Source organism: Bacillus haynesii (genome assembly GCF_014042035.1).
In the GTDB taxonomy this organism is placed as follows: domain Bacteria; phylum Bacillota; class Bacilli; order Bacillales; family Bacillaceae; genus Bacillus; species Bacillus haynesii.
Window position 1 is genome coordinate 3002672 of sequence record NZ_CP059494.1, and the last position, 461373, is coordinate 3464044.

Genomic DNA, 461373 nt, shown 5'->3' on the forward strand with positions numbered 1-461373 from the left:
TTCGGTTTTATTTTCCTCGCAAATGATACACGTTTCCCCATGATTAGACTTACTCATCCATTCCACCTCCATGGGTTTCAGTATTCCCAAAGAACAGCATTTGTATACAAAATTAAGAAATTTTTTGAAGGTTAGATTAGTATATGTAGTTGAGAAGTGTTAGGTGTTTGTATCAATGAAGTTCCACACAAAAAAGACCAGCTTATATAAGCTGGTCTTTTTTAAGCGCTTGGCGGCGTCCTACTCTCACAGGGGGAAGCCCCCAACTACCATCGGCGCTGAAGAGCTTAACTTCCGTGTTCGGCATGGGAACGGGTGTGACCTCTTCGCTATCGCCACCAAACTAATTGAGAGGTGTTCTCTCAAAACTAGATAACGGTCAGACAATTCACAAATATTTAGGTTAAGTCCTCGATCGATTAGTATCTGTCAGCTCCATGTGTCGCCACACTTCCACCTCAGACCTATCAACCTGATCATCTTTCAGGGATCTTACTTCCTTGCGGAATGGGAAATCTCATCTTGAGGGGGGCTTCATGCTTAGATGCTTTCAGCACTTATCCCGTCCGCACATAGCTACCCAGCGATGCCCTTGGCAGAACAACTGGTACACCAGCGGTGCGTCCATCCCGGTCCTCTCGTACTAAGGACAGCTCCTCTCAAATTTCCTGCGCCCGCGACGGATAGGGACCGAACTGTCTCACGACGTTCTGAACCCAGCTCGCGTACCGCTTTAATGGGCGAACAGCCCAACCCTTGGGACCGACTACAGCCCCAGGATGCGATGAGCCGACATCGAGGTGCCAAACCTCCCCGTCGATGTGGACTCTTGGGGGAGATAAGCCTGTTATCCCCGGGGTAGCTTTTATCCGTTGAGCGATGGCCCTTCCATGCGGAACCACCGGATCACTAAGCCCGACTTTCGTCCCTGCTCGACTTGTAGGTCTCGCAGTCAAGCTCCCTTGTGCCTTTACACTCTGCGAATGATTTCCAACCATTCTGAGGGAACCTTTGGGCGCCTCCGTTACCTTTTAGGAGGCGACCGCCCCAGTCAAACTGCCCACCTGACACTGTCTCCTGCCCGATAAGGGCAGCGGGTTAGAAGGTCAATACAGCCAGGGTAGTATCCCACCGATGCCTCCACCGAAGCTGGCGCTCCGGTTTCCAAGGCTCCTACCTATCCTGTACAAGCTGTACCAACATTCAATATCAGGCTGCAGTAAAGCTCCACGGGGTCTTTCCGTCCTGTCGCGGGTAACCTGCATCTTCACAGGTACTATAATTTCACCGAGTCTCTCGTTGAGACAGTGCCCAGATCGTTGCGCCTTTCGTGCGGGTCGGAACTTACCCGACAAGGAATTTCGCTACCTTAGGACCGTTATAGTTACGGCCGCCGTTTACTGGGGCTTCAATTCGCACCTTCGCATACGCTAAGCGCTCCTCTTAACCTTCCAGCACCGGGCAGGCGTCAGCCCTATACTTCGCCTTACGGCTTCGCAGAGACCTGTGTTTTTGCTAAACAGTCGCCTGGGCCTATTCACTGCGGCTCTCTCGGGCTTGCACCCTAACAGAGCACCCCTTCTCCCGAAGTTACGGGGTCATTTTGCCGAGTTCCTTAACGAGAGTTCTCTCGATCACCTTAGGATTCTCTCCTCGCCTACCTGTGTCGGTTTGCGGTACGGGCACCTCTCACCTCGCTAGAGGCTTTTCTTGGCAGTGTGGAATCAGGAACTTCGCTACTATATTTCGCTCGCCATCACAGCTCAGCCTTACGGGAAACGGATTTGCCTATTTCCCAGCCTAACTGCTTGGACGCGGATATCCAATACCGCGCTTACCCTATCCTCCTGCGTCCCCCCATTGCTCAAATGGTGAGGAGGTGGTACAGGAATATCAACCTGTTGTCCATCGCCTACGCCTTTCGGCCTCGGCTTAGGTCCCGACTAACCCTGAGCGGACGAGCCTTCCTCAGGAAACCTTAGGCATTCGGTGGAGGGGATTCTCACCCCTCTTTCGCTACTCATACCGGCATTCTCACTTCTAAGCGCTCCACGAGTCCTTCCGGTCTCGCTTCACAGCCCTTAGAACGCTCTCCTACCACTGTTCGTAAGAACAGTCCGCAGCTTCGGTGATACGTTTAGCCCCGGTACATTTTCGGCGCAGAGTCACTCGACCAGTGAGCTATTACGCACTCTTTAAATGGTGGCTGCTTCTAAGCCAACATCCTGGTTGTCTAAGCAACTCCACATCCTTTTCCACTTAACGTATACTTTGGGACCTTAGCTGGCGGTCTGGGCTGTTTCCCTTTCGACTACGGATCTTATCACTCGCAGTCTGACTCCCAAGGATAAGTCTTTGGCATTCGGAGTTTGACTGAATTCGGTAACCCGGTAGGGGCCCCTAGTCCAATCAGTGCTCTACCTCCAAGACTCTTACCTTGAGGCTAGCCCTAAAGCTATTTCGGAGAGAACCAGCTATCTCCAGGTTCGATTGGCATTTCACCCCTACCCACACCTCATCCCCGCACTTTTCAACGTGCGTGGGTTCGGCCTCCATTCAGTGTTACCTGAACTTCACCCTGGACATGGGTAGATCACCTGGTTTCGGGTCTACGACCACGTACTCATGCGCCCTATTCAGACTCGCTTTCGCTGCGGCTCCGTCTTTTCAAACTTAACCTTGCACGGGATCGTAACTCGCCGGTTCATTCTACAAAAGGCACGCCATCACCCGTTAACGGGCTCTGACTACTTGTAGGCACACGGTTTCAGGATCTCTTTCACTCCCTTCCGGGGTGCTTTTCACCTTTCCCTCACGGTACTGGTTCACTATCGGTCACTAGGGAGTATTTAGCCTTGGGAGATGGTCCTCCCGGATTCCGACGGAATTTCACGTGTTCCGCCGTACTCAGGATCCACTCAGGAGAGAACGAAGTTTTGACTACAGGGCTGTTACCTCCTATGGCGGGCCTTTCCAGACCTCTTCATCTACCTCGTTCTTTTGTAACTCCGTACAGAGTGTCCTACAACCCCAAGAGGCAAGCCTCTTGGTTTGGGCTAATCCCGTTTCGCTCGCCGCTACTCAGGGAATCGCATTTGCTTTCTCTTCCTCCGGGTACTTAGATGTTTCAGTTCCCGGGTCTGCCTTCTCATATCCTATGAATTCAGATATGGATACTGCTCCATTACGAGCAGTGGGTTTCCCCATTCGGAAATCTCCGGATCAAAGCTTGCTTACAGCTCCCCGAAGCATATCGGTGTTCGTCCCGTCCTTCATCGGCTCCTAGTGCCAAGGCATCCACCGTGCGCCCTTTCTAACTTAACCGTTAAAAGAATCACTACGTGATATCTTGCATTACAATTGAATGTGAATGTCTACTTTCGTTATCTAGTTTTCAAAGAACACGTTGGTGGAGCCTAGCGGGATCGAACCGCTGACCTCCTGCGTGCAAAGCAGGCGCTCTCCCAGCTGAGCTAAGGCCCCGTGTATAAAGATGGTGGGCCTGAGTGGACTCGAACCACCGACCTCACGCTTATCAGGCGTGCGCTCTAACCAGCTGAGCTACAGGCCCATCTTTTGATTCATATGAAGGAAGTTCCTTCAAAACTAAACAAGATCTAAACGCACCTGTCTATAAGACCGCAAGGTCTTATATTCCGTATAATATCCTTAGAAAGGAGGTGATCCAGCCGCACCTTCCGATACGGCTACCTTGTTACGACTTCACCCCAATCATCTGTCCCACCTTCGGCGGCTGGCTCCAAAAGGTTACCTCACCGACTTCGGGTGTTACAAACTCTCGTGGTGTGACGGGCGGTGTGTACAAGGCCCGGGAACGTATTCACCGCGGCATGCTGATCCGCGATTACTAGCGATTCCAGCTTCACGCAGTCGAGTTGCAGACTGCGATCCGAACTGAGAACAGATTTGTGGGATTGGCTTAGCCTCGCGGCTTCGCTGCCCTTTGTTCTGCCCATTGTAGCACGTGTGTAGCCCAGGTCATAAGGGGCATGATGATTTGACGTCATCCCCACCTTCCTCCGGTTTGTCACCGGCAGTCACCTTAGAGTGCCCAACTGAATGCTGGCAACTAAGATCAAGGGTTGCGCTCGTTGCGGGACTTAACCCAACATCTCACGACACGAGCTGACGACAACCATGCACCACCTGTCACTCTGCCCCCGAAGGGGAAGCCCTATCTCTAGGGTTGTCAGAGGATGTCAAGACCTGGTAAGGTTCTTCGCGTTGCTTCGAATTAAACCACATGCTCCACCGCTTGTGCGGGCCCCCGTCAATTCCTTTGAGTTTCAGTCTTGCGACCGTACTCCCCAGGCGGAGTGCTTAATGCGTTTGCTGCAGCACTAAAGGGCGGAAACCCTCTAACACTTAGCACTCATCGTTTACGGCGTGGACTACCAGGGTATCTAATCCTGTTCGCTCCCCACGCTTTCGCGCCTCAGCGTCAGTTACAGACCAGAGAGTCGCCTTCGCCACTGGTGTTCCTCCACATCTCTACGCATTTCACCGCTACACGTGGAATTCCACTCTCCTCTTCTGCACTCAAGTTCCCCAGTTTCCAATGACCCTCCCGGTTGAGCCGGGGCTTTCACATCAGACTTAAGAAACCGCCTGCGCGCGCTTTACGCCCAATAATTCCGGACAACGCTTGCCACCTACGTATTACCGCGGCTGCTGGCACGTAGTTAGCCGTGGCTTTCTGGTTAGGTACCGTCAAGGTACCGCCCTATTCGAACGGTACTTGTTCTTCCCTAACAACAGAGTTTTACGATCCGAAAACCTTCATCACTCACGCGGCGTTGCTCCGTCAGACTTTCGTCCATTGCGGAAGATTCCCTACTGCTGCCTCCGTAGGAGTCTGGGCCGTGTCTCAGTCCCAGTGTGGCCGATCACCCTCTCAGGTCGGCTACGCATCGTTGCCTTGGTGAGCCGTTACCTCACCAACTAGCTAATGCGCCGCGGGTCCATCTGTAAGTGGTAGCTAAAAGCCACCTTTTATAATTGAACCATGCGGTTCAATCAAGCATCCGGTATTAGCCCCGGTTTCCCGGAGTTATCCCAGTCTTACAGGCAGGTTACCCACGTGTTACTCACCCGTCCGCCGCTGACCTAAGGGAGCAAGCTCCCGTCGGTCCGCTCGACTTGCATGTATTAGGCACGCCGCCAGCGTTCGTCCTGAGCCAGGATCAAACTCTCCATGAAATAATGGAGCGCAGATTAAGTTCGTCACATCCTGTGACAACATCTGCATGACCTGCATCGTGCAGGCCCCTGACTACGCACATTCGCATGTGCGATTTATTTAATGAATTAACAGGTACGTTTGTCTTGTTTAGTTTTCAAAGAACTTCGTTGCCGCTCTCAAAGCGACTATAATATCTTAACATTTAATCGTGATGTCGTCAACAACTTTTTTCAAAAAAATTATTCGTCATTAGCGACGAATATTAATTTAACACCTTTAAATATTTTTGTCAACAAAAAATTATATTGCGATAAATTGTTTAATGACAATAAGAGCTGCTACACCGGGAACCCCCAATAATCCGCTCACTCCGGTTGTTACAATATTAATCGGCACGTGAATGCCCACGCTCTCGCCAAACAGATTCACACAGAATAAAAACAAAGCGCCGACTACAAATCTAACCGCTATTCTTCCGATTAATCGCAAAGGTTTAAATGATGCTTTTGAAAAAAACAACAGGGCAACCAAAGCGACAATTGCCCCGATAAAGATAACAGATCCCATGAATTCCCTCACTCCTCGCTCGTTCTTGTACAAGCATATGATGGGAATCATGCAAATAGACCTGCTATTTCCAGCTGCCGATCCTTAAATTTCTTTTTTTTGCTTCCCGCAAATAAAAAAAGTACTTTGCCTCGGCAACCTTTAATTCACAAAGAACTTCTGGCGAAGGCTCAAGACTGTTTTCAATCAGCCGCTTTTGCCTGTTCCATTCTTCCTTTTGATGGATCAGCTGTTCGATCAGCTTGTTATCAAATTCTTTTCTAAGCTTCTTTTTCCGAAGAAAACCCATGGTAATGCAATCTCCTCCCTCTACATTTCACGTCTGCCTTCAAGCGCTTTAGAAAGAGTGACTTCATCTGCATACTCCAAATCGCCTCCGACCGGAAGTCCATGGGCAATTCGTGACAGCTTGATACCAGACGGCTTTAAAAGCCTTGAAATGTACATGGCCGTTGCTTCTCCTTCTATATTCGGGTTTGTCGCGAGAATGACTTCAGTCACTTGATCATCCTGCAACCGCTTCAGCAATTCGGGTATTTTAATATCTTCCGGACCGATGCCGTCCATCGGAGAAATCGCTCCATGCAAAACATGGTACAGTCCGTTGTACTCCTTCATTTTCTCCATAGCAATGACATCTTTCGGATCCTGAACAACACATATGACCGATTTGTCTCTTCTTGTATCTTCACAAATATAGCAAGGATCTTGATCTGTTATATGTCCGCAAACCGAGCAATATGTCAAATTGCGCTTTGCGTTTACCAATGCTTTTGCAAAATCTAACACGACGTCTTCTTTCATACTAAGAACAAAAAAAGCCAGACGGACCGCCGTCTTGGGTCCGATTCCTGGCAATTTCATAAAGCTGTCAATCAGCTTTGATATTGGTTCAGGATACTGCATTCTTATTTTCCTCCTAGAATAAACCCGGCATGTTCATTCCTTTTGTAAACTTACCCATCGTTTCATTTGTTACTTCGTCGACTTTTTTCAAAGCATCGTTTGTCGCTGCAAGAACAAGATCTTGAAGCATTTCAACATCTTCAGGGTCTACGACTTCCTCTTTGATGACGACGTCGATGACTTCTTTTTGGCCGTTTACCTTAACAGTCACCATTCCCCCGCCTGCAGTACCTTCGAGTACTTTTTCAGCCAGCTCCTCCTGTGCCTTTTGCATATCCTTTTGCATTTTTTGCATTTGCTTCATCATTTTCTGCATGTTACCCATTCCACCGCGCATACTCAAATCCACTCTCTTTCATGTTTTTATTCTTTAATTTCAATCAGTTCCGCTCCGAACAGTTTTTTAGCTTCTTCTACGAGCGGATCTTCTTCTTTCGTTTCATTTGCTTCAGAATCTTCCGGTTGGTGATCCTGCAAAAATTCTTCTCTTATTTTACCCCATTGGGCTTCGGGAACGCCAACTATATCCATCCTTCCGCCGAGCATTCCGTCCAAAATTTGCTCCAGATTTGTCCTGACTCCATTGTTGTCTTCAGCTACCATTTTACAGTGAATTTCGTATTTGAATGCGAGGACAAATGCTTTTGAAGATGCAGCCACCGGTTCGCTGTCATTTAAAAGGGCTGCATGCGATACTTTATTCTGCTGTTTAAGCTGGGCAAGCAATTCTCCCCAGCAGCCCTTCAATTTTTCGAGATCCGGTCTTGTGGCATCTTTTAATATTTCATGAATACGGCCGACAGGCGCTTTATATGCGTTTTTCACGCTTTTTTGCGGACGGGACGTTTCTTTAGGCTGGGCGGGAGCCGAAGAAACTTGCACACCTTGTGTTTTAAGCTTCTCAATCTCCTGTTCAAGCTGCCGAACCTTGTTGACGAGACTGTCCACTTCCGGCTGGGCGGCCGCGGATGCCCCTGCTCTTGGTCCCTGGCAGAGCTTCACAACCGCGACTTCAAAGAAGATACGCGGATGGTTCGTCCATTTCATTTCCTGATGGCTTTTATTTAATATATCGATCATTTCGTAAAGGTCTGATGCAGGAATTTGCCGGGACAGGGTTTGGAACTCTTCGTCCACCTTCACCTTTTCAAGAACGCCTTCTAAATCGGGCGCCGTTTGATAAAGAAGCATATCCCTGAAGTAGAAAATCATATCCTCGATTAATTTTGCCGGATCTTTCCCCTGCTGAAGCAGTTCGTTCAATGTTTCCAAAGCACCGGAAACATTTTTTTCGTGAAGGGTTGAGGCGAGCTTTCCAATATAGTGCTGTGACACAGCGCCTGTTATCAGCAGCGCATCATCCACCGTCAGCTCTTCTCCGCTGAACGATACGGCCTGATCGAGCAGGCTCAGCGCATCTCTCATGCCGCCGTCCGCAGCACTGGCGATGATGTCTAAGGCGCCGTCCTGCACATTGAACTGTTCAGCTTCGACGATTTTTTTCATTCGTCCGACAATTGCCTGTGAAGTAATCCTCTTAAAATCAAATCGCTGACATCTAGAAATAATCGTTAAAGGAATTTTATGAGGCTCTGTTGTTGCGAGAATAAAGATACAATGCTCCGGCGGCTCTTCAAGCGTTTTTAGAAGGGCGTTGAATGCGCCGATAGAAAGCATATGTACTTCGTCTATGATATATACTTTATACGTGACGGCAGACGGGGCAAATTTCACCTTGTCCCGGATGTCGCGTATTTCATCTACACCGTTGTTAGAAGCGGCGTCAATTTCGATCACATCTGAAATCGAACCGTTTGTAATGCCTTTACACGCGGAGCATTCATTACACGGTTCACTGACCGGAGCGTGCTCACAGTTAACAGCTTTGGCAAACAGTTTTGCGGCGCTTGTTTTTCCCGTTCCCCTCGGTCCGGAAAACAGATAAGCGTGCGAAAATTTCTTTTGTAAAAGGGCATTTTGCAACGTTTTCGTGATGTGCTCCTGACCGACTACATCTTCAAACAACTGCGGCCTGAACACTCTATATAAAGCCTGGTAACTCACAAACACGCCCTCCTCTTGTTTTCATCATTTCCATTATACATGAAGCGGCTTTCAAATCCAAAAGCTCTTCTTAAGAAAAAAACTCATCTATATTAAAATAGATGAGTTCTTAATTTGATGATTGATTTACCGTGCACCTTCTGTCGATTCGCTACCCTAAGCGTTACTTAAGCAGTTAGCTCAGCCCAGGCAACCCTGCGGCACATGGAAGGTTCCACTTAATGCTGCTTCCTTCCGGACCTGACATGGTTCATGGATTCCCATTGCGCAGGACCCAAGCGTCAACACCACTTGCTTAAGGCAGACCTTAAAGTAAACGAACCTCGAGAAAGGAATTCGGCCTCGCTCGAGCGGATTGCGAGTACAGGGCACCGCTACCTCCCCGCTTAGCACGGCAAAATAAATATCAAATTATTTAAGCTGCGCCTTGATGTGACGCACTCATTAGTATAACTTGTTTCATCCTAAATTGCAAATTTCCGTCATGACAGCTCGCTTTGCTTTTCTGCTTTCTTTTTCGCACGGAGCTTTCTGAAAAAATCACTCAGCATCCTGCCGCATTCTTTTTCCATTACGCCGCTTACGACTTCAGCCTGATGATTGAACCTCTCTTCCTGCAGGAGATTCATTAAAGTCCCTGCACAGCCGCCTTTCGGATCAGATGCTCCGAACACCACTTTGTCGATTCTGGAAAGAACGGCCGCTCCTGCACACATCGGACATGGCTCAAGGGTAACGTAAAGAACGGCTCTCTCCAGCCGCCAGGTCCCCAGCTTCCGGCATGCCTCTTCAATGACGAGCATCTCTGCATGGGCAACCGATCTTTGTTCGGTTTCCCTCAAATTATGGGCGCGGGCGATAATTTCCCCATCTAGAACCAGTACTGCGCCAATCGGCACTTCGCCTTTTTCTTCGGCTTTTCTCGCTTCATTGATCGCTTCTTTCATATAAAACTCGTCTTGTGTCATCCGCATGCACTCTTTCAATGTTTTTCGTCCAACTGAATAGGCTAACTTATAGTTAAAGGAATTTGAAATCTGAAAGGAGACAATCACATTGTCCAATTCAGCTCTCATTATAGTCGACATCATTAATGATTTTCAATTCGATATGGGTGACGTTCTTTCCAAAAAGACCAGAAACATCACCGAGCATCTTCTGGCATTAAAAGAACACGCAGCCAAAATGAAATGGCCTATCATATACATTAATGACCATTTTGGAATTTGGCAAGCGGATATTGCTGCCATTATCAAGAAATGCAAAAATGACAGAAGCGAATATATCATCGACCGGCTCGCACCGAATAACAGCGATTATTTCTTAATCAAACCAAAGCACTCAGCTTTTTACGGCACCGCTCTTGAAACATTGCTGCATGAACTTCATGTCGATCATCTGATCATTACTGGGGTCGCAGGCAATATCTGCGTATTATTTACGGCAAACGATGCTTATATGCGGGAGTACGATATTACGATTCCGCGCGATTGCATCGCCTCAAACAATGAAAAAGACAACGAATATGCATTGACGATGATGGAAAATGTTCTGTTCGCCAATATTACGACGGCTAAAGAGATCACCGCCGAAACTTAGAGCATGAAACACTTCCTTTCTTCATATAGTGGTAGCAATGAGAAAGGAGGCGTTTCCCATTCAGATTTATGTCGTAAAAAGAGGCGATACCCTTTACCAAATCGCGAATCGTTACCGAACAACAGTTAATGAAATTGTCGCGACGAATGAAATCCCGAACCCGAATCGGCTTGTTGTCGGACAAACCATCGTAATACCGATCGCCGGCGAGTTTTATGAGGTCAGACAAGGAGATACATTAGCATCAATCGGAGCACGCTTTAATATTTCTCCGGCTGAACTGGCGAGGATCAACCGGATTCAGGTTAGCGCCGTTTTGCCTGTCGGGCTGCTGCTTTATATCCCCCCTCGGCCAAAACGGAACATTGAAACAAACGCTTATATCGAACCTCGGGGAGAAAGCGTAAGCCCCGCTCTGCAGCAGGCGGCAAGAGAGGCTTCGCCATACTTGACTTATCTGGGGGCTTTCAGCTTCCAGGCGAAGCGGGACGGCACACTGGAAGAACCGCCGCTGAACAACTTAAAAGAAATTGCCGACAGACATCGGACTACGATGATGATGATTGTCACCAATCTCGAAAATGAAGCTTTCAGCGACGAACTCGGCAGGATCATTCTGACAGACCAGAACGTAAAAAACAGATTGCTCGATAACATCGTTGCAGCGGCCAGAAGATACGGTTTCAAAGACATCCATTTTGATTTTGAATACTTAAGGCCTGAAGATAGAGAAGCCTATAATCAGTTTTTACGGGATGCACGGGCCCGCTTCAAACGGGAAGGCTGGTTCATCTCAACCGCGCTTGCGCCGAAAACGAGAGCGGATCAGCCTGGTCAATGGTATGAGGCCCATGATTACCGGGCTCACGGCGAAATTGTCGATTTCGTCGTGCTGATGACATATGAGTGGGGCTATAGCGGAGGGCCGCCGATGGCGGTATCGCCGATCGGGCCCGTCCGGGACGTAATCGAATACGCACTCACGGAAATGCCCGCCAGCAAAATCGTCATGGGACAGAACTTGTACGGTTATGACTGGACGCTCCCCTATACACCAGGCGGACCGCTGGCCAGAGCAATCAGCCCCCAGCAAGCGATTGAGATCGCGAGCGAGAACAATGCGGCGATACTGTACGATGAAACAGCCCAGGCTCCTTACTTCCGCTATACGGACAATGCCGGCAAACAGCATGAAGTATGGTTTGAAGACGCGCGCTCGATTCAGGCAAAGTTTGATCTGATTAGGGAATTGAATTTAAGGGGAATCAGCTATTGGAAGCTCGGCCTGTCCTTCCCACAAAACTGGCTCTTGATAGCCGATCAATTTAATGTTGTGAAAGAGACGTTCCCAAGCTAAAGGAACGTTTTTTTCATGGCAGAAGATAATGATGTGATACAATATGTATGGTTCACAAATGAATTTCTTTAGTAGGAGGACACCTATGAATACAGCCCCTTTCATCGCTGTCGAAGGCCCCATCGGTGCGGGAAAAACAACCTTGGCCAGCATGCTCTCCGAAAAGCTCTCACTCTCTTTGGTCAAAGAAATCGTCGAAGAAAACCCTTTTCTTGATAAATTTTATGATGACAAAGATGAATGGAGCTTTCAGCTTGAGATGTTTTTCCTCTGCAATCGCTATAAGCAGCTTGAAGATACCGAAAAGAAGTATTTGCATCATCATATGCCCGTTGTTTCGGACTATCATATTTATAAAAACCTCATTTTTGCCGAACGGACGCTGGAAGGCAAAAAACTTGAGAAATACAGAAAAATTTATCATCTGCTTACAGAAGATCTGCCGAAACCAAATGTCATCATTTACATAAGAGCAAGCCTTCCGACGTTATTGGAACGGATCAAAAAGCGCGGACGGCCGTTTGAACAGGAAATGGACAAGCAATATCTGGAACAGCTCATCAATGATTATGAGGCTGCCATTAAGCAATTTAAAGAATCCGATCCGCCAATGTCCGTTATTGAAATTAACGGAGATCAGGAAGACTTCGTGATCTCTGACGCCGTTTTCAATCGAATTGCCGATCAAGTAAAGGAGTATATAGAATGAGTGTATATGCTATTCCGAAAGATGCTATCATTACTGTTGCCGGAACGGTAGGAGTGGGGAAATCCACATTGACAAAAGAGCTTGCAAAAAAACTCGGATTTAAAACTTCTCTTGAAGAGGTTGTAAACAACCCTTATTTGGAGGCTTTTTACCAAGACTTTGAACGCTGGAGCTTTCACCTGCAAATTTTCTTCTTGGCGGAACGCTTCAAAGAGCAAAAATACATTTACGAATCGGGCGGAGGATTTGTTCAGGACCGTTCAATTTATGAAGATACAGGCATTTTCGCCAAAATGCACGCCGATAAAGGCACGATGTCAAAAGTCGATTATAAGACATATACGAGCTTGTTTGAAGCGATGGTCATGACGCCTTACTTCCCCCGCCCTGACGTTTTAGTCTATTTGGAGGGCGATTTGGAAACGATTCTCGACCGCATCAAAAAACGCGGAAGAGAAATGGAACTGTTAACCGACAGATCGTATTGGGAGGAAATGTACACAAGGTACGAAAACTGGATCAGCGGATTTAACGCCTGTCCGGTAGTCAGAGTCAATATTGATGAATACGACCTGTTCAACAACTCCGCCTCCCTTGATCCAATCATTGAAAAAATCAGTGAAGCCATTCAAAGATAAACAACAAAAAGAGCGGGTTCCCTTGAAGAGCCGCTCTTTTTGTTGTACATATAAAAAAACCGCTGCCCTATCCAGGCAGCGGCAACACAATCTCCAATTTATGCTTAGTCAATCACTAAAATGCAAATCAATAATGGCGGAGGAAGAGGGATTCGAACCCCCGCGGGCTTTGACACCCCTGTCGGTTTTCAAGACCGATCCCTTCAGCCAGACTTGGGTATTCCTCCGTATCGACAAGAATTAATATAACATGTCCTATCTTTTTAAGTCAAGGGATTTTTTAATAAAAAATTTATTTTATTGTTCACGCTTCTCATTATATGCAAAAATGATGATAAACGCAAAGGGTGATAGCATTGTGGAAACATTTTATAAGCCGTTTGCCTCAAGATTACACACTGAACAGACCTATTGAAACAGGAAAGCTTCGGAAAGCAGAAGAACTCCTCGGCGTCTCTTTCCCTGATGAACTGGTCAGCCTCTTAAAAATGACAGATGGCATCAATGATACATTCGGGGATCATCTCATTTGGCCTGCAGACAGAATAATAGAAGAGAATCGAGACATGAGAGGTACCGACTGTTTTAAGCCGTTTGATTGTCTGTTATTTATAGCAGGTGCGGGCAATGGCGATTTATTTGCTTATTCTATTTTAAACGGCTCCATACGGAAAAATGATATTTATGTTTGGAATCATATAGACGACAGCCGAATATGGGTCGCATCTTCTTTAAAGCCATTCATAAAAGGCTGGATCGACGGAACAATCACCATTTAAAAAACGATCTTAGGCAGGAGCATGATGAAATGAATTACCTATCAAAAGAATTGGCTGAGGAAATTGTCGACAGAACCATGTCGATTATTCGGCACAACATTAATATGATGGATGAAAACGGGGTTATCATCGCTTCAGGGGACCGCTCGAGAATCGGTGATGAACACGCTGGAGCGAAGGATGCACTTGCAGCTGAAAAGGTTATCAGCATCACACCTGAAGAATGCTCGGCTTTAACGGGAACAAAGCCCGGCGTAAACCTTCCCATCGTATTTCATGATGAAATAATCGGCGTCATTGGAATCACGGGGCCGCCTTCTGAAGTCAGCCGTTATGGAGAACTTGTTAAAATGGCGGCAGAGCTAACTGTCGAACAGGCATTTTTAACAAAACAGCTGACATGGGATCAAAGGCTTCGCGAAGAAACGGTCATCCAAATGATTCAGGGGGCCGATCTAGCATCCCTTGACTTCCTTGAACGTGCGGAGCGATTGAACATACCACTAGATGGCCAGCGTACTTGTCTTGTGTTTGAGCTGCCATCCGCTGATATGAAGCCGGCATTTATTAAAAAACTTGAAAAGCATTTAACCGTGAAAGATTTATACGCCAATATTTCTTTAAAAGAGATCGCAGTTATTCTGGCAGGCGCCCCCACTAAAAGCAGGTCCGAACTCTTTTCATCTTGGAACAGCTGGCTCAGTCAATGGAAAACGGTCAGAGGCGCGCTTGGCGAGCAGGCCGATCGGCTTCAGCAGCTGCCATTTTCCTATCAAAGTGCAAAACAAACGCTCAAGATTGCTAAAAACAGTTGTAGTTTATACGACTATCGAGAGTTTGCGATTCCTGTTTTATTATCAAAAATAGAGCGGCCGGATCAGGAGATTCACTTTCGAAACATCTGGGATCGCCTTTCCCAAGCAGATCAAAAAGGCGAATTGACCCATACCCTCCTCTGCTACATAGAAGAAAACGGCGAAATCGGGGAAACTTCATCAAGACTCTTTATTCACCGCAACACATTAAACTACCGGCTGAAAAAGGTTGAAATAGCGACAGGGTGCAATCCAAAACGGTTTGACGACCTATTCAAACTGTATACAGCCATTACGCTTTTTTCACCGTTTTGTGCAAATGAACAATTTTAATATAGGATATAAGAACGAAATCCGTATGCCTGACCAATTCTCCCTCATACAGAAAGCGTTTACAATTGGACGTAAGGGAGGGTATGCAAATGGATATTCAAATCAATGCAATAGGCGCCTTATGCGCATTAGCCATATCAATTTTTCTCATTCTGAAAAAAGTCCCGCCGGCTTACGGCATGATGATCGGCGCATTGGCCGGAGGCTTAATCGGCGGCGCAGATTTAATAGAGACGACGGATTTGATGATAGCAGGTGCTAAAAACATGATTCCTGCGGTGCTCCGCATCTTGGCGGCAGGCGTGCTCGCCGGCGTCCTGATTCAATCCGGCTCCGCAGCGGTGATTGCGGAAACCATTGTCAATAAGATCGGAGAAAAAAGAGCGCTGCTTGCCTTAACATTGGCAACGGCCATCTTAACAACGGTCGGCGTATTTGTTGATGTCGCTGTCATCACAGTCGCTCCGATTGCCCTGGCGATCGCGAAGCGGACCTTTATCAGCAAAGCGGCCATTCTGTTGGCGATGATCGGCGGGGGAAAAGCGGGCAATATCATGTCGCCAAACCCTAATGCCATTGCTGCTTCAGATGCCTTTCACGTCCCTTTGACATCCGTGATGGCCGCCGGGATCATCCCCGCTATTTTCGGATTGGGCGCCACTTATTTCCTAGCAAAACGCCTTTCAAATAAAGGAACAAAAGTAGCTGCAAATGAGATTGAAGCCCAAACGGCTCAACACCTGCCGGCATTTTGGGCGGCGCTCAGCGGTCCGGTCGTGTCCATCCTGTTGCTCGCCTTAAGGCCTGCGGCAGGAATTACGATTGATCCAATTATCGCTCTGCCCGCGGGAGGCCTCGTCACTGCGATTACATCGGGGCAAGCGGGCAAACTGAAGGATTTTGCCGCTTCAGGACTGTCGAAGATGTCAGGTGTTGCCGTGATGCTGATCGGGACTGGAACGCTTGCGGGAATCATCGCCAACTCCCAACTCAATTCTTTAATTACCGACACCCTTGTCGGCCTGGGTCTGCCGTCGTTTCTCTTAGCTCCAATCTCAGGCATGCTGATGTCAATGGCAACCGCCTCGACAACCGCCGGCACCGCTGTCGCCAGCAGCGTATTCGGCCCGACATTGCTTGATCTTGGCGTCGCCGGCCTCGCAGGTGCGGCGATGATTCACGCCGGAGCAACGGTGCTCGACCACCTGCCTCACGGAAGTTTTTTTCATACGACAGGAGGCAGCGTATTCATGTCCATGAAAGAACGTTTAAAGCTGATTCCTTATGAGTCGGTCATCGGCTTAATCCTAACCATTATCTCAACTTTGATTTTTGGAATTTTTCAATTCTTTATTTAAAAAGGAGCAGGTACCATGAAAATCGTAATCGCACCTGATTCATTTAAAGAAAGCATGACATCGCTTGAGGCGGCTAGAAGCATTGAAAAAGGCTTTAAAGCGGTACTGCCTGACGCCGAATACGTCAACATTCCGGTTGCCGATGGAGGCGAAGGAACCGTTCAAGCTCTGGTTGACGCTACCGGAGGAGACATCGTGCATCAAACGGTCACAGGCCCTCTCGGGAAGCCGGTGAAGGCGGCTTACGGCCTGCTTGGCGACGGAAAAACGGCTGTCATCGAAATGGCTGAAGCGTCAGGCCTTCACCTCGTTCCCCCTGGACAGCGGAATCCCCTGTTAACGACGACGCGAGGAACCGGAGAACTGATTCTGGATGCTGCGGAAAAAGGAGTGTCCAACATCATTATCGGACTCGGCGGAAGCGCGACAAATGATGGCGGAGCGGGAATGGCTGCAGCACTGGGCGTGAAGTTTCTAAACCGCGATGGAGAAGAGATTGAAAATGGCGGCGGCGCATTAGCTGAGATTGCCAAAATCGATGTGAGCGGTCTCAATCCAAAATTAAAGCATATCCGATTTGAAGCCGCCTGTGATGTCGATAACCCTCTTACAGGGCCTCGCGGAGCCTCAGCCGTATTTGGGCCGCAAAAAGGGGCGAACAGCGAAATGACTGCCCTCTTGGATCAAAACTTAAAACATTATGCTGCAGCTGTGAAAGCAGAGCTGGGGTGCGAAATCGATTCAATCCCTGGAGCCGGAGCGGCCGGAGGATTAGGAGCAGGCCTGTGCGCCTTTTTAAAAGCGGAATTAAAAAGCGGAGTTGACATTGTGTTAGATACTTTGTCTTTTTCCGAACGTATTAAAGGAGCCGATCTTGTGATTACAGGCGAGGGAAAAATAGACGGCCAAACGGTAAGCGGAAAAACGCCGGCCGGTGTCGCAAAACGCGCCCGCAGCGAGAATATTCCCGTCATTGCATTCGCCGGCTCGCTCGGTGAAGGCTGTGAGCTTGTTTATGATATCGGCATTTCCGCTCTCTTTTCGATCGTGCCAGGGATCAGCTCCTTGGAGAATGCCCTTGCCGATGGAAGTTCAAACCTTACGCGCTGCGCCCGTAATGTAGCGGCCGTCTGGTCACACGCATAAAAAAAGCGCGCCTATTGGCGCGCATTTTTTTTATGGTTGAATAATGTCTCTGTTCCCCATGTATGGACGAAGCGCTTTAGGGATGAGGACGCTTCCGTCCTCCTGCTGGTAATTTTCCAATAATGCGGCAACCGTTCTGCCGACTGCCAAGCCGGAGCCGTTTAGCGTATGGACATGCTCTGGCTTGCCTTTTGCTTCCCTTCTGAATCTGATATTCGCCCGTCTGGCCTGGAAAGCTTCAAAGTTACTACAAGATGAAATTTCACGATATGTGTTTTGGCTTGGAATCCATACTTCGATATCGTATTTTTTCGCAGCAGTAAACCCTAGATCGCCTGTACACATGCTCATCACACGATAAGGAAGATCAAGCAGCTGAAGAACTTTCTCCGCTTGATTTGTCAGCTTTTCAAGCTCTTCATATGAATCCTCAGGCTTCACAAATTTCACCAGTTCAACCTTGTTAAATTGGTGCTGGCGAATCAAACCGCGTGTATCACGGCCGGCTGAGCCTGCTTCTGAACGGAAGCATGCACTGAACGCCGCATAATTGACCGGCAGGTCGTCAGCTGACAAAATTTCATCGCGATGCAGGTTCGTAATTGGCACTTCTGCCGTCGGAATTAAAAAATAATCTTCTTCTCTGATTTTAAAGGCATCTTCCTCAAATTTCGGCAGCTGTCCGGTGCCTGTCATGCTTGCGCGGTTCACCATGTACGGCGGGATGACTTCCGTATAGCCGTACTCGTCTACGTGGAGATCAAGCATAAAGTTATACAATGCACGTTCAAGTCTGGCGCCGAGCCCTTTATAGAAAACGAAACGGCTTCCCGTTACCTTGCCGGCCCGCTCAAAATCGAGAATATCCAATTGATCGGCAATATCCCAATGAGGCTTCGGCTCAAACGAAAATTCAGGGAGTTCGCCCCATTTGCGAACTTCCACGTTGTCGTCTTCAGTCTCACCGACCGGAACAGACTCGTGAGGGATGTTCGGAATAGACAGCATGATCTTATCAAGGGAAGACTCGACCGTTCTCAGCTCTTCATCAAGTTTTTTAATGTCTTCACCGACTTCGCGCATTTCTTTAATGAGGTGGTCAGCATCTTTTTTCTCACGCTTTAATGCGGCAACCTGCTGAGATACCTCATTGCGCTTTCCTTTCAGCTCTTCCACTTTGACGATCAATTCTCTTCTCTTTGTATCCAATTCCTCAAATTGATCAAAATCTGATAAATCTTCTCCCCTGTGGGCAAGCTTTTGTTTGATTTCTTCCAAATTTGCCCGCAGCAGTTTGACATCAAGCATCTGCCTCGCTCCTTTTATACTGATTTGACCGAAAAAAAGAGCCCTTGTCCCCTAAATATAAGGGACGAGAGCTCTCGCGTTGCCACCCTGATTGAAAACAGGCATCTTCCTCCTGTTTTCCGCTTCATTTTGATAACGGTTCTCCCGTAAATGCCTACTTTGACTGTTCAGCATTTCGCTCAAGGATGGATTCGGACAGCATCTTTCGCCGATTCGCACCAACCATCGGCTCTCTTGGAAAGAGAGGCTTCCTACTGCTTCCTATCAACGCTTTTCGATCTATATTGTCTTATAAATGTACTACAAGTTTTAACAGCTTTCAACCGTTTTATACGACGGCTTCCCGTTTATGCTTTTCCACCATCTCGACAAATAATTTCGTCATTCTGTGATCATCCGTCAGCTCAGGGTGGAAAGAACAGCCGAGAAGATTTCCTTGTTTGGCAGCGACGATTCTTCCGTTGTGTTCCGAAAGTACTTCTACATCTGCGCCCGCTTCCAAAATGTGCGGGGCGCGGATAAATACGCCTGTAAACGGTGCGTCCAGTCCTTTAACCGTTAAGTCTGCTTCAAAGCTGTCCACTTGTCTTCCAAAGGAATTCCGCTCTACCGTTACATCCAGAACCCCAAGATGGGCATCGTTAGTTCCAGCTATGTTCTTCGCCAGGATAATCAGCCCCGCACAAGTTCCAAATACCGGCTTTCCGGATGCGGCAAATTCCTGAAGAGGCTTCATAAACTGATACGTATCGATGAGGCGCCTCATCGTCGTGCTTTCGCCTCCGGGCAAAATCAAACCGTCGATTTCCTTTAACTCTTCCGGCCACTTGATGACTTTTCCGGCTGCTCCGCATGCTTCAATTGAGCGAATATGTTCTCTTACTGCTCCCTGAAGTCCAAGTACACCAATTGTCAGCATGTCAATCCGTCTCCTTCGTGTTTACCAGCCGCGCTCTTGCATACGCTGTTCTGGCAGCAGATTTGAGATTTCAATCCCTTTCATCGCAGTTCCAAGCTCTTTTGAAAGCTCGGCAATCAGCTTGTAATCCGTGTAATGCGTCGTCGCTTCAACAATTGCTTTCGCGAATTTTGCAGGGTTATCAGATTTGAAAATACCGGACCCTACGAATACGCCGTCAGCGCCAAGCTGCATCATTAAAGCAGCATCAGCAGGTGTTGCCACACCGCCGGCAGCAAAGTTGACAACCGGAAGGCGTCCTTCAGCTTTAATTTCCTTCAGCAGCTCATAAGGAGCGCCGAGGTTTTTCGCTTCTGTCATCAGCTCATCATCACTCATGCCGACTACTTTGCGCACTTGAGCATTCACCTTTCTCATATGGCGGACAGCTTCCACAATATTGCCTGTACCAGGTTCGCCTTTTGTACGAAGCATTGAAGCTCCTTCAGCGATCCGGCGCGTCGCTTCTCCGAGGTCGCGGCATCCGCATACAAATGGAACGGTATATTCGTTTTTATTTAAATGAAATTCTTCATCCGCAGGAGTCAAAACTTCACTTTCATCAATATAGTCAACGCCAAGCGCTTCAAGAACACGCGCTTCAACGATATGCCCGATGCGTGCTTTCGCCATGACCGGGATTGAAACAGCGTTCATGACTTCTTCGACAATTGTCGGATCTGCCATGCGGGCAACCCCGCCTGCCGCACGGATATCAGCCGGAACACGCTCCAGCGCCATGACTGCGACGGCTCCTGCTTCTTCTGCGATTTTTGCTTGTTCGGCATTGACAACGTCCATAATGACGCCGCCCTTCTGCATTTCTGCCATACCACGTTTTACGCGATCAGTACCTGTTTGAGCCATTTCAAGGATCCCCCTAATCAAAGATTGAATTGTCAGATTTAATCCTATTGTATCCTATAATTGCACAAAATCATATGAAAAACACGAAGATTATTTCTATTTTAATAACAAATCGTTAGGATTGTAAATGGTAATTCTATCTGAATATGACAATAAAGAGCCCTATCAGATAGAGCCCTTTATTTATTAAAACCAGCCGGTTACCATTTCAACAATGCTGTTCCATATACCGGCAAAAAAGCCGCCAATGCTTCTCATCGTTAAAATAAACCAGTTTGCTTTCTCATCATCTTCTTTTGTCACCAGGTTTACACCTGATACATCGCTGCCGAGAAAACCGTAATCCTTTTCTTCTCCCTTATAGGAAGCCGTCAAGGTACCGACTTTCTCACCTTTTTTAACAGGTGCGGTCAGCTCGTCTTTGTTCAGCGTCACTTTCGCTTTGTAATTCTTTTCTTCACCGTTCTTCACAGGCATTGAAAAGGCTTTTTCCGTGACGATGCCGACTTCGGTTTCTTTCCCTTTGTCGACTGTGACCGTTTCGTTGCCTTTCACTTGTGCGCCTTTTGCGTAAAACTCTTTCATGGTGAAGTTATCAAATGCATAATCAAGCATTTTTTTCGTTTCTTTAAATCGCCCCGTATGAAGGTCGCCTTTCGCATTCAGAACGACAGAAATCACTCTCATGCCGTTTCTTTCGGCAGTAGCCGTAAAGCATGATCCGGCAGAGTCCGTTGACCCGGTTTTCAGCCCGTCCACACCTTCATATTGCTGAACAAGGCCTTTCAGCATAAAGTTCCAGTTCGGCATGTCCATTTCATCGTCAGTGCCTTTTCTGAACTTCGTTTTGGCAATGCTCGCCGTATCGAGGATTTCAGGATAATCGCTCACTAAATGATCGGCAAGGAGCGCCATGTCTCTCGCAGACACTTCATTTTCTTCATTGGCATTTGTTCCGCTCGGATGTTTGCCGTGAAGATCCTTGTTTTCCAAACCTGTAGCATTCACAAATTTGAAATCTTTCATTCCAAGCTCTTTAGCTTTTTTATTCATTAACTCTACAAACTTTGATTCAGAACCGGCAACGATTTCAGAAAGTGCAATAGCCGCCGCGTTTGCAGAGTAAATTGCAGTCGCCTGATAAAGTTCTTTTACTGTGTATGATCCGTCTTTACGAAGAGGAACATTCGATAATGAACGATCTTGGGAAATTTCGTATACATAATCGTCAGGCGTGTACTTCTGATCCCATTTCACTTTGCCTTCGTGGATCGCTTCCAACAGGAGATACTCCGTCATCATTTTTGCCATGCTGGCAACAGGAAGACGCTGATCGGGATTTTTACTGTACAAAATTTTTCCCGATGAAGCTTCCACCAGGATTGCTGCTTTTGCGTCTACATTAATTGGATCATTTGCGGCTTTTGCTGTTGACATAGGAGAAAATGCACCTACAGTCACGGCAAAAGCAACGATCATCATGATCAGCTGCTTTAATCTCTTGCTTTTCAAATCGTGATACCTCCGCTTTTCATCAGACTAATAATCTATATCAAAGCCTTTTAAGACATTTTTCAAACACAACATTATAAATTTTATCATAATGAAGCAAAAAAAAATAGACAGAGTATCACTCTGTCTACGGTTTAATTTTTGTCATATTTGATTAGGAAATGGTATAGTTAGGCGATTCTTTGGTAATTTGTACATCGTGAGGGTGGCTTTCCCGCAGGCCTGCGCCCGTCATGCGGATGAACTGCGCATCTTCCCTCAGTGCGTGCAAATCTTTCGTTCCGCAGTAGCCCATACCGGATTTCAAACCGCCGACAAGCTGATAAACGGTGTCAGCAACCGGACCTTTATAAGGCGTACGTCCTTCAATGCCTTCCGGAACGAATTTTTTGTTTTCCTCTTGGAAGTAGCGGTCTTTGCTTCCTTTTTCCATTGCAGCCACAGAACCCATGCCGCGATAAACTTTAAAGCGTCTGCCTTGGTAGATTTCAGTCTCGCCTGGGCTTTCGGATGTTCCGGCAAGAAGGCTTCCAAGCATGACGGCATGGCCGCCGGCAGCCAAGGCTTTGACAATATCTCCGGAAAACTTGATGCCGCCGTCTGCAATAATCGCAGCACCGTGTTTTCTTGCTTCAGTCGCACAATCGTAAATCGCTGTCACTTGCGGAACACCGACACCGGCTACTACGCGGGTTGTACAAATAGAACCAGGTCCGATACCGACTTTAACTACATTTGCTCCAGCTTCGATAAGCGCTTTTGTTCCTTCGGCAGTTGCGACGTTGCCGGCAATGATATTTAATTCAGGATAAGTGTCACGGATTTTCTTAACGGTATCCAATACTCCTTGTGAATGGCCGTGCGCGGTATCAACGACGATCACATCGACATTGGCTTCCACAAGCTTTCTGACGCGTGTCATTGTGTCGCCTGTTACACCAACCGCTGCTCCAACCAATAGGCGGCCATGAACATCTTTCGCTGAATTCGGGAATTCGATTACTTTTTCAATGTCTTTAATCGTAATAAGTCCTTTTAAAACACCTTGATCATCTAAAAGAGGGAGTTTTTCGATCTTGTATTTTTGAAGAATTTTTTCTGCTTCATCCAGGGTTGTACCAACAGGAGCTGTAACAAGCTCTTCTTTTGTCATAACATCGCTGATTTTCATGGAGTAATCAGAAATAAATCGCAGATCACGGTTTGTAATGATTCCAACCAGCTTCTGATCCTCTTCATTGTCAACAATCGGAACACCGGAAATTCTGTATTTGCCCATCAAATGCTCCGCATCAAAAACTTGGTGCTCTGGTGTTAAGAAAAACGGATTTGTAATGACGCCGCGCTCTGAACGTTTGACTTTGTCAACCTGTTCAGCCTGCTGTTCAATTGACATGTTTTTGTGGATAATGCCCAGTCCGCCCTGCCTTGCCATCGCGATGGCCATTTGAGCTTCTGTAACTGTATCCATGCCTGCACTAATAATTGGAACATTCAGCTTGAGAGACGGTGTAAGCTCAACCGATAAATCCACGTCGCGCGGAAGTACTTCCGATTTAGCCGGAACGAGTAATACATCATCAAATGTTAAGCCTTCTTTTGAAAATTTGCTTTCCCACATTAGTAAATCCCCCTCTTTTCGGCAAAATATTATATGTAGATTATCAACTTGAATACCCACTGTCAAGAAAGCGGGAAACAGTTGTAATTTTTAGAAAATAACATATAAGGGAAGTGGAGTACATGCAAGATAAAGGGTGGAAGGATTTAAAGCTGTTTTACTCTGTCGAAACAGCCCAGCATTTTCTTGAAATGGTATATAAAAATCAAGGAATGGAAGATGCAAAAAAAAATTCTTATAAAAACGGAGAGCGGTTTATTTTTTTTCTTAAACATGCAGAAGCTTTTTACAAGCAAGCCAAAATCGCTACATTGGAAATCAAACCGATTTTATTATTTTACGGCATGGCACAGCTATTGAAAGCCTGCTTGTTAACGACAGATCCTTCCTATCCAAGCCATACTTCAGTGCTCGCTCATGGCGTGACCACAAGAAAACGAAAAAAACAAAACTACCGCTTTTATGAAGATGAAGTGAAAATCCAAAGGAACGGCCTATGTATGCACGTCATCAGGTCCCTTTTCCAATTATCCGGATTGGAAGATGAACGATTCAATATGAAGCAGCTTTTGGCGAAAATTCCGGAGATCAATAAAGTGCTGGCATTTCAAAGAAAACCAAATCCAATTGTAAAAGCAGCCGTCGAAGACCGGCTCATTTGGCTGCCAAGCGAGACGCCCAATGCTTACAATATGTCATCAAAGCGTTTCATCGAACATGTCGAATACCATTTAAACTGGTCTTTCTGCCGTGAGGAAAAAGAGAGGATTGTTTTTTCTGCCGCTCAAAAAGAATGCCGTCCCAGCACTTCGACCACCTTGCTATATGATTTGGAACATGACTCATATTATTTTCCGGCTGAACGGGATCGCTTTTTAAAGCTCCCGGAAATATTGGCACATTACTTGGTTGCTTACAATTTAAGCATGATTGCCAGGTATGAAACAGAATGGTGGTATGACCTTCTGCTTCAAAGTGCTAGCGATGATTATGTCATCATCCAACAGTTTTTACATATAGTCGAGTCAAAGTTCCCTTATTATATCGCTGAATTGCTTCTTCATAAAAAGGAAAACGACAAAAAAGACCAGCTGATATAAGCTGGTCTTTCTAAGCGCTTGGCGGCGTCCTACTCTCACAGGGGGAAGCCCCCAACTACCATCGGCGCTGAAGAGCTTAACTTCCGTGTTCGGCATGGGAACGGGTGTGACCTCTTCGCTATCGCCACCAAACTAATTGAGAGGTGTTCTCTCAAAACTAGATAACGGTCAGACAATTCACAAATATTTAGGTTAAGTCCTCGATCGATTAGTATCTGTCAGCTCCATGTGTCGCCACACTTCCACCTCAGACCTATCAACCTGATCATCTTTCAGGGATCTTACTTCCTTGCGGAATGGGAAATCTCATCTTGAGGGGGGCTTCATGCTTAGATGCTTTCAGCACTTATCCCGTCCGCACATAGCTACCCAGCGATGCCCTTGGCAGAACAACTGGTACACCAGCGGTGCGTCCATCCCGGTCCTCTCGTACTAAGGACAGCTCCTCTCAAATTTCCTGCGCCCGCGACGGATAGGGACCGAACTGTCTCACGACGTTCTGAACCCAGCTCGCGTACCGCTTTAATGGGCGAACAGCCCAACCCTTGGGACCGACTACAGCCCCAGGATGCGATGAGCCGACATCGAGGTGCCAAACCTCCCCGTCGATGTGGACTCTTGGGGGAGATAAGCCTGTTATCCCCGGGGTAGCTTTTATCCGTTGAGCGATGGCCCTTCCATGCGGAACCACCGGATCACTAAGCCCGACTTTCGTCCCTGCTCGACTTGTAGGTCTCGCAGTCAAGCTCCCTTGTGCCTTTACACTCTGCGAATGATTTCCAACCATTCTGAGGGAACCTTTGGGCGCCTCCGTTACCTTTTAGGAGGCGACCGCCCCAGTCAAACTGCCCACCTGACACTGTCTCCTGCCCGATAAGGGCAGCGGGTTAGAAGGTCAATACAGCCAGGGTAGTATCCCACCGATGCCTCCACCGAAGCTGGCGCTCCGGTTTCCAAGGCTCCTACCTATCCTGTACAAGCTGTACCAACATTCAATATCAGGCTGCAGTAAAGCTCCACGGGGTCTTTCCGTCCTGTCGCGGGTAACCTGCATCTTCACAGGTACTATAATTTCACCGAGTCTCTCGTTGAGACAGTGCCCAGATCGTTGCGCCTTTCGTGCGGGTCGGAACTTACCCGACAAGGAATTTCGCTACCTTAGGACCGTTATAGTTACGGCCGCCGTTTACTGGGGCTTCAATTCGCACCTTCGCATACGCTAAGCGCTCCTCTTAACCTTCCAGCACCGGGCAGGCGTCAGCCCCTATACTTCGCCTTACGGCTTCGCAGAGACCTGTGTTTTTGCTAAACAGTCGCCTGGGCCTATTCACTGCGGCTCTCTCGGGCTTGCACCCTAACAGAGCACCCCTTCTCCCGAAGTTACGGGGTCATTTTGCCGAGTTCCTTAACGAGAGTTCTCTCGATCACCTTAGGATTCTCTCCTCGCCTACCTGTGTCGGTTTGCGGTACGGGCACCTCTCACCTCGCTAGAGGCTTTTCTTGGCAGTGTGGAATCAGGAACTTCGCTACTATATTTCGCTCGCCATCACAGCTCAGCCTTATGGGAAACGGATTTGCCTATTTCCCAGCCTAACTGCTTGGACGCGGATATCCAATACCGCGCTTACCCTATCCTCCTGCGTCCCCCCATTGCTCAAATGGTGAGGAGGTGGTACAGGAATATCAACCTGTTGTCCATCGCCTACGCCTTTCGGCCTCGGCTTAGGTCCCGACTAACCCTGAGCGGACGAGCCTTCCTCAGGAAACCTTAGGCATTCGGTGGAGGATTCTCACCCTCTTTCGCTACTCATACCGGCATTCTCACTTCTAAGCGCTCCACGAGTCCTTCCGGTCTCGCTTCACAGCCCTTAGAACGCTCTCCTACCACTGTTCGTAAGAACAGTCCGCAGCTTCGGTGATACGTTTAGCCCCGGTACATTTTCGGCGCAGAGTCACTCGACCAGTGAGCTATTACGCACTCTTTAAATGGTGGCTGCTTCTAAGCCAACATCCTGGTTGTCTAAGCAACTCCACATCCTTTTCCACTTAACGTATACTTTGGGACCTTAGCTGGCGGTCTGGGCTGTTTCCTTTCGACTACGGATCTTATCACTCGCAGTCTGACTCCCAAGGATAAGTCTTTGGCATTCGGAGTTTGACTGAATTCGGTAACCCGGTAGGGGCCCCTAGTCCAATCAGTGCTCTACCTCCAAGACTCTTACCTTGAGGCTAGCCCTAAAGCTATTTCGGAGAGAACCAGCTATCTCCAGGTTCGATTGGCATTTCACCCCTACCCACCTCATCCCCGCACTTTTCAACGTGCGTGGGTTCGGGCCTCCATTCAGTGTTACCTGAACTTCACCCTGGACATGGGTAGATCACCTGGTTTCGGGTCTACGACCACGTACTCATGCGCCCTATTCAGACTCGCTTTCGCTGCGGCTCCGTCTTTTCAAACTTAACCTTGCACGGGATCGTAACTCGCCGGTTCATTCTACAAAAGGCACGCCATCACCCGTTAACGGGCTCTGACTACTTGTAGGCACACGGTTTCAGGATCTCTTTCACTCCCTTCCGGGGTGCTTTTCACCTTTCCCTCACGGTACTGGTTCACTATCGGTCACTAGGGAGTATTTAGCCTTGGGAGATGGTCCTCCCGGATTCCGACGGAATTTCACGTGTTCCGCCGTACTCAGGATCCACTCAGGAGAGAACGAAGTTTTGACTACAGGGCTGTTACCTCCTATGGCGGGCCTTTCCAGACCTCTTCATCTACCTCGTTCTTTTGTAACTCCGTACAGAGTGTCCTACAACCCCAAGAGGCAAGCCTCTTGGTTTGGGCTAATCCCGTTTCGCTCGCCGCTACTCAGGGAATCGCATTTGCTTTCTCTTCCTCCGGGTACTTAGATGTTTCAGTTCCCCGGGTCTGCCTTCTCATATCCTATGAATTCAGATATGGATACTGCTCCATTACGAGCAGTGGGTTTCCCCATTCGGAAATCTCCGGATCAAAGCTTGCTTACAGCTCCCCGAAGCATATCGGTGTTCGTCCCGTCCTTCATCGGCTCCTAGTGCCAAGGCATCCACCGTGCGCCCTTTCTAACTTAACCGTTAAAAAGAATCACTACGTGATATCTTGCATTACAATTGAATGTGAATGTCTACTTTCGTTATCTAGTTTTCAAAGAACACGTTGGTGGAGCCTAGCGGGATCGAACCGCTGACCTCCTGCGTGCAAAGCAGGCGCTCTCCCAGCTGAGCTAAGGCCCCGTGTATAAAGATGGTGGGCCTGAGTGGACTCGAACCACCGACCTCACGCTTATCAGGCGTGCGCTCTAACCAGCTGAGCTACAGGCCCATCTTTTGATTCATATGAAGGAAGTTCCTTCAAAACTAAACAAGATCTAAACGCACCTGTCTATAAGACCGCAAGGTCTTATATTCCGTATAATATCCTTAGAAAGGAGGTGATCCAGCCGCACCTTCCGATACGGCTACCTTGTTACGACTTCACCCCAATCATCTGTCCCACCTTCGGCGGCTGGCTCCAAAAGGTTACCTCACCGACTTCGGGTGTTACAAACTCTCGTGGTGTGACGGGCGGTGTGTACAAGGCCCGGGAACGTATTCACCGCGGCATGCTGATCCGCGATTACTAGCGATTCCAGCTTCACGCAGTCGAGTTGCAGACTGCGATCCGAACTGAGAACAGATTTGTGGGATTGGCTTAGCCTCGCGGCTTCGCTGCCCTTTGTTCTGCCCATTGTAGCACGTGTGTAGCCCAGGTCATAAGGGGCATGATGATTTGACGTCATCCCCACCTTCCTCCGGTTTGTCACCGGCAGTCACCTTAGAGTGCCCAACTGAATGCTGGCAACTAAGATCAAGGGTTGCGCTCGTTGCGGGACTTAACCCAACATCTCACGACACGAGCTGACGACAACCATGCACCACCTGTCACTCTGCCCCGAAGAAGCCCTATCTCTAGGGTTGTCAGAGGATGTCAAGACCTGGTAAGGTTCTTCGCGTTGCTTCGAATTAAACCACATGCTCCACCGCTTGTGCGGGCCCCCGTCAATTCCTTTGAGTTTCAGTCTTGCGACCGTACTCCCCAGGCGGAGTGCTTAATGCGTTTGCTGCAGCACTAAAGGGCGGAAACCCTCTAACACTTAGCACTCATCGTTTACGGCGTGGACTACCAGGGTATCTAATCCTGTTCGCTCCCCACGCTTTCGCGCCTCAGCGTCAGTTACAGACCAGAGAGTCGCCTTCGCCACTGGTGTTCCTCCACATCTCTACGCATTTCACCGCTACACGTGGAATTCCACTCTCCTCTTCTGCACTCAAGTTCCCAGTTTCCAATGACCCTCCCCGGTTGAGCCGGGGGCTTTCACATCAGACTTAAGAAACCGCCTGCGCGCGCTTTACGCCCAATAATTCCGGACAACGCTTGCCACCTACGTATTACCGCGGCTGCTGGCACGTAGTTAGCCGTGGCTTTCTGGTTAGGTACCGTCAAGGTACCGCCCTATTCGAACGATACTTGTTCTTCCCTAACAACAGAGTTTTACGATCCGAAAACCTTCATCACTCACGCGGCGTTGCTCCGTCAGACTTTCGTCCATTGCGGAAGATTCCCTACTGCTGCCTCCGTAGGAGTCTGGGCCGTGTCTCAGTCCCAGTGTGGCCGATCACCCTCTCAGGTCGGCTACGCATCGTTGCCTTGGTGAGCCGTTACCTCACCAACTAGCTAATGCGCCGCGGGTCCATCTGTAAGTGGTAGCTAAAAGCCACCTTTTATAATTGAACCATGCGGTTCAATCAAGCATCCGGTATTAGCCCCGGTTTCCCGGAGTTATCCCAGTCTTACAGGCAGGTTACCCACGTGTTACTCACCCGTCCGCCGCTGACCTAAGGGAGCAAGCTCCCGTCGGTCCGCTCGACTTGCATGTATTAGGCACGCCGCCAGCGTTCGTCCTGAGCCAGGATCAAACTCTCCATGAAGTTTGATAATGACTACGCACATTCGCATGTGCGATTTATTTAATGAATTAACAGGTACGTTTTGTCTTGTTTAGTTTTCAAAGAACTTCGTTGCCGCTCTCAAAGCGACCACTTAAATATAACATTTATGAGACAAGCGGTCAATACTTTTTTTGAAAAAGTTTTTGTTGTTGCTTTTATAAGCGACCAAAAGAAATTATAGCACATTATGCTTCTGATGAAAAGGTTATATTTGAAAGATTGAATAGAAAAACATGCAGCCAAATGGCTGCATGTTTTTATGATTCGTCCGCTTCCTGTTCTTGTTCTTCTGTATCGTTCTCTTCATCTTTTTCAACTAAAGCGACAGTCGCGACATGCTCTTGTTCACCTAAGCGGATAAGGCGCACACCCTGAGTGACGCGGCCGGTCGTAGAAATATCTTTAATATCCATCCGAATGATCACGCCGCTTGCTGTGATGATCATTAAATCTTCTTCTCCTGTTGTTGCTTTCACTGTAACAAGAGATCCGTTATTTTCTGTAATTTTGCAGGTTTTCAGCCCTTTTCCTCCACGGCTTTGAACCCTGTATTCTGAAGCTGGCGTCAGTTTTCCGTAGCCCTTTTCAGTTACGATTAGTACGTGAGAATCCTCTTCCAAAATCTCCATGCCGACGACAACATCGTCATCTGTCAGAGTGATGCCCTTAACGCCGGCTGCTGTTCTTCCCATTTGCCTTACATCTGTTTCAGGGAAACGGATCAGCAAACCGTTCTTCGTGCCGATAATAATTTGTTTATTACCATCCGTCAGGCGGACAGCCATCAATTCATCCTCATCGCGGAGGCTTAAGGCGATCAATCCGTTATTGCGGATATTCGCGAATTGGGAAAGCGGCGTGCGTTTTGATATTCCGTGTTTTGTCGTGAAGAACAAATAAGAATCGTCATCAAATTCGCTTACCGGAATAATCGCGTTGATCCATTCTCCTTTTTCCACTTCAAGCAGGTTAATAATCGGAATTCCCTTTGCTGTCCGTCCGAATTCAGGGATCTCATATCCTTTCGCACGGTACACCTTCCCTTTATTCGAGAAGAAGAGAATGGTGTCATGGGTGGATGTCGATATCAGGTGTTCAACGAAGTCGTCTTCATTTGTCCCCATGCCCTGAATGCCTTTTCCGCCCCGTTTTTGGCTGCGGTAAGTGGAAGAAGGCAGACGTTTGATATATCCGTTATGGGTTAAAGTCACAACGATATTCTCACGTGTGATGAGATCTTCATCCTCAATCGTCTCAAGGCCTGATGTCACGATTTCTGTACGGCGCTCATCATTAAAGCGCTCTTTGACTTCTATGAGCTCTTCCCGAATGATTTCAAGAACCTTCTCTTCGTCTGCTAAGATTGCTTTTAGCTCTGCAATCAGCTCAACAAGGCTTTGATATTCCTCTTCGATTTTTTCGCGTTCCAGCCCTGTTAAACGCTGAAGACGCATGTCCAAAATCGCCTGGGCTTGTTTTTCAGTCAAAGAAAACTTCTCAATCAATCCGTTTTTTGCGATTTCAGCCGTTTGTGAATTTCTAATTAGGGAAATAACTTCATCAAGGTGATCAAGCGCCACTCTCAAGCCCTCAAGAATATGGGCCCGCGCTTCCGCTTTGCGAAGCTCGAATGCCGTACGTCTTCTGATCACGACTTTTTGATGGTCAAGATAATGCTCCAGACACTGCTTCAAGCTCAATACTTTCGGCTGTCCGTCAACAAGCGCCAAAAGATTAATGCCGAATGATGTTTGAAGAGCGGTCTGCTTGTACAAGTTATTTAACAGTACATTAGCATTTGCGTCCCTTCTCAGTTCAATGACGATGCGCATACCGTTTCGGTCTGATTCATCGCGGAGATCCGTAATGCCGTCGATTTTCTTATCGCGCACCAGATCGGCGATCTTTTCGATCAGCCTTGCTTTATTCACCTGGTACGGTATTTCCGTAACAATGATTACCGGTTTGCCGGAAGATGTTTCTTCAATTTGAGCTTTGGCTCGAAGCGTAATGGAACCCCGGCCTGTTTCATAGGCTTTGCGGATACCACTTCTCCCCAAGATCAGCCCTGCAGTAGGGAAGTCAGGTCCAGGAATGATTTCCATCAATTCCGGAAGCGTGATATCAGGGTTCTTGCTGACCGCCAATACCCCGTCAATGACTTCACCGAGCTGATGCGGCGGGATGTTTGTGGCCATACCTACAGCAATACCGGCCGCTCCATTGACAAGCAGGTTCGGAAATCTCGCGGGCATGACAACCGGCTCTTTTTCCGATCCGTCATAGTTGTCCTGGTAATCGATTGTGTCTTTATTGATGTCGCGCAGAATTTCCATTGATATTTTAGACATTCTCGCTTCTGTGTAACGCATGGCCGCAGCCGAGTCACCGTCGACAGAACCGAAGTTTCCGTGGCCTTGAACGAGCATGTACCGATAGTTAAAATCCTGCGCCATTCTGACCATCGCTTCGTAAACAGCAGAATCACCATGCGGGTGGTACTTACCGATAACTTCGCCGACAATACGCGCGGATTTCTTATACGGCTTATCACTTGTCATCCCAAGGTCGTTCATTGCATACAATATTCTTCTGTGCACCGGCTTCAGACCGTCTCTAACGTCCGGAAGAGCGCGGGAAACAATAACACTCATTGCGTAATCTAAAAAAGATGTGCGCATTTCCTGACTGATATTGACTTCCTGAACTTGGGGCTTATGTTGTTCACTCATTAAAAAACCTCCCTGGAGAATCTACATGAGTTGTGTGGGAGTAGATTTGTATTTATACTCTTCAACGAATTAGGCTATTCTCCATTATATCAATAATCTTGATTTTATACACATCAAATGACTAGAGCGCAAAAGGCTCATTCTAGAAAAGACCTTATTTCAATTAAGCGAAAATAAGGTCTTACAATCATTAAATATCTAAATTCTTTACATATCGGGCATTCTCTTCGATAAAGTTGCGGCGCGGCTCAACCTTGTCGCCCATCAGCATTTCAAAGGTTTCATCCGCATCGATCGCATCTTTGAGCGTTACTTGAAGCAATGTCCGAGTTTCAGGATCCATCGTCGTTTCCCAAAGCTGTGTCGCATTCATCTCACCCAAACCTTTATAGCGCTGCAGGCCTGGCTTAGGATTTTGCGGAAGCTCTTTTAAAATTTCTTCGAGCTGCTGGTCATTGTACGCATACTCAACGCGTTTCCCCTGCTGTATTTTGTAAAGAGGCGGCTGAGCGATGTAGACATATCCTTGTTCGATGATCTGCCTCATGTAGCGGTAGAAAAAGGTCAGCAGCAATGTTCTGATGTGTGCACCGTCGACGTCGGCATCCGTCATAATCACGACTTTGTGGTAGCGGGCTTTTTCAAGGTTGAAATCTTCCCCGATTCCGGTGCCAAGCGCGGTGATCATAGAACGAACCTCATTGTTGGACAAAATTTTGTCCAGGCGGGCTTTTTCGACGTTCAAAATTTTCCCTCTTAAAGGCAAAATAGCTTGGAAATGACGGTCACGGCCCTGTTTTGCCGATCCGCCCGCAGAGTCACCCTCAACGATGTAAAGCTCGGAAATCGTCGGATCTTTAGAAGAACAGTCAGCCAGTTTCCCCGGCAAATTTGACACTTCAAGGGCGCTTTTTCTGCGCGTCAATTCGCGGGCTTTCTTTGCGGCCATCCGTGCTCTGGCGGCCATAACCCCTTTTTCAACAATTTTTTTCGCTGAATCCGGGTTTTCAAGCAGAAACTTTTCGAGCGCTTCTGAAAACAGTGCATCTGTTATCGTACGCGCTTCTGAGTTGCCAAGCTTTGTTTTCGTCTGTCCTTCAAATTGAGGATCCGGGTGCTTGATTGAAATGATCGCTGTCAAACCTTCCCGGACGTCTTCCCCGCTTAAGTTCGGATCGCTTTCTTTGAAGACGCCGTTCCTTCTCGCGTAATCATTGATAACCCGCGTCAAACCGGTCTTAAAGCCGGCTTCATGCGTTCCGCCTTCATACGTATGAATGTTGTTGGCAAATGAATAAATGTTGCTGGTATAGCTGTCATTATATTGGAGCGCCACCTCGACCGTAATGCCGTCTTTGGATCCTTCAATGTAGACCGGCTCTTCATGAACAACTTCCCGCGAACGGTTCAAGTGTTCAACATAGCTTTTAATACCGCCTTCATAGCAGTATTCATTCTTGCGTTCTTTTCCATCTCGTTTGTCTTCGATCGTAATTTTGACGCCTTTTGTCAAGAAAGCGAGCTCTCGGACACGAGTCGCAAGCGTATCATAGTCGTATTCAGTCGTTTCCGTGAATATTTCCGGATCAGGCTTGAAGTGAGTTGTCGTTCCCGTCACTTCCGTATCTCCGATGACTTTCAAATCAGCTTTCGGAACGCCCCGTTCAAATTCCTGATAATGGACTTTTCCATCTCTGTAAACCGTTACATCGAGCTCGGTTGAAAGGGCGTTAACAACAGAAGCACCGACGCCGTGCAAACCGCCTGAAACTTTATATCCGCTTCCGTCAAACTTTCCTCCAGCGTGCAGGACAGTCATGATGACTTCCACAGCGGGACGGCCCATCTTTTCATGAATACCGACCGGAATTCCCCGTCCGTTGTCTTTTACAGTGATGCTGTTGTCTTTTTCAATTTCGACATTGATTTCAGTGCAGTAACCGGCTAATGCTTCATCGATGCTGTTATCGACAATTTCCCATACTAAATGGTGCAGACCTTTGCCGCTTGTCGACCCGATGTACATTCCGGGTCTTTTCCGCACGGCTTCCAATCCCTCTAGAACCTGTATCTGATTTTCATCGTAATTATTTTGCTGTTCCATTGCCACGCACATTCACCTACACTTTTCTTCAAACATAATAAATTTATAGTTAAGATTCTTTATGAATCGATTTCCGGCTTGGATTGCGCCCGTTTTTTCAACGTGCCTGAGGCTAAAGGAGAAAAATAAATTGATTGTAATGTGACAACAATTGACTTCGGCGTGCTGTTAGAAGAGACGATTTGCTGTCTTTGCTTGTTTAAAAACTCTTCAACAATCGGCGATGTCTTTGCCTTGTAATCAAAAATAGCCACAATTTCACGCGTTGAGACGACAAAATCGTCACCTAAGTGGATATACAATCCCTCACCCCATTTTTTCAGTCCGATAGTGTGCCATTTTCAACACGAAAGATTTCCGCTTCGTTTAAGGTTTTATGATCAATTCCATCAACGCTTGTCGTTGTTACGAATGTTTGAACACGGCCTTGAATGGTGTGGAGCAAGTGAGACTGCCGATAGTCGTCCAGCTCTGATAAAACATCATCCAAAAGCAGAATCGGGTATTCTCCTATCTCTTCCTGAATCAAATCGATTTCAGCCAATTTAAGCGACAATGCAGTCGTACGCTGCTGGCCCTGCGATCCGTAAGTCTGTACATCACGGCCATTGACGTAGAAAAGAACATCATCCCTATGGGGACCTGAAAGAGATACTCCCCGTTCTATTTCTTTATCTCTTAATTTAGAAAACGTTTCTTGATAACTATTGATCATTTTCGACAAATCGGGCGAATCTGATACGTGAAGAGACGTATGATACTTTAACGTCAGCTCTTCCAGACCTCTTGAAATTCCGGAATGAATGGGCTGAGCCCATTTTTCAAGCTGTTCGACAAACTGAAGCCGTTTCATCACAACCTTTGCCGCGAATTCCGTAAGCTGTTCCGTCAGCACGTCAAGCATCGTTTGATCGGTCTGCTTTCTCGTTTGAAGCTGCTTCAAGAAATGATTCCGTTGTGAAAGGATTTTTTGGTAAAGAGAAAGGTCATGAAGATAAACAGGTGATACTTGGCCGATTTCCATATCGAGAAACCTTCTTCTGACCTGAGGACTTCCTTTTACAAGATTTAAATCCTCCGGCGCGAACATAATCGTGTTGACAGCCCCGACATACTGGCTCAGCTTCTGCTGTTCAATATGATTAACTTTACCTTTTTTTCCTTTTTTGGAAATAACAAGCTGGATGGGAACGGAACCGTTTTTTTTAATGACCCTGCCTTCTATTTTAGCATAGTCTTCATCCCATCGTATGAGTTCTTTATCATTTGACGTCCGATGGGATTTCGCCATCGCAAGCACATAGATCGCTTCCATCAAATTCGTTTTTCCTTGAGCATTCTCTCCGATAATCACGTTCACTTTGTTCTCAAATTGAAGGTCAAGGCGCTCATAATTACGGTAAGATGATAATGTAAGATTTTGGATATACAATCAATACCACCTGCTTTTAGCCGACGACTTGAAAAGAACCGAATCCTTCAATCGTCACCACATCTCCGACATACAGTTTTCGTCCGCGGCGGTTATCCGGCTCGTCATTGACGAGTACTTCATATTCCGATAAAAACCATTTTGCCATTCCTCCGGACTGAATGACATCCGCCAATTTCAAAAACTGGCCGAGGGTAATCATCTCTGTATCAATAGCCACCGTCTTTGTCATTATATCGACCTCTTTCAATATCACTAATATCTAATTGTACTAAAAAACAGGGAAAGAAGGAAAGGGGAAACTTGCGGTATGAACAACCAAGGCAGGACGAGAGCGCTTTTCTCCCGAAAAAATAAGAGAAGCTGCCGGACCAGCCGGCAACTTTCTATTCCAACAAATTAATACGTCCGGACAGGAAGAATTAATTGGACGATCGAATCGTCATTCGGCGTACGGATCAGAAAAGGCCTCATAGCGCCCGTGAAGCTCACATGAATGTCCTCTCCTTCAAGAACTTTAAGGGCATCCAGCATATATTTCGGACTAAAGGATATCTTTAAGTCTTCCCCTTCAATCTGCTCGGCATTCACCGTTTCGACAACCTTTCCGATTTCCGGAGAGTTTGAAGAAATTTCGATCGACTCATTGGCGGCTGCGGAAAGTTTCACCACGTTGTTTCGTCCTTCTCTCGCCAAGAGCGAAGCCCTGTCGATCGCCTGAAGAAATTCCTTAGTATTGACGATCAGGTTCGTTTTGCTTTCCTGAGGAATCAGGCGGTTTGTATCCGGATAGTTTCCGTCAAGCAGCCTGGAGAAAAACAGCACGTTTTTTGTTTTAAACAGCACTTGTGTTTCGGTAATTACAATATCGACAAGCTCCTGGTGGTCATCAAGGATCTTGCTCAGCTCGGTTAAGCTTTTTCCTGGGATGACGACATTGTATGAACTGTCTTCGTTAATGTCGAGCTTAGCTTTTCTTAGTGCCAGACGGTGACTATCCGTCGCAGTGCATATTAATTCACCGCCCGCGACATTCCAGTTTACACCTGTCAAGATTGGGCGTGTTTCTGAGGTGGACACTGCAAAAACGGTTTGGCGAATCAGGTTTTTCAGCAGATCGGTCGGAATTTGAAAAGCGTGATGCTCTTCAATTTGCGGCAAAAGCGGATATTCGCTTGCATCTAAACCGTTTAAGTTAAACTCTGCTTTGCCGGAGCGGATGATCGTTAAGTATTGATTTTGAACCTCGATTTCCACCGTTGACATCGGGAGCTTTTTGACAATTTCACTGAAAAAACGGGCTTGAAGCACAATGCTGCCGGGCTGTTCAATTGTCACGATCTCTAAATCGCCGTCTTCTTTCGGGATAAACGATTCAATTGAAATATCGGAATCGCTGCCTGTCAGAGAGACACCTTCATCAGAGGCCACAATTTTAATACCGGTTAAGATCGGAATCGTCGTTCTTGAAGAAACGGCTTTTAACACATCTTGGACACCTTCGACTAGGCGGTCTTTTTGAATTGTAAACTTCATAATCATCCTCCTTGCGGGAATCTATTAATTATTATGTTTTATAAAAATAGCAGAAGTACTAGTAGGGGCTGTGGATTTGTGGATAAGTGTCAAAAACGAACGGAAACACAGCCTATCCACATGTGGACAGACTGTGTAAGACTATGTTCAAGTTATTCACACTTTCCCGCTCACCACTTATCTCAGCTGTTCTTTAATTTCTTTAATCTGCTGCTGGAGCTGTTCATCATCGCTCAGCAGTTTTGATATTTTCTCGTGCGCATGGATGACAGTCGTGTGGTCGCGTCCGCCAAACTCTTCGCCGATCTTCGGAAGAGAAGAATCTGTCATTTCTCTTGATAGATACATAGCGATCTGCCGCGGAAAAGCTACCGATTTTGTCCGTTTCTTCGCCTTGAAATCCTCCAGCTTGATATTGAACTGCTGGCCGACGATTCTTTGAATGTCTTTGATCGTAATGACTTTCGGCTTTGAAGACGGAATGATATCTTTCAAAGCTTCAGCAGCCAGATCGGCGTTGATGTCTTTATTGATCAAGGAAGAATATGCGACAACCCTGATTAATGCCCCTTCCAGCTCCCTGATATTGCTGTCGATCTGATTGGCAATATAAAGCATGACTTCATTCGGAATATCAAGTCCTTCTGCCTTTGCTTTCTTTCTTAAAATCGCAATTCTTGTTTCCAGATCAGGAGGCGTGATGTCTGTGATCAATCCCCATTCAAAACGGGAGCGCAAACGGTCTTCAAGCGTTGGAATCTCTTTAGGAGGCCGGTCGCTGGAAATGACGATCTGCTTTGTTTCTTCATGCAGCGTATTAAACGTATGGAAAAATTCCTCTTGCGTCTGTTCTTTTCCCGCTAAAAATTGAATATCATCTATCAAAAGAACGTCAACATTTCTATAGCGATTGCGAAAATCGACAGCTTTATTGTCACGGATCGAGTTAATGAACTCATTTGTAAATTTCTCAGATGACAAATAAACCACTTTTGCAGATGGATTGTGATCGATGACATAATGCCCGATCGCATGCATTAAGTGAGTCTTTCCAAGTCCGACTCCCCCATAAATAAACAGCGGATTGTAAGCTTTCGCCGGTGCTTCAGCCACTGCCAAAGATGCCGCGTGGGCGAATCGGTTTCCTGAACCGATAACGAACGTATCAAATGTATATTTGGGATTCAGCATGTTTTGCGGAAAATCAGCCGGTTCTTCTTTCGACATTTTTTTGATTGGAGACTTGGGCATAAAATCTTCTTCATTTTGATTCTGAGGAATGACAAATTTAATGCTCAATTCTTCTCCTGTCAGATCGTAGATCGTATCGGCGATCAGGTGCAGGTATCTTGATTCAAGCCAGTCTCTGGCGAACTCGTTCGGTGCGGTGATGATCAGCGTATCGCCCTGCAATGAATGGGCCTTTGTCGATTTCATCCATGTTTCAAAGCTGGGCTTGCTCAATTTTTTTTCGATCTGCCCCAAAGCTTGATTCCAAAGATCCGATATGTTTTTCATAATGGCGGTTCGTCCCTCCTTTACCAGCAATATTTGCTCGTCCAACCTGTTATAGAACACAAAAAAAGAGCAAATGGATGAGTCCATTCGTTAATGAAATGTTGAAAACATATAATATAGTAGAAAAACGTCTTTTCGACATTTTTCACAAGATGTGGACAAATTACTGCACACCCTGTGAAAAAACTTTCCACAACTTATCCACAGTTTGTGGATAATGGATTGGCAGCCAATTTGTTATCAAGAGTTAAAACACAAATATAATATCAGAATAAGCGAGTGGTTGCAATGGTTGCGAGGAACTTATCCACACACTATACAAACTGTTGAAGAAATATTGTCCACAACGGTTAGTTTTGTGAAAATGTTGTCGATAATGACTGTGGATAGAAAAAACGAGGCGAAAGATATCCACATTGGCTTTTTTTCGCGTCGTTCATCCCATTTTCCCGCTTCCAAAAAAATCTTTTAAGCTAAAATTGAGGAAAAATGAAATTAGGCTTTCGAAGAAAATTGATATGTGTTATCCTATTATGGTGCAAAAAAGAAATGTGTGAGCGAAGTTGACAATGAACTGCTCATCCCAATATAATAAATTAGACTGTCTTTAACAGCTATTCCTCGAGGGAGGTGTCATACATGAAAAGAACATTTCAACCAAATAACCGTAAGCGCAGCAAAGTTCATGGCTTTCGCAGCCGTATGAGTTCTAAAAATGGACGTCTTGTATTAGCACGTCGTCGCCGCAAAGGAAGAAAAGTATTATCAGCTTAGGCCACTGAATAATGTCAGTGGTCTTTTTTACATAGAGGAATGACCAGGCCCATTTGCCAGCTTGTTATCGGAGTGAAAGAAGATATGAAAAAGCGAAATCGATTAAAGAAAAATGAAGATTTTCAAAAAGTATTTAAAAAAGGCAAATCGATGGCAAACCGGCAATATGTTTTATATGTGCTTCACCAGCCTGAGGCGAAAGAGTTTCGGGTGGGACTGTCGGTCAGCAAGAAAATCGGAAACGCAGTCGTGCGCAACCGGGTAAAGCGGCTGATTCGCCAGGTCATCCAGGAAGAGCGGGATCTATTAAAACAAGAAAATGACTACATTATCATCGCAAGAAAGCCTGCAGCTGAATTGTCATATGAAGAGACGAAAAAAAGTTTGCAGCATCTTTTCAGAAAGTCGTTTGTCTACCGGAAAAAACCGAATCAGCCATCATAGTCCGGGTTAAAAAGAAGTTATGGCCCCTCATTTTTAAGCGCTTCCTTTAGCTCCTGAAAAATGTCGTCGCCCATTCGGGGAGAAAGATGATAAAATACGAGAAAGTATGTCTTTTTAATGGTCATAACCGAAAAATACCGGTTGAAGAATGAAGATTTAGGAGGAAATGTTGTTGAAGAGGCGAATTTTATTATTGTTCAGTATGATCGGCGTTATCGTGCTCTTAGCTGGATGTACGGAAATCAACCAGCCGATCACTGCAGAAAGCGAAGGGTTTTGGAACACGTATATCGTATACCCGTTGTCACAGCTGATTACTTATGTAGCAAATTTAACGAATGAAAACTTCGGACTCGCGATTATCATCGTCACGCTCTTAATCAGACTTTTAATTTTGCCGCTGATGATCAAACAGACGAAGAGTTCGAAAGCGATGCAGGCTCTCCAGCCTGAAATGCAAAAACTTCGCGAAAAATACAGTTCTAAAGATCAAAAAACGCAGCAGAAGCTTCAACAGGAAACGATGGCTCTCATGCAAAAGCACGGGGTTAACCCGCTTGCCGGATGTTTCCCGATCTTAATTCAAATGCCGATTTTAATCGGATTCTATCATGCCATTATGAGAACGCGGGAAATCGCAGAACACAGCTTTTTATGGTTTGACCTTGGAGAGCGTGATCCGTATTTCATTTTGCCGATTCTCGCCGGTGTGTTCACATTCATTCAGCAAAAGCTGATGATGGCGGGAACAGCACAGCAAAATCCGCAGATGGCGATGATGCTTTGGCTGATGCCGATCATGATCGTTGTATTTGCGATCAGTTTCCCGGCGGCTCTTTCTCTGTACTGGGTAGTCGGTAACTTATTCATGATTGCTCAAACCTTCTTTATCAAAGGGCCTGATCTAAAGGCAGAGAGACAGGAAGCGACAGCCGGAGGAAAAAAATCCGGAGGTAAGAAAAAGTGAAGGAACTGACTGCTACTGGACGTACCGTCGATGAAGCAGTGCAATCCGGGCTTGAACAGCTAGGCCTTCATGCAGATGATGTCGAAGTCGATGTAGTTGATGAAGGGAAAAAGGGATTATTCGGCATTTTCGGTCATCGGTCTGCAGTCGTGAACATTCGGGAAAAAATAGACCCGGTTAAAGAAGCAAAACAGTATTTGGAAAATGTGATTTCGAATATGGGAATACAAGTCCAGGTGACGGCAGAAGAGGAGTCAAAACGAGTGGTTTTTCAGTTAAAAGGCGATAAAACAGCCCTTTTAATTGGAAAAAGGGGACAAACTTTAAATGCCCTTGAAACGCTGACGCAGCTCGTGCTCAATCGTCATTCCGACAGATATATCCAAGCGGTGGTTGACGCCGAAGGATACCGTGCAAAACGGAAGGAAACACTGGCTCAGCTGGCATTGAAGCTTGCTGACCAGGCGGCCAGGCAGAAAAAAGACATTCACCTGGAGCCGATGCCTTCCAGTGAGCGCAAGGTCATCCATGATACGCTTGCAGGCTACTCGCAGCATATCGAAACTTACTCTACCGGAGAAGACCATAACCGGCACCTTGTCATCTCATATAAAAAATAACATGAAAACCGAAGTTCCCAAAATTGGGACTTCGGTTTTTTGTCGTTGCAAAATCGCTGAATGCAGACAAAATCAGTTTAAGCTCTGGTTTTTTCGGTGTAAGCTGTTGATGAAAATGAAATTTAATTGTTATTCACATGTGGATAAGTTAAAGTAAGTAATGATGGCTTAGAACGGTTGTGGATAACGGTTCAAGTCACTTCCACTTCAATTGAAACTATGTTATCTTTAAATTTTGATTACAATAAAAGTTTTTCATCCATATACGATGTTTGGAAGATGACCCGGACAAATGGGGATAATAGATATAGGAATGAAAAAGAGAGGTGAAAGCCATGGATACCATCGCTGCGATTTCAACGCCGATGGGAGAAGGGGCGATTGCGATCGTCCGGATGAGCGGCCCTGAGGCTCTTGCGATCGCCGATAAAGTATATAAAGGACCTCGCGGAAAAAGGCTGAGTTCCGTCGATTCACATACGATTAACTACGGTCATGTCGTTGATCCGGAAACGGAAAAAGTCGTGGAAGAAGTCATGGTTTCGGTCCTGAAAGCGCCGAAAACTTTTACGCGGGAAGATATTGTAGAAATCAACTGCCACGGCGGACTTGTGACCGTCAACCAGGTGCTTCAGCTCGTTTTGAGAGAGGGAGCGCGTCTGGCGGAACCGGGGGAATTTACGAAAAGAGCCTTTTTGAATGGAAGAATCGATCTTTCCCAGGCTGAAGCTGTCATGGATCTCATCAGGGCGAAAACAGACCGCGCTATGAATGTGGCCATGAATCAGATGGAAGGAAGGCTGTCTTCACTGATCAAACGGTTGAGAGCCGAGATTCTTGAAACATTGGCCCACGTTGAAGTGAATATTGACTATCCGGAATACGATGATGTCGAAGAAATGACGCACAAGATGCTGATTGAAAAGGCGACAAAGGTCAAAAAGGAAATCGAGGCGCTGCTGACGACTTCAGAGCAGGGTAAAATATTAAGAGAAGGAATCTCGACGGTTATCATCGGGCGGCCTAATGTCGGCAAGTCCTCGCTTTTAAACAGTCTCGTCCATGAGACAAAAGCGATTGTAACGGATATTCCGGGAACGACGCGGGATGTCATTGAAGAATATGTGAATGTAAGAGGCGTGCCGCTGCGTCTTGTCGATACAGCCGGGATACGCGAGACCGAAGACATCGTCGAGCGAATCGGCGTTGAACGTTCAAGACAGGTATTAAAAGAAGCCGACTTGATTTTGCTAGTCCTCAATTACAGCGAGCCCCTTTCAGAAGAAGACATCAAGCTCTTTGAAGCAACGAAAGGGATGGACATCATCGTCATCGTCAATAAGACCGATCTTGAGCAAAAGCTTGATCTTGATCGCGTTCGGGAATTGGCGGGGAATCAGCCTGTCGTCACGACATCCTTATTGAAAGAGGAAGGGATTGATGAGCTGGAGGAAGCCATTCAATCGCTGTTTTTCACAGGCGCGATTGAGAGCGGCGACTTGACATATGTCAGCAATACAAGGCACATCTCACTGCTGCATGAGGCGAAGCGCGCTATCACTGACGCTTTGGAGGGCATCGAAAACGATGTGCCGATCGATATGGTTCAAATTGATTTAACAAGATGTTGGGAAGTTCTCGGGGAGATCATTGGCGATGCTGTACATGAAAGTCTGATCGACCAGCTCTTCTCTCAATTTTGCTTAGGAAAATAAAGGAGGAACAAAGCATATGGGCTATGAAGCAGGCCAATATGACGTCGTTGTCGTCGGCGCCGGCCACGCCGGTGTGGAAGCGGCGCTGGCGTCAGCCAGACAAGGCGCAAAAACGCTTGTCTTAACGATTAACCTTGATATGGTTGCTTTCATGCCATGTAACCCGTCTGTCGGCGGACCTGCAAAAGGAATCGTCGTCCGCGAAATCGATGCGCTCGGCGGGGAAATGGCTAAAAATATCGATAAAACTCATATCCAAATGAGGCTTTTAAATACAGGAAAAGGACCTGCCGTCCGGGCGCTGCGGGCTCAGGCTGACAAATTTCAATATCAGCACGAGATGAAAAAGACACTTGAGAATGAACCGAATTTGACCATGCTCCAAGGGATGGTCGAACGCCTTCTCATTGAAGACGGGGAATGCCGGGGCGTTGTAACCCAAACAGGGGCGGAGTACCGTTCTAAGACCGTTGTTCTGACGACGGGAACATTTTTGAGAGGGAAAATCATTCTTGGCGATCTGTCATACTCCAGTGGACCGAACAACCAGCAGCCGTCCATCAAGCTGTCTGAGCACCTTGAAGAGCTTGGCTTTGACCTCGTCCGCTTTAAAACAGGAACGCCGCCGCGGGTCAACAGCCATTCGATTGACTACAGCAAAACGGAAATTCAGCCCGGTGATGAAGTGCCGCGGGCCTTTTCGTATGAGACGGTGGAATATATTACAGACCAGCTTCCGTGCTGGCTCACATATACAAGTCCGGAAACGCACGAAATCATTGACAATAATCTGCATCGCTCACCGATGTACTCGGGCATGATCAAAGGAACGGGGCCGAGATATTGCCCGTCTATTGAAGACAAGGTCGTCCGCTTTAACGACAAGCCGAGACACCAGATCTTTCTTGAGCCTGAAGGGCGCAACACCCAGGAAGTCTATGTCCAGGGATTGTCGACAAGCCTTCCGGAAGATGTGCAGCGAAAAATGCTTTCAACTATTCCCGGTCTTGAAAATGTGCAAATGATGCGGGCAGGATACGCGATTGAATATGATGCGATCGTACCGACACAACTGTGGCCGACACTGGAAACGAAAAAAATTCCGGGACTCTTCACAGCCGGACAGATTAACGGAACATCAGGCTATGAAGAAGCGGCCGGACAGGGAATTATGGCCGGCATCAATGCGGGTCGGAAAGCGCTTGGCAAAGAAGAGGTCATTCTCAGTCGTTCTGACGCTTATATTGGTGTATTGATCGACGACCTTGTGACGAAGGGAACAAACGAACCGTACCGCCTGCTGACATCGCGTGCGGAGTACAGGCTGCTTCTGCGTCACGACAATGCAGACTTGCGCCTGACCGAGATCGGCTATCAGATCGGCTTGATTTCTGAAGAACGATATCAAAAGTTTCAAGAGAAAAAAGCGGCCATTGAAGCAGAGAAAAAACGTCTTCATTCTGTTATTATCAAACCGACAAAGGAAAATCAGGAATATATCCGTTCACTGGGCGGCAGCGAGCTCAAAGACGGCATTCGCGCGACCGACCTGATGAAGCGGCCGGAAATGAATTATGAAACCGTTACTGCTCTTGCGCCGCCTGAACAAGAAGTCGCCGGCGACGTTGCTGAACAGGTAGAAATTCAAATTAAGTATGAAGGATATATTGAAAAGTCCTTGCAGCAGGTCGAAAAACTAAAGAAAATGGAAAACAAAAAGATTCCTGACAGAATCGACTATGACGCGATCAAAGGCATTGCAACGGAAGCGCGCCAAAAATTGAAAGAGGTCAGACCGCTGTCTGTCGCACAAGCCTCACGGATTTCCGGCGTCAATCCTGCTGATATTTCCATTCTGCTCGTCTACTTAGAGCAGGGACGGATTGCCAAGGTTGCGGAATAGAAAGGGTGACGGCATGAACATTGAGCAATTTACAGCCGGTTTGGAGGAGAAAGGCATCTCCCTTTCCTCCTTCCAGCTGGAGCAATTTGAGACCTATTACGAATGGCTTGTTGAATGGAACGAAAAAATGAATTTAACCTCGATTACCGAGAAAAAAGAAGTGTACTTAAAGCATTTTTACGATTCCATCGCCGCTTCTTTTTACGTTGATTTCAAAAAGATGACAAGCCTCTGTGATGTTGGAGCGGGCGCCGGATTTCCAAGCCTTCCGCTTAAAATCTGCTTTCCGCACCTTCACGTCACAATCGTTGACTCACTGAACAAACGGATTCAATTTTTGAATCAGCTGTCAGATGCTTTGAAGCTGGAAAACACAGCTTTTTACCATGACCGCGCGGAAACATTCGGAAGATCGAAAGACCACAGAGAAAGATATGACGTCGTGACGGCTCGTGCTGTCGCCCGCCTTTCGGTTCTCAGCGAGCTTTGCCTTCCGCTTGTGAAAAAAGACGGCTTATTCGTAGCATTAAAAGCAGCTTCGGCTGATGAAGAAATTGAAACGGGCAAAAAAGCCATCAAAATGCTTGGAGGCAAAATTGAAACCGTACATTCTTTTCAGCTGCCAATAGAAGAAAGCGACAGAAACATCATTGTCATCAAAAAACAATCTCAGACACCGAAGAAATTTCCAAGAAAGCCTGGAACACCTAATAAATCTCCTATTGAAGGTTAAATTATTCGTTTTCTTCAAATTTCGTGATGTCACAGAAGGAAAATTCATGAGAAAATAGAATTATAAAAATGGCAGTGTTTAAAGGTGGTGTAGGTACATGAAGCATTCATTCTCTCGTCTCTTCGGACTTGGCGACAAGGAAGAAGAAGCAGAGATTGCTGAACATGATACGAATAAAGAAGAAATTCAAGAGATTCCAGTAGGCGATATAATTCCTAACCGTTTTCAGCCGCGCACCATTTTCTCAGAAGAAAAAATTAAAGAATTAGCTGCAACCATTCATACACACGGCATTATCCAGCCGATTGTCGTCAGAAAAACAGAGCGGGAAGGCCAATATGAACTCATAGCCGGAGAGCGGCGCTGGCGGGCGGTTCAAACGCTCGATTGGGAGAAGGTTCCCGCTATTATTAAGGATTTTTCAGATACGGAGACCGCTTCTGTCGCTCTTATCGAAAACCTTCAGAGGGAAGAATTATCTTCAATTGAAGAGGCGCATGCTTATGCAAGACTTTTAGAGCTTCACGATTTGACACAGGAAGCTCTTGCACAAAGGCTTGGAAAGGGCCAGTCAACAATCGCCAATAAGCTCAGACTGTTGAAGCTTCCGGATGAGGTGCAGGAAGCGATCTTGAAAAAAGAAATTTCAGAGCGCCATGCAAGAGCGCTCATACCATTGAAACAGCCAGACCTTCAGGTCAAGCTGTTACATGAAGTCATTGAAAAGAATTTAAATGTAAAGCAAACCGAAGACCGTGTCGTCAAAATGCTTGAGCAGGATAAACGCAAGCCGAAACCAAAGAGAAAAGCTTACAGCAGGGACGCGAGGATCGCGATGAATACGATTCGACAGTCCTTATCAATGGTGGAAGACAGCGGCGTCAAACTGAATACGGAAGAAGAGGAATTTGAAGAATATATTCAGTTTACGATCCGGATACCGAAATAAAAGCTCCCTATAGAGCTTTTATTTTTTTAGGCAAAATATCTATGGGGGAGCGTCTATGGAATATTATCGACAATATCATTCATTGCTTTTTTCAATTGCTTATCGTATGCTCGGGTCTTTGCAAGATGCAGAGGACATCGTCCAAGAATTGTTCGCAGACCTTCAGGAAAAAGATATCAGTCAAATTGACCATATTCAAGCATATTTGACGAAATCGATCACAAACCGCTGCATAAATGAACTGCAGTCTGCCCGCAAGAAAAGAGAGGTATATATCGGGGAATGGCTTCCGGAACCGCAGGTGGCGCTTTCAGCTCAAAGTCCGGCTGAGTACGTTGAAGAAAAAGAAAAGGTTTCCTATGCTTTTCTGGTAGTCACGAGCCGATTAAATCCTGTAGAAAGGGCCGTTTTGTTGTTTAGGGAAGTATTTGGGTATCATTATAAGGAAATTTCGTCCATTATCGGGAAGTCGGAAGCGAACTGCCGTAAAATCCACAGCCGGCTGAAACAGAAATTAAACGGGGAAATTTCAGTATTATCACAGCCGGTTGAAGAACAGCAATTGGCCCGGCTGTTTATCGAATCAGCGAGAACCGGTAATTTTGAGGAGTTTTCCAAGAAATTGATTGAAGATGCCGTTTTGTATACAGATGGCGGCGGAAAAGTACGCAGCGCTTTGAGACCGATCTATGGAAAGAGCCGCATTTATGCGTTTTTTACGGGAGTTGTTTCAAAGGGAAGCTTTTCCGGCCGCTTTATGTCTGTCGATATCAACGGCCAAAAGGGCGTTTTGATCATGAAAAACAACCGCCCGGCTTACGCCGTTTGCTTTGCTTGGAATCCGGAAGGCGATTCCGTCAAAAATGTGTTTATCGTGTCAAATCCCGATAAACTGAAGCACATTAAAATATAACGTTTTCTGTCACAAACACCGTTCCTCACTTGTTATATAAGTGAAACACTTAAAGGAGGAATAGACATGGAAACGAGATTTCTAATGGAAAAAGTAAACCCTGAGGGCTACAGAGGAATGCTGGAGCTTGAAAAAGCGCAGGCTTCTTCAGGCATTGACCCCATCTTAAAGGAACTGATCAAAATCCGGGCTTCACAGCTGAACGGATGTGCTTTCTGCTTAAATATGCATACGAAGGATGCAAGGCAGAACGGTGAGACGGAACAGCGGATATATGCGCTTAATGCGTGGCGGGAAGCGCCTTTTTTCACGGAAAAAGAGCGGGCAGTATTGGCGCTGACCGAAGCCGTTACGCGAATCGGCGAGCACGGGCTGCCGGATGAAGTATACGACGAAGTCAGGACCCATTTTTCAGAAGCTGAAACAGCCGAACTGATTATGGCAGCCGTCACGATAAATGCCTGGAACAGGATTGCTATTGCCACCCGGAAAATGCCCGCAGCAGATTGATTGAAGTCCCCCCTAACAGAGGGGGATTTTTTATATTAATATAATATTAAAACTATCTTTCACTTCATTTGAACGTTTCTTCTCTTTTTTCTGAGATAAAAAAATGGTCTCTTTATGTCGAAAAATAAACAAAACGGCTCTCTTTCAAAAAACAAAAATTCAAAAAAAGCAAACGGCCGATTCTTTTTTTGTTAAAATAGAGAAATGAGAGAAACTTGTTCAATGTGAAAGTAGGTGACATTGTGGGGAAAATTATTGCGATCACAAACCAAAAAGGTGGCGTTGGCAAAACGACAACTTCCGTTAACCTGGGAGCTTGTTTAGCTTACATCGGGAAAAGGGTTTTGTTAGTCGACATAGACCCGCAAGGAAACGCAACAAGCGGTATCGGCGTTGAAAAGGCTGATGTTGATCAATGTGTGTACGATATATTAGTAGATGATGCAGATGTGAAAGATGTCATCAAAACAACATCCGTAGAAAACTTGGATGTCATTCCTGCAACGATTCAGCTTGCGGGGGCGGAAATTGAACTCGTTCCGACCATTTCCCGCGAAGTCCGGCTGAAAAGGGCTTTGGAATCCGTCAAACAAAACTATGATTTCATGATTATTGACTGCCCGCCGTCATTAGGGCTGCTTACAATCAATGCGCTTACGGCTTCCGATTCCGTCGTGATTCCGGTCCAGTGCGAATATTATGCGCTGGAAGGGCTGAGCCAATTGCTCAACTCGGTTCGGCTCGTGCAAAAACATTTAAATACGGATCTGATGATAGACGGTGTATTGCTGACAATGCTTGATGCAAGAACGAATTTAGGCATACAGGTCATCGAAGAAGTGAAAAAGTACTTTCGCGATAAAGTATACCAAACGGTTATCCCCCGGAATGTCCGGCTCAGTGAAGCACCGAGTCATGGAAAGCCGATCATTTTATATGATCCTCGTTCCAGAGGAGCGGAAGTCTATTTAGAATTAGCAAAGGAAGTGGCTGCGAATGCCTAAAGGTCTCGGAAAAGGGATTAATGCATTGTTTTCAAATGTTGATTTATCCGAAGAAACGGTTGAGGAAATCAAGCTGCAAGACTTGCGGCCCAACCCTTATCAGCCAAGAAAAACGTTTGATGACCAATCGTTAAAAGATTTGAAGGAGTCCATTTTACAACACGGTGTTTTGCAGCCCATCATTGTCAGAAAGTCAATTAAAGGCTATGACATTGTAGCCGGAGAACGCCGCTTCCGGGCTGCTGAAAAAGCCGGATTGGAAACCATTCCTGCGATTGTGCGCGAGCTGTCCGAATCCCTGATGATGGAGATTGCCCTATTGGAAAATCTTCAACGAGAAGACCTGTCTCCGCTTGAAGAAGCAAAAGCCTATGAATCTTTGCTTAAACATCTCGATATGACCCAGGAACAACTGGCAAAAAGACTTGGAAAAAGCAGGCCTCACATCGCCAACCACTTGCGGCTGCTGACACTTCCTGAAGACGTCCAAAAGTTAATCGACAACGGGACGTTATCGATGGGCCATGGCCGAACATTGCTTGGATTGAAAAACAAGAAAAAGCTTGAGCCGCTTGTTCAAAAGGTCGTGTCCGAACAGCTGAACGTCCGCCAGCTTGAAAAGTTAATTCAACAGTTGAATGCTGATGTTCCACGTGAAACAAAGAAACCGAAACAAGTGAAAGATGCAGTGATCAAAGAACGGGAATCGTATTTGCGAAACTATTTTGGAACCCCGGTGACCATTAAAAAGCAAAAGAAAAAAGGCAGAATCGAAATCGAATTCTACTCAAATGAAGACTTGGAGCGCATTCTTGAATTGCTGGCTCAAGAAGACGCATAAGCTTAAAAACCATCTGATCATATACAGATGGTTTTTTTATGACATCCTTCCGGTCATTCTTTGAATTGGTGACACATGGCGCCGCTGCCAATCTGCTTTCTCCAGATGAGACAGCCCGTCAGCAAGCACATTTGCCATGCTCATGACAAGATTGAGCCTTGTATTTTGCAGGACAAAATACTCCATAAAGCCGCTGACATTGACAATTCCGTTAATATGCACGTGGCCGACTTCGGGCAGGCTTTTCTGAACGCCTGCTCCCGGCTTCAAAGGCCCTTTGCCGATTTGAAAAGATCCTACGCTTTTGGTTCGTCCAAGACAGGCATCGATCGCGATCATAAATGGATTTTGATGCTGCTGCTGAATATGATCAAGCTTTTCATTTAAGTTCACGGCATGAACCGGATCGGAAAGCGTTCCATAGACATGAAAACGTGTCAGCTGTTTTGCGGAGAGTTTCATTCCTACGAGGGGACCGAGCGAATCTCCGGTAGAGCGATCTGTACCGATGCAAACGATCACGATCGGCCGGTCTCCGGCTTCCTTTAAATAGACGGAAAGGACTTTCTCTATTTGTTTCACAGCTAGCGGATCCGAATGAGAAATATATTCATTTATTGGTTCTTGAGAAAAAATTCCGCCTTTTCGATTCATAGGCTTCACATCCTTGTCATCATGGTAACAGCAGTGTCTTGGTGAGTTTTTCGAGTATGAATGGTTGTTTACAGTATATCCAGCTGTCTCTTTTTTTATGCTTTGGAGGAAGCGATTTGGCCAGCCGAAAAAAATACTTTACTAAGAGAAAACACGATATTTCATTTATTATATTGATATAATATATTTATTTAAACGAGAAAAGTCGAAAGGGGTTTCATGAATTTTTATAGAGGACCGGCAATATAGTGTCATGAGCGGAGAAACAAGCTTAAAAACTATATTGTTGGGGTGAGCAAATCGTGTGGAGAGCCGGGATGAAGTGGATGCTTCTTATTTTAGGAAGCTTAATAGGTGCGGGATATGCATCCGGCCAGGAAATATGGCAGTTTTTTGGTGATGAAAGCGGACTGGCTATCCTGTTGTTTACGATCATGTTCAGCCTGTCAACCTATATTGTGATGAAGATCAGTTATGAACAAAAATCAGAGCATTTTCTGCCTGTCCTCGAAACATTAATCGGTCCGCTGCTGGCTAAAGTATACGATGTGCTGATCATCCTGTATTTGTTTACGACTACGATTGTGATGATTGCAGGAGGCGGGGTAACACTGCAAATCTTTCATATCCCGTTTTGGACGGGCGTCATCTTGTTTTGTCTATGCACAGGCTTGTTGTTTTTCTGGGGGCTTAATGGCATATTGTCCGTTAACAGCTATTTAATCCCGATTTTGGTGTCTGGGCTGCTGTATGCGCTGATTTCTTTTCAAACAGCTCACCATCAGCCGTGGCTGCTCAATTTGACTCATCAATACAACTGGCCTGCCGGCATCGCATTCACTTCCCTGAACATATTATCTGTTGTCGCTGTATTATCTGCGGTCGGCAAAGAGATGAAGGGAGTCGGAGAGGCGAAGATTGCCAGCATATTAAGCGGCCTGGTGTTTGGCGCTATTTCATACATGTATAATGAAACCCTTGTAGAGCTTGCCGGTGAACTGGCCCATTATGAAATTCCTTTATTCGCGGTTTTGGAGGGCGCGCCTTTTCCGATTTTTATTTTTATGACGGCTGTTCTTTGCGTCGCGATCTACACAACGACGATCTCAAGCATTCTCGGGCTGTCCAGCCGTTTTTTGTCATTTGTGAACTGGCCGAGATGGGTGATCGTCCTCCTGCTTCTCTCGATCATGGTGCCTTTTACGTCAATCGGCTTTTCAAATTTAATCGCTTTTTTATATCCAATTTACGGATTATTAAATTTGTATTTATTGGTAAATATTTTACTTTATCCGATTTTAAGTAAATGGAAATAAATATATTTATGATTGTGAAGAATTGCTCTTTCGCCGTGGTTTTTTGTACAATAGGATCACAACAAGGAAGCAAAGAGGTGAACGATGTTGGCCGATAAAGAATTTGGCCTGAATGACGTGGTCGAAATGAAAAAGCCGCATCCCTGCGGGGCGAACCGCTGGAAGATCATTCGGATGGGAATGGATATCCGGATCAAGTGCGAGGGCTGTTCACACAGCGTCATGATCCCGCGCAAAGAGTTTCAAAGAAAACTGAAAAAGATATTAGTTAAGCATGAGGAGTCCGAAACTTAATCTTAGCGGACCCCCTCGTGCTTTTTTTCGATCTCAAGGAAAAATGAATTTTCACCTAGTTTGCATGATTGAAAAGCAAGTTTTGTCAGCTTGTCTTTTACTGTAATCATCCTTATAATTGTTGCAGGTTTAACATTTACGACTACACATGGATGTTCATTATAGAGGAGATGAAACAATGGCTTTAACAGCTGGGATTGTTGGTTTGCCTAACGTTGGGAAATCAACCTTATTTAATGCAATTACTCAGGCCGGGGCAGAATCGGCCAACTACCCGTTTTGTACGATTGATCCAAACGTCGGAATCGTAGAGGTGCCTGATGAGCGTCTGCAAAAGCTGACAGAACTCGTCAATCCGAAGAAGACGGTCCCTACTGCATTTGAATTCACCGATATCGCCGGCATTGTAAAAGGAGCATCAAAAGGAGAAGGGCTCGGAAACAAGTTCCTGTCCCACATCCGCCAAGTAGACGCGATCTGCCACGTAGTCCGCTGTTTTGCCGATGACAATATCACACACGTGTCCGGAAAAGTAGATCCGATTTCGGATATCGAGACGATCAACCTTGAGCTGATACTGGCTGACCTTGAAACCGTTGAGAAGCGGATCGGGCGGGTCGGAAAGATGGCCAAGCAAAAAGACAAAGAAGCCGTGTTTGAATTTGAGATTTTGACAAAGTTAAAAGAGGCGTTTGAACAGGAAAAGCCGGCCCGCTCTGTCGAGTTCTCGGAAGAGCAGCAAAAGGTGTTGAAGCAGCTTCATCTGCTGACGACAAAACCTGTCTTATATGTAGCAAATGTCAGCGAAGATGAAGTGGCTGATCCTTCAGGAAACGAGTACGTCCAGAAGGTCCGCGAATTTGCTGCTGCTGAAAACGCGGAAGTCATCGTTGTCTGCGCCAAGATTGAGTCCGAAATCGCAGAGCTTGAAGGCGAAGAGAAGGCGATGTTCCTTGAAGAACTCGGCATCGAAGAATCCGGTCTGGATCAGCTGATTAAAGCGTCCTACTCCCTCCTTGGACTTGCCACTTATTTTACAGCGGGAGAACAGGAAGTCAGAGCTTGGACATTTAAAAAAGGAATGAAAGCCCCTGAATGTGCGGGCATCATCCATACGGACTTTGAACGCGGATTTATTCGTGCGGAAACAGTCGCTTACGACGATCTGCTGGAGGCGGGAAGCATGGCCGCAGCAAAAGAGGCCGGAAAAGTCCGCCTTGAAGGGAAAGAATACATTGTTAAAGACGGCGATGTCATTCATTTCCGTTTCAATGTATAACGCAGTTGAAATAGGACAAGAGCTTTGATATAATATAAAATTGTGAGTAATAGGATTATTGCTCCTTGCCCAATATAATGGGCCGCTTAGTCCAAAAGGAGGTGCAAATACAAATGAGAAAGTACGAAATCATGTACATCATCCGCCCAGACGTTGATGAAGAGTCTAAAAAGGCTGTTGTTGAGCGTTTTAACAACATTTTAACAACTAACGGTGCGGAGGTCACTGAAACAAAAGATTGGGGAAAACGCCGTCTTGCATACGAAATCAACGATTTCCGCGACGGATTCTACCAAATCTTAAACGTTCAAGCTGGTGCTGAAGCAGTTCAAGAATTTGACCGTTTAGCTAAAATCAGTGATGACATCATTCGCCACATCGTGGTTAAAGAAGAAGAATAAACAGAATTGAATTATATACTCTAAAGCAAAAGGATGGTCTCTCAATATGCTTAACCGAGTTGTTTTAGTCGGCAGACTGACAAAGGACCCAGAGCTTCGTTATACTCCTAGCGGTGCAGCTGTTGCCACCTTTACGCTTGCTGTCAATCGTACGTTTACGAATCAGCAGGGTGAACGTGAAGCTGATTTCATCAACTGTGTTGTCTGGAGAAGACAAGCCGAAAACGTTGCAAATTTCCTTAAAAAAGGAAGTCTTGCGGGTGTAGATGGACGTTTGCAAACGCGCAGCTATGAAAATCAGCAGGGACAGCGTGTATACGTCACGGAAGTTCAAGCTGAAAGTGTTCAATTTCTGGAGCCTAAAGGCGGCGGTTCTGGTTCCGGCGGTTACAGCGGAGGCCAGGGAGGCCAACACTTTGGCGGCGGACAGAATGAACCGGCTCCATTCGGCGGCAATCAAAACAATCAGAATCGCAATCAAGGCAACAGCTTCAATGACGATCCATTCGCAAACGATGGAAAGCCGATTGACATCTCTGATGACGACTTGCCATTTTAATGGATGACGGACGAATAAAAAAACAGAATAGAAAGGAGGGAAATAACGATGGCAGGAGGACGCAGAGGCGGTCGTGCGAAACGCCGTAAGGTGTGTTATTTCACTTCTAACGGCATTACGCACATCGACTACAAAGATGTAGATCTTCTTAGAAAATTTATCTCTGAGCGCGGTAAAATCTTACCACGCCGTGTAACAGGAACAAGCGCGAAATACCAACGTAAATTGACTGTTGCAATCAAACGCGCTCGTCAAATGGCTTTACTTCCATACGTAGCAGGCGAGTAAGCCGATAAAAGGAACAAGACCCAATACGGTCTTGTTCTTTTTTTATTTATCAAAAGCCGGGTCGTTTCCAGCAGCATTCAGGTTTCCTGCTTGCTAATCTGAATCCGTTTGATATCACCGAGGACTGCAAGGTAGAACACGAGCCCAAGCAGTAATACAAATCCGGCTACTAAAAAGCTGAGCGTAAATGAACCGGTCACATCGACCAGATAACCCGTTAATGAAACCGCGATAATCCCACCGAATAAGTTATTTGCCAAATTGACCATTGAGCTGAGCAGAGAGATGGAACCAACCGGTGCGATATCAGCTGATATCGACCAGCCGACAGGCGCCGTCGCAGATATTCCGGCTAAGCCGACGGAAATGCAGATAATCGCAATCGTGATGTTGTGCGTAAAAACAGCTCCCAAAAAGGCAAATCCAAGGCTCATGCCGATTACGATAACGGTCTGGTATACCTTTGTATTCGAATGCCCCTTTTGAATTAAAAAATCGACGAGCCACCCGCCCACAACGATTCCGGAAATCGTCGATATCAGCCAGGGAACCGCTGTAAACAGCCCCGACGACATAATATCCATTCCGTATGTTTCTTTAAAGAAAGTCGGTAGCCAGGTTAAAAGCAGGTTGAATGTATAGCCGTAACCCGTGAATCCGATCATCAGCCCCCATGCTTTACGGTTTGTCAGCATCGCTTTTAAAGCAATGAGCGTCCGTGCTGAGATGTCTTCCTCTGATACGGCATTATGCTTTTGAATATAATGGAGCTCTTCTTTTGAGATTCGTTTGTGCCGATCGGGCTGTTCATAATACAACCAGAAAAATACGGTGAACAGTACATTGATGATTCCGATCGTTAAAAAAGCGGCTCGCCAGTCAAATGTCGTGACTAAAAAGGCAACAAGAGGTGCGCCGATGACATTCGCGAACTTGGCTGCCGAGTCAAACAGGGAATTGGCAAGGCCGCGCTCATTTGGCGGAAACCATAAGGCGGTGGCTTTGGACGCGGCAGGAAAAGCTGAAGCACTCGTCAGCCCGATTAAAAACCTGACAATATAAAGAAGCAGTTTCCCCTGTAAAAAAGCTAATATAATGGTTAGAAAACTCCATACAGTCATCCCGATCCTTGTCACCCAGGCAACGCCGTACTTATCCAAGAGACTCCCGACCGGAATCTGCATCAGCGTGTATGAGTAGGTATAGATGGAAAAGACGATGCCTAATTGGGTTGCCGTCAATTGAAAGGATTCCTGTATCGCAGGAGCTGCGACTGAAATGGCAACACGGTCAAAGTAATTTAAAATGATCATGCTGCTTAATAAAGAAGAAATATACCATCTTGTATGCCCAGGTCGTTTTTCCAGCTCTTGCGTCATGTTGAAACCTCCTCTAATGATTAGATTGGACTCTTTTCAAAATTACATTCTTAATTTCTTCGTGTTCATTTCCACGGGATTGCGGGCAGTAAACGGGCGCGGAGAAAAATACCATATAGACATATTGATACAGGTTTGCTAAAGTGAAACATGTTAAAAACAGATTGGCTTCTATGAGAGTTAGAAGCAAATTATCATGAACGAGGTGTTGAATCTTTGAATGTTAAACAATTAAATAGCGAATGGTTTTCTAATGTACGGGGGGATATCCTTTCGGGTATCGTCGTAGCGCTTGCTCTCATTCCTGAAGCCATAGCGTTTTCCATCATTGCGGGTGTAGACCCGATGGTAGGTTTGTACGCATCTTTTTGTATCGCCGTTGTCATTTCCTTTACGGGCGGCCGTCCGGCGATGATATCAGCCGCGACCGGGGCGATGGCTCTTTTGATGGGATCGTTGGTCAGGGATCATGGGCTTGATTATTTATTTGCTGCTACGATTTTAACGGGAATCATCCAATTGATATTTGGGGTGCTGAAGATTGCGCGCTTTATGAAATTTATTCCGCGGTCGGTTATGGTAGGTTTCGTAAATGCGCTCGCCATTTTAATCTTTATGGCGCAAGTTCCTCATTTTGTTGGTGTTTCGAATATGACGTATGTTGTGGTCGGTATTACGTTATTGATTATCTATGTTCTTCCCCGTTTTACAAAAGCCGTTCCATCTGCACTTGTTGCCATCATTGCGATGACTGTATTTGCCATTTTCGGCCATTTTGATCTTCGCACTGTCGGTGATTTGGGAGAAATGAAGCAATCATTGCCTGCTTTTATGATCCCCAATATTCCTTTCAATTTTGAGACATTGGCCATTATTTTTCCAACAGCCTTTGCGCTTTCCATCGTCGGCTTGCTTGAGTCATTATTAACCTCTTCTATTGTTGATGATATGACAGATACGGAAAGCGATAAAAACAAGGAAAGCCGCGGACAGGGCATTGCAAACATTGTCGCCGGATTTTTCGGAGGCATGGCGGGATGCGCGATGATCGGTCAGTCTGTGATCAATGTAAAATCAGGAGGAAGAGGCCGCTTGTCCACCTTTGTTGCCGGCGCTTTCTTAATGTTTTTAATCATGGTGCTGGGCGACTGGGTCGTACAGATTCCGATGGCAGCCTTGGCTGGTGTGATGATTATGGTATCGATCGGGACGTTTGACTGGTCTTCGTTTAGCATGTTAAGAAAGGTGCCGTTGACGGATTCCATTGTCATGATTGTGACCGTCATTACCGTTGTGGCGACCCACGATTTATCGAAAGGGGTTTTCGCCGGCGTTATTTTAAGCGCGATCTTCTTCGTAGCGAAAATCTCCAAACTGAAAATTGAAGAAAAGTCAGAGGAAAATGCGGTCAAGTACATCATCAAAGGACAAGTTTTCTTTGCATCTGTTCAAGATTTCGTAAAGTCTTTTAAAACGGATGAGCAAACGAAAAAGGTCATTCTTGATTTTTCAGAGGCCCATATTTGGGATGATTCCGCTGTGGCGGCTATCGATAAAGTTGTTTTAAAAATGAAAGATCAAGGAATAGACGTTGACTTGATTGGGTTAAATGAGTCCAGCTGGAAGCTGGTCGAAAAATTAGCAACTTATGATCAGCCTCATCGTTCAGTGTCAAATCACTAAGAAACGGGTGATGAAGGGTGTATAGAAATATTCTGCTGGCTGCTGACGGTTCCAAGCATTCTGAAAGAGCGGCCGATCATGCGATTCATTTGGCTTCCATGTCAAAGCTAGCGGTCGTCGACATTATGTATGTATTGGATTATGCAAAAGCAAAACATGAAGTCCTGCATAGCGAAAACCGTGCAGAACTCGAACGTGAACGGCGCAGCAGGCTGCTGTCGATAGAAAATAAATTCAAACAATCGGCCGTTCCCTATCAGATGACGATGCAGCACGGCGATCCGGGTCCGACCATTGTTTCGTACGCCAATCATCATGATGTAGATATCGTGATTATCGGAAGCAGGGGGCTGAACACTTTGCAGGAAATGGTGCTTGGAAGTGTCAGCCATAAAGTGGCGAAAAGAGTGAAGTGTCCGGTTTTAATCGTAAAATAGCAAAAAACAGAGCCAGTGAGGATTCTATCCTCGCTGGCTTTTTTTATCTCATCGATATCGCCTTTTGCGCGTGCATGGCGTCGCCTTTTAGCAGGTCGACGAGATTGTAGGCGGGATATAAGCCTTTTTGGTACATAAAATAAAAAACTTGCTCATGCAATTTAATGGCTGCATTGATTTGTTTAACAAGCACTCTCCTGAGCTCGGGCGTCGCCGTTTCCGTGATCGCAATCGCATAGTTTCGAACGGTCGTTTTCGCCAATACCAACAGATCACCCGCATCAAAATACAGATCGGCCCGTTCTTCCTCCCGCTGAAATGCCGGAGCTTTTGGCAAAAAGGGAAGAAGCTCCCTTAAATTTTGCTCCAATGCCTTCGCTGACACGCTGTAAAGCTGTCTTAACTGAGGATCGCTGATTTTTTTCATGCTTTTCTTGATTTTGACCAATCCGACAGACTGTGCCGCAATTAGTTCATGCAACTCCAACGTTTCATGCCAAGCCAATGTTTTTGTTGTCATTCATATTCTCCTTTATTGCTTTTTCTTAGTCAGCATATGCCCATTACCGTCTAAAGGTTAATAGAAGAATCAGAGGGACGTTTTAGAACGTTTTGTAAAGGGGAAGTCAAATAATACGGGATTTTTGCATCTAAGTGATATCAATAAGAGGTGATCATTGTGTTGGATGTGTTGAAGGACTTTTTTCTATTCTTGAGCGGCGGGCTTCGCGTGACGCTTCTGGTCGCAATTTTGATTATATTTTTGTTGATCAGAAAAGCGAGAAAGAAAAATAAAGAGAAATCGGGATTTCTCGACTGACGGTGTTTCACATGGAACATTGACTCGCTTTCTCAAGCCTTATGATCGTTTTACTTGCGATTTGACCTTATGTTAGAATAAAGGAACAATGAGAGAAGGCCGAGACCTGCTCATCTCATCGTCTTTATTTGAAAATGAAATTGCGGCGTTAGAAAAGAGCAGTCGTCTATGCTGCTCTTTTTGATTCATGACATTTAAATATACGAGGTGAACAAGTGAAACAAACAAGAGCTTTAGTAGAAGGCGCTATCATGGTCAGTATTTTTGCCGTTTTGCTGATGATCAGCCTCTATATTCCTTTCATCGGCACCATTCTTTTATTGACGTTGCCCCTGCCTGCAATGGTTCAAACGATCAGACACGGTCTAAAGCCGGGGATTTCGGTGGGGTTGGTCAGTTTACCCGTTTCATTGATTGTCGGTACCTTAGGCGGACTGATGTTTGCCGTTCCAGTAAGTGCGGCGGGCGTGATCATGGGCTTTTACTACAGAAGAAAAGAGCCAGCTCAAGCGATTGCAGCAGCAGCCGTTACATACATGATTTCAATCGTGCTGCTGCTTTTCATCAGCATTCAGTTTCTTGGGTTAAACTTAATAGAGACGGCCAATCAAGCATATAATGAAACAATCAAAACCTTTGAATCAAGTATCAAACAGTTTGGAAATGATAAAGAGACGGCTAAGCAGATCGAATCGCTAAATGAACAATTCAAACAAGCGCAATATTTATATCCGACGGCTATTGTGATATTTTCCGGAATCACCGCGTTTTTGAATCACCTGCTCGCCAAGCCGGTGCTTCGGCGCATCATACAAATACCGTCCTTGAAACCGTTCAGGGATATGCGGCTTCCGCAAAGCATGATTTGGATCTATTTATTGACGATTCTTCTGTCGCTGGCTCCCGTTGAAGAGGGCAGTATATATTACTCCGTTCTGTTAAATGCGAGTCTCATCATGGGCTTTGTCTTGATCATCCAAGGGTTTTCATTTGTGTTTTACTTTTGCCATGCCAAGAAACTGCCAACTGTCCTGCCGGTTCTTTTTTTAATTATCGGGTTGTTTTCGCCCCTGATGTACCTTGTTCGTATCTTAGGTATAATTGACATAGGCTTTAACTTGAGAGAAAGAGTAAAAAAATCGTAGCCACGATGTTCTCCAATGGTGAGGAGTTGATTTGAGTGCCAAGTTTTTATGAAAAACCGTTATTTCGATATCCCATATATTCTTTAATCGTCGTCACAATCATTTCTGTCCTCATCAACATTTATTTTAATTGGGTGGCAGGGGCGGCCGGCGTTCTGATTCTTGGTGTTATTTTGTACTTTTTGAGACGGGCTGACTCCCAAATCAGAAAAGAGCTGGACGATTATATATCGACGCTGTCTTACCGTCTGAAAAAAGTCGGGGAAGAGGCGCTGCTTGAAATGCCGATCGGGATCATGCTGTTTAACGATCAGTACTATATCGAGTGGGCCAATCCTTTTATGGCGTCATGCTTTAATGAAAATACGCTTGTCGGCCGGTCGCTTTATGATACTTGTGAATCTGTCGTCCCTTTGATTAAACAGGAAGTAGACACAGAAACGATTACACTGAATGAGCGGAAATTTAATGTGGTCATCAAACGGGAAGAAAAGCTGCTCTATTTCTTCGATGTCACAGAGCAGACGCAGATTGAAAAACAATATGAAAACGAAAGAACGGTCCTTGCCTACATCTTTCTCGATAATTACGACGATGTGACACAAGGGCTTGATGACCAGACAAGAAGCTCGATAAACAGTGAAGTGACATCGCTTTTGAACCAGTGGGCCCAAGAGTACGGCATTTTCTTGAAACGGGTTTCCTCTGAGCGGTTTATCGGTGTATTAAACGAACATATTTTAAGCGAGCTTGAAGCATCAAAGTTTTCGATCCTTGATGAAGTTCGGGAGAAGACATCCGTTCATACGATTTCCTTGACGTTAAGCATCGGAATCGGTGCATCTGTTTCATCACTGAAAGAGCTCGGCGATCTGGCGCAATCCAGCCTTGACTTGGCGCTGGGACGCGGAGGAGATCAGGTGGCAATCAAACAGCCGAACGGGAAAGTGAAGTTTTACGGCGGTAAGACGAATCCGATGGAAAAACGGACGCGCGTCAGAGCCCGGGTCATTTCACATGCGCTCAAGGAGATTGTCTCTGAAAGTAGCAATGTGATTATTATGGGCCATAAGTTTCCCGATATGGATTCGATCGGATCAGCCATCGGGATTTTGAAGGTCGCACAAGCAAACGGCAAAGACGGTTTTGTCGTGATCGACTCCAATCAGATCGGCGCAAGCGTTCAAAGACTGATCGGGGAAATTAAAAAATACGAAGAACTGTGGTCCAGATTTATTACGCCGGAAGAGGCGCTTGAGATCGCGAAAGACGACACGCTGCTCGTGATCGTTGATACGCATAAACCTTCCTTTGTCATTGAAGAAAGGCTGGTCAATAAAATTGAAAATATCGTCGTTATCGATCATCATAGAAGAGGGGAAGAGTTTATTAAAGACCCGCTGCTTGTCTATATGGAGCCGTACGCTTCATCTACAGCGGAGCTTGTGACAGAGCTGCTCGAGTACCAGCCGAAGCGCTTAAAAATTAACATGATCGAAGCAACAGCCCTTTTGGCCGGAATTATTGTCGATACGAAGAGCTTCTCGCTTCGCACCGGCTCTCGTACGTTCGATGCGGCGTCATACCTGCGTGCAAAAGGCGCTGACACCGTATTGGTGCAAAAGTTTTTAAAAGAAACCGCCGATCATTATATTAAAAGGGCGAAGCTTATACAACATACCGTTTTTTATCAAAAAGGCATCGCCATCGCATCGCTGCCGGACGATGAGGCGGACGAATATTTTGACCAGGTTATCATTGCGCAAGCCGCGGATTCTCTTCTGTCCATGAGCGATGTCGAAGCGTCATTTGCTGTGGCGAGAAGAGACGAGAACACGGTATGCATCAGTGCGAGATCGCTCGGTGAAGTGAATGTTCAAATCATCATGGAAGCGCTCGAGGGCGGCGGTCATTTAACCAATGCCGCGACACAGCTGACCGATATCACGGTTGAGGAAACGCTCCGCCGACTGAAAGAAGCGATTGACGAGTATTTCGAAGGAGGCATTCAGAAATGAAGGTAATTTTCTTACAGGATGTTAAAGGCAAAGGGAAAAAAGGCGAAGTGAAAAATGTAGCGGATGGATACGCGCACAACTTTTTGATCAAAAAGGGGCTGGCTGTTGAAGCGACATCAGCCAATATTAGTGTGCTTGAAGGCCAGAAGAAAAAAGAGAAGAAAGAAGCGGCTGAAGAACTAAAATCTGCGAAAGAGCTGAAAAAACAGCTTGAGGACATCACGGTGGAGCTTTCAGCCAAGTCTGGAGAAGGCGGCCGTTTATTCGGATCTGTAACAAGCAAACAAATCGCTGATGCACTGCAAAAAGGCCATCAGTTAAAAATCGACAAACGCAAAATCGAATTAAACGATGCGATTCGCTCATTGGGATATACGAATGTTCCCGTGAAACTCCATCCCGAAGTACAAGCAACACTGAAAGTTCACGTGAAAGAGCAATCATAAAATAACAAAGCCCCTTCAATCTTGAAGGGGCTTATCTTTTATTCTGTACGTTTTCTCATTTCATTCGCCAAGAATTCGACGTCTGTACCGATGATCACCTGCACCTCGTGCTGATTGAGCTTTACGAATCCTTTCGCTCCCATGGCTTTCATCGCGCTTTCATCCAGCTTGGAAGCATCGCGGACCTTGAGGCGGAGGCGGGTCACACAGTTGTTCAGCGTCTCGATGTTTTCTTTTCCGCCAAGCGCTTCAATGTATTTGTCCGCAAGGGTTTCGTATTTGGACGATCCTGTGTCAGGGCTGACAGGTGTGCTTTCCTGCTCATCATCATCCTCTCGTCCAGGCGTTTTCAAATTGAGCTTCGTAATCAAGAAATAAAAGATGATGAAATAAATAATGCCGTATACAAGACCGACCGGCAGCAAGAGCAGCGGCTTTGTGGCGATTCCAAAGTTTAAAAGATAGTCGATCGTCCCGGCTGAAAAGGTAAAGCCGTGATGGATGCCGAGCATATTGGTCACGGTCATGGCGCTTGCGGTTAACAAGGCGTGAATACCGTAGAGCAGCGGCGACAGGAACATGAATGTGAACTCAATCGGCTCCGTGATACCGGTTAAAAATGATGTGAACGCCAATCCGATCAGCAATCCGGCCGTTGCTTTACGGTGATGCTTTTTCGCGGCGGCAATCATCGCCAGACATGCCGCAGGAAGACCGAACATCATGATTGGGAAGAACCCTGTCATAAAGGCGCCGGCGCTTGGATCTCCGGCAAAGAACCGGTTCATGTCACCCGTTTTGCCCGCAAATTCTCCAAAGACCATCCAAACCATATTGTTTAAAATATGATGAAGGCCGAGCGGCAGGAGCAGTCTGTTTAAAAGACCGAATATTCCGACTCCCAATGCCCCCGCATGGATAATCCAGCCGCCAATGGCGTCAATTGCCTGCTGTGCGTAAATCCAAACAAAACCGAAAATGCCTGCAAGAATGATGGAACAGAAGGCCGTCATAATCGGAACGCTGCGTTTTCCGCCGAAGAACCCGAGCCAGTCAGGCAGCTTTGCATCTTTAAAGCGGTTATACATGACGGCGGCGACAACACCTGAAATAATCCCGCCGAGAACCCCCATGTTCAGGTTCTCATTGATGGCTGCTAAGCCGCCTGTCAGGACAAAATAACCGATGGCTCCGGACAGTGCGGCGGCACCGTGGCCATCCTTTGACAATCCGATCGCAACGCCTATCGCAAAGATGATCGGAAGTTGGTCAAGAATCGATTGTCCTGAAGCGGCGATAAACGGAATGTTTAACAGGTCTTCCCTTCCCAGCGCGAGCAGGAGGCCAGCAGCAGGAAGAACGGCAATCGGCAGCATGAGTGCGCGGCCGATATTTTGAAGAAATCCCAACATAGTTAAAACCCCTTTCGATGATATTGAATCGCTTTTTTCAAATGTCCATTTTCGTGTGATAAACAGCGGCGGGCATCTTCAAGCGTTCCGCTTGTCAACACCATAAAAATCGCTGCCTTGATGTCATTGCCGCTTTCTTTTAAAGCTTGCAGGGCCTCATCTTGTGATAACCCGGTAGTATTCATCAGAATGGTGACAGCGCGCCCGGCCAATTTTTGATTGAGCAGTCTCATATTCACCATCTCGTTTTGATAGACGCGGCCAAGCCTCACCATTGCAGTTGTTGACAGCATGTTCAGGATCATTTTCTGAGCGGTTCCTGCTTTCAGGCGCGTTGAACCGCGGATAATTTCCGGTCCTGTTTGAACCTCAATCGCGATATCGCTTAATTTGCCTGCTTCTGTATCCGCGTTGCAGCTTATCGAAACAGACGCGGCTCCGAGCTGTTTGGCATAGGATAAAGCGCCGAGGACATAAGGGGTCGAACCGCTCGCTGTGACTCCGATTAAGACGTCATCTTTCGAGAATGATTGCGCTTTCAGTTCGGCGACGATTTTTTCGCGGTCATCTTCATTTTCTTCAAGAGGCGTCCACATCGCGTCATATCCGCCGGCGATCAGGCCGGTCCAACGGCTTTCGTCAATAGAGAAGGTCGGCGGCAGTTCTGCCGCATCAAGGACTGCGATTCTGCCGCTTGTGCCGGCGCCTGCTGTAAACACTCTTCCTCCTTGCTCAAAACGGCTGACAATCGTCTCCGCCGCCTCGGCGATCAGGGGAAGGCAGGGTGTAATGGCGCGAGGGACTGTATGGTCTTCCTCATTCATCAAGGTGACAATATCTAAAGCATTCATTTCATCAAGTGCTCTGCTTTTGTCGTTCGTATCCTCTGTTTTCCTCATTGGTCTTTCCTCTTCATATCGATGACGAATTTATAGCGGTCGCCTCTGTAAACAGATTTAACCACTTCAAACGGTCTGCCGTCGTCCAAATAGCTCAAGCGTTCGATGAGCAGGACGGGTGCGCCTTCCTCGATGTCGAGAGGCTCGCTTTCTGCCGGAGAGGCAATCGCCGGCTCGAGTGTTTGCGCGGCCCGGTCGATCGTAAGGGAGAGCGTATTTTCGACATAGTCATACAAAGATGCGCTCATAATGTCTTCGGTCAGGCCGTTGATGAAGTCGGCGGGCAAATAGGAGATTTCATAAGCCATCGGGATATCATCGGCGAGGCGAATCCGTTTGACTTCATAGACGGAAGCCCCCTCACGTATCTCCAGTTTGCGCGCTGTGCTTTGGTCACACGGGATGACGCCGAAGCCTAGCATTTTCGTGCCGGGTCTCATGCCTCTTAATTTCATGTCCTCGGAAAAGCTTGTCAATCCTTTGAGAGGCTGCTCAATTTTAGGTTCGGCAATAAATGTCCCTTTTCCCCGCTGCCGGACGAGAATGCCTTCATTGACGAGATTGTTAACCGCCTGCCGAACGGTCATCCTGCTTACCTCATATTTTTCTGCGAACTCTCTTTCAGAAGGAATGAGATCGCCGGGCTTCAAATCTTTTGTTTCGGCAAGCTTTTTAATCTCGGTTTCAATCTGATAGTAAATCGGAATGTGGGAATCTTTTTTGATCAAAAGGCCATACCCCTTTCTTTCACGATTGATAAAGCATCGCTGTCCGCTATGATGACGACGTCCTGGTGCGTTTTTAAGACGGAAGCGGGGGTGTCTTCATTTGGTTCTTCACTGAGCAGCTTCGCCAGGATGCCGGCTTTTTTCTCTCCTGAAACGAGCAGCAGGATCTGCTTGCTTTTCATGATCGTGGATATGCCCATTGTTATGGCTTGCGACGGGACGGCGTCATAGGAATCAAAATAACGGGCATTTGCTTCTTTCGTTGATTGTGTCAGTTCAACCGTATGCGTTTTCGATGAAAATGGGGTGCCCGGCTCGTTAAATCCGATGTGGCCGTTCAAGCCGAGGCCGAGCACTTGAAGATCAATGCCTCCAAGCCGCTCGATCAGCGCTTCATAGCGGCTGCATTCGGCGTCCAGGTCACAAGCCATCCCGTCCGGAAGATGGGTGTGGCTGAGCGGGATGTCAATGTGATCGAAAAGCTGTTTTTTCATATAGAATGTATAGCTGTTTTCATGATCCGGGGAAACGCCGACATACTCGTCTAAGTTAACGGTATAGACGTGCTTGTAGGTCGTTTTGTTATGCGCATGATCTTCCCTTAAAACCTGATATGTGCCAAGAGGCGTTCCTCCGGTTGCAAGGCCGAGGACAGGTGCAGATAAGCGATTCACTTTCTCGATGATGAATCGGGCGGCTGTTTGGCTCATGTCCTGATAATTTTTAGCTTCAATGATTTTCATGGTGAAACCTCCCTTTTGCTGAAAGCAATCACGCCTTTGCAAAGCGTCATCACAACTTCATTTTTTTCATTTAAAATGATCAAATCGGCATCTTTCCCGCTCCGTATGCTGCCTTTCCGGTCAAACACATGAAGCTGTCTGGCAGGATTGACCGCTGTCATGTATACGATATCTTCGAGTGAACATCCCGTAAAATCGATCATATTCAGAGCAGCCTGGTTCATCTTCAAGATGCTGCCGGCAAGCGTACCATCTTGTAAAACGGCTTTTTCGCCTTTCACGAACACCTCCTGTCCGCCTAATGTATAGGTTCCATTTTTTAAGCATTTTGCGCGCATGGCATCCGTGATTAAAATGATGCCTTCTTTCTGTTTTTGCTGAAATGCCAGCTTGATGACGGCAGGGTGAACATGGATGCCGTCGGCAATGACTTCGACCTTCAGTTCATCATGCAGAAGGGCGCTTCCGGCCGTCCCCGGCTCGCGGTGGTGCAGCCCCCGCATGCCGTTGAACAAATGGGTGACATGGGAGAGGCCGGCCTTAATCCCGGCTTCCATTTCTTTGAGTCCGGCGTCGGAGTGGCCGGCGGATGCCGTAACACCTGTTTCTCTTAAAAGGGAAATTAGTTCCAAAGAACCTTCCAGCTCTGGCGCAAGTGTGACTAATTTAATGTTATTCCCCGATAGGCGCTGCCATTCTTTAAATAACGAAAGATCCGGCGGTATAATGTCATCCGGCGGCTGGGCGCCGCACCGCTTTTCTGAAATAAAAGGGCCTTCTAAGTGAACGCCTAATACTTCAGCGGTTCCGGGCTGTCCGCCGGCTTCCTTATACCGGTGAACGTTTGTCAGCGCATGCTCGATCGTGGCTTTATCCTGGGTCATCGTCGTTGCCAGGAAGCTTGTCGTGCCTTCTTTCGGCAGGGCTTCAGCCATTGTTTGCAAAGCCTCGGCTGTTCCGTCCATGACATCTGCGCCGTTTGCACCGTGAATATGAACATCAATCATGCCCGGCAGCACTTTGAAGTTCTCTGGAAATGTCAGCTGTTCTGCCGTTGCGGCTGAAGCGGGAATATCAGCCATTGGTCCGTAAGCCTCGATTTTTTCTCCGTTCGTCAGAAGAAATCCGTCTTCTATCGTTCCATTTTCACTGTAAATATGAAGATGTTTAAAAATATAGCGTTGAGAAGGTTTGGTTTTCACAGTCAAAAGTCCTTTCTTGAAAACGTTATCATCAGTATAGAACATTACAACTCTAGTTGTCTAGACCATTAAGTGAATTATTTTTGTCAAGTTTGATCATACAGCATCACGCTTCATTTGGCCGCTGTTTTGTCAGGTTATATTCCAAAAAAAGCCGGCTTATCTGCCGGCTTCGTTATGCTGCTTTAGCATAGATATATTGATTTCTTCCCGCACCGAGTCCTGCACCGATCAAAGCGACCAGCGCCCCGATGAACAGTAAAATCGGTCCGTTCCATGAGTGCATGTGATCGTAAAGAAAACCGACAAAGCTTGGACCAATCGCTGCCAGCAAATACCCGGCGGATTGCGACATCCCTGATAATGCCGCGGCTTGATCGGCATTTTCGCTTCTCAGCCCGATTAAAGTCAAGGCTAAACTGATGCTGGACCCTTGTCCGATCCCGATTAAAATGACCCATAGCGTCAGCATCGCTGTACTCCCTCCGTACAATAGCCCTGACATCCCCGCCAAGTATAGGATGCCGAGGGCGAGCACGATGCTTTTCTGGTTTCGAAACCGCCCGGCGAGAACCGGAGTCAAAAATGTCGACGGGAGGCTGGCAAACTGCATCAGCGACAGCATCCATCCGGCAAGCGACATGCTCATTCCGTGTGAGCGGAGAATTTCAGGCAGCCAGGCGATCGTGCAGTAAAACAAGAACGACTGTATGCCCATAAAGAATGTGACCTGCCAAGCAATTTTCGAGCGCCAGACCGTTTGGCCGTCTGCCTTTAAGCTGACCGTGCGGTTTCCCGTATCATGATAGCGGAGCTGGGGAACCCAGATCAAGATCGCAACAAACGCGAGGCCCGCCCAGACCATGAGCGACGCGCTCCATCCCCACGCTAAACCGTGCGACAGCGGAATGCTGATCCCTGAAGCGAGCGCCGCAAAAATCGACATGGCCGTCGTATAGAAACTTGTCATAATTCCCGCTTTGTCAGGAAATTTATGTTTGATCAGGCTGGGCAGCAGCACATTGCAGATGGCGATGCCGACTCCGATCAATGCGGTTCCAGCAAATAGTGTGAAAGATTCTCCGTAAGAGCGCAGCAAAATCCCGATCAATAAGATGACCAATCCGACCCAGAGGGTTCTCTCATTGCCAAGCTTCTGTCCGAGCTTAGGAGTGATTGGGGACAGGATGGCGAACGATAACAGTGGCAGCGTCGTCAAGAATCCAGCCATGCCGTTCGTCAAATCCATATCCGAGCGGATCGAACTGATCAATGGCCCGACAGATGTAATAGCCGGTCTTAAATTAAAAGCGATAAATATGATTCCTGCAATCAAAAAGATATTGTTCAAACGGGCGCGTCGAGCGTCAATGTAATGCATGCTGTATTCTCCTTTGTTTTCAGGTGGAAAAGTGACATGAAAAAGAAACCCGGAACATCATCCAAGGTTACTTTTTTGATCTTGCTTCTGAATTTCGGCAATTTTCGCAAGCAGGATATGCTGCGGCAAATGCATGATTTGTTCAAGAGGAAGATTTAAGGTTTCCGGAAGTTTTTGCGCCGTTTCGGCAGATATTTGTAAAGGTTTCATAAAGTCCTCCATTTTATATTGTACCCCAGCGTGCAGAGTACGCAACAGTGAATATTGACTCCAATATTTATTGTAACATCATATGACAAGTGAGTTGGAAGAAAAAGAAAAAAGCGATATAAATAAAGCGGAGGTGATCGTCTTGAATTCGACATTATCGGCGCTGAAAAAGAAATTGTATGAACAGCAGGTCAAAGCGAAAGGGCTTTACACATTTGAAGAGTACAAAGATATGCGCAATGTGCTGCAAACGCTGCGGATGAAATTTGCGGCCTATGAAGAATGGGATTTATACCAGCATGCGACCGATTTGATGGTCAGCATGCTCTTGAAAAACAATTGGAACAGCCGAGTGGATTAATTGTGGAAGCTTAAAAAAACACCTCGGCTGAGGTGTTTAATAAGACCGTTCGTCTTCTTTGTTATCCTGCCAGTCATAGATGACAAGCTTCGCAGGACGATTCTCTTTCGCTATCTCTTCTCCTTTTTCCACGGCCTCTGCCCTTGTGTCATAAAGCTCAACAGGCGCCGTATCTTCCAGTTTCAAAAACCATCCGTCTGTCTCGGCATTTGGTGACACCGTATAGACCTTCATGAAAAACAACCTCCCGAAACGCTCTGTTTGCTGATTTGTTTCCCGAATAGTTAAGGGAATAAACATCCTGACAGCCATTCTCCCTTTCTATGAAAATATTTCTACAAAAAGCGAGTCTACTTTTTTTCTGTAAAAATGGTAAAATAGACGTTGGGTTATTTTTAAATGGGAGGACGGTGCTTAACATGACAGATCTTCTGAATGACAGGCTGCCGCCGCAAAATATCGAAGCCGAACAGGCCGTGTTAGGTGCTGTTTTTTTAGAACCATCAGCTTTAACTTTGGCATCAGAAGTCTTGATTCCAGATGATTTTTACAGAATGTCGCACCAAAAAATATTTAACGCCATGCTTGTTCTTGGAGACCGCGGCGAGCCTGTAGACCTGGTGACGGTGACATCAGAGCTTGCGAACACGGACCTTTTGGAAGAAGTTGGCGGTATTTCTTATTTGACGGATATTGCAAATTCTGTGCCGACTGCGGCTAATATAGAGTATTATGCAAAAATCGTGGAAGAAAAATCGATTCTCCGCCGCTTGATCCGTACGGCAACGACGATTGCCCAAGACGGATATACAAGGGAGGATGAAGTCGAAGACCTCTTAAGCGAAGCAGAAAAAACGATTATGGAAGTCGCCCAGCGTAAAAACTCCGGGGCCTTTCAAAATATTAAAGATGTTCTCGTCCAAACTTACGATAATATTGAACAGCTCCACAACAGAAAAGGGGACATCACCGGGATCCCGACAGGTTTTACCGAGCTTGACAGGATGACGGCGGGCTTTCAGAGAAACGATTTGATCATCGTAGCCGCCCGCCCGTCAGTCGGTAAAACCGCTTTTGCCTTAAACATCGCCCAAAACGTGGCGACAAAAACCGATGAAAGCGTCGCGATCTTCAGCCTTGAGATGGGAGCCGAGCAGCTGGTCATGCGGATGCTCTGTGCGGAGGGCAACATCAACGCCCAGAATCTCCGGACCGGAAACCTGACGGAAGAGGATTGGGGCAAGCTGACAATGGCGATGGGAAGCTTATCAAACAGCGGAATTTTCATCGATGACACACCGGGGATCCGCGTCAGCGAAATCCGTTCCAAGTGCAGACGGTTAAAGCAGGAGAACGGACTCGGCATGATTTTGATCGACTACCTGCAGCTCATCCAAGGAAGCGGCAGATCAAGTGACAACCGCCAGCAGGAAGTATCGGAAATATCCCGTGCGCTGAAAGCGCTGGCGAGGGAGCTTGAAGTTCCGGTCATCGCCCTTTCACAGCTTTCCCGGGGCGTCGAGCAGCGACAGGATAAGCGTCCGATGATGTCGGACATCCGGGAATCGGGAAGTATCGAGCAGGACGCCGATATCGTTGCGTTCCTGTACCGTGATGATTACTATGACAAAGAATCTGAGAATAAAAACATCATTGAAATCATTATTGCAAAACAAAGGAACGGCCCGGTCGGGACCGTCTCGCTCGCTTTTGTAAAAGAATATAATAAGTTCGTCAACCTGGAACGCCGGTTTGATGATGCGGGTGTTGCGCCTGGTGCTTAAATCCCTGAGACATGGTCTCAGGGATTTTTCTTTTTTCTCGTATTGCGGTTTTTACCGATTTCAAATAAACCCGTCGCCGTTAACCCGGCGAGTCCTCCCGACCATAAACGGAGCACGAGTTCAAGGTCTGTAAAAGGATATGCTGCGGCTCCGATCAGCAAACCTATCAAGAGTGAAACGAGCGGAATCAAATTTTTCGGCACTTTGACCGTCTTCTTCACCAATTCGACCAGCGCCAAAATGATCGGCGATAAAACGGATGCAAAAATTAATACTGTCTCCATCGGCATCTCCCTCCTTACTTATTGAATATTTGCGTTGCCGGTTTTTTATGTATCTTTGTCCAAGAAAAACGGTTTTTTTAAGATTTAACTTACAGACTGCCTATTAAAAAGAAAATATATGAAATTTGCTTTATAATAACGAACAAAAATGTTCTGTGTTAAAATTAATGTTCGGATTTCCGATTGACTTTACGGCATGACACTGATAAACTGAATGTGTTTGATATTGATATCGTTTGAAAAGGTTAACGGAGGTGCGCGGATATGTCTTCAGTAGTTGTTGTAGGTACGCAGTGGGGTGACGAAGGAAAAGGCAAAATCACCGATTTCCTTTCCGAAAACGCAGAGGTAATCGCACGGTACCAAGGCGGAAATAACGCAGGACATACAATTAAATTCAACGGGGTAACGTACAAACTGCATTTGATTCCATCCGGTATTTTTTATAAGGATAAAACGTGTGTGATCGGCAACGGAATGGTTGTTGATCCGAAAGCATTGGTGACGGAGCTGGCTTATCTTCATGAGCGGAACGTCAGCACGGACAACTTGAGAATCTCCAACAGGGCCCATGTCATTCTGCCGTATCATTTAAAGCTTGATGCGGTCGAAGAAGAGCGGAAAGGGGCCAATAAAATCGGCACGACGAAAAAAGGAATCGGCCCGGCTTATATGGATAAAGCCGCTCGCGTCGGAATCCGCATCGCCGATCTGTTGGATAGGGAGGTCTTTGAAGAAAAGCTCGCCCGCAATTTGGAAGAAAAAAACCGTCTGCTAGAAAAAATGTACGATGCGGAAGGGTTTAAAATAGAAGACATTTTAGACGAATACTATGAGTACGGCCAGCAGATCAAACAATATGTCTGCGACACGTCAGTCGTCTTAAACGACGCGCTTGATGACGGCCGCCGCGTTTTATTCGAAGGGGCGCAAGGGGTTATGCTTGATATCGATCAAGGGACATATCCGTTTGTTACGTCTTCAAATCCTGTCGCCGGCGGCGTGACGATCGGCTCAGGTGTGGGACCGACAAAAATCCAGCATGTCGTTGGTGTATCGAAAGCATACACAACGCGTGTCGGAGACGGGCCGTTCCCGACAGAGCTGAACAATGAGATCGGAGACCAAATCCGTGAGGTTGGCCGAGAATACGGAACAACTACTGGGCGCCCGCGCCGCGTCGGCTGGTTTGACAGCGTGGTTGTCCGTCATGCCCGCCGCGTCAGCGGAATTACCGACCTTTCATTAAATTCAATTGACGTATTGACCGGTATTGAAACATTGAAAATCTGTGTCGCTTACAAATACCGCGGCGAGATCCTGGAAGAGTTCCCGGCAAGCTTAAAAGCGCTCGCTGAATGTGAACCTGTCTATGAAGAAATGCCGGGTTGGACCGAAGATATCACAGGAGCGAAAAGCTTGAGCGACCTGCCTGAAAATGCCCGCCATTACCTTGAGCGAGTTTCTCAGCTGACAGGCATTCCGCTTTCCATTTTCTCAGTCGGTCCTGACCGCTCTCAAACAAATGTGGTGAGAAGCGTTTATCGTCCAAACTAAATTCCAGAAGAGCCTCTGCAGTCCGCAGGGGCTTTGTTTTTCAATGAGAAGAGGGCAGACGGGTGGAACGTGTCGATGTTATATATTCATTCGCGGAAGAGAACGGAAACATTCTGATGGTGAAAAATAAGAAAAATAAATCGCGGACGTTGCCGGGCGGCAAGGTGGAAGCTGGAGAATCGCTGACAGAAGCCGCGGCGAGAGAAATGAAGGAAGAAACGGGCTACGGAATTCAGCCTCTTGATATTTTAGCTATAAATGAAGCGGTGATCAGTAGCGAGCATGTATATTTCAACGTCTTCAGGGCCCGGATCACCGACCGTCCGGATGCCATCACGTTTGACGAGAACATTGTTGAAGCCAAGCGGATGCCGCTTCATGAAGCTGACCGGCTGTTGTCTGTATTCCATCCGAATGGAATCATGCACTGGCTGAACCGCGAAGGGGCGGAGTATCATCACGAAGGGAAAAAATAATAGAAAAAAATAAAAAAATATATTGCCACTTCTGTTCGTTCTATGATAATATAAATCTCGTTGTTGCGAAAACAACGAAACGAGCCATTAGCTCAGTTGGTAGAGCATCTGACTTTTAATCAGAGGGTCGAAGGTTCGAGTCCTTCATGGCTCACCATTTCCCTGGCCCGTTGGTCAAGTGGTTAAGACACCGCCCTTTCACGGCGGTAACACGGGTTCGAATCCCGTACGGGTCATTGATTTACTTTAGCGTTATTGCTAAATCCCCGCTTGCTCCGGAGGAGACCACGATTCTTCTCCGAAGCAGGTACTGTAATCATGCAAGGTCCGGTAGTTCAGTTGGTTAGAATGCCTGCCTGTCACGCAGGAGGTCGCGGGTTCGAGTCCCGTCCGGACCGCCATTTATAAAAAAGTTACATACCCGGCTCGGTAGCTCAGTTGGTAGAGCAACGGACTGAAAATCCGTGTGTCGGCGGTTCGATTCCGTCCCGAGCCACTCTAAAAAAGCGCGTCTGTTTTTAAGCAGATGCGTTTTCTTTTAGCTGAAATCAAGGAAATAAAATGCTGAAGGAATAAAAAGGAGAAAAAAAGGGAGGCCGGTAACCCGGCCGAAGAAGAAGACGTTACTATATAGACGGTCTTGAAGGGAAAGATGTTTCATTTTTCAGTAAAAAAAGTCACAAAAATTTAATTGTTGTGATAAAAGCGGAAAAATAGCGCGTGGATTTAATTTCCAAACGTTTTCATTTGAACTATTTTTTTAACTTTTGCTTCATAAACGTTATAATGTATAAGAAATCTCTTTTCTAGAAAGTGTTTTTTTAATTACGACATGCAGTTGACTTGATATAAAACATAGACAGCCATTCGTTGGCTGTATCCAAACTCTGAACCAGGAGGAATGAATAATGGAAAAAAAGATACTAGTTGTAGATGATGAAAAACCGATTGCTGATATTTTAGAGTTTAATCTGAAAAAAGAGGGCTATGATGTCCATTGCGCATATGACGGCAATGAAGCGCTTCAGATGGTTGAGGATCTCAACCCTGATATGATTCTGCTCGACATCATGCTTCCTAACAAAGACGGTGTGGAAGTGTGCCGTGAAGTCCGCAAAAAATATGATATGCCCATCATTATGCTGACAGCAAAGGATTCGGAAATTGATAAAGTCATCGGCCTTGAACTGGGCGCTGACGACTATGTGACAAAACCGTTCAGTACCCGCGAACTGCTGGCGCGTGTCAAAGCGAACTTGAGAAGACAGAACACAGCGGCTCCTGCCGAAGAAGAATCGTCTTCAAACGAAATTCAAATCGGATCGCTTGTCATTTTCCCGGATGCCTACGTCGTTTCAAAACGGGACGAGACAATCGAGCTGACGCATCGGGAATTCGAACTGCTGCATTACCTTGCAAAACATATCGGACAGGTCATGACGCGTGAGCATCTCCTGCAAACCGTGTGGGGATATGACTATTTTGGGGATGTACGGACTGTTGACGTTACGGTCAGACGCCTTCGCGAAAAAATCGAGGATAATCCGAGTCACCCAAGCTGGATCGTCACAAGGCGCGGTGTCGGCTACTATTTGAGAAATCCGGAACAGGACTAATACCGAAATGAATAAAGTCAGTTTTTTTCGCTCGATTCATTTTAAGTTTACCTTAATATACGTTCTGCTGATTATCGTTGCCATGCAGATTATCGGCGTCTACTTTGTCAATGAGATGGAGAAGTCACTTCTTAAATCATATAATGACTCTCTTGACCAGCGGGTGAACAACCTTTCGTATTATCTGGAACAGGAAATGACGAAGGATAGAAGCACGTCTTCTTCGACTACCTTGAAAGAAGATGCAGAGCGGATTCTAAATGATTTCAGCAAGGAAGGCGAAATTCTTGAAGTCAGTCTGATTGATAAAAGCTATGAAGTCATCGCGACCTCCAATCCTTATAACCGGGAGGTGGCGGGGAAAAAGACAACAGAGGGCATTATTAAAAGGACACTGCTTGTCGGTATTCCGTACGAGAATAAATTTTTTGACCCGGAGCGGGACAGCAAAGTGCGGATTTCAGTCACGCCGATTAAAAAATCGAATCAAGAGACAATCGGGGCCATTTACGTCGTGGCATCGATGGATAATGTCTACAATCAAATCCGGACGATCAACACCATTTTAGCGTCTGGAACTTTTATTGCGCTTGGAATCACTGCTTTCCTCGGGATTTTTGTCGCGCGAACGATTACACATCCGCTGTCAGATATGAGAAAGCAGGCCATTGAACTGGCGAAAGGAAATTTCTCAAGAAAAGTCAGGAAGTACGGAAACGACGAAATCGGCCAGCTGGCCACAACGTTTAATTATTTAACGAGAGAGTTGAAAGAAGCTCAGTCCATGACAGAAGGCGAACGAAAGAAACTATCTTCTGTTATTGCCTATATGACAGACGGGGTTATCGCGACCAACCGCAATGGCGCGATTATTTTGCTTAATACGCCGGCGCTGGAGCTTCTAAATGTTTCACGTGAAACGGCTCTGGAAATGCCGATCACCTCACTGCTCGGCCTTGAAGACGAATATACGTTTGAAGATTTGGTTGAACAGCAGGATTCACTGCTTCTTGAAATTGAACAGGAAGAACGGACGTCTGTGCTCCGTGTCAATTTCTCAGTCATCCAAAAAGAACACGGAAAGATCGACGGGTTAATTGCGGTTATTTACGATGTCACAGAACAAGAGCAGATTGATCAAGAGCGGAGAGAGTTTGTGGCAAATGTCTCCCACGAGCTCAGAACGCCGCTCACAACGATGCGCAGCTATTTAGAAGCGCTTGCGGAAGGCGCATGGCAAGATCCAAACATTGCGCCGCGATTCTTGAATGTGACACAGAATGAAACAGAGCGAATGATCAGGCTTGTCAACGACTTGCTGCAGCTTTCAAAGTTTGACAGCAAGGATTATCAATTCAATAAAGAATGGATTCATTTTATCCGTTTCTTCTCATTGATTATTGAACGCTTTGAAATGACGAAAGAGCAGCATGTTGAGTTTATCAGCAATCTGCCGGATAGAGAATTGTATGTTGAAATCGACCCGGACAAGATTACGCAAGTGCTGGATAATATCATTTCAAATGCATTGAAATATTCCCCTGAAGGAGGCCATATCACGTTCTCTGTTGCTGTAAATGAAGAAGAAGAGCTTCTTTATATCAGTGTCAAAGACGAAGGTGTCGGCATTCCGAGAAAAGACATGGAGAAGATCTTCGAGCGTTTCTACCGTGTAGATAAAGCCAGAACAAGAAGACTCGGCGGTACGGGGCTCGGTCTTGCGATTGCAAAAGAAATGGTACAAGCCCATGGCGGCGACATCTGGGCCGACAGTATCGAAGGAAAAGGAACAACGATCACATTTACCCTGCCGTATAAAGAAGAACAAGAGGATGATTGGGATGAAGCGTGAAACAATTAAAACGATAATACTGTCCCTTTTGGTTTTGATCAGTCTTCTTTTTACTTTTAATATTTGGGGATTTCAGGGGAATTACGAAAAAGTGGAAGATTCACAGGCTCAGGTCAGCGACAAACAGCCGATTACAAACCAGACAAAGCTGTTAAATGAAGCCGTCAAACCGCAGCAAATGTTCATTCATGAGAATGGACAGCATTATTTGCTGAATGATACGACGCTCTATTCTCAACTCTGGGATGACATGAGCCGATGGGAAGTCAAATCGTTAAAAGATATCTCGGACAAATTTGACAGGCAGCAGTTCAAAAACTGGCTGTACGCTAAAAATAAAGAATCCAAATTGGATCTCGTCTTTAGCGACAATATTCCAATCGATGTGCTGCAGCCGCTTTTCAAATGGTCCGCCAATTCTTATGAATACAACTCTTTTGACAGAATCGTTCTTCCTTTCAATGAAGGACGGGGCATGAAAAAGATCTACTTTGTATCTTTCAGCAAAGAGACGGTTGTTGAAGCGGTGATTGAATCGGCAAATTACCGCAACATCCTTTCAGATATTGAAAAAGAAAAATCGCAGATGCCTCTTTATGAGGACTTTGCAATTAATTCGCGCAGAGATGTCTTGCTTCCAGTTAACAGGCTGAAGCTGTCTGAAAAAGAGTATTTTACAGAAACGATCAGCCCGACGCGTTTTAAAAAAGCTTTATTTGATGATCCGCAAACCGTCCGGCAGGAAACCAACTTAAACAGACCGGTATATACGGATGGAACAAGTCTTTTGGAGGTCTACTCGAACAACAGACAGATTAAGTTCCAGCACCGCAACCTGGAACCGAGTTCTTCTTATCAAAATGGAGAGCTGATCAATAAAAGCTTTAAATATCTAAACGACACGGGAAGCTGGACGGATGATTATCAATTTTTCGGTTTGAATGAAAATCAGCAGATCAACTTTAATCTGTTTATGGATCAGCTGCCGGTGGTTAACAGCCAAAACCAGCCTTTCGGAACGACATCGATTGAACTTCGCTGGGCAAACAACGACATATTGGATTATAAACACCCAACATATGTCTTGGGCGCAAACGCAAATCCGGTCAGCAAAACGGATAAAGAAATCATGAGCGGAGAAGAATTGATTCAGTTCCTGCAAGAGAATGAAGAGTATGATTTTGATAAGATTGAGCAAATTTTCCCTGCCTATGAAATGGTCTCAGTATCAGAGGAACAAGACCCTCTTGTAAAACTTGTGCCGACTTGGTGCATTAAAATAAACGGTACGATAAAGCCGGTATCAAAGAAGGATTCAGCGGTGAAGGAGGGCATTGAAAATGGAGTGGAATAGAACAAAAACAATCTTCATTATCGTCTTCCTCATCCTTGATATCTTTTTGGCCTTTCAATACTTTGATAAGCGTAGCAACAATCAGTTTCCGATTTTAGAAAAATCAACGCTGCAGGAAGATATGAAAGCAGACCATATTGCATACGGCAATTTGTCTAAAGAGACGTCAAAAGGCTCCTCAATTTCTGCACAAAAGCGAGTCTTTAAACAGAGCGAGATTAAATCGTTAAAAGGGCAAAAGCCGAAAGCGTTAATGAGTAATGCAAAAAAAGACGCTTTGACGGAAATAGAAATGGAATTTGAAACACCCATTGCGCTTCCGAAAACGGATATGAAGACAAAAGCAAGGGAAATCGTGAACGAAGAAATTATCGACGGCAGCAAGTACAAGCTTTGGAAAGTCGATAAGACCGGAAAACAGATCGTTTTCTTCCAAACTTATAATGGAAATTATATCTTTCAGGACCGGCAAAATGATGATAACAACGAGATGGGCGAAGTCGTTCTGTACCTGAATAATAAAAACGAAGTCGTTTCCTATAAGCAGTCAATGCTGCAGGATATAAAAGAAGTCAAAACGGAAAATCTGATCTCTGCAGTCGGCGCGGTTGAAGCTTTGTACTACCCGGATTATTTGAAGAAGTACAGCAAAATTAAATCAGCCGAGCTTGGCTATTTTACGCAGTATCCGCTGGCAAGCGCTCAAATTTTCGTGCCCGTTTGGCGGATCGAAGTGGAGCGCAAAACGGACGATAAAACCATTCACGAAGAATTTATCGTGGATGCACGGGACGGAGCACTTCTTCAATCACAAGAGAAAAAGGAAAAATCATAATGGAGTGAGAAACCATGAGCCTGCAATTTAGCGTACTTGCGAGCGGGAGTACCGGTAATGCTTTATATTTGGAAACCGATGACCACGCTTTTTTAGTTGACGCAGGACTTAGCGGGAAGGCGATGGAAGGGCTGATGGCGCAAATTGATCGAAAGCTTGATCAGCTTGACGGCATTTTTGTTACGCATGAGCACAGTGATCATATAAAAGGGCTTGGCGTGCTGGCAAGAAAATATGAGCTGCCCGTTTACGCCAATGAAAAAACGTGGAAGGCGATGGAAGGGCATATCGGTAAAATGGATAACGGCCAAAAGTTCTTATTTCCAATGGAAACCGTAAAGTCATTCGGCTCCCTCGATGTCGAATCGTTCGGGGTATCCCATGACGCCGCAGAGCCGATGTTCTACGTTTTTCATTACAATGGCCGAAAGCTCGCTTTGATTACGGATACCGGCTATGTCAGCGACAGAATGAAAGGCATCATCCGCTCGGCAAACGCTTTTGTTTTTGAAAGCAATCATGATGTCGGCATGCTGCAAATGGGCCGCTATCCGTGGAACATCAAGCGCCGGATTCTAAGCGACGTCGGACACGTATCCAATGAGGATGCGGCACTCGCAATGACCGATGTAATCGGTGATGAGACATCGAGAATTTATTTGGCTCATTTAAGCCAGGACAACAACATGAAAGAGCTGGCGAGAATGTCCGTGCAACAAACGTTGGCTGCCAAAGGATTTGTGGCAGGAGAAACGTTTGATTTATATGATACCGATCCTAAGAAACCAACACCTCTCGTAGCGGTGTAAATTTTCCTGATTGAATGATTAATCTACGGTCAGATGATCCACACTATATACATATATCGTTCCTTGAAAGGATTTGAATATAGTGGAGTTTAATCATGATGAGGAAAAATTCGTACGGGAAAAGCCGGTGAGAAATTGGAGAAGCTTTTTGTTTTCAAGCCTGGTCGGCGCCGTTATCGGCGCTATTTTAACAGTGTTTGCCCTGCCGTACTTCTCGCAGCAGGGATGGCTGCCGTATAATCTGCAAGTCATCGAAAAGCGCGGAGGTCAAAGAGCTCAGCAGGGCGGTGCGGTCCGCAATGTTTCCGTCAACGTGAATAATGAAGTCACACAGGTGGTCTCTAAGGTTTCTGATTCTGTTGTCGGCGTTATCAACATCCAAAAGACAGGTGTATGGGATGGTGACAGCGAAGCGGGAACAGGATCGGGTGTTATTTATAAAAAGGACGGCAACACATCCCACATTGTGACCAACCACCATGTCATTGAAGGGGCGTCCCAAATTGAAGTCAGCCTGAATGACGGAACACGGATACCGGCAAAACTGATCGGCAGTGATAAGCTGATGGATCTGGCCGTCCTGCAAGTCAACAGCAATAAAATAAAAGCTGCTGCTGAATTTGGAAATTCTGATAAAGTGAAGACAGGAGAGCCTGTCATCGCGATTGGAAATCCGCTCGGCCTGCAGTTTTCAGGATCTGTTACACAAGGTATCATCTCAGGAACCGAACGTGCAGTTCCGGTCGACTCAAACGGAGACGGACAGCCGGACTGGAATGCCGAAGTATTGCAGACGGATGCTGCCATTAACCCGGGTAACAGCGGAGGCGGCCTGTTTAATATTGATGGAAAAGTCATCGGCATTAATTCGATGAAAATCGCTGAATCAGCCGTCGAAGGCATCGGCTTGAGCATTCCGGCCAACCTTGCCATTCCGGTTATCGAAGATTTGGAAACGTACGGTGAAGTGAGACGGCCGTACCTCGGAATTGAGATGAAATCACTTGGCGACATCGCAAGCTACCACTGGCAGGAAACGCTTAAACTGCCGAAAAACGTAACATCAGGCGTTGTTGTGATGGGCGTTCAGCCGGTGTCTCCTGCAGGCAGAGCCGGTTTGAAAGAGCTTGATGTCATCGTCGAATTCAACGGTGACCGCGTTTACGATATCGTTGATCTGCGTAAAAAGCTTTACACCAAAAACGTCGGCGATAAGGTGAAAATCAAATACCTGCGGGGCGGAAAAGAAAGAACAACAGAAGTAAAGCTGTCCCGATCCCAATTGGGAAGCTGATAATAACAGTCTGGCCGGTACGGCCGGGCTGTTTTTTTATTATGACCCACCTTAGGAATGATCGTCAAAAGGCCAAAATGGGATATTTGGAGAGAAAAATAAGATTTTCCGGGTAAATAACCGGATTTTTGGATGTGAATTCCAAGTTTTTGCTCAATAAAAATTTGCAGTTTGTAAAAAATGGACAAAGCATCATATTGCGTTTCAATTTCGCGTACGATATGATGATTTTAATATTCTGACAAATGGCTGCGGAGTTTGAAAAAATCAGGGCGGAAAGGGAGATAGAATGAGTCAGCATGCACTTGTATTACAATCTGATTTTGGCCTTGATGACGGGGCGGTAAATGCGATGTACGGTGTGGCTTATTCGGTTGACAGTTCACTCCGGATTTTTGATTTGACGCACAACATTCCTGTTTTTCACATTTGGGAGGCTTCCTATCGGCTGCTGCAGTCCGTTTCTTATTGGCCTGAAGGCACTGTCTTCGTGTCGGTCGTCGATCCAGGGGTCGGCTCAGAACGCCGCAGCGTCGCAGTTAGAACCTCTTCCAATCAATATATCATCACACCAGATAACGGAACACTCACCCATATGAGCCGGCAAAATGGAATTACCGAGGCTCGCTATCTTGATGAAGCGCAAAACAGGCTTCCGAAATCAGGCGAATCACATACATTCCATGGACGCGACATTTACGCCTACACCGGGGCACGACTGGCAGCCGGGATTGTCAGCTTCGACCGGATCGGTCCGGAAGTTTCTATAAATTCCATCGTCAAACTGCCGGTCATGGAAGCGTACATCGAAAATGATTGGATAACCGGAACGATCGATGTTTTAGATGTCCGGTTTGGAAACCTTTGGACGAATATCAGCCGGACGCTTTTCAAGTCACTTGATGTTCAATACGGAGATCCTGTAGAAGTCGTCATCAAGCATGAGGACACAAAAGTCTACCAGCAAACGATGGCATTTGGCCGGTCGTTTGCCGATATGCCGGTAGGCAAGCCGATTGTTTATATCAATTCATTAGACCGCTTAGGCATTGCCCTCAACCAAGGATCGTTTGCCGAAACATACCATATTGGCACCGGCATTAACTGGCAGGTTTCTCTTAAAAAATATAAATAGCGGCAGACAAAAGAGCCTGAATTTCCATTCAGGCTCTTTGCTTTTGTGTCATTCTTATGACATAAAAACGGTTGTCACACATTTTTCAGCTAATCGTGAAGACAGCAACCTTCTCCAAAAAATAGTTCTTTTGTCATATTGGTACCTAAGTCATATTGTCTAAAACCAGAGAAAAGAATATATTGAGGGGGTGTGCCGCTGCTATGAAAAAATTCATTCAATTCATTTGTTTGGAAAACGAGTGTCCGGAGGAATGATATGAACGACAATGTGCAGACTTCGTTGAAAACGCTGTCTAATGTAAAGAGCAGAAGTATCTTGTCCGTTTTTGTGCTATGTCTGATCACACTGGGGGTTTACATACCATACTGGTTTCTATCCAGGAAAAAAAGCTTCGATTTGCTGCCTTATCATGATATTCCCTACACCACGTTAAAAGCTATCATATTTTATCATTTATTTTCTATTCCAATTAGAATATCAGCAAAAATCGCTTTTCCTGATATGCATTACAGCCTTTATATGCTGCTCGACCGCGTGATTTTGATTCTGTCCGCAGGTGTTTTGATTTACTGCGCACTGGTGGTGACTGCTTCATTAAACAAGCTCTCAGGCAAAGAACTTGCGAATGGATCGATTTTCGCGTTCCTTTTGAATGTCATTTACATTCAGCACAGAATCAATAAACTTTCCGAGCCGAAAAGCGAATGGCTGAGCAAAGCATCATGATCAATAAACAAGGAAGTGAAGTACAATTTGATGTTGAAATCGAAAATTAAAATTGACTTGAACAAACCGAAAAAAAAGCCGGCAATCCGTTTGATGCCAATGACGGAAGAGGACTTTAAGACATACCAGACCTATTCCATCCAGCATTACGCCATGGAGAAAGTAAAAGCGGGCACATGGACAGTGGCGGAAGCGATGGAGAAAGCAGAAGAGCAGTTTGCAGCCCTTTTGCCCAACGGCATTGAAACGATCAACCATCATCTATGGTCAATCATGAATGACAGCGGGGATGCCGCAGGCTGGCTTTGGATCTACGCTGACCCTCACCATCCTCAAAAGGAAGCGTTTATTTACGATTTCGGGCTTTATGAAGCGTACCGCGGCCAGGGAATCGGCCAGCAGGCTTTAGCCGTCTTAGAAGAGGAGGCAAAGCAATTAGGAGTCAAAAAACTGTCATTGCATGTATTCGCCCATAATAAAAAAGCGAAGCGACTATATGAAAAAATGAATTTCGAGACGACGGATTTGCGTATGAGCAAGAGACTGTAAGATCAAAGCTGTGAAAGCTTTGATCTTTTTTCATATTCAATGTTCCACATGGAACATAGCGTGTCATTATTCCTAGTTGAGAGATACGAAAAATAACGAAAAAAAGACAAAATGATTCGATAGAACCCCTTTATGTTACGCAATGACAGATTGCATATTACAAAGGTAAAAATATGACGAATAATGTCCTATTGATTGTCGAATTTCTGCAGATGAACACGAAATAAGAAACAGGAAAAAGGACACATTTTTTTTATTCCAGTCAAAAAAAAGAATCCATATACCTAAGAAAATCCCAATTTAACACTTCAATGGATTTTGATTTATTGGATTCAATATAGTACATTTTGATATGGAAAGTGGAAAAGTATAGATGACAAGGATAAATAGACCTGGAAGAACAGTTTTAAGGAAAGAAGAGTGTTTCAGCATGAGTAAGGAATTAGAAGAATTTCCGAAAATAAAAGCCATATATGCGGTGTTATTAACAATCATAACGTCTGGCATATACATCCCGTATTGGTTTCTTTCAAGAAGAAAGAATTTAGAACGATGCCAGATTAAGCTCCCGTATGTCGCCATTAAAGTGACGCTGCTGTTAAGCGTTTTTTCAATTTTGGAGTCATTTTGGTCAGCTTTTGTATTTCAAGGAGGAGATCTGCTGCCATACAGCGACAGCATCCTGCTTCTCCCGCTGCGCCCCGGACACAGCTTTCTTCCGCAGCTCTCATTTCTCCTTTTTTGGACGATAAATCTAGTTAGCGTATTTAAGGTTAGAAAAGCGTTTATTGGGTTGGCAGAAAAGCCGGTTAACGTGTTTTGGACATTCATTCTTAACGTTTCATATTTGCAGCATATCACGAATCAGCATTCTTTAGTTGTTCAGAAAAAAAGAGAAGCAGTATAAAAACAAGATCAAAGCATCAGCGAGATTAGCTGGTGTTTTTTTATTTAGGGAGAACAGAGTTATCCAGAGGAATATAAAAGCTTGTGGATAACCACACGAAGTCATGCTAAAACCTACTAACATGTGCATAAATAGGGTATATTGAATAAGGAGCTTTTTTATAAAAGAGCCCAATGATACAGATATTGGAGGGACTTTTATGAAGTCTTGTGAAGAACATATTGAAACCGTCATTGACATGTATGTGGATGAGGAAGAATTAGCCCCTGAAATCAGAAAAATCGAACATACACACAGTTTATCCACAACCTGTGAATTGTGCGATAAGCCTGCAGTATATATAGTGGGGAACGAATGATCGGACACTAAATACACAACCTTTATCCACAATTGTGGATAAAGCATCTTAATAACTTGTTCTTAAAGTGGGGATGACCTGTGAATATATCAATCGTAGCAATCGGAAAACTAAAAGAAAAATATTTAAAACAAGGAATCGACGAATACATAAAACGGCTTTCGGCATACGCAAAAGTCGACATCATCGAACTCCCGGACGAAAAAGCGCCGGAAAACTTAAGCGACCAGGACATGAAAATCGTCAAAGACAAAGAAGGCGAACGAATCCTCTCAAAAATCAGCCCCGACGCCCACGTCATCGCCCTGGCGATCGAAGGAAAAATGAAAAGTTCGGAAGAATTAGCCGATAATATGGATAGACTCGCCACATATGGAAAGAGCAAGGTAACCTTCGTCATCGGCGGCTCGCTCGGCTTAAGCGACGCCGTCCTGAAGCGCGCGGATGAGAAGCTGTCGTTTTCGAAGATGACGTTCCCGCATCAGCTGATGAGGCTGATTTTGCTCGAGCAGGTTTATCGGGCTTTTCGGATTAATCGGGGGGAGCCTTATCATAAGTGATGGAAAATTTTAAATTTGAGCTTATCATTATTACCTTAAAAATAGTAGAAACATTACAATTTCTCAGGAGACAGGCAATTAGGCTTGTCTTTTTTTAATAGCCTTCTCAAATAAAATCCCCAACAATTTTCTCAATCAATTAAGCATTTAAAGGAAGATAGATATGAAAATTTCCATTTTTATATAAATAGGATGGGAAAATAATCTAATTATTTATTCTAAATTCTCTAATAAATATATACTATGGCAAAAATAAGAAAATTTGACCAAATTTTTTAAAAAATTAGGAAACCTCTTGAATCAGTTTTGTTTTACAATTATTATAAAATTAGTTAATTTGAGTTAAAGAGATTAGTGTTAGGGTCCCCGGACCCAAATAAAAACTTCTTTTGTCACATGGGTTCTTCTTTTGTTTGCCCTCATTTAGGTATCTTGTTTGATTTGTTTCTGTGGAAGGGTGTTTTCAGGACTATAGTGTTCGGCATCAGCAGTCGTTGTTTGGCGTTTCACCTGTTTTTGTCCCGATATTAACCAGGACACTGTCCCAAGCATCCGGACGCTGCTGCTGTTATTCTTTTCTAAGCCAAATCATATGCCTTTAACAACGACTTGTGAATTATAGGTTTTTGGAGACAGGTTACGGGACGCTAATCAGTACAATTGATTAGATCTTTGTAGCGTTGGCGATTTTCTTCAGGTGTGCGTTCTTCCGAATATTGTAATGCCGCATAGGCTTTTGCAAGCCGATTTCTACGATATTGAATTTTGCGGCGGATCGTCTTCGGGAAGAGAGAGCAGTTCTTCATCTTTGGCATCCGCTTCTTTGACTTCTTCCACCATTTGTTTGACTCTTTTTCGATACGCTGAGTTTCCCATTTTATCTGCTTCCGTAACGATTTTTCTGTTTTGCTTGATCTTTTATTTTCTGTCTAATCCGAACTAAAAAAAATTGGTTTTTCAACAGACTTTTTAGGAGGTTTCTGGCATGCACCTGCCATTCGGTCACTAACCGAATGCAGTAAAGGACACTGTGGCGCTTGCCAGCCATTAGGGTATTGAGGAGGTGATCAAAATGCTAGGTGACAGTATTTCGTCGAAGTGGACAAGTCGTGACCAAATGACCTCGGACCGAGGGGTGGTCATGGAGGAAAAAATTGATGCCTAGTGACAAAGAAGAGTCATGATCACGGGACCGCCAACGAGGGAAAAAACTCTTCCCGCATCGACACGGTATGTGGGCGGTGACAAACTAACTTATAGAGTAAATTTATTAGTCGAATGAATGAGGAGGAATGAAATAATGAAAAATTATTTGTATGAGAAAAAAAAGAGGAAACCTTTGACTCGAACAATCAAAGCGACGCTCGCCGTGTTGACAATGTCCATCGCTTTGGTAGGAGGCGCTACGGTGCCTGCATTTGCGTGGGTGAATCCGGGTTATCACTACCAGTACCCATCTGAAGGTGGAACATGGAGGTATGGATTCGTAAACGCCGGGCTCCGTTCTGAGTACAACCACCCGACAAAGGTCCACGGCTCGACAGTGCAAAAGCTCATCGATGGAAAAGTGGATAAAACGAATAGAAGCATTGATACGGCTGCGGGCCGCTACTCTAATGCCTATGTCGGAGCCATAAACTCACCTGGTCTTAAGGGACGTTACTACTATCGCACCAACTAATCAAAGGGAAAACGGTTGCTGTCAACGGGGCTACCAAAATAAAAACAGTGGAAATAGATTTAAATCTCTCGAAAATAACGGCCAGCGGAAACCTCGATTTCATAGGTAGGGATGCCGTCAGCAGGTGCAAGAAGTGTAAACAACAAAGCCCGCGACATCCACTATAATACGCTAATACAAAGCGGGATCTCCTAGAACTTTCTGGATCTCGCCTAAGGACATACCGGATTTTAGGTTTGGATTACCAATTAAGTTAGCTTGTCTTTTCGCCCACTACCGTGTCGATGCGGGAGCAATTTACCCAGAAGCACTTACCGATTGATAGTTTTTTATTCCGGTGATCGCAAATTTTCATAAAACTCTGGATATTCAGTAGGGTAATACCCCGCTTTGAGGGGCGCAGCACTTTATGCGTCAAAAGTATTTATTCTTAAATTTTTAAATTAAATTTCTTTTAAAAAATATTATATTCCCATCATAGTATGTATCTATATACAAAGGAGATGCTTTGGTGCACTGCCAAAGCATCTCCTCAAAAGATAGTGCATATCTGAGGAAAATAACATAAAATGCAACTAATAAGTTTTTGGGAAATAATAGGTCCATTTAATTTTGTGGTTTTATCTTGGTAGCCTTAGCAGTAAGTTATGTTATGTGGTGCAATCCTCTACTTTTCCAGGCTTAGTGTTGATGCCGGCCATTATTCAGAAAATTTGACAAGAAACAAATTCCTTGTGCCCCGGCAGCCAATAGGTTACTTATGGTACAACAAGTGAAATTTGCTAGTTATAAAGGAATTAATGTTTGTGACGAAGAAGAAATAGTATGTCACGACACCGTCTACAAGAAAGAGAGAAAACCGTTCTCGTATTAATGTGATAGGTGGGTGATGATTAATCGGCTTGAAGAGTAAAAATAGTTAAGTAAATGAGGAGGAATGGAATAAATGAGTGCCGCTTTTTATAGCGTTGAATTTGATGGGAGGTACAGATGTTGATTGAAGCACAGGGCATTTCAGTAGCAATTGGTGGGCGGACCGTGCTTGACGGTGAGACCATTCAGTGCCCACCAGGGGTCATGACAGCCCTCGTTGGTCCAAGCGGATGTGGAAAGACTACACTTTTGCACTGCCTCGGACTATTGCTCCCGGTTAATCAGGGACGCATCTTGATAGACGGACACGATGTCACTAGCTACGGTACTGCGGCGCGGCGACGGTTTTGGCGTGATCATGCGGCGTTCATTCTTCAGGATTACGGCATTATGGATGAGGAGTCGGTGGCATTTAATGTCACCATGCAGGCGAGCATCCTTGGACGGCGTGTCACGGGAAATCAAGAGCGGTTGGCGCAGGTGCTCGAGCAGACGGGTCTCCAGGGTCGAGAAGGCGAGTTGGCTAGCCACCTTAGTGGGGGCGAGAAGCAGCGACTCGCACTGGCTCGTGCCATCTACAAGGACGCTGCATTCCTGTTTGTTGATGAGCCGACCGCCTCGCTTGACTCAACCAATCGGCGAAAGGTCATCGATCTGTTTGTGGACTTCGCTGCACGTGGCCGCACGGTTATTGTGTCGACGCACGACTCTGAGATGATCAACGCGTGTGGTGCTCGGCATGAGGTCGGTACCAACAGTTCGTCAAAACAAGTGTCGACCAGCGAACCCGGCAACTTAGGAGGTTCCTCATGAAATCAGCCACAAAGATCATAATCGGTGTCGTCGTCGGATTATTGCTTGTAGTTGGAACAGTTGCATTCTTAAACGGATGGATCACAGTGTCGAGAGACACTCATCCGCCGTGCGATCAGCTGCCGAACGTAACAGAGGCCAATGCAGCGCTTGCCAGACATCAAGACCTCGTCGAGGAGATTAAAGCTTTGGGTGATGACATTACGGTCGAAGTAGGAAAGCCGTGTCCTGATGACCAGAACCGAGGGCTGGTCATGGTTAGCTATGGTTCAAGATCCGAGCATGACGCAATCTCCGACCTGCTCAGCCGCCGCGACGGGTTTGGGGTCCCAGTGCACCTGGTGAAGCGCTAACTCAACTTCCATAAAATTCACTCGGTGTAACCGTTTCCTGCTGCTTACGGCAAGCCTAGCTCCCCGTTTTGCCAAGCGGTACGAACCTGATGCAGACAACTACGCCAAGTACGAGGCGCTGGCTAGGCTTTAATATGGGCCCTTGGAGAATTGATAGAAGGCAGAGATAAGCGAGTAGAGGAGTAGAAATATTGACAAAAATAGTTGAATAAATGAGGAGGAATGAAATGAAGGGGGAACATTACCTGTTAATCGAGGCAATTACGCCAGTCCCCGGCGATACCGGTTGTGTTCGCCGGGGCTTAGCATGGCAATTTTCATATAGTTCTTGGAGGTCAAGCTTGTGTATAAACGTATTATAGTGGCTGTCGCGGGCGCGTTGTTTGCACTGCTTGCGCTACTGGCGGCGATCATCACCGACCTATATGATCGAGACTTTCCTCAGGCGATTGGTGTCGAGAGCAGGTTAAACCTCGATTTCAGCGAATCAGGGCTTTCTATTACTGAAGCGTTTGCGAAGCTGGAGAAGCTCGATGCGCGCTGGGATCTTGGGCTGGTCAAGGTTGCGCCAGACCTTGCAAGCGACGGCGATGGCCAGGTCTTCGTAGCACTTAACGATAGAGATCTGCCCGACGAATTTACTTGGTTTGGCGGCGATGGTGCAGGCAAGATTGTCGGTAAGGACCGGCTTGAAACCTCCTACCCCGATGGGTTCTATCTCGTGACCGGTGAAAAGGCTCACTTGAGCGAGTTCGAGGACACGCTGAATAGTGAAGGCGTGAAGGTCGGTCGCGGGGATGCGTCAATTTTTAAAAGCCTTGAATTCGTTGTGCGAGAAAGAGGATTTGCTGCCGCCGTTCTTGCAGCATTTGCGCTGATTGCAGCGCTTGCGTTGTTCTGGTTGTCGTTAAGAGCGCGTGGGCGTGCCCTTCGGGTTCTGGGCGGGTGCCCGACCTCGCGGATTCAGGTGCAGGACCTGGCCGGTTTTGGGGGTGCGCTGCTGGTTTCGGCGGTTGCTGTAGCACTGGTTGCGTCTTGCTACGTAGGTTTGTTTCATGGCTGGATATATGTCGGTACCTTCCTTAAGGCGTTGTTCAGTCTGCAGATCGCTGTTATTACCGTATCCCTGTTGGCTACGCTGGTCATGTCAGCTTCCGCATGGCCTAGCGCTACCATGATCGCCACCAGACAACCTGCGGTTAAAAGCTTGCGTTCAGCTGCCATCGTGATCCAGGCGTTAACGTTCCTCCTGGTGGTAGCTGCGGCTGGACCTGCTTGGTCCGCATACAAACATTCCTCAGCTATAGCTGCTGAAATGGCTCAGTGGAAGAAACTCGCAGATCAAGTCGCGATTGTGTTTGCGACAGACGTTGACGAGATGAATCACATGGAGCCGCAGATTGGTAAACTGGTAAAGGATGCGGAATCGCTTGATAAGGTAGCTTTTTCCTACACATATACTGAAGAAATGCCAATGCCAGTCGATTTTGGAGAGTACTCGGCCATCTCTTACGTGAACCAGCGTTGGCTTGATATGGTGACCATGGATGCACCACAACCTGCTGTTACAAAGGTGCCTTATCATAGCATTCCAAAAGGGCTTGTCAAAATGATTCGAGAAGAGGCTGAGCTTTTGTCGAGGAAAGAGCTTTCCGATGAGAAGTTCGGTAAGTTCAAGTTCTTGCGGCCGATTGACGGATTCCGGTTGCCGGTAGCCCAAGGAGGAGGAGGGGAAAGACTTCACTTTGCGGACGATGTCCTAGTTGTTGTCGTGCCCTCGCTCTACGATACCTATAACGATTCTGCCTTGACTTCCATGGTCTCAGGTAGCAACATCGTATTCACTGGTGTAACAGCTACGCAGGAATTGTTAGAGAAACACGGCCTTGACGTGAAGGCGCTGCGTGATCGAGATATCAACGGCGAACTGAAAGTTGTCTATGTTGCCGAAGAGGGGATTCTCCGCGCGCAGTTCGCAGCGTACGTTGTATGGTTGTTGAATCTTGCGCTGATTGCATTGGTTATTGCCTTCACTGTCGCTGCTGCGATTAGTGCATTGATAACCGCGCTGCTGCAGGCGAAGCGTGACTTCCCGCTGCGGGTGGCAGGCCAGTCATGGGTACGGATTCTCCGGAGCCGTGTAGCCAAAGAAATGCTTGCTGGGATCGGTCTTGTGGGCGTTGTTGTTTTGCTCCAAAGGCCTGATGAGATAGGGGCTGTACTAGTGGCCGCGGTGTATGGGTTGCTTGTTGTGCCGCTGAGTCATCTGTTTGCTGTACGTTGGTGTTTCGATAGAGTCAGCAAACGGCGAATTTGACCGGAGGTAAGATGTTGGATGAAGCCCAGGGCTTTTCAGTAGCAATTGGCGGTCGGTCCGTGCTTGAAGGCAAGGACCGTTCGTCTTTCGCCCGGGATCATGGGCGGCACTCTGGTTGGTCTGAGCGAATAATTTTCGAGATATTAGTTATACGGTGATTATTACAGATGGGAAAGAGAAATTTCTGAATAGTATTTTTAACCCAAAGCTTATAAATGAAGAAGCTGAATTTTGTCAATCGTTTCAGACTAATAAAAATAGTTGAAGAAAATGGTTGTATTGATTTCGAAAAGGAGAGGATAAGACAGAGCTTAATCATATTAAGAGTATGTATAAAAGATAAGCCGTTGTTATGTCAACACAGGTGACGAGATTTTAGTAAGGTAGGTTTCTAAATGGATTGAATGGGATGCCGAGTATGCATATGAGTATTGGACTCCAATCAAACAAGGTTTATCACTGAGTGATACAGAGAAAAGAGCGACAAAAATAGGTATTGAACAACCAAAAGAAAATTTCTGTTGAATTAATCGACTAAGGAAATATATCTTAAAACGGGAGTGTGAATGTTAAAAGGAGCTAGTTGATAAGCTATAAGGCCAATGTCAAAGCCCCTAAAAGCCCATCGTACCATGGCTGCTTATCTCAAGACCCCACTCAAATCCATCCTTTCCCCTCCGCAATCCTTGCCGCTTCCATCCGGTTTTTCGCATCCAGCTTCTGCATAATCTCAGAAATATAATTCCGGACGGTCCCTGACGACAAGAAGAGCTCCTTAGAAATTTCTTTCGTCGTCATTCCCAAAGCCGCCAATCGCAGGATTTCCTGTTCGCGTTCGGTGAGCGGGTTTACTTTGCGGATGGCATCAAAGGTGAGTTCCGGGCTGAAGATTCGCTTGCCTTCCGTGCATTTTCGGATGGCGTCTGCGAGGTCGTCGATTTCTCCGTCCTTGAGCAGATAGCCGTGGACATTGCTTTTGACGGCGCGTTCGAAGTAGCCGGGGCGGGCAAATGTTGTTAAAATGATAACCTTACTTCTTGATCCTCGATTCGTCAGCTCTTCAGCCACTTCCAAGCCGCTTTTGACGGGCATTTCGATATCCATAAGACAGACGTCCGGTTCTAGTTTCAGAATTGCGGTGAGCGCTTCTTCGCCGTTAGTCGCCTGGCCGATCACTTCCATGTCTTCTTCAAGATCTAGCAAAGCCCCCAGTGCGCTTAACAGCATTCTTTGGTCTTCGGCAATAAATAAACGAATCATTGGATTGTTTCCTTTCGTTCAGCTTTCTTTACAATCGGAACGGCGATGCTTAAAACCGTGCCGTTATGGGTTGAAACGTCGAGAGCGCCATCGATTAATGCAAGTCTTTCCTTCATTCCACGCAGCCCGTTTCCAAATGGTGTTTGCTGATCCATCCCCATTCCATCGTCTTTGATGGTAATGCTTATTTTTTCATCTGTTTGAGGGATGGAAATGGTGCAATGGGTGGCACGGCTGTGTTTGACGATATTTGTGGCGGCTTCGCGTATACACATGCTGACAATGTTTTGTGTGACAGGTGAGATATTTGAAAAATCGGAATCTCCTATGTATTCGAATGTGATGTCTGCAGCCCGCAGGATTTGCTGGATATGGATAAGCTCTTCTGCGATCGTTGCCGTTTTCATATCAGACACGAGTTCTCGGACTTGTTTTAAGGCTGCTCTTGATGTGGTTTCCATTTCTCTTGCTTCTTTTCGCGCCCGTTCGGGATCGCTGGCGATGGTACGCTGGACGAGCTGGCTTTTTAATGTGAGCAGTGAGAGAGTATGGCCCAGTGTATCATGCAGATCGCGGGCGATTCGTACACGCTCCTCGCGCTTGACCAGTTCCTTAATTTGCTGATTTGCCTCATCAAGCTTTTGTTCCAGTTCCATACGGCGGTTCATGGAGCGGATGCCGTATGGTGAAATGAGCATAATCACGAGAAAGGGCAGAAAATAAAAGAGCTGGTTTTGCAGTGACGGATCATTCAGCAGATGATAGATAAAAGGGGCGACCAATACAACAACCAGGCTGGCAAGCCCGCGCCGGAACGTCTTTTTTTCCCGGTAATAGCCGATAAAGTTCGCTGAAAAAAAACCTAAAAAGACTAAGTTGATATCATAAAATACAGTGTAGATCAAAATGATCGAAAGCTGGATGGCCAGCCAATAAGTAAATAATTTTTTTTGCGGCGAAATAAAAAAAAGCTGGCGGTACGTCACCAAGAAAAGCAGCACGAGTCCAAAACCGATCAGCTGTTTGATCCCCGAGGTTTGATTTGTCAAATAAGAAATAGGCAGCAGTAAATAGATTAAAAAGATATAGGGAAAAAAGCCGTACTGTTTTGGAAACATGCTGAAGTTTTTTTTCATTCTTGCTCACACCGCTTCTTGTTTTCTTCTTATATATTTAGATAGTAGCATAATAACGACTAAATAGGCGAATAGGACGAGAATATTTTTCCAGTTTGGCATTTGGCCTCGAACGATTTCCCAAGCACCGCTGCCATAATGATAGGACGGCAGCCAAAAGCCGATATTCTGCATCATTTTCGGCATAATTTCAAGCGGCATCCACATCCCTCCGCATACAGCGAGCCCCATATACAACACATTGCTGATTCCGGCTGCTGTATCCACTTTTTTCATCATCCCGATCAATGTCCCGATCGCCAGAAACGGGAGCGAGCCAAGCAGGGCCCACAATCCGCTCAAGAACCATTCCAATGGAGATAAAGAAACGCCGTTGATCAAGGCGCCGGCTAAGAAGATAACTGTAATCGAAAGAATATGAATGACGCTTTGCCCCGCCATTTGAGCGATAAAATAAATGTGGTCGGGAAGAGGCGTTACGCGTATGAACGTCGACCAGCCTTGGGTGCGTTCTTGAACCATGCGGATGCCGAGCGTCATGATCGAAGAACCCATGACGCTGAATGTTGTCATCGACATTAAATAATGCGCATTCCAAGCCGCAGGGTCCGGAGCATTCGTATTGACGACATTTGTAAAAATATAATAAAAAGCAATCGGCATGACCAATGACCAAAAGACAAAATAGCGGTTTCTAAGCATTCTTTTGATTTCCATTCGGCACTGCATCTGAAATACATTCATTTTACATCGTCTCCTTTGCCTGTCAGTTGGCGAAATGCCTCTTCAAGATTTCCGCGTTCAATTTGAATATCATAAGCGCCGATCTTTTCTGAGAAAATGAGTTCCAATATTTTGTCCGTACTGGCCGTGTCGATGTAAACCCGGTTGTTTTTACGAAAAATCTGTTCGGTTTGCGGGTGCTGACACAGTTTCTCGAGTGACTGTTCCGGATCGACTATAAATGAAACCGAATGCTTCGATATTCTTGATTTTATTTGGAGCGGCGTCCCGTCAGCAACTACCTTGCCGTCTTTAAACAGCAAGATTCGTTGCGCGGCATCATCTGCTTCCTGTAAGTAGTGTGTAGAAAAAATGATCGTTTTTCCTTGCTCTGCGAGCGATTGAACCGTTTGCCAAAAGCGGTTTCTTGAAGTGATATCCATGCCGACCGTGGGTTCGTCGAAGATCATCAAATCTGGATCACCGGCAAGCGCCAAGGCAAAGCCGAGACGCCGTTTTTGCCCGCCGGACAACTTTTCCGCCTGTGTTTTTAAATCCTTGTCTGTTAAATCTGTCAACGCTCTAAGCTTTTGAAAGGATAGAGGCTTTGGATAGTAGCTCCGGATGAGTTCGATGATTTCACCTGCACGCAAACCAGGCATGACGCTGACTTCCTGGAGCATCGTGCCGACTTTTTCACGCACCCGTTTTTCTTGCGGCATGGAATCGAATAATGTGATGTTGCCTGCCGTCGGTTTTAACAGCCCCAATATCATAGAAATTGTTGTTGTTTTCCCGGCCCCGTTTGGCCCTAGAATGGATACAATTTCTCCTTTTTTAATTGAAAAATCTATCTGATCAACCGCCGTTTTTTGGCGGAATGTCTTTGTCACATTCGTCAAGTTCACAACATTGCTCATGGCTTACAGACCACCTCCTGATTTACTCATTTCATTGTATAAGCTGAGGGAGGCGGATTTTAGTAAGTGATGTCATGAAAATCGGGTGACAAATGTCATTTTTATCGATATTGACGCAATATTCCTTCAAGGATATAATATGGAAATCATTTAAGGGGGGATGGCAGGGTGTTAAAAAAACCAAAAGTTTTCATAACAGCGGTTATCTTAGCTCTCAGCAGCTTTGCGGGGACGGCTGCATATGCGCAATCAGGCTACTTTAATACGTATACCGATTATGTTTCCATGTCTAAGTCTGGGTATTTCACGGCGATGCAGGGGATGTGCGTTGACCGCAATAACAATGTGATCTACGCTGCAAAATTGAATAACGCGAATCACACGACGCAGTTATTCTCTGTGAAAATGAGCGGTACGGCAAGCAATAGAACTGTTGCACTTCTTAAAAATTCGGATACCAATACCACGAGCTATGATTTAGGGCACGCCAATGACTTGGCTGTCAAAGCTTCTGCGGGCGATAAAAACGTCAGCGTTTATGTGGCGCCGATGTCCGACGGCACTAAGTATGCCAATAAAATCGTGAAGCTCAGCGTCGATACAACGAAAAATACTTATAAAGTGGCTAAAACGTATGTACTGAATTATCAAGGTTCGAATTTGTCGATTGGCGGTATCACATACTCGGTTGGGACAGATAAATTTATCGTAAGATCGGGAAAAAGGTTTTTTATTGGGACATTCAATGATACAACCGGAAAATTCGACTATGAAGCAACGTTTAAATTGAACTATTCGAAAGCAGTTGTGAATCATCAGACAATGGATGTTTCTAATTTCATTCAGCAAGGAATCTCCTTTTACCAGGGGACATTATATGTGCCGCTTACAAAACCGGACAGCAATGGCAATGCTTCGAATGTGAGCATTATATTGACATACCCTTTAAATATCAATGAAATGATTAAAGAGCAAAAAACAAACCCGGTTCCGGACTTTTCGAAGGAATTGTTTACTCGCAGCGATTTATCTTTCAGGATTACCAGCAGCGCTTACACGCTTTTTGAGATAGAGGCTGTCGATTTTGATGACGGGACGCTTTACTTTAATACGAATCGTGGAAAAAGCGGAACGCAAAACGATATGATCGCAACATTTAATGATTATAATTATTATAAGTAATTGGCGTGTTATTTTTGGTGCAAGGGAGCGTTCTCTTGCACCATTTTTGCGGCGCAAAGGGAGGTCAATATGTATTTTTCGGCAAAGAAAAAAATAAGAGGCTGGAAAAGACTGAAACGAAGAATAGAATGGTGGAAATCAAACAATATTCAATTGAATATGAAATATTTAAGAGATCAACATAGAGATTACGTTAAATTATGGATATCTCCTTTTTACGGGCTTCAAACAGTGACTCCTCCATTATGGTATAGACGCTTGCTCTTGAAGGCGATAATCGATGTCTATCATGAGTGGCATAAGCAATTGAAAGCTGAAAATGAAGATTTCTACTTGAAAATTTGGCTGTATGAGCCTGATTTTATCCGTTCACAAATTGTGGCTGCTTATAAAGAAGCGATCGATTTTTACAGTGATTCTTTCGACAAGCAAGAAGAAACGGAAGCATCCCCTTTGAAAATATACGAACCTTTAGAACATGAGCTGAATGCATTTGTATGGGAACCTCATATTCATACCGTGTATTACTGGCTGTCTGATCTGGAGGAAGACCTCGAACTAGGGTTGAGAAGCAGAGGCGATGTGTTGCGCATAAAAGAAATCTCCTATTCAAAAGATAATGACGGAAAAGATGAGTGGTATAAAGTGAACGCAGGAACTGTATGGATTGGTTCATTAAAAGAGGTGCCGCAGAAATAAGGCCGGTTGTATTGACACCGGCCTTTCACTAAAAAACTGAGACTGTTCACTGTTTATGAGATGCTGGAGAAATCAAACGGCTGATCGTTCGTCAAATGAAAGAATTCTTTCAAGTGTAATGCTTGGGCGATTAAGTCTCCAATCTCAAGTACTTCGCTTCTTCCCTGTTCAACTGCAGGAAGGGCTGCTCCTATTAAATGGGAGATGGCTGATTTAAGTTGATATGAAATCGTGCACTAATGATGCGATCTGGTTCAGTTATGTCACTTTGTTAAAAGAAAAAGTATCCCGCCTAACATACAAATGATGATAAAGAAAGCAGTTGAGTTCATAAAAGATTTTTCATTTCTCATTTTAAGTAACCTCTATTCATGAAGACTAATATTAACACTATTTAAATCTATAGTACCAAATGATTAAAGAAGGATTCTATTGTAAGAGGGTTACTTGCCGAGAGGACGCCTCTGTGCCGAGGCGCACTGCTTGAGGGATGCTTCCATTGGCAAACTCGAATGAGCCGTGAATGCGGGGAACAGATACAGAAAAACGCTATGCTGAAACTTCAGCATAGCGTTTTTTATAGATTAATTTCGGATCAGATAATCAAACGCGCCTAAAGCAGCATTCGCTCCGGACCCCATTGAAATAATGATTTGGTTATACGGGCTGTCTGTGCAGTCGCCGGCAGCGAATAGACCAGGGATAGTTGTTTCGCCGCGTTTATCGACTACGATTTCGCCGATGCGGTTGCGTTCAACGGTATCAGGCAGCCATTCCGTGTTTGGCACAAGACCGATTTGGACGAAGACGCCTTGGAGCTCGACGTGTTTTTCTTCTCCTGTTTCACGGTCTACGTAAGTGATGCCGTTTACGTTTTCATCGCCCGTGATTTCTTTTGTTTGGGCGTTTTTCACGACAGTCACGTTAGGGAGGCTGTAGAGACGTTTTTGCAGAACTTCGTCAGCTTTCAGCTCCGGTGCGAACTCAAGAACAGTCACGTGGTTGACGATACCTGCAAGGTCAATCGCTGCTTCGATACCGGAGTTTCCGCCGCCGATGACGGCTACGTCTTTGCCTTCAAACAATGGTCCGTCACAGTGCGGGCAATATGCGACACCTTTGTTTTTGAACTCTTGTTCACCAGGTACGCCGACATTGCGCCAGCGCGCCCCTGTTGAAAGAATGACGGTTTTGCTTTTCAGAACAGCGCCGTTTTCGAGTTCTAGATGGAAAAGATCTTTTTTCTCGAGACCTTTTGCGCGTTGCAGGTTCATGACGTCGATCTCGTAATCCTTCACGTGTTCTTCAAGGCTTGCCGCAAGCTTAGGCCCTTCGGTGCGCTTCACGCTGATGAAGTTCTCGATGCTCATCGTGTCAAGGACTTGGCCGCCGAAGCGTTCGGCAACGATTCCCGTGCGGATGCCTTTGCGGGCCGCATAGATTGCTGCGCTTGCGCCGGCAGGTCCGCCTCCGACAACGAGTACATCGAACGGATCTTTATCGGAAAGCTCAGACGCATCTGTGCCGCTGCCCATCTTCGCAAGAATTTCTTCAAGCGTCATTCGGCCGCTTCCAAAGGATTCGCCGTTCAAGTATACGGTCGGCACAGCCATAATGTTTTTGCTTTCGACTTCTGACTTGTATGCCGCACCGTCGATCATCGTGTGTGTGATGTTCGGGTTGAGCACGCTCATCATGTTCAATGCCTGCACAACGTCCGGGCAGTTGTGGCATGTGAGGCTGATATAAGATTCGAAGCGGTATTCGCCGCTGATGTTTTTGATTTGATCGATGATTTTTTGATCGACTTTCGGCGGTCTGCCGCTTACTTGCAAGAGTGCCAGCACCAAAGATGTGAATTCGTGACCGAGCGGAACCCCGGCGAATGTGACGCCTGTATCTTCTCCGGTACGATTGACGCTAAAGCTTGGCGTTCTGTCGAGCTGCGCCTTTTCAACAGTGATTTTTGATGACATGGAAGCCAGCTCTTCTACAAGAGCCAGCATATCCTTAGAGACACTGTCATCGCCTGTACTGACTTTAAGGACGATGTCATTTTCAATCATCTGCATGTATTGGTTTAATTGTGCTTTGATATTTGCTTCAAGTACCAATTGAATGCACTCCTTAGATTTTGCCTACTAGGTCAAGGCTTGGTGTCAGTGTTTCAGAACCTTCTTCCCATTTAGCCGGGCAAACCTCACCTGGGTTTTGGCGGACGTATTGAGCCGCTTTTACTTTGTTGATCAGGGTGCTTGCATCACGGCCGATACCGCCTGCGTTGATTTCAACAGCTTGGATCACGCCGTCCGGATCGATGATGAATGTTCCGCGGTCAGCAAGACCTTCTTCTTCGTTCAGCACTTCAAAGTTGCGGGAGATCGTTTGAGACGGGTCGCCGATCATCGCGTAAGTGATTTTGCCGATTTTCTCAGAGCTGTCATGCCATCCTTTATGTACGAAGTGAGTGTCTGTAGAAACAGAGTATACTTCGACACCAAGTTCTTTTAAAGCAGCATATTCGTTTTGAAGATCTTCAAGCTCAGTCGGGCAAACAAATGAGAAATCCGCTGGATAAAAGCAGAAAATGCTCCATTGGCCTTTCAGATCTTCGTGTGTAACATCGATAAACTCACCGTTTTTGTAAGCTTTCGCTGCGAATGGTTGTACTTCTTTTCCGATTAGAGACATAATATCGTCCTCCTGAATGTAGTTTAAGAGAAATAAAAATTGTAAACTTTATTTCTCTGTAATTATTATAATTATATACAAATTATCAAATAATAAATATTTTTTGTCAAGGGGAAAGACCTTTAATTTTTTGTTAAGTATTTCAGCTAAAGAAAAGAGTTGGAGTTTCATAACTTTGAAATAGTATGATTGGCACAAAAGATAGAGTGGTGAGAATGAAGAGACCTAATTGAAAACGAAAAGCCGTCGGAATGACGGCTTCTTTGGCTAAACGCCTTTATACGCGGAACGGTAAATCTCAGCAAGCTCCGAAACGAGCGGCAGTTTCGGATTGGCTGTCGTACACTGATCTTCAAAGGCGCGTTCGGCCATGAGATCCACTTTGCTTTCAAATGCGGCGGCATCCACGCCGTTTTGTTTAATGCTCATCGGAATTTTAAGCTCTTTGGCAAGCGAGATGATCTCCTGGATCAGGCTTTCAACGCCTTCTGAAGTTGTTTTTGCAGGCAGGCCGAGCGTTCTTGCAATCTCCGCGTAGCGCTGGTCGGCAACGAAGTGGCTGTATTTAGGAAATGCTGTGAACTTTTTCGGCTTCGCTGCATTATAGCGGATCACGTGCGGCAGAAGGATGGCGTTTGCCCGTCCGTGAGCGATGTGAAACTCCGCGCCAAGCTTATGGGCTAAGCTGTGGTTGATGCCGAGGAAGGCATTGGAAAATGCCATTCCGGCAATCGTTGATGCATTATGCACTTTTTCGCGGGCCAGCTCGTCGCTGCCGTTTTTGTATGCTCTAGGCAGGTATTCGAAGATCAGCTGGATGGCCTTCATGGCCAAGCCGTCTGTATAGTCGTTAGCCATGCACGATACGTATGATTCAATTGCGTGTGTTAATACGTCCATTCCTGTATCAGCCGTAATATGTTTCGGCACGGTCATGACAAATTGCGGGTCAATGATCGCGACGTCCGGCGTTAATTCATAATCGGCCAGCGGATACTTCGTATTCGTTTCTTTGTCTGTAATGACAGAGAATGAAGTGACTTCAGATCCTGTGCCTGATGTCGTCGGGATTGCGACGAATTTTGCTTTTTCGCCCAGTTTCGGGTATTTGACAATGCGCTTGCGGATGTCCAGGAATTTTTGCTTTAAGCCAAAGAATTCAGCATCCGGGTGTTCATAGAACAACCACATTCCTTTTGCGGCATCCATTGCAGAACCTCCGCCGAGGGCGATGATGACATCCGGCTGGAATTTGGCCATCATGTCGACGCCGTTCATTACTGTTTCAATTGAAGGATCGGGCTCGACATCAGAAAAAATTTCACAATGAACGTAATATGGACGCCTTCTTAAGTAGTGAAGGACGCGGTCTACATATCCGAGTTTCACCATTCCCGGATCGGTGACAATCAACGCTTTTGAGATGTCAGGCATTTTCGCTAAATATTGGGTTGCGTGTTTTTCAAAATAGATTTTTGGAGGCACTTTAAACCACTGCATATTGACATTCCTTTTCGCCACTTTTTTCGTGTTGATTAAATGAACAGCTCCTACGTTTGACGAGACGGAGTTCCCGCCATATGTGCCGCAGCCGAGCGTTAAGGAAGGCATATAGGCGTTGTAAATATCGCCGATCGCCCCTTGTGACGACGGTGCATTGACGATGATCCGCCCGGCTTTCATCCTTAATCCGAATTCTTTAACGGCTTCTTGATCGTTCGTATGAATCACCGCCGAGTGGCCGGTTCCGCCGAACGCCAGCATGTCCTCGGCACATTTTAATCCCTCTTGAAGCCCGCTGACTTTGTAGCATGCTAAAACAGGGCTCAGTTTTTCTCTGGACAGTGGGTCATCCGGACCTACGCCTTCTAATTCGGCGATGAGGATCTTTGTATCTTGAGGCACTTTTATACCGGCCATTTCAGCGATTTTGAATGCCGGCATGCCGACGATATCAGCGTTTACCGCGCAAGTATTTTCATTGATGACCAATTTCTCGACCTTTGATTTTTCGGTTTCATTTAAGAAATAGCAGTTGTTTCTTGTCAGTTCGGCTTTTACGTCTGAGTAGATGTCTTTGTCAATGATGACGGCCTGCTCTGATGCGCAAATCATGCCGTTGTCAAATGTTTTGGATAAGATCAGATCATTGACGGCTTGCTTCAGGTTGGCAGATTTCTCGATGTAGCATGGAACGTTTCCAGGTCCGACGCCAAGGGCCGGTTTTCCGGAGCTGTAAGCGGATTTCACCATGCCTGCGCCTCCTGTTGCGAGGATCAGGGAAACGTTCGGGTGGGTCATTAAGGCTTGAGTTGCATCCAGAGAAGGCGTTTCGATCCATTGGATGCAATTGTCGGGTGCTCCTGCCCTGATGGCTGCATCCCGAAGGATTCTCGCAGCTTCACGGCTGCATTTTTGGGCGGATGGATGGAAAGCAAACACGATTGGATTTCTTGTTTTGATCGCTATCAGGGACTTGAACATGGTGGTGGAAGTAGGGTTGGTCACCGGCGTCACGCCGGCGATGACACCGACAGGCTCCGCGATTTCAATGACTCCGTCGTGTTCGTTTTCATTGATGATGCCCACTGTTTTATCGTATTTGATATGATGGTAGACATACTCTGTGGCAAACATGTTTTTAATGATTTTATCTTCATAAACGCCGCGCTTCGTTTCTTCGACGGCAAGTTTGGCGAGAGGCATGTGCTGATCAAGGCCGGCAAGCGCCATCTGTTTGACGATCTCATCAATCTGCTCCTGATCAAAGCTGCGGAATTCTTCCAATGCCTTTAGGCCTTTTTCGACTAGCTGATCAATCATGTTTGAGGCATTTTGCTTTTGTTTCATGTCCTTTTCTTCGATTGCCATTGTAAACCCTCCAGTGAATGAATAGGAATTTGAATACAACAGGATGTCCAGGGATGAATGATGCCGGTATAGTTTGTGAAACATTTCACAAGTAAGATTAAAAATTTTTATCCCTGAAGTGAATCTTATGCGGATTGTCTGGTTTATTTTGGCATCAGTCCTCCTTTTCTGTGGCTGAATTTATCATATCACGAATTTTAAATATAAGTTTGTGAAATGTTGAACAAAGTATGAAATTCATTCTTGAGTAAAATAAGAATGCACCCCGAGATCCGGGGTGCAGCTTTTAATGCCAGTCCGTATGAAACACGCCTTCCATATCCGTCCGCTCATACGTGTGAGCGCCAAAATAATCGCGTTGCGCTTGCAGCAGGTTTGCGTTTGAGCGGCCCGTCCGGTAGCCGTCGTAATAGGAAAGGGCTGTGCTTAAGCACGGGAATGAGATGCCTGAGCTGATGCCTTCGCAGACGACCTTTCGCAAGCCGGACTGGTATTCTTTTAGTTTCTCAGCGAAGTCAGGTGCGACCAGCAGGTTGGACAGGTCCGGCTGTTTGTCGAACGCTTCGCTGATGAGATTTAAAAATTGTGCGCGGATGATGCAGCCGCCGCGGAAGATGAGGGCGATGTCCTTTAACGGCAGGTTCCATCCATTCAGGTCAGACGTCATTTTATATTGAGCGAAGCCTTGTGCATAGGCGCAGACTTTTCCCATGTATAATGCCTGTCTGACGTGGTCGATCCACACCTTCTTATCCAGGTGCTGTTCTTCTGTTTCAGGTCCGGCCAATACTTTTTCCGCAGCTGTCCGTTCGTCTTTTAATGATGACAGGTAACGGGCAAACAGGGATTCCGTGATAATCGATGATGGAATGCCGTTGTCGACGGCCTGCAGGCTCGTCCATTTGCCCGTGCCTTTTTGGCCGGTTTTGTCGAGGATGACGTCGATGAGCGGAGCGCCCGTTCGCTCATCCTTTTTCCGCAGGATCTCCGCTGTGATTTCGATTAAATAGCTTTTCAGCTCTCCTTGATTCCATGTGTCGAAAATGTCAGCGATTTCATCTATCGGCAAAAGAAGCTTTTCTCTTAAAAATGTATACGCTTCGGCGATGAGCTGCATGTCTGCGTATTCGATGCCGTTGTGCACCATTTTGACAAAATGACCCGCGCCTTTCGGACCGATGTAGACACAGCATGGATCTTCTCCCACTTGGGCAGCAATTTTTGTAAGAATCGGAGCTGCTTTTTCGTAGACGTCCCGATCTCCGCCGGGCATAATGGATGGGCCTTTTAAAGCGCCGACTTCGCCGCCGGAAATGCCGATTCCCAAGTAGCCGATTCCTTTTGATTTCAAACTGTCATATCTTCGTTCTGTATCTTCGTAGTGGGAGTTGCCGCCGTCCATGATGACGTCCCCTTCTTCAAGCAGAGGAACGAGCGAGTCAATGACAGAATCGACCGGTTTACCTGCTGTGACCATAAGAAAGATTTTTCTCGGTTTTTCTAAAGACTTTACGAAATCTTCAAGCTCATAGTACGGATTGACTGTTTGGCCTCCCGTTTTTTGGACGAGTTGATCGGTTAAATCCCTTGTGTAGTTATAGACGGCGACTTGTTCGCCTTTGCTTGCCATGTTCAGGGCGATATTGCTCCCCATGACCCCCAAACCTATGACACCGATTGTATTGCGCATGTAATACCTGCTCCTTCATTAAAACTTTTTTATACAAATAGACTTAACAATAAAGTAAATCCTAATCCGGCCACCGCAATAATTGTTTCAAGCAGTGTCCAGGTGGCAAATGTTTCTTTCATGCTTAGGCCGAAGTACTCTTTGAACATCCAGAAGCCCGCGTCATTGACATGGGAAGCGATTACACTTCCGGCCCCTGTTGCAAGCACAACCAGCGCAAGATTGACATCGCTTTGTCCGAGCATCGGAAGAACGAGTCCGGTCGTGCTTAATGCAGCAACTGTCGCGGAACCTAAAGAGATGCGCAGAATCGCGGCGATGACCCAGGCGAGCAAGATCGGTGACATGGCTGTTCCTTTGAATAATTCAGCTACATAGTCGCCTACTCCGCCGTTGATCAAGACTTGTTTGAAGGCTCCGCCGCCCCCGATGATCAAGAGCATCATTCCGATTTGTGTAATGGCAGTTGAACAGGAATCCATCACTTGTTTGATCGGGATCTTTCTGGCGATACCCATTGTATAGATCGCGACCAACAGGGAGATGACCATCGAAGTCGAGGCATTCCCGATTAAACGAACCGCTGCCAGCAGGCTGTTGTCTGCAAGTCCCATCGTTTCTTGAATGAGCGTAATAACAGTCGAAATAGACATGATAATGACCGGAAGCATAGCTGTGAAGACGCTGATGCCAAAGGCTGGCGTCTCTTCAAGCTTGAACGTTTTCTGCTCACCGAGTGAAGCGATGCTGCCCATTTTTTCAAATGATTGCGGGACGATTTTTTTCGCCAGTTTCGTAAATAAAGGTCCGGCCAAAAGAACGGTTGGAATTGCAACAATGATACCGTAGAGCAGCACTTCCCCGATATTGGCGCCGAGTTCTCCCGCGATAGCCGTCGGTCCCGGATGCGGAGGCAGGAAGCCGTGTGTGACGGATAAGGCCGCCGTCATCGGAATTCCAAGGTATAAAATAGAAATCTTCAATTCTCTTGAAATGGCGAATACAATTGGAATCAATAAAACCAATCCGACTTCGAAGAATAATGCAACCCCGATGATAAAGGAGGCGATGACGACCGCCCATTGGATGTTTTTCTCCCCGAATTTGTTGACGAGGGTCATCGCAATGCGCTGAGCGCCCCCTGAATCCGCGATCAGCTTGCCCAGCATGGCGCCGAGCCCGAAGATTAATGCGATATGGCCAAGCGTTCCGCCGAGCCCTTCTTCAATCGTTTTGACGATGTCGTCAAGCGGCATTCCGAGTGCCAAAGCAACACCGAACGATACGATAATTAATGAAACAAACGTATTCAGTTTTAACCCCATAATCAAAAGCAATAGTGCGACAATCCCGATTGCTACGATCACTAATGGCATGATAACGCCTCCAATTCTCCCCTATTTTTTGCTGGATAAGCTTCTTTGATAATTTGCAATTTGTGTATACTCGTTTTCCAGTGCTCGAGATAAGTTGATAAAGATCGGCATTAATTTTCTGTATTCATTGGCCGATTCTTCTTTCGGCGCGTGTCTGTGCGTGCTTCCGATCATGTCGGAGACGACATCGAACGAATCGATTTTTCCCGTCGCGTACAGCCCCAAAATGCAGGCTCCGAGACAAGAGCTTTCATAGCTTTCCGGCACGACGACTTCCGATTCGAAAATATCGGCCATCATTTGCCTCCATACATCAGACCTTGCGAAACCTCCGGTCGCTTGAATTCGGGCAACTGGACCGTCCATGCATTCTGTCAACGCCAGGAAGACGGTGTACAGATTGTAAATAACCCCTTCCAATGCCGCGCGAATCATGTGTTCTTTTTTGTGCGACATGGTGAGGCCGAAGAATGAACCGCGCACATCCGGATTCCAGAGCGGCGCCCGTTCGCCTGCGAGGTATGGGTGGAACAGCAGTCCGTCGGCACCCGGTCTGACGCGTTCGGCAATTTTGGTCAAGACATCGTATGGATCAATGCCGAGACGTTTTGCCGTTTCGATTTCTGATGAAGCAAATTCATCTCTGATCCAGCGAAGGACGATCCCGCCGTTGTTGACTGGCCCGCCGATGACCCAATGGTTCTCAGTTAAGGCATAGCAAAAGATTCTGCCTTTTTCATCGGTCTGCGGCTCATCGATAATCGTGCGAATCGCACCGCTTGTCCCGATGGTGACGGCGATTTCGCCTTTTTTAATCGCGTTGACGCCGAGGTTGGACAGCACGCCGTCGCTGGCACCGATGACAAACGGCGTTTGCGGATCGATTCCCATCATCGCCGCCAGTTCCGGATTGCAATTATTGAAAATGGCTGTTGTCGGAACGAGCTTTGATAAGTGGTCGGGCGTGATGCCGGCAACGGTCAGCGCTTCTTCGTCCCAGTTCAATGTTTTGAGATTCATCATTCCCATCGCCGAAGCTAAGGAGTGATCAACGACATATTGATCAAATAGTTTTTTGAAAATATATTCTTTGATTCCGATATATTTTTTCGCTTTGGCAGCGGTTTCAGGATGTTCGTTTACAATCCACGCGATTTTGCTTAGCGGCGTCATTGGATGAATCGGCGTTCCCGTCCGTTTGTAGATATTGTGCCCGTTCATTTCTTCTTTGATTTTATGAGCCCAGCCTTCGCTTCTGTTATCTGCCCAAGTGATGCAGGAGGTGAGCGGCTTGTCGTTTTCGTCCATCGCAATCACGCTGTGCATCGCGCTGCTGAATGAAATGAATGACGGCTGTTTGTCAGGATGCTGCTGCATGATTTTCGCCGTTGACTGGATGACGGCCTGAAAGATCTCATCCGGGTTTTGTTCAGCGGTCGAGATGTCCGGTGTGTGAAGCGGGTAGCCTATGCTTTCCTTTTGGATCACGTCCCCTTTTTCACTGAATAAAACCGCTTTCGTGCTTGTCGTACCAATATCTATGCCTAACATATAACTAGTCATTTACTTGTTCGGCCCCTTTCGTCAGCATTTGTTGCGACAGCCACAGATCTTCAACTTTACCTTGCACGTCATCGAAATTTTGATGTAGGGATTTAAGCATCAGATCCCTGTCTTTCGTTTTGATCGCTTGGATATAAAGTTCATGGTTATCGAGAATTCGTTCAAAGTCTTCGTATTTTTCTTTTAAGCGGGCCCGCATGGATAAAAGAATAAAGCTTTCCATCACAGGTTTGAGATTGTTCCATATCATCAAAATGTAAGAATGATTGATGGAGCGGACAATCGTTTCGTGAAATAAGACGTCTTGAAATGAGAACTCGTCGGCATCTTTGTATTTGATGGAGACTTTCATCATCTCCAATATTTTGCTGAGGTCTGTTACCAGTTCGTCGACATTGGCCCGTCCAAGCCGTTCGAATACGAATGTTTCCATCACCAGGCGCACATCATAAATTTCTCCAATTTCTTTTTCGGTTAAACCGATGACAACGGCGCCCATCCGTTCCAAACGGATGATTTTTTCCGATGCCAGTATTTTTAAAGCCTCGCGGATGGGAGACCGGCTCACCGAGAATTCCGCAGCCAATTTATTTTCAGATAAAATGGTACCGCTTTCAATCAAGCCGGAAATAATGCGCATTCTCAGCTCGCATGCGACGCGAACACCTGTTGAAGCTCTTGAAAGCCACTTTTCCGGATATAAAAGGCCTTTAGATTCGCTCATACACTCACCTTCCTGTTATACGAGTATACTTGTATACAAGTATGATAACGCGATTTTTTTGATTATGCAAACACTTTCATTTCAAATTTTCCGAAAAATTTTTTCCATTTAGAAACCATTTGTTTTGCAGAAGCGCATTGAAAGCCCCGCTGAAGCAAAAAAGTAAAGGGAGCAGGGGCCCTTTATGTTTTGACCATTTCTGTGGCAATGTTGTACAAAACCTTTGGAAACACCTATCTTGGTTTCGTTTGTTAATTTAATTAATTAACCGTGGTACAATAAAACCTACGATAGGTGTAAATGGAGGATTTCACATGCAGCGCGGTACATTTCAATTAATGAAATCGGTGAACAAATCGATCATTCTTAATAAAATCAGAACTTCAGAGCCGATTTCGAGAGCCGAGATCGCCAAGGAAACAAAGATTACCCCTCCCACGGTCTCAAGCATCGTCAAAGAGCTGATCGGACAAGGGCTCGTCAAAGAAAGCACGCTCGGTCATTCGAGCGGCGGAAGGAAGCCGACAATGCTGCACATCAACACAGGTGCCTTTTATGTCATTGGCATTGATGCAGGGCCTGAGACGGTGGAGTGCGTCTTAACCGATTTAGCCGGAGCGATTCTGCAGCGGACATCGAGCCTGCTGAAAAAGCCGCTGACAAACGAGAGGTTCATGGATGTTTTAAAAGAAAGTATCTATGCCATTTTGGGACGAGCCGATGTCGATCAAGAAAAGATCATCGGGATCGGCATCGCAATGCACGGGGTCGTCGATGCTGAAACGGGAATGTCGCGCATCGCGCCGATTTTAAACTTAACCAATATTCCCATTAAAGATGTGCTGGAACAAGAATTCAACTTAACCGTAAGAGTTGAAAACGATGCCAGGGCGATGGCGCTTGGCGAATCGTGGTTCGGCGGCTGTGATGATGCAGGCAGCATGGCTGCCGTGAACATTGGCCGCGGCGTCGGTGCGGGGATTGTCATCAACGGAAAACTGTACCATGGAGCTGAAGGAATTGCAGGGGAACTGGGCCATATGATCATTGATATCAATGGAGAAAAGTGCGAGTGCGGCAACCGGGGCTGCCTGCAGACAATTGTAAGCGGAAAAGCGATTGCCGAACGGGGGAAAAAGCGGTTGAAAGAAAGTTCGGACAGCCTGACAGCCAAAGATTTGTTTGAAATGGCCGAGAACGGCTGCCAAACGTGTATCGAACTCTTTCGGGAAACCGGTGTGATTATCGGAATCGGGCTGACCAACTTCATTCATCTTGTCAATCCGGGCAAAATCGTGCTGGGCGGCGGAGTGATGAAGGGCGGGAAGTTCATATTGCCGGCGATACGAGAAACGATACAGCAGAAGGCCTTAACAGCAGAAGCGAGGCAGACAGAGGTGACGATAACGAAGCTCGGTGATGAAGCGACGCTTTACGGAGCCGTTTCATTGCTGCTGGCGGAGCTGTTTGATCCGGTGTTAAAATAAGCTTATTTTTTCGCCTATTTTAACACCGGTGAAGCCTTACTCCTGATGATTGACCGTGCGGATAAAGCGCATGAAAGCTTCGCGGTCTTTGAATACCCCGGCATCCTCAAGGGCTTTAACAAATTTCTGGCCAAGTTCTTTTCGTACAATGGATTCAGCCTGCTCCGGCTCGGACAGCTCTCCGTATTCGGTTTTGAGCTGTTCGGCCCATTCCCGGTGATGAGCTTCAACGGCATCCGACTGTCCGAGCAGGAATTCTTTCACTCCCGCCAATTCGGTCTTTAAGCGGGGAGGAAGGACGGCCAGGCCCATCACTTCGATTAAGCCGATATTCTCTTTCTTAATATGGTGGACGTCAGCATGCGGATGGAATATGCCGTATGGGTGCTCGGCAGATGTCCGGTTGTTTCTGAGCACAAGGTCGATTTCAAAAACGCCGCTAACGTTTCTTGCGATAGGCGTAATCGTGTTATGAGGCGTGCCATCTGTAAAAGCCGCGATATCCGCTTGTCGATCCGAGTAGTTTTTCCAAGTCTGAAAAATATCGTCCGCCGCATCAACAAGGCTGTTGATCGCAGTTCCTTTCAGGCGGATGACGGACATTGGCCATTTTAAAACGGAAGCTTCGATGTCAGGATGCCGTTTGATTTGAAAAGAGAACGCGTCTTCTGCGCGCGTCATCGCAAACTCATATCGTCCGGCCTGATAATGATCATGGCTTAAAATAGACCCGCCGACGATCGGCAAATCGGCATTTGATCCGATAAAATAATGCGGAAACAGCTCTGTAAAAGCAAGCAGTCTGTGAAAGGCAAGCTTATCAATTTTCATCGGCCGATGCTGCTCAGAAAATAAAATGCTGTGTTCGTTATAGTAAGCATATGGAGAATATTGAAAATACCAGTTTTCTCCGGCGAGCCGGACTTTAATAATCCTGTGGTTCGCCCGGGCAGGATATCCGATTCGTCCTGCATATCCTTCGTTTTCTTTGCACAGCAGGCACGTCGGATAGCTGCGTGATCGTTTTGCAGCGGCGCGCTCCCGCTTGATTTGCTCAGGGTCTTTTTCCGGTTTTGACAAATTGATCGTAATATCCATTGTGCCGTAAGGGGTATCCATCTGATACGAAACATTTTTTTCAATTCGTTTTGTCTGGATGTAGTTGCTGTTTTTGTTGAGTTGATAAAAATATTCGGTGGCCTCCAGCGGCGATTGAGCGTATTTTTGTTGAAACAAGGCATTGATGACAGAAGGTCTTGCAACAAAGCAGTTCATTACGTTTGCCGCCAGCATGTCTTTCACGTCTATGTCGTCAGTTATCACGCCGTGTTCGACTGCATAGTCGACGAGTTTTTCCAAAAGGTCGGGGATGGAGTCACCGGAAGCCGCAGGGGCTTCTTCAGGAAACGATTCCAAGCCCAGCAGATTCATCACTTGGTTGCGTGCGTAGTTCACGTCAGCCGGTTCAATTAACCCTGCTTCAAGCGCTTTTTGAATAAGTCCGGCTATGTCTTGTTCAATCATGTTGACACTTCCTTCCTGTACCCGTTTGGATGTGAGGAATGCCACTTCCAGGCGTCTTCAATGATCTTTGCTACAGAAGTGCGCGAAGGCCTCCAGCCCAGAACTTGCTTTGCCTTGTCAGATCCGGCAATCAGGATGCTCGGATCGCCGGATCTGCGCTTGCCGATCTCGGCGGGAATGTCTTTCCCGGTTACCTTTCTGGCCGCATCAATCATTTCTTTCACCGAGAATCCTTCGCTGCTGCCGAGGTTGAATATATCGCTTTTGCCGCCTTTTCTTAAATAGTTTAATGCCGACAGGTGGGCGTCAATCAGGTCTTCAACATGAACATAGTCACGAATGCACGTACCGTCGGGTGTATCATAGTCATCACCGAAAATCGTAACATGCGGTCTTTGTCCGAGAGCTGCTTGCAGGATGATGGGGACAAGGTGTGTTTCCGGACGGTGGTCTTCTCCGATCTCTCCGGTTTCCCTTGCTCCTGCAACATTGAAGTACCTGAGAGACACAAAGCTGATCCCATGGGCTTCTTCAGTCCGCTTCATGAGCTTCTCCATGATCAGTTTCGTTTCCCCGTAGGTGCTTGTCGGCTGTGTCGGCATGTCTTCTGTGATGGGCACCGATTCAGGCTCTCCGTAGACGGCCGCGGTCGAGGAGAATACGATTTTTTTCACATCCTGCTCGAGCATCGTCTGAAGCAAAACCTGTGTTCCCGATACATTGTTATCGTAATATTTGAGCGGATCTTTCATCGATTCGCCGACAAGTGAACTGGCGGCGAAGTGGATCACTTCTTCAATACGTTCCTTTTCAAAAACAGAGCGAAGGAAGTCGAGATCGCGCACATCCCCTTCATAAAAGGCTGCATCAGGATGTACCGCATGCCTTTGGCCGGTCTCGAGGTTGTCAACGACAACGACGTTTTCGCCTCTGTCTATTAATTGGTACACGGCGTGAGAACCGATATAGCCGGCACCGCCCAAAACCAACACACTCATATCTATTCCCCTTTCTATATTTCTTTGGCGCCTTCGCCTATCGCAGCAGTATAAAAAGCGGCATCATAGCCAACCGTTTCGCGGTAGACGGCATTCACGCGTTCTTTAAAGCTGTCTGTCCGGTCTTTTTCTACAATCGCAATCGCACAGCCGCCGAACCCGGCGCCGGTCATGCGGGCACCCAGGACACCGTCCTGTTCCCAGGCTGCCTGGACAATGGTATCAAGCTCCAGCCCTGTCACTTCATAATCATCCCTTAATGACACATGAGATTCATTCATCAGCTTGCCGAACCCGGCGAGGTCGCCCTCGCGAAGTTTTTCCAGCGCTTTCAGCGTCCGGGCATTTTCGTACACAGCATGCTTGGCGCGTTTTTGATTGGTTTCATTTCGGATGAGGTGCTGATGGGCTTCAAATGTTTCCGCCGTCAATTCGCCCAGACTTGCAATCGATAACTCCTGCCGCAGGTCGCCGAGCGCCTCTTCGCATTGGGCTCGCCTTTCATTATATTTAGACCCGGCCAGCGTCCGCTGTTTGTTTGTATTGATGATGATCACATCGTGTTCCTTCAACACGAAGGGAGCGTATGTGTAATCAAGTGTACGGCAGTCTAACAGAATCGCGTGATCCTTTTTCCCCATGCCGATCGCGAATTGATCCATAATGCCGCTCCCCACGCCGATGTACTCGTTTTCGACTTTTTGTCCGAGCTTAACCATGGAGATCGTGTCTGTCTGCAAATCATAAAGCCCTTTTAACAAAACGCCTGTCGCAAGCTCAATCGATGCGGAAGAAGAGAGGCCCGCCCCGTGCGGAATATTTCCGTAATACAAAATATCGGCGCCGTGAACGATTTGATGGCCTGCCGCTTTCATCAAAAGGAACATTCCTTTCGGATAGTTGGCCCAGCCGTCAGACTGGTCAAAGGTTAAATCGCTCAAGCTGCATTCAATTATTCCTTTGTCAGGGAAGTTCTTTGAATAGAAACGGATCATTTGATCATCGCGCTTTACGCCAAGGGCATAGGTGCCAAATGAAATCGAGGCGGGGAAAACATGCCCTCCATTATAATCTGTGTGTTCGCCGATTAAGTTGATTCTTCCAGGAGCAAAAAAGGTTCGCGGTGTCTTTTCTGTCTTAAAAATAGAACGAAAGTCGTTTGATAAAGCGGCTGCAGTATTCATATGTCCTCCCATTCGTTTGACGTGCAGACTTAATAAATTAATTTAATTAAGTTTAATCTCAGTTTACTACGGGTTTTCAATTGGTGCAATAAAAAGTGTTTTTTCAATTGAAGCGTTTTCATGTAAAATCCTTATTGGCAGGTATAGGGCAATCAGCACTTGACTTTTACGCAAATCAACGTTAAATTAGTAAAATATTTTACTAAAAATAAAATCCCTTTTAAAAATAAAGATGTTCACATGGAGGTTTTACAATCGTGGCGACGATAAAAGATGTTGCAGAAAAGGCGGGGTATTCCATCTCAACGGTTTCCCGTGTATTGAATAATGACGAAAGCCTTTCCGTACCCGATGAGACGAGGGAAAAAATATTTGAAGTGGCGGAAAGACTGAACTACCGCAAAAAAACGATTAGGACACTGGTGAAAAACATCGCGTTTCTGTACTGGCTGACGGATAAAGAAGAGCTTGAAGACGTGTATTTTAAAACGATGAGGCTGGAAATCGAGAAGCTCGCAAAGCAATTCAACGTTGAACTGACGACCTATAAAATTTCGGGCGGCATTGACGCCATTCCCGAAAACATAGAAGGATTCATTGCGGTCGGTTCATTTTCAAATGATGAATTAATCCGACTAAGACAGATGACGCCTCACGGAGTATTTATCGATTCGACGCCTGATCCGAATCACTTTGATTCAGTCAGACCGGACTTAAAGCAGATGACGAGGAAAACGGTAGACTTTCTCATTGAAAAGGGGCATGAAAAGATCGGCTTTATCGGAGGTACGTACCACAATCCCAATACCGATGAAGACGAAATGGACGTAAGAGAACGAACGTTTCGCGATTATATGAGGGAAAAAGGGCTCTTGGAGGAAAGCTTTATTTTTTGCCGCAGGGGATTTTCGGTGGAAAACGGCTACCATCTGATGGAAAAAGCGGTTGAAACATTGGGCGAAAAGCTGCCGACGGCCTTTTTTACAGCGGCGGACCCGATTGCCGTAGGCTGTCTTCAGGCTTTAAATGAAAAAGGGATCGCCATCCCCGGCAGGGTGAGCATCATCAGCATCAACAACATCAGTGTGGCGAAATACGTATCTCCACCGCTGACGACATTCCATATCGATATTAAAGAACTTTGCAAAAACGCGATTGAATTGCTTCTTGAACAAATACTTGAAAAAAGAAAAGCTGTAAAAACGCTATATATCGGTGCTGAACTGGTGGTCAGGAAAAGCACCAATTAAGAAAGGCGCGGGCTGCTGATTAACAGGCCGCGCCTTTTCGTAAAATATTTTACTATAGTCAGTAAAATAATTGTTTACACTTTTCCTGAGTCATGCTATATTGTTTTTGTAAAACGCTTTCACTCCAATAAAAGGAATGAGACAAATGATGAATATGAAAAAATATGTTGGAATCAGCAGTGTCATTGCTCTCAGTTTGTCTTTAACTGCCTGCGGGCCTAAAGAGAGCAGCAATGAAGCATCAGGCTCGAAGCAAAAGGAACTCGTGGTCTGGGAAGATAAAGAGAAAAGCGAAGGCATTAAAGATGCCGTCGCCCAGTTTGAAAAAGAGCACGGCGTATCTGTCAAAGTCGTTGAAAAGCCTTACGCAAAGCAGATCGAAGACTTGCGGATGGATGGACCGGCAGGAACGGGGCCGGATGTGTTAACGATGCCTGGAGATCAAATCGGAACAGCGGTTACGGAAGGTTTGATCAAGGAATTAAAGGTGGACAAAGAGATCCAGTCGATCTATACGGAACCTGCAATGAGATCCCAGATGACAAACGGCAAGGTCTACGGCCTGCCGAAAGCGGTCGAAACGACGATGCTCTACTATAATAAAGATTTGATTTCTGAAAAAGAACTGCCGAAAACGCTGGATGAATGGTATGAGTATTCCAAAAAAACGGCTGACGGCAAAAAATTCGGCTTCCTGGCGCTGTTTGACCAGATTTATTATGCGCAGAGCGTCATGGGCGGATACGGCGGCTACATTTTTAAAAGCGATGCAGACGGTACTTATGATCCGGCCGATCTCGGCTTGAATAACAAAGGTGCAGTCGAAGGTGCCGAGTACATTCAGAAGTTTTATCAAGATGGGCTGTTCCCTGCCGGAATTATTGGGGAGCAGGGCATCAACGTGCTGGAATCGCTGTTTACGGAAGGAAAGGCAGCAGCGATCATTTCAGGCCCGTGGAATCTGGAACCGTTCAAAAAAGCGGGCATCAACTACGGGGTTGCCAAGCTTCCTAAGCTGTCCAACGGCAAACATATGAGTTCTTTTGTCGGTGTGAAGAGCTACAATGTAAGCGCTTATTCAAAGAATGCCGATCTAGCGGAAGAATTAGCCGTTTTCCTCGCTAATAAAGAAAACTCAAAGAAGAGATATGAGATCACAAAAGAAGTTCCCGCTGTCAAAGAACTGGCGGATGATCCTGCCGTCACAAAAAGCGAAGCGGCTCAAGCTGTTGCCGAGCAATCTCAGTACTCAGAGTTGACGCCGAATATTCCTGAGATGAATGAAGTATGGACGCCGGCGGATGCGGCTCTGCAAACAATCGCAACCGGAAAAGCCGAACCGAAAAAAGCGCTTGATCAAGCCGCGGAAACGATACAAGGACAGATCAAAGCAAAGCACAGCGGCAGCAAATAAGCCGCAGCAGTGGTGTCAAACTTGTCTTAAGTTTGGCGCCATTTATTATCAGGACGTCCATATAAAGAGGTGAAAGAGAAGGTGCAGCATCGCAAAAAAGCTTTACTATTATCGATTATTCCCGGTCTGGGCCAATTCTACAATAAACAATGGATAAAGGGTCTGTTATTCCTTCTTTTAGGCGTCTCGTTCTTCACGGTTTTTGGTGATTTGCTGAATATGGGGCTGTGGGGCCTGTTTACGCTTGGAACCGAAGTGCCGCGCGACAACTCGATTTTTCTATTGGCAGAAGGCATCATTGCCGTGATTGTCACCTGTTTTGGGCTGGCTGTCTATTACGCCAATTTGCGGGACGCCTACCAAAACGGAAAGCGGCGCGATGAACAAAAGGAGCTCAGTTCACTCAAGGAACAATATCATCATTTAATGGCTCAGGGATATCCGTATCTCATCAGCGGACCATCGCTGTTCATCCTGATTTTTGCCGTTGTTTTTCCGATTTTGTTCAGCTTTGCATTAGCTTTTACAAACTATAACCTTTACCATTCTCCGCCTGCCCACCTTGTCGATTGGGTAGGACTTAAAACGTTTTCCGAAATTTTCACCGTTGATATTTGGCGGTCGACTTTTTTGGATGTTTTAGCTTGGACTATCGTCTGGACGCTTGTCGCTTCCACGCTCCAAGTCGGGTTGGGAATTTTGTTGGCGGTTGTCGTCAATCAGAAGGAAGTCCGCTTCAAAAAATTTTTCCGGACGATTCTGGTCTTGCCTTGGGCCGTGCCCGGTTTTGTTACCATTCTCGTGTTTGCCGGCCTTTTTAATGACAGCTTCGGTGCTTTCAATCATCAAATCCTCGCCGCTTTCGGCATCGATCCGATTCCTTGGATGACGAATGCCAATTGGACGAAGCTGGCGCTGATCCTCATGCAGGGATGGCTCGGATTTCCTTATGTGTTCATTGTGACGACCGGTGTGCTGCAGTCGATTCCGGACGACCTTTATGAAGCGGCGACCATTGACGGAGCCTCCGCGTTTTCGAAATTCAGGCATATCACATTGCCGCTGATTTTAATCGCGATGGCGCCGATTATCATTACGCAATTCACTTTTAATTTTAATAACTTCAATATTATCTATCTATTCAATGGGGGCGGTCCGGCTGTTCCGGGGTCAACAGCGGGAGGAACCGACATCCTGGTATCCTGGATTTACAAATTAACGATGCAGTCGAGCCAGTACTCTTTAGCTGCCGCATTGACGATCCTGCTGTCGGTATTTGTCATCTCGATCGCGCTGTGGCAGTTCAGACGGACAAATTCTTTCAAAGAGGGGGCTTAACATATGAAGAAGAGAAGATTCTTTCGGCTCCTTCTGACCTACTTTCTGTTGGTTTTTATGACAGCCGTTATCATATACCCTCTGCTTTGGACGGTGGGAGCCAGCTTTAATCCCGGCAACAGTTTGGTCAGTACTTCTATCATTCCGGCAAATCCGACATTGGATCATTATAGAGAATTATTCGCCGGAAAAGAGAGTCTCCAATACGGGCAATGGTATATAAACTCGCTGAAAATCAGCATCTTTACGATGATCGGATCGGTCATCAGTGTTTCTTTTACAGCTTATGCTTTTTCACGGTTTCGTTTTAAAGGAAGGAAAAACGCTTTAGTTTTATTCATGCTGCTGCAAATGATTCCTCAATTTTCGGCTTTGGTTGCGCTCTTCGTTTTAGCGCAGATGCTGGGAATGATGAACAGCCATTGGCTGCTGATTTTGCTGTACATCGGCGGACTCATACCGATGAACACGTATTTGATGAAAGGGTATATAGACTCCATTCCCATCGATTTGGATGAGAGCGCTAAGATTGACGGCGCAAGCAATACAAGGATTTTTCTGCAGATTATCATGCCGCTATCCAAACCGATGATCGCGGTCGTCGCCATGAACGGATTCACCGGACCGCTCGGGGATTTCGTTTTGTCTTCGACGATATTGCGGACACCGGAGTCGTATACATTGCCGATCGGTTTATACAATTTAGTCAATGAAGTGATGGGAGCCAGCTATACGACGTTTGCCGCCGGCGCCATTTTGATCAGCATTCCGGTAGCCGTCATCTTTATCATGCTGCAAAAGAACTTTGTGTCAGGATTGACGGCAGGCGGAACGAAAGGATAGTCCGAAGGAGAATATGGTCTAAAAAAGGAGAGTAATATGCCAAAAATTTATACGACACAAGCAAAATACATGCTTCACGGGGGAGACTATAATCCGGATCAGTGGCTTGACCGTCCGGATATTCTTGCAGATGACATCAGGCTGATGAAGCTTGCCCATACGAATACATTTTCAGTGGGGATTTTTTCATGGAGCGCTCTTGAGCCGGAAGAAGGCGTCTATACGTTTGAATGGCTGGATGATATTTTTGAGAGCATTCACCGGAACGGCGGCCGGATTATATTGGCGACACCGAGCGGCGCCCGTCCTGCTTGGCTGTCGCAAAACTATCCGGAAGTGCTGCGCGTGAATGCGGAACGTGTCAAACAGCTGCATGGCGGAAGGCATAACCATTGCTTCACTTCATACGTATACCGTGAAAAAACGAGAAAGATCAACCGCTTACTGGCGGAAAGGTACGGCAGCCATCCTGCTCTTTTGATGTGGCATGTTTCCAACGAATACGGAGGAGAATGCCATTGTGATCAATGTCAGCACGCCTTCAGAAATTGGCTGAAAAAGAAGTACAACAATGATCTTAAATCTTTGAATGACGCATGGTGGACACCTTTTTGGAGCCATACCTTCAACGATTGGTCACAGATTGAATCGCCGTCTCCGATCGGGGAAAATGCGGTGCACGGCTTGAATTTAGACTGGCGCCGCTTCGTCACTGACCAGACGATCTCTTTCTTTCAAAATGAGATCGTTCCGTTGAAAGAAATCACGCCGAATATTCCGATTACGACCAACTTTATGGCGGACACACATGATCTCATTCCATTTCAAGGGCTGGACTACAGCAAGTTTGCCAAGCATCTGGACGTAATCAGCTGGGACGCGTATCCCGCCTGGCACAATGATTGGGAAAGCACAGCTGATTTGGCCATGAAAGTCGGCTTTATCAATGATTTGTACCGCAGCCTGAAACAGCAGCCGTTTCTCTTAATGGAATCGACGCCGAGCGCTGTCAATTGGCACGATTTTAATAAAGCGAAACGGCCGGGCATGCATCTCCTGTCTTCTGTGCAAATGATTGCCCACGGATCTGACAGCATCCTCTATTTTCAATGGCGGAAATCCCGCGGCTCATCGGAAAAATTTCACGGTGCTGTTGTCGGCCATGACAATTGTTCCGAGAACCGCGTGTTTAAAGAAGTGGCAAAAGTGGGGCAAACCCTTGAAAAGCTGTCTGAGGTCACCGGAACGACCCGGCCTGCGGATGTCGCGATTCTCTATGATTGGGAAAACCATTGGGCGCTCCAAGATGCACAAGGATTCGGGATGAAGACCAAGCTGTATCCCCAAACCTTACACGAGCACTACCGCGCGTTTTGGGAGCGTGATATTCCAGTCGACGTGATTACGAAGGAACAGGATTTTTCATCGTACCGGCTGCTGATCGTTCCAATGCTTTACTTAGCAAGTGAAGAAACGGTCTCGCGTTTAAAAGGATTTGCTGCAAACGGGGGTACATTGGTGATGACGTATATTAGCGGAATCGTCAACGAATCTGACCTGACCTATTTAGGCGGATGGCCCAAAGATCTGCTAGAGATGTTTGGCATGGAGCCTGTTGAAACCGATACGCTCTATCCGGGCGACAAAAATGCAGTCCGTTATCAAAACCGGTCGTATGAGCTAAAAGATTACGCGACCGTGCTGAAGCTGGATACGGCAGATCCAGAGGGATTCTATGAGGACGATTTTTATGCGGACACGCCGGCTGTTACGAGCCATCCATACAAACAGGGGAAAACGTATTATATCGGTGCGCGTTTAAGCAGCCAATTTCATCGGGATTTTTATAAAAAATTGATCAGAGAGCTATCGATTCAACCGGCTTTTGACGTGAAACACCAGCCTGGCGTCTCCGTTCAAGTCAGACATGATGAAGAAAATGATTATATCTTCATCATGAATTTCACAGAAGAACGTCAGTCCGCCGTGTTGGAGTCGGCCGTTAAAGATATGCTTACCGGAGAAACGCTGGCCGGCGAAGTCACATTGGAAAAATATGAGGCCAGAATAGCTGTAAAAGCAAAAACATAAGCCCGAGGGACATCCGCTTTAAAGTGGATGTTTCTCTTGCTGAAGCAATGAAAGCGTTTTCTTGTTTAGTGTCAATCATGAAAGGGGAGAAGCGAGCTTCATGAAAAACGTGCTGGCTGTTTTTGTGGTGGTGATTTTTGTGTTGGGCGCATTTGGAACCAGCGGTCCGGCGGAAGCCGTCAGAGGTTCAAGGGCGGCAGAAAGCGGCCTTTTTGTCGAAAAGGTCTCAGGGCTTCACAAGGATTTTATAAAAGGGGTTGATGTTTCGAGCATCATCGCTTTGGAAGAGAGCGGCGTCGCCTTTTACAATGAATCCGGAATGAAACAGGATATATTCAAAACGCTGAAGGAAGCAGGCGTCAATTATGTCCGGGTGCGCATATGGAATGATCCCTATGATGCCAACGGCAACGGCTATGGAGGGGGCAACAATAATTTGGAAAAAGCGATTCAGATCGGAAAACGGGCCACTGCCAACGGAATGAAGCTGCTGGCGGATTTCCACTATTCCGATTTCTGGGCGGACCCGGCGAAACAAAAAGCGCCAAAAGCATGGGCGAACCTAAGCTTCGAAGATAAAAAGACGGCGCTTTATCAATATACAAAACAAAGCCTTGAAGCGATGAAAGCAGCGGGCATCGACATTGGCATGGTGCAGGTCGGAAACGAAACAAACGGGGGCTTTGCCGGTGAAACGGATTGGGGGAAGATGAGCCAATTATTCAATGCGGGGAGTCAAGCGATCCGGGAGACGGATTCGAATATTTTAGTCGCCTTGCATTTTACCAATCCGGAGACGTCCGGCAGGTACGCTTGGATTGCCGAGACGCTTCATCGGCATCACGTAGACTACGATGTGTTTGCAAGCTCGTATTATCCGTTTTGGCATGGCACGCTGAAGAATTTAACATCCGTCCTGACATCAGTCGCAGATACGTACGGCAAAAAAGTCATGGTTGCCGAGACATCTTATACGTATACGGCTGAAGACGGAGACGGGCACGAAAATACAGCTCCTAAAAACGGTCAAACACTGAATTATCCGGTCACCGTTCAAGGGCAGGCGAACGCGGTCCGTGATGTGATTCAAGCGGTCAGCGACGTAGGTGAAGCCGGAATCGGCGTTTTCTATTGGGAACCGGCATGGATTCCGGTGGGGCCGGCTCACCAGCTCAAGAAAAATAAAGCCCTTTGGGAGACATACGGCTCAGGCTGGGCCACAAGCTATGCCGCTGAATATGACCCGGAAGATGCAGGAAGGTGGTTTGGCGGCAGCGCCGTAGACAATCAGGCATTGTTTGATTTTAAAGGACGTCCATTGCCGTCGCTTCATGTGTTTAAATATGTTGATACGGGAACACCATAACAAAAATTGACTTGTAGCCGATTTCTAAGATAAAGGCGAACGCCGATTGCCGGAAAGCAATGAAAAAAGGCCGGATGATATCCGGCCTTTTTTTCGTGAAAGGACAGTCAGAAAGAGTTTTTAAATGTTTCTCCATCCATTTGACGGAGAGATAAAGTCCGCTTAACCAGCGGTTACCGTTTGAAATGCATCTTCTACAGGTACGTATTCATATCCAAGGTCGCGGGCGACGGCCTTGTAGGTGATGCTTCCGTTTGCAACGTTGACGCCGAGAGCGAGCGCCTGATTTTCGGCGACTGCTTGTTCAACGCCTTTATTTGCAATTTGCAAAGCGTAAGGCATGGTGACATTTGTTAAGCCGATCGTTGATGTACGTGGAACGGCTCCCGGCATATTGGCGACGGCATAGTGGACAACGCCGTGCTTCGTATAAGTCGGATCATCATGCGTGGTGATTTTATCAACCGTTTCAATAATGCCGCCCTGGTCAATCGCCACGTCTACAACAACTGAGCCTGGGGACATCGACTGAATCATCTCTTCTGTGACAAGCTTCGGCGCTTTTGCACCAGGAATTAAGACGGCGCCGATGACTAGGTCTGAGTCTTTTACGGCTTCCGCAATGTTGAGCGGGTTGGACATAAGCGTTTGAATGTCTTTGCCAAACTGGTCATCGAGCTGACGGAGGCGCTCAGCGCTCAAGTCGATCAAAGTGACGTCAGCACCAAGTCCGACAGCGATTTTGGCAGCGTTCGTACCGACCACTCCGCCGCCGATGATCGTGACTTTGCCGCGTTTTACACCGGGTACGCCCGATAACAGGATGCCTTTGCCGCCTTTTGATTTCTCAAGAAATTGCGCACCGATCTGTGAAGCCATGCGTCCGGCGACTTCACTCATTGGAGTCAGGAGCGGAAGCGTCCGGTTCACTTCGACCGTTTCGTAAGCGATGGCTGTGACGCCGCTGTCCACAAGCGCTTTCGCAAGCTTAGGTTCAGCTGCTAAGTGCAGATACGTAAATAAAACAAGTCCTTTTCGGAAATAGCCGTATTCAGAGCTGATCGGCTCTTTCACCTTCATGACCATATCCGCTTTTCCCCACACATCTTTCGCTTCAACCAAAATCTCCGCTCCGGCTGCTTTGTAGTCGGCATCATCAAAGCCGCTTCCAAGTCCGGCTCCCTGTTCGATTAAAACTTGATGACCGCTTTTTTTTAGCGCGACTACTCCGGCCGGAGTAATGGCTACACGGTTCTCGTTGTTTTTAATTTCTTTAGGAATTCCAATGATCATGATGTCGTCCCCCTCAAATGAAATATGATTCTATCGCTAGTATAAATCTCTGAATCGGGAAGAGCATCGTGTGTAAAATTAAAAATGTAAGCGCTTTTTTGTGAAATTTAACAAATTGGTGAACGTTGAATAAGGTGAAAGGCTTGATGAGATAAGTTATCTTTTAAAATTTTTTTCTTTTAAAAATAGCTTTGTTAAAAAAACAAATGTAAGCGATTACATTTTGTGTCATTTCACAAACATAACCATTTTCCGTTGTGATAGAATATCTCATGCAGCTATGAAAGCGTTATCTTTGTCAGGAGTGAGTCATATGGATATCTTAGAAATACTAGGCAAGATTAATAAGGTACTATGGGGGCCGCCCAGTTTAATTTTATTATTTGGGACAGGCTTATTTTTAACGATTGTTTTAAAAGGACTGCAATTTCGCCGCCTGATCTATGCGTTTAAGATCGGGTTTGGCAAGGAAGACAGCAAAGACGCGGCTGCCGAAGGGGATGTAAGCCATTTTAAAGCTTTGATGACAGCGCTTGCCGCCACGATCGGAAACGGAAATATCGCAGGTGTCGCGACGGCATTGACACTCGGCGGACCGGGTTCGATCTTTTGGATGTGGGTTGTCGGGCTGTTGGGCATGGCAACGAAATACGCGGAAGCCTTACTCGCTGTTAAATTCCGCGTAAAAAATGAAAAAGGGGAATATTCAAGCGGGCCGATGTATTATATCGAACGCGGACTCGGCCGCAGATTTAAAGGACTCGCCATCGCCTTTGCGCTGTTTGGAGCTTTTGCCGCTTTGGGGATAGGCAACAGTGTCCAATCCAATACGATCGCTGATATTACGAAGAACAGCTTCGGCATCGAAAACTGGGTGACAGGGCTGATTCTGGTCATTCTCGTCAGCGTCATTATCTTCGGTGGCATCCAGCGGATCAGCACGGTTGCCAGCTTCTTTGTACCGATCATGGCTTTTCTTTACATGGGCGGGGCGATTTTGATTCTGATTTTGAATTATGACAAGATTATTCCGGCTTTTGAGCTGATTTTCTATTATGCTTTTCACCCTGTGGCCGCAGCCGGCGGCTTCCTTGGAATAGCCGTATCTGAAGCGGTTCGGAACGGGGTATCCCGCGGTATTTTTTCAAATGAAGCAGGCCTTGGGACGGCCGCGCTAATCGCCGGAAATGCGCGTGCAGACCATCCGGTAAAACAGGCGCTCGTCGCAATGACCGGGACATTTATCGTTACGATCGTGGTGTGTACGATGACCGGTTTAACCCTTATCATTACCGGTTTCTGGGACCCGTCTGGCGGCTTGGTATCAGGTGTGGCCCATAATGCCAGCCTGGAAGGCGGGGCATTGACGAGCGCGGCTTTTGCCTCAGTACTCGGCGCGGCAGGCGAATACATTGTGTCGCTGTCGGTGATTTTCTTCGGGTTCTCTACAATTGTCGGCTGGTATGTTTACGGAGAAAAGTGTTTCGAGTATTTGGCCGGCTCCAAAGGAATTGCGGGCTACAGGCTGGTCTACATCCTCGCCTGCGGCATCGGGACGATTGCCAACCTCGTCACCGTCTGGGCGTTTGCCGATATGGCGAATGCGCTGATGATGATTCCAAACCTGATCGCCATCCTGCTGCTTTGGAAAGTCATCAAAGCAGAGACAAATGATTATTTCCATCACTTCTATGAACATACCAAATCGGCGGGTCCGCCAAGTAAATCAATTCATTAATCATTCAAAAGCTCTGCCTTCCCGGCAGAGCTTTTTCTTCGGCTTACATTCATACAAAATCTCAAATTTTGACGAAAAATGTCGATACTATGAAATGAAGAAGATATTTAATTTGAAAATTGCATTTCATCATTGATGACATAAAGGAGAAAGGATCACCATAATGAAAGTGAAAACAAAACTGCTGGGAATCATATCAATTTTAGTCGTTTCAATCCTCGGAATCGGAGGTTCCTCTGTTTTTATGATTTCTTCTACGGTGAAAAAGAATGAAGAACTTAAGGACAAGATGGAATTTCAAAAAGAGATTAAGCATATTCAATACCGTCTGACCGGCTTGTCGAATGACGAGAGAGGCCTTATTATGAACGGAGACAATGAATACAGTGAAGGAATGAAGGATAAGGCTGACGATGTTTTAAAGAGTCTTGACCGCGCCGGCAAACTGATCCGGGAAGAAGCATACAAAGCAAACGTCGAAGAAATTAAAGAAAATTTCAAGGCTTATTGGGATTTAAATCAACAAGTCATGCAGACTTACGCTTCAAGCCCTAAAAAAGCCGAATCGATCCATTTCGGAGAGGAAAGAACATTAAGAAAAGATGTCCTCGATCCGTCTGTCAATCAGCTGGTCGAAAGCCTGGAACAAGAGGTGGAAGATCTGAAGGCAGAGATCAGAGCCAATGGGACGATGAGCGAATGGGTCATCATCATTGTCACAGGAGTATCAGCCCTATTGGGAATTGTTTTGAGCCTGCTGCTCTTGAAGTCTATTCTGGTACCGTTGAGAAGCCTGAATCAGCAGCTTGAGGAAATCGCCCACGGCGAGGCGGATTTAACCAAAAAAGTGATCGTCAAAAATAAAGACGAGTTCGGCCAACTTGCAAATTCTTTCAATGCTTTTGTTCAGTCGCTGACGCAAATTGTGAAGCAGATCAGCAGCTCGTCTGAACAAGTCGCCGCATCCTCTGAACAGTTGTCGGCAAGCGCGGAGGAATCGAAATCGACCTCCGAGTTGATTTCGGAAGAGATGCAGGCGATTGCGGACAGCAATATGACGCAGAGCGAAATGACAGAAAAAAGCTCGGAATCGATTCATGAATTGCTGGACCGTTTATCATCCGTTGCCTCCAATACAGGCAGCATAGCGGATTTGTCGTCTTCGATGAGAGACAAAGCCGAAATCGGCTCCGAGTCCGTTCATAAAATGCTCGAACAAATGAATTTCATTGATAAATCCGTCGACTCAGCCGGCAGCGGCCTGCAGGCGCTCGTGTCAAGCACGGCGGAAATCAGCAACATTTCTTCGCTCATCACCGATATTTCGGAGCAGACGAATTTGCTGGCGCTGAACGCGGCAATTGAAGCAGCAAGAGCGGGAGAACAAGGAAAAGGGTTTGCCGTCGTAGCGGAAGAGGTCCGGAAATTGGCGGACGAAACGAATAAGTCCGCGAACCACATTCAATCATTGGTCACAACGATCCAAAATGAATCGGTAGAAACGGTAAATAATATTAAAGTCGTTCAAGAAAATGTTAGCTCCGGAATCGCTCTGTCCCAAGAGACGACCGGCAATTTCAACGAAATTTTGAACTTGGTGGAACAGGTTGCTTCTCAAATCCAAGAAGTCGCAGCTTCTACTCAGCAGCTGACATCAGGTGTCGAAATGGTTCAAAACACCATTCAAACATTGGCATCCGGATCACAGGAAACGTCAGCCAGCACAAAAGCGGTTGCTTCCTCAACCCAGGAGCAGCTGGCTTCGATGGAAGAAATCTCTTATGCAGCAGAATCGCTGTCTCAATTGGCTGAAGAACTACAAACCGTCATCAACCGATTTAAATATTAAGCAGAAAACCCCATCAGGCGATGGGGTTTTAATTGGTTTTCATGGCGGCCAAAGCGCCCTCAGGGATTTCTTCTTCGTGTACTTCAGTCAAGCTTTTGCCTTTCGTTCCGTACGCCCATACTTTGATGAAAGCGCCGGGAAGCAGTTTTTTGTCTGCCTCTGCGTTAATCTGCTGTTTATGTCCGCTCGCGTCATATCCGGTTAATGTATAGTTGTACTTTCCATTATTCAGCTTTTCTGCATGATCTTCAGCTTTGAGATAATAAGCCTCAGGCTTTCCTTGGCCTTGTATGAAATCATCGGCCAGCGGCACAAGGCCCCCTGTCGCTTTCTGCAGGATAAAAACACCGGCAACTGCGATCAGAACAGCGGCAATCAGGCCGCCCGCTTGTGTCTTCATATACCTTCTCCTCTTTCATTCAGTTTGTGGATGGTATTATTTTATAAAAGAAGCTAAGGGAGAAGATATTGATTCATATTACAGTACACTTACATGATTGTAAGGTAGGACGGAATGAGGCGGCTTTTGTTTATCAGAGCGCTTCGTGTCATAATATATCCAAACAAAAGGAGAGACCGAGATGCAAAAAGTGATGATTGTAGAAGACGACCCGAAGATTGCAGATCTGTTAAAATCGCATATTGTTAAATACGGATACAACGTTCATGTAGTGAAAGACTTTGACCGTGTCATGGATGAGTTCAAAAGCAACGCGCCTGATCTTGTTCTGCTTGATATTAATCTGCCGAGCTTTGACGGCTATTACTGGTGCCGGCAAATCCGACAGGAATCGATTTGCCCTGTCTTGTTTATTTCGGCGCGGACAGGTGAAATGGATCAGGTGATGGCATTGGAAAACGGCGGAGATGACTTTATTACCAAGCCGTTTCACGCCGAGATCGTCATGGCAAAAGTACGCAGCCAGCTTCGCCGGGCTTACGGGGAGTATGCGGCAAAGGCGGAGGAACGGCTTCTCGAAAAAGAAGGACTGCGGCTGTATCCGGAAAGGCTTGAACTGACATTCGGCGGTCAAACGGCTGCTTTGACGAAAAAAGAAGCCGATATTATCGAAAGCTTAATGGAACGCCACCCGAGGATTTCCGGCCGGGAAGATTTGCTGGCCAAGCTGTGGGATGATCAGGCCTATGTGGATGAAAACACGCTTAATGTCAACATTACACGCGTCAGAAAAAAGTTTCAGGAGCTCGGTATTGAAGATGCGGTGGAAACGGTGCGGGGCGCGGGCTACCGCTTGAATGTATCCTGGGTGAAGGCGGGAGAGGAATGAAGCTTTTTTTCAAAGAACACTATCTGTTGATTGCCGTGCAGGTGCTGCAGTTTATCACGATGCTGTTGGTGTACTGGCTTGATGGATATCAGCGCATCAGGCCGGCTTTTTATGCCGTTTTTCTCGGCTTTTTCTTTCTTGGCTGCTATCTTTTCTACCATTACTATACGCGCCGGAAGTTCTACAAGCGGATGACGAGCGGGCTGGATTCATTGGATGACACCTTCAGGCAATCAAATCAGCCCCAATCCCCTCTGTCAGAAGCGCTTGAACAGCTGCTGAAAAGCCAGTACAGGCAATACCGCCAAGAATTAAAGAAGCTGGAGCTTGGACAAAAAGAGCATTTGACCTTCATGGAACAATGGGTGCACCAAATGAAGACACCGTTGTCGGTCATCGAACTGACGGCTCAAGATTTGGATGAACCGGAATCATCCAGCATCCGCGAGGAGACCGAGCGAATGAAAACGGGCCTCAATACGATTCTCTATATGGCCAGACTGCGGACGATCGAGCAGGACTTCCGGATAAAACCGGTCGCATTGGCGGATATCGTTCACGAGGTCAATCGCGAAAACAAGCGCTTTTACATTCGCAGTCAAGTTTATCCTAAGTTCAAGGAAATCAAAAAAGGTATCACCGTCGAAACAGATGAAAAGTGGCTGTTTTTCATCATTTCCCAGTTTGTCAACAATGCGGTCAAATATTCGGCAGGAAAAAGCAATACGGTTATTATTTCTGTTTGTGAAAACGATTCGGAAGCGGTATTGGAAGTGACAGATTTCGGCGCCGGTATTCCGGATACAGATCAAAAGCGGGTATTCGACCCGTTTTTCACAGGAGAAAACGGACGCCGTTTCAGAGAATCAACCGGAATGGGTCTCTACTTGGCAAAAGCGGCGGCTGACCAGCTTGGCCACCGGATCGAACTTGACTCACAAGAAGGGCAAGGCACGACAATCCGGCTGATTTTCACGGCTACGCAAAACCTTACATCGATGTAATGAAAGTGAAAGAAGAATCGATAGTTCATCAACAAGAGATTCAGGTAAACTGATCACAGATCGAAAGTTAAAGGTGAAAGGAGATCTTGTGATGCTTCAGGTCAAACAAGCCAGTAAGATTTACGAAGGAAAAATTGCGTACCGCGCGTTAACGGATATTAACCTAACGATTGATAAAGGTGAATTCGTCGGCATTATGGGGCCGTCGGGAAGCGGAAAAACGACCCTATTAAATATGATTGCAACGATCGATGAACCGACGACGGGCGAAATATTGATCAACGGCCAAAATCCGCATGTTCTCAAAAAAGAAAAATTGGCTAAATTTCGCCGCAGAGAGCTGGGATTTGTGTTTCAGGACTTTAATCTCCTGCCAACATTAACCGTTGAAGAAAACATCGTACTGCCTTTGACGCTTGACGGCGAAAAGGTCAGGGAAATGAAGCGGAAGGCAAACGATTTAGCCGAAAAGCTGGGGATTACCCAGATCATGAAAAAGCGCACATATGAAATATCAGGCGGCCAGGCCCAGCGCGCCGCGGTAGCGAGAGCGATGATTCATTCGCCGAAGCTTCTGCTTGCCGATGAGCCGACGGGCAACCTTGATTCAAAGTCATCCAAAGATGTGATGGAAATGCTTGAATCGATCAACCGCAACGAAAAAGCGACCATGATGCTTGTCACGCATGACGCTCAGGCGGCAAGCTATTGCAACCGGGTCGTCTTTATTAAGGACGGAAAGCTGTATTCGGAGATCAACCGCGGCGATAACCGCCAAGCGTTTTTCCAAAAGATTCTCGATACACTGTCCTTGTTGGGAGGGGATGCAAATGACCTTTCGTCAGTTCGCGTTTAACAACGTCATTCGCAACAAAAGGCTGTATGCCGCTTATTTTCTCAGCAGCATGTTTACGGTGATGGTTTTTTTCGCATTCGCGATCTTTGCTTTCCACCCGGTGATGACAAGTGATTCTTTGACCTCCGGCATCGGGCAGCATGCATCCTTTGGCCTGTTGGTCGCCGGCGGCATTATTTTTGTCTTCTCTTTTTTCTTTGTGCTGTACTCGATGAGTTCATTTCTTCAATCGAGAAAAAAGGAATTCGGCGTTTTAATGATTCAAGGGATGTCGATGCGCCAAATTCGCATGATGGTATTTCTTGAAAATATGCTGATTGGATTTTTTGCGACAATCGGCGGGATTGTGCTCGGGCTCGTCTTCGCCAAATTGATACTGCTCACAGCGGAAAATGTCCTGATTATTGATAACAAGCTCGATTTTTACTTCCCGTTGATGGCGATGATTGTGACGTTTATTTCTTTTAACGGTCTGTTCTTATTTATCTCTTTTCTTGTGTCGTTTGTGCTCAGGAGCGAGAAGCTGATTGTTCTGTTAAAAGGGAACAAAATCTCCAAAGGGGAGCCGAAAGCATCTGCCTTGCTTACGCTGGTTGCTGCTGTGCTGCTTGCCGGCGGCTATTACACCGCTTTGATTGTCAAAGAAGGAGGCGTTCTTGTGGCGATGGTGCCGGTGACAATTGTTGTTATTATCGGCACATATCTGCTGTTTACGCAACTGAGTGTTTATGTGATCCGCAGGCTCAAAAAACGGGAAACCCTGTTTTGGCGGAAAACGAATATGATTTTGTTTTCTGATCTGTCTTACAGGATGAAAGACAATGCGCGGACGTTTTTTATGGTGGCCATTATCTCTACTGTCGCGTTCAGCGCCATTGGGACGCTGTACGGTTTCCAAACTCTGCTGACAAACGGAATTAAAGAGATGAACCCGCATACGTTCTCATATAAACCGCCGGAAACAAACAAAGACATCGAAAAAGACGTGGATTTCATCAATGACACACTGGATGAAAGAAATATTAAAACAGACAAAGCTTCAGCTGTCCTTCAATATTTCGATGTAGACGGCAAGGACATGCTGATTGTTAAAGAATCTGACTATAACAAGTTTGCCGATCTCGTCGGGGCCGACCATATCAAGCTTGAAGACGGGAAAGCCGCAGCTGCCGAGTATGATGTCAAGATCGGCCTTCAGGGAGATGACGACCAGCCGCTCCCTTCGTCAATCCCTCTTGCAACCGGAAAACAGCTGAAGGCTAACCAAACGGTCCGTTCAAAAGCGTTATCTGAACCCAGCTATTATATTGTGACAGACGATGATTTCGCACAGCTGAAAAAACCGAAAAGCGAAAACCGGTTCTATGCATGGCAGGCAAAAGAAGCAGATGGCATGGCTTTAGTGAAAGCCGGGGAGGCTTTGCAAAAGAAACTGGATTACATGTATTTCGGGGCTGTAGATTATGAGATATATGATCTAAGCAAAGGATATGGCCCGATACTATTTATCGGACTGTTTATCGGAATCGTCTTCTTCGTTTCAGCAGGAAGCTTTCTCTATTTCCGCTTGTACACCGATTTGGACGATGATAAACAGAAATTCAAATCGATTGCCAAAATGGGCTTAACAGACCGCGAACTGCATAAAGTGCTGAACAGGCAGATCGGCATCCTGTTCTTCGCGCCCATCGCTGTTGCCCTTGTCCATGGAGCTGTAGCGCTGACCGCTCTATCGCATGCCTTTCAGTACAATCTGTTCAAGGAATCCGCAATGGTGCTCGGCGTGTTCTTCGCCATCCAGGTCATGTATTACTTCATCGTCCGCTTCTACTATACAAAACAGATAAAAGCGGCGATTTAAAAAAGATTAGACTGCGTCTAATCTTTTTTTATACTTGCAGCCGGCAAATTTGGGATAAACATACCTATGTATTTTGCCTCTTTCCTCATTTGGATGATTATGTTAATTTGATATTATTTCAAATTTGAAAGAGGAGTGATCGATTTGCAAGTAAAAGAAATATTTGTTATTCGCTGTATCTCCTGTTTAAGCGTTGTTTTGCTTCATGCGATATCGATGGTGCTCATTGTGCGGGCGGACATGCTGGGAGATGCGGTTTTTCGGGTTGTTGAATCTTTCAGAACGCTCCTGATGTTCAGTACGCCGGCGTTTATTTTTATTTCCGAATTTTTGCTCGCGCATGCTTACCCTGGCGGCGTTCCGGACGGGTTTTTAAAAAAGCGGTTTAAAACAATTTTCATCCCTTTTCTATTTATCGCTGTTTTGGATGCTTTTATGACCGCAGGTCTGATGATGCAGCAATTTCATGCATCGGTCATTATTAAAAAACTGTTGACGAATATATTCTTGGGGAATTTCATCGGTTACTTCATCCTCGTCATTTTTCAATTTTACTTGCTGCACATGTGCTTCCATTCATTTTTGCAAAAGGCGTCGCCTAAATGGGTGCTTTCGGTTTCTTTTGTGGTCACAGCGGCTTATTTGAGCTATTTCACGTTCATTCATCCTCCGGTTGTTCAGGAGGAGGCGCCGTTTCCTTTTTCGTGGGTGCCGTTTCCCGGCTGGCTCTTTTACTTTTGTTTGGCCTATTATTGCGGCAAGAATTACGAGAGCTTTTTGGCATTGCTGGAACGATACAGGCATACGGTGTATGCAGCGGCTGCTGTGACCGGATGTTTCATTGTAGCGGTTTCTTACTTCGGACAAGACATCGCGGTGACGTCAAAGCGTCCGGATATCCTGCTTTATTCGACAAGCATCATTTTCTTATGCTTTCACCTGTTTTCAAAACTGAAGTCGGTGCCGAAGCTGATCATGATGATCAGCAACTATTCTTTTTCTATTTATTTATTGCACGCTTTTATCCTGATTTTCGGATTGGTCATCTTGACCACCCTTGACAGCATCGGTACGGTTTCGGCTGTTTTGCTTTTGTTTTTCATATCTACAGGTGCTGCGGTTTTCATATCCTGGGCCGTCAATAAATTGAAGTACGGCTATATGTTTGTCGGAAAAATTTATGTGCCGAAAAAGAGGCGAATGGAGCAAAAAGTACGTCATCATGCGGGTTAACGTCATAGCTATTGATAGAGCGAAAAGCCAGAGCGGCGGATTGTGCCGCAAGGTTTTTTCGCTTTTTTATATTTGCACTTCACTTATCAAAGCGAGGGTATTTCCTTCGGTATCTTTAAAGAAGGCCATCCAGGTTTCCGTTTGCTCGATTTTCGCGGCCACATGCGGCTCTATTGGAAAAGAAACGCCTTTTGTTGCGATTTCATTATATACTGCTGGCAAATCTTCAACTTGAAAATAAATGATGGAGCTTGCATGAGCAAATTCGTCTTTTTCCGGGAGGCTGAGAAGAAGCCGCAGTCCGCCGCACTCAAAGAAAGCCACGCGATCTGTCCGAAATAAAAGGGACAGGCCCAGTACATCCTGATAAAATGCCGAAGCCCGCTCCAAGTCTTGAACTGGTACCCCGATTTGTCCAACCTTTTCAATTCCCATTATGATCTCCCCCTTTTTTGTTATTATTTTCATTTTGCGCAATTGATTCCAAAATATCTATTTTTCGCTGCATTTTTTGTTTCACGTGAAACAGGAGTGATGAGCTGAAGCGGCGGCATGCGTGTTAAATCATTGTTTTCATGAATGACTGTTGTTAACATGACTTCTGTTGGTTTAAATGGAAAACAGTAGAAAGGAGGCGAACGAAATGAGTGAAAATAAAAAAGCTGAGCAGGAAAGAAAAATTGGATATGAAGGGTTTGTGCTTCTTCTTTCACTAATCTTTATTTCCATCTTTATCACGACAGTATACGAGATACCGAGCAATCTCTTGCTGATCATTCTTTTTTTCATTGGCAGTGGCTATTATTCTATTAGGCTCGTGAGCAAAGGTCTGTTGAGAAAAAAGAGGGGACTTGGCTTTAAAGCTGCGTTTTTTGCCTTTGTTGTTTGGATGGGATTATCTTTTTTGTTTCATGACATTTCATATCCATTTACTTTAGAAGGGGCATTATTTCAAATATTGATGTTTTTTCTTTTCTACATTCCTTTCTTTTTTATCTTTCAATTTGCTTTTAAGCTTTCAAGCATACAAGAAAGAAAACAATAAAAAAAAGCTGGAAATTCCAGCTTTTTTTACTTATTCTTCTTCTCACGCTTCACCAGCATCTCCGTAATCAAATCAACCTGTTTGCTGACAGAGATCGGATCGTACGGGTAGAACGTGTCAAAGTCGTTGATAAAGACACGGTTATTCTTGACGGCGTCAAGGTTTTTCCAAATGGAAGACTGCTTCAGCTTGTTCAGTGTTTTGCTGTCGCCGTTCGGGTTATAGTCTGTCACGAACATGTAGTCGGCTGCATATTCAGGTACGACTTCCAAGGAAAGTTCTTTGATTTCACCTTTTTTGAAGATGTCTTTTTGAATCTTTTCAGGCGCTTTTAAGCCGAGTGCATTGTACACGGCTTGGCCTCCGCGGCCGCCGTTGTCATTGAACACCCAGAATTGGCCTTTTTCCGTGTTTTCATAAATACCGAAAGTAGCATTTTTGTCGACGACTTGAGCAATTTTTTTCCTCGCTGCTTTCGATTTCTGTTCGAAATCGGCAAGGAATTGTTCAGCTTCTTCTTTAGCGCCTGCAATGTCGCCGAACATCTTAACGGTTTCCTGAACATTTTTCGCCGTGTTATAAGGAATCACAACGGTCGGTGCAATTTTGGACAGTTTGTCGTAATTTTCGTCGTTCATCACGACAATTAAATCAGGCTTCAGTTTCATGACTTTTTCCACATTAATCGGGTCGCCTAAATCCGTTACATCTTTCATGCGGTCCTTTAAAAATGGATTGGAGAAAGACCACGAGCCGGAGCCGACGACATTGGCGCCGACCGTGAACAGCTCTCCGGCATAAAAGTCTGTCACGATGCGCTTTGGATGTGTTGGAATGTCCACGTTTCCACGCGTTGATTGATATGTTCTTGTCGTTTCTTCAGCCGCTTTTTCTTTGTTACCGTTTGACGAATTGCCGCTTCCGCAGGCGCTGACCACTATACACAACAGCATAACTAAACCGATTATCAATAAGTTCTTTTTCACTTGACCCTCCTGTTGATATAAAGCATATGAAATTCTCTAAGTGATAATGATTCGCATTATCAATGTAAATATAGCAGATCAATCCCTCTTTCGTCTATCACTTTTTTGCTAAGTATGATTAGTGCTGTTTTGGTTAATTTGTTACTATAAACAGAAAAAGGATTGATAAGAGATGGCAGAAACGAACCCGGTGATCAAAAAACTGCAGTTCAAGGATAATGGACAGCCCGTACTGATCATGAATCCGCCTGAGGCATACACTGGCATCATGACTGAATTTCAAGGCCATGTTCATCATCAGGCCGAAGCTGACCAATATGATTTTGTTCAGGTATTCGCAGCGACGAATGCAAAGTTGCAGGATTTAGCCAAGGAGGCTGAACGTCATCTGGCGGAAGACGGCTTGTTTTGGCTTTGCTACCCGAAAAAATCATCGAAAGTTTACAAAGGATCGGACTGCAGCCGCGAGACCGTAGCCGGGCTGCTTGCGGACCAGGGCTATGAACCGGTTCGGCAAATTGCAATAGATGAAGACTGGTCTGCGCTCAGATTTCGCAAGGCGGAAAACATTAAAACGATGAAGCGCAAATTTGCCGTAACAGAAAAAGGTAAACAGCGTACAGATCAAGAATGATCATAATATGCCTCTTTTCAGGGGGCAGAATATTCAGCTTGTAAACGAAAGTACACAAAAAAGAAATAAAATTATGTTCAATGGTTCACAAACTTTTTGTATAATGAATCTAATCTTTTAAAATACCATAGAAAAGAGGTATGCAGCATGGAGAAATGGGCATTTGTATCAGACTTTGATGGGACGATTTCCAAACAGGATTTTTACTGGATGGTCATTGATAAATATTTTCCGGAAGGCCGTGAATTGTTCAAGAAGTGGAAGTCCGGAGAATTAAAAGATATCGAATTTTTGGGAACCGTTTTTGCTTCGATTAATCAAAGCGAACAAAAAATTATTGATGACATCCATTCCATACCGATTGATGAATATGTGCCAGACTTCATTCAGCATGTCCAGAAAAACGGCGGCGACTTCTACATATTAAGCGCCGGCACGGATTATTACATTCATTATATTTTAAAGAAATACGGGATTACAGACGTTGAGGTCTATTCAAATAAAGGCTTTTTTAAAGAAGATAATGTTCATATGGAAATTGATGAGAATCATTGGCATTACTCTGAGCGCTATGGGATTGATAAATCAAAGGTCATTCAAAAGCTGAAAGAAAAGTATGAGACGATTTATTTTGCAGGCGACAGTGAACCGGATTCGCACCCGGCTAAATTTGCGGATGTTACGTTTGCAAAAGATGCGCTTCAGGATTTGCTGCGTCAGCAGGAGGTGCCATTTGTAGCCGTTGAAACATTTGAAGATATTGAACAATATCTTAAAGAAAAAGGGCGGATCGTGTAATGCCGCGCCAGGTTACCAGCATAGCCATCCCCGCGGTTTTGGACATTAGTGAAGGCGTGCTTGGCCGTCTGGATGAGATATTGAGAAAACATCAGTTTGACAAGGCGATCATGTTTTTTGACGATTTTTCCTATCAGCAGTATGAGCATTCATTAAAAACCGCCTTTCAACATGTCAAAGTTGAAGCTGTTCTGCTGCCGTCCAATCTGGACATACAGGAACTTTTGAAGCAGGCATTTTCAATTGGGAATTACGATGTCATCATCGCCATGGGCGGCGGGTATGTTGTCGATTGCGGAAAATACATCGCCTTTTCCAAGCGGACCCCGTTTATCAGCATTCCGACGTCGGCATCCAATGACGGGTTTGCGAGCAGCAATTGCTCGCTTCAGGTCGAAGGGAAAAAAACAACCGTGCCGGCAAGGGTTCCCTACGGAATCATAGCTGATTTGAGTATCATTCAAAAAGCGCCGGATTATTTTATTTTGGCGGGGATCGGCGATTTGATGTCCAATATTACGGCTCTTTATGATTGGGAGTTTGAAGAGCGGCACGGGGTCAGCGATGTAAACGCGTTTGCGTCGATGCTCAGCAAGAAAGCGGTCAACAGTTTTGTCCGTACGCCGATGCAGGATATTAAACAGTCAATCTTTTTAAAAGAGCTTGTCAGTTCTTTGACAATGGGCGGCATCGCCACGGAAATCAGCGGAAACAGCGCGCCGATTAGCGGTTCTGAGCATCTGATTTCCCATGCCTTGGACAAAATTGCGGAAAAACCGCAGATGCACGGCATTCAAGTCGGGGTAGCCACCTACATCATGGCCCATGTACAGGATCACCGGGCTGAGCGGATTGAAAAGGTATTTACGAGAACGGGCTTTTTCCAATATGTCAAAACGCTGAATCTGAACAAAGATGAGTTTCGCGAGGCGGTCAATTTGTCGTACACAGTCAAGCCCAACCGCTATACGTACTTGCATGAAGCCGGCTATCGTGAAAAAGCGCTTCGCATCCTTGATGAAGATCCGATTCTGCAGGAAATATTTTAAGCAGGCCAGCGGCCCGAAAAACGCCTTATTTGCTGTAAGGCGTTTTTTCCGTGGGCACCAGATGAAAATGACGGGGAAAAGCTGTGATACAATAAAGAAGGTATGGGTCATAAGTACGATGTTAGGGCTCGATTCTGATCAGGGAGAGTGTAAAATGTACAAACTAATCGCGATAGATATGGATGGAACATTGTTGAATGATCTTCATGAAGTAACAGAGGAAGTACAAAATGCCCTGCATGCTGCAAAAAAGCAAGGCGTCAAAATCGTTCTCTGTACGGGCCGTCCTCTCGGCGGTGTAAGCCGTTACTTGGAAGAACTGAATCTAAATGAAGACGGCGATTATGTCATCGCCTATAATGGAGCGCTCGTTCAAAATACGCATACTCAGGAAGTCGTGTCAGAGCTGACACTGGGCTATGATGATGTGAAATCGTTATATGAGCTCAGCCAAAAGCTTGATACTCCGATGCACTTTTTTGATTCTGCTTATTTGTATACGCCAAACCGGGAAATCAGCCCGTATACCGTTTACGAATCATACGTCACCAAAGTGCCGCTCCGGTTCCGGACGATTGAAGAAATCCCGAAAGACCTTCTGGCGCCAAAGGCGATGTATATCGATGAGCCGGAAAAGCTCGACCGGACGATCGCCGCAATACCGGAAGACATCAAGGAACGTTATACAATGGTGAAAAGTTCGCCGTTCTTTTATGAAATTCTTCACCCTGCGGCAAGTAAAGGAAATGCCGTTCAGCAGCTTGCCGACATATTAGGCATCGCCCAAGAAGAAGTAATTTGTATTGGAGACAACGGAAATGACATGTCCATGATCGAATGGGCGGGATGCGGAGTTGCCATGGGGAATGCGATCCCTGAGGTAAAAGCTTCGGCCGATTATGAAACGCTTACGAATAATGAAAACGGCGTTGCCCACGCCATTCATGAGCTTGTATTGTCCAAATAAAAAAGCCGGCCTTTCTAAGGGCCGGCTTTTACTTATTTAACGAGCCATGCTTCAATCTGCCAAATATGAGTTACCCAGTCTTCATAAAAAGACGGTTCATGGGAAACGAGCAAAATCGTTCCCTTATAGTCGCAGAGCGCTTGCTTTAACGCACGCTTTGCCAATGCGTCAAGGTGGTTTGTCGGCTCATCAAGAACAAGCAGATTGCTGTTTGAAAGCATCAGCTCCGCCAGCCGGACCTTTGCCTGTTCACCGCCGCTCAGCGTAGAAAGGGGCTGGCTGATATGCTTTGGTGTCAAACCGGATATCGCGAGTGTCTGCCTGATGTCTTTTTCCGATAGATCAGGAAAGGACGCCCGCAATTTTTCAAGCGGTGTATCATGAGAAGCCGGACTTTCCTGCCTGAAATAGGCCGCCTGTAAATGCTGTCCCGCTGTGACGGTGCCGCTTAGAGGCTTGAGATCACCGAGCAGCGTTTTAATGAGCGTCGATTTTCCGGCGCCGTTTTCTCCGATAATGGCGATTTTATCGCCCCGTTTTACGGTCAGAGAAAGAGGCTTAAATAATGAAACTGTGTAGCCGGCTTCAAGATTTTCCGTTTTGAGTACAATCATCGCCGGATTTCGCCCCGTTTTAAATGCAAAGCTTGGGACATAAGAATCTGTCGGTTTTTCGATTCGTTTGATTTTGCTTAATGCTTTCTCCCTGCTTTTGGCCTGCTTCGCCTTTCGAACCCTGTTCCGGTCGATAAACGCCTCTAACTTTTTGATTTCCCTGTTCTGTTTGGCGTATGCGGCTTCAGCTTGTGCCTTGTTTTGCGCATATTCCTTCAGAAAATATTGATAGTTGCCAGGGTACCGTTTGATCGTTTGATGCTCCAGATGGAATGTAACCGTCGTGATTTCATTTAAGAAGCCTTCGTCATGAGAGATGACGAGAAATGCGTGCTCATAGTTTTTCAAGTAGCCAGTCAGCCACTCAATGTGTGCGGCATCCAAATAGTTGGTTGGCTCATCCAACAGCAGCACATCAGGTTCTTCAAGCAGCAGCTTGGCCAGCAGCAGCTTTGTACGCTGCCCCCCGCTTAAAGCCGTGACATCCTGGTCAAGCCCGATTTCCGCCAAGCCGAGGCCTTGGGCGGCATCCTCAATTTTCGTCCCGATTTGGTAAAATCCCGAAGCTTCCAGTTCGGCTTGGAGCTCTCCGTATCTTTTCAGGACGGCCTCCAGATTGTCTCCGGCATCGGCCATTTTTTCGGCAAGCCCATTCATTTGCCTTTCGATTTCAAACAGCCGGCCATACGCTTTCTCCATGTACTGAAGGATGGTGGTGCCTTCCGTCAGCTTGGCATGCTGTTCAAGAAAGCCGGTCCGAATGTTTGGCTGCCATTCAATGTTTCCTTGATCGGGCAGAAGGCTGCCCGTCAAGATGCGCAGCAATGTCGACTTTCCGGCTCCGTTTGCACCGACGAGACCGGCATGTTCGCCTTTCAGCAGGCGGAACCCGGCATCTTGAAAGATCATCCGGTCTCCATATATATGGGTCAGATTCGTGACATGAACAATACTCATGGTGATTCTCTCCTTCAGGCTTATTTTTGAAAAAACAAGCCATCTAAAGAGAACAGCGTGAAGCCTCGCTATCCTGTCCGACAAAAAAACGGGTAAGGCAAACTACACCTTACCCGCTACATATTTAAAATACAGCAAGAAAGGATGTCAAATCGTATCAAACTGTTCCCGAGATGGCTTGTCTAAAAAAGGGCAGACTTCTCCCGTCTTTAAGCCAATTCTCTTTTAAGAACAGTTGATAAGATTTCCATTCCTTTCCACCTCATTTTGGTCAAATTTACCTTCACAACACATTATATGAAGCGGAGTGCCGGTTGTCAAACCGCTGCCATATGAATTGACATCGTGCAGGCAGTGTGTTATTTAATTTGTGAACAGAATCGAACGATATATGTATATCATATGAGCAAAAGAGGAGAGGGACAGATGGCTAAAAAAGAATTCAAAGCAGAATCCAAGAGATTGCTGGACATCATGATCAACTCGATTTATTCCCAAAAGGAAGTCTTTTTAAGGGAGCTGATATCCAATGCGAGCGATGCCATCGATAAAATCTACTATAAAGCGCTGACAGATGATTCACTTACGTTCAACAAAGACGACTACTACATAAAAATCTCCGCAGATAAAGAAAACAGAACGCTGACCATTGCGGACACTGGGATCGGCATGACGAAAGAGGAGCTTGAAGAACATCTTGGTACAATTGCTAAGAGCGGCTCACTTGCGTTTAAACAAGAAAACGAATTAAAAGACGGGCACGATATTATCGGCCAGTTCGGCGTCGGTTTCTACGCCGCATTTATGGTTGCTGAGACCGTCACCGTCATGACAAAAGCCCATGGCAGCGATGAAGCGTATCAATGGGAATCAGCCGGGGCCGACGGCTATACGATCGAACCGGCTGCGAAAGAATCAGCCGGAACCGATGTCATATTGAAGCTGAAAGAGAACACAGATGATGAAAACTATGATGAATACTTGGATGTCCATCGCTTAAAAGCGATCATCAAAACATACTCTGATTTCATCCGCTATCCGATCAAGATGGATGTCACGGTCAACAAGCCGAAAGAAGGCGCCGAAAACGAATTTGAAGAAGTCAAGGAAGAACAGACGGTCAACAGCATGGTGCCGATTTGGCGAAAAAACAAAAGCGAACTGAAAGATGAAGATTATGAGGCGTTTTATAAGGAAAAGCATTACGGTTTTGACAAGCCTCTCGCACACGTCCATACAAGCGTAGACGGTGCGGTGAGATACCATGCGATTTTATTCATTCCTGAAAACATTCCGTTCAACTACTACACGAAGGAATTCGAGAAGGGTCTGGAACTGTATTCGAACGGTGTGCTGATCATGGAAAAGTGTCCGGACCTGCTGCCTGACCACTTCAGCTTTGTCAAAGGAATGGTCGATTCAGAAGATTTATCGCTCAACATTTCGAGGGAGATGCTCCAGCATGACAGGCAGCTGAAGCTGATTGCCAAAAACATCAGCAAAAAAATCAAGAATGAACTGAAAAGCTTGTTGAAAAATGACAGAGAAAAATACGAGTCTTTTTATCAATCGTTTGGCAGACAGCTTAAATTCGGGGTATACAATGATTTTGGAGCCCATAAAGATCTGTTGAAAGACCTGCTGCTTTTCTATTCATCAAAAGAGAAAAAGCTGGTCACCCTTGATGAATATGTATCCAGAATGCCAGAGGATCAAAAATACATTTATTATGCATCAGGCGAATCGTATGACCGAATTGAAAAGCTTCCTCAAACAGAGCTGGTTTCGGAAAAAGGGTATGAAATCCTTTATTTCGCCGAGGATATCGATGAGTTCGCCATCAAAATGCTGGCGAATTATCAAGAAAAAGAATTCAAGTCAGTATCCAGCGGTGACCTCGGAATCGAAAATGATGATGAGCAAAACCAATCAGACGAGGACGACAGCCAATACAAAGACTTGTTTGAAGAGATGAAAAAGACTCTTGATGGAAAAGTGAAAAGCGTAAGGGCGTCAAAACGGCTGAAAACTCACTCTGTATGCCTTGCCGCTGACGGAGAAGTCACCATCGAGATGGAGAAAATCTTAAACGCAATGCCTGACAACCAGCATGTAAAGGCTGATAAAGCATTGGAAATCAACACAAACCACGAAGTCTTCAAAACATTGCAGGATGCTTTTGAAAACGACAAAGATAAATTCAAGCTGTACACCGGCCTCCTGTACAACCAGGCGCTGCTGATAGAAGGCTTGCCAATCGAAGACCCCGTTGAATTTACGAACGATATATGCAAAGTGATGGCATAAAAATAAAAAAGATACATCTCAGCTTCGTGCGAGATGTATCTTTTTTTGATGTTAATGCTTCACAACTTCCTGTCCCCGCACATTCCATGTCATCGCAAAGATGAGTGCTGCGATTGCACATGAAGCGGTTAAGAGTGTAAAGCCCGCATTCCAGCCGGATGCATCGACGATAACACCCATCAGCGCATTCGCCGTCAAGGTTCCGCCCAGGTAACCGAACAGACCCGTCAATCCAGCAGCCGTACCGGCCGCTTTTTTCGGAACAAAGTCAAGCGCCTGAAGACCGATCAGCATGACGGGACCGTAAATGAGGAACCCGATCGCGATCAATGACGCCATGTCAATCATTGGATTGCCGGCTGGATTGAACCAGTACACAAGCACTGCGATCAAAACACCTACCATAAAGACAAAGCCTGCTGGTCCGCGGCGTCCTTTAAACCATTTGTCAGAGATCCAGCCGCAAAGCAATGTCCCCGGAATCCCCGCCCATTCATACAGAAAATAAGCGACACTTGATTTGCTCATATCAAAGCCTTTTTCTTCGCTTAAATAGGTTGGCGCCCAATCCAGAACGCCGTAGCGGACGAAGTACACAAAAATGTTGGCAAGCGCGATCGCCCACACCCATTTATTGTTTAATACATATTTGAAAAGGATTTCTTTCGTTGATAATTCCTTTTCAAATGTTTTCTTCGATTTGCTTGAATAATCGTTGCGGTATTCCTCAATTGGAGGCAGTCCGACAGACTGCGGCGTATCCCGGATCAGCCAGTAAGAAATGACGGCAACGGCGATCGCGACTAAGGCGGGTAAAATAAATACACCTTCATAGCCTGTAGCAGATCCCGTAATGCCTGAGAAGATGGCGACACCGGCAACAGCAATCGGCGCCATCAGTCCTCCGCCGACATTGTGGGCGACATTCCATATGGCGGTTTTATTTCCCCTTTCGCTGACGCTGAACCAGTGGACAAGGACACGCCCTGACGGCGGCCATCCCATGCCCTGGAACCAGCCGTTTAAGAACAGCATGATAAACATAATGGCGATCGATGAGGTGAAAAAAGGAACAAACCCCATCAAGAGGCTGATGACAGCGGAAAGGATCAAACCGGCGGGCAGGAACATTCTCGGATTGCTCCGGTCTGATATGGTGGCCATCACGAACTTGCTCAGCCCGTAAGAGATGGATAGAGCGGATAAGGCAAAGCCGAGCGCCGACTTTGAAAAGCCCTCTTCGATCAAATAAGGCATGGCAAGCGAGAAATTTTTGCGAATTAAATAGTATGCCGCATAACCGATGAAGATGCCGAGAAAAACTTGCAGTCTGAATTTCTTATATTCCGAATCAATTTGATCGTCCGGCAGCCGCTCAATCGGCGGTGCTGGCTTAAACAGTTTTAACATGGTATACCCCTTCTTTATTCATTTACTTCTTTTCACGCAAAACATCGCGCAGCCGGTCCGGAAAGTTGGTGAACATTCCGGTCGCTCCCCAATCGAGCAGCCGCTTCATGTCTTCTTTTTCATTCACGGTATAAGGATGGACCAGCATGCCGGTGCTTCGAATTTTTTGCACGTATGCCCGGTCAATGCGGTCAAAGTTCATGCCGAGTCCGACGCTGTAAGATTGATATTGTTTTAATTCGGCGTCAGTAATGGCAGCCGGTTTGTCGTACCATAATAATTGCACAAGCGGAATGTTTGGATTAGCGTTATGAATGATTTTTAAGCTTTCAGGACTAAAAGATTGAATGATGACTTTGCTTGAATGAATGTTTGCCCCGGTCAGTTTGTATTGCTCCAGAATGTCCAGGAGCTTTTCTTCCATATGATCATAGTCTTCCGGTGATTTTGTTTCGATATAGTAGCGCGCGCTTCTCCCGAATGTTTGGATGATTTCTTCCAGGGTAGGCACTTTCAGCCCAACGTACTCCGGTTTTGCCCGCTCAGGATATGCTTCGTTAAACCAGGAGCCTGCATCAAGCTGTTTGATTTCTTTCAGCGTATAGTCTTTGACAAAACCCGTACCATTGGTCGTGCGATCCAATGTCTCATCATGCATGGCGACTAAATGGCCGTCTTTTGTCATTTGAAGATCGATTTCTATGTAATCGCCTTTCATTTTTTGCCCAAGCTTATAAGCCAAAAGCGTGTGTTCGGGAGCATGACCCGATGCGCCGCGGTGCGCGACATTTAATAGCTTGTTCGGGTTGAGCTGCGGCTGGGAATGGCTTGCCGCCTCCGCATGCCCGCTGAGTCCAAAACCGGCGGCAGCGATTGCAGCCGTTATAAGGAAGATGCTGCGGACAAGTTTTTTCATCAAATGATTTCCCCTTTCAAGTCGTTATGCTGAATGTTGGTGCCGGTTCATTCCATTCCGGTTTTTTTCGCCTCCTTATGTGACGAATAAAAAGAGAGATCCACAAAAAACCCCTGGCACAAAAGGGTCTTATTGTGAATCTCCCATTCTCCATCACTTGTATTAACTTCTTTCCTATCATATCAAAAATGGAAGCGCTGTCAATACGATTTTGAAAATAAAGAAACCTATCTTTTAAGATAGGTTTCCTGATCATTTAGCGGGCAAACAGCCGATCGATGAAATCAATGTCCTCTTGAGACAGATTGATTTCTGCCGTTTTGAGGTTGTCGATCAGCTGCTCAGCGCGTTTGGCGCCCGGGATTAACACGTCGATTTCAGGTCGTGCCAAGTACCAGGCCAAGACGATATGGGCGATGTCAACATTGTGTTTTTCCGCAATCGGCGCAAGCTGGTTCACTTTTCTAATGTTTTCTTTGAAGCGTTCGCCTTGGAAGTTTTCCATTTCTCTTCTCAGGTCGCCTTCCGGGAACGTTGTATCTTCGCTGTATTTTCCGGCGAGCAATCCGGAGACGAGCGGAAAGTAAGGAACAAATGAGATGTTATGCTCCTGTGTATACGGGAAGAATGTCGTCTCAGCTTCCCTGTTCAGCAGGTTGTATTCGCCTTGGAGCACATCCACCAATCCGTCTTTGTTCGCTTCTTTCAGCTGCTCAAGTGAAAAGTTGGATACCCCGATCGCTCTGATTTTGCCTTCCTGCTTCAGTTCATGGAGCGCTTGAACCGCTTCGTCTTTCGGCGTGTTCTCATCAGGGAAATGGATATAGAAAAGGTCGATGTAGTCAGTTTGCAGACGCTTCAGGCTTCCTTCAACAGACTTTTTCAAAAATGCAGGGGAGTTGTCATAGACAAAATCGTCGCCTTCTTTCTTATGGGCGGCTTTTGTCGCAATCACGACATCCTCGCGGTTGAATTCTTTGAGGACTTCGCCGATTAATTCTTCGGAACGGCCGATGCCGTATATGTAGGCGGTATCTAAAAATGTGACGCCGTTTCTGATTGCTTCCCGCACCAATTCTTTTCCCGTTTCTTCATTGAGATTCGGATAAAGGTTATGACCTCCAACGGCATTGGTTCCCAAACCAATCGGAAATACGTGCAAGTCTGATTTGCCAACTTTAACTTTTTTCATTTGGATTCCCCTCCTGAAATGATGTGTTGATAAATAAACTTGGCCGGCCGCTTGGAAACAGCCGGTCAAGGGAGTCCACTTAACTATACATGTTTTGCCAAATGGATTTCAATGTTGCGTTCTTTACAGTACTCGTGATATTCCTCATCCAGCGCCTGAGATGTGACGATCGCGTGCAATCTGTCAAACGGCGCGTACGTCAGCAAGGTCGACTTCCCGAATTTGGAATGGTCGGCCAGCAAGTATACTTGTTTTGCTTTTTCGGATATTTTCTTTTTAATTTCGTATTCAAGCAGATCGGAGTTTGTCAGTCCATGGGTAAGTGTTGCTCCTGTTGCCGACATGAAAGCTTTATTAATATTATATTTATCCAATGTTCCCGGATCATCCATGCCGACGAAGGACTGCGTTTTCCGTTTGTAGTTGCTGCCGATGATGATCAAATTTATATTTTGCATCGCTGCAGCAGCGTTGATAATGTCGAGGCTGTTCGTTAAAACGGTTACATTTTTATTTGGATCAAGAGTTTCCAAAATAGATTGGGTCGTTGTGCCGGAATCGATAAAGATCAGGTCATGGTCTTCAATAAAGCGTGAAGCGTAGTGCGCGATTTTCATCTTGGCATCTTTGTTTTGAATGGTTCTGTTTTCAAATGGGATTAAGGCCGTTTTTTCGATCGCCGTTACGCCGCCGTAGACTTTTTTTATAACTCCTTTCTCGGTCAGCTTGTTAATGTCGCGTCTGACCGTGTTTTTGGAAACATTAAAAACCTGGCAAAGCTCATCAAGCGAAACGGTGCCATTGGTCAAAATATATTCTTCCATTTCTTTGATCCGCATTAACTTCATACCAAGTATCTCCTTCTAGTATATTTGGATATATATATGATAAACCCAAAAGTTAACCAATAATTGCTTAAAAAATGATAACATTGGTGATTATTTTTTGCAAGATTTGTCCTGTTTCTTTTTATTATACAATGTTTTTCTAAATCGTTTTAAGGTTTTCTGCAAATCTTACAAAAGAAAAATTTAATGATTTTGATTGACTTATGGGTAAGACCGGATTAGAATATAACCAAGAAGTGACCAAAACGTGATAAAGTTGAGAAATTTCTGAGTGTAAACGTTTTATTGCGTCGCGGTTCTTTTGATAAAATCAGAGTTCTATTCATTAATTTCTTTTGTAAGCGTTTAATTCCTGTTTTTTGCGAAAATCCGTTATGCACTGAAGAGCTGTTCGGCATTCATACATAATGGTTGGAACCTGCCCCATCTGTACTAGGAGATGTTTAATATTCAAGGAGGTTATAAGAATGGCAGAAATCAGAAAGTTAAGAAACTATATTAATGGAGAATGGGTTGAAAGCAAAACCGACAAATATGAAGATGTAATCAATCCTGCGACGAAAGAAGTGCTGTGTCAGGTGCCGATCTCGACGCGCGAGGATATCGAATACGCAGCGCAAACAGCGGCCGAAGCGTTTAAAACATGGTCAAAAGTAGCCGTTCCGCGCCGGGCAAGAATTCTATTTAACTTTCAGCAACTTTTAACTCAGCATAAAGAGGAGCTCGCTCACCTCATCACGATTGAAAACGGAAAAAACACGAAAGAGGCGTTGGGCGAAGTTGGACGCGGCATCGAGAATGTCGAGTTTGCAGCTGGAGCGCCTTCCCTGATGATGGGAGATTCACTCGCTACAATTGCAACCGATGTTGAAGCAGCGAACTACCGTTATCCGATCGGAGTTGTCGGCGGAATTGCACCATTTAACTTCCCGATGATGGTACCGTGCTGGATGTTCCCAATGGCCATTGCGCTAGGAAACACATTTATTCTGAAGCCGTCCGAGCGGACGCCGCTCTTGACGGAAAAGCTTGTTGAACTGTTTGAAAAAGCCGGACTTCCTAAAGGGGTCTTCAATGTGGTATACGGTGCGCATGATGTAGTAAACGGCATTCTCGAACACCCGGAAATTAAAGCGATTTCATTCGTCGGTTCAAAACCGGTCGGAGAATATGTCTATAAAAAAGGAAGCGAAAACCTGAAACGCGTTCAATCGCTGACAGGTGCTAAAAACCATACCATCGTTCTGAACGATGCCAATCTTGAAGATACGGTAACAAATATTATTGGCGCTGCTTTCGGATCTGCCGGCGAACGCTGCATGGCATGTGCAGTAGTAACGGTTGAAGAAGGAATCGCAGATGAGTTCATGGAGAAATTGGTTCAGAAAGCATCTGAAGTCAAGATCGGAAACGGACTTGACGACGGTGTATTCCTCGGACCTGTCATTCGCGAAGACAACAAGAAACGCACACTCGGCTATATACAAAAAGGAGTTGAAGAGGGTGCGGAACTTGTCTGCGACGGACGCGAAAATGTGACAGATGAAGGCTATTTCGTCGGCCCGACAATCTTTGACAATGTCACAACTGATATGACGATCTGGAAAGACGAAATTTTTGCTCCTGTATTGTCAGTCATCCGTGTGAAGAACTTGAAAGAAGCGGTTGACATCGCCAACCAATCCGAATTTGCAAACGGCGCATGTTTGTTCACATCGAATTCGAATGCGATCCGCTATTTCCGTGAAAACATTGATGCGGGAATGCTCGGCATCAACCTGGGTGTACCGGCTCCGATGGCATTCTTCCCATTCTCCGGATGGAAGTCTTCGTTCTTTGGTACATTGCATGCCAACGGAAAAGACAGCGTCGATTTCTATACGCGCAAAAAGGTCGTCACTGCAAGATATCCGGCGCCTGACTTCAATTAATTGTGAATAAACCGAGCGGCGCGGTTCCCGCGCTGTTCGGATCATGTTTCAAGTTTGAAAAGGAGGCTTTATCCATGAGTCATTTGTTGCGCAAGCCGCAGGCGAATGAGCTGTCACAAGGCGTGAAGCTTGTACACGAAGTGAAAAAATCGAATTCGGATCTAAGTTATGTCGAGTTTAAAGTCCTTGATCTTGCACCGGGATCAAGCTATGAAGAATCGCTGAGCAAACAAGAATGCTGCATCGTCGCGCTTACCGGAAAGATTACCGTAACCGATCATGAACAGACATTTGAAAATATCGGCACAAGAGAAAGCGTTTTCGAAAGAAAGCCGACCGACAGCGTATATGTGTCAAATGACCGCAAGTTCGGCATTACCGCGGTCACAGAGGCAAGAGTTGCCCTGTGCTATTCCCCTTCTGAAAACCAGCTGCCGACGAAGCTGATCAAAGCTGAAGACAACGGTATTGAGAAACGGGGGAAATTCAGCAATAAACGAACCGTTCATAACATACTTCCGGATTCAGATCCTTCAGCGAACAGTCTTTTAGTTGTCGAAGTCTACACTGAAAGCGGAAACTGGTCCAGCTATCCTCCGCACAAGCATGATCAAGACAACTTGCCTGAAGAGTCCTTTTTAGAAGAAACATACTACCATGAACTTGACCCGCAGCAAGGCTTTGTATTTCAGCGCGTCTACACGGATGACCGTTCCATCGACGAGACGATGACTGTTGAAAATGGAAACGTTGTCATCGTGCCGGCCGGATACCATCCTGTCGGGGTGCCTGACGGATACACATCCTATTATTTAAACGTGATGGCAGGGCCGACGCGTAAATGGAAGTTTCATAACGACCCTGACCATGAATGGATTTTGGAACGCTAACAATAAGGCAAGGAGAGGCTGTTGAAGATGAAGTATACGTTTAATGAAGAGAAAGAATTTGACATTGTAGCGATCGGCCGCGCATGCATCGATTTAAACGCAGTCGAATACAACAGACCGATGGAGCAGACGATGACATTTTCAAAATATGTCGGCGGCTCCCCGGCTAATATTGCAATCGGCAGTTCCAAATTAGGCTTGAAGACCGGCTTTATCGGCAAGATTCCGGATGACCAGCACGGCAGATTCATCGAAACCTATATGAGAAATACTGGTGTCGATACGTCACAAATGGCGGTCGATAAAGACGGACATAAAGCGGGGCTTGCTTTCACAGAGATTTTAAGCCCTGAAGAATGCAGCATTTTAATGTACAGGGATGATGTTGCAGATCTTTACCTTGCCCCTTCTGAAGTGAACGAAGACTATATTGCAAAATCGAAGATGCTTCTTGTGTCAGGTACGGCGCTGGCTAAAAGCCCTTCCCGCGAAGCTGTGCTGAAAGCCGTGCAGCTGGCGAAAAAGCATCAAGTGAAAGTGGTCTTTGAGCTTGACTATCGTCCATATACGTGGGCATCTGCAGAGGAAACGGCCGTTTACTATACGATCGTTGCCGAACAATCAGACATTGTCATTGGGACGCGTGATGAGTTTGATGTAATGGAAAATAAGAACGGCGGCAGCAATGAAGAATCTGTTCAGCATTTGTTTGCCCATTCCGCAGATCTTGTCGTTATCAAGCACGGTGTCGAAGGTTCATATGCATACAGCAAATCCGGGGACGTCTTCCGGGCGAAAGCATACAAAACGAAGGTCTTGAAAACGTTTGGAGCGGGCGATTCATACGCTTCCGCCTTCCTCTACGGACTCGTTACAGGCAAAGATATTGAAACCGCGCTGAAATACGGAAGCGCTTCCGCATCAATTGTTGTTTCCAAACACAGCTCATCTGAAGCAATGCCGACAGTCGCCGAGATTGAAGAGCTTATCGCGGCTCAGTCTTAAATGAAGAATATGAATAAAGGTGGGATCGTTTGTGGGCAAGAAAATACGTTTAACCACAGCACAAGCGTTAATTAAATTCTTAAATCAACAGTACATCCATGTAGATGGTGAAGAAACACCGTTTGTCGAGGGAATCTTTACGATTTTCGGCCATGGGAACGTCGTTGGAATCGGCCAAGCGCTTGAACAGGATGCGGGTCATTTAAAGGTGTTTCAAGGCAAGAATGAGCAGGGAATGGCGCATGCAGCAATGGCTTACAGCAAGCAGATGCTGAGAAGGAAGATCTATGCCGTGTCGACATCAGTCGGACCGGGAGCCGCTAACCTTGTGGCCGCCGCAGGTACGGCGCTTGCGAACAACATTCCAGTTCTCTTGATTCCAGCCGATACATTTGCCACGAGACAGCCTGATCCTGTTCTTCAGCAAGTAGAACAGGAATACAGTGCGGCGATTACGACGAACGATGCATTGAAGCCTGTTTCGAGGTATTGGGACCGCATTACGCGCCCTGAACAGTTGATGAGCAGTCTGATTCGAGCTTTTGAAGTGATGACAGATCCTGCAAAAGCGGGTCCTGCAACGATTTGCATTTCTCAAGATGTTGAAGGCGAAGCCTATGATTTCGATGAAAGCTTTTTTGAGAAACGCGTTCATTATATTGACCGCAAAGAGCCGAGCGAGCGTGAACTAAAGGGAGCGGCAGAACTGATCAAGTCGAGCAAAAAACCGCTCATCTTGGTCGGTGGCGGAGCGAAATATTCCGGAGCACGCGACGAACTGATTGCAATGTCTGAAGCTTACAATATTCCGCTGGTGGAAACTCAGGCCGGGAAATCTACAGTGGAAGCTGATTTTGCCAACAACTTGGGCGGAATGGGAATCACCGGTACGCTGGCGGCAAACAAAGCGGCTCGCGGGGCAGACCTGATCATTGGAATCGGCACGCGCTATACCGATTTCGCGACATCATCAAAAACCGCTTTTGACTTTGACAACTCAAAGTTTTTAAACATCAATGTCAACAGAATGCAGGCATATAAACTGGATGCTTTCCAAGTCGTTGCCGATGCAAAAGTAACGCTCGGCAAGCTGCACGGTTTATTGGAAGGCTATAAGAGCGAATTCGGTTCAACCATCAAGGAGCTGAAAGACGAATGGCTTGCTGAACGCGATCGCTTAAGCAAGATAACATTTAAGCGCGAAAACTTCACACCTGAAATTAAAGATCATTTTTCTCAAGAAATACTCAACGAATACGCGGATGTGCTGCAAACCGAACTGCCGCAAACAACGGCATTGCTCGCCATCAATGAAACAGTTGATCCGGACAGCGTCGTCATTTGTTCAGCAGGCTCTTTGCCGGGAGATCTGCAGCGGCTGTGGCATTCAAACGAACCGAATACGTACCACCTGGAATACGGCTACTCCTGCATGGGATATGAAGTATCGGGAACGCTCGGCTTGAAATTGGCTCATCCTGATAGAGAAGTTTATTCACTGGTCGGAGACGGAAGCTTCCTGATGCTCCACTCAGAGCTCATTACAGCAATCCAATATAATAAAAAAATCAACGTACTGCTCTTTGACAACTCAGGATTCGGCTGTATCAACAACCTGCAAATGGACCACGGAAGCGGCAGCTACTACTGTGAATTCCGAACAGCAGACAATCAGATTCTCAACGTCGACTACGCGAAAGTGGCCGAAGGCTATGGAGCGAAAACCTACAAAGCGAACACGATTGAAGAATTAAAAGCAGCGCTGGAAGATGCCAAAAAACAAGATGTCTCAACATTGATCGAAATGAAGGTGTTGCCGAAGACGATGACGGACGGCTATGACAGCTGGTGGCACGTAGGTGTTGCAGAAGTTTCCGAACAGGAAAGCGTGCAAAAGGCGTATGAAGCAAAAGAAAAAATGCTGAAATCTGCAAAGCAGTATTAAAGGAGGCACCAGGATGGGCAAGACACAAATTCTATGGGGCATCGCCCCCATAGGATGGCGGAACGATGATATTCCGGAAATCGGCGCGGGAAACACACTTCAGCATTTGTTGAGCGACATTGTTGTTGCAGGATTTCAAGGCACGGAAGTGGGCGGCTTTTTTCCGGAACCGGCCATTCTCAATAAAGAGCTCGAGCTGAGGAATCTAAGGATTGCCGGCAAGTGGTTCAGCAGCTATATCATTCGGGACGGCATTGAAGAAACAGCCAAGGAATTTGCGGCTCACTGCCAGTACTTGAAAGACGTCCATGCCGATGTTGCGGTCGTATCAGAACAGACGTACAGTGTGCAGGGCTTGGATAAAAACGTGTTTAAAGAAAAGCCTTATTTCACCGATGAAGAATGGCAGCGGCTATTTGCAGGTTTAAATCACCTCGGGGAAATCGCCGGCCGGTACGGCCTGAAGCTTGTCTACCATCATCACCTCGGCACAGGCGTGCAGACAGAGGAAGAGGTGGACCGGCTCATGGCGGGAACTGACCCGGCACTCGTGCACCTTCTGTATGATACTGGGCATGCCTACATTTCAGATGGAACTTATATGAACATTTTAGAGAAGCATATTGACCGTATTGGGCACGTTCATTTTAAAGACGCGCGCATTAAGATCATGGAGAAATGCAAGCAGGAAGGAAAATCGTTTCAACAGGCGTTTTTGCAAGGGATGTTCACAGTTCCTGGCGACGGCTGCATCGATTTTAGAGAAGTCTATCAAACGCTTCTAAAGCACGGCTATTCCGGCTGGATCGTAGTGGAAGCCGAGCAGGATCCCGATGTTGCCAACCCGCTTGAATACGCATTGATCGCCAGAAAGTACATCGATCGTCACTTGTTGAATGTCCCAGCAACCAATTAGGGGGGCTCTAAATTGAGCAATGGAAGTGCAGCAGTCTCACCATTCAATAAACGAACCGTCGCAGCAGCTTTGGCAAATTACATTGATGCAGGCTCCATTGTCGCAGGATCGGCAGGATTATCTTTATGGGTCAGTTACCTGAAGCTTTCCGATACACAGATCGGACTGCTCGGCGCGTTTAGCGCCAACGCCATCTCGGCGGCAATCGGAGCGCTGCTCGGAGGCTTTTTGGCCGACAAGATTGGCCGAAAGGCTGTCTATACGAACAGTATGCTGATTTATGCACTGGGGATTTGTTTAGTATTGTTCGGCACCAGCTTTCCCTTTTTGTTAAGCGGTTACATTATTATCGGTTTATCGGTAGGAGCTGATATTACGGCTTCCTGGACGATCATCGCAGAGAACGCACCTAAGAAAAACAGGGCGCGTCATTGCGGGGTTGCACAGGTCGCATGGGCGGCGGGAGCGGTTGTGGTCCTGCTGCTGTCGGTCCTGCTTGGTGATTTAGGCTTATTGGGCAATAAAATCGTGTTTGGGCATTTGCTCGTTATCGCATTGATCACCTATGTTCTGCGGAAAAGGCTGCCGGAATCCGATGCCTGGCAGGATCAATCCGAATCGGCTCAAGCCGTCAGGAAGCCGAAGACGTCTTATCTCGATTTGCTTCAGCCTAAGTATTTGAAAAGCATTTTATTCTTAATGGGCGTGTACTTGGTTTGGAATCTGGCTGCAGGTGTCATGGGGTTTTTTATGCCTTACATTTATCAGCAGGTCGGCGATGTGTCAGCGACCATGGCAAACATTTTGCAGATGGGGCTGTTTATTTTCACCGGGCTTGGCGTCGCTTTTATCTTCATGCCGTTTGCAGACAAATACAGGAAGACAGTGTTTGGGATCTCCGCATTTGCGGCGGTGATTGGCTGGTCATTGTTTCTGCTTCCGGCAGAGGGCATGCCGATTCTCATCCTCTTTATCGTGATGATCGGCCTAAACAATGGGGCCGGGCAACAGGCCAATTATCAATTATGGGCGAGTGAAATTTTCCCGACGGAATATCGCGCATCTGCACAAGGATTGATGTTCTTCCTCGTTCGTATCTCAATCGGGGCTTGGAGCCTTTTCGTTCCAATGATCATCTCGAATTTTGGAATTGCATTTATGGCGGCCATTCTCCTTGGATGTGTAACGGCCAGCATGCTCATCGGGCTCTTTTTTGCACCGAATACATCCGGTAAGTCGCTTGAACAAATTCAGGAAGAGCTGTATGGGACTCCTCCGGCTCAAGCTGGGCAAGTGCAAACAAGAAAAATTATGTAACTACATTTGAAGGAGTGGCTATCAATGAAACTACGCATTGGTGTTATTGGTACAGGAGCAATCGGAAAAGAACACATCAACCGCATCACGAATAAATTAGCCGGCGGCGAAATTGTCGCGGTCACCGATGTAAACCAGGAGGCAGCTCAGCAAGTTGTAACGGACTACAGCCTGAACGCCAAGGTCTATCCGGATGACGACAGTCTAATCGCAGCCGAAAATGTAGATGCCGTCTTAGTAACAAGCTGGGGACCGGCTCATGAATCAAGCGTTTTGAAAGCGATTAAAGCGAACAAATTCGTATTTTGCGAAAAGCCTCTGGCGACGACTGCGGAAGGATGCATGCGGATCGTCAATGAAGAAATCAAAGCGGGCAAACGTCTCGTTCAAGTCGGCTTTATGCGCCGTTATGACAGCGGTTACGTACAGCTGAAAGAAGCGATCGACAACCGGGTCATCGGCGAGCCTCTCATGATCCACTGTGCGCACCGCAACCCGGTTGTAGGCGACAACTATACGACAGATATGGCTGTTGTCGATACACTTGTCCATGAAATAGACGCCCTGCACTGGCTGATCAATGATGACTACGAATCCGTTCAGGTCATTTATCCGAAAAAATCGAAAAACGCGCTTCCTCATTTGCGTGATCCGCAAATCGTCATCATCGAAACAAAAGGCGGAGTCGTGATCAATGCGGAAATCTATGTAAACTGCAAGTACGGCTACGATATCCAGTGTGAAGTCGTCGGCGAAGACGGAATCGTGAAGCTTCCTGAACCGTCAAGCATCTCTCTCAGAAAAGACGGAAAATTCTCGACAGATATCCTTATGGATTGGCAGCGCCGCTTTGTAGACGCTTACGATGTAGAAATCCAAGATTTCATTGATTCGATCCAACAGAAAGGCGAGGTCAGCGGGCCGACTGCATGGGACGGCTATATCGCCGCCGTAACGACGGACGCCTGTGTAAAGGCTCAGGAATCCGGACAGAAAGAACCTGTGGCGCTTCAGGAGAAACCAGAATTCTATCAAACGTTTACAACTGTTAAAAAATAAAAATTTCCCGAGGAGTGAAAAGTATGAAATTAGCATTGGATCCATCGATGTATCGTGATGATTTAACTTTGGAGGAAACGGTCTATAAAACGGCGGAGCTTGGCTACGAATATATCGAACTATCGCCGCGCGAAGATTTTTGTCCATTCTATAAATATCCGAAAGTCGATTCTGCTAAAATCAAACAATTAAAGCGGCTTTTAAGAGATACCGGTGTTAAGCTTTCGTCGCTCCTTCCGCTTTACCACTGGGCAGGTCCTGATGAAGATCGCCGTCAGGCAGCCGTGCGCAATTGGAAAAGGGCGATCGAAATTGCGGTTGAGCTTGAAGTAGATTTGATGAACAGCGAATTCAGCGGTTCAAAATATGATCCTTTAACAAGCGAAGAAAAATTCATCAAATCTATGGATGAACTTCTCCCAGTCTTTGAAAAAGAAGGCATTAAACTCAATCTTCAAGCCCATCCGTACGATTTTATCGAAACACACAAAGGTGCGATGGATATGATCCGCGCGCTTGACAAGGATTGGATCAATCTTGTCTACTCGACTGCGCATACATTCTTCTATGATGACGGCAAAGGCGACATCGAGACAATGTTTGACGAAGCCGGCGACCGCCTCACACATGTTTTATTTGCAGATACTTATAATCATAAAGCGGCTCATGGCCTTCGCTACATCGTCAATCCGCCTGACGCGAAAGTAACAGTTCACCAGCACTTGGATATTGGTCAAGGCGAGGTTGATTTTGATACGATCTTCAGAAAGCTGAGAGAGATGAAGTTCGACGGAATTGCGACGAATGCCGTTTTTGCCTGGGTCGACGAAAGAGCGGATGAATCAAGCAGATTCATGCTTGAAAAATTGAAACAGGAACTATTAGGATAAGCCCCTGAGTTCGGCGCCATGCCGAACTCTCTCTTCACAAGGATATGAGATAAGGAGAATCTAATATGAAGCTATGCTTTAATGAAGCAACGACGTTGGAAAATTCAAACCTTGCAAAGGATCTCGAATACTGTGAGAAGCACGGATACGATTATATCGAAATCCGGACGATGGATAAGCTGCCTGAGTATTTAAAAGACCATTCTCTCTCAGAGTTAGCCGAGTATTTTCAAACTCATCATATTAAGCCGCTGGCCTTGAATGCCCTTGTCTTTTTCAACAACCGCGATGAAAAAGGGCACCGTGAAATCATCGAAGAATTTAAAGGCATGATGGAAACATGCAAAACGCTCGGTGTGAAATACGTGGTCGCGGTACCGCTTGTCACCGAACAAAAAATCTTAAAAGAAGATATTAAAGCAAGTTCCGTCAAAGTGCTGACAGAGCTGTCAGACATCGCGGAGCCGTACGGCGTAAAGATCGCTGTCGAGTTTGTCGGTCATCCGGAGTGCACAGTCAATACGTTCAGCCAGGCCTATGACATCGTCATGACCGTGAACCGCGATAATGTCGGCCTTGTTCTTGACAGCTTCCACTTCCATGCAATGGGCTCAAGTCTTGAGGATTTGAAAAAAGCGGACGGCAAGAAAATCTTCATTTATCATATCGATGATACGGAAGACTTTCCAATCGGCTTTTTAAGAGATGAAGACCGTGTTTGGCCGGGACAGGGTGCCATCGACTTGGATGCCCACTTATCGACTTTGAAAGACATCGGTTTTTCGGATGTCGTTTCAGTTGAATTGTTCAGACCTGAATACTATAAGCTGAGCGCGGAAGAAACGATTCGAACGGCCAAAGAAACAACAGTTGAAGTTGTTTCAAAATACTTCAAGATTTAATACGGGATAGGAGGGGTGAACGTGGCTTTCGTTTCCATGAAAGAACTTCTTCAAGAAGCAAAGGAACATCATTATGCAATCGGTCAATTTAATATTAACGGCCTTCAATGGACAAAAGCGATTCTAGAGGCAGCGGAAGAAGAACGGTCACCTGTCATCGCAGCCGCCTCGGACCGGCTCATCGATTATTTGGGCGGATTTAAGACGGTTTCCGCAATGGTTGCGGCTTTGATTGAGGAAATGTCGATCTCCGTTCCCGTCGTGCTTCACCTTGACCATGGCAAAAATCCGGAGCGCTGCAAGCAAGCGATAGACGCGGGTTTTAGCTCAGTCATGATCGACGGCTCGCATTCACCAATCGATGAAAATATCGCCATGACAAAAGAGGTCGTGTCATATGCCAAGGCTCGCAATGTTTCGGTTGAAGCAGAGGTTGGCATCGTAGGGGGCATGGAAGACGGGCTCATCGGCGGGGTGCAGTATGCCGACATCGGTGAATGCGAACGGATTGTCAAAGAAACCGGTATCGATGCTTTGGCAGCCGCACTCGGCTCCGTTCATGGAAAATATCAAGGCGAGCCTAATTTGGGATTTAAGGAAATGGAAGAAATCTCACGGGTAACGGACATTCCGCTTGTTCTTCATGGAGCTTCGGGCATCCCGGCTGATCAAATCGCAAGAACGATCCGTATGGGCCATGCGAAAATCAACATTAATACCGAATGCATGGTGGCCTGGACCGAGAAAACGCGCAGCATGTTTAAAGACAATCCCGATTTATATGAACCCCGCGCCTATATGACGCCAGGGATCAGCGCAGTCAAAGAAACAGTCAAACATAAAATGAGAGAATTCGGGTCATCCGGAAAAGCGGTATGCACCCAAAAGATAGAAATATAAGTTAAACCAATATTACCTCCACTCACTTATCGAAGTGAGTGTTTTTTTGTTCACAGTATTTGTAAAGATATTCTAAAGGTTCAAAAGTATGATTGACTGTAATTGATATAATAGTTATAATTTCCCTCATAATCCATTTTGATCAGAAAAGATTTTATTTTCTGAAAATAAATACCAGCAAGACAATAACAAAACCAGGTGAATGCTATATGCTGACAAACGTTTTAAAGTATCGGGTTCATATTTTATTTATCGTGTTATGTTTGATCGGCGGTACGACATGGGCTTTTCAAAAAGCCGGGTTGAGTGACAGCCTTCCATTTTGGTCCGCCGGCATGCGGTTTATGATCGCAAGCATTTTGATTGCGGCGTTTCTTTTGATACGGAGGCAGTTTGTTCTGTCAAAGGAACTGCTAGTGCTGTCGTTTTTGAACGGCATCATGTATTTTTCCGTTCCATTCGGATCTGTTTATTGGGCCTCCCTTTATTTGCCGAGCGGGTTGGTGTCTATATTAGCGGCGAGCATTTCAGTCTTTGCCCTGATGATCAACCGCCTCGTTAAAGGGACACCGGCGACGAAATTGCAAAAATGGGGGATATGCCTTGCTTTGCTCGGCATTACAATCGTGTTTGGCAATCAGCTGTTGATCAAAGTCGATGTTATTGAAATCGTTGCAATGATTTTGATTTTGTGTGCGATGTTTGGCTCGGCTTTTATTCAAATCAAAGTACAGCAGAGAATTCGTTCGCTTCCAATCTTAAGCTTTAACTCCCTTTCGATGCTGAGCGGCGGAGCGGTTTTGCTCATCAGCAGCCTCATCTTTGAAAGCGGGACAAGAACGTTTTCCGGCGTGAGCCTTTATGCGCTGCTTTATTTAGCGGTTGTCGGCTCGATATTAGGTTTTTGGATCAACATTTATCTGCTTAAAAAATGGCACATCTCAAAAGCGACTTCCCACTTGTTTATCTCCCCTGTCATTGCGCTTTATATCGGATTTCTGTTTCTGGATGAAAAACTGAATGCGAACATTTATTTAGGAACGCTGTTTGTCATATTCGGTGTGATGTTCATCAACTTAAAAAAAGAAGAGAGGATCGCGAAAATTGACGAAACGAAACAAAAGCTTGGCCATCATTTGTCAAAATAAGCACTTGCCATTTATTTTTGAAGAAGCTGAGCGTTTAGGATTGAGGGTCACGTTCTTTTACCATTCAGCCGAAGATTTCCCGGGCAATCTTCCGTCTGTGGAACGCTGTGTGCCGCTGCCGTTATTTGAAGATGAGGAAGCGGCGATGGCTATCATCAAACAGACATTTGTCGAATTTCCGTTTGACGGCATTATGACACTGTTTGAGCCGGCATTGCCTTTCACGGCAAAAGCCGCTGAAGCTTTGAATCTGCCGGGGCTTCCTTTTACAACAATGGAAAACTGCCGCAATAAAAATAAAACCCGCAGCATCCTTCAGCAAAACGGCCTGAATACGCCGGTTTTCCACGAGTTCCATACGCTCGCTGACCTGGAAGACAGGAAACTTACTTATCCATTAGTCGTCAAGCCGGTCAACGGCTTCTCAAGCCAGGGCGTCGTCCGTGTTGATGATCGAAAGGAGCTTGAGGAGGCCGTCCGGAAGGTCGAGGCCGTCAACGAGAGGGATCTCAATCGATTCGTACAGGGCAAAACGGGCATCGTAGCCGAGCAATTTATCGATGGGCCGGAATTTGTGATTGAAACGCTGTCGATTCAAGGAAACGTACATGTTCTTTCGATTGGATACAAGGGGAACAGCAAAGGGCCGTTTTTTGAAGAAGGCGTCTATATTGCTCCGGCTCAATTGAAGGAAGAGACGCGCCTTGCGATTGTCAAGGAAGTGACGGGCGCCGTTTCAGCGCTGGGCATTCACCAGGGGCCGGCTCATGTAGAGCTGAGGCTGGACAAGGACGGAACACCTTATGTCATCGAGGTGGGCGCCAGAATCGGCGGTTCAGGGGTTTCCCATTACATCGTCAAAGAGAGCACGGGCATCAACTTTATGCAGCTTGTCTTGCAAAATGCATTAAAGCCGCTGGAGAGCAGCGAGTTTAAAGAGGAGATCCGGTCTGTAAGGACGGCCGGCAATTATATCATTCCTGTACAGGGCTCCGGCATTTTTGAAAAAATCGACGGACTGGAAGAAGTCAAACAGAGGCCGGAGGTTAAGCGGGTGTTTCAATTTATCAGAAGAGGCGCAAAAATCCTCCCGTACCCGCACTTTTCCGGTTATCCGGGGTTTATATTAACAAGCCATCATTCTTATGAAGAATGTGCAGCTTTCTACCGGGAGCTGGATGATGAGCTTCATATCATATATCAAAATAATCTGACGGGTACAATAGGAGGTTAAGATGATCTCGACTAAAGTGCAGGAAGAGCAAGCCGTAATGATTGTCCATACGCTCGGTCCCAAAGGCACGAACTGCGAAAAAGCCGGCCTGCTTTGGCTTAAAAACAAAGGAGTCCGCGGGGAAGTCAGGCTCTATGAAACGTTGGAAGAAGCGCTGCTCTATGTTAAATCGACAGAAAATTCAGTCCTATTAGGCTGTGCCGTTTACCCGTTTTTGCATCAAATCGTATTTGAGAATTTAGCGGACTTAAAGATCATAGACAGTTTTGTGATGCCAACATACAACATGGTTTTTGCCGCAAAACAGCACACGATGGCATCGGATATTCAAACCGTCGCTTCACACCCTGCTCCCGCCCATCTGGCGAAGCTGTTCAGCAGTCAAGTTCAATTGGTCACAAGCAATGCACAAGCGGCCCTGGCCTGCGCTTCAAACGCGGCTGACGGCTGCATCACAACGATTAAAGCGGCTGATGAACACCGTTTGAAAGTCATTAAAGATTTTGGGGAAGTGCCGATGTGCTTTACGATTCACGGGCTTAAATCAATCGAAGGAGGAAGCCGATGACGACCTTGACAGGGGACATTGTAAACATGGTCAACGAGCAGATTGTACCGAACATTCATGAATTGCAGACATACCAAAATGATAAAGGACAGATTACAGAGCATCACGAAAGGGCGGAACAGCTTCTGCTGCAATTGATTGAAGACGCAGGAACCGTTTATGAGGCGGTTCACTTAACGGCTGCAAAAGAGGCGTTTAAACAGGACGTTTTGGACTGGATCGGACGCGGATTAGGAGAGACGCCGTATTTTGACCGGCTATTGACGGCTTACAGGGCTCCGAATGATCAGGAGACGACCTTTTTTGCGGCGCCGATCGTGACGCCGAATGGGCCTCATGCGAAAGGCTGCTATTTTGAAGCCTTTTTAGCCGTTCGTGAAGAACCTGCCATGATGAGGCCGATAGAAGAGGAGCTGCCTCATCCTGAAAACGGCTGCCAATCCCTCAAGCTTCTCGCCGGAACAAAGGGGTTCACGGAAGAAAAATGCATCGTATTCTTCCCGGAAAATGTGAAAACAAAAGAGAACATTACATCGCAGACATTCGCGATTTTCTATTTTAATAAGTTTTATCACATTTACCATGAAGACACGCTCAAAAGAGCGAGGGCCATTTTTGAACATGCGCCTTTCAAGTCGGCTCAGCTTTCCCCTGACCGCACATATGAAGCAAGGGTGTTGTGGGGCTACCTTCATGACTATTTTCATCATTGCGGAAAAAAACCTTTTCATTTGCATATTCAGGCGAAAATGAATTTTTTCGCAGGCATTTTAGAAGAAGTCAAGGTCGATTGCCAAGCGATCCTGACCTTGTGGGAGCGGCGATATGACGGCTGGGAGGAAATTATCGAATTTGTTTTGTATGAGCGGCTGCTGCGCTATCCGAGTCAGCATAATGCAACGCGGAATTTTGATTCCGGGACAGGCTATTTTCTGTTCAGCTGGATCATTGAAAACGGCAGTTCCATTCAAAGAGGAGAAGAGAAGCCCGTATCGCTTGACCTTTCACGATGCATGGAGGATTTAAAAAAGCTTGTGGCCGAAATCGAACAGCTGGAAGAGATCGAGGATGACTCGGCATACAAAGAGGCGGCGGAACGCTATGTAAGACAATACCTGCCTCCCGGACGGGAAGGCGAACGGTTCAGCGTCCCGGAACCATATTTCATTGACGAGATCAATAAGAAAATTGAAACCGCCCGTCTTCGGTTTGAACGGGAGAGACTGGAAGCGTGAAGCCGGCATTAAGCAAAATCGGAGAGAAAATGAATGAGAGGACAGGGGTCAGGGCTGTGATGAGCGATATTCAGGAAGTCCTGGCCGGCGGAGAGCGGTCATACATTAATTTAAGTGCGGGCAATCCAATGATTTTGCCAGGTGTGTCAGCCATGTGGAAGTCGGCTCTTGCCAATCTGCTTGACGATGACAGGTTTTCTTCGGTGATCGGCCAATACGGATCGAGCTATGGAACCGATGAACTGATTGCAAGTGTTGTCCGCTTCTTTTCAGAGCGGTATCACGCTGACATTCGAAAAGAGAATGTGCTGATTACAGCCGGAAGCCAGCAGCTGTTTTTTCTGGCGATCAATTCGTTTTGCGGAATGGGAAGCGGGTCTGTGATGAAAAAAGCCTTGATTCCGATGCTTCCCGACTATTCGGGATACAGCGGAGCGGCACTGGAACGGGACATGATTGAGGGGATTCCTCCGCTCATTTCGGCATTGGATGATCATACGTTTCGATATGAGATGGATCGTGAGGCGTTTTTAGAGAGGATGCGGACCGATCCATGTATCGGCGCTGTCTTGCTTTCGCGCCCGAACAATCCTTGCGGAAACATCTTGCCTAAAGAAGATGTAGCGTTCATTTCAGACGCCTGCCGAGAAGCGAATGTTCCGCTTTTCATTGATTCCGCATATGCTCCGCCTTTTCCGGCGATTCATTTTATCGACATGGAACCGATTTTCAACGATCAGATCATTCATTGTATGAGCCTTTCAAAAGCAGGCCTGCCTGGGGAAAGGATCGGAATCGCCATCGGGCCGTCTCGGTATATTCAGGCAATGGAAGCTTTTCAGTCTAATGCGGCAATCCATTCTTCAAGGCTGGGGCAGTATATGGCGGCTTCTGTATTGAATGACGGGCGCCTCGCCGACGTGTCGCTAAATGAAGTCAGGCCATATTACAGCAATAAATTCATGCTGCTCAAGGAAACGCTTTTATGCAAGATGCCCGAAGACATCAAATGGTATCTGCATCAAGGGGAAGGATCGCTTTTCGGATGGCTGTGGTTTGAAGACCTGCCGGTGACTGATGCCGCGCTGTATGAGTATATGAAAGCGGACGGAGTCATCATCGTTCCCGGCTCATCTTTCTTTCACCATCAATACCGGCACATGGCGCATTCACACCAGTGTATACGAATCAGCCTAACCGCGGCGGATGAAGATATCATAAGGGGAATCGATGTTTTAGCTAAAATTGTGAAGGGTGTATATGAGAAACAGATTGAATATTTATAAAAAAACAGGGGCTAAAAGCAAGCCCCTGTTTTATTCGTCAATCCCTTTCGCCGGCATTGGCCTTTCTTTTTCTGCGCCTTGCCGTTGTCAAAATCAAAATAACTGCTGCCGCTATGATCACGATCAGGATCGCAATGTACAGCACATGCTGCGGATTGCTTTCCTTTTTATCATCCGTCTTGGTTTCAGCGGACTTTGCTGTCAGCTGCTGATGGTTTGTAAACAGCTGATGGCTGTCCGTTTCATTCACAACGGTTGCTGCGAAATCATTGCTGTTCAAAAAGTTGATCATTTCTTTTGTGACTGCTGTGCCTTGCCCTTTAAACGGCGCGAAAACAGCCATCGAGTAATTTGAATCCCACAGCGACGTTTGAGTAAACGCGACTTGTTTTGTCGTTTCATTCAGCATTTGAAACGATGACACATCAAATGTTCCGTTTTTCGCCGTCGGAACAGCCAATTCGGCTGTTTTTTCCTTCAGTAGAGAGAATTGATCGACACTTCCGATGAAGATTACGTTTCTTCCTTTCACGTCATCCGGTTTGACTTCAGAGGATGTTTTCACTGTGAATGCCTGCCGGGCTTCACTGCCGAAGGAGCTGACCACAAGCGAAAGCTCATCAAGCTTGGACTGATCCGCGTTGTCGGGCAGGATCATCAGCGTTTTGTTGTCCTGATCTCCTGCGTAGGGAAGCGGCCACGCTTGAAAATCGGCTGAAGCTGACGTGTCGCTGACATGGTAAGACAATGCACTCTGTTTATCGATAAAAATCCATTTGTCTTCGTTCGTCGCGTAGCAAGGGTTGTTCTCTTTCAAGCCTGAAGAGGAAAATTGAATATCGATATAACGGTTTTTTTGCAAAAGTTTCGGATCGACTTTTAAAGAAACATGGTAAAAGCCGTTTTTGTCTTCTTTTCCTAAATCGTCAAGTCCGACGGAATGCGGCTGACCATTGATCATAACCTTCAGTTCCGCCTGTTCCGCAGATAAGCCGCTTTGATCGGCCTGCTTTTGTATTGTTTCCGATTTTTTCACCGTAAGAGAAAGCTTTGCAGGTTGATTCTTGTCTAATAGAGCCGGTGCAGGATAATAAAAATGCTCGGAAGATGTCTGCCCGGACCCGATTGTCAAATCTCCCGCCCCGAAATCCTCGAGTGTCAGCTTGCTGCCGTCCCGTTTGCTATGCTGCTGAAGTTTTCCGATTGCCAGCGTGTCGCCGCTGAGCTGGGCGGCATACGTTTTGTCGGTGATGACGCTGATTTTTTCTGAGAGCACAGCATCAGATGCTGCGGCCGCAAACAATACAGGCTGTTGCTTATCCTTTGCTTTAAGCATCCGTTCCGCAAGCAATAACTTGTCTCCTTTTGCTTCGAGCTTCGCTTGCTTCAATAGCTTTTTCACTTTGCCGCTCCAATGTTGTTGGACGCCGATCAAAATCGTCGGCCTGTCGATCTTCGCCAGGTCAGATTCGCCCAAGATCTTCGTGCTGATGCTATTGTCAACCGTTTTAAGGTAGCCTTCTGTTTTAACTGCAGCTTCGATTTCAGCCGAACTTGGATCATCCGGAATGACGATTGCCGTTTTTTCCACGGAGCTGCCGGATTGGGCGAATGGATAAGGATAATGTTCGAGCGCCACTCCTTTAGATTCGTTCTTTTCCCCGATATGCAGACGGCTGTCCGGGTAAATTTTGATCCAGTTTCCGGAGGAGTCCTGTCTGACGCAGACGCCTTCATGAACGACTCCGTAGAACTTCAGTGATAAGCTGTGAAACCCTGGAGACGACTGGCTTTTGTTTATTGCAAGTTTCAGCGTTTTCTTTCCGGCATTCCCTGCAAGCTTGACCGTTTTGACCGGTTCACCATCAATCTCGGCTGTTAATGAAGACGGTGAAATTAAAAGGTCTGAAGCCTCGTATTCAAGTGTGAGCTGCTGATGGGCAGAGGAGGCGCCCGCCGGGATTTGATACGTTAGCTCGGCGCTGTCTTTTGCCCCGTACAAGGTCAAGAGATCGTTTGTGAGCACTTGCTGTTTGGCTTGTTCCCGGCTGTTTTCCCCAAGGATCGAGCCGTCTACTGTAACGTCTTTGGCCGCCGCAGCTTGTCCCGTCGCCGTGATCAGCATGAAGCTTGCCAGACATATGAAGATATATTTCAAAAAAGTCACCCGCTTTTCTTTTGATTGTATCGTTCTGTTTTGTACCATTTAACCTCTTGCTTGAACAGGCGGTGCTTGATTTCTACGAATAAAGAATAAATCACGAGCACAATCCAAGCCTGAGAGTATGTAAAGTACATCAGAAAAACGATGAAAAAGTTTTGCCTGTTCATTTCTGTTTTTTCGATGCTCAGTGTAATCATGACCTCCGTCATAAATAGAAAGAAAGCCAAAATCCATAAGATGATCGACAAAAAACCGAATGAAAGATGCAGATTATAAAATAAATTGATCACAAAAAGCGCATTTGACATGATGACGCCAAAGAAAAACAAAAAATACGTAAAAAAGAAATAAAACAAATCGAAAATAATCCGTTTTCTCTTCAGCTTGAAAAACTGAGCCAAAAATTTCAGGACGACATACTGGTTGCCGCGCGCCCATCTTGTCCGTTGACGCCACCAGACTTTCCACGTTTCCGGCTCCTGTTCCCAAGTGACGGCCGCCGGAAAGAAGCGGATGTGGTAGCCGAGGTTGTAGACCCGGATTGTAAGCTCGGTATCTTCGGCCAGCGCCTTATCATCCCAGCCGCCCAGCTCTTCAATAATGCTTCTTCTGATGGCAAAATTGGTGCCGGGGATCGTGGCGATTTTGAACCATTTCCATCTCCCGCCCTGTGCCATCCATTGGAAACAAATCGTTTCGATGTTGATAAATTTTGTGAGCAATGTTTTCGCCGCATTGATGACGCGGAATTTTCCCACCACCGCTCCGGCTTTCTGATCATTCATGAGCCCGAGGACAAGGTAATAAACAGCCATTTTTTCCGGCGTGTTGTCGGCGTCATATACACAAATGACGTCCCCGTTTGATTCGGCAAAACCGCAATTGAGCGCTGACGATTTACCTTTTCCGGCATACGGGGGTTTGGTCACGACCATTTTAATAAAGTCGTATTGTCTGGAAAATTCGCCTACGATGTCACCCGTCCGGTCGGACGAATTGTCGTTGATGACGATAATCTCCAGCCGGTCTTTCGGATAATAGAGGTTGACCATTGCCTTCAGCGTCTGCCGAATCACGACCTCTTCGTTATGCGCCGGAATCAGTACGCTGACTTTCGGGAGATCCTTCACGTGCTCTTTCCACTTCGGAATGTTCCGTTCGAAGGTCATATAGTGGCGGAATCCGCCCTGCATCAGAAACATGTGATACAGAAGCATGACCCATATTAAGCTTAACGAGACTAGGAACAGAACATTACCCACGGCTTCTTCTCTCCTTAAAGATTCGTTTTTTTAATGTGGCTCTCAAGTAAAGGGTGTAGCTCACAAACATGACAACAAACAAGAGCACAATAAGGGAGAGAATCCAAAGCGCCTTTTCCAGCGGGCTTTGCTGGTGATGATCGAAAAACGTCTCAATGGCGCTGACTTTGCTTTTGACTTGAATCGTTCCATCTCCGCTTGTGTGAATTTCTACTTTATCTGTTTTAACGGTTTGCTTTGTCTTTTTAACATCGAGCCATTCGCTGTTTGGAATGCGTTCCATCTGATCAACCAGTTCAGGGAGATATTTCATTCCAAGATAAGGATGGTAAAATGCGCCGGCTACTCCGCCTTGAAAATCGATCATTTGAGAGATGCGCTCCTCGACTTTGCCGAGCGGATTTTGATCCGATTGATCGACATAGCCGATCGTCTCAGGATAGAGCGTCATCCCATGGAGCATGACCGGATTCGTAACAAAAGGCCCGGCGCCTGATGTTTTCCATGTTGTATCACTAAGCTGAACCTGGCCGAACAAGCTTGTGAAATACTGTGAGGCGATTTGATAGCCGTGCTCTGACATCGTATAGTGCGGCGCTTCAAACGCGAGCGGATACAGCCCTTCCGCGGTGAGATCCTCAATAGCGTTCGTCAGCTTCTGCCGCGTGTATGTTTCTTCATTTTTTCTGAACGGCTCCAAATAGTTTTGATATGCTTGTTCATTTGGAAAGTTCTGTTCCTTTTGCAAAAGGGTCGCGGGCTCTTCCGCATTTTGCGATGTGATCGGCTGATCGGCTTTGGCATCCCAAAACTCGAATCCTTCACCGGTTTCGCTGTAGCGGTATGTATGGGTATACCCGTGAACAATTACACTTCCGCCCATATCCTGCAGCTTCCTCAGTACTTTGACCAGCTTTGGCTTTTCAGACATATAGACTTTGTCGCCCGTTTCAGGATTGACATATACCGGAATTACAGAAAGGATAAAAGGAATATTTCGTTTATGCAGATAAGACCCGGCTTGGAGCAGCAGTTTTTCATCCGACATCGGGCTGATATCCTCAAGCCGCAAATATAAAAGCGTGCTGTCCGCCGTTTCACCAAATGCCTGTCTGAGCTGCTTAGCGGCGAGGAGGTTGTTGTTTAGCAAATCGGTTAAACCGATGTACACGTTTCCTTTGCCGGTTTTCCATACAAAAGGGTGCGCTTTTCCATCGTCAGCTTTGTATGTGTACATTGCTTTTCCCTTCAATCCTGATACGCCGAGGACACGAACTCCGCTTTCTAAAGAGGTATCGCTTTCTTCATTTGTGCTGCGAATCTGATACACATTGTCTTTGCTTTTGAGCGAAAGACCTGCGAATTGGCTGAACTGTCCGGCGTTAAAGCCGATTGCTATCACAGGTTTTTGGGAGGAGCTGATTAGCTGCGCGAGCTTCTTGCTCAGCTTTCTTTTTGTTTGGCCGTAATAGATGACGCGGTCTTTTCCTGCGAGATCCGATGCTTTGATATCTGTGTCTTTTACAACGGTCACACGGGATGTAAAATGGCCAGCGATAAGGTCGAGCATTTTCACATCGGCTGATTTTTTGCCATCCAGTGTTGAATAGACGATGAGAATGCCGTGCTCCTGCTGCTTTGCCTCGGCGGTGTCCGGAACATAAAAAGCCGCAGACAGGATAAGTACAGCCGCGTATAGAAGTAATATCCGCTTACAGTTCATTCATCATCATCTCGTTTTCTAGTTCTTCTAAAAATTGCTCAGCAGTTGTTAAATCGTTTTGATATGATAAGTGGCACACGTGGAAGGTCAAGGTGACATACTTGCCGTTTTTGAGCTGATAAGTGTCCAGCTGTTTCTTCAGTTTTTCAAGGACGGCGGGCATATGTTCAGCAGGCGTGTGTGTCAGCAGGATGCCGAACCGCTCCTCGGCAGGACGGAATTTTTTATCCGTTTCCCGGACACATGATCTGATTTGACTGCTGACAAATTGAAAGAGACGATCGGTTTCTTTTTCTCCGTACAGAGATTTGAACTCTTTGAAATAATGCATTTGAAGAAGCAAAAAAACAAACGAGTTGCCATACCGTTCCGCGCGCTTTATTTCTTCTGACAGCTCCAGCTTCATCCTCTGTTTATTATCAAAGCCTGTCACCCTGTCAATCGCAACAAAGCTTTTGATTTCGTCTTGAAGGTGTTTGACAGAGTGGTGAAGTCCGATCGCGATGTCATGAATTCTCCCTGACATAAAGGAAAACAGCAAAAGCGCTATTCCCCAGATGACGAGCATTTGTAGTCCCGTTTCAGACGAAGCGGCTCCTCCTTGGCCTGTGTGAAAAAACATCATCAAAGTTCCGAGAACAAACAGGACGATGATGGTCCCGGCCAGTGCGTAAATCGATCCGAGCCATATTCCCGCTGCGATGATGGCAAGTGTGATGCAAATGATGAGAATGGGTTCGGACTGCTGGTCAGAGACATAATGGATGAATAATGCAAGAGCTGCTGCAAGCCCCGTCATATAAGTGAACATTTTTTGCGATTCATTGAATGATATTTTCATTTAAAAGCTTCCTTTCGGCTAACAGGGGCAGCAGATTATCAAAAGAATGCGTATCATTTCCGCTCATATATCCCCCATAATACGTCTCGGACGAATCAAGAATTTCAAAATCATTCATTCGATCATACAGCGCTTTGATGACGGCTTTATCTTCGTTTTGGTTGGTGAAAAATAAAATCGCCAACGCGTAGACGGATGGAGACTCGTATTGAACCGCCGGCTTTTTTGTATCGATCGAGTACCGGCCATACAGTTTTCCGCCGGTTTGAAACGTCTGTTTGAGCCAATCCGCTAATACAACGGCTTTTTGATCCTTCGGCGGTAAATGCCAAGCTGTGTAAAGCTGATCAATGAGATTGACTTCATGGTCATAGGTGTATGCTTTCGTTTCTGTACTGTACGCTTTCGGGAGAAAACCGTTTTTCAAAGGGGCGTGATAAAGAATGTTGGCATTCCGCCTTTCGGTTTCCTTATCTATCACTCCGTTTTTTTTCAAGATGGATAGAGCATCTGGCATGATATAGGAAAGCGTGATATCCTTTGATGCGGATTGAGAGGCGGAGTCGTAAAAGTCCGTCAATATCCCGTTGTTCATGTTGTGCGTTTTTAATGCGGCACCGATGTTCAGAGCGGTTTGTCTATACTCGCTGTTTCCCCATAGAGCTGCCGCTTGATCGAGGCTCATCATGATTCTGAGATCATCGATCAGGGCGTTCACACCGCTTGGCTGGCCGTTTTGGATTTGCCATGACACCAGGTTGTTTTTCATAAGGAAGGATTCGGTCAGGTGCTGATATTGCTCATGAAAATGTTCGCCGTCTTTTTTGCTGATCAAAAACTCCATCCACAAGCCAAGCGATTCCGACAAGTAAACAGGCTGGTCAGAAAAGCTGGTTTTGATCAGCCCCTGATCGCTCATTAAATGATGGTAAACGAATTGTTCGGCAGGCTGCAGCGCTGCATCATTTTTGTCATCATCTGACTGATCTTCAGCTTTGATACAACCGACGGCCAGACTGACGGATAAAAAGCACAGGATCATACCAATCCATATATACCTCATGGGTGCTTTCACGATAGATCACCCCGAATGTTTTTTAGAATGATTTTGACTTATTTATTATAAATGAAAAAATGGAGATTGCTAGATTTTTTTGATCTTTTTGGACTATCCAAAAAGAGGACGTAAGTCCAATAATAAAATGTTTTTCCATCAATAGCAGGATTTTCGTATTGCTTTTTCGAGAAAAAATATCAAAAAGAATAAACAGAGGACGTGAATGAACATCATCAGAAATACCGAAGTGGGGCTCTTACTTGAGAAAAAATGTGGGAAAACCGTTTTGCTGCAGGCCTTGAGCTTCCGGAAAAAGACGCGATCTTGGTGAGCCATTTTTTGTAGCATTTATTCAGCTGTAAGATGAAGCCATGTTTTACCGGCGGAAGGCGGATCAGGCCTTTAACAACCAGCTGAAGCGTGCTTGCTTTTTGTTCTATCAGCACTCGGATGACGCCATGCTAAAGAACTGACAGCCGCCGGAAGATGCATATATAACGGATAAAAACATAACATGGACATATGCGGTGTCGCATGATTCGGCATACGGAACGTATTTTTGCAATTCAGCTGGATGAGATGGAGCATGAACCTATATAATATGGGTTAAAGCGTTACTAAAGGGGAGGAACGTGATGGACAAGGAAAAACAGCAATTGAGCATTGAAGCTGCGAGGCTCTACTATCAGTCTGACTACAGCCAGCAGCAAATTGCCGAACAGCTGCAGATTTCAAGACCGACGGTATCAAGGCTGCTGCAGTTCGCCAAGGAAAAGGGGTATGTTCAAATTCGCGTCATGGACCCGTTTGAAGATATGGATGCGCTCGGTGCGATGCTTGAGGAAAAATACGGGCTTCTAGAAGCGCATGTTGTCTTTTCGCCGACCGCGGATTATACGACCATCACGCATTATCTCAGCCGCTTCGGGGCCGAATATATGCACGGCGCAGTCAAGGACGGCGACATTGTCGGCGTCAGCTGGGGGACGACGATGTACCAAATCGCCCAAAATATGCAGCCTAAACAGGTGAAGGGCGCAGAGGTCGTACAACTGAAGGGCGGAATCAGCCATTCCAGCGTCAACACTTATTCGTCTGAAACGATTCAGCTGTTTGCCGAAGCTTTTCAAACGATGCCGAGGTATTTGCCGCTTCCGGTCGTGTTTGACAATCCGGAAGTTAAACAGATGGTTGAGCAGGACAGGCATATTAAGCGGATCATAGAAATGGGCAAACAGGCGAACATTGCGTTATTTACAGTCGGTACGGTCCGCGATGAAGCCCTGCTGTTCAGGCTGGGGTATTTTCATGAAGAGGAAAAAGCTCTTCTGAAAGAACGTGGAGTCGGCGATATTTGTTCGCGCTTTTTTGATGCGGAGGGAAACATTTGCAGCCATGCTATCGACTCGCGGACGATCGGCATTGAATTGGCTGACTTGAGGGAAAAAGAACGGTCGATTCTCGTAGCGGGCGGCAGTCGGAAAAAAGCCGCTATTCATGGTGCACTAAAAGGCAAGTATGCCAATGTGCTGATTATTGATCAGCATACGGCGAAAGAACTGCTAGATGATTAAAGTGTCCAGGAAGAACTGCCTGGATTTTACTTTATTTTCTATTGAACAAAATTTCATATGATAATTTACATTTGTTCAGAAATCGGTTATGCTGAAAATATCTTATACAAAGGAAGTGCTAGTATATGACGATTGCAAATCTCATTGATCATACAGCATTAAAACCGCATACACAAAAATCCGAGATTAAGAAATTAATAGAAGAAGCGAAAACATACCAATTCGCTTCAGTCTGCGTCAACCCGACATGGGTTGAATTTGCCGCCAAAGAGCTGAAGGGAACGGAAATCGACGTTTGCACGGTTATCGGTTTTCCGTTGGGCGCCAACACGACAGAGACAAAAGCATTTGAAACAAAAGACGCGATCGCAAAAGGCGCGACAGAGGTGGACATGGTCATCAACATCGCCGCTTTAAAAGACGGAGATGATGACTTTGTCGAGGCGGACATCCGTGCGGTCGTTGAAGCCGCAAAAGGTAAAGCGCTTGTTAAAGTCATCATTGAAACGTGTCTGTTGACAGACGAGGAAAAAGAGCGGGCCTGCCGCTTGGCTGTTGCTGCGGGTGCCGATTTTGTCAAAACTTCAACCGGGTTCTCAACCGGCGGAGCGACAGCGGAAGACATCGCCCTCATGCGGAAAACAGTCGGACCTGACATCGGTGTCAAAGCATCCGGAGGTATTCGAACAAAAGAGGACGTTGAAAGCATGATCTCAGCAGGAGCGACCCGGATCGGTGCAAGCGCAGGCGTTTCCATCGTCAGCGGAGCAGAAGGAAAAAATGAAGATAACTACTAAGATCCAGTGCGGCGGGAAGCGGAAGCTTCCTGCGCGCAGATACAAAAATGTAAGCGAATACATCACCAGGAGGATCAAAACATGAAATATCTCATCGGGCTCATTGGTTTATTTGTCGTCTTAGGGCTTGCATGGCTGGTCAGCAGCGGAAAGAAAAGAGTGAAGTACCGTCCGGTTATCGTCATGATCGTGCTGCAATTCGCATTGGGATATATATTGCTGAACACGGGTATCGGAAACTATCTTGTCGGCGGTTTTGCCAAAGGCTTCGGGTATTTGCTTGAATATGCCGCAGAAGGTGTTAATTTTGTCTTTGGCGGACTGGTGAATGTGAATGAATCCACATTCTTCATCAGCGTGCTTCTCCCGATTGTTTTTATTTCTGCTTTAATCGGTATTCTGCAATATTGGAGAATCCTTCCGTTTATTATAAAATATATTGGTCTTGCGCTCAGCAAAATCAACGGGATGGGCAAACTGGAGTCATACAACGCCGTTGCCTCGGCGATACTGGGGCAATCTGAAGTATTCATTTCGTTAAAAAAACAGCTGGGCCTGCTGCCTAAGCACAGACTTTATACGCTGTGCGCTTCGGCGATGTCAACCGTCTCGATGTCTATCGTCGGCGCCTATATGACGATGCTCAAGCCCGAATACGTTGTCACCGCGCTAGTCTTGAACTTATTCGGCGGATTTATTATCGCATCGATTATCAATCCTTATGAAGTCGATCGAGAACATGATATGGTAGAGGTACAGGAAGAGGAAAAACAATCCTTCTTTGAAATGCTGGGCGAATATATTATGGACGGCTTTAAAGTCGCCGTCGTCGTGGCCGCCATGCTGATCGGATTTGTCGCGATCATTGCAATGATTAACGGCATTTTCAGCGCCGCATTAGGGATATCATTCCAGGAACTGCTCGGATTTATTTTTGCGCCGTTTGCCTTCCTGATGGGTATCCCATGGCATGAAGCGGTGAATGCTGGAAGTATCATGGCAACCAAAATGGTCTCAAATGAATTTGTCGCGATGCAGTCTCTCGCACAAGGCAGCTTCCATTTCAGCGGCCGCACCGAAGCGATTGTTTCCGTCTTCCTCGTCTCATTTGCCAATTTCTCATCGATCGGTATTATCGCCGGTGCGGTTAAAGGACTGAATGAGAAACAAGGAAACGTCGTCGCACGCTTCGGCTTGAAATTGCTGTACGGCGCAACGCTCGTCAGTTTCCTGACAGCGACCGTTGTAGGATTGATTTATTGATAAACTTTGAAAAAAGGACTGGTGATCACAATGAGAATGGTTGATATCATCACAAAGAAACAAAATGGAGAAGAATTGACAACAGAAGAAATTCAATTTTTCATTAAAGGCTACACTGACGGAAGCATTCCTGACTATCAGGCGAGCGCTCTGGCGATGGCCATCTATTTTCAGGACATGACAGACAGAGAACGGGCCGATCTCACGATGGCGATGGTCAACTCAGGCGAAACGATCGATCTTTCCGCGATTGAAGGTATCAAAGTCGACAAACACTCAACAGGAGGCGTCGGCGACACGACGACGCTCGTACTTGCACCGCTTGTCGCGGCTCTCGACGTCCCGGTCGCCAAAATGTCGGGACGCGGCCTCGGACACACAGGGGGAACTATTGACAAGCTCGAAGCAATCAAAGGGTTTCACGTGGAACTTTCTAAAGACGAATTCATCGAGCTCGTCAACCGCGACAAGGTCGCCGTCATCGGCCAAAGCGGAAACTTGACGCCTGCTGACAAAAAACTGTACGCCCTCCGCGATGTGACAGGCACGGTCAATTCAATCCCGCTGATTGCCAGCTCGATCATGAGCAAGAAAATCGCTGCTGGGGCGGACGCGATTGTCCTTGACGTCAAAACAGGCGCCGGCGCTTTTATGAAAACCGATGAAGACGCCGTCAACCTTGCAAAAGCGATGGTCCGCATCGGAAACAATGTCGGCCGCCAAACGATGGCCGTCATCTCCGACATGTCTCAGCCGCTGGGATTTGCCATCGGAAATGCACTTGAAGTGAAAGAGGCGATTGATACATTAAAAGGCGAAGGTCCTGAAGACTTGACTGAGCTTGTCTTAACATTGGGCAGCCAAATGGTCGTCCTCGCCAAAAAAGCGGAGACCCTTGACGAAGCGAGAGAGAATCTGATCGATGTAATGAAAAACGGAAAAGCGCTGCAAAAATTCAAAGACTTCCTGCAGAACCAAGGCGGCGACAGCTCTGTCGCGGATAACCCCGAAAAGCTGCCTCAGGCTGCCTATAAAATCGACGTTCCTGCCAAAGAAGCGGGTGTCGTTTCTGAAATCGTCGCCGATCAAATCGGCGTCGCGGCCATGCTGCTGGGCGCCGGCCGCGCAACAAAAGAAGACAAAATCGACCTCGCCGTCGGCATCATGCTCCGCAAAAAAGTCGGCGACGCAGTCGAAAAAGGCGAACCATTGGTTACCCTATACGCAAACCGCGAAAATGTCGATGACGTCATCGCAAAAGTCTACGACAACATCCAAATCGCGGAAACAGCCGAAGCACCGAAGCTTGTGCATACGGTGATTACGGAATAGAGGAACATGCAAAACAGCACAGACCCTTGGGTGTGTGCTGTTTTTTTGATGTCGTAAGATTTGAGGAAGGTCATTTCAACTAAGCCCCTGGTTGCAACTTCAAAGAATATCGAGTGTGGCTTGAATTGATCGATTCAAGAAAATCCAAGAAAACCAAGTCCATTATCCTATTTACCTATTTTGGATGATATTGTAATATGAAAAAGGTCTGATTTACAAGAACGTTAGATTCCCCCGTAAAGCAACAATATACCTAACCGAAATACAGTGGAATAAGCGAATAGTAACGTGTGGATTTTTATTTTCTGAAAAATGAGGTGAACCCGATATGTCTAACCATGCTGCTAAAATCTCTTCTTTGGAAAAAGATATTTCTTCTTTATCTCACAATATAAAGGATACCCAAAGCAAAATCGCTGAACTGAAAAAAGCAAAAACAGCTATTACCGGTGAACTTCACACCCTTTCAAACAATGCCACTCTCATCAATCAGCCAGATATTACATCACATATATGGAATGGCAGACATACAAATCAATTTATCAATATTAGATCAAACATTGCACACAGCTATCAAAACATACAGAGAGAAACAGATGGTCTGATTTCGCATATTGAGCAAGAGATTGAAAATCTTGAAATGCAAATTTCTAATATGGAGATGTTTCTAAGTATACAAAAACAACAGCTTACAGATATAAAAAAACAAGTCAATCATTGAGGTGAAATAATGGCAGATATAAAGGTAAAAGCAGAAGAAGTCAAAACGGTGTTTTCAAGCCTTCAGACAAAAATCAGCGCACTTTCGATATCAGGTTCAAAAGCCGATATCTCTAATTCTTCAATGGATGTAGTGAACAAAATAAAAAAAATCGAAAAGGAATACGAGCAACTACTAAAAAAATACAAGGAGGCGCTATCTTCAGTTGAAAAGGACGCATGGTCAAACATTAAAGTCCTGATTGATACTGATAAAAACATCTCTCAAAAAATGAAATAAGGAGGGCTGGTTTTCTCTTGAAAGTTTTAGATGTTTCTGAAGTCATTGACGCGATTGACCAATTGATTAAGGAAAAAAAGCAAGAGGAAAAAGAGATCAACGCCATAAGGGAAAGTGTACAAAAAATTGCAGAGCTTGATGATGCATTAAAAGGAGAAGGCGGAAATGCGATCAAAGAACACTTTTCTGTTCTTCATCTTCCCGTACTGCTTTATTTTCAGCACTTTATAGATCAATACATACAGAATTTAAAAGATATTAAAGCAAAAATCAGAACTTATGAATCAACAGAGGGTTTTGTAAAAGAAGAATTTCTGACGCATGACGTCAAAAAGGGCTTAACAGAACTGAAACGTCAAACGAATGATACGGTTGATTCGATTAATGACGAAGTTGATAAAATCAGCCACTTAATTGGGGGCGGATCTATCTCTTTGGCATCATTTAATGAGCATATTTCCGAAGCCAAAAAACATGTGAACAACACGGTGTCTGATTTAAAAGAGCTTGATCGCGATGCTAATTCTATATTAAAACAATCGTCAAATTCGATCGCTCAGCTATCCAAGCTCACTGAAAAGGTGAACACTTGGTCAAAGGGAGGCGCGATCTTATCTAAAAAAACGATTAAAGAGGTTGAAAACTACTTTTCTGAAACAGATGTCGTTAAACAAATGATTGACGAAGCCGTTGATTTAGCAGAAAAACAAGACGATCCGACAATGATGGGCAGAATCGCTGAATGGCTTGATTTAATCGGAACAGGAAACGGCGCGTTGGCCGTAACAAAAGGCGTCATAGCTGTGAATGTACTGGCGACGAAAATGATAGAGCTTGAAAAAGACGGAAAAGGGAACTTCCGCGTAAAAGCCTCTCCGAAATGGACGCAAGGAGCTAACGGAAAATACGATTCCAAGGTGGCTCAGTTTGTTTACAACATCCTGAAAAAAGGCGATCCAAACTCAAGCAAACCAATCAAAAAATGGCTCGGCAAATTTCAAAATAAACCAAGCGGCCTTTTGAGAAAGATTGTTGGATTGGGGCCTAACACAACAAGGATCTCCTACAAGAAAATTTTGGAGAGCCAAAGTTTCCTAAAGCATAAGCCAGAGGAACTGAAGAGTTATAAGACTAAGGTTGATGTGAAAGGGACTCTTGGGAAGTTTAAGGATGAAGTAGCTCCTGGAAAACTATTTAAAAAAGTCCCTGGAGTAGGTACCGTATTTTCCTTTGTGACTAATTTTTCTGAATTCATTAATGATGATAACAAGGGGAAGTCTACCCTTGAAATATCTGGACGAGTGGCAGCTGGCTTTGGAATGGATGCGGGAGTAGCAGGTGTGACTGTTGGTGGTGCTGCATTAGGGTCACTTATATGCCCAGGCCCCGGAACTCTTATTGGGGGAGCTATTGGAGCTGGTATTGGAATAACCGGATCTATATTTGTTGGCGACACAGTAAAAGAGTGGGGAGAAGATGCTGGTGAATGGGTAGAAGACAGATGGGATGATATGAAAGACTGGACCGACAAACAATTATCGAATATCTCTGATTCAGTTTCAGAGGGTTTATCAAAAGCAGAGGACTTTGTGACTAGTTGGTTTCGATAGGGGGAATTTAAAGTGTCTAAAATTATATTAACTACTAATGAACTTGTTGCCGCATTGTTATTATGCAGATATGAAAAAGCTGCTGAGGATATTATTAATGAGCAGAAGATAATTCAAGATGAAAAAGACATTGAACCATTTTCAATTCAAACCGAAAATCTTTTAAAACAAAGAGGATATTGGGATGATGACACAGAATCTAATTTACAAAAAGGGTTAGAAAACCTGATTCACTTACTCATTCAATCAAAGCGAAAAGTTCGCTGTATCCATCGGAAAAGAGTGTTGATTGTACATCATGTTCAAAAAGATGAACTCATTGTGCAGGAGATAGAAAATCAAAATCATAGTTTTTCGATTTTAAGAAGCAGAGAGTCGTTTTTAGAAATGTTGAAAACATTTTATCATTCATATACGGATAAAAACCCAGAACATGAAATTTTTGAAATGGATGATGATTCATTTGATGAATTTCACGAAGTAGAAGCTGAGGTTATTAAAAGAATGGCGGAGGATCCAAAAACTCACCCATCTATTAGTCAGTTCTCTTTTGATTTTCTAAAAAACAATCAAGAGCTTGATAATATTTCATTTTTTGAAAGCGACTATATTACAAGCCAATCAAGATTAGATCAAGCTGTATTCTTATTAAGAAGTGATGATTTTATTTGGCATTTAGATTATGAGAATATAAAAAAAACCGGTTCACTTTTTCTTCAGCCTGTGGCAGTAAATGAATATTTCGAGAAAATAGTAAATACAATGAATGAGTTTTTTGATTTGTAGAAAAAGAAAGGACAAGTGGATTTATGTTTTCTATAAAAAAAAGCGGTATTTTTTGGATGCGAAGTAATGCAGTTTTCATGTTATTAGTGGTACTTTTGTTGATAAACATCCCATATTGGAATCGAGATGACAGCGGTATCTCATTATTTTTATTTATATTTTTCGCGGAATGTTTCTTGGTTTTACTTTCTTTGGTGTACGGTTTTAATACAAAAAAAATATATGCTAGTCCGAGGAAAAAAATATTCAAGAAATCAAACCTAATAGTAGGTACTATTACCGTCATTGCTATAAGTTTATTTTTAGGTTTTGTTTTAAGGGAACACATTCCATACCCAAGCGCCTTATTGTATATGTCTCTTACTATAAATTTCATTATGGCAATTATTTCATTGCTATTTCCTAACTGGGTGATAAAACAGTATGAATTTAATATATATGAAGAGTCAAGTGGATGGATAAACGATTTTTTACGCTATTTCTTATTTATTGCTTGGGCAATTAATTATGAAGTCCAGGTTGTTTTAGCCCGTCTGCCTTTTCTATTGCAGCGTTTAATGGGAATTGTTTTTATCATAGTGTTAGTCTTTTCTATAGCTTCAATATCCTCTATGTATTAAATATTAGAGGGGAATTAAATAGTTATAGGTGAAAAAACCGATTCTTTTCTCTGAGCAGCAATTCATTCTTTTGTGTTAACAGCTTTATAAGTTAATTAGGGTGTTTCTTAGGGCTGCGATTATTACAGCCCGTTTTTCATGTCCTTTTGAAATCCGGAAAGATTAGCGTATAATCACATTCATAACACCGTCATTCACTGGAAATCATATGACCAAAAGGAGTTCATTCATGAGCAAAGCCAGTTTTAGAGACTATGCATTAAGCGGCGATATTACGAAAGCGCTCGATCATTTAGGGTATAAGCAGCCGACTGCGGTGCAGAGCGAAGTGATTCCCGCGGTGCTTAAAAAGCGGGATGTTGTGGTGAAATCGCGGACGGGGAGCGGGAAGACGGCCGCGTTCGGAATTCCGCTTTGCGAGCTGACCGAATGGGAAGAGAACAAACCACAAGCCTTGGTTTTGACACCGACGCGCGAGCTTGCCGCTCAGGTTAAAGAGGATTTGACGAACATCGGCCGCTATAAAAGAATAAAAGCAGCGGCTGTTTACGGGAAGTCATCCTTTGAACGGCAAAAAACAGAGCTCAAGCAAAAATGCCATATCGTTGTCGGGACGCCGGGCCGCGTATTGGATCACATTGAAAAAGGAACCCTTCCATTAGAAAAACTGAAATACCTTGTCATCGATGAGGCCGATGAAATGCTGAATATGGGATTTATCGATCAAGTGGGAGCGATCATCCGCCATTTGCCTGAAAAACGGCTGACGATGCTGTTTTCAGCAACTTTTCCGGAGGATGTGGAGCAGCTATCCCTTCAATATATGAAAGACCCTTTGAAAATCGAGATTAAAGCAGGCGGTACGACAACCGCAGACATCGAGCATCAACTGATCATTGTAAATGAAAATGATTCATTTTCGCTTTTAGTGGATCTGTTCATTGTTGAGAACCCGGACAGCTGCATCGTCTTTTGCCGCACACAGGAGCAAGTGAATGAGTTGCAGCGGCGCCTATCCGTTTTGGGTTATCCGTGCGCGAAAATTCACGGCGGCATGCCTCAGGAGGATCGTTTTGCCGTGATGAACCGCTTTAGACGGGGAGCGTTTCGCTATTTAATCGCGACAGATGTGGCGGCAAGAGGGATCGACATTGAGAACATCACACATGTCATCAACTATGAGCTGCCATTAGATCAAGAAAGCTATGTGCATCGTACCGGAAGAACAGGCCGAGCCGGCAGTCGGGGAAAAGCGATTACTCTTGCCAGTCCGCGTGAAAAGAGGATGATCGCTGACATTGAAGACTATATCGGTTTTCATATTCCTATGATTGAGGCGCCGTCAAAAGAAGAAATTGCACGGGCAAAAGCAGCGTTTCAAAAGAAAATCAATAGGAAGCCGGAGCTTAAACAGGACAAGAGCGAATCGTTAAATAAGGAAATCATGAGGCTCTACTTTAACGGGGGAAAAAAGAAGAAGCTGAGAGCTGTTGATTTCGTCGGAACGATTGCTAAAATTGATGGCGTCTCCGCTGAGGATATTGGGATTATCACGATACAAGAGCAAGGTTCATTCGTTGAAATTTTAAACGGCAAAGGGCCGCTCGTCTTAGATGCGATGAAAAATACGACCGTGAAAGGGAAATTGCTGAAAGTGCATAAAGCGAGGTAATAAACTCAGGCTGCCGACTTTGTCGGGAGCTTTTTTGTTCGTAATAAACCTTGGATAAGCAGCATATGATGGATTGTCAAAAAATGAAAGCGCTTGAAAAGAAAGGAGAACAAATGAATATGAAAAAGTATTTCATCCAAGTCCTTGCATTGCTTTTCATCATGGCTGCATGTTTCGCGCCAAACCAAGCTTCTGCACAAACTCAAAAACCTGTTTTTTCAGAAGTGACGGTACATGATCCATCGATAATTAAAGCGAATGGCACATACTATGTCTTCGGCTCCCATTTAGCTTCGGCCAAATCGACGGACCTGATGAATTGGACGCAAATTTCCTCGAGTGTTCACGACGGCAATCCTCTGATTCCGAACGTCTATGAAGAATTAAAAGAAACCTTTGAATGGGCTGAATCTGATACGTTGTGGGCACCTGATGTCACCCAGCTTGAGGATGGCAAGTTTTATATGTATTACAACGCCTGCCGCGGGGATTCTCCGAGATCTGCCCTCGGGCTTGCTGTCGCAGACGACATTGAAGGCCCGTACAAAAATAAAGGCATTTTCCTAAAGTCGGGAATGGACGGGATCAGCAATGACGGCACGCCTTATGACGCGACAAAGCACCCAAATGTCGTCGATCCGCATACATTCTTTGATCAAAAAGGAAAACTGTGGATGGTGTACGGCTCCTATTCCGGGGGAATTTTTATTTTAGAAATGGATAAGAAAACCGGACTTCCGCTTCCGGGACAGGGGTACGGCAAAAAGCTGATCGGCGGCAATCACAGCCGGATTGAAGGCGCATACATTCTCTACCATCCTGAAACGCAGTATTACTACCTGTACATGTCCTTCGGGGGACTTGCCGCTGACGGCGGGTACAACATTCGCGTCGCCCGCTCCAAAAACCCTGACGGCCCTTATTATGATGCAGAAGGCCACGCGATGATTGACGTCCGCGGCAAAGAAGGAACGTTTTTTGACGATCGTTCAATCGAACCGTACGGTGTTAAACTGATGGGAAATTTCTCATTTAGCAATCAAAACGGCTATGTATCGCCGGGCCATAACTCTGCCTTTTACGATGAAAAAAGCAGCAAATCGTATTTAATCTTCCACACCCGCTTCCCGGGACGGGGCGAGGAGCACGAAGTCCGCGTCCACCAATTGCTGATGAACAAACAAGGCTGGCCGGTTGTCGCCCCTCACCGCTATGCCGGAGAGAAGCTCGAAAGGGTGAAAAAGTCAGATGTGATTGGCGACTACGAATTGGTGAGGCACGGTAAAGACATCTCCGCAGATATCAAAAAATCGAAAGAAATCCGCTTAAATCAAAATGGCAAAATAACAGGAGCAGTGTCCGGGAAGTGGAAGAACACGGGAGACAACAAAATAGAACTCAAGATCGACGGAAAAACCTACGATGGCGTGTTTTTGCGTCAGTGGGATGCGGCTTCTGAGCGTAAGGTGATGACGTTTAGTGCGTTGTCTCGTGAGGGAGATGCGGTTTGGGGAAGCATGTATAGATAAATAATGATGGGGGGAGATATTTTTAGCTTCCCTCTTTTTAGTTTATACATTGGAAATTATATTGGATGAAATCTCTAATTAGAGTATAATTTTGTTTAAAAGAATGGCTCTGTTAAAGTCTGTTGTTGAAAATTATTCTTTAATTTTCCGTATATCAAAATAAAATGTTATCTAATGCAGGGAGGGATATTTAGTTGGCTGAAAAGCAAAAAAGTGTTCCATTTTTGAAAAAATATTGGGTTTCTCAAATTGGTGTATTTTTATTGTCACAGATAATTTTTATTACATTTGAAACAACAGGATGGTTACCTAATTATAGAGAGATTGATGGAACACTATTTGGGAGAATTACGGAATCGTCAATTTTTATAGAATGGTTTACTTTTTATGAAACACCACAATTAAATTTACTTACTGTCTTTTTTGGCGTCTTCTTTCTTGTGCCTGGAATAATAAGTGCATTAAAAAACGTATTTTCGCCTAGACACCGTAGTAATAACTCTAAATAACGTGATTAAAAATAAATATAGTTTATTAAAATGAATAAAGTTTGAGAAGAGTTTTACTTAGACTATTGGGTGGGATACTTCAATAAAGAGGGTATCGCATTTTTTATTGGGTCTAAAGGATCAGGTTAATGCAAAAAGGATTACAAATTTTGGTGACCAATTTAATGCTAATACTCCTTCAAATGGGGAGGAGAGAATAATGGAGTTCATACCAATTAATATAAGTAAACATAAGGATTATGTTATACCTTTTCGTAAAGATTCTTTCATTGTTAGTTTTGGTACAGATAAAGATTCTGGAGATGAAAATAAATATCTGGATTGGTTAAAACAACAGATAGAAAAAAAACCAAAGGTTTTGCGTTAGTTGAACAAACCTATTATAAAAATAGAACTTCCATATATTTGGGGTTTCCGTTGTTTATAAGTAAATCAACATTATACTTTAACAGAGCCAAAAGAATATTGAAATTACTTTGAGGAGACAATATGACTAAAAGGCAATTATTAATCATTAGTTTGGATTCTTTCTCAAATTATTTAATTGAACTAAATACAAAATTTGAAAATTCCGATAAACATTTTATAAGAAAGAATGCAGTTTTATTAACAAATTTTTTGGGCATTTTATTTTTAAGCTATCTGATAGCAGGAATATTTTATATATTTCTTATGATCACGCCAATAATCATTGAGATCTTAAAATTCACCATCAATAATTTTTTCTACATAAAATATGTTTTTTTGAACCCTATAGATTCAAATATAGTTTTTGAAAAGATGATTTTTGACCAGCAGATATTAATTTCAAAAATGCTATCAATATCACTATTCATTGACTTTAAAACACTGTTGACCGTAATTTTAATTGTTTTGTTAATAGCTGTAGGAATAGTCCTACTAAAAAAACCGGTTAAAGGAGACATGCCGAGGATAATCGGTTATGTAAGCTCTATACTAAGAATATCCTGTGTAAATGTACAATTTAATCTTAAACAACTTATTTTTGCTGGCCTATTTTGCTTTATTGGATCATATTTATCTTATTTTGTTCTTGAGAAATACCTCTCTTTTTTGTTGATTTTTCTTATCTGGATATCAATATATGTATTGATTTGGATGAATTTAGCTGAATTGAAAGAAGATAAATTAGCAAGAAAGTTAATTTTATATTGTCTTTTTGCTCCGATATCAATATCCACTATTGCTGTTAGTTTGAATGACTCCTATGAAAAAATACTATTATGTATTGTGACAATTTATTTCTCTTTAGAAAGAATAATAACTACTATCCAAGAACTAGTTGAAAAAATTAACGAAGGTGCAGATATAATTTTTGCATGGAACTTTTTTTCACCTGAAGATTGTGAAAGAATTAAGATTAGACAGCATATTGACGGCAATGTAAGTACTTTGATTAAGCATGATTTTGCTTTTCAAAGTTTGATCTTGTATAGAAGTCTAAGACCGGATATTGAAAAGGCTGAAATGTTAGCGAGACAAGCTATAGAAAAACAAGATGAAGTACAATTTTCTAAAATGTTGTTAGTGAACATTCTCATTGAAAAAGATGAACATAATAATTTAAGAGAAATAGTCAGCTTGATTAGGGATATTAAAAATGATCAAAATAACTCTGATTTTGTATGGTTAGATATAGATGAAGTTTTTATCCACTATGAATTAAAACTAGATCAACCTAGATATGAAGAAATAATCGAAATATTAGAAAATAAGAAAAAATATAAGGATGAGGAATACTATATATTAGGGATATGTTATTTAAACCAGGAAAATAAATTGAAGGCTAAAGAAAATTTTGAAAGAATTCAATTTAAAAAGAATTACACTCATTTAAATGCACTGCTGAAGAAATGTGATTGAGATATTGTGTATTGTAAAGTGCAAAGGTGTGAGGTTGATATAAATGAAGGCTGTCGGATAAATTTTATTGTGGGCAGCAAAGATAAAAGAACAACGAATCATTTTACAATTCAAGGTGAATGCGAAAGGAATTGTCCATTTTAATGGGAGTACACGAAAGTATAATTGAAATTGAGAATGAAGATTTTCAGTACTATTTAGAAGCACTAGAGGAATTAGAATATATTTAAGCTGCAAGCCGAGATCTCATCTCGGCTTTTTTCTTTAACCCCTTTCATTTTGACGAATCTTTTCCAATTCGATAACATAAAAATAGTTCACGAAGTGTAATATTAAACAAAAAGGATGGAGCGCAATGTGTACAAGTATCACGTTGACGACTGCGGGTCGGGAGCATTTATTGGCGAGGACGATGGATTTTGATTTTGAGCTTAATGGGGAAGTGCTGTTGCATCCGCGGCGTTACAAATGGAAAAGTGAAGCGGACGGCTGCGAGCATGCCGGTCGGTATGCGTTTATCGGGATGGGCAGAAGGCTTAAGAATGCTCTGTTTGCCGACGGTGTGAATGAAAAAGGATTGTCTTGCGCGGCGCTTTATTTCCCGGGCTATGCTGTGTATGAAAGCGAGACGAAAGAGCAATGCCGCAATCTTGCGCCGCACGAATTTGTGACATGGGTGCTGTCGGAATGCGGCGATTTGGAGGATGTGAAAAAAGCGGCTGTTTCCTTAAACATTGTGAAGAGAGAGGTCAGTTTGCTGAGCACGGTGACGCCGCTTCATTGGCTATTAACGGACCGCTCCGGTGCGAGCGTCGTTGTTGAACCGGCGGCCGGCGGTATTCAAATTCATGAAAATCCGGTCGGTGTGCTGACGAACAGCCCGGATTTTCCTTGGCATTTGACCAATTTGCGCAATTATATCGGTCTTCAGCCGGGACAGTTTGCCGCGAAAAAAATGGGAGACATGACGCTGTCGGCTTTCGGTCAAGGTTCCGGGCTGTCCGGATTGCCGGGAGACTTTACACCGCCATCCCGTTTTGTCAGGGCTGCAGTTTTGAAAGAGCACATGAAGCCTGTGTCCGATGAAACAGAAGGCGTCTCTGCCGCGTTTCATATTCTCTCCAATATGAATATTCCCAAAGGGATTGTCATGACTGACAATGGCGAAGACGATTACACCCAATATACGGCGGTGATGTGCAGCGAGACGTGCAGCTACTATTTTCACCATTATCAAAACAGGCAGATTCAAAAGGTTTGTTTATTACAGGAAGACCTGGACAGCAACGAATTAAAGGTGTTTCAGTCAAAGCAGGAAGAGACGGTTCATTCTCTTCAATCATAAACGAAAGAAGGAACAACATTGCAAAACAAAGCAGCAAACAGACTTATTTTATTAGGCATCAGTTTACATAGCATATATTGGTTGTTTATATTATTTTTGTTTTTTCATTTCAAACATCAGTTTGACGCTTATGCCGTTTGGAATCCAAATGTCACGGACGGATATATGGAGGCTGGGACTTTCGTAGCTGCGCTGAAATTGATGATCTACTCAGGCACGTTGTTTAATTTGGGCCTCTTGTTCATTTTGAGCTTGCTGATAGTGATATTAGCACAGTCGATCATTTTTATTGCCCTGGAAATCGCTGCTTACGTGAAAATCAAAAAAGATCCGTTTTCTCCATGGGGATCTTTTATTTTAGCAATGGGCATTAAAAACATTTTCACGAACTTATCAGGGATTCCGTTTATGGCTGCCGGATTCATTCTTCATAAGCAGCAGGAACCGAAAGAGGCAGTTGTACAGCCGGCCGCGCGAAGGAAAGCAAGGCGAAATCCTGCATTGCTTATGAAAAAGGCGGCGAAAGCTAGAAAACGAAGAAATGAAGGTACAAAGTCTTAGTTTTTAGTTTTCATGTATTCTATTTTTTATGAGACATTTGTAATGAAAGCGTTGACATTAACAAAAACGGGTGCTAAAGTATAGTTACAAACTAATATCAGCAAGTTTCTTATGGATTGTTACTGCTTTTGCAGGCAAAACCTAAGTTGCGTACAGCTTTCTGGGAGATTGTCCCGTTAAGCCGGCGTAATTTAGGTTTTTTTTATACCCAAAATAAGGAGGTGATGTGAGATTCCGAGAATTCTTTGCGGCAGAAAGGCAATAAAAAAGCCGGGTGAAGGCGGCCACCTTCAGTCCGGCAGATTCCCCCAAAAGAGGAGGTACTCATATGGATTATAATAAAGTATCGAAGGACATTTTACAACTCGTGGGCGGTGAAGAGAACGTACAGAGCGTGATTCACTGCATGACAAGACTGCGTTTCAATCTTTATGACAACGCGAAGGCAGACCGCGCGAAACTGGAAAGTCTGCCGGCTGTAATGGGCACCAACATCAGCGGCCAGCAGTTTCAAATCATCATTGGAAATGATGTGCCTAAGGTGTATAAAGCGATCATTGCCAACAGCGGGCTCAGCGATGAAAAAGCGGGCGAGCAGCAAGCTGGCAAAAAGAAAAACGTGCTGTCCGCCATTTTTGATGTGATATCAGGTGTATTTACGCCGATTCTCCCGGCGATCGCCGGAGCGGGTATGATCAAGGGGATCATTGCGATCGCCGTCACGTTCGGCTGGATGAGCGAAAATAGCCAGGTCCACACCATTTTATCGGCCATCGGCGACGGAGCATTTTACTTCCTGCCGATTTTGCTGGCGGTCAGCGCCGCGAGAAAATTCGGCAGCAATCCTTATGTAGCGGCGGCGATTGGAGCGGCGATTCTGCATCCCGATCTGACAGCGCTCCTCGGTTCAGGAAAAAGCATTTCCTTTGTCGGATTGCCTGTAACCGCTGCCACTTATTCGTCAACCGTCATTCCGATCCTGCTCGCGATTTGGATTGCATCTTATGTTGAGAAATGGATTGACAGAGTCACCCCGACTTCGTTAAAGATGATTTTTGTACCGACGCTGACGCTGCTGATTGTCGTGCCTGTCACATTAATTACAGTCGGTCCGCTCGGTGCGATTGCAGGGAACTATCTGTCAATCGGTGTAAACGGTTTATTTGAAAACGCCGGTTTAATCACGATGATCCTTTTAGCCGGAACGTTCTCGCTGATCGTCATGACAGGAATGCACTATGCTTTCATTCCGGTTATGTTCAACAACATTACGCAAAACGGCTACGATTATTTGATACCTGCGATGTTCTTGGCGAATATGGGGCAGGCTGGCGCGTCATTTGCCGTCTTCCTGCGATCCAGAAATAAGAAATTCAAATCATTGTCGCTGACGACAAGCATCACGGCTTTGATGGGGATTACAGAGCCGGCGATGTACGGTGTCAACATGAGGCTGAAAAAGCCGTTTGTCTCCGCGCTTCTCGGCGCCGCTGTCGGAGGAGCATTTTACGGCATCACCGGCGTAGCAGCATATATTATTGGCGGAAACGTCGGTTTGCCTGGAATTACGACGTTTATCGGCCCGACTTTTATACAGGCAACGATCGGGATCGTCATCGCGTTCTTTGCCGCAACAGCGTTTGCTTTTGTATTGGGATTTGAAGACATTCCGTCAGATGAAGCCGATGAACCGGCGGCTGCTCCTTCTACGGCTGGCGGTAGTGAGATCATTCAAAGCCCGCTGAAAGGCGAAGTCAAAGCATTGAGTGAAGTGGATGATGCGACATTTTCAGGAGAAGTCATGGGAAAAGGCGTCGCCATTGAGCCTGAAGAAGGCAAAGTGGTGTCGCCGGTATCAGGCACGATCACAACCGTTTTTCAAACGAAGCACGCCCTCGGCATCACAAGCGACAATGGAGCGGAAATTATTATCCATATCGGAATTGACACGGTGAAATTAAACGGGGAGCACTTTACTGTGCATGTCAATAAAGGCGACGCAGTAAAGCCAGGAGACCAGCTTGTCTCATTTGATATGGATGCGATTAAGGATGCAGGCTATCAGTTGATCACGCCGGTTATCATTACAAATACGGACCGGTACCAGTCGATCAAGCCTTTGAAAACGGATGAAAGCGTTGACATTGAGGAAGCGCTGATCGCGCTGGCGTAGAAAGAGGAAAGCCTGACAAATTTGGATGAGGTGAAAGGATATGACTGAACAAACGAAAAAGTTTCCTGAAAGTTTTTTATGGGGTGGAGCGGTTGCTGCAAATCAAGTGGAAGGCGCCTATAATGTCGGCGGCAAGGGACTCTCGACAGCCGATGTGTCGCCGAACGGTGTCATGTATCCATTCGATGAGTCGATGGAGTCATTGAACCTTTATCATGAAGGCATCGATTTTTACCATCGCTACAAAGAAGATATCGCTCTTTTCGCCGAAATGGGATTTAAAGCGTTCCGGACATCGATCGCCTGGACACGGATTTTTCCAAACGGCGATGAAACTGAACCGAATGAAGAGGGACTCGAATTTTACGATCGCCTCTTTGATGAGCTATTAAAATATGATATTGAGCCGGTAGTGACGATATCCCACTACGAAATGCCGCTCGGTCTGATTAAAAAATACGGCGGCTGGAAAAATCGGAAAGTGATCGAGTGCTATGAACATTATGCGAAAACGGTTTTCACCCGCTATAAAGACAAAGTGAAATACTGGATGACATTCAATGAAATCAACATGGTTCTGCATGCGCCGTTTACAGGTGGAGGCCTTGTATTTGAAGAAGGCGAAAACAAGTTAAATGCGATGTACCAAGCGGCGCACCATCTATTTGTCGCAAGCGCTCTTGCCGTTAAAGCGGGGCACGACATCATTCCGGACGCTAAAATCGGCTGCATGATTGCCGCAACGACGACATACCCGATGACCCCAAAACCGGAAGATGTGCTCGCCGCGATGGAGAATGAGAGAAGAACGCTGTTTTTCTCGGACGTACAGGCACGCGGGGCTTATCCGGGTTATATGAAGCGCTTCTTTAAGGAAAACGGAATTACGATTGAAATGGCTGCAGGTGATGAAGACATCTTGAAGGAAAACACCGTCGACTATATCGGTTTCAGCTATTACATGTCAATGGTCGCGAGCACGAATCCGGAAGACTTGGCAAAAACGGGAGGCAACTTGCTCGGAGGGGTTAAAAACCCGTACCTTGAATCGTCCGAATGGGGCTGGCAGATCGATCCTAAAGGGATCCGCATTACGCTCAATACATTGTACGACCGCTATCAAAAGCCGCTTTTCATTGTTGAAAACGGGCTCGGCGCCGTCGATGTCGTCGAAGAAGACGGTTCGATTCAAGATGACTACAGAATCAACTATTTGCGCGATCATTTAAAAGAAGTAAGAGAAGCAATCGCGGACGGCGTCGACTTAATCGGCTACACATCATGGGGCCCGATCGACCTTGTCAGCGCATCCACCGCCGAAATGAAAAAACGCTACGGCTATATTTATGTCGATCGTGACAATGAAGGAAACGGCACGTTTGCAAGAACGAGAAAGAAAAGCTTTTACTGGTATAAAAATGTGATCGAAACGAATGGCGAGAGTTTGTGATATTTAAAAGAGCTGTCCTTTACAGGACAGCTCTTTTTTTCTCTGTAGCGCATGAAAACGATTTGCTATACACTTGACTTAGAAAAAAGATAAAAAGCGCGGTGAGGCAAATGTTTAAACTGCTGTTGATCGAAGACGATGAATCGCTGTTTCAGGAAATAAAAGAACGGTTAACCGGGTGGTCATACGAGGTGTACGGCATCAACGATTTCAGCGAAGTGATGCAGGAGTTTGCGGCGATTAAGCCCGATTGCGTCATCATCGATATTCAGCTGCCGAAATATGACGGGTTTCATTGGTGCCGGCAGATCCGTTCCCGTTCTAACGTTCCGATTCTCTTTTTATCTTCGCGCGACCATCCTGCTGATATGGTCATGTCCATGCAGTTCGGAGCGGATGATTATATTCAGAAGCCGTTTCATTTTGACGTGCTGATTGCCAAAATCCAGGCGATTTTCCGCCGTGTTTACGACTATAATGCGGAGCCTGAAATTCTCAAGAAAACGTGGTGTGGTGCAACCGTTGATCCCGAACAAAACCGCGTCAGCAATAAAGCGGGTTCGATTGAACTGACAAGGAATGAAATGTTCATTTTAAAACAATTGATCGACCAAAAAAACAAAATTGTCAGCAGGGAAGAATTGATGAGAAGTTTATGGAACGATGAGCGCTTTGTCAGCGATAATACGCTGACGGTCAACGTAAACCGTTTGAGAAAAAAACTCGATGCCTTGAACTTGGGGCAATATATCGAGACGAAGGTCGGCCAAGGCTATATGGCGAAAGATGAAGGATGATGAGAATGCTGAAAGCATTTTTGACCGAGAGGCGAAGCTGGATCGCCATATTTGTCTTGCAGCAGATCCTTTTTCTGTTTATCGCTTATGTCGATGCATCCATTCCTTTTACGTCGATTTTGTATATGACCTATTTGTCCTCGTTTATTTTTATCGTTTTTGTACTTGTCCGCTTTCGGAAGGAAACGAAGTTTTATAAAAGTCTTGAAGAATGGGATCACAATCTCGATGTGACAAACATTCGAGAGGCGGAAACGCCTTTCGAAAAGATGATTGAAAAAAGCATCACCGAGCAAACGAAACAGTTAAAGAAAGAGGCGGCACAGCATCGCATGGCATTGGAGAATGAAAAAGATGAACTCATGGCCTGGATACACGAAGTCAAAACGCCGCTTACCGCCATGCATTTGATCATGGAGACGATCGACGATCATTCATTAAAATCGAGGCTGGCGTATGAATGGCTGCGCATCCACCTGCTGCTCGACCGCCAGCTTCATCAAAAGCGGATGTCATTTATCGAAAATGACTTGTCCCTCGAAGTCCTAAAGCTCAAACCTTTGATCTTTAAAGAACTAAAAGATTTGCAATCATGGTGCATTCCAAAAGGGATCGGGTTTGATATACAGCTGGAGGCCGGGGAAGTGCTCAGCGATGCGAAATGGCTGTCTTTTATTATGAGGCAGCTGCTGACAAACGCAGTGAAATACAGCGAAGCATCCGATATTATAATTAAAAGCTATGAACAGGATGGCCAGGTGCATCTCGCAGTTCAAGACTTTGGACGGGGCATCGATCCAAAAGATAAACCGCGCGTGTTTGACAAAGGCTTTACATCAACAATGGAGCATCATGATTATGCCGCCACGGGAATGGGGCTGTACTTGACGAAAAAGGCGGCAAAGCCGCTCCTGATTCATATCGAGGTTGATTCTAAACTGGGAGCGGGTACAACCTTTACGCTGATTTTTCCGAAGCGGAATGAATTTTCCCGTGTGCTTGGCGTGTGACAAAAATGTCACACGCTTTTCTTTTTTGTTCGCTTAATCGAAGGAAAACGGCTGCCCTCCTTTCTATAATGAAAATATCGAGTAAAAAGGAGATTTAAAAATGATGATTTTAGAAGCGAAAAAAATACGAAAAAGCTATGGAAATAAGCACAATAAACACGAAGTGTTAAAGGGAATCGACCTTCAGATCCAAAAGGGTGAATTTGTCAGTATTATGGGTCCGTCAGGTTCAGGCAAAACAACATTGCTCAATGTTCTGTCCTCCATTGATCAGGTGAGCGGCGGAACGATTGCCATCAACCAAGCTGAGATGACGAATATGAAGGAAAAACAGCTTGCCGAGTTCAGGAAGCAGCATTTAGGATTTATCTTTCAAGAATACAATTTGCTCGATACGCTGACAGTGAAAGAAAATATCCTTCTGCCGCTGTCGATTACGAAAATATCAAAAAAAGAAGCCGGTCAAAAATTTGAGGAAGTCGCGAAAGAATTAGGCATCTTCGAGCTGAAAAATAAATATCCGAATGAAATTTCCGGCGGGCAAAAACAGCGCACATCAGCAGCAAGGGCGTTTATTCATGAACCGAGCATTATTTTCGCTGACGAACCGACCGGTGCGCTTGATTCGAAATCAGCATCAGACTTGTTAAACAAGCTGAGCCAGTTAAATCAAAAGCGCCGGGCCACAATCATTATGGTCACCCATGATCCCGTCGCCGCGAGTTTCTGCAGCAGAGTGGTGTTCATTAAAGACGGACAAATTTATACGCAGTTGAATAAAGGTGAACAAGACAGGCAGATGTTCTTCCAGGACATCATGAAGACGCAAGGCGTGTTAGGCGGGGTTCAGCATGAGCATTAATCAGCTGATCTTCCGCAACCTGAAAAAGAATATACGGAACTATTACCTTTATGTGTTTGCGTTAATCTTCAGCGTGGCGCTTTATTTTGCGTTTGTTACGCTGCAGTATGATCCGGCGATCGATGAAGTGAAGGCATCGATAAAAGGCGCAGCGGCTTTGAAAGCAGCTTCCATTCTCCTTGTGGCAGTAGTCGCGGTTTTTATTTTGTATGCCAATACGATTTTTATTAAGCGGCGCAGCAAAGAAATCGGTTTATTCCAGCTAATCGGCATGAGGAAGCAAAAAATCTTCCGCATCTTAAGTTTGGAAAATGTCATGCTGTATTTCGGCTCTTTGGTCATTGGGGTGTTTGCCGGGTTTTCGATCTCAAAGCTCGTGCTTATGACTTTATTTAAAATAGTAGATGTTCAAGCTGAAGCCGAATTGAATTTTTCCGGAGAAGCGCTTGTGCAAACTGTCATTGTATTCTGCGGAATCTACCTGCTGGTGATGGTGATGAATTATACGTTTATCAAAAAGCAAAGCATTTTATCATTATTTAAAGCGACATCAGCTACGGAAGATCAGGTAAAGAGAATATCCGTTTTTCAAATGATCATTGGCTTATTGGGCATCTTGTTTATTTTGTCGGGATATTATATTTCCACTGAGTTGTTCAGCGGAAAGTTCAAGACCATAGATGAGCTGTTTTATGTGATGAGCTTTATTCTCGGTACCGTTATTATCGGAACGTACCTCTTTTATAAAGGATCGGTCAGCTTTGTCTCCAACATCATCCGCAAAAGCAAAGGAGGCTACTTAAATATTTATGAAGTGCTGTCCCTTTCATCGATCATGTTCCGGCTGAAATCAAACGCTCTATTATTAACGATCATCACCACTGTTTCGGCACTGGCGATCGGTTTGTTATCCCTGTGCTATATTTCGTATTACTCCGCGGAGAAAACCGCTGAACAAAGCGTGGCGGCCGACTTTGCCATGACAAATCAAAAAGATGCAAAACAGTTCGAACAACTATTGGATAAAAACAACATTTCATACAGCAAAAAAGAAGTTCATGTCACTCAGGCGACTTTCAATCTGGAACAAGTTGTCGAAGGGGATCCTGAAAATATGGCTGGCGACCCGGGGAAATTACCCCTCGCCGTGGTCAGCGATGCAGAAATTGACGGGATTGACGTGCATAAAGGAGACGTCATTTTCTCAGGATATACCGACCTTCTCCAGAAATTTATGGCTTTAAAAGAGACCGGTGCCGTTAAGGTAAAGAGCAGGCATGAGACAATCCCATTAAACTATTTAGGCTTGAAAAAAGAGTCGCTCTTATCCTTCAACTTTACCAGCGGCGGATTGCCTGTAGCCATTGTGGATGATGCGCTGTTTAAACGTTTGAACCAAGACAAAGATCCAAAGCTGCAGCAGAAGCCGAGCCTTTTTTACGGGATCAATTTAAAACATGAAGATCAGCTTCAGCAGGCAAATGAATTGTTTGCAACAGTGAATCAAAATGATCAGCATTTATCGCTCCTCGATGCAAGTACAGCTCAAAAATCGCTTTTCGGCCTTGCCATGTTTATTGTAGGTTTTTTAGGACTAACGTTTCTGATCACATCAGGATGCATCCTTTATTTTAAACAAATGGACGAAAGCGAGGATGAGAAACCGAATTACACGATTTTGAGAAAACTCGGTTTCACGCGCGGGGACCTTCTGAAGGGGATACGAATCAAGCAAATGTATAACTTCGGCATTCCATTGGTTATCGGGCTGTCTCACAGTTACTTCGCTGTCCAATCCGGCTGGTTCTTATTCGGAGCAGAGGTGCGGACGCCGATGATCATCGTGATGGTGCTGTACACCGTCTTGTATTCTATTTTCGGTTTGCTGTCCGTTCTTTATGGCAAGAGGGTGATCAAGTCGGCGCTGTAGCTGAGTCGTGTGGAATCTCGTGTCGCCCGGCGGCAGTATCAGACGCATGAAAGGGCTGTTCCCGAATGGGGGCAGCTTTTTTTGCTTTACTAAATGAATATAAAAAAATGTAATTTTTATTGGTTTTTAATACCTTAAATATTTTAGGAATATTGTAACAGTTCTATGCATCGGTTAAAATATACATAATAATGAAGCTAAACGATGGAAAAGGTGATTCATGCTGAAAAAGAGAGACCGTTGATTTTGAGTTTGTGATTCAACCATTTTGATGCAAAAGAGCGAGTAGTCTTTCTTTTGGGGACGGCTACATTTCAAATGACGCTATGAATGCTTGCTGTCAGAGACAATAGAGAAGGAAAAGTGGAAAGGAGTTTTCTATTGGGGTTTTGGGAAGAAGAACATAAAAACAAGAACATTATGATCGGTGATGACGGATTGGACATCCTTCACGAAGCAGTAGAGAAATTCTATAAAATGTCCAAGAAGCATTTGGATAGGGAACCCACTTTAGATGAATTTTTCGTAACACTGCTTAATGTACTGAACACAAATGGAGATTCATTTTTTCCGGAGCTAAACGAAAGACAAATTACAGATATAAAAGCTTTAATAAAAAAAACAAAGTCCCTATCAAAAATTGTGCCCGGCGCTATTATTGAGATTCCCTTAGAGGAGATAAATAAATACAGCTATGCATGGGTTTTGGAAGGAAACTTGGCAAAACGTAAAGATGATGATGTGCTAATTCAGTATTATGACATTTTTGTAGATCAAAAGCTGAGTAAAGCTATGATACTTGATTTACTAAAAGAAGAAAATAAGCTATTTGTAGCAAATACAAGTTACACTGGTTTTTTACAAGATGATTGGAAGGTTGTTTCTAAAGCAACTCAAGATTTGTTGAATCAATATGATGAATCCAAATTAAGATTTATTACTTATGAGGATGGAAGGTATTTCATTAGTGAAGGGAAAGATGGCTCCTTAGCCGGAGATGATGAGTTAACAGAAATAGATCAGAAAACAGGTAAGGCGATTTATAACCCAATGGGAATATTTGGCCATTTATGTATAGAGAAGATTCTAATTAAGTATTTTAACGGCACTTCTATGGAAGACATCATTAAGTATGAAACATGAATAAATATCCAGTGTGTGGCTTGATATATTAATTAGGAGTAGCCATGGTATCTGTTAAACGCTCATAAAAAACCATGAGCTTTCGGAAATTGGATTAGCGGTATGGCATTTTATGATTTTAAATCAGTTTCCAAACGATTATATTAATAGAAATCTAATTACACGTTATGCTAAAGATATATTTTATCAAAAACTAAAAAGTGACACATTTAAATTAGCCAAAGACATCAACGGAGGTGATGATCGTGCTCGAAAATAAAGAAGCGATTCTTGCATTGCTTGATGATTCATTCAAAAAGGGAGAGTTTCCGTTGCTTGATAACGGAAATTTCGATTTCGCAAAAGGCAAACTTTCGGTATTTGTTGAAGGGGATAACTGGCTCTTGACGTTTCAGTTGTTCGGATTGTCAAAATTGGGGCCGGCCATTGATTTTCATGCGCTGGGCAATCAACTAACCAATCATGAAGCAGGCTTTTTAGTTGATGAGCCGTTTATGTTTTTGGGTGAAAAAGGAAACAGATTAGAGTTGGAGGATGTGGAAACCGGTTTCACAAAAAATCCATTTAGTGTGGTCCTTAGAGAGAAAGTATTTCATTTTTTCATTGAGCAGGAAGTGCAAGCAAATATTAATGCGGAGAATGAATGGATTACCTGTTTGAGGCAGATGAGTAAGAACCGTTTATTTCTCGACACTCTCTGGCTGACAAAACATGAACAGCTCCAAACTGCTGATCTCCCGTCAATGTATGACCCATTGTATACAACAGAAACGTGGATACATCCAGAAACAGAAAAGGATTTGCCAAGTCTTTCTCCTTTCTTTCAATCAATTGCCGAAGCAATTTGCCGTAAAAAGGCAACATATCTATCGGATCATGCCGATGGAAACACAGAGTGGTCAATGTGGGCATACACAGATTCTGTCCATTATTTTTAAAAAAGTATTTAAGGGAGAAATACATTGATTAAAAGTAGAGAAATTCTTAGTTTATTAGACGATGAATTTAGTGAATTAAACCGACCGATTTTTGAATGGCGCGAATGTAACTATATCGGCAGTAAATGTACGTTAATGCGTTTAAATAAAGAACATTGGTTACTTTCAATACAATGCTTTCAAATAGATGATAAAGGGCCTTTTCTGTCTATTCATGCATACAGCAACAGTTTTTCAGACAACTACAGCTTAATCATTATTGACGACTTCTCTTTAATGACCAAAGCAGGTGAGCTTGTAACGTATTATGAAAGTAATCTAGATCAATTAAGCGAAATATCCAAAATTGAAATTGCGGAGAATCTTTACTGTATAAAAGCTAACCAGAGAAACAGATACCAAAAGCAGACAAAAGAAGGAGCATGGAAAACATACTTTAGAAATCTGTTTGAAGATCCTTCTTTTAGAGAGGCCCTTTGGATAAAACCAAAAAATCTTCTAAATGAGTTAGGGCTACAATGCGATTATGAAGGAGTATACGAAACAGAGAATTGGGAGTATCCCGATTATTTAACTAACCCAAGTGAATTGGTTTCATTTCAATCATTTGCAGAATATCTTGAAACTGGACGATGTCCGGTTTGTGCAGGAGTCCCAAATAATGATTGGAAAAAGTGGGAAGATTACGATATCGACTGAAGCATGTAAGAAAGCCAATATCTACACTATGTGGGGAGAATCACATTCGATAACAAAAGAGGTGTCAGATGTGGAAAAACCTGAATTATCGGACTGTATCTGTAAAATGAAAGAGGTGCTAAAAGGAGGTATGACCAGAGAGGAACTTTCGGATTGGGCAGGGGGTTATGTATACGCTGACGATCCGGAAGTAGAAGATGAGAGGGTATGGAATTTGTTGATTTTACTAAGCGGATTCGATTTAAAGGATTCACCTGAAACATATTTGCATGATAAAGAGGAACTAAAGGATTGGATAGAAGAATACTGGAACGGCCCTTGGTGAGGTGAGAAAGTGCAGCAACGAACGTTTCGATTAGGAAAAATAGATATCTACTTTCCCGACTCTGTCATCAAAAAATATTGGTTTTATGCAGATGTGGCAGCATTATTGAATCAAGAAACGACGGAGCAGGCTGTCTCTCTCATTAGAAAAGAATTAAAGCAAAGAGGATTCGGGAGGATAGCCTTTGATTCAGAAGCCGATGGAACTTCAGTTTCCTATCGGGATGGCCAAAAAGTGTTTGAAGTGGCCGCGGTTATAAATGAACTGCATAATCCTTCCTTTATGGTTTCTCAAGAACTGCGCGACAGTTTTAAAGAAGAGATCGCGAACTATAAGATTCCTAAAGGACAAAAATATAAAATTGGGGATAAGATCATTGTACCTGAAAGGCATAACACTTACTTTCATGTCATGCAGATGATAGATGAGTATGAAGGCAGTGCGGTCTGCATTCTGTTCAATAAGGTTTACAAGGGAATGGACGAGGCGGCTGCAGCAGAAATTGGGAAAGACTTATTAAAAGAACACGTCTTCGCGGCAGTTTGTTTACAAGAACGCTATATTATCGATTATACCTTTAAGGTTATCAGCTCAAATAATGAGCCGCTCGCTCGTGTATTGTATACAAATCGAAGAAACCGTTTATTAGACGAAACCTTTCCGGATATATCAATTCAAGAATTGTTTGAGTTAGAACGGAATGCTGCAAATAGTGACTTTATGAAGGAAAGCAGACAAAAGCTATCATATCTGACCTGGATTAACTAGAAGGAGTGCGGTCCGTGTGTAAATTAAATACCGAGTCTTTGACGAGTATAGGAAATCTGGATGTGATCAACCTTCTGCATTACCATTCACTGTACTCATCCGATCTTCTGTCAAATAATGACCTCATTACATTTTTTGAACATCTCGATTTTAACCAGATTCTTATCGAAGTTATGGGAGCGCCCGGTTTCATAGAGGAAATGATCCCATTCATTGAAGATAAACAATTTACTGTAAATGCCCTATCAAAAAGGCTCATCCACGTTGAGTGCATGTTGACTAAAGAAGAATTGCTAGAAAGACGTAAGCTGACAGAATACCTCTCTTTTCTTGCTTCAATCAATGATTTTGTTGTTTTAATAGCAGACCCTGTTCACAATAAAAAATATTTTAACAGCGTGACTCAAAAGGTTGATGTACGTATCGAATCAAAGGAGAAGGTCATCTGGTTTGAATTTGATGCGACTGATGTATATGTCGTGGAATAAAGCGTTATCAAAGGAGGCGTTTTTCTACCCTGACAGAATAATAATAAAGGACTGAATAAAAGAGGTGAGTTCTTACTTTTTAGAATCCGGTGGGCATTAGATATTGAAATTCTAAACATATTGAAAAGGTTGTGGGACACTTTAAATTTTATTAAAAGAATTGAAGATTTATATCAAGAGGATAATTACGGGTGCGAGCCCGTTTATTGGTAGTTTGTTTTCTTAGGAGGAAACCTTTTGGAACATATCTTTTACGGAAAAAGCTTCAGTCGACCGATCGGCTATAAAATCATGTTTGAAGAGTCACCGCGAGATGATCATCATCATGTCGGTGGGGATGAGTGGAATCTGCCGAATTGCAGGCTCTGCGAGACTCCGATGCATCAGCTTGTTTGTCTTGATTTAAAGGATGACCGGCTGAGCGAGTTGAGAGGGGAGCACTGTGAAGAACTGGTTTTGTTTTCATGCTTAAATTGTTCAATGCTCTGGGAGGAGCAATTTTTTAAGCTCGATTTTCAAAATCGCTCTGCAGCTGTCATCAAACAAGAACAGGAAGAGTTTGAAAAGGCTGATGACGAAGATCAAATACCGGCTCCGTTGCGGCATGTCCCGGTTTCGCTTGTCGAGATGGAAGCTGAAGATTATCCTACTTCTGAAGAGAGGTACGATGAGATTTTTACAGCACTCGGGACCGCATATTTTGGCCGCGTATTTGGCAAGCCTTTGCTCGCAGAAGACGAGCTTGATTTGACTTGCTGTGAATGCGGACAAGACATGACGTTTGTCGCTTTAATAACAGGTGAGAATGACTTCGACGAAAAATATGGAGATTTGTTTTTTGGAGAGGTGATCCTTTATTTTTCGCTCTGTCCGGCATGTCATATTCTTAAAGTCGAAGCTCAAAGTATATAAACGTGATTGTGAAGGACGATGAACAATGGACATTTGGTCTGATTTAGCGTTTGATGGCACTCATCCTGAGGTGTGTTTTAACGGTTCACGAATTTTCACGAACCGTGAATATGAGGCATACCTTGAACAAGCCTGCCATTTTATCTATAAGATCCTGCCCGGAGAGGTGGGTAAGAAGAAGGAATTTCAAATTGGATTTTCGCTCAGAAGTCCATCTGACGAACCCTGCCGTTCCAGGCTTTCCATGCTACTCAGTCAGAAAGCATCATGACATTGAATCAGGCCGGTATTTGGGCGGATTACAAAAATATCTTGAATGGAAAGCGCGCGATGTACGCAATGATTAAGCTCCAATTATCTTTTGACAAAACAAAATTTTTGAAGATCCGCGGGTGAATGACAATGAAGAAAAGATACAGATATTATCGGCTTGATGCTGATACTGTAAATCAACTGAATGATACGGACAGGCGCCTATCAGGGCCGCTTCCGGCCGACTTGGATGCGTTTGAACAAGACGGGCACGGCTTTTCAGGGGATTTTTACGAGTATTTTGCGCTCGTCGCCGGCAGTTTAGGTTACGTTTTGGCGGATAAAAAAATGCCTAAGGCGCAGCGCCAATCATTAGAAAAATCGTTTTTTGAAGTTTATCCAATAGACAAAATCGAAAATTACCCTGAGACTTTTCATGTGGTAGCCATGCATGAAAACGTCAGGAAATTGTTGTGTTCGATCATAAACCGCAGGAAGACTTGATCATACCAATACAGAGGTGACCATAGTGGAGTTGTCCAAACACGAAAAGCTTAATCTGGAAATACCGGAGTTTTCACCGGTTCATATTAAAGAAATTATCCGGTTTCAATACTACAAGGAATTTCATGAAGGGAAAGACATCAGCTCAATCGACATGACGGTTCTCTATGAAGATGAGAATGACAGCTATCATATTGAATTGACATTTAAGGAGGTTTCTTCTGTTCGGTTAACCGATTTTGAAGGCCGGCATGGCGGTTTCAAAATCGATCAATTAAACGCCGGCTGGGAGAATATCAATTATATTGTTGAAGATTATGAAGACGGGACGTTTCAATTTTATTGCCATACATATGATGTTTCACGCATTGAGCGAATCGTGCCAGGGCTCCACAAAAAAGAGGTCGAGGCTTTATTAAAGGCTTCGAAAGAGAAGCGGTACGAGTATTTTATTAAAAGAATCGCCGATTTTGAAGAGGTATGGTCATTATATGGCGACGGCTGGGTGATGACGGAGGATGATGACGGCCGCAAAATGATTCCATTCTGGCCGGCCAAGGACTACGCCGAATTGTGCGCAGTACAGGAATGGAGCGCATGCACAGCCAGACCGATCGATCTCGAAGACTTTGTGAATGAGTGGCTGCCGGGCATGAAAGAAGACGGGATTCAGCCGTCCATCTTTTTCAACTCAAGAGACGCTATTATATTACCGATCGATTCTCTCTTGGAAGACATCTTGGCGGAATTGGAGAATTATTAAAGGGTTAAACATCAACCGCAGCAAAATCCGCTCTAGCAGAAACCAACCAATAAGGTCAAACAGACAAAGGAGAACGATACCCATTGAGCTGGACCGTTTTAAGCAGCCGGGAAAATGATGAAGTGTGGACAAAGGTGAATCGGATCGTCAAATGGAAGCCCGGCCTTCAATGTTCAAGGATGAAGCCGCCGCGGCCGTATATTGTCTATGATGTGTCCGCTGGGTTTAAAGAAGACGGCCGGTTCCTTACTGATTTGGAGGAGAAGATGATCGGGGCCTTCAAGGCGTGTACAGGTCCGCTGGAGACGATGTATGCGCTCGATTGGCAGCATGAAGGATATATGTTTCATCCGCACGGACCGCTTCCTAAAGATGAATATGGGGATTGGCCGATTCCTCTTTTTCCGAATGGGGATTACTATTTCTTTTTCCAGCGTGATTTTGAATGGGGCGTGCTTGGCGACCCTTGGCGGAAAACGATGACTCTATATGGAGAAAAACTCCTTTATCATATTGAACATCATCCACCGATTATTTTCAGAAAGGCATAATCAAAAGCCCGTCGGACTCATCCGATGGGCTTCCTCATTTCCTACAGCTCAACCTTGTAGAGCGTTTGCCGCTGTCCGCCGCCCGGGCCGCCTCTTGTGCCCTGCTGTGCGGAGCTGTCTGTACTGTTCGTTGTACTCCTGTATTGGTCAGACGAAATTTCGGTTCCGTTTTCTTTGATCCAGGAGACGAGCTCCCTGTTGCCTGAGTTGTCGTCGCTGATCAGAAAGTATTTTACTTTTCCTTCTTTGACGAGGTTTTTCAGCTCACTGACCGACAGGATCGGATCAGTGCCGTTGAAGCCTCCGAGCGCCATGACATTTTCGTCGGCATTGATGATATATGGGGCTGCGGTTACTGTTGTCAATGTCGCGAACAGGTACTCTTCGCCCGTATGATGTTCTCGGAGGTATGTGAGCAGCCCTGTGTCCACGTCCGAGCTGAACATTCCGCCTCCGTTGGAGCGTTGCAGCTGAGGCCCTGATTCAGGAAGAACGCTGTTTCCTCCGTAAAGGATCGGTGTTGCCGACCAATAGACCGGTGCCAAAAGAAGCACGCACAAGCTGATGATGGTGAGCTGCTTTCCGAATGGATGGCTTCGCTTCAGCATCAGTAAGGCGATGGTGACACCCAGCCCCACGATTCCCATGACATACATCCAGGCGCTGCCGATTTGGTTTGTATAAGCACTTAAAATGTACACTTGGAATGCTGCTGTCGTCAGAACGGCTGCCGGCAGCAGATAGCTTGCCCAGTCTTTGTGATTTTTGTAAAGGCCGTACATCGCGTACCATCCGATTCCTGACAACGCGGCGATCGGCGGCGCCAGCATAATCAAGTAGTAGTGGTGGAAGAAACAGGCGATGCTGAAGAAACCGGCAACAGGAACGAGCCATGCAGCCCAAAAGATTGTTTCTTTCATTTCGCCTGTTTTTTCGCGGCTGCGGAACCAGCTGATAATCATGCCGAGCAGTCCGAATAATGCGAATGGAAGCATCCAGCTGATTTGGCCCGATAAAGCCGATTGGAAGAGCCGCAGCGGTCCTGCGTCACCGGTGCCGAACATGTTCATGCTTTGTCCGCCGCCTTGACCTCCGCCCGGTCCGCCTCCGGTTGGCGGCTGACTGCTGCCGTTTGCCCCTTGAGAACTGCCGTCGGTCGCACCACCCGCGGCCGGCGGCTGCATTGCACCGTTTTGTCCATTGGAGCCGCCGGACGAACTGTTTCCGTCTTGAGTTTGCGTATTGCCGTTGGTCGTGCTGCCCGTGCTCGGCGGATGCATCATGCCGTTTTGTCCATTGGAGCTGTCGGATGAATTGTTTCCGTTCTGAGCTTGCGCATTGCCGTTCGGCTGCTGCATGTCTCCTCCAAAACCGTTCATATCGCCGCGGGCGTTGCCCGTCGTCTGGCCGAGCAGCCGCTCAGTGCCGTTGTAGCCAAAAGCCAGTTCAAGCACGGAGTTGGTTTGGCTGCTTCCGACATACGGGCGGCTGCCGGCTGATGTATAGTCGACAGCAAGCGCCCAAGAAAGTGAAACGCCGGTGAGAACAATAAGCGATAAAACTGCCGACACGATTTTTTTCTTCCACTTCGCATGCGCCGCGATGAGATAAAACAGCAAGAACGCAGGAAGCACCATGAATGCCTGAAGCATCTTCATATTGAACCCGAGGCCGATGAGACCAAATGCAGCGAGAAGCCAGGTCAGCCTGCCTTGTTTGACCGCCTTCATCAGGCACCATGTACCAAGAAGGAGCGTGAAGACGAGCATGCTGTCAATATTATTCGTCCGGCTTACGGCTACCGCGATCGGCGTCAGCGCCATCACCAGCGCAGAAATACGGGCGGCGCCTTTTCCGAATTTCGGCTTAATCAGTGCGTAAAGCAGATAGACGGAACCCGCTCCTGCAAGCGCCTGCGGCAAAATCACACTCCACGTATGCACGCCGAAGATTTTCGCAAATATGGTCTGAATCCATAAAACGAGGGGCGGCTTATCTACTGATACGAATCCGGAAGAGTCAAATGACGCGAAGAGGAAATTGTGGAAGCTTTGCGTCATGCTTTTGACTGCAGCCAAGTAATACTGGTTGGCGGCATCGTCCTGCCAAATGTTATATGTATTCAGAATAAGAGCTGCCAACAAAATAAGAACCAGAATGACATCAAGTTGTTTGTTTTTTATTTTCATCATCACTTTCACCTCTTTATGTTCCCTATTCTAGAAGAAAAATATGAACAAGTTATGAATAAAAAGAGAACAATCTTTTTTTGTTTGAATGGAAAAAAATAAATATTTTTTGGAAAAAGGTGTGTACTTTTTTATTTTTGCGCTGTATACTGTACTACAACAGAAATATAAAACATAAAACTGTTCTATAAAAAGGAGAGTGACACAAATGAGCTTGAAAAGTCCGATGGAATTTTTCAGAACGCTTCCCAAAAAAACTTGCCCTGAATGCGGCGAAAAGATGGAGGAGCAGGCTGAATCTTACTTTATGGAATGCGAGCGCTGTCTTTCCAAAAAAGGCGAGTAAGCAAACTGTTTTATAACAAAGCATGTAAAGGGGTAGGGAGACATGAAAACAGAGGAGAAGAGAATTCACATAACCGGATCGATGAATCCGCAGTATGAAGAGATTTTGACAAAAGAAGCGCTGCAGTTTATCGGACGTCTTGAGCGTCATTTCGGGGGAAGAAGGCGGGAATTGCTGCATTTGCGGACGATCAGGCAGGCTGAAATTGATCAAGGGAAGAATCCCGGTTTTTTGGCGGAAACAAAGCATATCCGCGAGTCGGACTGGACAGTCGCGCCGCTCCCTCCGGATTTGGAGGACCGCAGGGTTGAAATCACCGGCCCGGTCGACAGAAAAATGGTCATCAATGCTTTAAATTCAGGAGCCAAAGTCTTTATGGCCGACTTTGAAGATGCGAACTCGCCGACTTGGAAAAACTGCATTGAAGGCCAGGTTAATTTGCGGGACGCGGTCCGCGGGACGATTTCTTTTGCGAATGAACAGGGCAAACGCTATGAGCTGAAAAAAAACCCCGCCGTCATCATTGTAAGACCGAGGGGATGGCACTTGGAAGAGAAGCATGTGCTGATCGGCGGCAAGCCCGTGTCAGCAAGCCTGTTCGATTTTGGCCTTTATTTTTTCCATAACGCAAAAGAGCTGATCAAAAAAGGAAGCGGCCCTTATTTCTACCTTCCAAAAATCGAAAACCATCTGGAAGCAAGACTGTGGAACGACGTATTTGTTTATGCTCAAAACGACTTGCGCATTCCGCAGGGCACGATTAAAGCGACGGTTCTCATTGAAACGATCCTGGCGGCTTTTGAAATGGATGAAATCCTCTATGAATTAAAAGAGCATTCAGCGGGACTTAACTGCGGCAGGTGGGATTATATTTTCAGCTTTATTAAGAAATTCAGGAACAGGGATGAAGTCATTCTTCCAGACCGCTCAGCCGTGACGATGACGGTTCCCAACATGAGAGCCTACTCCCTCTTGGCAATTCAAACGTGTCATAAACGCAACGTCCATGCGATCGGGGGAATGGCGGCGCAAATTCCCGCTAAAGACAAACCTGAGATCAATGAAGCCGCATTTGCCAAAATCCGCGAAGATAAGGAACGTGAAGTAAAAGACGGCCATGACGGAACATGGATCGCGCATCCCGGCATGATTCAAACGGCGCTCGATGTATTCAATCAGCATATGCCGTCGGCGAACCAGATTCATAGAAAGCGGGAAGACGTAAAGGTCGAGGAAAAAGACTTGCTGGAAGTACCGAAAGGCCGGATTACAGAAGCAGGCGTCCGTACCAATATCAGCGCCGGCATCCGCTATTTAGCTTCATGGTTGTCGGGCAGAGGCGCCGCTCCGATCGACCACTTAATGGAGGACGCTGCAACCGCGGAGATATCCAGAGCCCAGCTTTGGCAATGGATTCGCCATCCGAAAGGGGTTCTTGACGATGGCCGGAAAGTGACCGCCGGAATGGTCAAGATGATGAAAGAGGAAGAAATGCAGAAAATCTTCGAAGCAGCCGGCATGGAACGTTTTCGGAACGGCCGGTTCGAAGAGGCCGGACAGTTATTTGAACAGTTGATTTTGGATGATGAATTCGCGGAGTTTCTAACGATACCCGCTTATGAAAAAATGTGATGGGGGAATGTGCGATGCTGAAAGAAAAACAACTCGCAGAAAGCTGGGAGCATGAAGAACGCTGGAAAGGGATCACAAGGCCGTATGAGGCGGCTGACGTCATTCGGCTGAGGGGCACGCTCGAGATTGAATACACGATTGCAAGGCGTGGCGCCGAAAAGCTGTGGAAGCTTCTCCACACAGAGGATTTCGTCCCGGCGCTGGGCGCTTTGACCGGAAACCAAGCCATGCAGCAAGTAAAAGCCGGATTGAAAGCGATTTATTTAAGCGGCTGGCAGGTGGCTGCCGATGCCAATATGTCAGGGAGCATGTATCCCGACCAAAGCCTTTATCCGGCAAACAGCGTGCCGGAAGTCGTCAAGAAAATCAACCGCACGCTGCAGCGCGCAGATCAAATCCATCATATGGAAGGGAAAGAAGACATCGATTGGTTTGCTCCGATTGTGGCCGACGCTGAAGCAGGCTTCGGCGGGCAGCTGAATGTGTTCGAGCTGATGAAAAGCATGATTGAAGCCGGCGCCGCAGGGGTTCACTTTGAAGATCAGCTGTCGTCTGAGAAAAAGTGCGGGCATTTGGGCGGAAAAGTGCTGCTTCCGACGCAAACGGCGGTGCGTAATTTGATTGCCGCGCGCCTCGCCGCAGACGTGATGGGAGTCCCGACTATTCTTATTGCCCGCACGGACGCGAATGCGGCCGACCTGATCACAAGCGACGTCGATTCATATGATGCGCCGTTTTTGACGGGAGAGCGAACAGCGGAAGGGTTCTTCAAAACAAAGCCGGGCCTTGATCAGGCGATTGCCAGAGGCTTGGCGTATGCACCGTATGCCGATTTGATCTGGTGTGAAACGTCTGAGCCGAATATTGAAGAAGCCCGCCGGTTTGCACAGGCGATCCATGAAAAATTCCCGGGCAAACTGCTCGCCTACAACTGTTCCCCTTCGTTCAACTGGAAGGCCAAACTGGATGACAACACGATCTTGAACTTCCAGAAACAGCTCAGTGAAATGGGCTATAAATTTCAATTTGTCACACTGGCAGGCTTCCACGCCTTAAATCACGGCATGTTTGAATTGGCCCGCCAATATAAGCACCGCGGAATGGCGGCGTACTCTGATCTGCAGCAGGCCGAGTTTGCCAGCGAAGTCCACGGCTATACGGCGACAAGGCATCAGCGCGAAGTCGGAACGAGCTACTTTGATGAAGTCGCCCAGGTTGTGACAGGTGGGACTTCATCAACCACTGCACTGAAGGGGTCAACTGAAGCGGAACAGTTTCAATCATAAAAACGTGAAAAAGCCGCCCGTCATTGGGCGGCTTGCTTGTTGTCTATCAAGTTAGCAATTGACATCATTGGAAGGGGCGGTAAAAGGGTTTTCCCTAATAACAGTCAGTGTCTGATGATTCTTGTTGTTTCTTTTGGCCGGCCGGTTGTCTTTGCTGAAAGAATAGAACAAATACACAGCCATTGTCAAAATCAAGATAAACATCATCATAAATATCCCCTCCAAATTTTTTTGTCTTCACTATATTAGACGAACAAGCTCGGAAAATGTTTCAGAAAATTAACATTTTTCCATAAATATTTTTGATCGCTGCATCTTCTGTATGAAACCCGGCGGTTCTATACAACAATAAACTGAAAAAACTTAGGTTGACATGATAACCATTGATGTGTAGAGTAAAAGTTAATGTAATAGGAAGTCCACTAGGGGAGCCGTAAGCCGGCTGAGACAAGAAGCGATCTTGGACCCTTTGAACCTGATCTAGTTCATACTAGCGTAGGGAAGTGGAGCCGGTGTCTTTATGATTTCATCATACCAAGGCCGCTCCATTTTGGGGCGGCTTTTTTGTATATAAAGCCGCTTGTCCCCCTGTGCCTTCCTTATAAAACCGATTGCTAAGGAGGCTATCTACATGAGTTTTTCCGCAGAACTTCGCCGCGAGGCAGACCCTATTTTTGAAGCCATTTTTGAGCATCCGTTTGTATTGGGGCTGGCGTCCGGGAGGCTGAAAAAGGAGCAGCTTATTCATTATGTAAAGCAAGATTACGAGTATTTGAACGCCTTTATTCAAATCTACGGAATTGCGATTTCCAAGTATCAAAACCGAAAAGACATGGAGATGTTTCATGAGCAGATTTCGTTTGTATTAAACAGCGAAGTGCATCCGCACAACAACCTGTGCCGGGCCGCGGGGGTGGAGTATGAATCTCTGCAGGGCTATCCGCTTGCGCCTTCTGCCCATCATTATATCCGCCATATGCTGACGGCGGCGCACGAAGGTACGCTGGGAGAGATATTAGCCGTCTTGCTGCCTTGTCCGTGGACATATTGGGAGATCGGAAAAAAACTGATGATAGATGTTCAGCCTGATCCATCCCATCCATTTTATGACTGGATCTGTTTTTACGGAAACAGAACCGATTCAATCACGACAAAGTTTTGCGCTCGCCTGGATGAATGGGCCGAAACAGCGGGAAAGGCTGAAAAAGAAAAAATGAAGGAGCTCTTTTTGCAAAGCTGTCAGCTTGAATACGGGTTTTGGGAGATGGCTTATACGGTTGAAGATTGGCCTGTTGAAATGGAGGCGGTGAGACGATGAATTGGAGCATGAAAGAAGTCGTCATGACAGTCATCTTGTCCGTTGCATGCGGCGTCATTTATTTAGGGTGGTCCACCTTGTGGATCCCTGTTTCAGCTATTGTCGGGCCCGTCGGAGCGAACTTTATGTTCGGCATTTGGGTGATCGCCAGCCCGATTGTCGCTTATATCATCCGTAAACCGGGTGCGGCGCTGATTGCCGAGACGGCAGCTGCTGCGGTCGAACTGCTGACCGGCAGCCACTTTGGGTTGTCAGCATTATTAATCGGTGTGTTCCAGGGAGCCGGTGCGGAAATCGCGTTTGCGATTTTTCGCTATAAACGTTATAACTTGTTTACCCTTATGCTTTCCGGTGCGCTTGCCGCGGTCGGGAGCATGACATACAGCCTGATGGCGAACGGTTTTGCCTACTATACGACGCAAACGCTGATCTTGACGCTTATCATCCAAATCATCAGCGGCATTGTACTCGGCGGCTGGCTGGCAAAAGCCGTTGTCGAAGCGCTTGCGAAAACAGGAGTCCTGAACCAGTATGAGATCATGAAGGAACACAGGAAGAAGGATGATGCCGATGCGTTCATTTCTCGGATGCAATAACCTTTCCGTCCGTTTTTATCATCGTCCTGAACCTGTCTTGGACCGGGTCTCGCTGTCGATTGGGCAGGGAGAAAAAGTGCTGATACTCGGGCCGAGCGGAAGCGGCAAATCAACGCTGTTGTCCGTGCTTTCCGGCATTATTCCTGAACATATCGAAGCTGAAGTCAGCGGCGAAGTCAACCGCAGAAAGAGCGCCGGTGTTATGTTTCAGGACCCGGATTCACAGTTCTGCATGCTTCATGTCAATGAGGAAATCGCTTTTAGCCTTGAAAACCGGTCCGTCCCCCCAAAAGATATGGACGGTATCATCTCGGAGCTGATGGAGCTGGTCGGATTAAAGATAGATCAGAAAACGCCGATCGAAACCTTGTCAGGCGGTATGAAGCAGAGGCTGGCATTAGCGTGCCTGCTCGCTTTGGAGCCTGAAGTGCTGTTTTTTGATGAGCCGACGGCGCAGCTGGACCCGGCCAGCCGGAAAGACATCTTTGCCTTGCTGCGTGACGTTTCCCGAAAAAACGGACAGACGATGGTGTTCGTCGAACACGTGCTGGACGGCTGTATCGAGTGGATGGACCGCGTCATTCTTTTCACTGGAAAAGGACAGATCATCGCTGACGGAAAGCCTGAAGAAATTGTGAAACATTTTCAGCCGGAAATGAAAGCGGCAGGTATCTGGCAGCCGAAACTGTACCCTGCGGTATGGGAAGATGTCATCACACAAGATGATCATCCGCTCGCCGTCAAGCTCTCTTCTACATTGAAAATGAAAGAGGAGGGGGCGAAAAACAGGTCTGCAGACAGGGATATATTGATCCGCGCAGAGGACGCAGCGATCGGCTATCGGAAAAAGATCGTGGCCGACGGCATAACCCTTGAGATTCCAAGGGGTGAATGGATTTCGGTCATCGGCGAGAACGGCAGTGGAAAGAGTACGTTTTTAAAAAGCCTGATCAGGCTTGAAGCGGTCAAAAAAGGGCGCATTTATCTGGAGGACCGGGAGCTGAAGAAATGGTCCGACCGTACGCTCTATGAGAAGGCCGGCTTTGTCTTTCAAAACCCCGAGCTTCAATTTATTCGGGACACGGTGTTTGACGAGATCGCGTTCGGTGCGAGACAGCGGGGCTGGCCGGAGGATCAGGTCGAAAGGAAAACAGCTGAATTGCTGCAGGAATTCGGGCTTGATGCTCATCAAAAAGCGCATCCCTTTACATTAAGCCTCGGGCAGAAAAGACGTTTAAGCGTTGCGACGATGCTTTTGTTTGACCAGGATTTGCTGCTGCTTGACGAGCCGACATTCGGTCAGGACGAAAAGACGGCGAAAGAATTGATCAAGCGGTTAAAGGAGCGGCAGGAACGGGGAACGACGATTGTGATGGTGACGCATGACATGGACATCGTAGACGAGCATTCCGGCGAGGTCATCGTATTTCATCAAGGGAAAGCGGCATATCAAGGAACGCCGTATCAATTGTTCTCTGATCAAGACCTGATCCGCCGCTTTTCATTAATACCGCCTCTTCACTACCGGCTCATGCACGAAAGAAAGGAGAGGGTTCTCGTATGAAAAGCAATGGTTCACCTCTTTCGGCATTGAACCCGAGCGCCAAGCTCTTTTCCCACCTCCTGGTCATGTGCATTCTCATGTTTGTTTCAAATCCGAAACCGACTTTTTTCATTTGGCTGTTTGCGGTTGTCATCGGAATTTTTTTCGGAGGATGGACTTTGTCTTATTTGAGTAAACGGCTATTGCCTTATCTCGTCTTTTTTATTCTTGTCTTTTGGATGATGGCCGCTTTCGGAAAAGGCGAGGAAACGATTTGGGAATGGGCCTGGTTCCGCGTCACCGAGGAAAGCGTCGGCAATGGACTGACAATCGCGCTACGGATGCTCGGCTTTGTCACATACGGTCTCTTGTTTACGTCAACAACCGATTTGACCCAGTTTATTATGAGCCTGATTCATCAATGCAGACTGTCGCCTAAGTGGGCCTATGGCTTGTTGGCCGGCTTTCGTTTTGTCCCGCTTTTTCAGTCGGAGCTTTCGCAAATGAAAGCAGCGCATAAAATCAGGGGCTATAAGCAAAAAAACAGCTGGAAGGCGTTTATTCGCTATGCACTGCCGTTGTTTTCGCAAGGCATCCGCAAATCGGAAAGAATCGCTGTTGCCATGGAAGCGAGAGGGTTTACCGGTACAAATGACCGCACCTACTATCAAACAGCGCGGCTTTCCGTTAAAGACTTCGTTTATTTTGCGGGTCTGGCGTCAGTCGCAGCGGGGATTTTGCTCATTTTTTAAGAGGATTTTTTCAGGGCCGCATTGCGGCTCTTTTTTTATAAATCGGGCACTGACGGGCATTCTGTAAAATGTAAACATTTCGGACGTTGACTGAAACATATTGACCTAGACCAAAAAGGTTGTACAATCAATGTGTACCATATGAAAAAAGAAGGATAAAAAAATCCCCTTAAAAGATGGGAGTGGCGCGATGTGAAAATTGCCAAAGTGATCAACAACAATGTGATCAGTGTTTTAAATGAACAGGGTCAGGAATTAGTGGTCATGGGCAGGGGAATTGCTTTTCAAAAAAAGCCTGGCGAAGCGGTGGATGAATCGAGAATCGAGAAGATTTTCAGGCTTGATAATAAAGATGTATCAGAAAGGTTTAAGACGCTGTTGGACGAAATTCCGATCGAATTTATGGAAATGTCTGAAGAAATTATCTCTTATGCGAAATTAAAGCTCGGTAAAAAGCTGAATGACAGCATTTATGTCTCGCTGACCGACCATATTCATTTCGCCGTCGAACGGCATAAAAAGGGCCTGGATATTAAAAACGCCCTGCTTTGGGAGACGAAACGGCTGTATAAAGATGAGTTCGCCATTGGCAAAGAGGCGCTGGCCATCATTGAAAAGAAGACGGGGACAGCTCTTCCGGAGGATGAAGCCGCCTTTATCGCGCTCCATATCGTAAACGCCGAGCTGAATGAAGAAATGCCGAACATCGTCAATATTACGAAAGTCATGCAGGAGATTTTAAGCATCGTCAAATATCACTTTCATATCGACTTTGACGAAGAATCGCTTCACTATTACCGCTTCATTACCCATTTGAAATTTTTCGCGCAGCGGCTGTTCAGCGGAACCTATATGGAAAGCAGGGACGACTTTTTATTTGAAACCGTCAAAAATAAGTATCGTGATGCTTATGTGTGTACAAATAAAATCAGGCAGTACATCGAAAAAGAATACGGTCATCAGCTGACAAACGAAGAGCTTCTGTATTTGACGATTCATATCGAGCGGGTCGTTCATCAAAAATAGAGGATGATACCAAAATGAAAGCGTTGACAATTGGATAAATGTATGCTACTTTTTACTTACATCAATTTATACAGGTTGTTAGGATTGTTACTGATGATGCAGGCAAAACCTAAATGACTGTGAAGCGGGACTCTTATGCCCTTGTTTTTCACAGTGATTTAGGTTTTTTTATTTTCATGATGTCTTAAAACGGGATTGTTACTGTTCGGCAGGCAAAACCTAAACTAAGCCTTCTTTGTGCAGGCTTTAGTTTAGGTTTTTTATTTTTTAACAGCTTGATAGGGCTTTAGGAGAGACAGGAGATGATCAACGATGGATATTCAATCAGTGGCAAAAAAAATTCTGGCGCGCGTCGGCGGGGAGAAGAATGTTGTATCGCTAGTCCATTGCGCGACAAGGCTCCGCTTCAAACTGAAAGACCGTTCCAAAGCAGACAGGGAAGCGCTTGAAAATACGGATGGCGTGGTAACCGTGGTGGAGAGCGGCGGACAATTTCAAGTCGTTATCGGCAATAATGTTCCTGAAGTCTATAAAGAAATCGGCCGGATCTCTCAACTGTTGGAAGGTTCTGCGGCCGATCACAGTCAAAAAGAAAAAGGAAGCCTTGCCGGTAGATTGGTAGATGTCGTATCCAGCATTTTCACTCCGCTGCTCGGCGTCATGGCGGGAGCGGGGATTTTAAAAGGCCTGCTTTTGATTTGTACAAACGCCGGCTGGCTCTCCCCGGAAGAGACGACATATACGATTCTTTACGCGGCAGCCGACAGCCTGTTTTATTTCCTGCCTTTGCTGCTCGCCGTTACAGCCGCCAAAAAATTCGGAGCGAACCCGTTCATAGCGCTGACGATTGCCGGGGCGCTGATCTATCCAACGATACTCGAACTGAAAAACAGCGGCGCCCAGACAGAGTTTTTCGGCATTCCGGTCGTCTTGATGAATTATACGTCTACCGTTATCCCGATTATCCTTGCGGTATTTGTGATGAGCTATCTTGAAAGATTATGTATGCGCTTTATTCATGAAAGCGTGAAAAACTTTATTACCCCATTAATCTGCCTGACGGTGATGGTGCCGTTAACCTTGATCGTATTCGGACCGCTCGGCGTTTACACAGGGAACGGGATCGCGGCTGCGATTTTGTCCGTTTTTGATCTCAGCCCGATTCTGGCAGGAGCGATTATCGCGGCCTTATGGCAAATCCTTGTCATCTTCGGCATTCACTGGGGGATCGTCCCTGTCATTTTGAACAACATTGCTGTCCACGGCAAGGACTACATCAAGCCGGCGACGGCAGCCGCCGTGTTTGCCCAAACAGGAGCCGCATTTGGCGTCATGCTGAAGACGAAAAACAAGAAGCTGAAGGCATTGGCAGGATCAGCTGCCGTTACCGGGATATTCGGGATTACAGAGCCGGCTGTCTACGGGGTGACGCTCAGGCTGAAAAAGCCGTTTGTATGCGGTGTCATCAGTGCGGCGGCAGGCGGGGCCATTATCGGATACTCCGGCAGCGTCGCCCTCGCTTCAGGCGCTCCGGGCTTGTTGACGATTCCGATTTTTTACGGACCGGGCTTTCTCGGCTTCATCATCGGAATTTCAGTTTCATTTATTTTATCGATTTTGCTCACTTACATTGTCGGCTTTGACGACCCTGTGGAGGAGACGAAAGAGCAGCCCGTTGAAAAAAGCGCCGGTGAACCAATTTACAGCCCTCTGCAAGGAGAAGTCCTGCCGTTAACAGAAGTATCAGATAAAGTGTTTGCATCGGGGGCGCTTGGAGAAGGAATCGCGGTGCTTCCGTCAAAAGGCGTTGTCGCCGCCCCTGCGGACGGCATCGTGACAACGGCATTTCCGACGGGTCACGCATACGGCATAACGTCGGAAAGCGGAGCAGAGGTTTTGATTCATATCGGAATGGACACGGTCAGACTCGATGGAAAGCACTTCAATTCTAAAGTCGTGCAGGGGCAAAAAGTGAAACGGGGTGATATACTCGCAGAATTCGATCTGGACGCTTTGAAAGAAGAAGGGTTTGACGTGAAAACGCCGATCATCGTTACAAATTCCGGTCAATACACGGATATCATTCCAACGGATCAAAAAAAGGTGAAAACTGAAGAACTGATCATCACTTTAATTTCATCACCATGGGAGGAAAAAAATCATGAAATATAAAACATTAACTCAATTTCCGGAAGATTTTTTGTGGGGTGCGTCTACTTCTGCTTATCAAGTGGAAGGCGCTTGGAATGAAGATGGAAAAGGGCCTTCTGTCATCGACGCGCGCGAAAGCTACCCGGAAGGGACAACCGATTTTAAAGTCGCAAGCGACCATTACCACCGCTATAAAGAAGATATCGCTTTGTTTGCGGAAATGGGCTTCAAAGCGTACCGTTTTTCGATTGCCTGGACGCGCATCATTCCGGATGGGGACGGCGATATAAATCCTAAGGGCATCGAATTTTACAGCCGTTTGATCGATGAGCTCCTGAAGCATGGAATCGAACCGATTGTTACGATGTACCACTTCGATTTGCCGAATGCTTTGCAGAAAAAAGGCGGCTGGTCGGACAGGGCCACGATTGATGCCTTTGAAAAGTATGCGAAGATCCTTTTTGAAAGCTACGGAGACCGCGTCAAATACTGGTTGACCATCAACGAGCAAAATATGATGATTCTCCACGGGTCTGCACTCGGTACACTCGATCCGAACTTGGAAAATCCGAAAAAAGAGCTTTATCAGCAAAACCATCACATGCTCGTCGCACAGGCGAAAGCGATCAAGCTTTGCCATGAGATGCTGCCGGAAGCAAAAATCGGTCCTGCGCCTAATATCGCGCTCATCTATCCCGCTTCTTCGAAACCGGAGGACGTGCTGGCGGCTTTTAACTATAATGCGATTCGCAACTGGCTTTACTTGGATATGGCCGTGTTCGGGCGATACAATACAACGGCATGGGCATATATGAAAGAAAAAGGCTGCACGCCGGTCATCGCCGAAGGGGATATGGACATTCTGCGGTCAGCCAAACCGGACTTTATCGCATTTAACTACTATACATCGCAAACGGCTGAAGCGAGCAGGGGTGACGGTAGCGACACGGCTGCGCGAGGCGGCGACCAGCATTTGCAGACGGGAGAAGAAGGCGTATACAGGGGAAGTAGCAATCCGCACCTAAAGAAAAACGCATTTGGCTGGGAGATCGACCCTGTCGGTTTCCGTTCGACGCTGCGCGAAATTTACGACCGCTATCAGCTACCGCTGATCGTCACTGAGAACGGCCTCGGCGCGTTTGATCAGCTTGAAGACGGAGATGTCGTAAATGACGACTACCGCATCGATTATTTAAAGGAGCATATCAAGCAAATTCAGCTGGCGATCACGGATGGAGTCGATGTTTTCGGCTACTCCCCATGGTCCGCCATCGACTTGATTTCAACCCATCAAGGCTGTTCAAAACGCTACGGATTTATTTATGTGAACCGCGATGAATTTGACTTGAAAGACTTGCGCCGCATTCGCAAAAAAAGCTTTTACTGGTATAAAGACCTGATTGCTTCAAACGGCGAAACACTCGATTAAACAAAGAAAGAGGATGTTCAGATGATCTCTGAATATCCTCTTTTTTGAATTAAAATACAGAAAATTTTAAAAATATGAATGTATCTATTTTTAAAGCGTGTTACATTCGAAACGGAATGAACAACAATCAGGAAAGGAAGAAAGAATCTATGACATTCAAAGTTGAAACACTTCCAAACTATCGTATTGCTTATATGCGCCGAGTTGGTCCGTACGGTCCTGCCAATATTGAGGTCATGGAGGCGTTAAAAAAATGGGCTAAGGAAAAAGGTCTTCTTGAGTCTGCTATTTTGTTTGCGATTCCACAGGATAACCCGGAAACAACACCTCCTGATCAGTGTAGATTTGATGCTTGTATTGTGATACCGCATGATTATCAAGTCGATGAATCAGTTTTTGAAGGCGAAATTTCTGGCGGAAAATACCTGATTTACGATGTTAAACATACAGCGGAAGACATTCAAAAAGCATATTCTGATATTTTTTCATCCCTGCAAAACAATGAATATCAATTGGACAATAGACCAATGATGGAAAAATACATGGGGGATATGGTGAACAACCCGTATTGCGAAATATGTGTACCTTTAAAATCGGTTTAATTCGTTTTTGTCAAAGGGAGGAGAGGGACAAGAAGTGATCAGCAGATCGCTTCTTGTCCAAACTTTGAATTTATTAAAAAAATACATCTACCTTTAACGAGTGTCGCGTTTAACTCGCGGACAGACAGGGTAAATCTTAAAATAGCATTCCAGATCAACTACATAGGGAATAGAAATGAGGAGGGATGACAAGTGAATAACAATGATGGCCGCGGCAACGTCAATGAGCACAGCAAGGATCAACAACTTGAACAGTACCGGTCTGACAACCGGGGCAAAAAAATGACGACGAACCAAGGTTTACGCATATCTGAAGACGAGCACTCCTTAAAAGCAGGTGTGCGCGGTCCGACGCTGATGGAGGACTTTCATTTCCGTGAAAAAATGACCCATTTTGACCATGAACGGATTCCGGAGCGCGTCGTCCATGCGAGGGGTTTTGGCGCGCATGGCTATTTCCAGGTTTACGAGCCGATGACGGAATATACGAAAGCAAAGTTTCTTCAAGATCCGTCAGTGAAAACACCGGTGTTTGTCAGGTTCTCGACTGTAGCCGGTTCCAGGGGCTCGGGTGATACCGTCCGCGATGTCAGAGGATTCGCGACAAAGTTTTATACAGAAGAAGGGAACTACGACCTTGTCGGCAACAACATCCCCGTTTTCTTCATTCAGGATGCCATCAAGTTCCCTGACCTGGTGCACGCCTTTAAGCCGGAACCGAATAACGAAATGCCGCAGGCTTCTACGGCGCACGATACGTTTTGGGACTTTGTCGCCAACAATGAAGAAACAGCTCACATGATCATGTGGGCAATGTCTGACAGGGCGATTCCGCGAAGCTACAGGATGATGGAAGGCTTCGGCGTTCATACGTTCAGGTTTGTAAATGAAGAAGGCAAGGCGCGCTTTGTTAAATTTCACTGGAAGCCCGTCCTCGGCGTCCACTCGCTCGTTTGGGACGAAGCGCAGACAATCGCCGGAAAAGATCCCGACTATCACCGCCGCGATCTGTGGGAAGCGATCGAAAGAGGCGATGAAGTGGAGTATGAGCTCGGCGTGCAAATGATTGACGAAGAAGACGAGTTCAAGTTTGACTTCGATATCCTTGACCCGACAAAGCTTTGGCCGGAAGAAATCGTCCCTGTCAAAACCATCGGCAAAATGACGCTGAATCGAAACCAGGATAACGTTTTTGCCGAAACGGAACAGGCCGCTTTCCATCCGGGCCATGTTGTGCCGGGGATCGATTTCACAAACGATCCGCTTTTGCAGGGCCGGCTCTTTTCTTATACGGATACACAGCTGATCCGATTGGGAGGTCCGAACTTTCACGAAATTCCGATCAACAGGCCGGTTTGTCCGTTCCATAACAACCAGTATGACGGCTATCACAGGATGACGATTAACAAAGGGCCTGTCGCTTATCATAAAAATTCGCTTCAAAACAACGACCCGGCGCCGGCTTCAGAGGAAGAAGGCGGGTATGTGCACTACGAGGAAAAAGTCGAGGGCAAAAAAATCCGCCAGCGCAGCGAAAGCTTTAACGATCACTATTCGCAAGCGAAGCTGTTTTGGAACAGCATGTCTCCCGTTGAAAAAGAACATATCATTTCGGCGTTCCGCTTTGAAGTCGGAAAGGTCAAAAGCAAGGACGTCCGCCGCCAAGTCGTTCATATGTTTAACAGGGTTGACAGGGAGCTTGCCAAGCAAATCGCTGCGGGTGTAGGCGTAGAGCCCCCTGAAAAAGACGAAGGCTCCAATGTGACGTTCAAATCCCCTGCGCTCAGCCAGGAGAACACGGTGAAACTGCCGCAGACAAGGAACGTCGCCATTCTAGCAGAACAAGGTTTTGATGATGAGGACCTCAGCCGGGTGTTGAAAGAGTTCAAGAAAGCCGGTATCATGCCGGACATTGTCAGCTCGGCACTCGGTGTGATCAAAGGGGCCGGCGGCACAGAAATAGAAGTCGGAAACACTTTGCAGACGGTCGATTCCGTGCTGTATGATGCCGTTTATATTCCGGGCGGCCAAGAAAGCATAGAACGCCTGCAAATGCATAAAGCCGCTTCGGATTTTGTCAATGAAGCATTCGGACATTATAAAGCGATCGGAGCCGCAGGCAAAGGGATCGATCTCCTGCTGTCTGCCGCCGGGTCCCACGCGGCAGCACAGCCGGGCATTATCACCTCTCGTGATGATAAGAGCAAAGACGACTTCGGCAAAAAGCTGGTCGAAGCGATCGGCGAGCACCGCCATTGGGATAGACAAGTTTAAAAGTGAAGAGTTTCTAAGCACCCTGTGGGAAGGGTGCTTTTTTTAAATATTGAATAAAAACAATTTAGAACTTCCTGGATAAAATAATCCATGATGAAAATACAGTGATAATTTGTAATGCAACCAGTATCCGGATCACATCAATTCCTGCTAATGTGATAAAGCCCATTTGCATTCCGATGATAAGCACAAGAAGGTAAACGGATAAAGCGATCATGGAATACTGCATTCCTTTTTGTCTGATGTGTTGAGATCTTTCATCTTTTTGTTTGAATTGCGGGTAGAGATATCCTCCGGCAAAACTTAAAAAAGCTAATGTGCCAAACATTAAAAGTTCGATTAAAGATACTGAACCAGCAGCTAAGCCGAAGATCATTTTTGCAAGAAATATAAAGACAAACAATCCTCCAATGATGTAATAGATTTTTCGCAAAGCCATGACATCTCCTCCTTAATAAATAGTATTGAAACTTTTTCCACCTCATATTTAATAACCAGTGTGTGATTTTACCATTTACCCAATTATATAGTAAAGTTAGCTTTACGTAAAGCATACTTTACAAAACGAATAAAAAAACTTGCCAAATGAATGGCAAGCATAACAGATGATTGATTAAAAAGCCGGTTACCACACAAACAGCCCGACAATCCCCGCGCTCAACAGCGACACCGCTATTCCGCTGACAAGGAGTTTCCACACATTTCTTCCGATAATTGCCGATTTTTCTCCGTTAAATAAGGAATTGTATGTTCCATAGATCATCCCGATCGTACTGAAGTTGGCAAACGACGTCAAAAATGTTGTGGCCACGGCTGCTGTATGGGGTGAAATCGCGTCTAGCTGCGTTTTTAAATCCATCATCGCGACGAATTCGTTCGTGGCGAGTTTCATGCCCATCAGCTGTGCGACATACATCGCGTCACTCGGCGCCAGTCCAAGCAGGAATGCGAACGGACTGAAGATGTAAGAAAAGATTTTTTGAATCGTCAAACCGTCCATGATCAACCCCAAAATACCGTTTAAACATGAGGTTAAAGCGACATATCCGATGACCATGGCGAGAATGACGATGACCATATTCATTCCGACCATCATGCTGTTTGAAATCGTTGAGAAAAAGTCCTTTTTCTCTTCTTTTGGCGGTACGTAAATGATGTCTTCATCCTTAGTGACGTCCACAGGATTTAAAATGCTTGCTAAGATCAACGCATTTAAGCAGTTCAACGGAATCGCAGTAAATACGTATGTTGCGGGAACCATCGTTAAATAAGACCCGAGAATCGATCCGCTGATACTGCTCATGCTCATGATGCCGAACGTCAGCAGGCGGTTGTCCTTTAATACGGCCAATTGCCCGCGAATGACGGCGAGCGCTTCAGTATTGCCCAGAAACATCATTTGAATCGAAAAGAAACTTTCTAATTTAGGAAGGCGCGAGACTTTCGAAATCACCCAGCCGATCTTATCAATCATCCATGTTAAAATTCCGAAATAAGCCAGTATATCAAAAAATGTCACGACAAAGATGATCGGCAGCAAGGCGCTGAAGAAAAAGTCAACGGTTTCATTGCCCATCACGGACGGAAAGGCAAACGCGATACCGTCGCTTGCACAAGCGATCAGCCACGAAAAGAAAGAGGCGATCAGGTTGATGGCCCATCCGCCGATTTTTGTCCCAAGCATAAACCACGTCACCAAAAGCTCAACGATGAAAAGGGAGAGAATCGGCCTCCATTTTACGCTTTTCTTTTGCGGGGAACAAAAATAAATCACGGACATGACAATGAAAATACCTAAAATATTAATGAGAAAATACATGATGCCAACTCCCGAATGTTTTTTGAAAATAAAAAAGCTCTTACTTTTCATGGGTTCCGATAAAGAAAGCATGAAAAATAAGAGCAAATGAAAAATAGATATATTGTTTGCGCAATACACTTTTTACATGATCAAATCTATTCAAACTTTCTTGTAGTCTGGCGATTTACGGTTGCCAGGTAGAAACAATCAGACCCTATTACTGATTATATACAAGAAGTGAGCTTCTATTATTTTGACTGTATTTTATCTCGAGATTGTGTAAAATTCAAGCTAAAAATATATTTTCACAATAATTTTTTAAATGAAGTCATGTCTAGGAGAGGGTGCAGGGCGCTTGTTGCTTAGTCTTTGAAAGCCGGCTTTTCAAGCGGGGAAAATGATTGGAGTGACGATGCACAGAACAACAGACGAAAAATGGAAGGTGATAAGATTCTTTTTATTAGAGGAGAATCGTAAGTGGATTGCGCTTTATATCTCATGATGCCGCCTATTATGGCGGTTTTTTTGTGAAACTTTATTTGAAAGTACCCGTAAGTATGATAGATCGATTCAGTGCTAAGGCCTCATTTCAACATACTAATGACACCGACCAACCTTACGTAAAGAAAGAATATTAAATCAAAAGTCTTTAATTAGAATAGGTATAATTTCACGGTACTTTAGTTCGTTGAATGGAATGAAACTTTTTTGCTATGATTTTCCTATGTTTTTACAACTTGTATATATGTCCAAATTCAGAGAAAAAGAGGGATAATCAATTATGCTGTTAAAAAAGAACTATCTTCCTGTCGGCAGTGTTGTCGGCTTACATAATGATTCAAGACGTCTGCTTATCATCGGGCGGCAAATGTTTTCTGAAACAAATCACGTGATCAGAGATTATGCAGCTGTCGACTATCCAAACGGTTTTACCGATCCGAAAGAGCAGCTAGTTTTATTTAATAAACAAGATATAGAAGTTGTGTACCATTACGGATATGTAGATCAAAAAGAATTGCAGCTTGATGAGTTGCTAACAGAAGCTGAAGCAGGAAAAAACGAAAATAAGGAGCAATGACGATGGGACATTTTCGCTTCAACAAAGAACTTCCACATAAGGCTGCGGGAACCATCAGTCAGCTGGAAAACGCCTTTAGCCATGTATTTGAGAACATGGTGTTTTTTCGTGAAGAATTAGACCGGCACAGCGGAAAAGCTGCAGCAGCCCTGCAGAAAAAAATGAGCGACAACATCAACTTTTTCAGTAAAGCGAGCAGCTGTTTATTATATTTTGCAGACAGTGTGCGGTGTTTTGCAAAAGCGGTTGAACTAACGGACGAATCCGACAAACCGGCCAATGTTCAGCCGCAGTCACGCTCAGAAAGAAACCATACGTTTTCGGCTGAAAGAGTTCAAAGTGAAATTAAAGTAAACGGTGAATCGTTACACCAGGCAACCGAAAAATTTGAAACAAATCTATCCAGACTTGATGAAGTTTTGCACCATTTTGACACAATGCTCAGAGAAATGATGTATGAAACAGAGTTTCCGTGGGAAAAATTTGATGACGTCTGGTCTGAAGCAAAGTCGCACATCAAATCGATCATGACGGAGCTTAAAAAAAGAGTCAAAGAACTTTCGGCAAACGCCAAAAACATTGTTAAGGAATTAAAGCGTGTCGATAACGTAATCTCACAACAATTGCAAAGAGTGAAATGATGGAAGGGAAACAGAGTTATGGCATATTATAATAGAGAGCCAGAAATCACAAACATTATCAAAAGCCATGAAAGAAGAGCAAATCGAATGCTGCAGCATGCTCAATCCAGCCGTTTGCTTGAAGCTTTTAATAAAATATGGGTATTTATTGAAGGTAATAAACTGTCAACACCTGTATCAGGCAATGTGATGACCTTTAATGTTGCAGAAATAAAATCTGAAATTAACAATTGGATAAGGGATTTCAAAGACTGTCAAGAAGCTGCCCAACGCAAGTTAAAGTCTTTAGAAGACCCATCGCCGGAAGACCAAAGCAAGCTCATCAATATTAGAAATGAAGCCGTTGTTTTAGTGAGCCGCTATGAAAGCTTAAAAAATACAATCGACCAGGTCGAACAAGATTTCACCAACGCCGTTCGCACCCACCGCGCCCCAATGCGCGAAGCTTTGACAGATCTCTCAATCTTGTATAATTCGGTTAATCATGTGAAAGGCGATTTTTCGGATTATAAGAATGTTTCTGTTTATGTGCATGGGATTGAGGATAGTGGGAATGGTTTCTATACAAGCGTAAAAAATGCTGCGCAAAAGGGCGACCTTATCGTTCGTATTACAAAAAATGAAAAAAACGAATATGTTTATGAATACTATTATATTGACAAATATGGAAAAACATATAAAAAGGAAACGTATGAAGAGATAAAAGATCTTGAAATTTTTAACACAAACGGTCGTCTCCATATTGTTTATGACACAAATGAACCAAATGAACATCGCCAGGCAACAAGTGACGATTTAGCTGAAAAGCTGAATGAGATGGGGCTGATGAATGATACGACAAAGATCGATATGTTCGGCCACAGTTATGGAGGGAGAAGATCGCTGCAATTTGCGATGGATTACCCTGATCATGTACGAAGCATCACAACAATCGGAACCCCTTATGATAAAAACCTCTTAGCTACCGGGGCTAATAGAGCACGCTGGCTTGCAGACAATGCTGCTGGAAGAGATACTATGAATACGAGTGATTATTTAGATTTTAATGAAGAGAACAAAAACAATGATAATGGAAAAGACTACAGTAATGCCTACACTGATATGGACAGTGAAGCGATGACTGAAGACATTAATCATTTAAAATCTGCCAATCCTGAGGTGTATCAAAAGCTTCAGAAAATGGACATTACCGCTGCGGCGGGATACAGAACAGAGGATACTGTGAGTTTTTCCCCTTACTATACCGCAAGCGGAAAACATAAAATAAACAGTGATGATATCGTTTCAGTCGAAAGTCAACATGGTGACATATTAGGCGATCTTATTGATGAAAAGCCAGAGATTGAAGTAAAAGGTTCCGGGGTTACCAAACCTGGACATATTTATGAAGTTGAAGACTCTGAATTTGTTGACTTGATTCGAGAGGTTAACAAAAAAGAAGCAGAATAGGAGAGGCCAATGGTAAAAAAACAGTTTGTGAGTATAAGTATCGTACTGATATTTTTAATGTTAGTAACCGGTTGTGGAAAAGACGATGAAGGGGTCATCTATAAAAAGGGTTTACCAAAAGACAGTCCGGCATTTAGAGAATTTATGAGACATGAACTTGATTTAGCGACAGACGCAACTTTGAGTTATGAAAATCATACATATACGATCATGCGCAGTGATAAAAAAGGGCTACGGTATTATCAATATACGGATAAAGAACTAGAAGACTTTTACAGCCCTTTTCTTTCGGCTAAAAAATATCCTGCAGAAAAATTATATGATTTGAAAACAACTGAATTTCTAACTAAAGAAAAACTTATCCACAATAAAATAGAACGTAATCTGCCGGAAATGACATTAGACAAAAATAATGTCCTAAAAATTAAAACAAAAAGAGGAGAAAAAAAATTAGAGTTTCCATCAGCCAAAGGCAAAAAAGTACATTTGGCGTTAGCAGCTGTTAGCAAAGACAGCATGCTGATACAAGTAGAAGTATATGAAAAATTAAAAAATGGTGACTTAGGAGACAGACAAATATATTATCTTTTTTTAAAACGAGATTTTTCAAAACACAGCATTGTCAAAGAAGAGGAATTAAATGCAACAATTGAATCTGGGAAACTGAAGGAATACTTATCCGTTTTTCCAAATGTAGCGAAGAATGGAGCATATCGTAAGTTATTCGATAAATACATTTTCGATAAAAAGACGAATAAAGTCCGGAAAATTAAAGACACTGATATTCTGAGCAAAGACGGTGAGTATGTTTATATTAACGGAGCTAAAGAAAAAGAAACAAATGTAATGGCTGACGGTATTCAACAGATACAAACAGTGGATAATTATCTAAAAGGAAATGAAAAATATGAAGCTCAGTTTAAGATTGACTTCAAACAAATTGCAAAAGAGATGGATTTTAACGCGGGCGATGCGAGGATAGCTAATATTCATTATTTTAATAAGGATTATGTAGTTTTGTATATTTCCTATCATGGGAAGCCAATTGGGACAGCAGGAGCTGTTAATGTACTAATCGATTTACAAAAAAACAAAAAACAGCCAACGGCTTACTTAGTTGATTTAGGAATTGAATCATAGAGGGACTGAAGAGTTTTTATTCAGTCCTTTTCTTATTTGACAAAGGTAGGCCACAAAATTGGGACAAGCCTTCTGTAATTTTTGGAACTCAAATAAAAAGGAACATAAAGGATAGAAACACTCAATGAAAAAAAGATGGTTTATATACTTAAGCATTTTCGTAATATGCTCGCTGGTGATCACCAACTGCGGAAAAGACGATGATGCATTCACATATCAAAAAGGATATCCAAAAGAAGACAGTCCGGCATTTAAAGAGTATATGAGAATTGAAAGTGGATTAGCGGGCGATGCGACGTTAAGGCATGAAAATCATAAGTATACGGTGATGCGCGGTGATAAGGGTGGGCTTCGTTATTATCAATATACAGATAAAGAGCTTCAGGATTCATATGCGGTAATTTTTTCATCTGATCAAATGTTTTACTCTCACATAAACAATAGCAGGTTTTTGGATGCCAAAGGGCCCATTCGCTATATAATAGGATGTCAGCTGCCCAAGTTGCGGTTAGATCATAAAAATATGCTGCAAGTGCAAACTGAGTTAGGCGAAAAAAAGATAAAGCTGCCTATAAAAGCAACTGCTGATTCTGAAGATATTTATCTCTATCTTCATGCTATTGATAAAAAAAACATGCTGATCGGAGTAAAGGATTATACAGGCGATGGAGATACGAAGACATATTATATATTTTTAAAACAAAATCTTTTAAAATACCAGATTGTCAATAAAGATGAATTGCCCGCAACAATCGAGTCAGGAAAACTAAATGATTACCTGTCTGTTTTTCCAAAGGTGGCGGAGGATGGATCCTATCTACACTTATTTGACAAATACATTTTCGAAAAAAAGACAAACCTAGTCAGAAAAATCAGTAAGGATGATTATTTAAGCGAAGACGGCAAATATGTATATCTAAACGGGGCTGAAGACAAGGATATCATGTCTGAAGGTGTCCAGCGCATTCAAACTGTGGAAAATTATCTAAAAAGAAATCATAAGGATGAAGTGCAATTTAATTTGGATTTTGAAAAGGCTTTTGACGGAGCAGGTTTGAAAGTGAAAAAAGTAAATTCAGCTGAAATTAAATATTTTAATAAAAATTATGTGGCTATCCAATTTTCATATGATTTCATCTGGTATGGCTCGGGATATATTGATATGCTGATTGATTTGCAGGACAAAAAACACCCGATTGCTTACTTGATCGATTAGACTTACAGTATACATTTATCATAAGAAAAAACTGCACCTCCATCGTTAGACACTATCTAACGATAGGGGGTGCAGTTCATTTTTCACCCTTGCTTCACCTTCTCCGACGCATATCCATTCGGATTCGCAGAGTGCCAGTTCCAGGCGTCGCGGATGATTGCGATCAGGCTGTTGTGCTTCGGGGTCCAGCCTAATTCTTTTCTGGCTCTGGAAGAAGAAGCGGCAAATGTTGCTTGTGAATCGATGTCCGTTTCTGTCAGCTTTGCGGCGATGAGAGGGATGCCTGTGACATATTGGGCGGCAAGGATGATTTGTTCAGCGGAGTAGCTTTCGCCATAGCTGAGATTGTAGATCCGGCTATCCTTTCCATTCCGCAAATGGCTGATGGCGAGCACGTGTGCTTCTGCCAAATCCTGCACATGAACATAATCGCGGAAGCCTGTTCTGTTTTCAGGGTGATCTATGTGAACAAAAGGAAGGTGTCCGAGAGCAGTTCGCAGAACATTTGAAATGAGATGTGTTTCATTCCCCCAGTCTTCGCCGATGATGGCGGATGGGTGGGCACCGCACGGATTGAAAGAGCGGAGGATCACATATTTCAGGCCGTACGCTTTTTCCGCTTCCATCAGCATTTTCTCCATCATCCATTTGACCTTGCCGTGCGGGTGAACGGGTTCAGGTTCAGTTTCTTCCGTGACAGGGAGGTCCTGCGGACAGCCGTAGACTGCAACGCTTGAAGCGAAAACGATCCGGCTGACATTGTATTCTTTCATCACGTCAAGCAGGGTTTCCATGCCTGTCAGGTTTTCGTTGAAAGAAGAAAAAACGCTATTCGACTGTGATGGAATGGGAGATGCTGCGAAATGCATGACGGCTTCAATGTCCTCGTTTTCAAATACTTGCTTGAGAAAATGCCGGTCGCGAATGTCCCCTTTATAAAACGCAGCTTCGGGGTGAACGGCTTCCGCGTGTCCCGTCGCCAGGGAATCCACAACAACGACTTTTTCTTTTTTCTCAATTAACGTGTAAACGGCATGGGAACCGATATAACCGGCTCCCCCGACAACTAGTATGCTCATCGGAATCCCTCCTTTTGGATCTCTCGTCTTCTACATCATATGGCGCTGCGGAGCTGCCGCCCGCCGTTGTTCTTCAAATCCGTATTTGCCGTCAATGATATATAGCGGCCTGTCTTTCACTTCGTCATAAATGCGGCCTATGTATTCGCCGATTGCTCCGAGGATGATCAGAATAAATCCGCTGAACAAGCATTGCAGAATAATCATCGACGACCATCCTGTAATGGTGCTTGTCGTAAACAGCTTCATGCAGACGACGATGAAGGCGTATATAAAGCCGACCGCTGACAGCGCGATTCCTGAGTAGCTTGCGAGTTTCAGCGGCTGAAAGGAAAATGAAGTGATGCCGTCGAGCGAAAGCTTCAGCATTTTTTTCAGCGGGTACTTCGTTTCCCCTGCAAGCCGTTCGTGGCGCTCGTAATAGACGGCGGTCTGCTTGAATCCGAGCCAGCTGACAAGGCCGCGGACGAACGGATTTTTTTCTTTCAGCTTGTTCATTTCATTGACCACCTTCCGGTCCATGAGCCGGAAGTCTCCCGTATCCACTGGGATATCAACGTCTGTGAGTTTTCTTAAAATACGGTAGAACATGGCGGCCGTTTGCTTTTTGAAAAATGTTTCTCCTTCGCGCTTTGTGCGGACGGCGTATACAACGTCAAAGCCTTGGCGCCATTTTTCCGCCATTTCCAAAATCAATTCAGGAGGATCCTGCAAATCGGCGTCGATCACAACGATCGCCTCGCCGGCAGCATAGTCCGTTCCGGCCGTAATCGCGATCTGATGACCGAAGTTTCTTGAGAAATTGATGCATTTTACTGCCGGGTCTGACTGAGCAAGCGACTTCAGCATGTGAATGCTGTCATCGCTTGAACCGTCGTTTACAAAAATCAGTTCATAGGGATCGCCTGTCGAGTCCATGACGGTTTTTAATCGGTCATAGGTGCTTTGAAGCACCTCCGCTTCGTTGTAGACAGGGACTACGATTGAAAATGTGAGTCGTTTCTGCATGTTCATCACCTTTCCTTTCATCAATCAAGCTCCACTTTATAAAGCGTCTGATTTCCGCCAGGTCCGCCTGACTGGGAATCGTTATCTGAAGAAGAGCTGCTGTATTCGCTTTTTGAAATTTCTTTTCCGTTTTCTTTAATCCAGTTGGTGATTTCTGAATTGTCCTGACCTCGGCCGTCGCCGATCATGAAGTACTTGACTTCTCCGTTTTTGACGAGCTTCTCAAGTTTTTCAACCGTTAAAATCGGGTCGCTTCCAGAGAATCCGCCCATCGCCATCACAGCTTTGCCTGTTTTGATGATGTAAGATTGAGCAGACGTTGCGCTGGAGACTGCAAATAAATATTTTTCACCAGTGTTGTTTTTTTCAAGGTAGCTCAACAGTTCTTCATCGACTGACTCGCCGCTTCCAGGGCTGCCGCCGCTTGGTCCGCCTTGTTGACGGCCGTTTGCCCCTTCGTCATTCTGCTTTTGGCTGTTTTGTCCGGAACCGGTATCAGCTGAAGAATCGTTGCTGTTTGAACCAGGACCGAAGCCAGGTCCATTATGGTTGTTTTGATCACTGTCTGTTTGGCCGTCTTGGCTGCCGAATCCGGGAGGTCCGCTGCCGTTGTTATTCTGCATCTTACCTCCTCCGCCACCGCCGCCAAATGATTGTCCGGATTTAGGTCCGGCCTGTGGAATCATGCCGTTTACACCGTCAGCAAGCGTCGCCGTTGTCCAGTAGAAAGGTCCGATCAGCATGCCGAGCAGCGCTGCAAGTGATACATAGTAGCTGAATGACTTTCCTTTCTTGAGAAAGATGAGAAGACAGCTTGTGACAATGCCGAAAGCGCCGATCAGTATGCTCCAGATGATGCCGATTTCGCTGAAATAAGGACTCAAAATGTACAATTCAAATGCGGTTGTCAGCAAAATTCCGACCGGCAGAAGCTGTTTTTTCCAGCGGCTTTCTTCCTGATAGAGGCGAACGAGCGCCGTCCAGCCTGCACCTGACAAAGCGGCAATCGGTGCTGCCAGCATAATCAGATAGTAATGATGGAAGAATCCTGCGACACTGAAGAATGCAGCGACCGGCAGAAGCCACATCATCCAGAAAATCGTTTCAGTCGTTGTTTCATTGAATTTTCTTTGCCTGCGAAGGCCCGTGATCAGCAAACCGATGATGCCGAAGAGTACAAACGGGATCAACCAGCTTGCCTGTCCGGAAAGCTCAGATTGGAATAGTCTGAGAGGGCCCGGGTTTCCTGTGCCAAACATGCCGCTCGTGCCGCCACCGGGACCGCCGCCGCCGCTTTGGACATCACCCTGCTGGCCGTCCGGTCCGCCTGAAGGCATCTCGCCCCCGTTTGGCGGAGCCATTTGTCTATTTGCCGAGTCTGAGTTGGTTTCGGTATCGCCGCTTTGCTGTTGCGGCGTTTCCTCCTGCTGGGTCTTTTGATCTTGATCAGATGAGGAGGTTCCGCCCCCGTCTGCACCGTTTTGCCCTGTGAGACGCTGGATGCCGTTGTAGCCAAACGCCAGCTCAAGGACAGAGTTGGTCTGGCTGCTTCCGATATAAGGGCGCGAACTCTCCGGCTGGCTGTCGACGACAACTGCCCAGGAAACGGAAACGCCTGCCAGAACGATCATGGCTGTGATAAGGGACACAATTTTTTTGCGAATCGTCGTTTTTGCTGCAATCATGTAAAACAGCAGGAATGCCGGTAATACCATGTAAGCTTGCAGCATTTTGACGTTAAAGCCGACACCGACCATACAGAATGCGCCGAGCAGCCAGCCGATTCTTCCTTTGCGGACTGCTTTGAACAACATCCAGGTTGCAATCATCAAGCAAAGAACGAGAATGCTGTCGACGTTGTTTGTATGGCTGACCGCAACGGCAATCGGCGTACACGCCATAATAAGAGCTGAAATTCTGGCCGCCGTTTTGCCAAAGGTAGGTTTTACAATGAAGTACAAGAGTGCTACGGAAATCACTTCGGCAATGGCTTCAGGGAGGACGACGCTCCAGCCGTGCACGCCGAACACAAGTGCAAAGAGTGCTTGAATCCAGAGTGCGACAGGCGGTTTATCAACTGTTACAAAGCCTGCCGGATCAAATGATGCGTAAAAGAAGTTATAAAAGCTTTGGGTCATACTTTCAACGGCCGCCGTATAGTAGGCGTTGTCTGTGTCATTATTCCAGATGCCGTACAAGTTTAAAGCTGCTGATAATACAAGAATGAAGACCAGGAATATATCGATATTCCTTTTCTTAATCATTGTTCGATCACCTCACTAAAGAGCATTATAGAAGGCAAATATGATCAAACTATGAACAAATCAAGAAGGAATTTTAAATTGTAATAGAGGGGCAAAAAAAAGAGACATGCCGTCAAAAGCATGTCTCAAAATATGAGGTGAGGTGTTATTTCCATATATCTTCTGCGATCTCGACGACATGACGCAGTTTTTCCCATTGCTGCTCTTCTGTCAGGAGATTGCCTTCTTCTGTGGAGGCAAAGCCGCACTGCGGGCTCAAGCACAACTGGTTCAGGTCGACGAAGCGGGAAGCCTCTTCTATGCGCCGCTTAATGGCATCCGGGTTTTCAAGCTCTCCGAATTTGGATGTGATGAGACCGAGGACGATCTGCAAGTCTTTCCGTTTGACATAGCGAAGCGGTTCGAAGCCGCCGGAGCGCTCATCATCAAATTCAAGGAAAAGTCCGTCTAAGTTTAGTCCGTCAAAGATCGTTTCTGCAGCTGCGTCGTAGCCGCCTTCTGCCACCCATGTCGACTTGAAGTTGCCGCGGCAAATATGCATCGTCACCGTCAAATCGTCGGGACGTCCTGCAATTGCTTCATTGATTGTATTGGCAAAGGACTCGCGGAGCTCATCCGCTTCACGCCCGAAGGCTTTGATCTGCTCTTGTCCTTTTTCTGAGAAAAATACGGACCAGGCCGTGTCATCCAGCTGCAAATAGCGGCAGCCGGCATCGTAAAATGCGCGGATCGCTTTTTTGTATGCCTGCGCCACATCGTGATGGAACTCATCCAGATTTTCGTACGGACTTTCTCCAAGCTTTCCTCTGAAAAACAGCATATTCGGGCTCGGAATCGTCATTTTCGGCGTATGTGTTCCCGCAACTTGATGAAGAAATTTATAATCTTCCAGCATCGGATGGTTTGTAAAATCGACTTTGCTTGTTACTTTAATGCCGCGCGGCTTCGTTTCAACATTATGAAATTGAATGCCCTTGTCCGCTCTATATCCTTCTACGCCGTCAAGTCCTTCAAGAAAATCGAAATGCCACCATGACCTGCGGAATTCCCCGTCTGTGACGGCTTTAAGACCAATTTCTTTTTGCTTTTCGACAATGCGCTTAATCTCTTCGTTTTCGACTTCGCGCAGTTGTTCAGCGCTAATTTCGCCGTTCGCTTTTTGGAGGCGCGCTTTTTTTACAGGCTCAGACCTTAAAAGGCTTCCCACCTGATCAGCTCTGTACGGTCCAATTTTTCTTCCTGGCGTTTGCTTCAGTACATCGGTTGATTGTGTCATGCTTCATCCCTCTTTCTTTATAGACATAAAAAAGCTCTTCCCGATAAGGAAGAGCTTGATATATTCAATCTCCTCCTTATCTTCAAGAGCACGAACATGCTCTTAAGGATTTAGCACCATTCTGTCATAGACAGCGGTTGCCGGGTTTCACAGGGCCAGTCCCTCCACCACTCTTGATAAGGAAAACCTTTTTATGCGATTTTTTAATAGTTTTAATATTAATACTTTTTATAAAAATGTCAATGGGTTTAAAAAAACTCTTTGGTTTTTTCATTTTCTTCATCTGCTGTTAAACCGGAGGGCGTATCAAATCAATGTGTGAGTTTTTCGTCAAGACAGCCGTTCAAACAGTCAACAAGGTGTTGAACGAACAGGTTGAATTAGAATATTTTTCAATTTTTATTTCCAAAAACAGAAACTTTTTATCGAGTTCACCGGTCTATCATGTGTACCTGATTTCAAAATGGGTATTATAAAAAATGACAGATTAAGGAGGGTTCTTATGAACAAAAAAACAGTGTTTAAAGCGTTCGGAATGTTGATGACAGGGGTATTGTTTTTTGCGCTGTACAGTGCGGCCGCACTTCCTTCTGCACACGCGGCAAATGAAAAAAAACCGACGGTCACGAGCCATACGTACAAAAACATTAAGGCTTTGAAATACCCGCAGGTTTCAAATGTAAGCACCAAATCTCTCCAAAACAAGATCAACAAAGATTTTAAACATTATATTGAGCAGTCCTACAAAGATTATGTGAAAAACAAGAAAGACGGCCAACAGCACGGATATCAAACGGATTACCAAACGTCCTTTGAAGTGAAATACCGGACCGGCCAAAAGCTGAGCATCCTGACAAGCAATTATGTCTACTCCGGCGGAGCGCACGGAAATACGGCAGTCCGCTCTTTCAACTATGATCTTGTCTCTAAAAAACGGGTGTATTTAACCGACATCTTAAATACAAAATCGAAAATGGATAAGACAAAAACATACATTTACAACTATATCCAAAAACACCGCGACATTTTCTTCCCGGATGTGAAGAAGAAAGACATCGTCCTCGGTAAAAACACGGCTTTCTATTATACAAAAGACGGCATTGCGATCGTCTTCCAGCAATACGATGTAGCCCCTTATGCCGCCGGAAATCCGGTCGTTGCCGTTCCAAAAACAGTGTATCAATAAATAACAGCCCCTGTTTCTCAGGGGTTTTTGTTTTGAGGAAAGAGAAATGGGGAGATTATGGAAGCCCTTTCATGAAGCGGCAGCTGACGGGCATGATTTAGCCCGCAGTCAGTTTGCAGATTTTTTCTAAATCGAACAGCTCGCAGACATAGAACATGCACTGCCGGCCGCTGATGATCTGATATTTTTTAAAAGCATATGTCTGGTCTGCTGAAACAGGTACAAGTTGTGTGAAATGTTTTCCCAGGCAGTCGCCCGTGCTGAAAATTTCACGCCTTGACTCCAGTTCTGCAATGATTTTTCCGATGGGAAGCCTTTCTTCCTGCAAATCTTGTTTGATGGCGAGCGGCAGTAGGTTTGTTTTGACATAAACATAATTATAAGATAAATAATCATCGCCTGTTTTCAAAGAGGAGGTTCTAAACAAGATCTCATCATCGCGTTGAAACAGCCTCGCTTCTTCAGGTGACAGCTTGTCATAATCAATATTATTTTGCTGAAAAACTTCGATTTCGGTTTTGCCGCCGATCAGCGTTTCAATCGCTTTGGTTGTTGAACCATCGGTTTTGGTTAACATGTCTTTTACTAGAGCAACAAGAGCTTTAGGAAAAAAGTGGCTTACGCTCAATTAAAGGCACCTCCGCACCAAAATTAGAATTTTTTGAAAACTTGTCTTTAAATTTATCATGTGGAGATGAGTTTGTCTAGAAAAATAAGTTAAATTTTAGGTTAGTAATGTAAATTTTATCTTTTTTATAATTGAATAGATCAGGATATGTATGGAAAAAGGAGACGTCAATGTCTCCTTTTTTTGTCCCATTATTTTAAGTCGTCTCTCCTTCTAACAGCTGTACGGGCAAATAGGTTTCCAGCGGCAAATCATCGAATTCGCCTTCAATGGCTTTGGACAAAATCTCGATGGCCGTCTTGGAAATGAGTTCGATCGGCTGCTGGATGGTTGTCAATTCCGGGAGGATGGACTGAACCGCTTCCGTTCCGTCGTAGCCGATCACCTTTAATTGCCCGGGAATGTCTTTTCCGCGTTTTTTTGCTTCGGTGATGACCGTAGCGGCCATGAGGTCATCACTGGCAAAAATGCCATCAGCTGCAGGCTGTTCATCAAACAGTTTTGAAATGATTTCCCGGTAATTTTGATGAAAGGGAACTTCATATGTAATCGGCTGTCTCCCGTGTTGTCGCATCACATCTTCATATGCTTTTCTTCTAAGATTTGCCGGTGTTTTCAGCTCAATTGGTCCGTTGATATGGATGATGTGCCGGCAGCCTTTTGCAATTAACAGTTCTGTCGCTTTTCTTCCTCCGTCATAGTTATCGGAGCCGATGACGGGAATCGTTTCCGATAAGTAATGGTCGATGGCGACAATCGGCAGGTTTTGCCGGTGATAATTTAAAATTCCCCTGTTGTAAGTCACGGCGATGACGCCGTCCACTTGATTTCGCATCAGCATATCCAAGTATTTTTCTTCTTTGTCTTTGCGGTTTAAGCTGTTGCAAAGAAGCAGTTTGTAGCCCATGGCAGCGCAGATGCTCTCAATATGAAAGGCCAGTTCGCCGAAAAACGGATTGCTGGAGTTAGGGATGATGAGCCCTATTAAATGAGTTCGTTTACGAAATAAAGAGCGGGCCAAATCGTTTGGAAAGTAATTGATTTCTTCCATCGCTTTATAGACTTTTTCTTTTGTTTTTTCACTAATATAGCCGCGGTTATTTAATACCCGCGATACGGTTGTTGGTGAAACTCCCGCTTTTTTTGCAACGTCGTGAATGCTAGGCTTCATTCCCTTTTCCCCCTGCTATTTTTACTGAAATGGCTTACAATTCTCGTCACGCACTTATTTTAGAGAATCGGGCCGATATGTGCAAGAAAATGCCATGCTTCTGAGAAATGTACCGGGATGAATAATTGGGGGAAAAAGTATGTCAACCGGTTGACATATGAAACCGGTTGACATACAATTCACTTGAAAACGCTTTTATTTGCTGGTTTATGAAAAATGGGGGGAAGTGACAAAGATGAAAAGGTGGCTCTTCGGAATTTTTTCGTTGTTACTGATGTTTGCGATGTGGGGCTGCAGCAATAGCAAAAGTGCAAATAGCCAAGATGGGAAAACGCTTACGATATGGGTGCACGTATCTGATGATAGTGAAGAAGGAAAGGTCTATCAAAAGCGGGTGGACGCTTTTAATAAAAAGTATGCCTCTGAAAACGTCGAGGCCAAAATTGATTTCATTCCCAGAAGCGGAAACGGTGGCGGATATGAAGACAAAGTGAACGCAGCGCTGACAACGAACACCCTGCCGGATGTGATCACTTTGGACGGACCGAATACGGCGGCTTATGCAAAATCGGGCGTAATTGCGCCATTGGATGAGTATATCAAAGACCAGGATGATTTATTGCCGAGCATTAAGCAACAGGGAACCTACGAGGGGAAACTGTATGCGATCGGCGTCAGCGAATCGTCGGTCGGTATTTACTATAACAAAAAAATGCTGAAGGACGCCGGCGTTGATTTGAAAACGCTGCCAACGGTTGATGATCCTTGGACGTGGGACGAATTTCTTGAGCTTTGCAAAAAGCTGAAAAATCAATATGACAAACCGGCCATCGATATGCAGTTGCAGTCAAAAGACGAAATGCTGACCTATGCCCTATTGCCATTTGTTTGGTCGGCTGGCGGCGATGTCCTTTCAAAAGATGGCAAGAAAGCGGAGGGTGTTTTTAACGACAAACCGACTGTTGAAGCGACGACATTTATTCAAACAATGCTGAAAGAGGGTTACACGACCCGGACTCCGGTTAAGCAGGCGTTTGAAACGGAAAAATATCCGATGAAAATGAGTGGTGTCTGGACGGTAACCGACATGGAAACAAATTTTCCTAATGTCGATTATGGTGTGATGCCTTATCCTGTTTCGCCAAAAACAAAAAAACTTGTGTCCCCTTCAGGAAGCTGGCAGTTTGCCATGACACAGACGTCTGAAAACAAGGAATGGGCGGCGAAATTGGTCGATTGGATGACAAACAAAGAATCCAACCTGGAATTGAGCCGTTCGATCGCCGCGCTGCCTGTGCGCTATTCATCAGAGAAAGTGCTGGCAAAAGAATTCTCAGATGAAATGAATGTCTTCTTGCAGCAGCTGAAAGAAACGGGGCATGCACGACCGGTGACACCGGCATATCCACAGGTGACGCGCGCATTTCAGCAAGCGATCGATGACATCAGCTTCTTTGATCAGCATCAGGATATTCAATCGGTTCTGGATACGCGTGCAAAAGAAATGCAATCAGCCATCGATAAGGCAAACTAGAAGGTGGAGCCATGAATAAAATTCCGTTGAAAGAAGCAAGGACGGCCTTTCCGCTGAAAAAAATCCCTGCCAGTAAAATAGGGTGGCGGGACAATGTGCTGGCCTATACATTTTTAGGTCCGGCCTTGCTGATTTTGTCAGTGTTTCTCGTGATTCCTTCGATTATGGCGGTTTACTACGCATTTACAGATTATTATTTGTTAACACCTGACCTGCGCAAGTTTGTCGGTTTTGACAACTTTATCAAATTGTTCAAAGACCCTATTTTCTTGAAAAGTTTGAGCAACACATTGAAATTTGTTGTCCTTGTGATTCCATTACAGATCGGGGCCGCTCTCGGGCTGGCCCTTCTGTTGAATAAAAAGCGCAAGGCCAATACGTTTTTCAAAGTCGCATACTTTAGCCCTGTCGTCATGTCGCTTGTTGTCATCTCCGTTTTGTGGCTGTACTTGCTGAATCCGAATGAAGGAATGATAAATAACGTACTGACGCATGTCGGTTTACCGCCACAGCCGTTTTTGACAAGTCCTAATCAGGCGATCTTTACAATTGTTTTCGTTTCAGTCTGGCAGGGAGCCGGATTTCAGATGCTGATTTTTTTAGCAGGCCTGCAAAACATTCCCGGAGATGTCTACGAGGCGGCGCAATTGGATGGTATGAATAAATGGCAGCGGTTTATTTATATTACATTGCCTTTGTTGAAACCGACGTCGGTTTTTATCTTTATTACGACGCTGATCAGTGCGTTTAAGCTCCTCGTGCAGCCAATGGTCATGACCCAGGGGGGACCGGTCAATTCAACGATGACAGTTGTCTATTATATTTATCAAACGGGATTTACTGATCGGATGGTCGGCTATGCAAGTTCAATTGCGCTCTTGTTTGGCACGATGATTGGATTGGTGACGCTGGCACAGCGCAAGTTGGTGAAGGAGGATGAAGGCGGATGAGACGGAAATTCGGACCTTTGACGATACTGGAATATATATGCCTTGTTTTGCTGGCGGTTCTGTTTATATTTCCGCTGATTTGGATGGTCGCTTCATCGATGAAACCGGAAGCCGCTATTTACAACAATATCAGCAGTATTAAAGCGTTTCTCCCGTCTTTTCATCCGTCGGAATGGTTTCAATCCTACAGGGAAGTGCTGTCACGGTTTGATTTACTAATGTATATCGGTAACAGTCTGTTTTACGGTTTGTGTGTGGCAACGGGAGCGGTCATCATCAACGGAATGGCGGGCTTTGCATTCGCCAAGCTGCAATTCACAGGTAAAAAAGTGCTGTTTACCATATTGCTGGCGCTTTTAATCGTGCCGATGGAAACGATTTTAATCTCGCAGTTTACAATTGTTCATAAGCTCGGACTTGTTGATACGCGCCTTGCCGTGATTTTGCCGGCGCTTGCCGGGGCTTTCAATATTTATTTGTTCCGAAACTTTTTCATGGCGATCCCCGGGGAGATGATTGAGTCGGCCAAGCTGGACGGAGCAAATACATGGCAGATTTTCTGGCGGGTGATGCTGCCGATGTCCAAACCGGCTGTTGCTACGGTGGGGACATTGGCTTTTATCGGCAGCTGGAATGACTATATTTGGCCGCTGATGGTTTTGACGGATAAGTCGAAATTTCCGATCCAGGTGGCGATTACAGCCATCAACAGCACCGAGCCGGTTTATACGAACCAGGTGATGGCTGTCTTGACGATTTCCACGATTCCGCTGATTCTGATCTACATTGTAGCCCAACGCTACATTTTAGATGGCCTGGGCGGTTCAGGGACAGGCATCAAATAGATACATCCAAATCGGGTTAAAGGAGCAAATGAAAATGAAGAGCTCAAACAGTCTGTATTGGAAACTAAGCGCTTATTTTTTCTTTTTCTTTTTTACTTGGTCTTCCAGCTATTCTTTATTTGCGATTTGGTTAGGGCAAGAAATCAATTTGAACGGGTCTGCGACGGGCATTATCTTTTCTGTAAACGCTATCTTTACTTTGTGCATGCAGCCTTTGTATGGTTTTATCTCCGATAAGCTCGGGCTGAAGAAAAACATATTATTTATGATCAGTTTGCTTCTCGTATTTACGGGTCCCTTTTATATTTTCGTCTACGGACCGCTTTTGCAATACAACGTCTTTCTTGGGGCTATCGTCGGGGGAATGTATTTGGGAACTGCATTTCTCGCCGGAATCGGCGCGATTGAAACCTTCATTGAAAAAGTAAGCCGCAAATATCAATTTGAATATGGAAGAACAAGGATGTGGGGGTCCCTCGGCTGGGCTGCGGCGACATTTTTTGCAGGTCAGCTGTTCAATATCGACCCGAATATCAACTTCTGGGTTGCGTCCGTTTCAGCAGTCATATTGGTGGCCATTATTGTTTCCGTAAAAATTGAGATGACAGATGATGAGAAGGAAAGAGCAGACTCGGTTGGATTAAAAGACGTCGGAGGGCTGTTTCTCTTAAAAGATTTCTGGTTTTTGATGTTGTACGTGATTGGCGTAACTTGCGTATACGGCGTCTATGACCAGCAGTTCCCGCTTTACTACGCTTCCTTATTTCCGACTCCGGCCTTGGGGAACCAAATATTTGGATACCTTAACTCGTTCCAAGTATTTGTTGAAGCGGGCATGATGTTTCTTGCGCCTTTCATCGTCAATAAGCTTGGTCCTAAAAAAAGTTTGATTTTAGCGGGGCTGTTAATGGCTTTCCGCATTATCGGCTCCGGACTTGTCAGCGGACCGGTCGGAATTTCATCGATGAAACTCATTCATGCTTTAGAATTGCCGATTATGCTGATTGCGGTGTTTAAATATTTGGCGACTAATTTTGATAATCGTCTTTCATCCGTACTTTATCTTGTCGGCTTTCAATTCGCATCCCAGGTAGGTACGTCGATTTTTTCGCCGCTTGCGGGAGGTTTATACGACAGCATCGGATTTCGCCAGACTTATCTCATCATGGGAGCAATGGTTCTTTGTTTCAACATTATTTCGATTTTTACCTTGCTAGACTCAAAGAAAGACGTTGAATTTGTTCAAAGTCTACAAAGTAAGCATATATAGAGAGGATGTCACAGATGAATAAAATTCAGCAGGCAGAAGAAGCATTGAAGAAAGCCGGGAAAAAAGTGAATCACCGATACCGAATGGGCTATCACATAATGCCCCGGGCAAACTGGATCAATGATCCAAATGGACTTATTCAATATAAAGGGGAGTATCATGTCTTTTACCAACATCATCCGTATGATGAGAATTGGGGGCCGATGCATTGGGGCCATTTGAAGAGCAGGGATCTCATTCACTGGGAGCACTTGCCGATCGCTTTAGCGCCTGGCGAGGCATTTGATGAGAGCGGCTGCTTCTCAGGAAGCGCAGTCGAATATAACGGCGACCTCGCTTTAATCTATACAGGGCATAATATGATAGATGAAGAGAAAGACGATTTCTACCAAAATCAGAATATAGCAGTCAGCAAAGACGGTATCGCCTTTGAAAAACTGAAAGAAAACCCCGTCATCGCAGAGCCGCCGGAAGACAGCGCACGCCACTTTCGCGATCCGAAAGTATGGAGGCATCGTGAGACCTGGTATATGGTGGTCGGAAACGCCTCAAAAGAAAATGTCGGGCGGGTCATTTTATACCGTTCGTCTAACTTTGTAGATTGGGAATATGCAGGCGTCCTCGCCCAAAGTGACGGAAATCTCGGCTTTATGTGGGAATGTCCGGATTTCTTTGAATTAGACGGCAAACACGTTTTGCTGATTTCCCCTCAGGGTATAGAGGCGGATGGTGATTCATATCAAAATCTGTATCAAACAGGCTATTTGATTGGAGACTATGATGAAGAAACAAATGAGTTTGTCCATGGCTCCTTTACAGAGTTGGACCATGGCCATGACTTTTACGCCGTGCAAACTTTGTTGGATGACAAAGGGCGCAGAATTGCGATCGGCTGGATGGATATGTGGGAGTCAGAGATGCCGACGAAAGCGGACGGATGGTGCGGGGCTTTAACTTTGCCGCGTGAATTGAAGTTGAAGGATGATCACAAAATTTTAATGAATCCCGTCGAGGAGACTCAATTACTTCGTGAATCGGAACATCATGAATGTGATAATCAATCGATTTCCGGCAGCTATTTGATAAAGACAGCCGAAAAGCTTCTTGAAGTGATGGCCGTTTTTGATTTGACAATTTGCAGTGCCGAAACGGTTGGCTTAAAGATTCGGGGGATTGAACAGGAAGAGACAATCATCCAGTACAGCTTGGTTGATCAAAAGCTGACGCTCGACTGTTCAAAGTCCGGCAAAGCGCGGGACGGTGTGAGAAAGGTACGGCTTGAAGCAGAGGAGAAGCTCACTTTGCATCTGTTTCTCGACAGATCGTCTATTGAAGTATTTGCGAACCATGGTGAAGCGACAATGACCAGCCGCATATATCCGAAAGAAGGAAGAGCGGGGATTGAGCTGTTTTCTGAGAAAGGCAATGTACGGGTTGAAGAGTTCACTTACTGGAAGTTGAAAGATATTTGGAAAGGCGATGAAGCTAAATGAGAAGAATATTATGAATCGGTGAGACGTTAATCGACTTTATACCGGTCCAAAAGAAACCGTCTTGCAACATGTCACGGGCTTTGAGCGCGTAGCCGGAGGAGCGCCTATGAATGCCGCGATTGCTGCCGCAACATACGGTGCCCGTGCGGTAATGCTGACGAAGGTTGACAACGATCATTGCAAACGGCATATGCTGAATCTAATTTCGGCAAAGCACAGATAAAGATTGATTGGCAAAAAAGCGGCTGTCGTGTCTTGCAGCCGCTTTCCGCTTTTTTCGTTTACGCTCTTTCTTCAAACAGCTTGACAATTTCCACAATGACATTCGCGGCTTTTACCATATTGTCAGCGGAAATATACTCGTATTTTCCGTGGAAGTTTTCTCCGCCTGTGAAAATGTTCGGACAAGGAAGCCCCATGTATGAGAGCTGGGAGCCGTCTGTACCGCCGCGGATCGGTTTCACAACCGGCTCGATGTCCAGGTTTTTCATCGCTTCATAGGCAATGTCGACAATCTCTTTGACCGGTTCGATCTTTTCCCTCATGTTGTAATATTGATCATTCATGTCCACTGTGATGCTGTTTTCGCCGTATTTGGCTTTAAGGTCATTTGCGATTTTTTGGACGGTTTCTTTTCTCTCGTTAAATCGGTCTCTGTCAAAATCCCTGATGATATAGGAGAGATTCGTTTCCGAGACATCGCCATTGATCGAAAGCAGATGATAGAAGCCTTCATAACCTTCTGTAGATTCAGGGGCTTCGTTTTCCGGCAGTCCGGCGTGAAACTGCATCGCGATTTTGGCGGCATTGACCATTTTTCCTTTTGCTGTGCCGGGGTGGACGTTCGTTCCTTTACAAGTGATTTTCGCTGCTGCGGCATTGAAGCTTTCGTACTGCAGTTCGCCGAGGGGCCCGCCGTCAACCGTATACGCGAATTTGGCGTTAAACGCCTCGACGTCAAACTTGTGCGGCCCTCTGCCGATCTCTTCATCAGGCGTAAAAGCAACTCTGATCTTCCCGTGTTTGATTTCGGGGTGCGCAATTAAATATTCGATTGCCGTCATGATTTCAGAGATCCCCGCTTTATTGTCAGCGCCGAGCAAAGTCGTTCCGTCGGTTGTAACCAACGTATGTCCCGCATAATTTGCAAGCTCGGGAAATTCCTTGGGCGATAAGACGACATTGAGGGATTCATTCAGCACAATGTCTTTTCCGTCGTATTGTTCGATAACCTGCGGATTGACGTTCTTTCCGGTAAAATCTGTTGCTGTATCCACATGAGCCAGGAAACCGATTGTCGGCACCTCTTTTTCCGTATTTGAAGGAAGCGTCGCCATCACATAGCCGTTTTCATCGATTGTGACGTCCTTCATGCCGACCTCTTTCAGCTCTTCAACAAGCATATTGGCAAGCGTCAGCTGCCCGGGAGTGGAAGGCGTCGTCTGACTGTTTTCATTTGACTGCGTATCCACTTTCGCATAAGAAATGAGACGTTCAATCAGTTTGTTCTTCATGTTTCCTTCATCTCCAATTGTTGGTTTTATGTTTATCTTATCATTCATGGCGGGCGAATCGAAAACTTTTATTCCTGTATAGGGAAATTTAGTATAATATAGTTCTAAAGAATCATCACAATTGTAAGGGAGTATCAAAATGGCGAAAGGTTATACAAATGAAGGAACGAAATGGGAGTTTGCGCATTCCTTCTGGCTTGTGTTCACATGGGTTCCTTTTGGATTTTTAAGCTGGTTTGCATTTATTTATATCGCAGCGCGAACGAAACAAGGAAAATGGTTATTTGCCGGGATCGGATATGCAGCGGCTGTTTTATTCGCTGCTTTTACAGCCAGAACGTTCCTCTTCGATTTGGCAATGAAAGCATTACTCATTGTTTGGATCATCTCAATCATTCATGCTTTCAAAACAAGAGCCGAATATTTGGTGCGGCTTGAAGCCGTATATCGGATCAAACGATCAGGTATGAATGAGCTGAGGGAAGAGCTTAAACATGAACAGGAACCGCACGGCCAAACTGGAATTTCTAAAGTGACGCTGACAAAGAAATAAATAGAATCCGCTATTTTCGGTGAAATAGCGGATTTTTTTAATGCAGAGAAAAAATTCCGTCCTTTTGAAACTTTTCTCATCAATTCTCTTCTCTAATGTTTGAAGGAGGCGCAGCAGTGAAGCAAATCAGATTAGTTAAGAAAGCTGTCGCAGGCAATGCCAAAGCTTTTGAAATGCTGTTTCAAAAGCACAGCGATCAGCTTTACAGAACAGCTTACATATATGTGCGAAATAAGGAGGACGCGTTAGATATCGTACAGGAGACGGCGTACAAGGCATTTTTATCGATTGCCCAGCTGAGGAATCCCGAATACTTTTTGACATGGCTGACGAAAATCCTCATTCATCATGCATATGCCTTATTGGACAAGAAAAAGAAAGTGGTTTTAATGGACAGGCCGCTGCAGGATGAAGGCCGGGAGCAGGAGATGGATGCGGACGACAGAATGGGGATGCTTGAAGCCGTTCAGCGGTTGCGAAAAGAATATCAAACCGCCATCATTCTATTTTATTATCACGACCTGCCGATTCATGATATCGCCGGGGTGATGAATGCTCCCGAAGGAACCGTTAAGACCTATTTGAAAAGAGCGAAGCTTGAATTAAAACAACTACTGACTGGGGGAGAAGACGCATGGACAAACAATGGTTCAAAAACGAAGTAAACAAGATCGATGTTCCTACAAAAGAAATCCGCGAATCAATCGATAAAGGCATCAATCGGGCCAAGCGGGAAAAAAGGTTTCGGCCGAAGCGCGCCGTGAAACGAACCATTTTTGTTTCAGGCGCGGCCGCTGTGCTCCTTCTCGGCAGCGGCTTCGTTTCCCCAGCGATGCAAAGCGTGTTGGCTGACGTCCCGCTGTTTGGGAAAGCGTATCAACAATTCCATGACTATGTCGGTCAAAACTTGGTGGCGGGCCAGCTTGTCACTGAACTGAACGAGAAAGCGTCCAGCAACAACATAGACGTGACGGCTACAAGCGTTTATTTTGACGGCGGAATCATCGGTATGACGTTTAAGGTTAAAAGCGATACAAGAAAAGATTTAGATGATGGAGCGAGAATGATTCATTTCACATTATTTAATGGCGAGCGCAAATGGGCTATCGCTTCTCAAGGAGACTTGAAGAAAACAGAGGACGGCTATACCGGCTATATTCAAATTGGCTATCCAGACAAACATATTCCCGATAAACTGACACTCCCGGTTACGATCACAGACATTAACGGAATCAGAGGGAAATGGAAGTTCGACATTCCGGTTGATAAACTGCCGTATAAAACGCTGAACATAACCAAAAACAATACACAATCGGCTGATGGCCATAAGCTCGCCGTAAAAACGGTAATTCTCGGAAAAGAATCGACTGTCATCGACTATGAAGTATCCAATTCAGAGGAACATCCAAACGATCGTACATCAATTATGAAAGTGACCGATGATAAAGGGAACGAAATACCTTATTTGAGTGGCGGACAGCGGACGACAGACAGTACAAAAATCGGAAACAAGGTTCGTCACGAAGAAAGGCTGATCCTTGGAAAAGTGAATAAAGGAACAAAGTACCTCAAGATTGAGGCGAGCAGCAGTATGGGCGATTCCGAAAAAATGCTGCCACTCACAAAAACGCCCGCCGTTCTGAGCGCTGACCGTCATGATTTCCAGATTGCCGTTGATCAGGTGAAACAAAACGGCAGCAAACTGTCTGTCGACTATCATTTGAAACATGTCGATCAATCTAAGATCGATATTGACAGCATGCAAAATTTTTTAGAAACGATGTCACTGGTTGATTCGGCTTATAAAGGTTTTGACGAGGCGCCGATGGGACACAGCGTAAAAGGTAATTTTACAAAAGTGCTTGATCCTAAAAAACTTCGATTCCGATCAGACTTTACGTTAGATGGTGAATTTGGAGTGAAAAACTTCAGTCTTGACCAATATTCGCTTGATGTCGAGTTTGGTTATTTAAGCGCATTTTATTCTACACCGTTTAAGCCGATCAAAGTGCAATTGCCACAGTAAAATATATGACCCGCTGTTTCAGTGAAACGGCGGGTTGTCTGCTTTGATGGCCTCCCAACCTGAAAAATTTCCTCTCCCAAAGGAAAAAATATGCACCGAAAAGAAAGCGTTTTCAATGTAAAGTAAAAGCAAACCACGAAAAAAGGGGGAGAGTAAATGAGCAGGATGGCGAAGGTGACCGAGATGTTTGAGCGGGTCGCTTTTAAAATTACAAGCTTCAAATATATCATGGTCATTAAGTCAGCGTTTGTCACACTGATGCCGGTCATCATTGCCGGGGCGTTTGCGGTTTTGATGCAGAATATGGTGATGAGCCCCGAGACGGGACTTGCGGTTTTCGGGCCTTTTCGGTTCTTGTCTGCGCTTGAGCCGATTATGGCGTCGATCAATTATGCGACGCTGAACTTTATTACGATCGGCGCGGTGTTTTTGATCGGGATTGAGCTCGGGAAGCTGAATGGGCATGAATCATTTTTTCCCGGCTTGATGGCGCTGATGTCCTATATCTCTGTCATTCCATCGACGGTGCTGTTGGAAGTGAACGGTTCGATGCAGGAAGTGGTTAACGTGCTGGCCAAGGAATTTACAGATCCGAAGTCGCTCTTTTTGGGGATGTTTATTTCGATTGTGTCTGTTGAAATCTTCAGCAAGCTTTCGAGCATGGACCGGCTCAAAATTAAAATGCCGGACAGCGTGCCGGCCAATGTCTCTGTATCGTTCGGCACTTTATTTCCTTCGATTATTACTGTCACGATCATCGCCAGCTTCGGATATGCTTTTCATCGACTGGCGGGCGTATACCTTCATGAAGCTGTTTACAATGTTGTGCAAAAACCGCTTGAAGGAGCGATTCAAGGCCTTCCCGGCATTCTGCTGCTGGTGTTTGTCGCACAGTTTTTCTGGGTCATCGGCATACACGGAAACCAGATGGTGAAGCCGATCAGGGAGCCTTTGCTGCTCGCTTCGATCACCGTCAATATGAATGCATACGCTGCCGGCGAATCGATTCCGAATATCATTACGATGCCGTTTTGGGATGTGTACATGAGCATCGGCGGTTCCGGCGTCACAATCGGCCTGTTGATTGCGATTTTTATCGCGGGGAAACGGGAGGATTTGCGCAGCATTACAAAAATTTCGTTTGGTCCCGGCATCTTCAATATCAATGAACCGGTGATCTTTGGAGTTCCCGTCATGCTGAATCCGTTAATGGCAATTCCATTTATTGTGACGCCGCTTGTGACGGGTGCGATCGGTTACATCGCGACAGCGGCGGGCTTTGCCGGAAAAGCCGTCGTCATGGTGCCGTGGACGACACCGCCGATTATCAACGCCTGGCTGTCGACAGGGGGGAGCCTCGGCGCCGTCGTCACACAAATCGTATGCATCATCGTCTCCGCCCTTATTTATCTTCCGTTTGTTATTTTATTGAATCGGAGCTTTACGGTTAGTTCTGAAAAAAATGTGTCCATGTAAAGCAAAGAAAGGAATGAACGAGATGGCCAGACAAACGTGGAAAATTCCCGCCGATTTTATTCTTGGCGCAGCAGCGTCGGCGTGGCAGACAGAGGGGTGGGACGGGAAGCGGCCGACACAGGATTCTTATTTGGATATGTGGTACAAGAATGATCCTGATGTATGGCACGACGGATACGGACCGGCGGTGGCGGCCGATTTTTATAACCGCTATAAAGAGGATATCTATTATATGAAAGAGATCGGCTTGACACATTACCGGACATCGATTAACTGGTCCCGTTTTCTAATTGATTATGAAACAGCAGAAGTTGACGAAGTGTACGCAGGCTATATCGACGATGTCATCAATGTGCTGATTACATCAGGTGTGGAGCCGATGATTTGCCTTGAGCATTATGAGATTCCCGCACTGCTGATGCAGAAATACGGAGGATGGGGGTCTAAACATGTCATAGATTTATTTGCGGCATATGCGGAAAAAGTTTTTGAACGATATGGGGACAGGGTGAAATATTGGTTTACTTTTAATGAACCGATTGTCCCGCAAACCCGGATTTTCCTTGATGCGATTCGTTATCCTTATGAGCAGAACACGAAAAAATGGATGCAATGGAATTTTAATAAGACACTGGCGACGGCGAAGGTCGTGGAGCTTTTTCGGGAAAGGAAGCCCGCTTTTAGAGAAGGCGCAAAAATCGGCGTCATTTTAAATCCTGAGGTCACGTATGCAAGGTCGAGTGCGCCCCATGATCAGAAAGCGGCCCATATCTATGATTTGTTTTTTAACAGGGTTTTTTTAGATCCGAGCATAAAAGGTGTCTATCCCGATGAATTGCTGGAGCTCTTGGTTAAACACGACATTCTTTTTGACCATGATGAAGAGGAGCTTTCCGTCATCAAGCGGAATACGGTCGATTTTGTCGGTGTGAACCTGTATTATCCGAAGAGAGTTCAAGCGCCTTCAAGGCAATGGAATGAATCGACGCCTTTTCACCCTGCTTATTACTATGAGCCTTTTGAGCTGCCCGGCCGAAAGATGAATCCGTTCAGAGGCTGGGAGATATGCCCACGCATTGTGTACGACATGTCAATGAGACTTAAACATGAGTATGGAAATATCGAATGGCTGATTGCGGAAAATGGCATGGGCGTCGAACATGAGGAGCGTTTTAAAAATGAAGAGGGAGTCATTCAGGACGACTACAGAATCGATTTTATTTCGGCCCATTTGCGGGAGGCGATGAAAGGGATCGCCGACGGCGCAAACTGCAAAGGATATATGCTTTGGGCGTTCACGGACAACGTCTCTCCGATGAACGCCTTTAAAAACCGCTACGGCCTTGTGGAGATTCGATTGGAGGACAACCGCAGCAGGGCGCTGAAAAAATCGGCTTGCTTTTATCGGGATATCATCAAAAACAGACGGTTTGAAACAGAGGAATTCCGGTATAAATAAAGGCGGCGGGGGGAATCATCCCGCTTGTCGCCGGGATGATTTCTCATATATGATCTACATAAAATACTCCGGCCGATTAATCATGATCTGCTTGTTCATTTGACTGATAACGCCTTCGCAGCGGAGCTTTTTCAGGACGGCGCTGACGGTTTCGCGGGATGTCCCCGAGATTTTGGCAATTTCGGCAGCGGTAATCGGACAGTTGATGACTGTTGAATTGCTTTCTTTTTGGCCGAGGCTTTCGGTTAAATAATAAATGGCTTGTGTGACCCTGTCGTGGGCATGGGAGAGTGTAATGCGCTTCAGCCTTTCCTCGTGGAGGGCAAGGATGTCTGATAAATGATTGAGAATATCGTAAAGCAGGTTTTTGTTGTCCCGGACAAGATCTTCGAAGATGTTCATGGGTATATAGTAGAGTTCAATATCTGTTAAGGCTTCGGCGGCATAATGATAATGTTCATCGCGAAACAGACCGCCAAATGGAAAGAGTGTATGAGGACGGACATAGTCGGTATAAAACATGGATCCAGCTTCGTTTGATTTTTCGAGTTTGATAAAGCCGTCGAGAAGAAGGTACATTCGTTCCCGGGGGTCGTCTTCCATAAATAATATCTGGCCTTTATGGTAAGTGCGCCAATAGATAAACTGTTTCATGTCTTCCAGATCTCTTTTATTCAGGGAAGCGAGAAGAGGAAACTTTTTCAGCTGATGTACGATGTCTTTGTTCTTCATATGGACCACCCTTATCGATTTTCTTATGTTGCGGCTATATACTTTAAATTTTACTTGTTTTTGACGATTGGCAAAAGGAAGAACCCTCCCCGAGCCCTTCCTTTTGCTTTTAGGCTTGTACGACAATCGTGCCGGCATTTCCTTGGAGAGCTTCTTTAGCTAATTTAAGGGATGTAATGACCGTTTTGTTGCCTTTTTTGGCTTCAGCAAACTGAATGGCCGCTTTGACTTTTGGCAGCATGCTTCCTTCTGCAAATTGCTTTTCCTTTATATAGCCTTTCAGTTCTTCGGTGGTGACGTGTTTCAGCGCCCGTTCTGTCGGCTTTAAATAATCGACGGCAACATAGTCGACTCCTGTCAGAATGACCAGCTCGTCAGCCTGCACAAGTTCCGCCAGTTTGCAGGCGGCAAAGTCTTTGTCGATGACGGCGTCAATACCGGAGACGGCATCGCCGTTTTCGATGACGGGAACGCCTCCGCCGCCGGCCGCAATGACGATATGTCCGTGTTCGACAAGGTCATTGATCACATCGTGTTCAAGGATCGATACCGGAGCTGGAGACGGTACGACGCGGCGCCAGCCTCTTCCGGCGTCTTCTTTAAAAACGAGGCCGCCGTTTCGGCTGTTCATCAGTTCCTTCGCTTCTGCTTCGCTGTAAAACGGACCGATCGGCTTTGTCGGGTTGCGGAATGCCTCATCATCGCCTTTGACGGCGACACGGGTGATGACGGTTGCCGCATGTCCGCTTTTTCCTTTCGCGTGAAGCGCCCGGTCAAGGGCATTTTGCAGCCAATAGCCGATCATTCCCTGAGTCATCGAAACACAAGTTTCAAGCGGCATGGCCGGTGTTTTCGGAGAATCCGCCTCCTTTTGCTGAATCATCAGGTTTCCGACCTGCGGGCCGTTTCCGTGCGTGATGATTAATTCAGCGCCGCTGTCGATCATATCCGCCAAATACATGGCCGTTTCTTCAAGCGCGCGCTTTTGCGCTTCTGCGCTGGCATCTCCGGTTTGGATCGCATTACCGCCAAGTGCGACAACAATTTTTCTTTTTTTCATTTGATATTCACCTCTGTTTTGTTAAATTGAAATGCTTCCCGCAGCCAGTCTGATCACGGCGATGACAGCCAATACAAGTATCGCGGCGGCAATCAAAAGCTCGGCTTTATTGAAGACGGGGCCTTCTTTTCCTTTGCGGACAGCCCGGAATACGAGAATGCCGGGAGCGTATAAAATCATGGTCAAAAGCAGGTAATCAAGTCCTGCGGCATATACGAGCCAGACGCCGTATATGCTTGCGATGATCCCGATGATGAGGTTTTTTCCCCGGTTAGGCTCTTTGTGCAGCCAGCTGTATTTAAGCTGATAAAGCCCGGAAAACAGATACGGGATCAAGATAGCCGAGGAAGCCAGGGAAAAAGCAAACTGGTATGCCGCATCTGAAATGAGAAACGTCAGCAAAAACAGCTGGATAATGGCGTTTGTCAAAGTCAGCGCATTTGTCGGCGCACCGTTTTTATTTTCTTTACCGAACCATTTCGGGAAGACCCCTTCGCGTGCCGCAATCAGCGGAAGCTCGCCCGCGAATAATGTCCAGGCCAGCCAGGCGCCCAATACGGAAATGATCAAGCCCAAGTTGATGAGCACAGCTCCCCATTTGCCGACGATATGCTCCATGATCGCGGCCATTGAAGGATTGGGAAGTTCGGCCAAGTTTTGCTGATTCATGACGCCGAGCGACAGCATCGTGATCATGACGTAAATTACGAGTACGCTGATCAAGCCGATAACAGTCGCTTTACCGACATCGCTTGATTTCTTGGCCCGGCTTGAAAATAAGACGGCTCCTTCAATTCCGGTAAACACCCAGACGGTCACCAGCATCGTGCTCTTGACCTGTGTCCCGATGGAACCGAGCGACAGCCCTTTTCCCCAGAAATCGTTCGTAAATAAATCAAGATGAAACACAAAGATAATGGCAATAATGAAAGCGAAAATCGGCACCAGTTTTGAAATGGTTGTAATTAAATTGATCATGGCAGCGGACTGAACTCCGCGGAGGATCAAAAAGTGCACGCACCAGAGGATCACGCTTGCACCGATAATCGAAGCGACGTTTTGTCCGTCTCCAAACGCAGGGATGAAATATCCGACTGCACTGAACAGCAGCGTTCCATATGCGACATTGCCGAGAAGGGCTGCGAACCAGTAACCCCAGCCGCTGTTAAACCCCATGAAATGGCCGAAACCTTCCCGTGCATAAGTGAAAATACCGCCGTCCAAATCAGGCCTTTTCGTCGTCAAGTTTTGGAAAGAGAATGCCAGGGCAATCATGCCGACTCCGGTGATGATCCAGCCGATTAAAATGGCTCCCGCGCCCGCCCCTGAAGCCATATCGCTTGCAAGGTTGAAGGCACCCCCGCCGATCATCGATCCGATGACAAGCGCGATGAGCGCAAACAGCCCAAGTTTTTTTTCTTCCGCCATTTTTGTCACCTCATTCGGTTTAGAATGGAAAAGGGAATGTGCCCCTTTTCCTGTCAGTCAAGATCGCCGAGAGTCGCTGCCATGACAGCCTTAATCGTGTGCATGCGGTTTTCAGCTTCATCGAACACTTTAGAGTGTTTGCTGCGGAACACTTCGTCCGTCACTTCCATTTCTTTAAGGCTGTGCTGTTCGTAAACATTTTGTCCGTAAGTTGTATGAAGGTCGTGGAAGGCAGGCAGACAATGCAGGAAGATGACGTTGTCGTTTCCTGTTTTCTTGACGAGATCCATATTCACCTGATAAGGCTTGAGCAGTTTGATCCTTTCAGCAAACTTGTCTTCTTCTCCCATGGATACCCAGACGTCCGTATACAGAACGTCAGCTCCGGACACGGCTTTATCTGTATCGCTTGTGACGGTGATTTTTCCGCCGGATTCCTCGGCGAACGCTTCCGCCATTTTAACGATGTCCTGATCAGGGAAAAGCTCTTGAGGCGAGCATATTCTCACATCCATGCCGACTTTGGCGCCGCCGATGAGCAGGCTGTTGGCGACATTGTTCCGGCCGTCGCCGATATAGGTGAGTTTGATCCCTTTTACGCGTCCCGTATGTTCTTTCACTGTCATAAAGTCCGCAAGCATCTGCGTCGGATGCCATAAATCGGTCAACCCGTTCCATACCGGCACACCGGAATGCTCTGCCAGCGAAATCACTTTTTCGTGTTCAAATCCGCGGAATTCAATTCCGTCGAACATGCGGCCGAGAACTTTGGCCGTGTCTTCGATCGACTCTTTTTTGCCGAGCTGAATGTCGTCTTTGCCCAAATATTCGGGATGCGCACCGAGGTCGATACAGGCTGTCGTGAAAGCGCAACGTGTTCTTGTAGAAGGCTTTTCAAACAGCAAAGCGATGTTTTTGCCTTCCAAATAGCGATGCCTGATGCCTTGTGCTTTTTTTTCTTTTAATTTTTGGGCAAGATCGAGCAAATAGAGGATTTCTTCTTCTGAAAAGTCTTTTTCAGCTAAGTAGCTTCTGCCTTTTAAATCAATCGTTTGGTTCATGGATCTCTCTCCTTTTTCTTTAGGTTTGGCTATTTCACAACTTCGCGGTAGAGCGGCATGCTCATGCAGCGCGGGCCGCCGCGTCCTCTTGAAAGTTCTCCGCTCGGGATTTCGATAACCTTAATGCCCTGTTCTCTCAAACATTCGTTAGAAATGTAATTCCGGTCATAGGTGACGACAACACCCGGAGCGATCGCGAGTGTATTGGAGCCGTCATTCCACTGCTCCCTGGCTGAAGCAATTTCGTCTCCGCCCCCGCAGAAGATCAAGTTGACATCTGAAAGGCCGAGCGTTCTCTTCAGTACTTCTGGCAAATTGTGTTCTTCAGTCGTATGAATGTCGTCTGCCGTTTTTCCTCTTTCAAGAACGAAGATCCGCATGTCTCCTTCAGGCCCCTGAATGGCGGGATGGATCGTGAATTGATCTCGGTCAACCATCGTGAAGACGGTATCTAAATGCATAAAGGCTCTGGTTTTCGGTATTTCGACGGCCAGTACACGGCGAATCCGGCTCTGCCGCTGAAACAAGTTCCGGACAAGACGCTCGATCGCCTGAGCCGTTGTCCGTTCTGATACCCCGATCGCTACGGTTTCTTCATTTAAGACAAGCTCATCTCCGCCTTCGATATTGAATTTGAAATCACGGTCGAGCCAAACCGGAATTTCGTGTCCTTTAAAACGCGGGTGGTGATTGATAATGTAGCGCATAAACAGCGACTCTCTCCGGCGGGCAGGCTCTTTCATTTTGTTGATGGTCAGTCCGCTGCCGATGGCGGCTGCCGGATCTCTTGTGAAGTAGAGGTTCGGCATCGGATCGAGATAAAATGGATAATGGTCTTCCATCAGCTCATGAAGATGCGATTTTTTTTCGCGTTCCAGCTCATTTTTTCGAATACCGCTCATCACATGTTCGACCATTGAATCGGCGTCAAAGGTGAGCAAGAACTCTTTCAGCCTGTCGTAAGCGCCGTTGATATCCGCTTTGCTTTCCGTTAAAAGCTCATCGATAAACTGCTCGCGGACTAAAGCGTCATCCAAAGCTTCGGCCGTCAGCTTTTCTAAATAAAGAACTTCAACTCCCTGTTTCTTTAACGTTTCTGCAAATTGGTCATGCTCTTTTTGCACCGCTGGCAAAAAGGGAATATCGTCAAAGAGAAGCCTTTCCAGATATTCGGGTGTGAGGTTTTCCAGTTCCCGACCGGGCCGCTTCAGCATGACGGTTTTCAAAGGGCCGATTTCTGAGTAAACGTGTATCGGTGTTGTCATGATCATCCCGCCTCCTAAGCTCTTTTTGTTACAAGTACAGCTTAAAACAGGTAGAGAAAGCGCGCTGTGAAAGCGATAACAACAAAAACGTGATATATTTCACATGTTTTTTGATGAAGCAAAAACAAAAATGAATAATTATGATAAATGGAAAATGAGTTCCTGTCGGACCAGAGAATAGACCGTATAAAACGTGTATATTTTTAAAGGAGGTTTTTTGAAAAAAATTTTTTTGGAGGGCAAAAAAAGCTGATCCGGACGGCCGGATCAGCATAAATGGTTACAAAATGATTGGGCTCCCTCAGGTGACTGGGAAATCACAAGGCATGTATCGTTCCCGCATATACAGCCCAGCATTTCCGGGCTTCCGAGCTTATCAAGAAGGACACCGATGGCATGGGCGTTGCCGGGCATGGTTTTAATAATGATCAAGTTGTCCGTCCGATGCACATGCAGGACAACGTCAGAGATTTTATCTTTTAATATTTTGGAAGGATTGACGGATAAAGAAGCATTTGTCGTGTAGACAAGCTTTCCGTTTTCACCAAGCTGTTTCACAAGATACATGTCTTTAATATCGCGGGAAATGGTAGACTGCGAAACGGTGATGCCGCGTTTTTCCAGCAGGGCTGCCAGCTGTTCCTGATTTTCTACCGGATGTTCGAGAATGGTCTGCTTGATGAGCCATTGCCGTTTTTGTTTGTTCATAAGAGCGCCTCCCAGGCAAAACACGTATATCTATTATTATAGAACGGTTTTATCGCTGGCAGATGGAAGCTATTTTACAAAAAAACAAATCTTTCAGGCTGATAAAGGGGTTGATAGACCCCAAAATTTCACTTATAATGCTTGAAGATGACAAATTGATAGCAGAGAAAAGGTGGTTTTCTAGGGTTCCGCAGTGCGTCCCGCGCTGGTCTGGTCCGAGAGAAAACACATAGCGACGTTATCGCTATGACACGGTGGGATAAAAGCCCAGGAGTTTTTGCTCTTGATCAAAGAGCTTCTCTCCGGGGCTTTTTTAATTTTACTGGAAAACGAATACGGATAAAGGAAGGGGATGCAGTTATGAAAAAGAAAGCAATGGATATGATACTAATTATTATAGGCGCGTTTTTCTTTGCGTTAGCCGTGAATCTGTTCGCCATCCCGAATGACTTGGGAGAAGGCGGCGTCACGGGGATCACGCTGATTTTATACTACGTTTTTGAATGGTCTCCGGGCATCACAAACTTTGTGCTGAACGGCATTCTTCTGATTATCGGCTATCGTTTTTTGGATAAAAAAACGACGATTTATACCATTATTGCGGTGGTGGCCAATTCATTCTTTCTGCACGTCACCGAAGATTGGACGGTGCCGGCTGATGAAGTGATCATCAGCACGATCTTTGCCGGGGTATTTGCCGGCGTCGGCATCGGCATGATCATCCGTGTCGGCGGAACCACTGCCGGGTCTGCGATTCTCGCGAGAATCGCCAATAAATATTTTGACTGGAACATCAGCTATGCCTTGCTGATGATCGATTTAGTTGTCGTGTTCAGTTCCTACTTTATCATCGGAGCTGAAAAGCTGATGTTTACGATTGTCATGCTGTACATCGCCACGAAGGTCATGGACTTCATTATCGAAGGGCTCAACACGAAAAAAGCGATCACGATCATTTCAGAGCATAAAAACGAGATCGCAGCGCAGGTCAATACCCTGATGGACCGCGGCGTCACGATATTATCGGGACGCGGACACTATACGGGCGACTCCAAAGAAATTTTATACATTGTCATTAATAAACAAGAGCTGTCCATGCTGAAGAAAATTATTAGAAGCACAGATAAAAAAGCATTTGTCATCATCCATGATGTCAGGGATGTATTCGGCGAGGGATTTGTTGATATCTCAAAATAGGGGAAGGCTGCCGGCGAATGGCCGGGAGCCTTTTTGTATTCATCGGGTCTGATTAGGACGGACATCTGCTATTAATAAATGGACAAATACATGAAGTTTTATGCAGGAACTGGTTTCTGTGGTAAGGTAGATCTTGGCATGAATATTATTTGTAGCGGAATCCGCTTGCTGGAGTAGAGGAGGCCTATTATTTTTGGAACAGGAAGAAAAACAGCCAATTGATGTGAAAAGCCGAATGTTCTTTAGAGTATGGGTTTTTGCAGGGACAGCAGGTTTCGGGTTGGTCGGAGCATGGCTCTTTTATGAAGCAATAAAACTCGAATCGAAATATTCATTGCTGTACCTGGGAATCGGACTTTTCGGGATCATCTATGGTTTGATTACTTTTCTAATGGTATTTCCGGCCTTCACGAAAAAAGGAAACATCATCTTCCGCATGATCGAGGGAGAAGACGGGCGGCTGTTCTCAGGGAAGAAATCTGTGTTGTTCAAAGACATCAAAAGCCTTAAAATGGAGCAGCACCGCTGCAGCCCGAAAGGCATTTTCTTTATGGATATAATGATAGAGACGTTCGGGAACGGCATGGTGCGAATTCCGACGTACAACATTCTTCCCGAACCGGCATTTTATAAAGCGGTCGAGCTATACATTCTGCCCTATATGACGGAGGAAGCGCGTGCGGACTGGATCAGCCAGTTTACAGAAGCGCAAAGAAAAGCTTATTTAAATGAATTTCATAAAGATATTTAATCGTTCGGGAAAGAGCAATTTTAGAGGTGAATGAAAATAACTGAAACCTTTGGGGAAATTCATTCGTCTTAATTAGAGGCCGTTGTCTTAGATGCGGAAATTTGTTTTCGCATGCGTGGACTGTTTGAGTGAGGGAAGCCGGGGGATTTCACCATGGATGTGCTTGTAAAACCGCCGAGACTTTTAGTAGAATGATATATTATCGTTTCCTCACGCTTCATTGACTGAAACAGAAAGCGGTCTGAAAAAAAGTTTATAAAGGTAGAGGTTATCATGAAAAAAATATTCTCTCATAAGCTAAGCTTTTTTGTGTTAGCTATTGTTTTTGTATGGGCTAAAACCTATGCTTCCTACTTTTTAGAGTTTAATTTGGGTGTGAAAGGGTCTACGCAGCACATGCTGCTGTTTATCAACCCATTCAGCTTCACGATTGCTGCACTCGGTTTGGCTTTGTTTGCAAAAGGCCGCCGGTCGGCGATATGGATCATCATCATTGATGCTGTGATGACGTTTGCTTTATATGCAAATGTCCTGTTTTACCGTTTCTTTGATGACTTTTTGACGTTTGCAAACTTAAAACAAGCCGGAAACCTCGGCAATATGTCAGATGGCGTTTTTGACATCATGGCATTTCATGACGTTATCTATTTCGTAGATTTGATCATTCTGATTGCCTTATGTGTGAAGCTGCCTGAACTGAAGGCGTCACAACTGAAAAAAAGATGGGCTGCTGCCGTTGTTCTCGGCGGAGTGGTTCTGTTTTTCATCAACCTTGCAGTTGCTGAGACCGACCGTCCGGAGCTTTTGACAAGAACATTTGACCGAAATTACATCGTCAAGTATTTGGGGCCTTACAATTACATGATCTATGATGGTGTTCAGGCCGCTCAAAACGCGAGCCAAAAGGCATACGCGAGCAGCGACGACCTGACGAGCGTCATCAACTATACAAATTCGCATTATGCGAAACCGAATGACGAGTATTTCGGCGCAGCAAAAGGTAAGAACATCATCAAGATTCATTTGGAAAGCTTCCAGACGTTTTTGATCGATTATAAGCTGAACGGAAAAGAAGTTACGCCGTTCTTGAACAAGCTGGCGCACGGCCAGAATGACATGATGTATTTCGATAACTTTTTCCATCAGACCGGTCAAGGAAAAACCGCGGATGCCGAATTGATGATGGACAACAGCCTTTACGGACTTCCTGAAGGCAGTGCATTTGTAACAAAAGGGCAAAATACGTACCAATCCCTGCCGGCGATTCTGAACCAAAAAGAAGGCTACACAAGCGCCGTGCTGCACGGTGACTACAAGTCATTCTGGAACCGCGACCAGGTGTATAAACAAATTGGCTATGACAAATTCTTCGATGCCAGCACATATGACATGTCAGAGGAGAATCTCGTCAACCTTGGCTTGAAAGACAAGCCGTTCTTTGAAGAATCAATTCCGAAGCTGAAATCGCTCAAACAGCCGTTCTATGCCCATTTAATCTCGTTGACTAACCACTATCCGTTCATTTTGGATGAAGAGGATGCCACCCTTGAAAAGGGAACGACGGGAGATAAAACGGTAGACGGGTACTTCCAGACGGCGCGCTATCTTGACGAAGCGCTTGAAGATTTCTTTAAAGAGCTGAAAAAATCGGGATTATATGATGATTCTGTTATCGTGATCTATGGTGACCACAACGGAATTTCAGAGAATCACAACCGTGCAATGAAGGAAGTATTAGGTAAAGAGATTACACCGTATCAAAACGCGATGAATCAGCGCGTACCGCTTATGATCCGCGTTCCAGGCAAAAAAGGCGGAGTCAATCATACGTATGGCGGTGAAATGGATGTCATGCCGACACTTCTTCATCTGCAAGGTATTGACAGCAAAAAATACATCAACTTTGGTACAGACCTCTTTTCTAAAGACCACGACCAAACCGTGGCTTTCAGAAATGGAAACTATGTAACGCCGAAGTACACGATGATTGATACGACCGTATACGATACAAAGACAGGGAAAGAGATCAAAGGCAACCAAGAAACGGAAAACCTGAAATCGCAGGTGTCCGAACAGCTGGATCTGTCCGACCAAGTACTCTATAAAGATCTGTTAAGGTTCCACGAGATTTCAGACTTCAAGCCTGTTGATCCATCAAAATATCATTACGGAAAAGAAAAAGCCAGCGAGTAAAAAACGAAAACCGCCTGACGCTTGATAAAGCAGTCAGGCGGTTTTTTTGTGGGGGCAGGTCCGCCCGTTGTTCTAAGAAGCCGGGCCAGCACATAGATTGATAGGAAAGAGTACAGAACAAGGATAGAGGATGTGAGAGCGTTGACCAAATCTCATTATTTTTTTAAATTGCATCCTTTAATGGTGCCGGCCGGCTGGAAGGTGAGAGAAAATCATTTGTATCAAAAGCCGATTCGCGATCCCCGCCATACGCTATTCATCTTGGAGAACGAAAGCTGCGGTCAAATGGTGCAAGTTGAATATGCTGGAGAACTGAAGTACGTCATCAGGAAGCTAAATGCTGATCAAACGCTGGTCAGCGAAGATTCAGACGCGCCGTATGAACAGCTGGTCGAACGGTTGGAAGATATGATACGTGCTTCCGGGGGCGCCCGCAATTTGCTGAGGCTTAGAATCCCGGCCGGCTGGACGGTTGTGCATCACTCATTAACCGATACCAACCCCGATGAATTGGTGCCTGACAGCAAGGCTTGGCTGTCTGATTTCAAACGGGACCTTTTAAAGCTGCGTCATGATGAAAAACGCCTTCTGCTCGATGTAGAGTGGTATCCCGAGTGCAGTCCGGCAGGTCATTATGCGCTGAAATTGATAAAGAACGGGAACTGGAACAGTCCTTTGGAAGACATGCTGTGCATCCATCCGAAGGAATTAGCCTATGAGATTAACGCTGTTCTGAAAAAGACTTGTGAACATCAATATGTTGAAGAAACCGGCGCATAACGGCCGGTTTTTGTGCGAAAAGCCCCTTATTTAATTCATACTTTTTATTCAATAAAATGTCATTTTTTTCTTGAGTGAATAAGAAAAATATTTTATCATGGAAAAAGATACATATGAAATAGACGAAAGGGGTCAAATGGGATGAAAAAAATAGTGGCGGGTCTTTTGTCTGCCGGTCTTATCATCGGTTTTTCCTGGAGTGCCGGCGATGTGGCAGAAGCAAAAACGAAGGTGAAAACGTACAAAAACTGCAAAGCTTTAAATAAAGACTATAAAGGCGGCGTCGCCCGTACGAAGTCGGTGAAAAACAAAGGCGGAAAAACGAAGTACAAGCCGTATGTTTCAAAAGCGCTTTATGACGCCAATAAAAAGCTGGACCGCGATAAAGACAAAATTGCCTGTGAGCGGTGATATATCCAAAAAAAGATCTCTGCCGAGGGATCTTTTTTTGTTTATCAGGAAATTTATGAAAATTAAAGACTGCTGAAACATAATCTTAACAGTGCGAACCTATACTTTGGCAAGAGAAGAGCAAAAGGGGAGTGGATGATGTGTCAGCTTTATTAAAAAAATTGATGTTATCTTCATTGATCGGGGTCTCCATCGGGTCAGCACTGTTTGCACCGAATGCGGGGGCACAAGAGCCGGCAGCGAAGCCTAAAAAGGTGGATGTTATTGCGCACAGAGGCGCTTCGGGGTATGCGCCGGAAAACACGATGGCTGCATTTGAAAAAGCGCTTCATATGAAAGCAGATTATATCGAGCTGGATGTTCAAATGTCCAAGGACGGGAAGCTTGTCATCATTCACGATACGACCGTAAACCGTACGACAGACATTGACTCAGTCCTGCCGGTTGCCGTAAAGGACTTGACGCTTGCCGAGCTGCGCAAGCTTGATGCTGGCAGCTTCTTCGGTCCGCAGTTCGCCGGGGAGCGCATTCCGACATTTGAAGAAGTGCTTGACCGGTATAAAGGGAAGATCGGAATGTTGATCGAATTGAAAGAGCCTGCGCGCTATCCGGGAATCGAAGAAAAAGTATCAGCGGCATTGAAAGAGCGGAGAATGGATAAGCCTAAAAACGGAAAAATCATTGTACAATCGTTTGATTTTAACTCTGTTTACAAAATTCATCAGCTGCTTCCAACGATGCCTACAGGTGTCTTAACGTCAAAAGCGTCGGACTTAACAGATGCAAAGCTTAAGGAATTCTCCGGCTATGCCAAATATGTGAACGCCAACTTAAAAAATGTGGCCGCTGATCCTACGCTTGTGCCGAGGATTCATGCGCTAGGCATGAAAATTACGCCTTGGACCGTCCGTTCCCGCGATGAAGTGCCTCCGCTTTTGAAGGCAGGCGTGGACGGGATTGTGACAGACTTTCCTGACTATGTTCCGAAAAAAGTACGCTAGAAACTAAACAGAAAGCCTGCAGTTCGCTCTGCAGGCTTTTACATTCATCAATAAAACTGAGCTAACAGCAGCAAGGTCAGTGTAACGGTTATCGCCCCGCCGATTCTTGTGGACACCTGGGCAAACGGCATGAGCTCGAGGCGCTCTGCGGCGCTGAGAATGGCGATGTCGCCGGTGCCTCCCTGGCCGGAATGGCAGGCATTGATAATCGCGGTTTCAATCGGATACATGTTCAGCCACTTCCCTGTAAAAAAGCCGACGGTTATCATCGTGACGACGACGGATACGATCGTAATAATATTGGCGATATTAAATGCTGCGATCAGCTTGTCCCACGGTGTCATGGAAACGCCAATGGCAAAAAGCAGCGGAAATGTCACCGCAGTTGAAAAGAAGCGTGACACGCCGTAGGCGCCGTTTTCCAAATTCGACGGAGCCAAACGAAACAGTTTCACGGCAACAGCCAGCAGAAGCATCATGACGGGTGCTGGAAATCCGAACAAGTCATGTGAAAGCATACCGACCAAATATAATGAGACGGCAAGAATGCCTCCTGAGGCAAAGTGGGAAAGATTAAAAACGCTTTCTTTGTCTTTGTCGCGGCTTTCAAGCGGCAGTGCGTCCTCGCTTTCGAAACGGTCAACTTTTCCGTTGCCTGTCCAGTCAGGCTTTTTCTTTCCGATTACGTTTAAAACCCCGGACAAAATGACAGCGCTTAAGCTTCCGAACATAATGGAAGGAATGACAAGTGCAAAAGCTTCCCCTTGTGACATGTGCATGATTTCCGAATAGCCGATGGACAGCGGAATGGCTCCCTCGCCAACCCCTCCGGCCATGATCGGAATCACAATGTAGAGCAGCGTATGCTGAAATCCGAGGCCGAGCATTGTACCAACCGCCAGACCGACTGCCGCTGCGGCAATTGTCCCTGCAATTAGCGGAATAAAAATTTTAATGAACGCTCTGACCAGCGTTTCTCTTTTCATCCCTAAAATGCTTCCGACGACAATGGCTGAGATAAACAAATAAAGAAAGTTTGAGTTTTCTGTAAATTCAGTTGTTGATTTGATAATGTCTTCCGGAATGAGATGGTAGTAGACGATAGCTGAAGGAATAAACGTCGCAAGTATGGCGGCACCGCCGACAGAACGAAGAAGCGGCAGCGACTTTCCGATTTGGGCGAAGGTGAATCCGAAAAAGCCCATAACCGCAATGGCTGTTAAAATGTCGCTTTTCAGATCGTGCATATAGACAAACGTCACAATCAAAGCCATGAGCAGCAAGTATACGGGCAGCGGAATGATGCCGATTTTAACATTCATCGCTCTTGCAAAAAAATTTTCATCCAGTTCTTGCTTTGTTTGAATCGGTATATGTTGTACCTTTGTTTTTGCTTCCATATTCTTTCCCCCATCCTTTATGTTATCCCCTTGCTGAGTTATTTAACTAAATTAAGTATACTAAAAAAATCAAAATTCAGACAACCGTGCAGGAAGACCTAGCTGTTTTCCCATGATGATCAAGGGCAACTTGATTTGGCTAAAGACGTGTCTGGACACTGTTTAATGGCCTTGTGCAGGCTGTTTTTGATGCGGTTATTCCCGAATCTCCTTTTATTGGAATGAAAATCGACACAAAAAAGCTGTTAATCCGTCAAAAATAAATCAAACATTTAGGAGCAGAGACCTTTTTTCTTGTGTGAACCGTTGATACATTCAGCTCCTGTCTCCGAACAAACAGAGGACGTCTGCGACAAAAGATTCAACCTTGATGCTGGATATATGTGAAGGGGAATCGATGTGAGTCTTATGCATTTTTTAAACAGGTGTCTATAGTCTTATAATATTTTATGTTTAGTAGACATAAAGATATATTTTTTATCATTTTTTAAGGAAAATTAGGTCAAATGGTGGTAATATATTCGAGTGCAAAAGAATGAAATAAAGGAATATTTTAGAGAAATTCTGTGAAAAGAGTTTTTTATCAGCACATAAGGAGAAGAAAATGGAATTAATTTTACACTACTATCCCGCAGCAATGATTGCCCTGATTCTCATCGGGTATTTGGGATCTCGGATGAATCCGCGTTTTAAGAAGTTTTTAATCATATTGTGTCTTATGACGAACGGTGTGTATATTGTATGGCGGTTCGGCTTTACAATGCCCGTCTCTCGTCCCGCCGACATCGTAATGGGTGTCATCCTGATTGCAACTGAATGTATCGGCTTTTTACAGCTGTTGGTCTTTTATACGCTAGTATGGAAGGAAAAGAAGCGGGAGCCGGAAATGCTTGGTGATCAAGACCATTGGCCGAGCGTTGATATTCTTATTGCAACTTACAACGAGGAGCGCCATGTGCTGAAAAAGTCAGTGGCAGGCTGTCTGAACCTTGATTATCCAAAAGAGCTTGTCAACATTTATTTGTGTGATGACGGAAGGCGGACGGATATTAAAAAGCTGGCTGAGGAACTTGGCGTTTATTACGTTACAAGGCCAAGTAATGAGCATGCAAAAGCGGGGAACTTAAATCATGCGATGAGCTGCTCGAACGGGGAACTGATTGTGACGATGGATGCCGATATGGTCCCGCTTCCTTCATTTTTGCAGAAAACTGTCGGCTATTTTAAGAAGGAAAAAGTGGCTTTTGTTCAAACGCCGCAGGCCTTCTATAATGAAGATCCTTATCAGTACAACCTATTTTCAGGAGCGAACATTCCGAATGAGCAGGACTTTTTTATGCGCAGGCTCCAGGCCGGGAAAGACCGTTTTAATGCCGTCATGTACGTCGGCAGCAATACGGTTTTCAGAAGAACCGCTTTGGAGGAAATCGGCGGTTTTGCGACCGGTGTGATTACCGAGGATATGGCAACCGGAATGCTTTTGCAAACAAAATTTAAATCTGTTTTCGTCAAAGAAGTCCTTGCGGTCGGTCTCTCGCCGGAAACGTGGACGGACCTTTTGAAACAGCGCGACCGCTGGTGCAGAGGAAATATTCAATGCGGGAAGAAATGGAATCCGCTTTTCTTAAAAGGTCTGACGCCCATGCAGCGGATCCTTTATTTTGACGGTATTCTCTTTTGGTTTTTCGGCGTTTTTAAGATGGTATACATTCTGGCGCCGCTCTTGTTTTTGCTATTTGGCATACATAGCTTAAAGACCGATCTGTGGTCGATCACCTCGTTTTGGCTGCCTGCGTTTTTAGGTTCTTACCTTTCATTTAAAGCCGTTTCGGACCGGCAGCGCAGCATGAGCTGGAGCCATATTTACGATACATCGATGGCGCCGCACATGGCGATATCGGCCTTGTCAGAATTCATTTTCAAAAAGCGGTTTGATTTTAAAGTCACGCCGAAGGGTGTTAACACAGATCGGAGAAAATTCAAATATACGACGGCGCTGCCATGTGCGATTCTGCTCGCAATGACAGTGTTTGCTCTCGGAAAAATCCTTTATGAATTTTTGTTTCTTCATACTTTTGATATGAACGTCACATCGTATAACTTATTTTGGGTTCTCTATAACATGACAGGCCTCATACTTGCGCTGCTCGTTGCCTTTGACAGGCCGAGATTTCGAAGCTCTGAGCGGTTCACAGTCAACAAGTCGGCGGCTTTTTCCACCGTTTCAGGAGATGAGCACGAATGTGAACTGATAGATGTGAGCGACACGGGCGCGCGTATCAGACTGCCTTATACGGCTGATTCGGATATGTACTATCATGTGGACGGTCTGATCATAGATGCGGTCGGAAAAGTGCCGGCTCGGGTGATGTGGACGACGAAAGACGCGAACGACATTGAAATCGGGCTGCATTTCAAAGAGATGGACAAGGAACTGTATGTGAAGCTGATCGGTTTTATGTTTAATGAAGAAAATGCAAAAAAGTCCGACCGGGAGAAGCGGGCTGATACGTTGTCAACAGTGATGCGCTTTTTAATGAAAACTGAAAAAACCCCGGATGCATTCAAGAGAAAATATGTCCGCGAGGCCTTTCAAGGTCTGGGAACACTGCTGTTCCCAGATGATACAGAGAAAGGTGCTCACGAGATCATGATTAAGGACATCAGCTTGTCAGGCTGCCAGATTGAATCCGGTGTCCCGCTTGAGATGAATGAATATGTGCTGGTTTCTATCAATGAGAAAGATCCGGATCAGCGGCTGGCGCTCGTCTGCTGGATAAAGAAGCGGAGAAAGCGATACACAGCGGGATTGAAATTTATAGATGAACATGCATCACAATCAATAGGAGACCCGGTAGCATAAGCTGCGGGTCTTTTTTTGTCAACGGTCTTCCTGTACGGTCCGCCCGTATTCGAATTTCATGCTATGGTTCAGCATGTTTTCTTTAGCTGTGATCTCTATAGGCTGAACTTTAAAGACAACGGTTTTGCTGCCTAAACTCGATCTGTATTTTTCGACATGTGTTTTGTGAAGCGGAGAACTGTAGTATCCCGGTACGTATTTGTCGAGAAGAGACTGCATGGCCGATGTTGCTTCATCTAAGTCTGTGATCATTGACGCTGTACCGAAAAGAACGACGCTCATATAAGCGGTATCTGTTTTAGCGGGAATCGGGTGCACCATTGTTCCATATTGTTCACTTACTGTGAAGCATACGTTTGAATTCTCGTGCAGCATGTCCATTTTCCGCCCCTCCGATGCCCCGTGAAAGTATATGCAGCCGTTTTTCCAAACGAAGTTCAAAGGGATGACATATGGTGTCCCGTGAGCGGCCAAGCCGAGGTATCCGGTTTGTGCTTCGCTTAAAAATCGGCCGATTTTTTCTGAATCTGTGCATGCCAGCTTCTGCTGGCGGATGGATTGATGATGCATAGCAGTCACGCTCCTTTTTAGTTGTTATGATGATTGTAGGTTGTAATTGTCCCTTTAAAAAGAGACAATAGTAGAAAACTTGATGAGGTCAGATGATGATAGAGTTAACGCCTTTCCTAAACAAAACAGTCAGAACGCCGCTTTATATCCAGCTCTATCAATATATAAAAAAAGAGATTGAAGAGGGCGGGATCTCTCCCGGAACCCTTCTGCCGTCCATCCGCTATTTATCCCGGCATTTACATATCAGCAAAAATACCGTTGAGAGCGCCTATCAGCAGCTGACTGCAGAAGGGTATACAGAGAGTAAACCGAGAAGTGGAATTAAGGTGCTTCCGTTGGAAAAACCGCTTGTACCGAGCGGCCATTTTACATATCCTGAACGTCAAAAACGAGAGGAAGAACCCGCTCGGCGATATGATTTTCAGTATGGAGATATTGATTTGGATCATTTTCCGTTCAAAACGTGGAAGAAGTGTCTGCAAGATGCTATGAACAGTGACAGCCCGGAATTGTTTCTGTACGGTGATCGTCAAGGTGACAAAGGTCTCCGGGCAGAGTTGGCAAAATACTTATTTCAAGCAAGAGGCGTACGCTGTTCCCTTGAGCAAATCGTGGTGTGTTCAGGGACGCAGTCTGCAGTCAGCCTGCTTTGTCAGCTGCTCCCCTCCAACGGGAGGGTGGTTGCGGCTGAAAATCCAGGGTATGACGGTGTCCACTCCGTTTTTTTGAACCATGGATACACCATCCGTCCAATCGGGCTTGAGGCGGATGGAATTGATTTGTCACAGCTGGCTGAGAGCCGGGCGAAGCTTGCTTACATTACGCCGTCTCACCAGTTTCCGTATGGTATGGTGCTGCCGATTCAAAAAAGATTGAAATTGCTGAAATGGGCTGACCAAAACGATGCTTATATCATTGAAGACGACTATGACAGCGAATTTCGCTATCAGGGTCAGCCTATTCCATCTTTAAAAGCGCTTGATACAAAAGAAAACGTCATATATCTAGGGACATTTTCCAAATGCTTTTTACCGGCGGCCCGATTGAGTTATATCGTTCTGCCGGAGAGGCTGACAGAGCAATTCTGCGAAAGGTTCGGCCGCTACAGTCAATCTTCTTCACCGATGATTCAAAGAGCGATGTATTTGTTTATGAAAGAAGGGTTTTTTGAAAGACACATTCGTAAAATGAAAAAAGTGTACCAGGAGAAGCATCAAACATTGATTTCAGCGATTGAAAAGCATTTCGGCCATGAGGTCAACATCATAGGAGAAAAAGCGGGACTCCACATTTTAATGGAAGTCAGACGGGATATAAAGGACCTCATTAGTAAGGCGGAAAAGCACGATGTGAAGGTTTATCCCGTTTCAGACTTTTGGATCGATCCTCATGAAAGCCCTTCTTCCATCGTGATGGTTGGTTTTGGGGGGCTTTCCGAACAAGACATCGAGGAGGGAGTCAAGAGACTCTATCAGGCATGGTTTGCATGAATGTTAAAACATGCTGAGGCCGTCCGATATTAAAAAGGCAAATAAGTTTAGCTGAAAGCAGGAAAAAAGAGTGAAAAATACAAAACTGATTCTCATTTTATTGATGTTGACAGGAGCAATGTACGGGTGCTCAAGCCATGAAGCCAAAGGGGAAGAGACAGCAAAACCAAAAGCGGCGCAGCAAGCGCCGGAGCGATCAAAAAAGGAATCTCAGCAAAACACAGCGTCCATTGATACAGCAGATTGGATCAAAGTAAACGGTCCGGCCCGCATTCCGATTCTCATGTATCACAGCATTTCCTCAGGAAACAGCCTGCGCGTACCGGAGGCGGAGTTCCGCGGACATATGAAATGGCTCAAGGATAACGGCTATTACACGTTGACACCCGAAGAAGCCTATATTGTCTTAACACAAGATAAAATGCCGAGTGAAAAATGCGTGCTGATTACGTTTGATGACGGTTATACAGATAACTTTGAAAAAGCGTACCCGATTTTGAAAGATTATGAGATGAAGGCGACAATTTTTATGATCGGCAAATCGGTCGGCAGAAAAAATCATTTAACAGAACGCCAAATGAAAGAAATGGCCGAGCACGGTATTGCCATCGAAAGCCATACGATCAATCATGTCGAACTGAACGGACTTGCTCCAGAGCAACAGCTGAGCGAAATGACTCGTTCCAAAACATTGTTTGACGGCATGCTCAAGCAAAACACAATTATGCTGAGTTATCCAGTTGGACACTATAATGCCGAAACGCTCAAACAGGCTGAGAAGGCGGGGTATCAAATGGCGGTGACGACAGAACCGGGGGCGGCTGCAAGGGATCAGGGGATGTATGCGCTGCACAGGGTCCGCATCTCGCCGGGTATGTCGCCGGACGCCTTTGGAAGAATGGTGGAACACAGCAGACAATAGGAAAGACGGCATTTATTATGATGCCGCTTTCCTTATTTTTTTTCGTTTTGGTGCGTCGGGCTCATGACAAGCCGCAGATTCGGGCGCATACCTTCAGAGGTTCGGCGGTTTGCCGTCTGCCCGGGTGCGGTTTCGATTACCCTCAAAAATCCAGTCGGCGCAGCTGCCTGGCGGATCAATATTCTGCTTTTCGGTGCCGCTTTTTTATAAGATCTTTTGTTGCTCTTGTCAAAAAAGAATGAATACAAAATAAACAGAGCCAATAAAACCAGTAAAAAAATCATCTGGAAAAAACCCTCCTTATCATGAATGTCTTCTTTTAATATCGAACAAGTAGGTGCAAAGTTTTATATATTTTGTATCAGAATCGATTTATTGTGACTTTTAAATCGTTTGAAGAGCGGGAATCTGCTGTCTTTACATCATTCCCAATCGGAAGTCTGGTTAAACAACTGAATTGATGATGACGTATTTGGAGTTAATGGTGAATGAATGATGAAGGGAGATGAATATACCCGGCTGACTGCAGCAAGAACTGCATACAGCCTAGGGATCCGAGTAGGAGCAGAAGATAGGTAAAGGCAGCCCGCAGGTCTTAACAGCCACCGCCGCCATCGCCGCCGCCACCGCAATCACCCCCGCTGTCTCCGGATGAGTCAGGACCTCCAATAAAAAAAGTTGAAGAGCTACTGCCGCTGTTTTTTTCGTCGGACGGCAACATAGAGGCGTAGAGAAGGAAAACCACCAGTATAAAACCAATCATTCCAACAATCATATGAAAACCTCCTAACCAATATGACTTCTGTTTTTATACGAACAACGGGCCAAGAAGTTTCGGAATTTTGTAAAAATATAGTGATTCATAGAAAAACGGCTTAGGCGCCGTTTTTTAGTGCTTGATCAATTTGGTCCGAACTGCACTCGGCATGTCGCCGGGCTGTACTTCTTCCCATGTCTCAACATATTTTCCCTTCGCGTGTACCTTTAGATAGGCGTTTTTTCGAAGGGAATCGCTGGCGGAGAATGTAATTTCTTTTTCCTTACCGGTGTCATTATATCCTTCCAGCGTGTACTCATAGCGGCCCGGACTCAGGTGCTTACCGTCTTTGTTGATCTGGACATACACGCTTTCTTTCTTCACAAGTGGATTGAACCTGTCTGTCACCTCATTATGAATCAACAGAAATGCGCCGATACATACAGCCAAAGCGGCTGTAATGAGGGAAATTGTTTTTTTCATATTTTATCACCTTAAACATCCTTTTAATTTTTTCAAATAGCTTTTTCGAATCATCATAAAGAATAATAGTTGGAAGATCAGAAATCCGCCTATCGTCATTAACACCGGAGCTGCGAAATGACCAAGACTCTGTGCCTCGAGCGTCTTCATCGCAAAATACGCATGAACTGAGGCGAGAACGAACGGAAAGAAGAACAGGATGGCCAATTGAATCGTTATGCTCTGCGTCATTTCCTGTTCGCTCAGGCCGATTTTTGAGAGCGACCGGTAGCGCTGCTGATCTTCTTCAAGATCGGTAAACAGGCGGAAGTAGAGAAAACTCCCGGATGCCGTAAAAAAGAGAACCGCAATAAAAAGTCCGATAAACAGACTCAAGCTTGGAAGCTGAACAGTTTCAAAATAATTAATGGCCTTTGCGTCAAATTGAAATTGGATATTGTGCGCTTTTTCTCTAAGATCTTTTTCCAATGATTGGCTCATATCAAGGCTCTCTTTCCAGCGGTTGTACTTATAGCCGTACAATGTGACGGATTCGCCTTGTTTTTTCAGCTTTTCAAAGGTTTTGCCGTTTACGACAACGATGCTGTCTAACGAAATGAGCGGTTTTTTAATACCTTTTACTTTTAGCCGTTCATTTGCCGGCTTCAAATCTTTGTTCAACATGTTCAAGGTCTCGGGAATTTCCCGCTTTTCTTTTGCTTCAAAGGCGTTCGGATAATACAGCGCCTCGCCGTCTTTCAGTTCACCAGAATCTAACTTGAAGTGCTTTTGGAATTCGCCTTCAGAGATCAGGAGCACCGGAGGAAGGAGATCTCCCTGGCTATAGCTCATATAAATTCCTTTTGTCACTTCCTTTGCATACGAAAAATGTCCGTCCTTCAACTTTTGTTCGATCAGCTTAACGTGTGGTTGTTCCTTTTGGTTCCCGTTGTATAATAAGTACTCTATCTCATATCGGGAATCCAATTTTCCGATAGAAGCCTTTGAAATCACCAATGTGCCCGTGGCGGTAAAGGCAACCGCTGAAATGATGCAAACAAGAAAGAACAGGCGGGCATTATCTTTCAGCCGATAGACAAGATCGGATACCCAAAGCACGTTTTTTCCGCGCAAATAAAATGACCTCCGCTTTTTTAACAGCCGCAGCAGCCAAATGCTGCTTTGGCTGAAGAAGAAATAAGTCCCGATGATTGTCAAAATTAAGATCGTGACGGCTTGGGGAAAATGGATCTCGGCGAACAATACAAGCCAGTATCCGGAGCCGAGGCAGCCGATGCCGATGACCGAAAAGATAACTGATGGTTTTGGCTCAGGTTTTATTTTCCCGGTACCTTTGATCAGCTTGGTAACCGTTTTTGATTTAATAAACAAGACCGTAAATTGCGACAGCAGAATAAACAGCGCGAGAAAGCAGGCGGATGTAAGAGTCATCGCTTTCCAAGGCAGATACAATGGCAAAGCGTCCATTTCCAGAATATAAGCGCCGATCGTAAAGAATGTTTTTGCAAAAACCAGACCGCCGATGATGCCTGTAACGATCGAAAGCATGCCGATGATGATGTTTTCTGCGGTAATCAGTTTTCTTAATTGAACGGGAGTGATTCCTTGAATGGTGAGTATCCCGAATTCCTTGCTTCTCGACTTGAGAAAGGCGTTGACGGAATAAAGCACAAACAGAATAGAAAAAGCGAAAATCATCCATTCAGCCACCGATAACCCCCGTTTTGCAATGTTGTTTAAGTAGCCTTTCTCTAAAGCAGGGTGGAACAAAAACATCGCAAATGTGAAAAAAATCATCACTGAAAACGAGCTGCTTAAAAAGAAGGCGAGATAGGCTCTTTTATTCCGGACGACGTTTTTATAAGCGAACTGAAGAAAGGTCATTGGCGTTTCCTCCCAGCATGGACAGCACAGTCAGAATCTCTTCATAAAATACTTGGCGGTTGGCGCCGCGGTAAATTTCGTTGAATAATGTTCCGTCTTTAATAAAAATGACGCGACTGCAATAGCTTGCGGCAACTGGGTCATGCGTGACCATCAATATCGTGGCATTGTCGTTTCCATTAAGATGCTGCATCGTTTCCATCACGTCTTTTGACGCCTTGGAATCGAGGTTCCCCGTCGGTTCGTCGGCGAGGATGAGAGCGGGCTGATGAATGACAGCTCTTGCGATGGCTGCGCGCTGCTTTTGTCCGCCGGATACTTCAAACGTCCGTTTATTCAGGAGTTGTTCGATGCCGAGTTTTTCAGCAATCGCCTGAAGTTTATCTTCCATAACGGAAAGCGGTTTATTTTCAAGCGTTAACGGCAGCATGATATTTTCGCCGATCGTTAGCGTATCCAGCAAATTAAAATCCTGGAATACGAATCCGAGCTGCCTGCGGCGAAAGTGGGCAAGTTTTGCCCTCTTCAGATGATGCGGATCTTCTCCGCGAATCAAAATGTCGCCGGAATCGGGGCGGTCAATCGTTGAAATGATATTGAGAAGCGTCGTTTTTCCTGATCCGGACGGCCCCATAATCGCCGTGAACTCACTGTCCTCTACATTGAATGAAATATCTTTTAAAGCCTGATGAGAGACTTGTCCTTTATATGTTTTATTGATGTTTTTAACGATCAGCATGTCTGTCATGATATCCTCCTTTTGCGATGCTTTCCTTTACAAGCGGTGCTCGCTTCCGATATGTCGCAATTCTCCATATCCACTCCAGCGGGCCCCATCCTGAAGCCGAAACGCGCTTATGAAAGCTTAAATGGCCAGTGGCAGGTGCAAAGAATGGCAGCCTCGTTTTTTGTTCAGCGCGCGATAAAAACTAGTAAAAGTCCACGACGAACAAAAAGGAAAAGGTAATGTAGAAGCGCTAGTAAAGTTTGTTTTGGGCGATCAGATGGCTGAGGGCCGCCTGCCCTGAAGTCGATCATAAAAATGATTCCGCATAAAGCGAATCTCTTATATCATCGAGTGTGTCGACTCTTTTCATAGACTTGGATTGTATATAAAAAATCCTCCTTTCCACGTTTTGTGTAAACAAATCATATCAAGGAGGGTGGGGATGAGCTATGCGGTTTTATTAAAGAAGACTTACATTTTTGTAAGGAACGAAAATTGCACAGTCGTTCCTTTCCCTTCTTCTGAAGCGATGCTCACATCATGATTGAGCTTTTCTGCAATCTCTTTTACAAGGTAGAGGCCGATGCCCGTCGATTCCTGAAAGCGCCGTCCGTTTTCCCCGGTGTAATAAGGCTCAAATACCCGTTTCAAATCTTGTGAAGGAATTCCGACTCCGTAATCTTTGATTTCCAGGACGATGCCTTCACCTTTACGGAATATCGTCATATCAATGCGTTCGCTTCTTCCTGACGAATACTTCACAGCGTTTGTGATGACCTGGCCAACGGCAAATCTAAGCCATTTGCGATCGGAGTAAATAACGGCGTCTTCAGCGAGTACCTGTTTATTGGGATAGACACGGTGCTGTATAAAATAACGTTTATAGCGCTGAATCTGCGAATTAAGCAGCTCGCCAAGTGACACGGCTTCAATTTTAAAATCCTTTTCAAACAGGTCAAGCCTTGATGAATAGAGGAGCGTTTCCAGTCCGTATTCAATCTGCTGGACTTCTTTTTTGATTTGTTTAAAAACGGGTTCGTCCTCTTCCTGGATGATCAGATTGATGACGGAAAGCGGTGTTTTCACCTGATGCACCCATTGATTCATGTAGGTTACCCTGTCTTCCAGCTTGGACTCCATCTCATGTATTTTGCGGTGGTGGAGCCGGCTCAGCTCCATATGTTTTTCATAGAGCTCTGAGCAAAATTCAGACGTCCCCAGAAAAGGAATGTCTGTATCTTTTTGTTCTGAGCCGAGCCATTGGTAGACTCTGTGTTCTTCATACCATTTGTAGAAAAGATAAAGCGCCAGCGCCAGAAGCTGAACGCCGAGAATGTAAAAAAGGTGGGTGAAAGTCTGCATGCCGGCAAACCAATAGTAAAAAAACACGAATCCGCCCTGAAACAGAAACAGAAGGATGAGGACGGCATGTTCTTTTAGAAACAGCTTCATGATTTCGCCCTCAGTTGATACCCTTCGCCCCGCACTGATTCAATTGAGAAGGGCACGCCCATGCTTCGCAATTTTTTGCGAATCCTTGTGATATAGACATTTAACGTGTTTTCATCTACAAATGTATCGGTTTCCCATGTCTTCTCCATTAACCGGTCTCTGCTTGTCACCTTTTCTCCTCTTTCAAGCAGCACTTCCAAGAGTTTGCTTTCCTTTTTTGAAAGCTCGAGCTTCTCATCCCGGTAGCGCAGCTCAAAACGTTCGACAAACAGCTGGACGCTTTCAAATTCAATCACTTTTTCTCCTTGTTTTACGGCGTATTCTCCAAATGCTCTGCGAATTTGGCCTTTAATTTTAGCGAGCACCACCTCATAGGAAAAAGGCTTCTCTATATAATCATCGCCGCCGTTTTCGATCGCCATGACCTGATCCATTTCTCCGCTTCTCGCCGAAATGAAAATGATCGGACAAGTCGAATGCTGACGGATTTGCCGGCACCAGTAGTACCCGTCGTATGACGGCAGATTGATGTCAAGCAATACCAGGTCAGGCTTCTCTTGGAGAAACATTTCAAGGACAGAGGTGAAATCAGTCGCTACAACAGTTTCGTATCCGTATTTTTCTAAATGATCGCGTAAAAGCTTCCGAATGTCTTCGCTGTCCTCGACAATCATGATTTTCGTCATTTTGAACACTCCTATGAACACGTCTCCACTGCCGAAAATGAGCGATTCCATTATAAAAGCGGCAGTGAAGGTCTCTTATGTTAAGAATATCATAAAAAGTTTTTTTTCATGTGAGCGCTTAAGGTTTTTGCACACCAGATCATGATAATTCAGTTTCTGTGAGTTAAAATAGGAATGGACGACTGTCAAAAAAGGAGAGGATCAAATGGCAAAATACAGAGGTTATATCGGAACATATACCAAAGCAGACAGCGAAGGGATTTATACATTTGAGCTTGATACGGAAAAAAAGGCGTTAAGCACGCCGAAGCCGGCAGCAAAGCTGGGCAGTCCGACATATTTGAATATCGCCAAAGACAATGAAATGCTTTATGCAGTGGTCAAAGACGGCGATAAGGGCGGGGTTGCGGCATACCGTGTTGACGGTTCCACAGGAGAGCTGACTTTCGTCAACCAGCAGACCGGGGAAGGACCGTCACCTTGCCACGTCAGCGTCGATCAGAATAACCGTTATGTTCTGTCCGCCAATTACCACAGCGGGACGATCATGGCATACCCTTTAAATGAAAGCCGCGGTCTGCTTGAGCCTTCAGCAAAAGTGCAGCATGAGGGATCAGGACCGCATGAGAGACAGGAAAAAGCGCATACTCATTATTCAGGATTCTCACCTGATGAGAAATATGCAGTAGCCGTCGATCTCGGAACGGATCATATCATCACGTATCAATTGAAAGAGAACCGGCTTGAAGAAGTGAAAAAACACGCTGCTGCACCGGGATCAGGGCCGAGACATATCGAGTTCCATCCGCAGGAAAAGTATGCGTATGTATTAACGGAGCTGAGCAATGAAGTCATCGTGTTGGAATACAACCCTGATTTGGGTGAGTTCAGGGAGATTCAAGTCATTTCGGCATTGCCGGAAGGCTTTGACGGCGCGAGCCAAGGCGGCGCCATCCACATCACAAAAGACGGCAAATTTGTATACGCTTCAAACCGCGGACACGACAGCATCGCCGTCTTCAGCATCAACGAGTATTCGGGCGAACTTTCCCTGATTGAACACGTATCAACTGAAGGGGAGTGGCCGCGCGACTTTGAGATTGATCCTTCAGAGCAATTTTTAATCGCTTCCAACCAGGAAACAGGGACTTTGACATTGTTTGAAAGAGACCTGACAACGGGCCGGCTGACGCTTTTGCAGTCCGGAGTTCCTACTCCTGAAGCAGTTTGTGTGAAATTTTTACATCAATAAAAGCAAAAAAACTTGACTGGCCTTTTTAGCCAGTCAAGTTTTTTCTTTTTTATAACACTTGCAGCATGCGGTTAACCGCTGTCATTTTACCCCGCATCCAGCTCTTTTTTGACTTTGATAAACGCAACCATCTGCTTGATTTCTTCTTCGGAAAGAAGCGTCCCGTCGACTGCCAGCTTGAGCTTATCCCAATCCGTCAGTTCAATAGCTTCGTTTTTAGCCTTTTCATCCCGGGGATCGTCAACTCTGCCGAGCAAAAAGTCGGTGGAGGTATTGAATAAATCAGCGATTTCGATAAGCGCCTCTAAAGAAGGGCGGCGGTAGCCCGATTCATAGCCCGCGTAAGTGCTTTTCGCAATACCGAGGCGGTCGGCAGTATATTGCAATGACCATTTTTTATTTTTTCTCAGTGTTGTTAATCGATCTAAATTCATATCTTACGCTCCTTTTGATACACAGTGATTATAGCACATTATCAGCAAAAGTGTACGCGAAATGAATAAAGTTTCTTGATTATTTCACATTTGAGGACTATAATTGCATTGAAGGTACGCATAAAGCGTATACATTCCTAATGTATCAAGCCTTCTTTGCTAAAATCAATCATGCTTTATACTGTATCAAACTACTTCTTAAAGAGGTGTAGCACATGAAAAAGTTACTGCTGTTGACCACCGGCGGGACCATCGCTTCAGTAGAAGGCGAAAACGGACTGGCTCCGGGGGTTAAAGCGGAAGAGCTTCTCAACTATTTATCTGATGATCATTCAAATTATACGATAGATTGCCAATCTTTAATGGATATAGACAGCACCAACATGCAGCCTGAACACTGGGTGATGATGGCAGAGGCTGTGCATGAGAATTACAGCCGCTACGACGGATTTGTGATCACGCACGGAACCGATACGATGGCCTACACCTCGGCGGCGCTTTCATACATGCTGCAGAATATTGATAAGCCTGTTGCGATTACGGGTTCCCAAGTTCCGATTACATTTAAGAAAACGGATGCGAAAAAAAATATTAAAGATGCGGTCCGCTTTGCGTGCGACGGCATCGGCGGAGTATACGTCGTCTTTGACGGCCGCGTTATTTTAGGCACGAGAGCGATCAAATTAAGAACGAAAAGCTACGATGCATTTGAAAGCATTAATTATCCTTACATCGCTTTTATCCATGACAAGGAAATCGAGTATAACAAACGGGTTCCCGAAGTAAAGCCCGGCGCTTTGAAACTCGATACCTCCTTAAATACCGATGTTTGTCTGGTGAAGCTTCATCCCGGATTAAAGCCTGAGTTTTTTGATTGCCTGAAAGGTTCATATAAAGGTATTGTGATTGAGAGCTATGGAAGCGGCGGCATTCCTTTTGAGAAAAGAAACATTTTAGAAAAAGTGAACGAGCTGATCGATTCCGGAATGGTCGTAGCGATTACGACGCAATGCCTTGAAGAAGGAGAGGATATGAGCATTTACGAGGTCGGCCGCAAGGTAAACCAGGATGCCATTATCCGCTCGAGAAATATGAACACTGAAGCGATCGTTCCGAAGCTGATGTGGGCTTTAGGGAAAACCGGACAACAAGCAGAAGTCAAAAAGATTATGGAAACGCCAATTGCGGACGATATCATCATTTAAAAAAAGAAAGCAGGGTTAAAAAATGAAAGCTGAAATGACATACCGGACGGAAAAGGATTTTCTCGGAGAAAAGAAGATTCCGGCCGATGTCTACTACGGTATTCAGACATTGCGGGCAGCGGAGAACTTTCCGATTACAGGATATAAAATCCACGAAGAAATGATCAAGGCGCTGGCAGTGGTGAAAAAAGCGGCGGCGCTTGCCAACATGGAGACAAAACGTCTTTATAAAGGCCTTGGAGATGCCATCGTCCAAGCCGCTGATGAGATCCTTGAAGGAAAGCTGCATGATCAATTCATCGTCGATCCGATTCAAGGCGGTGCAGGCACTTCAATGAATATGAACGCGAATGAAGTCATTGGAAACCGTGCACTTGAACTGCTCGGCCACAAGAAAGGCGAATATATTCATCTGAGTCCGAATACGCACGTCAATATGTCCCAATCGACAAACGACGTATTCCCGACGGCGATTCATATTTCAACGCTTAAGCTGCTGGAAAAGCTGCTGGATACAATGGAATATATGCTTGATGCGTTTAAGAAAAAAGCACGCGACTTTGACCACGTCATTAAAATGGGCCGCACCCACCTTCAAGACGCCGTGCCGATCCGTCTTGGGCAGGAATTTGAAGCCTACAGCCGCGTGATCGAACGCGACATCAAACGGATTAAACAATCGCGCCAGCATCTGTATGAAGTCAATATGGGCGCTACCGCGGTTGGAACGGGATTGAACGCGGATCCGCGCTATATCGAAAATGTCGTCAAGCACTTGGCTGAAATCAGCGGTCTTCCGCTTGTCGGCGCTGACCATCTGGTGGATGCGACGCAAAATACGGACGCTTATACAGAAGTTTCAGCTGCATTAAAAGTGTGCATGATGAACATGTCGAAAATCGCAAACGACCTTCGGTTGATGGCATCAGGTCCGCGCGCAGGACTTGCCGAGATTTCTCTTCCGGCAAGACAGCCGGGGTCATCTATCATGCCGGGGAAAGTCAATCCGGTTATGGCCGAGCTGATCAACCAAATCGCATTCCAAGTCATCGGAAACGACCATACGATCTGCCTTGCTTCTGAAGCCGGACAGCTCGAACTGAACGTGATGGAGCCTGTGCTTGTCTTTAATCTCCTGCAATCCATCAGCATCATGAACAACGGATTCCGTTCGTTTACCGATCATTGTGTAGAAGGTATTGAAGCGAATGAAAAACGCTTAAAAGCGTACGTGGAAAAAAGCGCCGGCGTCATTACTGCGGTCAACCCGCATCTTGGCTACGAAGCAGCTGCAAGAATTGCGAGAGAAGCCATTTTAACAGGGCAATCCGTCCGTGACCTCTGTCTTCAAAACGATGTGTTGACAGAAGAAGAGCTTGATCTGATTTTGAATCCTTATGAAATGACAAAACCGGGGATTGCCGGGGCTGAACTTTTAAATCGGGATTAAGCTGGAAAAACAGTATGCGAAAACACTCTGAAGCATTTTACCGGGATAGAAACACAGAGTGTTTTCGCTTTCCTTCAATAACTTTATGATGTGAAAGGAAGACAGCGGTGAAGTGGTACCGTGTCAGCCTTTTTCATGGTATACTGTTCGTTGTTAGTTAAATTTTTAAGAAAAAATTGAAGCAGATTGCTATTTTTATGTAGTTTATTTTGAAAGCGTTTCAATAATTAAGGGGGATTTAGGTTGAAAACAACACGGTTGCCATCAATGTTGGAAATCATTTGTGTATTAGGTGCATTTTTAGCGATAGTTTGTTCATTTACAGTCAAATTCGATCTGCCGATTCAGCTGGCATTGTTTATTTCATGGTTCTTAGTGATTTTGCTCGGTCTGCGCCTGGGGCACCGGTATGAAGATTTGCAAAAATCGATTACAAACGGAATTTCAAATGGACTTGAAGCGATATTGATCCTGATTGCCGTCGGCGCTCTGATCGGCACATGGATAGCCGGCGGTGTTGTGCCGACTTTGATTTATTACGGGCTTGAGTTTATCCATCCGAGCATATTCCTGCTCGCCACGCTCATTATTTGTTCGATCACATCTGTTGCCACAGGTACGTCTTGGGGCACAGTAGGAACGGCCGGGATCGCCATGATGGCAATCGGGGAAGGGCTGGGGCTTCCGCTTCCGCTTGTAGCCGGAGCCGTGCTGTCCGGAGCCTACTTTGGAGATAAATTATCGCCGCTTTCTGATAGTACGGTGCTTGCGTCATCCCTTTCAAAGGTCGAAGTGATTACCCATGTCAGAGCGATGCTGTACTTGTCGGTTCCCGCTTATTTGATCACGGCGGTCCTGTTTACCATCACCGGCTTTATATACGGAGGCCGAAATGTTGATTTGGAAAAAGTTGAATTTTTGAAAGCTTCTTTGCAGAACACGTTTGATATTCATATTTGGATGCTTGTTCCGGCTATTGTCGTCATTGTTCTTTTAGCGATGAGAAAGCCTTCTGTGCCGACGATCGCGATCGGCGCACTTTTGGGCGCGATCTGGGCTGCGGTCTTCCAAGGCATGAACTTTGCGGATGCGATCGGCACAGCATACAACGGCTTTTCCATCGACACCGGGATCAAATTTATGGACGAGCTCTTAAACCGCGGAGGAATTCAGGGCATGCTCGGTTCAGTCGTCGTCATCATTCTCGGTCTGGGCTTTGGCGGCCTCTTGGAGCACTTAGGCGTTCTAAAAGTGATCGTTTCCAAGTTCCAGCAAAAACTGACTTCTGCCGGCAACGTCACATTCTCGACGATTATCGTCGCCTTCTTGGCAAATGTGTTCGGCTGCGCGATGTATGTCTCGCTCATTTTAACGCCGAAGATTATGGAGAAAAGCTATGACAAGCTCGGAATTGACCGGAGGGTGCTGTCCAGAAACGCGGAAGTCGGCGGAACGATGACGTCGGGCATGGTGCCGTGGTCAGACAACGGCATATATATGGCGGGGATTCTCGGCGTGTCCACCTTCTCTTACCTGCCCTTCATGTGGCTGAGCTTTGTTTCAATCGGACTTGCGATTTTGTACGGATACACAGGTAAATTTATTTGGTATACCGATAAAAAAGACTCGCCGGTTCAGTAGCCGATTTTAAAACAATTGATGGAGGTATTCTGTTATGAATGGCAACAATATTATTCGGAATTTGATGCTGGAAATCCCTTCAGCACCCGGAAACCTTGGAAAGGTGACAACGGCGATCGGCCTTGCCGGCGGTGATATCGGAGAGGTTGAAACGATCAAGGTAGGGCCGAATTATACGATGCGGAACATTACGGTTCAAGTTGAACATGAAGAACAGCTTACCGAGATTCTTGAAGTGATCCGCAACTTAAAAGAAGGCATCCACCTTCATACCGTTTCAGATGATGTATTGGCTGCACATGAAGGCGGCAAAATCCGCATGAAAAGCAAGATGCCGATTCGCTCGCTCGCTGATCTGCGGCGGGTGTATACGCCAGGTGTCGCGAATGTGTGCGAGCTTATTAAAGAAGAGCCGCAAAAAGCGAATATCTATACCGGAATCGGCAATTCAGTTGCAATTGTAACGGACGGCACGGCGATCCTTGGCTTAGGAGACATAGGGCCTGTGGCGGGAATGCCTGTTATGGAAGGGAAGGCCGCACTTTTCGACCAGCTTGCGGACATCAGCGGGGTACCGATTCTGCTCGACACGAATGATCCTGACGAAATCGTGAGGACGGTTAAAAACATCGCGCCCGGATTTAGCGGCATTTTGCTTGAAGACATCGGTTCCCCGCATTGTTTTGAAATCGAAGAGCGCCTGAAAAACGACCTGAATATTCCGGTCATGCATGACGACCAGCACGGTACTGCGGTGGTGACACTGGCGGCCGCCATTTCAGCAGCCAAGAGTGCCGGGGTCGATCTGAAGCAAGCCCATGTCGGCCAAATCGGCCTGGGCGCGGCGGGGGTCGCGATCTGCAGGATGTTTATGGCATATGGAGTAAAACGTGTTGTCGGAACGGATAAATCGCTTGAGGCGATGGCGCGTTTAGAGAACTATGGCGGCCATGCGGCTGAAAGCATTGAAGAATTGATGGAAAGCTGTGATATCATCGTCGCGACAACCGGTGTTCCGGGATTGATCAATAAGAAATGGGTTCGGGAAGGCCAGGTGATTTTGGCTCTGTCCAATCCGAAGCCGGAGATTGAGCCTGAGGATGCGCTCGAGGCCGGGGCAGCCTACGCTGCGGACGGACGGTCTGTCAACAATGTGCTGGGATTCCCCGGTATTTTCAGGGGCGTGTTAAATGCCGGAGCGGATTCGATCAGCCACCCGATGCTGGTTGCGGCCGCCGAAGCGATCGCATCCTGCACAAAACAAGGCGATCTTGTGCCTCATCCGCTGAACCCTGAAGTTCACGAGATTGTGGCCAAAGCAGTCGAAAGGGTCGCACTTTCAGAAATGGGAAAATAAACGGATAAAGAAAACAGCTGCTGTTTTATCGCAATACGGATAAAGCGGCAGCTGTTTTTCTTGCGAATGGTAACGGCGGTTCTACAGATTGAAAATGAATATATAAAATATTCGGTTCTGTAAACATCCAATGATTGTGGAGAGCGCTGATGATGATGCCCTGATCGACAAGCTTTTTTGTAAACAGCGGAACTTCTTCAGGCAAAATGGCGACTTCGGCCATATTCAAGGCGATTCCGTTTTGATCGAGCGATTCGAACATGATTTCTTCCATGCCGACTCCCCGGCTTGGTCTTCCTTGAATCGTGACACGCAAATTCCGTTTGATGCTGACAGAACAAACACCGTGTTCAATGTGCGCCTCTCCATTTAAAATATGTCCAAATTGCCGGCAAAGCGAATGAAAACTTTGCATCCGGTGAACCTCCATTTTTAAAGTTACCACGATTTTATGAAGGGAGCCCGCATATTTAGAATCCTTTAAAAATGGACGATCCTTTTATTTGATGATTTCTTCACCGCCCGGCTTGTTAGCATAGTGGTACATGAAGCCCATCATAAACGCGCCTCCGATCAGGTTCCCGAGTGTTACCGGAATTAAGTTATGGATTGCACCTGCAATCGAAATCGTATCCGGATGCTCGGTCACCAGGGAGACGGCAAAAGTGGCCATGTTCGCGATGCTGTGTTCATAACCGGAAATAAAGAAAGTAAAAACAAACAGCATCATAGAGAACATTTTTGCTCCGTCTCCTTTTTGCGCCATCGGAACAAAAAACGCAAGACAGACAAGCCAGTTACACAGAATCGCTTTGAAGAACAATTCGGTCACCGGCGTATTCATTTTATGCTCCGCCACGCTGAGAATAAAGCCGGTGGAAGAAGGATCCTTAAATAAGCCGGTCGCAAAGATGAGGCCTGCGAAAAAAACGGCGCCTATTAAATTTCCTGCATAGCTGAACATCCACAGCTTGATAACAGTGGGCCATCGCATTTTTTTACGAAGCGCAGCCAATGTATAATAAAATGTATTTCCCGTAAATAAATCTCCCCCGCCATAGACGATCAGAATAATGGCGCCCCCAAATGTGATGGCTGCAATTGGATATGTGAACGGAGAATGTTCAACATAAAAGAGATTCCCCGTTTTAAACGCTACAATGACTCCGAACCCGATAAACATACTGGCCAGCATAGCCCGTAAAAGATAGCGAAGCGGGCTTTGCATAAAAATGCTTTGCTTTTTTAAAGCAAGCTCTTCGACAAGAACAAGTGATTTTGATTCCATGTTTTCCACCACCATCAAGTGTTTACTTAAGAAGTTTCTATCATAAATACAACCTAAGTATAGCAGGATATTGTGAAACGTTTCACAAATTTTGTGTATTTTGTTTGAACAAATGTATGGTTCGATTTTCATAGAATAAACAAGGTATCGTTATTGTTTATTCCTACGTAATAAATATTCCCTTCGTTAAAAGTCAGAGGGGGCGGCGTTTTGTATATGACCAGCGGGACCGGTTTCAAATTGATATGCAAGATGGCTGTGCAGAGAGGAATCTCAAACATACAGTGCAGTCAGCCGGTGCCGCGTGAAGGCTTAGTGGGGATAAATCAGCAAATGAATGAAGGGACTGCACAGAAGGCGGAAGGAAGGTTTCACAGATTGGACAAAATAGCAGGACGTTCTGTAAGGCGGGCGCGCACTGAAGGAAAACACCGAATTTGCTGTATTGCATATAACGGTATTCTTTTGATGCGACAGGCTTTGCACAAAGAATCACAGTCGTTGAATGAGGAAATGCTCCACATGGATTCGGGGCATTTTTCTTATACCGATTTAGTTCTTGATAACCACCATGTCACAAAATAGCTATAATTCCTTCGTATAATTGTCACAATGACATCCATTAATTAGGAAAAATATACTTTATTTAAGAAGGATTTCGCGGTAAAGTACAGGTATAAATAACCATCCGGATAATAACAGAACAACAATGTGGGCTGAGGTCACCCTTTTGTCTGTGACAATGATCATATTCATAAGATGTATGTGAAACTTTGAGCAAGGGGGATGCCCTTTTGGCAACGAGTCCGGCTAGAACAAAGAGGAGGAGACTGGAACAGTGGACGAACTCATTTTGGCAAGATTTCAATTTGCTTCAACAACGATCTTTCACTTTATTTTTGTACCGATGTCAATCGGGCTTGTCTTTATGGTTGCTTTAATGGAAACCCTTTATGTCGTAAAGAAAAAAGACATTTACAGAACGATGGCTAAATTTTGGGGGCACTTATTTTTAATTAATTTTGCAGTCGGTGTGGTCACCGGGATTTTACAGGAATTTCAGTTCGGAATGAACTGGTCGGAGTACTCCCGCTTTGTCGGTGATGTATTCGGCGCTCCGCTCGCGGTGGAAGCGCTGCTCGCTTTCTTTATGGAATCGACGTTTATCGGTTTGTGGATATTCGGCTGGGATCGGCTTCCGCAGAAGATTCATTTGCTGTCCATCTGGCTTGTTTCTCTTGGAACGATCATGTCGGCGTTTTGGATTTTGGCGGCCAACTCGTTTATGCAGGAGCCTGTCGGATTCGCGATTAAAAACGGCCGCGCGGAAATGACCGATTTCTTTGCGATTATTAAAAACCCGCAGCTATGGGTTGAATTTCCGCACGTCATTTTCGGTGCGCTTGCCACTGGGGCATTTTTCATTGCCGGCGTCAGCGCGTATAAAATGCTGAAAAAACAAGAATTGCTCTTTTTTAAAAAATCCTTTCAAATCGCGATGATTGTGGCGCTTGTTTCTGGCATCGGCGTAGCGTTCAGCGGACATGAGCAGGCACAGCATCTGATGAAGAGCCAGCCGATGAAAATGGCTGCCAGCGAAGCGCTTTGGGATGACAGCGGCGATCCGGCAGCTTGGACGGTGCTTGCGAACATTGACACGGACAAGCAGGAAAACAAATCCGAGCTCAGCATCCCCTATGCGCTCAGCTATTTGGCTTATAAACAGTTCAGCGGCGATGTGCCTGGAATGAAGACACTGCAAAAGCAATATGAAGAAAAATACGGAGAAGGAAATTATATTCCACCGGTGAAAACGACGTTCTGGAGTTTCAGAATCATGGCTGGTTCAGGGCTTTTAATGATCGTTGCCGCTTTGACGGGTCTTTATCTCAGCTTCCGCAAAAGACTCGAAACAAGCAAATGGTTCTTGCGGACAATGGTGGCTTTGATCGCCTTTCCATTCATTGCAAATACGGCGGGGTGGATCATGACTGAAATCGGACGCCAGCCATGGACGGTGTTCGGTATTTTGACAACGGCGCAGTCCGTGTCTCCGAACGTATCAGCGGGAATGCTGCTGTTCTCTGTCATCGCGTTTACAGCGATTTATCTTGTACTGGCGCTCGTTCTTGTCTACTTGTTTGTACGGGAGATTAAAAAAGGGGCTGCACACCATGACCACCATCATGATGATTCCGTATCGACAGACCCGTTTGATCAGGAGGTTTACCATGGTATCTCTTAATGAACTTTGGTTTATATTAGTCGCTGTGCTGTTCATCGGTTTTTTCTTTCTTGAAGGCTTTGATTTCGGCGTCGGAATGGCGACCCGGTTTCTCGGACGCAACGAGCTTGAACGAAGGGTGATGATCAATACGATCGGCCCTTTCTGGGATGCCAATGAAGTCTGGCTGCTGACCGGGGGAGGCGCGATTTTCGCCGCTTTTCCGAACTGGTATGCCACGATGTTCAGCGGATATTACATTCCGTTTGTCTTTGTTCTTCTTGCATTGATCGGCCGCGGGGTCGCATTTGAATTTAGAGGAAAAGTCGAAACCGCAAAATGGAAGAAAACATGGGATTGGGTCGTATTTTTCGGCAGCATCCTGCCCCCGTTTTTGTTCGGTGTTTTGTTTACCAGCATCTTGCGCGGCATGCCGATCGATGCCGATATGAATCTGCACGCCGGTTTTACTGATTATGTGAACGTCTATTCCGTGACAGGGGGAGTCACCGTTACGCTTCTCTGCCTGCTGCATGGACTGATCTTTATAACATTGAGAACGGAAGCCGATTTGCGTGACCGGGCAAGACAGCTGGCCAGAAAAGTCGTATTTGCCGTTTTGGCGGCGCTTGTTGCCTTTGTTGCTTTATCCATTTTTGAAACGGACTTGTTCACTGGCAGGGGACATGTGACGATACCGCTTGCGGCTCTGATTGTCGTTTGTTATGTGCTGTCGATCGTGTTTATGAAACAAAAACGCGACGGCTGGACATTTGCCATGACGGGTGCGGGGATCGCTCTTACAGTGGCGACGATTTTCACTGCACTGTTCCCGCGCGTCATGATCAGCTCGGTTAAAAGCGCATATGATTTAACCGTTTATAATGCTTCATCAGGCGACTATTCTTTAAAGGTTATGACGATCGTCGCGCTGTCACTGCTTCCGTTCGTGCTGGGCTATCAGATCTGGAGCTACTATGTTTTTAGAAAACGGGTCAGCAGTAAGGAGCCAATGATTTATTAATGGGAAAAGATCTTTTGCAATATAAAGGGATGAAACGAATTCTTGCAGTACTCACTGTACTGACATGCATGCAGGGCGCCGCCATTATCATGCAGGCCGAATGGCTTGCTGAAGCGGTGACCCGCCTTTTTAACGGTGAGCGGGTCGGTTCGCTCTTTCCGCTGATCATCTTATTTACCGCCGCTTTTTTATTCCGCCATGCCGTGACCCTTGTCAGGCAAAGGCTGATTTTTGATTATGCCGCCGAGACAGGAGCCGCCATGCGGAAAAAGTTTTTGGAGAAGCTTTTCCGATCCGGCCCCAGGCTGGCGCGAAAAGAAGGAACCGGTCATGTCGTCACACTCGCGATGGAAGGAATTGCACAGTTCCGCCGCTATTTGGAGCTGTTTTTGCCTAAAATGGTCAGCATGGCCGTTATACCTCCGGCGGTTGTCTGTTATGTCTTTTTTAAAGACACATCTTCCGCTGCTGTCTTAATCATTACGATGCCGATTTTAATCGCTTTTATGATCCTTCTCGGGTATGCGGCAAAAAGAAAAGCGGACAGCCAATGGAAGACGTATGAGATGCTTTCAAATCATTTTACAGATTCCCTGCGCGGCCTGGAAACTTTGAAAGTGCTGGGTATCAGCCGTTCACATACTAAGAATATTTTTCATGTGAGTGAACGGTACAGGAAGGCGACGATGAGCACGCTTAAGATCGCCTTTCTGTCATCGTTTGCACTTGATTTTTTCACCATGCTGTCCGTGGCAACCGTTGCCGTTTTTCTCGGTCTCGGTCTTGTTGACGGCACCATCATGCTGGAGCCGGCTCTTGCAATTCTGATTCTTGCGCCTGAATTTTTTCTTCCTGTCCGGGAAGTCGGCAATGACTATCATGCTACATTGAACGGTCGGGAAGCCGGTAAAGCGATCAAGGCGATATTGGATTCGCCCGGTTTCAAGGATGAGGAGCCTTTGGATCTGCAGCGATGGTCCGACGATGATCAAATCGAGTTCAAGGGTGTAGATGTGCGGCATGAAGATGAGAAAAACTGCTCTTTATCCGGCATTTCTCTATCGTTTAAAGGAAAGAAAAAAATCGGCATCATCGGGGAAAGCGGTGCCGGAAAATCTACGCTTATCGATGTGCTCGGCGGCTTCCTGGAAACGAAAAACGGCGTTATCAAAGTCGGGGGAAAAGAGAGGACGCATTTGCAGACAGACAGCTGGCAAAACCAGCTCCTGTATATTCCGCAGCATCCCTATATCTTTCCTGATACGCTCGAAGCTAATATCCGTTTTTATCATCCCGGCGCTTCTGACGAAGACGTTGAACAGGCAGCAAGAGCCGCCGGGCTGTCGGAGCTGATTGATCAGCTTCCGTGCGGCTTGAAAGAACGGATCGGTGAAGCCGGGAGGGCATTAAGCGGTGGACAGGCACAGCGTACAGCCGTTGCCCGGGCTTTTTTGGGCAACCGCCCGATTCTCCTTTTAGATGAGCCGACCGCTCACTTGGATATCGAGACAGAATACGAGTTGAAAAAAACGATGCTGAAACTGTTTGAAGACAAGCTGGTTTTTTTGGCAACCCATCGCCTTCACTGGATGCTTGATATGGATGAAATTATCGTGCTGAAAGATGGGCAGGTGGCTGAAACCGGTACACATCAAGAACTGATTGAAAAGCAGGGTGTTTATTACGAGCTTGTGCAGGCGCAGTCGTTTGGAGGTGCATCATGAACAATGAAGATGGGTGGATTCTGCCCTATATCAAGAAAAATATAAGGCTTTTGATCATTGTCGTGTTGCTTGGCGGGGTGACTGCATGCTCGGCGGCTGCTCTCATGTTTACCTCCGGTTATTTAATATCTAAAGCGGCTACGCGTCCGGAAAATGTTTTGATGATCTATGTCCCGATCGTAGCGGTACGCACCTTCGGGATTCTGCGCTCGGTGTCGCGTTATGTTGAGCGGTTGACCGGACACCATATCATCTTGAAAATTTTATCCGATATGCGCGTCAGGCTTTACAGAATGCTCGAACCCCAAGCTTTAAAATGGCGTGAACGCTTACGAACGGGGGATATGCTCGGCATGTTGGCCGACGATGTTGAGCATTTGCAGGACATGTATTTGAGAACGGTATTTCCCGGGCTGTCGGCGCTTCTTTTATATGGCATATTCATCACTGCTATCGGCTTTTTTTCATGGCCTTTTGCAGGACTGATCGCGATCTATGCCGCGGTTTTCGTGTTTCTTGTTCCGCTTGTTTCCCTGCTTGTGACAAGGGCAAAAAATGTTGCGCTGAAAAGAGGGCGAAGCCTCTTGTACCGTCAGCTGACAGACGCGGTCATGGGCGTGAGCGACTGGGTTTTCAGCGGCCGGCAAAACGACTTCGTCCATGCGTATGAAGCGGCAGAACAGGAATGGCTGGCAATCGAAAGGAAACGGATGCGCTTCAGTCGGTGGAGGGACTTTGCCATACAATGCCTGGCGGCAGGACTTGTTCTTATAATGTTGATATGGGCGGGCGGACAAAGCGCGGAAGGCGCTCTGGCTCCTGTGTTTATTGCGGCGTTTGTTCTTGTTGTGTTTCCTTTGACGGAAGCGTTCTTTCCGCTTTCAGACGCAGCGGCGTCAATCCCTGAGTATCAGGATTCTTTAGAAAGAATGGACGGGCTTGAGCCGTCGAAAAGGGAAGAAATTGGAGCCGCTGTTCAGCAGGAACGGGCGGAGGCCTTAGGTTTGGACGATGTCACGCTTCGCTTTGAAGATGTTTCTTTTTCTTATAAGCAAGGCCATCCAGTGTTGGACGGTGTTTCATTTATATTAAAACAGGGTGAAAAGACCGCTTTGCTTGGCCCGAGCGGTGCGGGTAAATCGACGATCTTGTCGTTGATACAAGGGGCGCTCGCTCCTTCTAAAGGAAACATTACATTGAACGGCATTTCAGCGCAGTCTCTTCAGGGAGAAATCTCACGCGTAGTCTCCGTTTTTAATCAGCAGCCGCATCTGTTTGATACGACGGTTTTGAATAATATCCGGCTCGGGAACCCTGACGCGAGTGATGAGGATGTGTATTGGGCGACGCGCCAGGTGAAGCTTCACGATTATATTCAGTCTCTTCCCGAAGGATATCATACATCTGTTCAGGAAACGGGCATCCGTTTTTCAGGCGGAGAACGTCAGCGGATTGCATTGGCGCGGATTCTGCTGCAGGATGCGCCAATCGTTGTATTGGATGAACCGACCGTAGGCCTTGATCCTAAAACAGAGAAGGAGCTTCTATCAACGATGTTTCAAGTGCTTGATGGAAAGACTGTTCTATGGATCACCCACCATTTGGCAGGAGCCGAAGCAGCCGACCGAATTCTGTTTTTAGACCAAGGGAAGCTTGTAATGGCAGGGAGCCATCAGCAGCTTTTGGAAAACAATCCGCGCTATTCAAGACTTTATCGTCTGGATGCGCCTGTCGGCCGGCTTTCTTAGTTGAAAACCGCCAAAGACAGCTTCTAGTTGTGAAGCTGTCTTTTTTATATGAATTTAAAATGGTCCGTTCATCAACTGCACGATTTTGCATTTTAAAGAGCAGTGAAGGGTATGATTCAGTTAGAATTTAATTAAACGTTTGTTTAAACTTTGTATTGAAAGGTGTGATCCGGGATGTCTGCAGAACAATTGCCGATATGGACGAAAGACTGCGTGAAGGGCTCATTGCCGAAAAGGGGGAATGGAAGTCATAAAGGAACTTATGGAACCGGACTGTTGCTCGCGGGAAGTGAAGATATGCCGGGAGCGGCTCTCCTTGCAGGAATCGGGGCGATGCGGAGCGGTATTGGAAAGCTTGTCATCGGAACGTGCGGGAGTGCGATTCCGCTGATCGTCCCTGTTCTTCCTGAAGCGACGTATTGGCGGGACGGCGCAGAAAAGGCGGCGTCCGGCAAGATTGCCGAACCTTACCGGGCGATTGCGATCGGACCGGGGCTGCTGTCTTCGCAAATGACTGAGCAAGCGGTCCGGAACGTATTGGCGAAAGACTGCCCGGTTGTCCTTGATGCGGGTGCTCTATCAAAACGATCATATCAAGAACGGGAAGCGCCAGTGGTATTAACGCCGCATCCGGGCGAATTTTCGAGAATGACAGGCTTGTCTATTCGAGAAATTGAGGCAAACCGGGCCGGCTATGCTCGAGATTATGCGGAGGAACACGGTGTTACTCTTGTCTTGAAAGGCAATGAAACGATCATTGCTTTCCCAGACGGCGAGTGCTGGAGGAATGTAACGGGAAATGGGGCGCTGGCAAAGGGGGGTACGGGAGATACGTTAACCGGGATGCTTCTCGGGATGCTGTGCTGTCATGAGAATCCGAGAGAAGCGGTGCTGAATGCTGTCCACTTGCACGGCGCATGTGCGGACGCATGGACAAAGACCAGATCGGCCCATACGCTCCTTGCGCATGAACTTTCCGATCTCCTGCCAACGGTATGGAAAGGGTATGAGGATGGAAATGAGTGAAACGCCCGGAATGCTCCGAACGTTTCACCTCAAAGCTTATGGATTGATTTTGCCGACTCCGGCATTTTGCTTGACGATTGATTTTACATTGTCGACATTGTCGAGTGAGTAGCTGTATGGCGGATTATAGGTTGTAGTAGAGGTAGTCGGCATGCTGCCCCTAGAGTTTACAAATTTGTTGTTGGATACATGCCAATAGCCCGGTGAACTGCTGTACCAAGAGACAATCGGATCTTTGGCGTTTTCAAAAAGGTTGTTCTCAATTTTGATGCGCGCGCCCATCCTCGAATTAATTCCGCTGTCGATGATCTTATTGAAATAGTTGTTGTAAATATGGCCCTCTCCGAAACGGAATGACGGCACACGCGAATTTAGATTCTCAAACCAGTTATGATGGAATGTAATCGTCCTGTTGTAATTGTCGCTGTCCGATGAGCCCATCAGCATGGATTTCCACCCATCGTGCACATAGTTCCAAGAGAATGTAATATATTCCGCATCTCTTTTGACGTCAAATAATCCGTCATAGTAATCTTTGTCAACGTTCAGGCTGTGGTAAAGCTCATTATGATCAACCCAAATGTTTTTAGAAGGGCCTTCAATGCCGATCGCGTCTTTATCGCCTGAGGCGACCTCGTGAATTTTCAAGTTGCGGATGATGATGTTGTTGGCACGCCATATTTTGATGCCGATGCCTTTGAGTTCGCCTTTGGTCCCTGACCCGACAATCGATACGTTTGACACGTCTTTGACGTCAATCTTTGATGCGGATGTATTTGAAGTTGTAATGGTGCCGTTGACATAAATTTTTAAAGGCGTGTTTGCATTCTTATTTTTTAATGCCGCAATCAGCTGATCTCCCGTTGTTACAGTTACCGTCTGACCGCCTTCTCCGCCCGTTGTTCCGCCGTTTAGTGTCGCGAAGCCTTTTAAGCTGAAGTCGGCAAGCGGATTTACTTTGCCCGAGCTTAACGAAGAAGCTGCTTCTGCCGAAACCGCCGCTGTCAATGACCCGATAACTCCTAATACAAAGATAAAGATGATGCTGATTAATTTCTTCATCAATATTCCTCCTATTGTTTCTTTTTTCATACCGTCGCTGTGTAGGAAGCGCTTACAATTATGGCGGATGCCAAGCGATGGACACTGGTTATCCCTCCCTTTTATTGGAATCAGAGAGAGCATAGCACATGTTTCTGAATTGTCTGAATAATCATGATGTGAGTTGGATTTGTGCATAAGCTGGTGATTATGCCAAATGACACGAATCTGAGAATAAGCGCATTTAGATAAAGGTCTTTCATCGTAATGGTGCAAAAAAAAAGAATCTATGAAATGAAAATCCATAGATTCTGATTCTAATACTTGTTTTCTCCAGTTTTTCATTTTTCGGATCGATTTACAGCTCCGCTTTTTCCTGCTCTGTGCTGTTGTATGATCGCTCCACGACTGAAGCAAGCGTATCGATAAACCGCGGATCCGTGTTCGGCATAGGCGGACGGTGATAGCTTGCGCCAAGCTCGTCCGTAACCACTTTGCATTCATAGTCGTTGTCATACAGCACTTCCAAATGGTCAGATACAAAACCGACTGGTGCGTAAATGAATGACCGGAAGCCTTCCTGATACAGTTCCTTTGTTAAGTCTTGGACGTCCGGGCCAAGCCAAGGATCGGGCGTGTTGCCCTCGCTTTGCCAGCCTACGGCGATCTGGTCAAATGACAGCCGTTCTCCGATTAGTTGTGCTGTTTTCTCGAGCTGATCCGGGTAAGGATCGCCATGCTCCCTGATTTTTTCCGGCAGGCTGTGTGCTGAGAATACGACGACCGCTTTTTCCCGCTCTTTTTCAGACATGTCGTTTAAAATGCTGCCGATTTCTTCAGACCAATAGCGAATAAAGCCTTCTTCCTGATACCACTCGTCAATCGATGCGATCCGTGGTCCGCCGATTGCTACTGCGGCCTGTTTGGCGCGCCGATTGTATACTTCGGTGCTGAAGGTGGAATAGTGGGGAGCTAAGACGACGGAAACGGCCTCTTCAATTTGGTCTTTTTTCATTTGTTCAACCGCATCCTCGATAAACGGAGAGATGTGTTTTAAGCCGAGATACATCACGTATTCGACTTTATCTTGGCGCTCGTTCAACGTTTTTTCCAGCTCTTTTGCCTGAGCGAGCGTAATTTTCGCGAGCGGAGAGATTCCGCCGATATGCTTGTAGCGTTTTTTCAAGTCTTCAATCATATCATCGGACGGTCGTTTTCCATGACGGATATGCGTGTAATACGGAATGATATCTTCTTCCTGATAAGGGGTTCCGTATGCCATGACTAACAGGCCGACTTTTTTTCGTTCCATATGTCTTCACCTCTGCTGCTGTTCTTGGCATGTTGTGCAGATTCCATATATTCCCATAAAATGCGAGTTCACTTTAAAGTTCGTCAATTGTGCTGCCGCATGCTCTACCTCTTTGAGGTGAGGATAGTCTAGATCAGCGATCTTCCCGCATGATTTACAAATGACATGATAATGCTGTGATGTAAACAGTTCATATTTGCTTTTTGCGTCTCCGTGAGACAGCTCTTTTAAAATGCCGAGCTTCACAAATAGTTTCAAGTTGCTGTAGATTGTTGGGAGACTCATGTACGGCAATTCCCGGTGAATGTCTTCTGCCGATGGATGGCCGCCCAAAGAAGCAATCGTTTTTAAAATCAGGACGCGCTGAGCTGTAATTCGTAAACCCCGCTTTTTTAATAAAGGGACGAGCTGCTCGTCTTCCACACGTAACATCCCCTGTCGTTCTTTGATTAAGGGCAGGCACCCGCATGCTTAAGAGGACGGGTGCCTGTACCTGAGAAAATGAGAATTTCATTGAGAATGATTGAACTGATTTTAGCCTTAAACTTCCTGCGGAACGGACAAGCCCAATCCTTCGGCAACTCGTGTGCCGTACTCCGGATCTGCTTTATAGAAATGCTGAATTTGACGAAGCTTAATTTCGTCTTTTGTCACCTGCTTCATCGAACCTACGATATTGCTGACAAGGCGGGTCCGCTCTTCTTCGCTCAAGAGGCGGTAAAGATCGCCGGCCTGTGTATAGTGGTCGTTATGGTCGTAGGCCGTGCTGTCCGCCGAACCTGACACCGGATAAGCCGTTGTTTTGTTTTCCGGAGATTCCTGAGGCCCTCCGAAGCTGTTCGGCTCATAGTAGACAGAGCCGCCGCCGTTTGAATCAAAGCGCATTTGTCCGTCTCTTTGATAATGATGAACTTCCGCTTTCGGATGGTTGATCGGCAGGCTGTTATGGTTTGCGCCGACGCGGTAGCGGTGTGCATCCGCATATGCGAACAGGCGTCCCTGAAGCATTTTGTCGGGAGACGGTTCAATGCCGGGCACCAATGTTCCAGGGGAGAATGTAGCTTGTTCAACCTCTGCGAAATAGTTTTCCGGATTCCGGTTTAGAACCATGCGGCCGACTTCAATCAGCGGATAATCTTTTTGCGACCATACTTTTGTCACATCGAACGGATCAAAACGGTACGTATCCGCATCCTCCAGCGGCATGATTTGAACATACAGCTTCCATGCCGGGAAGTCGCCTTTTTCAATCGCCTCATACAAGTCCTGTGTGTGATAATCGGGGTTTTCACCTGCAATCTTTGTCCCCACTTCTTCGGTCAGGTTTTTAATGCCTTGTTCTGTTTTGAAGTGGTATTTGATCCAGACGCCTTCTCCTTCGGCATTCACCCATTTGAATGTGTGGGAGCCGAAGCCGTGCATATGCCGGTAAGTCGCAGGGATGCCCCTGTCAGACATCAGGATGGTGACCTGGTGCAGGGATTCAGGAGACAATGACCAAAAATCCCATACGGCATCCGGGTTTTTCAAATGTGTGACCGGATGGCGCTTTTGTGTATGAATGAAGTCAGGGAATTTAATCGCATCGCGGATAAAGAAAACAGGTGTGTTGTTTCCGACGAGATCATAGTTCCCTTCCTCTGTATAAAATTTAACAGCGAAACCGCGCGGGTCGCGGACGGAATCGGCTGAACCGTTTTCGCCGGCAACAGTTGAAAAACGGACAAATAACGGCGTGCGTTTTCCAACTTCTGATAAAAATTTAGCTTTTGTATATTTGGAAACGTCATTTGTGACTTCAAAATAACCGTGCGCACCGGCGCCTTTTGCATGCACAACTCGTTCAGGCACACGCTCTCTGTTGAAGTGGGCAAGCTTTTCGAGCAAGTGGACGTCCTGAATCAGCGTCGGTCCGCGTGAACCAGCTGTCATTGAGTTTTGGTTGTCTCCAACTGGAGCGCCCCAGCTGGTTGTTAGGTTGTTTTTATTTGTCGTCATCAAAGGATCACCTCGCGTAAATTTTAATTACAAAACAATGATAACATTTCTCAAGAAAAAAACAATATTTATTTATAATTATTATAAAGAAAAATTCATTATCGTTGATTTAATGTATTGAAACTTGAATAACTTCCTGAACTTGGGATAAATTATTGTTAATTCCAAATAAAGGAGGAAAAGAGATGGATCAGCATTCAAACGAGCGGAAATCTGACATGGAGACGGATGATACGTTAACAAATCGGCAGGGCCACCCGATCACAAACAATCAGAATATCAGAACCGTGGGCAACCGGGGGCCTTCTACATTGGAGAACTATGATTTCTTGGAGAAAATCAGCCACTTTGACAGGGAGAGGGTTCCCGAGCGGGTCGTTCATGCCAGGGGAGCCGGAGCGCACGGCTATTTTGAAGCTTATGGGACAGCAGGCGATGAGCCGGTCTCAAAGTATACGAGAGCAAAGCTGTTTCAGGAAAAAGGCAAGAGAACCCCGGTGTTTGTCCGTTTTTCGACGGTGACTCACGGGATATCTTCACCGGAAACACTGCGGGATCCTCGCGGATTTGCCGTTAAGTTCTACACTGAAGACGGGAACTGGGATCTGGTCGGAAACAACTTGAAGATCTTCTTTATCCGCGATGCGGTGAAGTTTCCTGATTTAATCCATGCATTTAAACCGGACCCGGTTACGAATTTGCAGGATGGCGAAAGAATCTTTGACTTCATTTCCAACACGCCTGAAGCGATGCACATGATCACATTTTTGTTTTCGCCTTGGGGCATTCCGGCAAACTACCGGCAGATGCAAGGGTCCGGGGTCAACACGTACAAATGGGTGAATCAAGAAGGAGAGGCAGTCCTTGTGAAATATCACTGGGAACCGAAGCAGGGTATAAAAAACTTGACGCAAAAAGAGGCGGAAGAAATTCAGGCGAAGAACTTCAATCACGCCACACAGGATTTATATGAAGCGATTGAGCGGGGAGATTATCCCGAGTGGGAGCTGTTCGTTCAACTCATGAGCGATGATGAGCATCCTGAGCTCGATTTTGACCCGCTTGACGACACGAAGCTGTGGCCTGAAGATCAATTTCCTTGGCTGCCTGTCGGCAAAATGGTATTAAACAAAAATCCGGAAGACTACTTTACAGAAGTCGAACAAGCGGCATTCGGAACAGGGGTTCTTGTCGACGGGCTTGATTTTTCCGATGACAAAATGCTTCAGGGACGTACGTTTTCCTACTCGGATACACAGCGTTACAGAGTGGGAGCCAACTATCTGCAGCTGCCGATCAATGCGCCGAAAAAAAGAGTGGCAACCAATCAGCGGGGCGGCCAGATGCAGTACAAGGTCGATTTAGGCAAAAATCAAAGCCCGCACATCAACTATGAACCTTCAACAATCAACGGGCTGAAAGAAGCGAAGCAGGATGGCAAAGAATACACCCCGCATGTCGAAGGAAATCTGGTGCGCGAAAGTATCGACAGGCAGAATAATTTCAAGCAGGCCGGGGACACGTACAGGCATTTCGAAGATTGGGAAAAGGACGAGCTGATCACGAATCTGGTCAATACACTTGCCCCATGCGATCAAAGAATTCAAACGAAAATGATCGATATGCTGAAACAATGCGACAAGGAATATGGAAGCAGGGTCGAGGAAGGATTAAGAAACGCTTCCAGCAAAAATACATCCAGCCGGGAGCCGATCGGAGCAGAAGGCGCCGAAGATGCGCCGAGACAGGCGGAAGAAAAAGGGCATAGTGAAGATCCTTATTAAAGGATTATCCTTGTCTATTCAAATTGATGATAAAATACGGATACGCTTCTTCAGCGTATCCTTTTTATTTTGGAAAAATGGAGACAATCGGTTGAGCTGAGGAGGAAAAAAGAAGAATACAAAAAGAGGCTTGGGATGTCCGCTCCAATTTGCGAGAAAAATAACGAGCAAAAGCAACTCATCATTATAAAAGCCCGCTTCACATTATTAAACTAATATTTTCCTATATTCAATAAATGTACAAACTCACAGCAAAAAAGCAAACGATCTATATGGTAAAATTAAACATGTATAGAAAACAAAAACAAAAGGGAGGAGTTTTCATGTTGAAAAAGTTGGCAGCTGTCGTTTTAATGTTGGGAATCATGCTTTGCGGTGCCGGCGGAACGTCTGTTTTGGCATACGGAAAGTCAATTTCTCAGGAATCGATTCATCCCTACAGCACGGCATATACAGATGTCAAGGTGGTTGGCAAAACAGTCCGCTTTTATATTAAAGGATTGGAGAGTCCGTTTAATCAGACTTATTATGAAAGAGTCGCATGGACAAGCACTGATGAGGAGCCTGATACATTGAAGGACAACATTTTATCTGTGAAAATACCAGCGAAAACGGGAAGCAGGTATGAGGCAAACTCGAGCGAAAGGCTTGAGCTGATCAGAGAAAAGGTCAATTCAGGCGATATGGTTTACGGATGGGCAAAAGCGCAGAATGGCTATTGGTATCCTGCCGGTTCTGCTAAAATATCTTATTGAGCAAAGCAAAAAGCAGGCATCATCCCCGCCTGCTTTTTGTACGTATCGAAAACTGCTTTGAAACGAGCATCACTCCTGCTCCCCCCAATGACAAAGCTCCGGCAAACCAAAACACCTCCCGCAGCCCGAACAGTTCAGCCACTTTTCCCGCCACAACCGGTCCGAGAAAGAAACCGAGCGCATAAAAAGATTGATAGAAACCCATCACAGACATTTTGAGCTGAGGCGTACCAAGCTGAACGACTTTGCTGACCAAAAGCGGAAAAATAAATCCCAATGTCAGTCCTGTCACGGCGTGGATCACACACACCGCGAAAAGAGTCTCGGCAAACGGCAGCAAGCAAAAGAAAACAGCCGTTATCACATAAGATATCCATATCAGTGCATCGGCGGCCTTTACTTTGTAAAAGATACACCACACGGAAGCCAGCGTTTGCGGAACAAAAAAAGCGCACATGACCCAAATCAGCTGTTTCTCATCGATGCCGACCGATTCCGCGTAAATCGGCGTGAAACCGAACACGGTCATAAATAGCACAGCGTGGGCTAAAAACGATAATATTGTAATCGCTTTTAAATCAGGAAGACGCAACGTCTGTCTAACATAGTCTGACAAAGCCATCCCCTTGGCCGTATGGCCGGGCCCGTTATCTTTAATGTAAAATGACAGAATCAGTCCGATGCACGAAACGGCAACACCGATCCAAAACGGAAACATCCAGCCGAACAAATGGACGAGGTACCCGCTGACAGCCATGCTGATAAATTGGGGGAGAACCGTTAAAAACTGCAGGATGCCCATTGCTTTTGACGATTGATCTTTTGTGAAATACTGCGAGTATAAAACGGTTGCCATCACCCACATTGCCGCAGTCATACCGGCGAGCAGCCTGGCCGTGATCACCATGATGAACGAATCGAACAGCAGAAATATGCAGCAGCTCAACAGAGACATTGCAAAGCCGCTGATCAACAGCTGTTTTCTAAGCGGCGAAAGAACATCTGACAGGATGCCGAACGGAAACCGCAGTAATATCTGCGTAACGCCGTAGCTTCCCAATACAATTCCTATTGCTGAATATGAAAATCCGATGTTGTCTAAATATAATCCGAAAACAGGGACATAAATGTATGTAGCAAACCAGAAACAAAAGACGGCACCCCAAAAGATCATATGATCTTTCATTAAAATTTGTTTTTCTTCATAGACGATTTGTTTTTGCAGCTCCATCCCTTTTTACTCACGCCCCTTTTAAATTCAAGTACATCATAAATCCCGGTCGGAAAACAAGATGATTTTTTATCTTATTGAAATAGAATTGAACGGTTTGCTTGCAGCCGTCGTCCTAGATACAGAGACAAAAAGAAAGGGGGTTGGCGTTTTGTGGATCAAGCAGATGAAAAAGAACTGATCATACGGGCAAAAGACGGGGAAGATGAGGCTTTTACGATACTGTTTCAGCTCCACTATCCCTTTGTATATCAATATGTTCTGAAATTAACGCTGAACCCAGATCTCACAGAGGACTTGGTCCAGGAAACGATGCTGAAAGCGTATGTCAGCCTTCATCAGTTTCAAGGCAACGCGAAATTTTCAACATGGCTGATTTCTATTGCTTCCCGGCTGTTTATCGACCATCAGCGCCGGAAAAAACGCGAAAACCGGAAAACGCAAGCAGCAGGGGAGGAAGCATTGCGAAAAATGAAATGGATGTCAGCCCTTCACGGCCACGAATGGAGCGAATACTTGGAGCTTTTTGCTGCTCTTGAGCCTGAGTTCAGAATGCCAATTTTGTTAAGACACTATTACGGGTTTACTTACCCTGAAGTGGCAAACATGCTGAAAATAAAAGAAGGTACCGTCAAATCGCGCGTGCATCATGGATTAAAGAAGATTCGAAAGGAGTGGGAACAGTGACTGACCGAGATGAAAAAGAAACGGTTACACAGTTGAAACGCGAACTCGAAAGAATTGATGATAACTTTGTGCCGCCGGTTCCTCAAGTATTTGAACTGAATCAGCGTTTAGCACGGTTTAAGCAAGAGCGCAAGCGGGCGCTCAAAAAGGAATTGCTTTGTTTTATCGTCATGGCGCTGGTGATTTTATCGGCTTACTTGACGATTTCCATTCAAGTACCGGCTGTTTTTATCATGGTGCAGGGAGCGGCGCTTATATTGCTGCCAGCGCTCGCCCTGATAGAAAAAAGGCGGCGTACGGCTGACGGGGAGGCTGATTAAATGAATCTTGACATGACTCAGGAAAAACTGCTGCTGCTGCTTTACATTTCGCCACTTTTATTTGCGCAGAGTATCTTTCTATTTCTTAATGCGAAGAAAAAGGGAGCCAATGCGTGGTTTTGGGGAATATGGGGCTTGATCCAAACACCGATGCCTTTATTATTCTATTATTTATTTGTTGTAAGGCCGTTTCATAAGAAAAGGAGGCCGTCATCATGACTGAAACAGATATACCTTGGGCGCTGCTCGCTCCTTTCATTGTGCTGTATTTCATTTTAGCAGTGTCCGCATTGGTCAGTTGCATCAAACAGGAGAAAACGAATGGCCCAAAGTGGATGTGGATTTTGATCATTTTCGGGATCAGTTTTGTCGGTCCCGTCTCTTACTTTATCATCGGTAAAAAAACATATGAGAGGAGGCGGGTGTGATGCTGTCCGTCAATGGTTTAACAAAAATGTATCAGCAGCACCAAGCTGTCCAAAATGTCAGTTTTGACCTTGAATATCAGCAATGCGTTGCCCTTCTCGGGCCGAACGGAGCGGGAAAAACGACGACATTGCAAATGCTTTCCGGTTTATTGGCCCCTACATCAGGACGCATCCGCTTTTTGGGGAGAGAATCGATAAACAGGCTGGAAATCGGATATTTGCCTCAGCATCCTGCGTTTTTTTCATGGATGACAGCTTTAGAATATATGGTATTCGCCGCAAGGCTCTCCAAAATGAAACGTCGTGAAGCCCTGGAAAAGAGTCGAACCGCTTTGCGCTATGTCGGTCTGGAAAAGGAAGAAGACCGGAAAATCGGCGGTTTTTCAGGAGGGATGAAGCAAAGGCTCGGGCTGGCGCAGGCTTTGGTTCATGAGCCGAGGCTGTTGATTTTGGATGAACCTGTTTCCGCGCTGGATCCGGCGGGGCGGCGCGAAGTGCTTGATATGATGAAGGATTTAAAAAAGAAGATGACCATCCTATTTTCAACTCATGTGCTGCATGATGCCGAAGAGGTGTGCGATCAGGTGATCATGCTGAAAGAAGGGACTGTCAAATGGTCTGGTCCGCTTCATAGATTAAAGAACCGGCATTTAAAGCCATCTTATATCTTGACAGCTGAAGAAAGCCTTGAAGGATGGCTGGAACACCTGCCTTATGTCAGCAAAGTCATGTACCATAAGCCTTCACAAGCTGAATTTTATTTAACAGACCGGTCTGACAGCCGCCGACTGTTGGCTGAATGCTTGAACAGACAAGTATCGATTGTTCGTTTTGAACAAAAAACGATGTCCTTGGAAGATATGTATTTGAAGGTGATAGGGCTATGAATTCATTTTTTATGTTATTTCAAAAAGAATGGACGGAAAGCTGGAGGGACGGAAAGCTGCTTTGGCTGCCTGTCATTTTGATCCTTCTAGGCTTGATTCAGCCGCTCAGCATGTATTATATGCCTCAAATAATCGATATGGCCGGGAATTTGCCTGAGGGAGCCGTGATCGACATACCAAGGCCGAGAGGTGAAGAGGTAATGGCGAGCACCTTGTCCCAGTTCGGCACGGTTGGTACGGCAATTTTCGTTTTCAGCGTGATGGGCAGCATTGTCCACGAACGAAACCAAGGGTCCCTTTCATTGGTGATGGCGAGACCTGTCAGCCCGCTTCAGTATATCGGCAGCAAGTGGCTTCAGCAGGTGCTGCTCGTATTGATTTCGTTTGCTGTGAGCTACGGTTTGGCTTTCTATTATACAAATCTTCTATTTGGCAAGGTTGAATTTGACCGGTTTTTATTTAGTTTATCCGTGTACAGTATATGGATTATATTTGTCATGTCGGTCACGATGTTTTTCAGTGCTCTGTTTCGCCATATCGGGGGGATTGCCGGCATGAGCATCAGTTTCATCGCCTTCGTTTCACTGGCGGGTTCCTTATTTCCCCGCTTTACCGAATGGATGCCTGATAAGGCGAAAAGCCAGGCTGGCTATTTTATCATGCACGGTTCATGGGACCATGCTTTCGGCTGGATGGTGTTTTCGTCTTCGGGAATTGTGCTTCTTTTGTTCATGTGCACCGTTTTTGTTTTTAAAAGATATGAATCTTACTAATCAGCCGGGTTCGCCCGGTTTTTCTGATTGTCATCTTCATAGCTTAAGGTATACAATACATTGGAAGGTTTCGAGGGCGGATTTCAAAATATAAAAAAGGAGTGATCCAATGGGTACGCTTAACAGCCAGGCAGATCTTGCGGCTCAGTCAAAAGCTAAGCCGAACAGGTTATGGATCGCTGTCATATTGGGTATTTTATCAGGAATCGGTCCGGTTGTGATCGATTTATATTTGCCCGGCCTTCCGCAGATGGCATCTGATTTACATACGAATGCTTCAGTCGTTCAGCTCAGTTTAACATCGTGTTTACTGGGGCTGGCAATCGGGCAAATTGTCATCGGCCCTTTCAGCGATGTCCTCGGAAGAAGGCTCCCGCTGATCGTTTCACTGTCCGTTTTTGCCGCGGCCTCTTTTTTATGTGCTATGACATCCTCTGTATGGGTCTTGATTGCGATGCGGTTTATTCAAGGTGCAGCGGGTGCAGGCGGCATTGTCATATCACGCGCGATTGCCCGTGATCTATATTCTGGTACAGAATTGACAAAGTTCTTTTCGCTCTTGATGCTGGTTAACGGGATTGCGCCTATCATATCCCCGGTAGCGGGCGGCCAGCTGATGAAATGGACGACTTGGAACGGCGTATTTTTCATTATCGGCCTTTTTGGCTTGCTGATGATTTTGTCCGTTATATTCGGGGTTAAAGAGTCGCTGTCTCCGGAAAACCGTACGGCAGGCGGGTTCAAAGAGACGTTTGTATCATTTGGAAGGCTCTTCGGCCAGCGCACATTTATGGGATATGCCTTGGCGCAAGGGCTGATCGTAGCGGGGATGTTCGGCTATATATCGGCCTCTCCGTTTGTTTTGCAGGACATTTACAAATTGTCGGCTCAAGCCTTTAGTTTTTGTTTCGCATTAAACGGCCTGGGCATTATTATCGCAGCTCAGATTACGGGCAGGCTTGCCGGCCGGTTCGGCGAAGCGTCCCTTTTGCGAAGCGGTTTGCTGCTGTCTTTTACCGCAAGCGTTGTTTTATTTGTTTCTGTCTTTTTTAAAGCACCGCTGATTCTTATTTTAATCCCGCTGTTTGTCGTGGTTTCCTGCATCGGAATCGTGACGACGACCAGCGGATCCTTGGCCATGCAGAGCCAGGGAAAATCGGCCGGGAGCGCATCTGCGCTTTTAGGACTGCTTCCGTTTATTTTAGGAGCTGCCGCGGCGCCGCTCGTCGGTATTGGCGGAAGCCATACAGCTTTGCCGATGGCAGTCGTCATTCTGTTTTGCAATATCAGCGCGCTCGCTTGTTTTAACATGCTGGTTCGGCGGGCAGCGCTTAAATGAAAAAAAGCCTGCCGGCTCTTTTGCCGGCAGGCTGTAATGTTTTTAGCGTGGCAGGATATCAACTGTAGTTTCAGCGTGGTTGTAGTTTCGTCCGAACTTTTGCAGCTCTGCGGTGATTCTGTGAGTGCCTGCGTTTGGAAGCGTTTTCCGAACCATGACCAGTTTGAACTCAGAAGAGCTGAAAGCGTAAACCGGCACTCTGACCGTTTGCCCGTCATTTAAAATCTGTGTATAGCTCAGCGTTCTGCCGTTCAGCGAATCTCTCGTATTCGCATGGAATCGGTATGGGAAGTTAAATTCAACATAGCTTGAACCGACAAAAGAGTTCGGTTTGTAAGTGACTTCAATGTCTGAAGTTGTCCACTCTTTGTTGCTGTCAACCGTTTCGACATGCAGCGTCGGAGCGTTTCTGTAAAAAGTGGCGCTCGCTTCCTCTGTCGGAAGAAGGAAAGAAAACAATGCTGCCGAAGTTAATAGGCCGACTCCCATTTTTCCGATAAATTTACGTTTTAACATGTACTTACCCCTCCTAATGAACGTTTTAAAAAAAAGATGAAAAAGGAAATAAATAAGTTCATAATCCACTATATTCCTTTTCCTGTCCCATCAATCTATCACCGTTTACCAATCAAGTAAATATTTTTCGAGGAAAATTCTAAAAACTTTTAAAAAATGCATGATATGTAAAGAAAAATACAGCAGAACGGCTGCCGACAATTTCATGCCGGCAGGCCGAACATTGGTTTAACGAGGAACAATCTCCAAAGTTGTTTCAGCATGGTTGATGTTTTTTCCATTTTGCTGCAGTTCAGCAGTAATTCTGTGAGTGCCTGCGTTTGGAAGCGTTTTCCGGACCATGACCAGTTTGAACTCAGAAGAGCTTAAAGCATAGACAGGGACACGGACCGTTTGTCCGTCATTTAAAATTTGTGTATAGTCAAGCGTTTTTCCATTTAGTGTATCTCTTGTGCTTGCATGAAAACGGTACGGGAAATGAAATTCAACATAGCTTGAACCGACAAACGCGTTTGGTCTATAAGTAATTTCAATGTCTGAAGTTGACCACTCTTTATTGCTGTTAATGGTTTTTGCTTCAAGCACAGGCTTCTGAGTCGGGTTATCCGGTTGCGGATTATCCGGCTGCGGTTTTTGAGGCGGCTGCGGCTTAGGTGACGGCTTGAATGGCGGCGGACAAAAGATCGGTCCTCTAAAATGATTTGTTTTCACCTCTTGAGCATTTGCCCCTTGGGTAGGAATGATAAATGAAAACAATGCTGCAGAAGCTAATAGACCAACACTGATTTTGCGAATGAATTTTCGTTTAAGCATCGATAAGTTCCTCCTAAATGCAATGTTAAAGTTAAAGTAGAGGACGTCCTATTATGTTCAAGAAAAGGTAGAAACGAGATCGCGATCAACTATATTCCTTTTCTTGTTTAATTAATCTATCATCATTTACCATACAAGTAAATATTTTTAGATAAATTTCTAAAAAAAATTAGTGTAAATTGATAGTTTTCTGTCAATTGTTGGCCTTTTTTTATAAAAAGGAGTCGTATAAAGAACAAAATGGGTAATTATGTATATTGTGTTGCAGTTCCTTGAGGGGCGTTTTAATATAAAATAAAAAGGGATTAGGGGGATGGATGATGCAAGACATTCAGTTGTTTTTGGCCGGGGATTCAACGGTTTGCGACTATGATGGGGGCAGGGCGCCGCGTGCAGGCTGGGGACAGAAAATTGACGCGTTTTTAAGCGACGGTGTTTTGATCCGAAATGAAGCGGCATCAGGAAGAAGCTCTAGAAGCTTTATTGAAGAAGGCAGGCTGGAGCGAATCATGACACAGATCCGAAGCGGTGATTATTTGTTTGTCCAGTTCGGTCATAACGATCAAAAATTGGATGATCGCTATACAGAGCCATACACAACTTACAAGCAGCATTTGCGCCGTTACATTGATGACGCCCGGTTAAAGAAAGCCAATCCGGTCCTGATTACACCGGTCCAGAGAAGATCATTTGAAAGCGATGGCCGGTTCAAAAATACCCATGGCGACTATCCTGATGCGATGATACAGCTTGCGGAAGAGCTTCGGGTGCCGCTCATCGATCTCGCCTTCAAAAGCCGTCAATTGCTCGAATCGATGGGACCGGAAGCTTCCAAAAAGCTGTTTTTATGGCTTGAACCGGGGGAACACCCCAACTATCCGGACGGAGCCAGGGATGACACGCACTTTTGCGACTTTGGGGCAAATGAAATCGCTAAGCTTGTTGCGCAGGGAATAAAAGAAGCGGGAATTCCTTTATAAAAAAGTCTACTTGAGAATAATTTTCAATTATTTTTCAAAATTTTTGCACTTCCGATGTCAAACTGTGATACGATCAATCTCGTAAAGATTTTCAAAAGGAGTGCACATCATCCTATGATACGCCGCTTTTTTTCATACTATAAACCTCATAAACGTCTATTTTTCATCGATTTTAGCAGCGCGATCATCGTCGCACTGCTGGAGCTGGCTTTTCCCCTAGTCGTTCAGTGGTTCATCGATACGCTGATTCCTGGGGGAGACTGGCTTGAAATCGTCTGGGTAAGCATCGGCCTCTTACTGATTTACTTGCTCAGCACAGGACTGCAGTACATTGTCAATTATCTCGGGCATAAGCTAGGCATCAACATCGAAACAGATATGCGCCAGGAGCTTTTCCAACATGTACAGCGCCAATCTTTCCGCTACTTTGACAATACAAAAACGGGACATATCATCAGCCGCATCACAAATGATCTGTTTGATATCGGAGAGCTGGCCCATCACGGACCGGAAGATTTGTTCATCGCCGTGATGACCTTTTTAGGTGCATTTTGGATTATGCTGACGATTAATGTGAAGCTTGCATTGGTTGCTGTTTTGTTTGTGCCGTTATTGATTATATTAATCACTTATTCAAATATTAGAATGAACCGCGCTTGGCGCCAGATGTACAGCGAAATCGCCGATGTGAACGCCAGGGTTGAGGACAGCGTTTCAGGTGTTCGCGTCGTTCAATCTTTTACGAATGAGCGATTTGAGATTTCCCGGTTTTTAAAGAACAATCAAAAGTTCCGCAAGGCGAAGCTGAAAGGCTACAAAACGATGGCTCTCACGACTGCCGGAACCTTTTTGATGACGCGGCTGATGATTCTGGCAGTGCTTGTGTTCGGAGCTTGGCTCAGTTTTTCCGGGAATATGTCATACGGGGAATTCGTCGGATTTGTTCTTTATGTCAACGTGTTGTTTAAGCCGATTGATAAAATCAGCGCCATTTTGGAGCTTTATCCTAAAGGAATGGCAGGATTTAAGCGGTTTACGGAGTTGATCGATACAAAGCCGCAGATTGTCGACCGCAAAGATGCGATTGATGTCACGGCGTTGGAAGGAAACATCGTCTTCAAGAATGTGACGTTCGGCTATGAGAAACATAAACCTGTCCTGCAAGGCATCGATCTGTCAATAACAGCCGGAGAAACGGTTGCTTTTGTCGGGCCGTCGGGAGCTGGCAAAACGACGATCAGCTCGCTGATTCCGCGTTTTTACGATATAGACGGCGGAGCCATCACAATTGACGGCATCGATATTCGCGATATGACAAAACGCTCTCTCCGTTCGCAAATCGGCATCGTCCAGCAGGATGTGTTTCTTTTTACGGGGACGCTCCGTGAAAATATTGCCTACGGAAAACTGGATGCGACAGATGAAGAAATTCAGCGGGCCGCCAAAATGGCGCATTTGGAACAGCTGATCGAGTCCCTTCCCGACGGTTATGAAACCCAGGTCGGCGAAAGGGGACTGAAGCTGTCAGGGGGCCAAAAGCAGAGGATCGCAATCGCCAGGATGTTTCTAAAAAACCCGCCGATTCTCATATTGGACGAAGCCACATCAGCACTTGACACAGAGACGGAACAAGTGATTCAAAACGCTTTGACAGAACTCGCAAAAGACAGGACGACGCTTGTCATTGCCCACAGACTTGCCACGATCCGCAATGCCGACCGGATTGTGGTCGTCACAGAAAACGGAATCGCAGAAGAAGGAACACATGATGAACTTGTTGAGCGCGGCGGTATTTTCGCGAATCTTCATCGTGTACAGTACCAGTAGTCGTAAATGATATGAAACAGGCAAGCCCATGTTTGGGCTTGCTTTTTTAAGGGCAAAAGACCTTGAAAAGAGAGAGAACCGATGCTACACTTTCGTTATATACTATCGATATCGGATTTCGATATTGAGTTTCGTCAAAGGGGGTGCGGTATTGGAAGATAAGGTATTGCGAAAGCTATTTCTAGGATTTATTCAAATTCATATCCTGCACCACGCCAGCGAACACCCGATTTTCGGATTGTGGATGCTTGAGGAATTGAAAGAGCATGGATATAACATCAGTGCGGGAACGCTGTATCCGATCCTTCATTCAATGGAATCTGACGGACTTCTTCGAAAAGAAGAACAGAATGTGGACGGGAAAATCAGAAAATACTACTCAACCACGGAAAAAGGAGCAAGCGTACTGAAGGAAGCAAGATTGAAAGCATATGAACTGTTTAAAGAAATTAAAGAATAGAGGAGTGGAATGATGACAAAGCATAAAGCGGACAGAAGCTTGAAGTCGCTGCTTGAAGTTCTATTCGTTTCAACCAGGCTTGGATTGACATCATTTGGAGGTCCAATCGCCCATTTAGGATATTTTCATGCCGAATATGTCCGGAAAAGAAAATGGATGGACGAAAAAAACTATGCCGATCTGGTCGCTTTATGCCAGTTTCTGCCCGGCCCTGCCAGCAGCCAGGTGGGGATCGGAATCGGCGTGATGCGCGCCGGTATCATCGGCGGAATCTTAGCGTTCATCGGGTTTACTCTCCCATCTGTCATAGCACTCGTATTATTTGCCATGATTCTGCAAGGCTTTGATATCGGGACAGCCGGCTGGATTCATGGGTTGAAAATCGTAGCTGTAGCCGTAGTCGCCCATGCCATTATGGGTATGGCGCAAAAGCTGACACCTGATAAAAGGCGCAAGGTGATCGCGCTGTTTGCTCTAGTCGCCACCCTTCTCTGGCAGACAGCTTTTACACAGGTCGGAGTCATCCTGCTCGCCGCTTTTGCCGGATATCTTATCTATAAAGAGCAAGTTGAAACGGATGATGCCGTCATGCAGTTTCCTGTGTCGCGCCGGTTTGCGGCGGTTTGTCTCAGCTTGTTTTTCGGACTTCTCATTCTGCTGCCGGTGCTCAGGGAAATGACATCTTCCGGCTGGATTGCTATGTTTGACAGCTTTTACAGGTCGGGCTCTTTGGTTTTCGGAGGAGGGCATGTGGTCTTGCCGTTATTAGAACGGGAATTTGTACCGACGGGATGGTTAAGCGAAGAAGCATTTTTGGCCGGGTATGGAGCCGCCCAAGCTGTTCCGGGGCCTTTGTTTACATTTGCTGCATATCTTGGTGCGGTGATCAGCGGCTGGCAAGGCGGATTGCTCGCCACAGCGGCGATTTTTCTGCCGGCGTTCCTGCTGATTCTGGGGACGCTGCCCTTCTGGGATACGCTGCGCCGCAATCCTAAAGTAAAAGGCGCTTTAATGGGAGTGAATGCAGCCGTTGTGGGAATATTGATTTCCGCATTTTATCATCCGATCTGGACCAGCTCCATATTGGCGCCGATCGATTTTGCATTCGCTGCAGTTTTGTTCAGCCTGCTTGTCTACTGGAAGCTCCCGCCGTGGATCATCGTTGCAGCCGGTGCAGCCGGCGGTGCGTTGATGCAGCTGATGTAAGGGGAAAAGGCTGCCGACAATTTCGGCAGCCTTTTTTCTCGTATCAACGGTGTTCTTTTCCGATTTCGGGAAGCACCGTTTTGGCGATATTTTCGTCCAGTTTTTCATAGTCGTAGTAATGAATCGCATCATATAATTCTTCGCGCGTCTGCATGTCATCAAGCACACCCTTTTGCGTGCCTTTTTCGAAAATCTCCGCGAAGACCCGCTCATAAGCTTTCGCGGCAGCGCGCAGGGAAGTTACCGGGTAAATAACCATGCTGCAGCCGAGCATTTGGAATTCGTCAGCCGTGTAATAAGGCGTTTTTCCGAATTCGGTCATATTGGCCAGGAGCGGCGCTTTAATGGAAGAAGCCATTTCCTGGAACTCAGCTGCGCTCGTTAATGCCTCCGGAAAGATGGCATCGGCTCCCGCGTCGGCATATAAATTGGCGCGTCTGACGGCGGCTTCCATCCCTTCCGCTGCTTTTGCATCCGTGCGTGCTACGACGACGAGCGAAGGGGCGGTTTCTTTTATCGCTCTAATTTTTGCGATCATGTCTTCTGCCGGTACAAGCGTTTTTCCGTTTAAATGTCCGCATTTTTTAGGCATCTGCTGATCTTCGATTTGAACGGCTGCGACCCTGCTCTCAGCCATTTCGGCCGCCGTGCGCGCCGCATTTAGGACACCGCCGTAGCCGGTGTCGATATCGACCAAAAGCGGAAGATTTGCGGCTCTCACAAGTTCGCTGGCTTTTTCAGCGATTTCCTGGGAGTGTATCATTCCGAGGTCGGGGAGGCCGCGGCTTGCCGTGTAGGCCGCCCCGGAGAGATAGAGCGCTTTGAAGCCGATGTTTTTTGCGGTAATAGCTGCCATCCCGTCATGAACACCGGGTATTTTCAAAATATCAGGCGCTTTCATCAGCTTTCTGAATGCATTGGCCAGTTCTTCCTGAGTTGATTGTTTCGAGACAATCCACATATTCAAAACCTCCTAAATCACAAACAATTCCATAAAGTCCGGCACAGGTGTACCGCTTAATTGGTGAGGATCATTCAGCAGGGCGTTGATTCTTTCCGCTTGCCCCGCCGGAAAGCGCGTTTTTAAATTATTGATAAATTTGTCTTTTAAGAGCGGGATGCCCTCATGGCGGCGGCGCCGATGACCAATCGGGTATTCGACCGCGATTTTTTCCGAATGTGTGCCGTCTTTATAAAACACTTGAACAGCATTGGCGATCGAGCGTTTTTCCGGATCGAGATAATCGGTAGAATACTGTTTGTTTTCGACTGTCGTCATTTTTTCGCGCAGCCTGTCGATCTCCGGATTTTGCGCGGTTTCGTCTTCATAATGGTCAGCGGTAATATCGCCGTAGATCAGTCCGATCGCTGTTATATACTGAAGGCAGTGATCACGGTCAGCCGGATTGTGTAATTCGCCTGTTTTGTCGATAATCCGGATGGCCGATTCGTGCGTCGTGATCACGATTTGGTCGATGTCATCTAGTCTGTCCTTCACTTCAGGGTGAAGCCTGATCGCGGCCTCAGCAGCCGTTTGGGCGTGGAATTCAGCCGGATATGAAATTTTAAAAAGGACATTTTCGATGACATAAGAGTCGAGTGGTCTCGCGAGCGTCAATTCTTTTCCGCCGAATAAGACATCCTGAAAACCCCACATTGGAGCGGACAAAGCGGTTTTATATCCCATTTCGCCTTTCAAGGTCATCATCGCGAGCCTTACGCCGCGGCTGGTCGCATCACCTGCTGCCCAGGACTTTCGCGAGCCGGTATTCGGAGCGTGGCGGTACGTTCGCAGGCTTGAATTATCGACCCAGGCTTGGGAGACGGCGTTGACAACATCCTGTTTTGTGCCCCCCAATAGTGAGCATGCCACAGCAGTGGAGGCGACTTTTACGAATAGCACATGGTCAAGTCCGTTTCTGTTTAAGCTGTTTTCGAGAGCAAGGACGCCTTGAATTTCATGAGCCTTAACAATGGCCGTTAAGACATCGTTAATCGTGAGCGGTTCCTTGCCCGCCGCGAGCCGCTGCCTGCTGACATAGTCGGCGCAGGCTAAAATCGCTCCAAGGTTATCTGACGGGTGGCCCCATTCGGCCGCCAGCCATGTGTCATTATAATCGAGCCAGCGGATCATGCAGCCGATATTGAAGGCGCCGTGAACAGGATCGAGCTCAAATTGCGTTCCCGGGACGCGGGTGCCGTTCGGGACGACCGTACCCGGGGCAATCGGGCCGAGATGTTTGGCGCATTCCGGATATTTGAGCGCCAAAATGCCGCAGCCCAGTGTATCCATTAAGACGTAACGGGCGGTTTCAATTGCTTCTTCGCTTGAAATCTTGGCATTTACCGTATAGTCGGCGATCTCTTCCAGCAATTGATCACAATTTTGGAGCGTTTGACTTTCTGTTTTCATAATATCTATCTCCCTTCTTTCTGAATCAAAGCGAACTATGGATGAAGATGACGCGGTCCGGTATAGTGAACTCTCGGGCGGAACAGCCTGTTATCTTCGTGCTGTTCAATGACATGCGCGCTTAGACCGACCGACCGTGCCGCGAAGAATATCGGAGTATAGAGATCGATCGGTATGCCGAGCAGGTAATAGACCGGAGCCGCATAGTAGTCGAGGTTCGGATAAAGGCCTTTTTCTTCGCGCATCAGCTTTTCGCCGGCATCGCACATCTCATATAAATCCTGTCTGCCGGTTTTATGAGAAAGCGAATAGAGCGCTTTTTTCAGCAAGGCTGCACGCGGGTCCATCTTTCTCATATAGACGCGGTGCCCAAAGCCCATGATTTTTTCTTTTTTGCTTAACTTATGCTCAATCAGCTTGCAGAAGCCGGATTTTGTTTCTCCTTCGAGCAGCATGTACATCACCGCTTCATTCGCACCGCCGTGCAAATGTCCTTTAAGCGATGCTGCAGCGCCTGTGAAAGCACCGTATATGTCTGTGTTTGTCGATGCGATGACTCTTGCGGCAAATGTGGAGTTCGGCATTTCGTGCTCACTGTACAGCATTAATGTCTGATCAAAGACGGCTGTTTCTTGGGGAGTCGGTTCTTTTTCCGTCAGCATATATAAAAAGTTCTGGCTGAATGAAAGCTGTTTATCAGGTGTAATGATATTTTTCTGGTGAAGGATGCGGTAGCTGTTGGCGGTAATATTCGGAACCTGTGCGATCAAGCGTAGCGCTTTGCTTCTGTTTGCCGCTTGAGACCTGTCATTCAATTCAGGATCATATCCTGCCAAAGCGGAAATCCCGGTTCGGAGCGCATCCATCGGATGGGTATTATTCGGAAGCGACTTCAGAATGGTATAGATTCCGCCGGGCAGTTCATACGAATTTTTTAAAGCGCTTTCAATTCCTTTTAATTCCATTGGATCTGGCAGCTTATCTTGAAGGAGAAGATAGACGAGGTCAAGATATGTTTTTTGTTCTGCAAGTTCGATTAAATCATAGCCTTTAATGACGATTTGTTCCGCTTCCGTATCTAAGAAAGAAATATTCGTTTCCCCAGCGATAACGCCTTCTAATCCCGGTTTAAATACACCTTGTTTGCCCATTTTTCCACCTCTTATTCGTTTTTTAACTTTTGTGTCAAAAACGTGCTGTGAGAATGGCATTGGCTGTTCAGCGGATTAGTATGAACGTTCCAGGGTTTCTTCAATGGAACGTAAGCTTCGTTTAATGTGGGAACGCATGGCGGCTTCTGCCAAAACGCTGTTTTTTTCTTTGACGGCATTAAAAATGTCCAAATGTTCATTGAAAGATACAGACGGTTTGTAGTCAGGATTTTTGTATCCGCTGATTCTGCGATACCGTTCAATCCTGCTTTCAAGCTGATCCAGAAAACGTTTTGCGGTTGCATTTGTGCTGATGGCGTGCAAGATGGAATGAAATTCTGATCCGTATTTGACAGTATCTGTTTTGCGGCCCTTTACGGCAGCCAGCTTCATTAGTTCGATGCGGTCTTCAAGCTGATGAAGGCTCTCCGGTGTCACCAGCTGTGCGGCTTCGGCAGTGAGTAGTCCTTCAAGCGCTTCGCGCACTTTAAAAACCTCTTTAGCTTCAGCGAGCGAAATCGGGCATACGCGAAGCCGGCCGTTCGGCTGTTTACTGACCAATCCTTCAAGCTCCAGCCGGTAAAGAGCCTGGCGAAGAGGAGTTCGGCTGATGTTTAAACCCTTTGCAAGACTGTCTTCAGCAAGCTGTTCAGAGGGAGGGTATTCAAGTTCGATGATTTTCGTTCTTAATTCGTTGTAAGCGTAATCACTTGCAGACTGTCTTTTGACTGGATTTGAAGAGTGCATGAAAAAAGCTTTCGCCTCCTTTTTTCAGAATATAATTATTATTGTATACAATAATACAGATATGTCAATGTCATCCACGGAAGACCAAAAATATAATTGAAGATCAGCATCTCAATCAAGGCGCATTCATTTTCTGGCATTTCGTCTTTTTAAAATGGTAAAATATATCACAATCGACAAAGAGGCGATTCGCCTTTGTGCAAAAAGGAGGTCACCCAAAAATGAATCAAGCTCACGAACCCCTCCCGCTCGAATTTTACAACAAACCAACAATTGAACTCGCCCAATCCCTGTTAGGCTGTCTTCTCGTCAAAGAAACAGAAGAAGGGCCTGCTTCAGGATATATTGTGGAGACAGAGGCTTATAAAGGACCCGGGGACAGAGCGGCGCACAGCTACGGCAACCGCCGGACGAAACGTACGGAAATCATGTATCATGAAGCCGGCGTGGTCTATACGTATACCATGCACACCCACACACTCATCAATGTTGTAAGCGGAGGAGCCGATGAACCTGAGGCCGTGCTGATCAGAGCGCTTGAACCCCATGAAGGCCTCGCGCTGATGGAGAAGCGAAGGAGCGGAAAGAAACCGCGCGATTGGACGAACGGACCGGGAAAGCTGACAAAGGCGCTTTCCATCACGATGAACGATTACGGCAGACCGCTGACGGCGCCGCCGCTTTATATTGTAAAAGGGTATGAACCCCAGGACATTTTGAGCGGTCCGCGAATTGGCATTGACAACTCAGGTGAAGCGAGGGAATACCCTTGGCGATTCTGGATAAAAGGGAACCGCTATGTCTCAAGATAGTTAAAAGGTTTGGCTCCCGTTCATCAGGGAAAACAGTAAAAAAACAGGAGGGAGCCAAGCCATGAAAAAAATGTTTAAAAGCGCCGTCAAATGGGCGCCTGTCATCTATCCGATCGCATGGAAAATCATCAAAAACCGAAGAGAGAAAAAGAATCTGAAAGCCGGTTAAACCGGCTTTTTTTCTTGGAGAAAGGCCAAATTGACTTGAAAGCGCAACCATAATAGAATTTACTTAACTATGAGACAAATTTCACAAAAAGAATGAATATACCTCAGTGTATGGGTTTGTTCTCGGTTCAAGTATCTTAGTGGGAGGGTCTTTTTCTATGCTCAATGCTCGGCTTAAGCTTATCCTCGGCGAATTGATAGGAGCAGAATTACCGTTAACAAGCACATATTTGGCCAATGAGCTAAATGTGACCTCTCGGACGATCAGGTCAGATGTGAAAGAATTAGACCGGCTTCTCTCCAAAAACGGCGCTGCCGTCCAATCGATCAGAGGTGCAGGCTATCGGCTCTCCATCCAGAATGACCGCCTCTTTCGCCAGCTTCTGCAGCACACCTTTCATGAAGAGCTTTCTACTCCCGTTTTTCCGAATGAGCGTATTCTCTATTTATTAAAAAGGCTTCTCTTAACTGAGGAGTATGTCAAACTTGAAGATTTAGCCGATGAGATGTTTATCAGCAAATCGACGGTCCAAAACGATATGAGAGATGTGAAGAAAAGGCTTAAACCTTACAACATTGAACTGAAGATCAAACCGAATTATGGCTTTAAGCTGAAGGGAGATGAGATGAAGCTGCGATCCTGCATCGCAGAGCACCTTTTTCCAAAGCGGGAAACGGATATTGATATTATGAATACCCGGATATCCATTCTCCCAAAAGAAGAGCTTGCTATGATCCGTCAGACGATTTTAGAAAAAATAAGCGAAGAACAAATTTCTCTTTCAGATATCGGACTAAACAATCTTCTCATTCACGTCGCCATTGCATGCAAACGTATCCGCAGCGGCAAACATGTTTCTCTTTATTCCAAAGATGTAAAGGAGATTATGAATCATAAAGAATATGAAGTGGCGAGGGCGATTGTCCGCACTCTTGAACAAAAGCTGCAAGTGGCATTTCCGGAAAAAGAAACAGCATACATCGCCATTCATCTGCTTGGCGCGAAAAGGACGGTTATGGCCTCCATTCGCAGCGATACAATCGAAAACATGATGGATGAAGAGACAGACCGGCTGACGCAATTGATCATGAAAGCCATCGATCAAAAATTTACCCTCGGCATTGGAAATGACAAAGAATTAAAAATCGGTCTCGGCCTTCACCTGAAACCGGCTTTGAATCGCTGCAGATACGGCATGAATATCAGAAATCCGATGCTGGATGCAATTAAAGCCAATTATCCGCTCGCATTTGAAGCAGGGATTCAAGCCGGTGAAGTCATCAAAAAAGAGACGGGGTTTGACATTCAGGAAAGCGAAGTCGGCTATCTCGCCCTGCATATCGGCGCAGCCATGGAAAGACAAAACATGAACAGGCCCTCAAAACGCTGTATGATTGTCTGTGCGTCAGGAGCCGGAAGCGCCATGCTGCTTCAGGACAGACTGCGGGCAACATTCGGTTCAAAGCTTGAGATTCTTGGAACGGTTGATTACTACAAGCTGAATCTAATGTCGCTCCATGCACTCGACTTTGTCATCAGCACCATACCGCTGTCCGATGAGCTTCCCATTCCGGTGATTCAAGTGAACACAATACTGGGAGGGGGAGATTTAACGAAAATAGAACAAATGCTTGCCGAAGATGACGGAATCGCTTCGACATATACGAAAAAAGAGCTCGTCTTTTTGCAGGAAAGTCTGTCTTCAAGAGAGGATGTCCTCCGCTTTCTGTGCGGAAAAGTGACGCAATCGGGGCTTGCAGACGCGGAGCTTGAAGCCTCCGTCTTTGAACGTGAAGCCGTTGCGCCCACTTGCTTCGGCAATCTGGTAGCGATTCCGCATCCGATGACACCAAAAACCGATTCGACTTTTTGGGCGGTTTGCACGCTGCAAAAACCGATAGTCTGGGAGAATAAGAGGGTTCAATTCGTTTGCCTTCTTTGCGTGGAAAAGGACAATACAGCAAATTTGCAAGAGATGTACAAATTTTTGGGCCGTGTTTTAGATGACAGGGCGATTGTCCGGGAGCTTCTGAAATGCAAAACGTACGGGGAGTTTATGTCCGTCTTCAAAAAAAGCGGGCCGGCTCATCGATATGCTAAATGAAGATGTCCCCTTGTCTTTTTTCCTCTTCGCTGAGGAAAATCATTAAGTGTATATGAAAACGGTTTCATTATATGATGGAACTGTAAAAGAGATCAGACACGATACGTAAAAGGGGGACATATGAACATGAATATCTTATTAGCTTGCGCTGCAGGAATGTCAACGAGTCTGCTTGTGACGAAAATGGAAAAAAGTGCAGAGGAACAAGGCAAAGACTATAAAATCTGGGCCGTTTCCGGAGGAGAGGTTCAGAATCATATCGATAAAGCCGACGTATTGCTTCTTGGCCCGCAAGTCCGTTACATGCTCCCGCAATTAAAAAAATTAGGAGAATCGAAAGGTGTACCCGTCGATGTCATCAATACGGTCCATTACGGAACTTGTAATGGAGCAGAAGTGTTAAAATCCGCCGAACAGCTTGCCGGCTCTTAAAGGAGGCGGCACAAGTGAATAAGTTTAATGCGTTTTTAGAGGAGAAGGTCATGCCGGTTGCCGGCAGAATTGCCGCTCAGCGCCATTTGCAGGCTCTCAGAGACGGTATTATTCTGACCATGCCATTAATCATTATCGGATCGCTGTTTCTCATTTTAGCCAATTTGCCGATTCCGGGATATCCGGAATTCATGGCGGGGATTTTCGGCGATCAATGGGCTGAGAAATTAAGCTACCCGGTTAATGTCAGCTTTGACATTATGGCGCTGATCGCCACGTTCGGTATCGCGTACCGCCTGGCGGAAAAATACGATATTGATGCTCTGTCATCGGGCGCCATTGCCGTAGCAGCTTTTCTGCTTGCGACCCCATACCAGATTCCGTTCACACCTGAAGGCGCAACAGAGGAAATTTTAGTGTCGGGCGGCATCCCGATTTCATTAATGGGAAGCAAAGGTCTGTTTGTCGGCATGCTGATCGCGATGTTCTCCACTGAGGTTTACCGCTGGGTCGTTCAAAAGGATATTGTCGTCAAAATGCCGGACGGCGTACCGCCGGCTGTCAGCAAATCATTTATCGCTCTGATTCCGGGATTCGCCGTTATCGGCTCGATCTGGGTGGCGCGCCTTTTAATTGAAATGACGCCGTTTGAAAGCCTTCATAATGTTGTCAACGTACTTTTAGGCACACCTCTTTCCATCCTTGGAGGCAGTCTCGGCGGAAGCCTTATAGCCGAAACCGTGAAAATGCTGCTGTGGTCCTGCGGCCTCCATGGAGCAAACATTGTCGGCGGAGTGATGTCGCCGATTTGGTACGGTGCGATGGACGAAAACCGTCTCGCTTTCCAAGCCGGTGAAGCGCTCCCGAACATATTTACGACGCAGTTTTTTGAGATTTGGATTAACATCGGCGGCAGCGGTGCTACTTTGGCTTTGGTCATTACGATGTTTCTTAGGGCGCGAAGCAAGCAAATGAAACAGCTCGGCAGACTCGCCATCGGTCCCGCTGTCTTTAACATCAACGAACCGATTATTTTCGGCATGCCGATCGTCATGAATCCGATGCTGTTGATTCCGTTCATCGTGTCGCCGCTGCTAATGATAACGGCAACCTATATTGGAATGAGCACAGGTCTTGTCGCGAAGCCGGCTGGGATTGCCGTGCCGTGGACGATGCCGCCCGGTTTCTCCGGCTATTTGGCAACAGGAGGAAAAATTTCCGGAGCGGTCATGCAGCTGATTAACCTGTTGATCTCGTTTGTCATATACTATCCGTTCTTTAGAATGTGGGATAAACAAAAGCTGAAAGAAGAGAGCGAACTGGAGGCCGGAACGGCCGCAACCGACGGTCAACAGGTCAGTGTATAGAAAAGGGGTGCCAAGATGTCCGAGGAATTGGAACGAACGATATTTCAAATTATCCTTCACGGAGGAAACGGCAGGAGCTTTTGCATGGAAGCGATAGCCGAAGCTAAAAAGGGAGATTTCGCAGCTGCAAAAGAAAAGATCCGGGCAGCTGACGAAGAACTGATCAAGGCGCATCACTTTCAGACAGCTTTGATCCAAAATGAAGCGAAGGGGGCGAAAACCGAACCTTCACTGCTCATGATTCATGCCCAAGATCATTTAATGAATGCGATGACCATGAAAGATTTGGCCGCGGAGATTGTCGAGCTCTATGAAAAAATGAATGTCCACGGAGGTGTCAATTGATGAAAAAAGGATTGAAAATCGTAACAATTGGCGGAGGTTCGAGTTATACGCCCGAGCTTGTCGAGGGATTAATCAAACGGCATGACGAGCTTCCGGTCAGCGAGCTCTGGCTCGTCGATATACCGGAAGGGGAGGAAAAACTCAATATCGTCGGCACGCTGGCGAAGCGAATGGTCGAAAAAGCAGGCGTCCCGATCGAAGTCCATCTGACGCTCGACCGCAGGGAGGCTTTAAAAGACGCTGATTTTGTCACGACGCAATTCCGCGTCGGCTTGCTCGAAGCGAGAGCAAAAGATGAACGAATTCCATTAAAATACGGGGTGATCGGTCAGGAAACAAATGGCCCGGGCGGTCTTTTCAAAGGGCTTCGCACCATTCCGGTCATCCTTGAGATTGCAAAAGACATCGAAGAACTGTGTCCTGACGCGTGGCTTGTCAACTTTACCAACCCGGCAGGCATGGTGACCGAAGCGCTGCTCCGCTATTCAAATTTGAAAAAAGTCGTCGGGCTCTGCAATGTGCCGATCGGCATGAAGATGGGGGTTGCAAAAGCACTCGATGTTGATGAAAGCCGCATAGACATTCAGTTTGCAGGATTAAATCATATGGTGTTCGGACTCGACGTTTTCCTTGACGGCGTCAGTGTCAAAGACAAAGTGATCGAAGCGATGGCAGATCCTGAAAATGCGATGACGATGAAAAATATCTCCGGAGAATCGTGGGAACCGGACTTTATCCGCGGCCTTGGCCTGATTCCGTGCGGCTACCACCGCTACTACTATAAAACACAGGAAATGCTTGAACATGAACTGGAGGCTTCAAAAACGGAAGGAACGCGTGCAGAGGTCGTTCAGCAAGTTGAAAAGGAATTGTTTGAGCTGTATAAAGATCCGGAGCTGGCGATCAAACCGCCCCAGCTTGAAAAGCGCGGCGGCGCATATTACAGTGATGCCGCCTGCAACTTGATCAGCTCGATTTACAATGACAAGCACGACATTCAACCTGTCAATACGATGAATAATGGAGCGATCGCGAGCATTCCGGATGACTCCGCAGTGGAAGTCAACTGTGTCATGACGAAAAACGGGCCGAAACCGATCGCGGTCGGAGATTTGCCTGTCACCGTGAGAGGTCTTGTCCAGCAAATCAAATCGTTCGAACGCGTTGCGGCTGAAGCGGCTGTTACAGGCGATTACAACACCGCACTTGTGGCCATGACAATCAACCCGCTCGTTCCGTCCGACAAAATTGCGAAACAAATACTGGACGAAATGCTTGAAGCGCATAAACAGCATCTTCCGCAGTTTTTTAGATCTGTAGAAGCATAGGGAATAGATTTGAGGTTCCGGTGTGTCAGCCGGAACCTTTTCATTGTTATAGGCGCCGCCGTTCCCGCCTGGCTCGGCGAAACAGCGGCCGTCCCATTCATACTACATATTTGCGCTCGCTTCTTTTTCTTTTATCAGATCTGACCGCCGGGCTTTGGCAAGCTGAGTAAATATGAGAATGCCGATACCCGCAATGATTTCGATGAAGCCGCCGATTGCGATCACGCCTCCTGCACCAAGCGTTTTTGCGGCATACCCGCAGGCAATAGCCCCTAAAGGAAGCGATAGATTTGTGATCATATGGATGACTGCAAACACTTGAGGCTGGTCATCCCCTTCGACAGATGTCTGGATAATCGTAAATTCGGGGACATTGATCGAGCTGATGGCTGCCCCGAATGCAAAGGCGGCGAGAAAGACGAGCGGCAGGAAAGTATTCAGTCCAGCGATAAAATAAGCTGCCCCTTCAAGAATGCCTGCCGTAATAAAAAGGAGTCCGTACCTGTTGATTTTTACTTTTGCAAGGATAAATCCAAGTAAAAATGCTCCTCCTGCCGTCGTTGCCTTCAGCAGCGAGTGGATGAACGGCGTTCCGTTTAAATCCTCTGCAACATATACAGCAGAAAGGGCTTCCCAGGGTGAAGCCGCCAGGTTCATGAAGATGCAATAAATCGCCAGCGGATATAATATTTTGTGGTTTTTCACCAATGTAAATCCTCTTTTTAATCTCGCAAAATATGTACCTCTTTGAGCAAGGGACTCAGATTGTGATTGATTCCGGGTGATGCTGTATTTGATGCAAAGCACGAATAGGCCCGATATGATATAAAAGATAAATGAAAAGACCAAAGTCGTTGCAGGACCAATAAAAGTCAGCAGCACTCCGCATAATGTAACGGCTCCCAGCCTGATGATTTCTGAAGAAGACTGGAGAATCGCATTGGCTTTTTGGATGAGATTTTCGTTCACGATCTGCGGAATCAGCGTAATCGATGCCGGGTTATATGTCGCCCCTGTTGCCGAATGGATGATCATGAGCCCTAATACAAACCACATCGGTGAAAAGCCGTTTAAGTAGCAAATCGGTATTGTAATGACGACGGCTGCTCTTGTTAAATCCGAAAAATACATCCAGAATTTCAGGGCGCTTCTTTTGACTAATGGCCCTGTAATCGGCGCCAAAAAGGCTTCGGGGAGGAAAGTGACGGCAAGAAGCAAGGAGGTGCCGATTGCACCTTTTCCGTCAAAGATTAAAAACCATAAAATAGAGTTGAAGGCAAAACAGTCAGCCGAGATTTTGATTAGCCTGGAGATGAAAAGGAACGTGTAATTCTTTTCCCAGACGCTCAATTTTGTTTGATCCATCGTTCAGCGTCCTTTCTTGATTTGCGTATTACATGAGAACGGATAATCTCTCCTTTCTGGTATGATTATTGATAATTTTAACATAAAATATATAAAATGGAATCGTTTTGTGCTGGAGGATTGACAAGGCGTAATGAAAAAGAGGGGGAGTGGTGTGGAAACAGAGCCCGCCGCCGGCACATTTCGCGATAAGGGTGCAAGCCCTCTTTTTTGCAAAAGAGAGCTTAAACCGCTTAGCAGGACTGGCTGACTTTATCAACTTCAACTGTCCAGCCGAATGTGTCAGGCAAAGCGCCTTTTTGAATACCGGTAATCGTTTGGTAGAGCCTTTTGGCGATTTCTCCTGTTTGCCCGTTGTTGATCACAAGGCTTTCGTCTTTCCAGATCAGCTCGCCGACCGGGGAAATGACAGCGGCGGTTCCGGTGCCGAATGCTTCTTCAAGCAGGCCGTCTTTGTGAGCCTGAACCAGTTCATCAACTGAAATTTTTCTTTCTGTTACGGAGAGCCCCCATTGTTTTAGCAGATGGATGACGGAGTTTCTCGTAATGCCTTCCAAAATGCTTCCGTTTAGAGCCGGAGTGACAATTTCACCGCTGATTTTGAAGAAAATGTTCATGCTGCCTACTTCTTCAATGTATTTCTTTTCAACTCCGTCGAGCCACAGCACTTGTGAGAAGCCTTTGCTTTCCGCCACTTCCTGAGCCTTCAGGCTCGCCGCGTAGTTTCCGGCCGTTTTCGCATTGCCTGTACCGCCTGCCACAGCACGGACAAATTCGCTTTCAACGGCAATTTTTACAGGGCGGATGCCTTCTTTGTAATAAGATCCGACCGGCGATAAAATGATCAGCATTTTATACATATTGGACGGAGCGACGCCGAGGTAAGGTTCCGTTGAAATAATGAACGGACGGATATAAAGGGACGTCCCCTCAGCTTGAGGAATCCATTCTTTGTCGATCTGTACCAGCTGCTTCAGCCCTTCCAGAACGGTGTCTGGATCAACCCGCGGAATGCAGAGGCGGTCGTTGGATTTATTGAGTCTCTCGATGTTTTTTTCAGGCCTGAACAGAAGAACTCTGCCTTCGCTTGATAAATAAGCTTTTAACCCTTCAAAAACGGATTGTCCGTAGTGGTAAACCATTGCAGCCGGGTCCATTTCAATCGGCTGGTAAGGAACGATTCTCGGATCGTGCCAGCCGTTTTCAGCCGTATAGTCCATGATAAACATGTGGTCGGTAAAGGTCCGGCCGAATTCGAGCTTGTCAGCCTCTGGCTTTTGCTTTTTTGCTGTACTGAGCTGTACGCTGATCGTTTGTTTTGTCATATTCATTCTCCCTGCCGTTTCTAGTCTTTTTCCAAAAAATATTTATCTTCTATTTTAAACCTTCTCTTGATAATCGCAATAGATTTCAGAGAAATTTGTAAAATAGAATTTTTGGAAACTTTTAAAATTTAAATCGGACAAAAAAAGAATCCCCCATGGGGGATTCTTTTTTATGAAGACTTTTTATAAAACGCTTCGATCTCCTGATCGACGTAAACCCAGCCTTTCCAGCCAAGGTGGAGCGTATCTTTCAAGAAGTATGGATCATATTCATGATTCGTTAAATCAGCAACTTGAAAGCCTTCTTGTTCGATTTCTTTTTTGATCTTTTTATAGAAATCTGTCCGGCCTTTTTTAGGGAAGCCGGTATAGTCGTAAAATTTGCCGTGGACCGGAACCGAGATGAACAGCGGTTCTGCGCCGGATTCTTTCAGAACATCCATCATGAGATGGAAATCATGGAACTCAACGGACTCGGCATAGTTCATCTTTTTATTATGGCCTTTAAGCTTTTTCAGCTTCGGCTTCAACTTCTTATAAACGCCGTTTGAGATTTTAAACTCATTGTTGCGGGATTCTTTGGCGCCGACCTTTTCGGCCATCTGCTTTAATTCATCCCACGATTTGTTTTTTACATCTTGGGAAATGGTCCGCTTCGGTCCGTTTCCTTCAACCATGGAATAGTAGATATCCTTTTTCTCCAGAATGCTTCGGTAAGCTTTTGCCGGCGGCGTCAGAAGAGATAGCGCCACTTTGTCCTGATCGAGCTCGGCTTTAAAAAGCGCTGAAAGCAGAGCGTCATTTTTAACTGCATGAAATTTAAGCATGCGTTTGATGATTTTTTTCTTCAGCTCGGAATCGACATTTTGATTGAACACAAGATCGTATGCCTGCAAAGCTGAGAAGTTCGGCGCAAAGTGGGCTTCGTCCGAGCCGTGTTTTTGAAACCACTGCGGAGAAATAATGAAAATGATTTTCTTGCCCTTTAATTGATCAGACTGCGCCGCAAAGTTGATCGCGTGAATCAAGGACTGTGAACCGCCTTTCCCGACCAGGTAAGGCGTGAACCCTTGATTGTTTACTTTAAAATAGTTAGACGGATGAAATGCATCTAACCGGGACAATTCCGATGATCCGTAAATCGGAAGATATTTCGGATCTTCAAGCGCTTTGCCTTGAAGATACATACCCTGGAACATCATCGGGTTTATTTCTGTTGCTGAAGTTTCGACGCGATCTTTAGGAACCAGCTTTGCCAGCCATGCATTTGGGATCAAGATCGCGGTGAAAAAAAGTAAAAACGCCAAGATGATTGGCCCGAATAAAAAGCGCTTTTTCATTATCTCAACTCATTCAGCTGCTTTATGATTTGATTTGGCGTGTTCCATGCATCCCGGTCAAACTCTGTAATCGGCACTGTGATGTTAAAGTGGCTTTCGAATGCGAGCAGCAATTCCACCGTGCCGAAGGAATCGAGGATTCCCTCTTCGAATATATCAATATCCGGATTTTCCTTTACGATATCGTCCTGACATACCTCTGCTAAAACTGAAAGTACTTCTTGATTAAAATCCATTATGAAAATCTCCTTTTAGTGTATTAGTTTCCCTGAGAAAATTAAAAATCCAAAACATACGAAGTGGAAGGTCACCACGACTGAGACGGCTGTCGTCCACTTATTGTTCGGCCACCACTTATATTTCTTATTCCATTTTTCAAAGAAGTTAAAGCCGACCATAAGCAGCGCGTGATACAGCCCGTAAACGATGTACTGTGGGGCAAGGCCGTGCCAGACGCCCATCAGTAGGAACAGCAGCACATATCCGATATTGGAAACAGCCATCCGGTTTTTGATCCATTTTTTCTTCGTCATCCAAAGGACAAAACGCATGAAGACGTAGTCTCTGAACCAGAAGGAAAGCGACATATGCCAGCGGTTCCAGAAATCTTTAATATTGCGGCTGATGAACGGCTTATTAAAGTTTTCAGGGGATTTGATTCCCATGATATAGCTGACGCCGACCGCAAAAGCGGTGTAGCCGGCAAAATCAAAAAACAGATAAAGGCTGTACGCATACATGTATGCCAATCCATGCGAGAAGCTGCCGGAAGTCAAAAACGGCAGTTTCATAATGACATACGTATTAATGCAATAGCCGATAATGAATTTATATAAAAAGCCGAGAAAGATTTTATTGATTCCTTTGTAAAGCAGTTCTTCGTATTGCTCCTTCGTCCATACAGTCTGATCGTCTTTTTCAAAACGGCGGTACCTGTCGATCGGACCTGACGAGATGGTTGGAAAAAAGAGAATAAAGTAAAGCAGTCTGCTGATTGGGAGCTGCTTTTTAATGAGACCGTCGCGGGTTTCAATGATCAGCTGAACCCCTTTAAAAGTTAAATACGAGATTCCGAGAAATGTTGCCCAGTTGTCAACGGCGAAAAACGGCAGCAGCTTTGACAGTGCCAGAGGCAGGATAGAAGCTGCTGCAGCCAGACAAAATACGATGCCGCTGTTCGCTTTGAGACGGTAAGCGATATAGCCTTTGATCAAAACCATCTGCCAAAGCGTAAACAGGCACAGCATGATCAGCCCGTGCAGGCTGTTCGAAAAAATAAGCGCCAGAACCAGGACGGAAACCGCCATATTATATAAGCGGAAGCTTTTTCCGTTCAGTCCGAGAATAATGGTCGGCGCCAGTAAAATTCCTAATATAATGAAGAAAAGAAATGAACCATAGGGCGTCATACGGTTACCTCTTCTTTTAATCTCTTGCGGTCGATTTTACCGTTTGCTGTCATCGGAATCTCTTTTTGATACATGAATTTTCTCGGAATCATATAGGCCGGCAGCTTGCTGCCCAAATCTTTCTTAATCGCACTGGTTAACTGGTATTCCTTTTCGAAATCGTGTTCGGCAGGCACGATCATAGCGATCAGATACTCGATTTTCTCCTCGCGGTAGAATGGAATAACGACCGCCGACTGCACATATCGGGACTGATTGATTTGATATTCGATCTCTTCAAGCTCAATCCGGTAGCCATGCAGTTTAATTTGGAAATCGAGTCTTCCGAGGAAGAACAGCTGTCCGTTTTCTTTGTAGCCTGCGTCACCGGTGCGATAAGCAGGGGCGCCATTGTAAGAGAAAAACGCTTTTTCCGTCAGCGCTTTTTCGCCTAAATAGCCTTTGCTGACGCTGGCTCCGGTAATAATGATCTCGCCTTTTTCCCCGTCTTGGACGGCTTTTCCGTCTTCATTGATGATCACGATCTCGGTTTCAGGCTTTTCAGAACCGACAGGAAGAGAAGAATACTTGTTTAATACGTCGTCTGTTACTTCAATGGAAGTGACGGCAACGGTCGCTTCGGTCGGGCCGTATGTGTTAAAAACACGAGCCTTTGGAAATCTTTCTTTAAGCTGTCTGGCGACTGACGCCGGAAGCGTTTCTCCGCAGAACATAAACAAGCTCAGCTCAGGAAGCAGCTCTTCAGAATAAGACGGATCCATCAAGCACATTTGTGCGAATGAAGGCGTTGATGTCCAAACGTTGACGTTTGACTGTTTCAGCGCTTCAAACAACAGTTTCGGCCGGTTAATCATGTCTTTCGTAACCGTCCACAATGTGCCTCCGGACTGCAGGCACGGATAAAGGTCCATCACCGATAAATCAAAGGAAAACGGGGCTTGATTTAAGAACACTTGGCCGCTTTCCACCGGAAAGTCATTCGTGATCCAATCTGTGAAGCTCTGAAGGTTGTCGGCTGAGATTTGCACGCCTTTTGGATTTCCCGTGCTTCCGGATGTGTAGATAATGTAAAAGGTATCTTCACCATCAACCCAGCGTCCGGGATCTGTCTCCGGCACCCCGTCTCCTTCAAGAACGCCCGGTTCCACTACAGAAATGAGGGCATCTCCTGTGTCAACTGAAGTGCCTGAATTATTGAGCAAAAGCTCGGCTTTTGAACTGTTGATGATTTTCAGAATCCGGTCTGCCGGAATCGATACGTCAACTGGAATGTACGGATGGCCGGCTTTCACGCAAGCCAGGAAAGAAACCGCCATGACCGGTTTCATATGTCCGTAGACAATGATCGGAGAAGCATCTGTTAAAGCTTCGCTTTGAATCCTTGCGGCAAGGCGCTCAGATTGTGACCAAAGCTCTCCGTATGTCAGCTTTTCTTCTTCATTCACAAAAGCAAGGGTATCGGGTTGTGTTTGCGCGTATTCTTTAATTGTTTCTATCAGTTTCATTGTTTTTTTCTCCATTAAAAGTCATTATAAATATATGAACCTGTATTTGCTGTATGGAATCCGTAAATTAAAAACAGCAGCACCAGAATGAGAAAGTAATAGGAAGTGTTGAGCAGCCACTTCATTGTTGTTTTTTCATACAACATTTTTAGCTTATTTAACATTGATCTTTTCCTTTCCGTTATTGAATTGCCTTAACAACAGTATAAGACGAAAATGTTGTATAAAAGTTTCATTTGTGCGAGAGTTTTTATTTCCGAGCGCCGTAAGCCGTCAGCTCCAGAGCCTATCCTATTATAAACATTTTTTGTTATTGTGGAAATAAATTCTTTTTAAATAACAAAAAAACAGGCTCATATGAAAAGCGGAGCGCCTTTCGATATGAACCTGCAGTTTGTCGGAAGAAGGCTTCGTGCGTGAAGGAATTAATACTTTACAAAAGCGGAGCCTACAATGATCAGCAAAATAAATAATACAACGATCAAAGCGAAGCTATTAGAGTATGACATATCCTCACCTCCGAAAAGTGGTATTACAGAATATGAAGGTTTTATGACTTTTGAAAGGGGAATTAATTTAAAAAAGTGGAAAATGGTAAACGAGGCCACTTTTTGATCTCCGCTTTAAATCGAAACTTTACCGTGGACGTGCCCGTCTACTAACTGAAAAAACGAAATGATGTTATAAGGAGAACAATACAATGGATATGGCGATAGATAAGATGATAGGACTGCCTGAAGCCCAAATAGAAGATTTGAGAAACCTGATGGAGGACTGGAAGAACGAACTCCTCGTCTATAAATTTGCCTTGGATCAAATGGATACGAAGTTTTCGATTATCAGCCAGGAATATAATTTAATTCACGGTCATAACCCGATTGAGCATACGAAATCAAGGGTAAAAAGCTTTGAAAGCCTGATTAACAAGCTTGTGCGGAAGGGCTGCGATATTACGACAAAGGCCGCTAAGGAGCACATCAATGATATCGCCGGTCTCAGAATCGTCTGCTCGTTTTTATCCGACATTTACAATATGGTTGAAGTGCTGAAGGAACACGAAGACATCAAGATTTTAAAAATGAAAGACTACATTAAGAATCCGAAGCCGAACGGATACAGGAGTCTCCACCTGATTGTAGAAGTACCTGTTTACTTGACCAACCGCGTCGAGCACGCCAAGGTGGAGATTCAAATCAGGACAATCGCAATGGATTTCTGGGCGAGCCTCGAGCATAAAATCTACTACAAATTGAACAATGAAGTGCCGAACCAGCTCACTGATGAGCTGAAAGAAGCGGCTGACATCGCGAACTACCTGGATGAAAAGATGCTTCATATTCGAACAAAAGCGGATCAATAAAAAGCAGCCGGGCTAAAAAAATGCCCGGCTGCTATTTTTTTCTGCCGCTTGATCCGAAGTTGTCAACGTTGATATCAACATCATATGTAATATCAGCTTCAGCGAAAAGCTCATCCCATTTCCCTTTCACTTTTTCCCATTCCCGCGGGTACTGAATTCTGTACTTCAATTTGCCCGGTGATCAGCAGATACTTTTCGGGTTCTTCTTTTGTCAGCGTCCCGATGATTTTTTTACGCCGGGCCATTTTGTTATCCGTTGGACTTCCTTCAAAAACGCCCAGGCTTTCATAAAAAAGTAAGGGACAATAACAATGAAAGCACAAGTCATGACTTCAAAGAAAGCAATGCATTAATTGATATCTGCCCATTAAAATGCAAAACATGTAAATTTTTCATGAAGAGAAAAGAGGAAGCGTGCTCCTCTGTATCAAAGATTATGACTGTCATGAATCGAAAAAAGAAAACAAGAAAATGATAAGGGCACGAGGAGGTCTAAATATGAAATCGGATATTGAAAAACTTGCGGAATGCGGTTTGCAAAACGGAGCAGCGATGATGAACCGGGAGTCGCAACGGCTTGATGCTGCTTTATACGGGGCGGTCGTCAATGCTTTTGGCCGTGATGCGGGTGCGGGCGGTAAAGCGGACGGAGCTGGCGAAAGGCTGCTTTCTTGAGTAAATGGCCCGACTGAAAAAGAACCGCGCCCTGTTTTTAACAGCCGTTGCATCAGGGACGATGCTGAATCCGCTCAACTCTTCAATGATTTCTTTGGCGTTGCACAGCATCCAGCATGAGTTTCACCTTTCATTTGCAACCGTATCGTGGCTGATTTCATCCTTTTATTTAGCCAGTGCGGTCGCACAGCCTGTCACAGGAAAAATCGGCGATTTAATCGGCCGGAAAAAGATGTTTTTGTCAGGGCTTGTTCTCGTTGCCGTATCGGCAATCGGCGCTCCTCTCGCACCGGCTTTTTCCGTCTTGTTGATCATGCGTTTGTTTCAATCGATTGGGAGCGGCGCCATTTACCCTTCGGGAGTGGGCCTGATCAGAAGCCACATTCATGAGAAGCAGGCGTCTGCACTCAGTGTGCTGTCCATTTTTTCTTCGGCTATGACCGCCTTTGGACCGACCGTGGGGGGATTTTTAATCGTTTTCGGGGGATGGCCCGCCATTTTCCTCGTGAACTTTCCATTTATTTTGTTCAGCTTTTTGCTGGGGATGTACATGTTTCCGAAAGATGAGAAAAAAGCCGGCTTAAATGTCCGCGCCGTGATCAAGCGGCTTGATCTGACCGGGATTCTTCTGTTTGCGGGCGGAATTGTTCTCCTGCTGGCATTTCTGCTCTCATTGAGCACGGGCGAGCCCAGTTTTGCCGAGGGGATGTTCGGACTCGTCTTGCTTTTGATATTTGTTTGGTGGGAGCTGAGAGTGGACAGCCCGTTTATTGATATCAGACTGTTGATCGCACGCAGGACGCTCACTTCGGTCTATGCTCAATTTATTATGCTGAACATCTTTAACTACTGTTTGTTTTTTGGACTTCCGAGTTATTTTCAGGATGAAATGCACCTTTCCGTTCAAACGAGCGGTCTTTTGATGCTGTTCATGTCCGGTACGAGCGTATTGATTTCGCCTTTTGTCGGGACATGGATTGACCGTTCAGGTGAAACGCAGCCCGTTTTAATTGGTTCTTGCTTAATGGCAGCCGGCGCTATCCTGCTAACATTGTTTTTTGTCGATGCACCGATGTTGTGGAAAGGCATCATCCTCTCTTTGCTGGGGATTAGCTACGGACTCGGCAATGTCGCCCTGCAGGCTGCCATGTTTACGGCAAGTCCGCCGGACATCGTCGGAACCACTTCGGGGCTTTTCCAAACATGCCGCTATCTTGGCTCGATCTTTTCGTCCGTCATTCTGGGTCTGTTGTTTGGAGAAGAAATAACCGCGTGTCATTTTCGGGATCTGGGAGTGGTCATGATTGTGGTTGCCATCGGAAGCGTTTTGATGAGCTTCAGATTTATCAAGCTGATGAAGGATTGAAAAATGGAGCACGGGATGCGGCTCCATTTTTTTGCTTCCCGCAGTTTCGAATGCTTGATTTGGAGATTGCACTTTGGCGATGGCAAAAGCGGAGAGAAAAAACAAAAACTGGTATTAATTGCTTATTGAATGTTTTTAACGCTTCTTCTTTTTGGTCACAGCTGTGATGATCATAATGACTATAAAGATAGTGAATAGCTGAATAAGGAAGGGAAACACAATTTCTCATCTCCTAATAAATTTTCGAAAATATAAAAAATGTTGACTGCTGCAATAATAAGAGCGCCAAGGTCTACGCACTCAATGCTGGCAAGATAAGAAAAATCAATAAACCTTCCATCAAAATAGAATAATTATAAAACATGGCTTACATAATAAATGAATAAAATCCATTTTAAGTCCAGTTTTCTATTAGCCAAGCTAAAAAAACAGATAGAGACTTAAAGTCAACAAGAAAAAGGTAATCGCGTGTAGTTACCTAAACGCGAATCCCATGATTCAACTTCCTAATCATCTTCGCTTCTACTGTAGTTTCAAAAAGGCTGCTTCCCCTGCGTTCTCATCTTGAAATAAAATAAACTTCACGTCAAGGAAGCTTTACAAAATGAGGCCCTTAGGCTCAAACTTGCAACCGCCGATGATAGGAAAAGGCTATGCTTACATACATCAATAGGCCGGGACATGTGAATTTGTCAGCAGCACAAACTGGACATATTCGGAGAATCATCGGTTTTTCTTGAATCGCTTACTTTTATGTGTGGGAAAGCTGATGACACTGCAGCGGTGGGGAGGATAGGTGCTTCGGGTCTATGAAAAGAAGCGGTATAAAAACGGAGCAGATCAATTCAATCTGCTCCGTTTTAATATTACTGGGCAACTGAGGTGTAAGACGGTTTTCTGTTTTCTTTCTTGGTCAAGTTATACACGGCTGTTCCCGCGATTTGACCGGCTGTTTTCAGCCTGTCTTTGCTGATGTGTTCAATCGTGTCGTAAGGGGTGTGGTACCAAGGCTCCAATGCACCTGTTCCCGGCTCTCTCCAAATAAAGTTGGCCGAGTCGATGCCGGCTTCATGGAATGGGACATGGTCGGATGATCCGCCTTGATGTAAAAATAATACGTCTTTCCCAAGGCTTAAAGAAGCGGATTTACTTAGCTGCCAGACAAGGTTTGCCGAACCGTCGGGCGTATTGATGTACAGCTGTGAAGCATTTTCCCAGCTTGTCGCCACCATATCTAAGTTAAAGTTGGCAACACTCCGTTTGACTTCCTGCTCTGACAACTTGCTGACATAATGGCGCGATCCGAGGAGACCGATTTCTTCGGCGCCGAATGTAATAAAGCGAATTTCTTTGTCGGCTGGAACCGTCTTCATGATCCGGGCCAGTTCAAGGACGACTGAAGTGCCTGAGGCATTGTCATTGGCTCCTGGAGCATAAGGGACGCTGTCATAATGCGAAGTCACATATACGATGTCCGGATTTTTGACACCTTTTGCTTTGCGGACGCCGATTACGTTTTGCGAGGTTTGATTTTTATGAGCTTTCAGCTTCAAGATCGCTTCTTGTTCAGAAAGCAGCTTTTCCCCGTCTTCCTTTTTGACGCCGACAACCGGAATATCGACTTTATTCCCGCTGAGATTCGGAGTCAGAGGGACGAGGCTGTCGACATTATTATAAATGATCACTCCGCTTGCGCCTGCGTCAGCAGCATTTTTCGCTTTTTCATAGAATGTCAGCTCACCTCTTAAAATGACGGCGATTTTGCCTCTCGCTTCTTCGGTGAAGTCGCCGGGCAGGCCGAGGCCGGCATCATAGAGAGGAGCGGCCAAGCCTTCTGCTGCAGTCGGAGCGGAACCGGCGGCAGGCCGCGTAGGCACGTTATTTCCCTGAACGGTAAGCGTTCCTTCCAGCCGGTCAGGTATGCTGAAGGTTTGTGTGGTCACTTTCAGATTTGACTTTTTCATTTGTGAGGCGATAAAAGCGGCGCTCTTTTTTTCTTCCAGAGTGCCTGTCACACGCGGTCCGATTGTTTCGCTTAAATGGTAAATCGTTTGATAGGCGCGGTTCTCGTTGAATTTTTTGCTGAATTTTTCGATATCTTTTGCGATAACTGTTTCCTGAGGCGCCGCTTGAACTGCATTCCCCGTTCCATCAGCGAACACGCCGCCTGCAATGATGGATAGCGCCAATCCGAACATCATCATTTTTCTCTTCATACATAAACCTCCTTGATGGTCTTGTTTTCCTGAGAAGAGATATTCGCAGCTGAACGGGTGAATCCTGCATGCATCAAATAAATGATTCGATAGACCGGTAATTTTAAGTTTAATAAAAAGAGTTTTTTTGTTTAATAGGATGGTTGACGTGAGCCTTCTTTCTGTTTAGAATACGTCCGAATTATCAGGATCCTGATTTTGAATCACATATGTGAATGTTGGAGGTTGTCATGTCAGTAAAATCCGCGGTACGTGTTGTACGTATATTTGAATTGCTGTCAAATCATCCGGATGGATTAACCGTAAAGGAAATCAGCAAAGAATTGTCGCTGCCCCAGAGCAGTACATTCAATTTGGCCGCTACACTTTTGGATGAAGGCTACCTTCAGCAGGATGCTATCAAGCGTTACAGGCTGGGGGCAAAACTGATTCAAGTTGGAACCGCTGCCATGGAGTCGATCGACATTTCATCGCAGGGTGTTCCATTTTTAAAACAGCTGATGGACGGCGTTCAGGAAACGGTGTTTATGGCCGTTCTATCCGATGATCAGCTCGTCTATATCGCAAAAATCGATAACAACAGGTCAATCAGAACAACCGCACAGCCCGGTTCGCGCAAACCGCTTTATTGCACCGGGCTTGGCAAGGCATTTTTGGCATTCATGCCGGAGGACAAAAGGAAAGGGCTGCTCGACCGCATGGAATTTATCCGCTTTACCGGGCATACCATCACCGCCAGAAAAGAGCTGGAAAAGCAGCTGCAGACATTTTTGGAACAGGGATATGCCGTTGACAATGAAGAAAATGAAGAAGGTTTGTTTTGTCTGGCGGCGCCTGTCTATGGTCCGGATGGCGTGATGAAGGCGGCGATCAGCACCGCCGGGCCAAAGGAGCGCATGCTCGCAAGAAAGGCCGTTATCGTTGAGCAGCTTCTTCACACAGCCGGAAAAATTACAGAAAGCATTGGCGGATTTAAAAAGCCGCTTTAGCAAAGGGGGAGAGTTCTGATGGATGTTATTAGCATAGGAGAGACAATGGCGCTGTTCACCCCGAATGAAGACGGCCCTCTCAGATACGCAAGAAACTATCAGGTGAGAATAGCGGGCGCAGAAACAAACACGCTGATCGGGCTTTCGAAGCTCGGAAAAAAAGCCGGCTGGATTACACGGCTTGGAAAAGACGAGTTCGGGGCGATGATTCTTTCTTCTGTCAGAGGAGAGGGAGTCGATGTCAGCCAGGTGAAGCTCGATGACGCGGCGCCGACCGGTTTGTTTTTTAAAGAAAGGAAAAGCGCGGCCAAAGTCAATGTCTTCTATTACAGGAAGCTTTCAGCGGCGAGTTTTTTGAAGAAAAGCGATATTGATGAGCAGTACATTGAGAAAGCGGGGCTTTTATACATTACGGGAATTACCCCGGCTTTAAGTGAAAGCGCTTCAGATGCAGTGTTTTATGCAGTGGAGCTCGCCAAAAAGCACAATAAATGCGTTGTATTTGATCCGAATTTTCGAAAAAAGCTCTGGGACGGAGAGCGGGCGCGGCAGACCATGTTTGATCTGATCAAACAGTCTGATATCGTGCTTCCTGGCCTGAGTGAAGGGCGTTTTTTGTTCGGCACTGCTGATGAGAAAAAAATAGCGGAAGCCATCCGCGGGCTGGGGGCTGAAACTGCCATCGTCAAGCTTGGTGCAAAAGGCGCCTATTATTCCGGCGGGAATGAAAGCGGCTATACGGATGGCTATCAGATTCAGACTGCAGCGGACCCCGTGGGTGCCGGAGACGGCTTTGCAGCCGGCGTATTATCGGGTTTGATTGATCATATTCCGCTTTCAGAAGCTGTCAAACGAGGCTGTGCCGTCGGCGCTATGGTAGCTGCAGTAAACGGTGATATTGAAGGGCTGCCTGACCGCGAATCACTGTTTGCGTTTATGGAACAATCTGATGAAGAAGATGTCAGCCGATAAAAAAACCGTAAAGAAAGGGTGGCAGAAATGCATGTATTGTCACAAATCGAAGAACAAAAAGTGATTGCGATCATCCGCGGATACAATCCAGAGGAGGCAGTGAGCATTGCCGGCGCCTTAAAAGCGGGTGGCATCAGGCTCGTGGAAATTACGCTCAATTCCCCTCAAGCGATCAAAGCGATTGAAGCGGTTTCAGAAAAATTTGGAGACGAAATGCTTGTCGGGGCGGGAACCGTTCTTGACCCCGAATCTGCGAGAGCAGCGCTTTTAGCCGGAGCGCGGTTTATCCTGTCTCCGACCGTCAATGAAGAGACGATCAAGCTGACAAAGCGATATGGAGCGGTCAGCATTCCGGGCGCCTTTACCCCGACTGAAATATTGACGGCGTATGAAAGCGGGGGAGACATCATCAAGGTATTTCCCGGAACGATGGGGCCTGGCTATATCAAGGATATCCACGGACCGCTTTCGCATATTCCGCTGCTGCCGACCGGAGGAGTCGGTTTGGAAAACATTCACGAGTTTTTACAGGCCGGTGCGGTCGGAGCGGGAATCGGCGGTTCACTTGTCAGGGCTAATAAAGAGGTTAATGACGCGTTTTTAGAAGAGCTGTCCAAAAAAGCAAAGCAATTTGTTGAAGCAGCAAAACAGTAAAAAAGGGGAGATCAAAGATGAAAATAACGGGATACGAGTGTTTCCAAATTCCGCCGCGCTGGCTTTTCTTAAAAATAGAAACGGATGAAGGCATTACAGGATGGGGAGAGCCGGTAATCGAGGGAAAGGCCGCGACAGTTAAGGCGGCTGTGGGCGAGTTAATGGAATATTTAATCGGCAAAGACCCGATGAACATCGAAGACCACTGGAATGTCATGTACAGAGGCGGGTTTTATCGGGGCGGACCCATTTTGATGAGCGCGATTGCAGGCATCGATCAAGCGCTTTGGGACATTAAGGGCAAGTTTTACAATGCTCCCGTGCATCAGCTGCTCGGAGGGAAGAACAGGGAATCGATCAAGGTCTATTCATGGATTGGCGGAGACAGGCCTCTAGACGTCGGCCTCGCTGCCAAACAGGTGGTTGACAAAGGCTTTACAGCCGTCAAAATGAACGGCACGGAAGAGCTGCAATACATCGATTCACATGAAAAAATCGATCAGGTGATTGAAAGAATATCAGCTGTCAGAGAAGCTGTCGGCCCGTACATTGGAATCGGCATTGACTTTCACGGCAGGGTGCACAAGCCGATGGCGAAGATTTTGGCAAAGGAGCTTGAGCCGTTTCGTCCGATGTTTATAGAAGAGCCTGTTCTGCCGGAAAACAACGAGGCGCTCCGCGATATCGCCAGCCTCGTCTCAATTCCGATTGCGACCGGAGAACGGATGTTTTCAAAGTGGCAGTTTAAAAACCTGCTGACTGACGGCTATGTCGATATCATTCAGCCTGACTTGTCACACGCCGGCGGAATTACCGAGTGCAAAAAGATCCTGTCGATGGCGGAAGCATTTGATGTCGCCGCCGCCCCTCACTGTCCGCTGGGCCCGATCGCTCTGGCGGCATGCCTTCAGGTTGATGCAACGTGCCACAATGCATTTATTCAGGAACAAAGCTTAGGAATCCATTACAACAAAGGGACGGATTTGCTTGATTATATAGTGGATCAAAAGGTGTTTTTCTATGAAGACGGCTATGTCCGGATTCCGGATGGACCTGGCCTTGGGATTGACATCAATGAAGATCACGTCCGGAAAATGGCTGATATCGGGCACAACTGGCGCAATCCGGTATGGCGGCACAAGGACGGAAGCATAGCTGAATGGTAAAAATGATACCGTTTTCAAAAGGTGTCCGTCATTACAATCAAATAAAAGGAGAGGGCCTGTCATGAAACAAACAACTTTAAAAGAGAAGCCGACAAAGGTTAGAGTGCGGGTACTGCTGTTTATTTTTGTATGTGTCGTGATCAATTATATGGATCGAAGCAATATCTCTGTTGCAGCTTCTGCAATCGGGGACGATTTAAACTTGTCTGCCGTTCAATTGGGCTTGATTTTTTCAGCTTTCGGCTGGGCTTACTGCGCACTGCAAATACCGGGAGGCGGGCTTGTCGACCGGTTTGGCCCGAGGCTTGTCTACGGTTTTACATTGGTTACATGGTCGCTCACAACATTGCTTCAGGGGTTTGTCCGCGGCTTCGGTTCGCTATTCGGCTTGCGTCTTGCGACCGGAGCGTTTGAAGCGCCGGCTTTTCCGACCAATAACCGGGTGGTGACTTCATGGTTCCCTGAACAGGAAAGAGCTTCAGCCATTGCATTTTATACGTCGGGGCAATTTGCCGGCCTTGCATTTTTGACGCCGGCGCTCAGCGCCATCCAGCATGTCGTCGGCTGGCGCGGCCTGTTCATCGTAACGGGGGTAATCGGCATCATCTGGGGCCTTATCTGGTATATCTTTTATCGTGATCCTGACCGTCATCCAAAAGTAAACAAGGCTGAACTTGACCACATTGAAAAAGGCGGGGGTATCGTCCGCCGCGCCCGGACTTCCGAGAATGAGAAATCGGCATTTAATTGGAAGCATTTCAAACAAGTGACCGCTCATCGGAAGCTGTGGGGCATATATATCGGACAGTTCGCCGTTAATTCGACTTTATGGTTTTTTCTGACGTGGTTTCCGACATACCTTGTAAAATATAGAGGCCTTGATTTTCTTCAATCCGGTTTTCTCGCCTCGCTTCCGTTTCTTGCGGCATTTATCGGTGTTCTGTTGTCCGGCTTCCTGTCCGACTTTTTGGTCAAAAGAGGTGTATCGGCCGGGGTTGCACGCAAAACACCGATTATTACCGGATTGTTCCTGTCTATTTCAATTATCGGAGCCAATTATGTCGATCAAACATCTCTGATCATTTTGTTTATGACGCTCGCCTTTTTTGGAAACGGTCTGGCCTCCATTACATGGGTGCTTGTATCGTCTTTAGCGCCTAAGCATTTGATCGGGCTGACCGGCGGAGTATTTAATTTTGTCGGCAGCCTCGCCTCCGTTATCGTTCCGATTGTCATCGGCTTTCTCGCTAACGGGGGAAGCTTTGCGCCCGCCCTCGTCTTTATCGGCACCCTCGCCCTTCTGGGAGCCCTTTCCTACATCTTTCTTGTCGGAAAGGTTGAACGGATTCAGGTCAATGATGATGAAAAGAAAAACGATTTTATATCCATGTGAGTTTCTCGGCGGCCGGATTCCCGGCGGCCTTTTTATGTTTGAAAGGAATAACCGCCGTGATTTGTCGCAAAATAACTCTAAAATATTTTGACGACAGGGTGTTCAGGATGAAGACATATTTTCAAAAAGATTATCAGCTCGGCTCGTTTCAATTTTTTTCAACATCTCATATACTGACTTTGCTGGTGCTTGCAGCGCTCGGCGTTTGTTTGTTCGTCTTTCGCAAGACGCTGCAAAAACCGCGGTGGAACCGGGTGATTCGCTATGCCTTTGTGGCGGTTTTATTGATTTCTGAAATCAGCTACCACTCCTGGTTTATCTATGTAAATTCATGGACGCCGCGCTATTGTTTGCCGCTTCACCTCAGCGACCTTTCGGTTTACCTTGTCATCATCCTGTTATTGACGAAAAACCTCAACTTGTTTAAATTTCTTTATTTTGCCGGTTTAGGAAGCGCTTTGCAAGCGATTCTGACGCCTGACTTGGGAAGGTACGGCTTTCCTCATTTCCGCTTTTTTGAATTTTTCATCTCCCACGGAATCGTCGTACTGGCCTGCCTTCTGATGATTGCAGCCGAAAAGTATAAGCCGACTGTGCGCTCTCTCTGGGTCACGTTTCTTCTCGTCAATGTTTATGGCGCATTCATCTTTTTGATCAACCGTTTGCTGAATTCGAACTATATGTACATGATGAAAAAGCCGGGCGGCGGAGCTTCACTGTTAGATGTGCTCGGGCCGTGGCCATGGTATCTTTTATCAGCCGAAGCGGTCACGATCGTCTTCTTCTATCTTCTTTATATGCCGTTTTGGATCGCCGGGAAGGTGAGAGAAAAAAAGGATCATGCATGATCCTTTTCCATGGCTTATATTAGCGATTAACCTTTTCTAAAAAATAAACGTCCATATGAAGCAAAAAAGCAGATCTCGTAAAAGATCTGCTTTCTATTACATACTGATTTGTTTCTTTTGTTCATGAGCTGTTTCTGGCTGTATTTCCTTCGTGAGTTGATGCCCTTCTATGTCTACATTCGGAATAATCTTGTCCAGCCATTTTGGCAAATACCAGGCTGCATTCCCCATCAGCTTCATCAGACTTGGAATCAGTGTCATTCGTACAATAAATGCATCAAAGAGCACACCAAAGGAAAGAGCCAATCCGTTGGCTTTAATAGAAGCTTCACCAGCAAAGATAAACCCTGCAAAAACGAATATCATGATCAGGCCGGCTGCGGTGACAACAGGACCGCTGTGTTTTAATCCAGCCTGAATGGCTTGTACTGGATTCTTTGTTTTTACATATTCTTCACGCATTCTGCTTACAAGGAATACTTGATAATCCATCGCTAATCCGAACAGAATCCCAATGGATAAAATCGGCAGGAACGCGAGTATCGGCCCTTTTTCAGGTATTTTGAAAAAGTCGATGAGATTCCCGTCTTGTAAAACAAATACACAGATTCCAAGAGTGGCTGTCATCGTCAATATGAAACCTGCGACAGCAACAAGAGGCACAAGCAACGAACGGAATACGATTGTCAGCAATAGAAACGCAAAACCAACAATGAGTACAGCAAACACCGGTATCGCATCATTAAGGCGATCTGAAATATCAATATTCACTGCGGTCGATCCAGTAACGAGCAAATCTACCCCGTTTTTATCTGATAAGCTGCGTACATCCTTTACCAAATCCTTCGTTGCTGCATCATTTGGACCTGTTTCAGGAACTACTGTAATGATGGCAAAGTTCCCTTCTTTATTAGGCATTGCAGGAGTGACACTCGCTACATGGTCCAGTTCCTTTATTTCTTTCACTGCATCTGCGAAGGCTTCCGCCTTATTTTCTGTTACACTTGCGGCATCCGCTACAATTGTTAATTGACCATTAAATCCTTCTCCAAAACCGTCGGCAAGCAAGTCATAAGCCCGGCGATCCGGGTTATCCTTCGCTTTCATCCCTGCATCAGGCAAGCCCAGCTCCAAATGCATAGATGGGATACTAATAACGAGCAAAATCAGAATGCTGCATACACTTAGCATGATAGGATTCTTTGTGACAAAGCGTCCCCAGACATTTGTTTCCGCGCTTTGTTTTTCTTGTTTCTTGTTTGCTTTCGGAACCATCCGTTTCCCCGCTATCGACAAGACGGCAGGCACAAGCGTGATTGAAGCGAGAACAGCCATCAGTACACTAAGTCCTGCTGTCAGCCCCATTGCAGACATAAAAGGAATGTTAACGACAGTCAATCCGCAAAGTGCGACGATAACAGTAAGTCCGGCAAAAACGACTGCACTCCCGGCTGTTCCTGTAGCTCTCGCAATTGATTCATTTTTTTGTATACCTTCGCCTAAAAACTGGCGGTGCTTCGTAAAAATAAATAAAGCATAATCAATTCCAACTGCAAGGCCAATCATTCCGGCTAATGATAGACTGACGGAAGCGATATCGAATACTTGTGTCCCAATCAAAACAAGCCCAATACTTACACCTAATCCAATCAGTGCTGTTAAAATCGGCAAACCTGCTATTAATAAAGAGCCAAACGTAATGGCCAAAACGATAAAGGCCAAAATAATGCCGATAATTTCAGAGATACCGCCTATCTCCATCTCAGCTCCTGGTACATCTCCGCTTAGCTCAGTTTGCAATCCCTCATAATCAGCCATTTTCAAACTGTCTTTTAAGTGTTTGATAGAGTAATCTTTAATATCATCTGCTGATGATTTATACTTGATATCAGCATAGGCAACTGTGCCATCTTTCGCGATTGTTCCTGTCACAAAAGGACTTGCAATCGAGTCAACGGAACCATCTTTATCGATTTCCTTTAACGTATTTTCTATTGCTTTTTCCGCTGACTTCGAAGTCAGTTTCTCCCCATCTTCAGCACCGAAAATAACCCGTATGCTCCCTTTATCAGGACCGTGGGGAAATTCTTTTTGAATGACATCCATCGCTTTTTCCGAAGGTGTGTCAGGTATGGACATATCCTCAGAAAAACTTGGTTTTAACGTGATTGCAAGGCCTATCGAAGCAACTAGCACAACGATCCATGCGCATATTACTTTTATGCGATTGCGAGCAACCCATCCTCCTAATTTATATAACATTTTTGACATGATAATCTCCTTTCAACACATTGCTTGATCACATTCTTTCTCATTGTAGTGGACAATGAAATAAAAAAAACGTACATTCGGGCATGTACGTTTGGGCAAATTTTAAATTTGATATTATTAATCTAATGTCAGAATGCCTCTTTGCATGGCAATCGTCACTGCTTCAGTTCTTGAATTCGCGCCTAATTTATTGTAAATGGACGTTAGTCTAGACTTTACTGTTCTCTCAGAGACGCCCAAATCAAAGGCAATCGCTTTGCTTTTAAGACCTTTAGCAATTGCTTTTAGAACAATGACTTCCTTTTCTGTCAGCTGCGTATCACTGCTCTGCTTCTTCATCCGCTCCAATTGGATTTCTTGCAGACGTTTTAAGATATCAGGCTGCAATAGCACGTTTCCTCTTATTGCTGCATCCATCGTATGAAAAAGGGTTTCTGAACTTGTATCCTTCAATAGATATCCTTTCGCTCCTAATTCAATTCCTTCGATCATTAAGTGATCTTCATTATACGTAGTCAAAATAATGATGGGGATGTCGTGTTTTTCTTTTATTAGTTTAATGGCTTCTAACCCGCTCATCTCTGGCATATACAAATCCATGAGAATAATATCCGGTTTTAATTCATCTGCAAGGCGAACTGCTGCTTTGCCATTTTCCGCCTCTCCTATGATGATGTAGTGATCATTCGTTTCAATTAAAAGCTTCAGACCTTCCCTCACGACAAGATGGTCATCAACGATTAAAACCTTATTCATCTTGCATCTCTCCCTGAATTGGTACAGTGATATCAATTTGTGTTCCTTTAGATGTTGTACTCTTTATATTGAATTGGCCTTTCATTGCTCTGACGCGTTCTTCTATGCCGAGAAGCCCATAATGTCCTCTCTTTTTCTTGCCCTTTTCAACATCAAATCCTTTGCCGTTATCCTTGACGGTTAAATGGAGCCTCCTCTTATCATCATCCCAAATGGACACTGAGATCGTTTCTGCTTCAGCATGCTTTACGGCATTCGCTATGCATTCTCCAATGATGTAATAACAGTTTTCAGCTGTTCTAATGTCCGGCACTTGGTCTAATCTGTAGTCTAAAAAACAAGCCATGCCTGTCGACTCTTGAAAATGATCCATTAATGAGGTAATTCTTTCTTTTAAAAAACCGATTTCTTCTGATTTGCTGCGCAGATCGTCAATCGCTGAACGTGCATCAGCTAGTGTGCTTTTCACTCTATTCATAGATTGTTGAACGATTTCTTTTGCTCTCTCTGTGTTGTCTTTGGCGAGATGAATATGAATAGCGTCCAGCTGCATATTTAAACTGACCAGCCCTTGAGCAAGCGTATCGTGCAAGTCCCGGGCCATACGCTGTCTCTCGTTTTGCAGCGTCAGCTGTTCTACCTGCTGATGAGCCAGCTCCAGCCTTTCGAGAGTCAGCTGCGCTTTTATCCTTTCATCGACTTGGGCAAAAAATGTAGCGGCATATGTGATAATCACGATCATAATAGGTACTGCTATGACAAGAAAATGCAAATATTCACCTTTGTGAATATGATATAGTACAGTGATTGACAGCAGAAGCAATAAATAAAGGATAAGGAACGTCTTTCTTCTGTCTGCCATTCCTATAATCTGTCCGATCAAAAATGCATAAAGGCCAATGATGATCAGCACTAAAAAGCCTGACATGACATTAGCAAGTGTAAAAGTGATCAAACCTTGTAATATGAAGTACAGAATCACCCTTTTCTTAACCCAGCGATATGAGTGCCAATGCATCAAAGCAAAGATGGCGGTCAATACCGTAAACACATTAAGCAATAAAATGGACCAGCTCCCATTAAGAAATTGCAGCACGATAGAGGCGACATAGATCATGAGAATAAAAGCCAGGCCCGGCACTCTGAGTGCAAGCATATTTAATGCCCGCCTATCATGTGAGTAGTATTTTTCTTTGAAAGGATTCCTTATCAGCAAACCTCATCCACTTCCTTTAACAGTTTAACCAAAAAGAGACTTATGAAAATCGATCCCATTTCATTGAACGTGCAACATACATTTATCCAATCATTTTATAGGAAGAGAAGGAACACAACAATACCAATGTGCAGTGAACCATTAGATCTTCCCAACATATGAACATTGCCCAAACGTACATATGCATTCTGCCTTTATGTACGTTTTATCTTTCCAAATTTACATTTAAAATAATGAGGAACTCACTATTCATTAAAGGAATGATCAACATTGAAATCGATTGATCTCACAATTTTATCATTAAAAAGAAAAGGAATCCGAACTGAGAAAGTGTCAAAAAATCAGTGCCCTGATCGATTAAGCAATGCGAACGAAACAGACAAGCATAGAAACAAAAATCGTCAATCCAAGAACAAGCGTAAAGAAAAAGAGGAATGAAGATGTATTGGTTCTTAGGTGCTTTATTATATTTTCTCGTCGGTACTTGTATTTTCATTGGAGTCATTAGAGGCAGTCACTCAGGCTCATGGATACTCCTAGCATTAGCAGCCCCGCTCATCATTGTTGGCTATCCTTACTTTTATTTAAAGCAGCATCTTGCTAAAAGATAGCAAAATAGACGCTATACAATCCGAGGATCATGCATGATCCTTTTTTTTTCGGCCTATCGACGGTGTTTATTTTTCGAAAAAAGGGAATAGAACAAAAAAAGAAAAGGAGATGGAAGACATATGAAAAGCGACCGAACCATGCATATTATTTCTTGTACAGACAATAACTACGCACAGCATTTAAGCGTGATGTTCGCATCATTGCTGACGAATATGGATCAGACGCGCGATGTGAAACTGTATGTCATCGACGGAGGAATTGAACCGGAAAATAAAAAGCGTCTGGAAGAGACAACCCTCCAATTCGGGGCTCCCATTACATTTCTTAATGTAGAAAAAAGCCAGTATGACCGGGCGGTCGAAAGCAGTCATATTACAAAAGCGGCATACTATCGGATTTCCATCCCCGATCTGATTGATGACGAATCTGTCAAACGAATGATCTATGTCGATTGCGACGCATTAGTGTTAGAGGATATATCGAAGTTGTGGGACATGGACATATCACCTTATTTCGCAGCGGCAGTAGAAGATGCAGGCCAGCATGAACGGCTGAAAAAGATGAACATCAGCGACGAAGCAAAGTATTTTAACTCGGGCATTATGGTCATCGATATGGAAGCCTGGAGAAAAAACGACATTTCGAAAAAAGTCATCGACTTTATCAATAATAACGATGAAGACATGTTTGTGTTTCATGACCAGGACGCGCTGAATGCAATTCTTTATGATCAGTGGCTCGAACTTCATCCAAGATGGAACGCCCAAACACACATTATTTTAAAAGAAAAAACGCCGGCTTCCCTCATCGATCAAAAGCGCTATATGGAAACAAGGACAAATCCCGCAATCGTTCATTTCTGCGGCGGAAACAAGCCTTGGAATTCACAAACCTCACACCCGTACGCCCGTCAATATTTTAAGTATTTGCAGTCCACGGCCTTTAACCAGCCGGCCAAATTGTCTAAAAACCATGTCAGCTAACATGCCAAACACATTTTAAATCGCAGGATGAATCGATATAATGAAAACAAACCCTGACGTATCCCCATATTCGCTTGTTTCCTTTCATCGGAAACAAGCATTTTTCTTGGCGTGCAAAAATTCCTGACGAATGGAGGAGCGCTTTTGGTTAAAGTGCTGTTGACGCTTAACGGACTGTTTTACCGCGCAGCGCCGCGGTTGAGAGAAAGGGTCGAACGGCTCGGCGCCAAATTTACGTTTATGGATTCAAATCGGTTGACGAGACAGGATTTACTGACTCATATCAAGGATGTCCATATTTATATCGCCGGCGTTGAAAAAGCGGACCGGGAGCTGATCGACGCCGCTCCGGAACTTCGATATATCATGAAATTCGGCGCGGGAATCGATAATATTGATGTGGAATATGCAAATGAAAAAGGAATCCTTGTCACGAATGCACCCGGCCAAAATGCCTCGGCAGTCGCCGATTTGGCATTCGGTCTTCTGCTCTCTGGCGCCCGTTCGATCCCGCAGTCAAACGCCGCTGTCAAAGCCGGCTTATGGCAGTCGGCGATGGGCTATGAGCTCGATGGAAAAACACTGGGGCTTATCGGTTTTGGGGAAATCGGCAAAAAGGTTGCAAGACGGGCTTCCGGGTTTAATATGAACGTTTTGGCGTACGGCACATACAAAGACTACAATGCAGCCAAACGGCTCAATGTACGGTTCGCAGAGCTTGACGATCTCCTGACAAAATCGGACTTTGTATGTATCAGCACGTCTTTAAGACCTGCCACCTATCATTTGATCAATCAAGAAAAGCTGGCAAAAATGAAGAAAACCGCGTACCTGATCAACATTGCCCGCGGAGAAGTGGTGGACGAAAGCGCGCTTATTCAAGCGCTTGAACAAAAACAGATCAGGGGCGCAGCATTGGACGTCTTTGAAACCGAACCGCCGGCTGCCCGAATCACTGGACTCGACAATGTCATTTGCACGGCGCATATCGGCGGCGCTACGTATGAGAGCATCAGGCGTATCGAAGAGGTGACATATCAAAACATCAAAAGGTTTATCGAAAAACAGCCGCCGGCTTTCCGCGTTCTATAAAGACCGGAAACGGCGATAAGCCGCGTCCGGTTATGTTCTTTGAAAAAACTCAACCATTTCTCCTTCGGGCCCAAAAAGAAAAAAATAGCGGAAGCCGTTTGGCAATATGGTGATCTCATCTTCCATCAGCTTGATGCCGGCGCCTTTTACGCGGGCGAATTCAGCCTCGATATCATCGGTTGAGACGGCAAAATGATGAACTTTTCCTTCCTGAGGAAGGCTGTCGTTATATCCCTCGATCAATTCAAGCTCTGTCTCGTCTTTGTTCTCAAATCCTAAAAAAGCGAGTTTCATAACGCCATTTGTATGGGTCATTCTGCCTTTCAGCGTCATTCCGATCACATCCTGGTAGAATGCGATCGAAGCATCAATGTCTTTCACCATCAGTCCTACGTGGTCAATTCGCGCCATTTCGCCATTCCTCCTTTCGTTTCTCCATCATCTTAGAAAAATTGGAATCGTCTGTCAATTATATCGATTACATGATGAATAAGAATAACTATCAGGCGTTATGGTAGGATAGAGAAGACTTTAAGATAAGGACTGAATCAAATGCATACATTAAAAATAAAACATCCATTCACTGCAAAAATGAAAAAGGGCTATCCTCTAATCGAAAAAGAAGCCGTTTCTTCGCAAGAAAACGGCATAAAAGAAGGATCACTGATCAGGATTACCGATGAAAACGGCAGGTTTTTAGGAAAGGGCTATTATGGCGAGCAAAACAAAGGGATCGGCTGGATTCTGACCCAAAACGAAGAGGAATCGATTGACCAGTCATTCTTTTTAAGCAGGCTGGCGAAAGCCTTTCAGGCCAGAAAAACGCTTTTTCAAGATCCGGATACGACCGCTTTTCGTTTGTTTAACGGGGAAGGCGACGGAATCGGCGGCTTTACGATTGATTATTATGACGGCTACTATTTGTTCCAATGGTACAGCAAAGGGATTTATGCGTATAAAGAAACGATTATGGAAGCCCTTGATGAATTGACGGACTATAAAGCCGTATATGAGAAAAAACGGTTTAATACGGCCGGGCAGTATGTAGAAGATGACGACTTTGTCAAAGGGGAAAGAGGGGAATTCCCGATCATTGTGAAAGAGAACGGCATTCATTTTGCCGTTTACCTTAATGACGGAGCGATGACCGGCGTTTTTCTCGATCAGCGCCATGTCCGCAAGGCGGTTAGGGACCGTTATGCGGAAGGAAAAACCGTGCTCAACACCTTCTCATATACCGGCGCATTTTCTGTGGCGGCGGCGCTCGGGGGCGCCGAAAAAACGACGAGCGTTGATGTTGCAAACCGCAGTTTAAGCAGGACGATCGAACAATTCAGCGTGAACGGGCTCGACTATGAAGCCCATGATATTAAAGTCATGGACGTTTTTAAATATTTTCAATACGCGGCCAAAAAAGAACTCGCCTTTGACCTCGTCATCCTTGATCCGCCTTCATTTGCGAGAACGAAAAAGCATACATTCAGCGCGGCAAAGGATTATAAAAATTTGTTGAAAGACGCGATTCGAATCACTAAAGATCAAGGTGTGATCGTCGCTTCGACGAACAGCAGCGCTTTTGGGATGAAAAAATTCAAAGGCTTTATCGAAGCGGCATGCAAAGAAACGGGGACGCGCTTTACAGTGCTTGAAGAGCATTCGCTTCCCGAAGATTTTAAAACGGTGAAAAGCTATCCTGAGGGCGATTATTTAAAAGTTGTCTTTTTGCGAATCCGCCATCGTTAATGTAAGCCGGCTGACTGCAGGATGGGGAAAAATTTTGCGATAAAAACAATACCTGTCGATCAATTATTCATGTATATTGATATTACGCAAAAAACTCAGGCAGGGGGAAGTTATGGATTACGGAATTTTAATATCGATAGGTATTTATATGGCAGGAATGCTTTTCATCGGATATTTTGCATATCGCAGGACATCAAATTTGACCGACTACATGCTTGGCGGAAGAAATTTGGGCCCCGCCGTCACCGCGTTAAGCGCAGGAGCTTCCGATATGAGCGGATGGCTATTAATGGGGCTGCCCGGTGCGATGTTCCTGAACGGATTGAGCAGCGGCTGGATCGTTGTCGGTCTGACAATCGGCGCTTATTTGAACTGGGTGTATGTTGCGCCGAGGCTAAGGACGTATACGGAAACGGCCGGCAACAGCATTACCATACCCGATTATTTCGAAAACCGTTTTAAAGACGGTTCAAGGTTGTTACGGATGACGTCGGCTTTTGTTATTTTAGTATTTTTCACTTTTTATACATCATCCGGAATGGTGGCGGGCGGAGAGCTGTTCAGAACCGCATTCCACCTTGATTATCGGATCGGCATCTGGCTGACGGCCGGGGTTGTCATTCTTTATACGCTCTTCGGGGGCTTTTTGGCTGTCAGCTGGACCGATTTTGTTCAAGGGACGATCATGTTTATCGCGCTTATCTTAATGCCGGTAGTCGTTTTTGTCCAATTGGGGGGAATTGCACCGGCGTTTTCGGAAGTGAACGCGGTTAACCCGGACCTTCTCCGCCCGTTTCAAGGAACAACCGTAATCGGTATCATTTCATTACTGGCATGGGGGCTCGGCTACTTTGGACAGCCTCATATTATTGTCAGGTTTATGGCGATTTCAAGCGTGAAAGAGCTGAAGAGTGCCAGAAGAATCGGCATGGGCTGGATGATTTTTTCGATTTGCGGAGCGATGCTGACAGGTCTCGTCGGCATCGCCTATTTCAGCGCGAATCATCTTTCGTTAAAGAATGCCGAGACGATATTCATTAAGCTTGCCGACCTTTTGTTCCCTTCGGTGATTACGGGGTTCTTACTGGCCTCCATTTTAGCGGCTGTCATGAGCACGATTTCTTCGCAGCTTCTTGTAACCTCAAGCGCGCTGACAGAGGATTTTTATAAAGCGTTTATCCGGAAAGGGGCTTCTGACAAAGAACTTGTTCTTGTTGGAAGGCTGTCTGTCCTCGCCATTTCACTGATCGCACTCATGATGGCGCTTCATCCGAATGAAACGATACTGAATCTTGTCGGCTATGCATGGGCAGGCTTCGGGGCGGCATTTGGCCCCGTCGTTCTGCTGAGCCTGTTTTGGAAACGCATGACGAAGTGGGGTGCGCTTTCAGGGATGCTGTCCGGGGCGCTGACCGTTATTGTGTGGGAGCAAGTGAAAGCTTTTGACCCGGTTTATGAAATCATTCCCGGATTTATTGTTTGTACAGTCGTGATCATCGCCGTCAGCCTGATGACAAAGAAGCCGCCGGCAGAGATTGAAAAGGAATTTGAGACGGCGGTTGAACAGCTGAAAGGGTGAGAATATGGTGATGGTCTTTATCCAAGTAATATTGACGATCGCTTTCCCTCACAGGGGCTTTCGCAGGATTCCTGTGGACATTTTCCAAAGAAAAAGCCGATGAATTTTTCTCGGAAATGACGGCGGATGAATCGGGAATCTTCACAATTTTCGGTTTGATTGGTTTACTGAACGTCAAGCTGTTAAAAGCAATTTCCCCAAAATTACCGCATGACCGGGCTCTCAGGTGTATTTCTATTATTCCGGTCGTTATATTATTCATGATGTCCGTAATCATATGGCTGATCGATTTCTAAATGAAAAAACCAAATTGGCGGAAACCTTCACCAATTTGGTTTTTTATTTTTTGGTTATTACACTGCAATAAGGGAAATCAGAAACGGCGCTGCACAAAGCGTGATGATCGCAGCCAGGATCATCGATACACTTGAAATCGTTCCGGACACGGAGCTCAGCTCAAATGCTTTTGACGTACCTGCGCCGTGGGCGCTTGTGCCAAGCAGCACGCCCCTTGCGATTTCATTATCAATCCTGAAGTAGCGAATGACCATCGGTCCGATCACTGACCCGAACAGTGCGGTCAATATGACAAAAACAGCGGTCACCGCAGGCATTCCGCCGATCATTTCAGAAACGCTCATTGCAATTGGTGTTGTGACCGATCTGGGAACAAGGCTCTCGATCAGGTCTTCATTCAGCTTGAAGAGTTTTGCGATAAACGCTGTTGACAGGATCGCGATACAGCAGCCTACAGCCACGTTGATAATGATTTCAACCGCGTATTTTTTCAAGATTGGAAAGTATTTGTACAGCGGAATCGCAAAAGCCACGGTTGCCGGCTGGAGCATGTCTGTCAACAAGCGTCCGCCCGCATTGTATGCTTCAAAAGGCACGTTGATGAAAAGCAGCAGGCCGACCAGTATCACCGGCGTGACCAATAAAGGTGATGCATACACCTTTGGATGGCGTGTATAAACCGCTTTTGCGCCCAAATAGATTAAAACTGTTGCGATCAGGCTTATGCATCCGATGAGCATGTTTTTTTCCTTTCCTTTCTTTTGGCAATCAATTGAGTCAGCATTCCGGTCGACACCATAACAACGAATGTACTGATGAGGACAACGAGTATAATGCTTGTGCCGAATTCAGCCAAAATATCCCCGTAGTTCATAATCCCGACGGCTGAAGGGACAAAGAACAAAAGCAGCTCCGCGAGAAGCCACAGCGCGCCGATTTCAATCCATTCCAGCTTAATGATTTTGAAATGGAGAAGCGCAAAAATGACGATAATCCCGAGAATGCTGCCGGGAATGTTTATATGAAGAACCTCGACAATCAGATTCATGAAACGCGCGAATAAAAATAAAAGAGCGACCTGACCTAATCCTTTAATGAATGTTTTCATGTCATTATCCCCCTTTCTAAACAAGAGTGTACATGAGTTTTAAGTATAGGTAAAATACATATACAGAATAGATATTATTCATTTTGTCTATAGTTAAAAGCGGAAATCGGGTCAAAAGAAACAGTTTACTGGCTAAAATTAGAAATTGTCGCCCGGAATCATTTGGCGATTTTTTGTGACCATTAAACCGGCGTGTTCCCGTGCCTTTAGACTTGTCCGCGATGAAAGCGGTGTACAGATGATTCAAAAAGACGGGTTATATGTACTTAAAATGCGGTGTGAGGAAGATGCTTAACTGTGTATATATCCCTAAAAACAGTATTTAAAGCCTATTCAACATCCGTGATTTTCGACTTAAACTATAAATATTGGAAATGAGCAAGTCTAGTCAAAGATGTGAATCTAAACCGAATCATAATTTGACAAGGAAACAATCAATGCGAATCATACTGCAATTTCAGAGGTGACAATAATGGACTACTCAGACACGCTGCAAAAAATACACGGTGTCCTCTCCCATAAGGCGGCAGAGCTGGAAGAACAAATTGCAAGGCTGGAGCGGGCAAAGCGCGATGTAGAGCGGGAACAAAACCTCGGAATCGAAGAAATCAGGCAGATTTTGCGACCGAACCTTAATGAGTCGTGGACCGGAAGCAGAGCAGCCGATTTTGACGAAGCACGTGATGAAGCGCACACGGCTATGTACAGAATTTTCACCGATGAGTATGATCGGTATATTCATAAAATCGATTTAAAGATATTTGCTTTAGATTCTGAAAAAGGGGCTGTTCAGGCTGCAAGCTGGTCAGCCGACCGGGCGGACTTTCTGATGGAAAAAGGAGAGGAGGCCGTCGACGCTCTGCACAGCACAATCAACGGTTTAAAAGGATGGTTGAAATGAGCAAAACGATTAAACTTAACCATGCGGCGGTTATGAAGCAGCTGGAACAAGTAAGCAGCACGCTTCAAGCCGTGTCTTTAAAAAGCCCGTCAGCCGGAGCGCTCGGGCGGAACAACCTTGATTTTACAAAAAAGTGGCTTGAACGCGAAGCCGAAATTTGCAATATGGTCAAACAGTATAAAGAGGCTGTTCGTAAAAACATTGAGGATACCCGTTCGAATGTGGACACGCTGAAGGAACAGGATGAGGCGATCGCCCGAAGATAGGCGCTGCCGGCTGTATGCCGGCAGCGTTTTTTTATGTTGATGAAGAAGGAATTCCGCGGGGGTGCAGAAAACAATGAAATTGGTTTAGAATATGAATACAAGCAGGAACTCTGAAAGGATGTCAAACAAATGGACATACGCCACTTAACCTATTTCTTGGAGGTAGCCCGTCTGAAAAGCTTCACAAAAGCTGCTCAGTCATTATACATATCCCAGCCGACAATTTCCAAAATGATTAAAAATCTTGAAGAAGAGCTGGGGATCGAGCTGTTTTACCGGCGGGGGCGGCAGATCGAGCTGACTGACGCGGGGCAAAGCATGTATGTGCAGGCCCAGGAAATCACCAAGTCGTTTCAAAATTTAACTTCAGAGTTGAACGACTTGATGGACGTCAAAAAAGGGCACGTTCGGATCGGTTTGCCGCCGATGATCGGTTCCGGTTTTTTTCCGAAAGTGATAGGGGATTTCAGAGATAAATATCCGAACGTCACCTTTCAGCTTGTTGAGCACGGATCTGTGAAAGTGCAGGAGGGAGTGGAAGACGGGTCGCTTGATATCGGCGTTGTCGTCCTGCCTGCAAAAGAGGAGACTTTTCACTCCTTTACGATTGTAAAAGAAGACTTAATGCTGATCGTCCACCCGTCCCATCGCTTTGCCGATGCGGAAGAGATCGAGCTTCGGCAGTTAAGCGAAGAACCGTTTATTTTCTTCCGGGAAGACTTTGTTCTTCACGAACGGATTATTACAGCCTGCTTGAAGGCGGGATTTCAGCCGAATGTCATTTATGAAACCTCGCAATGGGATTTCATCAGTGAAATGGTTTCCGCGAACCTCGGGATCGGTCTTTTGCCCGAAAGAATTTGCCGGGATCTTGACCCTGAAAGGGTGAGGAGCATTCCGCTGGTGAGGCCGGCCATTCCTTGGCATGTTGCCGTCATTTGGAGAAAAGACCGCTATCTGTCGTTTGCTGCGAGGGCGTGGATTGATCATACAAAATCGTATATATGGAGCGAGAATTCAAAAACAGAAAGGGATGCAGCCGAATGAATCTGGAAGATGCCGCAAGGGGAATTGAGAAAGTCAGAAAGCAAAAACCGCTCGTACACAATATGACAAACAATGTCGTCACCAACTTTACGGCAAACGGTTTGCTGGCTCTCGGCGCATCGCCGGTGATGGCGTATGCGAGGGAAGAGGCCGCCGACATGGCAAAGATCGCCGGAGCCCTTGTGCTGAACATCGGCACGCTCAGCCGTGAATCTGTTGAATCGATGATCATTGCAGGAAAATCCGCCAATGAACATGGAGTGCCGGTTATTTTTGATCCAGTCGGTGCCGGGGCAACGCCGTTTCGAACGGAATCGGCTCAAGCGATCATGCGCGAAGTGAAGGTTTCCGCCGTCAGAGGCAATGCCGCAGAAATTGCCAACACGCTTGGAGAAGACTGGCTGATCAAAGGCGTGGACGCGGGTGAAGGGAGCAGCGACAGAACGGAGCTCGCAAAAAAAGCCGCGAAATTATGGGATACAGCCGTCATCATAACCGGAGCTGAAGATGTGATAACGGATGGAACAAGAACGTATACCGTAGGCAACGGACATCAACTGCTAACGAAAGTGACGGGGACAGGCTGCCTGTTTACCTCTGTCATCGGTGCGTTTCGCGCCGTTGAAAAAGACGTTTGCCATGCCGCTGTATCTGCAGCCGCTTTTTATGGAACGGCGGCCGAGTTGGCCGCGGAGAAAACGGAAAGCCGGGGGCCCGGAAGTTTTCAAATCGAGTTTGTGAATCAGCTTGCTGCCGTTGAAGCGATGGATATAATAGAACGCGGCAGGATCAGAGAGGTGGAATAAGATGACGCGAGTCTCAGGAGAAGCAATGAAAGATCTGTTGTCCGTCTATTTTATTATGGGTTCAAACAATACCACAGGGGAGCCTTTAACTGTTATTGAACAAGCTTTAAAAGGCGGTGCGACCCTTTTTCAATTCCGCGAAAAAGGCGAGGATGCGTTAAAAGCGGGAGAGCAAAAGGCCTTTGCTCGACAAGTGCAGGCGCTCTGCAAACAGTTCAATGTTCCGTTTATCATCAATGATGATGTTGAACTCGCGCTTGAACTTGACGCCGATGGCGTGCATATCGGACAGGATGATGATAAGGCCGCAGACGTCAGAGCGAGAATCGGGGACAAAATCCTCGGTGTGTCCGCGCATACACTTGAAGAAGTCTTAAAGGCGGAAAAGGATGGAGCGGACTACATCGGTGCAGGACCGGTTTATCCGACTGAAACAAAGCTGGATACAAAAGCTGTGCAGGGCGTCTCGCTCATTGAAGTGATCCGCAGGCAGGGGATTGGCATTCCTGTGGTCGGAATTGGCGGGATCACGATCGAAAATTGCGTCCCCGTCATCGAGGCCGGCGCCGACGGCATCAGTGTCATCAGCGCCATCAGCAAAGCCGCCGATCCAAAGCAGGCCGCCAAGGCGTTTAGCGAGAAAGTGCAAGCTGCTAAACAAAGCGCACATTCCTAAATGGAATATGCGCTTTTTTATATAAAAATTAAAATCTCTCGTTCATAAACCGTTCCAGAAAACTTCCGGTCACAAGGGAGGACATGCCAAGTGCCGAGGCGGTGCGGCCCAGCGAGGAGATTTTCAAATGATAATTAGACAAGGCTTCTGCTGCGCTTCTTGAGGCAATCGTTTTTTTGATCGCATCGACGATGATCGGATAGGATTCCACAATGGTATTCCGCAAGATAACGGTATCGGGATTCAACGTCTTCAAGATGTTGAGAAGTCCGATGCCGATATGAAAGCCAAATCGTTCAAACGTCTCCATCATGTCCGGATCACCGCGGTCTGCAAGTTCTTTAACGGTTTCGTAAAGCGGCGCCCCGGAATTTTCTGCATAGTGAGAGAAGACGGCTTTTTCAGAAGCGTAAAGCTCCCAGCAGCCTCTATTCCCGCACCGGCATAATGGACCGTCGAAGTGAATGGACATGTGCCCGGCTTCTCCGGAAAAACCTTGCACACCTCTAAACAGTTTTCCGTTCATTAAAATCCCTAAACCGATTCCGGTATTAATGCTGACAAACACGGCATGCTCCAGCTGGCCGGCCTCTCCGTATTCCTTCTCGCCAACGGCGCCGGCGTTTGCTTCGTTTTCAATTAAAATGGGAACGCCGAACTTTTCTTCGAGTTTTTCTTTTAACGGAATCAAATGGATCGGTTTATTTGGCGTAAAGACTACATGCCGTTCGTTGTCCACCAAGCCGGGCACGCACACACCGATTCCGGTCAATCCGTATGGGGAAGGCGGTATTTTGTCAACAGCAAGCCCCGTCAATTCGATTAATGCCTCTTCTGTCGCCTGAATGTCTTCTTCATCCAACGTCCGTTCGAATTGTTCAATCAAATGCCCTTCAAGATCGGTTAACACAACAATCACATAATTGGTTCCGATATCTACACCAACCGCATAGCCGGCTTTTCGATTGAATTTCAGCATAACGGGCCTCCGGCCGCCGCTTGACTCGCCGTGGCCGGTTTCATAAATGATGTCCTTTTGAAGCAGGGAAGACACTTGAGAGGAAACGGTCGCTTTATTTAATCCCGTTATTTCCGAAAGTTTTGCTCTTGAAACAGGTGCGTTTTCAATAATCTGCTCAAGAATCAGGGCTTTGTTCATTTTTTTTACAAGGGCTTGATCCGCTGTATTCAATGTCAATCACTCCATTGTTTTGAAGCTGTGAATTTATTATAGTATAACAAATTTGGAAAACTCAATTTTTTCCTTCATTTCCATTGAAAGCGGTTGATTCATCTTGTAAAATAAATACAAGGAAGTTAGTTTAATGGTTAAACAAACTTGATTTTTTAACGTTTGCCTTGTAAGGAAAAGTGAAGGGAGAGATCGGAATGCTTTTTAAAAATGTCGGAATGATTGAGTATGAAGGAGCCGATTCGGAAAATCCTTACGCATTTAAATATTACAACCCTGATGAATATGTCGGCGGCAAAACGATGAAGGAACATCTTCGCTTCGCTGTTGCGTATTGGCATACCTTTGATGCGGACGGGAAAGACCCTTTCGGCGACGGGACGATGTTCCGGGCGTGGAATCGGCTGACACATCCTTTGGATAAAGCAAAAGCCCGTGCGGAAGCGGCTTTTGAATTTTTTGAAAAGCTCGGCGTGCCTTATTTTTGCTTTCATGACGTTGATATCGTTGATGAAGGAGCAACGTTGCGTGAGACCTTCACGTATTTGGATCAAATGTCGTCTTTTCTCAAAGAAATGATGGAGACAAGCCGTGTTCAGTTGCTTTGGAATACAGCCAATATGTTTACGCATCCGAGATATGTCCACGGAGCCGCAACTTCTTGCAATGCAGACGTCTATGCCTACGCAGCCGCAAAAGTGAAAAAAGGGCTGGACATCGCAAAGGAGCTTGGTGCGAAAAACTATGTGTTCTGGGGCGGAAGAGAAGGTTATGAAACATTGCTGAATACAGATATGAAGCTTGAACTCGAAAACTTGGCTTCATTTTACAGAATGGCAGTTGAGTATGCGCGCGAAATCGGTTTTGACGGCCAATTTTTGATCGAGCCGAAGCCGAAGGAGCCGACGAAGCACCAATACGATTTTGATGCGGCCACAACGATCGCTTTTTTAGAAACTTACGGTTTAAAAGACCATTTTAAACTCAATCTTGAGGCGAACCATGCGACATTGGCCGGGCATACATTTGAGCATGAATTAAGGGTGGCTGCCCTGCACGATATGCTGGGTTCCATTGATGCCAATCAGGGCGATTTGCTCCTGGGCTGGGATACCGATGAGTTCCCGACTGATCTGTATTCTGCGGTTCTGGCGATGTATGAAATTTTGAAAGCAGGCGGGTTTAAAACCGGCGGCATCAACTTCGATGCTAAAGTAAGGCGCCCGTCATTTGCCGATGAAGACTTATTTCACGCTCATATCGCAGGAATGGATACGTATGCAATCGGCTTGAAAGTTGCCTCCCGCCTGATCGAAGACAAAGCGCTCGATCAGGTCATTGAAGAACGTTATGAGAGCTTCACGAAAGGCATCGGGCTTGAGATCAAAGAAGGCCGTACCGATCTGAAAAAGCTCGCCGCTTACGCTCTTGAACACGACCATATTGAAAATCAGTCAGGCCGCCAGGAACGACTGAAAGCGATCGTTAACCGTTACTTATTGAATGCTTTGCGCGAAGCGCCAGCAGGAAAGGAGACACGCTAGTGGAATACGTGATCGGGGTCGATCTCGGCACCAGCGCGGTTAAAATCATCCTTGTCAATCAGCGGGGAGAGCTGTCCGGCGAAGCCTCCAAATCGTTTTCCATCATTCAGCCTCATTCCGGTTATTCTGAACAGGATCCAGCAGAATGGGCGGAAAAAACGAAGGAAGCCATTAAGGAATTAGTCATGCATTTCCCGGGAAAAGCATCTCAGATTAAAGGGATCAGCTTTTCCGGACAGATGCATGGATTGGTACTTTTAAACGGCAAAGGAGAGGTTTTGCGAAACGCGATCCTATGGAACGATACACGGACAACCGAACAATGCCGGCTGATTAACGACAAAATCGGAAAGGAGCGCCTGCTCGAGATCGCGAAAAACCCGGCGCTCGAAGGCTTTACCCTTCCGAAGCTTTTATGGGTGAAAGAACATGAAAAAGAGCTGTTTGAAAAGGCGGCCGTTTTTTTGCTGCCGAAAGACTACGTCAGGTATACGATGACGGGGCGTCTTCACAGCGAATATTCAGATGCAGCCGGAACGCTCCTGCTTGATGTGAAACATCAAACATGGAGCGGGGAAATCTGCAGCAAGCTCAGCATCCCGGAGTCCTTATGTCCGGATTTGATTGAGCCGGGTGCCTGTGTCGGCGGCCTCAGTCCGGAATTCGCGGCCGAAACCGGGCTGGCTCCTGAAGTCAAGGTGTTTGCCGGCGGCGCTGATAATGCATGCGGCGCGGTCGGCGCCGGTATTTTAAGAGAAGGAACCGCCCTTTGCAGCATAGGCACCTCAGGGGTTGTTCTCACATATGAATCAAACCGTGATCAAGAGTTTAATGGCAATATTCATTTTCTGAACCATGCCGCCCCCGATGCGTTTTATTCGATGGGAGTGACGCTTTCGGCAGGACGCAGCTTCAGCTGGTTTAAAGATGTATTTGCCGGGCAAGCGTCATTTGACGAATTAATCAGCGATATTGACCATTCCCGTCCAGGGGCCGGGGGACTGCTGTTTACCCCTTACTTGTCAGGGGAGAGAACCCCTCATGCCGACGCAGATATTCGCGCAAGCTTTATCGGGATGGACAGCGCACATACTCGGGCGGACTTCGTCAGAGCCGTCATTGAAGGCATCACATTCTCCCTTCACGAGAGTATTGAACAATTCCGTGCCGTGGGAAAAGACATCAGCCGCGTGATTTCAATCGGAGGAGGCGCCAAAAGCGATCAATGGCTGCAAATCCAGGCGGATATCTTCAACACCGACATCATCAGACTGACAAGCGAACAGGGACCGGCATACGGTGCAGCCATGATCGCGGCCGTCGGGTGCGGCTGGTTTCCGTCGCTTGAAGCTTGTGCAGACCGATTCGTTCTCATCAAAGAAACCTTTTCGCCCCGCCGTGAATACAGCAGACAATACAAAGCTCTATTTCAAATTTACAGAGATGTCTACCGCCACACGAAAACGCTGAACGAGCGGCTGGCAAGCTTTCGGGAATAAATAAAAACTTATGGGCCGGCCGGCTCATAAGTTTTTTTCGGGCTCGATACGGTTTAAGATTGATCCATGTGGATGCCTGTATGCGCTTTGACCTGAATTTCTGCAAATGCTTCTTGATCAGGGGTTTTTGAAGACAGAATCGTTCCGAGATAAGCGCCTAAAAAGCCGAGCGGAATGGAGATGATTCCCGGGTTGGAAAGCGGGATCAGCGGTTCTCCGACAAAGATGGCGTTTCCGGCCGGGTCCCAGACGCTCGGGCTGATGGAGACGAGGATCAGCGCGCTTAAAAGACCGGTCAGACTGCCGGCCAAAGCGCCGGACGCATTGAATCTTTTCCAGAAGACGGTGAAGATAATGAGCGGCAGATTGGCGCTTGCCGCCACGGCAAATGCAAGCGAGACAAGAAACGCGACATTCAGCGATTGGGCGAAGACAGCAAGCAGAATCGAAAGGACGGATACGCCGATGGAAGCCCACCTTGCAGCAACCATTTGCTCTTTTTCCGTAGCCGCGCCTTTTCTGATAATCTGGCTGTATATATCATGCGCAAAGGCGGATGCCGCCGACAGAACAAGTCCTGTGACCACCGCCAAAATCGTTGCGAAAGCGATGGCTGAGACGAAGGCGAACAGAAAATCTCCGCCGAGCGCCTGAGCAAGCAGTGGCGCAGCCATGTTCCCCGCTTTATCGGCAGCTAAAATGTTTTCAAAACCGACAAACGCGGCAGCACCAAAACCGAGAAAGACCGTCATAATATAAAATATACCGATAATCCATGTAGCCGAGATAACCGATTTCCTGGCCGTTTTGGCATCTTTCACTGTATAAAACCGGATGAGAATGTGGGGCAGGCCGGCTGTTCCGAGGACGAGCGCCAAATTGAGAGAAAGTGTTTCAAGAGGAACCTTATACTTATTGCCGGGGTTCAAAAAATCCGCCCCGAGCGGAGTAGCTGTTTTCATTTGTTCAAACATGTTTGTCAGGCTGAAGCCGAATTTTGAAAAAACGATGACTGAAATGATGAGCGTTCCCGCCATCAAGAGAACGGCCTTGATAATCTGGACCCAGCTGGTTGCAATCATTCCTCCGAATACGACGTAGATGGTCATCAAAACCCCGACAATGCACACTGCCAGCGTATAATCGATGCCGAGCAGAAGCTTGATCAACGCGCCGGCGCCGACTAACTGTGCAATCATATAAAAGGTGGAGATCGTGATCGTGTTTAATGCGGCGACACCGCGAATTTTCTTTTGTTTAAAACGGGAGGCAATCATGTCCGCCATTGTAAATTTGCCGAGGTTTCGGAGCGGTTCTGCCACAATATAAAGCACGACTAAATATGCGACGAGGAAGCCGATACTGTAGAAAAAACCGTCAAACCCGTTCAAAGCGATCATCCCGGCAATTCCGAGGAAAGAAGCCGCTGACATGTAATCTCCCGCGATAGCCAGTCCGTTTTGAATGCCGGTAAGTCCCCCTCCCGCCGTGTAAAACTCATTGGCTGTTTTTGTCTGTTTGGCTGCGAAATACGTAATGACAAGCGTGAGAGCGACAATGGCAAGAAACAGAATAAAGGCTGTGGCACTCATGAATCAACGCCTCCAATCTTCTTTTTGAAATCGTTTGCAATTTGATCGAATTCACCGGCTTTTTTCGTATACATAATGCACAGCGTCCACGTCATAACAAACTGAGCAATCGCGAAAACCCATGCCCATGTGATGGATCCGACTGCCGGCTGATTCAAAAATGTGAAGTATGATGTCATAACTGGCAGCAGGAAATAAAAGAGCAAAAAGAAAATCGTCATCGGTACAATAAAAGCCCGTTTCCGCTTTAACAACCGCTGGAACTCCGGAGATGCCGCAGCTTTGCTGTAATCTATTTTGCCTTCTCTCATTTGGTCTTTGCCCCTCCTTGTATTTGTCTGAAAAGATACAACAAAGGTATGTAACAAGCTCCGGATTTATTCTTCAATTTTCACAAAGCCTCTTATTTATATAAGATGAAAGACCTGATCATCTCGAATAAATGTTTTTTCCATAAATGGAACCGTTTATTCACCTTTTCATTTGTCATGCCTTCCGCCCCGTTTCCGACTCTGCCAGCTTCCTTCTCAATTCATTTGCAGCCACCATCGCTGCCCGATCTGTCATCACGCCGCCGGGCTTGTTCCCTTTGCCGAGCAGATAGCCGTCGAATGTCATGTTCATAAAGTCAAAGATGTATTGAAACTGTTGAATGAGCGGCAGCCCTTTCAAGCGGGGATCATCGTCCCCGACAGCCGCGACATAGACTGTTTTTTTCGCCATTTCCTGTTTAAATGCAGATCTCCCGTTCTCAACCAATGTCTGTGACCAGCGGTCAATAAAGTTTTTCATCAAACCCGACATTCCGTACCAATAGATCGGGGTGGCGAAAATCAGGATATCCTTCTCCAACACCCGGCTGATCAGGCCTCTGTAGTCATCATCAGGATAAAAAGGGGCTTTATTGCTGTGCCTGTAGTCTGATACGGGCTCAATGTGATAGTTTCGCAGGTATATCTTATCGGCATCAAGTCCGTCTACTAATCGATTCACCAGTTCTTCCGTATTTCCGTTTTCGCGGGAGCTTCCGCAGATTGCTGCTATCCCCATATTCATCATCCTCCTTGGAATCGGTCATGAATTCAGTTTAAGATAACAACAACCATCAGTAAAATTGATATTTTAGATATTTACCATCGGAAAAAACGATTATATAGGCAAATGCATAATAGAAAAGAGAGGATGGAAAGGAAGCCAGAGGATGTTATCTGAAGGATCAAGGCCAAAAGCTCCGCCCCCTATCAGGAGAAAGGCAATCGAAACCGATGCAGAAGAAAGTGTATGGGGCTGCTGACATCAGCGTTGGTCAGCAATGCCTCTAAAACGCCTTAATCAATCCGGTCTGGTACCCCTTAAGAGAGTGAAGCTGGAAAAATGAAACGACCTATGTACAGGGCAAAAGGTAAGGCTGCTCCTTAAAATGCGCGTTTATATGGAGCAGTCAGAATGTATACACAGGCAGCAAGCCTGCTGCTCAAATACGTCATTATCAATTAAAACACTCGTTAAAACAGCCGGTTGGATCATCTTGATAGACCAAGATTCAACAGAACCGCCTGTTTTTTTTTGGATAACTGATGCTTCTAAACGCTTATTGCTTTATCTGTTTTTCAGCATCGCTTTGGATGGGCTGACTGCGAAGAAATTCTTTCACATCTTCAATTTGCAGCCCAAGTTTTTTCGCCTCCTTCATCAAAATCACCCAATCTTTGTCCAACTTGTGTTTCGTTTGAGTATTCATAGCTTCCTCCAATATGATAAGACGTTGTTCACCTCAGAGAAAAAAAGGTTTTTCTTTGAGATGCAATAAAAGTTATAAAACAACAGCCATGTGAAAACAATGACAAATTTCATAAAAAATTCACAAAGTCATCATTGATAAACCTACCTATTCCCTAAATAACTGACTAAAAAAACCAAAAAATCTTAGATTCTTACTTATAATAATAAACAATCAATTACTGACTGGATAGTATTCAAATAAAAATGATCAATTTTCCCTATTAAGAATTTCTCAATTGCAGCCGAATATCCTTTGAATTTTCTAAAAATAAGGAAGGGTTTTTTGAGAGATTATTGTGTAGAAATATTGGAGAATCAAGGATTTGTAGGGATTATTTAGATTAAAGACATAGTGGATAGAGAGGGTTCTTTGGGCTTAGTTGCTGTATGGGTTAAAGAAGGGTAATACGAAAATACTATTATCGACCAGCATTAAGTGGAAAAAAAGAACATTGGTTTCAAATGCAGTGAAAAAAGTATAGCTTTTGCCTCAATATCGCGTTATTTCACCAAGGAATAACCATTGTTATGGATAAAAACCCGAACTATTCCTTGTAAGGTATTTAATGGAACAGGGGTCTCTCAATTTGTTTTACCCCAAGTTTTTATTTGAGGAAATGATGAAAATATAAGCTGGAAAATGCTGAAGGTGGTAAAATGAAAAAGTAAATATATCATCTTGGGATTGAAAAAGAGATTCTCAGGCGTTTTATAGATTTAAAATAGAAGGATAACGCCGCTGAAAGGAGAGAAATCAATTGGCAATATTAGTATGCGGAGGGGCGGGCTATATTGGAAGCCATGCTGTAGCGGAACTGTTAAGCCGCAATGAAGAAGTCGTGATTATTGATAACCTGCAAACCGGACATGAAGAGGCGGCTTTAAAGGGAGCTTCTTTCTATCATGGGGATCTGCGTGATGGAGCATTCTTGAGAAAAGTGTTTCAGGAAAACGACATTGAGGCTGTTATGCATTTCGCGGCCGATTCATTGGTTGGAGAAAGCGTAACAGATCCTCTCAAATATTATGACAACAATGTTTACGGAGCCGTCTGCCTGTTAAAGGTCATGAAAGAGTTCGATGTGAAGCAAATTGTTTTCTCATCAACCGCTGCAACATACGGAGAACCGGATCGGGTGCCGATTATGGAAACAGATCCGACGGATCCGACAAACCCGTACGGGGAAACAAAGCTTGCCATTGAAAAAATGCTGAAGTGGTCTGAAAAAGCATACGGAATCCGTCATGTCGTCCTTCGCTACTTTAATGTTGCCGGGGCGCATGTAGACGGTTTGATCGGTGAGGATCATCAGCCTGAAACGCACCTGATCCCGATCATTCTTCAAGTCGCGCTTGGCAAACGGGACAAGATTATGATTTTCGGCGACGACTATCCGACTCCGGATGGCACGTGCATCAGAGACTACATCCATGTGATGGACCTGGTTGACGCGCATATCCTCGCTGTCGAAAGGCTTCGGAACGGCGGAGAAAGCGCCGTATACAATCTCGGAAACGGCACGGGCTTCTCAGTCAAAGAAGTCGTTGAAACAGCCCGGAAAGTGACAGGCTGTCCGATACCGGCGGAGGTTGCAGAGCGGCGCGCAGGAGATCCGGCACAGCTGATCGCCTCTTCGGAAAAAGCCGTGAAAGAACTTGGATGGCAGCCGAAATACGCCGAACTGGAAACGATCATTGACAGCGCGTGGAAGTGGTTTAAAGCACATCCGAACGGCTATCAAAGCTAGAATGCGATAACAACTATTAAATAGGATAAAAAAGAGCTTTCAGTTACAGAAGGAAGCTCTTTTTTGTTGTTCTGAAGTTTAAAGCGGGTTGTCAGCAGGGAAAAGGAATGGAGGAAGATAATGATTCACCTTGAAAAAATTTAACAATGTTAAATTAATGATTGACCAAAGTTTTTTATTGTGGTAAACCTAAATTTGACAGATTTTTTGTTTCGGAGGGATTTGTCAACGCTTGCTATGTGTGTAAAAAGAACTAAAAAATTACCAGTCTATTTCCTTCGTTATTCATAATATCATGAACAAAATTTGACGATTTTGTGACATTTGGGTGAAAAAAAGGTGAACAATCGAAAAAAATAAGGCTAATTGGTGAAGATTTTGATAGCATAGCAAGGTAGAAGAAAAAAGTTTTTCAGAATCCTTTTATCTTAGATATTCTGACCAAATTTTAGACATCATTAAGGAAGGATGGTGATCCTCTTGTTCAGAGCATTTAAACCACTGATTATGCTGACTTTGCTTTCCTCCGTTTTTTTATTGGGCGGCTGCAGTCAAATCGCGGTATTGGATCCTAAAGGACCGGTTGCTTCGCAGCAAAGAGATCTTATTCTATTATCGATTGGATTTATGCTGTTTATCGTAGCGGTCGTATTTGTCCTTTTTACTGTGATGATTGTAAAATACCGTGAGCGTAAAGACAGAAAGTCTCCTTACAGCCCGGAAGTAGAAGGCAATACATTTTTAGAAATCGTCTGGACAGTGGTTCCAATTTTAATTGTTATTGCGCTGTCAGTGCCGACAGTTCAAACAATTTATTCTCTAGAAGAGGCTCCAAAAGCATCAAAGGACAAGGAACCTTTGGTCGTATATGCTACATCTGTCGATTGGAAATGGGTATTTAGCTATCCGGAACAGGATATCGAAACGGTCAACTATTTGAATATCCCGACAGACAGACCGATCTTGTTTAAAATCTCATCTGCCGACTCTATGGCATCACTGTGGATCCCGCAGCTTGGCGGGCAAAAATATGCTATGTCCGGAATGGAAATGGAGCAATATTTACAGGCAGACCATGAGGGTACTTATAAAGGCCGAAATGCAAACTTCACAGGTGAAGGCTTTGCAGAACAACAGTTTAATGTCAATGCGGTATCTGAAAGCAAGTTTAATGACTGGGTGAAGAAAACGCAGAAAGAAGCTCCTAAGCTGACGAAAAACCAGTACGATGAACTGATGCTTCCTCAGCATGCGGACGAAATGACGTTCTCATCAACACACCTGAAGTACGTTAATCACGGAAATGATGCGGAATACGCCATTAAAGCGCGCGAAAGATTGGGCTATAAACCAGTGTCTCCGCACTCAAAATCAGATCCGTTTGAAGACGTGAAAACAAACAAAGATCAAAAACAATCTGAAGACCAAGATTCTCACTAGGAAAGGAGGAAGCTTGCATGAATTTGAAATGGGACGAATTCATAATTACAGGTGACCCATTAATTCTTGGAGCACAGATTTCCATTTTGCTTACATCCATTGCAATCGTATTTGTGCTGACATACTTCAAAAAATGGAAATGGCTTTGGAGAGAGTGGATTACCACCGTCGATCATAAACGTTTAGGAATCATGTACCTTATTGCCGCAGTGATTATGTTTTTCCGCGGCGGTGTCGACGGGTTAATGATGCGTGCCCAGCTCACGCTTCCTAATAACGGCTTTTTAGATTCCAACCACTATAATGAAGTATTTACGACACACGGTACGATCATGATCATTTTCATGGCGATGCCGTTTCTTATTGGATTAATGAACGTGGTCGTGCCGCTTCAAATCGGTGCGCGGGACGTTGCATATCCTTACTTGAACAACTTGAGCTTCTGGACCTTCATGGTCGGAGCGATGCTGTTTAATATTTCATTCGTCATCGGCGGATCGCCGAATGCAGGATGGACGGCTTACATGCCGCTTGCAGGCAATGAGCTGAGTCCCGGACCTGGGCAGAACTATTACTTGCTCGGACTTCAGATCGCGGGTATCGGTACGCTTCTCACCGGGATCAACTTTATGGTTACCATCCTGAAAATGCGTACAAAAGGCATGACCCTATGGCGGATGCCGATGTTCACTTGGACAACGCTGATCACTTGTGTGATTATCATTTTCGCCTTCCCTGTCTTGACAGTGGCTTTGGCGCTGATGACATTTGACCGCTTGTTCGGAACAGCCTTTTTCACCTTGGCGAACGGCGGTATGCCGATGCTGTGGGCGAACCTGTTCTGGATTTGGGGACATCCTGAGGTTTACATCGTTATTTTGCCTGCTTTCGGTATTTTTTCAGAAATCATTGCAACATTTGCTAGAAAGCAGCTGTTCGGCTATAAAGCGATGGTTTATTCCATTGTTGCGATTTCGGTTCTCAGCTTTGTCGTTTGGCTGCATCACTTTTTCACAATGGGCAACAGCGCGGCGGTCAACTCGTTCTTCTCGATTACGACGATGGCGATATCGGTGCCGACCGGGGTTAAAATCTTTAACTGGCTGTTGACGCTGCATCGAGGCAGAATCAAAATCACAACGCCGATGCTGTGGTCGCTTGCATTTATTCCGAACTTCGTCATCGGCGGTGTTACGGGCGTTATGCTTGCGATGGCAGCTGCGGATTATCAATATCACAACACATACTTCCTCGTATCGCACTTCCACTACGTGCTGATCGCGGGTACTGTGTTTGCATGTTTCGCCGGATTTATCTTCTGGTATCCGAAAATGTTCGGTCACAAACTGAACGAACGCATCGGAAAATGGTTCTTCTGGCTGTTCATGACAGGCTTTAACATCTGTTTCTTCCCGATGTATTTCCTTGGATTGCAGGGAATGCCTCGCCGTATTTACACATACGGAGCAGAAGACGGCTGGACTGCATTGAACATGATTGCGACATTCGGCGCATTGCTGATGGCCGCAGGGTTCATCGTTCTCTGCTACAACATTTTCTACAGCTTCCGTCATTCAAAACGCGAGGAATCAGGAGATGCTTGGGGAATGGGTCGTACGCTTGAATGGGCTACATCTTCTGCGATCCCGCCGCACTATAACTTTGCGGTTCTGCCTGAGGTCACATCACCTGACGCATTTGCGCAAATGAAGGAAGACAATGTCGAGATTCATCCTGAAAGCAAGTTTAAAAAGATTCATATGCCGAGCAATTCAGGCCGTCCGTTTATCATGTCATTATGCTTCGGATTTGCTGGATTCGGGCTTGTCTTTGAATGGTTCTGGATGGGAATCGTAGGTCTGATCGGTGTATTCCTTTGTATGATTCTTCGTTCATTTGAATATGACGACGGCTACTATGTAAGTGTTGAGGAAATAAAAGAGACTGAACGAAAGAATGCCAAGTAAAGGAGGCGGGATTGATGGAACATGCAGAGCACAGCAATTCTAACGCTCCTATGGAATACCGTTCTGAAACAGGAAGGTTGAATATCCTTGGCTTTTGGATTTTTCTTGGAGCGGAGATTGCTTTATTCTCTACGTTATTTGCGACCTACGCTGTTCTTCATAACAGAACAGCGGGAGGTGTACTGCCGGCAGAACTGTTCGATGCAAAGCTCGTTTTAATCATGACGTTCCTGCTGTTAACGAGCAGTTTCACATGCGGCATTGCAGTGCATGAGATGCGCCGCGGCAGTTTGAAAGGCGTGATGATCTGGATGATCATTACCCTGTTGCTTGGTGCTGGCTTTGTCGGCTATGAGCTTTATGAGTTCAATCATTATGTACACGAAGGTGCCACTTTATCGACAAGTGCTTACTGGTCATCTTTCTTTGTTCTATTGGGAACGCACGGACTGCACGTATCGATCGGTATCTTCTGGATTATCGGCATTTTGCTTCAGACGAAAAAGCGCGGCCTAACCCCGCAAACGTCTGCTAAGCTGTTTATCTCAAGTTTGTATTGGCACTTCTTAGACGTGGTATGGATCTTCATCTTTACCGGTGTCTATTTGATAGGGTTGGTGAATGTATAATGGCAGCAAAACAATCGGCTGAACACAGCCACTTTCCTTGGAAGCATGTTGTCGGGTTCGTGTTGTCCATTGTGCTGACCTTATTGGCCTTGTGGGTGATCTATACGGATTTAAGCATGGCTGCAAAGCTGTGGATTATTTTCGGTTTTGCGATCATCCAAGCTGGACTTCAGCTCTTAATGTTTATGCATATGACTGAAAGTGACAGCGGCAAAATCCAAGTCGGGAATACGTTGTTTGCCGCATTTATTGCGGTTGCGATTATTGCCGGTTCCGTCTGGATCTTCGCTGCTCACAACTATCACGGAGACAACCCTGAGGGCGGTTCTCCAGGTGCAAAACATTCTGAGCACAGCGGACATTAATTGATTGGTAAAAGAGTGCGGATTTAATTGTCCGCACTCTTTTTTGATTGCTGAACAGAAAAAGAGAGAGCCGCAGGCTCTCTCTTTCTCATACACTCTTAACCGCGTTTTACGCCGCGGCCGAATTTGCCGTCGCCCGGCTTGCTCTTTTTAGAAAGAGTAACAGTCAGGAATGTACCATAGTTTTTAACTTGAGCATTTTCCAATTTGCGCATTTGTGTCACCTCCTTATTACTTCCAGTTGATTACATATTCATGCTATCATAGAATAAAGTGGTAAAAACCACAAAAAGGCACTAAAACCCGACATCATCCTTCAATTCTATTCATGGGGTTTTTATTGCGGTATTTGTTCGGAGGAAACTGACTTAAGGAGAGTGTTACTGATGATTCGCGTGTTGTTAGTAGACGACTACAGGGTTCTGACATCCGGAATGAAGGAAATATTAAAAAAATATAATATGGATGTCATCGTTTGCCACGAAGGAAATGAAGCTCTCGACCTCTTAAAAAATCAAGAGGTACATATAGACGTTTTTCTTTATGATTTAAAAATGCCGGGGATGAACGGGTTGGAACTGTCTCTTAAAACGCTGGAAATCGCACCACAATCCAAAATTATCATTATGTTTTCGGGAGATGAAATTCACTCATATTTTAATAAGCTGATCGAAGCCGGAGTCAAAGGGTTTATCGATAAATCGTATACAGACAGCATGATTGCTTCGAGTATTTTATTGTGTTTAAAAGGGGCTGTGTTATTTCCCGACGGCTTGCTGCAAAGACTGAGGCTCGACTCCGATCTCGCGGTGGACGAGCATTTAACAGACACAGAACTGGATATTTTGCAGAAGGTGGCCAGCGGTAAAACAAATAAAGAGATCGCAGCAGACTTACAAATGTCGACGCGCAACGTAGAGTATCACTTGAGCAAAATCTATAAAAAACTAAAAGTAACGTCGCGGTACTGTGCAGTAAAAAAAGGAACGATGCTTAATTTGATCAAGCAGAAAGCTTAAACAAGGTATATATTCGTTTTTCCCTGCAAAAGAGAGTCGATAGGCTCTCTTTTTCTTTTTCCTCCGAATAAATCCCGTAATAATGGCCCATTGATGCAGTTGGCTAATCATGTCGGTTTTCGGTAGTTTTTTGCGGTTTTTTTGATATTGTCCTGTGATAATCTGATTCATGTGATCAGTTGGTAAATTCAGGAGTATCGTTGCATTGCAGGCTCTTTTTAAAACGCTCCAGCGCTAATATGATAACGGCATTCGCCTGGGGAGTAGAAAGAACATCATGCATAAAGTGCTGAAAGAGAGCTTACCGGCTCTCTTCTCCTTTATTTTTCTGAAATCATGCATACCGGGGAGGTCTAACTTTGAAAATTATTCGAAATCAAGAGACAGCGACAACCGTGTTGGAGAATGAATGCATCGTCCTAAACCTGGACAATGGGCAGTATTTCGGATTGGAAGGGGCTTTAAAAGAGCTATGGATCGAAATTGAAAATGAACGAAAGGATAAAAAAGATATTCTGATCAAGTGGCAATCGGCGTTCGATCAGACGGAGGAAGAACTGTCAGCGATATTAAATGAGGCGATACAGGAACTGACACATCACAAGCTGATTAAAATAGAGGATAAAAGCTGATGAAAAAAAGAGCGCCTGTCAAAAATCATGAGTATTTTACAACCGTTCATGCTTTTGTACGTATGATGCTGTTAAATCATGACTTTGAAGAAGCTTATGAAAACATTGCGATCCATCTGTTTCCGCTGTATGCGAGCGCAAAGCAAAGAGGCGCAGGGCTTCATGATATAGACGAACTGCACCGGCACGGCGAATATTTGTATTCGCTTGATGAAGACGACCATTTGGTCACTTCATGCGTTTCTATTGCCTTGACGATTCAATCTATATTATTCAGCAATGGATCTGATGCTGATCTCGTGATCGGAGTCAAGAAAATTGATGACAAGCTGTTTTCTCATGCGTGGGTTCAAATGGAAAACGGCCAATCGATCGATCCGAATCATAAAAATAAGAATTTAAAAGTTTTACAGATGTATAAGATGAGCGCTTATGCTGAAAGGTGGGTGTTATCTCTAGTATGAAAATATGGTTTGGAATGCAGGGAGACAACACCGTTGCATGGCAAGAGTGGGTTTCCGCCGTCAAGAGATGGGGGCGGGCGGAACAGATTCACAGCTACAGCAGCGGGATCGCAAACATGGCTGAAGCGCATATCCGATACGATGAAGCTTTTAGACCTTCGACCCAAACAAACCTTTTGCACCCCGTCATCTTAGACGGCTGGATCAGCGGCGGTCTTAACGCAAAGTCGGATGGCACCCGAAAAATTGAACATGATGACAAGCTATACGCGTCATTGAAGCAGGACAAAGCTGCCATGCTTTCTCACTCGCATGGCGAGTTTACAATGATGTGGTGGGATGACAGTCTGCATAGCCTTGTTTTGGCGACTGATATATACGCAACCCGTCCGGTTTACTACTGGGTCAGTCCGAAAGGAGAATGGTTTGCAGCGAATGACTTGCGCATCCTTTTGCTTATTCATGACATTCCTTTTGCCATCGATCAAGATGTGTGCAGAATGTTTCCTACTTCAGGCTTTGCTGTAGGAGAAAACGGCTTTGAAGATCGGACGTTTTTTAAAGGAATACGCAAAGTGCCTGCGGCGTCCTACGCTGTTCTCGGCCGGGATCATGAGGTTCACGTGCACAGCTATTGGGGACTTCCGCAGCTGTTAAACGTGAAAGATCTTGCCGGAGACGCTGTTCCGCGGTTCCGGGAGCTTTTTCAGGAAGTGACAGCAGATCGTTTAAAAGATCAAAAGCATATTGTCGAATTAAGCGGCGGACTGGATTCAGCTGCTGTAACCGCCGCAGCAGTGGCAGGCGGATGCAAGGAACAGCTGCTGGCCGTCAACATATCATTTGCCGAACCTGACATGATATTAAGCCATGATAAGGACCTTGTAAAAAATATGATGCGAGATATGGACATCCCCGGCCTGATCATTCTTGGAGACGCTACAGCCAAAATTCCAAACGCGGAAATCGGGCGTGATCCGCTTTGGTTTGTAGACGGTCCTGATCCGAGAGCCAATTCACTGGTTAATGAGACTTTTACAGTGATCGCTGAGGAGTATGGTGCTTCGTCTGTCCTTACAGGTGAGGGCGGGGATTTCATTTTTAGCGGTGAAGTGTCAGTGATCGATTCTCTGCTTCGGCAGAGACGTTTTTCTGAAATCTACAAATTGCTTCGCGAATGGTCAGGCGGCAGCGTGAAAGAGATGCTGAAACTCGGATTTCAATACGGAATCGCCCCTTTCATGCCTTATATCGGCGAAAAGCTCTATTATGACTTGCTGTGGTCAGATACGGAATATGAGCTGCCTGAATATTTTACTGAAGAACACCGAAAGAGAGAACGGGAGATCAATAAGGAAGATCATCTTCGCTATCGAAAAAGCCGGGAGCTCTCAGTGTGGGGCAAGAGGTTTCATTTTGACTTTTTGTGGCCGAGAGCGAGGTACATGGATGCCGTTGGTGTGACATTGCCTACGTACCATCCGTTTTTGGATCGGCGGCTGATCGAATTTTCATTTTCTGTACCGCCTGAACAGCATTTTGATGTTTTAAAAGGGCTTGAAGAACATTATGCAGGCTCTAAAATGCTTCTTCGCAAATCTTTCACCGATATCCTGCCTGCCTATGTATATAACAGATCAACGAAAACAACATATGCCCATATGGCCAGGAAAAGCTTTATGAATGACCGCAGACACATCCTTCAGCTATTTGAACCGGGAGAGCGCGTCTTCGTTGAAGAACTCGGCATCATTAAGCGCGATATATGGTGGAAACACTTGCTGGCTATGGCTATCCGCTCTGAAGATCCAAATAATGATCTGGGCATGGGCTATCAGTATATGAGATCTGTCATTGACTTGGAAATATGGCTCAGGGAAGCATCGAAGGGGAAGGAGCATCTTCTCGAACGGAGCCGTCCGGGAAAACCAAGGGTCATGGCTGATATCGAAACCGTCAATACGCCGGAGAAAGCCAAAATATACTCGTATCAATGACCACAATAGGTATAGAAAATGAAGGTGAAGCATGTGTGGAAGATGAAGCATATCCAAGAGCCGCTGCAAACGGCGGGCCTGCTTGGGAAAATGGTCTGGAAATCCGGCCCGTGGCTGATGATTTGCATGGTTTTCTTCATGCTGATCGAAGCCGGGGCACCTTTAATCCAATTGTACGCTTCAAAGGAAATGATCGACGGCATTGTCGAGCAGGAAGCCGTCATCCATGCGGAAATATGGGCTGTCATTTATGCGGGAAGCTTGGTCATGATCAGTGTCGTTAAATCATTGGAAAAATGGGTAAAGGCAATGCTTTCTGAGAGGTCGATGATCACAGTCAACAGCTTGTTAATCGACGCTTTTGACCGCATTCCGGGGATGCGCTTTTTTGAGGATCCAAAGTACAGGGACCGGCTGGAAACACTGCGGGATCGTTCGACATGGCTACCTTCCCAATTCATTAATATTAGTTCGAACTTGGTGACCGCCATTATGTCTTTGGCGGGCGTCGTTTTGATCATCGCCTATCTGTCGCCCGTCCTTGCTTTCATCCTTATTTTGTCGACCGCTCCATTCGCTTTTGTCCATAATCATTATAATGAAATGGAATGGGAATATCACAAGGATTACGCCCCTGTCAGAAGGAGGGCTGCATATGCGCGCCACATTCTGCTCGGGAGACGATCGGCAAAAGAAGTACGCCTGTTTGGCCTGGGGTCTTTCTTTCTTGATTTATATCAATCTGCTTTTAAAGGCTTATATTCTGTGCTGCGGAATATTCAAGTCAGAAGCGCGCGCTGGTCGGTTTTAACCGGTTTCTTATCGGGGGCCGGAACGGGTTTGGGGTACTTTTGGATTCTGTCCCAATCCCATTCAAGCAGTTTCTCTGTGGGGGATATATCGCTGTACTTAGGGGCTGTGTTTCAATTATCAACGGCTCTTCGGGATATCGCCAAAGAAGGTGCAGATACGTTGGATATATGGAGAATGGGAAGAGACTTTTTTCTTTTTATGAACGCAGAAAAGGATATCAGGCTTCCCTCCAATGGCGAATCTCTCGAGGGCGAAGGACCGCTGGCAGTCGAATTCAAAAATGTAACCTTCCGCTATCCTTTCAGAGAAGCGGCTGCCGGCTCCCGGGTAAATGAAGCTGATGCGGATGAGGAAGATTTGGATATGCTCAATGAACTTGAGGATGAAGAGATGAGGGAACACGACGAGCAGCCTCAATCAGATGCCATGCACACAGGCGATGTTCTGAATCGAATCAGCTTTTCTGTATCACCGGGAGAAAGAATTGCCATTGTTGGGGCGAATGGATCTGGGAAAACAACGCTCATCAAACTGCTCTGCCGCTTTTATGAATATGATGAGGGTGAGATTAAAGTGAACGGGAAAGACATCCGCCAGGTCGATCTTCATGAGTTGAGAAACAGGATGGCGGTCGTGTTTCAGGAGTTTGGCAAGTACGAATTGTCACTCCGACACAATATCGCGATAGGCCGCACGGAAGCTTTAGGTGATGAGGAAAAACTTCGCGCCGCCGCCCGGGCTGCCAAGCTGGAACCGATCATCAAAGAGTTGCCTGAAGGGCTGGAAACGATGATCGGCCCTGAATGGGGCGGAACCGATTTTTCGGGAGGTCAATGGCAAAGGATCGCTTTAGCCAGATCGTTTATGAAAGATGCCGGACTTGTCATATTGGACGAGCCGGCCGCATCTTTGGATATTCGGGCTGAGTATGATATTTTCCGGCAGTTTCACAGCTTCACAGAGGGAAAAACGGTGATCATGATTTCCCATCGGTTCAGTACGGTAAAAATGGCTGACCGCATACTGGTTTTGAAAAACGGAAGAATCGCGGAAGAGGGAAGCCATCAGGAACTCATGGACAAAAACGGGGAATACAGCAGAATGTTCCGCATGCAGGCCAAATCGTTTCAGGGGAGGGATGAGGTATATTGCTGAAGTTTCATTCATTTTTCAAAAAGCTGCCTCAAACCGCTTCCATCATATTTTACGGTTTAACGTTGTTTTGGCGCTGCGATCCTTTTAAATCGGCGGTTCTGTTTTTGATCACCTTGCTTGGCGCTATGCTCGGACCGCTCCTAGTCTGGCTGAGCGCAGAGGTTATCGATGAGATTGCACGGGCGCCGTTTGAGCTGTCTTCTTGGAATACACTGGTTTGGGCGTCCTTTGCATACATTGCTTTTACGCTGATCGTAGATGCCCTTCAGCCTGTGGCTGAAATGCAGAAAAGGCTCCTTACCGCCAAGCTCGAAGCTTATCTTGATGAAATGCTTATGAAAAAGGCAATTTCCATTCCTGATATCGCGGCTTTTGAAGACGCATCTTTTCATACCAATACACAAATCATCCGCTATAATGAATATTTTGTCACGATGTGGGTATCCATCGTGTCTCAAACCTTCGGCGGAATGGTGATGATTGCAGCCAGCAGTTTATTGATTTGCATGTCTGCACCGTGGGTGCCGCTGTTGTTTCTCATATTGGCCGTCCCCAAACTGTACTGGGAGGCGAAGTTAAACAACGCGACCTTTGAAGGACGGAAAGAGGTTCAGGAACTGAGGCGGCGCGCGGAATATTATGCAGGTGTCCCTCTCATGTCTGAAACAGCCGGCGAGGTCAAGATATACAATCTTGTTCCTTTTTTTAAATCTTTTTATAAAAACACTTCGATGGAGCTCCTCCATACGCTGTCCAACGATCAAAAAAAACTGGCGCTTTATCAGTTGTTCTGGTCGGTATTACAATCTTTGGCCGCAGGTGCTGTCCTGATTTACATCGTGCACCAGGCTTTTTATGGAGTGTTATCCATCGGGGATGTGATGCTGTTTATCGGAGCCGCGGTTCAGTTCAATGAAGGAATCAATGAAATGTTCGCTGCGTTTGCGATCGGAGCAAGAGAAACAAGGCACCTGGGAAATGTGCATTCTTTTTTAAACAGCAACAATTCCATGGAAAATGGGGAAACCGCGCCAGCTGCTCAAAAGCAAAAAGGATTTACATGTGATCAAGTGGAATTTTCTTATGCTGGAACCAAAACGGTTCTTGATATTCGTAAGCTCGATATTCCATTGAATAAGACGACCGTTCTCGTGGGAGAAAACGGATCAGGCAAAAGCACACTCGTTAAATTGCTCCTGCGTTATTTTGATCCCAATCAAGGCACGATCTCGTATAATGGTTTACCGCTTTATAAGTATGATATTGAACATTACCGGTCAAATGCCGCGGCTGTGTTTCAGGATTTTTTGCGGTACGAAATGACATTGAAATACAATATTGGCCTGGGCGACATTTCTTCTTGCTCCAACTTGGCTAAAATAAAAAGTGCTTCGGCCTTCGGCGGAGTGGATCAGTTTTTGCATAAGCTTGAAGACGGCTATGAAACAGAGCTTGGCAGACTGTTCGGCGGCAGGAATTTGTCGGGAGGAGAATGGCAGCGGGTCGCGATATCTCGCGCATTTATGCGTGATGAGTCTGCCGACATTTTGATATTTGATGAACCTTCCTCTGCGCTGGATGTATTTATTGAGGAAGAGATATTTGATAAGCTGCAAAAGCTGACGCAAGGAAAAACAGTCATTATTGTCTCGCACCGGTTAAGCACGGCCCGTTTTGCCGACCACATCGTATTTTTAGAAAAAGGAAGGGTGGCGGAAGCCGGAACCCATCAACAGTTGATGAAAAATCAGGCACAGTATGCAGAGCTGTATCGCCTGCAAGCTGAAAAATACGAGCAGTAAAGGAGAAAGCAATGAGCAATATAGAAGAACTTCGTCTGTTTCGAAAAGAAGATATTGAATGGCTGCAGACCTGGTTTGAGGATGCAGAAGTGAAAAGGCGGCTGGAAGGGATGATGCCACTTGACGAGTGGTTCAATTTTGCAGGTGGGAATGAAAACTACCGGGTATGGGCGGCTTTAAAGGAAGGCAAGCCAGTCGGCGTTGTCATGGTTGAAGTTGAGGAAGATTCGACCGGGAACATTGCACTTTTAGTCGATCCGTTTTTGCGCGGAGGGGGATACGGAAAAGCGCTCATCAAAAGGACGATGGCATTGCCGGAATTGAACAGGATCAACAAGTGGTTTGCCGGAATTGAAGAGGATAACAAGAGGTGCTTAGCGTGCTTCAGATCAGTCGGATATTCATTGGAACACGATCAGCCGGATGAGGACGGCTACTATTCTCTTATTTATTTCCCGGAATCTTAATTAAGGAGCATAAGACGATGAACTTGATCAAATGGATTGTTTTTTCCGTTATTTCAGTCGCCTTTTTTCAGCCGGCCTCAGCCGCTCTATTAAAAGAAAAGGATGACTATACCATTCTTGTATATATGATTGGATCTGACATGGAAAGCGATTTTCATATGGCAAGCGATGATATTCAGGAAATGATGGATGCCGGTTCATCTTCAAACGTCAATGTCGTTCTTCAGACAGGGGGAGCAAAAAAATGGGCAATCCCGTCGATCAGTCACAAGGTGAATCAGAGATGGAAAGTCGAACATCAGAAGCTGGTGTCCCTCGAAAATATCGGGAAGAAAAATATGGACAGTCCCAGCTCCGTCACAGATTTTATCACGTGGGGAGTCAAAACATACCCGGCTAAAAAATATGTATTGATCTTCTGGGGGCATGGGCTTGGCTCCGTTGACGGCTACGGGGGAGACGAAAACTTCGGCAATAAGAAAATGAAAGTAAGCGAGCTCCAGTCGGGAATCAAAAAAGCCTATGAACATACGAAGCAAAAGTTTGATTTAATAGGTTTTGACAACTGCAAAATGGCCGGGATTGAAACGGCATATGCCTTAAAGGATTATGGAAAGTACATGCTGGCTTCAGTCGACTATACGAATCAAAACGGCTGGGATTACAAAAGGGCGCTGCAGTCTGTACAAGAAGACCCTTCCATCGATCCGAAAGAACTTGGCAGGGAAATCGCCGCAGGCTACATACAGCAGTCAAAAGAAAACGGTGAAACAGAAGACCTGCAGCAGTCTTTCATTCAATTGAACCGCGTCAAAGCCGCTGTTGATGCCCTCGACAGATTGAGCATAAGCATGAATCGGGCATTGAAAGAGCCGGATGGAAAGCGCATGCTTCACTATGCACGTCTCGCTGCTGAAGATTATGCAGATGAATCGGATATGGTTGATTTGGCGGATTTGTCAAGCTTGATCGGTCAGCAGATCGGAGCTGAAAAAGAAGCAAAAGAGGTCGTAAAATCCGTCAAGAAGGCGGTCATCATGAACATCAAGTCTCCGGAGCACCCGAGAGGAAGCGGTATGTCCGTTTATTATCCGGCCAGAGACAACCAAAAGCGGTTTGCGGAAAAATCAAACATATACCACCTCCTTGACTTCAGCGGCCGGTATCAAACATTCATCAAAGATTACTCACATTCAACATTTAACTTTGATCGATAACTGTATCTTTTACAGCAAAAAAAGCGCCGGCGGAAAAACCGGCACTTTTTTTATCGGCTCATGTGCTTTCGAATCAATGGAAGTCCGTAAATGATGAAAGCGGCGACATGGGCGATGACAACGTTGAGAATAAAGAGTACGATCATGAGAGAGTGTCCTGTAGGAGAAAGGCTGCTGGTCATATAGAAAAAGAAGAATACCCACATTAAAATGATCGGCGGAATAGAAGAAATTGCGACCTTTTTGTTGTCCAGCCATAAAAATAAAGGAGTGGCGCTTGCAATCAGCAAGTAAGCGAAAAACATATCCATGCGTTTTCAGCCCCTTTCGATAATGATAGCGCTGTCAAAAAAAGCGGAATGAAACATCAATTGTGTCTAATTGGAGAATATTTTGTGAACATTCTGTTACATTTATTATACCACGTTCTTCGAAAAATGATACATACTGGAAAGCATTTTCCGCTCCAACTATCGGCTCAATTTTTACGTTGTTTCAGTAGGACATAAAGGGTGAAGGGGAGAAGAAGTGAATAGGGAACATGTGTGGAGGAGATTGATCATGCGAAAGTTAGCCAAGAACCGCGCGTTTCCTATACGGAGGCCGGCAGGCTTAGGGAAGCGAAGAAGCGGACAGGCGGATCGTACGATAAGGCCGCAGACCCCTTGGATCAACGATTTTTTCTAAACAAAAAAGGCCCTCGGCGTTGGCGCCGGGAGCCTTTTATTTGTCTAAAAAATAAAGTGGGCACACAGTACGATGACAGGCAGCGTAATAAGCGTCCGAACGAGAAAAATCAAGACGAGGTCAAGGAAAGTCACCGGGATTTTGGAACCGAGCAAAAGACCGCCGACTTCGGACATGTAGATTAATTGTGTAACCGATACACAGGCGATGATGAACCTGGTCATTTCGCTTTCAATCCCGCTTCCGAGCACAGACGGCAGGAACATGTCGGCAAACCCGACGACAAGCGTTTGTGAGGCCTCAGCGGCTTCAGGGACCTGCAGCAGTTCGAGAAGTGGGATGAACGGCAGTCCGAGCCATTTGAAAACCGGTGTATATTCAGCGACAATCAGTGCGGCTGTGCCGAGGGCCATGACGACGGGAGCGACGCCCATCCACATATCGAGCACGTTTTTGGTTCCGTCCTGCAAGAAATCTTTGACGCTTGTATTCTGTTTTGCTTTTGCGACAGCCTGGCTGAGTCCCCATTGAAACGGAGTGTATCCTTCGGGAATCTTCTCTTGATCATGATCCGCTTGATCTGTAATATAAGTATCAGCCTTTCTTGATAAAGGAGGAATCCGCGGGCTGATCACCGCAGCTGCGGCACCAGCCAGCAATATCGTCAAATAAAATGGAACGAACATATGAGCAAGGTTAACCTGTGAAATAATCACGAGGCAAAACGTGATGGAGACGACTGAGAAAGTCGTGCCGATGACGGCAGCCTCACGCTTCGTGTAGAACCCTTCTTCATACTGTTTGCTTGTCAGGAGCACGCCGATCGTGCCGTCGCCGAGCCATGAAGCCATACAATCGATCGATGACCTTCCCGGCAGCTTAAAGACTGGCCTCATCAGCTTTTTCATCAAAGCGCCGCACAGTTCGAGCAAGCCGAAGTTCAACAGAAACGGCAGAAACAGGCCTGCAAACAAAAAGACGGAGAAAAGAACGGGTAGCAGGCTGAATAATAATGTTCCGCCGGTACTCTTGGCATAAACCGCTTCAGGTCCGATCTTAAAGTACGCCATCACTGCGAAAATCATGCCGAACAGGCGGACGATATACCAAAATAAAGATACATTCAGCAGGTTATAGAAGAACTCGCTTTTTTTAATGAAAGCCGGATGAAAGGTTTTGGTGATAAAGGTTAAGATAAATGTTGCGGTTACGATGACCGTCATGATTAACGGCAATTGCTGCTGAAGCAGCTTCTGCAATGCATTCGAAAAAACAGCAATCGGAATCGTTAAATTTCCTTCAATTTTAACAGGAATCATAAACAGAATAATTCCGATGAGCGAAGGGACCAAAAATTTTATGAGATCAAGCCGTTTACGCTTTTGAAGTGCTTTATCCAAAATGAAAAACTCCTTATGAATTGGTGATTCTGTACCACTTCTGCCGGAGGCAAAAGTTTAATTTTATGCAACATTACTCATTTTAATACAAATTAATCAAAAATCAATGAATTTATCACATTCGACAATAGTTGGAAAAATCCTTTAAAATAGAATAGGAATTTGTTCGCAATAAAATCGAAACATTTTGTTCTTTTGTACGTCATATCATTTGTGAGGAAGCGGATGCGTCTTCCTGGATTATTTCATCGTGTCATATTATAAGGGCGGGATTTCGAATGAGTCAGAAAAAGAATATTACAAATCCCTTTTATCAGGGGGATTTGATTTTTGTCTATATTGTCTTTTTTATCATAAGCGTTGTGGCTGTGTATGCCGCTCAGCAGTTTAATCAATATAATGAACCTTTTGCGATGAAACAGTCCCTTTACTATTTACTGGGGGCCTTTATCATCATCGTGTTTCTTTATTTTGATTTGGAGCAGCTTGAAAAGCTCAGCTTTTATTTTTATCTGCTCGGCATTTTGATGCTGATCGTGTTAAAGTTCAGTCCGGCATATATTGGATCATACAGGTTTGCGCCGGTCATCAACGGTGCCAAAAGCTGGTTTATGCTTCCCGGGTTTACGCTGCAGCCCTCGGAATTTATGAAAATCGGGCTGATTATGTATTTGGCTTCCTTCATGTCGAAAAACGGGCCTGTCGGCAAGCGTACGTTGAAAGAAGACTGTATCTTTCTGCTGAAAATCGCCGGTATTATCATTGTTCCGTTCGGCTTGATTTTAGAACAGGATACGGGTACAGCCGGAATTGTCGCGTTTGTGATTCTTGTAATGGTATTCCTGTCGGGCGTGAACTGGAAATTGATTTCACTTATCTTCGGAACGGGTCTTGCAGCCGTTGTTTTGATTTTATATGTCATCATCAAATTTCCCGATGTTGCTGGAGCACTCGGGGTTGAACAATACCAAATCAACCGCGTCATGACCTGGGTCAATCCGAGCGAACAGAATGCCGACGATAAAATGCAGGTCGAAAGGGCGCAGCTGGCGATCGGTTCGGGAAAAGTATTCGGAAATGGTGTAAGCGATCTTCAAGTCTATGTTCCTGAAGCGCAAACAGATTTTATTTTTGCCGTCATCGGCGAGAGTTTCGGGTTTGTCGGATGCACTTTTGTTGTCATTATGTTTTTCTTCTTAATCTACCGGCTTGTCGTGCTCATCGACCGAATACATCCGTTCAGCAGGTTTGCCTCATTTTTCTGTGCAGGCTTTACCGCTTTAATTGTCATTCATACCTTTCAAAATATCGGTATGAATATCGGCATTATGCCCGTGACCGGCGTCCCTCTTCTTTTGGTCAGCTACGGAGGCAGTTCAGTCGTAGCAACCTTGATCGGCTTCGCGGTTGTCTACAATTCAAGCTGCCAGTTAACAAAGTATCAAAGCTATATGTTCAAATAACAGCCTGATGAATACAGGCTGTTATTTTATTCACCCTTTTTCACAATGTGAACGATTGTTCATGCTATAATGAAAGTTAGTGCTTTTGATGAAGAAATAAGGCGGGGTATAATGAGCCAGAAGAAAAATACGACAAGTCCCTATTATCAGGGAGATTTGATTTTTATATTAGCCATGTTCTTTTTGATCAGTGTGATCGCTGTTTACGTTGCAGAGCCGTCTTTTTCACCGAAGGGTTATCCGGCAAAGCAATTGTTCTTTTATCTGCTCGGCATGTCGGTGATCGTCGGCTTTCTCTATTTTGATCTGGAGCAGCTTGAAAAGTTAAGCATTTACATATATTTATTCGGTATCTTGTCATTGATCGTCTTAAAGTTCAGTCCACCGTCAATCGCCCCGGTTATCAAAGGAGCGAAAAGCTGGTTTCAATTTGGTACGATCACGCTGCAGCCGTCGGAATTTATGAAAATCGGCCTGATTATGATGCTGGCTTCGGTGATTTCTAAAGCAAGTCCGAAAGGCTCGCGCTCGATGCAGGAGGATGTTCGCCTGTTGCTGAAAATCGCAGGGGTATCGGTGGTTCCGGTCGGTTTGATTTTAATGCAGGACGCCGGTACGGCCGGTATTTGCATGTTCTTTGTCGCCGTTATGGTGTTTTTATCAGGTGTAAACTGGAAGCTGATTTCCATAGTGGCTGGCTCAGGAATCACCCTCGTAATGCTCGTTCTGTTTTTGGTGATCAATTTTCCGGAGTTTTCAAAGGATACGCTGCATATCCAGCAATATCAGATCAACCGGGTGATGACATGGGTCGATTCGAGCCAGCAGGACGCGAACGATACGTATCAGACCGAAAAGGCCGTTACGGCGATCGGCTCTGGAGAAATCTTCGGGATGGGCATGAACAATTTGAAAGTATACGTTCCTGAAGGCCAAACCGATTTCATCTTTGCCGTCATCGGGGAAAGTTTCGGCTTTATTGGCTGTACAATTGTCGTCATCATGTTTTTCCTTTTCATTTACCGGCTTGTTGTGCTGATCGATAAAATACACCCGTACAACAAGTTTGCTTCGTTTTTCTGTGTTGGATATACGGCGTTGATTGTCATCCACACATTCCAAAATATCGGAATGAACGTCGGACTGATGCCGGTTACGGGCGTTCCCCTTCTGTTCATCAGCTACGGAGGGAGCTCTGTGTTGTCCGCTTTGATCGGCTATGCGATCGTTTATAACGCCAGCTGCCAGCTGACAAAATATAAAGGCTATATGTTTAAATAAAAAAAGACAGCCAAATCAGGCTGTCTTTAGTCTTGGTTTAAAAATGTTAGAGCCGCCGACACAAGAATTTTCGTCGCGTTCAGCATGCCTTTTTCATCGATGTCAAACATCGGGTGATGGTGCGGGTAAACGGCTCCAGTCTGCGGATTGCCCGCGCCGGTAAAAAAGAATGATCCAGGGACATGTTCAAGATAATAAGAGAAATCTTCGCCGATCATATTCGGTTCGAGTTCGATGACGGCTTCAGGGCCTACGATTCGTTTGGCACATTGGCGGACGATGTCCGTTTCTTTTTCATGGTTGACGACAGGCGGGTAGCCTTTTTCATAGTCGAGTGAAAACGAAGCGCCATTGCTGTCGCAGACGCCCTTGATGACGCGTTCCATCTCGGCGATGATCGTTTCCTGGACATGCTTTGAAAAGGTGCGGACCGTTCCTTCGATGACCGCTTCTTCAGCGATGACGTTAAATGCCTGACCTGAATGAAACGTTCCGATCGACAAGACGGCTGCTTCTGTCGGATCGATTCTGCGGCTGACGATTTGCTGGAGATGGTTGACGACTGAGGCTCCTGTTATTAAAGCGTCTGTCGTTAGGTGAGGCGCGCCTCCGTGTCCGCCCCGCCCGGATATCGTGACTTTAAATTTATCAGCGGCTGCCATCATCGGGCCTGATGTAACACCGACTTGACCGACGGGCATCGGAGCCCAGATGTGGGTCCCGAAAATGGCATCCACGCCTTCGAGACAGCCGGCTTCAATCATCGGCTTGGCGCCTCCTGGTGTGACCTCTTCACCGAATTGATGGATCAGCACGACATTTCCTTTCAAGTCTTTTTGATGCTTTGCCAGGGCTTTTGCGGCTGTGAGGAGAGCCGACGTGTGGGCATCGTGTCCGCAAGCGTGTATGACGCCGGGGACAGTCGACCGGTACGGAACATTTTTTTGATCCTGTAATGGCAAAGCGTCGAAATCGGCTCTCAAGGCGACCGTCTTGCCGGGGCGGCCGCCTTTAATGTGACCGACGACCCCTTGGCCGCCGACATTCGTTCTCACGCCAATCCCGAGGTTTTCCAAGTAATTTGCAATGGTGCGCGGTGTATTGACCTCGCGATGGGAAAGCTCCGGATATTGGTGAAAATGTCTCCTGAGTTCGATCATTTCCGGATATAATGCATCTAATTCTTCAATTACGGACTTCAACCGTCATCTCCCTTTCCGCTTCAAAAATAGTAAGACGATTCTTTCATTTTACCATATGAAATTGAATCCTTTTGCAGTCCGCCAAACCGTTTTGCTTTAGAGAAAAGCATATATTGGATATGATAAAGGTTGAGGAGGTAAAAGGATGAATAAAACGATTGAAACTATTTTAAATCACCGTTCGATCAGGTCTTTTACAGATCAGCTCCTGACCGAAGAAGAGGTTCGCCTGCTTGTGGAGAGCGCTCAAAGCGCATCGACGTCCAGCTATATTCAAGCTTATTCGATCATCGGTGTCACCGATCCGGAAAAGAAGCGGAAGCTTGCAGAATTGGCCGGGAATCAGCCATATGTTGAAAAAAACGGCCATCTGTTTGTATTTTGTGCAGACCTTTACCGGCATGACAAAATGGCCCGGGAAAAGGGTGTAGATATCACAGCTTCTCTTGAAGGGACGGAAACCTTTATGGTCAGCGTCATCGATGCAGCCCTTGCCGCTCAAAATATGTCAATAGCGGCCGAATCAATGGACCTCGGCATCTGCTATATCGGCGGGATTCGCAATAACTTGGACGAAGTCTCGAAGCTTCTTGAAACACCTGAATACGTTCTTCCGCTGTTCGGGCTTGTCGTCGGTCATCCGGCCAACCCGTCGGCCAAAAAACCGCGTCTGCCGCTTGATCACATTTATCATGAAAATGCCTATCAAGCGGACGATGCCGAGTTTGAAAAGCAATTGTCCGCATATGACGAAACGATTTCAAACTATTACCAAAAGCGGACAGACGGCAAACGGTCTGACAAATGGACAGACCAGATCACCGGCAGCCTCAAAAACCCGCCGCGTGCGTATATGAATGAATTCGTTAAAGGAAAAGGTTTGAACAAAAGGTAAGGAACCTCCCCTCCGACTCGGAGGGGACTTATCTTGTCAGCATGTATTGAAGGAAAAGATAAAACATCAGCCAAAAGGGAAGACTGAAAAGGATTCCGAATAAACAGCCTTTTGCAAAGCGTTCTTCTACGGCTGGCGGGTGCGTTTTTTGCTTCGTCTCATTCATCAGTACTGGGAGCTCCTTTAGTTTATCCATGATACTATTATTTCTTTTTGCGCAGGAAAAGTAAACGAAGATTTGGGGTGAAAAAGATGTTGTCATTAAGCATACTTGATCAGACTCCTGTTTCTGAAGGAAGTACACCTGAACTGGCTTTGCAACATACGGTGGAACTCGCGCAAGCGGCGGAGCGGCTCGGATACAAGAGATTTTGGGTTTCTGAGCACCATTTTTCAAGGAACTTGGCAGGATCAAGTCCGGAGGTTCTGATCGGTTATCTTGCGGCTAAAACAGAGAAGATCCGTATAGGATCCGGCGGCGTCATGCTTCCCCATTACAGCGCCTACAAGGTGGCAGAAAACTTCCGCGTCTTGGAAGGACTTGCGCCCGGCAGGATTGATCTCGGTGTCGGACGTGCTCCGGGAGGGATGCCGATCGCTTCCATGGCTCTTCAAAATGGAGCAAGACGGATGGCTGACCAATATCCCGAACAAATTCAGGATCTCGTCACATATTTATACGATCAAGCCGATGAACATCACCGCTTTCCCAACTTGACCGCATCGCCAAACGTCGCCACAGCGCCCGCTGTTTGGCTGCTCGGCTCCTCAGGGGAAAGCGCAAGACTTGCCGCCCAAACAGGGGCATCCTATACATTCGCCCAATTTATTAACGGTGAAGGCGGAGAAGAGGCGGCCAGACTTTACAAAGAGAGGTTCGAATCTTCTATACTGGGGGAACAGCCAAACGTGATCGTTGCTGTATTTGTGATTTGCGCTGAAACAGAAGAGAAAGCGGAGAACCTTGCCAAAAGCTTGGATTTCTCTTTATTGGCCAATGAACAGGGGATGGTGACCGAAGGCTTTCCATCATTGGAAACGGCCCTGTCATATCAATATTCTCCTTATGAAAGAAAGAGAGTGGAAGACAATCGAAAACGGATGGTTATCGGGACGCCGCAGCAAGTGAAGGAACAGCTGCTTGAACTGGCCGGCGCTTACGGAACGGATGAAATCATGGCGGTGACGATCACTCACGATTTTCAAGACAGGCTGGATTCATACCGGCTGCTGGCCAAAGCGTTTCATCAGTCAAATTAGCGTTTTTGCTGAAAAAAATCGAGAAAATGGCGGATCGGGAAAAGAATAAACAGAATGCATATGTATAAAGCGGTAAACAGCCAGCTGAGCGGAATGAGGATGATGGTATCGACGGTTTGCTCTGCAGCTTTTTGAAATGGCTTGGGCTCGCGCTTCTGCAGGTTGACGGCGAAGTACAAAATCGTGAAAAATATAAAGCAGACAATAATGAAGGATAAGCCGAATAATACGATAAAAGAAAGCATATATACGAGGTCCTCCGTTTGCTTTTTTCACGTTTTGAAGAGAAGGGGGAGCTTCTCCTGAACGCATTATCCGTATTTTAACATAAAAAAGCCTTGTTGAGTGGTTCTCAACAAGGCTTGTCATTATTCGACGATAAAAGGGTCTTCCGTCAAGACATAGCTTGATTTTCCTTTGGCGGATGCATAGGCAAGCATATAGTATTTTCCGGATTTAAGGGATGCGGCATCATTGATTTTGCCGTTCCATTGATAAGATTGATAGCCTTTGCCCTGGTTTTTGTAAACGCCGGCCTGTCCGAGAAGGTTCAGGTTTTCATCATAGACGAGAAATGCGAGCTCTTCAGCGCCGCCCGGCAGGTAGGCTTCGATCGTGTAAGCGCCCTGTTTTGCCCCCGGTTCAACCGTCACGGATGTGACGCGCGGGTAGTCGGGCTCTTTGACGATCAATAGGAGCGGGATTTCGGCGACTTTTCTTCCTCCTTCACGGACGTAAACCGTGCCTTCATATGTGCCTGCTTTCGTTTTGGCGGAATTGACGGTTACTTTTGCCGTTGCTTTACCTGTTTGATTGGCCGGTACCACGACTCGTTCCGTTCCTGATACCGTGATGCCCGCTCCTTTAAAGGAGTACTCGAGCTGATAGGCTTTTCTGTATGAAGAAAGGTTTTCAATCGCGAACGCTTGTTTTTTCGTTTGTTTTCCTTTGTCTTTCAGGAATGTTCCGTATGAATGGCTGCCCGGCGTTACAATCGATGAGGCTTTAAGGGCCTCCATGATACGGATGCTGCCCGCTCCTTGCGTATTGTGAGGGAGAGGCTTTCCGTTTTCATCCGTCAGTTTTTCCGCCGTATTCATCAGCACGCCTTTGATTTGCTCAGGCGTCCAATCCGGTTTGGCCTGCTTTAAAATGGCTGCCGTTCCCGCGACATGTGGGGAAGCCATGCTTGTCCCCTGCTTTGAACCGTAACCGTGAGGGTTTTTCGGATCGTGGGTCGGAATGGTGCTGACGATGTTGACGCCTGGCGCTGAAACGTCAGGTTTAATCATCCATGTATCCATGACAGGACCGCGGGACGAGAAGGAGGCAATCGTTTCCCCCAGCTTTTTGTCCAATTTGAAAGAAAAAACAGCGGAGCGTTTCCCTTCTTTGATCTGTTGAACAAGCTTTTCGCCCTCTTCTTTTGACAATTTGACAGTCGGTACGGCCATCCCCATGACGTTGGCCTCGATTTCCCCTGTTACATTATTGTAAATCACCGCTCCGACAGCGCCGGCGTTTTTGGCATTTTCGGCCTTATCCACAAATGGAATGACGCCTCTCTGGATAACCGCGACCTTTCCTTTCACATCTTTTCCTGTGAAATCGTCAGCTTGTCCGATGCCGGCTTCAACGAGCTCCACCTCTTGACCGTTCAATGCTTCAAGATCTTTTTCCTCTTGGTATCCCATCACTTTTGCTGACGAATACGAAGGAAGCGTCACAAAATATTCATTATACGGAAGCTGTGAGGCGCCGACGGAAATCGCATCCCTTGAAGTCCCCGGCGAGCCGACTGTCCAGTTTTCCGGACCGCTGTTCCCGTTTGATGTAACGGCGACAACCCCTTCGGCCATCGCCCAGTCCAGTGCGATGCTTGTTGCATAATCAGGGCTGTTCAGCGAATTTCCCAGTGAGAGGTTCATCACTTTTGCTCCGTCCGCAACGGCTTTTTCAATGCCGGCAATCACGTTCTCGGTTGTTCCTGAGCCGCCGGGGCCGAGCACACGGTAAGCAAGAAGTGTTGCTTCAGGCGCCACGCCTTTAATCTGTCCGTTTGCGGCGATGGTCCCCGCAACATGAGTGCCGTGATCAGTCGCTCCCCCGCGCGGGTCGCCTGTCGGTGTTTCCTGTGGATCATAATCATTATCAACAAAGTCATACCCCTTATATGGACCGAAATTTTTCTTTAAGTCAGGATGTGTGTAATCAACGCCCGTATCAATAACGGCTACTTTTATGCCTTTACCGGTATAGCCCGATTTCCATGCCTGATCCGCTCCGATGTACGGTGCACTTTTATCCATCTGTGGATAAATAGCATCTGCTGCAAGTGTCACGTCTTTTCCTTTTATGCTGTCAGGTTTGTAAGCTGCGTTTGGATAAACTGCTTTAACTTCCTTGACGGCGAGCAGCTTCGGAATTTCACTGGCCGGCAGTTTCATTGAAAAGCCCGAAAATACACGGTCGTATTCGCGGTTTACTTTCGCTTTTTTGAGTGTTTTCAACGCTTTGTTTTTCGCTTTGCTTCGAGCGGTTTTTAAAGAAGCTTTCGTTTGTTTTTCCCCATCCGCTTTTGCTTCGGCAAGCGACTTTTCTTTCAGCTCCACAATAACCGTCGTCTGTTTATCAGACGTCACATCAATATCACCGTAGATTTCAGCTTTCTCAAGCTCAGGCGATTTCTTATCAGGAACGGATGTTGCCTGCACTCCGGTGAGGAATGTGGATAACGCAAATAATAGAATAAAAGCCATAACAAAATAGCGCACGATACTTTTTCTCAATCTGTTTTCCCCCTTATGGATAAATGGTTTCTTTGTAATCCTTAGAGTTGCGAACTTTTAAAATATTCTCTCAGTTTCAAAAAAAATCCTTCTATATATAGAAATAATTTTCAAAGATTCAATGTATTGGAGTGAACTTTTTAGATTTATTCACAATTTACTGTGTATAAGTGAATAAACCTGTGTATAGATATTGTAGGGAATGTACGTTCTTATACTAAATATTGAATAAATATGTGGATATGTGGATATTCCCTGTGGGTAATATGTGTTTATCCTTAGGATAAGCTGTGAGTAAGTTGAATTCATGGTTTGTTTCCGCTGAATCATGCGATTCCAGCAGTTTTCAACAAAACTTCTAAAAACTAGAATCATTTTGCACACACATTGTGACAAACATTTTCATTTTGCTGGGATAAGATAGAGCAAGAAAGTTTAATAGAGTTGCTAGTTTTATCAAAACGAAACTGGAGGGATCGGTATGAAAGGTTTGATATCATTTTTAAAGTTATGGACGGCGGTGCTGCTGAATGCGGTGATGCCTGTCAGAGAGAATCAGATGAAGGTGATGGCGTTCGCCGGCGGTACATATCAGGCTGCCGATGCTTATCAGGCAGGCGGCTTTTCGGAAAAAAGAGAAGAGCAAACAGAGCGGATGTCGGGCTGTAAGAGAGTGAAGCCCGGCAGTTTTACGACAGAACCTAACCGGGCTGTTTGCAAAAAAGCAGTGAAGAGGGTAAGAGCCGGACCAACTCTTTACACGGGAACTTAAACAAGGTAAAATCCCACTCATAACGGGAAGTGGGTGACAGCTTTGAAAATCTATAAAGTATTGAACAACAATGCAGCAATCATAAAGGAGGATGGTCAAGAAAAAATAGTCATGGGGCCTGGTATCGCTTTTCAAAAAGGCAAAAATGATACCATTCCAAGAAACAAGGTAGAAAAAATTTTTACCATTCATGAAGAAAATGAAAAGTTTAAACAAATCCTCGAAACACTTCCGGAAGAACATATTGAAGCTGCTGAAGAGATCATCAGCTATGCGGAAGGGCAGCTGTCCGCACCGTTGAGCGATCATATCCACATCGCCCTTGTGGATCATTTGTCATTTGCGATCGAGCGAATCCGCAAAGGATTCGTCATTCAAAATAAATTATTAAATGAAATCAAAGCGCTTTATAAAAAAGAATATGAGATCGGACTCTGGGCAATCGATTTGGTCAAAGAAAAATTGAAAGTCGAATTGCCTGATGATGAAGCGGGTTATATTGCGCTGCATATTCATACCGCCAAAATGGATGCGGAAAACATGCAGAAGACTCTTAAATACACGAACATCATCAAAGAATTGATAGAAAAAATCGAATGCTGTTTCAATCAGAAGATTGACGAAAACAGCATCTCATATCAGCGTCTTGTCACGCATCTCAGGTATGCCATCAACCGGCTGGAATCAAATGAAGCGTTTCATGTCATGGACGATGACATGCTTTATTTCATCCGGCAAAAGTATCCTGAAAGCTACCGGTGTGCGGCAGGGCTGGCGGATTACGTAAAAACTGAATATGATCTTCATCTTCCGGAATCAGAAGTCGGATATATTACGCTGCATGTCCAGCGTTTAAATGATTCCTATAGGTAATACCGCCTGATAACGCGCGATCAGGCTTTTTTTAGGTCGATTTTCACAGAAAATAAAAAAGTTGTTGACGAAAGCGTTATCACATAATAAAATGAAAGCGTATTAAAAAATAAATACCGGGGATTGTGACTGGTAAAGCAGGCAAGACCTAAAATTTGCTAGATGAATGGGGAGAATCTATCCTCCATTCGTTGGTGAATTTTAGGTCTTTTCTGCTTTTTTTTAAAAAAAAGGAGGAGTCATCATGAATCACAAAGAAATCGCTGTACGTCTTATACAACTTCTTGGCGGAGAAGATAATGTCATCAGTGCAGCTCATTGTGCGACAAGGCTTCGTTTGGTGATTAAGGACGAAGCAAAAATCGACCAGGAAAAGGTCGAAGAGCTGGAAGGTGTAAAAGGAGCCTTTTCGAGCTCTGGTCAATACCAGATTATTTTCGGAACAGGGCTTGTTAATAAAGTGTATGAACAGTTTGCCAAAGAGCTGAATCTTGATCAAAAGGAAACGGTTCAGCACAGCGATGCTGCAAAGGGAAAAATGAATCCTTTAGCGAGATTCGCGAAAACGCTGTCAAATATTTTCGTGCCAATCATTCCGGCCATTGTTGCAAGCGGTTTATTAATGGGGCTGTTGGGAATGATGAAGGCATTTCAGTGGGTCGATCCTGATGCGGCGCTGTATAAAATGCTTGATATGTTCTCAAGCGCGGCATTTATTATCCTTCCAATCTTGATCGGTGTCAGTGCTGCGAAAGAGTTTGGCAGCAATCCTTACCTAGGCGCTGTACTTGGAGGAATTTTAATTCACCCGAGCTTGTTCAATCCTTGGGGATTGGCAACTGCATCACCGGATGTGATGAACTTTTACGGACTCAAAATCGAGATGCTTGGCTATCAAGGAACCGTTGTTCCAATTTTGCTTGCCGTGTATGTGATGAGTAAAATTGAAAAAGGCGTAAGAAAAATCGTTCCAAATGCGATCGATCTTTTAGTAACACCGTTTGTCACGATTATTTCAACAGGATTTATTGCATTTATCGCAATCGGTCCTTTAGGAAGAATGCTAGGTACTGGGATTACAAACGTTTTAACATATGTATATGACTTTGCCGGGCCTGTTGCCGGATTGATTTTCGGAGGAACATACTCGCTGATCGTTTTAACCGGTGTTCACCACAGTTTCCATGCGATTGAGGCCGGCCTTATCGCTGATATCGGCAGGAACTACCTGCTTCCGATCTGGTCTATGTCCAATGTCGCCCAAGGCGGGGCCGGACTTGCTGTCTTCTTTTTGGCAAAGCGTGCAAAAACAAAAGAAATCGCTTTACCTGCTGCTTTCTCTTCTTTTCTCGGCATTACCGAACCTGTTATTTTCGGTGTCAACCTCCGTTACCGCAGGCCGTTTATTGCGGCAATGGCCGGGGGAGCGCTGGGGGCAGCATACGTTGTCTTTATGAATGTTGCAGCAAACGCCTACGGTTTGACGGGAATTCCGATGATTGCGATTGTCGCTCCGCTTGGAATGGGCAACCTGATCCATTATTTAATCGGAATGGCGATTTCTGTGTCTGTTGCGTTTATCACAGCCTTTATCTTAGGTATTAATGAAGACGAGAAAAAGTGACATAAGTGAGGGGAAAACGATGAATCAAGATCAGGAACTTCGTCAAAAGGCAATGAACCAGGTTGAAGAATACCGGGATATTGTAAATCTTGATCCCTATCGGCTGCATTATCATATCATGCCTCCTGTCGGACTGCTGAATGATCCGAACGGGTTCATTCAGTGGAAAGGGGTTTACCATCTTTTTTATCAGTGGATGCCTTTTAAAACGGGGCACGGAGCAAAGTTATGGGGACACTACTCTTCAACAGATCTCGTTAACTGGCGGCATGAAGAGATCGCCCTCACGCCGAGCGACTGGTTTGATAAAAACGGTTGTTATTCAGGAAGCGCGATCGCTGAAAATGATGTGCTGCATCTGTTTTATACGGGGAATGTCAGAGACGCCGAGGGAAATAGGGAGACCTATCAATGTCTCGCCGTCTCAAAAGACGGCAACTCGTTTGAAAAGCAGGGGGTTGTTGCAAGGCTTCCGAAAGGATATACGGCTCATTTCCGCGACCCGAAAGTATGGAAAAGGAACGGCAGCTGGTACATGGTACTCGGCGCCCAGACTGAAAACCTTGAGGGCAGGGCGGTGCTGTTTCAATCGAATAATTTGCAGGACTGGCAATTCCTTGGCGACATCACAGGTTCAAATACAGGTCAACTCGGGGAATTCGGCTATATGTGGGAATGCCCTGACATGTTCGAACTGGGCGGCAAAGACGTCTTAATTGTCTGCCCGCAAGGCCTTGAAGCAGAGGAGATGCGCTACCAAAACGTCTATCAGTCAGGCTATTTTGTCGGTGAATTGAACGAGCAGAAACCCGGGTTTACACACGGGGATTTTGAAGAGCTTGATCGCGGCTTTGACTTTTATGCGCCGCAGACGACAAAAGACGAATCAGGCCGGAGGATATTGGTTGCCTGGATGGGTGTTCCAGACCAGGATGAACAGAGCCAGCCGACGATTCCGCATCAATGGGTGCACTGTATGACATTGCCGAGGGAATTGTATTTGCAAAATGATAAAATCGTTCAAAAACCGGTCGCGGAGCTTAGAACGCTCCGCCAAAACGAAAAAAACGCGGCAATATCAGTTAATCAAGGCACCGAAAAACTGGACATTGTTCAACCGGATAAAGCCGAGCTTTTCATCAGCCCGCAACTTATTGAAGAGAGCTTTGAGATTTCCTTCAGGGGTGCCGCGCGACTCATTTACAATAAAGCAGACGGCATCATAACCTTGGAGAGAAACAGTTATGTTGATGAAAGAACGGAAGCCAGACAGTGCCGTTTACATGAGCTTCGCGATTTAAATATCTTTTTAGACGCATCTTCTATTGAAATCTTCGTCAATGGGGGAGAGGAAGTCTTTACGGCAAGATATTTTCCTTACCCGGGAAATAATGATGTTTGGATCAGTGCCAGAAAAGAAATCATAATGAATGTGACATCCTGGACGGTGGTATAAAGGGAGCGGCTGCGGTTTGCTATTTTCTGTACAATCCCTTTATGATATGCTTTTTTTAGAGAGAGTGCAGTGATAAAGGGGTTGTTTTTTTGGATCAAAACCAGCAGAAGTTGACAGCCGTGCGTTTGAAAAAAATAGCGGATCATATTGAGGATACGAGAGAGGAATACAATGGTTTGCTTCTTCAGATGAAGAAGCTGATCGGCGGTATTGAAGATAAAACAATCCCGAATGATGAAGAAGTACAAAAGAAACTTCAAGACACTTATGAACAAATGAAAGAATATGCTCTTTTTGTGGAATCGATCGAGACCTTCTTAAGGTCATCTGCAAGAACGATCAAACGGGAAAGCTGAAAGCCCCTTTTATGTAAAAGGGGCTTTTTTTATTTGCCGCTGAGTCGCAAAGCGGAGTGCTTCGTCGGCCCGACGTATTGATTCAAACGAAACGATTCGCGAATCGCTTCCGTAATGAACGTTTTTGCAGAGTAAATGGCTTCTTTTACATTTGAACCTTTGGCAAGCTCAGCCGTAATCGCCGCGGAATAGGTGCAGCCCGCCCCGTGTGTGTATGGGGTGTCAATTCTTTCTCCTTCGATGACCTCTGCATCCCGGCCGTCAAATAATACGTCTACCGCTTTTTCGTGATTCAGTTTGCCCCCTCCTGTAATGAGGACGTGTTCGGCGCCGAGGTTGTGAATGGCCTTTGCCGCTTCCTTCATTTGCTCAACCGTTTTAATTTCTCCAAGTCCGCTGAGCTGGCCGGCTTCAAAAAGATTTGGCGTAATGACCGTGGCAAGCGGGGCCAAAAGCTCTCTTAAGGCCTTTGCGTGTTCGGGATACAGCACTTCATTTGCCCCTTTACATACCATAACAGGATCAATGACGACATTTTTCATGCTGTGCTTCTTGATTGTGTCTGCCGCCAATTCAATTATGTCAACGGTTGGAAGCATTCCCGTTTTCATCGCATCTACACCGATGCCGTCCACAATCGTCGACAGCTGGGCGCGGATGACTTCCGTATCAACTGGGAATACCTGATGATTCCAATTGTTCTCAGGATCCATGGCGACAACAACCGTAAGGGCCGTCATTCCATAGACGTTCTTTTCCTGGAACGTTTTTAAGTCCGCCTGAATGCCGGCGCCTCCGCTTGAGTCAGAGCCGGCGATTGTCAGTGCTTTATGCATTGTCATGTTCAGTCAATCCTCCACGATAAGAGATTCCATCCAAAGTTGGCTTATTACTTATTATAGACAGCTTTTCGCAAGATCACAATGAAATGGCTGCCGCTTTATAGTGCAGCGGTCCTCTGCCAAATTTCGTGAATGGATTGGCATAAAAAACCAAACCATCTTTTGATCCATGTGAAATCATTCGCATTATGATTTAATATGTTTAGAATGAAATAAGAAGGAGCGTATATCACAAACATGAACATATCTATCGTAGTTGTCACGCATAATCGGGTCACCGCTTTGTGCGAATTGCTTGAATCCATTACAAAACAGTCTGTTGCACCGTTTGAAGTCATTATTGTAAATGATGCCGGGGAGAGCGTCGACTTTGTTGAGCGCCTTTATTCAGACCTTCCGATCAGAGTTATACATCTGAAAGAAAACGTGAAGCATGTAAAAGCGAGAAATATAGGGGTGAAAGAAGCTTCCGGAGATGTTATTATGCTGTGTGATGATGATGATTTTTTCACTCCGTGTCATATGGAAAGAATGTTGAATGCGCTGGAGACCGCCGATTTTGTTTATTCGGATGCTGAGATCGTGTCTTTCGAAGAAAAAGAGGATAAAAGAATTCCGATCAGCCGTTATCTTTTTGCGTATTCCTTTAACTTGGATGAAATGAGGAAGTTTTCTACATATGTTCCTTCAGGGAGTATGTACAAACGTTCTCTTCATGACGAAATCGGCTATTTCGATCCTGCTGTCCACAATTATTGGGATTGGGACTTTTTCCTGAGAGCCGCTGAGCGGTTTCGGGTGAAAAGGGTTCCTTTCGCAAGCGTCATCTATGCGTTTTCAGACCAGGGTGACAACCAGTCCGGAGATCTTGGCAGAATGAGGCAGTATTATTTGGATGTCTTGAGTGAAAAGCATCAGCTTGGCAAGCTGCCGACAAAGAACTTTTTCGTGCTTCTCGAAGAACCTGCCATGAAAAAAAGGAAAGCGGAAAGCGAAATCGTCTGGGACGGAAAACCGGTCGCATCCAGGCTCACTGCTGCAAGACAATTGAATTAAGGAGGCCTGAACATTGAAACAGATTTTGAATGACAGCTGGTGGCAACAGCTGAATGACGAGTTTAATAAGCCTTACTATCAAGAACTGAGGGAAATGCTGAAAAGGGAGTATGCAGAACACACCGTATATCCTGAACCGAACGATATATACAATGCTTTGCATTATACTTCCTATGAAAGTGTTAAAGTCGTGATTCTTGGCCAGGATCCGTATCACGGTCCGGGTCAGGCCCATGGCTTAAGTTTTTCCGTGCAACCCGGTGTCAATCCACCGCCTTCTTTGAGAAATATTTTTATAGAATTGCAGAATGACATTGGAGCCGACATCCCCAATCACGGTTCTCTCGTGAGCTGGGCTAAGCAAGGCGTTCTGCTGCTGAACACCGTTTTGACCGTGAGGCGGGGCCAGGCAAATTCGCATAAAGGAAAAGGCTGGGAACAGCTGACAGACAGTATAATAGATGTTTTAAACAAAAGAGATAAGCCGGTCGTTTTTATTCTCTGGGGCCGGCATGCCCAAATGAAAAAAGAACGAATCGATACATCTAAGCATTTTATTATCCAATCGCCGCATCCGAGCCCATTCTCGGCTAGAAACGGGTTTTTCGGGAGCAGGCCGTTTTCAAGAGCCAATCAGTATTTGGAACAAATCGGGGATGAGCCGATTGATTGGTCCCTTCCGAATCTTTAAAATCGCGAGAACCGCTAAAAAAAGCGGTTCTTCGTTTGTCTCGCTCCTATCCTACCTGAGAAGTTTTTTGATGATCCGCAGCCCGTTTTTCGATGAAGGATAACGGAATGAAATGTCAAACAGGTTTGTCTGTTTTAAAACGCTTTTTTCATGGGAAAACGTCTTAAAGCTGTGATACCCATGGTAACTTCCGATTCCGCTTTCGCCTACGCCGCCGAAGGGGAGGTAAGGTGTGGCTGTGTGCATCAGCGTGTCATTGATGCACCCCCCGCCAAATGAAATCCGGCTGAGGATGTGCTTCTGTACCGGTTTTTCATTCGTAAACAAATAGAGCGCGAGCGGTTTAGGGCGGCTTTGAACCATTTGGATAACGTCTTCGATTGTTTCATAGCCGAAGACGGGAAGGATCGGTCCAAAAATCTCTTCCTGCATGATCGGCGATTCCCAGTTAGGTTCATCGATAATGGCCGGTGCAATTTTGAGTCCGACTTTTTGATATGTTCCGCCTGTGACGATATTCTCGTTTTGTAAAAAGCGGATTAACCGTTCGAAATGACGTTCACTTATGATTTTTCCGTACGCCGGATGGTTTTCCGGCTCTTCTCCGTAAAATGTTTGGATCGATTGTTTCAGAGCGCGCATCAGCTCGCTTTTCACATCTTTGTGTACGAGCAGATAGTCAGGCGCAATGCACGTCTGTCCTGCGTTTGTCAGCTTTCCGAAAACAATCCTTTGAGCTGCAAGCTTGAGATCAGCATCCTTGTGCACGATGCAGGGGCTTTTTCCGCCAAGCTCGAGGGTGACTGGAATAAGCTGTTTTGCTGCAGCTTCCATGACAACCTTGCCCACGGGAACACTGCCCGTAAAAAAGATATAGTCAAATTTTTGCCGCAAAAGCTCTTGATTCGTCTCCACTCCGCCCTCAATAACGGACACATATTCGGGCGGAAAGATTTCCTTGATCATCTCGGATATGACGCTTGATACGGCGGGAGCAAGCTCAGACGGTTTGATGACGACGGTATTCCCCGCAGCAAGTGCGCCGATCAGGGGTGAGACGGCAAGCTGAAACGGATAGTTCCATGGCGCGATGATCAGGACCGTGCCGTAAGGCTCAGGAATGACGATGCTTTTGGAACCGATGTGCGAGACGGCCGTTTTGGCCTTTTTCGGTTTGGCCCATTTTTTTAATCGTCTGCTGATGAAGCGGACTTCTTCCAGTACAATGCCTATTTCCGTCATATAGGCTTCGTGCTCTGATTTATTAAGATCTTTCTGAAGAGCCTCAAGTATGTCCCGTTCATATTTTTTTACAGCATCTTTAAGAATGTTGAGCTGTTCCAGACGATTTTCAACAGCGAGTGTTGCCCCGCTTAAAAAATATCGCTTTTGCCCGGTAACGGTCGTTTCGATAGGGGTTGTTTGTTCTGCCATTCCCTGTTTCCTTTCGCTTTTAGAAATTCGAGTGAAGTTTTTTTCATTATGTGTGACAGTCTTTTCAGCTGTCAACTTTTGACCGTGAGAAAATCGGTGTTTTCACCCGCATTTTGCCCGTAGATATCTTTTTTTGAAATGTAAAAGACCATATTTTATAGCGAGAGAGGCAATTTTTTGCAACGGATATTTGAAAAGTGCATTCGGCATGAGAGAAGTTAATTTGGTAAAATGAAATGGAAACTGAAAACGGTTTGGAGGATCGATTTGATGAACATACATATATCAAGTTTACTGCAGAAGATGGAGGACGAATTGAAAAAAGCAAAGGAATGCAACCAGGAAAACGAATTGAAAATGCATATCGCGGTTATCCGCTCCCTTTGCGACGTCATTGTTGAACCGCAGCAGCGGCCGTCCGTCCAGTCTTCGCCTTATGTTCAAACGGCCAATAAACCATCGAGCGATCAGCTGATGCTAGAAAAAATGATGGGGAGCGCCGGTGCTGAACAATACAAAAAACAAGAGAAACAAAAGCATGAAGATGACGGCAACGGAGATTCTATTTTTGATTTCTAGGCGCCATCCGGCTGTTTTAAAAAAGAGAGGTTGATCAACTTGAAACTGCTTTTTGGGGCTTTACAATGGACGGCATTTATTATTGCGTCCGCAATCGTGGTGCCCATTGCAATCGGGCAGTCATTCGGGCTGAACCAGGCAGAGACTGCAGGGCTGGTTCAAAGCACTTTTTTCGTGCTCGGCACAACGGCTTTTATCCAATGTTTAGTAGGACACCGCCTGCCGATTAATGAGAGTCCGGCTGGCCTCTGGTGGGGCGTATACACGATTTATTCCGGTCTTACAGGGACCGTATTTGCGACTCATATCGAAACGCTCCAGGGGCTGCAGGGAGCGATGCTGTTAAGCGCGGTTTTCTTCTTTATTTTTAGTTTGTTTAAAGTCATTGATAAGCTGGCTGTGATGTTTACTCCTGTTGTGACGGGCATTTATTTACTGCTGCTGGTCATCCAGCTTAGCGATCCGATCGTTAAAGGTGTCATGGGGATCGGCTACCGGAAAAACGAGGTCGATATACCCGTGTTTTTGCTGGCGGTTGTGATTATGCTGGCTACGTTTCTAATGAGCCGGTCAAACATTCCGGTTCTCAAGCAATATTCAATTTTAATTGCGCTTTTCGGCGGCTGGGTCTTATTTGCCGTATTCGGTGTGGCGAAGGCGCCTGAGCGTGCGAACCAGCTGTTCCACCTTCCTGATATTTTTCCTTTCGGGATGCCGCTGTTTGACAGCGGATTAGTCGTTACTTCGCTGTTTATTACAGTGTTGTTAATCGTCAATATGCTCGCCAGCATACGGGTGGTTGAAGGAGCGGTCAGACAGTTTGAGAAGCTGGAGGAGAGGAAGCGTGCCCGTCCGGCCGGATTTATCGCCTCCGTCAGCCATTTGCTGAGCGGTTTGCTCGGAGCTGTAGGGACGGTGCCGATATCCGGGGCGGCCGGGTTTATTCAAACGACGCGAATGTCTTCCAAAAAACCGTTTTTGCTCGGGAGTCTGATCGTGATCGTCATCAGCTTCTTCCCGCTGGTTATGAATACTTTTGCCAGCCTGCCGTCTCCGGTCGGTTTTGCGGTGAACTTCGTCGTATTTTCAACGATGGTCGGCTTGGCATTTGCTGAATTCGATTCTTATGAAAAGGACGAGGCCGGCCGCATCCGTTTTGTTACCGGGATTGCGCTCCTTGCCGGTGTGGGGGTCATGTTTGTACCTGAAATTGCTTTGAAAGGAATGCATCCTGTTTTTGTTTCCATTTTAAGCAACGGGCTTGTCCTTGGAACAATTGTAGCGATTGCTGCGGAACAGATACAGCTTAGGAAAAAGAAATATGACAATATCGTGTCATGAGATTTGCAAACGTTGAAATTCAGAGCGTGTACGCTATGATGATAAAAGAAAGGCGGGCGATTTGATCGTGAAATTATTTTTAATTTTAGGTGCTGTCAATGCTATGCTTGCGGTTGCTTTAGGGGCGTTCGGAGCCCATGGTCTTGAAGGGAAAATTCCCGAGAAATATTTGCAAATCTGGCAGACCGGCGTTCAGTATCATATGTATCATGCGCTCGGTTTAATTGCCGTCGCGCTTATCGCGGCAAAACTTACAGATGCGGGAAGCGTATCTGTGGCAGGGTGGCTGATGTTTGCCGGAATCGTTTTATTTTCAGGAAGTTTATATGTCCTCAGCCTTACGCAAATCAGCGTCCTCGGTGCTATTACTCCGCTGGGCGGCGTGGCGTTTATTGCCGCATGGATCATGGTCGTTGTCTCAGCGGTCAAATACTTGTAGTTTTACTAAAAAAGCCAATCTCCTGAAAAGGATTGGCTTTTTTTATTTTAACAGGGGCTGATTCATGGTAATTTAATGTTATGAACAGGGCGAAAGACCCGGCTTTTGCATTTTGACAGAAGGGATGTGCACGGCGGAGGACCGGTCTCCGTTCAAAGGATGAAAATTAAAGTGATCATTGCGGATGACAATTCATTCATAAGAGAGGGCATGAAAATCATATTGAGCACTTATGATGAATTTGAAGTGCTGGCGACGGTGGAGGATGGCTTGCAGGCGGTCGAATTTTGCCGCGCCCAAGCTGTGGATATTGCACTGCTTGATGTCCGCATGCCCAACATGGATGGAGTGGAAGCTGCGCGGTTTATTTCAGAAACGGGCACCAAGCCTTTTATCTTAACGACGTTTGATGACGACGAATACATCGTCGCTGCGATACGGAACGGAGCAAAAGGTTATTTGCTGAAAAATGCCGAGCCCGAGCGAATCAGAGACGCGATTAAAAGTGTGTTCAACGGCCATATTGTGATGCAGGATATCATCCTCGACAAGATTAAGTCCAATTTGGCGGAGCATAAAGAAGCGGAACCTAAGATAGACGAAAGCCTGTTTACCGAACGCGAGCTCGGGATTATGGCGCTGATCGCCAGAGGGCTGTCCAATAAAGAAATTTCGAAAGAGCTGTTTATCTCTGAAGGTACGATCGCCAATTATATTTCTTCGATTTTGGGGAAAACGGGGCTTGAACACCGGACACAAATTGCGATTTATTATTTAACCGGAAAAGTTAACTTTTAACTTGGGGGATCACCATGGAATTGCGGATTATGACCGGCAAACTGATTTTGTTGGGATTCATCATCTATCAATGCGTTTCTTCGGAAATTGACAATCTGCCGTGGCTTGTGTTCAGCCTTCTTGTTTACGCCTGTATCAACCTCGGGATTGCGATTTTACCTGAAGGAAAAATAAAAAAGCTGTTTATTATCATTTCTGTCATCATTTCAATTTTTTCTTATGCAGAGGTGCACCCCTTATTTATTTTATTCCTTCCTTTTAATCTGTATGAAGGAGCAGCCAATTTCGGGCTGCCGAAGTGGGCGGTTCTTGCCGCTTCAATCGTTCCGGTCTTGTTTATCAATGAGAGCATCTTAGCGGTCTACGCGTTGGCAACCGCATTTCAATTTTTGCTGTACTGGGCGGCAAGCTATGATGCAACGCGGATTGAAAAGCTTGAACATCATATTGACCAAACGAGAAGAGACCTGCAGAAGCTAACAAACATGCTGCGTGAAAACAAAGAGTTTATCAGACAATCCGAATATACGTATAAGCTTGAGGAGCGCAACCGGCTTTCCCAGGAAATACACGATAAAATCGGCCATTCCATGACAGGAGCGCTCATTCAGCTTGAAGCGGCGAAGCGCATTCTTGACATAGACAAGGAAAAAGCTTCCGAGCTCCTGCAAAATGCGATTAACATCTCCAAGGACGGGATTGAAAACATCAGATTGACGTTAAAAAGCGTCAAACCGCCCTCAGAACAGATGGGTATCCACAGATTGAAGCTGTTTATCGATGAATGTTCGGCGCAGTACCATATGAATATTTCATTTTTGCATAAAGGCGATTTGGATGTTATTTCTCAGATTCAATGGAAGATTATTTTTGAAAATATCACTGAAGCGCTGACAAACTCTGTGAAATATGCTGATGCGACACATGTATCCATCTATATTCATGTGCTGAATACGCTCATTAAAGCCGAAGTGAAAGACAACGGAAAAGGGCGGCAGAAAATTAAGAAAGGGATGGGGATTATCGGGATGGAGGAACGGGCCGCTTCTGTTAACGGAAAGGTGATCGTTGACGGTTCGAACGGCTTCTCTGTCACCACCCTGCTGCCCAAGCATGAATGATTTCATGAATTGAATATGAATTTTCTCATGTGAAAAAGATGAAATGCTGCACTGCCGCACCATTCATCTTTTTTTTATAATGAAATCAAAATGAGGTGAGAACATGAATGTATTGGAAATCCATCATCTAACGAAAAAATTTGGCGACTTCGTTGCCGTCGACAATATATCACTCTCTATAGAAGAGGGCGAAATATTTGGATTGCTCGGGGCAAACGGAGCGGGAAAGAGTACGACCATTCACATGATCTCGAGTTTGCTGAGAAGCAATGAAGGCGAGATTTTGATTCTCGGAAAAAACATTGCAAAACACCGCAAGTTCGCCAAGATGAATATCGGCATTGTTCCGCAGGATCTGGCCATTTACGAGGATTTAACGGCATATGAAAATGTGAAGTTTTTTGCCGGGCTCTATGGTCTGCGCGGTGCCCATTTGCACAATCGGGTTGAAGAAGCATTGCAGTTCGTCGGTTTAAGCGATAAGCATAAAAGCTTTCCGAAAAATTTTTCCGGCGGGATGAAAAGAAGGCTCAATATCGCCTGCGCGATCGCCCACAGGCCAAAGCTGATCATCATGGACGAACCGACGGTTGGAATTGATCCGCATTCGAGAAATTATATTTTGGAGTCCGTCAAAAAGTTGAATGCGATGGGATGTACGATTATTTACACGAGCCATTATATGGAGGAAGTTGAAGAGATCTGTACGCAGATCGCCATCGTTGATCATGGAAAAATTATCGCCGAGGGAACGAAGGAGCAGCTGAAATCGATCATTACCAACACGAAAGATATTCAGGTCGTTCTTAAATCTGCAGAAAATATCGATATCGGCGAACTGAAAACGATCAGCGGCGTGGAGGCGGCTGCTCTTGAAGACAATACGATCAAAATCAACTCGGATGCAGGCGTCAACAATTTAAACCAGATTATTGAAAAGCTGATGAAGAACGGGGCCGAGATTCGTTCATTGGAAGAAAAAGCGCCTAATTTGGAAACCGTGTTCCTAACCTTGACCGGAAGACAGTTGCGCGATTAGAAAGGAGGTCCATGGTTTGAATACACTCATCATTGCGAAAAAAGAAATTGTATCGGCTTTTCGGGACAAACGGACGCTCCTTTTTATGCTGGCATTTCCGATTGTACTGATTATGATTTTGGGTACCGCGCTGACGAATGCTTTCGATCAACAAGCAGCGGTCGGCGAGGTTCATGTCTTGTATAAAGACAAGTCTGACGGAGCGTTTTCGCAAGGTTTTAAAACATTCGCAAAGGAAGCGAAAACATCCGGCGTTCATTTTAAAAAAGTATTGTCCGATATGGATGAAAAACAAGAAATCAAACAGGGGAACTACGATGTTTATCTTGAAATCGAAAACAGCGGCATCAAGCTTTACCAAATGGATAAAAATAGTATGAAAAACAGCATTATTCAAGGAATGCTGACCGCGTTTGCAAACCGGTACAATGCCGCAGCAGAGATCATCAAAGCCGCTCCTGAGCAAGCGGGTGCCGTGCTCGGTGACACACCGGGCGACAATTATATCAAGGAGACGTCGCTCAGCTCAGACAGGCAGCCCAGCTCCATGGATTATTACGCGGTTACCATGACCACACTGATCGCGCTTTACAGTGCATTAAGCGCCAGTTATTTAATAAGGGGAGAGCGGCTTGGGAAAACAGCCGACCGGCTGATCGCGGCACCGGTTCATAAAGGCGAGATTTTTGCCGGCAAGCTGATTGGCAATCTTGTGACAAACGGATTGTGTATTTTTGCCGTCGTAGCATTCAGCAAATACGTATTTAAAGCGGACTGGGGAGATCATCTCGGCCTTGTGGCAGCCGTGCTGTTCAGCATCGTATTGTTTGCCGTATGCCTCGGCCTCGGCGTCAGTTATTTGACGAGAACGGGGGAAGCAGCAGTGGCGATCATTAACGTGGTGATTCCGCTGGTTGCGTTTTTCGGAGGCGCTTATTTTCCTGTCGATGATGCGGAAGGTGTTCTAGCTTTGATCAAAGACATGTCTCCGCTCGCCTGGACAAACGAAGCCATTATGAACATCATATTTGCGAACGATCTAGCGGCGGGGCTGCCCGCAATCTTGCTGAACATCGGCTTATCCCTGTTATTTCTGCTGATTGCCGTTGTCTCATTGCAGAGAAGGGAGGGGCTGTAAGATGAAAGAAATGCTATGGCTTGTCAAAAACACACTGAATGTCACTTTTAAAAAGAAGATCAATATCTTTCTGTTTGTATGTCTGCCCTTGCTAGGCATATTCGTATCGCTTTTGACAGAGGGAAGCATGGATAAGACAGATTTGCGCGTCGGAATTATCAATCATGACGGCGGACGAATCGCCGAAGATACTAAGGATTTTTTGAAGGGGATCGAGAATGTCAACATCAGTGCGGTCAGTGAAGCAGAAGGGAAAAGTCAAGTTGCGGCAGGGGAGCTTGATTGCGTCATTACGTTCGAACAAGGCTTTTCTCAAAGCGTGCAGAGCGGCGAACCGGCTCATATCGCGATTGCATCTGTCAAAGGCGCTGAAATCACCGGGTTTGTGAAATCGTATGTTTATCATTATATTGATAATATCGCCGCAATCGGTAAATCGGCGCAGGGGAATGAAAAGCGCTTTGAGGAAATTTATAAAAATTACCGGAGTTCTGAAACGAGTGTCAAAACATATACGATTGAAGACACGGCGAAAAATAAAAACATGACGGAGCGGACGGTCGGTTTTCTTCTGATGGCGATGCTTTTTTCAGCAGGGAGCTTGACCGAACTGTTAGTGAAGGAAAAAGAAAACAGAACGTATTTCAGGCTTTTGACCACACCGATAACCGCAAGGCAGTACGTCATGTCCAACGTAGCCGTCAGTATGTCTGTCATCACATGCCAAACCTTTTTAACATTGATTATGGTGAAATATGTTTTCAGGATGGAGACCGGCATCTCATTTTGGGAGATGGCAGCGGTGCTGTTGATCTTTGCGCTTAGTGCGGTCGGCCTAGCGCTGATCACCGTCGTCTTTGCAAACAGCTCCAAGTCATCCGGGGTATTGCGAAATTTAATTTTTATGCCGACGATCATGCTGTCCGGATGTTTTTGGCCGATTGAAATCATGCCGTCTTTCGCACAGCGTATCGCGGACTTTCTTCCGCAGCGGTGGGTGTTGGATACGCTGGCAAAATTGCAGGAGGGACAGCAGCTTCAAGGTCTGTATTTGAATATCATGATTCTGTTTGCTTTCGCTGCTGTCTTTTTCCTCATCGTTATTTACAAATTCAAACGTAATAATGATGTGAGAAACTTCGCTTAATATCTATAAAAAAAAAGGGTTCGGTTTTAATTAAACCGAACCTTTATCTTGGTGTATATGAGGCCATTGAATACGGATAATCATAAGTGATCGGCTCATCAAACGTAATATAGTCAAGATACACCATGAGCAGCAAATAGCGTGTGCCTGTTTTTCTATCGCTTAAAATGATGTGGTCGCGGCCGGCTGCTTCAATTTCTCCCCGAAAGACTTTTGCATTCCATTCCGGATTGTTTTCGAATGTCATATATACGGTTGCCACTTTTCCGCGATTGAGCCGCAAAATGTTCTCAATGTAGGATTGCTCAAGCGGCAGCATGCCGGGGATGCTCGGTGAAGGCTGCTGTCCTGAAGGCATCGGAGGGACCTGGACTCCTGCCGGCTGCGGCTGGGTCAGCTGGGGACCGGGCTGCTGATACGATTGCTGCCCTCCCATTTGGGTGAAAGGCTGCTGTCCCTGCTGCTGGTACATTTGCCCCATCTGTCCCATCTGCGGATAAGGGTTGGGCCCCATTTGCTGCCGGAAATCCGGCATCTCAAGCTCCTGAAGCGGCTGAAATTGATTTTTTTTAAATTTCATCTCGTTCCTCCTCATTTCATTGTGTCAAAGTCATGCCTACCATCCATACATGAGGAATGATAAAGTGCTGCTATGAAGACGATCCGGCTGAAAAAGCTGGGGGATGACTCAAGATGATAGATCAATATTTCCCATCCCTTTTACAGTATGAACGGGCGGGGTCGAATATGACGACACATCATGTTAGGAAGAGAAAAACAAAAAGACCGCTCGCGAATAGAGCGGTCTTTCTCCATATTAACCTGTAATCACTTCATCTTCGGGATGGCGGATCGGCGCCTTCTTCGGCTTGGCCAGCGTAAACGCCATGGTCAGAGGCCCGACGCGGCCGATGAACATCATCACCATGATCACCGCTTTGCCTGCGGTCGTTAAATCAGGTGTCAGCCCCATCGACAGGCCGACCGTTCCGAAAGCGGAAAATACTTCAAAGACGATTTCCAAAAATGGAGCATTCTCTGTGATCGTCAATATAAATAATGCGAAAAGCACGAATAAAAAACTGATGACGATGATGGCCAAAGCTCTTAAAATGGTTTTCATTTTAATCGCCCTGTTGAACACAACCGTCTCGCTTTTCCCCCTTAAAAAGGTAATCGTCGCCAAGATCATCACGATAAACGTTGTCAATTTAATTCCGCTTCCCGTTGACGCGCTTCCGGCTCCGATAAACATCAAAACGATGGTTAACAGGAGGGACGGCGTTGTCATCTGGGCGATATCAAGTGTATTGAATCCGGCAGTTCTCGGTGTCACACCTTGGAAGTAAGCGCCCCACATTTTGTCGGCTAAAGGCAGTCCGCCGAGCGTACCCGGATTTGAGTATTCCAAAATAAAAATCAGCAAGGCGGCTGTCGTATTGATGATCAATGTTCCAATGATCATGAGCTTGGAATGCAGCGATAATTTCCGGAAGTTTCGCTTTGTCCATAAGTCCAGCAGAACGGTAAAGCCGATACCCCCTGTAATGAAAAGGCCTGTGATGACAAGGTTGACAATCGGGTCGCCGACATATTGAGACAAGCTGTCCGGCCACAGGGAGAACCCCGCATTGTTAAAGGCTGAAATCGTGTTAAACAAACTATGAAACAAGCCTTTTTGCAAACCATATTCAGGAACCCATCTGATCGAAAGGATCAGAAATGCCGCAAATTCTATGACAATGGTGAAAATAAACAGATGCTTGACCAAGCGGACAAGCCCGCCTAAAGAAGTCTGGTTAAATGCTTCTTGAACGAGAATCCGCTGCTGCAAGCCGATTTTTTTGCCGATCATCATGACGACGAGGACGGCAAATGTCATTAAGCCGAGCCCGCCGATTTGTATCAGGCACATAATAACAGTTTGTCCGAAAACCGTAAAATCTGCCCCTGTATCGACAACGACAAGGCCAGTTACCGTAGTTGCTGAGGTGGCTGTAAATAAAGCATCCACCCATGAGATGTAAGTTGTGGAGGCACCGGGCAGCTTCAATAAACAGGCGCCGATGGCAATGATAATCAAGAAACTGAGAGCCAGTGTCTGCGGCGGACTAATATTGATGATCTTACCTTTTACAAGATTTGAAGAAACCAATTTAGGCATTTTTTCGTTCCTTTCTTCATCCATTCAGTCAAAAACATGAATGGAGAAAAAGCAAGGTTATGTCAATCATAAACTCGGTTTGTGATGTTTCAATAATGTCAATAATGTACAGCCAGATACATCGTTTGTCAACAAAAAATCAGGAGAATGAAAAGAAGGGAAGCGGGCAGGCCTTTTGTCCTTTACTAAAGCACAGCGGAGAAAATCAAGAGGAACAACGCCTGGTTAAATTCTATTATTTTGCATTTCTTTTAAAAATATGACATGGAAAACATTTACTACAAGCAGAAAAAATGGTAGTTTTTAATAGAAATCACCAAAGTGCCGGCGCTTTGGAAAGAAGGCGTTGCTTGATTTTACGTCTTTCTTGCACGCTTTCGTCATGACGAATGATGAAAAAAATGATGACTAGGGGGAATTGCTGTGTTGAAAAGAATGTATCGTTCTAAATTGTCAATCCTGGCGGTTAGTCTCGTAATGATGGCTTCGATTTTTTTGCCTTCGTTCCAGGCCAGCGCTCAAACAACAAAAACTGAATCTGTCTACCGCCCGGCTGCGAGCGCTTCCTTGTATTCGGTGATAACAGGTGCCAGCAAACAGGAGTGGTCGTTCTCGGATATTGAGTTAACGTATCGTCCTAATTCAATTCTGGCGCTGGGAACGGTTGAATTTACATTGCCGTCGGGATTTTCCGCAACAACGAAAGATACGGTGAATGGAAGAGCGTTGACAACCGGGCAAATTTTGAACAACGGAAAAACGGTAAGGCTGCCGCTTACAATTGATCTGCTTGGTATTGCGGAGTTTAAGCTGGTGCTGGCAAACAAAACGCTACCTGCCGCAGGAAAGTATACATTCCGGGCGGAGAACAGAGTACTGGGGCTCGGATCGACTTTCTATGCCGAATCTTCAATCGAGGTGCAAAAAAGGGCGACTCCGCCTACACAGCCGTGTAACTGCAAGTAGATAGCAAAAAAGCTCCAAAGACCTCGGTCTTTGGAGCTTTTTATCATTACACATGCAAAAATGCAGGCAGCTGTTCATTTGCCAGGCGGTTGCCGACAAAGAACGAACCGAATTCACCGTAGCGGGCGCTTACTTCATCGAAGCGCATTTCATAGACGAGCTTTTTGAACTGAAGCACATCATCTGAAAAGAGCGTGACACCCCATTCATAATCGTCAAATCCGATTGAGCCTGTAATAATCTGCTTCACTTTGCCCGCATAGCCGCGTCCGATCATCCCGTGGCTGCGCATCAAGTTTCTTCTCTCTTCCATAGACAGCATGTACCAGTTGTCATCGCCCGATCTTCTTTTATCCATTGGGTAGAAGCAGACATATTTGGCATTCGGCAGCTCAGGGTACAGACGCGCACGCACTTGCGGATTTTCGTAAGGGTCTCCGTCTCCGCTTCCCATATAGTTGCTCAGCTCGACAACGGATACGTATGAATAAGCAGGGATCGTGTATTCAGCGAGTTTGGATTTATTGAACTCAAGTTCGATTTGATTTAATTCCTCCATCGTAGGACGCAAAATCATCAGCATGAAGTCCGCTTTCTGGCCGACGATGCTGTAAAGCGTATGGCTTCCATTACCTTCTTTTTGAGCAGCTCCCCATTTTTCAAGAAGACCTGTAAATTCACTGATAATGATCTGGCGCTCATCGCTTGAAAGCATTTTCCATGCGGACCAGTCCATTGTCCGGAAATCGTGAAGGGCATACCAGCCGTCAAGCGTTTGTGCGGCTTCGTTCGTTTTTTGCTGTTCGCTCATTTTGCAATCACTCCCAATTTGTATGTACTTATTTTCATCATATCATAGTTTGCCGCGTTTTATCCGTATAGAAGATTTGAATAAAAGGTGACATCTGTCGTATAACTGGGAAAGGCTGTTATATACTAATAGAAGTGTTTGAAGCCTTGCTGCACTTAAATTAATTAAAAAAAAGCGTTTAAAAAGTGAAAGCATTATAATAAAATACAGAAGGATTGAATTTATATCACAAAAGAGTATGCTTAATAGAGAAATGAAGTATTTGTGACACTTTCAAGGAGGGTATATAGTGGCAGATCTATTTACAACAGTGCAGGAAAAAGTAGCAGGAAAAGGAGTTAAAATCGTATTTCCGGAAGGTTTGGACGAGCGCATTCTCAAAGCTGTCAACGATTTGGCCGGAAACAACGTGTTAAAGCCGATCCTTGTAGGAAACGAGCAGGAAATCAAAGATAAGGCAAACGGGTTGAATTTGACGCTGGACGGCGTTGACATATACGATCCTCATACATACGAAGGAATGGAAGACCTTGTTCAGGCTTTCGTTGAACGCCGCAAAGGAAAAGCGACGGAAGAACAGGCCCGACAAATCCTTTTAGACGAAAATTACTTTGGAACGATGCTTGTTTATAAAGGACTTGCCGACGGTCTTGTCAGCGGTGCGGCTCATTCAACAGCGGATACGGTTCGCCCGGCGCTGCAAATTATTAAAACAAAAGAGGGCGTGAAGAAAACATCTGGCGTCTTTATCATGGCGCGTGGCGATGAGCAGTATGTATTCGCAGACTGTGCGATCAACATTGCACCTGACAGTCAGGACCTTGCGGAAATCGCAATCGAAAGTGCGAACACAGCGAAAATGTTCAACATTGACCCTCGTGTCGCCATGCTCAGCTTTTCGACAAAAGGCTCGGCAAAATCAGATGAAACTGAAAAGGTAGCCAATGCGGTTGCGATTGCCAAAGAAAAAGCTCCTGAGCTTACACTGGACGGCGAATTCCAATTTGACGCGGCATTCGTTCCGTCTGTCGCTGAGAAAAAAGCGCCGGACTCCGTCATTAAAGGTGATGCAAACGTATTTGTTTTCCCAAGCCTTGAAGCGGGGAACATCGGCTATAAAATCGCTCAGCGCCTCGGCAACTTCGAAGCGGTTGGTCCGATTCTGCAAGGGCTGAACATGCCTGTAAACGACCTGTCCAGAGGCTGCAACGCTGAGGACGTTTATAATCTTGCGCTGATTACGGCGGCTCAAGCAATGTAGTAGGTTTTTGAAAAAGGTGAACCTGATGAGGTTCGCCTTTTTTATGCCTCAATCGCTACATTCAGCAGAGATTCCGCCCCTTTCCGGCCGGGATCGAGAGGCGGCCACTGACAAAGGTCAAAAGGAAAATCGGAACCCGGGACAAGGCGGTCTTCTCCGACGAGCTTCTTCAAATATGCTGCGCTTTCTTTCTCCCACAGCACGCCATCAAACCAAAACTTCCGCAAATATTCGATCGGCGGAGCCGAAAGCGATGAAGAAACGCCGGCCCATTTTTCATACCCTTTGTTCAGTCTTCCGATCTGATAAGGCAAAAAGCCGCCGCCGTGCGCCAAAAGAATTTTCACATTGCGAAAGCGGTCTGTAAACCCGCTTAATAAAAGGTCTGCGGCACAAATCGTCGTTTCCCACGGAACGCCGATCAAGTTTGGCAGCATCCTGCGGCGGAGCCGCGGATCTTCTGAAAGGAGCGGATGTATAAAGATAATCGCTTTTCTTCTGTCAGCCGTTTCCCAAAACGGTGTGAATGCTTCGTCTGAGAGAAGCATTTGCGAAGCGCCGGGGCCGATAATCGCTCCTTTAAGCCCGTTGTTCATCGCCTCATTCAAGCGCTCGCTCGCCTTTAAAGGGCTGTTCAGCGGGACGGTGCCGAGACCTGAGAGGCGGCCGTCGTGTTTTTTAACCCATCCGGCAAGCGCTTTGTTGTATACAAAGGACAATTCGTCTGTGATTTCTTCGGCGAGGTCGTATAGGAAAAGCTGGGGAACCGGCGATACCAATGAGTGTGTGACGCCGGCCTCCTGCTGGGCTTTCAAATATAAAGCCTCCTGGTAAAAAAGCTCTTTTAATTCAAAGCCCCATTTGTGATTGACCGTCAAAAACTCGGCTTGGCAGCCAGCCTTTTTTTCGCGGACCGCGTGGACTCTCTTTTCATTGTCGTCCAGCCAAAGCAGCACATCGTGCGGTATAAAGTGAGTGTGAAGATCATACAAAGCCGATTCCCCCAATTTTTATATTCGTTTCCAGTACCCGATCCTTTCGGAAATATCCCGGGCCGCTTTTTTCACTTGGTATACGATTTTCGCCTGCCGGGACTTTATGCGTTTTGCAGGGCCTACGACACTGACGGCGTACAACACTCGACCCGCGTGGTTTCTGACGGGAGCTGAGATTGATGTGACACCATCAATGAATTCCCCGCAACTGACGTCAAATCCGTTTTCTTTCACGGTTTTCAGCACCTCCCGCAATTTGTCCCCGTCTGTAATCGTTTGTTTCGTACAGCTTTTCAAGCCTTCCTTCACATACTCGTCCAATATGCCATCTTCGTCAAAGGCGAGAAGCACCTTACCCGAGCTTGTGCAATGCATCGGGTTTTGCCGCCCGATATATGAGAGAAGTTCGACCGGGCGGGGGCATTCCGTCCGATTGAGATAAACGACGCTGAGACCGCGGCGCATCGCAATATGCGACGTTTCGCCGGTCTCTTCTGTCAGCTGTTTGAGGACCGGCTGAGATTCACGGTTGATTTCAAGAGTGGAGTTGACAATGGTGTTTAACTGCAGGACCGATAAGCCGAGCTTGTATCTTCTTGATTCCGGGTCCTTCATGACAAACCCTTCGCTTTCCAATGTAGACAAAAGGCGCGAGACCGTGCTTTTTCCGAGGCCGAGCGATGAGGCGAGTTCGGTTAGTTTCTTTTCCGGTGTATCTAAGGTAAACGATTGAAGCAGCCGAAGTGCATTTTTTACTGAGCCGAGCAGCTGGTGGTCCTTTGTCTCAACAGTCATAGGTTCCTCAACTCTCTCCCTTGTTTTTGTTACCTTTTATTCCATAATATAACACGATCTGAAAAATAAAAAAGCGGAAAATATCAAATTTTCGGAAAAAATGTCCGGTTTGTTCCGCATAGAGGAACATTGCTGTTTTCTTGTCGTTTAAAATCATTTAATTTAATGGAAAGGATTTGAAAAGGAGGATGTTTGTAGAATATGAATATTCAGACCCCATCGGCAAAACTCGTAAAACCTTTTGACTGTCAGCACTACATAAACGGCAGGTATTTTCCTTCAGAGAACGGCAGCACGTTTGACAACATCAATCCGGCCACACAGGAAATTATCGGAAGCGTTGCGGAAGGAGGCAAGAAAGAGGTCGATCTTGCAGTCGCGGCAGCCAGGCGTGCTTTAAACGGACGCTGGAAAAACATGACCGCTGACGAGAGGATTCGGATCATCAGAAAGGTCGGCGACATCATACTTGAGCGCAAAGAAGAACTGGCAAGGCTCGAGACATTGGATACGGGAAAGCCGCTTTCACTCTCAAGCACTTTGGATATTCCACGCGCTGCTTTCAACTTTCATTTCTTTGCGGATTTTATAAGAGGAACCGGAACGGAAGCTTATCAAACTGATGATCTTGCAATCAATTATGCGATCCGCCGTCCGGTCGGAGTGGTCGGGCTGATCAATCCGTGGAACTTGCCGCTTCTTTTGCTGACGTGGAAATTGGCGCCTTGCCTGGCGGCGGGAAATACAGCCGTCATTAAACCGGCTGAACTGACGCCGATGACAGCCACCCTCCTCGGGGAAATCTGCCATGATGCAGGGATGCCTGACGGAGTCGTTAATATCGTCCACGGATTTGGGCCTGATTCCGCCGGCGCTGCGCTTTCTGAGCATCCTGATGTCGATGCGATATCTTTCACCGGAGAAACGACAACCGGCAAAGTCATTATGGAAGCTGCTTCGAAAACATTAAAGAAACTTTCCTTTGAATTGGGGGGGAAGAACCCGAACATTATTTTTGCCGATGCCGACATGGAGGAAGCCGTCAGCACCTCATTGAAATCGAGTTTCGTCAACCAGGGCGAAGTATGCATGAGCGGCTCCCGCATCTATGTCGAGCGGGAAGCGTATGACGAATTTCTGAACCAGTTCGTTGAGAAAACGAAAGAGCTCAAAGTCGGCGATCCTTTTGATCCGGATACGAATATCGGTGCCTTGATTTCTTCTGAACACACCGAACGTGTGATGAACTACATCGAATTGGCCAAACGGGAAGGCGGCGGTATTTTAACCGGAGGAAAACGCCCTGAAGGACAGGAATCCGGCTGCTTTCTTGAACCGACGATTATTACCGGACTTTCCCGCAATTCCAGGCTCATCAAAGAAGAAATCTTCGGTCCGGTCGTGACGGTGATTCCGTTCGACGATGAGGAGGAAGTCATTGCACAGGCTAACGACACACATTACGGGTTAAGCGCGACCGTATGGACGAACGACCTCCGCCGGGCGCACCGCGTAGCCGGGCAAATCGAATCAGGCATGGTGTGGGTCAACAGCTGGTTTCTCCGCGATCTTCGGACGCCGTTTGGCGGCATGAAACAGAGCGGGCTCGGACGAGAAGGAGGCATTCACAGCCTCGAATTCTTCAGCGAATTAACCAATATTTGTATCAAGCTATAAAAGGGGGAAAACGGATGAATGCCGCAGCATTAAAAGATACGGCGCGCCTCTTGTATCTTGCCGAAACAGAGAAGCGCGAAGTTGAAAGAATCACAAAGGACTACCCGGAGCTGACTGTCGAAGAGGCGTATGCGATTCAAGAAGAGCTGATTCAGCTGAAATTATGGGATGGCAATGGCATCATCGGTCCGAAAATGGGCTTGACAAGCCGGGCGAAAATGAAGCAGATGAACGTCGAGGAGCCGATCTACGGTTATATTTTTGAAGATATGATCGTACCAAACGGCGGGAGCATCCGGATGAACGAGCTGATTCACCCGAAGGTAGAAGCGGAGATTGCTTTTGTGCTGGGGAAGGATATTGAAGGACCGGGTGTTACAAAGGAGCAGGTCCTTGAAGCCGTTGCTGAATTGATTCCTGTTCTTGAAGTGATTGACAGCCGCTATGAAAATTTCTCATTTACCCTGCCTGACGTCATTGCGGACAATGCGTCATCTTCAAGAGTGGTGTTAGGTGAAAAAGTGAAGAAGCCGGACCATTTCAAGCTGGATGAAGCAAGAGTCTCTTTAATGATAAACGGCGAGGTCAAAGAGCAGGGCACTGGAGCAGCGGTTGTCGGACATCCCGCAAATTCGGCGGCCATGCTCGCCAACATGCTCTCCCGGAAAAAACAGAAGCTTGCGGCCGGCAGCATCATTTTAACGGGCGGTGTAACGGGAGCTGTCATGCTGCAGCCGGGCGACCGCGTTTCAGCACAAGTAGAAGGGCTGGGAGATGTATCATTTTCAGTCCAATCATAACCTGAGGTGATCATATGCCGATCGTTTATATTCAACTATTAGAAGGCCGGCCGCCTGAAAAGGTCGAGGAAGTCATTCAAAAAGTGACGGAAACGTTGAGCGCCACCCTTGATGCTCCGAGTGAAAACGTCCGCGTTCTTGTCACCGAAGTTCCTAAAAGCCACTGGGGCATTGGCGGAACACCGGTCTCAAAATTAAGACCTTAAAGAAGGCGATGGGAGGAACCGACATGTCAATTGAATTGGCGGCACTTGTGCCACATACACCGAGGATGTGCTTTGAAGATAAAACCCCTGACTTCCAAAAAGAGCTGGTCAAAGGTATGAAGCGGCTCTCCGGGACCATTGAAAGAATTCAGCCTGATGCCGTTGTTCTGATTTCCTGTCACTGGACGTCAAGCTTTGACCATCTGATCGATGCAGCTCCCGACCATCAAGGCGTTTTAACAGCTTTGGAGTGTCCGAATTTAATTTCCGATGTTCCGTATTCTTACCCCGGGGACACTGAATTGGCGATGCATTTGGCCGAAGCCGGCGCAAAAGGGGGGCTTTCCGTCATTCCTATCAATGATCCAGCCTACTGCTGGGATTACGGGACGGTTGTTCCGCTGCGCTATCTCATTCCAAAAGGGGATATTCCGGTCATCGATTTATCGGTTACATTGGCGGCGAACCTGGAAGAAACGTATTTGTGGGGCCGGCTTGCCGGAAAAGTGCTGAAAGAAAGCAGAAAGAAAACCGTGTTCATCAGCAGCGGGGCACTCAGCCATCATTTGGTGAGGGGGCCTGAATGTATGCCGACATTGGCCGAACAGGCCCTCGATGCACAATTTTTAACTTATTTAACAGATAACGATCTTTTATCAGCTAAGCAGATGCTGCCTCAATATGCTAAAAATGCCGGGCTTGAAGCCGGCGGCCGCCACATCGCAATGCTTTTGGGCGTGCTTGAGGACGGATGTAAAAGCACGTTTTACGGATACGGTCAGTCTTCCGGGAGCTCCAATGTCGTCATGGCATTCGAACCGGCGGAGCTAAAAGCTTCGTCACACGCTTTCAATGACAAAGATACCGTGCGTTAAGCGGTTTTCATAATACGATAAGAATCGTGGAGGGGAACATGAAAAATCGTTCAGTTCATCCAGCAGAAGTCATGGCGGCCAGCAAATTCAACAAAGTGCACCTGACTGTTTTCCTGTGGTGTTTTTTCGCCATCGCCTTTGACGGTTATGATATTGCGATGTACGGCGTCAGCCTGCCATGGCTGATGGAGGAATGGAGCCTGACCGCCATTCAAGCCGGAGCGATCGGGAGCTATACTTTGATCGGCATGATGCTCGGCGCGCTTATTTTTTCACCGATCGCAGATCAATACGGCCGCAAAAAGGTGTTAGGCTTCTGTATCTTTCTGTTCAGCCTGTTTACGGCATTTGCCGGGCTGATCGATTCTCCGCTTTTGTTTACGATCATGCGGTTTCTCGCTGCTCTTGGAATGGGCGGATTGATGCCGAATGCGATTTCGCTGATGACAGAGTATTCGCCGAAAAAAAACAGAGCGGTGATCGTAGCCGCAATGTATTGCGGCTATTCCGCAGGCGGTGTGCTGGCTTCCCTCGTCGGCATGTTCGCCGTGCCCGGGACAAGCTGGAGAGTGCTGTATCTGATCGGAGCCGTGCCGCTCTTCGTGCTCCCGTTCTTTTTCAGCCGGTTCCCCGAATCTCTGTCATTTTACGTTTTGAAGAAAAAGACGAAAGCGCTGGCTGAGATTCTCAATCAGGTGCATCCGGCGGGACGGTACAGGGAAGACGACAATTATCAAATCTCGATGATTGCGAAAGAAAAGAAGGGCTTTCCGGTAAAAAAACTGTTCGAACAAAAACGTGCAGCAAGCACATTCGCATTCTGGCTTTCCGTTTTCAGCTGCCTTCTCATGGTCTACGGCTTGAATACATGGCTTCCGAAAATGATGCAGGCGTCAGGCTACGGGCTGTCGTCAAGCTTGTCATTCAATCTGGCGCTGTGCAGTGGACAAGCCGCAGGAGCGGTATTCGGCGGATATTTGGCGGATAAAGCCGGCCACAAAAAAGTGCTTGCGGCTATGTATGTCATCGGGGCCTTTTGTTTTGCAGCGTTTGGAATGACGATGAACCCCGTTCTTTTGTACTTGCTGATTGCCTTAGGCGGGGCATGCACTGTCGGAGCGCAAAATATCGCCAATCCTTATATTTCAGAATATTATCCGAAAGAAATCAGGGCGACCGGAATCGGATGGGCGCTCGGGGTCGGCAGACTCGGAGCGATCATTGCGCCTTCGCTGTTTGCATTGATTCTTGCTTCCGGGATGGAGCCGAAGCAGGCTTTCATGGTGTTCGCGATCCCGAGTGTTTTTGCTGCACTCGGCATCATGCTCGTCCAAGAGAAACATGCTTCATTTGATTTTGTCTCTAAGTCGGAAAGCGCCGAGTTTACATTAGAAGCTACATCAAAACATGGATAAAGGGAGGAAACCATTTTGCGGACACAAGTGGGAATTATCGGAGCGGGGCCTGCCGGGCTTATGCTCGCAAACCTGCTCCACCGCCGGGGAATCGATGCGGTCGTGATCGAATCCCGCTCGCGAAAGGAGATTGAAGAGACCGTCCGTGCAGGCGTTCTGGAACAGATGACGGTAGACTTGCTGAATGAAACAGGCGCCGGTGAACGGATGATGAAAACAGCCATGTTTCATCAAGGGATTGAGATCCGCTTTGGCGGCAAGCGGCACAGAATTGATATGCACAAGCTGACGGGAGGAAAGTACATTGCCATCTATCCCCAGCATGAAGTGATCAAAGATTTAATCGCCGTCCGCCTGCAATCGGGAGGGCGCATCGTTTTCAATGTGTCTGGCGTCCGCCTGTCAAATATTGATACAGAAGCGCCCGTCATCACTTATCAGAATGAAAACGGCGATACAGAAGAACTGACCTGCGATTTCATCGCAGGGTGCGACGGCTTTCACGGACCGAGCAGACAAAGCATTCCGAAGGAGATCCGCAAAGAGTACGAAAAGGTGTACCCTTACGGATGGCTCGGCATATTGGCTGAAGCCCCTCCGTCCTCGCCTGAACTTGTATATGCCCATCATGAAGACGGGTTTGCCCTCGTCAGTACGAGGACACCGGAAATCCAGCGGCTTTACCTGCAAGTCAGTCCTTCAGATTCAGTCGGGAACTGGCCGGACGAGAGGATATGGGAGAAGCTTCACTTAAGGCTGTCGGCCGATGATGGGTGGAAGCTGACTGAAGGCCCGGTCATTCAAAAAAACATTGTCTCGATGAGAAGCTTTATATGCGATCCGATGCAATACGGCAGACTCTATTTAGCAGGGGATGCCGCGCATATTGTACCGCCGACAGGTGCGAAAGGCCTGAACCTTGCGATGGCGGATGTTCAGCGGCTTGCATGGGCGCTCGAAGATTATTACGAAGCCGGCAGAAGCGAACGGCTGGCCAGCTATTCTGAGGCTTGCCTTCGCCGCGTCTGGAAAGCGGAGCGCTTTTCCTGGTATATGACATCCCTGCTGCACCGCCATCACGGCTACACGCCATTTGATTACCAAATTCAATTGGCTGAACTTGACCATGTCACAACCTCAACAGCGGCCGCTCAAAGTCTTGCCGAAAATTACGTCGGGCTGCCGCTTGAATTCGGAGAACCGTCTTTAAGCGTCACTTGAATGAAGGGGAAACGCCGGAGATAAGAAAATTTCCACAACATGTTTTCGTAAATGGTATAATGGATGTTGGCTGAAATGCATAACGAAAGGGTTTACAATATATATGGCAAAGCAACCGATTGATCTACTCATCCAGCCGAAATGGAGAATCATTGACCAATCCAGTCTCGGCCCATATTTTGATGCAAAACAATCATTTGCGATAGATGATACGCTGTGCGCTTCTGTCGGAAAGGGTTTGTCTCCGGCGACGGCGCGTTCCTGGGTGCACCATGACACGATCGTACTCGGAATTCAGGATACAAGGCTTCCTTATTTACAAGACGGGATTTCATTGCTTGAAGAAGCGGGGTATCAAGTCATCGTTCGCAATTCCGGCGGACTGGCCGTCGTTTTGGACAGCGGGGTTTTAAACGTTTCGCTGATTTTTCAGGATAAGAAAAACGGAATTGATATCGACCGGGGCTATGAAGCGATGTTTGAGCTCGTTAAGCGAATGCTGTCATCCTATGACGCAGCAATCGAAGCCTATGAAATCAAAGGCTCTTACTGTCCGGGCAGCTTTGATTTGAGCATCGGGGGAAGGAAGTTTGCGGGAATTTCCCAAAGGCGCCTGAGAGGCGGAGTGGCTGTTCAAATTTATTTGTGCGCTGATCAAAGCGGAAGCGGGCGCGCTGAACTGATCAAACGCTTCTACGACACCGCATTGAAAGACATGCGCGGGAAAACAAAAGCCGTTTATCCAGATATTCGCCCGGAAACGATGGCTTCGCTCTCTGAACTTCTCAATGAAGACATCTCGGTTCAGGACTTGATGCTCTTGCTTCTGACACAGCTGAAAGAGCTGGGCGGGGAGATTTACCAAGGCCCCCTCACGCCCGCAGAAGAGGAAGCATATGAGAAAAACCTTGTCCGTATGATTGAACGGAATGAAAAAGTTTTTGGTTAGAAGAGGAGCCCCTGCGCCGCCTTTATATTCGTTGGCAGGCTTGCTTAAAGCGGTGAAAAACCGCAGCGGCCTCTAGCGGACTGTGAAAATGCTTCAAAGACGGCAAAATCCTAAAACGGTTGAACGTTTCAGGATTTTGTCACACCTCACCGCTTCCGAAGCGGTTTTTTTTATGCTGCGCTCGAAGCGCTTTTTCGTTTTACATTTGTTTTGATGAGAAGATAAGCCGCCAAAGCGATGATATACGCCAAACTGACGGCCATTAAAATAACGGTTGCCGGCGTATGCTTGGCCGCGTAGACGAAAAAATCAAGCTGTGAAATATTATGTGCGTTTTTAATGGAGTCCTCGCCGTATAGCCAACTTGTAAACTTGGCTGTATATCTCCACTCCCACGGCACCTTTAAAAGCTCGCTGCCTTGATACCAGCTTGCCAATGCAGAAAACAAAAACAAAAGGGCCGCAGTGCCGAACTGAACCGCATATAAAACAAACTTCATCAAATACCCCGCCTTATGAATTGCTATCCCTATTATGAAATTTTTGTCATATGAAAGCAAGCCGCAGAGGTAAAAATACCCCCTTTTTTAAGAAAGGGGTATCATCGGTTCGAAAAATTATCGTATGCGTTGTCAGTCCTAGCTGCCTGAGCGTCTCTGCCGCCCCCTCTGAAAGGCTATTCAGCCATTTTTTCCAAATTGCCGTTCCGGTCCATTTTGAAGGCGGGCGCAGCGTGTTCGTCTTCTTCGAATAAAACTAGTTTTCTTGCACGGTTCATAATTTTCACGAGCGTTTCGTAGTCTTCTTGGATGGTCGTCTGGTCTTTTTCCAGCTTTTTGACTTCCGCTTCAAGCTTTTCAACTTTTTTCGTCAGCTCTTCATTTTCCTGTTTTAAGCGGTCGTTTTCCATTTTTAAAGCGGCAGTCTGTGCTTCGTTTCCTGTATAGTTTTGCAGGAAGCGGATCACATCATCGATCGTCATGTCTTTCGATGAATCGGTTGTATGGCCGGCTTGCGGCTGATTTGGTGATAGAAGGTGCGATAAACTAGCTAACTCTTCTTTAAAGCTCTCATCAACATAAGGCAGATGCTCGCTAGCGATCGGCTGCTGTTCGCTTGAATCGGCGGTTGTTTTCTGCTGCTCAACGACGCTTTCTGCAGGCGGTTCAGCATCTGTTTCGACCGGCGGCTTGTATAATAAGCGTTTTTTCGCCGGCTGGCCGTTTCCAAGGGCGCGCATTCTTTGCTTCCTTTGTTTTTTAGCCAGCTGCAATGCTTTTTCGTATTGGTGGCGGACAACCGCGTTCCATCTAAAACCGCAGGCGGCTGATGTCCTGTTCAGTCTGTCTCCGACTTCCTCGAAGGCGTTCAGCTGTGTGCTGCCTTCCCTGACATGCCGCAATACCGTTTCAGCAAGCAGTAAATCATTTTCTTCAGACCAAGCGTCTTGTCTTTGTTTCATCACTTCTCAACTCCCATTGTCAGTATTGGTATTAGATTGTCCATTTTGGAAAATATTTATACAAGTTTGCTAAAAGAATAGGAACTGATTTTTTTAGCGCGATCCTTGCAGGAATGAAAGAATCCTTGTAAAATGAAGGATGGTGTCATTTTTTATCAAAGTTCGGCACGGTTGAATGCCTTTCATAAAGACAGATGAACAAAACGAAAGGAAGCGTATGAAATGGCTAATGAATTTCGAGTATGCGACGATTGTCAGGCCACTAATTTAAAGACGCTTTTGCCCCGTCTGAAAGAAATCGATCCGGATGCAAAAGTGGAAATCGGCTGCCAGTCTTATTGCGGGCCGGGACGAAAAAAATCGTTCGCGTTTGTCAATAATCGTCCGCTGTCAGCTCCTGATGAAGACGAGCTGATCGAAAAAGTGAAAAAGAAACTCAAAAAATAACCGCCTCCCTAACGGGTCAGGCGTTTTTGCTTGTTTGCCGGGTTTTTTGCAGGCTGGAACAAATGGCCGGGTAAATTCAAGGATGTTTTCAAAAAAGCAGACTCGATATAATAGAAACAGACCTAAAAGAAAACAAGCAGATCGGGCAATACTTACAATATACATTTAGTTTTCCGAAGAAAAAGAGACGGATGGGCAGCGATCAGTTTGCCTCACGTTTGAAAAAAAAGAGGGACAAAAATGGCGTATCCAAACGGAAAATTATCAGAAGAAAAAGTGTTTAAAGATCCTGTTCACCGCTATGTCCATGTACGGGACAAGCTGATATGGGACTTGATCGGAACCCGTGAATTTCAGAGGCTGCGCAGAATCAAACAGCTTGGAACGACCTATTTGACATTTCACGGCGCCGAACACAGCCGTTTCAACCATTCTCTCGGCGTCTACGAAATTGTCAGAAGAATGGTTGATGACGTTTTTAAAGGCAGGGGGGAATGGGATGACAGCGAGCGCGATCTGTGCCTTTGCGCCGCATTGCTGCACGATTTGGGGCACGGCCCGTTTTCCCATTCGTTTGAAAAGGTCTTCCGGCTTGATCATGAAGATTTTACGAGAGCGATCATTTTAGGCGATACAGAGGTTAACCGAGTGTTAAACAAGGTGAGTCCGACGTTTGCAAAGGATGTCGCTGAGGTCATCGCGAAAACCTATCAAAATAAACAGGTCGTCAGCCTGATCTCAAGCCAGATTGACGCTGACCGCATGGACTACCTTCAGAGGGACGCCTATTATACCGGCGTCAGCTACGGCCATTTCGATATGGAGCGGATTCTCCGCGTGATGCGGCCGCGCGAAGACCAAATCGTCATTAAGCAAAGCGGAATGCATGCTGTTGAGGACTATATTATGAGCCGGTACCAGATGTACTGGCAGGTCTATTTCCATCCTGTGACAAGAAGTGCGGAAGTGATTTTGACGAAGATTCTTCACCGTGCAAAGCAGCTTCATGAGGAAGGCTATGTGTTCACGCATGCGCCCGTGCATTTTTACTCTATTTTTGAAGGCAATGTCACATTGGAAGATTATTTAAGTCTTGATGAATCAATCATTCTTTATTATTTTCAGGCCTGGGAAAAAGAAGAGGATGAGATTTTGTCTGATTTATGCCGCCGTTTTATCAACCGCAGGCTGTTCCAGTATGCGGAATTCAACCCGAATGAGGAAATGGCGACTTACTTTGAACTGACCGCCTTGTTTAAAGAATCAGGGATTGATCCCGATTATTATCTTGTGGTGGATTCGTCCTCAGACCTTCCTTATGATTTCTACAGACCGGGGGAAGAAGAGGAGCGCCTCCCGATTCAATTGCTGACGCACAACGGCCAGATTAAGGAGCTGTCGCGGCAGTCCGATATTGTCGATGCGATATCAGGTAAGCGGAGAACGGACCATAAGCTGTATTTCCCGCTCGATTTGATCGAAGGATTGCCTGACGGCCGTCATGCGAAAAGAATGAAAGAATTGCTCGGACTGATATAGAAAGAAAAGGATGAAGGAGATGGCGGAGATTTGTTAAAAGAACATGCAAAGCTGATGAAGGTCTTCTCGGATTCGGGGGAGATTGTTGGGCGGAAAAAGCTGCAGAAAATTATTTATATCGCAAAGAAATTGGAGCTTCCCTTTTATGAAAAGTATGATTTTCATTTTTACGGGCCGTATTCAGAGGAGCTGACGCTTCAAGTCGAAGAACTTTGCAATCTCGGATTTCTCCATGAAGTCAAAGAAAAAAAAGGCGGCTATTATCAATACCGCTACTCGCCCACTGAAGCGGGAAAGCAATTTTTGAGCCAGTGTGAGCTGGATATGGGGGATATTAAAGCCTATATTGACGACGTGAACGGCCAGTCATCGCGTTTTTTGGAACTGGTATCGACGATTCTGTATTTTGAAGGGCTGAAGCAGGAAGAGATCAGAGAAAAAGTGTTTACCGTAAAAAGCAAACAGCGGTATACGGACGAAGAATTCGATGAAGCCGTCGCTTACATAAAAAAGCTCAGAGACCTTTGTTCATAAGCCTGCCGGAAACGGTAGGTTTTTTGTTTTGTTTTTTTGTAAACATTTTGGAATTTTTGCGGGGAAATAGAAAGAGCAGTAAACAGAACGTGTGTAATATTTCCTCTTTTTGGATGAATTGAAGGAATTTTTAGGTGACTAGCAGAATCTTTCATTCGTTCAAAAAAAGGAGGGGTTTAGCAGTGAAAAAGCGTTCTTTATTCTTATCTCTATTACTTTCCGTCAGTCTCATCCCCGGTGTGACAGCCGGCGCCGCCAAGGTGGACGGGCACGATCATGAGCACGGCCATGAAGTAAAAGGAACTCATATCGATTCTTTGCCTAAAGCGAAAGACTTTAAAGACTTGAAAGGAAAAGTTCAAATTGAAAGAACGGTCAATACGAAAATATTGGATGATAAAGGAAATGTGACGGGGACGAAAACGTTTAAAAAAAATACGAGCAAAGGGACATTTTCAACCCAGGCAGGCACGGGAAGTCAGAAAGTGAGCGTCCTGGCTGTGGCTGACGCTCAGTATCGCGCGAAATACAGCGATTGGCAGACGAGAATCGTCCAAATTATTGAGCAGGCGGATGTCATGTTCAACAGGGATCACGATATTGATTTTGTCGTCGAAGCTGTGGCGCCTTGGACCTCTTCCGGCAGCAACAGCTCTCAAATTCTATCAAACCTTCAGAGCAATTTCAGCGGGCGCAACTATAAATTTGTCGCCGGATTTACGGCAAACAGCAATTTTGATGCAGGCGGTATCGCATACGTATACAACAGCAAGCCGAACGGCAGCGCCTTCAGCGTAAACCTTGACCAGGGAACGGCCAACACGGCAAAAGCGGCTACACACGAATTTTCCCATAACTTCGGCTTGGGGCATGATGCGCAAGGAAGCGGAATCCGCTGCATTATGAACTATGACTACGCTTATTCTGTCGATGTGTGGGACGCGGAGCATAACAAAGAGATCGAAAAAAACAAAGCTTGGTATAGATAATAAAAACGGCGTCCCGCACGTAAGCGGCAGACGCCGTTTTCATTACATATCGCTCATTCGTTTGCCGGCGACACCGTAGTTTTCCTTTTTCATTTCCTCAATGATGACCGCGATTTTTTCTGCAGGTGCGCCAGTTGTTTCGGAGACGGCTTCGGTCACTTTTTTCACCAGATTTCTTTTTTGTTCATCTGTGCGGCCTTCCAGCATTTGAACTGTTACGTATGGCATATGTTCTCCTCCTCCTTTTTAAAAAATGGCTGCTCACTTTAGCATCAGGTGCTCTTATAGTATACTGGAGATAGTAAATCTTTGTATATGAGAAAGAGGGAAAGCCACATTTTAGACCGTTTTCTTATTTATCCGCTGGAAATGATTCCGTATGTTGTTTTGACACTTGCTGCCGCATTCACCGTGCATGAGGTCGCCCATGCGTATGTGGCTTACAAATTCGGCGATGAGACGGCCAAACGGCAGGGCAGGCTGACGCTTAACCCGCTCAAGCATCTTGATCCGTTTGGGACGATTTTGATCTTTATTTTGGGATTCGGATGGGCAAAGCCGGTGCCCGTTAACCGCTTTTATTTTAAAAATCCGAGGCTGGCCGGATTTCTCGTGTCAATCGCAGGACCGATCAGCAACCTGATCCTTGCTTTCATCGGTTTTATGTTGCTGCTTTTGTCCGTGAAGCTGTCCGGGACGCTGCCTTCCGGTTTTTACAGCGGCTTGCTTCAATTTTTCACGATTTGGGTGAATCTCAACCTGCTTTTATTTTTGTTTAATTTAATGCCGTTCCCGCCCCTTGACGGTTTTCGGGTTATACAGGATGTGGTCGCGCCCGAAGTGCGGGCGAAGCTGTCGAAATATGAAGCGTACGGCTCGATCGTGTTTCTGATTATCGTCATTACACCGCTTGGCCAATATGTATTCTGGCCATTTTTGAATGACGGGCGGGAATGGATCATCTTGATATTTAACAGCGTTTTCCGGCCGCTGATGTAGGAGGTATTTTTGATGGAACAAGGTAAAAAGAAAAAAACAATCGGATTCAACATTATTAAAAGCGATCCGACAGACGGACACGGGGGATTTGGAGCAGGCGCTTTAAGCCTTGACAACATCTCGCCTGTCTTTGTCGATGTTGAAGAGAAAGAAGCGTTTGTTGATATCGGCGCCATGCACGCCCGCAGCACGGTTGAAAAAGGAATCAAATTTTTGCCGAACAAGGAAGAGGTGCCGAACGGAAAACCTTACTGGCTTGTGTGGGTTACGATCGACCGCAGGGAAGAAGGCCCTTATTATGCGGGTGTGACGGCTTGTGAAATGACGGTGGACAGAAGCATCCGCCGCGGCTACAAATCGCTTCCGGAGCACGTGAATTTAATGGATAAGTCGATGAAGCGGAAGATTATCGTCGAGCATATGGATGAAGGTTCTAAGCGCGTTCTTGCCGATTTTCTGAAAAATCATGATCAAGGGCTTTGGGACCGTTCATCAGACGAGCTGAAAAAGGGATTGCTCCAGCAATAGGAAAAAAACCCCCCGGACCGCCGTGAAGTCCGGGGGGTTCGTCTATCCCGCCAAAAGAGTTTATTCTTCTTTTTTAAACCATTTTTCCCACCACTTTTTCCGCTTGTGGGGAGCGGCCGGCTTTTCGTGCCCGGCTTTTTGCTCCTTATAGATTTCCTTTCCGTAGCATACCTGCTCGGGTTCAGTACCTTCGATAAAATAAGCGAAATATTTGGACGGACAGCTAGGAGCCGCCGCATAGCCTGAAGCCGGATCGATGTACATCCCTTTCACGCCTTCAGGCGGCGTTAAAGCTGCGGCGGGCGCGTCTTCAAGCGCTTTTTCCATAAATTCAGCCCAAATTTGTTTGGCATAGTTTTTCTCTGCGACGGCATCGATTGTCCGCTCTTTGTCATATCCCGTCCACACACCTGAAGCAAGACCGGGATAAAAGCCGATCATCCAGCTGTCGGTGCTGGTTGTTCCCGATTTTCCGGCGTATGGGCGCGTCAGCCGATCTGCGATCGTCTGGCCGGTAACAGATGTATAGCCGTTGAGTGACTTGTCGAACATCCCGCTCATCATGTTCGCCGTGATAAAAGCTGCTTTTGGGTCAAGGGTTTGTTTGCTTCGCTTCGGTTTTTCGTATAGAACCTTCCCGTTCGGATCGGTAATTTTCGTAATAAAGGAAGGTTCGATTTTTTTCCCGCCATTGGCAAACATGGCGTATCCGTTCACCATTTCAATCGGCTTCACAGGGGATGTTCCGAGCGCAAGCGACGGCACTTTTTGCAGCGGGCTCGTAATCCCGAATTGTTTTGCAGCATCAATCAGTCTGTCCATGCCGAGGAAAAGGTGCGTTTTCACGGCGTAAATGTTATCGGACAAAGCCAAGGCCTGCAGAAGAGTGATCGGGCCGTCTGCATAATAGCCGTGATAGTTGCTTGGGGAATAAGAGCTGCCTTGCCCGAGCTCAAATGTCGTTTCCGCGCTCCTCATCCGGGTGGCCGGCGTAAAACCGTTTTGAACAGCCGAATAATAAAGGAAAGGCTTCATGGTGGAGCCGGGCTGCCGCATAGCCTGGGTTACGCGGTTAAACGGGCTTTTTTCGTAGTCGCGTCCTCCGACAAGCGCAAGAACGCTGCCGTCGGTCGGGTTGATCGCTGCAAACCCTGCCTGAATATCGGATGACGAATCTATCGTGTGTTCGATCGTGTCCTCGGCAATTTTTTGGAGACGCGGGTTGAGTGTGGTGAATACGTTGTAGCCGCCTGTTTCCGCTTGCTCCGGGGTCAAATGCAGCAATCGCGCGATTTCTTTAACAGCTTCGTCATAAAAGTACGGAGCGGTTTTTGCGGTTGTTTGCTTATCCTGTTTTTCAAAGCGGAGCGGCAGCTTTTTCAGTTCTGCCGCTTGCTTTTTCGTCAGCTTGTTTTCCTTCTCCATCATTGTCAGGATCATTTCCTGGCGTTCTTTCGCTTTTTTTTCATTAACAAAAGGCGAATAAACTGAAGGACCCTTTGGAATGCCGGCAAGCATCGCAGCCTCCGCCGTATTGATATCTTTGGCCCGCTTGCCAAAATAAAGCCGGGAAGCCGCTTCGATTCCGTAGGCTCCATGCCCGTAATAAATCGTATTTAAATAGCCTTCCAAAATATCTTTCTTTGTGTAGTTTTGTTCGAGCCGTATCGTATAAAAAGCTTCATTCCACTTTCTTTTCCATGTTTTATCGTGGCCGAGGTAGAGGTTTCTCGCATATTGCTGGGTAATGGTGCTGGCTCCCTGAACCTTGGACATCGCCTTTAGATCGGCAATGAGGGCGCCGCCCATCCTCATATAGTCGAAGCCGTGGTGCCGGAAGAAGTTCCGGTCTTCAACGGCAAGCGTGGCATCGATGACTGCGGGATTGATGTTCTTCAGCGAAACCCAGTACCGCTTTTGCCCGTAATGCGTTTCCCCCATCTGCTTTCCGCTTCCGTCATACAGCACGGTAGACCTCGGCACCTGAATCGAAGGAGCGCCTTGCCATTTGGCCGCCAGGACCACCGTCATGACAACGATTGAAAGGAAGATCAGCATCAATGCTCCCATGAACAAAAATGCGCGTATCGTCTTGATGGTTAAACGGACCCGCTTGTCCGTCATCATGTCCATGTTCAAATCTCCTCCCGGATAAATAAAATGTTCTTATCATTATGAGGAAAAAGAGGAGGATTTAAACAAGCGGGAAGGAAAAAACGGCAGACACTCGAGCGGCTGATTAACACAGCAATCCGAGGAATCCTATTTTTTGGGGGTCATCACATATAAAATCAGCCATAAGACGAGAACGGCACCTTCGCTGACAGATGCGGCCAGAATCGGGGAAGCCCCGGCTGCATGGATGGACAACAGCATGCCTTCTCCCGGGAGCAGCCCTTTAAAGGATATATTGAATTTGAAAAGGAGCATTAAACCGGCAGACCATGCAAGCGGCAGCCATAAAGCAAGCTGCTCTTTCTTTGCGATCAGCGCACCCGCCAAACCGAGAAAAATCAAAAAGCAAAGCGACCACCAGTCAATGAACAGGCGTGACACGACAAACCAGAGAGGAGAACCTGACAGCTCAAAAAAAGGATGAACATTCTCTGAGCCGTAGCCGCCGAATGTAAACCAGCCGATGGCCGTGCTCCAAAACAGCAGGCAGATCATCACAAAAGCAGAAACGGTGCAGCCGAGCAAAATCAATGGCCAAACCGTTCTGTTTGTTACAATTGCACCGGCTGAACGCCGCATCCATTCCGCTGTGCCGTAAAACAAACAGGCTGCGGACAGGACAGCGACCATATGCATCAAATAAACGGATCCGCTGACTTCGAGAAGCCAATCCAGCAAAGACGGAACGGCAGCCTCCCGGATATAAACGGGGCTGAAAAACAAAACGGCCGCCCCGATCAGAAAAAATATCAATAAAAACCTTTTCCGGCGGCCGGTTATATACAGTTTGAGCAGTTGTTTGTTCTGCAAATGAGAACACCTCCAAAAGTACGGCAGAATAAGCCTTACGGACATCTGTGCTAAGCTTAGCCATTATAAAAGAAAAATCAGCCAATGGGAATAGAATGATCTTGGAATGACCCCTGAAAATGAATCGGTCTGTCTTTACAATCACCTGCAATTCCTCTATACTTTTTCCCTAGGCAAAAGCCGATGCTTCAGTGCAGAATAATCGTCGCTGCAGGCGAGAAAAATAGATGGAAATACAGCTTATTATGAAAGGAAGATGACGCTTTGAGCGGACTTTGGTATACAGAAAAGCAAACGAAAAACTTCGGCATTACGATGAAAATCAACAGGACTTTACATACAGAGCAGACAGACTTTCAAAAGCTCGAAATGGCCGAGACGGAAGAATTCGGCAACATGCTGTTTCTGGACGGCATGGTCATGACATCTGAAAAAGATGAATTTGTCTACCATGAAATGGTGGCGCATGTGCCTCTGTTTACGCATCCGAATCCTGAGCATGTGCTTGTGGTCGGCGGCGGAGACGGCGGCGTCATCCGTGAAATTTTGAAGCATCCGAGCGTGAAAAAAGCGACGCTTGTCGATATCGACGGCAAGGTGATCGAATACTCCAAGAAATTCTTGCCTTCCATTGCAGGCAAACTTGACGATCCGCGCGTCGAAGTAAAAGTCGATGACGGCTTCATGCACATTGCCCAATCTGAAAATGAGTACGATGTCATCATGGTGGATTCAACCGAGCCAGTAGGGCCTGCTGTCAACTTGTTTACAAAAGGCTTTTACGCCGGCATAGCAAAAGCGCTAAAGGAAGACGGCATTTTCGTTGCTCAGACGGACAACCCTTGGTTTACACCTGAACTGATCACAAACGTTCAGCGCGATGTAAAAGAGATCTTCCCGATTACAAAGCTGTATTTGGCCAACATTCCGACATATCCAAGCGGATTGTGGACGTTTACGATCGGTTCGAAAAAATACGATCCTCTTGAAGTGGAGGACAGCCGCTTCTTCGATATTGAGACGAAATACTATACAAAAGAAATTCATAAAGCGGCATTCGTCCTTCCGAAATTCGTCAGCGATTTAATCAAATAAAACAGTTTGGCGCAGGATGGCATTCTGCGCTTTTTTTCAGGGAGGTTTTTGAAGATGAGATTTGATGAAGCATATTCCGGCAAGGTGTTTATCGCAAGCCGCCCCGATTGGGAAGAGGCGGACGCCATCCTTTATGGGATGCCGATGGATTGGACGGTCAGCTACCGTCCCGGCTCCCGCTTCGGTCCGGCGAGAATCCGCGAGGTGTCCATCGGGCTTGAAGAATACAGCCCTTATTTGGACAGGGAGCTGGACGAGGTTCATTTCTTTGACGCCGGCGACATCCCGCTGCCTTTCGGGAACCCGCAGAAGAGCCTTGACATGATTGAAGAATATGTTGACAGCATTTTAGAAAAAGGAAAATTCCCGCTCGGAATGGGGGGAGAGCACCTCGTTTCATGGCCGGTCATTAAAGCGATGTACAAAAAATATCCCGATCTTGCCATCATCCATATGGATGCGCACACAGACCTTCGCGTCGACTATGAAGGAGAGCCGCTCTCGCATTCGACGCCGATCCGTAAAGCCGCGGAACTGATCGGTCCTGGCAATGTCTATTCATTCGGCATCCGCTCCGGTATGAAAGAAGAGTTTGAATGGGCAAAAGAAAACGGCATGCACATTTCCAAATTTGAAGTGCTTGAGCCTCTTAAAGCCGTCCTGCCGAAACTCGCAGGGCGTCCGGTTTATGTCACAATTGACATCGATGTCTTAGATCCCGCACATGCGCCGGGAACCGGTACGGTTGACGCCGGAGGCATCACATCAAAAGAGCTGCTCGCTTCGATTCACGAAATCGCCCGCTCAGACGTCAACGTCGTTGGAGGAGATCTTGTCGAAGTCGCTCCGGTCTATGACCATTCTGAACAAACCGCAAATACGGCAAGCAAGCTGATTCGCGAAATGCTGCTCGGCTGGGTGAAATAAAACAGGCTGTCCTTTTTTCAGGACGGCTTTTTTCTTAGAAAATGGTTTATCTCCCCGTCCGTTCTGTTAAGATGGTATAAAGGAGCTGCGGTTGAACTTTTTTTCCCGAATGATTATACTAATCAAGTCAAATCGGATCAAAAAAGGAAGTGTCGGAATGGATCAGGAGACACCCGTTAATATCCATGTGAAATCTGTTATCCGGGAAGGATCGGACACAGAAACAATCGAGTTTCGGACAACTGGGTTTTATTATATGAAAAAAGATAAAATATATCTTTCTTATCATGAAGAGCATGATGCGGGAAAGGTGAAGACGATCGTCAAAGCAAGTGAAAACGAGGTTCTGGTCATGCGTTCCGGCGCCATCGAAATGAAACAGCGTTTCAGGCCGGGCAGCCGCACCGTCACTCATTATAAAATGCCTTTCGGCAGACTCGAGCTTGGCGTGGATACAAAAGCCGTATCCGTCACCCATCAGCCGCCAGATGGAAAGATCAGCGTTGAGTACGATATGATTGTAAGCGATGAACAAAAGCATTTACATAAGATGTCGATTTCGTATAGAGGAGGACACGAGTCATGAACATAGTCGAACAAATGAAAGATGTGCTGAAGCAGGAAATTAAGGAAGCTGTCATGAAAGCCGGCCTCGCCGCAGAAAGCGAGATTCCCGAAGTCGTATTGGAAGTTCCGAAAGACAAGTCGCATGGCGACTATTCTACTAATATGGCTATGCAGCTGGCGAGAATCGCCAAAAAAGCGCCGCGGAATATTGCCGAGGAAATCGTCGCATCCTTTGACAAAGGAAAAGCGTCGATCGACAAACTTGATATCGCAGGACCGGGCTTTATCAATTTCTACATGAACAATCAATATTTAACGAAGCTGATTCCGGCTGTGCTTGAAGCAGGAGAGGCCTACGGTGAAACAAATATCGGGGGCGGAGAACGCGTTCAGGTGGAATTCGTCTCAGCAAACCCGACGGGCAACCTGCATCTTGGACATGCCCGCGGAGCCGCTGTCGGAGATTCCCTCTGCAATGTACTTGAAAAAGCGGGGTATGAAGTGAGCCGCGAATATTATATCAACGATGCCGGCAATCAAATCAACAACCTCGCATTATCCGTCGAGGCCCGTTACTATCAGGCGCTTGGAAAAGATAAGCCGATGCCTGAAGACGGATATCACGGCGAAGATATTAAGGAAATCGGCCGAAAGCTTGCTGACGAATTCGGCGACCGTTTTGTTCATGAAGAAGAGAGTGAACGCCTCGCGTTTTTTCGCGAATACGGCTTAAAGTACGAATTGGGCAAACTTCGTGAAGACCTCGAGAATTTCCGTGTCCCATTTGATGTCTGGTACTCAGAGACATCGCTTTACCAAAACGGAAAGATCGATCAGGCGCTCGAAGCCCTTCGCGAAAAAGGGCACATCTATGAAGAAGACGGGGCGACATGGTTCCGCTCGACGGCGTTCGGCGATGACAAAGACCGCGTGCTGATCAAAAAAGACGGGTCCTACACGTATCTTCTGCCTGACATCGCTTATCACAAAGACAAGCTTGACCGCGGCTTCCAAAAGCTGATCAACGTATGGGGAGCGGACCATCACGGCTATATTCCGCGCATGAAAGCGGCCATTGAAGCGCTCGGTTATGACAAAGAAACGCTTGAGGTCGAGATCATCCAGCTCGTCCACCTTTACAAAAACGGCGAAAAAATGAAAATGAGCAAAAGAACCGGAAAAGCCGTCACAATGCGTGATCTCATTGATGAGGTCGGCCTTGACGCGGTGCGTTACTTCTTTGCGATGCGCAGCGCCGATACCCACATGGATTTTGACCTGGATCTGGCCGTCTCTACATCTAATGAAAATCCGGTTTACTACGCGCAGTACGCCCATGCGAGAATTTGCAGCATGCTGCGCCAAGGCGAAGAAAAAGGTATTTCATTTGAAGGAAACCTTGATCTGACGAAAATCGGTTCTGAAAAAGAGTATGATCTGCTAAAAGTGATCGGCTCGTTCCCTGAGGCTGTCGCTGATGCCGCAGAGAAGCGGATTCCGCACCGCCTTACAAACTATATTTTTGAATTGGCATCTGTGCTCCACAGCTTTTACAATGCTGAGAAAGTTCTCGATCCGGCAGATGAAGAAAAAAGCCGGGCGCGTTTATCATTGATGAAGGCAACACAAATCACATTAAATAATGCACTCAAGCTGATCGGCGTATCAGCGCCTGAAAAAATGTAAAACGAAGCCCCCGTCCATTGAACGGGGGCTTTTTTCTTTATTTGGTGGGGAGGCGTCTCACAAAGGAAGGAGAGCCGCCTTGTCTTATTGAACTTGAGCTTCAGAAAGAATCGATTGTGCTTTTTTTACTAATTCCTGCGCCATTTTCCCTTCGATGACAATCAGGCACTCATTTTCGCGATTGGCCATTCTGAACATTTCCAGCTCAATTAAATCTTTAATTTTGCACATCGTTTTTCTTGAGCATATATATAGCTGATGTCTGGCTGAGCGGCAAAGCCTGTACAGCTCAATCAAGTTTTTTAATGTCATCGATTGTGCGCGGAGTTTAATCGACTCTGCTTGGTTCATCGTACATCCCTCCGTATGTAATCATCACCTTGGTGAAATGTTACCCGTATCTTATGCAGGATAAACGTACGATTCATAAAAAATATGAAATCGATTTCGCCAGCCATTCGACGGGCCGCTGCATTACCGGCCGCTTCGCATACCGCTCCTTTGTCAGAAGCTCAGCATGTTCAATGCTTTCCTTGACGACGTCAAAGAATTGTTTTGCCCAGTTTTTATCATGGATGACGACATTCACTTCATCATTGAGAAACAAGCTCCGGTTGTCAAAATTCGATGTTCCGATCATCACATGCCGGTCATCGACGATCACTGCTTTTGCATGATAAAAGCCCCTGTAGTACCGGTAAATATAGCAGCCTGCTTCCAAGAGTGCGGGAAAGTGCGTGTAGGCGGCCTCTTTGACAAGCGGATGGTCAGCTTTCATCGGCACGAGAACCGACACGATCACGCCCCTTTCCCTGGCTGAAAGAACAGCCTGCTGCAAAGCCGGGCTCGGAATATAGTAAGGCGTGCAAATCATGATTCTTTCTTTTGCCTGTTCAATAAATGAAATGTATTTTTCCTCTAGAGAAAACCCCTTTGTCGCATGGATGGAATGGGTGACCGCTCCTCGATGCAGCGGCGGAAACACGCTGCTGTCCGGCTTTGGCTGCGGCGCTTCTCTTTTGAAGTCCGATAAAAAAATGTGCTGCAAGTCGGCCACGCCTTCTCCCGCCATTCGCAAATGGTAATCCTTCCACGGTCCGAATTCCGCTTTTTTACCAAGGTATTCTTTCGCAATGTTAAATCCGCCCACATAGCCGATCTTTCCGTCTATGACGGCGATTTTTCGATGATTTCTTGCATTCAGCCGATAAAAGAAATAAGGGAAGCCCGGCTTGTTGACGAAAAAAACGTGCGCTCCGCTTTGTTTCAAGCCGGACAGCACTTTTTTCTTCACCTTCATCGCGCCGATCCGGTCGATCAGCAAGCGGACGCATACGCCGGATTTCGCTTTATCCTTCAGCACCTTCAAAAATTCAAGACTGATGTCATCGTTCTTCACAATATAAAACATGACATGCACCGACGATTCGGCCTGGCGGATGTCATCCATAAGCCGCTCACACAAGTCTTCTCCATTATGAATCAGTTCAATATCGCTTTTCTTCTCTGAAAAAACGGGTTCGTAGGCTTTCTTCTCAAAGGCTTTACGGCCGAAACGGAAATCGAGCGCAAGAAGCAGGATGAGAAAACATACCATAATCATAAGCGGCACCAATGAAGACACTCCCTTTTTTCGTGTGAAGAATAGTGTCCCCCTATTTTCCTGCATTTATGAAAATATATTGACTGAACACTCATTCATTATTTAAGATAAAGGTAGTTCAAGGGGATTTAAGGTTGGGGAAATGAAAGGGGGAGCAGCTGATGAATGTCTTACTGTGGTTGAATTTTATTGCGTTTTTAGGTGTAACCGCTTACGCCGTTTATCTGTTTGTCTATTTGATCAGAACGAGAATCAGTTACATCAGGCTCGGACAAAAAGAGGATTTTGATAAGCGGACGAAGGAGCGCCTTCAAAAGATATGGGAGAATGTGTTCGGCCAAAAGAAACTGCTTAAAGATAAAAAAAGCGGCATCATCCATGTCATGTTTTTTTACGGATTTATTCTCGTACAGTTCGGAGCGATCGATTTTATTTTGAAAGGGCTCGTTCCTGATCAAGGCCTTCCGCTTGGCGGCGTCTACCCGGCGTTTACGTTTTTTCAGGAAATCGTCACGCTGATGATTTTAATTGCGGTAGTCTGGGCTTTTCACAGGCGCTATATTGAAAAGCTCGTCAGACTGAAGCGCAATTTTAAGTCGGGGATCGTGCTCATGCTGATCGGCGGCTTGATGTTTACCGTTTTACTCGGAAACGGTATGAACATGGTCTGGCATGAACATTCATTATCATGGCACGAACCGATGGCATCAGGCATCGCTTTTGCCTTCGGCTTTATGGGGGAAACCGCCTCAGCGGCAGTGTTCTACTTGGCATGGTGGGCGCACCTTCTCATCTTACTGACATTTTTAGTCTATGTGCCGCAGTCAAAACACGCCCACTTAATTGCCGGACCGGCAAACGTATTTTTCAGTCGGCTGACAAACCCTGGAAAGCTTCAAAAAATCGATTTTGAAGATGAAACAAAAGAAACGTTCGGCGTCGGAAGGATCGAGGAATTTAGGCAGTCCCAGCTGATCGACCTTTACGCGTGCGTGGAATGCGGGCGCTGTACGAATATGTGCCCGGCTACCGGAACAGGCAAGATGCTTTCGCCGATGGATCTGATTTTGCGGCTCAGAGACCATTTGACAGAAAAGGGAGCAGCAGTGACATCGAAAACGCCTTGGGTTCCCGCGCCGCTCTTTCAGCATACGAAAGGCAACCAGCTGGCCATGGCGGCAGGGGGAGAAGGAACAAGGGAAGCGGCTGCTTCAGAACTTTACAATCCGAGCTTAATCGGCGACATCATCACAGAAGAAGAAATTTGGGCCTGCACAACCTGCCGGAATTGTGAAGATCAGTGCCCGGTCATGAATGAGCACGTCGATAAGATCATCGATCTCCGCCGCTATCTCGTGCTCACAGAAGGAAAAATGGATGCAGATGCCCAGCGCGCCATGACAAGCATTGAAAGGCAGGGGAACCCTTGGGGATTAAACAGAAAAGAACGTGAAAACTGGCGTGACATGAGAGACGACGTTGAGGTGCCGACAGTGAAGGAAATGAAGAAAAAAGGCGAGTCCTTTGAATACCTGTTTTGGGTCGGGTCGATGGGATCGTATGACCGGAGAAGCCAGAAGATCGCCATGGCTTTCGCACGCCTCCTCAATCAAGCCGGGGTCACGTTCGCGATTTTAGGCAATAAAGAAAAAAATTCAGGCGATACGCCGAGGCGGCTTGGCAACGAGTTTTTATTCCAGGAACTTGCCGCAAAAAACATTGAAGAATTTGAAAAAAATGATGTTCAAAAAATTGTAACCATCGATCCGCATGCATACAATATTTTTAAAAATGAATATCCTGATTTTGGTCTGAAAGCGGAAGTATATCATCATACAGAAATTCTCGCTGCCCTCATTGAAGCAGGAAGGCTGAAACCTGAGTTTCCGGTCCACGAAACCGTCACCTTTCATGATTCATGCTATTTGGGCCGCTACAATGAGGTTTACGATCCGCCGCGCGATATTCTCCGCTCCATTCCGGGCATCCGTTTAACGGAAATGGAGCGCAGCCGTGAAAACGGAATGTGCTGCGGAGCGGGGGGCGGCCTCATGTGGATGGAGGAAGAGGCTGGAACAAGGATCAACGTTGCCAGAACGGAGCAGGCGCTCAGCACTTCGCCTTCTGTCATCAGTTCGGGCTGTCCGTATTGTTTGACGATGCTCGGTGACGGAACAAAAGCCAAGGAATTGGAGGATCAGGTCGGCACGTACGATGTAGCGGAGCTGCTTGAACGCGCCGTATTCGGGTCAGAACAAAAAGAACATGCATCATAGACGGATTTCAGGTTTTGAATAAAGAAGGTGTGAGCTGGATCTCCGCCTTCTTTTATCTTCGGTATGTACAAATCATGATAAGGGGAGAGGATGTCAGGTGGCGAGATCGGTTATTGCAGGCGGAGCGCGCACGCCTTTTGGAAAACTCGGGGGCGCGCTTCAATCAAAGACGGCGGCGGAGCTCGGCGGAATCGCTATAAAAGAGGCATTAAAACGTTCCGGTGTACATCCTGAGGATGTCGATGAAGTCATCATGGGCTCAGTTCTTCAAGGCGGACAGGGGCAGCTGCCGTCGAGGCAGGCCGCGCGTTTTGCGGGACTTCCATGGGACGTCAAAACGGAAACGATTAATAAAGTGTGCGCTTCAGGTTTAAGAAGCGTCACAATGGCGGATCAGATCATCCGGGCCGGTGATGCGGAGGTCATTGCCGCAGGAGGTATGGAATCGATGTCAAACGCCCCTTATTTACTTCAAAAAGCGAGGTGGGGGCTGAGAATGGGAGACGGAGCGGTTAAAGATTTAATGATCACAGACGGGCTGACATGCTCATTTACAGGCGTTCACATGGGCTCCTACGGAAATGCTGCTGCGAAAGAGTTGGAGATTGCCAGGGAAGAGCAGGACCGATGGGCGCTCAGAAGCCACATGCGGGCCGTACAGGCTGCGGCTTCAGGCGTGCTCGGAGAAGAGATCGTCCCGGTCAGCATCCAAGAGAAGCGGGGCGGCGAATTAACTGTTGATCAAGATGAAGCTCCGCGGGCCGACACGTCATTGGAAAGGCTGTCAAAGCTTGCCCCGGTTTTTGACCATGATGGGACAATTACTGCGGGAAACGCGCCGGGGGTAAATGATGGGGCATGCTCACTTATCGTGATGAATGAAGACAAGGCAAAGGAACTTAATATGAAGGCGTCCGCCGTCATTAAAGCGCACACATCCATTGCAGTCGAAGCTAAAGACTTCCCGAAAACCCCCGGTCTTGTCATCAGAGAACTGCTTAACAAAACGGGAGCCGAGCTTTCTGATATCAACCTTTTTGAAATCAATGAAGCTTTCGCCGCGGTTGCTTTGGCAAGCGGAAAGATCGCGGGCCTTGACATGGAGAAGGTCAATGTCAACGGCGGCGCCATTGCGCTTGGCCATCCGATCGGTGCGAGCGGAGCAAGAATCATTTTAACGCTTATGTACGAATTAAAACGGCGCGGCGGCGGTACGGGTATTGCTGCCATTTGCAGCGGCGGCGGCCAGGGAGACGCCGTGATGATCGAGGTATAAAAAGGGGGATTTCAAATGAAAAAAGACACGATCATGGTCATCGGAGCCGGCCAGATGGGAGCCGGGATCGCCCAGGTCTCTGCCCAGGCCGGATACAATGTTTATATGTATGACGTATCACCTGAACAAATTGAAAAAGGAATGAAGCGCATTTCCAGCCAGCTAGTCAGACAGGCGGAAAAAGGCAAGCTGCCGCATGGAGACGTGCAGCAAATCTACCAGCGTCTTTCTCCTTCGGCTTCGCTCGATGAAGCGCGGGAAGCCTTTCTCATCATTGAAGCGGCTGTTGAGCAAATGGATGTAAAAAAAGAGATTTTCAAGCGGCTTGATGAAGTGACCGAAGACTCAGCCATATTGGCATCAAATACATCGTCCTTGTCGATTACGGAACTTGCTTCCGTCACGAAAAAACCTCAGAACGTTATCGGTATGCATTTTATGAACCCGGTTCCGGTCATGCAGCTTGTCGAGGTCATCAGGGGGCTTGAGACGGGCGGCGAAACATATGAAACCGTCGTGGCTGCGGCGGAGCGGATGAACAAGGTTCCGATAGAGGTGCGGGATTTTCCGGGATTTATCTCCAACCGCATTTTAATGCCGATGATTAATGAGGCGGTTTTTGCACTTTATGAAGGCGTCGCTGAGAAAGAAAGCATAGACGGAATCATGAAGCTTGGCATGAACCATCCGATAGGCCCGTTGGCTCTCGCCGATCTGATCGGTCTGGATACGTGTCTGTATATTATGGAGACGCTGCATGAAGGCTTTGGCGATGATAAATACAGGCCTTGTCCGCTCCTTAAACAATATGTCAGCGCAGGACGTCTCGGAAAGAAAACGGGCAGAGGGTTTTATACGTACGAAAAGCAGCCGACATAAGGAGGGGTGAGCTTGAATTTTCAGTTTACAGAAGAGCAGACCCGCATGCAGAAGATTGTCAGGGAGTTTGTCGAACAGGAGGTCGCTCCTTTTGTACCTGAAATGGAAAAAGGACGTTTTCCAACCTCTCTTTTGAAGAAAATGGCGGAGCGCGGCTGGATGGGGCTTCCGATACCGGCTAAGTACAGCGGGGCCGGCCATGACTTCATCACCTATATGATGACCATACATGAGCTGTCAAAGAAAAGTGCCGTTCTAGGTGCGATTCTATCTGTACACACGTCAATTGTCACCATTCCCATTCTTTTATACGGAAATGAGCGGCAAAAAGAGCATTATGTTAAAAAGCTGGCAGCAGGGCAGTACTTGGGAGCTTTTTGTTTAACCGAACCGAGTGCCGGTTCCGATGCGGGCAGTCTAAAAACCAGGGCCGAAAAGCGCGGCGATACCTATGTGCTGAACGGAACGAAAGTTTTTATCACAAACGGCGGAGCCGCGGACATTTATCTTGTTTTTGCTTCAACCGATCCGAAGGCGGGAACGGGAGGCATTTCGGCTTTTCTCGTGGAGAAGGGCACGCCGGGCTTTTTCATCGGGAAAAATGAAGAGAAAATGGGGCTTCACGGTTCGCTAACAGTCACTTTAAATTTTGATAACGCTGTCATTCCTGCGCGGCAGCTGCTGGGGGAGGAAGGAAAGGGATTCAAAATGGCCCTGTCCAACCTGGATACCGGCCGGATCGGAATTGCGGCGCAGGCTCTAGGCATCGCCGAAGGAGCGCTTTTTGAAGCTGTCCAATTTCTAAAAAAACGGTATCCGGACGGAGAGCTGTATAAGAACGGACAAGGGCTTGCCTTTAAGCTGGCCGACATGGCGGCGAGGACAGAGGCAGCCAGGCTTCTCGTCTATCAGGCCGCTTCGTTGAAACAGCAAGGCATGCAGACGGGAAAAGCTGCTTCAATGGCTAAACTGTTCGCTTCGGAAACGGCGATGTATGTCGCCGGAGAGGCCGTGCAGCTGCTCGGAGATTTCGGATACACAAAGGATTTTAACGCTGAACGATATTTCAGGGATGCGAAAGTGTGTGAAATTTATGAGGGCACGAGCGAGATCCAGCGGATCGTTATCGGTAAGCGTTTATAAGGTGTCAAAGGGGGAAAAAGGATGATCTTTAAGCTGAGTGAAGAGCACCAAATGATACAGAAGATGGTGCGCGACTTTGCCCATCACGAGGTGGAGCCGACTGCGAAGGAGCGGGATGAGGAAGAGCGGTTTGACAGGGAACTGTTTGCAAAAATGGCGGAATTGGGGCTGACGGGTATACCGTGGCCTGAGGAATACGGAGGGATCGGCAGCGACTATCTCGCCTACGTCATCGCGGTTGAAGAGCTTTCGAAAGTCTGCGCCTCAACGGGTGTCACCTTGTCTGCCCATACATCGCTTGCGGGTTGGCCGATTTACGCATTCGGAACAGAAGCACAGAAGCAGGAATACTTAAAGCCGATGGCCCGCGGTGAAAAAATAGGAGCCTACGGATTGACGGAGCCCGGTTCAGGCTCCGATGCCGGCGGCATGAAAACGAGCGCGGTCAAAAACGGTGATGAATATATTTTAAACGGGACGAAGATTTTTATCACAAACGGCGGAATCGCAGACTTCTACATCGTGTTTGCCAACCTTGCGCCGGAACAGAAACACAAAGGCACAACCGCTTTTATCATTGAAAAGGATTTTCCCGGCTTTTCTGTCGGGAAAAAAGAGAGGAAACTGGGCATCCGTTCATCGCCGACAACCGAAATTATCTTTCAGGACTGCCGCGTGCCTTTAAAAAACCGCCTTGGCGGGGAAGGTGAAGGCTTTAAAATCGCAATGAAGACGCTCGATGGAGGCAGAAACGGAATTGCCGCTCAAGCCGTCGGGATTGCCCAGGGCGCATTTGAGGCGGCGAAGGCGTATGCGAAAGAGCGGAAGCAATTCGGCAGGCCGATCGCCGAGCAGCAGGGCATCGCTTTTAAACTGGCTGATATGGCGACGGAGATTGAAGCTTCAAGGCTTTTAACCTACCAGGCGGCATGGCTGGAATCAGAGGGACTGCCTTATGGAAAAGCTTCCGCCATGTCAAAGCTTTACGCAGGGGATACGGCCATGAAAGTGACGACGGAGGCTGTGCAAATATTCGGCGGATACGGCTACACAAAGGATTATCCGGTCGAGCGCTTTATGCGCGATGCAAAAATCACTCAGATCTATGAAGGAACGCAGGAAATTCAGAAGCTCGTCATTTCGAGAATGCTGATGAAATAAGGGTGGAAAACAGCCGTCTGGCACGGCTTGATCTGCTGCCGGCGGACAGGCTGCCGGCACAGTTTTTTTCGTTTTGACGGAGCCGGACGCTCCCGGCTGTTCTATGTTGCAATCCCGCTTGCCGCCGATTTCCAATGCAACCGGTAAAAATTATTGAATTAACGGGAATAAAGGTGGCATAAAGTGATTTCTTTTGTTTATAATGAGAGGTATGGTTTGTCGTAAAGACAGGGATTACATGCTTATTTTCTATGACAGAGATAGTAGATACATACATGAAGATAGAAAGGGAGTGTCTGGCGATGAGTTTGAAACAATACTCAGAGGAACAGCTAAAGGAAATGGCTTTAGTTGAAATCGCATACGAAATTTTCTCGGAACACAAAAAACCGATTACATTCCAGGAGCTAACAGATCAAGTAGCTTCCTTGCTTGGAATGGGGAAAGAAGAGCTGGAAGACCGCATCGCCCAGTTCTACACAGATTTAAATATCGACGGACGCTTTTTGGCGCTGTCGGACCAAACGTGGGGCCTGCGCAGCTGGTATCCGTATGATCAGCTTGATGAAGAAACGCAGCCGACTGTAAAAGCGAAAAAGAAAAAAGCGAAAAAAGTGGTTGAAGAAGATCTTGATCTTGACGAATTCGAAGAAATCGACGAGGATGATATTCTTCTTGACGATGTCGAAGAAGATTTGGACATTGACGCCGATGAATTCGAAGAAATCGATGAAGCAGACGATGATGAGCTGGATGATCTTGAAGACGAGATCCTGGATGATGATGAAGATTTTGAAGAAGAGGAAGACGAAGATTAATTTGCCGTCTGAACGGAATTTCATGTCTAAATCGATCTTGACTTTCACAGGCGAACTATGTAGTATGTATTTTGGGCTCTTCAAAACGAAGAGATTCGAGTGATACGGACTATCAGCTCCCTTTCAAGAAATTGAAAGGGAGCTTTCTTGTTTTTCCGCCTCCTAATCATTTAAATCATTTAGAAAAGATCTAAATGATTTTTCATAAAAAGAGCATTTTAAGGAATAAGCGTTAATCGAAGAGAGGGGTACAGAAATGACAAAATATATCTTTGTAACCGGAGGAGTTGTATCCTCGCTTGGAAAAGGAATTACGGCGTCTTCGCTCGGTCGCCTGCTGAAGAACAGAGGTTTGAATGTCACCATTCAAAAATTTGACCCGTATATCAACGTAGACCCGGGGACGATGAGCCCGTATCAGCACGGTGAAGTCTTCGTAACCGACGACGGTGCGGAAACGGATCTTGACCTCGGCCATTATGAGCGCTTCATCGACATCAATTTAAATAAATACAGCAACGTGACAACAGGAAAAATCTATTCCACGGTGCTGAAAAAGGAGCGCAGAGGCGATTATTTAGGCGGTACCGTACAGGTAATCCCTCATATCACAAATGAAATTAAAGACCGCGTATTCCGCGCCGGAAAAGAAACGAACGCTGATGTCGTAATCACCGAAATCGGCGGAACCGTCGGTGATATCGAATCGCTGCCGTTTCTCGAAGCGATCCGCCAGATCAAGAGCGATGTCGGCCGCGACAATGTGATGTACATTCACTGTACGCTTGTTCCATATCTTAAAGCGGCGGGAGAAATGAAAACAAAGCCGACTCAGCACAGCGTAAAAGAACTGCGCAGCCTCGGCATTCAGCCAAACGTCATCGTCGTGAGAACAGAAATGCCGATTTCTCAGGACATGAAAGATAAAATCGCGCTGTTCTGCGACATCGACCCTAAAGCTGTCATCGAGGCCGGAGATGCGGATACGCTCTACTCCATTCCTCTCGATCTGCAAAAACAAGGGCTGGACAGCCTGGTCTGCAGCCACTTGAAGCTGGACTGCAGAGAAGCCGATATGGAAGAGTGGAAAGAACTCGTCAATAAGGTGAAAAATCTGTCCAAAACGGTGACGATCGCTTTGGTTGGTAAATACGTCGAGCTCCCGGATGCTTACATTTCAGTTGTGGAATCGCTTCGCCATGCGGGTTATGCGTTTGACGCAGACATTCAGGTTAAATGGATCAATGCGGAAGAAGTGACGGAAGACAACGTTGCCGATCTTGTTCACGATGCGGACGGTATTCTTGTGCCGGGCGGATTCGGAGACCGCGGTGTTGAAGGGAAAATCACGACAGTCAAATATGCCCGAGAACAAAAGATTCCGTTCTTCGGCATTTGCCTCGGAATGCAGGTGGCATCGATTGAATACGCGAGAAACGTGCTCGGTCTTGAAGGAGCGCACTCAGCCGAAATCGATCCTTCCACACCGTATCCGATTATCGACCTTCTTCCTGAACAAAAGGACATTGAAGACCTCGGCGGCACACTGCGCCTCGGACTTTATCCATGCAAGCTTCAAGAAGGGTCGAAAGCGTATCAGGCATATGAAAATGAAGTGGTGTATGAACGCCACCGCCACCGCTACGAATTCAACAATGAGTTCAGACAGCAGATGGAAGAAGCCGGATTCGTATTTTCCGGGACAAGCCCTGACGGCCGCCTCGTGGAAATTATCGAGCTTAAAGACCATCCATGGTTTGTCGCGTCTCAGTTCCACCCTGAATTTACGTCAAGACCGACAAGACCTCAGGCTCTGTTCAGAGACTTCGTACATGCTTCGCTAAAGACTTCGGAAAAGCTGTAAAAAAGAAAAAGCCTGCCGGCAAATCACGCCGGCAGGCTTTTTTGGCTCTTTCTGATGATAATGGCGGCCCGAACTGGTACTATATTCATAAGGCCGGCCTCTCCTTCACTAATTTCCCTTAGGCAACCCTGTTTTATTGGTATTCCTGAAGAATTTCCTTTAATGTAAAGGATAGGGCATGATAAATGTAGAGGCTAACCATCAGGGACGGAAATCCGTACCTTGTTCCGTCTTCATCGGGAAGAAGCGGCATTCTCAGCTTTGAATCGATATGGACATCGGCGAAGGAAGAGATCGGGGCGCCGTCTTTTCCCGAAGTGGAGACGACAACAAGTCCGATTCCTTTTTCATACAGTTTTTCCGCCATTTTCAGCTCTTCGTCATCCGCTGAACCGGCGCAGAACATCAGCGCTTTGTCCGTCATTTCAAAAGCGGGCCAGTTTTCTTCGTCTTTCGGCAGCGGTTTGACTGAGGGAAACGGTTCAGAACTGTACATCGCTTCTTTCAAAATGCCTTCCAATTCATTTTTTCCGTATACATAAACTGAATGATCACTGATGACCGCCTGAGCCAACAAGCGGGCGCCGTCCTCTATCGATTGGGCCTCGCCCTCTTGAATCCGGTTGAAGATTCCCGTCAATTGAGTGGTGAAAATTTTAAGCAAGCTGACTCCTCCTTTTTTACTGACTATCATTATATAACAAAAGAGAATAATGGGAAAAATCCTCTAAATATGTCGCAAACTTAAATTTTTTAATTAAAGGAAAAGAGAAAAACAAAACAGAATAGATAAACTACTGCTTAATTTTGGCGAAAATTATAATTATAGAGGTGTAAATCATGAATGAGAAGATTTTAATCGTAGACGACCAGTACGGGATTCGGGTTCTGCTGAATGAAGTTTTCAATAAAGAAGGGTACAAAACCTTCCAGGCCGCGAACGGGATTCAAGCGCTTGACATTGTGAAAAATCAGCGCCCCGACCTCGTTCTGCTCGACATGAAGATCCCCGGAATGGACGGAATTGAAATTTTGAAAAGAATGAAGGTCATAGACGAGGGGATCCGCGTCATCATTATGACGGCCTACGGAGAGCTCGACATGATCCAGGAATCGAAGGAGCTCGGAGCCCTGACGCACTTTGCGAAGCCTTTTGACATCGACGAGATTCGCGATGCCGTTAAAACCTATCTGCCCATAAAGTCCAACGGATAGACGGGAAAAGTTTTTGATGTTGTCACAGTCATGTTGTTGCCGATTTGTTGATTAATTGTTATTCTATATAAGTAGAGAAAAGCTATCTAACGTTTTTAAAAACCAAAACATTTTACATATGGCGGATTTTTCTGGTCATGCTAGGTAGGTGTGGAGGCTTTTTTCGCAAAAGCAAATCAGGCTACATAAGGAGGACTTTCGACATGCCTTTAGTATCAATGACGGAAATGTTGAATAAAGCAAAAGAAAACGGATATGCTGTCGGACAATTTAACTTAAATAACCTTGAGTTCACTCAAGCGATTTTACAAGCCGCTGAAGAAGAGAAATCTCCTGTTATCCTCGGTGTATCAGAAGGTGCAGGACGCTATATGGGCGGATTTAAAACCGTTGTTGCAATGGTTAAAGCGCTGATGGAAGAATACAACGTAACAGTACCTGTTGCGATTCATTTAGACCACGGTTCAAGCTTTGAATCTTGTGCAAAAGCGATTCATGCGGGATTCACTTCCGTTATGATCGACGCATCTCACCATCCTTTCGAGGAAAACGTTGCGACGACTTCAAAAGTTGTTGAGCTCGCTCATTTCCACGGCGTATCAGTTGAAGCTGAGCTTGGAACTGTAGGCGGACAAGAAGACGACGTAATTGCAGAAGGCGTCATCTACGCGGATCCTAAAGAGTGCCAAGAACTTGTTGAGCGCACAGGAATCGACTGCCTTGCACCTGCATTAGGTTCTGTTCACGGCCCTTACAAAGGTGAACCAAACCTTGGATTCAAAGAAATGGAAGAAATCGGAAACACAACTGGTCTTCCGCTCGTACTTCACGGCGGAACAGGCATTCCGACTGCCGACATTAAGAAAGCTATTTCCTTAGGTACGGCAAAAATCAACGTCAACACTGAAAACCAAATCGCTTCTGCGAAAGCTGTTCGCGAAACGCTGGCTGCGAAGCCTGAAGAGTATGATCCGCGCAAATACCTCGGACCTGCACGCGAAGCTATCAAAGAAACAGTGATCGGCAAAATGCGTGAATTTGGTTCTTCAAACAAAGCATAATGACGATTGGAAAAGCATCTGTTTTCCCGCAAGGCCGGGGAAACAGGATGTTTTTCTGATGTTTTAGGGAAGTGCTGTTAACACATGCTATTTGACGGCATGAGGCTCTTTTGCTTCCCGTTCAGTCAAAAAAGCCGCCTGATAGCGACAGGCGGTTTTATCCATATCATCCGGAAAGCGCAAACAAGTTCCACAGTTCAGACATTTTCATGACAGGAGGTTTTATCAATATGCTGTTTTTTATTGATACTGCAAATTTAGACGAAATTAAAGAGGCGCACGCTCTCGGCGTGCTTGCGGGAGTTACGACAAATCCTAGTTTAGTAGCAAAAGAAAACATTTCGTTTCATGACCGTCTGCGTGAAATTACCGAAGTGGTTTCTGGGTCAGTCAGCGCCGAGGTTATTTCTCTGAAGGCTGAAGAGATGATTGAAGAAGGAAAAGAGCTTGCAAAAATCGCGCCGAATATTACGGTGAAAATTCCGATGACGTCTGACGGCCTGAAAGCTGTTAAAGCATTAACCGATCTCGGGATTAAAACGAACGTCACGCTGATCTTCAGCGCAAATCAGGCGCTTCTTGCTGCAAGAGCAGGAGCTACGTATGTTTCCCCGTTCCTGGGACGCCTTGACGATATCGGCCACAACGGCCTTGACTTGATCAGTGAAATTAAACAAATTTTCGATGTGCACGGTTTGGACACACAAATCATCGCCGCGTCCATCCGTCATGCGCAGCATGTGACTGAGGCCGCGCTCAGGGGAGCGCATATCGGCACAATGCCTCTCAAAGTCATTCACCAGCTTACAAAGCACCCGCTGACTGATAAAGGGATCGAACAGTTTTTAGCTGACTGGAATAAATAATTGCTTCATGTGGGTGGCAAGTGGAGGGGCTCCCTCCGTTTGTCACCGTTTTGTCTTACAAAGAGAAATGAATGTTTTGCAGAAGAGAATCTTGCCGCAGTCTGCTTCGCTACTTTTCTTCCCGATAAATTTAAAATGTGTTGTATTCTTTCTCTTTTAATTGGATAGATTTTGAAATGAACCATTTATTTTGAGTTTGAAGGAAATCTCATTATGAAGCGCTCCATTAGCTATCTTCTTTAAGGAAGGAGACGATCATGGAAAAGTTAAATATAGCTGGCGGCGATCCTCTCAATGGCACAGTACATATAAGCGGAGCGAAAAACAGCGCTGTCGCTCTCATACCCGCGACTATTTTGGCTGATTCGACGGTTACGCTTGAAGGCCTTCCCCATATTTCAGACATTTTGACGCTGCGCGATCTGCTGAGAGAGATCGGTGGAAACGTTCACTTTGAAAAGGGAGAAATGGTCGTTGATCCTGCGCCGATGATCAGCATGCCTTTGCCGAATGGAAAAGTGAAGCAGCTTCGGGCTTCTTATTACTTAATGGGCGCGATGCTCGGACGCTTTAAAAAAGCGGTCATCGGCCTTCCAGGCGGCTGCCACCTCGGTCCGAGACCGATTGATCAGCATATCAAAGGTTTTGAGGCGCTCGGAGCCGAAGTGACAAACGAACAGGGTGCGATCTATCTGCGTGCGGAGGAATTAAAAGGCGCGCGCATTTATCTTGATGTCGTCAGTGTTGGAGCAACGATCAACATCATGCTTGCCGCCGTGCTTGCCAAAGGCAGAACCGTAATTGAAAATGCTGCGAAAGAACCTGAGATTATCGATGTTGCCACCCTTTTAACAAGCATGGGAGCAAAAATAAAAGGTGCCGGTACGGATGTCATCCGCATCGAAGGCGTTGAATCGCTTCACGGATGCAGACACTCGATTATTCCGGACCGGATCGAAGCCGGCACGTTCATGATCGCAGCTGCTTCCATGGGACAAGAAGTGCTGATTGATAATGTGATTCCGACGCATTTGGAATCGTTAATCGCCAAGCTCCGCGAAATGGGGGTTCGAATCGAAGAAAGCAGCGAGCAGATTTTAATGGTCGGCGGACAGAAAGAGCTGAAACCGGTCGATTTGAAAACGCTTGTATACCCCGGCTTTCCGACTGATCTGCAGCAGCCGATGACATCGCTCTTAACGAAGGCAAACGGGACGAGCGTTGTTACTGACACCATTTATTCCGCCCGCTTCAAACATATCGACGAGCTGAGGCGCATGGGTGCGTCGATGAAGGTCGAAGGAAGATCGGCGATTATTACCGGTCCCGTTCCTTTGCAGGGCGCCAAGGTGAAAGCGAGTGATCTGCGGGCGGGAGCATGTCTCGTTGTTGCGGGTCTGATGGCGGAAGGAGTCACGGAAATCACCGGTTTGGAGCACCTTGACAGAGGCTACAGCCAGCTTGAAGAAAAGCTGACAAAGCTCGGGGCCACTGTCTGGCGTGAAAAATTGACAGACCAGGAAATTGAACAGCTGCAAAACTCTTGATGGACAAATGCTGTTATAGATAAAACATAAAACGATTTCATATGGGTGAGAGGAGATTAGATAGGAATGGAAAGAAGCTTATCGATGGAACTTGTACGTGTGACAGAAGCGGCTGCGCTTAAGTCAGCGCGCTGGATGGGAAGAGGTAAAAAAGACGAAGCCGACGACGCTGCGACAAGCGCCATGAGGGATGTGTTTGACACCATTCCTATGAAGGGAACGGTCGTAATCGGAGAAGGGGAAATGGACGAGGCGCCGATGCTTTATATTGGAGAAAAGCTCGGCAACGGCTACGGCCCTCGCGTAGACGTAGCAGTAGACCCTCTCGAAGGGACGAACATCGTCGCAAGCGGCGGATGGAACGCGCTCGCAGTCATTGCGGTGGCTGATCACGGAAACCTGCTGAATGCGCCTGACATGTATATGGATAAAATCGCTGTAGGTCCTGAAGCTGTCGGCTGCATCGATATTGAAGCGCCTGTGATTGATAACTTGAAAGCTGTGGCCAAAGCAAAGAATAAAGATGTAGAAGATGTCGTAGCCACGATTTTGAACCGTCCGCGGCACGAGAAAATCATTCATGAGCTTCGCGAAGCGGGCGCCAGAATCAAGCTGATCAATGACGGGGACGTGGCCGGTGCCATTAACACCGCTTTTGATCATACAGGCGTCGATATTTTATTCGGCTCAGGAGGCGCTCCGGAAGGCGTCCTGTCGGCTGTCGCACTCAAAGCTCTCGGAGGAGAAATTCACGGAAAGCTTCTTCCTCAAAACGAGGAAGAACTGAGACGCTGTGAAAAGATGGGCCTTGATACGGGCAAAGTGCTCCGCATGGAAGACCTCGTCAAGGGAGACGACGCGATTTTCGCCGCAACTGGTGTCACAGACGGAGAGCTCCTGAAAGGCGTGCAATTCAAAGGATCTGTTGGAACGACCCACAGCGTAGTCATGAGAGCGAAATCCGGTACGGTACGGTTTGTGGACGGAAGACACAGTCTCAAGAAAAAACCTAACCTAGTCATCCGGCCATAAGGAAAAAGAAAAGCGGGGATATATACGACCCGCTTTTCCCTTGTATTTCACTTCACGAATTGAATCAAGGTTCATACTCTGATACAATAGCTACGGCTTTTCTTCTTCATGTCAAGGCATTTTTCAAAACAGGGTCATCTCTATCAATTTCATGTCAAATCGTAAATGAAGTTGAATATGTACGACAAATGAGGTAAAACTAAAGAGTGCTGCGAAATTTTCTGCACATGTTGGTTCTTAGAGAGAGCCAAAATCCTGCCGCATCTATCAGATATGCGATTATCTTCTCTTGTTAAGTCCTCGCTTCTTTCTCGACTCATACTTATAATCCTTTTCAATACGTCGATATATATGGGTAGAAGCGTTGCCGGTAAAACGAATCGGCAGTATACATTAAGCGTCTTTCGTGAAATTGATGAGACAAAGTAAATTATTCGATTAGAAAAGAGTGGTGTTCTTAGTGAAAGATGTATCCATTTCATCTTTGGAAAATATGAAATTAAAAGAGCTGTATGAGCTTGCAAGGCATTATAAAGTCTCTTATTACAGCAAACTGACAAAAAAGGAACTGATTTTTGCCATTCTGAAAGCAAACGCCGAACAGGAAGATCTGCTGTTCATGGAAGGCGTATTGGAAATCATCCAGTCCGAAGGGTTCGGCTTTCTCAGACCGATTAACTATTCCCCTAGTTCAGAGGATATCTATATTTCCGCTTCTCAAATCCGCCGTTTTGATTTGAGAAACGGTGACAAAGTGTCCGGAAAAGTCCGTCCTCCAAAAGAGAACGAACGGTATTACGGCCTGCTGCACGTTGAAGCGGTTAACGGCGACGATCCTGAATCGGCAAAAGAACGCGTGCACTTTCCGGCATTAACGCCTCTTTATCCAGATCGCCAGATGGTGCTTGAAACGAAACCGAATCACCTGTCAACACGGATCATGGACATGATGGCACCGGTCGGCTTTGGACAGCGCGGTTTGATCGTCGCTCCACCTAAAGCAGGTAAAACCATGCTTTTGAAAGAGATCGCGAACAGCATCACAACCAACCATCCGGAAGCGGAGCTGATCGTGCTTCTTATCGATGAAAGGCCTGAGGAAGTGACCGATATCGAACGTTCGGTTGCCGGAGACGTCGTCAGCTCCACGTTTGACGAAGTTCCTGAAAACCACATCAAGGTGGCCGAGCTTGTATTGGAACGTGCGATGAGGCTTGTCGAACATAAAAAGGACGTCATCATTTTAATGGACAGCATTACAAGGCTGGCCCGTGCCTATAACCTTGTCATTCCGCCGAGCGGGCGAACGTTGTCTGGGGGAATCGATCCCGGCGCTTTCCACCGTCCAAAGCGTTTCTTTGGAGCAGCGCGCAACATCGAAGAGGGCGGCAGCTTAACGATCCTGGCGACCGCTCTCGTCGACACGGGTTCGCGGATGGATGACGTCATCTATGAAGAATTTAAAGGAACAGGGAACATGGAGCTTCATCTTGACCGTTCTCTTGCGGAAAGAAGAATCTTTCCTGCCATTGATATTCGCCGTTCGGGTACGCGTAAAGAAGAGCTTCTCGTTCCGAAAGAGCACCTTGACCGTCTGTGGTCAATCCGGAAAACGATGTCTGACACGCCTGATTTCGTCGAGAAATTCATGAGAAAAATGAAAAAGACGAAAACGAATCAGGAGTTTTTCGATATTCTGATCCAGGAATGGAAACAAGCCAATATGTCGGCGGCAAGGCGCTAATTTAAAACTTTAGTTTGCAAAACGTCCGAATCGCTGTTATAATTTCATCATGTGCGTTCCGGAGGTTTCGTCCCGGAATAATAACTCTGTTTCCGAATTGGATTCAGGGCGGAAGGAGATGACAGACATGAAAGCAGGAATTCATCCTGAGTTCAAAAAAGCAACAGTCAAATGCGCTTGTGGAAACGAATTTGAAACAGGTTCAGTAAAAGAAGAGGTACGCGTTGAGATTTGTTCTGAATGCCATCCGTTCTACACTGGCCGCCAAAAATTCGCTTCTGCTGATGGTCGTGTTGATCGCTTTAACAAAAAATACGGTCTTAAGTAATAATAGATATGATAAACAGGCAGGATTTTTCTTGCCTGTTTTTTTACTTGCAATAATTGCTGGAGAGGAGTTAGTTGGATGTACATCATGAAGCAAAGCGGTTGGCTTGAACTCATATGCGGAAGCATGTTTTCGGGCAAGTCAGAGGAACTCATCCGCCGGATCAAAAGGGCAACGTTTGCGAAGCAGGAAGTCAAAGTGTTTAAACCGGCCATTGATAATCGCTACAGCAGCGAATCTGTTGTGTCGCATAATGGGACATCCATTGTGTGCCACGCCATCGCATCTCCGGAAGAAATTTTTCAATACATAAGCAAAGAAACGGATGTCATCGGCGTCGACGAAGTGCAGTTTTTTGACGAAACGATTGTCCGCACGTTAACTTCTCTGGCTGATCAGGGCTACCGTGTGATCGCAGCAGGCCTTGATTTGGACTTCCGGGGCGAGCCTTTCGGTGTTGTGCCTGATCTTATGGCTTTAGCGGAAACGGTGACCAAGCTGCAAGCGGTGTGCTCTGTCTGCGGTTCTCCGGCCAGCCGTACCCAGAGGCTGATCGATGGAAAACCTGCTTCTTATGACGATCCAGTCATTTTGGTGGGGGCCTCCGAAGCATATGAAGCGCGCTGCCGCCACCATCATGAAGTGCCCGGAAAGCCGAAATAAAACCGGAAAAACACATAGATTTTGACACAAAAACACTTGGTAAAAACAAGTGTTTTTTTTATTGAATCCTTTTTATAGGAATTAATGTAATTAAAAAACTTAATTAAGAATACGAAAAAATTAACTAATTTTCATCGCTTGAATTTTGACAAAAGCAGGCATAAAATGACTTACTGTAGTCAGTAAAAAGTAAATAGGTTTTAGGAAATGTTCAGTTTTTTGTCAAAAACGCGCGTTACATATTTGACAATCTACATGTGTAAAAAGGCAAATATTCTATATTGTTTACCGTATTTATTTCACTTCATTAACATTTTAAGAAAGAAGGTAATTAGTGTGAACAACATGAGAAGAACGAAGGAAGGATATTTGGAGACTTCTTTACGGGGGAAAGACGTTCTTTCCATTCCAACGCTTAATAAAGGTGTTGCATTTTCGCTTGAAGAAAGAAAGAACCTCGGTCTGGAAGGGCTTCTGCCGCCGACTGTTCTCAGTCTCGATCAGCAGGCAGAACGGGCTTACGAACAATTTTCCCGTCAACCTGACAGACTTCGCCAAAACGTATATTTGAACGATTTGCAAAACAGAAACGAAGTGCTTTTCTATAAATTATTGCAAAACCATCTGCGTGAAATGCTTCCGGTTGTCTATACGCCAACTGTCGGCGAAGCGATTCAGGAATACAGCCACGAATACCGCAGACCGCACGGCGTTTACTTGTCAATCGATGATATGGACGGAATCGAAACAGCATTTAAAAACCTGCAGGCTTCTGCTGATGACATCGATTTGATCGTTGCTACCGATTCCGAAAGCATTTTGGGAATCGGTGACTGGGGCGTCGGAGGCATCAACATTGCGATTGGTAAGCTTGCAGTATATACGGCGGCAGCGGGAATCGATCCGAGCCGTGTCATCCCGGTCGTACTGGATGTCGGAACGAATAATGAAAAACTGCTAAACGATCCGCTTTATATCGGAAACCGTCATCCGCGTGTAGAAGGCGAGCGCTATGAACAATTTATCGACGCTTATGTCGAGACAGCATTAAAGTTTTTCCCTAATGCGCTTCTTCACTGGGAAGATTTCGGAAATAAAAACGCCCGCAACATCATGAGTAAATATAACCATAAAATTTCAACATTTAATGATGATATTCAAGGAACAGGGGCCATCACGCTGGCAGCGATTTTAGCAGCTGTCAAAAAGACCGGCACGTCTTTGAAAGACCACCGCGTCGTCATCTTCGGACCTGGTTCTGCGGGTATCGGTATCGCTGACCAAATCCGCGACACCATGGTGATTGAAGGGCTTTCAGAAGAAGAAGCCAGCCGTGCATTCTGGACAGTCGACTACAGAGGACTATTAACGACAGGCATGGATCAAATTTTGGATTTCCAAGAACCGTATTTGCGCGATACGGAAGAAGTAAAAGATTGGAAACGTAATGAAAAGGGAGAGATTTCCTTTGAGGAAGTCATCCGTCAAGTGAAGCCTACCATTCTGATTGGTACATCAGGTGTTGCCGGCGCCTTCACTGAAGAAATCATCAAAGAGATGGCGGCTCATACTGAGCGTCCGGTGATTCTGCCGATGTCCAATCCGACACATCTGGCTGAAGCTGTTCCTGAAGACTTGTTCAAATGGACTGACGGAAAAGCGCTTGTAGCGACGGGAAGCCCGTTTGAAGCCGTTGAGTACAATGGCGTGAAACACGAAATCGGACAATCCAATAATGCTTTCGTATTCCCTGGATTAGGTCTGGGAACAATCGTTGCGAAAGCGAAAGTTATCACAAACGGCATGTTTGCCGCATCTGCAAATGCGGTCGCGAACATGGTTGACCATGAAAAGCCGGGTGCAGGCCTTCTGCCGAAAATTGACGACCTGCAAGACGTATCCGTTCAAGTGGCGATCGATGTTGTGAAAGCTGCCATTAAAGACGGCGTGGCCCAGGTTCAGCCTGAAGATGTCGAAAAGGCTGTCCGCGAAGCCATGTGGCGTCCGGAGTATAAAACAATTGTTGCAAAACAAGACTAATATTAGGTTCTGAGGAAACGATAAAAAGAAACGGCAGCCCGGGTGCGGATGTTTTGTCACCGGGCTGCACCAATCAAAGATGAAAAAATGGGATCGGCGGCTGGTAACAGGGCTTCCCGCGTTTATCAGCTGCCGTTAATTTGTCCCCTGAAAGGGACAACATAGAGGAGGAAACAGTCTTGGACTTTTTAAATATTTTAATCCTCCTTGCGCCAATATTTTTTGTTATTGCGCTGGGATGGTTCGCGGGTCACTTTGGAAGCTATGATGCTAAATCTGCAAAAGGGGTAAGCACGCTCGTTACGAAATACGCGCTTCCAGCCCACTTTGTATCAAGCATTTTGTCAACGCCAAAAGATAAGTTTTACAGCCAGATTCCGCTTATGATTTCATTGGTAGTCGGTATCGTTGGATTTTACGTTATTATTTTGCTTCTTTTACGATTTTTGTTTAAATACGATTTAACAGATGCTTCAATGTTCTCATTGAACTCAGCACAGCCGACATTCGCCTTTATGGGTATTCCTGTATTGGGCAGCCTGTTCGGCATGCAGGAAGTTGCGATTCCGATCGCAATTACGGGAATTGTCGTAAATGCGATGCTTGATCCTCTTGCGATCATCGTCGGAACTGTCGGCCGTTCTTCTAAAAAACAAACGGAAACGACAGACAACATTTGGAAGGTAACAGGAAAATCAATTTTACACGGTTTGTCTGAACCGCTCGCTTTTGCACCGCTTGCAAGTATCATTCTTGTATTATTCGGTCTGCAAATCCCTGAATTGCCTCAGAAAATGCTTGATATGCTCGGAAATACGACTTCAGGTATCGCCCTGTTCGCAGTCGGGGTGACTGTCGGAATCCGTAAAATCAAATTCAGCATGCCTGCTTTGAGTATCGCTTTATTAAAAGTCGCTGCTCAGCCTGCTTTAATGTTTGTGATCGCGATGGTCGTCGGCCTTTCTTCCGCTGACATGACAAAAGCGGTTCTGCTCGTGGCATTCCCTGGTTCTGCTGTAGCGGCCATGATTGCTACAAACTTTGAAAGCCAGGAAGCGGAAACGGCATCCGCGTTTGTAATCAGTGCGGTGCTGTCGATTATTTCGCTGCCGATATTGATTGCAATTACAGCATAAGGAAAAAGCTTGCAAGAAGCCGGTTTATGGCCTTGCAAGCTTTTTTGCGCTTTAAAAAGAGAAGATCGATTTCAATTTGCTTTTCGGTTTTTTTTCTTCTCTTCTGCCGGCTGTATCTTTTTCCTGGCGGTTCATGCTTTCCAATTCGCTGATTTTCTGTTCGAGATGTTTGATCTGCTGCCGTTCTTCTTCAAGTTCACGCCTTTGCTGCAGAAGCTGATAGGAGACGACATCGTCCGCTTTTTGTTCCAGCTTTCTTTCCAGTTCGGCGATTTTCTTTTGGAGCAGCTCGCGTTCAAGCTGTTCATGCTCTAAAAAACGCTGCAGCCTTTCTTCGAGCCGCTCATTCAATTGCAGTGCAGGGTCTTTCGTTTGAATCATTTCGTTTTTCTTGATGAAGAAGGTTTTTTTCGGGCGTTTGATCGTGACATCCTGCATAGACGTACCGTTTTTTAACTGCTCTTTTACTTCTTTTAAAATGGCGATATCGTCTTCCGTGAAAAAGTAGTGGCCAAGCTCATTTCGGGAAGCGGGCAGTTGCAGCTGTTTAACCCAGCGCTGCACCGTTTTGGTTGAAACCCCGAGTTCATTTGCCGCATCAGCAGTATTCATATGATACCTCCTTTTAACCTGTAACTGTTCATTAAAAAGGGTATTCGACCTGAATGAAAAGCTTCCTTCCTGTTAGACAAAAGAAGAAGGGATTCGGCAAAGAAAGCGGTTTTTCCCCAGATGGTGCAGGCATTGCTATGCCTCGTAAAGCTCTAAAGGCAGGCCGTCCGGGTCGGAGAAGAACGTATAGCGCTTGCCCGTTCCGGGATCGGTGCGGATCGGTTCAGCAGTGATGCCTTTTTGCTTGAGCTCCTTGACGGTCTGTTCAAGATCGGCCACTGTGAAAGCCAAATGGCGGAGTCCGGCAGCTTCGGGTCTGGTAAGGCGTGCGGGCGGATCTGGAAAAGAAAACAGCTCGATGACATAGCGGCCGTTTATTGAGAGATCCAGTTTATATGAATCCCGGTCCTTCCTGTACGTTTCGCTCAGAATCTCAAGTCCGAGCTTGTCGACATAGAATGTTTTGGATGCTTCATAATCTGAGCATATAATGGCGATGTGATGAATCGATTCCAGCATTGAGTCAAGCTCCTTTTTTCTTAAAAGTATAGCAAAAAGACGCGGCTGCTACCGATAATGGCGAAGTTGTTTTGACGGGGAAGAGTCCCTATACTATAATTAGAATGTTACGCACAGCAAACAGAGGTGAATAGCGTGTTAGACCGTTTAAAATCGATAGAGGACCGATACGAAAAATTAAATGAACTATTAAGCGATCCGGAGGTCGTCAACGATCCGAAGAAGCTTAGAGAATATTCGAAAGAACAATCTGATTTACAAGAAACAGTTGAAGTATACAGACGTTATCGGAGCGCGTCGGAACAGCTGAGCGATGCAAAAGCGATGCTTGAAGAAAAGCTTGACGCTGACATGCGCGAGATGGTCAAAGAGGAGATTTCCGAACTGCAGGAAGAAATCGAATCGCTCACAGATCAGCTGAAGGTATTACTGATCCCGAAAGATCCGAATGATGACAAAAACGTTATCATGGAAATCCGCGGTGCAGCGGGCGGAGAAGAGGCCGCTTTGTTTGCCGGCAACCTTTACCGCATGTACAGCCGCTACGCAGAGCTCCAAGGCTGGAAAACAGAAGTGATGGAAGCGAATACGACAGGTACAGGCGGATATAAAGAAATCATTTTTATGATCAATGGAAGCGGCGCATACTCAAGGCTGAAGTATGAGAACGGCGCACACCGCGTACAGCGCGTTCCAGAGACCGAATCCGGCGGGCGCATTCATACATCCACTGCAACGGTAGCCTGCCTGCCTGAGGCTGAAGAGGTAGAAGTCGACATTCATGAAAAAGACATTCGCGTCGACACCTTCGCTTCGAGCGGTCCGGGAGGGCAAAGCGTCAATACGACGATGTCAGCCGTCCGTCTGACCCACCTTCCGACAGGTGTTGTCGTGTCTTGCCAGGATGAGAAATCTCAGATCAAAAACAAAGAAAAAGCGATGAAGGTTCTGCGCGCGCGAATTTACGATAAATTTCAGCAGGAAGCTCAGGCTGAATATGATCAAAACCGGAAATCCGCCGTCGGAACAGGAGACCGCTCTGAGCGCATCCGTACGTATAACTTTCCGCAAAACCGCGTCACTGATCACCGGATCGGCTTGACGATCCAAAAGCTCGACCAGATCCTTGAAGGCAAGCTTGACGAAGTCATCGACGCGCTGATCGTCGAAGACCAGGCAAGCAAGCTTCAGCAGGCGGAGAGCTAAACATGAAAACAATTTTCGAAGCCCTCAGGTGGGCTTCTTCTTATTTGACGGAAGCGGGAAGAGACCAAAATGCCGCGGAAATTTTGCTGACAGATCAGCTGAACATCGACCGCAGCAAACTGTTAGCAAGCTTCCATGATGTCATATCAGAGTCTGATTTTTCGAGGTTTAAAAAATCTGTCGAGCTTCATTATCAAGGAGTGCCTGTTCAATATATCACCGGAAAAGAGTCCTTTTACGGACGGGAATTTTCGGTAAATGAACACGTTCTGATTCCGCGTCCTGAAACAGAGGAAGTCGTTGAAGCGGTCCTTTCCGAAGCGGAAAGAGTTTTTCACGGAACAGATCGTCTTAAAGCCGTCGATGTCGGTACAGGAAGCGGGGCGATTGCGGTGACCCTTGCCCTCGAGAGCCCGCGTTTTTCCGTCACGGCGACGGATATTTCGGAACAAGCTTTAAGTACAGCGAGACACAACGCCGACCGGCTTGGGGCGAAAGTGGATTTCTTCGGCGGCGATTTGCTTGAGCCGCTTATCACGCGACAGAAGAAAGCTGATGTCATCGTTTCGAATCCACCTTATATATCTGAGGAAGATATGAAGACGCTGTCAGATGTTGTCCGTCTTCATGAACCCGCCGGGGCTTTGACGGACGGTGCTGACGGATTGCAGTTTTATAAGCGTTTCATGAAGGAAATTCCATTTGTCATCGCAGATCAAGCACTGGTGGTGTTTGAAATCGGCTGGGCACAGGGGAATGCCGTCAAAGACATGTTTCACCGCTTCTTTCCTGATGCTGACGTGCGGGTGAGGAAGGATCTTAATGGAAAAGACCGCATCGTCTGCGCGGTCATTGAACAACATAGTTAAAAAAACCGCCGAAAATGAAGTGACCCCAAAAAGTTAGACAAATAAAATCTCATGAAGCAGTTTGACTGGCATGATTCCGGTATTGTACCGGGCTCATGCCTTTTCATTTGATCTTGATCCGTTTATGTCCTTCATTCCCCGCAAAATGCCTTTTAACCGCGTGTATTTTTCCTCAGCTGTCAATTTAGCATAAGAAAACTGCACCTCCAATTGTTAAGTGTGATGCGGTTCAAATTCCCGGAGGTCTTTTTGTTTTGAAAATAGGAACCGCAGCCTTGATCGTTCAGGCGGCTTGCTTTACTGTTTTTTAACAAAATTTTTATCTGAATAAAATAAAAAATAGTTCAAGATTAATATATATCCTAAACGGATTGTCTAATTTTTAATGTAGGGGACAGTGTCACGACATCCCTCTGTAAGCCGCTTTCCCCATTCAGAAGGTTTACCATTGCACATACGGCTTTTTGAGCCAGCTCTTCAACAGGAATATCGATTGTCGTGATTTCCGGATCGGTCACCTCACAGATCGATTGATTGTCATATCCAAGCACTGCAAGCTGCTTTGGCACTTCATATTGATAATATCGGGCCCTTTTAATAATTCCTGCGGCCACTTGGTCGTTTCCCGTAAAAATGGCGGTCGGCTTTTCGGACATGTTGTGGATTTGGTCCATAATGCGGAAGCCGTCATGAATTGTAAATGCGTGGCTGAACATCCACTTCTCCTGGAAACGTAAACCTGCATCAGACAATGCTTTCATAAACCCTTCTTTTCTCATAATCTGGGCCTTGCTATGTATCGTGTCACAGCAAAAGGCCATTAAATGATGCCCTTTTTGAATAAAAAGCTCCGTTCCTTTATATCCGGCTTCGAATTCGTCATAGCAGATCACCGGCACGTCCGCTTCGGCGTGGAATTCATTTGCCAAGACCACGGGACCGTATTTGACGTATTTTTTGATGTCTTCCCATTCATTTTCAAGGCTGCATAACATAACGCCGTCGACTTCTTTCCTCTTGAGCAGCTCCAGTACTTTCAGTTCATTCTGCTTTTGATAAAACGTCTGAAACACAATGACTTTATATTGGTGTTTCAGCGCTTCAGCGGACATATGCTTCATGAGCTGCGCGAAGAATGGGTGGTCCGCGTGAGGGACAGACACTGCGAGAAACATCGTTTTGTTAGATCTGAGCTTTCGTGCAGACGTG

429 protein-coding genes, 9 tRNA genes, 6 rRNA genes, 1 other RNA gene, 1 pseudogene, 4 riboswitches and 1 other annotated feature (2 of these 451 only partly in view) are annotated in these 461373 nt (G+C 45.9%); of the genes and pseudogenes, 288 read left to right on the forward strand and 158 right to left on the reverse strand.

Going from position 1 to position 461373, the window contains the following annotated elements; all coding sequences use genetic code 11:
- The 13 genes from H2R00_RS14890 to tadA form a co-directional block, all read right to left on the reverse strand.
- Window positions 1-57, reverse strand: partial view of a sigma factor G inhibitor Gin gene (locus tag H2R00_RS14890; protein ID WP_154999618.1) — the 5' end (the start) only. It extends 135 nt beyond the left edge of the window; the window shows 57 of its 192 coding nt (coding positions 1-57); it begins with the start codon at window positions 55-57; its stop codon lies beyond the left edge, outside the window.
- 170 nt (window positions 58-227) lie between these two features.
- Window positions 228-343: ribosomal RNA gene (gene rrf, locus H2R00_RS14895) — 5S ribosomal RNA — on the reverse strand.
- 56 nt (window positions 344-399) lie between these two features.
- A 23S ribosomal RNA gene (locus H2R00_RS14900) occupies window positions 400-3324 on the reverse strand.
- 83 nt (window positions 3325-3407) lie between these two features.
- A tRNA-Ala gene (locus H2R00_RS14905) sits at window positions 3408-3483 on the reverse strand.
- An 11-nt stretch (window positions 3484-3494) separates the two neighbouring features.
- Window positions 3495-3571, reverse strand: a tRNA-Ile gene (locus tag H2R00_RS14910).
- 102 nt (window positions 3572-3673) lie between these two features.
- Window positions 3674-5220: ribosomal RNA gene (locus H2R00_RS14915) — 16S ribosomal RNA — on the reverse strand.
- Together the 16S, 23S and 5S rRNA genes with 2 tRNA genes alongside form the textbook arrangement of a ribosomal RNA operon.
- A gap of 283 nt (window positions 5221-5503) precedes the next feature.
- Entirely contained in the window at window positions 5504-5770 is a 267-nt protein-coding gene (locus H2R00_RS14920) for a pro-sigmaK processing inhibitor BofA family protein (RefSeq protein ID WP_003178144.1), read from the reverse strand.
- Window positions 5771-5834: 64 nt separating this feature from the next.
- The gene (locus H2R00_RS14925; RefSeq protein ID WP_182069605.1) at window positions 5835-6059 is read right to left on the reverse strand and encodes a YaaL family protein; all 225 of its coding nucleotides are present in this window, start codon (window positions 6057-6059) and stop codon (window positions 5835-5837) included.
- Window positions 6060-6079: 20 nt separating this feature from the next.
- Entirely contained in the window at window positions 6080-6676 is a 597-nt protein-coding gene (recR, locus tag H2R00_RS14930) for a recombination protein RecR (protein ID WP_003178140.1), read from the reverse strand.
- A 13-nt stretch (window positions 6677-6689) separates the two neighbouring features.
- Window positions 6690-7013, reverse strand: a complete 324-nt coding sequence (locus H2R00_RS14935) for a YbaB/EbfC family nucleoid-associated protein (RefSeq protein ID WP_154997974.1) — start codon at window positions 7011-7013, stop codon at window positions 6690-6692.
- A 26-nt stretch (window positions 7014-7039) separates the two neighbouring features.
- On the reverse strand, window positions 7040-8740 hold the full coding sequence (dnaX, locus tag H2R00_RS14940) for a DNA polymerase III subunit gamma/tau (protein WP_182069607.1): 1701 nt from the start codon (window positions 8738-8740) through the stop codon (window positions 7040-7042).
- A 129-nt stretch (window positions 8741-8869) separates the two neighbouring features.
- An RNA gene (ffs, locus tag H2R00_RS14945) (signal recognition particle sRNA large type) lies at window positions 8870-9135 on the reverse strand.
- 87 nt (window positions 9136-9222) lie between these two features.
- Window positions 9223-9708 (reverse strand): tRNA adenosine(34) deaminase TadA, encoded by a 486-nt coding sequence (gene tadA / locus H2R00_RS14950; protein WP_154997970.1) that lies wholly within the window; start codon window positions 9706-9708, stop codon window positions 9223-9225.
- An 82-nt stretch (window positions 9709-9790) separates the two neighbouring features.
- Here tadA and H2R00_RS14955 point away from each other — a divergent pair, with 82 nt between their 5' ends.
- The 4 genes from H2R00_RS14955 to H2R00_RS14970 all read left to right on the forward strand — a co-directional run bounded on the left by H2R00_RS14955 (window position 9791) and on the right by H2R00_RS14970 (window position 13043).
- Window positions 9791-10339 (forward strand): cysteine hydrolase family protein, encoded by a 549-nt coding sequence (locus tag H2R00_RS14955; RefSeq protein ID WP_234113126.1) that lies wholly within the window; start codon window positions 9791-9793, stop codon window positions 10337-10339.
- Window positions 10340-10376: 37 nt separating this feature from the next.
- On the forward strand, window positions 10377-11696 hold the full coding sequence (locus H2R00_RS14960; RefSeq protein ID WP_182069608.1) for a glycoside hydrolase family 18 protein: 1320 nt from the start codon (window positions 10377-10379) through the stop codon (window positions 11694-11696).
- A gap of 85 nt (window positions 11697-11781) precedes the next feature.
- Window positions 11782-12405: a deoxynucleoside kinase gene (locus H2R00_RS14965; RefSeq protein ID WP_182069609.1), complete on the forward strand. Its 624-nt coding sequence runs from the start codon at window positions 11782-11784 to the stop codon at window positions 12403-12405.
- Window positions 12402-13043 (forward strand): deoxynucleoside kinase, encoded by a 642-nt coding sequence (locus tag H2R00_RS14970; RefSeq protein WP_154997962.1) that lies wholly within the window; start codon window positions 12402-12404, stop codon window positions 13041-13043. The genes H2R00_RS14965 and H2R00_RS14970 overlap by 4 nt, the downstream gene beginning before the upstream one ends.
- 134 nt (window positions 13044-13177) lie before the next feature.
- On the opposite strand, the gene H2R00_RS14975 is transcribed toward H2R00_RS14970, so the two are convergent.
- Window positions 13178-13270 (reverse strand) — tRNA-Ser (locus tag H2R00_RS14975).
- 129 nt (window positions 13271-13399) lie between these two features.
- Here H2R00_RS14975 and H2R00_RS14980 point away from each other — a divergent pair.
- The 4 genes from H2R00_RS14980 to H2R00_RS14995 all read left to right on the forward strand — a co-directional run bounded on the left by H2R00_RS14980 (window position 13400) and on the right by H2R00_RS14995 (window position 17474).
- Complete coding sequence (locus H2R00_RS14980) at window positions 13400-13822, forward strand: SMI1/KNR4 family protein (protein WP_182069610.1); 423 nt, start codon at window positions 13400-13402, stop codon at window positions 13820-13822.
- A gap of 29 nt (window positions 13823-13851) precedes the next feature.
- A complete protein-coding gene (locus H2R00_RS14985) occupies window positions 13852-14970 on the forward strand; it encodes a CdaR family transcriptional regulator (RefSeq protein WP_182069611.1) in 1119 nt (372 codons plus the stop codon).
- An 89-nt stretch (window positions 14971-15059) separates the two neighbouring features.
- Window positions 15060-16328: a GntP family permease gene (locus H2R00_RS14990; RefSeq protein ID WP_182069612.1), complete on the forward strand. Its 1269-nt coding sequence runs from the start codon at window positions 15060-15062 to the stop codon at window positions 16326-16328.
- A 15-nt stretch (window positions 16329-16343) separates the two neighbouring features.
- On the forward strand, window positions 16344-17474 hold the full coding sequence (locus tag H2R00_RS14995) for a glycerate kinase (RefSeq protein ID WP_182069613.1): 1131 nt from the start codon (window positions 16344-16346) through the stop codon (window positions 17472-17474).
- A gap of 30 nt (window positions 17475-17504) precedes the next feature.
- On the opposite strand, the gene serS is transcribed toward H2R00_RS14995, so the two are convergent.
- From serS to guaB, 5 genes are all read right to left on the reverse strand, one after another.
- On the reverse strand, window positions 17505-18782 hold the full coding sequence (serS, locus tag H2R00_RS15000; protein ID WP_182069614.1) for a serine--tRNA ligase: 1278 nt from the start codon (window positions 18780-18782) through the stop codon (window positions 17505-17507).
- Between the two features lie 57 nt (window positions 18783-18839).
- Window positions 18840-19059, reverse strand: a binding site (T-box leader).
- A gap of 51 nt (window positions 19060-19110) precedes the next feature.
- Window positions 19111-19701, reverse strand: coding sequence for a pyridoxal 5'-phosphate synthase glutaminase subunit PdxT (pdxT, locus tag H2R00_RS15005; protein WP_076793615.1), 591 nt, complete (start codon window positions 19699-19701; stop codon window positions 19111-19113).
- Window positions 19702-19722: 21 nt separating this feature from the next.
- Complete coding sequence (gene pdxS, locus H2R00_RS15010; RefSeq protein ID WP_154997950.1) at window positions 19723-20607, reverse strand: pyridoxal 5'-phosphate synthase lyase subunit PdxS; 885 nt, start codon at window positions 20605-20607, stop codon at window positions 19723-19725.
- Between the two features lie 186 nt (window positions 20608-20793).
- Complete coding sequence (locus H2R00_RS15015; protein WP_412055941.1) at window positions 20794-22089, reverse strand: D-alanyl-D-alanine carboxypeptidase family protein; 1296 nt, start codon at window positions 22087-22089, stop codon at window positions 20794-20796.
- A 184-nt stretch (window positions 22090-22273) separates the two neighbouring features.
- The gene (gene guaB, locus H2R00_RS15020; protein ID WP_020449769.1) at window positions 22274-23740 is read right to left on the reverse strand and encodes an IMP dehydrogenase; all 1467 of its coding nucleotides are present in this window, start codon (window positions 23738-23740) and stop codon (window positions 22274-22276) included.
- 122 nt (window positions 23741-23862) lie between these two features.
- On the opposite strand from guaB, the gene H2R00_RS15025 reads away from it, so the two are divergent.
- Window positions 23863-24840 carry a YaaC family protein gene (locus H2R00_RS15025; protein WP_182069615.1) on the forward strand — a complete coding sequence of 326 codons (978 nt, stop codon included), beginning with the start codon at window positions 23863-23865 and terminating at the stop codon, window positions 24838-24840.
- 16 nt (window positions 24841-24856) lie between these two features.
- Here H2R00_RS15025 and rrf (H2R00_RS15030) read toward each other — a convergent pair.
- The 12 genes from rrf (H2R00_RS15030) to dnaA form a co-directional block, all read right to left on the reverse strand.
- A 5S ribosomal RNA gene (gene rrf / locus H2R00_RS15030) occupies window positions 24857-24972 on the reverse strand.
- A gap of 56 nt (window positions 24973-25028) precedes the next feature.
- Window positions 25029-27950 (reverse strand): 23S ribosomal RNA (locus H2R00_RS15035).
- Between the two features lie 84 nt (window positions 27951-28034).
- Window positions 28035-28110: transfer RNA gene (locus H2R00_RS15040), tRNA-Ala, on the reverse strand.
- An 11-nt stretch (window positions 28111-28121) separates the two neighbouring features.
- A tRNA-Ile gene (locus H2R00_RS15045) sits at window positions 28122-28198 on the reverse strand.
- A gap of 102 nt (window positions 28199-28300) precedes the next feature.
- Window positions 28301-29844 (reverse strand): 16S ribosomal RNA (locus tag H2R00_RS15050).
- 278 nt (window positions 29845-30122) lie between these two features.
- Window positions 30123-32597, reverse strand: a complete 2475-nt coding sequence (gyrA, locus tag H2R00_RS15055) for a DNA gyrase subunit A (protein WP_154996121.1) — start codon at window positions 32595-32597, stop codon at window positions 30123-30125.
- Between the two features lie 190 nt (window positions 32598-32787).
- Complete coding sequence (gyrB, locus tag H2R00_RS15060; RefSeq protein ID WP_154996125.1) at window positions 32788-34701, reverse strand: DNA topoisomerase (ATP-hydrolyzing) subunit B; 1914 nt, start codon at window positions 34699-34701, stop codon at window positions 32788-32790.
- Between the two features lie 59 nt (window positions 34702-34760).
- Window positions 34761-35003, reverse strand: coding sequence for an extracellular matrix regulator RemB (gene remB, locus H2R00_RS15065; RefSeq protein ID WP_154996119.1), 243 nt, complete (start codon window positions 35001-35003; stop codon window positions 34761-34763).
- A 17-nt stretch (window positions 35004-35020) separates the two neighbouring features.
- Entirely contained in the window at window positions 35021-36133 is a 1113-nt protein-coding gene (gene recF, locus H2R00_RS15070) for a DNA replication/repair protein RecF (protein ID WP_154996117.1), read from the reverse strand.
- A 16-nt stretch (window positions 36134-36149) separates the two neighbouring features.
- Entirely contained in the window at window positions 36150-36365 is a 216-nt protein-coding gene (gene yaaA / locus H2R00_RS15075; protein WP_003178084.1) for a ribosome maturation protein RlbA, read from the reverse strand.
- Between the two features lie 167 nt (window positions 36366-36532).
- Entirely contained in the window at window positions 36533-37669 is a 1137-nt protein-coding gene (gene dnaN / locus H2R00_RS15080) for a DNA polymerase III subunit beta (protein ID WP_026580417.1), read from the reverse strand.
- Between the two features lie 177 nt (window positions 37670-37846).
- Complete coding sequence (dnaA, locus tag H2R00_RS15085) at window positions 37847-39187, reverse strand: chromosomal replication initiator protein DnaA (RefSeq protein ID WP_009330034.1); 1341 nt, start codon at window positions 39185-39187, stop codon at window positions 37847-37849.
- A gap of 639 nt (window positions 39188-39826) precedes the next feature.
- On the opposite strand from dnaA, the gene rpmH reads away from it, so the two are divergent.
- From rpmH to H2R00_RS15145, 12 genes are all read left to right on the forward strand, one after another.
- Window positions 39827-39961: a 50S ribosomal protein L34 gene (gene rpmH, locus H2R00_RS15090; protein ID WP_003178075.1), complete on the forward strand. Its 135-nt coding sequence runs from the start codon at window positions 39827-39829 to the stop codon at window positions 39959-39961.
- An 84-nt stretch (window positions 39962-40045) separates the two neighbouring features.
- Window positions 40046-40405, forward strand: coding sequence for a ribonuclease P protein component (rnpA, locus tag H2R00_RS15095; RefSeq protein WP_020453656.1), 360 nt, complete (start codon window positions 40046-40048; stop codon window positions 40403-40405).
- Between the two features lie 166 nt (window positions 40406-40571).
- Window positions 40572-41372: a YidC family membrane integrase SpoIIIJ gene (gene spoIIIJ / locus H2R00_RS15100; protein ID WP_154996115.1), complete on the forward strand. Its 801-nt coding sequence runs from the start codon at window positions 40572-40574 to the stop codon at window positions 41370-41372.
- Window positions 41369-41992, forward strand: a complete 624-nt coding sequence (gene jag, locus H2R00_RS15105; RefSeq protein WP_182069617.1) for an RNA-binding cell elongation regulator Jag/EloR — start codon at window positions 41369-41371, stop codon at window positions 41990-41992. The genes spoIIIJ and jag overlap by 4 nt, the downstream gene beginning before the upstream one ends.
- 335 nt (window positions 41993-42327) lie before the next feature.
- The gene (gene mnmE, locus H2R00_RS15110) at window positions 42328-43707 is read left to right on the forward strand and encodes a tRNA uridine-5-carboxymethylaminomethyl(34) synthesis GTPase MnmE (RefSeq protein ID WP_182069619.1); all 1380 of its coding nucleotides are present in this window, start codon (window positions 42328-42330) and stop codon (window positions 43705-43707) included.
- Window positions 43708-43723: 16 nt separating this feature from the next.
- Complete coding sequence (gene mnmG, locus H2R00_RS15115) at window positions 43724-45610, forward strand: tRNA uridine-5-carboxymethylaminomethyl(34) synthesis enzyme MnmG (protein WP_154996111.1); 1887 nt, start codon at window positions 43724-43726, stop codon at window positions 45608-45610.
- Between the two features lie 13 nt (window positions 45611-45623).
- Window positions 45624-46343, forward strand: coding sequence for a 16S rRNA (guanine(527)-N(7))-methyltransferase RsmG (rsmG, locus tag H2R00_RS15120; protein WP_154996109.1), 720 nt, complete (start codon window positions 45624-45626; stop codon window positions 46341-46343).
- A gap of 97 nt (window positions 46344-46440) precedes the next feature.
- Window positions 46441-47292, forward strand: a complete 852-nt coding sequence (gene noc, locus H2R00_RS15125) for a nucleoid occlusion protein (RefSeq protein WP_154996107.1) — start codon at window positions 46441-46443, stop codon at window positions 47290-47292.
- Window positions 47293-47347: 55 nt separating this feature from the next.
- A complete protein-coding gene (locus tag H2R00_RS15130) occupies window positions 47348-48205 on the forward strand; it encodes an RNA polymerase sigma-70 factor (protein ID WP_182069621.1) in 858 nt (285 codons plus the stop codon).
- 66 nt (window positions 48206-48271) lie between these two features.
- Window positions 48272-48715, forward strand: a complete 444-nt coding sequence (locus H2R00_RS15135) for a carboxymuconolactone decarboxylase family protein (RefSeq protein WP_182069623.1) — start codon at window positions 48272-48274, stop codon at window positions 48713-48715.
- A 242-nt stretch (window positions 48716-48957) separates the two neighbouring features.
- Window positions 48958-49719, forward strand: coding sequence for a sporulation initiation inhibitor protein Soj (gene soj, locus H2R00_RS15140; RefSeq protein WP_020453647.1), 762 nt, complete (start codon window positions 48958-48960; stop codon window positions 49717-49719).
- Entirely contained in the window at window positions 49712-50560 is an 849-nt protein-coding gene (locus H2R00_RS15145) for a ParB/RepB/Spo0J family partition protein (RefSeq protein ID WP_003178034.1), read from the forward strand. The genes soj and H2R00_RS15145 overlap by 8 nt, the downstream gene beginning before the upstream one ends.
- 36 nt (window positions 50561-50596) lie before the next feature.
- Here H2R00_RS15145 and yyaC read toward each other — a convergent pair whose 3' ends face one another.
- Window positions 50597-51214, reverse strand: a complete 618-nt coding sequence (gene yyaC, locus H2R00_RS15150) for a spore protease YyaC (protein WP_182069625.1) — start codon at window positions 51212-51214, stop codon at window positions 50597-50599.
- A 302-nt stretch (window positions 51215-51516) separates the two neighbouring features.
- Here yyaC and H2R00_RS15155 point away from each other — a divergent pair, with 302 nt between their 5' ends.
- From H2R00_RS15155 to rpsR, 6 genes are all read left to right on the forward strand, one after another.
- A complete protein-coding gene (locus H2R00_RS15155; RefSeq protein ID WP_154996099.1) occupies window positions 51517-52530 on the forward strand; it encodes a YkvI family membrane protein in 1014 nt (337 codons plus the stop codon).
- 87 nt (window positions 52531-52617) lie between these two features.
- Window positions 52618-52824: a DUF951 domain-containing protein gene (locus tag H2R00_RS15160; RefSeq protein ID WP_154996123.1), complete on the forward strand. Its 207-nt coding sequence runs from the start codon at window positions 52618-52620 to the stop codon at window positions 52822-52824.
- Window positions 52825-53002: 178 nt separating this feature from the next.
- The gene (gene ychF / locus H2R00_RS15165) at window positions 53003-54103 is read left to right on the forward strand and encodes a redox-regulated ATPase YchF (RefSeq protein ID WP_075751803.1); all 1101 of its coding nucleotides are present in this window, start codon (window positions 53003-53005) and stop codon (window positions 54101-54103) included.
- A gap of 113 nt (window positions 54104-54216) precedes the next feature.
- Window positions 54217-54504 (forward strand): 30S ribosomal protein S6, encoded by a 288-nt coding sequence (gene rpsF, locus H2R00_RS15170; RefSeq protein ID WP_020453642.1) that lies wholly within the window; start codon window positions 54217-54219, stop codon window positions 54502-54504.
- 46 nt (window positions 54505-54550) lie between these two features.
- A complete protein-coding gene (gene ssbA / locus H2R00_RS15175; protein ID WP_154996095.1) occupies window positions 54551-55063 on the forward strand; it encodes a single-stranded DNA-binding protein SsbA in 513 nt (170 codons plus the stop codon).
- Between the two features lie 48 nt (window positions 55064-55111).
- On the forward strand, window positions 55112-55351 hold the full coding sequence (rpsR, locus tag H2R00_RS15180) for a 30S ribosomal protein S18 (protein ID WP_003178022.1): 240 nt from the start codon (window positions 55112-55114) through the stop codon (window positions 55349-55351).
- 77 nt (window positions 55352-55428) lie between these two features.
- On the opposite strand, the gene H2R00_RS15185 is transcribed toward rpsR, so the two are convergent.
- Window positions 55429-56730: an MFS transporter gene (locus H2R00_RS15185; protein WP_182069627.1), complete on the reverse strand. Its 1302-nt coding sequence runs from the start codon at window positions 56728-56730 to the stop codon at window positions 55429-55431.
- Window positions 56731-56946: 216 nt separating this feature from the next.
- Here H2R00_RS15185 and H2R00_RS15190 point away from each other — a divergent pair, with 216 nt between their 5' ends.
- The gene (locus tag H2R00_RS15190; RefSeq protein ID WP_154996091.1) at window positions 56947-58413 is read left to right on the forward strand and encodes a SulP family inorganic anion transporter; all 1467 of its coding nucleotides are present in this window, start codon (window positions 56947-56949) and stop codon (window positions 58411-58413) included.
- 17 nt (window positions 58414-58430) lie between these two features.
- Window positions 58431-58850: a universal stress protein gene (locus tag H2R00_RS15195; protein ID WP_154996089.1), complete on the forward strand. Its 420-nt coding sequence runs from the start codon at window positions 58431-58433 to the stop codon at window positions 58848-58850.
- Window positions 58851-58893: 43 nt separating this feature from the next.
- Here H2R00_RS15195 and H2R00_RS15200 read toward each other — a convergent pair whose 3' ends face one another.
- Window positions 58894-59370: a spore coat protein gene (locus tag H2R00_RS15200; protein WP_154996087.1), complete on the reverse strand. Its 477-nt coding sequence runs from the start codon at window positions 59368-59370 to the stop codon at window positions 58894-58896.
- A 159-nt stretch (window positions 59371-59529) separates the two neighbouring features.
- Here H2R00_RS15200 and H2R00_RS15205 point away from each other — a divergent pair, with 159 nt between their 5' ends.
- The 4 genes from H2R00_RS15205 (at window position 59530) to rplI (ending at window position 63279) form a co-directional block, all read left to right on the forward strand.
- Complete coding sequence (locus H2R00_RS15205) at window positions 59530-59670, forward strand: hypothetical protein (protein WP_244958243.1); 141 nt, start codon at window positions 59530-59532, stop codon at window positions 59668-59670.
- A 215-nt stretch (window positions 59671-59885) separates the two neighbouring features.
- Window positions 59886-60815, forward strand: a complete 930-nt coding sequence (locus tag H2R00_RS15210; RefSeq protein WP_182069629.1) for a YybS family protein — start codon at window positions 59886-59888, stop codon at window positions 60813-60815.
- Between the two features lie 35 nt (window positions 60816-60850).
- The gene (locus tag H2R00_RS15215; RefSeq protein WP_154999216.1) at window positions 60851-62833 is read left to right on the forward strand and encodes a DHH family phosphoesterase; all 1983 of its coding nucleotides are present in this window, start codon (window positions 60851-60853) and stop codon (window positions 62831-62833) included.
- Window positions 62830-63279 carry a 50S ribosomal protein L9 gene (rplI, locus tag H2R00_RS15220; protein ID WP_154999217.1) on the forward strand — a complete coding sequence of 150 codons (450 nt, stop codon included), beginning with the start codon at window positions 62830-62832 and terminating at the stop codon, window positions 63277-63279. Before H2R00_RS15215 ends, rplI begins: the two co-directional genes overlap by 4 nt.
- A gap of 38 nt (window positions 63280-63317) precedes the next feature.
- Here rplI and nagE read toward each other — a convergent pair whose 3' ends face one another.
- The 7 genes from nagE to H2R00_RS15255 all read right to left on the reverse strand — a co-directional run bounded on the left by nagE (window position 63318) and on the right by H2R00_RS15255 (window position 69854).
- The gene (gene nagE, locus H2R00_RS15225; RefSeq protein WP_176277014.1) at window positions 63318-64691 is read right to left on the reverse strand and encodes an N-acetylglucosamine-specific PTS transporter subunit IIBC; all 1374 of its coding nucleotides are present in this window, start codon (window positions 64689-64691) and stop codon (window positions 63318-63320) included.
- A 2-nt stretch (window positions 64692-64693) separates the two neighbouring features.
- Entirely contained in the window at window positions 64694-65590 is an 897-nt protein-coding gene (gene murQ, locus H2R00_RS15230; protein WP_154999219.1) for an N-acetylmuramic acid 6-phosphate etherase, read from the reverse strand.
- Window positions 65587-66318, reverse strand: a complete 732-nt coding sequence (locus tag H2R00_RS15235) for a GntR family transcriptional regulator (protein WP_182069631.1) — start codon at window positions 66316-66318, stop codon at window positions 65587-65589. The genes murQ and H2R00_RS15235 overlap by 4 nt, the downstream gene beginning before the upstream one ends.
- On the reverse strand, window positions 66315-67061 hold the full coding sequence (gene nagB, locus H2R00_RS15240; RefSeq protein ID WP_154999221.1) for a glucosamine-6-phosphate deaminase: 747 nt from the start codon (window positions 67059-67061) through the stop codon (window positions 66315-66317). Before nagB ends, H2R00_RS15235 begins: the two co-directional genes overlap by 4 nt.
- Window positions 67058-68308 (reverse strand): N-acetylglucosamine-6-phosphate deacetylase, encoded by a 1251-nt coding sequence (gene nagA, locus H2R00_RS15245; protein WP_182069633.1) that lies wholly within the window; start codon window positions 68306-68308, stop codon window positions 67058-67060. Before nagA ends, nagB begins: the two co-directional genes overlap by 4 nt.
- A 130-nt stretch (window positions 68309-68438) precedes the next feature.
- A complete protein-coding gene (locus H2R00_RS15250) occupies window positions 68439-69644 on the reverse strand; it encodes a CynX/NimT family MFS transporter (protein WP_154999223.1) in 1206 nt (401 codons plus the stop codon).
- A gap of 57 nt (window positions 69645-69701) precedes the next feature.
- Window positions 69702-69854, reverse strand: coding sequence for a YycC family protein (locus H2R00_RS15255; RefSeq protein WP_182069635.1), 153 nt, complete (start codon window positions 69852-69854; stop codon window positions 69702-69704).
- Between the two features lie 133 nt (window positions 69855-69987).
- On the opposite strand from H2R00_RS15255, the gene H2R00_RS15260 reads away from it, so the two are divergent.
- Window positions 69988-70215 (forward strand): hypothetical protein, encoded by a 228-nt coding sequence (locus tag H2R00_RS15260; RefSeq protein ID WP_411802183.1) that lies wholly within the window; start codon window positions 69988-69990, stop codon window positions 70213-70215.
- A gap of 36 nt (window positions 70216-70251) precedes the next feature.
- Here H2R00_RS15260 and H2R00_RS15265 read toward each other — a convergent pair whose 3' ends face one another.
- Entirely contained in the window at window positions 70252-70449 is a 198-nt protein-coding gene (locus tag H2R00_RS15265; RefSeq protein ID WP_154999225.1) for a DUF2188 domain-containing protein, read from the reverse strand.
- Window positions 70450-70634: 185 nt separating this feature from the next.
- On the opposite strand from H2R00_RS15265, the gene dnaB reads away from it, so the two are divergent.
- Window positions 70635-71999, forward strand: a complete 1365-nt coding sequence (gene dnaB, locus H2R00_RS15270) for a replicative DNA helicase (protein ID WP_003177980.1) — start codon at window positions 70635-70637, stop codon at window positions 71997-71999.
- Window positions 72000-72016: 17 nt separating this feature from the next.
- Here the strand turns inward: dnaB and H2R00_RS15275 are convergent, their stop codons facing one another.
- Window positions 72017-72283: a holin gene (locus H2R00_RS15275; protein WP_154999226.1), complete on the reverse strand. Its 267-nt coding sequence runs from the start codon at window positions 72281-72283 to the stop codon at window positions 72017-72019.
- 264 nt (window positions 72284-72547) lie between these two features.
- Between H2R00_RS15275 and H2R00_RS15280 the strand changes: the two genes are divergently transcribed.
- The 18 genes from H2R00_RS15280 (at window position 72548) to rlmH (ending at window position 86314) form a co-directional block, all read left to right on the forward strand.
- On the forward strand, window positions 72548-73840 hold the full coding sequence (locus H2R00_RS15280) for an adenylosuccinate synthase (RefSeq protein ID WP_020453621.1): 1293 nt from the start codon (window positions 72548-72550) through the stop codon (window positions 73838-73840).
- A gap of 62 nt (window positions 73841-73902) precedes the next feature.
- Window positions 73903-74316: an NUDIX hydrolase gene (locus tag H2R00_RS15285; RefSeq protein ID WP_182069637.1), complete on the forward strand. Its 414-nt coding sequence runs from the start codon at window positions 73903-73905 to the stop codon at window positions 74314-74316.
- Window positions 74317-74397: 81 nt separating this feature from the next.
- Window positions 74398-74473: transfer RNA gene (locus H2R00_RS15290), tRNA-Lys, on the forward strand.
- Between the two features lie 7 nt (window positions 74474-74480).
- Window positions 74481-74552: transfer RNA gene (locus tag H2R00_RS15295), tRNA-Glu, on the forward strand.
- A gap of 88 nt (window positions 74553-74640) precedes the next feature.
- Window positions 74641-74717, forward strand: a tRNA-Asp gene (locus tag H2R00_RS15300).
- A gap of 22 nt (window positions 74718-74739) precedes the next feature.
- Window positions 74740-74812: transfer RNA gene (locus tag H2R00_RS15305), tRNA-Phe, on the forward strand.
- Window positions 74813-75224: 412 nt separating this feature from the next.
- Window positions 75225-75932, forward strand: a complete 708-nt coding sequence (gene yycF, locus H2R00_RS15310) for a response regulator YycF (RefSeq protein ID WP_154999228.1) — start codon at window positions 75225-75227, stop codon at window positions 75930-75932.
- Between the two features lie 7 nt (window positions 75933-75939).
- Window positions 75940-77784, forward strand: coding sequence for a cell wall metabolism sensor histidine kinase WalK (walK, locus tag H2R00_RS15315; RefSeq protein ID WP_154999229.1), 1845 nt, complete (start codon window positions 75940-75942; stop codon window positions 77782-77784).
- Window positions 77774-79138, forward strand: a complete 1365-nt coding sequence (locus H2R00_RS15320) for a YycH family regulatory protein (RefSeq protein WP_154999230.1) — start codon at window positions 77774-77776, stop codon at window positions 79136-79138. The genes walK and H2R00_RS15320 overlap by 11 nt, the downstream gene beginning before the upstream one ends.
- A complete protein-coding gene (locus H2R00_RS15325) occupies window positions 79125-79973 on the forward strand; it encodes a two-component system regulatory protein YycI (RefSeq protein ID WP_154999231.1) in 849 nt (282 codons plus the stop codon). Before H2R00_RS15320 ends, H2R00_RS15325 begins: the two co-directional genes overlap by 14 nt.
- A 14-nt stretch (window positions 79974-79987) precedes the next feature.
- Window positions 79988-80782, forward strand: coding sequence for an exodeoxyribonuclease YycJ (locus tag H2R00_RS15330; RefSeq protein WP_182069639.1), 795 nt, complete (start codon window positions 79988-79990; stop codon window positions 80780-80782).
- Window positions 80783-80864: 82 nt separating this feature from the next.
- Window positions 80865-82076 carry a S1C family serine protease gene (locus tag H2R00_RS15335; protein ID WP_154999233.1) on the forward strand — a complete coding sequence of 404 codons (1212 nt, stop codon included), beginning with the start codon at window positions 80865-80867 and terminating at the stop codon, window positions 82074-82076.
- A gap of 289 nt (window positions 82077-82365) precedes the next feature.
- On the forward strand, window positions 82366-83211 hold the full coding sequence (locus tag H2R00_RS15340; protein WP_182069641.1) for an SAM hydrolase/SAM-dependent halogenase family protein: 846 nt from the start codon (window positions 82366-82368) through the stop codon (window positions 83209-83211).
- 258 nt (window positions 83212-83469) lie between these two features.
- Window positions 83470-83940, forward strand: a complete 471-nt coding sequence (locus H2R00_RS15345; protein ID WP_182069643.1) for a hypothetical protein — start codon at window positions 83470-83472, stop codon at window positions 83938-83940.
- A 30-nt stretch (window positions 83941-83970) separates the two neighbouring features.
- Complete coding sequence (locus tag H2R00_RS15350) at window positions 83971-84489, forward strand: GNAT family N-acetyltransferase (RefSeq protein WP_154999236.1); 519 nt, start codon at window positions 83971-83973, stop codon at window positions 84487-84489.
- 430 nt (window positions 84490-84919) lie between these two features.
- Entirely contained in the window at window positions 84920-85396 is a 477-nt protein-coding gene (locus H2R00_RS15355; RefSeq protein ID WP_182069645.1) for a DUF4234 domain-containing protein, read from the forward strand.
- 199 nt (window positions 85397-85595) lie between these two features.
- Window positions 85596-85754, forward strand: coding sequence for a CxxH/CxxC protein (locus H2R00_RS15360; RefSeq protein WP_003177948.1), 159 nt, complete (start codon window positions 85596-85598; stop codon window positions 85752-85754).
- An 80-nt stretch (window positions 85755-85834) separates the two neighbouring features.
- Window positions 85835-86314 (forward strand): 23S rRNA (pseudouridine(1915)-N(3))-methyltransferase RlmH, encoded by a 480-nt coding sequence (gene rlmH, locus H2R00_RS15365; protein ID WP_043929011.1) that lies wholly within the window; start codon window positions 85835-85837, stop codon window positions 86312-86314.
- 750 nt (window positions 86315-87064) lie between these two features.
- On the opposite strand, the gene H2R00_RS21390 is transcribed toward rlmH, so the two are convergent.
- Window positions 87065-87190: a hypothetical protein gene (locus H2R00_RS21390; RefSeq protein ID WP_268314185.1), complete on the reverse strand. Its 126-nt coding sequence runs from the start codon at window positions 87188-87190 to the stop codon at window positions 87065-87067.
- A gap of 424 nt (window positions 87191-87614) precedes the next feature.
- Here H2R00_RS21390 and H2R00_RS15375 point away from each other — a divergent pair, with 424 nt between their 5' ends.
- From H2R00_RS15375 to H2R00_RS15390, 4 genes are all read left to right on the forward strand, one after another.
- On the forward strand, window positions 87615-87995 hold the full coding sequence (locus H2R00_RS15375) for a lactococcin 972 family bacteriocin (RefSeq protein ID WP_154999238.1): 381 nt from the start codon (window positions 87615-87617) through the stop codon (window positions 87993-87995).
- A gap of 990 nt (window positions 87996-88985) precedes the next feature.
- Entirely contained in the window at window positions 88986-89681 is a 696-nt protein-coding gene (locus H2R00_RS15380; protein WP_182069647.1) for an ABC transporter ATP-binding protein, read from the forward strand.
- Window positions 89678-90034: a hypothetical protein gene (locus tag H2R00_RS15385; protein WP_154999240.1), complete on the forward strand. Its 357-nt coding sequence runs from the start codon at window positions 89678-89680 to the stop codon at window positions 90032-90034. Before H2R00_RS15380 ends, H2R00_RS15385 begins: the two co-directional genes overlap by 4 nt.
- 343 nt (window positions 90035-90377) lie before the next feature.
- Window positions 90378-92351 (forward strand): bacteriocin-associated integral membrane family protein, encoded by a 1974-nt coding sequence (locus tag H2R00_RS15390; RefSeq protein WP_182069649.1) that lies wholly within the window; start codon window positions 90378-90380, stop codon window positions 92349-92351.
- 657 nt (window positions 92352-93008) lie between these two features.
- Here the strand turns inward: H2R00_RS15390 and H2R00_RS15395 are convergent.
- Genes H2R00_RS15395 through H2R00_RS15410 form a run of 4 tightly spaced genes read right to left on the reverse strand, consistent with a single transcriptional unit; the run spans window position 93009 to window position 96390 of the window.
- Window positions 93009-93611 carry a response regulator transcription factor gene (locus H2R00_RS15395; protein ID WP_154999242.1) on the reverse strand — a complete coding sequence of 201 codons (603 nt, stop codon included), beginning with the start codon at window positions 93609-93611 and terminating at the stop codon, window positions 93009-93011.
- A complete protein-coding gene (locus tag H2R00_RS15400) occupies window positions 93608-94747 on the reverse strand; it encodes a sensor histidine kinase (protein WP_182069651.1) in 1140 nt (379 codons plus the stop codon). Before H2R00_RS15400 ends, H2R00_RS15395 begins: the two co-directional genes overlap by 4 nt.
- 6 nt (window positions 94748-94753) lie before the next feature.
- Complete coding sequence (locus tag H2R00_RS15405) at window positions 94754-95491, reverse strand: ABC transporter permease (RefSeq protein ID WP_154999244.1); 738 nt, start codon at window positions 95489-95491, stop codon at window positions 94754-94756.
- Window positions 95488-96390 carry an ABC transporter ATP-binding protein gene (locus H2R00_RS15410; RefSeq protein ID WP_182069653.1) on the reverse strand — a complete coding sequence of 301 codons (903 nt, stop codon included), beginning with the start codon at window positions 96388-96390 and terminating at the stop codon, window positions 95488-95490. The genes H2R00_RS15405 and H2R00_RS15410 overlap by 4 nt, the downstream gene beginning before the upstream one ends.
- A gap of 168 nt (window positions 96391-96558) precedes the next feature.
- Here H2R00_RS15410 and H2R00_RS15415 point away from each other — a divergent pair, with 168 nt between their 5' ends.
- Together H2R00_RS15415 and H2R00_RS15420 are read left to right on the forward strand one after the other, a co-directional pair.
- Window positions 96559-97572, forward strand: a complete 1014-nt coding sequence (locus H2R00_RS15415; RefSeq protein WP_154999248.1) for a hypothetical protein — start codon at window positions 96559-96561, stop codon at window positions 97570-97572.
- A 69-nt stretch (window positions 97573-97641) separates the two neighbouring features.
- Window positions 97642-98271, forward strand: coding sequence for a hypothetical protein (locus H2R00_RS15420; protein ID WP_154999249.1), 630 nt, complete (start codon window positions 97642-97644; stop codon window positions 98269-98271).
- Between the two features lie 584 nt (window positions 98272-98855).
- On the opposite strand, the gene ahpF is transcribed toward H2R00_RS15420, so the two are convergent.
- From ahpF to H2R00_RS15455, 7 genes are all read right to left on the reverse strand, one after another.
- Window positions 98856-100385 carry an alkyl hydroperoxide reductase subunit F gene (gene ahpF / locus H2R00_RS15425; protein ID WP_154999250.1) on the reverse strand — a complete coding sequence of 510 codons (1530 nt, stop codon included), beginning with the start codon at window positions 100383-100385 and terminating at the stop codon, window positions 98856-98858.
- Window positions 100386-100398: 13 nt separating this feature from the next.
- On the reverse strand, window positions 100399-100962 hold the full coding sequence (gene ahpC, locus H2R00_RS15430) for an alkyl hydroperoxide reductase subunit C (RefSeq protein ID WP_020453590.1): 564 nt from the start codon (window positions 100960-100962) through the stop codon (window positions 100399-100401).
- Window positions 100963-101229: 267 nt separating this feature from the next.
- Window positions 101230-103833, reverse strand: a complete 2604-nt coding sequence (gene adhE / locus H2R00_RS15435; RefSeq protein WP_182069655.1) for a bifunctional acetaldehyde-CoA/alcohol dehydrogenase — start codon at window positions 103831-103833, stop codon at window positions 101230-101232.
- A 286-nt stretch (window positions 103834-104119) separates the two neighbouring features.
- Complete coding sequence (gnd, locus tag H2R00_RS15440) at window positions 104120-105523, reverse strand: decarboxylating NADP(+)-dependent phosphogluconate dehydrogenase (RefSeq protein WP_182069657.1); 1404 nt, start codon at window positions 105521-105523, stop codon at window positions 104120-104122.
- A 29-nt stretch (window positions 105524-105552) separates the two neighbouring features.
- Window positions 105553-106899 (reverse strand): GntP family permease, encoded by a 1347-nt coding sequence (locus H2R00_RS15445; RefSeq protein ID WP_154999253.1) that lies wholly within the window; start codon window positions 106897-106899, stop codon window positions 105553-105555.
- Window positions 106900-106920: 21 nt separating this feature from the next.
- Entirely contained in the window at window positions 106921-108462 is a 1542-nt protein-coding gene (gene gntK, locus H2R00_RS15450; RefSeq protein WP_182069659.1) for a gluconokinase, read from the reverse strand.
- A complete protein-coding gene (locus H2R00_RS15455; RefSeq protein ID WP_182069661.1) occupies window positions 108455-109186 on the reverse strand; it encodes a GntR family transcriptional regulator in 732 nt (243 codons plus the stop codon). Before H2R00_RS15455 ends, gntK begins: the two co-directional genes overlap by 8 nt.
- 314 nt (window positions 109187-109500) lie before the next feature.
- Between H2R00_RS15455 and H2R00_RS15460 the strand changes: the two genes are divergently transcribed.
- Window positions 109501-110673, forward strand: a complete 1173-nt coding sequence (locus H2R00_RS15460; RefSeq protein ID WP_154999256.1) for an ROK family transcriptional regulator — start codon at window positions 109501-109503, stop codon at window positions 110671-110673.
- A 36-nt stretch (window positions 110674-110709) separates the two neighbouring features.
- On the opposite strand, the gene galT is transcribed toward H2R00_RS15460, so the two are convergent.
- The 3 genes from galT to H2R00_RS15475 are packed head-to-tail and all read right to left on the reverse strand — an operon-like array spanning window position 110710 to window position 114379.
- Window positions 110710-112197, reverse strand: coding sequence for a UDP-glucose--hexose-1-phosphate uridylyltransferase (galT, locus tag H2R00_RS15465; protein ID WP_154999257.1), 1488 nt, complete (start codon window positions 112195-112197; stop codon window positions 110710-110712).
- Window positions 112194-113195 carry a UDP-glucose 4-epimerase GalE gene (gene galE, locus H2R00_RS15470; protein ID WP_182069663.1) on the reverse strand — a complete coding sequence of 334 codons (1002 nt, stop codon included), beginning with the start codon at window positions 113193-113195 and terminating at the stop codon, window positions 112194-112196. The genes galT and galE (H2R00_RS15470) overlap by 4 nt, the downstream gene beginning before the upstream one ends.
- Before the next feature lie 14 nt (window positions 113196-113209).
- Complete coding sequence (locus tag H2R00_RS15475; RefSeq protein ID WP_154999259.1) at window positions 113210-114379, reverse strand: galactokinase; 1170 nt, start codon at window positions 114377-114379, stop codon at window positions 113210-113212.
- Between the two features lie 257 nt (window positions 114380-114636).
- Between H2R00_RS15475 and H2R00_RS15480 the strand changes: the two genes are divergently transcribed.
- The 6 genes from H2R00_RS15480 (at window position 114637) to ganB (ending at window position 122681) form a co-directional block, all read left to right on the forward strand.
- Window positions 114637-115629, forward strand: coding sequence for a galactan degradation operon transcriptional regulator GanR (locus tag H2R00_RS15480; protein ID WP_182069665.1), 993 nt, complete (start codon window positions 114637-114639; stop codon window positions 115627-115629).
- A gap of 145 nt (window positions 115630-115774) precedes the next feature.
- Entirely contained in the window at window positions 115775-117043 is a 1269-nt protein-coding gene (gene ganS, locus H2R00_RS15485; RefSeq protein WP_182069667.1) for an arabinogalactan oligomer ABC transporter substrate-binding protein GanS, read from the forward strand.
- 81 nt (window positions 117044-117124) lie between these two features.
- Window positions 117125-118381, forward strand: a complete 1257-nt coding sequence (gene ganP, locus H2R00_RS15490) for a galactooligosaccharide ABC transporter permease GanP (protein ID WP_154999262.1) — start codon at window positions 117125-117127, stop codon at window positions 118379-118381.
- Window positions 118382-118384: 3 nt separating this feature from the next.
- Window positions 118385-119224: a galactooligosaccharide ABC transporter permease GanQ gene (gene ganQ / locus H2R00_RS15495; RefSeq protein WP_182069669.1), complete on the forward strand. Its 840-nt coding sequence runs from the start codon at window positions 118385-118387 to the stop codon at window positions 119222-119224.
- Window positions 119225-119260: 36 nt separating this feature from the next.
- Window positions 119261-121315: a beta-galactosidase GanA gene (locus H2R00_RS15500; protein ID WP_280527936.1), complete on the forward strand. Its 2055-nt coding sequence runs from the start codon at window positions 119261-119263 to the stop codon at window positions 121313-121315.
- Between the two features lie 100 nt (window positions 121316-121415).
- A complete protein-coding gene (ganB, locus tag H2R00_RS15505; RefSeq protein WP_154999265.1) occupies window positions 121416-122681 on the forward strand; it encodes an arabinogalactan endo-beta-1,4-galactanase in 1266 nt (421 codons plus the stop codon).
- Between the two features lie 162 nt (window positions 122682-122843).
- Here the strand turns inward: ganB and ald are convergent, their stop codons facing one another.
- Complete coding sequence (gene ald, locus H2R00_RS15510) at window positions 122844-123974, reverse strand: alanine dehydrogenase (protein WP_182069671.1); 1131 nt, start codon at window positions 123972-123974, stop codon at window positions 122844-122846.
- A 313-nt stretch (window positions 123975-124287) separates the two neighbouring features.
- On the opposite strand from ald, the gene H2R00_RS15515 reads away from it, so the two are divergent.
- Window positions 124288-125712: an alanine/glycine:cation symporter family protein gene (locus tag H2R00_RS15515; RefSeq protein ID WP_182069673.1), complete on the forward strand. Its 1425-nt coding sequence runs from the start codon at window positions 124288-124290 to the stop codon at window positions 125710-125712.
- A 163-nt stretch (window positions 125713-125875) separates the two neighbouring features.
- Window positions 125876-127561, forward strand: a complete 1686-nt coding sequence (locus H2R00_RS15520; protein ID WP_154999268.1) for a methyl-accepting chemotaxis protein — start codon at window positions 125876-125878, stop codon at window positions 127559-127561.
- 28 nt (window positions 127562-127589) lie between these two features.
- Here H2R00_RS15520 and H2R00_RS15525 read toward each other — a convergent pair whose 3' ends face one another.
- A complete protein-coding gene (locus H2R00_RS15525) occupies window positions 127590-127961 on the reverse strand; it encodes a YxeA family protein (protein WP_154999269.1) in 372 nt (123 codons plus the stop codon).
- Window positions 127962-128142: 181 nt separating this feature from the next.
- Here H2R00_RS15525 and H2R00_RS15530 point away from each other — a divergent pair, with 181 nt between their 5' ends.
- The 5 genes from H2R00_RS15530 to H2R00_RS15550 all read left to right on the forward strand — a co-directional run bounded on the left by H2R00_RS15530 (window position 128143) and on the right by H2R00_RS15550 (window position 133804).
- Entirely contained in the window at window positions 128143-128850 is a 708-nt protein-coding gene (locus H2R00_RS15530) for a response regulator transcription factor (RefSeq protein WP_182069675.1), read from the forward strand.
- On the forward strand, window positions 128847-129854 hold the full coding sequence (locus H2R00_RS15535) for a sensor histidine kinase (RefSeq protein ID WP_182069677.1): 1008 nt from the start codon (window positions 128847-128849) through the stop codon (window positions 129852-129854). Before H2R00_RS15530 ends, H2R00_RS15535 begins: the two co-directional genes overlap by 4 nt.
- A gap of 91 nt (window positions 129855-129945) precedes the next feature.
- Window positions 129946-130710, forward strand: coding sequence for an ABC transporter ATP-binding protein (locus H2R00_RS15540; RefSeq protein ID WP_154999272.1), 765 nt, complete (start codon window positions 129946-129948; stop codon window positions 130708-130710).
- A complete protein-coding gene (locus tag H2R00_RS15545; protein WP_182069679.1) occupies window positions 130685-132571 on the forward strand; it encodes an FtsX-like permease family protein in 1887 nt (628 codons plus the stop codon). The genes H2R00_RS15540 and H2R00_RS15545 overlap by 26 nt, the downstream gene beginning before the upstream one ends.
- Window positions 132572-132715: 144 nt before the next feature.
- Window positions 132716-133804, forward strand: a complete 1089-nt coding sequence (locus tag H2R00_RS15550) for an acyltransferase family protein (RefSeq protein WP_154999274.1) — start codon at window positions 132716-132718, stop codon at window positions 133802-133804.
- A 66-nt stretch (window positions 133805-133870) separates the two neighbouring features.
- On the opposite strand, the gene H2R00_RS15555 is transcribed toward H2R00_RS15550, so the two are convergent.
- Complete coding sequence (locus H2R00_RS15555) at window positions 133871-134239, reverse strand: VOC family protein (protein WP_154999275.1); 369 nt, start codon at window positions 134237-134239, stop codon at window positions 133871-133873.
- Between the two features lie 208 nt (window positions 134240-134447).
- On the opposite strand from H2R00_RS15555, the gene H2R00_RS15560 reads away from it, so the two are divergent.
- Complete coding sequence (locus tag H2R00_RS15560; protein ID WP_182069681.1) at window positions 134448-134849, forward strand: hypothetical protein; 402 nt, start codon at window positions 134448-134450, stop codon at window positions 134847-134849.
- Between the two features lie 26 nt (window positions 134850-134875).
- Here the strand turns inward: H2R00_RS15560 and H2R00_RS15565 are convergent, their stop codons facing one another.
- The gene (locus H2R00_RS15565; RefSeq protein WP_182069682.1) at window positions 134876-135835 is read right to left on the reverse strand and encodes an iron-hydroxamate ABC transporter substrate-binding protein; all 960 of its coding nucleotides are present in this window, start codon (window positions 135833-135835) and stop codon (window positions 134876-134878) included.
- Between the two features lie 172 nt (window positions 135836-136007).
- Here H2R00_RS15565 and H2R00_RS15570 point away from each other — a divergent pair, with 172 nt between their 5' ends.
- The 4 genes from H2R00_RS15570 to yidA all read left to right on the forward strand — a co-directional run bounded on the left by H2R00_RS15570 (window position 136008) and on the right by yidA (window position 139283).
- The gene (locus H2R00_RS15570) at window positions 136008-136469 is read left to right on the forward strand and encodes a DUF3052 domain-containing protein (RefSeq protein ID WP_182069683.1); all 462 of its coding nucleotides are present in this window, start codon (window positions 136008-136010) and stop codon (window positions 136467-136469) included.
- Between the two features lie 147 nt (window positions 136470-136616).
- Window positions 136617-137267 carry an MtnX-like HAD-IB family phosphatase gene (locus H2R00_RS15575; protein WP_154999279.1) on the forward strand — a complete coding sequence of 217 codons (651 nt, stop codon included), beginning with the start codon at window positions 136617-136619 and terminating at the stop codon, window positions 137265-137267.
- The gene (locus H2R00_RS15580; RefSeq protein WP_182069684.1) at window positions 137267-138316 is read left to right on the forward strand and encodes an iron-containing alcohol dehydrogenase family protein; all 1050 of its coding nucleotides are present in this window, start codon (window positions 137267-137269) and stop codon (window positions 138314-138316) included. The genes H2R00_RS15575 and H2R00_RS15580 overlap by 1 nt, the downstream gene beginning before the upstream one ends.
- Before the next feature lie 154 nt (window positions 138317-138470).
- Window positions 138471-139283, forward strand: a complete 813-nt coding sequence (yidA, locus tag H2R00_RS15585; protein WP_154999281.1) for a sugar-phosphatase — start codon at window positions 138471-138473, stop codon at window positions 139281-139283.
- A gap of 32 nt (window positions 139284-139315) precedes the next feature.
- On the opposite strand, the gene H2R00_RS15590 is transcribed toward yidA, so the two are convergent.
- The gene (locus tag H2R00_RS15590; RefSeq protein ID WP_182069685.1) at window positions 139316-140854 is read right to left on the reverse strand and encodes an ABC-F family ATP-binding cassette domain-containing protein; all 1539 of its coding nucleotides are present in this window, start codon (window positions 140852-140854) and stop codon (window positions 139316-139318) included.
- 426 nt (window positions 140855-141280) lie between these two features.
- On the opposite strand from H2R00_RS15590, the gene htpG reads away from it, so the two are divergent.
- Window positions 141281-143161: a molecular chaperone HtpG gene (gene htpG / locus H2R00_RS15595; protein ID WP_182069686.1), complete on the forward strand. Its 1881-nt coding sequence runs from the start codon at window positions 141281-141283 to the stop codon at window positions 143159-143161.
- Between the two features lie 51 nt (window positions 143162-143212).
- Here the strand turns inward: htpG and glpT are convergent, their stop codons facing one another.
- From glpT to H2R00_RS15615, 4 genes are all read right to left on the reverse strand, one after another.
- Window positions 143213-144571, reverse strand: coding sequence for a glycerol-3-phosphate transporter (glpT, locus tag H2R00_RS15600; RefSeq protein WP_182069687.1), 1359 nt, complete (start codon window positions 144569-144571; stop codon window positions 143213-143215).
- Between the two features lie 22 nt (window positions 144572-144593).
- Complete coding sequence (locus H2R00_RS15605; protein ID WP_182069688.1) at window positions 144594-145487, reverse strand: glycerophosphodiester phosphodiesterase; 894 nt, start codon at window positions 145485-145487, stop codon at window positions 144594-144596.
- A 256-nt stretch (window positions 145488-145743) separates the two neighbouring features.
- Window positions 145744-146679: an aldo/keto reductase gene (locus tag H2R00_RS15610; protein WP_182069690.1), complete on the reverse strand. Its 936-nt coding sequence runs from the start codon at window positions 146677-146679 to the stop codon at window positions 145744-145746.
- Between the two features lie 83 nt (window positions 146680-146762).
- Window positions 146763-147527, reverse strand: coding sequence for a DeoR/GlpR family DNA-binding transcription regulator (locus H2R00_RS15615; protein ID WP_025810534.1), 765 nt, complete (start codon window positions 147525-147527; stop codon window positions 146763-146765).
- A 467-nt stretch (window positions 147528-147994) separates the two neighbouring features.
- On the opposite strand from H2R00_RS15615, the gene iolA reads away from it, so the two are divergent.
- From iolA to H2R00_RS15690, 15 genes are all read left to right on the forward strand, one after another.
- Complete coding sequence (gene iolA / locus H2R00_RS15620; RefSeq protein ID WP_154999287.1) at window positions 147995-149458, forward strand: methylmalonate-semialdehyde dehydrogenase; 1464 nt, start codon at window positions 147995-147997, stop codon at window positions 149456-149458.
- Between the two features lie 74 nt (window positions 149459-149532).
- Entirely contained in the window at window positions 149533-150348 is an 816-nt protein-coding gene (gene iolB, locus H2R00_RS15625; RefSeq protein ID WP_182069691.1) for a 5-deoxy-glucuronate isomerase, read from the forward strand.
- A gap of 27 nt (window positions 150349-150375) precedes the next feature.
- Window positions 150376-151353: a 5-dehydro-2-deoxygluconokinase gene (iolC, locus tag H2R00_RS15630; protein WP_182069692.1), complete on the forward strand. Its 978-nt coding sequence runs from the start codon at window positions 150376-150378 to the stop codon at window positions 151351-151353.
- Window positions 151354-151384: 31 nt separating this feature from the next.
- On the forward strand, window positions 151385-153298 hold the full coding sequence (gene iolD / locus H2R00_RS15635; protein WP_182069693.1) for a 3D-(3,5/4)-trihydroxycyclohexane-1,2-dione acylhydrolase (decyclizing): 1914 nt from the start codon (window positions 151385-151387) through the stop codon (window positions 153296-153298).
- Window positions 153299-153311: 13 nt separating this feature from the next.
- Window positions 153312-154214 carry a myo-inosose-2 dehydratase gene (iolE, locus tag H2R00_RS15640; RefSeq protein ID WP_154999290.1) on the forward strand — a complete coding sequence of 301 codons (903 nt, stop codon included), beginning with the start codon at window positions 153312-153314 and terminating at the stop codon, window positions 154212-154214.
- A 12-nt stretch (window positions 154215-154226) separates the two neighbouring features.
- Window positions 154227-155531, forward strand: coding sequence for an MFS transporter (locus H2R00_RS15645; RefSeq protein ID WP_154999291.1), 1305 nt, complete (start codon window positions 154227-154229; stop codon window positions 155529-155531).
- A gap of 24 nt (window positions 155532-155555) precedes the next feature.
- Window positions 155556-156590: a bifunctional inositol 2-dehydrogenase/D-chiro-inositol 1-dehydrogenase gene (gene iolG, locus H2R00_RS15650; protein ID WP_182069694.1), complete on the forward strand. Its 1035-nt coding sequence runs from the start codon at window positions 155556-155558 to the stop codon at window positions 156588-156590.
- Window positions 156591-156613: 23 nt separating this feature from the next.
- Entirely contained in the window at window positions 156614-157480 is an 867-nt protein-coding gene (locus H2R00_RS15655; RefSeq protein WP_026589371.1) for a sugar phosphate isomerase/epimerase family protein, read from the forward strand.
- Window positions 157481-157545: 65 nt separating this feature from the next.
- Complete coding sequence (gene iolI / locus H2R00_RS15660) at window positions 157546-158382, forward strand: 2-keto-myo-inositol isomerase (RefSeq protein ID WP_154999293.1); 837 nt, start codon at window positions 157546-157548, stop codon at window positions 158380-158382.
- Between the two features lie 21 nt (window positions 158383-158403).
- A complete protein-coding gene (fba, locus tag H2R00_RS15665) occupies window positions 158404-159282 on the forward strand; it encodes a class II fructose-1,6-bisphosphate aldolase (RefSeq protein ID WP_182069695.1) in 879 nt (292 codons plus the stop codon).
- Between the two features lie 209 nt (window positions 159283-159491).
- Window positions 159492-160430 carry a DMT family transporter gene (locus H2R00_RS15670; RefSeq protein WP_182069696.1) on the forward strand — a complete coding sequence of 313 codons (939 nt, stop codon included), beginning with the start codon at window positions 159492-159494 and terminating at the stop codon, window positions 160428-160430.
- Window positions 160387-161664: an ATP-grasp domain-containing protein gene (locus H2R00_RS15675; RefSeq protein WP_154999295.1), complete on the forward strand. Its 1278-nt coding sequence runs from the start codon at window positions 160387-160389 to the stop codon at window positions 161662-161664. Before H2R00_RS15670 ends, H2R00_RS15675 begins: the two co-directional genes overlap by 44 nt.
- A gap of 1 nt (window position 161665) precedes the next feature.
- The gene (locus H2R00_RS15680) at window positions 161666-162232 is read left to right on the forward strand and encodes a prephenate dehydratase domain-containing protein (protein WP_154999296.1); all 567 of its coding nucleotides are present in this window, start codon (window positions 161666-161668) and stop codon (window positions 162230-162232) included.
- Entirely contained in the window at window positions 162229-163467 is a 1239-nt protein-coding gene (locus H2R00_RS15685; protein ID WP_182069698.1) for a DUF6421 family protein, read from the forward strand. The genes H2R00_RS15680 and H2R00_RS15685 overlap by 4 nt, the downstream gene beginning before the upstream one ends.
- Window positions 163464-164753 (forward strand): valine--pyruvate transaminase, encoded by a 1290-nt coding sequence (locus H2R00_RS15690; protein ID WP_182069700.1) that lies wholly within the window; start codon window positions 163464-163466, stop codon window positions 164751-164753. The genes H2R00_RS15685 and H2R00_RS15690 overlap by 4 nt, the downstream gene beginning before the upstream one ends.
- 37 nt (window positions 164754-164790) lie before the next feature.
- On the opposite strand, the gene H2R00_RS15695 is transcribed toward H2R00_RS15690, so the two are convergent.
- From H2R00_RS15695 to H2R00_RS15715, 5 genes are read right to left on the reverse strand one after another with little or no spacing between them, the layout of a single operon-like run.
- On the reverse strand, window positions 164791-166911 hold the full coding sequence (locus H2R00_RS15695; protein WP_182071094.1) for a cellulose biosynthesis cyclic di-GMP-binding regulatory protein BcsB: 2121 nt from the start codon (window positions 166909-166911) through the stop codon (window positions 164791-164793).
- A gap of 5 nt (window positions 166912-166916) precedes the next feature.
- A complete protein-coding gene (locus H2R00_RS15700; protein WP_182069702.1) occupies window positions 166917-168179 on the reverse strand; it encodes a glycosyltransferase family 2 protein in 1263 nt (420 codons plus the stop codon).
- Complete coding sequence (locus H2R00_RS15705; RefSeq protein WP_244958244.1) at window positions 168172-169902, reverse strand: DUF2334 domain-containing protein; 1731 nt, start codon at window positions 169900-169902, stop codon at window positions 168172-168174. The genes H2R00_RS15700 and H2R00_RS15705 overlap by 8 nt, the downstream gene beginning before the upstream one ends.
- A complete protein-coding gene (locus tag H2R00_RS15710) occupies window positions 169892-170743 on the reverse strand; it encodes a diguanylate cyclase domain-containing protein (protein WP_182069712.1) in 852 nt (283 codons plus the stop codon). Before H2R00_RS15710 ends, H2R00_RS15705 begins: the two co-directional genes overlap by 11 nt.
- Window positions 170724-171806, reverse strand: a complete 1083-nt coding sequence (locus H2R00_RS15715) for a lipoprotein YdaJ (RefSeq protein ID WP_182071095.1) — start codon at window positions 171804-171806, stop codon at window positions 170724-170726. The genes H2R00_RS15710 and H2R00_RS15715 overlap by 20 nt, the downstream gene beginning before the upstream one ends.
- Window positions 171807-172171: 365 nt before the next feature.
- Here H2R00_RS15715 and H2R00_RS21290 point away from each other — a divergent pair.
- The 34 genes and pseudogenes from H2R00_RS21290 to H2R00_RS15885 all read left to right on the forward strand — a co-directional run bounded on the left by H2R00_RS21290 (window position 172172) and on the right by H2R00_RS15885 (window position 203847).
- Window positions 172172-172378: pseudogene (locus tag H2R00_RS21290) on the forward strand (DUF4275 family protein).
- Between the two features lie 57 nt (window positions 172379-172435).
- The gene (locus H2R00_RS15725) at window positions 172436-173374 is read left to right on the forward strand and encodes a DNA-binding transcriptional repressor DeoR (protein ID WP_154495458.1); all 939 of its coding nucleotides are present in this window, start codon (window positions 172436-172438) and stop codon (window positions 173372-173374) included.
- A 125-nt stretch (window positions 173375-173499) separates the two neighbouring features.
- On the forward strand, window positions 173500-174171 hold the full coding sequence (deoC, locus tag H2R00_RS15730; protein WP_154999719.1) for a deoxyribose-phosphate aldolase: 672 nt from the start codon (window positions 173500-173502) through the stop codon (window positions 174169-174171).
- 81 nt (window positions 174172-174252) lie between these two features.
- Window positions 174253-175434: a NupC/NupG family nucleoside CNT transporter gene (locus tag H2R00_RS15735; RefSeq protein ID WP_154999721.1), complete on the forward strand. Its 1182-nt coding sequence runs from the start codon at window positions 174253-174255 to the stop codon at window positions 175432-175434.
- 30 nt (window positions 175435-175464) lie between these two features.
- On the forward strand, window positions 175465-176766 hold the full coding sequence (locus tag H2R00_RS15740) for a pyrimidine-nucleoside phosphorylase (RefSeq protein ID WP_182069714.1): 1302 nt from the start codon (window positions 175465-175467) through the stop codon (window positions 176764-176766).
- Between the two features lie 328 nt (window positions 176767-177094).
- On the forward strand, window positions 177095-177487 hold the full coding sequence (locus H2R00_RS15745) for a DUF5082 domain-containing protein (protein ID WP_080624135.1): 393 nt from the start codon (window positions 177095-177097) through the stop codon (window positions 177485-177487).
- Between the two features lie 9 nt (window positions 177488-177496).
- Window positions 177497-177766 carry a YwqI/YxiC family protein gene (locus tag H2R00_RS15750; protein WP_182069716.1) on the forward strand — a complete coding sequence of 90 codons (270 nt, stop codon included), beginning with the start codon at window positions 177497-177499 and terminating at the stop codon, window positions 177764-177766.
- A gap of 17 nt (window positions 177767-177783) precedes the next feature.
- On the forward strand, window positions 177784-179376 hold the full coding sequence (locus H2R00_RS15755) for a ribonuclease YeeF family protein (RefSeq protein ID WP_182069717.1): 1593 nt from the start codon (window positions 177784-177786) through the stop codon (window positions 179374-179376).
- Between the two features lie 12 nt (window positions 179377-179388).
- The gene (locus H2R00_RS15760) at window positions 179389-180162 is read left to right on the forward strand and encodes a phosphate signaling complex PhoU family protein (protein ID WP_182069719.1); all 774 of its coding nucleotides are present in this window, start codon (window positions 179389-179391) and stop codon (window positions 180160-180162) included.
- 23 nt (window positions 180163-180185) lie between these two features.
- Window positions 180186-180782: a hypothetical protein gene (locus tag H2R00_RS15765; protein WP_182069721.1), complete on the forward strand. Its 597-nt coding sequence runs from the start codon at window positions 180186-180188 to the stop codon at window positions 180780-180782.
- A 229-nt stretch (window positions 180783-181011) separates the two neighbouring features.
- Window positions 181012-182454: a DEAD/DEAH box helicase gene (locus H2R00_RS15770; protein WP_154999731.1), complete on the forward strand. Its 1443-nt coding sequence runs from the start codon at window positions 181012-181014 to the stop codon at window positions 182452-182454.
- Between the two features lie 113 nt (window positions 182455-182567).
- Entirely contained in the window at window positions 182568-183983 is a 1416-nt protein-coding gene (gene abnB / locus H2R00_RS15775; RefSeq protein WP_154999746.1) for an arabinan endo-1,5-alpha-L-arabinosidase AbnB, read from the forward strand.
- Between the two features lie 194 nt (window positions 183984-184177).
- A complete protein-coding gene (locus H2R00_RS15780; protein WP_154999733.1) occupies window positions 184178-184492 on the forward strand; it encodes a YfzA family protein in 315 nt (104 codons plus the stop codon).
- Between the two features lie 199 nt (window positions 184493-184691).
- Window positions 184692-184859, forward strand: a complete 168-nt coding sequence (locus H2R00_RS15785; RefSeq protein ID WP_182069723.1) for a hypothetical protein — start codon at window positions 184692-184694, stop codon at window positions 184857-184859.
- Window positions 184860-184981: 122 nt separating this feature from the next.
- Window positions 184982-186376, forward strand: a complete 1395-nt coding sequence (locus H2R00_RS15790; RefSeq protein ID WP_154999735.1) for a hypothetical protein — start codon at window positions 184982-184984, stop codon at window positions 186374-186376.
- 355 nt (window positions 186377-186731) lie between these two features.
- Complete coding sequence (locus H2R00_RS15795) at window positions 186732-187721, forward strand: penicillin V amidase (protein WP_154999737.1); 990 nt, start codon at window positions 186732-186734, stop codon at window positions 187719-187721.
- 18 nt (window positions 187722-187739) lie between these two features.
- Window positions 187740-188282: a hypothetical protein gene (locus H2R00_RS15800; RefSeq protein ID WP_154999739.1), complete on the forward strand. Its 543-nt coding sequence runs from the start codon at window positions 187740-187742 to the stop codon at window positions 188280-188282.
- Window positions 188283-188610: 328 nt separating this feature from the next.
- Complete coding sequence (locus H2R00_RS15805) at window positions 188611-190455, forward strand: beta-glucoside-specific PTS transporter subunit IIABC (RefSeq protein WP_182069725.1); 1845 nt, start codon at window positions 188611-188613, stop codon at window positions 190453-190455.
- Between the two features lie 40 nt (window positions 190456-190495).
- On the forward strand, window positions 190496-191905 hold the full coding sequence (gene bglH, locus H2R00_RS15810; RefSeq protein WP_182069727.1) for an aryl-phospho-beta-d-glucosidase: 1410 nt from the start codon (window positions 190496-190498) through the stop codon (window positions 191903-191905).
- 110 nt (window positions 191906-192015) lie between these two features.
- Window positions 192016-192702, forward strand: coding sequence for a response regulator transcription factor (locus H2R00_RS15815; RefSeq protein ID WP_154999742.1), 687 nt, complete (start codon window positions 192016-192018; stop codon window positions 192700-192702).
- Between the two features lie 5 nt (window positions 192703-192707).
- Window positions 192708-193712, forward strand: coding sequence for a sensor histidine kinase (locus tag H2R00_RS15820; RefSeq protein WP_182069729.1), 1005 nt, complete (start codon window positions 192708-192710; stop codon window positions 193710-193712).
- Between the two features lie 100 nt (window positions 193713-193812).
- Window positions 193813-194574: an ABC transporter ATP-binding protein gene (locus H2R00_RS15825; protein WP_154999744.1), complete on the forward strand. Its 762-nt coding sequence runs from the start codon at window positions 193813-193815 to the stop codon at window positions 194572-194574.
- Entirely contained in the window at window positions 194564-196504 is a 1941-nt protein-coding gene (locus tag H2R00_RS15830; RefSeq protein ID WP_182069731.1) for an ABC transporter permease, read from the forward strand. Before H2R00_RS15825 ends, H2R00_RS15830 begins: the two co-directional genes overlap by 11 nt.
- A gap of 381 nt (window positions 196505-196885) precedes the next feature.
- The gene (locus tag H2R00_RS15835) at window positions 196886-197647 is read left to right on the forward strand and encodes a hypothetical protein (protein ID WP_154997516.1); all 762 of its coding nucleotides are present in this window, start codon (window positions 196886-196888) and stop codon (window positions 197645-197647) included.
- Window positions 197648-197892: 245 nt separating this feature from the next.
- Window positions 197893-198585, forward strand: coding sequence for a DUF7003 family protein (locus tag H2R00_RS15840; RefSeq protein ID WP_182069732.1), 693 nt, complete (start codon window positions 197893-197895; stop codon window positions 198583-198585).
- Window positions 198586-198609: 24 nt separating this feature from the next.
- Window positions 198610-199284 carry a DUF7003 family protein gene (locus H2R00_RS15845; protein WP_182069733.1) on the forward strand — a complete coding sequence of 225 codons (675 nt, stop codon included), beginning with the start codon at window positions 198610-198612 and terminating at the stop codon, window positions 199282-199284.
- A gap of 28 nt (window positions 199285-199312) precedes the next feature.
- Window positions 199313-199609 carry a YxzC family protein gene (locus H2R00_RS15850; RefSeq protein WP_315941042.1) on the forward strand — a complete coding sequence of 99 codons (297 nt, stop codon included), beginning with the start codon at window positions 199313-199315 and terminating at the stop codon, window positions 199607-199609.
- Between the two features lie 9 nt (window positions 199610-199618).
- Window positions 199619-200377 carry a hypothetical protein gene (locus tag H2R00_RS15855; protein ID WP_154997508.1) on the forward strand — a complete coding sequence of 253 codons (759 nt, stop codon included), beginning with the start codon at window positions 199619-199621 and terminating at the stop codon, window positions 200375-200377.
- Between the two features lie 14 nt (window positions 200378-200391).
- The gene (locus H2R00_RS15860) at window positions 200392-200865 is read left to right on the forward strand and encodes a hypothetical protein (RefSeq protein WP_244958247.1); all 474 of its coding nucleotides are present in this window, start codon (window positions 200392-200394) and stop codon (window positions 200863-200865) included.
- Window positions 200866-201102: 237 nt separating this feature from the next.
- Window positions 201103-201777 carry a hypothetical protein gene (locus H2R00_RS15865; protein WP_182069735.1) on the forward strand — a complete coding sequence of 225 codons (675 nt, stop codon included), beginning with the start codon at window positions 201103-201105 and terminating at the stop codon, window positions 201775-201777.
- A gap of 191 nt (window positions 201778-201968) precedes the next feature.
- Entirely contained in the window at window positions 201969-202124 is a 156-nt protein-coding gene (locus H2R00_RS15870; protein WP_182069736.1) for a hypothetical protein, read from the forward strand.
- Window positions 202125-202179: 55 nt separating this feature from the next.
- Complete coding sequence (locus tag H2R00_RS15875) at window positions 202180-202533, forward strand: YxiJ family protein (RefSeq protein ID WP_182069737.1); 354 nt, start codon at window positions 202180-202182, stop codon at window positions 202531-202533.
- Window positions 202534-202558: 25 nt separating this feature from the next.
- Window positions 202559-203296, forward strand: coding sequence for a DUF2750 domain-containing protein (locus H2R00_RS15880; RefSeq protein ID WP_244958248.1), 738 nt, complete (start codon window positions 202559-202561; stop codon window positions 203294-203296).
- Window positions 203297-203379: 83 nt separating this feature from the next.
- Entirely contained in the window at window positions 203380-203847 is a 468-nt protein-coding gene (locus H2R00_RS15885; protein ID WP_182069738.1) for a DUF2716 domain-containing protein, read from the forward strand.
- Between the two features lie 41 nt (window positions 203848-203888).
- On the opposite strand, the gene H2R00_RS15890 is transcribed toward H2R00_RS15885, so the two are convergent.
- The gene (locus tag H2R00_RS15890) at window positions 203889-206030 is read right to left on the reverse strand and encodes an ArnT family glycosyltransferase (RefSeq protein ID WP_182071097.1); all 2142 of its coding nucleotides are present in this window, start codon (window positions 206028-206030) and stop codon (window positions 203889-203891) included.
- 214 nt (window positions 206031-206244) lie between these two features.
- Between H2R00_RS15890 and yhfH the strand changes: the two genes are divergently transcribed.
- The 3 genes from yhfH to aceA are packed head-to-tail and all read left to right on the forward strand — an operon-like array spanning window position 206245 to window position 209300.
- Complete coding sequence (yhfH, locus tag H2R00_RS15895) at window positions 206245-206382, forward strand: protein YhfH (RefSeq protein ID WP_023856901.1); 138 nt, start codon at window positions 206245-206247, stop codon at window positions 206380-206382.
- A 42-nt stretch (window positions 206383-206424) separates the two neighbouring features.
- On the forward strand, window positions 206425-208014 hold the full coding sequence (aceB, locus tag H2R00_RS15900) for a malate synthase A (RefSeq protein ID WP_182069740.1): 1590 nt from the start codon (window positions 206425-206427) through the stop codon (window positions 208012-208014).
- A gap of 14 nt (window positions 208015-208028) precedes the next feature.
- Window positions 208029-209300, forward strand: a complete 1272-nt coding sequence (gene aceA / locus H2R00_RS15905; RefSeq protein WP_073425251.1) for an isocitrate lyase — start codon at window positions 208029-208031, stop codon at window positions 209298-209300.
- 51 nt (window positions 209301-209351) lie between these two features.
- Here the strand turns inward: aceA and H2R00_RS15910 are convergent, their stop codons facing one another.
- Window positions 209352-209510: a hypothetical protein gene (locus tag H2R00_RS15910; RefSeq protein ID WP_020453503.1), complete on the reverse strand. Its 159-nt coding sequence runs from the start codon at window positions 209508-209510 to the stop codon at window positions 209352-209354.
- A gap of 204 nt (window positions 209511-209714) precedes the next feature.
- Window positions 209715-209819, forward strand: a riboswitch (TPP riboswitch).
- Window positions 209820-209931: 112 nt separating this feature from the next.
- On the opposite strand from H2R00_RS15910, the gene tenA reads away from it, so the two are divergent.
- From tenA to H2R00_RS15955, 9 genes are all read left to right on the forward strand, one after another.
- Window positions 209932-210618 (forward strand): thiaminase II, encoded by a 687-nt coding sequence (gene tenA, locus H2R00_RS15915; RefSeq protein WP_182069741.1) that lies wholly within the window; start codon window positions 209932-209934, stop codon window positions 210616-210618.
- On the forward strand, window positions 210615-211214 hold the full coding sequence (locus tag H2R00_RS15920) for an ECF transporter S component (protein ID WP_182069743.1): 600 nt from the start codon (window positions 210615-210617) through the stop codon (window positions 211212-211214). The genes tenA and H2R00_RS15920 overlap by 4 nt, the downstream gene beginning before the upstream one ends.
- Complete coding sequence (locus H2R00_RS15925) at window positions 211189-212778, forward strand: ABC transporter ATP-binding protein (RefSeq protein ID WP_182069745.1); 1590 nt, start codon at window positions 211189-211191, stop codon at window positions 212776-212778. Before H2R00_RS15920 ends, H2R00_RS15925 begins: the two co-directional genes overlap by 26 nt.
- Window positions 212775-213509, forward strand: a complete 735-nt coding sequence (locus H2R00_RS15930; protein WP_182069747.1) for an energy-coupling factor transporter transmembrane component T family protein — start codon at window positions 212775-212777, stop codon at window positions 213507-213509. Before H2R00_RS15925 ends, H2R00_RS15930 begins: the two co-directional genes overlap by 4 nt.
- Window positions 213510-213701: 192 nt before the next feature.
- On the forward strand, window positions 213702-214535 hold the full coding sequence (gene licT / locus H2R00_RS15935) for a BglG family transcription antiterminator LicT (protein ID WP_023856907.1): 834 nt from the start codon (window positions 213702-213704) through the stop codon (window positions 214533-214535).
- A 312-nt stretch (window positions 214536-214847) separates the two neighbouring features.
- Complete coding sequence (locus H2R00_RS15940) at window positions 214848-216707, forward strand: PTS beta-glucoside transporter subunit IIBCA (RefSeq protein ID WP_182069749.1); 1860 nt, start codon at window positions 214848-214850, stop codon at window positions 216705-216707.
- Window positions 216697-218115, forward strand: a complete 1419-nt coding sequence (locus tag H2R00_RS15945; protein WP_182069751.1) for a glycoside hydrolase family 1 protein — start codon at window positions 216697-216699, stop codon at window positions 218113-218115. The genes H2R00_RS15940 and H2R00_RS15945 overlap by 11 nt, the downstream gene beginning before the upstream one ends.
- Before the next feature lie 149 nt (window positions 218116-218264).
- Window positions 218265-218717 carry an AraC family transcriptional regulator gene (locus H2R00_RS15950; protein ID WP_154997470.1) on the forward strand — a complete coding sequence of 151 codons (453 nt, stop codon included), beginning with the start codon at window positions 218265-218267 and terminating at the stop codon, window positions 218715-218717.
- Window positions 218718-218909: 192 nt separating this feature from the next.
- A complete protein-coding gene (locus H2R00_RS15955) occupies window positions 218910-220991 on the forward strand; it encodes a catalase (RefSeq protein ID WP_182069753.1) in 2082 nt (693 codons plus the stop codon).
- Between the two features lie 64 nt (window positions 220992-221055).
- On the opposite strand, the gene H2R00_RS15960 is transcribed toward H2R00_RS15955, so the two are convergent.
- Together H2R00_RS15960 and H2R00_RS15965 are read right to left on the reverse strand one after the other, a co-directional pair.
- Complete coding sequence (locus H2R00_RS15960) at window positions 221056-221430, reverse strand: hypothetical protein (protein WP_182069755.1); 375 nt, start codon at window positions 221428-221430, stop codon at window positions 221056-221058.
- Window positions 221431-221616: 186 nt separating this feature from the next.
- Window positions 221617-222810 carry a nucleoside transporter C-terminal domain-containing protein gene (locus H2R00_RS15965; RefSeq protein WP_182069757.1) on the reverse strand — a complete coding sequence of 398 codons (1194 nt, stop codon included), beginning with the start codon at window positions 222808-222810 and terminating at the stop codon, window positions 221617-221619.
- A 134-nt stretch (window positions 222811-222944) separates the two neighbouring features.
- Window positions 222945-223046: riboswitch (purine riboswitch) on the reverse strand.
- A 527-nt stretch (window positions 223047-223573) separates the two neighbouring features.
- On the opposite strand from H2R00_RS15965, the gene H2R00_RS15970 reads away from it, so the two are divergent.
- From H2R00_RS15970 to H2R00_RS15990, 5 genes are all read left to right on the forward strand, one after another.
- A complete protein-coding gene (locus H2R00_RS15970) occupies window positions 223574-223870 on the forward strand; it encodes a DUF4176 domain-containing protein (RefSeq protein WP_020453491.1) in 297 nt (98 codons plus the stop codon).
- Window positions 223871-223872: 2 nt separating this feature from the next.
- The gene (locus H2R00_RS15975; protein ID WP_182069759.1) at window positions 223873-224511 is read left to right on the forward strand and encodes a hypothetical protein; all 639 of its coding nucleotides are present in this window, start codon (window positions 223873-223875) and stop codon (window positions 224509-224511) included.
- An 18-nt stretch (window positions 224512-224529) separates the two neighbouring features.
- A complete protein-coding gene (locus H2R00_RS15980; protein WP_182069761.1) occupies window positions 224530-225960 on the forward strand; it encodes an alpha/beta fold hydrolase in 1431 nt (476 codons plus the stop codon).
- Window positions 225961-225969: 9 nt separating this feature from the next.
- Window positions 225970-227100 (forward strand): hypothetical protein, encoded by a 1131-nt coding sequence (locus tag H2R00_RS15985; RefSeq protein WP_182069763.1) that lies wholly within the window; start codon window positions 225970-225972, stop codon window positions 227098-227100.
- Between the two features lie 124 nt (window positions 227101-227224).
- Window positions 227225-228316, forward strand: a complete 1092-nt coding sequence (locus tag H2R00_RS15990) for a hypothetical protein (protein WP_182069765.1) — start codon at window positions 227225-227227, stop codon at window positions 228314-228316.
- Between the two features lie 83 nt (window positions 228317-228399).
- On the opposite strand, the gene galE (H2R00_RS15995) is transcribed toward H2R00_RS15990, so the two are convergent.
- The 4 genes from galE (H2R00_RS15995) to H2R00_RS16010 form a co-directional block, all read right to left on the reverse strand.
- Window positions 228400-229395 carry a UDP-glucose 4-epimerase GalE gene (galE, locus tag H2R00_RS15995; RefSeq protein ID WP_182069767.1) on the reverse strand — a complete coding sequence of 332 codons (996 nt, stop codon included), beginning with the start codon at window positions 229393-229395 and terminating at the stop codon, window positions 228400-228402.
- 30 nt (window positions 229396-229425) lie between these two features.
- Window positions 229426-230424, reverse strand: coding sequence for a glycosyltransferase family 2 protein (locus H2R00_RS16000; protein ID WP_182069769.1), 999 nt, complete (start codon window positions 230422-230424; stop codon window positions 229426-229428).
- Entirely contained in the window at window positions 230424-232667 is a 2244-nt protein-coding gene (locus H2R00_RS16005; protein ID WP_182069771.1) for a glycosyltransferase family 39 protein, read from the reverse strand. Before H2R00_RS16005 ends, H2R00_RS16000 begins: the two co-directional genes overlap by 1 nt.
- A 145-nt stretch (window positions 232668-232812) precedes the next feature.
- On the reverse strand, window positions 232813-233943 hold the full coding sequence (locus H2R00_RS16010) for a 5-methyltetrahydropteroyltriglutamate--homocysteine S-methyltransferase (protein ID WP_182069773.1): 1131 nt from the start codon (window positions 233941-233943) through the stop codon (window positions 232813-232815).
- A 73-nt stretch (window positions 233944-234016) separates the two neighbouring features.
- Window positions 234017-234126, reverse strand: a riboswitch (SAM riboswitch).
- 319 nt (window positions 234127-234445) lie between these two features.
- Here H2R00_RS16010 and H2R00_RS16015 point away from each other — a divergent pair.
- Window positions 234446-235129, forward strand: a complete 684-nt coding sequence (locus H2R00_RS16015) for a DUF3298 and DUF4163 domain-containing protein (RefSeq protein WP_154996194.1) — start codon at window positions 234446-234448, stop codon at window positions 235127-235129.
- A gap of 97 nt (window positions 235130-235226) precedes the next feature.
- On the opposite strand, the gene H2R00_RS16020 is transcribed toward H2R00_RS16015, so the two are convergent.
- Together H2R00_RS16020 and H2R00_RS16025 are read right to left on the reverse strand one after the other, a co-directional pair.
- Complete coding sequence (locus H2R00_RS16020; RefSeq protein WP_182069775.1) at window positions 235227-235757, reverse strand: chorismate--pyruvate lyase family protein; 531 nt, start codon at window positions 235755-235757, stop codon at window positions 235227-235229.
- Window positions 235758-235953: 196 nt separating this feature from the next.
- Window positions 235954-236928 (reverse strand): LacI family DNA-binding transcriptional regulator, encoded by a 975-nt coding sequence (locus H2R00_RS16025; protein ID WP_182069777.1) that lies wholly within the window; start codon window positions 236926-236928, stop codon window positions 235954-235956.
- Between the two features lie 235 nt (window positions 236929-237163).
- On the opposite strand from H2R00_RS16025, the gene H2R00_RS16030 reads away from it, so the two are divergent.
- From H2R00_RS16030 to H2R00_RS21295, 6 genes are all read left to right on the forward strand, one after another.
- On the forward strand, window positions 237164-238462 hold the full coding sequence (locus H2R00_RS16030; RefSeq protein WP_182069779.1) for an ABC transporter substrate-binding protein: 1299 nt from the start codon (window positions 237164-237166) through the stop codon (window positions 238460-238462).
- An 11-nt stretch (window positions 238463-238473) separates the two neighbouring features.
- On the forward strand, window positions 238474-239412 hold the full coding sequence (locus H2R00_RS16035) for a carbohydrate ABC transporter permease (RefSeq protein WP_220462692.1): 939 nt from the start codon (window positions 238474-238476) through the stop codon (window positions 239410-239412).
- The gene (locus H2R00_RS16040; protein WP_182069781.1) at window positions 239409-240257 is read left to right on the forward strand and encodes a carbohydrate ABC transporter permease; all 849 of its coding nucleotides are present in this window, start codon (window positions 239409-239411) and stop codon (window positions 240255-240257) included. The genes H2R00_RS16035 and H2R00_RS16040 overlap by 4 nt, the downstream gene beginning before the upstream one ends.
- Window positions 240258-240291: 34 nt before the next feature.
- Window positions 240292-241527: an MFS transporter gene (locus H2R00_RS16045; RefSeq protein ID WP_182069783.1), complete on the forward strand. Its 1236-nt coding sequence runs from the start codon at window positions 240292-240294 to the stop codon at window positions 241525-241527.
- 14 nt (window positions 241528-241541) lie between these two features.
- Window positions 241542-243020, forward strand: a complete 1479-nt coding sequence (locus H2R00_RS16050) for a glycoside hydrolase family 32 protein (protein ID WP_182069785.1) — start codon at window positions 241542-241544, stop codon at window positions 243018-243020.
- 61 nt (window positions 243021-243081) lie between these two features.
- A complete protein-coding gene (locus H2R00_RS21295) occupies window positions 243082-243243 on the forward strand; it encodes a PfkB family carbohydrate kinase (RefSeq protein ID WP_268352467.1) in 162 nt (53 codons plus the stop codon).
- A gap of 58 nt (window positions 243244-243301) precedes the next feature.
- Here H2R00_RS21295 and pepT read toward each other — a convergent pair whose 3' ends face one another.
- On the reverse strand, window positions 243302-244534 hold the full coding sequence (pepT, locus tag H2R00_RS16060) for a peptidase T (protein ID WP_182069787.1): 1233 nt from the start codon (window positions 244532-244534) through the stop codon (window positions 243302-243304).
- Window positions 244535-244673: 139 nt separating this feature from the next.
- Between pepT and H2R00_RS16065 the strand changes: the two genes are divergently transcribed.
- The 5 genes from H2R00_RS16065 (at window position 244674) to H2R00_RS16085 (ending at window position 250048) form a co-directional block, all read left to right on the forward strand.
- Window positions 244674-245087, forward strand: a complete 414-nt coding sequence (locus tag H2R00_RS16065; RefSeq protein WP_182069789.1) for a hypothetical protein — start codon at window positions 244674-244676, stop codon at window positions 245085-245087.
- A gap of 95 nt (window positions 245088-245182) precedes the next feature.
- Window positions 245183-245752, forward strand: a complete 570-nt coding sequence (locus tag H2R00_RS16070) for a sigma-70 family RNA polymerase sigma factor (RefSeq protein WP_182069791.1) — start codon at window positions 245183-245185, stop codon at window positions 245750-245752.
- On the forward strand, window positions 245722-247113 hold the full coding sequence (locus tag H2R00_RS16075; RefSeq protein ID WP_154996171.1) for a DUF4179 domain-containing protein: 1392 nt from the start codon (window positions 245722-245724) through the stop codon (window positions 247111-247113). The genes H2R00_RS16070 and H2R00_RS16075 overlap by 31 nt, the downstream gene beginning before the upstream one ends.
- Window positions 247114-247269: 156 nt before the next feature.
- A complete protein-coding gene (locus H2R00_RS16080; protein ID WP_182069793.1) occupies window positions 247270-248589 on the forward strand; it encodes a PTS sugar transporter subunit IIC in 1320 nt (439 codons plus the stop codon).
- A 22-nt stretch (window positions 248590-248611) separates the two neighbouring features.
- The gene (locus tag H2R00_RS16085; RefSeq protein ID WP_154996167.1) at window positions 248612-250048 is read left to right on the forward strand and encodes a glycoside hydrolase family 1 protein; all 1437 of its coding nucleotides are present in this window, start codon (window positions 248612-248614) and stop codon (window positions 250046-250048) included.
- 54 nt (window positions 250049-250102) lie between these two features.
- Here the strand turns inward: H2R00_RS16085 and H2R00_RS16090 are convergent, their stop codons facing one another.
- From H2R00_RS16090 to H2R00_RS16115, 6 genes are all read right to left on the reverse strand, one after another.
- Complete coding sequence (locus H2R00_RS16090) at window positions 250103-250780, reverse strand: Crp/Fnr family transcriptional regulator (RefSeq protein WP_020453468.1); 678 nt, start codon at window positions 250778-250780, stop codon at window positions 250103-250105.
- A gap of 109 nt (window positions 250781-250889) precedes the next feature.
- Window positions 250890-251840 carry a carbamate kinase gene (arcC, locus tag H2R00_RS16095; RefSeq protein ID WP_182069794.1) on the reverse strand — a complete coding sequence of 317 codons (951 nt, stop codon included), beginning with the start codon at window positions 251838-251840 and terminating at the stop codon, window positions 250890-250892.
- A 21-nt stretch (window positions 251841-251861) separates the two neighbouring features.
- Window positions 251862-253268, reverse strand: coding sequence for an arginine-ornithine antiporter (arcD, locus tag H2R00_RS16100; protein WP_154996163.1), 1407 nt, complete (start codon window positions 253266-253268; stop codon window positions 251862-251864).
- A 53-nt stretch (window positions 253269-253321) separates the two neighbouring features.
- Window positions 253322-254329 (reverse strand): ornithine carbamoyltransferase, encoded by a 1008-nt coding sequence (gene argF / locus H2R00_RS16105; protein ID WP_154996161.1) that lies wholly within the window; start codon window positions 254327-254329, stop codon window positions 253322-253324.
- Window positions 254330-254358: 29 nt separating this feature from the next.
- Window positions 254359-255594, reverse strand: a complete 1236-nt coding sequence (gene arcA, locus H2R00_RS16110) for an arginine deiminase (protein ID WP_154996159.1) — start codon at window positions 255592-255594, stop codon at window positions 254359-254361.
- A gap of 267 nt (window positions 255595-255861) precedes the next feature.
- Entirely contained in the window at window positions 255862-256302 is a 441-nt protein-coding gene (locus H2R00_RS16115) for an arginine repressor (RefSeq protein ID WP_182069796.1), read from the reverse strand.
- A 169-nt stretch (window positions 256303-256471) separates the two neighbouring features.
- Window positions 256472-256578: riboswitch (guanidine-I (ykkC/yxkD leader) on the forward strand.
- A gap of 84 nt (window positions 256579-256662) precedes the next feature.
- On the opposite strand from H2R00_RS16115, the gene H2R00_RS16120 reads away from it, so the two are divergent.
- The 6 genes from H2R00_RS16120 (at window position 256663) to H2R00_RS16145 (ending at window position 262635) form a co-directional block, all read left to right on the forward strand.
- Window positions 256663-257499 (forward strand): YitT family protein, encoded by an 837-nt coding sequence (locus tag H2R00_RS16120; protein ID WP_154996154.1) that lies wholly within the window; start codon window positions 256663-256665, stop codon window positions 257497-257499.
- 193 nt (window positions 257500-257692) lie between these two features.
- Entirely contained in the window at window positions 257693-258250 is a 558-nt protein-coding gene (locus H2R00_RS16125) for a YfjD family protein (RefSeq protein WP_182069798.1), read from the forward strand.
- 273 nt (window positions 258251-258523) lie between these two features.
- The gene (gene ltaS / locus H2R00_RS16130) at window positions 258524-260443 is read left to right on the forward strand and encodes a lipoteichoic acid synthase (RefSeq protein WP_182069800.1); all 1920 of its coding nucleotides are present in this window, start codon (window positions 258524-258526) and stop codon (window positions 260441-260443) included.
- A gap of 132 nt (window positions 260444-260575) precedes the next feature.
- Window positions 260576-261223, forward strand: coding sequence for a hypothetical protein (locus H2R00_RS16135; protein ID WP_244958249.1), 648 nt, complete (start codon window positions 260576-260578; stop codon window positions 261221-261223).
- A 141-nt stretch (window positions 261224-261364) separates the two neighbouring features.
- Window positions 261365-261634: an excalibur calcium-binding domain-containing protein gene (locus H2R00_RS16140; protein ID WP_154996148.1), complete on the forward strand. Its 270-nt coding sequence runs from the start codon at window positions 261365-261367 to the stop codon at window positions 261632-261634.
- A gap of 140 nt (window positions 261635-261774) precedes the next feature.
- On the forward strand, window positions 261775-262635 hold the full coding sequence (locus H2R00_RS16145; protein WP_154996146.1) for a glycerophosphodiester phosphodiesterase: 861 nt from the start codon (window positions 261775-261777) through the stop codon (window positions 262633-262635).
- Between the two features lie 47 nt (window positions 262636-262682).
- On the opposite strand, the gene cimH is transcribed toward H2R00_RS16145, so the two are convergent.
- A complete protein-coding gene (cimH, locus tag H2R00_RS16150; protein ID WP_182069802.1) occupies window positions 262683-264035 on the reverse strand; it encodes a citrate/malate transporter CimH in 1353 nt (450 codons plus the stop codon).
- Window positions 264036-264639: 604 nt separating this feature from the next.
- On the opposite strand from cimH, the gene H2R00_RS16155 reads away from it, so the two are divergent.
- Window positions 264640-266898 (forward strand): glycosyltransferase, encoded by a 2259-nt coding sequence (locus H2R00_RS16155; RefSeq protein ID WP_182069804.1) that lies wholly within the window; start codon window positions 264640-264642, stop codon window positions 266896-266898.
- Window positions 266899-266916: 18 nt separating this feature from the next.
- Here H2R00_RS16155 and H2R00_RS16160 read toward each other — a convergent pair whose 3' ends face one another.
- Window positions 266917-267468 carry a pyridoxamine 5'-phosphate oxidase family protein gene (locus H2R00_RS16160; protein ID WP_182069806.1) on the reverse strand — a complete coding sequence of 184 codons (552 nt, stop codon included), beginning with the start codon at window positions 267466-267468 and terminating at the stop codon, window positions 266917-266919.
- A gap of 92 nt (window positions 267469-267560) precedes the next feature.
- Here H2R00_RS16160 and pdxR point away from each other — a divergent pair, with 92 nt between their 5' ends.
- Window positions 267561-268961: a MocR-like pyridoxine biosynthesis transcription factor PdxR gene (gene pdxR / locus H2R00_RS16165; RefSeq protein ID WP_342355832.1), complete on the forward strand. Its 1401-nt coding sequence runs from the start codon at window positions 267561-267563 to the stop codon at window positions 268959-268961.
- A gap of 70 nt (window positions 268962-269031) precedes the next feature.
- Complete coding sequence (locus tag H2R00_RS16170) at window positions 269032-269883, forward strand: polysaccharide deacetylase family protein (RefSeq protein ID WP_412095064.1); 852 nt, start codon at window positions 269032-269034, stop codon at window positions 269881-269883.
- A 32-nt stretch (window positions 269884-269915) separates the two neighbouring features.
- Here the strand turns inward: H2R00_RS16170 and H2R00_RS16175 are convergent, their stop codons facing one another.
- The 7 genes from H2R00_RS16175 to H2R00_RS16205 all read right to left on the reverse strand — a co-directional run bounded on the left by H2R00_RS16175 (window position 269916) and on the right by H2R00_RS16205 (window position 275872).
- Window positions 269916-270167, reverse strand: coding sequence for a hypothetical protein (locus tag H2R00_RS16175; RefSeq protein ID WP_154996138.1), 252 nt, complete (start codon window positions 270165-270167; stop codon window positions 269916-269918).
- A gap of 311 nt (window positions 270168-270478) precedes the next feature.
- The gene (locus H2R00_RS16180) at window positions 270479-270658 is read right to left on the reverse strand and encodes a hypothetical protein (protein ID WP_182069808.1); all 180 of its coding nucleotides are present in this window, start codon (window positions 270656-270658) and stop codon (window positions 270479-270481) included.
- A 114-nt stretch (window positions 270659-270772) separates the two neighbouring features.
- Complete coding sequence (locus H2R00_RS16185; protein WP_154996135.1) at window positions 270773-271123, reverse strand: YxeA family protein; 351 nt, start codon at window positions 271121-271123, stop codon at window positions 270773-270775.
- Window positions 271124-271129: 6 nt separating this feature from the next.
- On the reverse strand, window positions 271130-273007 hold the full coding sequence (locus tag H2R00_RS16190) for an FtsX-like permease family protein (protein WP_182069810.1): 1878 nt from the start codon (window positions 273005-273007) through the stop codon (window positions 271130-271132).
- A complete protein-coding gene (locus tag H2R00_RS16195) occupies window positions 272982-273755 on the reverse strand; it encodes an ABC transporter ATP-binding protein (protein WP_182069812.1) in 774 nt (257 codons plus the stop codon). Before H2R00_RS16195 ends, H2R00_RS16190 begins: the two co-directional genes overlap by 26 nt.
- Window positions 273756-274205: 450 nt before the next feature.
- Window positions 274206-275186, reverse strand: coding sequence for a sensor histidine kinase (locus H2R00_RS16200; protein WP_154996129.1), 981 nt, complete (start codon window positions 275184-275186; stop codon window positions 274206-274208).
- On the reverse strand, window positions 275183-275872 hold the full coding sequence (locus H2R00_RS16205; RefSeq protein ID WP_182069814.1) for a response regulator transcription factor: 690 nt from the start codon (window positions 275870-275872) through the stop codon (window positions 275183-275185). The genes H2R00_RS16200 and H2R00_RS16205 overlap by 4 nt, the downstream gene beginning before the upstream one ends.
- Window positions 275873-276077: 205 nt before the next feature.
- Between H2R00_RS16205 and H2R00_RS16210 the strand changes: the two genes are divergently transcribed.
- Window positions 276078-277124 carry a lactonase family protein gene (locus H2R00_RS16210; protein ID WP_182069816.1) on the forward strand — a complete coding sequence of 349 codons (1047 nt, stop codon included), beginning with the start codon at window positions 276078-276080 and terminating at the stop codon, window positions 277122-277124.
- Between the two features lie 86 nt (window positions 277125-277210).
- On the opposite strand, the gene H2R00_RS16215 is transcribed toward H2R00_RS16210, so the two are convergent.
- Window positions 277211-277558, reverse strand: a complete 348-nt coding sequence (locus H2R00_RS16215) for a helix-turn-helix domain-containing protein (protein WP_043926859.1) — start codon at window positions 277556-277558, stop codon at window positions 277211-277213.
- 215 nt (window positions 277559-277773) lie between these two features.
- On the opposite strand from H2R00_RS16215, the gene H2R00_RS16220 reads away from it, so the two are divergent.
- The 4 genes from H2R00_RS16220 to H2R00_RS16235 all read left to right on the forward strand — a co-directional run bounded on the left by H2R00_RS16220 (window position 277774) and on the right by H2R00_RS16235 (window position 283211).
- The gene (locus H2R00_RS16220; protein WP_154997233.1) at window positions 277774-278763 is read left to right on the forward strand and encodes an asparaginase; all 990 of its coding nucleotides are present in this window, start codon (window positions 277774-277776) and stop codon (window positions 278761-278763) included.
- Between the two features lie 22 nt (window positions 278764-278785).
- On the forward strand, window positions 278786-280213 hold the full coding sequence (gene aspA / locus H2R00_RS16225) for an aspartate ammonia-lyase (RefSeq protein WP_043926861.1): 1428 nt from the start codon (window positions 278786-278788) through the stop codon (window positions 280211-280213).
- 243 nt (window positions 280214-280456) lie between these two features.
- Window positions 280457-281854: a Na+/H+ antiporter NhaC gene (gene nhaC, locus H2R00_RS16230; RefSeq protein WP_154997231.1), complete on the forward strand. Its 1398-nt coding sequence runs from the start codon at window positions 280457-280459 to the stop codon at window positions 281852-281854.
- Window positions 281855-281888: 34 nt separating this feature from the next.
- Window positions 281889-283211: an NAD-dependent malic enzyme gene (locus tag H2R00_RS16235; RefSeq protein ID WP_182069818.1), complete on the forward strand. Its 1323-nt coding sequence runs from the start codon at window positions 281889-281891 to the stop codon at window positions 283209-283211.
- Between the two features lie 25 nt (window positions 283212-283236).
- Here the strand turns inward: H2R00_RS16235 and H2R00_RS16240 are convergent, their stop codons facing one another.
- Window positions 283237-283626: a DUF1259 domain-containing protein gene (locus H2R00_RS16240; RefSeq protein WP_182069820.1), complete on the reverse strand. Its 390-nt coding sequence runs from the start codon at window positions 283624-283626 to the stop codon at window positions 283237-283239.
- An 84-nt stretch (window positions 283627-283710) separates the two neighbouring features.
- Entirely contained in the window at window positions 283711-284499 is a 789-nt protein-coding gene (locus tag H2R00_RS16245; RefSeq protein WP_154997225.1) for a formate/nitrite transporter family protein, read from the reverse strand.
- 210 nt (window positions 284500-284709) lie between these two features.
- On the opposite strand from H2R00_RS16245, the gene H2R00_RS16250 reads away from it, so the two are divergent.
- The 6 genes from H2R00_RS16250 to H2R00_RS16275 all read left to right on the forward strand — a co-directional run bounded on the left by H2R00_RS16250 (window position 284710) and on the right by H2R00_RS16275 (window position 292245).
- A complete protein-coding gene (locus H2R00_RS16250; protein WP_154997223.1) occupies window positions 284710-285084 on the forward strand; it encodes a hypothetical protein in 375 nt (124 codons plus the stop codon).
- Window positions 285085-285337: 253 nt separating this feature from the next.
- Entirely contained in the window at window positions 285338-286744 is a 1407-nt protein-coding gene (locus tag H2R00_RS16255) for a cytochrome ubiquinol oxidase subunit I (RefSeq protein ID WP_154997221.1), read from the forward strand.
- On the forward strand, window positions 286731-287747 hold the full coding sequence (gene cydB, locus H2R00_RS16260; RefSeq protein WP_043926870.1) for a cytochrome d ubiquinol oxidase subunit II: 1017 nt from the start codon (window positions 286731-286733) through the stop codon (window positions 287745-287747). Before H2R00_RS16255 ends, cydB begins: the two co-directional genes overlap by 14 nt.
- On the forward strand, window positions 287747-289471 hold the full coding sequence (cydD, locus tag H2R00_RS16265; RefSeq protein WP_154997219.1) for a thiol reductant ABC exporter subunit CydD: 1725 nt from the start codon (window positions 287747-287749) through the stop codon (window positions 289469-289471). Before cydB ends, cydD begins: the two co-directional genes overlap by 1 nt.
- A complete protein-coding gene (cydC, locus tag H2R00_RS16270; RefSeq protein WP_154997217.1) occupies window positions 289468-291219 on the forward strand; it encodes a thiol reductant ABC exporter subunit CydC in 1752 nt (583 codons plus the stop codon). The genes cydD and cydC overlap by 4 nt, the downstream gene beginning before the upstream one ends.
- A gap of 174 nt (window positions 291220-291393) precedes the next feature.
- Window positions 291394-292245, forward strand: coding sequence for an NAD(P)H-hydrate dehydratase (locus H2R00_RS16275; protein WP_154997215.1), 852 nt, complete (start codon window positions 291394-291396; stop codon window positions 292243-292245).
- Window positions 292246-292281: 36 nt separating this feature from the next.
- On the opposite strand, the gene H2R00_RS16280 is transcribed toward H2R00_RS16275, so the two are convergent.
- From H2R00_RS16280 to katA, 4 genes are all read right to left on the reverse strand, one after another.
- Window positions 292282-293307: a pectate lyase family protein gene (locus H2R00_RS16280; RefSeq protein WP_182069822.1), complete on the reverse strand. Its 1026-nt coding sequence runs from the start codon at window positions 293305-293307 to the stop codon at window positions 292282-292284.
- A 337-nt stretch (window positions 293308-293644) separates the two neighbouring features.
- The gene (hemH, locus tag H2R00_RS16285; RefSeq protein ID WP_182069824.1) at window positions 293645-294598 is read right to left on the reverse strand and encodes a ferrochelatase; all 954 of its coding nucleotides are present in this window, start codon (window positions 294596-294598) and stop codon (window positions 293645-293647) included.
- Window positions 294599-294604: 6 nt separating this feature from the next.
- Window positions 294605-295021, reverse strand: coding sequence for a Fur family transcriptional regulator (locus H2R00_RS16290; RefSeq protein ID WP_154997530.1), 417 nt, complete (start codon window positions 295019-295021; stop codon window positions 294605-294607).
- Between the two features lie 117 nt (window positions 295022-295138).
- Window positions 295139-296596 carry a catalase KatA gene (katA, locus tag H2R00_RS16295; protein ID WP_182069826.1) on the reverse strand — a complete coding sequence of 486 codons (1458 nt, stop codon included), beginning with the start codon at window positions 296594-296596 and terminating at the stop codon, window positions 295139-295141.
- A 185-nt stretch (window positions 296597-296781) separates the two neighbouring features.
- Here katA and H2R00_RS16300 point away from each other — a divergent pair, with 185 nt between their 5' ends.
- Window positions 296782-298380, forward strand: coding sequence for a catalase (locus tag H2R00_RS16300; protein WP_244958250.1), 1599 nt, complete (start codon window positions 296782-296784; stop codon window positions 298378-298380).
- Window positions 298381-298703: 323 nt separating this feature from the next.
- Window positions 298704-299135, forward strand: a complete 432-nt coding sequence (locus H2R00_RS16305; protein ID WP_154998723.1) for an enoyl-CoA hydratase — start codon at window positions 298704-298706, stop codon at window positions 299133-299135.
- 19 nt (window positions 299136-299154) lie between these two features.
- On the opposite strand, the gene H2R00_RS16310 is transcribed toward H2R00_RS16305, so the two are convergent.
- The gene (locus H2R00_RS16310; RefSeq protein WP_182069828.1) at window positions 299155-300366 is read right to left on the reverse strand and encodes an MFS transporter; all 1212 of its coding nucleotides are present in this window, start codon (window positions 300364-300366) and stop codon (window positions 299155-299157) included.
- A gap of 153 nt (window positions 300367-300519) precedes the next feature.
- Between H2R00_RS16310 and sigY the strand changes: the two genes are divergently transcribed.
- From sigY to H2R00_RS16340, 7 genes are all read left to right on the forward strand, one after another.
- On the forward strand, window positions 300520-301053 hold the full coding sequence (gene sigY, locus H2R00_RS16315) for an RNA polymerase sigma factor SigY (protein WP_154998727.1): 534 nt from the start codon (window positions 300520-300522) through the stop codon (window positions 301051-301053).
- Entirely contained in the window at window positions 301050-301373 is a 324-nt protein-coding gene (locus tag H2R00_RS16320) for a YxlC family protein (protein ID WP_154998729.1), read from the forward strand. The genes sigY and H2R00_RS16320 overlap by 4 nt, the downstream gene beginning before the upstream one ends.
- A complete protein-coding gene (locus H2R00_RS21300; RefSeq protein ID WP_025810585.1) occupies window positions 301374-301592 on the forward strand; it encodes a hypothetical protein in 219 nt (72 codons plus the stop codon). It abuts the gene before it with no gap.
- Window positions 301589-301801, forward strand: coding sequence for a PLD nuclease N-terminal domain-containing protein (locus tag H2R00_RS16325; RefSeq protein WP_154998732.1), 213 nt, complete (start codon window positions 301589-301591; stop codon window positions 301799-301801). Before H2R00_RS21300 ends, H2R00_RS16325 begins: the two co-directional genes overlap by 4 nt.
- Window positions 301801-302688, forward strand: coding sequence for an ABC transporter ATP-binding protein (locus H2R00_RS16330; protein ID WP_182069830.1), 888 nt, complete (start codon window positions 301801-301803; stop codon window positions 302686-302688). The genes H2R00_RS16325 and H2R00_RS16330 overlap by 1 nt, the downstream gene beginning before the upstream one ends.
- Window positions 302685-303461 carry an ABC transporter permease gene (locus tag H2R00_RS16335; protein WP_182069832.1) on the forward strand — a complete coding sequence of 259 codons (777 nt, stop codon included), beginning with the start codon at window positions 302685-302687 and terminating at the stop codon, window positions 303459-303461. Before H2R00_RS16330 ends, H2R00_RS16335 begins: the two co-directional genes overlap by 4 nt.
- Window positions 303462-303570: 109 nt before the next feature.
- Window positions 303571-304800 (forward strand): multidrug effflux MFS transporter, encoded by a 1230-nt coding sequence (locus H2R00_RS16340; protein WP_182069834.1) that lies wholly within the window; start codon window positions 303571-303573, stop codon window positions 304798-304800.
- A 42-nt stretch (window positions 304801-304842) separates the two neighbouring features.
- Here the strand turns inward: H2R00_RS16340 and bslB (H2R00_RS16345) are convergent, their stop codons facing one another.
- Both bslB (H2R00_RS16345) and bslB (H2R00_RS16350) read right to left on the reverse strand, forming a co-directional pair.
- Window positions 304843-305316 (reverse strand): biofilm surface layer hydrophobin BslB, encoded by a 474-nt coding sequence (gene bslB, locus H2R00_RS16345; protein ID WP_154998741.1) that lies wholly within the window; start codon window positions 305314-305316, stop codon window positions 304843-304845.
- 228 nt (window positions 305317-305544) lie between these two features.
- Window positions 305545-306129 carry a biofilm surface layer hydrophobin BslB gene (gene bslB / locus H2R00_RS16350; RefSeq protein WP_154998743.1) on the reverse strand — a complete coding sequence of 195 codons (585 nt, stop codon included), beginning with the start codon at window positions 306127-306129 and terminating at the stop codon, window positions 305545-305547.
- A gap of 317 nt (window positions 306130-306446) precedes the next feature.
- Here bslB (H2R00_RS16350) and H2R00_RS16355 point away from each other — a divergent pair, with 317 nt between their 5' ends.
- The 4 genes from H2R00_RS16355 to H2R00_RS16370 all read left to right on the forward strand — a co-directional run bounded on the left by H2R00_RS16355 (window position 306447) and on the right by H2R00_RS16370 (window position 310602).
- Window positions 306447-307109 (forward strand): rhamnogalacturonan acetylesterase, encoded by a 663-nt coding sequence (locus H2R00_RS16355; RefSeq protein ID WP_182069836.1) that lies wholly within the window; start codon window positions 306447-306449, stop codon window positions 307107-307109.
- Between the two features lie 114 nt (window positions 307110-307223).
- Window positions 307224-308936 (forward strand): ABC transporter ATP-binding protein, encoded by a 1713-nt coding sequence (locus H2R00_RS16360; RefSeq protein WP_182069838.1) that lies wholly within the window; start codon window positions 307224-307226, stop codon window positions 308934-308936.
- A gap of 151 nt (window positions 308937-309087) precedes the next feature.
- Window positions 309088-309396: a PadR family transcriptional regulator gene (locus tag H2R00_RS16365; RefSeq protein ID WP_020453412.1), complete on the forward strand. Its 309-nt coding sequence runs from the start codon at window positions 309088-309090 to the stop codon at window positions 309394-309396.
- Window positions 309397-309408: 12 nt separating this feature from the next.
- On the forward strand, window positions 309409-310602 hold the full coding sequence (locus H2R00_RS16370; protein ID WP_182071103.1) for a chromate transporter: 1194 nt from the start codon (window positions 309409-309411) through the stop codon (window positions 310600-310602).
- Window positions 310603-310645: 43 nt separating this feature from the next.
- Here the strand turns inward: H2R00_RS16370 and prpB are convergent, their stop codons facing one another.
- From prpB to H2R00_RS16390, 4 genes are all read right to left on the reverse strand, one after another.
- Window positions 310646-311563 (reverse strand): methylisocitrate lyase, encoded by a 918-nt coding sequence (prpB, locus tag H2R00_RS16375; protein ID WP_154996678.1) that lies wholly within the window; start codon window positions 311561-311563, stop codon window positions 310646-310648.
- A gap of 12 nt (window positions 311564-311575) precedes the next feature.
- A complete protein-coding gene (locus H2R00_RS16380; protein WP_182069840.1) occupies window positions 311576-313015 on the reverse strand; it encodes a bifunctional 2-methylcitrate dehydratase/aconitate hydratase in 1440 nt (479 codons plus the stop codon).
- A 35-nt stretch (window positions 313016-313050) separates the two neighbouring features.
- Window positions 313051-314166 (reverse strand): citrate synthase, encoded by a 1116-nt coding sequence (mmgD, locus tag H2R00_RS16385; RefSeq protein ID WP_182069842.1) that lies wholly within the window; start codon window positions 314164-314166, stop codon window positions 313051-313053.
- A 75-nt stretch (window positions 314167-314241) separates the two neighbouring features.
- Window positions 314242-314913, reverse strand: coding sequence for a GntR family transcriptional regulator (locus H2R00_RS16390; RefSeq protein WP_003186304.1), 672 nt, complete (start codon window positions 314911-314913; stop codon window positions 314242-314244).
- A 221-nt stretch (window positions 314914-315134) separates the two neighbouring features.
- On the opposite strand from H2R00_RS16390, the gene H2R00_RS16395 reads away from it, so the two are divergent.
- From H2R00_RS16395 to licH, 6 genes are all read left to right on the forward strand, one after another.
- A complete protein-coding gene (locus tag H2R00_RS16395) occupies window positions 315135-315725 on the forward strand; it encodes a DNA-3-methyladenine glycosylase (protein WP_182069844.1) in 591 nt (196 codons plus the stop codon).
- Window positions 315726-316051: 326 nt separating this feature from the next.
- Entirely contained in the window at window positions 316052-317998 is a 1947-nt protein-coding gene (locus H2R00_RS16400; protein WP_182069846.1) for a BglG family transcription antiterminator, read from the forward strand.
- Between the two features lie 126 nt (window positions 317999-318124).
- Window positions 318125-318430: a PTS lichenan transporter subunit IIB gene (gene licB, locus H2R00_RS16405; RefSeq protein WP_003186297.1), complete on the forward strand. Its 306-nt coding sequence runs from the start codon at window positions 318125-318127 to the stop codon at window positions 318428-318430.
- Window positions 318431-318444: 14 nt separating this feature from the next.
- Entirely contained in the window at window positions 318445-319797 is a 1353-nt protein-coding gene (gene celB / locus H2R00_RS16410) for a PTS cellobiose transporter subunit IIC (protein ID WP_154996668.1), read from the forward strand.
- Between the two features lie 15 nt (window positions 319798-319812).
- A complete protein-coding gene (locus H2R00_RS16415; protein ID WP_020453402.1) occupies window positions 319813-320142 on the forward strand; it encodes a PTS lactose/cellobiose transporter subunit IIA in 330 nt (109 codons plus the stop codon).
- On the forward strand, window positions 320142-321470 hold the full coding sequence (gene licH / locus H2R00_RS16420) for a 6-phospho-beta-glucosidase LicH (protein ID WP_182069848.1): 1329 nt from the start codon (window positions 320142-320144) through the stop codon (window positions 321468-321470). The genes H2R00_RS16415 and licH overlap by 1 nt, the downstream gene beginning before the upstream one ends.
- Window positions 321471-321572: 102 nt before the next feature.
- Here licH and H2R00_RS16425 read toward each other — a convergent pair whose 3' ends face one another.
- From H2R00_RS16425 to H2R00_RS16460, 8 genes are all read right to left on the reverse strand, one after another.
- Entirely contained in the window at window positions 321573-322835 is a 1263-nt protein-coding gene (locus H2R00_RS16425; RefSeq protein WP_182069850.1) for an MFS transporter, read from the reverse strand.
- A 233-nt stretch (window positions 322836-323068) separates the two neighbouring features.
- The gene (locus H2R00_RS16430; protein WP_154997544.1) at window positions 323069-324160 is read right to left on the reverse strand and encodes a branched-chain amino acid aminotransferase; all 1092 of its coding nucleotides are present in this window, start codon (window positions 324158-324160) and stop codon (window positions 323069-323071) included.
- A 170-nt stretch (window positions 324161-324330) separates the two neighbouring features.
- Window positions 324331-325500 carry a D-alanyl-lipoteichoic acid biosynthesis protein DltD gene (gene dltD, locus H2R00_RS16435; RefSeq protein WP_154997547.1) on the reverse strand — a complete coding sequence of 390 codons (1170 nt, stop codon included), beginning with the start codon at window positions 325498-325500 and terminating at the stop codon, window positions 324331-324333.
- On the reverse strand, window positions 325500-325736 hold the full coding sequence (gene dltC / locus H2R00_RS16440; protein WP_003186284.1) for a D-alanine--poly(phosphoribitol) ligase subunit 2: 237 nt from the start codon (window positions 325734-325736) through the stop codon (window positions 325500-325502). The genes dltD and dltC overlap by 1 nt, the downstream gene beginning before the upstream one ends.
- A 15-nt stretch (window positions 325737-325751) precedes the next feature.
- A complete protein-coding gene (gene dltB / locus H2R00_RS16445; protein WP_154997550.1) occupies window positions 325752-326909 on the reverse strand; it encodes a D-alanyl-lipoteichoic acid biosynthesis protein DltB in 1158 nt (385 codons plus the stop codon).
- Window positions 326906-328414 (reverse strand): D-alanine--poly(phosphoribitol) ligase subunit DltA, encoded by a 1509-nt coding sequence (gene dltA / locus H2R00_RS16450; protein WP_154997553.1) that lies wholly within the window; start codon window positions 328412-328414, stop codon window positions 326906-326908. Before dltA ends, dltB begins: the two co-directional genes overlap by 4 nt.
- Before the next feature lie 14 nt (window positions 328415-328428).
- Window positions 328429-328578, reverse strand: coding sequence for a teichoic acid D-Ala incorporation-associated protein DltX (locus tag H2R00_RS16455; protein WP_023856959.1), 150 nt, complete (start codon window positions 328576-328578; stop codon window positions 328429-328431).
- Window positions 328579-328839: 261 nt separating this feature from the next.
- Entirely contained in the window at window positions 328840-328923 is an 84-nt protein-coding gene (locus H2R00_RS16460) for a YjcZ family sporulation protein (protein WP_016885663.1), read from the reverse strand.
- Between the two features lie 212 nt (window positions 328924-329135).
- Between H2R00_RS16460 and ywaC the strand changes: the two genes are divergently transcribed.
- Window positions 329136-329774, forward strand: coding sequence for a GTP pyrophosphokinase YwaC (ywaC, locus tag H2R00_RS16465; protein ID WP_031314764.1), 639 nt, complete (start codon window positions 329136-329138; stop codon window positions 329772-329774).
- A 31-nt stretch (window positions 329775-329805) separates the two neighbouring features.
- Here ywaC and H2R00_RS16470 read toward each other — a convergent pair whose 3' ends face one another.
- Entirely contained in the window at window positions 329806-329943 is a 138-nt protein-coding gene (locus H2R00_RS16470; protein ID WP_154997555.1) for a Ger(x)C family spore germination C-terminal domain-containing protein, read from the reverse strand.
- 329 nt (window positions 329944-330272) lie between these two features.
- On the opposite strand from H2R00_RS16470, the gene H2R00_RS16475 reads away from it, so the two are divergent.
- On the forward strand, window positions 330273-330449 hold the full coding sequence (locus tag H2R00_RS16475; protein ID WP_182069851.1) for a hypothetical protein: 177 nt from the start codon (window positions 330273-330275) through the stop codon (window positions 330447-330449).
- A 4-nt stretch (window positions 330450-330453) separates the two neighbouring features.
- Entirely contained in the window at window positions 330454-331815 is a 1362-nt protein-coding gene (locus H2R00_RS16480; protein ID WP_182069853.1) for an MFS transporter, read from the forward strand.
- Between the two features lie 866 nt (window positions 331816-332681).
- Here H2R00_RS16480 and H2R00_RS16485 read toward each other — a convergent pair.
- Window positions 332682-334031 (reverse strand): M28 family peptidase, encoded by a 1350-nt coding sequence (locus H2R00_RS16485; protein ID WP_182069855.1) that lies wholly within the window; start codon window positions 334029-334031, stop codon window positions 332682-332684.
- Between the two features lie 230 nt (window positions 334032-334261).
- Here H2R00_RS16485 and H2R00_RS16490 point away from each other — a divergent pair, with 230 nt between their 5' ends.
- The 6 genes from H2R00_RS16490 (at window position 334262) to H2R00_RS16515 (ending at window position 340053) form a co-directional block, all read left to right on the forward strand.
- Complete coding sequence (locus tag H2R00_RS16490) at window positions 334262-335020, forward strand: IclR family transcriptional regulator (RefSeq protein ID WP_154997561.1); 759 nt, start codon at window positions 334262-334264, stop codon at window positions 335018-335020.
- 18 nt (window positions 335021-335038) lie between these two features.
- Window positions 335039-335992 (forward strand): sugar kinase, encoded by a 954-nt coding sequence (locus H2R00_RS16495; protein ID WP_182069857.1) that lies wholly within the window; start codon window positions 335039-335041, stop codon window positions 335990-335992.
- 27 nt (window positions 335993-336019) lie between these two features.
- Window positions 336020-336646: a bifunctional 4-hydroxy-2-oxoglutarate aldolase/2-dehydro-3-deoxy-phosphogluconate aldolase gene (locus H2R00_RS16500; RefSeq protein WP_182069858.1), complete on the forward strand. Its 627-nt coding sequence runs from the start codon at window positions 336020-336022 to the stop codon at window positions 336644-336646.
- A 17-nt stretch (window positions 336647-336663) separates the two neighbouring features.
- The gene (gene dgoD, locus H2R00_RS16505) at window positions 336664-337812 is read left to right on the forward strand and encodes a galactonate dehydratase (RefSeq protein ID WP_154997567.1); all 1149 of its coding nucleotides are present in this window, start codon (window positions 336664-336666) and stop codon (window positions 337810-337812) included.
- Between the two features lie 61 nt (window positions 337813-337873).
- Window positions 337874-339205: an MFS transporter gene (locus H2R00_RS16510; RefSeq protein ID WP_182069860.1), complete on the forward strand. Its 1332-nt coding sequence runs from the start codon at window positions 337874-337876 to the stop codon at window positions 339203-339205.
- 107 nt (window positions 339206-339312) lie between these two features.
- On the forward strand, window positions 339313-340053 hold the full coding sequence (locus H2R00_RS16515; protein WP_182069862.1) for a YwaF family protein: 741 nt from the start codon (window positions 339313-339315) through the stop codon (window positions 340051-340053).
- A 96-nt stretch (window positions 340054-340149) separates the two neighbouring features.
- Here the strand turns inward: H2R00_RS16515 and H2R00_RS16520 are convergent, their stop codons facing one another.
- From H2R00_RS16520 to ydfH, 3 genes are all read right to left on the reverse strand, one after another.
- The gene (locus H2R00_RS16520) at window positions 340150-342324 is read right to left on the reverse strand and encodes an MMPL family transporter (protein ID WP_182069864.1); all 2175 of its coding nucleotides are present in this window, start codon (window positions 342322-342324) and stop codon (window positions 340150-340152) included.
- A 117-nt stretch (window positions 342325-342441) separates the two neighbouring features.
- Window positions 342442-343080, reverse strand: coding sequence for a two-component system response regulator YdfI (ydfI, locus tag H2R00_RS16525; RefSeq protein WP_006639539.1), 639 nt, complete (start codon window positions 343078-343080; stop codon window positions 342442-342444).
- On the reverse strand, window positions 343073-344296 hold the full coding sequence (ydfH, locus tag H2R00_RS16530; protein ID WP_182069866.1) for a two-component system sensor histidine kinase YdfH: 1224 nt from the start codon (window positions 344294-344296) through the stop codon (window positions 343073-343075). Before ydfH ends, ydfI begins: the two co-directional genes overlap by 8 nt.
- A gap of 270 nt (window positions 344297-344566) precedes the next feature.
- Between ydfH and H2R00_RS21310 the strand changes: the two genes are divergently transcribed.
- The 4 genes from H2R00_RS21310 to H2R00_RS16545 all read left to right on the forward strand — a co-directional run bounded on the left by H2R00_RS21310 (window position 344567) and on the right by H2R00_RS16545 (window position 346983).
- Window positions 344567-344734, forward strand: coding sequence for a hypothetical protein (locus H2R00_RS21310; protein WP_244958251.1), 168 nt, complete (start codon window positions 344567-344569; stop codon window positions 344732-344734).
- Entirely contained in the window at window positions 344731-344907 is a 177-nt protein-coding gene (locus tag H2R00_RS16535; protein ID WP_085959885.1) for a hypothetical protein, read from the forward strand. The genes H2R00_RS21310 and H2R00_RS16535 overlap by 4 nt, the downstream gene beginning before the upstream one ends.
- Window positions 344908-345027: 120 nt before the next feature.
- On the forward strand, window positions 345028-345891 hold the full coding sequence (locus H2R00_RS16540; RefSeq protein WP_154994794.1) for a glycosyltransferase family 8 protein: 864 nt from the start codon (window positions 345028-345030) through the stop codon (window positions 345889-345891).
- Window positions 345892-346035: 144 nt separating this feature from the next.
- Window positions 346036-346983, forward strand: a complete 948-nt coding sequence (locus H2R00_RS16545; protein ID WP_154994796.1) for a phosphoglycerate dehydrogenase — start codon at window positions 346036-346038, stop codon at window positions 346981-346983.
- Window positions 346984-347013: 30 nt separating this feature from the next.
- Here the strand turns inward: H2R00_RS16545 and H2R00_RS16550 are convergent, their stop codons facing one another.
- The gene (locus H2R00_RS16550) at window positions 347014-347394 is read right to left on the reverse strand and encodes a VOC family protein (RefSeq protein WP_154994798.1); all 381 of its coding nucleotides are present in this window, start codon (window positions 347392-347394) and stop codon (window positions 347014-347016) included.
- A 141-nt stretch (window positions 347395-347535) separates the two neighbouring features.
- Here H2R00_RS16550 and H2R00_RS16555 point away from each other — a divergent pair, with 141 nt between their 5' ends.
- Entirely contained in the window at window positions 347536-348726 is a 1191-nt protein-coding gene (locus H2R00_RS16555) for a class I SAM-dependent rRNA methyltransferase (RefSeq protein ID WP_182069868.1), read from the forward strand.
- 112 nt (window positions 348727-348838) lie between these two features.
- A complete protein-coding gene (gene putP / locus H2R00_RS16560) occupies window positions 348839-350305 on the forward strand; it encodes a sodium/proline symporter PutP (RefSeq protein ID WP_182069869.1) in 1467 nt (488 codons plus the stop codon).
- 353 nt (window positions 350306-350658) lie between these two features.
- Here the strand turns inward: putP and H2R00_RS16565 are convergent, their stop codons facing one another.
- Complete coding sequence (locus tag H2R00_RS16565; RefSeq protein ID WP_154998654.1) at window positions 350659-351342, reverse strand: CidB/LrgB family autolysis modulator; 684 nt, start codon at window positions 351340-351342, stop codon at window positions 350659-350661.
- Complete coding sequence (locus tag H2R00_RS16570; RefSeq protein WP_003186233.1) at window positions 351324-351710, reverse strand: CidA/LrgA family holin-like protein; 387 nt, start codon at window positions 351708-351710, stop codon at window positions 351324-351326. Before H2R00_RS16570 ends, H2R00_RS16565 begins: the two co-directional genes overlap by 19 nt.
- A 472-nt stretch (window positions 351711-352182) precedes the next feature.
- Here H2R00_RS16570 and H2R00_RS16575 point away from each other — a divergent pair, with 472 nt between their 5' ends.
- The 5 genes from H2R00_RS16575 to thiE all read left to right on the forward strand — a co-directional run bounded on the left by H2R00_RS16575 (window position 352183) and on the right by thiE (window position 355406).
- On the forward strand, window positions 352183-352611 hold the full coding sequence (locus H2R00_RS16575; RefSeq protein ID WP_154998656.1) for a YwqH-like family protein: 429 nt from the start codon (window positions 352183-352185) through the stop codon (window positions 352609-352611).
- Window positions 352608-352877 (forward strand): YwqI/YxiC family protein, encoded by a 270-nt coding sequence (locus H2R00_RS16580; RefSeq protein ID WP_065644440.1) that lies wholly within the window; start codon window positions 352608-352610, stop codon window positions 352875-352877. Before H2R00_RS16575 ends, H2R00_RS16580 begins: the two co-directional genes overlap by 4 nt.
- Window positions 352878-353006: 129 nt before the next feature.
- The gene (gene cidR / locus H2R00_RS16585) at window positions 353007-353924 is read left to right on the forward strand and encodes a cidABC operon transcriptional activator CidR (protein ID WP_154998658.1); all 918 of its coding nucleotides are present in this window, start codon (window positions 353007-353009) and stop codon (window positions 353922-353924) included.
- Complete coding sequence (gene thiM, locus H2R00_RS16590) at window positions 353921-354730, forward strand: hydroxyethylthiazole kinase (RefSeq protein WP_154998660.1); 810 nt, start codon at window positions 353921-353923, stop codon at window positions 354728-354730. The genes cidR and thiM overlap by 4 nt, the downstream gene beginning before the upstream one ends.
- A gap of 1 nt (window position 354731) precedes the next feature.
- The gene (gene thiE / locus H2R00_RS16595) at window positions 354732-355406 is read left to right on the forward strand and encodes a thiamine phosphate synthase (RefSeq protein ID WP_182069871.1); all 675 of its coding nucleotides are present in this window, start codon (window positions 354732-354734) and stop codon (window positions 355404-355406) included.
- A gap of 28 nt (window positions 355407-355434) precedes the next feature.
- Here thiE and H2R00_RS16600 read toward each other — a convergent pair whose 3' ends face one another.
- Window positions 355435-356598, reverse strand: a complete 1164-nt coding sequence (locus H2R00_RS16600; protein ID WP_154998664.1) for an ROK family transcriptional regulator — start codon at window positions 356596-356598, stop codon at window positions 355435-355437.
- 197 nt (window positions 356599-356795) lie between these two features.
- On the opposite strand from H2R00_RS16600, the gene xylA reads away from it, so the two are divergent.
- Both xylA and xylB read left to right on the forward strand, forming a co-directional pair.
- Entirely contained in the window at window positions 356796-358142 is a 1347-nt protein-coding gene (gene xylA, locus H2R00_RS16605) for a xylose isomerase (protein ID WP_182069873.1), read from the forward strand.
- Entirely contained in the window at window positions 358142-359641 is a 1500-nt protein-coding gene (xylB, locus tag H2R00_RS16610; RefSeq protein ID WP_182069875.1) for a xylulokinase, read from the forward strand. Before xylA ends, xylB begins: the two co-directional genes overlap by 1 nt.
- Before the next feature lie 53 nt (window positions 359642-359694).
- Here xylB and H2R00_RS16615 read toward each other — a convergent pair whose 3' ends face one another.
- From H2R00_RS16615 to H2R00_RS16630, 4 genes are all read right to left on the reverse strand, one after another.
- Complete coding sequence (locus H2R00_RS16615; protein ID WP_154998670.1) at window positions 359695-361233, reverse strand: solute symporter family protein; 1539 nt, start codon at window positions 361231-361233, stop codon at window positions 359695-359697.
- On the reverse strand, window positions 361230-361544 hold the full coding sequence (locus H2R00_RS16620) for a DUF485 domain-containing protein (protein ID WP_154998672.1): 315 nt from the start codon (window positions 361542-361544) through the stop codon (window positions 361230-361232). Before H2R00_RS16620 ends, H2R00_RS16615 begins: the two co-directional genes overlap by 4 nt.
- Window positions 361545-361719: 175 nt before the next feature.
- Window positions 361720-362283 (reverse strand): flavodoxin family protein, encoded by a 564-nt coding sequence (locus H2R00_RS16625; protein WP_182069877.1) that lies wholly within the window; start codon window positions 362281-362283, stop codon window positions 361720-361722.
- Between the two features lie 541 nt (window positions 362284-362824).
- Entirely contained in the window at window positions 362825-362974 is a 150-nt protein-coding gene (locus H2R00_RS16630; protein WP_003186207.1) for an anti-repressor SinI family protein, read from the reverse strand.
- Window positions 362975-363773: 799 nt separating this feature from the next.
- Between H2R00_RS16630 and galE (H2R00_RS16635) the strand changes: the two genes are divergently transcribed.
- The 5 genes from galE (H2R00_RS16635) to qoxD all read left to right on the forward strand — a co-directional run bounded on the left by galE (H2R00_RS16635) (window position 363774) and on the right by qoxD (window position 369164).
- Complete coding sequence (gene galE, locus H2R00_RS16635; RefSeq protein WP_182069879.1) at window positions 363774-364763, forward strand: UDP-glucose 4-epimerase GalE; 990 nt, start codon at window positions 363774-363776, stop codon at window positions 364761-364763.
- A gap of 471 nt (window positions 364764-365234) precedes the next feature.
- Window positions 365235-366203, forward strand: a complete 969-nt coding sequence (gene qoxA, locus H2R00_RS16640; RefSeq protein WP_154998719.1) for a cytochrome aa3 quinol oxidase subunit II — start codon at window positions 365235-365237, stop codon at window positions 366201-366203.
- 17 nt (window positions 366204-366220) lie between these two features.
- Complete coding sequence (gene qoxB / locus H2R00_RS16645; RefSeq protein ID WP_154998677.1) at window positions 366221-368170, forward strand: cytochrome aa3 quinol oxidase subunit I; 1950 nt, start codon at window positions 366221-366223, stop codon at window positions 368168-368170.
- Between the two features lie 14 nt (window positions 368171-368184).
- Window positions 368185-368799 carry a cytochrome aa3 quinol oxidase subunit III gene (qoxC, locus tag H2R00_RS16650; protein WP_154998679.1) on the forward strand — a complete coding sequence of 205 codons (615 nt, stop codon included), beginning with the start codon at window positions 368185-368187 and terminating at the stop codon, window positions 368797-368799.
- The gene (gene qoxD, locus H2R00_RS16655) at window positions 368799-369164 is read left to right on the forward strand and encodes a cytochrome aa3 quinol oxidase subunit IV (protein ID WP_059230872.1); all 366 of its coding nucleotides are present in this window, start codon (window positions 368799-368801) and stop codon (window positions 369162-369164) included. Before qoxC ends, qoxD begins: the two co-directional genes overlap by 1 nt.
- A gap of 98 nt (window positions 369165-369262) precedes the next feature.
- Here the strand turns inward: qoxD and H2R00_RS21550 are convergent, their stop codons facing one another.
- The gene (locus H2R00_RS21550) at window positions 369263-369379 is read right to left on the reverse strand and encodes a lariocidin family lasso peptide (protein WP_425321879.1); all 117 of its coding nucleotides are present in this window, start codon (window positions 369377-369379) and stop codon (window positions 369263-369265) included.
- A 171-nt stretch (window positions 369380-369550) separates the two neighbouring features.
- Here H2R00_RS21550 and H2R00_RS16660 point away from each other — a divergent pair, with 171 nt between their 5' ends.
- The 8 genes from H2R00_RS16660 (at window position 369551) to H2R00_RS16695 (ending at window position 378730) form a co-directional block, all read left to right on the forward strand.
- Entirely contained in the window at window positions 369551-370183 is a 633-nt protein-coding gene (locus H2R00_RS16660; protein ID WP_154998682.1) for a response regulator transcription factor, read from the forward strand.
- Window positions 370184-370542: 359 nt separating this feature from the next.
- Complete coding sequence (locus H2R00_RS16665) at window positions 370543-370815, forward strand: PqqD family peptide modification chaperone (protein WP_003186189.1); 273 nt, start codon at window positions 370543-370545, stop codon at window positions 370813-370815.
- Window positions 370815-371279 carry a lasso peptide biosynthesis B2 protein gene (locus H2R00_RS16670; protein ID WP_154998684.1) on the forward strand — a complete coding sequence of 155 codons (465 nt, stop codon included), beginning with the start codon at window positions 370815-370817 and terminating at the stop codon, window positions 371277-371279. Before H2R00_RS16665 ends, H2R00_RS16670 begins: the two co-directional genes overlap by 1 nt.
- Window positions 371276-373276, forward strand: a complete 2001-nt coding sequence (locus H2R00_RS16675) for an asparagine synthase-related protein (RefSeq protein WP_182069881.1) — start codon at window positions 371276-371278, stop codon at window positions 373274-373276. The genes H2R00_RS16670 and H2R00_RS16675 overlap by 4 nt, the downstream gene beginning before the upstream one ends.
- A gap of 42 nt (window positions 373277-373318) precedes the next feature.
- Complete coding sequence (locus H2R00_RS16680) at window positions 373319-375244, forward strand: ABC transporter ATP-binding protein (RefSeq protein ID WP_244958252.1); 1926 nt, start codon at window positions 373319-373321, stop codon at window positions 375242-375244.
- Window positions 375238-377046, forward strand: coding sequence for an ABC transporter ATP-binding protein (locus H2R00_RS16685; RefSeq protein WP_182069885.1), 1809 nt, complete (start codon window positions 375238-375240; stop codon window positions 377044-377046). The genes H2R00_RS16680 and H2R00_RS16685 overlap by 7 nt, the downstream gene beginning before the upstream one ends.
- Window positions 377047-377057: 11 nt before the next feature.
- Window positions 377058-377513, forward strand: a complete 456-nt coding sequence (locus tag H2R00_RS16690) for a GNAT family N-acetyltransferase (RefSeq protein ID WP_154998691.1) — start codon at window positions 377058-377060, stop codon at window positions 377511-377513.
- A gap of 17 nt (window positions 377514-377530) precedes the next feature.
- Window positions 377531-378730, forward strand: coding sequence for a clostripain-related cysteine peptidase (locus H2R00_RS16695; RefSeq protein ID WP_182069887.1), 1200 nt, complete (start codon window positions 377531-377533; stop codon window positions 378728-378730).
- A 50-nt stretch (window positions 378731-378780) separates the two neighbouring features.
- Here H2R00_RS16695 and ywcE read toward each other — a convergent pair whose 3' ends face one another.
- Together ywcE and H2R00_RS16705 are read right to left on the reverse strand one after the other, a co-directional pair.
- Window positions 378781-379041 (reverse strand): spore morphogenesis/germination protein YwcE, encoded by a 261-nt coding sequence (ywcE, locus tag H2R00_RS16700; protein WP_020453353.1) that lies wholly within the window; start codon window positions 379039-379041, stop codon window positions 378781-378783.
- A gap of 420 nt (window positions 379042-379461) precedes the next feature.
- Window positions 379462-380817, reverse strand: a complete 1356-nt coding sequence (locus H2R00_RS16705; protein WP_182069888.1) for a YjiH family protein — start codon at window positions 380815-380817, stop codon at window positions 379462-379464.
- Between the two features lie 278 nt (window positions 380818-381095).
- Here H2R00_RS16705 and H2R00_RS16710 point away from each other — a divergent pair, with 278 nt between their 5' ends.
- Window positions 381096-382280 carry a cell shape-determining peptidoglycan glycosyltransferase RodA gene (locus H2R00_RS16710; protein WP_182069889.1) on the forward strand — a complete coding sequence of 395 codons (1185 nt, stop codon included), beginning with the start codon at window positions 381096-381098 and terminating at the stop codon, window positions 382278-382280.
- A gap of 111 nt (window positions 382281-382391) precedes the next feature.
- Window positions 382392-383561 (forward strand): cell shape-determining peptidoglycan glycosyltransferase RodA, encoded by a 1170-nt coding sequence (locus tag H2R00_RS16715; RefSeq protein WP_182069891.1) that lies wholly within the window; start codon window positions 382392-382394, stop codon window positions 383559-383561.
- Window positions 383562-383587: 26 nt separating this feature from the next.
- Here the strand turns inward: H2R00_RS16715 and H2R00_RS16720 are convergent, their stop codons facing one another.
- On the reverse strand, window positions 383588-384763 hold the full coding sequence (locus H2R00_RS16720; protein WP_280527937.1) for an amidohydrolase: 1176 nt from the start codon (window positions 384761-384763) through the stop codon (window positions 383588-383590).
- 145 nt (window positions 384764-384908) lie between these two features.
- Between H2R00_RS16720 and nfsA the strand changes: the two genes are divergently transcribed.
- Complete coding sequence (gene nfsA / locus H2R00_RS16725; RefSeq protein WP_154998703.1) at window positions 384909-385658, forward strand: oxygen-insensitive NADPH nitroreductase; 750 nt, start codon at window positions 384909-384911, stop codon at window positions 385656-385658.
- 28 nt (window positions 385659-385686) lie between these two features.
- Here nfsA and H2R00_RS16730 read toward each other — a convergent pair whose 3' ends face one another.
- Window positions 385687-385824 carry a hypothetical protein gene (locus H2R00_RS16730; protein ID WP_182069893.1) on the reverse strand — a complete coding sequence of 46 codons (138 nt, stop codon included), beginning with the start codon at window positions 385822-385824 and terminating at the stop codon, window positions 385687-385689.
- An 86-nt stretch (window positions 385825-385910) separates the two neighbouring features.
- Between H2R00_RS16730 and H2R00_RS16735 the strand changes: the two genes are divergently transcribed.
- Window positions 385911-386918 carry an LLM class flavin-dependent oxidoreductase gene (locus tag H2R00_RS16735; RefSeq protein ID WP_154998705.1) on the forward strand — a complete coding sequence of 336 codons (1008 nt, stop codon included), beginning with the start codon at window positions 385911-385913 and terminating at the stop codon, window positions 386916-386918.
- Here the strand turns inward: H2R00_RS16735 and H2R00_RS16740 are convergent.
- The gene (locus H2R00_RS16740; RefSeq protein WP_009329815.1) at window positions 386915-387163 is read right to left on the reverse strand and encodes a hypothetical protein; all 249 of its coding nucleotides are present in this window, start codon (window positions 387161-387163) and stop codon (window positions 386915-386917) included. The genes H2R00_RS16735 and H2R00_RS16740 overlap by 4 nt on opposite strands.
- Before the next feature lie 123 nt (window positions 387164-387286).
- Entirely contained in the window at window positions 387287-389707 is a 2421-nt protein-coding gene (locus H2R00_RS16745) for a S8 family peptidase (RefSeq protein WP_182069895.1), read from the reverse strand.
- 481 nt (window positions 389708-390188) lie between these two features.
- Between H2R00_RS16745 and H2R00_RS16750 the strand changes: the two genes are divergently transcribed.
- The 5 genes from H2R00_RS16750 to H2R00_RS16770 all read left to right on the forward strand — a co-directional run bounded on the left by H2R00_RS16750 (window position 390189) and on the right by H2R00_RS16770 (window position 394788).
- Entirely contained in the window at window positions 390189-390479 is a 291-nt protein-coding gene (locus tag H2R00_RS16750; protein ID WP_154998711.1) for a hypothetical protein, read from the forward strand.
- Window positions 390480-390521: 42 nt separating this feature from the next.
- Complete coding sequence (locus H2R00_RS16755) at window positions 390522-391352, forward strand: PRD domain-containing protein (protein ID WP_154998713.1); 831 nt, start codon at window positions 390522-390524, stop codon at window positions 391350-391352.
- Between the two features lie 244 nt (window positions 391353-391596).
- Complete coding sequence (locus tag H2R00_RS16760; RefSeq protein WP_154998715.1) at window positions 391597-392976, forward strand: sucrose-specific PTS transporter subunit IIBC; 1380 nt, start codon at window positions 391597-391599, stop codon at window positions 392974-392976.
- A gap of 19 nt (window positions 392977-392995) precedes the next feature.
- The gene (locus tag H2R00_RS16765; protein WP_182069896.1) at window positions 392996-394432 is read left to right on the forward strand and encodes a sucrose-6-phosphate hydrolase; all 1437 of its coding nucleotides are present in this window, start codon (window positions 392996-392998) and stop codon (window positions 394430-394432) included.
- An 89-nt stretch (window positions 394433-394521) separates the two neighbouring features.
- Window positions 394522-394788, forward strand: a complete 267-nt coding sequence (locus H2R00_RS16770; protein WP_043925229.1) for a hypothetical protein — start codon at window positions 394522-394524, stop codon at window positions 394786-394788.
- A 29-nt stretch (window positions 394789-394817) separates the two neighbouring features.
- Here H2R00_RS16770 and H2R00_RS16775 read toward each other — a convergent pair whose 3' ends face one another.
- Window positions 394818-395630: a bifunctional hydroxymethylpyrimidine kinase/phosphomethylpyrimidine kinase gene (locus tag H2R00_RS16775; RefSeq protein ID WP_154998468.1), complete on the reverse strand. Its 813-nt coding sequence runs from the start codon at window positions 395628-395630 to the stop codon at window positions 394818-394820.
- A 237-nt stretch (window positions 395631-395867) separates the two neighbouring features.
- Here H2R00_RS16775 and H2R00_RS16780 point away from each other — a divergent pair, with 237 nt between their 5' ends.
- Entirely contained in the window at window positions 395868-396686 is an 819-nt protein-coding gene (locus tag H2R00_RS16780) for a glycosyltransferase family 2 protein (RefSeq protein WP_182069897.1), read from the forward strand.
- A gap of 13 nt (window positions 396687-396699) precedes the next feature.
- On the forward strand, window positions 396700-397377 hold the full coding sequence (locus H2R00_RS16785; protein WP_154998464.1) for a uracil-DNA glycosylase: 678 nt from the start codon (window positions 396700-396702) through the stop codon (window positions 397375-397377).
- 51 nt (window positions 397378-397428) lie between these two features.
- Here the strand turns inward: H2R00_RS16785 and H2R00_RS16790 are convergent, their stop codons facing one another.
- Window positions 397429-398811: an aldehyde dehydrogenase gene (locus tag H2R00_RS16790; protein WP_182069898.1), complete on the reverse strand. Its 1383-nt coding sequence runs from the start codon at window positions 398809-398811 to the stop codon at window positions 397429-397431.
- A 270-nt stretch (window positions 398812-399081) separates the two neighbouring features.
- Here H2R00_RS16790 and H2R00_RS16795 point away from each other — a divergent pair, with 270 nt between their 5' ends.
- The 8 genes from H2R00_RS16795 (at window position 399082) to H2R00_RS16830 (ending at window position 406413) form a co-directional block, all read left to right on the forward strand.
- Window positions 399082-399390 carry a YwdI family protein gene (locus H2R00_RS16795; RefSeq protein ID WP_043925224.1) on the forward strand — a complete coding sequence of 103 codons (309 nt, stop codon included), beginning with the start codon at window positions 399082-399084 and terminating at the stop codon, window positions 399388-399390.
- Window positions 399391-399429: 39 nt separating this feature from the next.
- On the forward strand, window positions 399430-400731 hold the full coding sequence (locus H2R00_RS16800) for a purine/pyrimidine permease (protein ID WP_154998459.1): 1302 nt from the start codon (window positions 399430-399432) through the stop codon (window positions 400729-400731).
- 67 nt (window positions 400732-400798) lie between these two features.
- On the forward strand, window positions 400799-401170 hold the full coding sequence (locus tag H2R00_RS16805; RefSeq protein ID WP_154998457.1) for a DUF423 domain-containing protein: 372 nt from the start codon (window positions 400799-400801) through the stop codon (window positions 401168-401170).
- Window positions 401171-401329: 159 nt separating this feature from the next.
- Complete coding sequence (locus tag H2R00_RS16810; RefSeq protein ID WP_154998481.1) at window positions 401330-401968, forward strand: response regulator; 639 nt, start codon at window positions 401330-401332, stop codon at window positions 401966-401968.
- Window positions 401969-401982: 14 nt separating this feature from the next.
- Window positions 401983-403089, forward strand: a complete 1107-nt coding sequence (locus H2R00_RS16815) for a sensor histidine kinase (protein ID WP_154998455.1) — start codon at window positions 401983-401985, stop codon at window positions 403087-403089.
- A gap of 103 nt (window positions 403090-403192) precedes the next feature.
- A complete protein-coding gene (locus H2R00_RS16820) occupies window positions 403193-404128 on the forward strand; it encodes an ABC transporter ATP-binding protein (RefSeq protein WP_182069899.1) in 936 nt (311 codons plus the stop codon).
- 16 nt (window positions 404129-404144) lie between these two features.
- Entirely contained in the window at window positions 404145-405266 is a 1122-nt protein-coding gene (locus tag H2R00_RS16825) for an ABC transporter permease (RefSeq protein WP_154998450.1), read from the forward strand.
- A gap of 1 nt (window position 405267) precedes the next feature.
- Window positions 405268-406413 carry an ABC transporter permease gene (locus H2R00_RS16830; RefSeq protein WP_154998447.1) on the forward strand — a complete coding sequence of 382 codons (1146 nt, stop codon included), beginning with the start codon at window positions 405268-405270 and terminating at the stop codon, window positions 406411-406413.
- Window positions 406414-406456: 43 nt separating this feature from the next.
- Here the strand turns inward: H2R00_RS16830 and gerQ are convergent, their stop codons facing one another.
- Window positions 406457-406993: a spore coat protein GerQ gene (gene gerQ, locus H2R00_RS16835; protein WP_011198403.1), complete on the reverse strand. Its 537-nt coding sequence runs from the start codon at window positions 406991-406993 to the stop codon at window positions 406457-406459.
- A 237-nt stretch (window positions 406994-407230) separates the two neighbouring features.
- Window positions 407231-408577 carry a TrkH family potassium uptake protein gene (locus H2R00_RS16840; protein ID WP_154998445.1) on the reverse strand — a complete coding sequence of 449 codons (1347 nt, stop codon included), beginning with the start codon at window positions 408575-408577 and terminating at the stop codon, window positions 407231-407233.
- A gap of 426 nt (window positions 408578-409003) precedes the next feature.
- Here H2R00_RS16840 and bslA point away from each other — a divergent pair, with 426 nt between their 5' ends.
- Entirely contained in the window at window positions 409004-409543 is a 540-nt protein-coding gene (gene bslA / locus H2R00_RS16845; RefSeq protein ID WP_011198400.1) for a biofilm surface layer hydrophobin BslA, read from the forward strand.
- Window positions 409544-409589: 46 nt separating this feature from the next.
- Here the strand turns inward: bslA and hemQ are convergent, their stop codons facing one another.
- Entirely contained in the window at window positions 409590-410354 is a 765-nt protein-coding gene (hemQ, locus tag H2R00_RS16850) for a hydrogen peroxide-dependent heme synthase (RefSeq protein WP_043925214.1), read from the reverse strand.
- A 289-nt stretch (window positions 410355-410643) separates the two neighbouring features.
- Between hemQ and pta the strand changes: the two genes are divergently transcribed.
- Window positions 410644-411615 (forward strand): phosphate acetyltransferase, encoded by a 972-nt coding sequence (gene pta, locus H2R00_RS16855; protein WP_154998443.1) that lies wholly within the window; start codon window positions 410644-410646, stop codon window positions 411613-411615.
- 41 nt (window positions 411616-411656) lie between these two features.
- Here pta and H2R00_RS16860 read toward each other — a convergent pair whose 3' ends face one another.
- Window positions 411657-412607, reverse strand: a complete 951-nt coding sequence (locus H2R00_RS16860) for an amidohydrolase family protein (protein ID WP_182069900.1) — start codon at window positions 412605-412607, stop codon at window positions 411657-411659.
- An 18-nt stretch (window positions 412608-412625) separates the two neighbouring features.
- Complete coding sequence (locus H2R00_RS16865; protein WP_154998439.1) at window positions 412626-413405, reverse strand: IclR family transcriptional regulator; 780 nt, start codon at window positions 413403-413405, stop codon at window positions 412626-412628.
- A gap of 201 nt (window positions 413406-413606) precedes the next feature.
- Between H2R00_RS16865 and H2R00_RS16870 the strand changes: the two genes are divergently transcribed.
- From H2R00_RS16870 to lipL, 7 genes are all read left to right on the forward strand, one after another.
- Entirely contained in the window at window positions 413607-415082 is a 1476-nt protein-coding gene (locus H2R00_RS16870) for an aldehyde dehydrogenase (RefSeq protein ID WP_154998437.1), read from the forward strand.
- A gap of 14 nt (window positions 415083-415096) precedes the next feature.
- On the forward strand, window positions 415097-415882 hold the full coding sequence (locus H2R00_RS16875) for a 2-keto-4-pentenoate hydratase (protein WP_182069901.1): 786 nt from the start codon (window positions 415097-415099) through the stop codon (window positions 415880-415882).
- 14 nt (window positions 415883-415896) lie between these two features.
- Window positions 415897-416088: a 4-oxalocrotonate tautomerase gene (locus tag H2R00_RS16880; protein ID WP_182069902.1), complete on the forward strand. Its 192-nt coding sequence runs from the start codon at window positions 415897-415899 to the stop codon at window positions 416086-416088.
- Between the two features lie 23 nt (window positions 416089-416111).
- Window positions 416112-416963: a DODA-type extradiol aromatic ring-opening family dioxygenase gene (locus tag H2R00_RS16885; protein WP_182069903.1), complete on the forward strand. Its 852-nt coding sequence runs from the start codon at window positions 416112-416114 to the stop codon at window positions 416961-416963.
- Window positions 416964-417001: 38 nt separating this feature from the next.
- Window positions 417002-418378 carry an MFS transporter gene (locus H2R00_RS16890; RefSeq protein ID WP_182069904.1) on the forward strand — a complete coding sequence of 459 codons (1377 nt, stop codon included), beginning with the start codon at window positions 417002-417004 and terminating at the stop codon, window positions 418376-418378.
- 15 nt (window positions 418379-418393) lie between these two features.
- Window positions 418394-419599, forward strand: coding sequence for a 4-hydroxybenzoate 3-monooxygenase (gene pobA, locus H2R00_RS16895; RefSeq protein ID WP_182069905.1), 1206 nt, complete (start codon window positions 418394-418396; stop codon window positions 419597-419599).
- Between the two features lie 103 nt (window positions 419600-419702).
- On the forward strand, window positions 419703-420548 hold the full coding sequence (gene lipL, locus H2R00_RS16900; protein WP_026580256.1) for an octanoyl-[GcvH]:protein N-octanoyltransferase: 846 nt from the start codon (window positions 419703-419705) through the stop codon (window positions 420546-420548).
- 170 nt (window positions 420549-420718) lie between these two features.
- On the opposite strand, the gene H2R00_RS16905 is transcribed toward lipL, so the two are convergent.
- On the reverse strand, window positions 420719-421048 hold the full coding sequence (locus tag H2R00_RS16905; RefSeq protein WP_182069906.1) for a YjdJ family protein: 330 nt from the start codon (window positions 421046-421048) through the stop codon (window positions 420719-420721).
- A 176-nt stretch (window positions 421049-421224) separates the two neighbouring features.
- Window positions 421225-422013, reverse strand: coding sequence for an RsfA family transcriptional regulator (locus tag H2R00_RS16910; RefSeq protein WP_182069907.1), 789 nt, complete (start codon window positions 422011-422013; stop codon window positions 421225-421227).
- A gap of 219 nt (window positions 422014-422232) precedes the next feature.
- Between H2R00_RS16910 and H2R00_RS16915 the strand changes: the two genes are divergently transcribed.
- The 4 genes from H2R00_RS16915 to H2R00_RS16930 all read left to right on the forward strand — a co-directional run bounded on the left by H2R00_RS16915 (window position 422233) and on the right by H2R00_RS16930 (window position 425519).
- Window positions 422233-422457: a YuzB family protein gene (locus H2R00_RS16915; protein WP_003186096.1), complete on the forward strand. Its 225-nt coding sequence runs from the start codon at window positions 422233-422235 to the stop codon at window positions 422455-422457.
- Window positions 422458-422697: 240 nt separating this feature from the next.
- Window positions 422698-423996, forward strand: a complete 1299-nt coding sequence (locus H2R00_RS16920) for an HD domain-containing protein (protein WP_154998424.1) — start codon at window positions 422698-422700, stop codon at window positions 423994-423996.
- Between the two features lie 30 nt (window positions 423997-424026).
- Window positions 424027-424530 carry a YwgA family protein gene (locus tag H2R00_RS16925; protein WP_154998422.1) on the forward strand — a complete coding sequence of 168 codons (504 nt, stop codon included), beginning with the start codon at window positions 424027-424029 and terminating at the stop codon, window positions 424528-424530.
- A 182-nt stretch (window positions 424531-424712) separates the two neighbouring features.
- A complete protein-coding gene (locus H2R00_RS16930) occupies window positions 424713-425519 on the forward strand; it encodes a zinc-dependent metalloprotease (protein WP_154998418.1) in 807 nt (268 codons plus the stop codon).
- A 42-nt stretch (window positions 425520-425561) separates the two neighbouring features.
- Here H2R00_RS16930 and H2R00_RS16935 read toward each other — a convergent pair whose 3' ends face one another.
- Window positions 425562-425747 carry a 2-hydroxymuconate tautomerase gene (locus H2R00_RS16935; protein ID WP_003186089.1) on the reverse strand — a complete coding sequence of 62 codons (186 nt, stop codon included), beginning with the start codon at window positions 425745-425747 and terminating at the stop codon, window positions 425562-425564.
- Window positions 425748-425834: 87 nt separating this feature from the next.
- Here H2R00_RS16935 and H2R00_RS16940 point away from each other — a divergent pair, with 87 nt between their 5' ends.
- Entirely contained in the window at window positions 425835-426518 is a 684-nt protein-coding gene (locus H2R00_RS16940) for a site-2 protease family protein (RefSeq protein ID WP_234113275.1), read from the forward strand.
- A gap of 12 nt (window positions 426519-426530) precedes the next feature.
- Entirely contained in the window at window positions 426531-427046 is a 516-nt protein-coding gene (locus H2R00_RS16945) for a YwhD family protein (RefSeq protein WP_076788182.1), read from the forward strand.
- Between the two features lie 60 nt (window positions 427047-427106).
- Here H2R00_RS16945 and H2R00_RS16950 read toward each other — a convergent pair whose 3' ends face one another.
- Window positions 427107-429179: a transglycosylase domain-containing protein gene (locus H2R00_RS16950; RefSeq protein ID WP_182069908.1), complete on the reverse strand. Its 2073-nt coding sequence runs from the start codon at window positions 429177-429179 to the stop codon at window positions 427107-427109.
- Between the two features lie 129 nt (window positions 429180-429308).
- The gene (locus H2R00_RS21315; protein WP_234112376.1) at window positions 429309-430031 is read right to left on the reverse strand and encodes a hypothetical protein; all 723 of its coding nucleotides are present in this window, start codon (window positions 430029-430031) and stop codon (window positions 429309-429311) included.
- Between the two features lie 264 nt (window positions 430032-430295).
- Between H2R00_RS21315 and speE the strand changes: the two genes are divergently transcribed.
- The 4 genes from speE (at window position 430296) to argS (ending at window position 434306) form a co-directional block, all read left to right on the forward strand.
- A complete protein-coding gene (speE, locus tag H2R00_RS16965; RefSeq protein WP_003186080.1) occupies window positions 430296-431126 on the forward strand; it encodes a spermidine synthase in 831 nt (276 codons plus the stop codon).
- A gap of 54 nt (window positions 431127-431180) precedes the next feature.
- Window positions 431181-432053: an agmatinase gene (speB, locus tag H2R00_RS16970; RefSeq protein ID WP_043925194.1), complete on the forward strand. Its 873-nt coding sequence runs from the start codon at window positions 431181-431183 to the stop codon at window positions 432051-432053.
- A 157-nt stretch (window positions 432054-432210) separates the two neighbouring features.
- Window positions 432211-432639: a YwiB family protein gene (locus H2R00_RS16975; RefSeq protein ID WP_234113274.1), complete on the forward strand. Its 429-nt coding sequence runs from the start codon at window positions 432211-432213 to the stop codon at window positions 432637-432639.
- Entirely contained in the window at window positions 432636-434306 is a 1671-nt protein-coding gene (gene argS, locus H2R00_RS16980; RefSeq protein WP_182069909.1) for an arginine--tRNA ligase, read from the forward strand. Before H2R00_RS16975 ends, argS begins: the two co-directional genes overlap by 4 nt.
- An 84-nt stretch (window positions 434307-434390) precedes the next feature.
- On the opposite strand, the gene H2R00_RS16985 is transcribed toward argS, so the two are convergent.
- Together H2R00_RS16985 and cls are read right to left on the reverse strand one after the other, a co-directional pair.
- Complete coding sequence (locus tag H2R00_RS16985; RefSeq protein ID WP_154998409.1) at window positions 434391-434657, reverse strand: general stress protein; 267 nt, start codon at window positions 434655-434657, stop codon at window positions 434391-434393.
- Window positions 434658-434730: 73 nt separating this feature from the next.
- Window positions 434731-435921: a cardiolipin synthase gene (cls, locus tag H2R00_RS16990; RefSeq protein ID WP_154998407.1), complete on the reverse strand. Its 1191-nt coding sequence runs from the start codon at window positions 435919-435921 to the stop codon at window positions 434731-434733.
- 149 nt (window positions 435922-436070) lie between these two features.
- Here cls and H2R00_RS16995 point away from each other — a divergent pair, with 149 nt between their 5' ends.
- The 7 genes from H2R00_RS16995 (at window position 436071) to H2R00_RS17025 (ending at window position 445326) form a co-directional block, all read left to right on the forward strand.
- Complete coding sequence (locus tag H2R00_RS16995) at window positions 436071-438185, forward strand: (Fe-S)-binding protein (RefSeq protein WP_182069910.1); 2115 nt, start codon at window positions 436071-436073, stop codon at window positions 438183-438185.
- A gap of 97 nt (window positions 438186-438282) precedes the next feature.
- Window positions 438283-439461: an acetyl-CoA C-acetyltransferase gene (locus H2R00_RS17000; protein WP_182069911.1), complete on the forward strand. Its 1179-nt coding sequence runs from the start codon at window positions 438283-438285 to the stop codon at window positions 439459-439461.
- Window positions 439462-439476: 15 nt separating this feature from the next.
- Entirely contained in the window at window positions 439477-440340 is an 864-nt protein-coding gene (locus H2R00_RS17005; RefSeq protein ID WP_182069912.1) for a 3-hydroxybutyryl-CoA dehydrogenase, read from the forward strand.
- 12 nt (window positions 440341-440352) lie between these two features.
- Complete coding sequence (locus H2R00_RS17010) at window positions 440353-441483, forward strand: acyl-CoA dehydrogenase family protein (RefSeq protein ID WP_154998399.1); 1131 nt, start codon at window positions 440353-440355, stop codon at window positions 441481-441483.
- A gap of 21 nt (window positions 441484-441504) precedes the next feature.
- On the forward strand, window positions 441505-442644 hold the full coding sequence (locus H2R00_RS17015) for an acyl-CoA dehydrogenase (RefSeq protein WP_154998397.1): 1140 nt from the start codon (window positions 441505-441507) through the stop codon (window positions 442642-442644).
- A 302-nt stretch (window positions 442645-442946) separates the two neighbouring features.
- Window positions 442947-443462, forward strand: coding sequence for a DNA-directed RNA polymerase subunit delta (rpoE, locus tag H2R00_RS17020; protein WP_154998395.1), 516 nt, complete (start codon window positions 442947-442949; stop codon window positions 443460-443462).
- Between the two features lie 256 nt (window positions 443463-443718).
- Window positions 443719-445326, forward strand: a complete 1608-nt coding sequence (locus H2R00_RS17025; protein WP_182069913.1) for a CTP synthase — start codon at window positions 443719-443721, stop codon at window positions 445324-445326.
- Window positions 445327-445459: 133 nt separating this feature from the next.
- Here H2R00_RS17025 and H2R00_RS17030 read toward each other — a convergent pair whose 3' ends face one another.
- Window positions 445460-445990, reverse strand: a complete 531-nt coding sequence (locus H2R00_RS17030) for a DUF2529 domain-containing protein (RefSeq protein WP_182069914.1) — start codon at window positions 445988-445990, stop codon at window positions 445460-445462.
- 173 nt (window positions 445991-446163) lie between these two features.
- Between H2R00_RS17030 and H2R00_RS17035 the strand changes: the two genes are divergently transcribed.
- From H2R00_RS17035 to H2R00_RS17080, 10 genes are all read left to right on the forward strand, one after another.
- Window positions 446164-446541: a response regulator gene (locus H2R00_RS17035; RefSeq protein WP_094777382.1), complete on the forward strand. Its 378-nt coding sequence runs from the start codon at window positions 446164-446166 to the stop codon at window positions 446539-446541.
- Window positions 446542-446744: 203 nt separating this feature from the next.
- A complete protein-coding gene (locus H2R00_RS17040) occupies window positions 446745-447602 on the forward strand; it encodes a class II fructose-bisphosphate aldolase (protein ID WP_020453288.1) in 858 nt (285 codons plus the stop codon).
- Window positions 447603-447832: 230 nt separating this feature from the next.
- Window positions 447833-448468: a fructose-6-phosphate aldolase gene (gene fsa, locus H2R00_RS17045; RefSeq protein WP_020453287.1), complete on the forward strand. Its 636-nt coding sequence runs from the start codon at window positions 447833-447835 to the stop codon at window positions 448466-448468.
- A 257-nt stretch (window positions 448469-448725) separates the two neighbouring features.
- Window positions 448726-450015: a UDP-N-acetylglucosamine 1-carboxyvinyltransferase gene (locus tag H2R00_RS17050; protein WP_154998389.1), complete on the forward strand. Its 1290-nt coding sequence runs from the start codon at window positions 448726-448728 to the stop codon at window positions 450013-450015.
- A gap of 66 nt (window positions 450016-450081) precedes the next feature.
- Window positions 450082-451047 carry a class II fructose-bisphosphatase gene (gene glpX, locus H2R00_RS17055; RefSeq protein WP_076788155.1) on the forward strand — a complete coding sequence of 322 codons (966 nt, stop codon included), beginning with the start codon at window positions 450082-450084 and terminating at the stop codon, window positions 451045-451047.
- A gap of 460 nt (window positions 451048-451507) precedes the next feature.
- Window positions 451508-452791, forward strand: coding sequence for a transcription termination factor Rho (rho, locus tag H2R00_RS17060; protein WP_003186053.1), 1284 nt, complete (start codon window positions 451508-451510; stop codon window positions 452789-452791).
- 127 nt (window positions 452792-452918) lie between these two features.
- Window positions 452919-453119, forward strand: coding sequence for a 50S ribosomal protein L31 (gene rpmE, locus H2R00_RS17065; protein ID WP_003186051.1), 201 nt, complete (start codon window positions 452919-452921; stop codon window positions 453117-453119).
- Window positions 453120-453197: 78 nt separating this feature from the next.
- Window positions 453198-453782, forward strand: a complete 585-nt coding sequence (locus tag H2R00_RS17070; protein ID WP_176276734.1) for a thymidine kinase — start codon at window positions 453198-453200, stop codon at window positions 453780-453782.
- Between the two features lie 336 nt (window positions 453783-454118).
- Window positions 454119-455822, forward strand: a complete 1704-nt coding sequence (gene malS / locus H2R00_RS17075) for an oxaloacetate-decarboxylating malate dehydrogenase (RefSeq protein ID WP_182069915.1) — start codon at window positions 454119-454121, stop codon at window positions 455820-455822.
- A gap of 179 nt (window positions 455823-456001) precedes the next feature.
- On the forward strand, window positions 456002-456958 hold the full coding sequence (locus H2R00_RS17080; protein WP_145651633.1) for an AEC family transporter: 957 nt from the start codon (window positions 456002-456004) through the stop codon (window positions 456956-456958).
- 51 nt (window positions 456959-457009) lie between these two features.
- Here the strand turns inward: H2R00_RS17080 and racA are convergent, their stop codons facing one another.
- Both racA and gloA2 read right to left on the reverse strand, forming a co-directional pair.
- Window positions 457010-457570 carry a chromosome-anchoring protein RacA gene (racA, locus tag H2R00_RS17085; protein WP_154998385.1) on the reverse strand — a complete coding sequence of 187 codons (561 nt, stop codon included), beginning with the start codon at window positions 457568-457570 and terminating at the stop codon, window positions 457010-457012.
- 135 nt (window positions 457571-457705) lie between these two features.
- A complete protein-coding gene (gloA2, locus tag H2R00_RS17090) occupies window positions 457706-458089 on the reverse strand; it encodes an SMU1112c/YaeR family gloxylase I-like metalloprotein (protein ID WP_154998383.1) in 384 nt (127 codons plus the stop codon).
- A gap of 135 nt (window positions 458090-458224) precedes the next feature.
- Between gloA2 and prfA the strand changes: the two genes are divergently transcribed.
- Complete coding sequence (gene prfA, locus H2R00_RS17095) at window positions 458225-459295, forward strand: peptide chain release factor 1 (RefSeq protein WP_154998381.1); 1071 nt, start codon at window positions 458225-458227, stop codon at window positions 459293-459295.
- Window positions 459296-459297: 2 nt separating this feature from the next.
- Window positions 459298-460164, forward strand: a complete 867-nt coding sequence (prmC, locus tag H2R00_RS17100) for a peptide chain release factor N(5)-glutamine methyltransferase (RefSeq protein WP_182069916.1) — start codon at window positions 459298-459300, stop codon at window positions 460162-460164.
- 362 nt (window positions 460165-460526) lie between these two features.
- On the opposite strand, the gene H2R00_RS17105 is transcribed toward prmC, so the two are convergent.
- Window positions 460527-461373 carry the 3' portion of a LacI family DNA-binding transcriptional regulator gene (locus H2R00_RS17105; RefSeq protein ID WP_154998377.1) on the reverse strand. Its footprint extends 143 nt past the window's final position, so 847 of the gene's 990 nt are visible here — the last part of the coding sequence; its start codon lies off the right edge, out of view; the stop codon is at window positions 460527-460529.

Excerpts from the sequence above, each read along its gene's own strand:
- H2R00_RS14920 (WP_003178144.1), bottom strand. The coding sequence starts at position 5,770 with ATGGGATCTGTTATCTTTATCGGGGCAATTGTCGCTTTGGTTGCCCTG.
- H2R00_RS14925 (WP_182069605.1), bottom strand. The coding sequence starts at position 6,059 with ATGGGTTTTCTTCGGAAAAAGAAGCTTAGAAAAGAATTTGATAACAAG.
- recR (WP_003178140.1), bottom strand. The coding sequence starts at position 6,676 with ATGCAGTATCCTGAACCAATATCAAAGCTGATTGACAGCTTTATGAAA.
- H2R00_RS14935 (WP_154997974.1), bottom strand. The coding sequence starts at position 7,013 with ATGCGCGGTGGAATGGGTAACATGCAGAAAATGATGAAGCAAATGCAA.
- tadA (WP_154997970.1), bottom strand. The coding sequence starts at position 9,708 with ATGACACAAGACGAGTTTTATATGAAAGAAGCGATCAATGAAGCGAGA.
- H2R00_RS14960 (WP_182069608.1), top strand. The coding sequence starts at position 10,377 with ATGAGAAAGGAGGCGTTTCCCATTCAGATTTATGTCGTAAAAAGAGGC.
- H2R00_RS14965 (WP_182069609.1), top strand. The coding sequence starts at position 11,782 with ATGAATACAGCCCCTTTCATCGCTGTCGAAGGCCCCATCGGTGCGGGA.
- H2R00_RS14970 (WP_154997962.1), top strand. The coding sequence starts at position 12,402 with ATGAGTGTATATGCTATTCCGAAAGATGCTATCATTACTGTTGCCGGA.
- H2R00_RS14985 (WP_182069611.1), top strand. The coding sequence starts at position 13,852 with ATGAATTACCTATCAAAAGAATTGGCTGAGGAAATTGTCGACAGAACC.
- H2R00_RS14990 (WP_182069612.1), top strand. The coding sequence starts at position 15,060 with ATGGATATTCAAATCAATGCAATAGGCGCCTTATGCGCATTAGCCATA.
- H2R00_RS14995 (WP_182069613.1), top strand. The coding sequence starts at position 16,344 with ATGAAAATCGTAATCGCACCTGATTCATTTAAAGAAAGCATGACATCG.
- serS (WP_182069614.1), bottom strand. The coding sequence starts at position 18,782 with ATGCTTGATGTCAAACTGCTGCGGGCAAATTTGGAAGAAATCAAACAA.
- pdxT (WP_076793615.1), bottom strand. The coding sequence starts at position 19,701 with ATGCTGACAATTGGTGTACTTGGACTTCAGGGAGCAGTAAGAGAACAT.
- pdxS (WP_154997950.1), bottom strand. The coding sequence starts at position 20,607 with ATGGCTCAAACAGGTACTGATCGCGTAAAACGTGGTATGGCAGAAATG.
- H2R00_RS15015 (WP_412055941.1), bottom strand. The coding sequence starts at position 22,089 with ATGATGATCGTTGCTTTTGCCGTGACTGTAGGTGCATTTTCTCCTATG.
- guaB (WP_020449769.1), bottom strand. The coding sequence starts at position 23,740 with ATGTGGGAAAGCAAATTTTCAAAAGAAGGCTTAACATTTGATGATGTA.
- H2R00_RS15025 (WP_182069615.1), top strand. The coding sequence starts at position 23,863 with ATGCAAGATAAAGGGTGGAAGGATTTAAAGCTGTTTTACTCTGTCGAA.
- gyrA (WP_154996121.1), bottom strand. The coding sequence starts at position 32,597 with ATGAGTGAACAACATAAGCCCCAAGTTCAGGAAGTCAATATCAGTCAG.
- gyrB (WP_154996125.1), bottom strand. The coding sequence starts at position 34,701 with ATGGAACAGCAAAATAATTACGATGAAAATCAGATACAGGTTCTAGAG.
- yaaA (WP_003178084.1), bottom strand. The coding sequence starts at position 36,365 with ATGACAAAGACGGTGGCTATTGATACAGAGATGATTACCCTCGGCCAG.
- dnaN (WP_026580417.1), bottom strand. The coding sequence starts at position 37,669 with ATGAAGTTTACAATTCAAAAAGACCGCCTAGTCGAAGGTGTCCAAGAT.
- dnaA (WP_009330034.1), bottom strand. The coding sequence starts at position 39,187 with ATGAAAAACATATCGGATCTTTGGAATCAAGCTTTGGGGCAGATCGAA.
- rpmH (WP_003178075.1), top strand. The coding sequence starts at position 39,827 with ATGAAAAGAACATTTCAACCAAATAACCGTAAGCGCAGCAAAGTTCAT.
- rnpA (WP_020453656.1), top strand. The coding sequence starts at position 40,046 with ATGAAAAAGCGAAATCGATTAAAGAAAAATGAAGATTTTCAAAAAGTA.
- spoIIIJ (WP_154996115.1), top strand. The coding sequence starts at position 40,572 with ATGTTGTTGAAGAGGCGAATTTTATTATTGTTCAGTATGATCGGCGTT.
- mnmE (WP_182069619.1), top strand. The coding sequence starts at position 42,328 with ATGGATACCATCGCTGCGATTTCAACGCCGATGGGAGAAGGGGCGATT.
- mnmG (WP_154996111.1), top strand. The coding sequence starts at position 43,724 with ATGGGCTATGAAGCAGGCCAATATGACGTCGTTGTCGTCGGCGCCGGC.
- rsmG (WP_154996109.1), top strand. The coding sequence starts at position 45,624 with ATGAACATTGAGCAATTTACAGCCGGTTTGGAGGAGAAAGGCATCTCC.
- noc (WP_154996107.1), top strand. The coding sequence starts at position 46,441 with ATGAAGCATTCATTCTCTCGTCTCTTCGGACTTGGCGACAAGGAAGAA.
- H2R00_RS15130 (WP_182069621.1), top strand. The coding sequence starts at position 47,348 with ATGGAATATTATCGACAATATCATTCATTGCTTTTTTCAATTGCTTAT.
- H2R00_RS15135 (WP_182069623.1), top strand. The coding sequence starts at position 48,272 with ATGGAAACGAGATTTCTAATGGAAAAAGTAAACCCTGAGGGCTACAGA.
- H2R00_RS15145 (WP_003178034.1), top strand. The coding sequence starts at position 49,712 with ATGCCTAAAGGTCTCGGAAAAGGGATTAATGCATTGTTTTCAAATGTT.
- yyaC (WP_182069625.1), bottom strand. The coding sequence starts at position 51,214 with ATGAATCGAAAAGGCGGAATTTTTTCTCAAGAACCAATAAATGAATAT.
- ychF (WP_075751803.1), top strand. The coding sequence starts at position 53,003 with ATGGCTTTAACAGCTGGGATTGTTGGTTTGCCTAACGTTGGGAAATCA.
- rpsF (WP_020453642.1), top strand. The coding sequence starts at position 54,217 with ATGAGAAAGTACGAAATCATGTACATCATCCGCCCAGACGTTGATGAA.
- ssbA (WP_154996095.1), top strand. The coding sequence starts at position 54,551 with ATGCTTAACCGAGTTGTTTTAGTCGGCAGACTGACAAAGGACCCAGAG.
- rpsR (WP_003178022.1), top strand. The coding sequence starts at position 55,112 with ATGGCAGGAGGACGCAGAGGCGGTCGTGCGAAACGCCGTAAGGTGTGT.
- H2R00_RS15185 (WP_182069627.1), bottom strand. The coding sequence starts at position 56,730 with ATGACGCAAGAGCTGGAAAAACGACCTGGGCATACAAGATGGTATATT.
- H2R00_RS15200 (WP_154996087.1), bottom strand. The coding sequence starts at position 59,370 with ATGACAACAAAAACATTGGCTTGGCATGAAACGTTGGAGTTGCATGAA.
- rplI (WP_154999217.1), top strand. The coding sequence starts at position 62,830 with ATGAAGGTAATTTTCTTACAGGATGTTAAAGGCAAAGGGAAAAAAGGC.
- nagE (WP_176277014.1), bottom strand. The coding sequence starts at position 64,691 with ATGTTGGGATTTCTTCAAAATATCGGCCGCGCACTCATGCTGCCGATT.
- murQ (WP_154999219.1), bottom strand. The coding sequence starts at position 65,590 with ATGAGGAAAACAGAGGATACGAACGACAAAAGCAGAGCACTTGATGAA.
- nagB (WP_154999221.1), bottom strand. The coding sequence starts at position 67,061 with ATGAAAATCATTGAAGCTAAAAATTATCAGGACATGAGCCAAACAGCC.
- nagA (WP_182069633.1), bottom strand. The coding sequence starts at position 68,308 with ATGTTCTATACTGATGATAACGTTTTCAAGAAAGGACTTTTGACTGTG.
- H2R00_RS15250 (WP_154999223.1), bottom strand. The coding sequence starts at position 69,644 with ATGCATTACATTGACGCTCGACGCGCCCGTTTGAACAATATCTTTTTG.
- H2R00_RS15255 (WP_182069635.1), bottom strand. The coding sequence starts at position 69,854 with ATGAAACCTTTACAAATATCTGCCGAAACGGCGCAAAAACTTCCGGAA.
- H2R00_RS15265 (WP_154999225.1), bottom strand. The coding sequence starts at position 70,449 with ATGAAGGTCTATACGGTGTCACCAAATGCCGAGACAGACGGATGGTTT.
- dnaB (WP_003177980.1), top strand. The coding sequence starts at position 70,635 with ATGACAGATCTTCTGAATGACAGGCTGCCGCCGCAAAATATCGAAGCC.
- H2R00_RS15275 (WP_154999226.1), bottom strand. The coding sequence starts at position 72,283 with ATGGAGACAGTATTAATTTTTGCATCCGTTTTATCGCCGATCATTTTG.
- H2R00_RS15280 (WP_020453621.1), top strand. The coding sequence starts at position 72,548 with ATGTCTTCAGTAGTTGTTGTAGGTACGCAGTGGGGTGACGAAGGAAAA.
- yycF (WP_154999228.1), top strand. The coding sequence starts at position 75,225 with ATGGAAAAAAAGATACTAGTTGTAGATGATGAAAAACCGATTGCTGAT.
- walK (WP_154999229.1), top strand. The coding sequence starts at position 75,940 with ATGAATAAAGTCAGTTTTTTTCGCTCGATTCATTTTAAGTTTACCTTA.
- H2R00_RS15320 (WP_154999230.1), top strand. The coding sequence starts at position 77,774 with ATGAAGCGTGAAACAATTAAAACGATAATACTGTCCCTTTTGGTTTTG.
- H2R00_RS15325 (WP_154999231.1), top strand. The coding sequence starts at position 79,125 with ATGGAGTGGAATAGAACAAAAACAATCTTCATTATCGTCTTCCTCATC.
- H2R00_RS15330 (WP_182069639.1), top strand. The coding sequence starts at position 79,988 with ATGAGCCTGCAATTTAGCGTACTTGCGAGCGGGAGTACCGGTAATGCT.
- H2R00_RS15340 (WP_182069641.1), top strand. The coding sequence starts at position 82,366 with ATGAGTCAGCATGCACTTGTATTACAATCTGATTTTGGCCTTGATGAC.
- H2R00_RS15345 (WP_182069643.1), top strand. The coding sequence starts at position 83,470 with ATGAACGACAATGTGCAGACTTCGTTGAAAACGCTGTCTAATGTAAAG.
- H2R00_RS15350 (WP_154999236.1), top strand. The coding sequence starts at position 83,971 with ATGTTGAAATCGAAAATTAAAATTGACTTGAACAAACCGAAAAAAAAG.
- H2R00_RS15355 (WP_182069645.1), top strand. The coding sequence starts at position 84,920 with ATGAGTAAGGAATTAGAAGAATTTCCGAAAATAAAAGCCATATATGCG.
- H2R00_RS15360 (WP_003177948.1), top strand. The coding sequence starts at position 85,596 with ATGAAGTCTTGTGAAGAACATATTGAAACCGTCATTGACATGTATGTG.
- H2R00_RS21390 (WP_268314185.1), bottom strand. The coding sequence starts at position 87,190 with ATGGGAAACTCAGCGTATCGAAAAAGAGTCAAACAAATGGTGGAAGAA.
- H2R00_RS15375 (WP_154999238.1), top strand. The coding sequence starts at position 87,615 with ATGAAAAATTATTTGTATGAGAAAAAAAAGAGGAAACCTTTGACTCGA.
- H2R00_RS15380 (WP_182069647.1), top strand. The coding sequence starts at position 88,986 with ATGTTGATTGAAGCACAGGGCATTTCAGTAGCAATTGGTGGGCGGACC.
- H2R00_RS15385 (WP_154999240.1), top strand. The coding sequence starts at position 89,678 with ATGAAATCAGCCACAAAGATCATAATCGGTGTCGTCGTCGGATTATTG.
- H2R00_RS15395 (WP_154999242.1), bottom strand. The coding sequence starts at position 93,611 with ATGATTCGTTTATTTATTGCCGAAGACCAAAGAATGCTGTTAAGCGCA.
- H2R00_RS15400 (WP_182069651.1), bottom strand. The coding sequence starts at position 94,747 with ATGAAAAAAAACTTCAGCATGTTTCCAAAACAGTACGGCTTTTTTCCC.
- H2R00_RS15405 (WP_154999244.1), bottom strand. The coding sequence starts at position 95,491 with ATGAATGTATTTCAGATGCAGTGCCGAATGGAAATCAAAAGAATGCTT.
- H2R00_RS15410 (WP_182069653.1), bottom strand. The coding sequence starts at position 96,390 with ATGAGCAATGTTGTGAACTTGACGAATGTGACAAAGACATTCCGCCAA.
- H2R00_RS15420 (WP_154999249.1), top strand. The coding sequence starts at position 97,642 with ATGTATTTTTCGGCAAAGAAAAAAATAAGAGGCTGGAAAAGACTGAAA.
- ahpC (WP_020453590.1), bottom strand. The coding sequence starts at position 100,962 with ATGTCTCTAATCGGAAAAGAAGTACAACCATTCGCAGCGAAAGCTTAC.
- adhE (WP_182069655.1), bottom strand. The coding sequence starts at position 103,833 with ATGGCAATCGAAGAAAAGGACATGAAACAAAAGCAAAATGCCTCAAAC.
- gnd (WP_182069657.1), bottom strand. The coding sequence starts at position 105,523 with ATGCGCAATACAATCGGTGTCATAGGTTTGGGGGTCATGGGGAGCAAT.
- H2R00_RS15445 (WP_154999253.1), bottom strand. The coding sequence starts at position 106,899 with ATGCCATTAGTGATCGTAGCAATCGGGATTGTCGCACTATTGCTTTTG.
- gntK (WP_182069659.1), bottom strand. The coding sequence starts at position 108,462 with ATGACTAGTTATATGTTAGGCATAGATATTGGTACGACAAGCACGAAA.
- H2R00_RS15455 (WP_182069661.1), bottom strand. The coding sequence starts at position 109,186 with ATGAGCGAATCTAAAGGCCTTTTATATCCGGAAAAGTGGCTTTCAAGA.
- H2R00_RS15460 (WP_154999256.1), top strand. The coding sequence starts at position 109,501 with ATGCAGCGCGGTACATTTCAATTAATGAAATCGGTGAACAAATCGATC.
- galT (WP_154999257.1), bottom strand. The coding sequence starts at position 112,197 with ATGATTGAACAAGACATAGCCGGACTTATTCAAAAAGCGCTTGAAGCA.
- galE (WP_182069663.1), bottom strand. The coding sequence starts at position 113,195 with ATGAGTGTGTTGGTTTTGGGCGGTGCCGGCTATATCGGTTCTCACGCC.
- H2R00_RS15475 (WP_154999259.1), bottom strand. The coding sequence starts at position 114,379 with ATGAATACTGCAGCCGCTTTATCAAACGACTTTCGTTCTATTTTTAAG.
- ganS (WP_182069667.1), top strand. The coding sequence starts at position 115,775 with ATGATGAATATGAAAAAATATGTTGGAATCAGCAGTGTCATTGCTCTC.
- ganQ (WP_182069669.1), top strand. The coding sequence starts at position 118,385 with ATGAAGAAGAGAAGATTCTTTCGGCTCCTTCTGACCTACTTTCTGTTG.
- H2R00_RS15500 (WP_280527936.1), top strand. The coding sequence starts at position 119,261 with ATGCCAAAAATTTATACGACACAAGCAAAATACATGCTTCACGGGGGA.
- ganB (WP_154999265.1), top strand. The coding sequence starts at position 121,416 with ATGAAAAACGTGCTGGCTGTTTTTGTGGTGGTGATTTTTGTGTTGGGC.
- ald (WP_182069671.1), bottom strand. The coding sequence starts at position 123,974 with ATGATCATTGGAATTCCTAAAGAAATTAAAAACAACGAGAACCGTGTA.
- H2R00_RS15515 (WP_182069673.1), top strand. The coding sequence starts at position 124,288 with ATGGATATCTTAGAAATACTAGGCAAGATTAATAAGGTACTATGGGGG.
- H2R00_RS15520 (WP_154999268.1), top strand. The coding sequence starts at position 125,876 with ATGAAAGTGAAAACAAAACTGCTGGGAATCATATCAATTTTAGTCGTT.
- H2R00_RS15525 (WP_154999269.1), bottom strand. The coding sequence starts at position 127,961 with ATGAAGACACAAGCGGGCGGCCTGATTGCCGCTGTTCTGATCGCAGTT.
- H2R00_RS15530 (WP_182069675.1), top strand. The coding sequence starts at position 128,143 with ATGCAAAAAGTGATGATTGTAGAAGACGACCCGAAGATTGCAGATCTG.
- H2R00_RS15535 (WP_182069677.1), top strand. The coding sequence starts at position 128,847 with ATGAAGCTTTTTTTCAAAGAACACTATCTGTTGATTGCCGTGCAGGTG.
- H2R00_RS15540 (WP_154999272.1), top strand. The coding sequence starts at position 129,946 with ATGCTTCAGGTCAAACAAGCCAGTAAGATTTACGAAGGAAAAATTGCG.
- H2R00_RS15545 (WP_182069679.1), top strand. The coding sequence starts at position 130,685 with ATGACCTTTCGTCAGTTCGCGTTTAACAACGTCATTCGCAACAAAAGG.
- H2R00_RS15555 (WP_154999275.1), bottom strand. The coding sequence starts at position 134,239 with ATGGGAATTGAAAAGGTTGGACAAATCGGGGTACCAGTTCAAGACTTG.
- H2R00_RS15560 (WP_182069681.1), top strand. The coding sequence starts at position 134,448 with ATGAGTGAAAATAAAAAAGCTGAGCAGGAAAGAAAAATTGGATATGAA.
- H2R00_RS15570 (WP_182069683.1), top strand. The coding sequence starts at position 136,008 with ATGGCAGAAACGAACCCGGTGATCAAAAAACTGCAGTTCAAGGATAAT.
- H2R00_RS15575 (WP_154999279.1), top strand. The coding sequence starts at position 136,617 with ATGGAGAAATGGGCATTTGTATCAGACTTTGATGGGACGATTTCCAAA.
- H2R00_RS15580 (WP_182069684.1), top strand. The coding sequence starts at position 137,267 with ATGCCGCGCCAGGTTACCAGCATAGCCATCCCCGCGGTTTTGGACATT.
- yidA (WP_154999281.1), top strand. The coding sequence starts at position 138,471 with ATGTACAAACTAATCGCGATAGATATGGATGGAACATTGTTGAATGAT.
- H2R00_RS15590 (WP_182069685.1), bottom strand. The coding sequence starts at position 140,854 with ATGAGTATTGTTCATGTCACGAATCTGACCCATATATATGGAGACCGG.
- htpG (WP_182069686.1), top strand. The coding sequence starts at position 141,281 with ATGGCTAAAAAAGAATTCAAAGCAGAATCCAAGAGATTGCTGGACATC.
- glpT (WP_182069687.1), bottom strand. The coding sequence starts at position 144,571 with ATGTTAAAACTGTTTAAGCCAGCACCGCCGATTGAGCGGCTGCCGGAC.
- H2R00_RS15605 (WP_182069688.1), bottom strand. The coding sequence starts at position 145,487 with ATGAAAAAACTTGTCCGCAGCATCTTCCTTATAACGGCTGCAATCGCT.
- H2R00_RS15610 (WP_182069690.1), bottom strand. The coding sequence starts at position 146,679 with ATGAAAAAAGTTAAAGTTGGCAAATCAGACTTGCACGTATTTCCGATT.
- H2R00_RS15615 (WP_025810534.1), bottom strand. The coding sequence starts at position 147,527 with ATGAAGTTAATGCGGATCAAAGAAATGGAAGAATATATTTTGACCAAT.
- iolA (WP_154999287.1), top strand. The coding sequence starts at position 147,995 with ATGGCAGAAATCAGAAAGTTAAGAAACTATATTAATGGAGAATGGGTT.
- iolB (WP_182069691.1), top strand. The coding sequence starts at position 149,533 with ATGAGTCATTTGTTGCGCAAGCCGCAGGCGAATGAGCTGTCACAAGGC.
- iolC (WP_182069692.1), top strand. The coding sequence starts at position 150,376 with ATGAAGTATACGTTTAATGAAGAGAAAGAATTTGACATTGTAGCGATC.
- iolE (WP_154999290.1), top strand. The coding sequence starts at position 153,312 with ATGGGCAAGACACAAATTCTATGGGGCATCGCCCCCATAGGATGGCGG.
- iolG (WP_182069694.1), top strand. The coding sequence starts at position 155,556 with ATGAAACTACGCATTGGTGTTATTGGTACAGGAGCAATCGGAAAAGAA.
- H2R00_RS15655 (WP_026589371.1), top strand. The coding sequence starts at position 156,614 with ATGAAATTAGCATTGGATCCATCGATGTATCGTGATGATTTAACTTTG.
- iolI (WP_154999293.1), top strand. The coding sequence starts at position 157,546 with ATGAAGCTATGCTTTAATGAAGCAACGACGTTGGAAAATTCAAACCTT.
- H2R00_RS15670 (WP_182069696.1), top strand. The coding sequence starts at position 159,492 with ATGCTGACAAACGTTTTAAAGTATCGGGTTCATATTTTATTTATCGTG.
- H2R00_RS15680 (WP_154999296.1), top strand. The coding sequence starts at position 161,666 with ATGATCTCGACTAAAGTGCAGGAAGAGCAAGCCGTAATGATTGTCCAT.
- H2R00_RS15685 (WP_182069698.1), top strand. The coding sequence starts at position 162,229 with ATGACGACCTTGACAGGGGACATTGTAAACATGGTCAACGAGCAGATT.
- H2R00_RS15705 (WP_244958244.1), bottom strand. The coding sequence starts at position 169,902 with ATGAACTGTAAGCGGATATTACTTCTATACGCGGCTGTACTTATCCTG.
- H2R00_RS15710 (WP_182069712.1), bottom strand. The coding sequence starts at position 170,743 with ATGAAAATATCATTCAATGAATCGCAAAAAATGTTCACTTATATGACG.
- H2R00_RS15715 (WP_182071095.1), bottom strand. The coding sequence starts at position 171,806 with ATGAGGTATATATGGATTGGTATGATCCTGTGCTTTTTATCCGTCAGT.
- H2R00_RS15725 (WP_154495458.1), top strand. The coding sequence starts at position 172,436 with ATGGACAAGGAAAAACAGCAATTGAGCATTGAAGCTGCGAGGCTCTAC.
- deoC (WP_154999719.1), top strand. The coding sequence starts at position 173,500 with ATGACGATTGCAAATCTCATTGATCATACAGCATTAAAACCGCATACA.
- H2R00_RS15735 (WP_154999721.1), top strand. The coding sequence starts at position 174,253 with ATGAAATATCTCATCGGGCTCATTGGTTTATTTGTCGTCTTAGGGCTT.
- H2R00_RS15740 (WP_182069714.1), top strand. The coding sequence starts at position 175,465 with ATGAGAATGGTTGATATCATCACAAAGAAACAAAATGGAGAAGAATTG.
- H2R00_RS15745 (WP_080624135.1), top strand. The coding sequence starts at position 177,095 with ATGTCTAACCATGCTGCTAAAATCTCTTCTTTGGAAAAAGATATTTCT.
- H2R00_RS15750 (WP_182069716.1), top strand. The coding sequence starts at position 177,497 with ATGGCAGATATAAAGGTAAAAGCAGAAGAAGTCAAAACGGTGTTTTCA.
- H2R00_RS15765 (WP_182069721.1), top strand. The coding sequence starts at position 180,186 with ATGTTTTCTATAAAAAAAAGCGGTATTTTTTGGATGCGAAGTAATGCA.
- H2R00_RS15770 (WP_154999731.1), top strand. The coding sequence starts at position 181,012 with ATGAGCAAAGCCAGTTTTAGAGACTATGCATTAAGCGGCGATATTACG.
- abnB (WP_154999746.1), top strand. The coding sequence starts at position 182,568 with ATGAATATGAAAAAGTATTTCATCCAAGTCCTTGCATTGCTTTTCATC.
- H2R00_RS15785 (WP_182069723.1), top strand. The coding sequence starts at position 184,692 with ATGGAGTTCATACCAATTAATATAAGTAAACATAAGGATTATGTTATA.
- H2R00_RS15790 (WP_154999735.1), top strand. The coding sequence starts at position 184,982 with ATGACTAAAAGGCAATTATTAATCATTAGTTTGGATTCTTTCTCAAAT.
- H2R00_RS15795 (WP_154999737.1), top strand. The coding sequence starts at position 186,732 with ATGTGTACAAGTATCACGTTGACGACTGCGGGTCGGGAGCATTTATTG.
- H2R00_RS15805 (WP_182069725.1), top strand. The coding sequence starts at position 188,611 with ATGGATTATAATAAAGTATCGAAGGACATTTTACAACTCGTGGGCGGT.
- bglH (WP_182069727.1), top strand. The coding sequence starts at position 190,496 with ATGACTGAACAAACGAAAAAGTTTCCTGAAAGTTTTTTATGGGGTGGA.
- H2R00_RS15815 (WP_154999742.1), top strand. The coding sequence starts at position 192,016 with ATGTTTAAACTGCTGTTGATCGAAGACGATGAATCGCTGTTTCAGGAA.
- H2R00_RS15820 (WP_182069729.1), top strand. The coding sequence starts at position 192,708 with ATGCTGAAAGCATTTTTGACCGAGAGGCGAAGCTGGATCGCCATATTT.
- H2R00_RS15825 (WP_154999744.1), top strand. The coding sequence starts at position 193,813 with ATGATGATTTTAGAAGCGAAAAAAATACGAAAAAGCTATGGAAATAAG.
- H2R00_RS15830 (WP_182069731.1), top strand. The coding sequence starts at position 194,564 with ATGAGCATTAATCAGCTGATCTTCCGCAACCTGAAAAAGAATATACGG.
- H2R00_RS15850 (WP_315941042.1), top strand. The coding sequence starts at position 199,313 with ATGTGGGGAGAATCACATTCGATAACAAAAGAGGTGTCAGATGTGGAA.
- H2R00_RS15875 (WP_182069737.1), top strand. The coding sequence starts at position 202,180 with ATGAAGAAAAGATACAGATATTATCGGCTTGATGCTGATACTGTAAAT.
- yhfH (WP_023856901.1), top strand. The coding sequence starts at position 206,245 with ATGAGCTTGAAAAGTCCGATGGAATTTTTCAGAACGCTTCCCAAAAAA.
- aceB (WP_182069740.1), top strand. The coding sequence starts at position 206,425 with ATGAAAACAGAGGAGAAGAGAATTCACATAACCGGATCGATGAATCCG.
- aceA (WP_073425251.1), top strand. The coding sequence starts at position 208,029 with ATGCTGAAAGAAAAACAACTCGCAGAAAGCTGGGAGCATGAAGAACGC.
- H2R00_RS15910 (WP_020453503.1), bottom strand. The coding sequence starts at position 209,510 with ATGATGATGTTTATCTTGATTTTGACAATGGCTGTGTATTTGTTCTAT.
- tenA (WP_182069741.1), top strand. The coding sequence starts at position 209,932 with ATGAGTTTTTCCGCAGAACTTCGCCGCGAGGCAGACCCTATTTTTGAA.
- H2R00_RS15920 (WP_182069743.1), top strand. The coding sequence starts at position 210,615 with ATGAATTGGAGCATGAAAGAAGTCGTCATGACAGTCATCTTGTCCGTT.
- H2R00_RS15925 (WP_182069745.1), top strand. The coding sequence starts at position 211,189 with ATGCGTTCATTTCTCGGATGCAATAACCTTTCCGTCCGTTTTTATCAT.
- H2R00_RS15930 (WP_182069747.1), top strand. The coding sequence starts at position 212,775 with ATGAAAAGCAATGGTTCACCTCTTTCGGCATTGAACCCGAGCGCCAAG.
- H2R00_RS15940 (WP_182069749.1), top strand. The coding sequence starts at position 214,848 with ATGGATATTCAATCAGTGGCAAAAAAAATTCTGGCGCGCGTCGGCGGG.
- H2R00_RS15945 (WP_182069751.1), top strand. The coding sequence starts at position 216,697 with ATGAAATATAAAACATTAACTCAATTTCCGGAAGATTTTTTGTGGGGT.
- H2R00_RS15950 (WP_154997470.1), top strand. The coding sequence starts at position 218,265 with ATGACATTCAAAGTTGAAACACTTCCAAACTATCGTATTGCTTATATG.
- H2R00_RS15960 (WP_182069755.1), bottom strand. The coding sequence starts at position 221,430 with ATGGCTTTGCGAAAAATCTATTACATCATTGGAGGATTGTTTGTCTTT.
- H2R00_RS15965 (WP_182069757.1), bottom strand. The coding sequence starts at position 222,810 with ATGTATTTTCTCATTAATATTTTAGGTATTTTCATTGTCATGTCCGTG.
- H2R00_RS15970 (WP_020453491.1), top strand. The coding sequence starts at position 223,574 with ATGCTGTTAAAAAAGAACTATCTTCCTGTCGGCAGTGTTGTCGGCTTA.
- H2R00_RS15975 (WP_182069759.1), top strand. The coding sequence starts at position 223,873 with ATGGGACATTTTCGCTTCAACAAAGAACTTCCACATAAGGCTGCGGGA.
- H2R00_RS15980 (WP_182069761.1), top strand. The coding sequence starts at position 224,530 with ATGGCATATTATAATAGAGAGCCAGAAATCACAAACATTATCAAAAGC.
- H2R00_RS15985 (WP_182069763.1), top strand. The coding sequence starts at position 225,970 with ATGGTAAAAAAACAGTTTGTGAGTATAAGTATCGTACTGATATTTTTA.
- H2R00_RS15990 (WP_182069765.1), top strand. The coding sequence starts at position 227,225 with ATGAAAAAAAGATGGTTTATATACTTAAGCATTTTCGTAATATGCTCG.
- galE (WP_182069767.1), bottom strand. The coding sequence starts at position 229,395 with ATGAGCATACTAGTTGTCGGGGGAGCCGGTTATATCGGTTCCCATGCC.
- H2R00_RS16000 (WP_182069769.1), bottom strand. The coding sequence starts at position 230,424 with ATGAAAGGAAAGGTGATGAACATGCAGAAACGACTCACATTTTCAATC.
- H2R00_RS16005 (WP_182069771.1), bottom strand. The coding sequence starts at position 232,667 with ATGATTAAGAAAAGGAATATCGATATATTCCTGGTCTTCATTCTTGTA.
- H2R00_RS16010 (WP_182069773.1), bottom strand. The coding sequence starts at position 233,943 with ATGACACAATCAACCGATGTACTGAAGCAAACGCCAGGAAGAAAAATT.
- H2R00_RS16015 (WP_154996194.1), top strand. The coding sequence starts at position 234,446 with ATGAACAAAAAAACAGTGTTTAAAGCGTTCGGAATGTTGATGACAGGG.
- H2R00_RS16025 (WP_182069777.1), bottom strand. The coding sequence starts at position 236,928 with ATGAAGCCTAGCATTCACGACGTTGCAAAAAAAGCGGGAGTTTCACCA.
- H2R00_RS16030 (WP_182069779.1), top strand. The coding sequence starts at position 237,164 with ATGAAAAGGTGGCTCTTCGGAATTTTTTCGTTGTTACTGATGTTTGCG.
- H2R00_RS16035 (WP_220462692.1), top strand. The coding sequence starts at position 238,474 with ATGAATAAAATTCCGTTGAAAGAAGCAAGGACGGCCTTTCCGCTGAAA.
- H2R00_RS16040 (WP_182069781.1), top strand. The coding sequence starts at position 239,409 with ATGAGACGGAAATTCGGACCTTTGACGATACTGGAATATATATGCCTT.
- H2R00_RS16045 (WP_182069783.1), top strand. The coding sequence starts at position 240,292 with ATGAAGAGCTCAAACAGTCTGTATTGGAAACTAAGCGCTTATTTTTTC.
- H2R00_RS16050 (WP_182069785.1), top strand. The coding sequence starts at position 241,542 with ATGAATAAAATTCAGCAGGCAGAAGAAGCATTGAAGAAAGCCGGGAAA.
- pepT (WP_182069787.1), bottom strand. The coding sequence starts at position 244,534 with ATGAAGAACAAACTGATTGAACGTCTCATTTCTTATGCGAAAGTGGAT.
- H2R00_RS16065 (WP_182069789.1), top strand. The coding sequence starts at position 244,674 with ATGGCGAAAGGTTATACAAATGAAGGAACGAAATGGGAGTTTGCGCAT.
- H2R00_RS16070 (WP_182069791.1), top strand. The coding sequence starts at position 245,183 with ATGTTTGAAGGAGGCGCAGCAGTGAAGCAAATCAGATTAGTTAAGAAA.
- H2R00_RS16075 (WP_154996171.1), top strand. The coding sequence starts at position 245,722 with ATGGACAAACAATGGTTCAAAAACGAAGTAAACAAGATCGATGTTCCT.
- H2R00_RS16080 (WP_182069793.1), top strand. The coding sequence starts at position 247,270 with ATGAGCAGGATGGCGAAGGTGACCGAGATGTTTGAGCGGGTCGCTTTT.
- H2R00_RS16085 (WP_154996167.1), top strand. The coding sequence starts at position 248,612 with ATGGCCAGACAAACGTGGAAAATTCCCGCCGATTTTATTCTTGGCGCA.
- H2R00_RS16090 (WP_020453468.1), bottom strand. The coding sequence starts at position 250,780 with ATGAAGAACAAAGACATCGTACATCAGCTGAAAAAGTTTCCTCTTCTC.
- arcC (WP_182069794.1), bottom strand. The coding sequence starts at position 251,840 with ATGAAAAAAAGAAAAATTGTTGTCGCACTTGGCGGTAATGCGATCCAA.
- arcD (WP_154996163.1), bottom strand. The coding sequence starts at position 253,268 with ATGGCGGAAGAAAAAAAACTTGGGCTGTTTGCGCTCATCGCGCTTGTC.
- argF (WP_154996161.1), bottom strand. The coding sequence starts at position 254,329 with ATGAACCAAACGATTGATTTAAAAGGCAGAAGCTACTTAGCTGAAAAA.
- arcA (WP_154996159.1), bottom strand. The coding sequence starts at position 255,594 with ATGACAACACCGATACACGTTTACTCAGAAATCGGCCCTTTGAAAACC.
- H2R00_RS16115 (WP_182069796.1), bottom strand. The coding sequence starts at position 256,302 with ATGAACAAACAAAAACGGCAATGGCTCATCAAGCAGACCATTCTCGAA.
- H2R00_RS16120 (WP_154996154.1), top strand. The coding sequence starts at position 256,663 with ATGAAAAAGAAAGCAATGGATATGATACTAATTATTATAGGCGCGTTT.
- ltaS (WP_182069800.1), top strand. The coding sequence starts at position 258,524 with ATGAAAAAAATATTCTCTCATAAGCTAAGCTTTTTTGTGTTAGCTATT.
- H2R00_RS16140 (WP_154996148.1), top strand. The coding sequence starts at position 261,365 with ATGAAAAAAATAGTGGCGGGTCTTTTGTCTGCCGGTCTTATCATCGGT.
- cimH (WP_182069802.1), bottom strand. The coding sequence starts at position 264,035 with ATGGAAGCAAAAACAAAGGTACAACATATACCGATTCAAACAAAGCAA.
- H2R00_RS16155 (WP_182069804.1), top strand. The coding sequence starts at position 264,640 with ATGGAATTAATTTTACACTACTATCCCGCAGCAATGATTGCCCTGATT.
- H2R00_RS16160 (WP_182069806.1), bottom strand. The coding sequence starts at position 267,468 with ATGCATCATCAATCCATCCGCCAGCAGAAGCTGGCATGCACAGATTCA.
- pdxR (WP_342355832.1), top strand. The coding sequence starts at position 267,561 with ATGATGATAGAGTTAACGCCTTTCCTAAACAAAACAGTCAGAACGCCG.
- H2R00_RS16175 (WP_154996138.1), bottom strand. The coding sequence starts at position 270,167 with ATGATTTTTTTACTGGTTTTATTGGCTCTGTTTATTTTGTATTCATTC.
- H2R00_RS16180 (WP_182069808.1), bottom strand. The coding sequence starts at position 270,658 with ATGATTGTTGGAATGATTGGTTTTATACTGGTGGTTTTCCTTCTCTAC.
- H2R00_RS16185 (WP_154996135.1), bottom strand. The coding sequence starts at position 271,123 with ATGAAAAAAACAATTTCCCTCATTACAGCCGCTTTGGCTGTATGTATC.
- H2R00_RS16190 (WP_182069810.1), bottom strand. The coding sequence starts at position 273,007 with ATGACCTTTCTTCAGTTCGCTTATAAAAACGTCGTCCGGAATAAAAGA.
- H2R00_RS16195 (WP_182069812.1), bottom strand. The coding sequence starts at position 273,755 with ATGACAGACATGCTGATCGTTAAAAACATCAATAAAACATATAAAGGA.
- H2R00_RS16200 (WP_154996129.1), bottom strand. The coding sequence starts at position 275,186 with ATGAAGCTGTTTCTAAAAGAACATGCCGTCCTCATCCTTCTGTTTCTG.
- H2R00_RS16205 (WP_182069814.1), bottom strand. The coding sequence starts at position 275,872 with ATGACGAAAATCATGATTGTCGAGGACAGCGAAGACATTCGGAAGCTT.
- H2R00_RS16210 (WP_182069816.1), top strand. The coding sequence starts at position 276,078 with ATGGCAAAATACAGAGGTTATATCGGAACATATACCAAAGCAGACAGC.
- H2R00_RS16215 (WP_043926859.1), bottom strand. The coding sequence starts at position 277,558 with ATGAATTTAGATCGATTAACAACACTGAGAAAAAATAAAAAATGGTCA.
- H2R00_RS16220 (WP_154997233.1), top strand. The coding sequence starts at position 277,774 with ATGAAAAAGTTACTGCTGTTGACCACCGGCGGGACCATCGCTTCAGTA.
- aspA (WP_043926861.1), top strand. The coding sequence starts at position 278,786 with ATGAAAGCTGAAATGACATACCGGACGGAAAAGGATTTTCTCGGAGAA.
- H2R00_RS16235 (WP_182069818.1), top strand. The coding sequence starts at position 281,889 with ATGAATGGCAACAATATTATTCGGAATTTGATGCTGGAAATCCCTTCA.
- H2R00_RS16240 (WP_182069820.1), bottom strand. The coding sequence starts at position 283,626 with ATGCAAAGTTTTCATTCGCTTTGCCGGCAATTTGGACATATTTTAAAT.
- H2R00_RS16245 (WP_154997225.1), bottom strand. The coding sequence starts at position 284,499 with ATGGAATCAAAATCACTTGTTCTTGTCGAAGAGCTTGCTTTAAAAAAG.
- cydB (WP_043926870.1), top strand. The coding sequence starts at position 286,731 with ATGGTATCTCTTAATGAACTTTGGTTTATATTAGTCGCTGTGCTGTTC.
- cydD (WP_154997219.1), top strand. The coding sequence starts at position 287,747 with ATGGGAAAAGATCTTTTGCAATATAAAGGGATGAAACGAATTCTTGCA.
- cydC (WP_154997217.1), top strand. The coding sequence starts at position 289,468 with ATGAACAATGAAGATGGGTGGATTCTGCCCTATATCAAGAAAAATATA.
- H2R00_RS16275 (WP_154997215.1), top strand. The coding sequence starts at position 291,394 with ATGTCTGCAGAACAATTGCCGATATGGACGAAAGACTGCGTGAAGGGC.
- H2R00_RS16280 (WP_182069822.1), bottom strand. The coding sequence starts at position 293,307 with ATGAAGAAATTAATCAGCATCATCTTTATCTTTGTATTAGGAGTTATC.
- hemH (WP_182069824.1), bottom strand. The coding sequence starts at position 294,598 with ATGGAACGAAAAAAAGTCGGCCTGTTAGTCATGGCATACGGAACCCCT.
- katA (WP_182069826.1), bottom strand. The coding sequence starts at position 296,596 with ATGACGACAAATAAAAACAACCTAACAACCAGCTGGGGCGCTCCAGTT.
- H2R00_RS16300 (WP_244958250.1), top strand. The coding sequence starts at position 296,782 with ATGGATCAGCATTCAAACGAGCGGAAATCTGACATGGAGACGGATGAT.
- H2R00_RS16305 (WP_154998723.1), top strand. The coding sequence starts at position 298,704 with ATGTTGAAAAAGTTGGCAGCTGTCGTTTTAATGTTGGGAATCATGCTT.
- H2R00_RS16310 (WP_182069828.1), bottom strand. The coding sequence starts at position 300,366 with ATGGAGCTGCAAAAACAAATCGTCTATGAAGAAAAACAAATTTTAATG.
- H2R00_RS21300 (WP_025810585.1), top strand. The coding sequence starts at position 301,374 with ATGAATCTTGACATGACTCAGGAAAAACTGCTGCTGCTGCTTTACATT.
- H2R00_RS16325 (WP_154998732.1), top strand. The coding sequence starts at position 301,589 with ATGACTGAAACAGATATACCTTGGGCGCTGCTCGCTCCTTTCATTGTG.
- H2R00_RS16330 (WP_182069830.1), top strand. The coding sequence starts at position 301,801 with ATGCTGTCCGTCAATGGTTTAACAAAAATGTATCAGCAGCACCAAGCT.
- H2R00_RS16335 (WP_182069832.1), top strand. The coding sequence starts at position 302,685 with ATGAATTCATTTTTTATGTTATTTCAAAAAGAATGGACGGAAAGCTGG.
- H2R00_RS16340 (WP_182069834.1), top strand. The coding sequence starts at position 303,571 with ATGGGTACGCTTAACAGCCAGGCAGATCTTGCGGCTCAGTCAAAAGCT.
- bslB (WP_154998741.1), bottom strand. The coding sequence starts at position 305,316 with ATGTTAAAACGTAAATTTATCGGAAAAATGGGAGTCGGCCTATTAACT.
- bslB (WP_154998743.1), bottom strand. The coding sequence starts at position 306,129 with ATGCTTAAACGAAAATTCATTCGCAAAATCAGTGTTGGTCTATTAGCT.
- H2R00_RS16355 (WP_182069836.1), top strand. The coding sequence starts at position 306,447 with ATGATGCAAGACATTCAGTTGTTTTTGGCCGGGGATTCAACGGTTTGC.
- H2R00_RS16360 (WP_182069838.1), top strand. The coding sequence starts at position 307,224 with ATGATACGCCGCTTTTTTTCATACTATAAACCTCATAAACGTCTATTT.
- H2R00_RS16370 (WP_182071103.1), top strand. The coding sequence starts at position 309,409 with ATGACAAAGCATAAAGCGGACAGAAGCTTGAAGTCGCTGCTTGAAGTT.
- prpB (WP_154996678.1), bottom strand. The coding sequence starts at position 311,563 with ATGTGGATTGTCTCGAAACAATCAACTCAGGAAGAACTGGCCAATGCA.
- H2R00_RS16380 (WP_182069840.1), bottom strand. The coding sequence starts at position 313,015 with ATGAAAACAGAAAGTCAAACGCTCCAAAATTGTGATCAATTGCTGGAA.
- mmgD (WP_182069842.1), bottom strand. The coding sequence starts at position 314,166 with ATGGGCAAACAAGGTGTATTTAAACCGGGATTAGAAGGCGTTATCGCT.
- H2R00_RS16390 (WP_003186304.1), bottom strand. The coding sequence starts at position 314,913 with ATGCACTCTTCAAATCCAGTCAAAAGACAGTCTGCAAGTGATTACGCT.
- H2R00_RS16395 (WP_182069844.1), top strand. The coding sequence starts at position 315,135 with ATGAATCAAGCTCACGAACCCCTCCCGCTCGAATTTTACAACAAACCA.
- H2R00_RS16400 (WP_182069846.1), top strand. The coding sequence starts at position 316,052 with ATGCTCAATGCTCGGCTTAAGCTTATCCTCGGCGAATTGATAGGAGCA.
- licB (WP_003186297.1), top strand. The coding sequence starts at position 318,125 with ATGAATATCTTATTAGCTTGCGCTGCAGGAATGTCAACGAGTCTGCTT.
- H2R00_RS16415 (WP_020453402.1), top strand. The coding sequence starts at position 319,813 with ATGTCCGAGGAATTGGAACGAACGATATTTCAAATTATCCTTCACGGA.
- licH (WP_182069848.1), top strand. The coding sequence starts at position 320,142 with ATGAAAAAAGGATTGAAAATCGTAACAATTGGCGGAGGTTCGAGTTAT.
- H2R00_RS16425 (WP_182069850.1), bottom strand. The coding sequence starts at position 322,835 with ATGGATCAAACAAAATTGAGCGTCTGGGAAAAGAATTACACGTTCCTT.
- H2R00_RS16430 (WP_154997544.1), bottom strand. The coding sequence starts at position 324,160 with ATGACAAAACAAACGATCAGCGTACAGCTCAGTACAGCAAAAAAGCAA.
- dltD (WP_154997547.1), bottom strand. The coding sequence starts at position 325,500 with ATGAAAAAGCGCTTTTTATTCGGGCCAATCATCTTGGCGTTTTTACTT.
- dltC (WP_003186284.1), bottom strand. The coding sequence starts at position 325,736 with ATGGATTTTAATCAAGAAGTACTTTCAGTTTTAGCAGAGGTATGTCAG.
- dltB (WP_154997550.1), bottom strand. The coding sequence starts at position 326,909 with ATGACGCCCTATGGTTCATTTCTTTTCTTCATTATATTAGGAATTTTA.
- dltA (WP_154997553.1), bottom strand. The coding sequence starts at position 328,414 with ATGAAACTGATAGAAACAATTAAAGAATACGCGCAAACACAACCCGAT.
- H2R00_RS16455 (WP_023856959.1), bottom strand. The coding sequence starts at position 328,578 with ATGTTAAATAAGCTAAAAATGTTGTATGAAAAAACAACAATGAAGTGG.
- H2R00_RS16460 (WP_016885663.1), bottom strand. The coding sequence starts at position 328,923 with ATGTCATACTCTAATAGCTTCGCTTTGATCGTTGTATTATTTATTTTG.
- ywaC (WP_031314764.1), top strand. The coding sequence starts at position 329,136 with ATGATAGGACTGCCTGAAGCCCAAATAGAAGATTTGAGAAACCTGATG.
- H2R00_RS16475 (WP_182069851.1), top strand. The coding sequence starts at position 330,273 with ATGAAATCGGATATTGAAAAACTTGCGGAATGCGGTTTGCAAAACGGA.
- H2R00_RS16480 (WP_182069853.1), top strand. The coding sequence starts at position 330,454 with ATGGCCCGACTGAAAAAGAACCGCGCCCTGTTTTTAACAGCCGTTGCA.
- H2R00_RS16485 (WP_182069855.1), bottom strand. The coding sequence starts at position 334,031 with ATGAAGAGAAAAATGATGATGTTCGGATTGGCGCTATCCATCATTGCA.
- H2R00_RS16490 (WP_154997561.1), top strand. The coding sequence starts at position 334,262 with ATGTCAGTAAAATCCGCGGTACGTGTTGTACGTATATTTGAATTGCTG.
- H2R00_RS16495 (WP_182069857.1), top strand. The coding sequence starts at position 335,039 with ATGGATGTTATTAGCATAGGAGAGACAATGGCGCTGTTCACCCCGAAT.
- H2R00_RS16500 (WP_182069858.1), top strand. The coding sequence starts at position 336,020 with ATGCATGTATTGTCACAAATCGAAGAACAAAAAGTGATTGCGATCATC.
- dgoD (WP_154997567.1), top strand. The coding sequence starts at position 336,664 with ATGAAAATAACGGGATACGAGTGTTTCCAAATTCCGCCGCGCTGGCTT.
- H2R00_RS16510 (WP_182069860.1), top strand. The coding sequence starts at position 337,874 with ATGAAACAAACAACTTTAAAAGAGAAGCCGACAAAGGTTAGAGTGCGG.
- H2R00_RS16515 (WP_182069862.1), top strand. The coding sequence starts at position 339,313 with ATGAAGACATATTTTCAAAAAGATTATCAGCTCGGCTCGTTTCAATTT.
- H2R00_RS16520 (WP_182069864.1), bottom strand. The coding sequence starts at position 342,324 with ATGTCAAAAATGTTATATAAATTAGGAGGATGGGTTGCTCGCAATCGC.
- ydfI (WP_006639539.1), bottom strand. The coding sequence starts at position 343,080 with ATGAATAAGGTTTTAATCGTTGATGACCATCTTGTCGTGAGGGAAGGT.
- H2R00_RS16535 (WP_085959885.1), top strand. The coding sequence starts at position 344,731 with ATGAAGATGTATTGGTTCTTAGGTGCTTTATTATATTTTCTCGTCGGT.
- H2R00_RS16540 (WP_154994794.1), top strand. The coding sequence starts at position 345,028 with ATGAAAAGCGACCGAACCATGCATATTATTTCTTGTACAGACAATAAC.
- H2R00_RS16550 (WP_154994798.1), bottom strand. The coding sequence starts at position 347,394 with ATGGCGCGAATTGACCACGTAGGACTGATGGTGAAAGACATTGATGCT.
- H2R00_RS16555 (WP_182069868.1), top strand. The coding sequence starts at position 347,536 with ATGCATACATTAAAAATAAAACATCCATTCACTGCAAAAATGAAAAAG.
- putP (WP_182069869.1), top strand. The coding sequence starts at position 348,839 with ATGGATTACGGAATTTTAATATCGATAGGTATTTATATGGCAGGAATG.
- H2R00_RS16565 (WP_154998654.1), bottom strand. The coding sequence starts at position 351,342 with ATGCTCATCGGATGCATAAGCCTGATCGCAACAGTTTTAATCTATTTG.
- H2R00_RS16570 (WP_003186233.1), bottom strand. The coding sequence starts at position 351,710 with ATGAAAACATTCATTAAAGGATTAGGTCAGGTCGCTCTTTTATTTTTA.
- H2R00_RS16575 (WP_154998656.1), top strand. The coding sequence starts at position 352,183 with ATGGACTACTCAGACACGCTGCAAAAAATACACGGTGTCCTCTCCCAT.
- H2R00_RS16580 (WP_065644440.1), top strand. The coding sequence starts at position 352,608 with ATGAGCAAAACGATTAAACTTAACCATGCGGCGGTTATGAAGCAGCTG.
- cidR (WP_154998658.1), top strand. The coding sequence starts at position 353,007 with ATGGACATACGCCACTTAACCTATTTCTTGGAGGTAGCCCGTCTGAAA.
- thiM (WP_154998660.1), top strand. The coding sequence starts at position 353,921 with ATGAATCTGGAAGATGCCGCAAGGGGAATTGAGAAAGTCAGAAAGCAA.
- thiE (WP_182069871.1), top strand. The coding sequence starts at position 354,732 with ATGACGCGAGTCTCAGGAGAAGCAATGAAAGATCTGTTGTCCGTCTAT.
- xylA (WP_182069873.1), top strand. The coding sequence starts at position 356,796 with ATGCTTTTTAAAAATGTCGGAATGATTGAGTATGAAGGAGCCGATTCG.
- H2R00_RS16615 (WP_154998670.1), bottom strand. The coding sequence starts at position 361,233 with ATGAGTGCCACAGCCTTTATTCTGTTTCTTGCCATTGTCGCTCTCACG.
- H2R00_RS16620 (WP_154998672.1), bottom strand. The coding sequence starts at position 361,544 with ATGAGAGAAGGCAAAATAGATTACAGCAAAGCTGCGGCATCTCCGGAG.
- H2R00_RS16625 (WP_182069877.1), bottom strand. The coding sequence starts at position 362,283 with ATGGGGATAGCAGCAATCTGCGGAAGCTCCCGCGAAAACGGAAATACG.
- H2R00_RS16630 (WP_003186207.1), bottom strand. The coding sequence starts at position 362,974 with ATGAATACTCAAACGAAACACAAGTTGGACAAAGATTGGGTGATTTTG.
- qoxB (WP_154998677.1), top strand. The coding sequence starts at position 366,221 with ATGAATTTGAAATGGGACGAATTCATAATTACAGGTGACCCATTAATT.
- qoxC (WP_154998679.1), top strand. The coding sequence starts at position 368,185 with ATGGAACATGCAGAGCACAGCAATTCTAACGCTCCTATGGAATACCGT.
- qoxD (WP_059230872.1), top strand. The coding sequence starts at position 368,799 with ATGGCAGCAAAACAATCGGCTGAACACAGCCACTTTCCTTGGAAGCAT.
- H2R00_RS21550 (WP_425321879.1), bottom strand. The coding sequence starts at position 369,379 with ATGCGCAAATTGGAAAATGCTCAAGTTAAAAACTATGGTACATTCCTG.
- H2R00_RS16660 (WP_154998682.1), top strand. The coding sequence starts at position 369,551 with ATGATTCGCGTGTTGTTAGTAGACGACTACAGGGTTCTGACATCCGGA.
- H2R00_RS16670 (WP_154998684.1), top strand. The coding sequence starts at position 370,815 with ATGAAAAAAAGAGCGCCTGTCAAAAATCATGAGTATTTTACAACCGTT.
- H2R00_RS16675 (WP_182069881.1), top strand. The coding sequence starts at position 371,276 with ATGAAAATATGGTTTGGAATGCAGGGAGACAACACCGTTGCATGGCAA.
- H2R00_RS16680 (WP_244958252.1), top strand. The coding sequence starts at position 373,319 with ATGAAGCATATCCAAGAGCCGCTGCAAACGGCGGGCCTGCTTGGGAAA.
- H2R00_RS16690 (WP_154998691.1), top strand. The coding sequence starts at position 377,058 with ATGAGCAATATAGAAGAACTTCGTCTGTTTCGAAAAGAAGATATTGAA.
- H2R00_RS16695 (WP_182069887.1), top strand. The coding sequence starts at position 377,531 with ATGAACTTGATCAAATGGATTGTTTTTTCCGTTATTTCAGTCGCCTTT.
- ywcE (WP_020453353.1), bottom strand. The coding sequence starts at position 379,041 with ATGGATATGTTTTTCGCTTACTTGCTGATTGCAAGCGCCACTCCTTTA.
- H2R00_RS16710 (WP_182069889.1), top strand. The coding sequence starts at position 381,096 with ATGAGTCAGAAAAAGAATATTACAAATCCCTTTTATCAGGGGGATTTG.
- H2R00_RS16715 (WP_182069891.1), top strand. The coding sequence starts at position 382,392 with ATGAGCCAGAAGAAAAATACGACAAGTCCCTATTATCAGGGAGATTTG.
- nfsA (WP_154998703.1), top strand. The coding sequence starts at position 384,909 with ATGAATAAAACGATTGAAACTATTTTAAATCACCGTTCGATCAGGTCT.
- H2R00_RS16730 (WP_182069893.1), bottom strand. The coding sequence starts at position 385,824 with ATGAATGAGACGAAGCAAAAAACGCACCCGCCAGCCGTAGAAGAACGC.
- H2R00_RS16735 (WP_154998705.1), top strand. The coding sequence starts at position 385,911 with ATGTTGTCATTAAGCATACTTGATCAGACTCCTGTTTCTGAAGGAAGT.
- H2R00_RS16740 (WP_009329815.1), bottom strand. The coding sequence starts at position 387,163 with ATGCTTTCTTTTATCGTATTATTCGGCTTATCCTTCATTATTGTCTGC.
- H2R00_RS16750 (WP_154998711.1), top strand. The coding sequence starts at position 390,189 with ATGAAAGGTTTGATATCATTTTTAAAGTTATGGACGGCGGTGCTGCTG.
- H2R00_RS16760 (WP_154998715.1), top strand. The coding sequence starts at position 391,597 with ATGAATCACAAAGAAATCGCTGTACGTCTTATACAACTTCTTGGCGGA.
- H2R00_RS16765 (WP_182069896.1), top strand. The coding sequence starts at position 392,996 with ATGAATCAAGATCAGGAACTTCGTCAAAAGGCAATGAACCAGGTTGAA.
- H2R00_RS16775 (WP_154998468.1), bottom strand. The coding sequence starts at position 395,630 with ATGACAATGCATAAAGCACTGACAATCGCCGGCTCTGACTCAAGCGGA.
- H2R00_RS16780 (WP_182069897.1), top strand. The coding sequence starts at position 395,868 with ATGAACATATCTATCGTAGTTGTCACGCATAATCGGGTCACCGCTTTG.
- H2R00_RS16790 (WP_182069898.1), bottom strand. The coding sequence starts at position 398,811 with ATGGCAGAACAAACAACCCCTATCGAAACGACCGTTACCGGGCAAAAG.
- H2R00_RS16795 (WP_043925224.1), top strand. The coding sequence starts at position 399,082 with ATGAACATACATATATCAAGTTTACTGCAGAAGATGGAGGACGAATTG.
- H2R00_RS16810 (WP_154998481.1), top strand. The coding sequence starts at position 401,330 with ATGAAAATTAAAGTGATCATTGCGGATGACAATTCATTCATAAGAGAG.
- H2R00_RS16815 (WP_154998455.1), top strand. The coding sequence starts at position 401,983 with ATGGAATTGCGGATTATGACCGGCAAACTGATTTTGTTGGGATTCATC.
- H2R00_RS16820 (WP_182069899.1), top strand. The coding sequence starts at position 403,193 with ATGAATGTATTGGAAATCCATCATCTAACGAAAAAATTTGGCGACTTC.
- H2R00_RS16830 (WP_154998447.1), top strand. The coding sequence starts at position 405,268 with ATGAAAGAAATGCTATGGCTTGTCAAAAACACACTGAATGTCACTTTT.
- gerQ (WP_011198403.1), bottom strand. The coding sequence starts at position 406,993 with ATGAAATTTAAAAAAAATCAATTTCAGCCGCTTCAGGAGCTTGAGATG.
- H2R00_RS16840 (WP_154998445.1), bottom strand. The coding sequence starts at position 408,577 with ATGCCTAAATTGGTTTCTTCAAATCTTGTAAAAGGTAAGATCATCAAT.
- hemQ (WP_043925214.1), bottom strand. The coding sequence starts at position 410,354 with ATGAGCGAACAGCAAAAAACGAACGAAGCCGCACAAACGCTTGACGGC.
- H2R00_RS16865 (WP_154998439.1), bottom strand. The coding sequence starts at position 413,405 with ATGACTGTTGAGACAAAGGACCACCAGCTGCTCGGCTCAGTAAAAAAT.
- H2R00_RS16870 (WP_154998437.1), top strand. The coding sequence starts at position 413,607 with ATGAATATTCAGACCCCATCGGCAAAACTCGTAAAACCTTTTGACTGT.
- H2R00_RS16875 (WP_182069901.1), top strand. The coding sequence starts at position 415,097 with ATGAATGCCGCAGCATTAAAAGATACGGCGCGCCTCTTGTATCTTGCC.
- H2R00_RS16880 (WP_182069902.1), top strand. The coding sequence starts at position 415,897 with ATGCCGATCGTTTATATTCAACTATTAGAAGGCCGGCCGCCTGAAAAG.
- H2R00_RS16885 (WP_182069903.1), top strand. The coding sequence starts at position 416,112 with ATGTCAATTGAATTGGCGGCACTTGTGCCACATACACCGAGGATGTGC.
- H2R00_RS16890 (WP_182069904.1), top strand. The coding sequence starts at position 417,002 with ATGAAAAATCGTTCAGTTCATCCAGCAGAAGTCATGGCGGCCAGCAAA.
- lipL (WP_026580256.1), top strand. The coding sequence starts at position 419,703 with ATGGCAAAGCAACCGATTGATCTACTCATCCAGCCGAAATGGAGAATC.
- H2R00_RS16905 (WP_182069906.1), bottom strand. The coding sequence starts at position 421,048 with ATGAAGTTTGTTTTATATGCGGTTCAGTTCGGCACTGCGGCCCTTTTG.
- H2R00_RS16915 (WP_003186096.1), top strand. The coding sequence starts at position 422,233 with ATGGCTAATGAATTTCGAGTATGCGACGATTGTCAGGCCACTAATTTA.
- H2R00_RS16920 (WP_154998424.1), top strand. The coding sequence starts at position 422,698 with ATGGCGTATCCAAACGGAAAATTATCAGAAGAAAAAGTGTTTAAAGAT.
- H2R00_RS16935 (WP_003186089.1), bottom strand. The coding sequence starts at position 425,747 with ATGCCATACGTAACAGTTCAAATGCTGGAAGGCCGCACAGATGAACAA.
- H2R00_RS16940 (WP_234113275.1), top strand. The coding sequence starts at position 425,835 with ATGAGAAAGAGGGAAAGCCACATTTTAGACCGTTTTCTTATTTATCCG.
- H2R00_RS16945 (WP_076788182.1), top strand. The coding sequence starts at position 426,531 with ATGGAACAAGGTAAAAAGAAAAAAACAATCGGATTCAACATTATTAAA.
- H2R00_RS16950 (WP_182069908.1), bottom strand. The coding sequence starts at position 429,179 with ATGGACATGATGACGGACAAGCGGGTCCGTTTAACCATCAAGACGATA.
- speB (WP_043925194.1), top strand. The coding sequence starts at position 431,181 with ATGAGATTTGATGAAGCATATTCCGGCAAGGTGTTTATCGCAAGCCGC.
- H2R00_RS16975 (WP_234113274.1), top strand. The coding sequence starts at position 432,211 with ATGGATCAGGAGACACCCGTTAATATCCATGTGAAATCTGTTATCCGG.
- argS (WP_182069909.1), top strand. The coding sequence starts at position 432,636 with ATGAACATAGTCGAACAAATGAAAGATGTGCTGAAGCAGGAAATTAAG.
- H2R00_RS16985 (WP_154998409.1), bottom strand. The coding sequence starts at position 434,657 with ATGAACCAAGCAGAGTCGATTAAACTCCGCGCACAATCGATGACATTA.
- H2R00_RS16995 (WP_182069910.1), top strand. The coding sequence starts at position 436,071 with ATGAATGTCTTACTGTGGTTGAATTTTATTGCGTTTTTAGGTGTAACC.
- H2R00_RS17005 (WP_182069912.1), top strand. The coding sequence starts at position 439,477 with ATGAAAAAAGACACGATCATGGTCATCGGAGCCGGCCAGATGGGAGCC.
- H2R00_RS17015 (WP_154998397.1), top strand. The coding sequence starts at position 441,505 with ATGATCTTTAAGCTGAGTGAAGAGCACCAAATGATACAGAAGATGGTG.
- rpoE (WP_154998395.1), top strand. The coding sequence starts at position 442,947 with ATGAGTTTGAAACAATACTCAGAGGAACAGCTAAAGGAAATGGCTTTA.
- H2R00_RS17025 (WP_182069913.1), top strand. The coding sequence starts at position 443,719 with ATGACAAAATATATCTTTGTAACCGGAGGAGTTGTATCCTCGCTTGGA.
- H2R00_RS17040 (WP_020453288.1), top strand. The coding sequence starts at position 446,745 with ATGCCTTTAGTATCAATGACGGAAATGTTGAATAAAGCAAAAGAAAAC.
- fsa (WP_020453287.1), top strand. The coding sequence starts at position 447,833 with ATGCTGTTTTTTATTGATACTGCAAATTTAGACGAAATTAAAGAGGCG.
- H2R00_RS17050 (WP_154998389.1), top strand. The coding sequence starts at position 448,726 with ATGGAAAAGTTAAATATAGCTGGCGGCGATCCTCTCAATGGCACAGTA.
- glpX (WP_076788155.1), top strand. The coding sequence starts at position 450,082 with ATGGAAAGAAGCTTATCGATGGAACTTGTACGTGTGACAGAAGCGGCT.
- rpmE (WP_003186051.1), top strand. The coding sequence starts at position 452,919 with ATGAAAGCAGGAATTCATCCTGAGTTCAAAAAAGCAACAGTCAAATGC.
- H2R00_RS17070 (WP_176276734.1), top strand. The coding sequence starts at position 453,198 with ATGTACATCATGAAGCAAAGCGGTTGGCTTGAACTCATATGCGGAAGC.
- racA (WP_154998385.1), bottom strand. The coding sequence starts at position 457,570 with ATGAATACTGCTGATGCGGCAAATGAACTCGGGGTTTCAACCAAAACG.
- gloA2 (WP_154998383.1), bottom strand. The coding sequence starts at position 458,089 with ATGCTGGAATCGATTCATCACATCGCCATTATATGCTCAGATTATGAA.
- prmC (WP_182069916.1), top strand. The coding sequence starts at position 459,298 with ATGAAAACAATTTTCGAAGCCCTCAGGTGGGCTTCTTCTTATTTGACG.